Origin of the sequence: Bradyrhizobium sp. cir1 (assembly GCF_014198245.1) — a bacterium.
In the GTDB taxonomy this organism is placed as follows: domain Bacteria; phylum Pseudomonadota; class Alphaproteobacteria; order Rhizobiales; family Xanthobacteraceae; genus Bradyrhizobium.
Window position 1 is genome coordinate 561,829 of the sequence record NZ_JACIHE010000001.1, and the last position, 361,029, is coordinate 922,857.

The window sequence follows — 361,029 nt, forward strand, 5'->3', positions numbered from 1 at the left end:
AACCAGCCGTTACTCGGCAATGCGCAGGTCGCGACCTATTGCGCCAGCGTTCGCGCCGGCGGCCAGGCCAATGGTGCGCCGATCGGCGTGCTCGCCATCCATTTCGACTGGGAGCCGCAGGCCCGCGCTATCGTGCAAGGCGTTCGCGTCGGTGACACCGACAAGGCCCGCGTGTTGCTGGTCGACTCGAATTTCCGCGTCATCGCCGCCTCCGACGGCCAGGGCATTTTGAGCGAGCGCATCTCGCTGTCGCTCAATGGCCAGCGCTCCGGCTTCTATCAGGACCGCTCGGGCACGATGGTCGCCTTCCATGCAACGCCGGGCTACGAGACCTATCGGGGCCTCGGCTGGTACGGCGTGATCGTCTGCGGCGCCTGAGGCGCGAGCCGGCCGCTCCAAAACAAAACGACGAAAACAACCCCATGCACAGTAGGCGTGGGATTGTTTTTTCTCGTGTTTTTCCTCCGTCAATGGCGCTTGGCTTGTTGGAAACAATTTGCACCGTGAGCCATCGCGTCTCACCGGACGCTCCGCGTACTTGGCACAAACTGCACATTTACAGGGCTCCAATCTTCGGATACCTTTTGCAACCTCAGCGATACTGATCGGAAACGCTCTGCGGAAGAGACGGAGCGCAGGCGGTAAGGTTTTGCCGCGTGCAGGAAGCACGTGCGAAGGAAGAGCTGTTGACGCAATACCAGCGTCCTCCTCTCCACGAGCGCCAAGAAGAGACCAGACAATGCGTCCAACGTGCAGGGCAATGTGCCCTTACCGGTGTCTCCCAAAGTCTGCGCCGTAGCGTCAGGCGGAATACGCGTATCGGAGTTTCCACCATGCCGCGGGCGGGCCTGAATCACCCCGAGTGGCCACCGGATGACGTGAAGTCAGGCCAAATGGACTTCATTCCCGGCGGAACTTTTCGCATGGGATCCGATCATCACTATCCCGAGGAAGCGCCGAGCCATCGCGTCGCCGTCGACGGCTTCTGGATCGATCGCACGCCTGTCACCAACCGACAGTTCAAGCAATTCGTCAACACGACCGGCCATGTCACTGAAGCGCAGATCGTTCCGGACCCCAAGGACTATCCCGGTGCGCTGAAGGAGATGCTCTACGCGGGATCGCTGGTGTTCTCGCCGCTGCCGCGTATCACCGATCCCAGCGACTGGAGCCAGTGGTGGTCCTTCATGCGCGGCGCCAACTGGCGCCACCCCTACGGTCCCAGCAGCAACATCAAGGGGCTCGACGACCATCCGGTCGTGCACGTCTCCTATAGCGATGCGGCGGCCTATGCGCGCTGGGCCGGCAAGGATCTGCCGACGGAAGCCGAATGGGAGTTCGCCGCGCGCGGCGGTCTCGACGGCGAGGAGTTCGCCTGGGGCGATGCGCTGATGCCGGGCGGCAAGCACATGGCCAATATCTGGCAGGGCAACTTTCCTGTCCAGAATCTCGGCGAAGACGGGTTCGAGCGGACCTCGCCGGTCATGGCCTTTCCGCCGAACGGCTACGGCCTCTACGACATGATCGGCAATGTCTGGGAGTGGACCTCGGACTGGTGGTCGTCAAAGCACATCGCCGACGCCGCAAAGCCCTGCTGCATCCCGAACAATCCTCGCGGCGGCCGGGAAGATGCGAGCTACGACCCTCGCCTCCCCAACGTCAGGATCCCGCGCAAGGTCCTCAAGGGCGGCTCGCACCTCTGCGCGCCCAATTACTGCCGCCGCTATCATCCCGCCGCACGGCATGCCGAACCGATCGACACCTCGACCAGCCATGTCGGCTTCCGCTGCGTGTTGCGGATGCCTCCCGTCATTCACCCCAAGCAAGAAGGATCTGCTGCAACCTAGGGAGCAAAGCATGAGCAGCGAGCTGGAGAACGAGAACAAGCAGTCCGGGACCGACCAGCCGATCAATCGCCGAAACCTCCTGCTGGGAACATCGTCCATCGTCGCCGCAGCGACGTTGACATCGGAGGCTTTGGCGCAAGCGCAGAAGGCCGCGCCATCTCCCGCACCGGCGACAAGCGCGCCGGCGGCGGGCAAGCCGAACATCCTGATCATCTGGGGCGACGATATCGGCATTGCCAATATCAGTGCCTATTCCAACGGGCTGATGGGCTACGAAACTCCGAACATCGACCGCATCGCTCGCGAGGGCCTGAAGATGCAGCATTACTACGGCGAGCAGTCCTGCACTGCCGGCCGCGCGGCCTTCCTCACCGGTCAACACGGCATTCGCACAGGGCTGACCAAGGTGGGCTATCCCGGCGCGCCGATGGGCATCAGCCAGCTCGATCCGACCGTCGGAGGCCTGCTCAAGAACCTGGGCTATGCCACCGGTCAATTCGGCAAGAACCATGTCGGCGACCGCAACGAGAATTTGCCGACGGTCAACGGCTTCGACGAGTTCTTCGGCAACCTCTACCATTTGAATGCCGAGGAAGAGCCGGAACTGCCAGACTATCCGAAGGACCCGGCGTACCGGGCCAAGTTTGGCCCACGCGGGGTCTTGCGTTGCAAGGCGACCGACGTCGACGATCCCACGGTCGATCCGCGCTTCGGCAAGATCGGCAAGCAGACGATCCAGGACACCGGTGCGCTGACCAAGAAGCGCATGGAGACGATCGACGACGAGACCTCGGCAGCCGCGATCGACTTCATGAAGCGGCAGCAGGCCGCGGGCAAGCCGTTCTTTGTCTGGTTCAACTCGACGCGCATGCATCTGCGCACGCATGTGCGCACCGAGCATCGCGGCCGCTACACCCATGGTGACAGCGAATATATCGACGGCATGATGGAGCACGACGACATCGTCGGCAATCTGCTCAAGACGCTCGACGACCTGGGGATCGCGAACAACACCGTCGTGGTCTATTCCACCGACAACGGCCCCCACATGAACACTTGGCCGGACGCGGCCATGACCTGGTTCCGCTCGGAGAAGAACACCAATTGGGAAGGCGCCTTCCGCGTGCCGTGCCTGGTGCGCTGGCCCGGCAACGTCAAGCCTGGCACGGTCAGCAACGAGCTGATGAGCCACAACGACTGGATCCCGACGCTGTGCGCGATCGCCGGCGAGCCCGACATCGTCAACAAGCTGAAGGCCGGCTACACCGCGAACGGCATCAACTACAAGGTGCATCTCGACGGTTACGACCAGTCGTCATTCCTGCGCAATGTGAGCGGAACGGCCGGCAACAACAACGGCACCAAGAGCATGCGCAACACGTTCTTCTATTCGGATGACGATGGCCTGCTCGTGTCGCTCCGGCAAGGCGACTACAAATATGTATTCTCGGAACAACGTCTTCAGGGAACGATGGGGGTGTGGGCCGAGCCGTTCACCACGCTGCGCTTGCAGAAGATCTACAATCTATTTCAGGACCCGTTCGAGCGCGCCGACATCACCTCGAATACCTATTGGGATTGGCTGATTAATCATGTCGGCTCGGTCTACGGCATGATCGACGAGGTCGCGGTCTTTGCGGGAAGTTTCAAAGAGTTTCCGCCGCGCTCGTTCCCGCCAAGCTTCAACCCCGCGAACATCATGGAGGAGATTGTCGACAACATAAAGGACGAGCGCAGCCGCGCGGCAGGTAGAGCCCAGAGCATCGAAAAGATCCGCGCCAATCTGCGCCAGATGATCAATCAGCAGATCCAGCAGCGCGTGCAATAGCGCTCTGCCGGTCGAATGAAAGGCGATCGGACATGGTGTCCCTGATCCGCCGCGGACTGACGATCGGCCTGGCGGTGCTCGCGCTCGTGGTCACCGGCCGGGCCGTCGCGCAAACTGATACGCTGCCGTCCTGGAACGACGGCGCGACGAAGACTGCGATCACCGCCTTCGTCGCGCGGGTCACCAAGGACGGCGGGCCGGATTTCGTACCCCCTGCCGAGCGCATCGCCGTGTTCGACAATGACGGCACGCTGTGGTGCGAGCAGCCGGTCTATGTCCAGCTCGCCTTTGGCCTCGACCGCGTCAGGGCGATGGCGGCCGCACATCCAGAGTGGAAGCAGCAGCAGCCGTTCAAGGCGTTCCTCGCCGGCGACAAGGACGCCCTCGCCGCCCAAGGCGAGAAGGGTTTGCTGACGCTGGTTGCCGCCGCCCATAGCGGCATGACGACGGACGCATATGCGACGTCGGTTGCCGACTGGCTCGCCCAGGCGCGGCATCCGCGCTTTCATCGCCCCTATAACGAGCTCGTCTACCAGCCGATGCTGGAGCTGCTCGCCTATTTGCGCGCCAACGGCTTCAAGACCTTCATCGTATCCGGCGGCGGCGTCGAGTTCATGCGGGTATGGGCCGCGAAGGCCTACGGCATTCCACCGGAGCAGGTGGTCGGCTCCTACGGCGCCACGCAATTCAAGATCGGCGCCGACAGTCGGCCGGTCCTGATGAAACTGGCGAAGGTCGAATTCATCGATGACGGGCCCGGCAAGCCGTCGGGGATCAACCGCTTCATCGGACGCCGCCCGATCCTCGCTTTCGGCAATTCGGACGGCGACCATCAGATGCTGCAATGGACCGCAGCGGGCCCCGGCGCGCGATTCCTCGGCATCGTCCACCACACCGACGCGGCCCGCGAATACGCCTACGACCGGCAGTCCAAAATTGGAAAGCTCGACAAGGCCTTGGACGAGGCCGCTCAGCGCGGCTGGACCGTCGTGGACATGGCGAAGGACTGGAAGACGGTGTTCGCGTTCGAGCGCGGCGGCACGGGAGCGTCACAATGAGGCGGGACCGCAGACGAATTCGGTGACGGAGCTGAAGGGCCACACGGAGAAGAGCAAGAGGCGGAACGATGTCTGATCGTACTCACGCGGCGCGACTGGCGAGTTGCATTCTCATGGTTGCGGCCGGCCTATCAATTCCATCGGGGCCGACATTGGCGGCGCCGCTTCAGTCTGCATCGATCCGGCACGAAGCCACGACGTTGCCCGACCTCATCGAGGTCCGGGCCGCCGGCCGCCGCGGGGGTGCCGTGGCCGGTCCACGCGGAGGAGCAGTCGTTCACCGCGGCGGGGCCGTTGTCGGCCCGCGCGGCGCGGCCTATCGTGGCCGGACCGTTGCGGTCGGACCGCGGGGCAACGTTGCAGTTCGGTCCACGACGGCCGTCGCCGGACGCGGCGGCTGGGCGCGGCCGGGCTGGTACGGCTGGCCGCGCGGCGGCGCGATCGCCGCGGGAGCCGCGATCGGCGTCGTGACGGCAGCGACGGCTGCGGCGTGGGCAGGTGCCGCGCCAGCGCCCGGCATGTGCTGGTACTACACCGACCCGTCACGCACGCAGGGTTTTTGGGACTATTGTCAGTGACGGTAGCGCTCCGATGAGACCGAGGCAGCCATCATGGGCGGTTACGACATCCTCGCCTGGCTATCTCAACCTCAGGGGTTACAAGGACCTCGAGACCGAGAACCGTCCCAAGAGCTGGACGGGCTGGGTCACTTTCTCGCTCTCGCCGGCGGCGCCGGAGCCGGCCGTGACAAAACCCGTCGCCCGAAAGTACTGACGGAGGCGTTGGCGCAATTCCGATGACCGGGGAGAACACCAGCAAGCGCGTCTTTCGCATCGGGTTCCGGACATCGATCATCACGGTGTTCGTGGGCGCGGTGCTGCTGGTGGGCCTGACCCTGGTCTATCTCAGCTTCGAGCGCGTGACATTGATCACGCGGACGGCGGCCAGCAGCTTCATCGAGAAGGTGGCGCAGCTCGGTGCCGATCATGTCGACGAGCAGTTCAAGAACGTCCGCGACAATCTCGACATCCTGTCCGGCCTGCCGGCGATCCAGGAAGCCGACATCGCGGACAATTCGCGGTTGTACGGCCTGATGGCTGCGATGCTGCGCAACAATCCGCAGCTCTTCAATCTCTATGTCGGCTATGAGGACGGCTCGTTCATCGAGATGGACGTGATCGACCGCGCCAGGCCGGCGTTCAGGGCCGGCCTGAAGGTCGATGAGGATGCGAAGTTCCGGCTGGTCGTGATCGCGCGCACGGCTGGCGGCGCCCCGGTCACGCAATATCTGTCCGAAAATCTCATAGAGGTCGCGGAGGTCGCCGGCCCTGCCGACTACGACCCACGACAGCGGCCCTGGTATGTCGAGGCGTTCAAGAACGACAAGACACTGCTGACGGGCCCTTACGTCTTCTACGCCACGGGCGAGCCAGGCTACACGCTGCGGACGCCGCTGAAGGAGGGCCGCCGCGGCGTCGTCGCCGGCGATATGCTGCTGAACCGGTTCGAGGACATGCTGGCGGAGCAAAAGCTCGGCCAATCCGGGCTTGCCTTCCTGTTCAACGATACCGAGCGCATCGTCGGCCATCCCGAGATGAACCGCCTGATGACGGAGGTTCCGGAGCGGCAGGACGACCTGCCGCAGATCGGCGCGCTCAAGCTGCCCGCACTGGTGCCGATCATCCGCTCCTGGCGCGATGGCGGACCAGCGCAGCAATTCTTCCATGACGACGCGGGCCGAACCTATATCGCGGCGGTTCACCGGCTCGATACGACCGGCTCGGCCAATGTCCGGCTTGCGATGGCCGCACCGCTCGATGAATTCTATGCCAGGATCATCAACGAGCGGCGCACCTTGTTCGCCCTGGCGCTGGCCTTCGTCGGCGCCACACTTCCGTTCGCGTTCTGGCTGGGGTCGCTGATGGCGCAGCCGCTGCGCAAACTCGTCGAGGAGACCGACGCGATCCAGTGTTTCGACATCGCGGAACGGCCACGCATCCATTCCGTCATCGCCGAGATCGAAGAGCTCGGCCGCTCGGTCTTCACCATGCGCAGCGTGGTTCGGAGCTTTGCGAGCTTCATCCCGCGCCCGATCGTGCGGCAGCTGATCGAGACCGGCTCCTCGCTTCGCCTCGGCGGCTCCAGGCGCGAGGTGACGGTGCTGTTCACGGATGTCGCCGACTTCACGGCCAAGACGGAGCGAGCCGACCCGTCGCAGGTGATGATCTATACCTCGCGCTATTTCGCGGCGCTCTCCGACGAGATCATGCGACACCGGGGCACGATCGACAAATATATCGGCGACGCCGTGATGGCGCTGTGGAATGCGCCCGCGGATGACCCTGATCACACCGCCAACGCCTGCCGTGCGGTTCTCGCCTGCCTCGCGGCGAACGAGACCCTCAACAAGGATTTTCGGCGCGAGGGCTGGCCGCCTTATGACACACGCTTTGGCCTGCATGTCGGCGATGCCGTGGTCGGCAATGTCGGCTCCAGCGACCGGATGAACTACACCGCGCTCGGCGCCGCCGTGAATCTGGCCTCTCGGCTGGAAGGCCTCAACAAGAACTACGGGACGCGCGTGCTGGTCAGCTCAGCTGTTCGTGCGCGCGTGGGCCACGCATTCCTGTTCCGCAGCATCGACAGCATCACCCCGAAGGGATTTGCCGAGCCGATCGAGGTCAGCGAGCTGCGCGGCGAGCTGGCGCTGGCCGACGACGCCGAGATTGCAATGTGCCGGCGCTGGGACGAGGTGCTCGCATCCATCGTGCAGGACGGTCCGGTGGAAGCGACCCAGGTCCGGCTCTCCGGATTCCTGCACGACTATCCCAGGGACACGATTGCGCTGTTCCATACCCAACGACTCCGGCCCACGGCCCAGGGAGCCGCGGCATGAGCATTTGCGATCCCGGTCGCCGGCAATTGTTGCGCCGGGGCGCGGCGCTGGCGGCCGCGTCGGTCGTGCTCGCGGCACCGGCCATTGCGCAGGCCCGCACAAAACCCCGACTCGGCTATCTCCACGTGGTTGCCGTGGACGGGCACATCTGGACCGGCCTCGATCGCGGCTCGTTCGACCGCGAGGGCATCGATTTCGAGCTGCACGAGTTCAACACCGGCCCCGAAGTCTTCGAGGCGATGACGCGCGGAGAGCTCGACGTCGTCTCGGCAGGCGGTGTCATCTCCAATTACCTGGCGCTCGGCCACGGCCGGGGCTTTCTGATCAACGACATCGAGGTCGCGACCGCGCAGCTCTGGGTCCGGCCGTCGCTCGGAGTAACCAGGCTCACCGATCTCAGGGGCAAGCGGATCGCGACGACCACGAAGACCACGGCGCACATCTTCCTCGACCGGGCGCTGCGCACCAACAACATCACTCCGTCCGAGGTGGAGATCGTCAATTCGAGCATGCCGGATGCCGTCAAGGCATTCATCGCCGGCGAGGTGCCGGCCGTCGCGCTCTGGGTGCCGTTCAACGTCGCCGTGCGCGAGGCGCTGCCCGACGCCGTCAAGCTGGTGGATGCCTCTGCCTTCTATCCGCAATCCGCCGTGCTCGGCGGATGGGCGGCGCGGATGGATTATTATGCCGGAAACAAGGATGTGCTGAGCCGGATCATCCGTGGCTGGATCGATGCGAACGACCACATGGTACGCAACCAGGCAGCCGCTGCGGAAGCGCTCCAGGCTCACTACAAGCGGTCGCGTTCCGCCGATCTCACTGAAGCCTTCAGGGCGCAAAAGCTCTACTCCGCGCGCGAATGGCGGCGGCTCTATGCGGACGGAACCGTCGCAAGATGGTTGCAACAGGTCAGCGACTTCTTCATGACGGACGCCGGCATCGCAGATGCCGTCCGCGCGTCGGACTATTTCGATACACAGCTTTACCTGGCGGCGGTCGGATAGTGATCGTCCACGAACGCGACCGGCGTGCCTTTCGCGAGGCTGCCGGCGACACGTTCGGCGTCCCAATTGGTGAGACGCACGCAGCCGTGGGATTCCGCCTTGGAGATCTTGTCCGGCGACGGCGTGCCGTGAATGCCGTAACCTTCGGCGGACAGGTTGATCCACACCGTTCCAACCGGATTGTTCGGACCGGGCTTGATGGTGAAGGGCTTGCGCGACCGGACGCCCTTGAAGTGATAAGCGGGATTGTAGCGATAGAACGGATTTTTGCTGATCTCGGTGACCTTGAGCGTGCCTGACGGCGACGGCTTGTCCTCGCTTCCCACAGTCGCCGGATAGAATCCGATCAGCGCATTCGACTTGTCGAACAGCTTGACGGTCTGCCTGACCTTATCGATCTCGACCCTGTCGGCCTTGGCAGGTGCCCCCTCGCCTGAGTTCGCGGTGTCGACGACGACGATGGTGTCGCCGGCGCGATCAAAACGGCGGCCGGGGTTGAGCGCCGCCAGGAGTTGCTCGCTCATGTGGAATTTCTCGGACAGGGCCTCGCGCGGACTGACAAAGCCAAGTTTCGGGATGCCCTTCATGTCCTCCATCTTCGACGGCAATTTGTTCAGGAACGGACCCGCCACGTCCTGTTCGGTAATGGTGTAGGTCAGCGTCACCGGCCGCTCGTCTGCCCGCAGCGCCTTCCAGACCTCCTCGGTCGGAGTGTCCGAGCCCGGCAACTGCCGGGCTTCCGCATAGGCGCGCAACGCCTTCTTCGCATTCTCGCCGAATCTGCCGTCGACCTCGCCGGGCGAGAAATGCGCCCGGTCCAGCAGCACCTGCAGCCGCACGCCCGCCGGTGTCGGCTTGTCGTTCGAGAGCGTCTTCTTCGAGGGCTCGGCGGACTCGATGGCCGCCTGGTTGATCTCGGCCGCGAACGCGGGTGCTGCTGCCAGAGCAAGGATCAGAACGATGCAAAATACTCGGGCTTGGTCGGCCGGCCAGGCGCTCATCACCGTCCGTCGCAACACGCCATCGCCCATGTGCCAGCTCCGGGATGGAGACATTCACCGGATTGGCAACTCGGCGCGACCGCGGAAGTTTCTCGTTTTTGCCGCGGACGACTGGCAACACATGGCGGAGAGCTTGTCTGCGGCGCATCCTTCGAGACGCTCACCTACGGCGGGCCCTCAGGATGAGGTCGGGTTTTGGGGCGAGAGATCAGACCCGCATGCGGCGCGCTGCCATCTCCGCTGCGAGCAGCAGCGCGGCGCGGCTGGCGCCGATCGATGCGATGCCTTGTCCCGCGATGTCGTAGGCGGTGCCGTGTGCGGGCGTGCAGATCGGGAACGGGAAACCGCCGAGCATGGTCACGCCGCGATCAAAACCCATCAGCTTCATCGCGATCTGGCCCTGGTCGTGATACATCGTCAGCACGGCGTCGAAGGCACCGCCCTTGGCACGCAAGAACACGGTATCGGCCGGAAACGGCCCCTCGGCAGCAATGCCGTCCGCCTGCCCGGCCGCGACCACGGGCGCGATCACATCGATCTCCTCGCGACCGAAATTGCCGCCGTCGCCGGCGTGCGGGTTGAGACCGGCGACCGCAATGCGCGGCCGCGCGAAGCCGGCGTTGCGCATGCAGGCATCGGTCAGCCTGAGCGCACGATGGATGCGTTCGCCGGAGAGGTTTGCAGCGACGTCCTTCAGCGGAATATGCGAGGTGACGCGCGCATTCCAGAGCCGGTCGAGCACGTTGAATTCGCTCGCGGGAGTCTTGAGGCCGACGACCTCCGCGGAAAACGCGATCTCGTCGTCATACTCGGCGCGGGCGAGCCGCATCGCCTGCTTGTTGAAGGGGGTGAAGCAGACGGCGTCAACGCGGCCGTCGCGGCCAAGTTCGAGCGCGTGCCGATAATTTGTCAGTGCGAATTTTCCGCCGGCAAGGGTCGCGGTCTTCGGCTCGACCTCTTGGGGGGCGAGGTGGCGGAGGTCGACAAACAGCGCATCGCCCTGCGCTGCGCGAAGGTCGGCGCCCTGCTCCATCATGGCCAGGTTCGGCTTGACGCCCGCAACGCGCGCGCCCTCGTCGAAGATGCGGCGGTCTCCGATCACGACGACGCGGCAACTCGCACGGATGCCGTCCTCGACGACGAGCTTCGCCGTCAGCTCCGGGCTGATGCCGGCGGGATCTCCCATCGCGAGTGCGATGAGCGGCTTTGCGGTCATATGATCACCTTTTCTCGAGCTGTCTCTTGAACAGCCGTCTCGTCGGTGGACGGTGCGGGCTTGCGCCGCAGCCGCGCGAGCTGCAATGCGAGCGGCAGCAGGAGCAGCGCGATGCCGCCTACGATCAAGCACGTCACCAGCTTGTTTGCGAAAAAGATGCCCAGGGATCCCTTCGAGAGCAGCATCGACTGCCGGAACGCATCCTCGGCCTTGTCGCCGATGACGATCGCGAGCACGAGCGGCGCCAGCGGATAGAACAGCTTCTTGAAGAGATAACCGACGATGCCGAAGCCGAGCATCATGACGACATCGAGATAGGAGTTCGACACCGAATAGGCGCCGACGACGCAGATGATCACGATCAGCGGCGCGATGACGACGAAGGGAATCCGCATCAACGCGGCAAAGACCGGAACGGTCAGCAGCACCAGCGCGACGGCAACGATGTTGCCGACATACATCGAGGCGATCAGGCCCCAGACAAAGTCCTTCTGGTCGACGAACAGCATTGGACCGGGATTGAGGCCCCAGATCATCAGGCCGCCCATCATGACGGCGGCGGTGGCGGAGCCGGGAATGCCGAGCGACAGCATCGGCAGCAGAGCGCTGGTGCCGGCGGCATGATCGGCCGTCTCCGGCGAGATGATGCCTTCGACCTCGCCCGTGCCGAAATATCGGCCGCGGCGGGAGAAGCGGCGGGCGATGCCGTAGCTCATGAAGGAAGCTGCGGTCGGGCCGCCCGGCGTGATCCCCATCCAGCAGCCGATCGCGGCGCTGCGCAGCAGCGCTAGCGCATGGCGCGGCAGGCGGCCGACGGCGCGAAACACCTCGCGCCAATCGATCTTCGAGGACACGGCGCGGGCATGAAATTCCTCCTCGACCGCGACCAGGAGCTCGCCGATTCCGAACAGGCCCATGACCGCGACGACGAAGCTCACGCCCTTGACGAGTTCGTCCACCCCCATGGTGAGGCGGACGCTGCCGGAGACGGTGTCGATGCCGATCGCGGCGATGGCAAAGCCGATCGCGAGCGCCACGACGGTCTTGATCGGCGCCGCGCCGCCCATGCCGACGAAGCTGGCGAAGGCCAGGAAATAGACCGCGAAATATTCCGGCGGCCCGAAGGCGAGCGCGACCTGTGCCACCCACGATGCGAGGAAGGTGATCAGGATGACGCCGATCAGCGCGCCGAACGCTGCCGAGCCGAAGGCGGTGGCGAGTGCCGTGGTCGGCCGGCCGTCGCGCGCCATCGGATAGCCGTCGAAGGTGGTCGCGACCGACGATGGCTCGCCCGGAATGTTGAACAGGATCGAGGTCACGGAGCCGCCGAACAGCGCGCCCCAATACATGCTGGAGAGCAGGATGATCGCCGAGACCGGCTGCATGCCGAAGGTGAGCGGCAGGAGCAGCGACACCCCGTTCGGCGCGCCCAGCCCCGGCAGCACGCCGACGAGAATGCCGAGCAGCACGCCGACCACCATCATCAGCAGATGCGGCACGGTGACCGCGATGGTGAAGCCGTGCAGGAGCTCCTGGAGATTTTCCATCGGCCTCCTCCCTCAGAACCCGAGCGCGGATACGAGCGCGCCATGCGGCAGGCTCACCTGGAACATGCGCTCGAACACGACGTAGAGCGCGAGCGCTGTGGCCGCCGCCATGGCGAGCGCGCGCGGCACGGATTGGTATCTTGGGATCGCCAGAACCGCGAAGACGTAACCCGCCGAGGCGAGGTACATGCCGAGCAGCGGAATCGCGGCGACGAAGATCGCAGCCGGCACGAACAGGCCGGCGAGCCGGCGCAGCTCGAGCGGCGTGATCGCGATGGGAACGTTCGCGAGCCTCGCCGCCGGCACAACGCCCCGCACCAGATTGTAGAGACTCCCGAGCACGACGATGATTCCGGTCAGGAACGGAAACGTGCCGGCGTCGACGCCCGCGCTCGACCAGCCGATGCCGTTGTCGAGGCTGGAGACGACGACGGCCACACCGAAGCTGCCGGTGAGGACAGCGGTCGCAAGTTCAAGCGCGCGGCGCGAGATCATGGCGTTCTACCTTTGAAGGCCGGGCTGTTGCATGTGACAGCGGTGAGCGTGCCGAACGTGGTCGGCCTGCATGGTTCGAGACGCCCGCTTGGGCGGGCTCCTCACCATGAGGGTCTGATATCTCGCCGCAACGCACGACCTCATCCTGAGGGCCCGCCGCAGGCGGGCGTCTCGAAGGATGGCCGCAAGCGACCTGCCCGCTACGCTCTGCGCCCTTGAAGGAAGTTACCCGCCTCACTTGACGAGCCAGCCCTGCTCGCCTGCGACCTGCTTGACGTGCTCGAGGTCCTCCTTGATGAACTTGTCGAACTCGGCGCCGGTCAGGAAGGTGTCGACCTGGGAGGTCTTCTCGATGTAGTCCTTCCACTCCGGCGTCGCCTGCACCTTCTTCATCAGGTCGACATAGAACGCGGCCTGCTCCGGCGTGACCTTGCCGGGCAGCCACACGGTGCGCGGCTGCTCATATTGCTTGATGTCGAGGCCCTGCTCGACGCAGGTCGGAACGTCGCTCCAGCCCTCGGTCGCGGTGACCTTGGGCCCTTGCGGCAATCGCTTCGGGCTGAACACACAGAGCGGGCGCTGCGTGCCGCCGCGCCATTGCCCGAGGCTTTCGCTGGGATTGTTGACGTGGGAATCGAGATGGCCGCCGGCGAGCTGCACCGCGGTCTCGGCGCCGCTCTTGAAGGGGATGTAGGTCAGCTTGACCTTGCCGGCCTTCTCGATCATGCGGGTCAGCACCTCGTCGGTGTCCTTGGACTGCGCACCGCCCATCCTGAATTCGCCGGATGCTGCCGCCTTCAGATAGTCCCCCGCATTCTTGTAGGGCGCGTCCTGCTTGACCCAGAGCAGGAACTCGTCCTGCGCCATCGCCGCGATCGGGGTGAGATCGGTGTAATTGAAGGCGACTTTGGAGACGAGCGGCTGCTGCCAGGCATTCGACGTACCGAAGATCACCTTGTAGGGATCGCCGGCGGAGGCCTTGCCGTAGACATAGCCTTCGGCGCCGCTGCCGCCGCCCTTGTTGACGACGACGATCGGTTGCTCCGTCAGCTTGTGCTTGGTGATGATGTTCTGCACCGCGCGGGCCAGATTGTCGGTGCCGCCGCCGGGCCCGGCGGTGGCGACGAACTCGATCGGCTTTTGCGGTTGCCAGGCGGCGAACGCCGGCATGGTGCCGGCGAGCACGGTTACGGCTGCGGAGAACAGAAATGTTGACGTCCGACCCATGATTTCCTCCAGCTGATTTTTGTCTTTTGTTCTTGTTGTATCGACGTCCGGTCAGGCGACGCGTTCCTCGCGTCTTTCCAGGGCCGAAACGATTGCGCCTTCTTTTTCGAGCGCTTCGATCTGCGTCTGGTCGAACCCGTGCTCGGCCAGAACCTCTCTTGTGTGTTCACCATAGACCGGTGCGCCTGACAGCACCCTGCCGGGCGTGCCTGAGAATTTCACGGGAAGCCCGATCGTCTTCACGGGGCCGAGCGTGGAATGCTCGACCTCGACCACCATCTCGCGCGCCAGCGTCTGCGGGTCGCTCAGGGCTTCCAGCATGTCGTGCACGGGGCCGCACGGCACGCCCTTCTCGTCCAGCGCTGCGAGCCAATGCGCCCGCGACTTCTTGCGGAAGCGCTCGCTGAGGACGGCTTCGAGCTCCTTCAGGTTCGCCATGCGGTCGGCGCCATTGACGAAGCGCGGATCGGCGGCGAGCTCGCTCGCGCCGAGTGCTTCCAGCATCAACAGCCAGTGCTTCTTGTTGGCACCGCCGACCACGAGCCAGCCGTCCGAGGCTTCGAAGGCCTGATACGGCGCGTTGAGCGGATGGGCCGAGCCCATCGCGCGCGGCGCAGTGCCCGCGGCGAGCGCGATGGTGGACTGCCAATAGGTCTGGACCAGCGCGGCCTCGTAAAGCGAGGTCTCGACCCACTGCCCTTCGCCGGTCTTGAGGCGATGGGTATAGGCGGCGAGAATGCCCATGCTCGCGAGCAGGCCGGCGGTGATGTCGGACAGCGGCGGGCCGCATTTGACGGGCGGACCATCCGGGCGCTCGCCGGTAAAGCTCATGATGCCGCTCATGGCCTGCGCCACCAGATCGAAGCCGCGGCGGTGCTTGTAGGGACCGGTGCGACCAAAGCCCGACAACGAGCAGTAGATCAGCGATGGAAATTGCTTGTGCAGCTCCTCATAGCCGAAGCCGAGACGCTCCATGGCGCCCGGCGCAAAATTCTCGACCAGCACGTCGGCGTCCGCGATCAGCCGGCGCAGCACCTGCTTGCCGCCATCCGTCTTGAGGTCGAGCACGATGCCGCGCTTGTTACGGTTCATCATCAGGAAGGAGGCCGCCTCCTCGCCGATCTTTGGCGGCACGGAGTGACGGGTGTCATCGCCGTTCGGCGATTTCTCGATCTTGATGACGTCGGCGCCCATGTCGGCGAGCATCAGGGTGCAGGTCGGCCCCGCCATGACATGGGTGAGATCGATGACCTTGAGACCGGCCAGCGGTCCCGAACGGCGAGAGGTCGGTTGTGAACTTTGCATCGGGGCGTCCTATTGGCCGCGCCATTGCGGCGCGCGCTTGTTGAGGAAAGCATCGAGCCCTTCGCGAAAGTCCTGGCTCGTGTAGCACATCAGGATGAGGTCTTCGCCCTCGTCCTGGGTCAGCCGCCGTTGCAGGCGGGCGACCGCCTGCTTGGTCGCATTCAGCGTCAGCGGCGCATGACTGGCGAGCAGCCGGGCAACTTCGTCGGCGCGCCTGTCGAGCGCAGCAAGGTCATCGACGACCTCGCCGAGCAGGCCGACGCGCGCGGCCTCGGGGGCGTCAACGAGGCGCGCGGTGAAGATCAGATCCTTGACGCGGGCGGCGCCGATCAGCGCGGTGAGACGGCTGACATTGGACATCGACAGGCAATTGCCGAGCGTGCGGGCGATGGGAAACCCGATTTTCGCAGCTTTGGTGCCGATGCGGAGGTCGCAGGCCGCGGCGATGCCGGCGCCGCCGCCGGTGCAAAAGCCGTTGATCGCGGCGATGGTCGGCACGCGGCACTGCTCCAGCGTCGAGAGCACCCGATCGATCCGGTTCTCGTAGTCGATCGCGTCCTGCGGCGTTTTGAACTCGCGGAACTGATTGATGTCGGTGCCGGAGGCGAAGGCCTTGTCGCCGGCTCCGCGCAGCACCAGCACCTTGATCGCATGATCGCGGTTGGCCTCCTCGCAGATCGCCGCGAGGCGTTCGTACATCGCGAAGGTAAAGGCGTTGCGGGCCTGCGGGCGGTTGAAGGTGATCCGCCCGATGCCGTCATTGCATTCAAAAACGAGGTCGTCCGCCTTCGCAGCCAGGTCCATTTCCTCATGTCCTCTTGTTTTTTACATTTTTGAATGCAAAATTTGCGATTAGCAAGCCGGAATTTCAAAGTATCGCCAGATAATCTCGCTTTTGCATTCAAAACGGAGCGCTTCCATGCTTCACGAGGAGGTCGTCGGCCGCATCCGCGCCATCCTGCTCGACGGTGAAATCCCGCCGGGCGCGCGGATTCCTGAGCGCGAGCTGTGCGAAAGGCTCGAGATTTCGCGCACGCCGCTGCGCGAGGCGCTCAAGGTGCTCGCCGCCGAAGGCCTCGTGCAGCTGCTGCCGCATCGCGGCTCGCGCGCGGCAAAGCTGACCGACAAGGACATGCGCGACCTGTTCGAGGTCTGCCAGGGGCTCGAGGCGCTGGCCGGCGAGCTCGCCTGCGAGCGCATTGGCGATGCCGAGATCGGCGCGATCGCCGCCGCGCATGACGAGATGGTGCGGCATTATCGCGAGGGCGATCTGATCCAGTACTATCGCGGCAACCGCGCCATCCACGAGGCCATCGTCGCCGCGGCCGGCAATCCCGTGCTCGCGGGGCTCTATGCCTCCGTGACCGCGCGCATCCGCCCCGCGCGCTATGTCACGCCGATGACGCCGCAGCGCTGGGCGCTCGCGGTGAAGGAGCACGAGGCAATCCTGAACGCGCTGCAGCGGCGCGACGGCGCGGGCCTCTCGCACATCCTGCGTGCGCATCTGCGCCACAAGCGCGAGGAGGTCTTGCAGGCGGGTTTTGCGGAGACGGAAGGAAGTGAGCCCGCGCTGCGGATCGCATAAGTCTTTTTGCAGCGAAGATTCAGCGGACACAATCACGACACAATCATTGATTGTTTCTTACCCACCCCACGATCATCGCAATCCGTTTCCTCTTGCGAGCCTGTCTGAACCGGCGCAGCATCTCGCTGCCGGCCTCAGGCCGCACATCACGCGCGAACAACCGCGCGGATCAAAACAGAAAATGGAGGATGCGAATGACACTTGATGTCTCACGTCGGTCCCTGCTCGCACTCGGGGCGGGCCTCGGCGCCAGTGCGCTGCTCGGCAGCAGTGCGATGGCGCGCGCGCCCAAGCTCGGCACCCAGACGCCCTATTGGCATCGCTTCATTCTCGGCGATGCCGAAGTGACCGTCGTGTCCGACGGGCCGCTGCCGCTCGGCGACCCCTCCGGCACCTTCACCGGTGTCCCCACGGAAGAGGTGAAGAAGATGCTGGCGGACAATTTCCTGTCGCCGGACAACGTCGTGCTCGAACAGAACTCTCCGATCGTCAACACCGGCGACAAGCTCATCCTGTTCGATACCGGCATGGGCAGCTCGAAAATGTTCGGCGCCAGCACCGGGCGACAACAGAGGAGCATGATGGAGGCCGGCATCAAGCCGGAGGATATCGATGCCGTGGTCTGCTCGCACGCGCATATCGACCACATCGGCGGCATCGTGGATGCCAACAACAAGCCGCTGTTCCCGAATGCGCAGATCTACATCTCGCAGACCGATTTCGACTTCTGGACCGACGAAGGCAAGCTCGGCAGCCCGGCCAAGGACTTCGTCGTGCATGCCCGCAAGAACCTGCTGCCGGTGCGCGACCGCATCGTGTTCTTCAAGGACGGCCAGGAATTCCTGCCCGGGGTGCAGGCGATCGCGGCGCCCGGCCATACCGTCGGCCACACCATCTTCATGGTCTCCTCGGCCGGCAAGTCCTTCGCGTTCCTCGGCGACCTCTCGCACCATTCGGTGCTGCTGCTGGAGCGGCCGCGGATGGAATTCTCCTACGACACCGACCCGAAACAGGCGGCGGAATCGCGCGTGAAGCTGCTGACCATGCTCGCGGCGAACAAGGTCCCGGTGATGTCCTATCACTTCGCCTGGCCGGGCTACGGCCACGTCGCCAAGGCCGGCGAAGGATTCCATTACTATCCCGAACCGATGCAGATGACTTTGTAGCCGGTGACATCAAGCCCGGGTCGCGCATGTGCGGCCCGGGCCGGTCATCTGATCTGCCCGCGTACGACCGAGGGGAATGGTCCCTGACCAATTCCTGTTCTCCGCGCTTCTGGAGCATTTTTCGACAAGGCAGGCCCGTTCCAGGCAAGAGCCCGCCGCATTGCTCGGCTAAGACTCCGCCCGCATCATTCATCGTCGCGACAGCGTAAGGCCCTTACCCGATCGCGTTCGAAAATGCCGAGGAGACATGCCATGAAGATCGTCGTGATCGGCGGCACCGGTTTGATCGGATCCAAGCTCGTGGCGAAGCTGAAGCAGCAGGGCCACAACGCCGTGGCCGCCTCGCCGAAGTCGGGCGTGAATGCCGTCACCGGCGAAGGTCTCGCGGCCGCGCTGGCTGGCGCGGATGTCGTGGTCGACGTCGCCAACGCACCGTCCTGGGAGCCCGCCGCGGTGCTCGAATTCTTCCAGCGATCGAGTCAGAACCTCGCGGCGACGGAGGCCGCAGCGGGCGTCAAGCATCACGTCGCGCTGTCGATCGTCGGCACCGATCGCTCGCCCGACATCGCCTATTTCCGGGCCAAGCTCGCGCAGGAGAGCATCGTCAAGGCCTCGTCGGTGCCCTACTCCATCGTGCGCGCCACGCAATTCTTCGAATTCCTCGGCGCCATCGCGGAGACGGGCGCGGCCGACGGGCGCATCGTCGTTCCATCGGCGGCATTTCAGCCGATCGCATCCGACGACGTGGTCGCTTGCCTCGCAGAGGTCGCGACCGGGCGGCCGCTGAACGGCACGATCGATATCGCAGGACCCGAAAAGGCGCCCTTCAACGAGTTCGTTGCGCGCCGTCTGAAAGCGGTCGGCGACAGCCGTCCGGTCGTGGGAGACGCCAAGGCCGGATATTACGGGTCACCCATCGAGGATACCTCGCTGGTCCCGCTCGGCGAGGCGCGGCTCGGAAAGACGCCACTCGCGGCATGGCTCGCGACGGTGTGAATATCCTCAGGTCACTGCAACATCGGCGATGAAGGATTTCCCATGCGCAGACTGTTGATCGCGACGGCGGCGTGCGCCCTAGTCTTCCTGTCGGCACAGGCTGCCGAGGCGCAGTCTGAAGCGAAATCGGCCAAGGTGACCGTGGTGTTCGACCATGCGCTGCCGAATGTCCCCGGCAAGAGCATGAAGGGCGTGCTGGTCGAATATGGTCCCGGCGGCTCCTCGCCGGCCCACACCCACGCGCGCTCCGCATTCATCTATGCGACGGTGCTGGAGGGCGCGATCCGAAGCCAGGTCAATGACGAGCCCGCCAAGGTCTATCAGAAGGGCGAGAACTTTTTCGAAAAGCCCGGCGATCGCCACGCCGTCAGCTCCAACGCCAGCGACACCGAGCCTGCGAAGCTGCTGGCCGTCTTCGTGGTCGACACGGCCGATACAGAGCTGACGATACCGATCGTGAAGTAGAGCGTGCTATTCCGCGGGCTCCGCGACCGCGGCGGGGCTTGCGGCTGCATCCGGTTCGAGGGCGTGCCGCTGCGCCTCATCGCGGAAATGCTGTTCGGCATCCCCCGAGATAGCCGGACACGCCATCCCACAAGAGCATGGTCGCGCGGTTCAGTTGCGGCTGGCAAGGAAGCGCGCGGTGGGCCGCAACGCATCGATATCCGGAACAGTCTCGCCTGCCTGGGCGCCCGAGCACCATGGATAGGGCAACGCCGCCAGCCAGCGCATGATCGGTCCAGCGTCCTCGGCGGGAAGCACGGACATGGCCGCGATCTCGATCACCAGTTTCGTCACGCGGCCATCGCCGGAGCCGAAATGCCAGTCATAATGTCCGCACCCAACGCGAACCGCGCCGCCCTGCCTCGCCGACATTCCGACCAGCCAATCGCAGCGGACATGCGGCAGATAATCCGAGCCGGGACGCGACAGGCAAAATGTACGCACATTCTCGTACTGCTCGCCAAAGCCGGTGACCAGCACCTGGGTCACCTGCTCAAGTCCCTTCGCCGAACTCGGAAACGAAATGGCGTCGGTCTTGACGATCATTTCGAGCTTACAGTCGTTCGCGAAAGCGCGCGTCATCAACTGCGGACGGTTGCCATCCTTCGCCAGAATATACGTGCTGATCGCGTCGGCGGCGGTGATGGCGGTGGGTCGGCTCATTCGGTCACCCTCAAGATGCCCGGGCCGGAGCCTAGCACCCCAGCCTGTCGGCGATCCCGCCAAAGTCCTTCGCGACGATGTCCCAATTGCCCGTCGCCTCGAAATCGACCTTCTGCAGCGGCCCGTACTCGGTCGGCCTCGCGACGAACGCAGTCTTGAGCCCGTTCTTCTGGGCAGCGGCGAGATCGCCGTTGTGGGCGGCGACCATCATCACCTCTTGCGGCTTGAGGCCAAGCAGGCGTGCGGCACCGAGATAGGTCTCGGGATCGGGCTTGTAGTGCTCGAACAGCTCGGCCGACATGATGAGATCCCACGGCAGGCCGGCAAACTTGGCCATGTTGGTGAGGAGCGCGACGTTGCCGTTCGAGAGCGGCGAGATCACGAATTTCGTCTTCAGCCGGGTCAGGCCGGCGACGCTGTCGGGCCAAGGATTGAGCCGGTGCCAGCCCCTGGTGAGGTAATCGAGATCGGCGTCGGCGAGGCCCTTGATCTCGAGTTTCTCGACGAGCTTCTCCAGCGAGCGGCGGTGCAGATCGTCGAGCATGACATAGCCGCGCTCGGGATGCTTGCGCACATCGTCCATGGACGCGACGTACATGCCGCGCCAGCCGTCGACCAAAGCGGTCCAGTCGGCGCTGATGCCGCGGCCCTTCGCCCACCACATGAAGTCGGTGATCAGGCTGGTGCGCCAGTCCACCACCGTGCCGAACACGTCGAAGATCAGGGCTTTGACGGCGGAAAGGTCGGACATATGCGCTTCCCCTGTTGTTCTTGTTGCCTTGTTGTCATTCCGGGGCGATGCGCAGCATCGAGCCCGGAATCCATTTCGCGTCGGAGTCTGCCGCCCGATGGATTCCGGGCTCTCCGGGCCGCGCTTTGCGCGGTCCCGTCGCCCCGGAATGACGGCAGTTGGTGTCGCCTTGATCAATCCAGGTGGAACTTCGCCAGCTCGCGGTGCTCGGCCTTGATGTAGCGCACGGTACCGGTGACGGAGCGCATCACCACCGTCTCGGTCTCGATCACGCCGTCCTTGCGGAACTTGACGCCCGACAGCAGCGAGCCCGTGGTGACGCCGGTAGCGGCGAACAGGCAGTCGCCGCGCGCCATGTCCTCGATGCCGTAGATCATCTTGGGATCGTTGACGCCCATCTTGGCGGCGCGCTCGCGCTTCTCGTCGGAATCGAGGATCAGGCGGCACTGCATCTGGCCGCCGATGCAGCGCAGCGCCACGGCCGCGAGCACGCCTTCCGGCGCGCCGCCGGTGCCGAGATACATGTCGACGCCGGTGTTGTCGGGGTCGGCGCAGTGGATCACGCCGGCGACGTCGCCGTCGGTGATGAGGCGCACGGCGGCGCCGGTCGAGCGCACGCTCTCGATGATGCTGGCATGGCGCGGACGGTCGAGCACGAGAACGGTAATGCCGTCAGGCTTGACGCCCTTGGCCTTGGCGAGGCGGCGGACATTGTCGGCGGGCGAGGCATCAATTTCGACCACACCCTTGTCGTAACCGGGGCCAATCGCGAGCTTCTCCATGTAGACGTCAGGCGCGTGCAGCAGCGTGCCGCCGTCGGCCATCGCCATGGTGGCGATCGAGCCCGGCATGTTCTTGGCGCACAGCGTGGTGCCCTCGAGCGGGTCGACGGCGATATCGACCTCGGGGCCGGCCTTGAGGCCGACCTGCTCGCCGATATAGAGCATCGGCGCCTCGTCGCGCTCGCCCTCGCCGATCACGATGGTGCCCTGGATCGGCAGCTTGTTCAGCTCGCGCCGCATGGCATCGACCGCGGCCTGGTCGGCCGCTTTCTCGTTACCGTGCCCGCGCAGCCGCGCCGACGACACCGCCGCCCGCTCCGTCACCCGCACGATCTCCAGCGTGAGAATGCGCTCGAGCAAGGCGTGCGGGGGGACTTCAATATGGGTCGACATCGGCTCACTCCTTCAAACAGGTTCGGGACAGAAGTCTCTGCCCGCATCAACTCTCAACGCCCTCGGTTCGTTCGAACCGCCTCATTATTTGAGCATGCTCTTTCCGAAATACCGCTTCACACTTTGCGCTAGCGCGGCCCTCCGGGTCCGGAGCATGCTCTAGTTCTTCTCGATCCGGATCACCTGCGGTCGTCCGCTGATCACCTTGTCCTTCTGCACGGCGGCGAGCGCACGGCGCACCGCGTCCTCGTGTGTTGCGTAGGTGATCAGGATGACGGGCACAGGGACCGCCTTGCCGTCAGCGGGCGCAGCGCCGCCATTGGGATGACGCTGCACGATCGACTCGATCGAAATCTTCTGCTCTGCAAGCCGGGTCGCGATCGCAGCCGCGGTGCCCGGGAAATCGCGCGCCAGCAGGCGGATGTAGTAGCCGCCTTCATGCCGCTCCATCGGCGCCTTCTTGGTGTCGCGCAAGTGCGAGATCGGCCGGCCGAACGGATTGGCGCGGATGCCGCGCGCGACGTCGGCGATGTCGGCGACGACCGCCGATGCCGTCGCAGCACCACCGGCGCCGGGGCCGACCAGCGTGATCGGCGGAATGCCCTCGCCATCGATCGTGACCGCATTGGTGACACCCATCACCTGCGCGATCGAGGAGGATTTTGGAACCATGGTCGGATGCACGCGCTGCTCGATGCCCTTGGCGGTGCGAACGGCAACGCCAAGCAGCTTGACGCGGTAACCGAGATCGGCGGCCGCGCGAAGATCTTCCGGCGCGATGGAGGAGATGCCTTCGACATACACCGCGCTTTGAGCAACTTTCGTGCCGAAAGCAAGGCTGGCGAGAATGGCGAGTTTTTGCGCGGTGTCGTGGCCGTCGACGTCGAAGGACGGATTGGCCTCGGCATAGCCGAGTCGCTGTGCATCCTTCAGGCATTCGGCAAACGAGAGGCCTTCCTGCTCCATCCGGGTCAGGATGTAATTGCAGGTGCCGTTGAGGATGCCGTAGACGCGGTCGATGCCGGTTCCGGCAAGACCCTCGCGTAACGTTTTGATGACGGGGATCGCGGCGCCGACGGCTGCCTCGAAATTCAGCGCGCCGCCGTGCTTTTCGGCGGCTTTCGCCAGCTTGATGCCGTGCTTGGCCAGCAGCGCCTTGTTGGCTGTGACGACAGACTTGCCGGCATTCAGCGCAGCTTCGACCGCGGAGAGCGCGGGATCGCCCGCGCCGCCCATCAGCTCGACGAAGCAGTCGACCTCGGGATGGGTGGCCAGCGCGAGCGGATCCTTGGCCCATTCGACGCCGCGCAGGTCGATGCTGCGCTTCTTGGCCTTCGAGCGCGCCGTGACGGCGACGACGCGAATACCGCGTCCGCTGCGGCCCGCGAGCACGCGCGCTTGCGTTTCGATCAAGCGGACGACTTCGGCACCCACGGTGCCGAGCCCCGCTATGCCCACTTTCAGGGGTGCGACCATGATGCTTTCAGAAAACCTGTCGAAGAGAATTAGCGCCGGTTGGCGAGCGGAACGACGTTGTGCAACGTTTCGATGCCGCTTTCAAGGAAGCGGCGCACGCCGCGCGCGGCCTGCCTGATCCGTTGCTCGTTTTCCACCATGGCGATGCGGACATATCCTTCACCATGCTCGCCGAAGCCGACGCCGGGCGAGACCGCAACGCCGGATTTCTCCACCATCAGGGTCGCGAACTGCATGCTGCCGACGCTGCGGAAGGCTTCCGGCAGCGGCACCCAGGCAAACATCGAGGCCTCCGGCGGCGGAATCTCCCAGCCGGCGCGGCCGAACGATTCCACCAGCGCGTCGCGGCGCTTGCGATAGGTGTCGCGCATCTCCTTGATGCAATCATCCGGGCCGTTCAACGCCGCGGTCGCGGCGACCTGCACCGGCGTGAAGGCGCCGTAGTCGAGATAGGATTTGACGCGGGCGAGCGCTGCGATCACGCGCTCATTGCCGACCGCAAAGCCCATGCGCCAGCCGGCCATCGAATAAGTCTTCGACATCGAGGTGAACTCGACCGTGACGTCGATCGCGCCCGGCACCTGGAGCACCGACGGCGGCGGGTTGCTCTCGTCGAAATAGACCTCGGCATAGGCGAGATCGGACAGGATCAGGATCTCGTGCTTCTTCGCGAAGGCGACGAGGTCCTTGTAGAAGTCGAGGCTCGCGACATAGGCGGTCGGGTTGGAGGGATAGCAGACCACCAGCGCCAGCGGCTTCGGGATCGAATGCACGATCGCCCGCTCCACCGCCTCGAAGAATTGCGGCGTCGGCTCCGAGGGGACCGAGCGGATCACGCCGCCCGCCATCAAAAAGCCGAAGGCGTGAATCGGGTAGCTCGGGTTCGGACACAGGATGACGTCGCCGGGCGCGGTGATCGCCTGCGCCACGTTGGCAAAGCCCTCCTTGGAGCCGAGCGTCGCCACCACCTGGGTGTCGGGATTGAGCTTCACGCCGAAGCGGCGATCGTAATAGGCAGCCTGGGCCCGGCGCAGGCCGGGGATGCCGCGGGAGGCCGAATAGCGGTCGGTGCGCGGCTTGCCGAGCGTCTCCTTGAGCTTCTCCAGCACATGCGGCGGCGCCGGCAGGTCCGGATTGCCCATGCCGAGGTCGATGATGTCGGCGCCGGCATTCCGCGCGGCCGCCTTGGCCCGGTTGACCTGCTCGAACACGTAAGGCGGAAGGCGGCGGATGCGGTAAAATTCTTCCATGGCTCTCTGGGCTCCGGGCAACCGGTCAGAACAGAATCGACTGGCCACGAGCGCCAATCGCAGAAGCGCTCGGCCCGGCCGTTAAATGGCTCAAAATCAAATACTTAGAGCAATTTCTAGCGGCGGAGGCTGAAGTCGTTCGCCCTGACTCTCGGCTGAACTCAGGTCTTTTAGCACGGCAAGGCGGGGGCGCCAGCGATTACCTTGCACGGCCTCATTTGGCGTCCTTGGCGGCAACGGCCTGGCGATCGCGCGCGGCAGCAAGCTCGGCCTCGATCTTGGCGCGCTGGTCCGGCGGGATGACCGCCTGATCGCGATCGGGCGGCAGGTCGTGCACAGGCAAATAGGTGCCGGGCTCCTTTGGATGTGCCTGCGCATCCGCAGGCGTAAGATCCGCGAACTGACTCGAGCAGCCGCCGAGGGCGAGCGCCACCATCAGCAGCGCGCCGCGGATCGGCAGCGTCTTTTGCAGGTCCCTTAACGCCAACACTTGGGAATCCCCTACTCGTCCCAAAGCACGGCCCGGGTAAGCCTACCCGACACCACGCCCAAGCTCAAACCATTGCTGCCCGAAATGGTGCGAGCCAAGAATACAACCCCGGTCCCCACCAAGCCGGCCGGTGCGGCCTGATTATGACAGAACCAAGGAAACTTGTCGCAGTGCAGCACATCTTGGAGCGTGTTTAACGCCAAACCTGCGAGCTTCGCGGTGACGAATACGGAATGAATCGTTACTGTTCTGCGCATGAGTACCGCCACGACCGACAAGCCCGGCTCCGGGACAACCGAGACGAAGTTCGATGCGGAAGCCTTCGCGATGAATGTCGCGCGGGCGATGGAAAGCGGCGGCAAGGCGCTGGCCGCCTACCTCAAGCCGCGCGAGAGCGGCGAGGTGCAGGACCGCCCGCCGGCCGAGCTTGCCGAAGTCGTCAAGACCTTCACCGCGGTCGCCGAATACTGGCTGTCGGACTCTTCGCGCTCGTCCGATCTGCAGACCAAGCTTGCCAAGGACTATCTCGACCTCTGGGGCTCGGCGGCGCGCCGCATGGCCGGCCAGGATGCCGCGCCTGCGATCGCGCCCTCGCCGCGCGACAAGCGCTTCGCCGACCCGGAATGGAAGTCGAACCAGTTCTTCGATTTCGTGATGCAGCTCTATCTGCTCACGACCAAATGGGCGCAGGAGCTGGTGCGCGACGCCGACGGCCTGGATGCGCACACCCGCCGCAAGGCGGAGTTCTACGTCCAGCAGGTCACCAACGCGCTGTCGCCGTCGAACTTCGTGCTGACCAATCCGGAAGTGCTGCGCGAGACGATGGCGAGCAGCGGCGGCAACCTGGCGCGCGGCCTGAAGATGCTGGCCGAGGACATCGCGGCCGGCAAGGGCATGCTGAAGATCCGCCAGTCCAACCCGGACAACCTCGTCGTCGGCGTCAACATGGCGACGACGCCGGGCAAGGTGATCTACCAGAACGAGATGATGCAGCTGATCCAGTATTCGCCGACCACGGAGAAGGTGCTGCGCACCCCGCTCCTGATCGTGCCGCCCTGGATCAACAAGTTCTACATCCTCGATCTCAAGCCGGAGAAATCCTACATCAAGTGGTGCGTCGACCAGGGCATCACCGTGTTCGTGATCTCATGGGTCAATCCCGACAAGCGGCTCGGCAACAAGAGCTGGGAAGACTACATGAAGGAAGGCCCGCTCACGGCGATGGACGTGATCGAGAAGGTCACCGGCGAGATGAAGGTCCACACCGCCGGCTATTGCGTCGGCGGCACCATGCTCGCGACCACGCTGGCCTGGCTTGCCGAGAAGCGCCGCCAGCGCGTGAGCTCGGCGACGTTCTTCGCGGCGCAGGTCGACTTCACCCATGCGGGTGATCTGCTGGTCTTCGTCGACGAGGAGCAGATCGCCGCGCTCGAGCATGACATGAAGACGGCCGGCGTGCTCGAAGGCTCGAAGATGGCGATGGCCTTCAACATGCTGCGGTCCAACGACCTGATCTGGTCCTATGTCGTCAGCAACTACCTCAAGGGCCAGCAGCCGAGCGCGTTCGACCTGTTGCACTGGAATTCGGACGCGACGCGAATGACGGCGTCGAACCATTCCTATTACCTGCGCAATTGCTACCTGGAGAACCGGCTCTCGACCGGCACGATGGTGCTCGACAACACGCTGCTCGATCTCTCCAAGGTCAAGGTGCCGGTCTACAACCTCGCCACCCGCGAGGACCACATCGCTCCGGCCGAGTCGGTGCTGTACGGCTCGCAATTCTTCGGCGGCCCGGTGAAGTATGTGCTGTCCGGTTCGGGCCACATCGCCGGCGTGGTCAATCCGCCCGCCTCGAACAAGTACCAGTACTGGACCAACGACAACATCAAGGACGTCAGCGTCGCCGAATGGATGAAGGGTGCGGTCGAGCACAAGGGCTCGTGGTGGCCGGACTGGCGCGAGTGGCTGGGCAGCCTCGATCCCGAGGAAGTCCCGGCGCGCAGCGTCGGCAGCGAGGCGCTGCCCCCGATCGAGGACGCGCCCGGCAGCTATGTCAGGGTTCGCGCGTAGCGGACTCTGCGGCGCTCTTGTATAGACTCGCTCTCAACACAGCGACGACAGAGGGGACCGGACTATGACGCGCGAATTGTTCTGGCTGACACTGACGGTGATCCTGACCGGGATCCTCTGGATTCCCTACACCATCAACCGCTGCCAGGTGCGCGGGCTCAGCGGCGCGCTGGCCAACCCCTCGCGCGGCGACAAGCCTCAGGCCGAGTGGGCCAACCGCCTGATGTTCGCGCACGACAATGCAGTCGAGAACCTCGTGCTGTTCGCGCCGTTGGTGCTGATCCTGAACGCGATCGATTATTCCTCGAAATGGACGGTGTTCGCCTGCGCCGTCTATTTCTGGGCCCGCGTCGCCCACCTGATCGTGTACGCGCTCGGCATCCCGGTGTTCCGCACGCTCGCCTTCACCGTCGGCTTCCTCGCACAGGCCGTGCTGGCGCTGGCAATCTTCAGGGTGGTTTGACGCCACCTCCGTCGTCATTGCGAGGCGCGAAGCGACGAAGCAACCCAGACTGTCGCCGCGGTGGGAATTCTGGATTGCTTCGCTTCGCTCGCAATGACGGAGGATAGAGATCCGCCCTACTCCTCCGACAGTCCCAGCATCAACCGCATGTTCTGCACGGCTGCGCCCGAGGCGCCCTTGCCGAGATTGTCGAGCCGGGCGACCAGCACCGCCTGGTGATATTTGTCGCTGGCGAAGACGTAGAGCTCGAGCATGTTGGTCTCGTTGAGCGCCTCCGGCTCGAGCCGGCCGCCCTTGGTCGCCTCGTTCTGCAGCGGCATCACCTTGACGTATTTCGAACCGGCATAGCGCTTGGCCAGCGCGGCCTGAAGGTCGGCACCGCCAGGCTTCCCCGGCAACGTGTCGAGCTGGAGCGGCACCGAGACCAGCATGCCCTGCCGATAGTTGCCGACGGAGGGAATGAAGATCGGCCGCCGCGTCAGGTTCGAATAGAGCTGCATCTCCGGCAGATGCTTGTGCTCGAAGCCGAGCCCGTAGAGCTCGAAGGACGGGGCGCTACCGTCTTCAAAGCTCGCGATCATCGACTTGCCGCCGCCGGAATAGCCGCTCACCGCGTTGATGGTGACGGGATAGTCCGGGGGCAGCAGGCCGGCATCGACGATCGGCCGCAGCAGCGCGATGCCGCCGGTCGGATAACAGCCGGGATTGGAGACCTTGCTCGCCGCCTTGATCTTGCCGGCCTGGTCCGGCGTCAGCTCCGGAAAGCCGTAGGCCCAGTCGGGTGCGACCCGGTAGGCGGTGGAGGCGTCCAGCACCTTCGGTCCCGCCGCGCCCATGCTGTCGACCAGCGCGACCGTTTCCCTGGCGGCGTCGTCGGGGAGACAGAGGATAACGAGATCCACCTCCTCCATCAGCGCCTTCTTCGCCGCGGGATCCTTGCGCTTGTCGTCGGCGATGGTCTTCACCGCAACGTCGCTCTGGAGCTTCAGCCGCTCGTTGATGCCGAGCCCCGTGGTGCCGGAGCCGCCATCGACGAAGACGGTGGCGGGCCTTTTGGCAGCGCCCGTGGTCGGGGTTTTCGTCGTCTCAGCGAGGCTCATGGAATGCTCCCTTCGAGCTTGTTGGTTTCGGCCGCAAAGGCTTCCGGCCTCACGTCCTGCATCAGTTGCGCGATTTCCCTGGCGTCGGCAGCGGGCTGTGCGCCGAGCGCATTGGCGGTAGCAGTATAGTCGGCGTCTGACTTGTGCTGGTTGAGCTTGAAGCTGCCTTCGACCTCTTCAACCGTCATGAGCAGACCCACGATTCCCTTCTTCATCGCCTCGAGCCGCCCGGCCGTCATCTTGCCTGACGTCCACGGCTTCTTCGGCAGCAGCCAGGTCTCGAACTTGTCGCTGAGCGTATCGATCTGCACCGACAGCTCCGCGTCCGACAAGGGCCGCACCGGCCCGCTCAGATGCACCGACTGGTACAGCCAGGTCGGCACCTGATCCGGCGAGACGTACCAGTCAGGCGATACATAGGCATCGGGGCCGTTGACCGCGAGCAGCCAGGAGGCCGCACCGTCGGCAAGCTTTAGCAGCGGATTGTGACGGGCGAGATGAAAGGCGGCCTGCGGCGTGCCGTCTGCGGCATAGGTCAGATAGAACGGCAACGGCGAGGCGATCGGCTTCTTGCCGTCGAAGGCGCATATGGTGCCGAAGCCGCGCTCTTCGGCGAATTTCAGGCTCGCGGCGCGGTCCTGCTTGAAAAAGGGTGGCGTGTACATCGTGGTCTCCTGCTGGCCTCCTTGTGGGAGCCGCCGGATCAGATCGCGCTGACAGGAGAGAGAATGCCGCGGATCGGGTCCAGCGGCAAAGACGATGATCTCAAACGCGATCGACCGCCCAAACCGCTAAGCTGCGGCGGCGGCGACGGGCGAACAGGATGGTCGCTGCGTTGATCATGGCGCGCGGCTATAAGGCCAGTCGCGGTTCCCGTCAAGGTGACCATTGTCATTCCGGGGCGATGCAAAGCATCGAACCCGGAATCTTGCACTACAATCTCGAGATTCCCAGGTGCGCAAGGGCGCACCGGAGTTCGCTCGCTTCGCGAGCACCCCGGAATGACGGGCCTCAGATCACCCGCCAGATCCATTCCATGATTTTCGCGATCACGTCGCCGAACAGCAGCAGCGCGGCCGACCAGATCAGGGCCGAGACGAAATTGGCGGCCTGGAAGCTCCAATAGGGCATCTCGAAAATGCCGGCCGCGAGCGGCACCGAGGCGCGCAAGGGGCCGAAGAAGCGGCCGATGAAGATGCTGGGTATCCCCCAGCTGCGCACGAAGGCCTCGCCCCTGGGCAGCAGCTCCGGATAGCGCGAGAGCGGCCACATCTGGGCAACGTGCTCCTTGTAGCGGTAGCCGAACCAGTAGGACACCCAGTCGCCCAGCGCCGCCCCGAGGCCGCCGGCGATCCAGACCGGATAGAAGCTGATGCCGCTGACCCCGATCAGCGCGCCGATTGCCACCAGCGCGCCCCAGGCCGGAACCAACAGCGAGATGAAGGCGAGCGACTCCCCGAAAGCCAGCAGGAACACGATCGGAGCCGCCCAGGCCTGGTGAGCGCGCACGAAATCGGCCAGGGCGTGCGCAAACTGCTCCATTCCAGAATAAGCCTTCCCGCCCGCTCAAGGTGCTGCTCGATGAAAACGACTGGTAAGCCAAGGGCTTGTGTGACATCAAGTCACAAAGGCCGGTCCAAACCGGCCTGGGACGTCAAATTGCCGGGAACTACTGGCAATGCGGCGTAAAATTGCCGGGATTGGCTCCCAACCACGGCGCCTAGCCGGCCCAGCGATAACCTTTCCAAGCCAGAAGTGGCATAGTCCGCTGAATCGATTCGCCGCCCACGCGGCCCTCTAAGCACATCAAGATATATGTCCAAGCAGTTGAAGCCAAAAGCAAAAGACGACTTTTTCGGCGGCGATGAGCCCAAGCCCCGCGCCGCCGCCAAGGCGGCGCCGCGCGGAAGCGGCGGTGAAGCCGACTACACCGCAGCCGACATCGAGGTGCTCGAAGGCCTCGAACCGGTGCGGCGCCGGCCCGGCATGTATATCGGCGGAACCGACGAGAAGGCGCTGCATCACCTGTTCGCCGAAGTCATCGACAACTCGATGGACGAGGCGCTCGCGGGACACGCGACCTTCATCGAGGTGGACCTCAGCGCCGACGGGTTCCTGACTGTCACCGACAACGGCCGCGGCATCCCGATCGATCCGCACCCGAAGTTTCCGAAGAAGTCGGCGCTCGAAGTCATCATGTGCACGCTGCATTCGGGCGGCAAGTTCGACAGCAAGGTCTACGAGACCTCGGGCGGCCTGCACGGCGTCGGCATCTCCGTCGTCAACGCCCTCTCCTCGCGCCTTGAAGTCGAAGTCGCGCGCGGCCAGAAGCTGCATCGCATGACCTTCGAGCGCGGCCATCCCAAGGGCAAGCTCGAGGACCTCGGCAAGGTCAGCAACCGCCGCGGCACGCGCGTGCGCTTCAAGCCCGACACCGACATCTTCGGCGCCAAGGCCGCGTTCAAGCCGCAGCGCCTGTTCAAGATGACGCGCTCGAAAGCCTATCTGTTCGGTGGCGTCGAGATCCGCTGGAACTGCGCGCCCGAGCTGCTCAAGGGCATCGAGGACGTGCCGGCGGAGGCAACGTTCCACTTCCCCGGCGGCCTCAAGGATTATCTCGCCGCGGCGATCCACGCCGACACGCTGGTGCACCCGGACATCTTCTCGGGCAAGTCGGGCCGCAACGGCGCGCATGGCGCCTGCGAATGGGCGGTGGCCTGGACCGCGGATGCCGACGGTTTTCTCTCCTCCTACACCAACACCGTGCCGACGCCGGATGGCGGCACGCACGAATCCGGCCTGCGCAGCGCCCTGCTGCGCGGTCTGAAGGATCACGCCGAGCGCGTCGGCCAGGGCAAGCGCGCCGCCTCCGTCACCTCCGAAGACGTGATGGTGGGAGCGGCCGTGATGCTCTCGGTGTTCGTGCGCGAGCCCGAATTCCAGGGCCAGACCAAGGATCGCCTCGCCACCGCCGAGGCGCAGCGCATCGTCGAGCAGGCGATGAAGGACCCGTTCGACCATTGGCTGTCGGGTAATCCGAACATGGCCAACCGGTTGCTCGACTTCGTCATCGACCGCGCCGAGGAGCGGTTGCGCCGGCGGCAAGAAAAGGAAACCGCGCGCAAGACCGCCGGCAAGAAGCTGCGCCTGCCCGGCAAGCTCGCCGACTGCACTGATGCCGGCACCGAAGGCTCCGAGCTCTTCATCGTCGAGGGCGACTCGGCAGGCGGCAGCGCCAAGCAGGCGCGCGACCGCAAGACCCAGGCCGTGCTGCCGCTGCGCGGCAAGATCCTCAACGTCGCCTCCGCCGGCAAGGACAAGCTGACCGCGAATGCGCAGCTCTCCGACCTTGTGCAGGCGATCGGCTGCGGACAGCTCTTGCACTATCGCGAAGAGGATCTGCGCTATCAGCGCATCATCATCATGACCGACGCCGACGTCGACGGCGCGCACATTGCCTCGCTGCTGATCACCTTCTTCTACCGGCAGATGCCGCGGCTGATCGACGAAGGCCACCTCTTCCTCGCCGTGCCACCGCTCTACAAGCTCACGCACGGCTCGAAATCGGTCTACGCCCGCGACGACGCGCACAAGGAGGCGCTGCTCAAGAGCGCGTTCAACGCCAACGCCAAGGTCGAGGTGAACCGCTTCAAAGGTCTCGGCGAGATGATGCCGGCGCAACTCAAGGAAACCACCATGGATCCGAGCAAGCGGACGCTGCTCAAGGTGGTCCTGCTCGCCGACGACCGCGACACGACGGCGGATTCGGTGGAACGGCTGATGGGCACCAAGGCCGAAGCGCGCTTCGCCTTCATCTCGGACAAGGCCGAATTTGCCAACGAGGAGTTGCTCGACGTCTGACGTCGCACGCTCCCGTCAAAAAAGGCCCCCGGCTCCATCAGGTCCGGGGGCTTTTTTTCATGTGGGGGACGATACCGCCCGTCCCTGCGATTCCTGCTGAAGCGCGACTCGGCCAGCGACTCAGCGGCGGCAAAGGCTGAGGCAGGATTGCCTCCGTTTCGGACAAAGCCGAATTTGCTAACGAAAACTTACCCGGGACCGGAATTAAAATAGCCGCGCAACATACTGATATTACGTGTCTTTCAGCGACATCAACGCCACCACCTCAAAACCCTGCCGACCGGCGTTTTCCGGCGACTGTGCCTGCCACGCAACAGCATTTCGGCGGGAAACGTCTATAGTTCAGGCATCAGATGACACGAACTTCAGTGCGCTCGCGCCTGCTGCAGACCAAGGTTGGGGATTTTATCATGAAGAAGATTTTGCTGGCTCTGACCGCGGTTGCGGCGATGACCGGTTCGGCCTCCGCGGCCGATCTGGCGGCCCGTCCCTACGTGAAGGCCCCGGTTGCGGCTCCCGTCGCCAACTGGACCGGCTTCTACATCTTCGGCGGCGGCGGCGGCGGCCTCTCGAATTCCGACCAGTCTGTCCAGAGCACCGTCGGCGCGGTTCCGCTGACCATCACCCAGCGTCAGGGTGGCTCGGGCTGGTTCGGCACCGTCGGCCTCGGCTATGACTGGCAGTTCAGCGGCACCTGGGTCGCCGGCGTGTTCGCTGACGGTCAGTTCGGCAGCATCCGCGCCACGGTTCAGGATCCGATCAATGGCTGGACCGGCAACCAGAAGCTGGAAGATTCCTGGGCCGCTGGTGTTCGCCTCGGCTGGCTGGTCGCCCCGAACGTTCTCTCCTACGTCAACGGCGGTTACTCCGGCGCTCACTTCGGCCAGACCAACTTCCTGACCCTGGCTGGCGTGCCGGCCGGTGCTCACCTCGGCAGCTACAACCGCAACGGCTGGTTCATCGGCGGCGGCGTCGAGAACAGCCTGAACATCTTCGGCATCACCTCGCCCGGCTGGTTCATGAAGACCGAGTATCGTTCGGCCTTCTACAACGCCAAGACCCAGACCGAGCTGTCCGACGTCGGCAACCTCCCGCTCGCCAACAGCATCCGCGCCAACAGCTGGAACCAGACGATCTCGACCTCGCTGGTCTACCGCTTCAACTGGACCGGTCCGGTCGTCGCGAAGTACTGATCTAATCTCCCATTCAGACGTCAAAGCCCCGGCATCGTCCGGGGCTTTTTCGTTTCAGCGCACGACGCTCGCCTTCAGCGCCCCATACGCGCCGGCGAGCCGGGCCTCGATCGCGGCCCAATCGGCATCGGTGATCGCCTCACCCCGTGCATCGCGAAGCGCCATGGCTTCGGCCCGGGCGATGCCGAACTGCCGGATGCCGGGATCATCAGCCGCCTTGCCATAGGTCAGCGCGGCCACGCGCGCGATGGTGAGGCCGTAGTCGCCGGCGACCACCGCCTCGCGGCGGGCCTGCCACCAGTCCAGTTCGAGACGGGCGGCCGCCTCGACGTCGAATGCCGCGGGCGCAGCGGGCGCAAAGTCGCGGTAGTAGGCCATGAGGGCCGGCAGCGCCGCATCGGCCTCCTGACGCGACTGCGTCGGCTGGAACGTTCTGGCCGCCTCGGCCGCGTTGAACGCGACATGCAGGCTTTGATACGGCGAGAAGCCGAACTGCGTCCGCGTCGATGTGTAGAGATGACAGACCAGCGCGACATAGCGCTTGTCGTAATAGTCGCGCCACATTGCGGTCTCCAGCCGCGCCATCTCGGCCGGATCGAATGCCCGCAGATCCGCGTGGCGCGGAATGACGGCATAGGCCACCGCCAGTGCCGCAGCCGCAGCCCCCAGGATGATCTTGCGCACGGACATACGTCCTCCTCGCAGCCTTGCAGCCTTGGCCCATTGTATCCGAACCGAAGCTACGGCTAGTCTGGCGTCAAGTTTTCGTGGCTTGCGGCAATCGTCGATGCCGTGGGCCGCGACAAAAGCGGACCGACGGGAGGAATGAATGCGCAGATTTCTGCTTGTAGCAGGCCTGCTTGCGACTGCCGTCGGGCTGCTCTGGATCGGACAGGGCACGGGCACGGTGCCGTGGCCGCGATCGAGCTTCATGGTCAACCAGCTGCAATGGGCCGGCTATGGCGCAGCCATGGCCGGCTTCGGGCTGGTCCTGATCTGGCAGAGCAACCAATAGAAGAAACCAGGGAATACAGCATGACATCCAACCGGTTCGATCTACGCGGCAAGGTCGCGGTCGTCACAGGAGGCAATGGCGGCATCGGGCTTGGCCTGGCGCACGGACTTGCCGACGCCGGCGCCAATATCGCCGTGGTCGGACGCAACGAAACCAAGTCGGCCGCGGCCGTTGCCGATCTCAAGCAGCGCGGCGTGAAGGCGATTGCTGTTGCCACCGACGTCACTGACAAAGCGGCCGTCGCCGCCATGATCGACCGCGTCATCAAGGAATTCGGCCGCATCGACATTCTCATCAACAATGCCGGCATGAGCATCCGCAAGCCGCCGCACGAACTCGAGCTCGACGAGTGGAACAAGGTGATCGATACCAACCTCACCAGCGCCTTCTTGTGCTCGAAGCTGGCCTATCCGGCGCTGAAAGCCTCCGGCAACGGCAAGGTGATCAACATCGGCTCGATGATGTCGATCTTTGGCGCGAGCTTTGCGACCGCCTATGCGGCGAGCAAGGGCGGCATCGTGCAGTACACGCGCGCCTGCGCCAATGCCTGGGCACCCGACAACATCCAGGTCAACGCCATCCTGCCGGGCTGGATCGACACCGACCTCACCCGCGGCGCGCGGCAGCAGGTGGCGGGATTGCACGAGCGGGTCTTGGCACGCACGCCTGCCGGCCGCTGGGGCGACATCGACGATTTCGCCGGCATCGCGGTATTCCTTGCATCGCCTGCGTCCAACTTCGTCACGGGCACCGCGATCCCCGTCGATGGCGGGTTCTCGGTGATGGCCTGAGGGCCTCCCGCACGAAAGCGACGCGCAAAAAAGAAGCCCCGGCGATGCCGGGGCTTTGAATTTGGCAGAGATCGTCTTCTTTTGCTGATTGGTGGTTCGTTGCTTAAAGCGCGATGAGATTTGGATGAATCGTCATCGCGCTTCAGGTTGCTGTATGCGCATGATCTTTTCGGAAAACCGCTTCACACTTTTCCGGATCATGCTTTAGTAGCGCGCGATGACCGGCGCGTCGAACTTGTAGCTCGCGCGCACGACGGCCCACTGGATGTCGCGCGGCTTGGCATCGAAGGTGTAGTTACCCGCGAGGCCGCCGAGCTGATAGGTCTGGCTGCCGAAAGCGGCGTAATTGTATTCGAGGCCGACGATCCAGTTGCGGGTGACGCCGTATTCCCAGCCGGCACCGACGGTCCAGCCATTGGCCCAGTGCGTCTGACCGCCTGTAGCCGTCACGACCGGGTCGGTGACCGAGAGCCGGTTGTTGACGCCTGCGTAGCCACCCTTGATGTAGAAGAGGTTGTTCTGCACGGCGAAGCCGGCGCGGCCGACGACCGTCGCCAGCACATTGGCACGCCAGGAGAACACGTCGTTCGCCGGGGCGAACGCGGTGTTCACGATCGTGCCCTTGTTGTCGAGGCCGGAGATGGTGCCTTCCATGCCGAACACGAAATTGTTGGCCTGCCAGTTGTAGCCGATCTGGGCGCCGCCCATGATGCCCGACTTGCGCTGGCGATAGCCCTCGCCCGGCAGCAAATCGCCGAACGCCGCGCCAGTCCCGTTGTTGATGAACTGCTCGTTGGTCCATGCGCCACCGATGTGGCCGCCGACATAGAAACCGGTCCAGTTGAACAGCGGCTCGACATAGGCGGGCGCCTTCGTGTAGCGCGCACCGAGATCGGCGGCGGACGCAGCGCCGGCCGAAACCAGAGCGGTCGTGCAGGCGAAGGCAGCAATCAACTTGTTACGCATGGTATACCCCGTGTCCTTTGATGGGCGCACGCTCACACGCAACTCTTACTCAAATTTGAATCAAGAAAGTTAAGGCGCCGGATTGGCGACCAGCGCGCCTTGAATCCGTCCGCGCTGTTGCACGCACGCAACGCGCCCCGCGCGATTTAACGCGACATTATCCCTACCGAATTGTAGAGCTTACGATGTCGGCGCGGCCTTCGACCGCACGTGCTCGGGCCGCACGCCGAGCGCGATCAGCCGCGCCGGAATGCCCTGGAGCCACGGCAGCGCGGTGATGAGGCGCACGATCAGCGGCACCCTGAGCGGCCGGGCACCGCCCTGCAGGGCGCCGCTGATGATGTTGTTCTGCACGACCACCTGCATGCGTTGCGTCATCCTCACCGGAAACTCGCGTCGGCGGCGCACGGCGTCGAGCTCATCCTCGGTCGGGCAGCCGCGCTGAAGCTTGTCCGCGAGCAGGTTGGCGGTCGCGACCGCATCCTGCACGGCGAGATTGACGCCGACGCCGCCGACCGGCGACATCGCATGGGCGGCATCGCCGATGAGAAGCAGGCCCGGCCGCGTCCAGCGCTTGAGGCGGTTGATCGCGACGGTGAGCAGCTTGACGTCGTCAAAGCTCTTCACGTCGGCAATGCCGGATCGAAGGACCGGCGCCATGCGCACAACGTCGTCGAGCAGCGCCTGCAATCCCCTCGCCTTCACCGCATCGTGCTCCCCCTTGGCGATGACATAGGCGCATTGCCAATAGTCGCCGCGGTCGAAGGTGATCATCATCTTGCCGGGCTCGACGCGCGCAAACAGGTTCTCGGTCTCGTCAGCCTTGCGGCCGGCGCGGAACCACAGCACGTCCATCGGCGCCCCGATCTCCTCGACCTCGAGTCCGGCGCGCTCGCGCACCGTCGAATGCCGGCCGTCGCAGGCGATGGTGAGATCGGCCTCGATGTCGATGGCGCCGTCCGGCGTCGTCGCCCGCACGCCGGCGATGGTGTCGCCGCGGCGGAAAAGATCGACGGCTTCGGTGTTCATCATGACCTTGAGCGAGGCGAAGCGCCGGCCCTCTTCGCGCAGGAAATTCAGGAAGTCCCATTGCGGCATGAAGGCGATGAACGGGTACTTGATGTGCAGCCGTCTTAGGTCGGCGATCCGCACCGGCGTACCGCCGAACAGTCCGTCCATCTTCTGCAGGCGTTGATGCGGCAGCTTCAGGAAGCCGTCGATCAGGCCGAGCTCATCCATCACCTGAAGCGTCGAGGGATGCACGGTGTCGCCGCGAAAGTCGCGGAAGAAATCCGCGTGCTTCTCCAGCACCACGACGTCGATGCCGGCACGCCCGAGGAGATAGCCGAGCATCATGCCGGCGGGCCCGCCGCCGACGACACAACACCGGACTTTTACGGAGGAACTCGGGTTCAAGGCTGCCCTCATTTACGACTTAAGTTTTCTGTGCGGTGCAGCAGGCAAGTTTAATTTGCCGCAGCTGTGAATGCCCGTTAGCGTTGCAGCCAAATTCGATTGCTTTCAGGAAATTGAAGTGCGGACGATCCTTATACTGCTCGGCGTGTGGATCCTGATCAACGTGCTTTTCGTCGTGATCATGATCCCGCCGCGCAAGCCGCGGAAGCCCGATCCGGGCCCGACCGGCACGCTTGCGACGGTGCCCATCAACCAGAACGGCTATCCGTTCGAGGAGCAGGAGAAGCTCCTGCTGCGCCACGTCATCATCTCGATCGCGATGGGCGCGTTCTTCTCGCTGGCGCCGCCCTTGATCGAAGCCATCGAGTCCATCAAGCGCGTGTTCAGAAAGCGGCGCGCGTAGCGGACGCGCGCTCGACGCTTCCCGCCCGCATCGTCAGTTGTTGCTGCGGTTCGCGGCCCGAAAGCTCTTGATCTCCGAGACGCTGCCGTCGCGATAGGTCAGCTCCACCGAGACGAACTGCGTGGCCGGGGCAAGCTTCATGTAGAGCGGCATGCCGGCGCTGATCGCGCTGGGGTCGCGCATGTCGCAATTCGGCATCTTCAGCACCTGATTGGGCACGGCGGTGTCGATGCCGATGCGCACCTCGCGGATCGCGCAGCGATACGAGACGAGATGCGTGTAGTAGACCAGCAGCCCGTTGAACTCGCGGAATGACAGCCAGCTCGTCGAGGTCATGTCGAGGATCTTGCGCTGGTCGCGGATCAGCGCGGCCTCGGGATCGAACCTGATCGGGAACGGCCCCTGCATGTCGCCGGACTGATCGACATAGCGGACCTCGATGGTGCCGGCCGCAGCGTCCGGCGGCAGCTCGATCGACGGGTTCGGCATCCGCTTGCGCGTGCGCGGATCGAGCGTGTCGATGAAGCCGGTCTCGCGGAAATCGCCCTTGCCCGCCATGCGCCAGGAAATGCCGAGTGTCGGATCGGCGAAGGAGAACACCACGCTCCAGCCGCCATTGTGGCGCGAGAAGCTCGCGATCGGCGCGTTGGTGGTTTCCTCCTTCGGCACGCGCGGCACTGACACCGGCGGCAGGGCCGCGAGCTTCTGCGGCGGATCGGCCGGGCGCGCGGCCGCCGCGTCCTTGGCGATGCCGCTGAGGAAGACGTCGTCGACCATCTGGTCGAAATAAACCGGCACCTGCTTGTGCCTGACGGTGTCGGCCATCTCGCTGACGAGACGGCGGGTGCGCTGTGCCACCTGCACGAGGTTCTCGCCAGGTTCGAGCAGCTGCTTGGCGAAAGTGCGCGTGAACACCGAATTGGGATTGGCGTCGTCGTTGGACAGGCGATCGAGCGCGGTCTGCCGGGGCCCTGCCGAGAACACCGAGAACACGCCTTCGGGCAGCTGCGTCATCGGCGCGAGCCCGCCGCCGCCGGCGACCGCGCGCGTGCCGGCACGCTCGAACGGATTGTTGCGGCAGGCATCGAACACCAGGATCGAGGTCCGCGCCTTCTTGTTCTGGAGACGCTCGACGATGCGGTCGGCCAGGATCGAGGCGTCGCGCACCAGCTCTTCCTGTCCCTCCGTCGCCGCCGGCACGTCGGTCGGCAGCAGATAGTTCTGGCCCGCGATCTCGAAACCGTGGCCGGCGTAGAAGAAGAACGCGGTGTCACCGGGCTCGACCGCCCGGTCGAAGGCGAGCAGCGTCTCGGAGAATTGCTGCCGGCTCTGGTTCTCGGCGACCATCACCGAGAAGCCGAGCTGCTTCAGCGTATCGCCCATGGTGCGGGCATCGTTGACCGCCTTGAGCAGCTTCGGAACGTTCTTGTAATCGTTGTTGCCGACGACTAGCGCGACGCGCTTCTCGGCGTGAGCGGGCAGTGCGATGCCGCAGAGGCCCGCAACGAGGCCGAGGGCCGCCAGAATTCTGAAAAGCCGACGCGTCATCGCAAACATCCCGTTAGAGAACGGCCTCGTTGATCGGAACCCCTGCCGTTGCTGTGATAGTCGGCCCAGCCGCATTTACGGTTCAACAGCCGCGTCTTCGGTTCCATCGTATGGCCTATGGCAGATTCCATCGGAATCTGTTTTTCCTTAAGTTTTCCCGGGCAATCGTACCGGACGCGAGGGGCTGCCGTGTATCGCTGGTGTACCGACGAGGTCGAGCCGCATGACCGCTTCGACTATTGGCGTGAAGTCCGGTCCAAGGGCCTGTTCGGCGTCACCGCCGAGCTCGAGCGCGAGCGACGCGCGGACTTCTACGGTGAATTCTCGCTGCGCCAGTTCGGCGGCGCCGGCCTCGTCGAGCTGAAGGCCTCGCACTACACGGTCGAGCGCAGCACCTCCGATATCGCCTGCGCGCCGAGCGACAGCATCTGCGTCTACCAGCAGCTCGGCAGCGGCGGCTGGTTCGGCGGCATGCGCGGCAGCGATTTTTCGATCGCCAATGGCAGCTTCGCCACCAGCCATACCGACCTGCCCTATCGCACCCTGCCGCTCGGGGAAGGCGGCTTCCACCTGCGGATCCTGAAGATCCCGGTGAGCAGCATCCCGGCGCAGGACAAGCGCATGCGCGAGCTGTCGCCCCGAACGTTCAACGATCCCAGCCTGGCGCCCCTGCTCGGCGCCTGCTTTGCCGATCTCGATGAGGTGGCCGCAGCTGACGACGGAGCCAACGGCGCCCAGGCCTCCCTGGTGCAGGCCTCCTTGGTTCAGGCTCTGGCGCATCTGGCACTGATCGAGCGCGGCATCATGCGGCCGGGCAGCCGGCTCGGACAGGCTGCCCTGCGGACAGCCCGCCTGTCGCAGGCGCGGCGCCTGATCGCGCGCCACCTGCAAAATCCGGATCTTGCTCCGGCGATGGTCGCGGATCTGCTCGGTGTGTCCCTGCGGCACCTGCACATGCTGTTCGAGGCCGCCGAGAAGAGTTTTTCGCAGACCGTGACCGACGAACGCCTCAAGCAGAGCCGCCGCCTGATGCGCGAGGCCCCGGAGCGGCTGATCGCCGACATCGCGACCGCCTGCGGCTTCGAGAGCCTGGCGACCTATTACCGGGTCTTCAATGCGGCCTACGGCATGGCCCCTGGCGACTTCCGGGCCCAGGGTTTCGAAGGGCATTAGCCAGTCTCCCCGGGTGACCGGCGCCCGGGCCTTGGCCGAGGCGGAAAACCTCAGCCAGCCCGTAATTTGGGCAAAAACCTCAGGGTTTTTAGGGCCTTCCCGCGCCTGCTCCATTGACTTTGGCCAATTCCCGCCTATGTTCCGTGGCGACGCAGCTCAGATCGAAGAGCGATTCCTGGGCCTTGCGCTTTGTTCGCGTGAGTCAGCACCCCCAGCTTCCTAGAGAGCGCGCCGTTTCGGGGTGGAACGCGACCAGCCTTATTACCCTCGATTCCGAACGGCGGTTTCGACCAGAGGCTCAATGTCCTTTTCAAATCTCGGACTGTCCGAAAAAGTCCTCGCCGCAGTGGCGGCCACCGGTTACACCAACCCCACCCCCATTCAGGAACAGGCGATCCCCCACGTCCTCGCGCGCAAGGACGTGCTCGGCATCGCCCAGACCGGCACCGGCAAGACCGCGGCCTTCGTGCTGCCGATGCTCACCATCCTCGAGAAGGGGCGCGCCCGGGCGCGCATGCCGCGCACGCTGATCCTGGAGCCGACCCGCGAGCTCGCGGCGCAGGTGAAGGAAAACTTCGACCGCTACGGCGCCGGCCAGAAACTCAACGTCGCCCTCCTGATCGGCGGCGTCTCGTTCGGCGACCAGGATGCCAAGCTGATGCGCGGCGTCGACGTGCTGATCGCCACCCCGGGCCGCCTGCTCGACCACACCGAGCGCGGCGGCCTGCTGCTTACCGGCGTCGAGCTGCTCGTCATCGACGAAGCCGACCGCATGCTGGACATGGGCTTCATTCCCGACATCGAGCGCATCTGCAAGCTCGTCCCCTTCACCCGGCAGACCCTGTTCTTCACCGCGACCATGCCGCCGGAAATCCGGCGCATCACCGAGGCCTTCCTGCACAATCCGCAGAAGGTCGAAGTCTCCCGCCCCGCTACCACTGCCGTCACCGTCACGCAGGCCCAGGTGCCCGCCGGACGCGAGGCGCACGAGAAGCGCGAATTGCTTCGCCGCCTGCTGCGCGAGGCCAAGGACCTCAAGAACGCGATCATCTTCTGCAATCGCAAGCGCGAGGTCGCGATCGTTCACAAATCGCTTCAGAAGCACGGCTTCAGCGTCGGCGCCCTGCATGGCGACATGGATCAGCCGGCCCGCATGGCCGCGCTCGACCAGTTCCGCAAGGGCGAGCTGCCGCTCCTCGTCGCCTCCGACGTCGCCGCCCGCGGCCTCGACATTCCCGAGGTCAGCCACGTCTTCAATTTCGATGTCCCCCACCACGCCGATGACTACGTCCACCGCATCGGCCGCACCGGCCGTGCAGGCCGCACCGGCACCGCGATCTCGATCGTGACGCCGCTCGACCAGAAGTCGATGGCGGCGATCGAGAAGCTGATCGGCCAGAGCATTCCGCGCGCCGAAGGCGACTACGAAGTGCACGCAGAAGCCGGCGATGCGACCGAGCGTCCGCGCGAGCAGCGCGGCCGCGAGCGCTCGCGTGGCGGACGCGGCAAGCCGCAACGCGGCGGCCGCGATCGTGAGCGCAGCCACGAGCCGCGCGAAGCGCGTGGTGAGGCAAGGCACTCAGCCGAGGCACGGCCCGCCGCCGAGGCGAGGCCTGCACGCGAGGCAAGACCTCCGCGCGAAGCCAGGCCATCATCCGAGCCGCGTCATGGTGCGCGGGCGCCGGCCAACAATTCGCATGTGCCGTCGATCGGCCGTCCCGAGCCGCGCCGCCAGCGCGAGGTCGACACCGAGCCGGGAGATCATTCGCACCTGCCGGCGTTCCTGCTGCGGCCGGTTCGCTCCCCCGCCGGCGCCTGAAGCGCGACGCGCTTCAGGCTGGTTGAGACAGACTGCCGCACACTTTTTCAGATGCATTCGTGAACGTATATTTACGGGGTGTTCACGATCGTCCGTTAGCCTACGAACATAATTTAAGCATTACTGCGGTCGAGGGCGCACCGACCGCTGTGGGGTATGTTCCGTGGTCAAGGTTCTCGACGAACACGAACGCACGATGGCGTTCGCCGAGGTAGCGCTCGGTCAGATCCGCTCGCTCCGCCAAACTGCAATTCCCCGCAATTACGAGATCTGGTACGTCTACGCCACCGGCTACAACGCACCGCTCAACAAGATCATCAACGAGACGCTGGCGCGCCACGGCAAGCTGACCGAAGCCGATCTCGAGCAGATCTACGAGACCTATCTCTCCCACATCAAGACCACCGACCGCATCGACAAGGTCGGCGCGCGCGTCATCGGCGAGATCGACGACGTGATGCGCGTACTCAGCGATGCGCTCGGGATGACCGGCTCCTACGATACAAGCCTGTCGGACGCGTCCGAAAAGCTGTCGTCGGCCAAGAGCCGCGAGCAGATCAAGGCGATCGTCGAGACGCTGCTGCGTTCGACCCGCGAGATGCGCGAGACCAACAAGGCGCTGGAGGACCGGCTGACGCTGTCGAAGAGCGAGATCAGCAATCTCCAGCAGAGCCTCGAGGCGATCCGCGCCGAGAGCCTGACCGACCCGCTCACGGGCCTCGGCAACCGCAAATATTTCGACCGCATGATCGGCATGGCCGTGCAGAGCGCGCTCGCCTCGGGCGAGCCGCTGTCGCTGCTGCTGTTCGACATCGATCACTTCAAGTCGTTCAACGATTCCTACGGCCATCTCACCGGCGACCAGGTGCTGAGGCTCGTCGGCCTGTCGCTGAAACAGACCATCAAGGGCCAGGACATCACCGCCCGTTACGGCGGCGAGGAATTCGCGGTGGTGCTGCCCAACACCGCGCTGCGCCAGGCCCTGACCGTCGCCGATCACATCCGCCGCGCGGTGATGGCGAAGGAATTGAAGAAGAAGTCGACCGGCGAGATCCTCGGTCGCGTCACCATCTCCGTCGGCGTCTCCCTGCTCAAGCAGGGCGACGACACCGACGCGCTGATCGAGCGTGCGGACGCCTGCCTCTACGCCGCCAAGCGCAACGGCCGCAACCGCGTGATCTGCGAAGCCGATCCGGAATTCGCGGTCGAGAGCCACAGCCGGGTGGCGTGAGCAGAGCCGCGCCCGTGCTTGACATTCCAGACTGACGACCGACATGTTCCTCGCCGCCTGACCGCGAGGACCTTGCGTCTTGCCCAATCCCCATGACTTCCACACGCCGCAACCGTCCTACACCAGGGACGAACTGCTGAGATCGAGCGAAGGCGGCTATTTCGGCCCGGGCAATGCGCAATTGCCGGCCCCGCCGATGCTGATGATGGACCGCATCACCGAGATCAGTCTTGACGGCGGAGAATTCGGCAAGGGCCATATCGTCGGCGAACTCGACGTCATACCAGGCCACTGGTTCTTCGATTGCCACTTTCGCGGCGACCCGCTGATGCCGCCGTCCCTGGGGCTCGACGCCATGTGGCAGATGATCGGCTATTGGCTCGGCTGGTCGGGCTCCCCCGGCAAGGGCCGCGCCATCGGCGTCGGCGAAGTCGAATGCACGGGCGAAATCACACCCGACACAAAGCGCGTGCACTACGAGGTCGCGATGCGCATGGTCCGGCGCGGCAAGCTCGTGCTCGGAATTGCCGACGGCCGCGTGCTTGCCGACGGCACCTGCATCTTCACGGCCAAGGACATGAGGGTCGGCCTGACCAAGGCCGCGGATTGAAGTCTCAGGTCTCGTAGGGTGGGCAAAGGCGCGCAAGCGCCGTGCCCACCATCAGGGCCGGCGCAAGGAATGGGGCACGCTTCCGCCTTCGCTCTACGAGCTTCGGCGGACAAGTCGCTTTGCCCACCCTACCGCACCGTTCTCCTGGTTGCTTTCTTGGCCGAACGCTTCTTGGCAGCGGGCTTCTTCGCCGTTGCCTTTTTCGCTGGCTTGCTCGCCCCCTTCTTCGCCTTCGGCCGCTTCTTCACCTTGGCACGCTGGGCGGCGGCGAGCGCCGCCCTCGCCCATTGGGCAAGCTCCGCCGAATCGTCGAACAGGCGCGCGGGCAGCTCCCAGTAGGAGTTGACCACCACGGTCTTGGCGCGGGTCGAATACTGGAACGGTTTTGAGCCTTCGGCTTCAAAGTCCGGGATGGTCACCTCGTCGGCGCGCAAGAACAGGCCGGCACGCAGCGACAGCGCGAAATTGGTGCCGTCGGCGGAGATGCCGTAGCCGGAGAACATTTTTCGGATGGTGACGGGGCCAAAATCGGCGAACAGGTCGATCAGGAATTCGCGGTCCATGGCCCAACTCTCTCCCCACCGTCGTCCTGGCGAAAGCCAGGACCCATTACCCCAGGGAGGAGTTTAACGAAGACTGCCCGTCACGCCAGCGTTGGTACTGACACCGCCCATCACCGAGAGATCACGCGGTATGGGTCCTGGCTTTCCGCCAGGACGACAGCGGAGTGAAACGAGAGCGCCGAGCTTACCCGTCGATCTTGGCCGGCCGCAGCTCGACCGACTCGCCGCAGCCGCAGGCGGAGACCTGGTTGGGATTGTTGAAGACGAACTGGGCCTGCATCTTGTCGGCCTTGTAGTCCATCTCGGTGCCGAGCAGGAACAGCACGGCCTTGGGATCGACCAGGATCTTGACGCCCTTGTCCTCGACGACCTCGTCGGTCGGGCGGATTTCGTGGGCGTATTCGACCGTGTAGGACTGACCGGCGCAGCCGCCGTTCTTCACGCCGACGCGCAAGCCCACGATCTCGGAGTCCGCACGCTGGGTCAGCTCGGTGATGCGCTGGGCAGCTGCATCCGTCAACCGCATCACCTGCGGGCGCGGCCGCCGGGGTTTTGGTGAGGATGCTGGTGTTGCCTGGGTCATGTTATTTATGTGGTCCGTTGCAGAACGAATTCAATGCGCGTTGAGACCGTCACCACATGTTGAGGACAAGGCGGGCCTCGTCGCTCATGCGCTCGGGCGACCACGGCGGCTCCCAGACGACCTTGACGTCGACCACCCCGACGCCGGGGACGCTGGCGACCGCGTTCTCGACCATGGTCGGCAGCTCGCCGGCGGCCGGACAGTTCGGCGTCGTCAGCGTCATCTGGACATCGACGGAGCGGTCGTCCTTGATCTCGACCTTGTAGATCAGGCCGAGCTCGTAGATGTCGGCCGGGATTTCCGGGTCGAACACGGTCTTGAGTCCGGCAATGATCTCGCGGGTCAGCCGCTCGGTCTCCTCCGGCGGCAGCGCCGAATGGGTCTCCATCGGATTGGCTTTGATTTCGGCCGTGTCACTCATGCGAACAAATCCCGCGCCTTCAGCAGCGCCTGTGCCAGATGATCGACTTCTTCCCGCGTATTATACATGCCGAACGAGGCCCGGCATGTCGCCGTGACGTTGAACCGCTCTAAAAGCGGCATGACGCAATGGGTACCGGCGCGCACGGCGATGCCCTGGCGGTCAATCACGGTGGCGACGTCGTGGGCATGCGCGCCCTTGAGCTCAAAGGAGATCACCGGCCCCTTGCCCCGTGCCGTGCCGATCAGCCGCAAAGAGTTGATCTCGCGGAGCCGATCCTGGGCGTAGGTGACGAGATCGTGCTCATGCGCGGCGATGCGCTCCTTGCCGATCGAATTGACGTAGTCGATGGCCGCGCCAAGGCCGACGGCCTCGACGATCGCGGGCGTGCCCGCCTCGAACTTGTGCGGGGGATCGCCATAGGTGACGACCTCGCGCGACACCTCGCGGATCATCTCGCCGCCGCCGTTGAAGGGGCGCATCGCGACCAGGTGATCGTACTTGGCCCAGAGCACGCCGATGCCGGTGGGACCATAGACCTTGTGGCCGGTGAAGACGTAGAAGTCGCAGCCGATGTCCCGGACGTCGACCGGAATATGCACGGCGCCCTGGCTGCCGTCGACCAGCACGGGAATCCCGCGGCCGTGGGCGATTCTGACGACGTCCTTGACCGGCACGATGGTGCCGAGCGCATTCGACATCTGCGTGATCGCGACCAGCTTGGTCTTCGATGTCAGCAGCTTCTCGAACTCGTCGATGAGGAAATTGCCCTCGTCGTCGACCGGCGCCCACTTGATCACGGCGCCCTGGCGTTCCCGCAAGAAATGCCACGGCACGATGTTGGAGTGGTGCTCCATGATCGAGATGACGATCTCGTCGCCTTCCCCGATGTTCGGCCCGCCCCAGGACGAGGCGACCAGATTGATCGCTTCCGTCGCGTTACGGGTGAAGATCACTTCCTCAGGTCGCGGCGCGTTGATGAACTGCGCGACCTTGGCGCGGCCACCCTCATAAGCTTCGGTCGCGGCGTTGGCGAGGTAGTGCAGGCCGCGATGCACGTTGGCGTATTCGCTCGTATAGGCCCGCGTCATGCGGTCGAGCACCGACTGCGGCTTCTGCGCCGAGGCGGCGTTGTCGAGATAGACCAGCGGCTTGCCGTAGACCTGCATCGCGAGCGCGGGAAAGTCCTGGCGCACGCGCGCAACGTCATAGGCGCCGTTCTTGACTGCCGGATGCGTGCTCATGACCGCCGCTCCAGCCAGCGCTCGGCGATGCCGATCACGTGCTCGCGCAAACCGTCATCGGCGATCTGCTCGATCGCTTCACCGACGAAGGCCTGGATCAGCAGCGCCTGGGCCTGCTTCTCCGGCAGGCCGCGTGCCTTCAGATAGAACAAGAGGCTGTCATCGAGCGCGCCGGCGGTGGCGCCGTGGCCGCAGGAGACGTCGTCGGCAAAGATTTCCAGCTCGGGCTTGTTGTCAGCCTCGGCTTCGTCCGAGAGCAAGAGCGCCCGGGTCATCATTTTGCCGTCGGTCTTCTGCGCGTCGGGACGGACGATGATGCGGCCCTGGAACACCGAATGGGCGCGATCGTCGATCACAGCGCGGAAGGTCTCGCGGCTGACGCAATTCGGCACGGCATGGTCGACCACCAGCGTGGTGTCGCCATGCTCGGTCTTCTGCAGCAGGTTCACACCGTTGGCCGAGAGCTCGCTGCCCTCGCCCGAGAACGTAATGAAGCCCTGCAGGCGGCTGACCGCCGCGCCCGTCGTCATGTTGAAGAAGTTCAACTTCACATTGGCGCCGACAGTGACGAAGTGCGACGAGACGTTCACCGCGTCGGGCGCATCGTCCATCAGGCGGATATGCGCGAGGTCGGCGTCTGCTCCGACCCAGAGGATCACCGCATCGTTGACCTGATAGCCGCCGGCCTTTCCGGCTGCGACGAAGCTCTCTACGACAGTGGCACGCACGCCTTTGCCAATCCGCAGATGCGAGCGGGTGAACGCGGACGCACCAGCCGCCGTCGCCACATGAATGACCTGGATCGGCGCGGACAAATGAGTGCCGTCAGCCACCGAGACCACAACGCCGTCCGTCGCCAGGGCCGCATTGAGCGAGATGACCGCATCGCTCGACACAGTCTGGAGGAGATCGCCGGCGGCGGGATTGGCCTCATTCGTGAGAACCTCGCGCAGCGTCTTGATGCTGACCTCGGACGCGAGCGCCTTCACGTCGGAGAGCTCGGCCGTGAACACGCCGTCGACCAGCACCAGTTTGCGGGCGCCTTCAAACGCATGCGCCTTGACCGCTTCCGCGGCGCGCTTCAGCGCGGCCGCATCGGGACTGGCTGCCAGCGGCAGCACCTCGCCGACCAGCGCGCGCAGATCGGTGTACTTCCATTCCTCGATCCGGCGATGCGGCAGGCCGAGACGCTCATAGGTCTCGAACGCCTCGCGGCGCACTGCTGCCACTCCCGGCGAACCCGGCAAGCGGCCTTCAGCGCTGGCGAAGAGATCGCTCACCGCGCGGCCGTTCCCGGTCTTTGCCACAGCAACGTTCATCGCAAATTCCTTACGCGTCCTCGAACTGGGTGTAGCCGGACGCCTCCAGCTCCAGCGCCAGATCCTTAGCGCCGCTCTTCACGACCCGACCGCGCGACATCACGTGCACGAAATCAGGGACGATGTAGTTCAGCAGCCGCTGATAGTGGGTGATGACGACCATCGCGCGCCCCGGCGAGCGCAGTGCGTTGACGCCGTCGGCCGCAATGCGCAGCGCGTCAATGTCGAGGCCGGAATCCATCTCGTCGAGGATGCACAGGCTGGGCTCGAACAGTGCCATCTGCAGCACCTCGTTGCGCTTCTTCTCACCGCCGGAGAAGCCGACGTTGACGCCGCGCTTGAGCATGTCCTGCGGAATGTTCAGCGACTTCGAGACCTCGCGGACCTTCTTCAGGAAGTCCGGGGTCGAATATTCGCTCTCGCCGCGCGCCTTGCGCTGCGCGTTCAGCGCGGTACGCAGGAACGTCATGGTGGCGACGCCCGGGATCTCGACCGGATACTGGAATGCCAGGAACACGCCCTTGGCGGCGCGCTCGTCCGGGTCCATCTCGAGGAGGTCCTCGCCCTTGAACAGGATCTGGCCGTCGGTGACCTCGTAGCCGGGCTTGCCGGCGATGACGTGCGAGAGCGTCGATTTGCCGGAGCCGTTCGGCCCCATGATCGCGTGCACCTCGCCCTCGTTCACGGTCAGCGTCAGCCCGTGGAGGATCTCACGCTCCTCGACGCGAACCTTCAGGTCTTTCACTTCAAGCAAAGCCATCTTGGTATCCAGTCTATTCAATTGATGTTGGAGCGCCGGAGCGCGCCGCCGGGGTCGGCGATCAGCCAACCGACCCTTCAAGCGAGATCGAGATCAGCTTCTGCGCTTCCACCGCGAACTCCATCGGCAGCTGCTGCAGCACGTCCTTGACGAAGCCGTTGACGACGAGGCCGACCGCTTCTTCCTGCGAAAGGCCGCGCTGGATGCAGTAGAACAGCACGTCCTCGGAGATCTTCGAGGTCGTCGCCTCGTGCTCGAACGTCGCGGACGAGTTCTTCGCCTCGATGTACGGCACGGTGTGCGCGCCGCATTTGTCGCCGATCAGCAGCGAGTCGCAGGCGGTGAAGTTGCGCGCGCCGGTCGCTTTCCGGTGCGCGGTGACGAGACCGCGATAGGTGTTCTGCGACTTGCCGGCGGCGATGCCCTTGGAGATGATGCGGCTCGACGTGTTCTTGCCGAGATGGATCATCTTGGTGCCGCTATCGACCTGCTGGAAGCCGTTCGAGATCGCGATCGAGTAGAACTCACCGCGCGAATTGTCGCCGCGGAGAATGCAGCTCGGATATTTCCAGGTGATCGCCGAACCGGTCTCGACCTGGGTCCAGGAGATCTTGGAATTGTTGCCGCGGCAGTCGCCACGCTTGGTGACGAAATTGTAGATGCCGCCCTTGCCTTCCGAATTGCCGGGATACCAGTTCTGCACCGTCGAATATTTGATCTCGGCATCGTCGAGCGTGACGAGTTCGACCACGGCCGCATGCAGCTGGTTCTCGTCGCGCTGCGGCGCGGTGCAGCCTTCGAGATAGGAGACGTAGGAGCCCTTGTCGGCGATGATCAGCGTGCGCTCGAACTGCCCGGTGTTGCGCTCGTTGATGCGGAAATAGGTCGACAGCTCCATCGGGCAGCGCACGCCCGGCGGCACGTAGACGAACGAGCCGTCGGAGAACACCGCCGAGTTCAGCGTCGCGTAGAAATTGTCCGAGGTCGGAACCACCGAGCCCAGATATTTCTGCACCAGCTCAGGGTGCTCGCGGATCGCCTCCGAGATCGGCATGAAGATCACGCCGGCCTTCTTCAGCTCCGCCTTGAACGTCGTCGCGACCGAGACCGAATCGAAGACAGCATCGACCGCGATCTTGCGGCGGGCCGGATCTTCCTCGCCGACCTTCGGCTCCACGCCTTCGAGCATGGCGACTTCCCGCAAGGGGATGCCGAGCTTCTCGTAGGTCTTCAGGATCTCCGGATCGATCTCATCCAGGGACGAGACCGCCTTCTTCGGCTTCGGCGCTGCGTAATAGTAGATGTCCTGGAAGTCGATCTTGGGATACTCGACGCGCGCCCAGGTCGGCTCACGCATGGTCAGCCAGCGCCGATACGCCTCAAGCCGCCACTGGAGCATCCAGGCGGGTTCGTTCTTCTTCTGTGAGATGAATTTTACGATCTCTTCCGACAGACCCTTCGGGGCCTTCTCGGAGTCGATCAGGGTCTCAAACCCATAACGATACTGGTCGACGTCGATGCGCTTCACGCGCTCGACCGTCTCTTGTACGGCTGGCATTCCATCCTCCGCTCGCGGTTTCAAGGACCGCGGTGGATCAAACTTGGACGACTATTACGATGTTTCTGGGCGGAAAGCACGTGCTTAGAACCGTTCAAGCCGTGTTTCGTCACCTTAGCCCTTAAGTAGGGTATTACCGAGCTTTCGCCAAGCCTCTAACGCCCGATTGATGTCCTCAGCTTCCGTGGACCAGCCCAGACTGAGGCGCACCGCTCCCTGGGCCACGGCGGGGTCGTACCCCATGGCCGACAGCACATGGGACGGCTGGACCTTTCCCGAGGAGCAGGCGGAGCCGGAGGATACCGCAATCCCTTCGAGGTCGAAGCCGATTACGGCAGTCTCGGCCTTGAGGCCATGCGCCGTGAACAGAGTGGTATTGGCTAACCGCGCCGCATCATCCGAGAAGATCGTCGCCCCGGCGATCGCCTTGATGCCATTTTCCAAGCGATCTCTAAGGGTTGCCATCCGCTGCGCATCCTCCGGCAGAGCCTGAAGCGCGGCCTTTACGGCGGCGCCGAAGCCGGCGATGCCCGCGACGTTCTCGGTTCCCGCGCGGCGATTGAGCTCCTGCCCGCCCCCTCTCAGCAACGGCTCCAGCCCCGCAATCCCTTCCACCACGACCAGCGCGCCGACACCCTTGGGACCGCCGATCTTGTGCGCAGAAAAGGTCGCAAGGTCGGCGCCTATCTCGTTAATATTGAACGCGATTTTTCCGAGCGCCTGGATCGCATCGACGTGCAGGAGGCCGCCGGCCTCGTGAACGATCCGTGCCGCCTCCGCGACCGGTTGGAGCGCGCCGGTCTCGTTGTTCGCGGCCATGATCGAGACCAGCGCGGGCGGTCCATCCATGAGCTGCGCCTTCAGATGATCGAGATCGACCACGCCGGCGCGCATCACCCTGACATGGCCGATCCTGTCCGCCGGGAACCGGCCGCCTGACAGCACCGAGGCGTGCTCGACGGCGGAGACCAGCAGCCGCTCGACGGGGCTACCCGCCGGTCCCCGCAGACCAGGCGACAGCGCCAGCGCATTGGCCTCGGTGCCAGCGGAGGTGAAGACGACATTGCGCGGCAGCCCGCCGACCGCAGCCGCGAGCGCGGCACGGGCGTCCTCGACCAGCCGCCGTGCCTCGCGCCCTTCGGCATGGACCGAGGAGGGATTGCCGAGCAGGTCCCAGGCCGCGAGCATCGCGGCGCGCGCCTCGGGGCGAAGCGGCGTCGTCGCATTCCAGTCGAGATACACCCGGGTCGGCATAGAGTAATATATTACCTTATATTCACAGAGGCCCGCCTCCCGCCCGACATGGGCCGCGGCCGCGCCCTTGGCAACCTGATTCCGGACCCGCGCGTCCCGGTGACACGTCCATGACGCGCTAACGCCTTGAGCCCATTGGCCGATGTTCAAGATGCTTGCTTTTTGCCCCTCGGCCCATGTTAGAACGCGCACCGTCAAGTCACCGCGCGCCGTTTGCGCATCACCGCGAGGCGCACGCCTTCTCACCCTTCATTCGCGCTTTCGTCGGCATCCGCCGATGAAGCCACAATCGGTTGATTGCCGAGGATCCTCGCGCCAGCACATCAATCAAGAGATCATCGATGCCTGAAGTCATTTTCGCCGGCCCCGCCGGCCGTCTCGAAGGCCGCTATCACCCGGCCAAGCAGAAGAACGCGCCGATCGCGATGATCCTGCACCCGCATCCGCAGTTCCACGGCACGATGAACCATCAGATCGTGTACCAGTGCTACTACGCCTTCGCGCATCGCGGCTTCTCGGTGCTGCGCTTCAATTTCCGCGGCGTCGGCCGCAGCCAGGGCTCGTTCGACCACGGCACCGGCGAATTGTCGGATGCGGCGGCAGCCCTCGACTGGGCGCAGACCATCAATCCCGAAGCGCGCGCCTGCTGGGTCGCCGGTTTCTCCTTCGGCGCCTGGATCGGCATGCAGCTCCTGATGCGCCGTCCCGAGGTCGAAGGCTTCATCTCGATCGCGCCGCCGGCCAACCTCTACGACTTCTCGTTCCTCGCGCCCTGCCCGTCGTCGGGTCTGATCGTGCATGGCGAGAAGGACGCGGTGGTGCCGCCGAAGGACGTCAACACGCTGGTCGAGAAGCTGAAGACGCAGAAGGGCATCGTGATCGACCAGCAGATCATCCCCGGCGCCAACCACTTCTTCGACGCCAAGCTCGAGCCGCTGATGGAAACCATCACCGCGTATCTGGACATGCGCCTCGCGAACGTGCGCTGAGGCGCAATGTTTTGAGCATGATCTTATCGGAAAACCGCTTCGCACTTTTCCGGATCATGCTCTAAGCCAGCTTGAGCGCGACGATCCCCATCAAGACGAGCGCGATGCCCGCTAGCTTCATCGCGCTCAAGGTCTCGCCGAACAGCACGACGCCCATGACGAAGGTGCCGGCCGCGCCAATGCCGGTCCATACCGAATAGGCGACGCCGACCTCGAGCACCTTCAAAGCACGCCCAAGCAGGAAGACGAAGGCGGCGAGCAGCACCAGCGAGGCGATGCTCCAGCCCGCGCGCGTGTAGCCTTCCGCATATTTCATCGAGATCGCCCAGCCGACATCGAGCGCGCCGGCGATCACCAGCATCAGCCAGGCCACAGAGGACGACATCGGCGCGCGCTCAGGCCGCGAGCTTAAGCAGATGCGCGTCATGGCGGACGAGGAAGGCGCGCAGCAATTGCGCATAGTCTTCGCCGACAGCAGTGCGGACGCTCGGACGCTTCGCGAGCTCGGCGCGCCAGGCGCGCACCTTCGGCACATCGTTGAAGATGCCGTGGTCAGTCAATTCATCGAACAAATCGAAGTAGCGGAAGATCGGCGCGAACACGGCATCGACGAGGCTGAACGCATCGCCCGCAAAGAACGGGCCTGCGCCGAGCGCCGCTTCGACACGCGCGAATTTCGCCGCAAGCGCCTGGCGCTTGCTGTCGAACGTCGCCGGATCCGTCGTCGTCTCCAGCCCCCAGAGATCGCCCAGGATTGCCGAACCGAACTCCATCCAGGCGCGGTGCTCGGCACGTTTGAGCGCATCCGCCGGATGCAGCTTCGCGCCGCTTAGCGTCTCCTCGATGTACTCGCAGATCACGTTGCTCTCGAACAGCGCGACCTCGCCCTTCTCCGTCGTCACCACCAGCACCGGCACCTTGCCGAGCGGCGACAGTTTGAGAAACCAGTCGGGCTTGTTGGCGAGATCGATGTCGATCCGCTCGAACGGCACGCCCTTCTCCTTCAGCGCGATCACGGCGCGCTGCACATAGGGGCAAAGCTTGTGGCTGACCAGTTTCAGTGAAGCAGTCATGGCGGCGATCCCGGTGGTTCGATGCAACTGCATTCAAGATAAATGCATTTGCATGCACCCGTCAAGATCAATGCATCTGCATCAATCGACCGTGACCTCAGGGCCGCGCAATCACCCCGCCGGTCATCGGCATCGGGACGCCCGTGGTCGTCGGATAGGACAGCGGCAGGCCTTTCAGGCCGCGTGCGGCGAGGAAGCCGAAGGCCTGCGCCTCGATGGCGTCGGAGGCCCAGCCGAGGGTCTCGGCGGCCTCGACGGTGGCCGAGCCCACACGGTCCCGCAGCATCCGCAGCATGGTGAGGTTGCGGGCGCCGCCGCCGCAGACGATCCAGCTCCGCGGCCGGCGTGGCAGCAGCGGGATGATTCGGGCGATCGCAGCAGCGGTAAAGGCGGTGAGCGTCGCTGCGCCGTCGGCCGGCGCCACGTCGCCGAGCTTGAGCGCGGTAAAGTCGTTGCGATCGAGCGATTTCGGCGGCGGGCTTGCGAAGAACGGCAATTGCAGCGCGCGCGCGATCCAGGCTTCATCCGCCTTGCCGAGCGCTGCGAACTTGCCTTCCGCGTCGAAGGCCTGGTTCATGGTGCGGTACATGAAATCGTCGAGCAGCGCATTGCCCGGCCCGGTGTCGCAGGCGATCAGCGTATCGTTGCCGTCGATATAGGTGATGTTGGAGACGCCGCCGATGTTGACCACGACGATCGGCCCCTCGCGCTCCAGCGAATTGGCGAGCGCCCGATGGTAGACCGGTACGAGCGGGGCGCCCTGCCCGCCGGCCTCGACGTCGGCGGCGCGGAAGTCGTGCATCACGGGAATATGGATCGCCCTGGCCAGCGCCAACGCATCGCCGATCTGCACCGTCAGCCGCTTCTCAGGGCGGTGCAGCACGGTCTGGCCATGGAAACCGACGATGTCGATGTCCTCCGGCCTCATCCGGTTCTGGGCGACAAAGGCGGCCACAGCCTCGGCATGCGCCAGAGTCACCACGCGCTCGGCCTCGGCGAGGCTTCCCGGCCGGGCATCGCGTTGCGACAGGTGCACCGCCTCGCTCAGCGCCTGGCGCAGCAGGTTGCGCTCCGCCGGGCTATAGGGCCGGTAGCCGGACGGCCCGAACGCCTTCACCTGCTTTCCGTCGGTTTCGATCAGCGCGACGTCGACCCCGTCCAGCGAGGTGCCGCTCATCAAACCGAGTGCCGTCAACATCATGGATCAGCGTCCTCAAAAGACCCCCTCCGGCATGCCGATCTTGTGCCAGAGGGACACATCTTATAATGCCACAGCGCCAAGTGGCGGGCAGCAACCGAGTTCCCCCGGAAGACCCTTAAATTGCTCCCGAAACAGTAAACCAAGAATTGTCAGGCGCGCCGACAGATGACTGCATTTAAATCGGATTTCCTCAACACCCTGCAGGAACGTGGATTCATCCACCAGTGCTCCGATTTCGAGGGGCTGGACGCCCTCGCCGCCAAGGGCGAGGCGACCGCCTATGTCGGCTACGATTGCACCGCCCGCTCGCTGCACATCGGCAACTACCTGACCATGATGATGCTGCATTGGCTGCAGCAGTCCGGCAACAAGCCGATCACGCTGATGGGCGGCGGCACCACCATGGTCGGCGATCCCTCCGGCAAGGACGAGACGCGCGCGATGCGCACCGTCGCCGAGATCGAGGCCAACAAGGAATCGATCCGCGGCGTGTTCGCAAAGGTGCTGCGCTACGGCACTGGTGCGAGCGACGCCATCATGCTCGACAATGCCGAGTGGCTGACCAGGCTGAACTGGATCGAGATGCTGCGCGACGTCGGCCGCCACTTCTCGGTCAACCGCATGCTGACCATGGACTCCGTGCGCCTGCGCCTCGAGCGCGAGCAGGAGATGAGCTTCATCGAGTTCAATTACATGGTCTGCCAGTCCTACGACTTCGTCGAGCTCGCCAAGCGCACCGGCTGCAAATTGCAGATGGGCGGCTCCGATCAGTGGGGCAACATCATCATGGGCGTCGATCTCGGCCGCCGCATGGGCACCCATCAATTGTTCGCGCTGACGACGCCGCTGCTGACGACCGCGTCGGGCGCCAAGATGGGCAAGACTGCGCAAGGCGCGGTCTGGCTCAATGCCGACCAGTTCTCGCCCTATGACTTCTGGCAGTACTGGCGTAACACTGAGGACGCCGACGTCGGCAAGTTCCTGAAACTGTTCACGACGCTGCCGATAGCTGAGATCAAGAAGCTCGAGGCGCTCGGCGGCTCGGAGATCAACGAGGCCAAGAAGGTGCTCGCGACCGAGGCGACCGCGCTGCTGCACGGCCGCGACGCCGCGAACGAAGCCGCCGAAACCGCGCGCCGCACTTTCGAGGAAGGCGCGCTCGCAGAGAGTCTCCCGACGGTGGAAATTCCGCGCGGCGAACTCGACTCAGGGCTCGGCGTGCTCAACGCCTTCGTCAAGGCGGGCTTGGTTGCCTCCAATGGCGAGGCCAGGCGCCAGATCAAGGGCGGCGGCCTGCGCGTCAACGACGCGCCCGTCACCGACGAGAAGATGGCGCTATCAGCGGCCAATCTGACGCCGGAAGGCGTGGTCAAGCTGTCGTTCGGCAAGAAGAAGCACGTCCTCATCAAGCCTGCATAGGCGTATGAGCTTTTGATGCTTGTCAGGGCGCACGGATGCGCGCTCCCTGATGAGCAATGGACCAGAACACGCCCAGGGAAACGAGCCGGGAAGCATCCAAGCACGATATCGCGGCGACACCGCAAGGTGCCGTACGCATCGCGCTCACCGTGCTCGCACTCTGCTTCACGCTGGCCGTACTGGGACGCGGGCTCGGCGACAGCTTTACGGTATTTCTGAAGCCGATCTCTGAGAGTTTTGGCTGGGACCGCGCGCAGATCGTCTCGGTCTATTCGCTCACCTGGCTCGCGAGCGGTCTCACCGCCCCCTTCGTCGGACGACTGTTCGATCATTCCGGACCGCGCATCGTCTATGCGCTCGGCCTGTTGTTGCTCGGCGCGGCCTTCCTGATCGCGGCGCACGCGCAGCATCTGTGGCAATTCCAGCTCTCGATCGGCCTCTGCGTCGGCATCGGCGTCGCCTTCATCGGCATCGTGCCGAACTCGATCCTGCTCGGCCGCTGGTTCGGGCGGCGCCTGCCGACCGCGATGTCGGTGGTGTATTCGGCGATGGGCGGCGGCGTGCTGGCGCTGCTGCCGGCCTCGCAGCTGCTGATCGATCACATCGGCTGGCGCGGCACCTACCAGCTGTTCGGCTTCGCCGCATTGGGCCTGCTGGTACCGCTGCTGCTGCTGCCGTGGCGGCTGTTCGCCGCGGGCTCGCCGCATGTCGTGAAGAAGACCGATCCTGATTTCGTCGACAACGGCTGGACGCTGCTCGGCGCGATGCGCCACCACGCCTTCTGGGCGCTGTTCTCGACCTTCTTCTTCACCGCCGTCGGCATGTATGCGATCGCCGCGCAGATCGTGGCCTATCTGATCGATGCCGGCTTCCCGCCGCTCCAGGCCGCGACCGCCTGGGGCTTCTCCGGCGTCGTGCTGGTGTTCGGGATGCTGGGCGTCTCCGCGCTCGACGGGCTGATCGGACGCCGGCCGTCCGTGCTGCTGAGCTACGCGATCTCGATCCTCGGCATCGTCCTGCTCTGGCTGCTGCAGTATTGGCCGAACATTTTCCTGCTCACCGGTTTCGTCGTCTGCTTCGGCAGCATGATGGGCTCGCGCGGTCCGCTGATCAGCGCGACCGCGATGCGGATTTTCCAGGGCAAGCGGATGGGCACCATCTACGGCACGATCTCGATCGGCAGTGGCCTCGGCTCGGCGTTCGGCTCCTGGAGCGGCGGCCTGATCCACGACGCAAGCCACGGCTACAACGCGCTGCTCGCTTTCGCACTTGCGAGCGTGATCCTCGGAATGATTCCATTCCTGATTGTGCCCGCCTTGCGGCGCTAGGTATCTCAGAGGTTACCTGATCGCATTTCCGTCACCGGAAAATTACGGACGGGACGGGTGCCAACACGCGCAAAAATGCGGTTCACACGCGGCTGAAACCCCCGCCTGCGGTGTTATGTCCGACATGACAAAAATGTCAGCGCCGAATTGATGCTGGGTGGCTTGCGAGGAGGAACCGAATGCGGTCCAAGTCGCTGCATTGGATGGAGGGCAAACCAATGGACTTTCCTTTTCTCTCTCGCTTTCAACCGGTTCTCCTGAGCCTGTTTCGCTTCATCACCGGCCTCTTGCTGTTCCAGTACGGCATCGCCAAACTGTTCAAGTTCCCGCCTGTGCCGATGTTCGCAAAAGTCGAACTGATGTCGCTCTACGGCGCGGCCGGAACGCTCGAACTGGTGGTCGGCGGGCTGTTGATGATCGGCCTGTTCACGCGCCTCGCCGCGTTCATCCTCTCGGGTGAAATGGCGTTCGCCTACTTCATGGGCCACATGTTCAGGGGCGAAGCGCCGGTGTTCCTGCCGCTGATCAATGGCGGCACCGCGGCGATCCTGTTCTGCTTCGCCTGCCTCTACCTGTCGGCCGCCGGCGGCGGTCCGATCAGCGTCGATGCCGCGATGGGCAAGGAGAGCGGCGCAGCCGGCGGCGCGTTCGCGCAACGCTGAGGCGCCTGCAGATCACCTCGCAAGCAGGACGGCACCGGCAGACCCGCCGGTGCCGTTTCAACGCGTCCCCAGCACGTTCCAGATGAGAACCAGGGCCGCGACGAGCAGCATGGACATGATGATGCGATGAACGAATCGATTCATTGCGGGTCCGGCTCCACCCTGTAGCTACCAAAGTCCAAGATCGATTTTCCGGGCAGTCCGCATCAGCGGACGCCAAAATGCGACGATTTGCCTGCAGGATTGCGCATCCGGCTGCGAAAGCTGCTGTGCGCGGCGGCGCGTCGCATGCGTCCATTCATGATTGGTAAGAACTTCATGCTACCGATGCGAGCAATAACAACCATTCGTAGAGGCCGCGATGAGGCTGCTCAGCCATCTGAAGATCCGCACCAAGCTCGCCAGCATGGTCTGCCTAGCGGCGCTCACGGTGACGGCCATCATCGGCGTATCGGCCGTGCTCAGCAAGAGCCGCATGATGGAGGACCGCGTCCAGCAGATGCGGACCGCGGTGGAGCTGCTCCATAACTACGCACAATCGCTCCAGGACGAGGTTGCCGCAGGCAAGCTGACGCAGGCCGAGGCCAAGAGCCTGTTCCACCAGCGCGGCCGCCGCATGAACTTCAACGGCAACCAGGGCTATCCGGTGGTCTACAATCAGGATGGCTCACTCGTCGTGAACGGCGCCAATCAGCAGCTCGAAGGCAAGATCACCGGCGCCAAGGATTCCAACGGCGTGCTGATCGCCGACGCCATCATCAAGGCTGGCAGCGAGACCGCGCAGGGCGGCGTCACCTCCTATCTCTATCCCCGTCCCGGCCAGACCGAGCCGCTCCGCAAGACCGTGTTCGCACGCAAGTTCGCGCCCTGGAACGTGACCATCAGCTACGGCCTCTATGTCGACGACATCGACGCCGACGTGCGCGCCTTGACGCTGGAGCTTGGCGCGATCGGCGTCGGCCTGATGCTGCTGATGGCGACCTTGTCCTGGCTGATCGCCCGTGACGTGCTCGGCGCGCTCGACCGCCAGAAGAACCGCATGCAGGAGATTTCCGAAGGTGCGATCGACCAGCCGGTCGAGGAGACCGACCGCGGCGATGAGATCGGCCGCATGGCCGAGACGCTCGAAGTGCTCCGGCAGACCTCGCTCACAGCACGCAATCTGGAGGCCGAGCAGGTCGCCGCCAAGTCGCGCAGCGAGCAGGAGAAGCGCGAGGCCCTGATTGCACTTGCCGACCGCTTCGATGCCTCCGTCGGCCAACTCGTCGGCCTGATGGCCTCCGGCTCCGGTGAGCTCGAGACCACCGCCAAGTCGATGTCCTCGACCGCTGAAGGCACCAACCGCCGCGCCGCCGTGGTCGGCTCGGCCGCCAACGAGGCCAGCCAGCGCGTCCAGACGGTCGCCGCTGCCGCCGAAGAGCTTTCCTCCTCCATCACCGAGATCAGCCGCCAGGTCGCACAGTCCGCCGAGGTCACGGGCCGCGCCGTGGACAGCGCGCGCCGCACCGACACCATCGTCCGCGCGCTCTCCGACGGCGCCCAGCAGATCGAGCACGTCGCCGAGTTGATCTCCAACATCGCGGCGCAGACCAACCTGCTCGCGCTCAACGCCACCATCGAGGCCGCGCGTGCCGGCGAAGCCGGCCGCGGCTTTGCCGTCGTCGCTTCCGAGGTGAAGTCGCTCGCAAGCCAGACCGCGGAAGCAACCCGCGAGATCGGCGACAAGATCGCGCAGATCCAGGGCGCGACCAAGGAGGCCGTGGACGCCATCGGCGGCATCACCGCCACCATCGAGGAGGTCAGCCGCATCGCCACCTCGATTGGAGCTGCCATCGAGGAGCAAGGCGCCGCCACCGCCGAGATCGCCCGCAGCGTCTCGCAGACGGCGGAAGCCACCAAGGAGGTCACCACCAATATCGGCGGCGTTAGCACCGCCGCCAATGAGACCGGCAACGCCGCCGGCATGGTGCTCGCCGCGGCCTCCAACCTCTCCAAGCAGGCCGAGCAGCTCTCCGGCGAGGTCGGGACGTTCCTGCAGGGCGTGCGCGCGGCGTGAGCCGCGCGACATCTCTGGCTCGAACACGACGATGCATCGACGAATCGATGCATCGATTAAGCTGGCGCTCGACCGCGTAAGCACGATCACGATCCCTATTTTTCTGGACACGTCGCCGCAGGCGTCGGCCTTCCACCTGCATATGCGTGTCCACGGCTGCGCGGATTGCGGCGCACCTGAACGCGCCATCCCCTGCGTTCAGGAATGGTAAGAACTTCCTGATACGGCTACGCGAGAACTAGCATTCTACAACCGTTCCCGAGGCCGTCATGACGCTGCTCAGCCACCTGAAAATCCGCACCAAGCTCGCCAGCATGGTCTGCCTTGCGGCGCTCACGGTCACCGCGCTCATCGTTGCATCGGCCTATCTCAGCAAGACCCGCATGCTCGACGATCGCGCGCGCCAGATGCAGACGGCGGTCGATCTGCTGCACGGTTTCGCGCAATCGCTCCATGACGAGGTCGCGGCCGGCAAGATGACGCTCGCCGATGCGCAAGCCCAGTTCAAGCTGCGCGGCCGGCAGATGAAGTTCAATGGCGGCCAAGGCTATCCCGTCGTCTACACCGCCGATTCAACTGTCATGATGAATGGCGGCGCGCCTCAGCTCGAGGGCAAGAACAACGGCATCAAGGATGCCAATGGCATTGTGATCGGCGATGCCACCGTCAACACGGCGAGGCAGGCGCCTCAAGGCGCCATCCTGTCCTATCTTTTCCCGCGTCCGGGCGAGACCGTTCCGGTTCGCAAGCTGGTATTCGCTCGCTACTTTGCGCCCTGGAACGTCGCAATCGCCTACGGCCTTTATGTCGACGACATCGACGCCGACGTGCGCGCTCTGACGCTGGAGCTCGCTGCGATCGGCGTCGGCCTGATGCTGCTGATGGCGACGCTGTCGTGGCTGATCGCTCGCGACGTGCTCGGCGCGCTCGACCGCCAGAAGAACCGCATGCAGGCGATTTCTGAAGGCGCCATCGACAACCCGGTCGAAGAGACCGACCGCGGCGATGAGATCGGCCGCATGGCCGAGACGCTCGAAGTGCTCCGGCAGACCTCGCTCACAGCACGCAATCTGGAAGTCGAGCAGGTCGCGGCCAAGTCGCGCAGCGAGCAGGAGAAGCGCGAGGCCCTGATTGCGCTTGCCGATCGTTTCGATGCCTCCGTCGGCCAGCTCGTCGGCCTGATGGCCTCCGGCTCCGGCGAGCTCGAGACCACCGCCAAATCGATGTCGTCGACCGCCGAGGGCACCAATCGCCGCGCCGCCGTAGTCGGCTCGGCCGCCACCGAAGCCAGCCAGCGCGTCCAGATGGTCGCCGCGGCCGCCGAAGAGCTCTCCTCCTCCATCACCGAGATCAGCCGCCAGGTCGCGCAGTCGGCCGAAGTGACCGGCCGCGCCGTAGACAGCGCGCGCCGCACCGACACCATCGTGCGCGCGCTCTCCGACGGCGCCCAGCAGATCGAGCACGTCGCCGAGTTGATCTCCAACATCGCCGCCCAGACCAACCTGCTCGCGCTCAACGCCACCATCGAGGCGGCGCGTGCCGGCGAGGCCGGCCGCGGCTTTGCCGTCGTCGCCTCCGAGGTGAAGTCGCTGGCGAGTCAGACCGCAGAGGCCACCCGCGAGATCGGCGACAAGATCGCCCAGATCCAGGGCGCCACCAAGGAGGCCGTGGACGCCATCGGCGGCATCACCGCCACCATCGAGGAGGTCAGCCGCATCGCCACCTCGATTGGAGCTGCCATCGAGGAGCAAGGCGCCGCCACCGCCGAGATCGCCCGCAGTGTCTCGCAGACCGCGGAGGCGACCAAGGAGGTCACCACCAATATCGGCGGCGTCTCGACCGCCGCCAATGAGACCGGTAACGCCGCCGGCATGGTCCTCGCCGCCGCCTCCAACCTCTCCAAGCAGGCCGAGCAGCTCTCAGGCGAAGTCGGGACGTTCCTGAAGGGCGTGCGCGCGGCGTAGGGGCTCGTTCCCCTCTCCCGCTTGCGGGAGAGGTCGGCGCAAAGCGCCGGGCGAGGGTTTTCTCCTCGTTGGGAGTCTCTCTGCAGAGACACCCTCTCCCCGACTCTCTCCCGCAAGCGCGAGAGGGAGCGCACCTTGCCTCGTGGCCGCAATCAAGCTGATTTTGTGCGAGCTATAAAGGCAGCCCTGCGCTTATCGCCGCGTCAGGCTACATCCGCTCGACAGCTGGCGCGTCGAGCCGGTCGAGCCGTCGCTCGACTGCGACGGGAATTCCTCGAACGGCGTGTTCTGCTTGCCGGTATTAAACTCGAAGATCTTGCGGAACACGCCCGGCACCATCGCCGAGACCGGATTGACGCGCATCACGGGCGCCGCCGGCGTGCCGACGACCTCGTAGGTCACGCCGATCAGTCCCTCTTTGTCGCCACCGCCAAGGAACAACCCGAGGACGGGAATCTGTCCGAACATGTTGTTCAAGCCATACATCGGCACGAAGGTGCCGCTCATGCACACCTGGTTGCCGGGATAGTCGATCGAGCCCTCGATGGTGGCGCCGATCATCGGCCCCTTGACCACGCCGTCGCGGATCGTGAGCGCGCCGTTCTGCCGGGTGAACTCGGCGCGCAGCGCACTGAAGGAGACGCCGTTGCCGGTGCCGTTGGGCGCGCCCGCGGCGACGCGCTCGAGCTGCGCCTCGCCCTTCACGGTGAAGTCGCGCACGTTGATGAGGCCCTCGCGCGAGGTGTTCGGCTCCGACGTCGGCGGCTCCATCGCCACCACTATCTGACCGCCGACCGCCTTGGTGTAGGTGTCGGTGAATCGCAGCAGCGCGCCGGCGTCGTTGGTCTGGAGATAGATCACCTCGCGGTTGCCCTGGGCGCGACCGCCGCGCAGGTCAGCCGCAACGGGCGTGTCGCGGCCGATCTTGCCGCTCAGCGTGAAGGCCTTGATGGCGCCGCTGCGCTTCGACATCTTGGCATCGACGCTGCGCATCGCCTCGCCGTTGAAGCCGGCGACCGCGCCGAGCTTCACGTCGATGTCGAAATCGATGTTCTTCAGCTTGCTCTTGTCGTCCCTGGAATTGCCTGAGATCGCCGACTTCAGGAAGCCGCGGCCGTCGAACACGTCGCCGCGCATGGTGCCGCGCACCACGCCATCCTGGCTGCGCTCGACCTTCAACGACGCCTTGTCACCGTCGGACGGCGCATAGGTCGGGAAGTTCGCGTTCAGGAGGTCGCCATTCGGATCGAGTTCGAGCGAGCCCTTGATCGAGGCGCCGCCGCCTTCGATGACGATGTCCTCGAAGCGGGTCGACTGCGCCGTCGGCACCACCTTGAAGCTGGCCTTGCCGGACTTGCCCGGCAGCTTGACCCAGCCGGGCAGGATATTGTCGAGCTTGACCGAGGTCAGGTCGGCCTCGACGCCGAGCTTCGTCGTCTGGTCCGGACCGCCGGCGATCTTGCCCGACAGCTTGATCGGCAACGAGCCGCTGACGGCGGGGCTGAGATCGAAGCCCAGGCGCGCGCGGCTCGCATCGTCCAACGTCGCCTGCAAGCGGACATCAGCATCGCCCTCGGCCGGCTTGCGGTAGTCGAGCGATGCCGCCTGGCCGCCGATCTTGACGTCGCCCTTGACCTGATAGCCCTGGTTATTGGCCACGATCTTGAGGTTGTTGCCTTCCAGCTTTTGGTTCATCACCAGCTTGTCGGCGGCAAAGCCGTTGAGCTCGGCGGTGACGGCATAAGTGGTGTCGGCCTTGGTCAGTTCGCCCTTGACCGGCAGGCCAAGCTGGATGTTCGCCGAGAACGTGCCCTTGCTGGTGTTGGGATCGACGAAGGTCGCCGACAGATCGCTCAGGCGATCATTGGACAGAATCTCGGCCGCTGCCGGCACCGGCCCGTCGGCGCGAAATTTGGTCCGCGACGGCGACGGTTTCGGCGCCATGTCAGGCACCTCGAAGGTGAAGTCGGAGATCGTGATCTTGCGACCGGCTGGCGTGTCGGCGATGCCCTGCCCGATATTCACCGTCGCCGTGCGTCCGGTCACGCGCGCCTTGAGGTCGGCATCGTGCACGACAGGCATGCCATCCACCGGACGGACCGCGACGCCGCTCGCGACGATGTTGACCGACAGGCCGTCGTCGGGGATCGGCGGCCCCTTGCGGGGAAGGTTCTTCACCGGCGAGTTGATGCCGATCTCGATGCGCTGCAGCGTGCCGCGCTCGATACGTTCGATCACCCATTCGCGCAATTCGGGGACGATCAGCGTAGGCCACATCCGCTTGAGCGCGGAGGCCGACATCGGCGTTCCCGCAAAACCGAGAGTGAGCCGCGGCTCGCCCGAATAATCGATGGCGCCGGTGCCGGCGACGCCGATCTCGCCGTTGGAGATGTCGGCCTGCGTCAGCAACAGGCGCTTGTGGTCGGTATCGAAGCGGAAACCGATCGCGATGCGGTTGAAGACGAGCGGCGGCTCGTTGTCGATGCCGCCGAGGAGGATCGATCCGCCGCTGAACCCGAGCTGCCAGTCGTTGATGTTGCCGTTGGGCGGCTCGAGATGGGCCAGAAGCGTCAGGCGGTTGGCGCCGGAGAGGATCTTGAATGGTGCGACCAGCACCCGCCGATTGGCGTCCCACTCGACATTGATCTCGGCGGAATCGATCGCCATCGGATAGTCGGGCGTGTCGGTGTCGATGATGTTGCCCGCGCCGACCGCGATCTTGCCGCGGAAGAAGGTCGGCACGCCATCGCGGCCGAGCTCGCCCTTGAGCTCCCCGGTCAGCGGCAGGTCGGCCGTATAGGTGAGATCCTTGACCCGCAGCGCCAGCAGGATGTTGGAGGTCGAGACCTTGTCGGCCTTGATGTCGACCGAGCGCACGCCGTTCTCGGCGGGACCGATCGTCGCGCGCAGCATCCACGGCCGCGCGCCCTCTTCGCCGAGGCTGAGCGCGACGCCGCCTTGGCTCGGCCGGCGCAGGCTGAGCGTGATGTTCTCAAAGCTCCATTTGCTGCCGCGCTGCTGATCGTCGACGATCAGATTGCCGTTCTTCAGGCCGATCTCGTTGAGGTTCTGACCATCGAGGCCGGTCATGCTCAAGCTGTCGAGCCAGTCGAGGCCCTGGAGAATTCCGCTCTGCGCGCTCGCCTGGGGCGCGCCTTGCGATGCGGCTTGAGATGGATCCTGGCCCGCGGGCGCCGCGGCGAATGGCGGCGGCGGAACGCCATTGCGCGGGAATGTCGGCGGCAGGCCGGCGTCCTTCTTGGAGGCGACGCCGGTTGCCAGCGGTTTTGCGGTGTCGCCGGCCGAGACCGTGACGGTGCCGTCGGGCGCGATGCGGATCGCGAGCTCGGCGTCGACGAGATTGAGGCTTTCCGCGCGCAGGTGCCCCATCAGCAGGCCCGCGCCCGACAGCCTCACCTCGGCTTTCGGCGCGGTGGCGACGATGGCATGGTCCTGGTCGCGCACGATGATGTCGCGGATGCGCACGGCGATACGGACCCGACCGGCGCGCTCGATCTGGGTGCCGCCGACCTCAACCGTATTGCCGTGGCCGATATTGTCCTCGATGGCGGCGGCAAGCCAGGGTGTCGCGATGTCGAGATTGATGGGCCCGGCACCGAGCCGCCACCACAGCGCACCGAAACAACCGACGAAGATGACGATGAGGGCGCCGACGACGACAGCCAGCCGCTTCAACCAGCGACCGCCGCCCAGCCAGCGGCGCATCGACCCGAATCCGTCACCAAAGCGATGGAAGCCCGAATTGGAACGCGACAGCAGCCGGCGCGCCCGATGGCCCGCCGCCGCTTCCTGATCCGGATCCCAGTCGGCCTCGTCCCATTCCTGCGGCTCAGGTTGGCCGCCGCGCCGATCGAAATCCCGATTGTAATCCTGGGGCGACGTATTCCTTGCCATTGCCTCTCGATACAGGCGCCCATTGTGGGATTGCGCGCCGCCGGGGCCGCAGCCATCGACGGGGATCGAAGCTCCCCGCCCCGGCATTGCCGCCATACCTCGAATATTCCTGCTGTTCGTCATTTCGCCCCGGGAGCGCGTGCAACGAGCAGTGGGGTGGTGCGTGGAATTCCTTGTAACCATACTCCGGCGTCGTCAGACTTGCCCAGCCAAGGGCGCGATTCCGGCACACCGGACGAGAGCTGCAATACCGCTTCGGTTGACCCGCCGAAAGCGTCGAAAGGAAGGCGTATGTCCAAGAAATCCCGAAAGAAATCGCCCAAAACGCCCTCCCGCAGTCCGACAGCTAAAAAGAAGGCCCCGAAAACGAGGGCAACGACTCAAACAAAGGCCGCGAAAACACAGCGGACACCGGCCAGCAAATCAACCGCGACCATAGCAAAGACAGCATCGCATGGGGCCGCATCGAAACAGTTAAATTCCTCCAAATCGGCACGGGCTGCGGGCAAGACAGTCCTGACCGAAGGTCAGAAGGCCCCCGCCTTCCGCCTGCCCCGCGACGGCGGCGGCGTGGCGACCTTGGCCGACTATGCCGGCCAGAAGCTCGTCCTGTTCTTCTACCCCCGCGCCGATACCCCCGGCTGCACCCTGGAGGCCATCGACTTCACCCGCCTTGCTGCTGCGTTCTCCGACGCCGGCACCGCCGTGCTCGGCGTCTCCGCGGATTCGTTAAAGGCCCAGGAGAAGTTCCGCGACAAGCACAGCCTCGGCGTTCCCCTGATCTCGGACGAGAAGCACGAGATGCTGGAGGCATATGGCGCCTGGGGCGAAAAGTCCATGTACGGCAAGAGCTTCCTCGGGATTCTTCGCACCACGGTGCTGGTCGGAAGCGACGGCAAAATCGCCAGGCTCTGGCGCAACGTCCGGGTCGACGGTCATGCCGACCAGGTGCTGGAAGCAGCAAGAAGTCTTTAACCAGCTCGTTAAGTTCTAGCGGTTCCGTTTCCGGAAAATTAACCATGACCGGCCCAGATTGCTGCGGCAATTAGGCCGCAAGGAACCCATCCGACCGGCGCCGGGAGTGCCGATGTCGAAAAGTTCTGCCCAATATTCGCAGTACCCCCAGCATCATCCTCACGACCACGGACGGGCCTTCCATCGGCGTCCCGTCGCTGTCGCGGCGGCCGCCGTCCCCGACGCCGATGACGCCTACACCATCGTCCATCACGGCAAGCAGGTTCGCCTCGGCCCGGTCGTGTTCTGGATCGTGGTCGGCACCATCGTGCTGCTCGGCCTGTGGTCGGCCGCGACCGCCACCTATTTCGCTTTCCGCGACGACGTCCTGACCCGGCTGATCGCCCGCCAGGCCGAGATGCAATACGCCTATGAGGACCGCATCGCCGAGCTGCGTGCCAAGGTCGATCGCACCACCAGCCGCCAGCTGCTCGACCAGGAGCAGTTCGACCAAAAGCTCGACCAGATCATGAAGCGCCAGACGGCGCTGGAGTCCCGGGCGACGGCGCTGGGCGCCATGCCTGACGTGACCGGATCGATCCCGCGCACGGCGCCGCAGCGTGGCGATACCGGTCAGGGCGCGACGCAAGCCACGCCAAAACCGTCGCCGATCAGCGACACCGTGATCTTCGTGGCACCGCCGGATCGCGAAGCGCGACTCGAATCGCGCGCACCTGCCGTCCTGGCTCCGCCGACCAGCCAGTTCGCCAAGAACCAGGGCTTTGACAATGTCCTGGTCCGGCTCACGACCTCGCTCGACCAGGTCGAGCGCCGCCAGATGGCGGCGCTCAGCGCCGTCGAGGATGGTATGGATTCGCGCATGCGCCGGATGCGCGGCGTCGTCAGCGATCTCGGCCTGAACCTTGCCAGTCTCGAAGCCGCCGTGCCGCGCAGCGCGATGGGCGGACCGTTCGTCCCGGTCAAGCTGACGGCCAATGCCGGGCCGTTCGAGAAGCAGCTCAATCGCATCAACACCACGCGCGCCGAGATGGATCGTCTCAATCGCACGCTGGCGCTGGTGCCGTATCGCAAGCCCGTCATCGGCGAGGTCGAGTTCACCTCCGGTTTCGGCGTGCGCAGCGATCCCTTCCTGGGCCGGCCGGCGATGCACACCGGCCTCGACTTCCGCGCCGCGACCGGCGACCCCGTCCGCGTCACCGCCTATGGCAAGGTGGTCTCGGCCGGTTGGTCCGGCGGCTACGGCCGCATGGTCGAAGTCGATCACGGCAACGGGCTTTCGACCCGCTACGGCCATCTCTCCGAGATCAGCGTCAAGGTCGGCGAGATCGTGAAAATCGGTCAGGTCGTTGGTCTGGTCGGCTCGACCGGCCGCTCCACCGGCCCGCACCTGCACTATGAGACCCGCATCGACGGCGAAGCCGTCGATCCGCAAAAATTCCTGCGCGCGGGCGTGCGCCTCAGCGCGGGCTAAACCTCGATCTTCAGCCGTGACTACTGGCTGCGCTCGTGGCCGACCTCGCCGGTGATGACGTCGCCGAACAGCTCCCAGGCCTGCCCGTTGAAGCGCATCAGCTGCATCTGCTCGATCGGGAAATAATCGTCGGGCGAGGTGTTGACCATGATGCCCGGCAGCATCAGGTCGGTGTGGAAGTCTTTCAGGTTGGCGGCCTGCTTCATGACGTTCTCGCGGGTGAGAGTGTCACCGCACTGCTTCAGCACCTGCGCCATCGCCTCGGCCTGGACGTAGCCATAGATGTTGTTCGCGTTGGCCTTGTCGCCGTCGGGATAGTACTTGTCCATGAACGCGCGCCATTTCACCACGGCGGGGTCCTTGTCCCAGGTGGGGTCGGTCGGATCCTTCAGATAGACGGTCGAGATGATCTCCTTGGCGTAGTCGAGCCCGGCGGGCCTGAGCACCGAGGCGACCGAGGTTGCGGTGTTGGCGAGGAAGAATTTCGGCTTCCAGCCGAGCTCGCCCACTTTCCGGATCGCCTGCGCCGACCCTTTCGGGGCAGCCCATGAGAAAAAGATGTCCGCACCGGAATCGTGCAGCGCCACGATCTGCGAGTCGATCGAGGGGTCGCTGACCTCATAGGACTTGTCGGCAATGATCATGCTCGCCTTGTCGCCGAGCCCGTCCTTCAGGCCCTTGAACTGGTCCTTACCGGCGTCGTCGTTCTGCCAGAACACCGCGATCTTGCCGTTCGGAAAATTGTCGCGGATGTATTTTGCGTAGATCCGCCCCTCGCTCTGGTAGTTCGGCTGGAAGCCCATGGTCCACGGGAAATTTTTGGGGTCGCCGAACTTGGTGCCGCCGGAGGCAACGAAAAGCTGCGGCACCTTCTTCGCATTCATGTATTTCATGATCGCCGAGTTCGAGGGCGTGCCGAGCGCCTGGAAGATCAGGAGGACCTCGTCGCTCTCGACCAGCTTGCGCGCCTGCTCGATCGCCTTCGGCGGCGAATAGGCGTCGTCATAGCTGATGAAGTTGATCTTGCGCCCGTTGATGCCGCCCTGGTCGTTGATCATCCGGAAGAACGCCGCTTCGGTCTTGCCGATCACGCCATAGGACGACGCCGGCCCGCTATAGGGCATGATGTTGCCGATCCTGATTTCGGTGTCGGAAGCGCCGGGATCGTATCTCTTCTGCGCTGAGGCCGGTGTCGCGGCGAGCGCCCCGGCGAAAAGCATGGCGAGGACAGCGAGATTCTTGCGACGACCCGGCATCGTTCTCTCCCCTATTTTGTAGTCTTGTTTTGAGGAGAGTGTCGCAAGGAGACTCGCGGCTGGCAAGCGCGACGATTTTCCGCGCGGTGAAACGGTGACGCGGAACTTACTCGACGCGGCGCAGCAAGCCGAATGCGCGCCCGTCGATCGCCAGCAGCGCGCTGCCGATGACGATGGCGCCGGCGATCTCGCGCATGGAGATCGGCTCGGCCAGCACCAGCCAGCCCAGCAGGATGGCGGTGACGGGAATGAGCAGCGTCACCAGCATGACGTTGGTCGCGCCCGAGCGTCGCAGTATCTGGAAGAACACGATGTAGGCGAGCGCCGTTGAGAGGGCCGCGAGACCGAGTACCGCGAGCCAGGTCGTGAGGCCCGGCATTGGAAGACGCCACGGCTGCTCCATGACGCCGGCGACGATCGCCATCATGATCGTCGATGCGATCAGCTGAAACGTCGCCGTTCCAAGCGGCGGAGAGTCCTTCAACAGCCGCCGCGCCGCCAGCGCCGCAAAGCCGTAGCTGAGGGCGCCGCCGAGGCAGAGCAGGATGCCCAGCCCCTGCCCCGGCCTGGTCTCGATGCCCCATCCGCGCAGGATGATCACGCCGAGAAGCCCCAGAGCAACGCCGGCCAGGCGCCGCATCTGCAATTCCTCCTCACTAGCCGCGGCCATGACGATGACAGTGAACAGCGGCGTGGTGGCATTCAGGATCGACGCGAGCCCGCTCGGGATGAAGGTCTGTCCGATCACGATCAGCGAGAACGGGATGACGTTGTTGAACAGTCCGATCGCGAAGAACGGCTTCCAGCCGGCCATCCCCTTGGGAAGGCCGATGCCCTGTGCGCGCAGCAGCGGCAGCAGAATGGCGGCACCGAGCGCGACGCGCAAAAACACCAGCGTCAGCGGCGGCACTTCCCGCAAGGCCGCGCCGTTGAAGAAGAACGAGCCGCCCCAGAGGACGGAGAGCACCGCAAGCAGCGACCAGTCTCGCGCGTCGATGCGGTTGTCTTTCGCAGGCATGGCGTCTCACATCGGCGATCCGACCTGCCGCCTAGTACGGTGCGGCGGACGGCGCCACCCGATTTCCGAGATGGCCCCCCTAAGGGCCCGCACTCTGGCCCTCGTTCCGCTTTCGCGCGTCGCCAACGATATCGGCAACGACCGCCCCGATCACGAGGGCTCCACCGATGAGCGCATGGACGGCAGGCACCTCGCGGAAGGCAACCCAGATCCAGAACGGCATCAAGGGCGTTTCCAGCGTCGCGATCAGGGAGGCCTGCCCTGAAGGCAGCAGGCGCGAGCCGAGCATGTAGAATGTCAGGCCGAGCGCGACCTGCAGGCAGCCGAACATCGCGAGGATGGCGAGGTTGTCGCCGCCGACATGGGCGATGTCGTGCGCGAACGGAAGGCTGATGAGACTTCCCAGGAAGTTGGAGAGCGCGGCTGCCGCCACCATCGACGTCTCCTTGTGGCGCCGAACGACGACCGTCATGGCCGAGATGGCGAGCACCATCAGACAGCCCAGCGCGACGCCGCCGATATCGGCCCCCGCCGCAACGCCGCCCACCGTGATGGCCACGCCGGCGAAGGCGACGACACTTGCGATCAGCGTCCGCCATGTCGCAGCTTCACCCAGCCACAGCCATGCGAGCGCCGCCGCGACAAACGGTTGCGTGGCGATCAGCACGGCGACGTTCATCACCTTGGTCATCTGAAGCGCAGGGATGAAGGAGACCATGCCGATCGTCGACAACGACGCGACGAGCAGGCCGCCGCGCCCCGGCACCACCAATTGCCGCAGCGCGCCGCGCACCTGTATCAGGACGAGAAACACCGTGATGAGGCTGCCGCCGAACAGGCCGCGCCAGAACAGGATGGTCCAGGGATCGAACGGCAACAGCCGGGTGAAGAATGGCGCGGTGCTCCAGGCAGTCGCCGCGGCGATGACGAGGGCAATGCCGAGACCGTTCTCCGAACGTGGCTGCCCCATGTCGATGCGCCCGGCTTAAGACGGCTTCTTCGGCCGCGACACCAGTTCGATCATCTTGCCTTCGTCGTCGTCGGACATCACCGCCTTCGCCTGCGCGTAGGCCTCGACCGCAGCGCGCGCGACCAGCGGTTTGTCCGCCAGCAGGCTCTCGGCGAGCTTCACGGCGTAGGCGGCATCCTTGTGCCGCAGCGCTGCCGTGAAGGTCGCGCCGCTGAAATCGCGGGCGACCATACGCCTGGAGTGACGCTGCACCTGCGGGCTTGCGGCGACGCCCGCCTGGATCGACTCCAGCACGAGGTTCATGTCGAGCCCGGCCTGCTCGGCGATGGCAAGGCCCTCGGCGAGCCCGGCGATCTGGATCGCTCCCATGAGATTGTTGATGAGCTTGTAGACCGTGCCGGAGCCGACTGGGCCGAAATGGCGGATGGTCGAGCCGATCGGTTCGAGGAACGGGCGGGCGCGTTCGAGATCGGCGGCATCCGCACCGGCAAGCAGCGTCAGTTTTCCGGCGGCCGCCGCGTCCGGCAATCCCGTCACGGGACAATCGATATAGATCAGCCCGCGCGCGTTGAGCTCGCGGCCCATCTCGCGGGCGTGGTCATAGGAGACGGTGGAGCATTCGATCGCGATGGTGCCGGCCTTCGCGGTCTTGGCCGCGCCCTTCGGCCCGAGCCAGACCGCGCGCGAGGCCTCGTCGTCGGCAACCATGGTCACGACTGCATCGGCATCGATCGCAGCATCTTCCGGCGAGGTCGCCCAATGCGCGCCGCGCGCGATCAGGTCCTCCGCCTTGGCCTTGCTGCGATTCCACAGCGTCACCGTGAAGCCGGCATCGAGATAGCGGCCGGCCATGCCATGGCCCATCCGTCCAAGCCCGATGAAGGCGATTCGGGGCATGGCTAGTCCACGTCCTCGATGTCGCCGCTGGTGGTGCCGAAGGCGCGCTGCGCCAGCGTCGCGGCCATGAACTCGTCGAGATCGCCGCCAAGCACGCCCGACGTGTCGGAGGTCTGCACGCCCGTGCGCAGATCCTTCACCATCTGATAGGGCTGCAGCACGTAGGAGCGGATCTGGTGGCCCCAGCCGATATCGGTCTTGGCGGCCTGGTCGGCGGCGGCCTTCTCCTCGCGCTTCTTCAGCTCGATCTCGTACAGCCGCGCGCGCAGCATGTCCCAGGCCTGCGCCCGGTTCTTGTGCTGGGAGCGGCCGGCCTGGCAGACCACGGCGACGCCGGTCGGGATGTGCGTCAGGCGCACCGCGGATTCGGTCTTGTTGACGTGCTGGCCGCCGGCACCGCCCGAGCGCATGGTGTCGGTGCGGACGTCGGATTCCTTGATGTCGATCTTGATGCTGTCGTCGATAACGGGGAATACCTGCACGCTCGAGAACGAGGTGTGCCGCCGCGCGTTGGAATCGAACGGCGAGATGCGAACAAGACGGTGCACGCCGGCTTCCGTCTTCAACCAACCATAAGCGTTGTGCCCGGAGACCTGGATGGTCGCCGACTTGATGCCGGCTTCTTCGCCCTCGGACTCTTCGAGGTACTCGACCTTGAAGCCGTGGGTTTCGGCCCAGCGCGTGTACATGCGCAAGAGCATCTGCGCCCAGTCCTGGCTCTCGGTGCCGCCGGCGCCGGCATGGACCTCGAGATAGGAATCGAAGCGGTCGGCTTCGCCCGACAGCAGCGCCTCGAGCTCGCGCCGAGCGACTTCCTTCTTCAGGTTCTTCAGCGCAGCTTCGGCTTCGGCAACGACACCGTCATCGCCCTCGGCCTCGCCGAGCTCGATCATGCCGATGTCGTCTTCGAGCTCCTGCTCGACCTTGCCGATGCCGGACAGCGAATCCTCGAGCGAGGTGCGCTCCTGCATCAGCTTCTGGGCCTTCTGGGGATCGTTCCAGAGGTTGGGATCTTCTGCGAGCTTGTTCAGCTCGGCGAGGCGTGCCGTCGATTTCTCGACGTCAAAGATGCCTCCTCAGCAGCCCGACTGACTGCTTGATCTCTTCTACCAACCGTTCGATTTCGGCGCGCATGTCGTTCTCTGATGTCGCGGAATTGGTCCGCGTTCGATTGCAACGGGATGTAACGGCGGGCGCGCCAAAGCGCAACCGCCCGCGACCTCAAACGTCACCGTTATCCGCTAAAGCATGATCCGGAAAAGTGCGAAGCGGTTCTCCGAAAAGATCATGCGTAAACAACAACCTAAAGCGCGATGACGATTCATCCAGATCTCATCGCGCTTTAGTACAGCCCGCCGGTGCCCGGCCGCATGAAGAAGCCGGAATCCGGCTGCTGCTGCTGCGAGGCCGGCACACCGCCGCGCCCGTCGGCATCGGCAACGCCGATAACTGCATAGTTGTCCGGTGGCGCCGTGCCCGGCTTGAAGGCCTCCAGAATGGTTCCGCCGGTCTCGCCGGGGCCGGCGCGCATGCCAGTCTTGGCGACGACCCGCACCAGCTTGATGCCGGCCGGCACCTTGAACGGCACGGCGGGCTTGTCGGCAAGCGCGAGCTTGAGGAAATCACGCACGATTGGCGCGGCGAGATGGCCGCCAGTCGCCGCATTGCCTCTGCCGAGCGGACGCGGCTTGTCATAGCCCATATAGACCGCGACCGCGATGTCCGGCGAGTAGCCGACGAACCAGGCATCCTTGGCCTCGTTGGTGGTGCCCGTCTTGCCCGCAATCGGCTTGCCCACTTCCTTAAGTACTGTTGCCGTGCCGGCCTGGACTACGCCTTCCAACAGCTCGGTGATCTGGTAGGCGGTCATGGAATCCAGCACCTGCTCGCGGCGGTCGATCAGCTGCGGCTCGTTCTGGTTCTTCCAGCCGCCCGGCGCGTCACAGCCGCGACATTCGCGCTGGTCGTGCTTGTAGATGGTACGGCCGTAGCGGTCCTGGATGCGGTCGATCAGGGTCGGCTTCACGCGGCGGCCGCCATTGGCGAGCATCGAATAGGCCGTGACCATGCGCATCGCCGTGGTCTCGCCAGCGCCCAGGGAGTACGAGAGGTAATTGGGCAGCTCATCATAGACGCCGAAACGCCTGGCATACTCGCCAATCAACGGCATGCCGATGTCCTGGGCAAGCCGCACCGTCACGGTGTTACGCGAAAGCCGCAGCGCATTACGCAGCGTCATCGGTCCGTTATATTTGCCGGCATCGAAATTCTCCGGTCGCCACACGCCGGCGCCCTGGCCTTGGTCGATTTCGATGGGCGCGTCGAGCACGACGGTCGAGGGCGTGTAGCCGTTGTCGAGCGCGGCCGAATAGACGATCGGCTTGAACGACGAGCCCGGCTGCCGGTAGGCCTGCGTCGCGCGGTTGAACTGGCTCTGGTCAAACGAGAAGCCGCCGACCATCGCGAGCACGCGGCCGGTCCAGGGATCCATCACCGCCATGGCGCCGGATACTTCGGGGATCTGGCGCAGACGGTACTGGCCTTCGACCGATTGTCCCTCTTTGCTGTAGAGCGGATCGGCATAGATCACGTCGCCGGGCGCAAGCACCTGCGCCACGGAGGTCGGCGTCTTGCCCTTGGCATTGCCCTGGGCCGCCCTCGCCCAGCGCACGCCGTCGAGCGTGACGAGGCCGGTCTCGCGCTGCTTGCTGACGGCGCCGCCAAGTTCGCGGCTCGGCTGGAAGCCGATGCGCGCCGACTGGTCGCTGGTCTCCAGCACCACCGCCATGCGCCAAGGCGAGATGTCCGACAGCGATTTGATCTCGGCGAGCTTCACGCCCCAGTCGCCCGAGATATCGAGCTTGCTCATGGCGCCGCGATAGCCCTGCTGCTCGTCATAGTTCACGAGGCCCGAGACCATGGTCTTGCGCGCCATGACCTGGATCTTGGGATCGAGCGTGGTGCGGACGGAGAGACCGCCCTCGTACAGCTTCTTCTCGCCGTAACGCTCGAAGATGTCGCGGCGGACCTCCTCGGCGAAATATTCGCCGGCGAAGGTGTGGGCGCCGTTGGAGCGGTTGGTGACGGCCAGCGGCTCCTTGCGCGCCTTGTCGGCGTCGGCCTGCTTGATCCAGCCGTTCTCCAGCAGACGATCGATGACGTAGTTGCGGCGCTCGACGGCGCGGTCGCGGTTGCGGACCGGATGCAGCGTCGCCGGCATCTTCGGCAGCGCCGCCAGATAGGACGCTTCCGCCACCGTCAGCTCGTTCACCGACTTGTCGAAATAGACCAGCGAGGCGGCCGCGATGCCGTAGGCGCCGAGGCCGAGATAGATCTCGTTCAGGTAAAGCTCGAGGATCTTGTCCTTCGAGTAGGTCTTCTCGATGCGCATCGCCAGCAAGGCTTCCTTGATCTTGCGGGCGAAGGAGACCTCGTTGGTCAGCAGGAAGTTCTTGGCGACCTGCTGCGTGATCGTGGACGCACCCTGCGGACGACGGTTGGAGCCGTAGTTCTGCAGGTAGAGCAATCCGGCGCGCGCCATGCCGGTGTAGTCGATGCCGCCGTGCTCGTAGAAATTCTTGTCCTCGGCCGCGAGGAACGCGTTGATCACGAGCTTGGGCACCGCCTGAATCGGCAGGTACAGCCGCCGCTCCTTGGCGTATTCGCCGAGCAGCGAACCGTCGACGGCGTGCACGCGCGTCATCACCGGCGGCTCGTAATCCTGAAGCTGAGAGTAGTCCGGCAAGTCCTTGGAGAAATGCCAGATCAGGCCTGCCACGGCCCCGACACCGACAAGGAACACCACCGTTCCCGCGGCGAACAGGAAGCCCATGAACCGCACCAGCAAGCGCATTATCTGTTTATCCGTTCAAACTCTGGATCAGCCCAGTATCAGCCCCATAGGACCTAAAAACTGGCACCCCACACTGGCGCCAACCTCACGTCACGAATTCACCGGCCTTACGCAATCACATCAAGGCCGGGCCTAAAGACGCTTGCCGAGCGGGATTCTCTCCGATTCCGGAACCCCCTGCGGCATTTTTATAAAGCGTCCGCTGTGGCCAAACTAGGGCCTTTGCGGCGGGACGGAAAAACCCTTTTTCAATTCGACCATCCCGCGGTGGTCAATTCGACGATCCCCCGGTCGTCAATTTGACGATCCGGCGGTCGCCAGCCGTTTGGCCAGGAACCCGTCGATGGCCTGCGCCATCGAGCCAACAGCCTTGGACCGCCAGCCCTCGGAGACCAGGTGCTCGAGGTCGCCCTTGTTGGAGACATAGCCGATCTCGACCAGCACCGAGGGCACGTCGGGCGCCTTCAACACCCGGAAACCGGCCGACTTCAGCGGATGCTTGTGCATTCGCACCGTCGACTTCATTTCGCCCATCAGCACATGGGCAAAACGATTTGAAAACGTGCGGGTTTCCCGCTGCGTCAGGTCGATCAGGATGTCGGCGACATCGGTCGGCTCCTCCGCGAGGTTGAAGCCGGCGATCGCGTCCGCGCGGTTTTCGGCGTCCGCCAGGCGTTGAGCCTCGGCGTCGGAGGCCTTGTCCGACAGCGTATAGATGGTGGCGCCCTGCGCGTCGCCCTCGGCTCGCGGCAGCGCATCGGCATGGATCGAGACGAACAACGCGGCCTTGAGGTTGCGGGCGACTTTGACCCGGTCATTGAGGGCGACGAAAGTGTCGTCGTCCCGCGTCATCACCACGCGATACTTGCCGGCCTTGTCCAGCCGGTCGCGCAGCGCCCGGGCAAATGCCAGCACCAGGTTCTTCTCGCTCTCGCCGCTCGACTGCGTGCCGTTGTCGATACCGCCATGGCCGGGGTCGATCACGACGACCGGCCGGCCGTCGGCCTTCTGCTGCGCCGTTTCCGGGGCCGCCGCGGCGGGAGCGGTTGCAGGCGGCGCGTCGGCGACCGCAGGCCGCAGCTCGGGGCGGTTCTCCGGGGCGAGCGACTGTACGAAGGCGGCGCGGTCAACCTCCTCCAATTCCAGCACGAGCCGGGCGGGCTGGCCATTGGCCGCCTCGACCACATAGGAATTGGCGATCTTGGCCGGCCCGGTCAGATCGAACACGATTCGCGAACCGCCGGGCATGACGAGCCCGTAGCGGAAGGCCTTGACCAGGCCCCGTCCCGCCGCGCCGGTCCCCGCGGGGAGCTGAAAATTAACCTGCGGGACGTCCACCACCACCCGGTAGGGGTCGGCGAGCGTCACGGCGCGGAAGGTCACGGTCTGGTCGATGTCGAGGATGAAGCGGGTCTGCTTGCCATCGCCAGCCAGCCGGGCGGCCGAGGCGATTGGAAAATTCGACGCAGCAACAGAGGGTTGCGGCCGACTCTCAGCTGCGCTCAGACGCGAGGAATCGGCACATGGCAATGCTGCAGCGCACAACAGCGCGCATCCCAGCAAGACCCTTTGTTTTGCGCGGCTCGCCACCGATTCCGTGCCTCCGAGCAGCTTGTTTAACGCAATAGAACCACAGGGTTAATCGATCCTTAATGACGGATTCGCGAAACTCGCTGACTGTGACCGCCGTGCGACGCTCCCTTGCACCGATGGTCCATTCCTCGTATGTACGGAATGCTGACGGCCGATATTTCCGGTTGTGTCGCATTCAGCCTCCCGGTGCAGCGCCGGAGCTCCCAAGGTTTGGGAATTCCAGCGTTTTCCGATCCCCTCTAAGACCAGCGCGGTGCGCGGCAGTGAGGCGGAGCGGGTCAAGCCCCGGCGGCGGACGGTTCCCGGTTACCACGTTTCCGGGACGGTTCTGACAGCGACGTAACCCATTACCCGGTCCCTTGATCCCAAGGGGACGGTTCGTGACCCCCAAGGCGAGCGCGCTCGCGCCATGCCTGGCCAGCAGCAACTGATTGAGGGGCGGCTCCGCCGCCCAATGTTTCATACGGGCCGACGCTTGATGCGCCAGACTGTGCCGACGAACTCTGAAGGACCATTCGCGACGCTGCGGAGTGACAATCCCGCGCGCCGCCTTGGTCCTGAAGCTTCCGGTTCGGCAAGGCGCGAGAGACGGCGTTTCGGCCTTCCCCTCACCCCCGAATCAGGTGGACCGTCGCGTCACCCGGCAGCGCAGATTGCGCCCACGGTCGATCGCGCCCGCCGCCGCCAAGAGTTAAGACATGCCCAACAAGATGTTGATCGATGCCACCCACCCGGAAGAGACCCGGGTCGTCGTGGTCCGCGGCAATCGCGTCGAAGAGTTTGATTTCGAGACCGCGCAACGAAAGCAACTGCGCGGAAACATCTACCTCGCCAAGGTCACAAGGGTCGAACCCTCGCTCCAGGCCGCCTTCGTCGAATATGGCGGCAACCGCCACGGCTTCCTCGCCTTCAGCGAAATCCATCCCGACTACTACCAGATCCCGGTCGCCGACCGGCAGGCGCTGATCGAGGCCGAGGAACAGGCTCATCGCGAGGCCGAGGAAGAGAGCGAGAACCGCTCCCACGGCCGCCGCCGCTCGCGCCACCGCAACGCCCGCCGTCGCGGTCATGGCGAGCGCGTGCGCAGCGAGATCGTCGAGGGTCTCGACGCCGGCGCCGATCCCGCCGCCCAGCCGGTCGAGGGCGCGCCCCAGCCGGAGTACACGGAAGGTGCTCCGCACGAAGGCGAGCATCTGCACGCCGAGGCGGAGCAGCACGGCGAGCACGTTCACGACGAGCACGAACACGACGATCACGGGCATGACGACCATCACCACGCCCATGATGACAACCACCCTCACGATCATGACGACCATGGTCATGACGGCGAACACGATCATCACGATCATGATCATGCCGACGAGACGCCCGCGCCCGTCGCCGCGGTTGGCGCAGAACCTGTCGTGGCGAGCGAGCCCGCTGCCGAGCCGCAGGAGCCCCAAGCCGTCGAGGCTTACGCCTCCGAAGCGCATGCCTTCGAAGCACATGCCGAGGCTCTCGCCGAAGCCGTGACGTCGGCCACGGAGCCGGCCGATGCCGTCTACGCCGCCGGCGAGAGCGCTGAAGCGCCGCATGCCGAGGCCGCCCAGGCCGGCGAAGAAGACGACGAGGACGAGGACGGCGAGGAAGCCGAAGAGGAAGTCGTCGAATCCGTCGGCGGTGACGACGTGCTGGAGGAAGTGCCGGAGCGCACCTTCCGCCCGCGCCGCCAGTACAAGATCCAGGAAGTCATCAAGCGCCGCCAGGTCATGCTGGTGCAGGTCGTCAAGGAAGAGCGCGGCAACAAGGGCGCGGCGCTGACGACTTACCTCTCGCTCGCCGGCCGTTACGCCGTGCTGATGCCCAACACCGCGCGTGGCGGCGGCATCAGCCGCAAGATCACCAGCGCGCAGGATCGTTCTCGTCTCAAGGAGGTCGTGCAGGATCTCGACGTGCCCGAGGGCATGGGCATCATCCTGCGCACCGCAGGTGCCTCGCGCACCAAGCCCGAGATCAAGCGCGACTTCGAATACCTGATCCGGATGTGGGAGACCGTGCGCGACCTGACGCTGAAGTCGCAGGCCCCGACCCTCGTCTACGAGGAAGGCTCGCTGATCAAGCGCTCGCTGCGCGATCTCTACAACAAGGAGATCGACGAGATTCAGGTTGCCGGCGAAGGCGGCTACCGCGAAGCGCGCGACTTCATGAAGATGCTGATGCCCGCCAACGTCAGCGCGGTGAAGCAGTATCGCGACGGCCAGCCGCTGTTCTCGCGCATGGGCGTCGAGAGCCAGCTCGATGCGATGTTCTCGCCGACGGTGCAGCTGCGCTCCGGCGGCTATGTCGTGATCAACCAGACCGAGGCGCTGGTCTCGATCGACGTCAACTCCGGCCGCTCGACCCGCGAGCACCACATCGAGGACACCGCCCTCAAGACCAATCTGGAGGCGGCCGAAGAGGTCGCCCGCCAGCTCCGCCTGCGCGACCTCGCCGGCCTGATCGTCATCGACTTCATCGACATGGACGAGAAGCGCAACAACCGTGCGGTCGAGCGCAAGCTGTCCGACTGCCTGCGCCAGGACCGCGCGCGCATCCAGGTCGGCCGCATCTCGCATTTCGGCCTGCTCGAGATGTCGCGCCAGCGCATCCGCGCCAGCGTGCTCGAGTCTTCGACCGATCCCTGCCCGCATTGCGGCGGCACCGGCCATGTCCGTTCGGTGTCCTCGGTGGCGCTGCAGCTGCTGCGCGGCCTCGAAGAGATCCTGATGAAGGGCGCGACCCACAATCTCGTGGTCCGTACCCGCACCGACGTCGCGCTCTATGTGCTGAACCACAAGCGCGGTCATCTGCGCGACCTCGAGAACAGCTTCAAGGTCACGCTGTCGATCATCGCCGATCCCAGCGTCAGCGGCCCGCAGGCCTATCTGATCGACCGCGGCGAGCAGGTGCATACGCTGGAAGCCGCCAAGGCGCTGCTCGCGGCGCAGGCGGCCGCAAGCCCGCCGCCGCTGGCGGAAGATGCCTATGACGACGAGGAGTTCGATGCGGAGCTGGAATCCGAGATCGAGTCCGAGGAGAGCGAGGGTCTCACTGAGGAGCAGGCTGCCGGCGAGGCAGCCCCCGAACAGGACGGTCAGCGCCGCAAGCGGCGCCGTCGCCGGCGTGGCCGCGGTGGCCAGCGTGAGGGCGAGCTGCGCGAGGATACCGCGCCGACCCTGCCCGAGCCGGCGATGGTCGCGGGCGAAGGCGAGGAAGAAGCCGAGTCCGAGCAAGATGGCGAGGAAGGCGAGGAACAGGCAGCCCGTGGCGAGCAGCAGGGCAGCGGCGAGCGCCGGCGCCGGCGTGGTCGCCGTGGTGGACGCCGCCGTCGCGGCGGTAACGAGGAAGGTCTCGCCGGCTCCATCAGCGACGAACTCGCTGCGAGTGCGCCGCCGGAAGCGAGCGATGCGGTTGCCGATTTCGACAGCAATGGCGGTGAGGCTGCGCCCTCGATCGCGCAGGCCGAACACGCCGCCGAGCCGCAATTCACTGAACAAGTCATCCAGCCCGAGCCCCGTGCCGAGGTGCCGACGGCGGCACCGGCGCAGCCCGAGCCGGCCGTTGCTGTCGCGGACGAAGAGCCCGCCGACGACAGGTCCGCGCGGCGCCGCTCCACGGTCCGGGAAAAGGTGAGCTTCCTGCTCAACAGCCCGAGTGAGCCGGCAACCCCGGTTGCGGAGGCGCCGCAGCCGGTCGCCCCGCCCGCGCCGGCACCTGAGCCCGCACCGGAAGCGGCCAGCGAGACGCCGGCCGCCCCACGCCGCGCCGGCTGGTGGTCCCGCCGCTTCGGCGGCGGCGAGTAAGCCGGACACAGAACAAAAAACGCCCGGCCAAGCCGGGCGTTTTTCGTTTCAGGACTCGCCGAAGCGCTACGATGGCAGTTCGTCATCACCGAGCGGCGCGACGTCGCGCGCGGCGATCTGGCGGAGCTGATCGTAGAGATCGGGTGCCTCGCTGGTACAGAGGCAGACGCCTGTTGCGGAAGGTCCCTCGCCCGCATTGAGGTAGGCGTGGCCCATGGTGCTGTCGAGGTAGATGCCGTCGCCCTCGCCCAAGATCTCCGGCGCGTAGAACTCGGTGTGGACGGCGACACGTCCGCGCGTCACCACAAAATACTCCTCGCCGCCATGACGCAGCAGCGGGCCGAACTCCTCCAGCGAGCGCGCGCGGACCTCGGCCACGATCGGCACCATGCGTTTGCCGATCAAATCGGTGCATTGATAGGTGTAGGTGTAGAACTTGGTGGTGATCACCTGCCCCTGCCCGGCCCGGCTGATGCTCCGCCGCGCGGTGACCGGCCGCCCCTGCGCGGGCGCCGCGACCGCCGGATTGAACAGCTCGGCGATCTCCATCTTCAGGCCCGAGGTGAGCTGGAGCAGCTTGTCGTAGGTCAGCGACATCAGGCCGTTCTCGACCTTGGACAGCGTCGAGAGCGCCATTCCGGTCCGCTCCGCCACCTGCTTGAGCGTCAGGCCGCGCGCCTGGCGGGCTGCCTTGAGGCACTGGCCGAGCTGCGAATTGGCCCCTTCGGGCGTCGTGATCTCGCTCATACTGGAATGCTAGCATGACCAGGGAAAAATAGTTGATCGATCGGCCTAATCTTTTCGACCGATACACTCCAGATCGGCCCTATTTGGTGCCGACTGGGGCAGGCCCAAGCCACCATTGGCGCACGAAATGGCTCGGTTGACGATTATTGGTGCGTCGCTTCCGCTTTCCGATATGCTAAATCGTTTTCATAATCTGAAAGGGAGCGGGCGTTGTCCGAACTGTGCGACTCCAGTGCCGTTGAGCTGCGCCGCCTGCTGGCTACGCGGACGATCTCGCCTGTCGAGCTGCTCGACGCCTGCCTGTCGCGCATCGCCACCGTCAATGGCGCCGTCAACGCCGTCGTGACGCTGGATGAGCCCGGCGCGCGCGCCGCCGCGAAAGAGGCCGAGGCGGCGATCCTGCGCGGCGAGGATCGCGGCGCACTGCACGGGCTTCCGGTCCTGATCAAGGACACCCAGGACACCGCCGGGATGCGCTCCACCTATGGCAGCCCGCTGCTGCGCGACAACGTGCCGGCCGCCGATCAGGGCTCGGTCGCTCGCATCCGCGCAGCCGGCGCCATCATCTTCGGGAAGACCAACACGCCGGAATGGGCAGCCGGCGGCAACACCCGCAATCCCGTGTTCGGCGCCACCGGCAATCCGTTCGATCCCATGCGTTCGGCGGCGGGCTCGTCCGGCGGCTCGGCGGTGGCGCTCGCCTGTGGCATGGCCCCGCTCGCCTCGGGCTCCGACACCGGCGGCAGCCTGCGCAATCCGGCCGGCTTCTCCGGCATCGTCGGCATGCGTCCGTCCTACGGACTCGTCCCAAGTGAAAAGCGCATCTTCGGCTGGTCGAGCCTGTCAACCGACGGGCCGATGGCGCGCAACGTCGCCGACACCGCGCTGATGCTGTCGGTGATGGCGAGCGACGATGCCCGCGATCCGCTCGCCTACACCCTGCCTGGCGAACCGGTGCGCGCGCGCGCCGAGCGCTGGGCCGCGCCGCGCCCCGCCGACCTCGGCAAGCTGCGTCTTGCCTTCACCGAAGACTTCGGCTTCGCACCGACCGAGCAGGCGATCCGCCGCGTGTTCCGCAATCGCGTCAGCAAGCTCGCGCCGCTGTTCGCCGAAAGCCGTGAGGCGAGCCCCGACTGCTCTGGCGCGGATGACGCCTTCGCCGTGCTACGCGCCGGCATGTTCCTGGCGACGCATGGCAAGAACTATAAAGAACGCCCCGACATGCTCGGTCCGAACGTCCGTGCCAATGTCGAGGAAGGCCTCGGCTACACGCTCGAGGACCACGCCCGCGCCGCAACGACGCAGACGCGGATCTATCGCGCCTACCAGACCTTCTTCGCCAATTGCGACGTGCTGGTCAGCCCGACCATCACGCTCAGCCCGCGGCCGTGGTCGGAGCTCTATCCCGCCGAGATCGACGGCGTGCCGACCAAATCCTATTTCCACTGGCTCGCGCTCGCTTATGCCGTGACGCTCGCGGGGCATCCCGCGATCAGCATTCCGCTCGGTCTCGATGAGGCCGGCCTGCCGTTCGGCCTGCAGATCGTCGGCCCGCGCGGCGGCGATGCCATCGTGCTTTCGGTCGCCGCAAGCATCGAGGCGGCGTTCGCGAACGATGCGCAATTGTGCCGGCCCGTGCCCGACCTCGCGCGGCTCGCCGCGGCGCCGCCGCTGTCGGCCGCGCCCGATTTTCTCACCTGGGAATGACCCGGGACTGACAGGAGACTTCTTCCGATGCAAAGCGCGATCGTTCTCGGCGGTGGCATGGTCGGTGTGGGTGCGGCGCTGCATCTGCAGCGGCGCGGCTGGGCCGTCACGCTGGTCGACCGCAGGGAGCCGGGCCGCGAGACCAGCTACGGCAATGCCGGCATGATCCAGGCCGAAGCGGTTCGTCCCTATCCGATGCCGCGCGATCTTGCCTCGCTCGTAAAGATCGCAACCGGCCGCACCAACGACGTGCGCTACAGCCTGTCCTCGCTCCATCGCCACATCGAGCCGCTACTCCGCTACTGGTGGCATTCGGCGCCGAAACGGCATCGCGAAGCGATCGTGGGCTGGGCGCGCCTGATCGGCTACGCCACGAGCGAGCACGACGTCCTCATTCGCGAGGCCCACGCCGACAATCTGATCCGCCGCGCCGGCTACCGCGCGCTGTACCGCGATGCCGCCGCCCTGGAGCACTCGATCAAGGACGCGGAACAAGACCAGCGCGAATTCGGTGTGAACTTTCGCGTGTTGTCAGGCAGCGAATTGACAAAGGCCGAGCCGATCCTGCGCGACGATCTGCCCGGCGCGATCCATTGGCTCGACACCTGGACCGTGTCCGATCCGGGCGCGCTGGTCACGGCCTATGCCGAGCTGTTCGTGCGTCTCGGCGGCAGGATCGTGCTGGGTGATGCGCAGTCGCTACGGCAGACCGCGAGCGGCTGGTCGGTCGACACCGATCAGGGGCGCATCGATGCCGCCCATGCCGTCGTGACACTCGGGCCGTGGTCACCCGATCTGTTGTACAAGTTCGGCTATCGCATCCCGCTGGTGCGCAAGCGCGGCTATCACATGCATTACAGCGGCGGCGCCTCGCTCGATCTGCCGTTGGTCGACAAGGGCGGCGGCTACGCCATGGGCCCGATGGCCAAGGGCATCCGCATCACCACCGGCGCCGAGCTAACGGGACCGGACGCGCTCGCTACCCCAGTGCAGCTCGCCAGCGCCGAAGCCTCCGCGCGCGAACTGATCGATCTCGGCAAGCGCGTCGAGCCCGATCCGTGGTTCGGCACCCGCCCCTGCACGCCCGACATGCTGCCGGTGCTCGGACAGGCCCCGCGCCATCCCGGGCTCTGGATGAATTTCGGTCACGGTCACCAGGGTTTTACGCTGGGGCCTGCGACCGGGCGCCTGCTCGCCGAGATCATGAGCGGCGAGACGCCGTCGATCGATCCCGCGCCGTACCGGCCGGAGCGGTTCTAAATTCCTCGAAATCACCGAAGGAAGCGGCCGACCATTTTGGCTGGTTCGCGGCCGTCGACGTTCCGACCTCGAGCGCGAAGACGCGTGCTGCTCTCGACTGGGAGCCCAAAGAAAAAGGGCTGATCGAGGATCTCGACCAGCCCTATTACTTCAACGTCTGACAGCGCAGCTCGCGCTGCCGGATCCGGATCAGTCGGTCGTGATCGCCGTTTCCATATCGGTCGGATCGATCTGCTTGGAGAGGTTGGCGTTGAGCTTGTCGCGGTCGAGCTCACCCTCCCACCAGGCGACGATCACGCAGGCGACGCCGTTGCCGCACAGATTGGTCAGCGCGCGGCACTCGCTCATGAACTTGTCGATGCCGAGCACGATCGCCATGCCCGGCACGAGGCGCGGGTCGACCACCGCGAGCGTTGCCGCCAGCGTGATGAATCCCGCACCCGTGATGCCGGAGGCGCCCTTCGAGGTCAGCATCGCCACCACCAGGATGGTCAGCTGCTGGCCGAAGGTGAGATCGACACCGAGCGCCTGGGCGATGAACAGCGTCGCCAGCGTCATGTAGATGTTGGTGCCGTCGAGGTTGAACGAATAGCCCGTGGGCACCACGAGGCCGACCACCGACTTCGAGCAGCCGAGCCGCTCCAGCTTCTCCATCAAGGACGGCAGCGCGCTTTCCGACGAGGAGGTGCCGAGCACGATCAGCAGCTCGTCCTTGATGTAGGCCAGGAACTTGAAGATCGAGAACCCCGCCAGGCGCGCGATGATGCCGAGCACGACGAACACGAACAGCGCAGCCGTGACGTAGAACGTCGCGATCAGGCCGATCAGGTTGAGGATCGCGCCGGTGCCGAACTTGCCGATGGTGTAGGCCATCGCACCGAACGCGCCGATCGGCGCCGCGCGCATCACGATCGAGATGACGCCGAACACCGCATGCGCGGCGTCGTCGATGAAGCTGCGGATGGTGTGGCCGCGCTCACCCAGGCTCATGATGGCGAAGCCGAACAGCACCGAGAACAGCAGCACCTGAAGGATCTCGCCTTGCGCGAAGGCGCCGACCACGGTGTCCGGAATGATGTGCAGCACGAAGTCGACGGACTTCTGGCCGGCGGCCTGCTTGGCGTAATTCGCAACGGCCGCCTCGCTCGCCGCCGCATTGCCGAAGCCTGCGCCCGGCCTGACGAGATTGCCGACGATGAGACCGATCACCAGCGCGAAGGTTGAGACGACCTCGAAATAGACCAGCGCCTTGACGCCGATGCGCCCGACCTTCTTGGCGTCCTGGATGTGGGCGATGCCGGAGACAACGGTGCAGAAGATGATCGGGGCGATCACCATCTTGATCAGCTTGATGAAGCCGTCGCCCATCGCCTTGATCCACTCGTTGGTGGCGAACGATGGCCAGAGCCAGCCGACGATCGCGCCGAGCACGATGGCGATCAGCACCTGGACATAGAGAATCTTGTACCACGGCTTGGCTGCGGCCGGCGCTGCCGGCGCCGTCGCCATCGTTGTCGTCGTCATCGTTTCACTCCCCCTCAAACATTGGGGCCAGCCAAGATCAACTTGGCCGGCCCTGTCAATTGGAACCGCTCGTGATTGCGCGTCTTACCCGCGACGGTCGACGAGCCGGCGCACCGCCGGCGTCAGCGTCGCGCCCAGCGCGTTCTTGACCAGGGACGCCGCAATGAACGGCGCAAGGCCGACCTGCCAGGCCTTGGCCACGCCAAGACCGAGGCCGAAGGCCAGCCAGCCGAAGCCAGCGGCCAGAATGATAACGTGACCGACGGCCATCGCGGCAAACAGCAGCACCACGCTGCGATCCCAGCCGCGCTCGGCAAGCCAGCCGGTCACGAAAGCAGCGAGCACGAAGCCGAACAGATAGCCCGCAGTCGGGCCGACCAGCGGTGCAATCCCACCCACGGGACCGGCGAACACCGGCAGGCCAAGCGCCCCCTCGGCGAGGTAGGCAATCATGGTTGCGCTGCCAAGGCGCCAGCCATAGGCGGCGCCGATCATCAGCACCACCAGCGTCTGCAGCGTCATCGGCACGTAAGGCAGCGGCAGGTTCACCTTGGCCGACAGCGCCATCAGCGCGGTGCCGAGCGCGACCAGCACGACGGCGCGCAGTGCCCCGACGGTTTCGCCCGGACGGGTCGGCCACATCAATGCGGCGAGAGGAGAATGCGTGGCGGCGGTGGGCGCGGAACGGTCAGACAAGTTGCACTCCGGAAGGCTGGCGAAAACTGGCGGCTATTTAAGCCAGTGAGCGATCCGGTCAACTGCCTCCCGCATCTCTTCTGCCGAACGGGCATAAGAGAACCGTATGAATGAACGGCCATGGATGGGATCGAAATCGAGGCCGGGCGTCGCCGCAACGCGCGCCTGTTCCAGCATCTGCTTGGCGAACTCGAAACTGTCCGAGGTGAAATCGGAGACGTCGGCATAGAGATAGAACGCTCCGTCGGCCGGCAGGAACCTGGTGAGGCCCGCTTTGGGCAGTCCCTCGATCAGAATGCGCCGGTTTTCCTGATAGCCGTGCTTGATCTCCTCCATCTCGGCCGTGCCGTCGAAGGCAGCCTCGGCGGCGATCTGTGACAGCGCGGGCACCGAGATCGACAGGTTCTGCTGCAGCCGCTCGATCGGGCGCACCAGGATCTCGGGCACCACCATCCAGCCGACGCGCCAGCCCGTCATGCAAAAATACTTCGAGAACGAGTTGATCACGAGTGCGTGGTCCGACAGCGCCGCCGCCGTCACCGCCGGAAACGCATAGTCCAGCCCGTGATAGATCTCATCGGAGATGAAGCGGATCCTGGCGTCTTCCGCCGCCGCGATCAGGCCGGAGAGCGCGGCGCGGGACATCATAGTTCCCGTCGGATTGGCCGGACTGCCGACCAGCACGCCCTTCAGCGGCGCCTTGCGATGGGCGTCAAGCAGCGCCTCGCCGGTGAGCGCGTGGCGCGTCTCGTTCGTGGTCTCGATCAGCACCGGCTCGCAGCCGAGCGCGGTCAGGATGTGACGGTATGGCGGATAGCCCGGCACCGTCACGGCGATGCGGTCCCCGGGCTCGAACATCGACAGGAACGCGAGGATGAAGCCGCCGGACGAGCCCGTCGTCACCACGATCCGCTCGGGGCTGACGTCGCAACCATGGACGTCGCGATAGTGCCGCGCGATCCGCTGGCGCAAGGAGGGGATGCCGAGCGCGGAGGTATAATCGATCCGGCCGGCCTCGAGCGCGGCATGGGCGGCCGCGATCGCGGATTTCGGCGCCCCGGCCGCGGGCTGGCCAACCTCCATGTGGATGACATGGCCGCCGGCGGCCTCGATTCGGGCCGCGGCGGCCATCACGTCCATCACCATGAACGGGGGAACATCACTGCGGCGGGAGGGCTCGAGCCACTGCCCCAACCGGTTCCTCAATGTCGCATCCTGCATCGATTTCTGCTATTTCGCTGGCGGACCGGTCCGTCCGGTCCTTAGAAACGGGGCGCTTGCGCCCCAGACTGGCCGCATTGTACGGCTCATAAGGGGTACGGCTCATAGGCCATATCGCGTATCCGGTCCGCCGCCAATCGCCAAAACCAATCACGAAAACTGCTTTCCAAGTCCCAAGGTCCCTTTGCCGAGACCGTTTGACCAAGACCGCCTGATGTTGCTCCAGACCGCATTGCGCAAGAAGGCCTCCGCCCTCACCGCCCTCGTCACGGCTGCGGCGATCGCAATGATGCCGCTCCCGGCGGCTCGTGCGCAGAGCAAGGGGCCGCCGATCCTGCGCGATACCGAGACCGAACAGCTCCTGCGCGAATATACCCGCCCGATCCTGCGCGTTGCCGGTCTGGAAAAGCAGAACATCCAGATGGTGATCATCAACGACGGCTCGTTCAACGCGTTCGTCGCGGACGGCCGCCGCATCTTCGTCAATTGGGGCGCGATCCTCCAGTCGGAGACGCCGAACCAGATCATCGGCGTGCTCGCGCACGAGACCGGGCATCTGGCCGGCGGCCATCTGTCCAAGCTGCGCGAGCAACTCGCCAACGCGCAGACCCAGATGATCATCGCGATGCTGCTCGGCGCCGGCGCGATCGCCGCCGGCAGCACCCGCAGTTCCAGCAGCGCCGGCAACAACGGCCTTGCCAATGCGGGCGCGGCCGCGATCGCCGGACCGCAGGAGATGATCCGCCGCACGCTGCTGTCCTACCAGCGCCAGCAGGAGGAGAACGCCGACCGTGCCGGCGTGAAATTCCTGACCGCGACCCAGCAGTCGCCGAAAGGCATGTACGAGACCTTCAAGCGCTTCACCAGCGAGAGCCTGTTCGCCGCGCGCGGCGCCGATCCCTATCTCCAGTCGCATCCGATGCCCGCCGAGCGCGTCGCGGCGCTGCAGGAGTTCGCCAGCAGCAGTCCCTATTGGGACAAGAAGGACGATCCCGCGCTCCAGCTCCGCCACGACATGGTGCGCGCCAAGATCTCGGCCTTCATGGAACGGCCGGAGACGGTGTATCGCCGCTATCCGCAGACCAACGACAGCATGCCGGCGCGCTATGCCCGGGCCATCAGCACCTATCTGCACGGCGATCTGCGCAGCGCGCTCGCCCAGATCGATGCGCTGATTCAGGTCCAGCCCAACAACCCGTACTTCTACGAGGTGCGCGGCCAAGCGCTGCTCGAAAGCGGCAAGGCCGCCGAGGCCATCGCCCCCCTGCGCAAGGCGTTACAGCTCTCCAACAACGCGCCCCTCATCGAGATGTTACTTGGGCAGGCTCTGGTTGGAACCGATAATAAAGCCTACACGGACGATGCCGTTCGGATTCTCCGGGCCGCGGTGGCGCGGGAGCCCGAGGCAGTGCTCGGCTATACCCAGCTCGCGATGGCCTATGGCCGGAAGGGCGACTATGCCGAGGCGGATCTCGCCTCGGCGCAGGCCGCTTACTTGCGCGGCGACAACAAGACCGCCCGCGAGCTCGCAACGCGCGCGAAAACCCGTTTCGCCGTCGGCACGCCCGGATGGGTCAAGGCCGACGACATCGTGGCGGCCAAGCCGCCGCGCAACTAGAGCATGATCCGGAAAAGTGCGAAGCGGTTTTCCGAAAAGATCATGCTCAAACGAAGACCTTAAGTGCGATAACGATTCAGTCGAATCTCATCGCACCTTAACGACAAACTAGAACGACGCCTTAAGACCACGACGTCACGACACCGAGCTTTGAGTCCGCCGGGACGTTTTCCGAAACCTGCTTTGGATAAGAGGATTTGCCTATGCCTTCGCTGCGCCTGCTTGCCCCCGCGCTGTTTGCGCTCGCCATGTTCGGCGCAGCCGCGCCCGCGTCGGCCGACAGCTTCTCCGATGCCCAGCGCACCGACATCGAGGCGATCATCAAGAACTATCTCGTCACCCACCCGGAGGTGCTCGAGGAAGCGATGACCGAGCTCAGCAAGCGGCAGGCCGCGGCCGAGACGCAGAAGCACGAAGCCAGCATCGCGCAGAATGCGGAGGCGATCTTCAACTCGCCGCGCCAGGTCGTGCTCGGCAACAAGGACGGCGACGTCACCTTCGTCGAGTTCTTCGACTACAATTGCGGCTATTGCAAACGCGCCATGGGCGACATGCTCGACCTCATGAAGAGCGATCCGAAGCTGAAGGTGGTGCTGAAGGAGTTTCCGGTGCTGAGCCAGGGCTCGGTGGAAGCGGCGCAGGTCGCCGTCGCCGTGCGCATGCAGGATCCCTCGGGCAAGAAGTATCTCGACTTCCACCAGAAGCTGCTCGGCGGCCGCGGCGCGGCCGACAAGGCGCGCGCCATGCAAGCGGCCAAGGAGGCCGGCCTCGACACCGCGAAGATCGAGAAGGACCTCGCCAGCCCCGAGGTGCGCGCCACCATCGAGGAGAACTTCAAGCTTGCGGAGGCGATGGGCATGAACGGCACGCCGAGCTACGTGATCGGCAAGCAGATCGTGATCGGCGCGATCGGCGTCGAAGGCCTCAGGGAAAAGATCGGCGTTGCCCGCTGCGGCAAGGCGACCTGCTGATCGACACGACATTGCGTTGAAAGAGGCCGGCTCCCAGCCGGCCTCTTTTTTTGCGCGGGTTCGGACGCAGTTTGTCGCGATCCGGGCGAGACCGTTCATCCGGCGTTCAACAAACAAAGCTCGTCGGAACCTCCTGGAGTTCGGAACGACCGCGCTCTCCTTTCGTTGTCGGCGCGGGCAATGACGCAAAGAAATCACGTGAGGAGAGCTTCAAATGACTAATCGCTTTTTGGTCTCGGTTGCAGCCTTGGCGCTGATCGCCGGCACCGGTTTCGCCAACGCGCAAGGAACCGGAACCAAGGACTACGGGAGTGGCCAGCAGACCCAGCACAGCACGCAGCCTTCTGGCGAGCGCAGCGGCTCCATGGGCAAGCAAGAGTCCATGGACAAGCAAGACAAGCATGACAAGGGAACGGTCGGTCAGGCCGGCGGCATGAAGGATCAGCCGAGCAAGGATCAGCCGAGCGCTCATGACAAGTCGACTCAGTCCGACAAGATGAACAAGGACCAGCCGGGTGCGACGCGTGAGAAGTCGACGCAGTCGGAGAAGTCGTCGACGGTCGGCCAGAGCCCGCGGAGCGACGAGAAGTCCAAGGGTAGCATGAGCAAGGAAACCGAGACCAAGGGCACCAAGGACATGAAGGCCCAAGGTCAGGAAGACCGCAGCGGTATGAATGCGCCTGGCCACCAGGGTTCGCAAACCCAGACCCAGACCCAGACCGGGACCGAGCGGTCGCAGACGACGACCGGCCAGGCTGGCGCGGCCGCCAAGCTCTCGACCGAGCAGCGCACGCAGATCACCTCGGTGATCCGCGAGGAGAAGGTGGCGCCCGTGACCAATGTGAACTTCAACATTGCGGTCGGCACCCGCATTCCGCGCGAGGGCATCGAGCTGCACGCCCTGCCGTCCCGCGTCGTGACGATCTATCCGGAGTGGCGGACGTACAAGTACGTCCTGGTCCGCGAGCAGATCGTGATCATCGATCCGAACACCTACGAGATCGTCGCGGTTCTCGAGGTCTAGGGCTGATGACAACAATCTCGGGGGCGGGCAGCGATGCCCGCCCCTTCAGCCTTTGGCCGGCAGCCATGCTTTGGACTGGTTAACAAGCAATTTCCGTAGCTTCCACACAGATTTTTGCACCCCGAATGAGGTGCCTGAAGGCTTCTCGGAGGTCCTTCAAGGCTTCCCCTAGGACGCTTTGTTACCTATAACCCCGCCACGCCGAAGCACCTCTTCCGGGATTGGAATGGCACAACCTGCAACCGACACGATCCTCGTTCTCAACGGGCCGAACCTCAACATGTTGGGGACGCGCGAGCCCGAGAAGTATGGTCATGCGACACTGGCCGACGTCGAGGCGCTGTGCCGAGAGACGGCGGCGACGTTCGGCCTCAAGGCCGACTGCCGCCAGTCCAACCGCGAGGGCGAGCTGATCGACTTCATCCACGAGGCGCATGCGCGCAAGATGAAGGGCATCATCATCAATGCCGGCGGCTATTCGCACACCTCGATCGCGCTGCACGACGCGCTGCTCGCGGTGCAGATCCCGACGGTCGAGGTCCACGTGACCAACATCCACGCCCGCGAGAGCTTCCGTCACCACTCCTACACCGCGCGCGCGGCCTTCGCCTCGCTGTGCGGTTTCGGCATCGAGGGCTACCGCCTCGCCATCCAGGGCCTTGCCGCCAAGCTCGGCATCAAGCCCAAAGCCTGACGCTCCCTTCCAACAGAACATTCGGATCAAACAACATGGCGCGCCAGCCAGACGACAAAGCAGCCACAAAGTTTTCCAGTGAGGATTCCGCGCTCGTCCGCGAGCTCGCCCTTCTGCTCGACGAAACCAGCCTCACCGAGATCGAGATCGAGCGCGCGGGGCTGCGCCTGCGCGTCGCCCGAAACATCAGCGTCGCCGCGACCATGCCGATGCCGATGGCAGCCGCTCCCGCCGCCCTGCCCGTGGCATCAAGCACCGCCGCGCCGGCCGCTGCCGGCGCCGACCTGTCGAAGCATCCCGGCGCGGTGACCTCGCCGATGGTCGGCACCGCCTATTGGGCGCCGGAGCCCGGTGCCAAGCCGTTCATCGACGTCGGCACCAAGGTCTCGGTCGGCCAGACGCTGCTGATCATCGAAGCCATGAAGACCATGAACCAGATCCCCTCGCCGCGCGCCGGCACGGTGACGCAGATCCTGGTCGAGGACGGCCAGCCGGTCGAGTACGGCGAGCCGCTCGTCATCATCGAGTAATTGTTGAGGGCGCCAGCCGCCCTCGCCGCTTTTCGCGCGCCAGTCCCTCAAGGGCACCATGTTCGACAAGATCCTCATAGCCAACCGCGGCGAGATCGCCCTTCGCATCCTCAGGGCCTGCAAGGAGCTCGGGATCGCGACCGTCGCCGTGCACTCGACCGCCGACGCCGACGCCATGCATGTGCGCCTGTCGGACGAGAGCGTCTGCATCGGGCCGCCGGCGTCCAAGGACAGCTATCTCAACGTGCCCGCGCTGCTCGCGGCCTGCGAGATCACCGGCGCCGATGCCGTGCATCCCGGCTACGGCTTCCTGTCCGAGAACGCGCGCTTCGCGGAAATCCTCAGCGAGCACAATCTGCATTTCATCGGCCCGAAGGCCGAGCACATCCGCCTGATGGGCGACAAGATCGAGGCCAAGAAGACCGCCAAGCGGCTCGGCATCCCCGTGGTGCCCGGCTCCGACGGCGCGGTCGGCCCCGACGATGACGCGATGGCGATCGCGAAGAAGATCGGCTTTCCCGTGCTGGTGAAGGCGGCGGCGGGCGGCGGCGGCCGCGGCATGAAGGTCGCGCACACTGAGGCCGACCTCCAGCTGGCGCTGACGACGGCGGCCAACGAGGCCAGATCCGCCTTCGGCGACGCCTCGGTGTACCTGGAAAAATACCTCCAGAAGCCGCGCCATATCGAGATCCAGATCCTCGGCGACGGCCGCGGCGGCGCGATCCATCTCGGCGAGCGCGACTGCTCGCTGCAGCGCCGCCACCAGAAGGTCTGGGAGGAAGGCCCCTCGCCCGTGCTGGCCGCCGCCGCGCGCGCCAAGATCGGCGAGACCTGCGCGAAAGCGATGCGCGAGATGAAATATCTCGGCGTCGGCACCATCGAGTTCCTGTTCGAGGACGGCGAGTTCTACTTCATCGAGATGAACACGCGCATCCAGGTCGAGCATCCCGTCACCGAGAGCATCACCGACATCGACCTGGTGCTGGAGCAGATCCGCATCGCCGCCGGCGGCGACCTGCCGGCGAAGCAGGAGGAAATCCAGGTCATCGGCCACGCGATCGAGTGCCGCATCAATGCCGAGAACCCGCAGACCTTCCGCCCCTCGCCCGGCCGGATCCAGCAATATCATCCGCCCGGCGGGCTCGGCGTCCGGATCGATTCAGCCGTCTATCAGGGCTACACGATCCCGCCTTATTACGACTCGCTCGTCGGCAAGCTGATCGTGCACGGCAAGACGCGCGCCGAATGCCTGATGCGGCTGCGCCGGGCGCTGGACGAAATGGTGGTCGAAGGCATCGAGACCACGCTGCCGCTGTTCCGTGCCCTGGTGCGCGAGGACGACATCATCAACGGCGACTACCACATCCACTGGCTGGAACAGTATCTGGCCGGTAAGGAACCCGCCCCCAAATAAATCCCGCACCACCGGGAACCCGTTGCCTTCGCGGGCGTTTTGAGCAGCTGGGAGCTGTTCGAAGAAGGGGCGTTAGAATTCCATTGGTCCGCGCGAGGCGACACCGTCGTGACGGCTGAAGCGCAGCGGTGGCGCGCATTTTGGCCCATCCTGCTGTTCGCAGCGGGCCTTTTGGTGTTGACCGTGATCAGCGCCGGCTCCGTCTACCTCGTCAACAAGGCGAGAGACGACAGCAAATGGGTGCTCCACACCATCGAGGTGGAGAACCAGGTCAACACCCTCCTGCTCGAGGTCAGACGTGCCGAGAGCAGCGCCCGCGGCTTTCTCCTGACCCAGGGCCCGGATTTCCAGTCAGATCACGAGAGGGCGGTCGCGGCGATCATTCCGGCGCTCGACAAGCTCACGCGCCAGATCGGCGACAGTCCGGCGCAGCGCGACAGCATCGAGAAGCTGAGCGCGGCGATCGAGATCCGGCTCGGCCAGTTCGCGCGCGAGATGGATTTCATCAAGCAAGGTCAGACCGACAATGCCAAGGCGCTCGTCCGCGAGGCCGCCGCCGGCACCACGACCACCACGATCAGCAACTTCGCCAACGCGATGATCCGCGAAGAGGAACGGCTGTTCCGGCTCCGCTCCGTCAATGCCGACCGCAGCCAGACGCTGGCCGCCTCCCTCACCGGCATCGGCTCGGGTCTCGTCGTGGTGCTGGCGCTGATCTCGATCTGGCTGCTGCGCCGCTCGGCAAGCATTCGTGACGAGGCCGAGACGCGCCTGCGCGATGCCAACCTCAATCTGGAGGCCGTTGTCGACGAACGCACGGCCGACCTGCGCGAGGCCAACAACGAGATCCAGCGCTTCGCCTATATCGTCAGCCACGATCTGCGCTCGCCGCTCGTCAACATCATGGGCTTCACCAGCGAGCTCGAAGAGCTCGGCGGCGACATCTTCCGCCGTGTCAGCAGCCTCACCCACGTCCCGGCCGGCGGGCCGCCCTTGGCCTCCGGCGAGATCACGCTCGAAGGTCCCGACAAGCAGCTTTCCGAGGATTTCTCCGAGGCGCTCGGCTTCATCAAATCGTCGATCGCCAAGATGGACCGGCTGATCTCGGCGATCCTCAACCTCACCCGCGAGGGCCGGCGCGAATTCCAGCCGGAGAAGATCGACATCCGCGAGTTCGTCGAGGCCATCGTGTCGACGCTGGCGCATCAGGCCGCCGAAGCGCAGGCCGAGATCCACGTCGAGCCGCTGCCTGACATCGTCAGCGATCGCCTTGCGCTGGAACAGATCTTCTCCAACCTGATCGACAACGCGATCAAATACCTGAAGAATGGCGTGCCCGGAGAGATCAGAATTCGCGGGCGTACCAAGCTCGGCTATGCCATCTTCGAGATCAGCGACAACGGCCGCGGCATCGACGCTAGGGATCATCAGCGGATATTCGACCTGTTCCGCCGTGCGGGAACCCAGGACAAGCCGGGACAGGGCATAGGTCTTGCCCATGTGCGTGCACTTGTGCGCCGTCTCGGCGGCACCATGTCGGTATCGTCGGAACTGAACGCGGGCAGCACGTTCACCATCACGCTGCCCGTCGCCTGGAACGCCAGCACCCGGAAACCAGATCGATGACGCAGCCAGTCACCATCATCATGATCGAGGACGACGAGGGGCACGCCCGGCTGATCGAGCGCAACATCCGCCGCTCCGGCGTCAACAACGAGATCATCTCGTTCGCCAACGGCACCGATGCGATGAAGCACCTGTTCGGCGCCGACGGCAGCGGGCTTTCCCAGAAGGGCAATGCCCTCTTGATCCTGCTCGACCTCAACCTGCCCGACATGAGCGGGATCGACATCCTGAAGCAGATCAAGGAAAACAGATATCTCAAGGCCTCGCCCGTGGTCGTGCTCACGACCACCGACGATTCCCAGGAGATCAAGCGCTGCTACGAGCTCGGCTGCAACGTCTACATCACCAAGCCCGTCAACTACGAGAATTTCGCCAACGCCATCCGGCAGCTCGGGCTGTTCTTCTCGGTCATCCAGGTCCCGCCCGCCGCACCATGAACCAGAGAATGCCGACATTGCTGTATATCGACGACGACGACGCGCTGGCGCGCCTGGTCGAACGCGGCCTGACCCGGCGCGGCTACAGGGTCGTCCACGCCGCCAGCGGCGAGGAAGGCCTCGAGCACATCCGCCGCGCCTGCGCCCAAGCCAACATCGAAGACAGCATCGAGGGCAGCATCGACGTCGTGGCGCTCGACCAGTACATGCCGGGCCTCGACGGCCTCGAGACGCTCGAGCAGATCATGGCGATCCCGGACGCCCCTCCCGTGGTGTTCGTCACGGCGTCGCAGGACTCCAGCATCGCGGTCACCGCGCTGAAGGCGGGTGCGGCCGATTATCTCGTCAAGGACGTCAAGGGCGACTTCATCCCCCTGCTCCACGTCGCCGCCGAGGGCGCGCTGCGCCAGGCCGAGCTGCAGAAGGCACGCGAGGAGGCGGAAGCCGAGATTCACGCCTCGCGCGACCGCTATGCCGCGCTTGCCGCCGAACGCGAGATGCTGCTGCGCGAGGTCAATCACCGCGTCGGCAACTCGCTGCAGATCATCGCCTCGCTGCTGCACCTTCAGGCCAGCTCCGCCGCGCAGGAAGAGGTCAAGGCCGCGCTGACCAACGCGATGGGCCGCGTCGCCGCGGTCGCGCAGGTGCACCGCCGCCTCTACACCTCGCAGGACCTGAAGAGCGTGGTGCTGAACCAATATCTGGACTCGCTGCTCGAGGATCTGCGCCGCTCGGCCGAAGGCAACCGGATGTCGCGCCTGACGCTGAAGGCCGAGCCGGTCGAGATCGACCCGGACCGCGCCGTCGCCGTCGGCATCATCGTCAACGAGTTGGTGATGAATGCGGTGAAATACGCCTATCCCGACGGCGCCGGCCCGATCCATGTCGAGCTGACCTCGCAGGGCGAGGATCTCCTGCTGACGATCGCCGACGACGGCGTCGGCGACAACGTCAAGGCCGACCCGCGTTCTACCGGCATGGGCCAGCGCATCGTCGCGGCCATGGCCACCAAGCTCGACGCCTCAGTCGAGCGCGACCCCGCCCACAGCGGAACCCGCATCTTGCTCAGGTTCCAGCGCACGCCCACCGCGCCCGACAAGACCAACAACGCCGCCGCGAGCTGACCGCACCTCGCCCCCATCGCAACCGCATTGCGATCCTGCTATTGTCGCAAGCCATGACTTCGCGCGATTCCGCCCCGTCTGAGATCACGCCGGCCGTGCTGCTGCGTGCCTATGCCTGCGGCATCTTTCCGATGGCCGAAAGCGCCGACGATCCGACCCTGTTCTGGGTCGAGCCGGAGCTGCGCGGCGTCATCCCGCTCGACGGCTTTCGCGTCGCCTCGCGGCTCGCGCGCACCGTGCGGTCGGATGCGTTCCGGGTGACCGTCAACACCGCCTTCAAGGCCACGATTGCCGGCTGCGCGGCGCCGCAGGAAGGTCGCGAGGACACCTGGATCAACAAGCGTATCCGCGACCTCTATGGCGGCCTGTTCGAGCTCGGTCACTGCCACAGCGTCGAGGCCTGGCAGGGCGACGACCTCGTCGGCGGGCTTTACGGCGTGAGCCTGGGACGGGCCTTCTTCGGCGAAAGCATGTTTCACACCGCGCGCGATGCCTCGAAGGTCGCGCTGGTGCATCTGGTGGCGCGGCTGATCCATGGCGGCTTCGAGCTGCTCGACACGCAATACGTCACCGAGCATCTGAAGAGCTTTGGCGCCGTCGAGATTTCGCGGCGGCGCTACACCGCGCTGCTCGACAAGGCGCTCGCCGGCGAGCCCGGCGATTTCCTCAGGCTCTCGTCCGGCGATGCGATCCCCGGCGCACGCGCGCTCGAGATCATCGCCTCGCGACAATAAATCAGATCTATCGGCTGCCGAACCCGGGGATGCCGAACAGACCTGGCCGCTGCTCCGGTGGCGGCGGCGGAGCGGGCTGCTGTTGCGGCGGAGGCGGCAAAGGCTGCGGCGGGCGCTGCTGCACGGCCTGCTTGGGCGCGGCCTTCTTCTGCGCGGGCGGCGGCGGAGGCGCGGGCTTGGTCGCGGGATCCGGTGCCGCGGTTGCAATGGTCTGCTGCGGCTCTTTGCAGTCGGTCAGCCAGATATCGTAGATCGGATGCTCGACGCCGTGCAGGCCGGGGCTTGCCGCATACATCCAGCCCGAGAAGATCCGCTTCACCTCGCCCTGCAAGGTGATCTCGTCGACCTCGACGAAGGCGTCGGTGTTGGTCGCTTCCGTCGCCGGCCGCGTGTAGCAGGCGTCGGTTTTGACCCTGAGCGCACCGAACTGCACGGTCTCGCCGATCTCCTCGTCGAAATTGATGATGCGGCCGGTGATCTTGTCGAGGCCGGAGAAGGTCGCCTTCTTGTTCACGATCTTCTGGGCCGGCGGCTCGGTCACGACCTCGTCGCCCGGCTGCAGGCTCGCCGGCGTCTGCGGCACGGCACCGCCCGGCCCGCCCTTCTGCTGGGGCTGGCGCTGGCCGGGCGCACCCGGGGCGCCTTGCGGACTGGGCGGAGCAATCGCGGCGGAGGGCGGCTGATTTGGCGGCGCGACGGTCGAGCCTGGCGGCGGCGCCAAAGGCTGGGTCTCGACCGGTCCCGGCATGACATTACCCTGGCGGCTCGGCGGCGGCATCGGGCGCGACGGCAGCACGCGGCCCTGCGGCGGCAGCTCGGGGACCTCTTCGTCGTCGTCGGGCACCTGCGGCTGCGGCTGGCCGCGCGGAATGCTGCCCGGCGGCCGCGGCGGCGGATCGGAGAAGATCGTGCCGATCTGCGCCTGCGCAGGCGTTGCAGCCGTCAGCGCGGTGGCGGCCAGCAGCGCCGCAAGGCCTGTCAGGGTAAAGGTTTTGAACATCTCGCGCGGCTTCAACAGCGAATCGGGCTTGTTGGACACATTCTACAGGGGATACCGCCGCTCGCAGGCCCTCCGGTTAACACGCCGAATACGGCGGGGGAAGGGCGGCATCCCTGCCCTTCCCGGCGCTGTCTGGCCAGACCGGCTCCCGGATGGGATAGTCGGATACCACTCCCGGGGCCCAAGACGGGCAAAAGACGGGCATTCGCCTCCCGGAAACAACGTCCAACCATAACAGAATCCTCAGAGGTCGCCCCCGATGCCCGTTGTCCTCGATCCCGACGCCGCCGCCGTCTACAAGGCCTTCCAGGTGGCCGGCCGGCCCGCCTACGAGACCCTGACCGCGCCGGAGGCCCGCGCCTATTATCTGCAGGCGCGCTTTGCCACCAACCCCGAGCCGCCCGAGCTTGCCCGCGTCGCCCCTCTCGCGATCCCGGCGCCGCACGGGGCCGTCCTTGCCCGCCTCTACGTCCCGAACGAACCGCGCCGGCACGACGGCTTGTCGCCAGCCCTGGTGTTCTTCCACGGCGGCGGCTGGGCGATCGGCGATCTCGACTCCCACGACGTCGTCTGCCGCCAGCTTGCCGTTTCGGGCGCGTTGATCGTGATCTCGGTCGACTACCGCCTCGCGCCCGAGCACAAGTTTCCCGCCGCTGCCGATGACGCGATCGCCGCGACAAGGTGGATCGCCGCCAATGCACGCGAGCTCGGCATCGACGCCTCACGCCTGTCGATCGGCGGCGACAGCGCCGGCGGCAATCTCGCCGCGGTCGTGGCGCTCGCCGCCCGCGACGCCGGCGGCCCCGCGATCGCCGGCCAGCTATTGATCTACCCGGCAACCGATTTCGCCATGACGCACGGCTCGCACCGCGAGGCCGAGACCAGCGTGCTGCTGACCCATTCGGTGATCCGCTGGTTCCGCGATCACTATCTCAACGGCACCGCCGACATCCACGACTGGCGCGCCTCGCCGGCGCGCGCGCAAAACCTGGCCGGCCTGCCGCCGGCCTATGTGCTGACCGCCGGCGCCGATCCGCTGCGCGACGAAGGCGATGAATATGCCGCGCGCCTGAAGCAGGCCGGCGTATCAGTCACGTACAAGCACTATCCCGGCCAGTTCCACGGCTTCTTCACCATGGGCAAATTGCTGCAACAGGCCAATGTCGCCGTGAGCGAAATTGGCGCGTGGTTGAAGGGATTGGGCTGACGCACCTTCCTCCATGCCTTCCATCCTCAAAACCCTCTTCGCCCTCCCCCTGCGCGCCCTGACCTGGCTCGGCGGCCAGGGCACGCGCGCCGTGGCGGCGATCGCGTTCATCGCGGTCGCGGTGCCGCCGCTCGGTGCGCTGCTGCGTCCCTACGTCACCGAGGCGATCCTCTGCCTGCTCTGCATCTCCTTCCTGCGCGTCGATCTCGTCGCGCTGTACGGCCACCTGCGCCGGCCGGCCTTGATCGCCAGCGCGACGGCCTGGACCACGATCGGCGTGCCGCTGGTCGTCGGGCTCCTCGCCCATGGCAGCGGGCTGGACCGAAGCTCCCCCGGCCTCTTCCTCGCGCTGATGCTCCAGGCCATGGCCTCGCCGATGATGGCCGCCCCGGCGCTCGCCGCGCTGATCGGCCTCGATGCCACGCTGCCGCTGGTCACGCTGGTCACCGCGACCGCGCTGGTGCCGTTCACGGCCTCGCTGTTCGCAAGCCTGTTTCTCGGCGACATGCTCAGCATCTCGCCGCTCGCGCTCGGCGCAAAACTGCTCACCATCCTCGCGGTCTCGCTGATTGGCGCAACCGCAATCCGCTGGATGTTCGGCGCCGCTGCGATCCAGCGCCACAAGCGCCCGATCGACGGTTTCAACATCCTGATCCTGCTGGTCTTCGCCTCCGCCGTGATGGGCGACGTGGCGCACGACTTCGTCGCCGATCCCGTGTTCGCGATCGGCGTCGCACTGCTCGCCTTCGCGGTCTATTTCACCCTGCTCGCTGTGACGACGCTGATCTTCCGCCGCGCCGGCACCGAGCGTGCGTTCGCGATCGGCCTGATGGTGTCACAGCGCAATCTCGGATTGATGCTGGCGGCGACCGCGGGCGCGCTGCCGCCGACGACCTGGCTCTATTTCGCGCTGACGCAGTTTCCGATTCATCTGGCGCCCTATCTGCTGACGCCAATCGCGCGGCGGCTGACTATGGACAGCGACGGCGCCAGCGCGACGGCCCCAGACACCACGAGCTAGCACGCTTTCATGTCGGCGCCCCAGCAGGTTTCGACGCCTTGAAGATATAGCGATTGGTGCTGAAGAAATATTGTCCCGCCCCGGCGAGGTGCTCGAACTCGCTGTGCCATGCATTGAGATCATCGGCGGAGACGTCGTTCGTGCGGCCGACGAAATCCCGGATACCCTGTGCCAGTCCCTTGCTGTAGCTCTCGTCATCGTACCGCAAATTCAGAATCGGAAAGACGGACGCTCCGTCCAGATGAAATCCGGCATTGACCAGTCTTGAGGCCATCGATCTCGGCAGACGCGGATGGGCGCAGTGCGCCTCCCATGATTTCATGACGGAAGCCATGCGTTCCCGGTTGTCGGAATGCCAGACCACAGCGTCCCAATCCGTTGCGACGAAAATCGCTCGGCCGCCCGGTTTCAGGACGCGAAATGCTTCGATGAGGACGCGGTCGACATCGGGCACGTGCTCGGCGACCTGAGTGCAGACGACGGCGTCAAACCACGCATCGCGCTGATCCAGCTCCGTCGCGTTGCCGACGGCATATGAAATCCACTCCGACGCCTTCTGCCGGTTGCAGACGGCGATCAGGTCGGTCGACACATCGATGCCTACGACAGATCCATGAGGCCCGACGGGCTCAGCCATGCTTTCGCAGAGATAGCCCGGACCGCATCCGATATCGAGAACACGCTCGCCGGCAGACAGATCGAGCTGCCGGATTGTCTCCGCGCGCTGGGCCTTCACATCGCCCGTGAGATAGAGTCTCTGAAGCCGTTTCGCGTTCTCATTGCTGTACTCCATTCCGCTCATCGTCGCCTCCATGGTCGCACGGCAAGTGAGATTTCCTATCCCGCCCGCGCCGCGCGCCGCAGCGCCTGCGGCGGCTGGCCGAAAGCGCGGATGAAGGCGCGCCGCATCCGCTCGGGATCGCGGAATCCGGTGGTTTCCGCAACCAGCTCGATCGCCTCGCGCGAGGACTGCACGCGCTCGCGGGCGACTTCGAGCCGCAAGCGCTCGATCGCCTTGGACGGCGTCGTGCCGGTCTCGGCGGCGAAGGCGCGGGCAAAATGCCGCGCGCTCATGCCGGCGCGATCGGCGAGCTCCTCCACGGTCAGCGGCGCGTCGAGATTTTCGCGCGCCCAGGATAGCAGCGCGCCGAAGCGTCCGTTCGGCGCCTTCAGCTCGAGCAACGAGGAGAATTGCGACTGGCCGCCGCTGCGACGATGGTACAGCACGAGCTGCCGCGCCGTCGCCTGCGCGATCTCCTCGCCCTGGTCCTCGTTGACCATCGCCAGCGCAAGGTCGATGCCGGCCGTGATGCCCGCCGAGGTCCACACATTGCCGTCGCGGGTGAAGATCTGGTCCGGCTCGAACTTCACTTTGGGATAGCGCGCGACGAAATCGCGCGTCCGCCCCCAATGCGTGGTGGCGCGGCGGCCGTCGAGCAGGCCCGCCTCGGCGAGCACATAGGCGCCAGAGCAGACGCTGGCGACCCGCGCGCCGCGCTTCGCCAGCCGCTGCACGAAGGCGCGCGTGACCTCGCAGCGCGCGGCCTCCGCAACGCCGGCGCCGCCCGCGATGACGAGCGTCGTGATCGCATTCGCCGACTTGAAATCACGCGCCATAATCTCGACGCCCGACGAGCTGCGCACAGGCCCTGCGTTCAGCGCCAGCACCCGCAGCGCAAGCGGCTTGCTGGAAGCACGTGCCGCGATCTCGAACACCGAGATCGGGCCGGCCGCGTCGAGCAACTGGAAGTCTGGAAAGATCAGGATGCCGATCATGGGCCAGCTCCAAATGTCATGTCCGAAAGTGAGGGAATTACGCCATTTTGGACAGAAGAGCATCATGCCAGTTTGCTCCCGTCAAGCTCTTCATTGGAGGTTCTCATGTCGGCGCCGCTCCAGATTGGACTCTTGGTGTTCCCGCGCGTCACCCAGCTCGACTTCACCGGCCCGTTGCAGGTGTTCGCCGCCGTCCCCGGCGCAAAGCTGCATTTGATCTGGAAGCGCCTCGAGCCGGTGCCGAGCGATTCCGCGCTCATCGTGACGCCGACCACGACATTCGCCGACTGCCCGCAACTCGACGTGATCTGCGTGCCCGGCGGCCGCGGCACCGACGACCTGCTCAATGACGAGGAGGTGCTCGACTTCCTGCGCCGGCAGGCCGAGGGCGCCAAATACGTCACCTCGGTCTGCACGGGCTCGCTGGCACTCGGCGCCGCCGGCCTCTTGAAGGGCTACCGCGCCGCCACCCATTGGAGCGCGATGGAGATGCTCGCCCAATTCGGCGCCACGCCCACCAGGACGCGCGTCTGCATCGATCGCAATCGCGTGACGGGCGGCGGCGTCACCGCAGGCATCGATTTCGCGCTGACGCTGGTGTCGATCCTGGTCAACCGCACCGCGGCGGAGGCGATCCAGCTCGGGATCGAATATAATCCGGCGCCGCCGTTCAATTCCGGCTCGCCCGACACGGCGCCCGCCGAGGTGTTAGCTGCCGTCAAGCAGCGCATCGCACCTTTGCAGGCCTACCGCCTCGATGCCGTCAAGCGAGCGGCGGAGCGGGTGGTGTAGAGCGCGACGGCGCCTCCGTCTCCCGGACGCGCTGTAGCGCCGCGAGCGCGAAGTGGCGCAGGCTGCATCAGCAGCGTCATTGCGAGCGCAGCGAAGCAATCCAGCATCTTTCCGCGGAGGCAGCCTGGATTGCTTCGCTGCGCTCGCAATGACGGAGTTCGGAGCAGCAGCATTCGCTCCTCTCCGGTCCGGGCGCTGAGCGGCACCCAAAAGAAAAAGGCCGCTCGGTTTCCCAAGCGGCCTTTCCTGTCTTACGGCGGCTGCACATTCACATCGGGCGATTTCGGACCTTCCAGACCGGGGGCCTATCTCCCGATCGAGTCCTTGTCGGCGGCCGCTGCATTTCGGGACAGTCGCGAGCTGTTGCCCGAACCGAACGCGATGGTTTCCCATCTCCGTAAGATGGGATCATTGAGCCGCATCGCCCGTATCAGTGCAACAGCCGCGCAAGCGACATCCCCGCTGTTCCCGTTGTCCACAGCGGCGTGATGCGGATGCCGATGCATCCAGTCGAATGATGGAAGATCGCAGCCGGCTAGCCGGGCGTCCAGGGCTGATAGTCGCCGGTTGCCTTGGGACGCTTGCCGCTGGCGAGCGTCGAGCCGGAGGGCCGGTAGGCCTTGGCCGTGCCCGTGAGATTCGGCTGGTGCGGCTTTTCCCACTCGCGCGGCTGGTAGTTGATCTCGGTCGGCGGGGTGTCGACGACGTGATGGATCCAGCCGTGCCAGTCCGGCGGGATGCGGCTCGCCTCGGCATAGCCGTTATAGATCACCCAGCGCCGCTCGAAGCCGAGGGTCGGATCGATCGCCCCGCCGCGGGTGCGATAATAGAGGTTGCCCTGCTGGTCCTGGCCGACCAGTTCCCCGTACCGCTTGGTCCAGAGCTGGGTGCCAAACGTCTGGCCACTCCACCAGGTGAAGAACTTGAGGAAGAATTGTTTCATGCGGCAAGGGCCCTGCTTCGTCGGGTCCTGATGCCATCCGGACGGCGAAATGTCCAGTTCGCCGGGTGCGGCCGTACCCGCCACAAATGCGTACTCTGGACAACTGCTCTCCGCCGCAAATCGGACGCGATCCGTTCATTCCGGGTACAGCGGTCCGGTGAGACGCTGCCTCGCGCGCAAACCGGCGTGATCCTGGAACCACCGTCCCGTCGCTGGGTTGGCTTCCGGGAAAAAGGAGCTTGATCATGAAAAGTCTGAAAGTCTTGAGCGCGGCAGCCGCCTTGGCGCTGGTCCTTCCGCTGGCGACGCCGAGCTTCGCACAGGGCCATGGTGGTCACGGCGGCGGTGGCGGTGCGCATTTCGGCGGTGGCGGGGGTGCTCACTTCGGCGGCGGTGGCGCGCGGATCGGCGGGGGCGGCGCGGCCTTCCACGGCGGCGGCGGCAATTTCGCTGCCGGCGGGGCCATGCGTCCGAGTGGCGGCAGTTTCGCGGCCGGCGCGGCGGCACGTCCGAGCGGCAGCAGTTTCGTCGGTGGCATGGCGAGCCGGCCGACCATCTCGCCGTCCTTCAGCGGGACGCGGAGCGTCGCAACCGCGGGCAACTGGCAGGGCGGTAGCGGCAATTGGAGCGGCCATCACTGGCATCATCGTCACGGCGGCTTCTGGCCCGGCTTTGCGGCTGGCGCCGCGATCGGCGGCCTCGGCTCGTATGCCTATTACGGCGGCGGGTACTACGATGACCCCTACTACTATGGCGACAGCTACTATGATGAGCCGTCAGTGGCGGTGGTGCCCGACAGCGGCGGCGACGATTCCGCAGCCTACTGCGCGCAGCGCTACAGGTCGTATGATCCGGCCTCCGGCACCTATCTCGGCTATGACGGGCAGCGCCATCCCTGCCCTTGAGCGCACCGATCACGCCTGACGCAAACGGCGTCGCAGCGATGCGGCGCCTTTTTCGCGTGTGCCGCGCCCCTCACCTGTTCCGCGTGCATCGGCCTCGTTGCTTGCGACGTTGTGTACAAGTCGATGCAAACGGACCTCTATTCACCGCGCCGTGCATATCTCCCCCGATCCAATCCAAAATTGACCCGGCACTCGATTCGCGGATATCACACATTACTTGTGGGGACTTCGATCTACTGGGAAATGTCATGCCGCGTATCCTCGTGGTAGATGACGATCCGATGGTCGGCGCGACCATCGAGGTCCTCCTCCAACGTCAGGGCTTCGACGTCACGTTGGCTGACGGCGGCGAAGCGGGACTGGCTGCGCTGGAAACGCAGGCCTACGACGTGATGCTGGTCGACATCTTCATGCCGCACATGCGCGGCTTCGAATCCATCCGCATCTTTCACGAGCGCGCGCCGGCGATCCCGCTGATCGCGATGTCCGGCTACGCCTTCGCCTCGTCCGCCTCGCCCTCTCCCGATTTCCTGCGCATGGCGCTGGAGCTCGGCGCGAGCCGCTGCCTGCGCAAGCCGTTCACGCCGGACGCGCTGCTGACCAGCATCCGGGAATGCCTCGCCGGCGGGAGCGCGCCGAAGGACAAGAAAGAAGCCCCTTGATTCCAACGCAGCGCGTCATTCTCGGTGCTGGACTTGCAATCCTCCTGATCATCACCGCAGCCTCGATCGCCCTCGACGTGAAGTCGCGGTCCGAGGCCGCATGGGTCAATCACACCGTCCAGGTGCAGAAGAAGATCTCCGACCTGCGCGTGCTGCTGCGGCGCGCCGAGAGTGCCGCGCGCGGCTACGAGCTCTATCGCAGCCCGGGTTTCAAGGACGAGTTCGAGGCGGTGCGCGCCCAGATCGCGCCGGCGCTTGCCGATCTCAAGAGCGGCGTGCGCGACAATGCCGATCAGGTCGCGCTGCTGGAGGGCACCGAGCCGCTGGCGCTGCGCCGGGTCGAGATCGCCGCCGAGGCGATGCGCCTGCGCGCCATGAACGACGAGGCCGGCATCGCCGTGCTCAACGGCAAGGCCGAGGGCCGCGGCCTGATGGCCACGGTGATGGGCAATCTGGACCATTTGAGCGCGGAGGAAGAACGCCTGCTCGCCGCGCGCTCGCAGGATTCGCGCCGCACCGGCATCGTGCTGCTCGGCATCGATGTCGCCGGCGCGCTGGTGATCCTGCTGCTGGTCGTGATGGTGATGCGCGAGAGCCAGCGCACCCAGTTCGCGCTCAAGAGCACGCTGCTGGAGACCACGGCCGCCAAGGAGCAGCTCGAGGCCGCGGTCGCCGAGCGCACCGAGCATCTGGTCGCCGCGCATGACGAGCTGCGGCTGTCGGTCAACGTGCTCCAGAGCACCTTTCGCAGCATGGCGGAGGCGGTGCTGGTCATCGACGCCGAGGGCAACGTCCTTCTGTCCAATCCGGCCGCCGAGCGCATGCTGCTGCACCGCGCCGGCATGAACCTCGGCAATCTGCGGGCGCTGTCCGACGTATTTCACGGCGACGGGCTCACGCCGATGAAGGCCGAGGAGCTGCCTTCGGCGCGCGTGCTGCGCGGCGAGGAATTCGAAGATCTGGAGATGATCGTCCGGCCGCACAGCGGCAATCAAGTGCGCCATCTCATGATCAGCGGCCGGCCGATGCTGGACGGACAAGGCGACATCTCGGGCGCGGTGCTGGTCTATCACGACGCGACCACCTCGCGCGAGACCGAGCGGCAACTGCACCAGTCGCAGAAGCTGGATGCCATCGGCAAGCTGACCGGCGGCGTCGCGCACGACTTCAACAACATGCTGACCGTCATCTCCGGCAACACGGAAACGCTGGTCGCGAGCCTGAAGCAGCAGCCGGAGCTGCAGCGCGTGGCGCGCCTGATCGACGATGCCGCTGAGCGCTGCGCCGAGCTGATCCAGCATCTGCTCGCGTTTGCGCGCAGGCAGCCGCTGCAGCCGCGCAACGTCGAGATCAACGCCGCGATTACGGACATCGCAAAACTGCTGCGCCCGACGCTCGGCGAGCAGATCCAGATCGAGACGGTGCTGCAACAGGGACCGATGACGGCCCATATCGATCCGTCCCGGCTCACCAATGCCGTGCTCAACATGGCGATCAACGCCCGCGACGCCATGCCGAACGGCGGCAAGCTGCTGCTGGAGACCCACCGCGTCGTGCTCGATGAGGCCTATGCGCAGGCCAATGCGGAGGTTCGGCCCGGCCCCTATGTGATGCTCGCGGTCAGCGACACCGGCACCGGCATGTCGGCCGATACCCAGCAGATGGCATTCGAGCCGTTCTTCACCACCAAGGAGGTCGGCAAGGGATCGGGACTCGGCCTCTCCATGGTCTACGGCTTCGTCAAGCAGTCCGGCGGCCACATCAAGATCTACAGCGAGGAAGGCCACGGCACCACGATCAAGCTCTATCTGCCGCCGGGCGAAGGCACGCCGGACGCGGCCGCGACCGTTGCGCCGCAGGCCGAAGGCGGTGCCGAGACCATTTTCGTGGTCGAGGACGATCCGCTGGTGCGCAACTTCGTCACCGCACAATTGCAGAGTCTTGGCTACAAGACGGTCGCCGCGCCCGACAGCCGGGCGGCGCTGGAAATGATCGAGGCCGGTCAGGCCTTCGATCTGCTGTTCACCGACGTCGTCATCCCCGGCGGCATGAGCGGGCGCGAGCTCGCCGAGAAGGTGGCAGCTCTCCGCCCCGGGCTGAAGGTGCTCTACACCTCCGGCTACACCGACAACGCCATCGTCCACCACGGCAAGTTAGATGACGGCGTGCTGCTGCTGACGAAACCCTATCGCCGCAACCAGCTCGCCGAGATGATCCGCAAGGCGCTGGGCGGTGGCGGGATGGCGAGTTAGCGCGTCGCCAGCACCACCGCGGCCAGCGTGAAGACCAGCGCGGCGATCTGCCCTGCCCCGAGCGGCTCGCCCAGCGCGATCGCGGAGGCGACGACGCCGATCACCGGCACTGCCATGGTGCCGATCGCGGCGACGGAAGCCGGCAGGCGCGAAAGTGCCGCGAACCAGCTGACATAGGCGATGCAGAACTGCACCACGGTGGAATAGACCAGCAGCCACCAGCCGACCGGCGTCACCAGCGACAGATGCGTGGTCTCGATCAGGAGGCCGATGACCGAGATCGGCAGGCAGCCGATCCCGATCTGCCAGGCCGCGGCCGTGATCGGCGGCAGATGGATCGGGTACTTCTTCGAGAACACCGTGCCGACGGCGAAGCCGAACGCGCCGCCCAGCGCCATGATGATTCCCGGCAGCTTCTCCGCGCTCGCGGCAATGCCGTTGCCGCCCATGATCGAGGCCAATCCCGCAAAGGCCATCACCAGCCCCAGCGTGCGCAGCACGGTCGGCCGCTCCCCTAACACCGGCCAGGCGATAATCGAGGCCCAGACCGGCATGGTGTAGGCGATCAGCGCCGCCTCGCTCGCCGGCAGCCACAGCAGCGCCAGCCCCATCAGCACCATCCAGCCGGTGACGTTGAGGGCGGCGGCGGTCAAGAGGCGCGGCCAGATCGCAGGCCCGACCTTCAGGCTCTGCCGGCGGACGACGGCCAGCGCCGCCAGGAGCACGGCCCCGAGCACGCCGGTGACCCCGCGCAGGGTGAGCGGCGGCAGCTCGGCGAGCAGGAACTTCGTTACCGGCCAGTTGAAGCCCCAGCCGATCGAGGTGATCGCAAGGAACATCAGGCCGGCCGGGGCGATGCGCGGTCGCGCATCCCGGCGAGTCGAATCATGCATGTGGGTAGTCCGGCAAAATCGAGATCAGCTTGGCCCGGATTCGCTAGCCCGACCACCACCTCAGCGGGCATGCCTGCCTTCACCCTCCGTAGGGCTACGTGAGTCCAGCTGACGCAATCCCATTGCTCAAAAATATAGCTGCCCTGTGAACAGCGGGATGAAGGTCCGCATCATCGCCGGATGCAAATTTTTTCGGTTGGGAATCCCTGAGGACTCACTGATACTTGGCACAACAACAGGCGCGGCCTTGACCCCTGTTATCCCCCGCAATCCACCATATTTAGTATTTGATTCAGGAACTCGCACTAGTTCTTGACGGGCGCAACGGAGAGTCCTAGCTTTCGATCCGTTCGGCGCGAGTGAGTTTGCGTCCCGCCGGCACTCCCCCAAAGGGTCTCGCAAATCACCACTCCGCCGGCCGGCCAAAGGCAGCGGAATAAGGGCTTGTCTGCCCTGTGAAAGCGGACTTTTCGGGCGCCAGAACGGGCCGGCAAAAGGCTCGGATGGCATCGATAGAAGTTGTGACGTTGTGGGGCGTTGAACGCATGTCGCGCACATCCCGTTGGGGCGGATGAGCGTGGACGTGCCGGCGGATGATCGATGCACGCATCGAGCAATCGCGCCGGGAGAAACTGGGCCGGAATCCACCGGCTGAACTGCGAAGCCTTAAGGCCACAAACGGCCTGGGAGGAATCGCGAACTGAAATGACGACCCGGCACGCCCCCAACGAGGGGCGGGACCGGTCAAAGATAAGGACGGGGCAAGACCATGCGGATTGAGCGGCGCCACACCACCACGGGACAGTCACCTTACGCGGGAATCGAATTCCGCCTGACCACGTCGGAGATTCGCAATCCCGACGGCTCGGTCGTGTTCAAGCTTGATAACGTCGAGGTGCCGACCGAGTGGTCGCAGGTCGCCTCCGACGTTCTCGCCCAGAAGTACTTCCGGAAAGCCGGCGTCGCCGCGCGCCTGAAGAAGGTCGAGGAGGAATCCGTCCCCTCCTTCCTGTGGCGTTCCGTGCCCGACACCGACGCCCTGGCCGCGCTCCCCGAGAAGGAGCGCTACGTCAGCGAGCTCTCGGCAAAACAGGTGTTCGACCGCCTCGCCGGCTGCTGGACCTATTGGGGCTGGAAGGGCGGGTACTTCACCTCGGACGCCGACGCCCAGACCTTCTATGACGAGCTCCGCTACATGCTCGCCATGCAGATGGTCGCGCCGAACTCGCCGCAATGGTTCAACACCGGCCTGCACTGGGCCTATGGCATCGACGGCCCCGGCCAGGGCCATTATTACGTCGATCCCTTCACCGGCAAGCTGACCAAGTCCAAGTCGGCCTACGAGCATCCGCAGCCGCATGCCTGCTTCATCCAGGGCGTCGGTGACGACCTCGTCAACGAGGGCGGCATCATGGATCTCTGGGTCCGCGAGGCCCGCCTGTTCAAATACGGCTCCGGCACCGGCTCCAACTTCTCGCGCCTGCGCGGCGAAGGCGAAAAGCTCTCCGGCGGCGGCCGCTCGAGCGGCCTGATGAGCTTCCTCAAGATCGGCGACCGCGCCGCCGGCGCCATCAAGTCGGGCGGCACCACGCGCCGCGCCGCCAAGATGGTCGTCGTCGACGTCGATCACCCCGATATCGAGACCTATATCGACTGGAAGGTGAAGGAGGAGCAGAAGGTCGCCGCCCTCGTCACGGGATCCAAGATCAACCAGAAGCACCTCAAGGCGGTGCTGAAGGCCTGCGTCAACTGCGAAGGCTCGGGCGACGACTGTTTCGACCCCGAGAAGAACCCGGCGCTGCGCCGCGAGATCAAGCTCGCGCGCCGCAGCCTCGTGCCTGACAATTACATCAAGCGCGTCATCCAGTTTGCCAAGCAAGGCTACAAGGACATCCAGTTCGACACCTACGACACCGACTGGGATAGCGAAGCCTATCTCACCGTCTCCGGCCAGAACTCCAACAACTCGGTCTCGCTGAAGGACGACTTCCTTCGCGCCGTCGAAACGGATGGCGACTGGAACCTGAACGCCCGCACCTCCAAGAAGGTGACGAAGACGCTGAAGGCGCGCGACCTCTGGGAGAAGATCGGCTACGCCGCCTGGGCGTCGGCCGACCCGGGCCTGCACTTCAACACCACGATGAACGACTGGCACACCTGCAAGGCGTCCGGCGACATCCGCGCGTCCAATCCGTGCTCGGAATACATGTTCCTGGACGACACGGCCTGCAACCTGGCCTCCGCGAACCTGCTGACGTTCTACAACACCACGACAAAGCTGTTCGACGTGGAAGGCTACGAGCACCTCTGCCGGCTCTGGACCCTCGTGCTCGAAATCTCCGTGATGATGGCGCAGTTCCCGTCGAAGGCGATCGCCGAGCTCTCCTACGAGTTCCGCACGCTCGGCCTCGGCTACGCCAATATCGGCGGCCTCCTGATGACCATGGGCCTGCCCTATGACAGCAGGGAAGGCCGTGCGCTCTGCGGCGCGCTGACCGCGGTCATGACCGGCATCACCTACAAGACCTCGGCCGAGATCGCCGCCGAGCTCGGCACCTTCCCCGGCTACAAGAAGAACGCCGCGCACATGCTGCGCGTCATCCGCAACCACCGCCGCGCCGCCCATGGCGAGGCTTCCGGCTACGAGGCGCTCTCCGTCAACCCGGTGCCGCTCGACCACGCCTCCTGCCCGCAAGCCGACATCGTCACCCATGCCAAGGCGGCCTGGGATGCGGCGCTTCAGCTCGGCGAGCAGCACGGCTATCGCAACGCCCAGACCACGGTGATCGCGCCCACGGGCACGATCGGCCTCGTCATGGATTGCGACACCACCGGCATCGAGCCCGACTTCGCGCTGGTGAAGTTCAAGAAGCTCGCCGGCGGCGGCTACTTCAAGATCATCAACCGTGCGGTGCCCTCCGCGCTGCGCGCGCTCGGCTATCGCGAGAGCGAGATCGCGGAGATCGAGGCCTACGCCGTCGGCCACGGCTCGCTCTCCAACGCGCCCGGCATCAACGCCTCGACCCTCAAGGCCAAGGGCTTCACCGATGAAGCCATCGCCAAGGTCGAGAAGGCCCTGCCGACCGCCTTCGACATCAAGTTCGCCTTCAACAAGTGGACCTTTGGCGAAGATTTTATTCGCGACCAGCTCGGCATCGGTGCCGAGGCGATCGCGGCCCCCGGCTTCGACCTGCTCCAGGCCGTGGGCTTCACCAAGCGCGAGATCGAGGCGGCCAACGTCCACATCTGCGGCGCGATGACTGTCGAAGGTGCTCCGCACCTCAAGGCCGAGCACTATCCGGTGTTCGACTGCGCCAACCCCTGCGGCAAGATCGGCAAGCGCTATCTGTCGGTCGAGAGCCACATCCGCATGATGGCAGCTAGCCAGCCCTTCATCTCGGGTGCGATCTCCAAGACCATCAACATGCCGAACGACGCCACGGTGGAGGACTGCAAGTCCGCCTACATGCTGTCGTGGAAATTGGCCCTGAAAGCCAACGCGCTCTATCGCGACGGCTCCAAGCTCTCCCAGCCGCTCAACTCGCAGCTCATCAGCGACGATGAGGACGAGGACGATGCGGTCGAGCAGCTCTATGAGAAGCCGATGGCGGCGCGTGCCGCCCAGGTCTCGGAGAAGATCGTCGAGAAGCTGGTCGAGCGCATCGTCGTGATGCGCGAGCGCGAGAAGATGCCTGACCGACGCAAGGGCTACACCCAGAAGGCGGTCGTCGGCGGCCACAAGGTGTACTTGCGCACCGGCGAATACGACGACGGCCGTCTCGGCGAGATCTTCATCGACATGCACAAGGAAGGCGCAGCGCTCCGCTCCTTCATCAACAATTTTGCCATCGCGGTCTCCCTAGGTCTGCAATATGGCGTGCCGCTCGATGAGTACGTCGACGCCTTCACCTTCACCCGCTTCGAGCCGGCGGGCCCCGTGCAGGGCAACGACAGCATCAAGTACGCGACCTCGATCCTCGACTACGTCTTCCGCGAGCTGGCGGTGAGCTACATGTCGCGCTTCGACCTCGCCCATGTCGATCCCAACGAGACCGGCTTCGACGCGCTCGGCAAGGGCGTCGAGGAAGGCAAGGAGCCGGACGAGGACGCCGGCCACCACGCGACCCGGCTGGTCTCGCGCGGCCTCACCCGCTCGCGGACCGACAACCTCGTCGTGATGCGCGGCGGCTCGACCGCGGTCTCGCAAGGCAACGACAGCGCCCCCGCCGGCGGCAACAAGGTCACCGCCCTCGCCTCGCACGGTGCGTCAGCCCGTGTCGGCGATGCCATCGAAGGCGCCGTCGCCCTGAAGCAGGAAACCAGCCACGACCTCTCCCCCACGGAGAAGCTCGAGCAGCTGCAGTGGAGCAAGGCCGGCACCGCCGCGGTTGCGGCCCCCAGCAAGGCCGAGCGCCGCGCGGAGGCGAAGGCCAAGGGCTACGAAGGCGAGATGTGCAGCGAGTGCGGCAACTTCACGCTGGTGCGGAATGGGACCTGCATGAAGTGCGATACGTGCGGCAGCACGACGGGGTGTTCGTGAGGTCGCAACTCACGATGATCGTTAGCCCGGCTTGACCCGGGCATCCACGAAGGGCGGCCGGAAGGCCGCCCTTTTGCATACGCATCCAATTCGTTCGATAGAAATACCCTTGCGCCACTTCTACTTTTGGTAGAGTCTGACGCAGATATATTATTTTCAAATGGATGATTTTTGAGAGGGAACTAGATGGAGGGAGAACACCACCACCGAGAACATGGCACTGATGTCCAAGCATCAAAAATATTGGCCGGCCTCCGTGAATTGAGCGACTTGCTCGATGAACCAAAGACAGGAGAAGCTCTCGATCTTGCCAAGAACGCCAGGACAACAGAACAGTACAACATTCTGCGTCGATTGCGGCAGAGTCTAACTCAATACCTCGAACGCGATGGCGACCTCTTCTACGTTGGCCTAGTGGGTCATTTCTCTTCGGGAAAATCGAGCACAATAAATTCAATCCTAAACACTTGGGATACCGATCGCGAGCGTCGAACCGACCTCAATCCTACCGACACGACCATTACGCTAATCACAAGCGAGGAGAACTCAAAGTCTCTGCTTGGAGTAATTCGAGAAGGACACGTCACCATTCGTCACGAGTCGGTCGAAAGTCCGTTACTGCATAAGATTGCGATAGCCGACACGCCCGGAAGTGGGGATACTCAATTTGTAGAGGAAGTCGCTCGTGACTTTCTCCCGATTTGCGATGTCATTCTATTCTTTTTCTCCGCAACCAGCCCCCTCGACAAAACTGACCTTCCTCTCCTTACCGAAATACATCGGAGGCTGCGCTTTATCCCCATCAGATTCATCGTGACCAGGGCAGATGAATTTCGTCTTGATCAGTCTAAACCGGTGTCTTCCACCACTTAGACGGCGCCAAACGCGACCGATTCCTCGGAGACGTCCTTACACGGCTAAACAAGCTATTTCATCCGATCGTTTATACTGAGGAGCAATTCATTCTCATCGACAACAAGGCCGCGTATAATATTGAAAAGCTCGTCAATTTAATTCAGACCAAATGCGACCCGAATAATCCCAATGCGCGCATCGTCATGCACGGTCACAAGCTCCACTACTTTCAATCGACCGCGAAGGAGCTGAAGACATTTTTTGGCAATTTCATCGACGAAAAGCTGCGCGAGCTCAATAAAATTGTGAGCACGGCCGAACAGAATATTCAGCTCTATAACAAGAATGTTTCAATCTCGAACAACAACCTGACCAAGAACTGGTTGGACCAACTTGGATCGATCCGCTCCACCCGCGAGCGAACAATGAAGAGTTTACGGGTAATCGATCAGATACCAGCACGTGCAGGCTATTTTGAATCAGTGGCTACGAGGCGCTCGTCAATTACGAAGTTTCTCTACGATCACGCTCACCACACCGCTCGACAGCTGGAATCGAGAGTTCGGCTTGAGATAGCAAGAAACTTGCGTTGGAGGCTGGAGGAGCTACGACTTTGGGACCAGGAAGCTCCCTTGTTGCAATCAGAGAAGATTGCGTCTGATCTGGTTGGAATTGACCCAGACACGCTTTTGCCCTTGGTGCCTGCCAACATCGTAGGCGATTGGTCCGGTTTGAGAGAGGCGAAAGCGCACGCAGTCAGAGAAGCCGCAGCGGACTTACGCCGCCTCTGCGACGAACTGGCTACCTTAATCGCGGAGAAATCTCCGGTTCGCGAATGCGAGACTGAGGTTCTCAATGCCCAAAACTCGCTAACTCTCGATCTTGATCAGTTCTTTAGGAATGCTGAGTTGTATCGAGACGGCGTCTTCTCCCACACAACAAAGGAATCCATTTCGACTTTGGGCATTGGCGCACGACTTGACGCCCTTGAGTCTGAGTTCACTCAGAGCGATACGACCGCGTTCACAAATGAAACAATGAGAACGCTTTTCCCCGATTTTAATGATGTGTCTACCCGCGCCCTCACTAGTTTCGCTGCTATCGAGAAAGATCTCAGACCACTTATCGCAGGCCTTGGCGAGCTCAAGATACCGTCGCCTGTAACCGGTACGCGAGAAATAGCCCCTAGTATCGAAGCTGAGCAAAAGCAGCTTCAAACCTCAATTACCGGTGAACTGAGCGAAGACATCCGCCATCTGACCGGACGCTTGGATATCCAATTGTCCAGCACCATCGCGGAAGCAAATCAACAGTATAATGCAGATATTTTGAACGCCAGACGGAGACGTCGGTGGCGATATATAACCGCTATGCTGGGAACGGTGGGGTTGGCCTCAGTTGCGTACCTGTTTTACATCTACGTGAACCGGGATGTACCACAAGACATGCTTAACTCAATCGCCTGGAATCTTGTGGCCGAAGTAATCGCAGTGGGCGTTGGCTGGGGAATAGCAAAGTGGTTCGATGATTTTCCAAAAACTACCGCGAGGATTTTAGGAGATTCGCGATCAATTCTTAAGGGAAAAGTGTTTAACATAGTCGACGAGGCACTGAATTCGCACGATTTTTCGACACTCGACGAAGCTAAACTTGCCGAGAAGCTTTCGGCGTCCTATGCGCGACTTATTGAGATCGATCCTGATGGCTGGGAACAAATAGCAACAGAACGCATCGATGCCCTCCGGCACTCCGAGAACGACTATCGCCGTTTGCGCGCGGAATATGAAGTCGTCATGGATGATGTATTTGATCACACGTCATCGTATTTCAGCGACGCGACAAAAAACCTTGACCGCCTCACTCGGGTGGCTGCTCGTGTTAAGGAGCGCGCTATTGAGCCCTCATTTGAGCTGCTTGCAGAAACGCGTGCATCTCTAGAACAAGTCAAAAACCAGATTCGCTCGGTAGAGTTTCAAACATGAGCGGCCATCTTCGTGTCCCACAAAGGAGCGCACCTATTGGCGCTGGCGGTGGAGTTTTGGTCCGCTGGCGTAACCCGGCGCCTCTGCGCGCGCCGGGATGAAAGAGGTGGGTTACGCCAAGGGACTGCGCTTCGCGCGGCCCGGGGCTAACCCACCCTGCGGCCCTGCCGATGCCCGGCAAAATCTCACCACATGGCCGCCACGCCAGCGACAGCCCACAATCGCGATTTCAGCGCAAACGCGACGGAGGCTCGCGGCTTCATCGATATTCAGGAGCCATTTGCAATGTTGAGTGCGGTGGAAAACAAGCCAAGGGGAAAATCCGGCCGGCGCGGTGGCAAGAAGAAGGCCGGACAACGGACCGGGGCCGGCGAGCAACGCGCAAGTGCGGCGCATCAATTGCCGGATGCCTCGGCGGAGAGCAGGCAAGAGACCGAGCAAGAGCCGAGCCGACAGATCAGTGCTGAGATACCTTCGGCTGCAGCCTTGCCGGACGAGGCTTCCGCGATGGAAATCGCTGCAAGCCCGCCCGTCGCACCGGTCGAACCCTTCCAGGCCAGCACGCAGGCGATTACCGACGCCTATAGCGACTACATCAGGACGTCGCTTGAGCAAGCCTGGAGCTTTGTGGGAAAGCTCGCGACGGCGCGTTCACCCGTCGAAGCATTTGAGCTTCAGATGGAATACGCGAAACAGGCGTGCGACTCGTTTGTCGCCGAATCCCAGAAGATCGCCGAGTTGCATGACCAATTGACCAGACAAAGGGTCATGCATTTTGAGGGGGTCGTGGCCAGGCTCACCCAGACGACGCTCGAAATCCGCGCGATACGTCACTAACGGCAGCTGCGTATTGCGACGCCGCGGGGCTGGACGCCCCTGGGATGGTCAATATCCTTGCGAAACCCATCATTCGCTGATGGGCTTCGCTCCGCTCGACCATCCTGCGAACTGCGCTTTGCGCAGTAAATCCGTAGGGTGGGTTAGCGGGCGGTCGCGCGAAGCGCGGTCCGCCGGCGTAACCCACCACCTCTCCGCGCGCCGAGATGAAAGAGGTGGGTTACGCTTTCGGCCACCCGACCACCCCACGCTTTCGTGTCCGCGGAGACAGAAGTGGTGGGTTACGCTGCGCGAACTGCGCTTTGCGCAGTCGCGGAGCTAACCCACCCTACGCGCTTAACGACCGCCTGGAGTTCAGTACCCTGACTTCGAGCCGGCGGTCGGCCTCGTGGTCGAGCCGGTGCTCGGCCTCGTGCTCGCGCCGGTGGTTTGACCTGTGGTTTGTCCTGGAGCGTAGCTCGACGCGCCGGGGCTGGTGCTCTTCGAGGCCTTCGCGTGATGCTTCTTCTTATGTCCGGGAGCGTAGCTGGAAGCGCCCGGCTCGCCTGTCTTGGAACCCGTTTGCTGCATCTCATGACCCGGCGTCTTGCTCGATACACCCTGGGCAAACACGGCTGGGGCTGTAGCCATGACAACGGCAGCCGAAAGCGCGATGATCATTGCTTTCATGTTGTTCTCCTCTAACAAGCCCCTCATGAAAACGGAATGAGCCAGCGCCCGTTCCTCTCAGCGAACGTCCATGGTGAGACCGGCGCTGCCCAACTGGTCCCTTTCGCCGCCGCAACGCCGTGAACGGGCTTTTCGAAACGGATCATGCCGCAAGGCAAGACCGATCAGGACTGTTCGATCAGGATCGGTGAACCGAGCTCTTCGAAACGAAAGAGCTGAAACACCCGCTGGCCATTGAAGTCGAGCACTCTCAAATCATCGGTCTCGTGCAGGTTGCTTTCAACCGCCTGAAAGTGCCCGCCGTAGCGCTCCCTGGCGAGCGACAAGGGAACCTCGAACGCGACGAACTTGCCGATCCCTTTTTGCCTGAGCACCCCGAGAAGCTTCAGATCGTTCAGGGACTCATGCGAGGTAAGAACAAGCAGCGGACCGCTCGCCGTAAGCAGCAAAAGCGATTTCATCGGATCCTCCTTTTGCACCCTACCTGATCTTCGCCAGGCACTCCTTCAGGCGCTCCAGCTCCGTACGAACCTGGGCCTCCATGGCGTCTTGCAATGCGAGGATGCCCCTGCTGGACAATTCTGCAGAGGCCTTTCTGTCCAGATTCTGCTTCCAATCCCGGATGCCTTGCTTGGTTGCCCGTTGGGCCTCCGACGTCGTCTTGGCGTATTCCTTCATGCAGGCGTCGGCCATTGCGCATGTCTGGCACTCCTGGGCGGCGGCCGGACTTGAAAGAAGCAGGGCGAGTATCGCGGTAGGGACCCTCATTGCGGTTCCTCCCGCAACAGCATAGCACGTCGAAGGTCCGTAGGGTGGGTTAGTCCGGCAGATGCGCGAAGCGCGTCTGCTGGCGTAACCCACCTCTTTCGTCTCTCCGCAAACAGAAGCGGTGGGTTACGCTGCGCGAACTGCGCTTTGCGCAGTCGCGGAGCTAACCCACCCTACGCGCTACCCACCCTCCGCGCTCACTCCGCCCCGCTCCCGGGCCCGCCATAATTTTTCCTTGGCACACGCGTTGTGTCGGATAGCGGCGAGACCTATCCTTCCCAAGATCGGACTGCCTCCCATTGACGCCCGACCGGATGGAGAGCGCATCGGTGCCTGAAACGAACGACCCCAAACCTGATAGCGACAAGCCTGATACTGCCAAGCCTGAGACCGCCAAGCCTGAAGCCGCAAAGCCTGAAGCCGCAAAGCCTGAAGCCGCAAAGCCGGACGAGGCGCGCGCCGACGGCGGGCTGGCGCGGGCCTATGGCCAGATCAAGAGCGCTGAGGAAGACCTCGCGCGGCTGGACCGGCTGGTTTCCGGAATGGAACGCGACAGCGAAGGCCCGCGGGCCTCGCACGCAAGCCATGGTGCGACGGCAGGCGGGACTTCCGGAAACAAGGCGCCGATGCCCGCTGCCAAGCTTCCGAATTCCGGGACTCGCGATCAAGGTTTGAAGGGAGATCGGACCATGATGCGCGCTCTGGCCATTCTCGTGCTGGCGATCGGCCTGCTCGGTGCCGCCTTCGCGTCGCAATATCGCGATGAGGCCAAATCGATCGGCAAGTCGATCATGGCACGTTGGGCTCCGCCAGCCGCGAGCACGGCCCCGCAGGCGTCCACGGCGCAGAGTCCGGCGCAGCCGCCGGCCGTGCTGCTGGCTGCTGCGGACGAGCCGAGCGCGGTGCCCGCGCCGCCGGTCGCCAAGGACACGGAAGGCGCCCCAAAGCCTGGCGCCACAGCGCCTGCCCCGTCATCGTCCGATCTTGCGCAATCGCTCAAGGCCATCACGAGCGAGCTTGCGAGCATCAACGGCAAGCTCGAGCAACTGAAAAGCCGCAACGAGCAGACCCTGCGCGAGCAGGCCGACACCATTCAACAGCTCAAGGCAGCGCAGGAGAAGGATGCGGCGGACAATGCGCGCCTCGCCGCGCAGGTCCAGGCGCTGCAAACGCAACTGACCACGTCATCCGCACCTGCAGCCGCCAAGCCCGTCGTGCGGAGCGTTATGAATAACGATGCGGCTGCGCAGGCCCGGCCGCACGTCCCGGCGGCCGCACCCCGGCGGCCCAGGCCGCCGCGAGGCCCCTGGATGCCTCCGCCCTATGACCCCTACGGTGATCCGGATTGGTGAGCCAAGGAGCGTAGCCCGGATGAGCGCAGCGACATCCGGGGAAATGCTTCGGCAGAACACCCCGGATATCGCTTCGCTCATCCGGGCTACAGGTCCCATTCGTTCTGCGCCCGGCCTTCACAATCAATACGGCCAGTGCCGTAGGTGGGCAAAGGCGCACTTGCGCCGTGCCCACCATTTCGTGCCGAGATAGCGTTGGTGGGCACGCTTCCGCCTTCGCTCTGTCGAGCTACGGCGGACAAGCCGCTTTGCCCACCCTGCGAAACGTCGATCTTCACCACCAATACGGCCAGCGCCATCCCTCATAGCGAACATAGGACGGCACCAGCGGCGGGCCGTAGGGATCGACGCGGTCGTCTTCAGGGCGATAGCGATAGCGGGGAACGACATTGTAATCCCACGGCGTCGGCCTCAGCACGGGCGCCGTGACGATGAGCCTCTCCTGCGGTGCACGAACGACGACAGCCTTCCGCGTCCGGGCTTCGGCGCCGGACGTTCCAAGGCTGGATAGCACCAGGGCCGTTCCGAGCGCACAGGCGAGCGTCATCTTTGTCATGCGTTGGTCTCCTTGCCGCCAGAGTGCAAAAGGACTCGAGGCAAGGCAAGCTAATTCGATCCGGATTAACGCTCCCGGCGCCACGGGCGCCTGTCTCGCCGCTGGAACCTGCATGCCGCAGCAGATGTAGCCCGGCTAAAGCATGATCCGGAAAAGTGCGCAGCGGTTTTCCGAAAAGATCATGCGCAAACAATAACCTAAAGCGCGATGACGATTCATCCCAATCTCATCGCGCTTTAGGCCGCCTTGCCGGCCTAGGCACTCGCCTCCGCGAGCTGCTTTTCGGGACTCTGGCCGGCGCCTTGCGGCGGGTTGATGTCCTTCAAGCTCGCATCGCTTTGATGGACAGCGAGAATGTTGATGCCGAGCACCATGGACTGATAGCCGTTGTCCCGCAGCCACTGCTCGAGCTGGAGGGTGTCCGTCTTGATCTTCTCGATCAGCAGGATCGGGCGATAGGTCCTGATCGTCTCCCGGGCGCCCGCGAGAGCCTCCAGCTCCATGCCTTCGACGTCGATCTTGATGAAATCGACCCGCGGCAGATTGAGCTCGTCCAGCATCATCTTCCGGATAACGACGGTGTTCTGTGCATAGTCGATCGGCTGACCGATGAATTCGTTGCTTGGGCACGACCGCAGTTCCAGGCTGCCGAAGCTGGACGGCGTGAAATAGTTCGGATTCGGAATTTGCATCGTGCCGGATTCGGACGACACGGCAGCATGCACCGCGAACGCGTTGAAGCAGTTGTTGATGGCGATGTTGCCCGCCAGCGCATAATAGATCCGTTCCTGGGCTTCGACCGCGATCACTGATCCCCAGCCTGTCATCGCCGAGGCCCATTCGATCGTGTGCACGCCGATATTCGCACCGCAGTCGATGGCGATCACGCCGTCACCGTGGTGCCGCCGTCGCAATGCCAGCAGTTCGAGCGCGATCTTGACCTCGTTTGGATCGAAAGCGGCCGTTTCGAGGATCTGAAACCCCACGCCGTAGCCGCGGTCAGGACCGGTCATGCGATAGTCGAAACGATTGACGATCATCGTCCCGTGGTTGGACGCGGCCAAGACAAAGGCCAGCTTTTGCCCCGCGATCGGCATTGCAGAATCTCCCTGCGCTCGGAGTGGAGGCCACTATCGCAATGCCTGCTTATGCGGGGCTTGTCCCGTCGAGCCACCCCTTGAGATAGTCGAGCCGCCCCCTATTCCCGCGCCCGGCGCAGAGCCTCCTCCAGCTTCTTGCGTTGCTTGTCCCAGCGGGTCTCTTCGGCCTCGGCGCGTTCGTCGAGGGCGGCCCGCGCGGCTTCGATCTCCTCCGCCCGCGCCTCATGCTCCCGCCTCGCCTTGTCGATCGCCGCCTGGGCTACGGCGACGGCCTTGTCGCGGCGCGCGCGCTCCTTAACGCGGGCCTTGGCGCGGGCGGCCTCCTCCTTGCGGCGCTCGGCTTCACGCCGCTGCTCCTCCTTCTCGAACGCCACGGCGGCCTTGCGCGCCTCTTGATCGTCGATCTTGCGCGATGGTTTGTGTGCCGGCTTGGCGGCACGCTTGCTCGGCTTCGGTTTACGTTTGGGCTTGTTCTCGCCCTCGGCGAGATCGGTCGGCAGCTCCGCGCTTTCGGTGAACGGACCATCCGATCCGACCGGACGCCTGAGCACGACGCCCGGCTTCGCCATGGTCGCGGCGACGATGTCGGGATCGTCGATCTCCCGGGCAACGCCCTGATGGAACAGATTGGAGCTGGCGCCCCAGGCCTCAAGCGCCGCCTTCATCGAGGGTGCCGCAACGGCCTGGTCGTAGAAGCCGAGCGAGGTCTGGTAGGTCTTCAGTTGTCTCTTGAGTTGTTTTGGCATGTCGCCCCGCGACGCATCAGCTCCCGGCCGTCGCGCCAGTGCCACAATGCCATCATGCTCCTGTTTTGCCCGACAGGTCAAATGCTGTTCGGTATCGCCGAAATCGGACAGAGAGGCCGGCCCTCACGGCATTCCTTTCCATGAGGCAGCCCTGCCCGACGGGGCAGACGATTTCGGGATCGCAGAACTCTGAAATGCCTGACGTTTTCTACTGTGCATGGGGTTGTTTTCGATGTCTTGGTCTGTAGCCCGGATGAGCGAAGCGACATCCGGGGAATGTCTCGGCAACACAGGTCCCGGATCTCGCTTCGCTCATCCGGGCTACAGGCTACCCCTCGAGCAACGCGTCATATCCCTTCGCGCTGAACGCCAGCAGACAGAACCCGTGCCCGAACGGATCGGCCAGCATGGCGATCCGCCCATAGGGCGCATCGCGCGCCGACACCTCCAGGATCGCGCCGGCGCGGAGCGCGCGCTCGACCGCGGCATCGACATCATCGACGACGACATCGATATGCACGGGCGTCCAGTGCCGCTCGTAGCGGCGGCGGTCGCCGCCGGCACCCACCGTGCCGGCCTGTTTGGTCAGCAGATAAACCGGCGCCGGCCAGCCGAGCAGCTCGACGAAGTCGCTGCCGAAGCGGCGGCCGACGGCGAGGCCGAAGGCGGCGGTGTAGAAGGTCGTGGCTTGCGCGACGTCGGGGACGTCGATGTTGACCAGGAAGGTCATGATGGGCTCGCTGCGCGGTTAGCGGGACGAGCGTAGCCGGGATCGAGCCTCGCGCAATCGGGGATGGCGTCGCACGACGGGTCCAGAATTTCGCTTACGCCCGCCCCACGCTGTGCCTCCGATTGCTGCGCGCTCTCAATCGCCTCTGAGGCTCAGAATATAAGCGGCCAGCGCGTCGGCCTGCTCCGGCGAGATCACCAGATTCGGCATGTTCTGGTGGCTGGTCCGCCAGAACACCTTGAGCGACAGGGCTGTGGTGCCGCGGCGGTCGGCGATCGCCTGGAAGCTCGGGGCGTTGTCGAAGAATCCGGGCCCGTACCGCTCGACGGCGTGGCAGGGCTGGCACCAGGCCTGTGCCAGACGATGGCCTTCGGACACCGCGCGCGAGCCCGACCTCGGAGCCCCGGCGGCGGTGTGCATGACGCCGAAGAGAAAGAGGAGTGACAACACGATCAGGATGGCGATGCCGATGGAGATTCGAACGGTGTGCGACATGGCCATCCCTCGCCCTTGCTTCGTCGAAGTATCAAGCGTAGGTCGGCGCGCACAGATGAAATTGACTTGCGTCAAGAGCGGCGTGAGACAAGAGAACACGACGTCTCCGCCGCGGCGCTACGAATCACGGCATCGGCATCGCAATCCGCTGGAAGGATCATCATGAACGGCAATCGCTATTATGGCGTCCGCGTCGAGGGCGCGAAATACGGCGTGGGCTTCGGCTCGGCGCTCGCCATCGCGATCTCCTACACCAACAACCATTCGATCCTGTGGGCGATCATCCACGGCATCCTAGGCTGGCTCTACGTGATCTTCGTAGCGCTGTTCCGGTGATATCGCACCGGCAGGCGCCGATCGGGCCAGGCCATCCTTAAGCTTTTGCTTGCTTTCCCGGTTCCCGCCCCTACGGTCGCGCCGCGAACGAAGCTTTGAACGAGACAGATATGACCGACACGATGAAATGCCCCGCGTGCAGCTCCGAGCACGCCTATCAGGACCGCGACCTCTGGGTCTGCCCGGAGTGCGGCCACGAGTGGAGCGGTGCGGCGGATGCGGCTGCCGACGCGGCGCCGGATGCAAGCGTGCGCGACGCCAACGGCAATGTGCTCGCCGACGGCGACAGCGTCATCGTGATCAAGGATCTCAAGATCAAGGGCTCCTCCTCGGTCGTGAAAGGCGGCACCAAGGTGCGCAACATCCGCCTCCAGGACGCCAGCGACGGCCACAACATCGCCTGCAAGATCGACGGCATCGGCGCGATGAATCTGAAGTCGGAGTTCGTGAGGAAGGCCTGAGCACGGGCCAGCCGGCCCGCACGGTAACGCTAACGCCAGTTCCTTTCCTGGAACACACGATTCCTCTTATCCAATCGGGAAAAATGTGTAATCTGCCTCTTGCCGGGCAGGCCTTTGTAGCGCGTAGGAATTTTTTCAACCCGGGGCTGGCTTTTCGACGACGCGTTTGATTGCATCGCAGCTTTGAGACTTGAATGGCCGCCCCCCGGGGCGGCCTTCCCGTTTTGGGGCCGGGCCTATCGCTGCCGCTGCGCCAGATAAAATCCGCACAGCACCGTCACCAGGCCTGCCGTCTGCAACAGCGTCGGCGGCTCGCCGAGCAGGAGCCAGCCGGTCAGCAGCGTCAGCGCCGGCACGCAGGCCGGAAACACCGCGGCGCGCGCGACGCCGAGGCGCTGGACCGAGACCGCGAACAGATAGAGCGCGGCAGGCCCTGCGAGCACGCCCTGCGCCAGCGCCTGGATCGCGTTTTCGGTGATGCCGATCGCCGCGACGTGAGCGAGCCCGACGGTGGCGATGTAGATCGGCAGCAGCAGCAGCGACAGCACGTTGATGACCAGCGCGGCCGACACGGCCGAGACGCGCCAGCGCCGCAGTGCTGCGCCGAAGCCGGCGAACATCAATCCGGTCAGCACGAAGATCAGATCGCCCTGCACGCCCTCGGCGCCGATATGGCCGATCGATTCCGCGCCGATGACGCCGAGCCCGGCGACGATGATGATGGCGCCTGCGAGCCGCGAAGCGGAGATCCGCTCCTTCAGGACAATCGCGGCCAGTAGCAGGCCGCCGAGCGTGGCGCAGGAGGGCTGGATCACGCTGCCATGGCCGAGCGGCACGAACAGGAAGCCGGTGTAGGAGATCAGCGACATCACGGGACCGCCGAGCACCATGAGCGCAAGGCCCCTGCCCCAGCCGATGCCGCAGAGATCGGAGATGCCGGCGCGCAGTACCAAAGGCAGGAATGCAATGCCCGACCAGACATAGCGATGCACGAGCAGATCGACCGGCGTGAAGCCGACCTTCAGTCCATGCCGCGTGCCGGCAAAGCCCAGCGCCCAGAACAGCGCAGCCGACAGGCCGCAGACCACGCCAACAAGCGCCGGCGCCGCATCGTTCTTCTGAGTGAGAGCGTCAGCGCCGCTCGTCCGCTGATCCATGGATCAAGCGATATGTCGGCAGAGGCCGTGGCTCAACCCACGTGGGCGCAGGGCTGGCACGCAACGGCAGCGATGAAGATGTAGCCCGGATGAGCGAAGCGATATCCGGGACTTCTCTTGCCACCGACCCGGATGTCGCTCCGCTCATCCGGGCTACGAAAGACAGCTCAGAAAAATCCGGGGCTGAGATCGAGGCCGTAAGTCAGGCTCAGCACGAACACGAACAGCGCGGCGGCCGCGAACAGCGCAAGATGCCTGAGAATGAATTCACGCGGCGACGTAGTGGCGGCAACGGCTTTTTGCGCAACGGGCATGAACGACCTCCAGTATGATTCCGGAAATGGCCGCTCAATATGCGGCGCGCGCATCAGGCGCCGCGATCTCCGAAACAAATATTAAGAAGATCACAGGCGTCTTGAACGGCCGTACAAAACGCACGGCTCCTGCCATAAAGAAAAACCGCGCTCCCAAGGGAACGCGGTTCCAACCTGACACGAGGCCTTCTTAAAACCCGAATCTTGCGGTAGGCACGATGCGCGCGCACCGTGCTCGTTGCGGAAGCTTAGCGGGCCGATCCCACCGTCGCCGTCTTCACGTGGCGCGGGGCCAGGACGCTGGCCTGCAGCGCCGTCACGCTGGTGGCGGGCGCCGACACCTGCTGCTCGACGTGGTTGGCACCGAGCACGCGGACCTGCACGGGCGAAGCCGGAATGCCATTGGCCTCGTAGGCCGGAAGCTCGGCGGCGAAGGTGGCAGTCGAGCCCGCGATGGCGAGGACGGCGGCTGCGATCGACAAGGTCTTCTTGTTCATTGGTGATGCTCCAGCAGGAAGTTTCGGAGCACATCTAAGCCTGATTTGCTGCGTTGCGACATGCGTTGTTGCAACGCAATATAGCGTCTAGCGCATGGCAATATATTTAACGCGTCCAGGGTCTTGGACGGATTTCCTGATTCGGCGGGTTCAGCCGCCCAGGACGTCGCCCCAGCCGTCGAAGACATAGGCCTTCCAGGCCACGGTTCCATCGCCGCGGAGGCGGCTGGCCCGCCGATAGTCGTCGGCCTGATCGGCGGTCCAGGTGATGATTCTGCCGGAGACACGATCGTGCAGGATGGCGGGCTCGGTGGGATCGAAGGCGTCCATGGGACGAAGCGAGGAATGCGTCATGGCCGACCAACGCGCTCCACTTGGCGAAAGTTGCCGCAAAGCGTCAGATTCGTATTTATCGAATTTTGGCGTCCGGGAACCTGGAACACGCGCGTGTCTCCGCAGCCACACTCCCCGAAAAAGCCCATTTTCGCCCATTTGCGCCATTGCGCCGCCACACGGTCCCCCGAACAATTGACGGGCTGCGTGCCTTTCTGTGCAAGACTGTTCGGACAAGACTGGTTCGGGCAGAACCGTTTGGAGGCAGGGATCATGAATGATCGGCGGTCTCTCCTGGTGGCAGTCGCCTGCCCCTCGGCCGTCATGGCCGGCTGGGTGGCGCTCTCTCTGTCCGCCTATGCCCCTGCCCTGATCGAGAACAGCAGCGCCAACGCGGCCGCAATCTCGCGTGCCAAAGACCTCAGCCGTCTCGATCTCGCCGACCTTCCCCGCGCTGCAACGATCGAGGATGGCATTGCGCTGACGGCCGACATCGCCGCCGCCGTCGCAGCGACACCAATGCCGGTGGTCACCGAGGCAGCGGCGCCCGAGGTGCCCGCCCCCGCCATCAAGCTCGCCTCCGCCGATCCGGCGCTGATCCTGCCGAGCGAGCCGCCCGCGCCGCAAATTCTGCCCGAGCCGGCACCCGCGGCCAGCGAGGCAACGCCGGCGCAGGAGCCGGTCAAGTTGGCATCCGCCGATCCCGCCGAGATCGTGGCGACCGACGCGCTGTCACCCGCAGCCCTCGCGACCGGGCCGGCAGCCATCACAGAGAGCAAGGCGTCACCGCCTGCCGACACCATCGCCGTGCTCGACGAATGCTTCGTCGTGGACGCCTGCATCGACCGCTATCTCTGGGCGCTCTACCAGCGCACGCCCAAGGAGGACTCGATCAAGGTCGAGGAGCGCCGCGCCGTCACCGTCAAGCGCCGGGGCAAGATGGTCACGGTGATGCGCAGCTTCACGAAGCTGGTCGACGAGGATTTCGGCTGGAAGGATCCGAAAGCGGCCGACCATGCCGGCATGTCGATGATGAATTACGTCATCGGCGGCATGGACAAGAGCTTCAAGCGCAAGCTGTTCCGCACGCTGCTCGCCGCCGAAGCCGCCGGCCTGTCGCCGGGCATCACCAGCGCGTTCCGCGACGACTACCGCCAGTCGATCGCGAGCGGCCTGAAGGCCGCCTCCGACCGCTCCTATCACGGCGGCAGCACGCGCGGCGGCTATGGCCACGGCATGGCGGCCGACATCGTCTCGACCGCCGGCAACAACCGCGCTCAGCGCTGGGTCTCGACTGAAGTGTTGTGGAAATGGGTCGACGCCAACGGCAAGGCGTACGGCATCGGCCGGCCCTATCTCGGCCGCGATCCGCCGCATGTCGGCCCGATCGACGGCGCCGAATACATCTCGAAGCGTGGCACGGCGGACCGCAAGGAGGTCGCCAGCGCCAAGCCGAAGAAGGCACGGGCCGTGGCGCATGCAAGGCTGCCGAAGGCGCAAGCCACGCGCGAGCAGAAAGGCTCGGCCAAGCCGCAGAAATCGGCGCAATCGGCCGGTAAGCGCGCGACCTGAGCCGTTACGGCTTGCGTCCCGCTGAGGGCAGCGGCACGAGCCGCATCTCGGTCGTGCCGGCCTCTTGCGTGCGCACCAGCACGGCAAAGATGGTCTCGACCGCGAGCCGCACCGCGGCCTCCATCGCCTTGCCCTTGGCCAGATGCGCCGCGATCAGGCCGGTGAGCAGATCGCCGGTGCCATAGGGGCGGATCGGCAGTCGCGGCGTCGCAAAGCGTGACAGCTGGCCGTCCGCACAGAGGATCGTCTCCACCTGCCCCTCGGGCGTGTCAGTGAGCGTGCAGCCGGTCGCAACGACGTCGATGCGGCCCTCGCCCGCGAGCGCCGCGCACGCCCCGCGCAGGCCCTGGGTATCCGCGATCGCAAGACCTGCGAGCAGTTCGAGTTCGAACAGGTTCGGCGTCGTCAGGTTCGCGGCCGGCAGCAGCCGGTGCCGCACCACATCCAGGATGCCATCGGCGACATAGACGCGGCCATCGTCCCCGATCACGGGATCGCAGAGATAGACGAGCTTCGAATTCCGCGTCAGCGCCCGCTCGACGAAATCGGCGACGACGGCCGCATTGCCGGGCGAGCCGAGATAGCCGGTGACCAGCACCGCGGCCTCGTCGACGAGATCGCGCTCCTCGACGCCTTTGAGGAGATCGGCAACGAGCTCGGTCTCCAGCACGCGGCCGCGGAGGGTTGGATAGCGCGGGTGGTTCGACAACAACGTGGTCGGCACCGCCGCGACGTTCACGCCCTCCGCCTGCATGGCGTAGGCGGCCGCGCTGTTGCCGACATGGCCGTGGACCACCTGGCTTTGAATGGAGATGACGAGCATGCGGAGGTCCGTAAGGTCAATCGCGGTGCAAGGCAAGCGCAGCCCGGATCACGAAAAATCGTACCCGAGCCCCTGGCGCAGCGCCTGCATCTTCCGCGCCAGCCGCCGATGCCCCGTCTCCTCCGACCGCGCCAGCCGGCCCGCGACCGCGACATGATCCGCATCGCTCTTGTGCTGGTTGAGCTTGGCCTGCCCTTCGACGGTATCGACCACGAGATCGATGACGCGGATCGCCGCCAGCATGCTCTCGCGCTTGCCCGGCTCCATCCGTGCCAGGTCCCATGGCGGTTTTGGCAAACGCGCCTCGGCGACCGCGAGCAGCGCATCGCCATGTCCACGGTTCTCATCCAGCCCGCGCAGATGCGCCACGCCCGACAGGTGCACGGCCTCGTAGAGCCAGGTCGAGACGTTGTCCTTCGAGGCATACCAGTCATTGGAGACGTAGGCATCGTCGCCGGCCACGATCAGCAGGAATCGCCTCGCGCCGTCCGCCAGCGCAACGAGCGGATTCCTGGCGGTGAGGTGGATCTGCACGATGGAGCGCCCGTCGCGCTGCTCCAGCACGAACGGCACGTGCGAGGCCCGCGGCCCGCGCTCATCCGCTGCTACGACCACGCCGAAGCCGCGTTGCCCGGCGAATTCCAGCGCAGCCTGCTCCTCGATATGGAATTGGGGACGGAGGACATGCATGGCGCGGCGCTCGATTGGCTCGACGAAGAACGAGGCAAGGCTAACCCATCGTACGCCGAAATCAGAAACGATATCGGCCCGCAAACGCGGATGTCAGGAATGATTTCGGCGCCGCTCAAGCTCGCCGAGATAGGCGCAGAACATGTCGGCCAGTCCGTCGGCCTGGCGCGCGATCTCGGTTTCGCTGCGTGGCGCCTCCGAGAACCTTTTGCCGACCTCGCTCAGCGTCGTCGTGATCAGCTCGCCGGCGAGAGCGCGCGTCGCGTCCGTTGCCCTGGGCAGCGCCTCCCGCATGAACGCCGCGACGATTCCCTTGCCGGCAGCCCGCGCGTCTTGCGCCTCGGGCGCATCGCGATAGAGCGGCGCGGCATCGCTGAGGGCGGTGCGGATCGCGGCCTCCTCGCACTCGGAGCGGATGAAGGCATTGACCAGCGCGCGCAGCCGCAGCGGCGGCGGCTTCGCATCGTCCGCGAGGATGCCGCGCAGCATGTCGCTCGTGCGCCGCCATTCATCGCTCTGGAGGCGGAACAGGATCGCCGCCTTGTTCGGGAAGTATTGATAGAGCGAGCCGACGCTCACCCCGGCCCGCTCCGCCACCCGCGCCGTGGTGAAACGCTGCGCCCCTTCCTTCGCCAGGACCTGAACAGCCGCATCCAGAATGGCCGCCACAAGCTCCGTGGAGCGCGCCTGTTGCGGCTGTTTTCGCGAGGAAACTGAACGGCTTCGACGATCGGCCATGGCGTATCCAGGGAATGCGAATAGGAAATGCGACGAATTAGTCGTATTTGAGCTTCCGCGCAAGCACGTGCTTGTTCGCGATCTCTGGAGACCTGAAATGACCACCCCCACCATCACATCGCTTGCGCCGCTGCTGGATCGCCTCTTCCTCGAGGCCGAGGCAGCAAGCGGCGCAACGCACGCAGCCGTCGCGGATCTGTCCGATGCCGAACGGACGCGGATGCTGCGGAGCAAGACCGACTACCGCGATCTCTATGGACGCCTGAAGGACGCGCCGCTCGCGGTCTCGCGCGAGACCGGTGTGCTGCTCTACATGCTGGCGCGCAGTTCCCGCGCCAAAACGATCGTCGAGTTCGGCACCTCGTTCGGCATCTCGACCCTGCACCTTGCCGCAGGCTTGCGCGACAATGGCGGCGGCCGCCTCATCACCAGCGAGTTTGAGCCATCGAAAGCAGTGCGGGCGCGGGAGAACCTGTCGGCCGGCGGCTTGATCGACCTCGTCGAAATCCGCGAGGGCGATGCGCTGCAAACGCTCAGTGCCGATCTGCCTGATACGATCGATCTCGTGCTGCTCGACGGTGCCAAGGCGCTCTACCCCGAGATCCTGGATCTGATCGAAGGCCATCTCAGACCGGGTGCGATCATCCTCGCCGACAACGCCGACGACAGCCCCGACTATCTGGCGCGGGTGCGTGCGCCCGGCAGCGGCTATATGTCGACGCCCTTCGCCGAAGACGTCGAGCTCTCCGTGCGCATCAGCTAGCGCCGTCCCGAACCACCACAAAAGCGTGGAGCCGCCGCACGATTCACCATGCGGCGGCTTCAGCCTGCGTTCCGAGATGTCGCAGGCCCGTCACTGACACGTGATAATTACCCCCGCCAAAAGCCGATCTCCGCATGCTAAACATACCTACCGCGCGGTATCTTTCCTGCCGCCATGCCCGAGCCCGACATGACTTCCGCCTTCAACGCCTACGCCGCGCTTGCCCTCGCCATCGTCTTCGAGGTCACCGCGTCAGCCTTCCTGCAGCAATCCGCGCAATTCACGCGGCCGTGGCCGACGCTCGCCATGGTGCTGTTCTACGTCGCCTCGTTCTACGCACTGTCGGTCGCGATCCGGGTGATCCCCTTGAGCATCGCCTATGCGATCTGGGGCGGCGTCGGCATCATCCTGACCGCGACCGTCTCCTTCGTGCTGTTCCGCCAGATGCTGGACGCTGCGGCCTTCGTCGGCATCGGATTGATCGTATCAGGGGTCGTGATCATCAACCTTTTCTCGGAGACGACGGTGCATTGATGCCGGCGAGCGCCTATACCCGCGCCAAGCAGCCCGAACAGGTGCGGCGCGCCCTGCTCGATCACGCCGCGGCCATTGCCATGGACCATGGCGTCGCCGGCGTCACCGTGCAGGCGGTGGCGGCGGCGGCCGGCGTCACCAAGGGCGGACTGTTTCATCACTTCGGCAGCAAGCAGGCATTGATCGAGGGTCTGTTCGCCGACCTGCTCGGCCGCGTCGATGCCGAGATCGACGCCGCCATCGAAGCCGATCCCAAGCCGCGCGGCAGCTTCACGCGCGCCTATGTCAATGCGGTGTTCACCGGCAAAGCCTTCGGCTTTGCCACGCCATGGGCGGCGCTGAGCATGGTCGTCGTCACCGATCCCTCACTGCGCCGGCTCTGGAACGACTGGATGAAGGCCCGGCTGAGGCACCACCGCGCGACCGACGGCACGCCCGAGCTGCAGATCGTGCGCCTCGCCGCCGACGGCGCCTGGCTGACCTTCGTCACGACCGGGCAGACACGGATGAGTGCCGACTTGCGCGCCGTGCACGATCGGCTGATCGCGCAAACTTATCGGCGCGGATAGCCGATCTGCTCTATTGCGCGGTCACGGGCTTGGGCGGACGTGGCGCGGACTTGGACGGCTTTGTGCCAGGCTTGGTCGCGGGTCGCGGCGGCGGCGCATCGACGGACTCCAGATACGCGGCGAGCGCCTTGGCGGAGTCGGAACTGGTTGCGTAATGGTCCTTCAGGAACCAGGACAGCGTCAGGCTGAAGCGTCCCTTGGCAAGGCCGCGCGGGCTGCGGTGGCAGGTCGCGCAGCCGTCGGCAAACAGCTTTTCGGGCGACTTGCCCGCATCGAGATTTTGCGCGGAGGCAACCGTCGCCGTCAGTGCGGCGGCCGCGGCAAGAATCATCAGGGGCGCGATCAGGCCGCGCCCCGGTCGGAATAGCGATATCAATGTCGCCCCCCAGAGCGTTTTCAAGCGAAGTGGAGACCGGTTCGCATCAAGAAAACGCGTCAAAAATCCAGAGTTCCCGTCCTGCGGTCACGCCGCCAGCAACTGATCGAATTCGGGCGGCGCGTAGGCCTTGCCGTCCTGGTCGGTGATGACGACCCGCCAGCCCTCGCTCGCCCACACCTTTGCCTTCGCCACGATGAGCAGCCGGCTCTCGCGGGCGAAACTGTACTTCTCATTGTCGCGTTCTGCGACCATTTTATAGGCCAATGCGCATCCCCTTGCGTTGCCTTGCACCCGCCCCCTCGTGGCAGCGGGCTTTGGCGGCAATTCGCCGGGAGCGTGGCAATTTGGTGCCATCCGCAGGCAGCATTGTGCCTGGCTCCGGCGGGCCGACGGAGGTTGATCATGCGCCCGACCATGAATGCGATTCAGCTTGTCGCAGGCTTGCTTGGCATCGCTTTGACCGGCGCGCCGGCAGCGGCGCAGACCTACGATCCGCGCTATCCCGTCTGCATCGAGGTCTACACCATCGACGGCAGCACTATCGATTGCAGTTTTACGACGATCGCGCAGTGCGCCGCGACAGCCTCAGGCCAGTCCGCGCAGTGCTACGCCAATCCCTATGCCACCCAGAGCAGGCAGCAAGGCCTGGCCTCGTCGCCGCCGCGACGAAACCGATAGCCTTAAGTCCGCACCCCGATCAGTGGACACGGATGATGTGGGGACGGCCGAGATCGATCAGCCCCTGCACCGCCGAGAGACGGTCGTCGAGGGCTGCGATGGTGAGCAGCAAATTGTTACGGCGCTCGTCGAGCATGCCCATCTCGGCACCGGTCAGCTTCTTGCTCATCCGCTCCTTGTGAATCCCATCGAGGGATTTGCGCAGTCCGGCGATCAGGCCGGCCAGCTGCTTGGCCTCTTTGGTCATCGACCGCTTCGCGACATTTTGGCGGCGCGTCTCCGCCTGGCTCTGTCTCATCGTCATCCTCCCGTGCCCCGCTGCCCCGAGTGGATGCTTGCATCTTTGGGTACACATCTTACGATCGATGAAATCTGCCCGCGAAGAACTTTCTTAAATTGTACGCGCACGGAACCCGGATCAGATCAGCAGAAAGCCCGGCGCGAGGGCCGGGCTTTCGTTAGGCACTGCTAGTGCTTCTCGTGACCGCCGCCGGGGCCGCCGGCCGGGCCACCGCCACCACGTGGCGCGGCATTGATGTGCGGAGCGCCGCCGCCACCGCCGTGCGGCGTTGCAGGCGCAGCGGCACGCGGCGCCGGCATCTGCGCACGGGCATTCATCGGGGCACCGTGGCTCACATTCGGCTGCGCGACATGTGGCGTCGCGGGCCGTGCGGCAGGTGCAGCCGACACACGCGGTGCTTCATGCGCACGTGGCGTCGGCTGGGCACGCACCGCGGCGCGGCTCGCGGCCTGTTCGTGCATCATGCGTGCCTGAGCATCGCGCGGATTGCGAGTCTGCACGCTGGTCCGCTCATGCGCGATGCGCTCGCTCCGTCCGGCACGCGTCCGGTCGGCGGCAACCGCAGCGTCGCGTTTCGTGATCGCAGCGTCGCGCTTGGCGATCGCGGCGTCACGCTTTGCCGTGATCGCGGCGTCACGCTTCGTGATCGCGGCGTCACGCTTCGTGATCGCAGCGTCGCGCTTTGCGATTGCAGCGTCGCGCGTCGCAATCGCGGCATCGTGCCGTGAGGTCCTGGCGTCACGTCCGGAGATCGCGGCGGCCCCCTTGCCACGCACGCCCTCGCGTTCCAGTGCGATCGCCGCATCACGCGTCGCCGCACGACCGATACGGGCTGCACCCGGGTCGATCGTCATCTGCGTCGCGAAGCGCTGATGCGAGGTCCAATAACTATTCCAGTAGGCGTGACGGTGATACCAGGGCCGCCCCACATAGTAGCTCGACCAATACGAGGTCAGCACGAACGGGACGACAGGCACGTCGATCACGTCGACATAGTCGGGGAGATAGACGTAGTGATTGCGGTAGAGATATTCGAGATATTGCGACGACACCCAGCCGCGATCGTCGGAGAAGCTCACGTCGCACCAGGCGTTGCCGCGCAGGCAGCCATGGATGTTGACACGGGCTCCCCCGGGGATGCGATCGACCAGGGGAAAGCCGGAGCCTGGACCGGCGCGCATGCCGGTCGAGACGGTGACGATGCCCGGCGCGGCCAGCGCGGCCGTCGGGGCAAGCAGCAATGCTGCAACCAAAATGCTTCTGAGTCTCATGGCGTGTTCCTCCTCTGCCAGACGGAACGCGCAGGCGGAACGAGCGTTCCGCCTATGATCGGCGCAGCAGCCGAAAGATTGAGAGCGCGCCACGCGCGGAGTTCAATATTCATCCGCCGTTCATCGGCACGGCGCGCGTAACGCTTTCGGCGTCAGTTCACCGGCAGCATGAAGGCGTCGAAGTACGCGGCGAGCCCGGCAAAATCGTCGATCGGCAGCACGCTCGCGACATACTGGTCGGGCCGCACCACGACCATGCAACCGGTCTTGCGATCGATGCCGCGCATGGCGAAGACGTCCTGGCCGCTCTTGAGATCCGGACAGAACATCTTTTCGTAGTCATACAAGCCGTAACGGCCTTTGCTTGGGAGCAACATCGGCGGCATCGCCTCGATGGCGAGCTCGCGATGATCCTGCTGAAAAACCGCGCGCACATCGATCACGCCGTCGATGTCGCCGCTTCTGGGCGTGTATCGCCGGATTGGAGATTTCCGGGATTCAGCGAGAAAATTGCACAAGGCACGAATGGCCGAGCCGGACGCGGCGGGATTCTCAGCGGGCGAGAACGCGTAGATGCGGAAGCGGCCGTCGGCCTGCGCGGCGTGACCGAGGTGCACCGGCTTGGCATCCGCAAGGCGGATCACCGGCGCGGAATGGAAGCGCTTGCCGATCACGAGGCCCTGCGCGAGATGCTGATGCGACGCCGCGCCGGTGAGCACCGAGGGCTTGTAATGCGTCGCGGTACCGGCCGTGTAGCGGCCGTGCCGGACGAAATAGTCCTGCGTCCTGGCCGCATCCGCTCCGCCGGCCTTGGCGGCTGAAGCGAGAATCCCGGCCCATTCGCGATCGAAATCAATCAACTCCTTCGCAACCGCCTGCCGCTCCACCGAATAGGAATGCAGCAGACTCGGCCCGCATTGCTTGCGGATAACGGCGGCGAGCTTCCAGCCGAGATTGAAGGCGTCCTGCATCGAGACGTTCATGCCCTGCCCCGCCTTCGGGCTGTGAGTATGACAGGCATCGCCGGCGATGAAGATGCGCGGCTGGCGGCTTGCGATCTCAGCCTCCGGCACGTCGTCGAACTTGTCGGTCAGGCGCTGGCCGATCTCGTAGACCGACCACCAGGCGATCTCCTTCACGTCAAGCGTATGCGGCTTCAGGATCCTCTGCGCTTTCGCGATCACGTCGTCGGCGGTGATGTTGCGATTGGCAACGCGCTCGCCGACATCGAGCTTGGCGAGCTCGACATAGATGCGAACCATGTAGCCGCCTTCGCGCGGAATGATCAGCAGGCTGCCGTCCTTCGCCGACTGGATCAGGGACTTGAAGCGGATGTCGGGAAAATCGGTCACCGCCAGCACGTCCATCACGCCCCAGGCGTGGTTGGCGGAATCGCCGTGCAGCTCGCGGCCGATCGATTTGCGCACCGTGCTGCGCGCGCCGTCGCAGCCGACGACATACCGCGCCCTGATGGTCTCGACCTTGCCTTCGCTGCCGGCATCGACGCGTTCGAGCCGCACGGTCACGGGATGGTCGGCGGGAGCTGAGGACTGATCGACCTCGAGGTCGATCAAGCGGCGGCTGTAATAGGGCTCGAGCTTGGCGGGCGCCTTGCGCATGACGTCGAGAAAGCCGTCATGGATGCGCGCCTGGTTGAGGATGACATGCGGGAATTCAGACAGCCCGTCCTCGACGTCCTGCACCCTTCCGCTGCGGACGATTGTCTCCGGCATGCGCTCGTCCGGCTTCCAGAACGTCGTCTCGTTGACCCAATAGGCCTCCTTCAGCACACGCTCGCTGAAGCCGTAGGCGTGGAACATCTCCATGGTGCGGCAGGCGATGCCGTCGGCCTGCCCGACCAGCAGGCGGCCCGGCTTCTGCTCGACGATGCAGGTCTTGATGTCAGGAAATTGCGCAAGCTGGGCGGCGAGCGTGAGGCCGGCGGGCCCGCAGCCGACGATGAGGACATCGACCTCGGCAGGCAGCGCGCCCGAAGCGCCGGGAGGCTGAACGCGCTCGGCGGGATCGGCGATCTCGGGGTCGCCCGGCTGAAATCCATTCAGATGGAATTGCATGAGCACCTCTCCCGTCAACGTCTTCTTCAATATTGCTCAGTATACTGACTATCAGTATACTTGTCAATGATCCGCACCGTTGCTGCCCTCAAGGAGAATTCGGTGAAAGACAACAACGACATGCCCGGGCATCTGGCGCGCCGGTTCCAGCAGATCGCGGTCGCGGTGTTCCTGGCCGAGGTCGGCGATGCCGGCTTCGATCTTACGCCGGTGCAATACGCCGCGCTCGCGACCATCAAGGCCAATCCAGGGCTCGACCAGGTGACGCTCGCAGGCCTGATCGCCTACGACCGCACCACCATCACGGGCGTGATCGATCGCCTGGTGCAGAAGGGTCTCATCGAGCGCCGTGCCAGTCCCCGCGACCGCCGAGCCCGCGAGCTCGAGATCACCGACGAGGGGCGGCGCACGCTGCGCAAGATCACGCCGGCGGTTGAGTCCGCACAGCGCATCATGCTGCGCGGCCTTAGCGCGAAGGAAGGCGAGGAGTTGATGCGGCTCTTGCGCAAGGCGATCGCCGCCGGCAACGAGCTCAGCCGTGCCCCGCTGCGCGAATAGGCCTATTTTGTGCGTACTCGTCGCAGTGCGGCGAAACCTGGAACTAACCTTCGGCTGCTACCGTCGGCACCATTCGGCGCTTAACGCGCGATTAACTTTGCCGTTCCGGAGTTTTGGATGTCCAGGTTCATCATCGTCGCGGCGGCCATCGCACTCTCGACCGTCCCTGCGCGCGCGAACGGCCATGGCGGCGGCGATGCCCCTCCTCCGCCCAAACCCGAGGCGACGACCGCACCGGCCAAGGTGGTCCTGACCAAGGAGGGCCCCAAGCTCGTCGATCTCAAGGGCATGACGCTCTACACTTACGAGCGCGACACGACCGGCAAGAGCTCGAACTGCAACGGCAAGTGCATCGAGAGCTGGGTGCCCCTGTCCGCAACCGCCGATGCCAAGGCGATCGGCGACTTCACCGTGATCAACCGCAACGACGGCAGCAAGATGTGGGCGTATCGCTACCGCCCGCTCTACACCTCGCCGGCCGACAGGTCGCCGGGCGACGCCAACGGCACCGCCACGACCCTGCAGTGGCACATCGCGCGGCCTGAGAACTAGGAAACGCGCGCTTATCCGCGCCAGCGCGCGCCTGGTCCGGCCTGCGCGTTCTGCCCGGGCGGCAGCACCACAACGGTCGAATTGAGCTTCACGCGGTCATAGAGATCGATCACGTCCTCGTTGCGCATTCGGATGCAGCCCGACGAGATCGCCTGCCCGATATATTCGGGCTGGTTGGTGCCGTGGATGCGGTAGAGCGTGTCCTTGTTGCCGACAAAGAGATAGATGCCCCGCGCGCCCAGCGGATTGGCGGGACCACCGGGAACGCGCGCCGGATACGGCCCAAGCCGCGCCTGGATGTCCGCCGTCGGCACCCAGTCGGGCCATTCCGCCAGGCGGCCGACGCGCGCAACGCCGGAGAAGGCCATCGCCTCCTCACCGACCGCGACGCCGTAGCGGATCGCCTTGCCGTCGGGCAGCACGAAATAGAGATAGCGCGCGTCGGTATCGACCAGGATCGTGCCCGGTTGCTCCTTGCGCGGATAATCGACGATGTGCCGCAGATATTGCTCGGGCACGTTGGCCTGGGCGTAAGGCGTGTGTGCAAGCAACTGGCGATCGCGCGGCGTCATGCTCGCGTCGGTCGATGGCGAAAGTGTCGTCTGCATGCAGCCGCCGAGCGGAAGCAAGGCAACGACGAAGAAAGCGAGAACAGATCTTGGCACCGCCGGCCCCCCGATAGCGGATCGCAGCACCCCCAGCATTGGTAGATGCTGCCCAAATCGTGCTGAAAACAAGGCAGTGTGGAACAATTGCGCGTGTTTGTTGAACCGGGTTCCATCACCACAAACGGCGGAAGAGCGTCGCATGATCTCCATCCCCTCGCCTTGCTTTGGTCAAACCCGGCTGGACTCGTGCGTCATCTGCCCGTGACGGGCTCACCTCAACAGATCGGCTCGCGCCAATGCGAGCGGCGAAGGCTTCTAAGGAGCTGCGATGCTCGCAACGCTGAACAGCAAGCAAATCGTCGATGAGATCGTGAAGGACACGGTCAAGGACAACGACCCCCACGACGCGATTCAGATCTCGCCCGAGATCGTCGCGGTCTCCCGCCCCATCAGCGTGGCGCCGGCGCTGGCCCCTGACATCACGCCGCGCCCCGAGCCGAAATTCGCGCCGGAGCCCAAAATCAATTCCGAGCCGAAATTCAGTCCTGAGCCGAAGTTCAGTCCTGTCTCGGAGCCGCCCACGGCGGTGCCCTCGGTCGATACCGAGGTGCGCCTCGCGCCCGGCGATGGTCCCAGCCGGCCCAGGCGTTCCGCTGCCGGCAGGTGGCTGCGCGGCGCCTTCGTCACATTCCTGTTTGCCGGCGGCAGCGCGGCCGCCACGGTTGCCTGGGAGAAGCACGGCGATACCGCGAGGCGCATGATCGCCGAGTGGACACCGGTATTGACCTCGCTGCTGCCTTCGACTTCGCAAACGGCACCAGTCGCCGCCGCGCAGCCGGTCCCGTCCGCGGCGCAAGCCACAATGGATCAACCGATCGATCAACCTGTGGCGCAAGCTGCGGCCGATCAACCTGCGAGTCCACCTGCAGCTCCTGCAGCTCAGGTTGCAGCCGCCGCGCCCGCGGCAACACAGACCGAGGCAACGCAGTCGGTACAATCGATGACGCGCGATCTCGCGGCCATGGCGCAGCAGATCGAGCAGCTCAAGGCCAACATCGCCGAGCTGAAGGCCGGACAGGAGCAGATGGCCCGCGAGATGGCGAAGCCGCCTGCACCGAAGCCGATCGTCGAAGCGAAGCCGCCCGTCGATCCGCACGCACGCGTGTCCGCGCTGCCGCCGCGCGCTCCGGCTCAAACGCCGCCGCCGGTTCGCAAGCCGAAGCCAGCGGTGACGCAGACCTATATGCCGGCTTATGCGCCCGCGCCGCCGGCACCGTCGCAAGCGGCCGCGGTCCCGCCGCCAGCTCCGCCGGTCACCACGACGCAGGCGGTTGCCGATGACGATGGACCTGTCGTGCGTCCGCCGATGCCGCTACGTTAGAACAACGTCGCGAACGCTGTCCGAGTCGACGAGATGCGTTGAGTCCGGGCAACTACGGAGACGATGTTTTGATCGTCATCCATCATGAGAAAAGGCCGTCGGGATTTATGCCGCCGGCCTTCTCTTGCAACTCCCGGTTCCCGGAGCCCGGTTCTGTTGCAATTCCATGCCTCATGATCGCGTTAACATATTTAATAAAATCTTAACGGGCTCGCGTATTGCACATCATTTCTGCGCCATAGGCACAGAGATTGTGCGGCTTGTTCATTCGATAAAGATCGACTCAGTGATACCATCCGAGATGTGTCGGGACTTCCGTTGAAGACTTGTTTTCAAGACTTGCAACTGAGACTTGGTCGTCACACCGGGGGACTTCGGATGCCGTACTACTCCTTCGATCTTGTGGTTGGTGAAGAGTTCAAGAACCAGGGCGGAATCATCCTCGAAGACATCGAGGTTGCCTCCGATCGCGCCGATCAGCTCGCATGCGAGCTGTCGCAGGTGAAGCCGGAGCTGCAGCAGAAAGGTTGCGCGGTGCGCGTCACCGATCGCGATCACAAAGAGGTCTATCGCACGCCGCTCGATCCCGTGCCGGCCTGGCAGCGCTAGCTAGACCATAGCGTATTCGAGCGAAGTGGACGCCGGTTCGCGTAAAGAAAACGCGTCAAAAAAGAGTGTCCAGCACCGGCGCTTCGAACCAGTTCGTCAGCGACAGCCCGCCGTCGACGACGAAGGCTGCGCCGGTGACGTAACCTGAGAGCTTGTCCGACAACACCGTGAGCGCCATCGGCGCAAGGTCATTTGCCTCGCCGAGACGCCCGAGCGGAATGTGTCTCGCCAGGGAGGCGTCCGCAACGAACCCGCCCGCTGCGATTGCACCCGGCACCAGCGCGTTGACGCGGATGTTGTTCCGCCCGAAGGTCTTCGCCAGCTCCTTCACCAGCATCGCCATGCCCGCCTTCGCCGTCGAGTAATGCGGCAGGTTGCGCGGCGTGCCCGCATGCAGCGAGGTGAGGAACAGAAACGAGCCGGGCCGCTTCGCTGCGGTCAGCCGCTTTGCGAGTCCGCGCGCCAGATGAAAGCCGGCATCGAGATTGACGGCGTGCATCTCCTGCCAGGTCCTGCGATCGACCGCGAGCGCGTGATCGGCCTCGCGCCGCGGCGGCGAGGCGCTGTGGACGAAATGCGTCACCTCGCCCAGCGCAGCATGCGAGGCTGCAAGCAGCGCATCGCAGGCGTCGAGCCTTGCGAGATCGCCAATCCAGGGCACGGCGAGTTCGGGCCTTTCGCTCGCGCTGATCGCGGCACTCACCCGATCCGCGCTGATATCGGCAAACACGGTTCGGACGCCCTCGCCGACCAGGGCCTGCGCGATCGCGCGGCCGATGCCGTTGCCCGCGCCGGTGACGAGCGCCGTGTCGGTTGCGGGATCGAACGGCGCGCTGAACAGGCTCATGTCGCTCTCCGGGGCCAGGGTGCCCGCCACGATAGCGCAGCGCGACGCGGCGCGACAATTGCGCCCCGTCACCATTGCGGAGCGGCGCGCCGGACGCTAGCCTCCCCGAAAAATCGAGGAGGTACCAGGGATGCGCTATGGTTTTCTGATGACGGGCCTGTTGCTGCTCGCCGCGCCGGCACAGGCGGCCGACGCGCCGCCGCGGGCGACCTATGTGACGATGGTCCTGCAGGCCTTCGCCGCCAAGGTCGAATGTCCCGGCACCGATCTCGTCTATCAGGACCTCGTGCAGAAGGCGCAGCAGATGCAGCTGCCCGACGGCACCACCGAGAAGGTGCGCAAGGCGATCGCCTGGATGCACACCGGCGGCAAGATGGGCGAGAAGCAGGACGACGATTTGATGGCCGAGGTCGCGGTCGCGACACAGGCGACCGATATGGACCAGCGCCGTCTCGGCATGCCCGGCTGGTGCGAGGCGCAGAAGACCAACCTCGCCGGCCTGATCCGCAGCAAGGGCGGCTAGCGGTATCTGGCGGCGTTAATCACGCCGCCGGGAAACTCCGCTCCGGCCAATAAACGTCACATTCCTCGCCAGCATGCGGGCCTCTTCGCACAGGAGAACCGCATGCGGATCACTCGTCTCATCTTCGCCGGCACGCTCGCGGCGAGCGCCGTGCTGACTGCCCCGGCACTGGCAAAGAATTCCGACGCCCAGAAAGGCGAGGAGAAGTCGACCTCGTCATCGTCCTGCAGCGCCTATCAGCAGGCGCCGGACGGAACGTGGGAGCAGCTTCCCTGCAAAGAAACCGGCGAACGCGGGCAGCCGCAGACGCAACACCGCGCCCCTGCACAGGGAACGGAGCGCGGGGAGCGCTAAGCGCTCCGGTTGCCGCGGTCAGCTCTGGTGCGGCCCGCGAATGATCTTCATGGCGTCCTCAATGTGGCGCCATTCCTTGGCCTCATCGGCCTCGCCGCGACCCTCGCAGGCCTGCGCCTGCTCCGCGGCCTTCGCAATCGCAGCAAAACCGTGCTGTTCGAGCATCTGCCGCGCAACGGTATGGACCTGGACCTCGGACATCATGGGCGCTCTCCCGTTTGCCACGGGGGTTCGCTCGATCGCCCCCGGTATGTCCTAAAACGATCGAGTCCCGCGCCCCGTTCCGTCCAGACCCGCACACATGACAAAGGCGGCCCGCCATGCCCGGCGGACCGCCTTCTCACCCACCCCAAAGCTGCGGGTCGTCGGCCGCGTCCCCTACGCGACCGCCACTTTCTTGCGCTCGAAGTCGTTGGGCACCTCGATATCGACCTCCAGGGTCGAAACCTCGTCGCCGCGCTCGAGCCGGACGATGACCTTGGTCGGGTCCAGCGTCACATGCCTGGACACGACGGCGAGAATTTCCTCACGCAGCACACCGAGCAGATCGGGCTGGCCGCGCATTCCGCGCTCATGGGCAAGCAGGATCTGCAGCCGTTCGCGAGCGACGGGTGCCGAGGCCTTCTTGCCGCGGAGAAGTCGAAGCAGACCCATGCTCATGCAGCCCTCCGTCGCAGCAGACGATCCATCAGACCTCTGCGCTCGGCAGGAACATGCATTGTCACGTTCTCGCCGCAGAGGCGCTTGGCCGCATCCATATAGGCCCGCGCCGGCGCTCCATCCGCGTTCGACAGGGTCACCGGCGTGCCGACGTTGGAGGCCTTCAACACGTCCTGGCTCTCGGGAATGATGCCGAGCAAGGGCGTGGCCAGGATCTCGAGGATGTCGTCGATGGTCAGCATCTCGCCGCGCGCGGCGCGGGAGGGATCGTAGCGGGTGATGAGAATGTGCTTCTCGACCCGCTCGCCCTTCTCGGCCCGCACGGTCTTGGAATCGAGCATGCCGATGATGCGGTCGGAATCGCGCACCGAGGAGACTTCCGGATTGGTGACGATCACGGCCTCATCCGCAAAGCGCATCGCCATGGAGGCGCCGCGCTCGATGCCGGCCGGGCTGTCGCAGATCACCCAGTCGAAACGGGTGCGCAGGTCGGCGATAACCTTGCCGACGCCCTCTTCCGTCAGCGCATCCTTGTCGCGGGTTTGTGAAGCCGGCAACAGCCAGAGGTTCTCCAGCCGCTTGTCCTTGATCAGCGCCTGGGGCAGCTTTGCCACGCCCTGCACCACGTTGATGAGGTCGAACACGACGCGGCGCTCGGCGCCCATCACGAGGTCGAGGTTGCGCAAGCCGACGTCGAAATCGACGACGACGACCTTGTCGCCGCGTTGCGCCAGGGCGGCTCCCAGCGCGGCGGTCGTCGTGGTCTTGCCGACCCCGCCCTTGCCTGATGTCACGACCAGTACCTTGGCCATCTCAAAAATCTCCTTCTGGTCAGTTCAGCGCGGTAATTCGCATGGTGTTGCCTTGCAGCCAGGCCTGGGCCGGCCGGCCGCGCAGGGCGGCGTCGATATCGTCGGCGGTCTGATAAAACCCATCGATTGCAAGCAGTTCGGCCTCGATCCTCTGGCAATAGATGCGCGCGCTCGTGTGACCGTTCACGCCGGCCATGGCGCGTCCGCGCAGCGCGCCGTAGATGTGGATGGAACCGCCGGCGACGACCTCGGCGCCGGAGCCGACGGAGCCCAAAATGGTGACGTCGCCTTCAGGGAAGATCACGGTCTGGCCCGAGCGCACGGGGGCATCGAGCAGCAGCGAGGTCGGCTTGGTCTCGGCTTTCTCGACCTTCTTCGGTGCACTCGGCTCGACCACGCAGCTGCGCCCGCCCGAGAGCAGCGGCGGCATCATCGGGGTCAGCCTTCCCTCGTCGACGCCCTCGATGCCGAGCACGCGGATGTTGCGATCCTGCAGGCTGGTGAGCAGATGGCCGATGCCGGCCTGGCTGAGATCGACCGAGGACAGGTCGATCACCACGGGCCGGCCGGCAAAGAAGCCCGGCGACCGCGCGATGGTGGCGTCGATCTCCTGGAGCCAGTCCTGGATCGGAACCGTCGGCACGAACACGAAGGCGACATAGGAGCGCCCGCGCAGGCGCACCATCTGGCGTTGGACTTTTGCTGCAGCCTCCATGGCGGCCGACTCGTTCCCTGTTATTGAATGGTTAACGATGCGGCGGATGTGGTTAACAGCCGGTTAATTTCTCCGTGGGGTTACGTGGGCTGGGGGCTCGGGCTGACTGGCGAGCTGGGCGGGCGCGTTGGGCGGATGTTCTCGCCGAGCATAACGCTGTCATCGCCCGCGAAGGCGGGCGATCCAGTACTCCGAGACGGTTGTGGGTCAGTCGAAAGGCCGCGGCGTACTGGATGCCCCGGTCAAGCCGGGGCATGACACCGCGCATGGGGCGGGCGCCCCCTACTTCTTCACCTTGCTCGCATCCATCTTGATGCCGGTATCCAGCATCTTCGTCGTGAACGCCGTGGTCACGTCGAACGGCTTCTCCATGCCGAGATAGGTCTGGACCAGCTCGTAGTCCTTCTTCATCCGCTCGCCGTCGATCCAGCCGAGCCCCTTGGTGGTGGTGAACTCGTCGGTCATCAAAAACTTGATGCGCTCCCACTGCCGCTCCTGATTCTCCCTGTCGAGGCCGGAGACCTGGTCGAGCAGCGCCTTCAGGCACGGCGCGGCATCGGCGACGCAGGCCGCAAAGGCCTTCTGCGTGACGCGGACGAACTCCTCGACCAGCTTCGGGTTCTTCTGCAGGTAGGCGCCGTTGACGATCAGCGAATTGCCGTAAGGATTGAGGCCGATGTCCTTCCAGTTGACGTAGCCGAGATCTCCCCCGAACTCGATCACCTTGAGATCGTGCTCGTTGTAGAAGTCGCTGATGATGTCGACGGTATGGCTCTTCAACGCCGCGATCTTCGCGGTCGGCCCGACATTGACGAAGCCGACGGCATCGGGCGCAAGGCCTGCGGCCTTGGCGAAGGCCGGCCACATCACGCGCGAGGCGTCGCCCGGCGGATTGCCGATCTTGTGGCCGGCGAAATCCTTCACCCCGTTCACGCCATAGCTCTTCAGCCAGTAGAAGGTCTGGCCGGTATTGGCATAAACGCTCATCACCGCGACGGTGTCGGCGCCCTTGCTCTTGGCCACCAGCATGGTGGCGAGATCGGCGACGCCGAACGGCGAGCCGCCGGAGCCGACCTTGGCGGCGGAGACGCCGGAGCCCTTGCCGGTCTCGATGGTGAGGTCGATGCCGGCCTTCTCGTACCAGCCCTGCGCCTTGGCATAATAATAGGGCGAGTGATCGGCGGTCGGCGTCCAGTTCAGGATCAGGTTGACCGCCTCGCCCGCACTTGCGGGCGCTGCCGGCAGACCGAGCATCAAGGCCACAACAGCCGCCTGAAAACGCTTCATCGCATCCTCCTCATTGCCAGCGACCCGGCTTGTCGCTCTCCCCTTGTGAGGATACCAATGCAACAAGTCCGCCTCCCGCTTGTCAACTGTTTGGTTGGAAATGCCCGCAAAACGATCTGGCGACACCGTGCCGCAGCGGCGCGATCCCGTCGCCACCCGCAAGAAGCTGCTCACCGCCGCCCGCCAGGAATTTGCCCGGCACGGCCTGGCCGGTGCCCGCGTCGACGAGATCGCCGAGCGCGCCGGCGTCAACAAGCAGCTTGTCTATCACTATTTCGGCGACAAGGACGCGCTCTACCTCGCCGTGCTCGAATGGGTCTATGAGGACATCCGCGAGCAGGAGCGAAAGCTCAATCTCGAGGGCCTGCCGCCGGACAAGGCGATCCGCCGGCTGATCGAGGCCTCGTTCGATCACCTCGCGGCACACCCTGATTTCATCGTGCTTCTGAACGACGAGAACCGCGGCGGCGCCCGCCATGTCCGCGGTTCCACCCGGCTGGAGGCAATGCATTCACCGCTGGTCAAAAGCGTCTCCCACATCCTGCATGAAGGCGTGCGCAGCGGACTTTTCCGCAAAGGGATCGACCCCGTCCAGCTCTATATCTCGATCGCAGGCCTCAGCTATTTCTTCTTCTCCAACACGCCGACGCTGTCGGCGATCTTCGGCAAAGACCTGTCGAGCCGCGCCCAGCGCCGCGCCCGGCGCCGGCATGTGGTCGATCTGGTGCTGCAGTCGCTCCGGCCCTAATCAACCAACTGGTTGAAACTTGGCTCGGGGCCGGTTAGGCTGACGCCGTGGCGGAGAGGCCGCGACAACAGGGAGCAGACCGTGGCAGCCGACGGGGCACGCACCGCACGCAGCTTTGCGATCATCCTGATCGTGCATCTCGCCGTGCTCGTGCTGTGGCAGGTCCTGGTCGACGCCTTCCACGTCCCGAAATTCATCCTGCCCTCTCCGCTCGCGACGGTGCAGACGCTGGGGACCGCGAGCTACGCCTGGGGCGCCAACACGCTGGTCACAGCGGCCGAGATCCTCGGCGGTTTTGCGCTCGGCGCCTTCGTCGGCGTCGCGCTCGCGGTGATCTTCAGCTGGGCGCCGCTGCTGAGCCTGGTCTTGCTGCCGCTGTTCGTGACGCTGAACATGATCCCGAAGGTCGCGCTCGGGCCGCTCTTCATCGTCTGGTTCTCCTACGGCATCGTTCCGAACATCCTGATCGCCTTCAGCATCTGCTTCTTTCCGATCCTGCTCACGACCGCGCGCGGGCTGCGCGAGGTCGAGCCCGATCTGCTCGACCTCGTCAAATCGCTGCGCGGTTCGCGCTGGACGCTGTTCCGCAAGATCCAGCTGCCGGGATCACTGCCTTACGTGTTCTCCGGCATGAAGGTCGGCGCCATCCTTGCCGTCGCCGGCGCCATCGTCGGCGAGTTCATCGCCTCCGAGCGCGGGCTCGGCTACCTCATGATCCAGGTGCAGTCCTCGCTCGACACACCCGCGATGGTGATGGCCGTGGTGCTGCTGACGCTGCTCGGCGTTGCCCTCTACGGCCTCGTGCTCGCCCTCGAACGCATGTTCGTCGTGGGCGATGCAAGACAAACCTAAGAATGGCAGACTTGAAGGATAGAACCATGCTCCTCACCCGCCAGACGCTGCCGAAGACGATTCCTGATATCGCAGCCCTCGACGATCTGCTGTGCCGGCCGACCCAGGCGCTGATCGACGACCTCGCCAAGGTCGAGGGCGACATCATGATCCTCGGCGTCGCCGGCAAGATGGGTCCGACGCTGGCCGGGCTGGCCAAAGCGGCCGCGCCGGATCGCCGCGTCATCGGCGTCGCGCGCTTCAGCGATCCTGCCGTCAAGGAACGGCTCCACGCCCGCGGCGTCGAGACCATCAATTGCGACCTGATGGATGAGGCCGCAATTCACGCGCTGCCGAAGGCACCGAACGTCATCTTCATGGCCGGCCGCAAATTCGGCGCCGAGGGCGATCTGTCGCTGACCTGGGCGATGAACGCGCATGTGCCGGCGCTGGTCGCGCAGGCCTTCCCCTCCTCGCGGATCGTCGCGTTCTCGACCGGGTGCGTCTATCCCTTCGTGCCCGTCGACGGCAAGGGCTCGACCGAAGACATGGCGCCAAATCCGCCCGGCGAATACGCCCAGTCCTGCGTCGGCCGCGAGCGCATGTTCGAATATTTCTCGCGCAAATTTGGAACGCCGGGCCGGCTGTTCCGGCTCAATTACGCGATCGACATGCGCTACGGCGTGCTGCACGACATCGCCACGAAAGTGCTCAGCGGCACGCCAATCGACGTCAGCATCAGTCATGTCAATTTCATCTGGCAGGGCGACGCCTCGGCGCAAGCGCTGCGGTGCCTCGCGCATTGCACCGCGCCGACCTCGCCGATCAACGTCAGCGGCCACGAGATCCTCGCCGTGCGCGATCTCGCGCAAAAATTCGGCGCCCGCTTCGGCCGCGCACCGGTGCTGACCGGCACCGAGGAGCCGACCGCATGGCTCACCGACACCTCGAAAGCCGTCGAGCTGTTCGGGCTGCCTATCGTCGACACCGAGCAGCTGATCGCCTGGACCGCGGATTGGGTGTCCCGCGCCATGCCGAGCCTCGGCAAGCCCACCAAATACGAGGTGCGCGATGGCCGTTACTGACGATCCGCCCATCCTCAAGCTTGGCGCCAACGACGCGATCCCCGGGCTCGCGCTGTCGACGGAAGCGCACTGGAACCAGACCGAAGAGGACTGGCGCATTTTCCTGCGCGACGGGATCGTATTCGGCATTCGCGACGGCATGCGACTGGTCGCAACCGCGGCGCTACTGCCCTATTCCGGCAACAACGCCTGGATCAGTATGGTGCTGGTGTCGGCCACCCATCGCCGCCGCGGCTTCGCCACCCGACTTGTCGATGCCTGCCTGGAAACTGCGCGCAAGAACGGCCTGACCAGCTGGCTCGACGCCACGCCTGATGGTGCCGCCGTCTATGGGCCGCTCGGGTTTACACCGACGCTGCAATTGCGCCGGCTGAAGCTGGCGGAGCCTGGGCGAGCCGAAGCCCCGCCGTCGTCATCTGCTACCATCGATGCGCTTCGTGCACGGGATCGCCGCGCCACCGGCTTTGATCGCACCGCCCTCCTCTCCGCCTTCGCACAGCGCTCCGGCTCGCGTATCGTCGCCGCGAATGGCGCCATTGCTCTGGTCCGCGACGGCCGGACCGCACGCCATATCGGGCCCCTGTTCGCCGATCATGCCGCCGAAGCGTTGGCCCTGGTTCACGCGATCGCACGCTCCGAGACCAGCCCGCTTCTGATTGATGCCGTCGCGTCGCAGGCTGCGTTCCTGGAGGGATTGACCGCCTCGGGCTGGACCATCGAGCGTCCTTTCCAGCGCATGCGGTTCGGCCCCGCCACCTCCGCCGGTGCGGAACTGCCCTTCGCCGTCGCCGGCCCCGAATTCGGATAGGACATCATGCACCACAACCAGATCAACGCAGACGTCCGCAAGCTGATCGCCGACGGCACCGTGCTGCCGGCCCATCCTCTCGCCCTGACCGCCGAGCGCCAGCTCGACAAACAGCATCAGCGTGCGCTGACGCGCTATTACATCGACGCCGGCTCGGGCGGCCTTGCCGTCGGCGTGCACACCACGCAATTCGCGATCCGCGACGTCGGCCTGTATCGGCCGGTGCTCGAGCTCGCTGCCGAGACCGCTGCGAACTGGACCAAGCGTCCGCTGGCGATGGTCGCCGGCCTCGCCGGTCCGACCAGCCAGGCAACCGCGGAAGCCCGCATTGCGCGCGACATCGGCTATCACGCCGGGCTGCTCAGCCTCGCCGCGATGAAGAGCGCTTCCGAGGACGAGATCATCGCGCATTGCACGGCGGTCGCCGCCGAGATCCCGCTGGTCGGCTTCTACCTTCAGCCCGCCGTCGGCGGCGTCATCCTGTCCAGCCGGTTCTGGCAGCGCTTTGCCGCGATCGACAACGTCATCGCGATCAAGATCGCGCCGTTCAACCGCTATAGAACTCTCGATGTTTTGCGCGGCGTCGCGGCCGCCGGGGCGCTCGACCGCGTCGCGCTCTACACCGGCAATGACGACCACATCCTGCTCGACCTGATGCTGCCGTTCGACCTGCGCGACAAGGGCGTCACCACGCGCACTTATTTCAAAGGCGGCCTGCTCGGTCACTGGTCGGTGTGGACCGCAAGCGCCATCAAGCAGTTCGAGCGCTGCAAGGCGGCGCGACACAAGGACAGCGTTCCGGCCGATCTGCTCGCGCTCGATGCCCGCGTCACCGATTGCAACAGCGCCTTCTTCGACGTCGCCAACAATTTTCACGGCTGCATCGCCGGCTGCCACGAAATCCTGCGGCGCCAGGGGCTGATGCAGGGCCTTTGGTGCCTCGATCCGAACGAGAGCCTCAGCCCCGGCCAGAAGGAGGAGATCGACCGCGTCTACCGCGAGCACGCCGACCTCAGCGACGATTCCTTCGTCGCCGCCAACCTGAATAAATGGCTGGCATGACGGACGAGCCCTTCATCAGCCTGCAAGGCGTCCGCAAGGTCTATCGCAGTGGCGGCGCGGAGTTTCTCGCCGTGTCCGACGTCACGATGGACGTGCAGGAAGGTGAGCTGGTCTCGCTAGTCGGCCCGTCCGGCTGCGGCAAGACCACGGTGATGAAGATTTTGGCCGGCCTGCACGGCGCCGATGGCGGCACCGTCAGAATAGGAAATGCCAGGAGCCCGTTCGATCCAACCCGCGACATTGGCATGGTGTTCCAGCAGGCTCTGCTCTTGAAGTGGCGCACCATCCTGGACAACGTGCTGCTGCCGGCCGAAATCGTCGGCCTGCCGATGAAGGCCGCGCGCGAGCGGGCGCGCGATCTGCTCAACCTCGTCGGCCTTGCCGGCTACGAGCAGAAATATCCGCAGCAGCTCTCCGGCGGCATGCAGCAGCGCACCGCGATTGCGCGCGCCTTCATCCACGATCCAAAGCTGATCCTGATGGACGAGCCGTTCGGCGCACTGGACGCGCTGACGCGCGAGCAGATGAACCTGGAGATGCTGCGGATCTGGCGCGAGAGCGGCAAGACCATCATCTTCGTCACGCACTCGATCCAGGAAGCGGTGTTCCTGTCCTCGCATTGCGCGGTGCTGACGGCAGGACCTGCGAAGATGGCCGATTATTTCCCGATCGACCTGCCCTTCCCGCGCGACCTGCCGCTCAAGACCACGGATGCGTTCGGCGCGTATGCAAGGCGCATCTACGCGAAGCTGGGGCTGGGCGCGGCGTAGACCGCTCCTTCCGCCGTCATTCCGGGGCGCGACGAAGTCGCGAGCCCGGAATCCATCGGGCAGCAGAACACGCGGTGAAATGGATTCCGGGTTCGCGCCAAGAGGCGCGCCCCGGAAATGACGATGCAGTTTCCAGGGCGCGACCTAACGACCACGCCCGCCGCGCTCAGCCCTTGCGCATCTTGCTGAGCAAATAATTGTCGTAGAAGTTTTCCGCGATCTGCGTGTAGAACAGCAGCTCCTTCATATAGGCGTCGTGGCTGTCCTTGGTTCGCTTGAACAGGACGCTCTTGCCGGCGAGCTCGTTCAGATGCTCCTGGGTCGCGTTGTAGCAGGCTTCCAGCACCGGCTGCGGGAATGCCTTCAGCTCGGCGCCGTTGGCAATCAGCCGCTTCAGCGCCGCCGGGTTCACGCTGTCGTATTTCTCGAGCATCCAGGCACCGGCCGCAGAGCCGGCCTGATTGAGGATCGCCTGGTACTGCTTGGGCAGCGAGGCCCACTTCTCGTCATTGACGATCATGTGCAGCATGGCGCCGCCTTCCCACCAGCCGGGGAAGTAATAGTATTTTGCGACCTTCTGGAAGCCGAGCTTCTCGTCGTCATAGGGGCCGACGAATTCGGCGGCGTCGATCGAGCCCTTCTCCAGCGCCGAGTAGACATCGCCACCGGCGATCTGCTGCGGCACGACGCCGAGCCGCGCCAGCACATGGCCGCCCATGCCGGCGATGCGGAATTTGAGCCCCTTGAGATCGTCGACGGTCTTGATCTCCTTGCGGAACCAGCCGCCCATCTGCGTGCCGGAATTGCCGCACAGGATGGCGTGCGCCTTGAACGGCTTCAGCGCCTCGTTGGTGAGGTCGGCGCCACCGCCGAAATGCCACCAGGACTCCTGGTGGCGATGGTTCATACCGAATGGCGCACCGGTGGCGTAGGCCAGCGCCGGCTCCTTGCCGATGTAGAAATAGAGCGGGGTCTGCGCCATCTCGACCGAGGCAACGCTGACGGCATCGAGCGCCTGCAGGCCGGGGACGAGCTCACCGGCCGCAAACGTCTGGATCTGGAATTTGTTGTCGGTGGCCTCGGCAACATATTTCGCAAAAGTCTGCGCCGTGCCGTAGATGGTGTCGAGCGACTTCGGGAAGCTCGAGGTCAGGCGCCATTTGATCTCGGGCGCGCTCTGCGCGATCGCAGGTGCAGCAACCAGCGTCGTCGCGCCGGCGACCGCGCCGCCCTTGAGGAATGTACGGCGTTTCATGATGGGGTTTCTCCCTGAAAAGTAAGTTCAAACATATGGGCTTCTGCCAACGGTCTTCGCGGACCGTTTGCCCGTTCCTATAGCGGAGTTCAAGCTGGCAGAAGCCCGCTTTAGAGCAGACCCGTAGCAGTCGCTAGAGCAGCTTCGCGCTCACGAACAGCGCGCGCACGGCGTTGGTCGCCTGCACCGCCAGCATGGCATTGCCGGCCGCGCCTTCGAGGGCCGCGACGGCGTCCTCGTGCAGCGAGCGGAATTCCATCCACTCGACCGATTTGAAATTGGTCAGGAATTGATAGGCCTGCCCGACGGTCGCAATCGCCAGCGTGTCACCGTTCAGCTTGATCTTGAACGTGGTGCGCAGCGGGGTTTCGGAGCTTGCTGGATCACTCATGGGCTGCTTCTGGACGATGACGGCTTAACGAAGGGGAAACGGCAGCCCCGCCGTCCGGGAAATGTCAGGAGGCGGTGCTGGCGCGCTGCGAGGCGGTCGCCGATCCGCTCAGGCTGGGCACCACGACCAGGCGGTTGAACTCGCCATTGTCCCAGGCTTTCAGGAAGCGATCATAGTCCTTGATCGAGACGCAGCCGTTGGAATCGCCCCGCGGCCCGAGCATGTAATTGTGGGTGAGCAGGCCGACGCGGCCGAGCGCGCTGGTCCCATCGGTCGGGGTCATGCGCAGCGCGCGGACGCCGTGGAACAGCTTTTCGCGCGGCTTCAGATCATAGGTCGCCGGCGGGGTCGCACCGACCATGCGCTGGTCGACATGCTGGGGGTCGTCCATCAGCGCGCCCATGCCCGAATGCGCTTCCAGCGCGGCGCCGCTCGGCAGGTACAGCGCCTTGGCCGAGATGTCGTAGACCGCCGTGCGCGAATCATAACCGAGCGCGGCGAGGTCCGGCGCCTTGCCGAGCAGGCCATCGCCGGGGGTCAGGGAGGCCAGCCTGATCTTGTCGGTGAATTTCTCGAAGAAGTTGCGGTTGTCGACCCTGGGATTGGTGTCGGCATAGGCCTGGCTCGAGGCGATCTGCGCGGAGATGTCAGCCTGGACCGGGCGCGAGCGCGGCATCGGGACGGCATCGGCACGCTGCGCGGGTCGCGGCTCGTCGACTGCGGTCCGGTCGTCATCGGTCAGGGTCGAGCGCCACTCATCGCCCTGAAGCTTCTGGGCGAGCATCGCCTTGGCGTCGCGGAGCTTGAGTTGGACCGCGTCCATGGCGGAGCGCTCCAGCGTCCGCAGGCCGAACTGGCGGGCCGGCGGGTTGCCGGACGCCGACGCGAAACGGTCCTCGAACGAAGGGGCATTGGCCGGCGGCAGGGCGGCTGTGACCAGCGGTGTCGAATCGCCGAGATCGGCGACCCAGGCGGCAGCGCCCACCGCCAGCGCGACGGCGGCCAAAGACAGCAATATCGTCTCCGCTCGCCCAATGCGGCGGCGCGACAACAGCCTCTCGGCGTGCGCTGCGTCGGAAACCATCAGATCCCCAAATCGACCCCCGGGGGACCCAACCCCCACCCGGAGACTCTATATACCAGCTACCACATTGGGAGCCAAAAGTTAGGCATAATCGCGGCCGGCGAGGCACCCCAAAAGGCATCTGAGGGTATCCAATGACCGATCCTTTCGATCTAGACCGCTTCGTCCAGGCCCAAAATCCGGTTTTTCGCGACGTCCAGGGCGAGCTGGCCCGGGGCCGGAAGCAGAGCCACTGGATGTGGTTCGTTTTCCCGCAGATCGCCGGTCTCGGCTTCAGCGCCATGTCGCAGCGCTACGCCATCGGCTCGCGCGCCGAGGCCGTGGCCTACCTTGCCCATCCAGTCCTCGGCCCACGGCTGATCGCGTGCACGCGGCTCGTGCTCGCTGTCGAAGGGCGGACCATCAATGCGATCCTCGGCGCGCCCGATGACGCAAAATTCCGTTCGTCGATGACGCTGTTCGGCGCGGTGTCCGACGAGCCCGTCTTCGATCAGGCGCTCGCCCGTTATTTCGCAGGCGAGCGCGACGGCGCGACGCTGGAGATCCTCGCCAGGCTCGACCGGCCGGCGTAGCGCGACCTCCGCGTCCGGACGAATGGACACATGCGCGCGTGGCATTGCCGCCGTCAGCGTAAACCGCGGATTAACGCCGGCTGCCTATCGTTCGGGCAAAATAATTCTCCCGCGCCAATTGCCGGACAGATCATGAAAATCGGAACGCTCCTGACCACCGCCATCGTCTCGCTCTCGACCGTGGGTGGCGGCCTCGCCGTCTACGTCGCCGTGACGAAGTACCAGACGATGGAGCGGATCACCGAGGCGCAAGGCCGTCTCGCCATCGTCCGCGCCGTCAGCGACATCCCGCGCTATCTCAATCCGGAACGCGGCTTTTCCACCAACATCCTCTACGGGCCTGCGACCATCGACCCCGCACTGCTTGCCGAGCAGGACAAGCTGCGCAAGCAGACCGACGGCGCCCGCGACAAGATGAATGCGCGGCGCAAGGAGCTGCCCGGCCCGTTCGACGACGGCACCACCATCGGCAGCAACATCGACGGCATCAATGCGAAGTTCACCGCGCTGCGCGAGGCCATCGACAAGGCGCTGGGCGGGCCGGCGGAGGCGCGCAAGGACGCCGCCAAGAAGATCGTCGCCGACAACGCCGTACTCAACGGCGGCGTGACCGCACTGCTCAACGAGCAGGTCCGCCGCATGGCGATCCTGAACGGTGACGCCTACCGGCAGGCCAGCTACGCCAACATCGCGATGACGCTGCGCGACGTCGGCGGCTTCAATTCCAGCCTGCACAAGAATCTCGTCGGCGGCAAGAAGCCGGCGACCGACGCCGAGAAGGCAGACATCAGCCGCTCGCAGGGCCGCAACGACCAGATCGTGATGTCGCTGCTGGAATTGCGCGGCAATCCGGCAACCCCGGCGAACGTCGCCGCTGCGCTGGAGAAATTCAACGCGATCTATGTCGAGGAATTCGGCCGCGAGCTCAAGCTGGTCAAGGACGGTGCGGTCACCGGCAAGTACGAACACGACATGGACACCTATTACGCCTCGACGCAGCGCGGCCTCAGCACCATCATCGAGGTCCGCGATGCCTTCTACGACAATGCCGAGCAGGTCCTCGCCGGCGCCTCGTCGGCTGCACGCACCAGCTTCGTCATCGCACTGCTCGGCCTTGCCGCCGTGCTGGTCGCGAGCATCGGCCTCGTCGTGACCGTCCGCCGCCGCGTCTGTGCCCCCATCGTCGGCCTGACGACGCGGATGTCGCGGCTGGCCGACGGCGAGGTTGCGGAAGCCATCCCCGGCACCGAGCGCTCCGACGAGATCGGCGCGATGGCCGCGGCCGTCCAGGTGTTCAAGGACAACATGATCCGGGCCGACCGGCTCGCGGCCGAGAAGCAGGCCGAGAATGACGGCAAGATGCGCCGCGCGCACGCGCTCGACGGGCTCACGCGCGCATTCGAGGCCAAGGTCACCGAGCTTGTCGGCGGGCTGTCGAAGGCCTCCTCCACGATGGAGAGCACGGCGCAGTCGATGACCTCGACCGCGGCCCAGACCAACAGCCAGGCCGCGGTCGTCGCCGCCGCCTCCGAGCAGACCTCGACCAATGTGCAGACGGTTGCGAGCGCGACCGAAGAGCTCACCTCCTCGATCGCCGAGATCGGCCGTCAGGTCGCACAGAGCACCGAGATCGCCGCCCGCGCCGTTGACAATGCCCGCCGCACCGGCGACACCGCGCGTGCGCTCGCCGAGGGCGCGCAGAAGATCGGCGACGTCGTCACCCTGATCCAGAGCATCGCCGAGCAGACCAATCTGCTGGCGCTCAACGCGACCATCGAGGCCGCGCGCGCTGGCGATGCCGGCCGCGGCTTTGCGGTGGTCGCGTCCGAAGTGAAGTCGCTGGCGGGCCAGACCGCCAAGGCCACGACCGAGATCTCCGAGCAGATCACCGCGATCCAGAGCGCGAGCGACGAGACCGTGGCCGCGATCCGCAACGTCGCCGACGTCATCGCGGAGATCGACCAGATCGGCACGGCGATTGCCGCCGCGATCGAGGAACAGGGGTCGGCGACCAAGGAGATCGCCCGCAGCGTCCAGGAGGCCGCCCGCGGCACCCAGGAGGTCAACACCAACATTTCAGGCGTGCAGCGCGCCGCCGACGACACCGGAGCTGCCGCCAGGGAAGTGCTCGACGCCGCCGAGCAGCTCTCGACCCAGTCGCGCGATCTCGCCGGCCAGTTCGACCGCTTCCTCGGCGAGGTCAGGGCGGCGTAAGAACAACGCGCGTTCACTGAACGATCCGCGGGGCTCCTTGCACCTCTCCCCGTTGGGGAGAGGTGACACGGAGCGCGGCTCAGTACGGCGGCGCCTTGCGCGCCCGCTGCGCTTTCGCCGCCTCGATCCACCAGGTGAGATCATCCGCAAAGCGCGGGAACGCGCGCTCGAGCGCCTTGCCGCCCTCGCCGATCGGCTCTGCGTCCGCTGACAATGTCTGCGCGATCGGGCCGACGCCGATCGTGCTCGACACCACCACCATGCCCATCTCCGACAGCGTGCCGTGCCAGGCGGTCGCGGCCCGCGCGCCCGAGAAGCGCCCGGCGGAATAGCTCACGATCGCGGCCGGGCGCCAGAACCACTCTTCGAGAAAGTGGTCGGTCAGGTTTTTCAATCCCGGCTGAATGCCCCAATTGTATTCGCCGGTGACGAAAACGAAACCGTCGGCGCCGCGGATCTGTCCGGCCAGCTTCTCCAGCGCCTCGGGGGCGGCGCCCTTGGGATATTCCTTGTACATGCGGTCGAGCATCGGCAGGCCGATGGCCTTGGCGTCGATGAACTCGACCTCCTCGCCGCGGCTGCGCAGGCGATTGATGACGAAATTCGCAAGGCGGATGCCCATGCGGTCGGAACGATAGGAACCGTAGAGGACGAGGATGCGATTGCTCATGGCCGGCAAGCTAGCACGAAAGCCGGCGGCCGACCCAGCCGATTTGTCGCGCTATCTTCCGCGGCCGCGGTCCAGCGTTTGCGACGGCGTCTCGCCGGCTCTCCGGAGTTTCGATCGGATGTCCAGCAAGTCATGTTGGACGATGACCACCCACGCCTTGTCAGGGCCCGCCGGGCCAAGATGGCGTGACGACCCAGGGGCTAGTGCGTGGCGCGGTATCTGGCGCGGCGGGGAATCGAGTTGCAGGCCAGACCTTCGGCCAGCAGCTTCATGTCCTCGCGTTTGCCGCTCCGGATCAGCCGCCCGAACTCGTCGGATGTGAAAGGGAGATTGGGATCATCATCGATTGGACGCCGCATTCGCGGGCCGAACAACCGTCGCACCAGGCTAGCCAGCCGCCGCATGTCGATTCCCTCGCGCCAGCAACAAACCTTTCACTCTGTACATTGTTCCTCCCGCGTGATCGAGATTGCAAGAGGCGGCAAGGACTCCGCACCAAAAATTTCGATGTGAGAATAATCTCCTCCGCGCAACGGCGTCAGTCGGCAAAGCCCACGTAACGCACGAACTCATCGTTGTGCTCGCGGTCTGAGCGAACTGCGTTCGCGGCAAAGTTGTCGTCGGGATAGCCCATCGCGACGCAGGTCATGATGACCTCGTCCTCCGGGATATCAGCAACCTTGCGCACGATGTCGGAGCGCATGATGCCCTGCCCGTTGACGACAGAGCCGAGGCCGCGGTCCCAGGCAGCGAGCACGATGCCGTAGCAGAGCGCGCCGAGATCGAAATGGCAGACCGCGCCGGGATCGAGCACGCGGTCATAGGTCAAGACCAGCGAGACCGGCGCGTCGAACTGGCGGAAGCCGCGCAGCACCCAGTCCTGGCGCATCGGCTTGTCGTCGCGCGCAATCCCCATCGCGCCGAACAGCTTCTTGGCGATGTCGACCTGCCGGGTGCGATGCACGCCCTGATACTCGCCATGGCTGACGATGTCGCGCTTGACCTTGGCGCCGCCGACCATCTCCTCCATGTTGCGGCGACGCACCTCCTCCAGCGGAGGCCCCGTGAGCACGTGAACGTGCCAGGGCTGGGTATTCATCGACGACGGCGCGCGCTTGGCGCTCTCAATGATCGCCTCGATCACCGCGCGCGGCACCGGCTCGTTCCTGAAACCGCGCACGCTGCGGCGCGACTGGACCAGAGTCTCGAATTCCACCCCTTGGCCTCCCTGCCCGTTCATCTCCGCAGCATCGCAACACGCAGGCCCGTTGCCGATGCGGCGCGCAAAATCTATGCTACCCCGCAAGCAAGACCAAGAACCCTGTGAGGATGCCCATGCCTGCGCCGCTCGATCCCGTCATCGCCCAGATCATTCCGCTCATGCCGATGCGCGATCCCGCGGTCATGACGCCACAGAGCGCCCGCGATTCCTTGCGCGCACTGGCTGCTTCGCGCGCAGCCATCGCGCCGCCGCCGGTCGATACCGTCGCCGATATCAAGGTGAAGGGCGGCGCCGGCCCGCTCGATGCGCGTGTCTACCGGATCGGCACGACGCCTGCGCCGACCGTGGTGTTCTTCCATGGCGGCGGCTGGGTCGCGGGCGATCTCGAAACCCATGACCGGCAGGCGCGTAATCTTGCGATCGAGACCGGCGCGGTCGTCGTCTCCGTCGACTATCGCCGCCCGCCGGAGACGCGCTTTCCCGGCGCATTCGAGGATGCCTTTGCCGCCGTGCGTGACGTGTTTGGCCGCGTCGCGGAATTTGGCGGCGACGCAAACCGTTTCGGCGTGGCCGGCGACAGCGCCGGCGGCAATCTCGCGGCCACCACCGCGATCGCCTGCCGCGATGCCGGCATTGGGCTCGCCGCGCAATTGCTGGTCTATCCCGTGACCGACGTCGTCGGCGCTTACGCCGATGCGGGCGAGAACGCACGCTTTCCCTCGCGCGCCGAGAATGCCGAGGGCTACTTCCTGACGCGCGCCACGATGGAATGGTTCTGCGGCCACTATCTCGCCGATCCCGCTCACGCGACCGACTGGCGCGTCTCGCCGCTGCGCGCCGCATCGCTCAAAGGCCTCGCGCCTGCGATCGTGACCACCGCCTGGTTCGATCCCCTGCGCGATGAGGGCTCAGCCTATGCGCGGGCGCTGGAGGCCGCCGGCGTTCGGGTCAAGCATCACGAGGGGCCCGGCCTGATCCATGGCTATTTCGGCATGGGCGACGCCTCGGACGTCGCGCGCACTGAAGCGCAGCGCGCGCGGGCCGACTTCAAGGCGCTGCTCGTGCGCGGCGTGTAGGCGCCAGCTAGAGGCGGCGCGCCTGCTGCGCCGCCGTGTGCCCCGAGGCCTCGTCCCAGTCCTGTCCGGAGGCACGTGGCGTGAATCTTGGAACGGCCCGCAGGCCGCACGCGTCAAGCCGAAGCGCACTCAGCGCGCGCCGGAAAATATCCGCACGCCGGGGCCGGCCCGCGCCGATCCTGCTTGATTGCGCCACGATTCCCGGCTCCAATCCGCAAGCCATTACTGGTTTAGGAGACACCCATGATGAAGCGGATTTTCCTGGCTGCGATCGTTGCCGCCTTTGCAGCGGGCTCGGCCTTCGCGGAAGACACCTGCGAGAGCAAGGCGGTCGGCAAGGACGGCAAGCCGCTGGCCGGCGCCGCCAAGACCTCGTTCCTGAAGAAGTGCAAGGCCGACGCCTGCGCGCCCAAGGCCGTCAGCGCCGATGGCAAGCCGCTCGCAGGCGCCGCCAAGAACAGTTTTATGAAGAAGTGCGAAGTCAGCGCGTAAGGGCGCTGCGAATTCGTGGCTTCTTTTGCGAGCAATCGCCCTCGTCGATCTCGTCATGGCCGGGCTAGTCCCGGCCATGCTCGTTTGACGACCCCTTCCGCACCCGCCGAACGCGCAAATCAAAATCACCGCCACTCTGGACAGAAAGCCCCGGCTGACGGATCATGGCGCGCTGAGCGAAATGGGGCGCATCGACGAGGCTTTCCAGGAAGGGGACGTCAAGATGTGGCAACTTCGAGTGCGTCATCGGATAATGGCGACAGTAAGCGTGCTGTTCGCGCTGCTCATCAGCCTTGAAGCTGCGAATGCAAGGGGCCCCGGTCTGCCCAACGTCATGGTTTTGGCAACCGGCGGCACGATCGCCGGCACCGGGGCGAGCAGCACCACCGTGGTTGGCTACACCGCGGCCACGGTCGGCATCGACACCCTCCTGAACGCCGTTCCCGAGCTGAAAACCGTGGCCAACGTCAAGGGCGAGCAGGTTTTCCAGATCGCCAGCGAGAACATGAACAATGACTATTGGCTCAAGCTCGCCAAGCGCGTCAACGCGCTCCTCGCGCAGGACGACGTGGACGGGATCGTGATCACCCACGGCACCGATACGATCGAGGAGACCAGCTATTTCCTCAACCTCGTCGTCAAGAGCAAGAAACCCGTCGTCATCGTCGGCGCGATGCGGCCGTCGACCGCGATCAGCGCGGACGGGCCGATCAATCTCTTCAATGCGGTGATCCTCGCAGGCAGCGACGAGGCCGTCGGCAAGGGCGTTCTTGTGGCTCTCAACGACCAGATCAACGCGGCGCGCGACGTCACCAAGAACAACACCTCGACGGCCGATACTTTTCGCACGCCGGAACTCGGCTTTCTCGGCTACATGCAGGGCAACAAGCCGTACTTCTATCGCCAATCGACCCGCCGGCACACGGCGGACTCCGAATTCGACGTGTCCAGTCTCGATACGCTGCCGCAGGTCGATATCGTCTACGGTTACGCCAACATGAACCGGGTCGCGGTCGACGCCTTTGTCGCCGCCGGGGCCAAGGGGATCGTGCATGCCGGCGTGGGTGACGGCAGCCTGGCCCGGCCCGCGGTCGAGCCGGCTCTCGATGACGCCCGCAAGAAGGGCGTCGTGATCGTCCGGAGTAGCCGTGTCGGCAACGGCATCGTCGCGCGCAATGGCGAGGCCAAGGACGACGAACATGACTTCGTCGTCTCGGATACGCTCAACCCTCAAAAGGCGCGCATCTTGCTGATGCTGGCGCTGACCAAGACGACCGATACCAAGGAAATCCAGCGGATGTTCTACACTTACTAGACCATCAGAAGCCTGGATCATTCGAATCGCGCGCGCCCTACTCCCGCTTGAAGCGGTAATCGAACGCGTCGCCAAGCGGCTTGATCAGCCCGACCGTCGGCGCCGGAAAATGGATCGGCAGGATCAGCGTGTCGGTGTCGGCGACGGAGGCAAAGAACTTCCGTCGCGACACCGCCGATTGCCTGGCGTCCCAATCCGGTTTCGCCGACCAGTCCGGCTCGCGGCACTGGATCTGGTGATGCATGAGATCGCCGGCGACCACCGCGCGCTGGCCCTTCGAAAAGATGTTCACGCAGCAATGGCAGGGCGAATGCCCCGGCGTCGGCGTCAGCGTGACCGTATCATCCAGCGCGTAATCATCGTCCACCAGCAGCGCCTGCCCGGCCTCGACGATCGGCAGACAATTGTCGCGGAAGACCGTGCCGGGCGGGTTGTTGCCTTTGGCGTTCTCGGACTCCCAGGCCGCGTATTCACCCTTGTGGAAGATGTATTTCGCGTTCGGGAACGTCGGCACCCAGCGGCCGTCGCGCAAGGTCGTGTTCCAGCCGGTGTGATCGATGTGCAGATGCGTGCAGAACACGTAGTCGATCTGCTCGAAGCCGATGCCGAGCGCGAAGAGCTCGTTGCGCCAGCGCTCCTTGCCGGGAAAGTCGAACGGCGGCGGATGGCCCTTGTCCTCTCCGGTGCAGGTGTCGACCAGGATGGTGTGGCGCGGCGTGCGCACGACGAAGGTCTGGTAGGTGATCACCATCATGCCGCGCGCGGCATCGAACACCTCCGGCTCCATCGTCGGCAGATGACGCTTGAACACGCCGTCGTCATAAGCCGGGAAAAAATCTTGCGGCCGCCGCCAAGGCCCCTCCCGCTCGATCACCGCATCGATGGTGATGTCGCCGATCCGCAGTTGCTTCATCGCCGTTTCACTCCCATTTTTTAAGGGAGCGTAGCGGGCGCGATCGGCGCGTTCAAGGCACGTCGAACGCCCGTCAGGCCTGCTTCAGCAGATGCCGGGCGAATTCGGGCAGCGCGCGGAAGGCCATATGCAAATTGTCGTTGAAGGAAGCGGTCTGATAACCGTGGTGCTGCCAGGCGAGAACAAGCGCCGTGCGGCTGAAGATCGAGACGTGGCCGTTGCGCGGGCCGACATACCACCAATTGACGCCGTGCATCTCAAAATCGGCTGGTTGCACCAGTGTGGAGAACAACACGAGCCCATCCTCCTTCGTGCTTGACGCGATGGCGGCGATACCGGCCATCGGATCGGGCATGTGCTCCAGCGTCTCGAAGCAGGTGACGATATCGAATTTTTCCTGCGGCGGCCGCGCGAAATCGGCCACGAAGGGATCAAAGGTCTGCGCCTCCAGGAAGCCGGAGTCGCGCAACGTTGCGCTCAGCAAGCCGTCGCCGCCGCCATAGTCGAGCAAACGCAGCTCCGCCTTCCTCGCTCCGAAGAAATGTTGCACCAACTTTGCGCTGTTGGTCGGCCGAACCTCCCTGTAGTCGGGATCGACCTCGATATAGCCGTCGTTATAGATGTCGGCCTTGAAGTTCGCCTCGCTCCAATCGTCGAATGCATCGGTGAACAGGAACCCGCAGACCTGGCAGCGGTGGTAATAGACCGGCCTCCCCAACAGCGGCAGCCGCCCGCCGCGCGCTTCATTGCAGTGTTTGGCGAAATCGACCACGCCGAACAGTGCGGCCTCCGCGGTGCAGATCTTGCACGGCAGAGGCGCCGTAGAAACCTCTTTCAGCTTGGCGATCATGCCCCGTTCCGCAAACTTTCGCCCGGAGCGGACCATCGCCCGTGAGAGTTGCGCGAGGCTTGCGCTGGCGAGTTCCCATCGCTCGCGCAACAGAGCTCGGTTGGACTCCTGCGACAGCATTTACGCAGCGACGCAGATGCGTCGCCTGGACGTCATACGCGCGTCGTCGGGCACGCTCGATAATCTCCGCCTCATTCCAGATCGAGCGCGCACAAATTGCGCAACAAAAGCATGGGGCACTCGCGTGAAGAAGCTCTTCTGTCTGATATCGTCCATATCGCTCGCCGCAGCACTGGCTGGCGCTGCGGCGCCGGCGCACGCCGATCAGGATGACAACGGCCGCGACCGCGACCATGATCGGGACCGCCACCACGGCCGCAAATCGCCGCCGGTGGTCCTCATCTCGCTCGACGGCGCAAAGCCCGATTTCATCCGGCAATTCATCGCGGAAGGCGTGCTGCCGCGCGACGGCGGCCTGGCGCGGCTGAGCCGCCATGGCGCGGTGGCGCTACAGAACATCACGGCCTCGCCCTCGCTCACCGCCGTCTCCCATATCGAGATCGCCACCGGCTCGACCGCCGTCCACAACGACATCCCCTCGAACACCTTCCAGGCGATCGTCGGCCCGATCACATCGAGCCTCAGCGGCTTCGCGGCGCCGATCGGCGGCTATCGCGAGAGCCCGCTCGGTCCTTCGCCGCAGCCGACCGCGGCGCCGCTGTGGGTGCAACTGCGCCAGCACGGAAAGAAGGTGGTCACCGCGACGTGGCCGGGCGGCGACGGCGCCGACATCTCGATCAACGGCGCCGTGGTGCAACCGGCCCAGCCGATCCGCGTCACCGACTACACCGTGCCGTTCGGCGCGTTCGGCGGGCTCAGCGCGCAGGGCTTTTCGCTCACGCAGACGAACTTCGCGCCCGATCCGGCGGTGGCAGCAGCGCTGCAAGCGGCCGGCCGCTTCTCGTTCAGCCCGGTACTGACAACACCCACCCCGATCGAGACGTTCTCATGCGCATCAGCGCCGACCGCGACCTGCACCAGCGCGGCCACGCAGGACCTCAAATTCGCGATCCGGGTGGCGGCGCTCGACACCACCAACGACAACAAGGTGAACTACGACACCCTCGTGTTCTTCGACGCCACGCGCGGCATCACGGCCGGGCCGTTCAAGCCGCCGGCGACCGGCCCGGCCTACGCGAAGCTCGGCGGCGAGAACGCGCCGTTCTTCTTCGAGGGCAACGGCGCCAGGGTGGGCGCGGCCTACTTCGTCTCGCAACTCGCGCCCGATCTGTCAGTGGTGCGCTTTGCCCGCTACGGCGCCAATTACATCCCGCGCAACACGGCCGTGCTGGCCGACGTCGACGACATCAACAACAGCATCGGGTTCTGGCGCCCGCAGGCTGACTTCCGCATTCCGGAACGACTGAGCCAGGGCTTCACGGACTTCCCCGACATCGAGATCGAGGCGATGTACGAGGACATGGTCAAGACCTTCGTGCGTTACCAGGCCGATATCGGCGAGCGCGCGATCAAGAACCATCCCGACGCCGATCTGGTGATGATCTATATCGAGCAGCCGGACGGCTCCGAGCATCAGTTCCTGCTCACCGATCCCCGCCAGGGCACCAACCCGAAGGACCCGAGCTCGATCGGCGCCGGCCAGGACGCCGCCAAGGTCGCCCGTTACAAATCGTACATCCGCTTCGCTTATCAGACTGCAGACAAGGCGGTGAAGCAGATCGCCGAGGCGGCGGGGCCCGACAGCAACATCATCGTCGTGTCGGACCACGGTTTTGCGCCGTTCCACACCTCGGTCAGCATGACCAACATCCTGAAGAATGCCGGCATCGACACCAGCAAGCTGGCGATCCGCACTTCGGGTCCGGCGGTCAACATCTACGTCAACCTGCAGCAGCGCGAGTCCGGCGGCACCGTCGATCCCGCGACCTACGCGGCGCTGGTGACGCAGATTGCTGAAGCCGTGAAGAACGCGGTCGACCCAAATCCGACATTCAACGGCTCGCTCGAGGGCGGACGGCTCTTCACCGTGGTCGAGACCCGTCCGCTCCAATGCGAGGCCGGGATCGGGCAATGCACCAGCAAGACCATCGGCCAGGATTTCGGCGATGTGTTCGCGCTGATGGCTCCGGGCTACAATTTCGACGGCATCCAGAACCCCGGCGTGGCCCGGTTGGGCGATGGCCCGTTCAACGCGGCAACAACCACGCTGTCGATGCCCAATTTCTACGGCGCCCACGGCCACGATCCAAAACTGCCGGTGATGAGCGCGACCTTCATCGCCGCCGGCCCGCAGATCCGCAACAACACGACGATCCGCCGTATGCGCAACCTCGACGTCGCCCCGACCATCATGCAACTCCTGGGCGTCAGACCGCACCATGTCGACGGCGAGGTGCTGCGCGAGATTTTGCGGTAACCGATTGACGGCCGGCACGGGGTGGGCGCGATCAGCGCCCATCCCGCATCTCCATGTCCGTCCACGTCTCGTAGCCGACGCGAGCAAATCGGCGAAACACAACCGCCGGGCGGGTGACACGAATTTACGCGTTTATGTATGATTTAATTCACAGCGCCTTTCCAGTTCGGCTGTAAAATGCAGCTCCGCAACGCGGCGGCTCTCAGGCCTTCCGCCTTGCGGTCGCGTTGCTGAAACCGATGGGGGCTCTATGCAGATAGGGCTGAAAAGGCCGCCAGGATCAGGTCCCTCTACCCGCTTCCGGGAGCGAGTTGCCCAAAGGTTCGCGGACACGACAACCGTGCCTCGTCTAACATGGCGCTCACCGGAACGGAGGTTTGCTGCATATGATTTGGGGGCCGCGTCATTCAGCAAAATGTCGGCGCGCGCGCAAGCCGGCGTTGACTTTGTTTGCAGCACGCGGCGCCCGGTGCGCGCTGTCAATGGCGGCACCTTCTGCTATCCTGCCCCCGTTCTGTCAGGTAGCGGGGTGGTCAAGGTGAACCATCCGGAGATCGATGTTGCAGGGGCCCCGCCAACGCGGCGCGTGCTTGCAATTCTGGCCGCCGACGTCGTCGGCTATGCTCGCCTGACCGAGGTGGCGGAGGAGGCCACGCACGTCCGCCTGCGAGCGCTTCGTTTCGGCGTCATCAACCCGTGCATCGTCTCGTTCCGCGGCAGGATCGTGAAGAACACGGGGGACGGCTTTCTCGCCTCGTTCGATTCCTCGCTCGATGCTGCGCGCTGTGCGGTCGCCTTGCAGCACGAAGTCGCGGGGGCGCAGACCCGGGAAGGATACGATCGGAAGATACAATTTCGAATAGGTCTGAACGTTGCGCAGACCATCGTAGAATCGGAGGACATCTTCGGAAAGGGCGTCAACATCGCGGCGCGACTCGAGCAGTCGGCGCCGGCTGGCGGTGTGGTGCTCTCGGATGAGATGTTCCAGCAGATCAAGGACCGGCTCGAGGTGCCTGTCCAGGACCTGGGCACCCTCCGGCTCAAGCATCTTGCACGCCCCGTTCACGCTTATTCTCTCCTGCTGCCAGAGGCCGAACGATTGCCGTCGAGCGGTGGCCGCAAGGCGAGCCGCCAGGCCAAGGTGCCCTACATCGCGGTCCTGCCGTTTCGTACGCAGGGAGCGAACCCGGAGGACGATTACTTCGGCGACGGGACGGCCGACGAGATCGTCGTGGCGCTTCAGAGCCTCCGTGGGCTGTTCGTCATTTCAAGCATGTCCACGTCTCCCTATCGGAGCGGACCGATCGACAGCCAGAGGATCGGCCAGGAACTCGGCGTCCGGTACGTCTTGAGCGGCAGCATCCGGCGCGCCGACAAGCGGCTTCGCATCGGCGTGGAATTGAAGGACGTCGAAGCGGGAATCGTGCTCTGGGCCGATCACTATGACGGCGACGTCTCCGAACTGTTCGAATTTCAGAGCCGCATTGCGACGCGCATCGTATGGAGCATCGCTCCCCAGGTCCGCGAGGCGGAGCTGAAGCGCGCGCTGCAAAAGCGCTCGGACAATCTCAATGCTTACGAGCTGCTCATGAAGGCGATCGACTTCATGTATCGCATGAACTTCTTCGACTTCGGCCGCGCGGGCGAGCTGCTACAGGCCGCAATCGCTTCGGATCCGAGCTACGCGACGCCCTATGCCTATGCAGCGCTCTGGCACATTCACAATGTCGCGCAAGGCTGGGGCGCCGAGGGCGGCCCCGATGCGGCGGAAGCGGCGCGCCTTGCCACTGCGGCGGTCGATCGTGCGCCGGCAGACGGCTTCGCGTTGGCCGTTCTCGGACACACCAAGGCGCTGTTGTTCAAGGACTACGACGCAGCGCTCGACCTCTTCGATAGAGCGTTGAGCGCCTCGCCCGGAAACGCTATGGCTTGGACCCTTAGCAGCGGCGTGTACGGCTACCTCGAGGAGGGCCAATCAGCGATCACGCGCGCTGAACAGGGACTGCGTCTATCGCCGGCCGATACACAGGCGTATTTTTACCTGATGTTCCTCGGCCAGGCGCATTACATCAATGGCAATTACGATGAGGCGGTTGTGTGGGCCCGCAAGACCGCAGCGCTGAACGGACGGCTGTCCGCCAACCTGCGTATTCTGGCAGCCGCCTATATTGCGAAGGGCCAGGACGCGGAGGCCCGCAGCGTCACCAAGATGCTGTTGGAGATACAGCCTCGATTCACGCTTTCGGCCTATCGCGAGCGCTGCCCCTTCAAAATAGGTTTGCGGGAACGCTTCATCGAACATTTGCGACAGGCAGGCTTGCCGGATTGAAACCATGCTGCATTTGCAGCGAACCACAGGAGGATCCCGCCATGGGGGGCAATTGGTTCGGAGGCAACTGGTTTGGTGGCAATTGGTTCGGAGGAAACTGGACAGGCGGCACGGGCGCCGGCAGTGGAACGCCCGTGTTCGCGATGCGGGCCGATCGGCCACTTGCCGAGATCGCCATCACACGGGACTACAACGCCAAGTTCCGGGACGCCGAATGGGATCCGGATCTGCGCGCCATCGCGATCATGCCGGAGTTTCTGGCGCAGACCATCGATGGCCAGCAATGGCAGGCGGCGGTCGCGCTGCCACCGCCCACCTACCCCGTCACTGCGAAGATGATCGACGAGGTCCTGGTGCTGGCAGTGGCGGAGCGACCGGAAGCGCTTGGCGAAATCGTGGAGGAGAACCAGAATTTTCAGCTGCGCTGGCTGCAGCTTCTCAACATCACCGCCACGTCCCACCCGCACACGTTCCTGCTGATGAAGATCATGGCCCGGGTCGGCGAGTTTGCGATGGTCGAGCTCAAGCTCCAATATTCGAACCCGCCTGGCGCCACCGCCCCACCCTATTGGTACCAGCCGCGACCAAGCCAGGTCTGCCCGACGCTGTATCCGCCGGTCCAGGTCCCGGGGCATCCGGCCTATCCGGCCGGACACGCGCTCATTGGCACGCTCACCTCCGAATGCCTGGCCGACCTGCTGCCTCAATACAAGGAGCCGTTGCGCGCGCTGGCCGCGCGGGTCGGGATGAACCGGGTGATCGCGGGATTGCACTATCGCGAGGACATCGACGCGGGCGCGAGGGCCGCGATCGTCATAAGGCGCTTTCTGATAGATTGCCCGTTCTACGCGGCCACGTTCGCACTCGCGCAGAAAGAATGGCAGTGAGAGCGCGCGCAACCTGACCACGGCAGCGGAGGCAACCATGACGCCTTGGGAATTGGGCACCGGCTATGTACGGGTGCTGGCGCAGCGTAATCAGAATAGCTTGCTCGTGAAGGCGGCAAACGACCTGCTCAAGGGCGATAGTCCGGTCGGCACGATGAGCGAATACATTCAAAGGAACGCGGCGCCCGACTTTTTGATCGACGGTGAGTTCGGCGCCTTGCCGATCTGGGATGGCGCCGATCAGCGACCTGCAGTCTCGACCAGGGACAGGGGCGAAAAAGCGTCCGCGCTCCTCGCGCTCGATAAATCGAAGAAATTCCTGATCCGCGCCTACGTTTCTCGCGAGAGCCTCGCCGAGCCGGGCTTCAACAATGGCGAGCCAGTCTGGTTGGATCCTGATGTGCGCGGCCAGCTTGCTTTGCCCCCTACCAACAAGGCCACCGGCGATACAGAGATGGTTCGGCAGGATCTCAACACCGCGACGCTGCAGCACAAGGGCCTTCACGGCGCGGGTGTTGCCGTCGCCATCGTTGATACCGGCATCTGCAAGTCACATCTTGCCACGCGGTTCGGCTTCAACCCGGACCTGAATGTCGGCAATTCGTGGACGCCTCCGACCGTGGCGACGACACCGGGACTCCATCGCATCGGACACGGAACGATGTGTGCCTACGGCGTGCTCGCGGTGGCCCCGAAGGTGACGCTGCTCGACTATCCCTTGCTGCTTGGGCGGCCGGCCGGGGAGCACACCGTCAGTGCGACGATCTCGGAAATGATGCGCGGTTACTTGATGCTGATCTGGCGCTGGGCGGTCGTTCGCGACATTCCGCAGACCGCGCTCGTGGTCAACAATAGTTGGGGCATCTTTCATCCGAGTCTCGACGATTTTTCGCCCGGTGATCCCAAGCGCTACATCGACAATCCCAATCACCCCTTCAGGCTGTACATCTGGTTGCTCACGGCATTCGGGGCCGACGTGGTTTTCGCCGCCGGCAATTGCGGCGACGGCTGCCCCAATGCCGTGTGTCTGCAGCGGACGGAGGGCATGATCATGGGCGCCAACGCCTACGACGAAGTGCTGACGATCGCCGGTTGCGACATCCTGGACGTGCGCGTCTGCTATTCCTCGCAAGGACCGTCGATCGCGGGCATGTCTCCGCAGAAGCCCGACATCACCGCCTATACGCAGTTTCTCGGCTCGAAGGTCCTGCGAGGCCCGCGTGGCTTCGAGCCGGATACGGGAACGTCGACATCATGCGGCGTCGCATCCGGGTGCGTCGCGGCGCTGCGAACGCAGCGGCCGCCGACTGTGACGGATCCGGCAGCCATGATTGCGGCCTTGAAGACGACGGCGCGGCCCCAGGGCGGAGCAGTGCCGAACTACGATTACGGCTACGGCATCGTCCGGCCGGTGGCGGCGGCGCTAAGCCTCGGCATCATACATTGAGCGCTTAGCTCCGCAACCCCGGCGCCTCCTGCCCCGTGCGCGCGACATACTCCGTATAGCCACCGCCGTACTGGTGGATGCCCTCAGGCGTCAGCTCGAGCACGCGGTTCGACAGGACGCTGAGGAAGTGGCGATCATGCGAGACGAACAGCATGGTGCCTTCGAAATCCGACAGCGCCGTGATCAGCATCTCCTTGGTGGCGAGGTCGAGGTGGTTGGTCGGCTCGTCCAGCACCAAAAAGTTCGGCGGATCGAACAGCATCTTGGCCATCACGAGACGCGCCTTCTCGCCGCCCGAGAGCACGCGGCAGCGCTTCTCGACGTCGTCGCCGGAGAAGCCGAAGCACCCGGCGAGCGCGCGCAGGGACCCCTGCCCTGCGGTCGGAAATTGGTCCTCCAGCGACTGGAACACGGTGCGCTCGCCGTCGAGCAGATCCATCGCGTGCTGGGCGAAATAGCCCATCTTGACGCTGCCCCCTAACGCCACCGTGCCCTCGTCGGGCTCGCTCGCGCCGGCAACCAGCTTGAGCAGCGTCGACTTGCCGGCGCCGTTGACGCCCATCACGCACCAGCGCTCCCTGCGGCGGATCATGAAATCGAGCCCGTCATAGATGCGCTTGGCGCCATAGCCCTTGTGCACCTTCTTGAGCGCCACGACGTCCTCGCCCGAGCGCGGCGCCGGCGGGAAGTCGAAGGCGACGCTCTGGCGCCGGCGCGGCGGCTCGACCCGTTCGATCTTGTCGAGCTTCTTCACCCGGCTCTGCACCTGCGCCGCATGAGAGGCACGCGCCTTGAAGCGCTCGATGAACTTGATCTCCTTGGCGAGCATGGCCTGCTGGCGCTCGAACTGCGCCTGCTGCTGCTTCTCGTTCTGCGCCCGCTGCTGCTCGTAGAATTCGTAGTCGCCGGTGTAGGTGGTGAGCGAGCCGCTGTCGATCTCGATCACCTTGGAGATCACGCGGTTGATGAACTCGCGGTCATGCGAGGTCATCAGCAGCGTACCTTCGTAGTCGTGCAGGAATTTCTCCAGCCAGATCAGGCTTTCGAGATCGAGATGGTTGCTCGGCTCGTCGAGCAGCATGACATCGGGACGCATCAGGAGAATGCGCGCCAGCGCCACGCGCATCTTCCAGCCGCCCGAGAGCTTGCCGACGTCGCCGTCCATCATCTCCTGGCTGAAGCCGAGGCCGGACAGCGCCTCGCGCGCCCGACCATCGAGCGCATAGCCGTCCAGTTCCTCGAACCGGTGCTGCACCTCGCCATAGCGCGCGATGATCTCGTCCATCTGATCGGCCTTGTCGGGGTCGGCCATATCAGCCTCGAGCTCGCGCAGCTCGGCCGCGACCTCGCTGACGGGACCTGCGCCGTCCATCACCTCGGCGACCGCGCTGCGGCCGGACATCTCGCCTACATCCTGGTTGAAATAGCCGATGGTGATGCCGCGATCGGTCGAAACCTGGCCCTCGTCGGGCAGCTCCTCACCGGCGATCATCCGGAACAGGGTGGTCTTGCCGGCGCCGTTCGGCCCGACCAGGCCGATCTTCTCGCCCTTGTTGAGGGCCGCGGAGGCTTCGATGAACAGGATCTGGTGGCCGGCTTGCTTGCTGACGTTGTCGAGGCGGATCATGGGGTCTTTTTGGGGGGATTTTTGCGTTGCAGCGTCTTAGGACATAGCGGCCGCGAGGGGAAGCCCGGCGGGGTACGGATTCCGCCTCACGAGGCGTCGGATTCCCGCGATTCACCCCGACGCTTAGGGTCATCCAGCCGGAAGGTGCGAAGCACTGACGACAGGGTTCCGCCAATCCAAGAAACCCGATTGAAGGCCCGACGAAATCGGCCTGAAACGGAGCTGCGGGACGATGCTGTTCTTAGGGCGGGATCACTTGGAGGTTCAAGGCCATGAGTGAAAAGCAAACCAATCGACCGGAATCCAAGCCGACCGACCAGGAGCTGAACATCAGCGAGCTGGATCAAGTATCAGGCGGCACGGTCTCAGCACATCACCTCCAAAAGGGTATGAGTACGCTCGCACAGCACTGCGCGACCGGCCAGCACTTCAAAGAGGCGAAGCTGACAGTTTAGTCCAACCGCCGGTGTCCGAATTATTGAGCCAGAATTTCCAATCAACATTGCGACCAGGAGGGGACCATGACCAGCGAACAACGGAAGCAGCAGAGCATTGCTGGTGAGCAAGAGCTGAGTATCGATGACCTGGATCAGGCATCCGGTGGGTTCAATATTGGCAAGTTCGTCTTGGACGCCGCGAAAGCCGAGGCGAAGGAGCTGGCCCGCAGCCAGGGGTGTCTGGGACCGACCTTTAGCGGGTTCGATGCGACCAAGATCGGCAAGACGTGATCAAAGGGACGCTGGCACACAAGATGCGCGACAGGAGCGCCATGACAGCAGCCCCCGATGAACCGAAGATCCGCGCACCCGACGAACTGACCCTCGAGGACATGGACGTCGTTACCGGCGGCGTATTCGCCGAGCTGCGGGACGCTCTCTCGAAGGCGATTGAAAACGTCCACAGAGCGCCTCCCGCTACACCATTGCCTGGAGGGCCTGTCCCGGTGCCCTATCCGAACACAGCTGTAACAAGCGACAAGGCTTGACGCGGCCCCTAAGGACGACGTTCATCCAGACTAGCTTCGCCCGCAGACATCGGCCTGTTACCCGCAACGGACTTGCCGGCAACTACTCGATCACCTCGTCGGCGCGGCTGAGGATCGACGGCGGAATGGTGAGGCCGAGCGCCTTGGCGGTCTTCAGATTGACGACCAACTCGAAAATGGTCGATTGCTGGACCGGCAAGTCGGCGGGCTTGGAGCCCTTGAGGATCTTTCCGGCATAGATCCCAACCTGCCGATAGGCCGCCGTCAGACTCGCGCCATAGCTGATCGCCGCCTCCTGCATTTCCCGCACCATGCGAGTCTGCGGATTGTTTGGGTTCACCAACAGGGCGATCGATTTGGCGTCCGGAACCAGCTCTGACATAAGTTCGAGCCGCTTGGACGTCAGTTCGCCGCCGAGCCAACTGACGCCGGTGACGTTGCCGCCCGGCCGGGCGAGACTGGCGACAAGGCCGATCGCGATCAGGGCGCCGCCGATGGCGAAGACGATCGGGATCGTCCGGCTTGCCGCTTTGGCCGCGCGTGGCGCACCGCCGCCGAACGACACGATCACGTCAACCTTGCGGCCCACGAGATCGGTAGCCAATGCGGGCAGCTGATCATCGCGCGCCTCGGCAAAGGGGCGCCTGGCCCATCCGCCCCGTTTGCGGCTGCGTTCCGCCAAGGATTGGCCGAGGCAGGCTATGTCGAGGGAAAAAACGTAGCTATCGAATACAGTGGAGTGAGGCCGTCGCGACGAAGGATTGCTGCGGAAATGTCAGCTTGCCCCCCTCGAGCATCGAATGATCGAGCCGCGAGGCAGCATCATCCGAAATCGACCTGATCAGCCGTTCCCGCTCGGCCGCACCTTCATCTTTCAGGAGCCCAGCCATCGGCGTTGCGGTGAGCTGAAAGCGGACATAATCCAGCATCGACGGGAACGTGATCTGTTTGGTGACCGCAGCTACATCGACACCATTGAAGCCAGCTTGCTTCGCCCAATCGCCGATCTCCTGCGCATCGCAAGAGAGATGCTCCGAACGTTTGGTTCGTGAGGCCTCTTCTCCGAGACAGTTATCGAGTGCCTGCACAAATGCGTATGCCGCAGGGGTTTTCTCAATTGCGCTGTAAACGCTAAACCCTGCTCGTCCTCCCGGCTTGAGCACCCGCACCATTTCCCTCAGCGCCAGCAGCCGATCTGGAAAAAATTGTAGCCCAAGTTGACAAAGCACGACCTCGAAACTGTCTGCATCAAACGGAAGATCAAGCGCGCTACCTTCGATCCATTCGACCTTTGCAGACTTTACGCGCGCAATCGCAAGCATCGCAGTGTTGAGATCAAGTCCAACCACACGTCCCCCTTGGCCACGCTGCTCTGCCAACCTCGCGACGACGCCCGTACCGCAGGCGATGTCGAGTACGCTGTCGCCGCGCTTTGGTGGGATGCGGTCGAGCAGGTCGTTGGCCCATACCGACGTGATGGCGGGGACGAGGTATCGTTCGTAAAGCTCCGGCGCGCTGGCATCCATTTGCCAATGTTCATGGGCCGACATGACTTTCCCCTTCTCGCTCGTGGAAAGCATCGAACTGTGCGCTGAGGCCTCGCAATCTTGATGCTGGCCGATCTGACGACAAGCTGCAAGGGGTTGGCGGACCGCTCCTGGCCCAGGCTGTGTGAAAAGCAAGACCGACATCCAGATGCGCGAGTCCAGGGTCGCTTTCTCGCACCTGAGCAGGCGCGACGAAATTGTCGGAAGCCTAGGCCCGTCAGGCGGAAGGCCTCACCAGGCAGAAAATATGAAAAGCGCTATCGCGACCGGAACGAAAATCGCCAAAACCAACAATTGCCCTTTTGCGAAATCGTGAAGATCGAGCGGGTCAACCGGAAAGACACCAAGGCAACAATTCGCATAATAGAACGAGTTCTGGTCTTCACCCTCCGCCGAGTGTCGCGGTGGCGCCTTGTCGTCCCCCGCATCACGAACGAGAGGCGTTTGTGGCTGCCGCTGAGGTCTCTCGATCATCGCGATTCTCCTCCAACCTGCAAACTTGAGAGGCGCGCCGAAGTCAAAGAGTGATGCCATGGTCTGCTATCGTGACCTCCCGCACGGCGGGTCGTTCAGCGTCGTCCGCTTGCAAATCCGTACTCGACTTCCAGCTCGATGGGCCCACCGGCATCGCCAAGTTCGCGGCGGAGCTCCTCGCGCACGGCGCGGCGCGCGGCCGCCGGCAGGGATATGAATGCTTGCCCTGCCGATCCTGCGCCCCCCTCGATTGGTCCGAAGTAGGTGTCAAACGTAGGCAGCGTGAAAACCCTGGTTTGCAGAGTGATCTCCACATCCCGGAAATTTGCCTCCTCAAAAAGCGATCTTAGTTTCATCTCATCGCCGAGCGCAAATACGCGAGCGGCAGCCTCCGCCAGCGATGGCAGGTAGCGGGCAACCGCAAGGTTGATGCGCGTATTGTAGGACCGTTCCGGCACCGTGTTCACTGAAATTGCGGCACGCCCGCCGGGGCGAAGCACGCGATGGAATTCGGCGAGACCGCGCTGCGGGTCGGGGAAGAACATCAGTCCAAGACTGCACACGACCGCATCGAAGCTCCCATCCGGGAATGAAAGTGCCTGCCCATCCTCCACTGCGACCGACGCGTTGCTCGACCGGCCGAGGCGCTCGCGCGCCTTTTCGGCCATCTCGGGAGACACGTCGGCAGCCGTGAGGCGGCCCGTCGGGCCGATGACGTCAAGGACGGATTCGGCTACCAGTCCGGTGCCTGTGGCAATGTCCAGGACCCGCATTCCCGGCGCTATGCCGGCCGCACGCAGCAAGGTGGGTGCAAAATGGGTCGTGACCTGCGCGAACATGCCATCGTAACCGGCCGCCGCCTGAGCCTTATAGTTCAACGCCTCCGCCATGAGCGCCTCCTTGATCCCGGGTGCCTTTGATCCCGGAACGCTATAAGGTCGCTTCGCGTGAGCCTTGAACGAAGGGTGCTGAAACCCTGAAGAAACGCCCAAATTGTTCTGAAGGAGCGCCTTGGAAGTCAGATGGAAGTGGCGAGCGGGAAGGTCTTCTGCTTCGGAAAGTTCATCCTCGACCTCAAGCGCGGACGCCTTCGCGCAGGCGATCGGGAGGTCGATCTTCGGCCGAAAAGCTTCGAAGTCCTGCGCTATCTCGTCGAGAACGCCGGAAGGCTCGTCCCCAAGGATGAAATGATCCACGCGGTCTGGCCGAATGTGACCGTGACGGACGAATCCCTCGCACGCTGCGTCAGCGACATCCGGCTGGCGCTGGAGGATGTCGATCAAAGCATCATAAGGACGGTGACACGACGCGGGTACGTCTTCGAGGTCCCGGTCTCGATCGAACATCAAGACCAGGCGTCAGCCCATAACGCCGCTCCCAGCCGGACCGGGGATGTCAGCCTGCCCGCTGGAAAACTCCACGGCGGGCGGTTCGCTCTCGTCGTGCTGCGGTTCGTCAATCTGAGCGGCGGCCAGACGGAAGATCAACTTGCCGACGCGATTACCGATGGCTTGACGACCTTCCTTTCGCGCATTCGAGACGCTTTCGTCATCGCGCGCAGCACCGCGATGTCCTACAAGGGCAAGGCCTTCGATGTCAGGCAGATCGGGCGCGAGCTTGGCGTGCGCTATGTGCTCGAAGGCAGCGAGCAACATACAGGCTCGCTCGTGCGCGTCAGCGCTCAACTCATCGATGTCGATACCGGCGCGCATGTGTGGGCGGAGCGCTTCGATGTCAGTTATATCGACCTTCTGCAGGCACAGGACGAGATCGTGACGCGCCTTGCCCGTGCCCTGCAAATCGAGTTGACCGCTCTGGCGAGCGCCAGAACGTCATCCGGCGCTGCGGAAGGTCAAAATGCCGAGGATCTGGCCTTGGCAGGTGAAGCCAACTATCTCCGTTTCGGACCCAGCCGGCGCGAATCCGAGCAGGGGTACCAGCTTTGCGAACGCGCATTGGCGATCGACCCGAACAACGTTCGTGCCCTCGCAATCCTGGCGGAAAGGACGACGATGCGGGTCACCGGCATGCAGAGCGTCGATCGCGATGCCGATATCAGGAGCAGCGAAGAGCTCGTGACCCTTGCACTCGCCGCCGACCCGAATTCCTATCATGCACGTCATGCCAAGGCGCGCCTGCTCGTCGCGCAGGGCCGCGCCGAAGAGGCGCTGATCGAGGCGGAGCGGAGCCTGCGGCTGAACCCCGGCTTCATTCCGAGCTATCTTGTGCTCTGCCAGGCGAACCTCATGCTTGGGTTGGCCACGAATGCCATTGAACATGCGCGAAGGGTGAAGCGCCTGAGCCCGCCTGATCCCTACCTCTACGTGTTCCACACCCAGGAAGGACTGGCGCATATCATGCTGGGCGAGGACGATCTCGCGGTCACCTGTCTCCGTCAGGCCCTGGCGAACAATCCGGAATTCCCGGCCGCGTCGGGCTACCTCGTTGCCGCCCTTGCGCTCAACGGAAACACTGGGGAAGCGCGTGAGCAATTGGCACGGTACCTCGCGCTACCGGACACGCGGATCAGGACCGTCGCGGGCTGGCGGCGCATGGCTTATTCGCAGCACCCCGCCTATTTGGCTCTTCGGGACCGCATCTACAGCGGCCTGCAAGACGCCGGAATGCCAATCAGTTGATCACCCAAGTCCGTCAATGGACCGCGGACGACGTCCATCGAGACGGGTTTCTGTATTCGCTTTTGGGGAAGCGGATGCGGTTTTGATGAGCCCCCGCCCTACGCCCGCCGCATCAGCTTGAGCGAAGCAGCAAGGCACAGGCTGCGCTTGCCGGCCAGCGCGGGGGCAAGTCGGTTACGGGGCCACTAGCGGAAGTAGCCGGCTTCTCGTTTACTTCGTATATTACACAATCATTTTGGAGAATTTATTGTTATGGCAGACCCTAAGCCGACAACATCGCAAGTTCTTCCGCCCCACATTCAATTGATCCAGATGGGCCGGGCCCACATCATCTCAAGAGCCGTTTACGCTGCAGCCAAGCTGGGGCTGGCCGATCAGCTTGCATCCGGACCAAAAAACGCGATCGAGCTTGCCGGTCCCATGAACGTGCATGCGCCTTCCTTGCACCGATTGATGCGTACCCTGGCGAGCCTTGGCATTCTAACCGAGCGACCGGAGCAGCGTTTTGCCTTGACCGGTCTGGGCGAGGCGCTGAAGACCGGCGCGCCGGGCTCAGCAAGATCATCCGTGATTTTTTCCGGCAGCCCCTCTCTGAGTGGCTGGGACAATGTGGTCTATTCTGTTCAAACTGGCAAAACGGGTTTTGAGAAAGCGCGAGGCCTCACGTTCTTCGACTATCTCGCGCAACATCCCGAGGACGCGTCGCTGTTCAGCGAGATGATGATCGGCCTCAATGACCAGGAGCCTCCAGCCGTCGCCGCCGCTTACGATTTCTCGATCTTCCAAACCATTGTTGACGTAGGCGGGGCCACCGGCAACATGCTGGCGGCCGTACTTTCCCGTCACGCCGGGCCGCGCGGCATCCTGTTCGACAGGCCGCATGTCGTGAAAGACGCGCCGGCTTTGCTTGACACCAAAGGCGTAAGCGATCGGGTGACGATCCAGCCCGGCAATTTCTTCGAAAGTGTCCCCGACGGGGCGGATGCTTACATCCTTTCGCACATCCTCCATGACTGGGACGAAGACCAGTGCCTTACGATCCTTGGCCACGTCCGCAAGGCGATGAAGCCAGCCGGTCGTTTGCTGATCGTCGAAATGGTGCTGCCATCCGGCGATGCGCCGCACCCGGGAAAAATACTCGATCTCACAATGCTTGTGCAAACGGGGGGCCAGGAACGAACGGAATCCGAATACGCGTCACTTTTGGGCAAGGCTGGTTTCCGCCTGATGCAAGTCGTGCCGACCAGTTCAGCGGCGAACATCGTGGAAGCCGTGGTGGCTTGAGTGAGGGTGGATGTTTGGTTGCGTCCGGTTTGGGTCAATAACTGACATTAGCCTGGGTGGCATCCGCGGGGGTTCCAACTTTGCACACTAGCTCCGAGCAGGATTGCGGGCCTTGGTGCAAGAGGGGCCATTCCGTCGAGCGGAGGTTGTCGGCAATAGTGGCCGCGGATGTGGCTGGCTATTCGCGGCTCTACCTCTGCAATCGCGCGAATGGTATCCGGACGTTGTCTCGCATGCGCTGGACCACATAGCATGTGGCGTCCGTGCCAGATCCAGGAGGTCATCATGAAACCCTCGCGCGCTCTTGAGCTTTCACGCCCTCCCGTCGTTGGTCTGCTGCTGGCGGGAGACAAGACGCATCCGGGCTACGCCGCCTTCTCCGAGGAGATGGAGGCGCTCGGGTACAAACATGGAGAAACGGCTCGGCTCGAAGTGCGCTTCGCCGATGGCCACCTAGACGATCTTCCAAGACTCGCGGAGGATCTCGTTCAATGCGGTATCGATGTGCTCGCCGTCGTCGGCGCCGTGACGTATTGGGCGGCACGCAAGGCGGCGCCGGACCTTCCGATCGTCTTCGCAATTGTGCTGGACCCCGTCGCGGCAGGCATGGTCAACAATGCCCAACACCCCGGGGGCAAGTCGACGGGATGCACGAATTTCGATCCGGAACAGATCGGCGAGCAGATCCGCCTCCTCAAGAGGGTAGTGCCTGGGCTCCGCCGTCTGGCGGTTCTGGGCGATACTGGCGTGCCGGACATTCTGCCCCGCCTTGCGAGGGTGGCGGCAGAGAAGGCCGGCCTTGACGCACACGTCGTCCTGCTGAAAGGGAAGGACGATCTCGCACCGGCCTTCGCCGAATTCGCGGCCAATGACGCGGAGGCTCTCCTCGGCTTGGAGGTGCCGCGCGTCACGACATACGGGGATGAGATCGTTCGCCTTGCGGCGGCGGCCCGGCTTCCGGCAATCTTCGGCAGCGACCACGCCAGATATCGTCCGTTGATGGCCTACGGCACGAGCTTCGCCGCCGCTGCGCGCTGCATGGCTATCCAGGTCGATGAGATTCTTAGGGGCACTAAAGCTGGAGAGATTCCCGTTCAGTCTGTCCGCCAGGCGGAGCTGATCATCGACTTGGACGCTGCTCGGGAGATAGGAATCTCGCTTCCAGGTGACCTCGTCTCTTCGGCCCACAAAGTGCTCGGCTAAAAGCGCTATGCGAAGGGCAGCTGTTGGCCCCGACTGAAACGCGCCGGTTTTGCCGCTAAGGGTCACTTGTGACATTGGCTGGGGCGCGGCGTGAGGTCTGCTTCAGTTCGCGAAGCGGACACCCTATGCCAATGAGTGTGCGCCCTAAGCCCGCCGCATCAGCTTGAGCGAAGCCGCAAGGCGCAGGCTGCGCTTGCCGGCTAGCGCAATGCCTTCGAGCTCGCCGCCGTCTTCCGTGCAGGTCCCGGAGAAGCCGATCCCGACCTCATAGCCGCCGAACACGGGATTCTCGCCCTTCGCGGGCGTGTGCTCCTGGTTCAGCATCTCGCCCTTCCAGCGGCCGTCCGCCGAGGAATAAGAGCCGAGATAATAGAAAAACGCATCGCCCCCGAGGATGCGACCGTCGATCAGCAGCATCACGCCGGAGAGCCCTGCATCGACCCCGTCGAGCGCACGAAGGCTCATCCCATAGAGCCCGTTGGCGATGCCGCCCTCCGCGATGGTGCCGCGTGGCGGCAGCGCCCCGTCATCGAGCCGCGTGAGATTGGCCCAGAAATGGGCGCCCGGCATGGTGTCGGCCGCACCCTGCAGACGGATCTGGTTGCCATAGAGCCGGCCGCTCGCCCCGATCGAGGCGACGTCGGCCCCCATCAGCGGCTTGTAGTTGGGATCGAGGTTGTGCCGCTCGGTGATGACCTCGGCGCTGATCTCGCCGTTGCGCTCGACATAGCTGCCAAGATGCGCAAAGCCCGAATTGCCGCCCAGCATCTTGCCGTCATGCAGGCACATGATGCTGCGGCCGAACGCATCGTTGACGCCGTATTCAACCTTGTAAAGTCCATCCAGCAAAGTAATTCGCCTGCAAAATCAAAAGAATCGCGGGCTACCTAGCACCGCTGCCGCACCGATTCCATCCGGCTTTTTCGCGCAGGGGCCCTGCCCGGAAGCACGATCGCCATGATGCCACCATACCCCTGTTTTGCCCGACGGGTCAAACAAGACTTCGTAAAATCCGTAAAAAAGGATTTCGCTGTGATTTCAGCGGGGCCGCTACTGTGCATGGGGTTGTTTTCGACGTTTTGCTTTGAACGGCCCGCATCCCGCGTCAGTGGCGCTTGAAATACTGCACCTCGCGTTCGTGCTTCTCGGCCGCCGCACGGCTTTTGAACGTACCGAGGTTGCGGCGCTTGCCGGTCCTGGGATTCACCTTGCGTGAATAGAGGCGATATTCGCCGGATGCCAGTTTGCGGATCATGATCGGGCCTCCTGCTGATCGGGGTTCAACGACCCGTGCCGGAGCTGGTTCCTCCCCTGTTTCGAACCGTGAGGCGCAGGCGCGCGACCAAGGGGCATGAACCAGACAGAGCCATCACCCGAACAGCAGATCGCCGAATTCGTCGCCAGCGCGGCAAAGCAGCCACTGCTCGATGCCGCCTTCGAACTCTGGCGCTGGCGCTACCGATTGGACTCGATCGAGGGGCGCCCGACCGCCGAAGAGGTCCGCATCAATCGCACTCTCACGCCGCAGCAGATGGCCGAGAAATATCGCTACGATCGCGACCATGCCCATGAAGGGCCGATGTTCGGCTACGTGAAGCGCGCCCATCCGCATGCCAACGACGATGCGATCCGGCGGGCCATCATCACCGCCGTCAAGTTCGAGGGCGCGACGGAAGCACATTTCAAGTGGGACGGCGATTTCTGGGCCTGCATCGTGCGCGCCGTGGCGCAGGCCGCGGCGGAGTATCCCGATTTCCTCGAGACGACCTATCGCGACGCCCGCAACAATCTCGCCTACTACATGAAATGAGCTGAGTGCGGCGGCGACCTCCTTCACCTCTCCCCAGCGGGGAGAGGTGAACCGAGCCCCAGACTCTCACGCTTTAGAAGCACAGCGTGGTAACGAGCTTGCCCTGCTTGTCCTTGATCGCATAGGGACAGCGAATGCGCTCCAGCGCCTTCTTGGCGTCCTCGTCGCCGAGCGCTGCCGCGCGCTCGTAATACGCTTTGGCGGCGTCCTTGTCCTTGGGCCCACCGCGGCCCTCCTGGGCGAAGGCGCCCATCCGTTCCAGCGCGCCGGGATGGTTCTGCGCCGCCGCCTTCTCGAACAGCGCGCGCGCCGCGACGTCGTCCTTTGCGCCGCCATCGCCTTCAGACAGCATCAGGCCGAGCTGGTACTGCGCCTCCGCATTGGTCTCGGCGGCCTTGCCCAGCAGCGCGCGCGCCTGCGCGGGATCGGCCGGCGCGGCGCCGCCTGCACTGCCGAGCGCGGCAAGGTTGCTGACGCCGCGGGGATTGCCGGCCTGCGCCGCCTTCTCGAACAACTTTCGCGCCTGTGCTTCGTCCTTGGCAACACCCGAGCCGTTGCCGTAGGCGACGCCGAGCTCGACCATCGCCGCACTCGATCCCTTGTCGGCCGCCTTGCGCCAGGCCGCAATCGCCTCCGCCGTCTGCCGGTTGGCTGCATAGGCGCGCCCCAGTGCGAACATCGCGCGGCGCGAGGACGGCGCGGCCTGCTTGCAGAACTTGATCGCGGTCGCAACGTCCGAGGCGGCAATCTCCGCAACGCCCTTCACATCAGTCGGCTTGTCGGGATCGCTGGGATCGGCCGCAACCCGGTCGCACAGGACGAGATCGGCCGATTGCGCGTGAGCTGCGAGGGGCGCGGCGAGCGCGAGGGCGATGGCAAGGAGATGAGTTCGCATGGACGGCAAATTGCGTCCCCGTCCCGGCAAATTCAAGGCTCGAGTCCGGATTGGCGGAGGACAGGAACGACCTCCGGTGAGGCCAGGTAGCGCAACAGCCGATCGGCCGCGACTGCATGCCTCGCGTTCGCCATGCGGCCGGCGGAGAAGACGGCCGGTGTCTGCAACTCATGCGGGACCGGGCCGACCACCTCGATGCCGCCGACCTGCTTCAGCTCGCTGATCTGCTGCACGGCGAGGTCGGCCTCGCCGCTGCCGAGCCGCTCTGCCGTAAAGCCCTGCTCGACGATGGTGGCCCTGGCATTGATCTCGGCCGCGATCCCCATCCGCGCGATCAGCTGGGCGAAGTACACGCCGCTCGCGCCCAGCCGCGAATAGGCAACGGACCGCGCCGCAAGCAGCGTCCGGCGCAGCGCGGCTTCGCTGCCGATATCGGGATGCGGCTGCCCTGCCCGCACGGCAATGCCGACATAGGAGCGCGCCAGATCGGCCGCGCTGCCTGCGACCACGCGGCCCTCGCCGATCATCTCGTCGAGCCCCTCGCGCGTGAGGATCACGAGATCGGCGGCCTCGCCGTCGCGCAGCCGCTTGAGCAGTGCCAGGGTCGGCGCAAAGTCCGCATCGACATGAATGCCGCTGGCGGTCTCGAAGGCGGAGGACAGGCTGCGCATCGCGCCCGCAAGGCCGAGCGTCGAGAGCATGCGGACGGTGTTTGCCATGTGAATTCCCGGGATAGCGTTCAGGCGCGGTGCATCAGCTTGAGTGCGGCGGTGAGGCGCAAGGATCGCTTGCCGGCAAGCGCAGTGGCCTCCAGCACCGCCCCCTCGGCGTCATAGCTGCCGGAGAAGCCGATGCCGACCTCGTGGCCGCCGAAGATCGGATCGTCCTTGGCCGGCGTGTGCTCCTGGTTGAGGATCTGGCCCTTCCAGCGGCCCTTCGCGGCGGTGTAGCTGCCGAGATAGTAGAACGCCGCATCGCCGCCGAGGATGCGGCCCTGGTTGAGCAGCATCACGCCGGTGAGGCCGCCGTCGATGCCGTCGAGCATGCGCAGATGCACCGAGTAGAGGCCATCGGCGATGCCGCCCTCGCCGACGCCGCCCGCAATCGGCACCTCGTCCTCCGTGATCGGCGTCATCACCGACTGGAACGGCACGCCCGGCAGCTCTTTCAGCTCGCCCTTGAAGCGATAGAGATCGCCGTCGGCAAAACCCTTCGCCAGCAAGGTCGCATCGTCGGTGCCGGCCATGGCGCGGTAGCTCGGATCGGGATTGTGCCGAACCGTCTTGATCACGATGTCCACGCCCTCACCGATCTTCTCGTAGGTGCCGATATGGGCGAAGGCCGAATTGCCGCCGAGCATCTTGCCGTTGCCGGCATGCATGACGCTCCGGCCGACGGCGTCGCCGAGCTGAAACCGCACCTTGTAGAACCCCTCAAACACCAGCCGTGTCCCCGGCCCCAGCGCGCATCCAGGGGTACTTTATCCCGCTTTCGACGAGGGTGGACAAGTTTCACGCGGCGCAGCCCTGCGCGTCTTGGGATGGCTGTCATCAGAATGCAAAAATCCGCCGGAGCCTTGCAGCTCCGGCGGATTGAATGCCAACCCGGGCCAGCCCCCAGCCCGGGCCGGGAGGATCTTAGGCCGCGGCCTTCTTGTCGGTCGGCACGGACGAGATCGTCTTCAGGATCTGCGAAGCGATCTGGTATGGGTCGCCCTGCGAATTCGGACGGCGGTCTTCCAGATAACCCTTGTAGCCGTTGTTGACGAAGGAGTGCGGAACGCGGATCGAGGCGCCGCGGTCGGCAACGCCGTAGCTGAACTTGTTCCACGGCGCGGTCTCGTGCTTGCCGGTCAGACGCTTGTCGTTGTCCGGGCCGTAGACGGCGATGTGGTCCATCAGGTTCTTGTCGAAGGCGGCCATCAGCGCCTCGAAGTACTCCTTGCCGCCGACCGTGCGCATGTACTCGGTCGAGAAGTTGGCGTGCATGCCGGAGCCGTTCCAGTCGGTGTCGCCGAGCGGCTTGCAGTGGAATTCGATGTCGATGCCGTACTTCTCGGTCAGGCGCAGCATCAGGTAGCGGGCCATCCACATCTGGTCGGCAGCGGTCTTGGAGCCCTTGCCGAAGATCTGGAATTCCCACTGGCCCTTCGCGACTTCCGCGTTGATGCCTTCATGGTTGATGCCGGCAGCCAAGCAGAGGTCGAGATGCTCTTCGACGATCTTGCGGGCGACGTCGCCGACGTTCGAGAAGCCGACGCCGGTGTAGTACGGACCCTGCGGCGCCGGATAGCCGGCGGTCGGGAAGCCGAGCGGACGACCGTCCTTGTAGAAGAAGTACTCCTGCTCGAAGCCGAACCAGGCGCCGGCGTCGTCGAGGATGGTGGCGCGCTTGTTGGAAGCGTGCGGGGTCTTGCCATCGGGCATCATGACTTCGCACATCACCAGCACGCCGTTGGTGCGCGCGGCGTCCGGGAAGACGGCGACCGGCTTCAGCACGCAATCGGAGCTGTGGCCTTCGGCCTGCTGGGTGGAGGAGCCATCGAAGCCCCAGAGCGGAAGCTGCTCGAGCGTCGGGAACGACGCGAATTCCTTGATCTGAGTTTTGCCGCGCAAGTTCGGAGTCGGCGTGTATCCGTCGAGCCAGATGTACTCGAGCTTGTACTTGGTCATTGAGCCTCTCTGTAGATGATGCGAAAGGTTGGGGGCCCTGAGGCCCCCGCACGTTTGTACCCGGCCACCATCGGCCGGCCCTTTACAAGCATTTAACGTGCCAAAAGGCCGCACTGCGGAGGGTTTTCCACGGTGGCTGGCCTCGCGCTGCCGCCGGCTGGCCGTCCACAACGACGTGCGTCATAGCCGCGCACCTTAGCGTGAAGCTGCACTGCAAAAATCCTGCGGAAATCGCCCGATTCTGGAGCAGCCCGGCCTTAGCCGGAGGTTGCCGATGAAACGCGCATCAACGTCCGGCAATTTTCGCAAAGTTCGCCGCCTGCCGCCAGCAACCTTCGCAATGGCCCAAGCGTTAGCCACCGACTTGGTGCCTTGGAGGATGCAGAAAGCACGCTGCCTAGAAAATGAGCTGAAACTGATTTCCTTTTCAGCACTTTGCATTCCCGAGCGGCCGGCCGATATGGGGATTCCAGTAACCACAATCGAACGAGTCGGGCGCACCATGGAGGCCAAGCGCTTCGGCTCAAGGAGATACCGCAATGATGAACAATGGTCTGAGTGAGGGATCTGCAAAGATCTATCAATTCCCTGCCGGGGGCCGCGCGGCTCTCGGAGGACGCCGCTACGGTGAGGCCCGCCTTCCTGCCGACCGTCTCTCGCTTCCCGTGAACGAGACGATCTGCAGTGGCAGCTGGTATCATCAGGACGCTGTCGACGAGGCCAAGCCGAAATGGGATCGCTGATGCCTGCGTTCGGTTCAGTCCCGCGGCGCTCCCTGGAACGAGCGGCGGCAGTTTGAAAAGGGTCGAAACAACGGTGTTTCGGCCCTTTTTGATTCCCGGCTAGAGCCCGGGCTTTTCGATCGCCGCGCAGGCCGTGACCGGCCGCTTCAGGTGCTTGACCGTGGTCGTTCCGGTCTTGCCGATCACAAGCGTGATCCCCGCCCCCGAATAGCGTGCGCCCGAGACCGACAGCCGCTTGGCAAGGGCGACGGGTTGGCCGTCGATCTGCAGGAAGGCGCGCTTGTCGTAGTCATAAAATCCCACGATGAACTGCGTACCATCAGCGCAGCGATAGGTCCGGAAGGTCTGCGCGTCGGCCTGCCGGGCACTGGTAATTCCAGCCAGCATGGTGATCCCCAAAACAATGGCCTTGTGCCGGCCCATGATCGCCCCCTGTAATAGACCTCAAGGACGCCAAACGAAGCGTCCGGTGGAACCATAGCCCAAGCTGATCCCATGCAAGACTCTTCCCTGAAAGACTCCCCTGCCCGCCACCTCGCCCTGCAAGGCGCCAGCAACTTTCGCGATCTCGGCGGCTATCGGACCGCCGACGGCCGCATTACGCGCTGGCGGCACATCTTTCGCTCCAATCATCTCGGGCAGCTCACCGCAGCCGATGTCGAGATCGTCCGCGCGCTCGGCGTCAGAAGCGCGTTCGATTTCCGCGGTGTCGAGGAGCGTGCGGCTGGCGTCTGCGTGGTCAACGAGATCGCAGTATACTCGATACCGATCGAGCCAACCGTCGTCGCCGCGCTGCGCGGCGAGCTCGCGAGGGGCACGTTGACCGCACCGGTCGCGCTCGAACTGATGCGCGAATCCTATCGCAACTATGTTCGCCACAACACGCACAGCTTTCGCGCGCTGTTCCACCATCTGCTCGAAGACCGCGCCCCGCTCGTGATCCACTGCACCGCGGGCAAGGATCGCACCGGCTTTGCCAGCGCGCTGATCCTGCATGCGCTGGGCGTCGGCGACGACGTCATTGCCGAGGATTATCTTTTGACCAACCGCCACTACAAGCGCGACCCGTCGAACGCCGCCGATCTTCCCGCCGACGTTCTCGACGCGATCGGCTCCGTCGAGGCCTCGTACCTGGCGGCCGCCTTCGAAGCCGTCGGCCGCGACTATGGCGATCTCGAAACCTACTTGCGCGATGGGCTGAAGCTCGGCACAGCAGAGCGCACCGCACTGAAGGCGCGTTATCTGCAAGCGTAGCGGCTGCGCCGGGAGAACGATGATGCAAGGCAAGGTTCTGGTCATCACCGGCGTGCTCGGCGCGCTTGGCAAAGTGGTTGCCGAAGTCGCGCAGTCTCGCGGCGCGCGCATCGCCGGCATCGATCATGCGCCCTCGCAACTGTCAGCGACGCCCGAGCGCATCGAGATCGGCGGCGTCGATCTCACCGACGCGGCGCAGGCGAAGACGGCGATCGATGCGGCGGCGAAGCATTTCGGCCGGCTCGACGGACTGATCAACATCGCCGGCGGCTTCGCCTTCGAGACCGTCGGCGACGGCGACATCACGACGTGGCAACGCATGTATGCGCTGAATGTGCTGACGGCGCTGAACACCTCGCACGCAGCGCTGCCGCATCTCGCCGCGTCCAGCGCCGGCCGCATCGTCAACATCGGTGCCATGGGCGCGCTCCAGGCCGGCAACGGCATGGGTCCCTATGCCGCGTCGAAAGCCGGCGTACATCGCCTCACCGAGGCGCTCGCCAGCGAGTGGAAGGGCAAGGTCACCGTGAACGCGGTGCTGCCCTCGATCATCGACACCAAGGCCAACCGTGCCGACATGCCGAAGGCGGACTTTTCCAAGTGGGTGACGCCGCAGGAGCTCGCAGAGGTGATCCTGTTCCTCGCCAGCGATGCCGCCAGCGGCATCACCGGCGCGCTGATCCCGGTCGGCGGGCGGGTGTAGCTGCGTTCAGATCGAAACGTCCGAGCCCAGCTCGGATTCAATCGGAGCCGAGAAGGCACTAGACTGCACGCAACTGATTCTTCGATCGGACCACCCGTGGAAACCGCGCTCTACCTGCCCGTCAAACGCTTCCTCGAAGAGCTCGGCTTCACGGTCAAGGGCGAGATCGGCGGCTGCGATCTCGTCGGCCTCAGCGCCGGCGATCCGCCTGTCGTGGTGATCGGCGAGCTCAAGCTCGCCTTCAATCTCGAGCTGATCCTGCAGGCGGTCGACCGCGCACCGGCGGGTGACGAGGTCTGGATCGCCGCAAAAATGTCCGCGCGTGGCAAGGGACGCGAGAGCGACGCACGCTACCGCAATCTCTGCCGCCGACTCGGCTTCGGCATGCTGGGGGTGACCGACCGCGGCCAGGTCGAGGTGCTGGTGAAGCCGCCGACGGCGGCCCCGCGCCGCGAGCCGAAGATTCGATCACGACTCGTTGCCGAGCATCAGCGCCGCCAGGGCGATCCGGTGCTCGGCGGCAGTACGCGCGCGCCGATCATGACGGCCTACCGGCAGCAGGCGCTGGCTTGCGCGTCGGAACTCGCGACCGGCCCGCGGCCCGTGCGCGAGCTGCGCGTGCGCTGTCCCGATGCCGGCAAGATCTTGCTTAACAATGTGTATGGCTGGTTCGAGCGCGCCGAGCGGGGAATCTACGGGCTCACCGCGGCTGGACACGCCGCGCTGAAGCGCTGGCCGCAGCAACGGATCGGGGCCGATGCAGGTGCTCCGTCACCGCCGTGACGCCGGATCGATGCAAGCGGTGAATAGCTGAGATGCCACACCAAATTCATATTGCAATGCAACATAGGCAGCACTAGGTATCCCGGATCGAAATGAGGCTACCATGAGCGCAGACTGGAATACCAAATATGGCACGCGGCGCGTGCGTCACGATCCGCCGACCCTGGACGAGGCGATCTTCGCCGCCGTCGGAATTACCGACGACCAGGAGCAGCAGGCCGAGATCGCCGCAGCTCTGATGGGGATGCCGCTCGATGTCGTCCAGGCCGAGGTGAAGAAGCAGGCCCGCACCAACGGCCGCATTACCGCTACGCGCGTCATCGCCGGCGAACAGGGCGCGCAGCGCTCGGTGGTGGTCGAACGCCGCGTCGTGCGCCGCTTCAACACGGCAACGCGCACCGGCACCTGAGCCGTTTATTTCTTCGATCCGAAATACAGAAGCGGACCGGTTTTGCCGGTCCGCTTTTTGATTCCAGCCGCTCTTTGAACTAGGCGGCGCGATTGCCGTACATGCTGGAGATGATCTTCCAGCAGGTCGAGTTGAAGCTGAGCAGAGCGTGGCTGGCCGTGAACGGCGCTGCCGCGAGATCCGCCAGCTCGGCCTCGGGCGTCTTGGCGAGATCGATCGTTCCGGTCGATTCGCCGTGACGGAAGGCCAGATGCGCGCCGAACTTCCTGGCGAGCGCCCGCATCGCGTGATTCTCGGCACCCGTGGTGATGCGCAGCTGCTTGTAGCCTTTCCAGCGCGCCTCCGCGATCAGGCGGCGGAACAGCACGGTGCCGACGCCCTGGCGGCGTGCGGAGGCTTCCACGCTGAAAGCGACCTCGGGCAGTGAACCATCTTCCGGCGGATGCAGTTCCGCCGCGCCGCGAACCACGCCATCCACGATATAGGCGACGATCACGGTGCCGTCCTCGGCGCAGCGGGCGGCGTAACGCTCGATGAAGCTGTCGTCGAGAAAGCCGTTGAAACGGTCGTGCCGGCTTTCGGCATCGAGTCTGAGCAGGTGATCGCGCAGAAGCGGCAATTCTTCCTGCTGGATCAGGGTCCGCACATAGCCCGGGGCAGTGAGGACGGTCTCTTGAAGTACCACGTCAAAACTCCTCTTGGTGTCCCTCGAGGAGGCGTTCGAATCCCTAGGCCCCCAATATTGTGCATCGCAACACGTTTTTCAAGGCGGGAACCTGCCCAACTTAGCGGCATCGGGAGCGACTATTTCGTTAACAAAATCAAGGCCCCGTAGTCTTACAGGACCAGCTGCGTCTGCGTCACCACAGCCACCAGCTTGCCATCCTCGGTCTCCAGCCGGGTGGTCCAGACCTGGGTCCGCCGACCCCGGTGGACCGGGGTGGCGGTGGCGATGACCGTGGCCCCTTCCCTGGCCCCACCGATGAAATTGGTCTTGCTCTCCAGCGTGGTCGTACCCTTGGCGTCCTCGGGCAGGTTGATCACGGTCGCCGCGGCACCGACGGAATCGGCCAGCGCCATCACCGCGCCGCCATGGATGGTGTGGTGCAGGGTGCAGAGATCAGGCCGGACCGTCATCCGCGCCACCACACGGTCCTTCCCGGCTTCGACAAACTCGACGCCCTTGAGCTCGGCAAACGGCATCTTCATCGCTTTAAGTTTCTCGAGCGGCGTCATCGGATCTCCTCCCAATTCCTTGTGTTCTCAGGGTGAATTGCTTCGCGCGGCAAAGCAATGACGTCCGAGGTAATGGCCGCCGTGACATCAGCCGCGGCATGAGCGCATATGGTCCACCATGCGCCACTACCCGCCCCGCCGTATCGTCTGCCTGACCGAAGAGACGGTCGAGGCACTCTACCTGCTCGGCGAGCAGGACCGCATCGTCGGCGTTTCCGGCTACGCCGTCCGTCCGCCCCAGGTGCGGCGCGAGAAGCCGCGGGTGTCAGCCTTCGTCTCCGCGGACATGCCGAAGATCCTCGCGCTGGAGCCGGACCTGGTGCTGGCCTTCTCCGATCTCCAGGCCGGCATCGTCGCCGATCTCGTCCGCGCCGGTGTCGACGTCCACGTTTTCAATCAGCGCGACGTCGCCGGCATCCTGGCGATGATCCGGACGCTGGGCGCGCTGGTCGGTGCGGTCGAACGCGCGGACCAGCTCGCGCAAGGCTTCGAGCAGCGCCTCGCGACGATCGCGGCAACGCCTCGCCCCTCGCCGCGGCCAAAGGTCTACTTTGAAGAGTGGGACGATCCGCTGATCTCGGGCATTGGCTGGGTCTCTGAGCTAATCGAGATCGCCGGCGGCGCAGATGTCTTCCCGGAACTGCGGCATCGGCAGGCGGCGAAGGATCGCATCGTTTCGACAGAGGCGGTGCGCGAGGCTGCACCCGACATCATTCTCGCCTCATGGTGCGGCAAGAAGGTCGTCCCTGCCCGCATCCGCGCGCGCGATGGCTGGAGCGACATCCCCGCCGTGCGCAACGACCGCATCGTCGAGATCAAATCGCCGATCATTCTGCAGCCGGGACCGGCGGCACTGACGGACGGGCTCGATGCGATCGTAGCGGCGCTGTGGGGGACGCGCTCGGAGCTGTCTACCCCGTCATCAGAGGCGTGAGCTGCGCGGTGCGCAGCGCCGTGCAGGGAGCCTCGAAGGATGAACGGCCCCGATGCAGCCGGGCCGTCGCTCTTCGAGGCTCGCCTAACGACGCTTCGCGCTGCCAGGCTCGCACCTCAAGGTGACGGTGATGGGTTTTCACGTCACAGCATTCACGACCTGATATTCCGGCCGGCGCCACACCTCGCCTGCGATCACGTCCTCGATGATCTCGGCCGCCCTCATGATCTCGCTCTCGCCGATATACAGCGGCGTGATCCCAAACCTCATGATATCAGGCGCGCGGAAATCGCCGATGACGCCGCGCGCGATCAGAGCCTGCATGGCGGCGTAGCCGCCCTCGAAGGCGAAGGAGACCTGCGAGCCACGGTGTTCATGCGCGCGCGGGGTCACCAGCTTCAAGGACGGGCAGCGGCGCTCGACCTCGGCGATCAGGAGATCGCCGAGCGCCAGCGAGCTCGCGCGAACCTCGGCGATATCGACGCGGTCCCAGATGTCGAGCGAGGCCTCCAGCGCCGCCATTGCCAGCACAGGCGGCGTGCCGACGCGCATGCGCTCGACGCCGCCGGCGGCGGCATAGGCAAGCTCGAACGCAAACGGCTTGGCATGCCCCATCCATCCCGATAGCGCGGCCCGCGCGGTATCGGCGTGGCGCGGCGCGACGTAGAGGAAGGCCGGCGCGCCGGGGCCGGCGTTGATGTATTTGTAGGTGCACCCCGCAGCGAAATCGGCGCCGCAGCCGGCGAGATCGACCGGCAGCGCGCCGGCCGAATGCGCGAGATCCCAGACCGTGACGATGCCGAGCGCATGCGCTCTTGCCGTCAGCTTCGCCATGTCGTGGCGGCGGCCGGTGCGATAGTCGACCTCGGTGATGTAGAGAACCGCGATCTCCTCTGACAACGACGCCTCGATTTCCTCCGGCTCAACCAGGCGCAATTGATGGCCGCGCCCGAGCGTCGCGATCAGGCCCTCGGCCATGTAGAGATCGGTCGGAAAATTGCCGGTGTCCGACAGCACGACCTTGCGCGAGGCGTTCATGTCGAGCGCAGCAGCCAGCGCCTGGTAGACCTTGAGCGACAGCGTGTCGCCGACCATCACCGAGCCGGCTTCCGCGCCGATCAGCCGGGCGATGCGATCGCCGACATGGCGCGGCTGGGCATACCAGCCTGCGGTGTTCCAGGCGCGGATCAGCTCGTTGCCCCATTCGGTGGTGATGACGCGATTGACGCGCTCGGCGACGCCCAGCGGCAGCGCGCCGAGCGAGTTGCCGTCGAGATAGATCACGCCGTCAGGCAGATGGAACAGAGCCTTGGTGTCGTCATAGACGCGATATCTGGTCATAGACATTTCTTGGACATTTCTACAAAATGGTGCGGACGCGCCAGAGCTCGGGAAACAGCTCGACCTCGAGCATGCGCTTGAGATAGCTGACGCCGCCGGTGCCGCCGGTGCCGCGCTTAAAGCCGATGACGCGCTCGACCGTGGTCACATGGTTGAAGCGCCAGCGCCGGAAATAGTCCTCGAAATCGACCAGCTTCTCGGCGAGCTCGTAGAGCATCCAGTGCGTCTCCGGCGCCTCATAAACGATACGCCACGCCTGCAGCACGCCCTCGTTGAAACTGTGGGTCTCGCGGACGTCGCGGGCCAGCACCGCAGCCGGCATCTTCAGCCCGTTGCGGTCGGCAAGCCTGAGCACCTCGTCATAGAGGCTCGGCGTCGCCAGTTCGGCTTCGAGCAGCTTGGTCGTCTCGGCATCGTGCGCGTGCGGCTTGAGCATGGCGTGGTTGCGATTGCCGAGAAGGAATTCGATCAGCCGGTATTGGCGCGACTGGAAGCCCGATGATTGGCCGAGCTGCGAGCGGAAGCGCGTGTACTCGCTGGGCGTCATGGTCCGCAGCACGTCCCAGGCGCTGTTGAGCTGCTCGAAGATGCGCGACATCCGCGCCAGCATCTTCATCGCGGGGGCAACCTCATCCTTGGCGATGGCGCGCCGCGCCGCGCTGAGCTCGTGGATGGCGAGCCGCATCCACAGCTCCGTGGTCTGATGCTGGATGATGAACAGCATCTCATCATGCGCCTCCGACAGCGGATGCTGCGCGCTGAGGATCGCATCGAGCGCGAGATAATCGCCATAGGACATGCGCTTTGCGAAATCGGTCTCGGCGCCTTCGTTTGTGGGATCGTAATCGCTGGACGTCATGGCTGGCCCTCCCGATCGATCATTCCCGGCCTCGTCAATCGAGGCCGATCAGGCGCGCGGTGATCTGCGACGACGGATCCTTGAGCCCGTCGATCACAGTGAAATGGTTCAGCGCAGGCTCGACCACGAGGCGCGTCGGCACGTCGAAACCGGTCCAGACATTGGACAGCAGGTCGGCCTGGCGGATGAATTCGGGGCGCTCGCCACCGCCGACCCAGGCGGTCACGGGCGAATGTCCCCGCGGCAGATGCAGCGCCGCGCTTTCGAGGCTCGCCTCCTCCATGGTCATGCGCAGCGTCTCGTTCATCTTCGTCTTCAGCAGTGGACGCAGATCGTGCAGGCCGCTGATCGAGAGCGTGCCGGCGATGCGGTTGAAGACGGCAGGTTCGAGCCGGCTGTCGTCGCACAGCATGCGGGTGACGAGATGGCCGCCGGCCGAATGCCCGGCGAGCCGGATCGGACCGGAGACGAGCGAGGCCGCTTTCGCGATCGCCGCGGTGATTTCGGCCGTCATGTCGGAGATGCGCGCGCTAGGGGCCAGCGTGTGGCTCGGCAGCGCGACGGCCCAGCCATGATGGCGTGCACCTTCGGCCAGATCCGTCCAGGTCGACTTGTCGAAGCGCATCCAGTAGCCGCCATGGACGAACACGACGAGGCCCTTGCTGTCCCCGTCGGGCAGGATCAGGTCGAGCGTCTGGCGCTCACCGGAGCCATAGGCGATGTCGTCGCGGAAATCCTTGAGGCCGGCGCGGTAGGCGGCCGCCCGCTCCGCCCATTGTGCCGGCAATTTGTCCGAGCCCGGGATATGGGCCGAATTGGCGTAAGCATCATCCCAATCGCGCATCGTTCATTCCTCGGCGGACTCAAGGCCCTGCGACCGCGCGCCAGTCTGCCACCGGGGGCGGCAGCATCCTAGTCTTTATTTTAAGCTTAAAGGATTTGAATGCGCCCCTGTTTCGGGCAGCGGTCGCCCAGCCGAGATGCCGTAGAGTGGGCAAAGCGAAAGCGTGCCCACCTTCTCTTTCGAGATCGAGGAACGATGGTGGGCACGGCGCAAGAGCGCCTTTGCCCACCGTACAGGACTATCATCCGTCATTGCGAGCGCAGCGAAGCAATCCAGTCTGCCTCCGCGGCAACAGCCTGGATTGCTTCGTCGCAAGGGCTCCTCGCAATGACGGCGGAGAGGCCTACGCCTTCTCCACCCCGCACCATTCCGCGACGAACAGGGCCATCGCCTTGGTCGTCTTCTTCAGCGAGTCCAGGTCGACGTACTCGTTGAAGCCGTGCATCTCGCCGCCACTGGCGCCGAAGCAGAGGCTCGGGATGCCGTGGTTCAGGCCGTAGAAGCGCGTATCGGTCAGCGCCGTGAAGACGAGATCCTCGGGCATGCCGCCATAGACCTTGTTGAAGGCCTTTCCGAACGCAGCCTCCGGCTCTGCCGCGTCAGTCAGTTCATAGCCTTCCGACAAAAAGCCCGACCATTCGACCTCAGGCGGATTGTTGGCAAGGAAGCGGTGGTTGCGCGAGGCGGCAGCAACACAAGCCAAAATCTCCTTCTGGTGATCGGCGACCGACCAGCCCGGCAGGATCGCGATGCGGCAGTCGACGTCGCACCAGGCCGGAACGCTGGAGGCCCAGTCGCCGCCCTTGATGATGCCGGGGTTGAAGTTGATGGGATGGTTCAGCGTCTTGAAATGGCGATCGGCCTTGGCCCGCTCGTTCCATTCGATCTCGAGCTTTTGCAGGGCATGGACGAGATGATACGCCGCCATGATCGCATTGGAGCCAGAGCCCGCAAAGGCGACATGGGTCGGGTGTCCCTTCACGCGCAGGCGAAACCAGATCACGCCGACCTGCGAGCGCACCATCTTGCCGCGGGTGGGCTCCGGGATGAAGCAGGCATCCGCGCGATAGCCGCGCTGCAGCGTCGAGAGAGCGCCGACGCCGGTGCTCTCCTCCTCGATCACGGACTGGAAATGGATCCGCGCGGTCGGCTTCAGGCCCGCCGCCTTGATCGCATCGAGCGCATAGAGCGCACCGATGGTGCCCGATTTCATGTCGCAGGCGCCGCGGCCGAACATCTTGCCGTCCCTGATGACAGGCGAGAACGGCGGCGTGTCCCACAGCTCCAGAGGCCCTGCCGGCACCACGTCGCAGTGGCCCTGGAGGATCAGCGATTTGCCGCCGTTCGTTTGCGGACGGTAGGTGCCCACCACCGAGCGCGCCTTCGAGAAATCGTGCTCGATCGGGCCGAAGCCGCGCAAATCCTTGAGATCGTCGACATCGATGTGCCAGTCGTCGACCTCGTAGCCGCGCTGGCGCAGGAGATCGCCGATCATGTCCTGGCACGGCCCCTCCGCCCCGCGGGTCGAAGGGATCGCGACGAAATCTCGGGTGGTCGCAAGCTGGGCTTCGAAGCCGGCATCGACGGCGTCGAGGATCCTTTGCTGCGTTTCGGCATTCATCAGGCAACTCCAGGCATTTCAATGATCCTTGGGAGCGCGCAAGCTAGCCGATTTCAGCCGTTCGGGTACTCCACAAAATATGCATCCCGCAATGCATCTTCGAGCAGTCGGCCTTCCGAATAGCCATCGAGCGTCGCAGGGCGCCTCACGCCGTCGAGCAGGCGCGGACATGGCTCCGGCGCGCCGAGCACGGTGCGCACCGGAATGCGCTCGGCATAGATCGGCAACGCATAATCCTCGTCGTCATCGGCCACGCCCTTGGCGCGGACTTTTGCCGAGGCCTCCTCGATCTCCATGGCAATGAAGGAGGTCGCCTTGATCTCCTGCGCGCTGCTCGCCCGCAGGCTCGCGGTGCGGTCCGGGAAGAAGCGGTCGACCATGGCGATCACCGCCCGTTCCTTTTCCTCGGGGTCGGTGACGAGATAGGCGGTGCCGAACGCCATCACCGCACGATAATCGGCGGAGTGGTTGAAGCCGCAACGTGCCAGCACGAGACTGTCGAGATGGGCAACCGTCAGGCAGACACGCTCGCCTTTGGTCTGGTTGCGCAGCATGCGGCTCGCGCTCGAACCGTGCCAGTAGAGCCTGGTCCCTTCGCGCCAGAAGAAGGTCGGCGTGCAATAGGGCTGGCCGTCGATCACATAGGAGACGTGGCACAGCATCGAGGAATCCAGGATGCGGTGAACGGTGTCGTGATCGTAGAAGCCGCGGTCGTGACGGCGCTTCACCTGGTTGCGCGCTGAGGTCGGATAGGAATTTTGGCTCTCGGTCTGGCTCACGGCCGCTCCTGTCGGGGCTTGGATCACTTCCAGATCAGTTGTAGCGGTGGATTTGGTCTGCGATAGTTCCAATTCCATGCAAAAAATTCCGACCAATTCTCCCGCGCCCGCCACGACCCCTTCTCTGTCAAAGCCCGAGCTGCCGCTCGATCTCACCGGGGCGCACATCACGGCTGGCGCCTCCGCCGCGCACCGGCTCTACCAGGCACTGTGCGAGATGATCGTCTCCGGCCTCGTCAAGCCCGGTGAGCCGCTGCCGCCGTCGCGGACGCTGGCGAAGCAAACGGGCTTTCGACGCAACGCCGTCGTCACCGCCTATGAGCGGCTGATCGCCGACGGCTTTGCCGACGCAACTGTCGGCTCCGGCACCTTCGTCGCCGCGCGGATTCCGGCGCGCGCGACTGAGCCGAAGAAGCCGAACGTGAAGGTGGAAACTCCGGGACAAGGCGCGTTCGCGCTCGGCTGCACCCATATCGACGAACGCGCCGTGCAGCGTTTTCGTGCCTTCGTCGGCCGCCGCATGCGCGCGTTCGGATCCGAGCACCTGCATTATGGCGATCCCCGCGGCAGCCGCGAACTGCGCGCGGCAATCGCCGATCATCTGCTATCGGCGCGCGGGCTGCGCTGCGACCCCGATCAGATCATGCTGACGTCGGGCACGCTGCACGCGCTCCGCATCGTGCTGAGTGCGATCCTGAAGCCCAACGATCAAGTGTGGTGCGAGGACCCAGGTTACCCCGCCGCACGAAAAACCATCGCGCATTGCGGCTATCGCGCCGTGCCCGTCCCCGTCGACGAGCACGGCATGCGCGTCGCCAGGGGCAGCACCACAGCGCCCTCGGCGCGAGCGGCCTATGTGACGCCATCGCACCAGTTTCCGCTAGGCGTGCAGATGTCGATGCCGCGGCGGCTGGAGCTGCTGGACTGGGCGAGACAGGCCGGCGCCTTCGTGCTGGAGGACGATTACGACAGCGAGTTCCGCTACGACGGCGCCCCGCTGATGTCGCTTGCCGGCATCGACCACCTCCAGCGCGTGATCTACATGGGCACGTTTGCCAAGACGCTGTTTCCGGGCCTGCGCATCGGTTATTGCGCGCTGCCCGAGCGCCTGATCGGCGACGTGACCGCCGCGCGCGCCGCGCTCGACCGCTTTCCCGGCACGCTGATGGAAGGCGCGGTGGCCGACATGCTCAATTCCGGCGCCTTTGCCGCGAACCTGAAACGGGTGCGAAAGCTCTATCGCGAGGCGCGCGATGCACTGGCCGGGACGCTGGAAGCCAGATCCGACGGTGTACTTTCGGTGCCGGTGCCGTCCCAGGGCCTGCATCTAGTCGCCCGCTTCGATCCATCGGTCGAACTTTCGGTCGCAGCCGAGGCGAAGCAGGCAGCCGGCGCAGAGGGCTGGCTACTCGCTGACACCTATTCGCGCGCACGGCCCCTGCCCGGCTTTGTGCTGGGATTTTCCGGGCACGCGGTTCGACAGCTCGTGGCATCCGCCGAGCGGCTCGCACGGGAATCGCGCGCGGCCTTGCGCGCAAGGGGCAAGTCGGCTCGCCGGGCGTGACGAAGCTTCACTATGAGAATCGCCCGCCGCTCCCTAGATTGCGGCATCGATGCCGGGACTCACATCATGCTGTTGCGCCACGCGACCTGCCTCTCGCTCCTGATCTCCATGGCGCTTGCCTCGACGGCACGCGCAGCGACCATCGGACGCGAGCAGGACATCGTGGATCTGAAGCTCGGCCAGCGCGTGCTCGTGGATGACGGAACCTGCCCCGCCGGGCAGGTCAAGGAAGTGCGCGGCGCGAAGATGACCGACAAGGGCGTCTCGCGCACCAGCTCCTGCGTGCCGCGGCACGGGCCGAAAACAAAATGATGGTCTGAAAAGCTACTTCGCCGGATCGAACATGCACTGCAAGGTCGGCTTGGCGATCTTGGTGAAGGTCGGGCCGATCTCGCTTTGCTTTGACGTCGGCACCCAATCGGTCTCGATCGTCGGCACGCCCGTCTCGCTGATGCCGCGCAACAGCGCTTCGCGCAAATCGCGGTCCTCGACGACAGCGACGGCATGGTCGTGCAGGCAGCCGCAGACTTCTTCCGGATGCTCCCAGCGCCCGAGCATGCGCGGTGCACACTGGCGCACGAATTCACTGCGTGGATCCGGCAGTCGCGACGGCGCGCGCACCTGCGCTTGCACGGAATTGATCGTCAGAAGGGAGATGAACGCTGCGGCGCAGAAACGAAGCAACATGATGACGCTTGCCGGCTGATTTCTTTGGGCGATCAGAAGCGCGCGGCGACCACGATCGGCTGCGGCGCCGGCGTCACGACCGGCGTACCGCTGTACTGGAAGGTGCCGATACCCGGGAGATTGCCGTCGGGCATGCCCGCGAACGAGGAACCGGCGAGCACAAAGCCGAAGGCAACGATAAAGCTGAGCGCGCGCATAGTCTTGTCCCTCAATTCCGCGGCCGGCGGTGCGCCGTCGTCGTTGTGACGCTGATAACCATGGGCGGTTTCGCGCGTGATGCGCCAAAAGCCGAAAATGGTTTCATCCGCGTGTGAATTGTTTCGTCCCGTCCAAGGCGACGAAACAATTCTCGGAAAATGCCAATTATTTCAGTCATGTTGCACCGCAACTCAAAGCGGCCTCGCAAGTCGCTGTCGCAGCGCGCAACCGCGCCGGACTCCGGCAACGTCATGCGCCCGCCTTGCACGCTTCACATGCGTTTTACGTTTTTCTGCTGAAGAGAAGCCAAACGAAGGCTGGGTCCCGTCGAACCGGGCGCGCTTCGGCCGCGACCCAAACCATCGAAACCGAGACGCCCGGGATCACCGGGCGCATCCATGTGAGGAATGGCCATCATGATGGCGCAAGATCGCGCAACGCCGCGCGAGGCGGACCAACGGACGGACCGCGGAGATCAACGACCTGTTCGCAGCCGCGCCACTTCGGCGAACGAAATGGCGCTGCAATCGAGCCGCGGCTTCGAAGCCGCGCCGCAGATGTTCGTGCGGCTGACCGGCTCGCATCTCGCAAAACCGCGCGTCAGCCGCGAACGCGTCACTGAGTGAACACAAGGGCGTCACTGGAGTGAACGCAAGCGCGTCACTGAGTGAAGAATTCACCGCACTTCTGGACGTTGGCGTCAGCCGGTCCCCACGGCATGATCGGCACGGTCGAGGTCGAGTTCTTCGGCGAGCCCTCGATCAGCTTGTCGGAATAGACCATGTAGACCAGCACGTTGCGCTTGGCGTCGCAGCCGCGCACGATCTGCATCTTCTTGAAGAACAACGAGCGGCGCCGGCGGAACATATCGTCGCCCTGCTCCATCTTGCCCTTGAACTTGATCGGGCCGACCTGGCGACAGGCGAGCGAGATGTCCGAGACCTCCTCGGCAAGACCGAGCCAGCCCTTGAAACCGCCCTTCTCCGGCACCGTGAAATGACAGGCGACGCCCTCGACTTCGGGGTCGTCGAGACCATAGGTCGCGAGCTTGTCGTTCGGGCTCACCCATTTGAACACCGTGGAACGGCGGAAGATCAGATCGGGCTCATCAGCGGCGGATGCGGAAGCCAGCGGCACGACCAGGGCCAGGAGGAATAAAGCGAGGCCTTTCAAGCGGATGCCGGAAAGACCGGGGAAACGAGATGACATGAAGTTCTCCGGTAACAAGTCCCCCCAATGTAGGCATCGGCTGGCCGGTCAGGAAGACGACGGCCAGCCGGGCGCGGCCGCCGTTTACCGCTCCGTGAGGCTTTTTTGCTACGTCTTGAACAAAAGCAGCTGATGGCAGAACCACCTTGCTGGTGAACGCGTATCCCCTCTGCGAGACTAATGTCTGATTGGGATTATGGATTCGAGGATGAATAGCGTGAACGGGTCCGGTTTTGCTGCCAAGCCAGCGCGGATTTGGCAGGTCGCCATTTTGACGGCGGCGGGTGCGATCGGAACGGCAAGCCAGGCTGACGCAGCGTTTTATTATTGGACGGATTATTCCGACGGGTCCTATTACGCCCGGCAGGATCGGCATCCCGAAATACCGCGCCAGAAGCCGCAGAAGCGCGGCACGGCCGGCAAGAAGGAGATCGTTGCCGAGAAGGAAGCCGGCGCCAAGCCGCAAGGACCGCTCGTCATCGTCGTCTCGATCGAGCGGCAGAAGGTGACGATCTACGACACCAACGGTGTGTTCGCGGAATCTCCGGTGTCGACCGGCATGAAGGGCCATTCGACACCGATGGGCGTGTTCAGCGTCATCCAGAAGCACAAATTCCACCACTCCAACATCTATAGCGGCGCTCCGATGCCGTACATGCAGCGGATCACCTGGTCCGGCGTTGCCATGCATGCCGGCGTGCTGCCGGGCTATCCGGCCTCGCACGGCTGCATCCGCATGCCGATGGCGTTCGCAGTGAAGATGTGGAACTGGACCAGGATGGGCGCGCGCGTCATCGTCTCGCCCGGCGAGATGACGCCGCACAGCTTCCAGCATCCGCTGCTCGCCTCCGTGCGCGTGCCGCCGCAGCCCGCGGCCAGCCTGGAGCCGCAGACCAATGTCGGCGACAAGGCCGACAAGGGCGTGCCGGCCAAGGTCACTGAAGCCAAGCCGGTCGAGACCAAGACCGCCAGCGCCGACGTGCCGGAGCTGCGCTCGTCGGTCGGCCACACCGTGATGTCGGACATCACAACGGGCAATGCACCTGCCCGCGCGGAAGCGGCCGCGACGACCGACAAGGCCGAGGCGACGTCCGAGATGAAGACCGCGGAGACTGCGGAAGCGCCCAAGGCTCCGGCGGCGACCGACGACAAGGTCGAGGCTGCCAAGAGCGACGCACCAAAATCTGACGCGCCAAAGTCAGAAGCGGCAAAGTCCGAGACGGCGAAGACCGAATCTGCCGACTCCGCGAAGAAGCCCGATGCCGCCGCGACGGCCGCGGCGGATGCCAAGAAGGACGAGACCCGCCTCGCCGATCCCGCGCCGGCGGCAAAGCCGGAGCCGCCCAAGCGGGCCGGCCAGATCGCCGTCTTCATCAGCCGCAAGGATTCCAAGCTCTATGTGCGGCAGAATTTTGCGCCGCTGTTCGAGGTGCCCGTGACGATCTCAGCGAGCGACCGGCCGCTCGGCACGCATGTCTTCACCGCCGAAGTCGACAAGGCCGATTCCAATGCGCTGCATTGGTCGGTGGTGTCGCTGCCCGTCACCGCTCGCTCCGCCGCGCGCGAGGATGACGGCCGCGTTGCGCGCCGCAAGGGTGGCGCCGCCGTGATCCCCGTCGCCGCCAAGCCGATGGTAACGCCGGACAGCCCGGCAGAGGCGCTCGACCGCATCTCGGTCCCCGCCGACACCATGGTGAAGATCAACGAGATGCTGACCTCCGGCGGCTCGATCATCGTCTCCGACCAGGGCATCAACCAGGGCGAGACCGGCGAAGGCACCGATTTCATCGTTCGTCTGTACTAAAGCGTTTTCGAGCGAAGTGGGCACCGGTTCGCGTCAAGAAAACGCGTCAAAATAAACGTTCGCGCCGCGACCGATAACGCGGTGTTGAGCGACCCGGTCGCAACGGCGGAGTAACATCCGTCCCGGACCATTTCGGGGACGCCGTCATGATGAACCGCAGGACACTGCTCATCGCGGCGCTTGCAGGCGCAGCCGCGCCGATGACGCGCGCCTACGCCGATGCCGGCATGAGCCGGATCTCGGCCTATGCCTTCACCTTCCCGGCCCTTTCCGGAGACGACATCCGCCTCGCCGCCTTCACGGGCAAACCGCTGCTGGTGGTCAACACCGCATCGCTCTGCGGCTACACTCCGCAATATGCGGGCCTGCAAGAGCTCTGGAGCGAGTTTCGCGAGCGCGGGCTCACCGTGATCGGCGTGCCCTCCAACGATTTCGGCAGCCAGGAGCCCGGCGGCGCCACCGAGATCACGGAGACCGCGCACCATCAATACGGCGTTACCTTCCCTATCGCGGCCAAGGCCGTGGTGGTCGGCGCGAAGGCGCATCCGTTCTACAAATGGGCCGCAGAGGCGCGCCCCCGCGAGGTTCCGCGCTGGAACTTCCACAAGTATCTGATCGGCCGTGACGGCTACATCGCCGGGGTGTTTCCCTCCGCGGTCGAGCCGACCGACACGCGAATCAAAACGGCCGTCGCCAGAGTGCTGGCGGACAGCTGACGGGGCGCGGGGCCTCATCGGGTTGGGCACAATTGCGGCGGGACGCCAAACAGCCGTTGCAATGGCGATGGCCCACCATCTAGGCTAGGATGGTTTGGGGCGGGAAGGTTTGGCCGGAGGCGAAAAGCCACGGCGGAACAACGGGATCAATCTCGAGGACAACACCATGCGCGTGGCGGCAGGACTGATTTTGGCAAGCGCGATGTCTCTAGCGATGACGGGCGCGGCATGGTCGCAGACGCCGGCCGCCAAGCCCGCCGCCGGCACCCAAGCCACACCGGCGGCAACGCCGGCCGCCGCAGCGCCCGCTGCGGCTCCGGCAGCTGCACCCGCAGCACCCGCCGCGCCGGCAGGCTTCGTCAATCCACCCCCGCCGAAACAGGCGCCGCAGCCAGCGCGCGCGGCTTGCAACACGCAAGGCGCGCTCGGTGTCGCCCGCACCGTCGAGATCGACACCACCGGCGGTCCCGGTTTCGGCTTCGAGCATTTCAAGGAGCTCGACTTCCTGCGCGACAAGGAGGTGGTGCTGACCTTCGACGACGGCCCCTGGCCGAAGAACACGCCCGCGGTGCTGAAGGCGCTTGCCGATGAATGCACCACCGGCATCTTCTTCTCGATCGGCAAGCATGCGACCTATGAGCCGGAGATCCTGAAGCAGGTCTATGCGGCCGGCCACACGGTCGGCACCCACACATGGTCGCACGCCAATCTCAACAACAAGAAGCTTAGCGAGGCGCAGCGCAAGGAAGAGATCGAGAAGGGCCTTTCCGCGGTGAAGTGGGCGCTCGGCGGCATCTCGCCCTCGCCGTTCTTCCGTTTCCCGGCGCTCCAGCATCCGCCGGAGATGGTCACCTATCTCGGCAACCGCAACACGGCGATCTTCTCTTGCGACATCGACTCCTTCGACTTCAAGGCCTCGAAGCCCGAGAAGGTGATCGAGACCGTGATGAAGAAGCTCGACGCCAGGGGCAAGGGCATCGTCCTGATGCACGACTTCCAGAAGCACACCGCCGAAGCCCTGCCGGAGCTGCTCAAGCGCCTGAAGGCCGGCGGCTACAAGGTGGTGGCGATGCGCGCAAAATTCCCGGCATCGTCGCTGCCCGAATACGACCAGGAGCTGCTCAAGGACGCCAAGCTGCCGACAGTGAGCCAGCGCCCGGTCAATTCCGTGGTGACGACCGTTTCCGAATAGCCGGCACTTGTCTTTCCGTATCGAAGGCTACGTCATCGTCTCCGCGGACGGCATGCTCGCCGATCCGTCGCACATCATGCCCGAGACGTTGAAATTCAAAGGCGACAAGCTGTTCTTCGAGCAGGCGCTCGATCGCGCCGCGCTGATCGTGCACGGCCGGCACTCGCACGAGCAGCAGCCGAATTCGCCGAAGCGCAAGCGCCTGATCCTCACCCGCAAGATCAGGGCGCTCACCGTCGATCCGGAGATGCCGAACGCGACGCTGTGGAATCCGGATCATGCGAGCTTCGAGGAGGCCTGCGCCTTCGCCGACGTCGCCTCCGGCACCGTCGCAATCATCGGCGGCCCCGTCGTGTTCGACATGTTCATGGACCGCTACGACACGTTCTGGCTGTCGGAAGCCCCCCATGTGCGGCTGCCCGGCGGCGAAGGCTGCTTTGTCGGCGTGCCCGAGCGGACGCCGCATGAGATACTGACGTCGCACGGAATGAGGCCGGGAGCGTCTTACCTGCTCGATGCGGCGCATGATGTCACGGTGACGCCGTGGCGGCCGGCGATAGCCTCCAACTAAAACTCGAAAACAACCCCATGCACAGTACCGGTGTTTTGATACCCGCGTACAACGCATCCGTTTGCCATGCAAAAGAACGACGCCTTTAACGATCCAAGAGCGCGCGATGTTCGAGGGCGGACTTCTCGAGTTCAGCGCGCACGTCCCTGAGGACGCTGCCCCAATCGCCGGGCTGAGGCTGCCGGAATTGCCGCAAGCTCGGATACCAGGGGCTGTCGTCGCGATTCAGCAACCAGCGCCAGCACCGGTCGAAGCGATTGAGCAGCCAGACCGGGCGGCCAAGCGCGCCTGCAAGATGCGCGGCCGCGGTATCGACACTGATGACCAGATCCAGTGCCTCGACCAGCGCGGCGGTTTCGCCGAAGTCGTGAAGATCTTCGGTCCAATCGTGCAAGGACAGGCCGGGCGGCGGCGACTGGCTGGCCGCCGCTCCCTTCTGCAACGAGACGAAACTCACCTCCGGCAGGTCCGCCAGCTCTGAAAATTGCGCGAGCGGAATGGATCGGCGCCGGTCGCCGCTCATCGTCTGATTGCCGGCCCAGGCGAGGCCGACCCGCAGGCCGTCGAGCTGCTCGACCCGCTGGCGCCAGGCCGCCGCGCGTTGCGGATCGGCCCGGAGATAGGATGCTTGTTGCGGGATCGTTTCGAGGGTGATGCCAAGGACGCGCGGCAGACTCATCAATGAACAATACAGATCGAATGACGGCAGCGGATCGCCAAGGGCGACGATGCTCTCGATTCCCGGCAGCCCCGTCAGGAGCGGCACCAGTGGCCGCTGAACCTCGAGAACGACCCGCCGCCCCGCCGCAGCAATGGCAGGCACGAAGCGACAGAACTGGAGCGTGTCGCCGAGGCCCTGCTCGGCATGCAGCAGCAGGACCCGATCACCGATATCTGCTCCATCCCAGAGCGGCTGGCGGAAGCCGCGAAGCTGCGACTTTTTCCTGTCCTGCTTCCACCGCCACTCATATTCCCGCCAGCCTTCGTCGAGCTGGCCGTCCAGCAACAGCGCGCCCCCAAGGTTGAAATGCGCGTCGGGATAGTCCGGCCTCTGCGACAGGGCCATTCGCAAACTCCGAATGGCTTCATCAGGCCGCCCAAGATCGAGCAGCAAGGCGCCGAGATTATTGAGCGCCTTGGGCCGAGCCGCGTTGTGATCGAGAGCGGCGCGATAGCAAAATTCCGCTTCGTGAAAACGACCTTGCTCGCGAAGGGCATTGCCGAGGTTCAGTTGCGCCTGCACATCGTCCGGCCTCAGACGCAAAGCTTCCCTGCAGCATGCTTCCGCCTCTTCCGGCCGCTCCCGGAGCCGCAGCAATTCACTGAGATTGTTCAAGGCCTCGGGGAACGATGAATTGAGCTTGCAGGCTTCGCGAAGATTGACCTCCGCCTCGTCGAGACGCCCCAATTTGGTGAGAAGACCACCAAGATTACAATAGGCCTCGGCATATGCCGGATCGAGGCGCAGCGCCTCACGATAGCAACGCTCGCATTCCTCGAAAGCGGTCAGCTCGAACAGCACCGCCCCAAGGTTCAAATGAGCCTCCGCAAGATTCGGCCTGTGCCGCAGCACCTGCCGAAACTCGCTGATCGCATCATCGAATTGTTTCCGTCTCACCAGCAGATTGGCGAGCTTGAAACGGGCATCGACGTGATCAGGGGCGTATCGCAGCGCGAGCCGGTAGTGGGCCTCCTCACTCGTGAGGTCCCCACACTCACTCATCAGGTTCGCAAGCTGAATGTGCACATCCAGATTGTCGGGCTTATGCAGCAGCGCTTCCCGATAGCTCGCGATGGCCTCGTCCCTTCGTCCGAGACCGTGCAGAGCGGCAGCCTTGCTGCTGTGATAGAAGCTGTTGCGAGGTTGGAGATTGACGGCACGAATGAAGAGATCGAGCGCCCTGTCGTGGTGACCAGCCTGGAGCGAAGCAATCCCCAGAAGGAAAATACAGTCCGCGCGATCCGGCTCGGATGCCAGTATCTGCCGATAGATCGTCTCCGCTTGCGGCAAGCGGCCTGCGCGATGGTACGCGAGACCGGCCTCGACTGAGACAGAACCCGGCGATTCTTCAGCGGACATTAGGATGGGCCCATCATCGATGCGAACACGCAAGGCGCGAGACAGATGCTCCGCTTGAAACGCCGGGCGATTCTCGAACTTGCCTCACGCCTCGCCCCGATCACTCTGCAGCAACGACCTTGCGCGGAGCTGGGCATGCCGCGAGCGTCGAGGCGTCAGCAGTCGCCAATCCGGGATTTCGGCTTCGATTGCTTTGGGTGCCAGCCAGGCTGACGGGCGCGATACGTCAGCTACACGTCGCCGTAGGCCGCCTCGGCCGGACGCGTGGTGCGGCCGTAGCCGATGATCATGCAGAGCGCGCCGATGATCGAGAGGTTCTTGAGCGCATCCACCAGCATCTTGGCGTTGTCGGGCGGCACCTGGTTCCAGAAGTCGTAGAACAGGACGGTTGCGACCGCGACGTAGATGACCAGCAGCATCGCAAAGAAGCGCGCGCCGAAGTTCAGCGCGATCATCAGGCCTGCGATGATCTCGAGTCCGCCCACCGCAATCGCCAGCAGCTGCGGTGTCGTCATGGCGGTCGCCGTCTCGACCTGCTTGGCGTAGGGCGCGATCACGTCAGGCACCACGACCCTGGTGGCGATGTAATCCGCCGTCGCCTGGATGGCGAACAGTTTTGTCGCGCCCGTGTAAATGAACAGCACGGCGAACAGGATCCGCCCGAAAGTCACGAACGCTGGCATGATCGGCCTCTTGGCTCAGGCTTTTTGAAATCGGCGTCTCGACGCGAGTACCGAGCGATTATGAAGAGTCGTGCGCCGGTTTACAAACGGGGAAATGGCGAAAACTGTTTTGAAAAGATTGAAGTGCGGATGCGCCGGAGGTCTGCTCCCTCGCCCCGCACGCGGTAGGGCCATCGGGATGGCCTTGGTGGCGGGCTGAGCAAGCGCCTCGTCCTTCGAGACGACCGCTTCCAGCGGTCTCCTCAGGATGAGGCTAAGCAGCATTTGCCCCGTTGAGATTGCTGCCGCGCACTCCGCCCTCATCCTGAGGGCCCGCCATCGGCGGGCGTCTCGAAGGATGCGTTGCGGGCGAGCTATCCGCAACTCTTCTTCATATGCGATGGCCCTGCTGCAAGCGGGGAGAGGCGAAGAGACCGCGCCTCAGGTAAACAACGTCGGCTGCTGCCGTGCAGCGCGCTCCTGCGCTTCCACCACCGCAACTGCCGTCATGTTGAGGATGCCGCGCGCGGTCACCGAGGGCGTGAGGATGTGGGCCGGTCGCGCCGGACCGATCAGGATCGGACCGACGGGCAGCGCGTCCGCCAGCGACTTGATCATCTGATAGGCGACGTTGGCGGTGTCGAGAGTCGGCATGATCATGATGTTGGCCTCGCCCTCGAGCTTTGAGTGCGGCAACACCATGCGGCGGGCGGCGGCGGAGAGCGCGGTGTCGCCCTGCATCTCGCCATCGGCCTCGATCTCCGGATGCTTCTCCCTCAGGAGCTGCGTCGCCTGGCGCATCTTGCGCGAGGATTCGGTGTCGTAGCTGCCGAAATCCGAGTGCGAGACGAAGGCGATCTTCGGCTTGATGTTGAAGCGCTGGACGTGGACCGCGGCGAGCGAGGCGATCTCGGCGAGCTCCTCCGCGCTCGGATTGGGGCGGACCTGCGTGTCGGCGATGAAGAAGGCGCCCTTGCTGGTGATCAGCAGCGCCAGCGCGGCGTAATCGCTGATCCCCGGCGAGAAGCCGACGATCTCGCGGACATGGCGCAGATGGCTCATGTAGCGGCCCTCGACGCCGCAGAGCATCGCATCGGCCTCCCCGCGCGTCACCGCGAGCGCGGCGATGACCGTGTTGTTGGTGCGCACCACCGTGCGGGCCGCATCCGGCGTCACGCCGCGGCGGCCGGCGACCTCGACATAGGACTGCACATAGGAGCGGTAGCGCGGATCGTCCTCGGGATTGACGAGGTCAAAGTCCTTGCCGGCCTTGATCGACAGGCCGAAGCGCTTGATGCGCGCCTCGACCACCGAGGGACGGCCGACCAGGATCGGCGTCGCCAGCTTCTCCTCCAGCACCACTTGCGTGGCGCGGAGCACACGCTCGTCCTCGCCTTCGGCGTAGATCACGCGGACGGGCTGGGTCTTGGCCTTCGCGAACATCGGCTTCATGACGAGGCCGGAGCGGAAGGCGAAGCGCTCGAGCAGCGCGCGATACTCGTCGAAATTGATGATGGGCCGCGTTGCGACGCCCGATTCCATCGCCGCCTTCGCCACCGCCGGCGCAATGCGTAGAATTAACCGTGGATCAAAGGGGCTGGGGATCAGCGAGCCGGGACCGAAGCCACCCGTCTCGCCGGTGTCGAGGCTGCTCTGGGAGACGGCATCCGACGGCGCCTCACGCGCGAGCTGCGCGATGGCTTCGACGGCGGCATGCTTCATCTCCTCGTTGATGGCGCTGGCGCCGACGTCGAGCGCGCCGCGGAAGATGAAGGGAAAGCACAGGACGTTGTTGACCTGGTTCGGAAAGTCGGAGCGGCCGGTGCAGATCATGGCGTCGGGGCGCACCTTGCGCGCCTCCTCCGGCATGATCTCCGGGGTCGGATTGGCGAGCGCCATGATCAGCGGCTTGTCGCCCATCGCCTGCGCCATCTCGGGCTTGAGCACGCCCGGTGCCGAGAGGCCGATGAAGATGTCGGCCCCGCCGATGACGTCGCCCAGCGTGCGCTTGTCGGTCTTCTGCGCATAGACCGCCTTCCAGCGGTCCATCGAGGTGTTACGGCCCTCGTGCACGAGACCGTCGATGTCGCAGACCCAGATGTTCTTGCGCTGCGCGCCCATCGACACCAGCAGGTTCAGCGTCGCGAGCGCGGCCGCCCCTGCCCCTGATGCCACGATCTTGACCTCGGAGAGCTTCTTGCCGTTCAGCCTGAGGCCGTTGGTGATGGCGGCGGCGACGATGATCGCGGTGCCGTGCTGGTCGTCATGGAAGACAGGGATCTTCATGCGCTCCTTCAGCCGCGCCTCGATCTCGAAACATTCCGGTCCGCGGATGTCTTCCAGATTGATGCCGCCGAAGGTCGGCTCGAGCGCCGCCACCGTCTCGACCACGCGGTCGATGGTGTCGGCGGCGATCTCGATGTCGAACACGTCAATGCCGGCGAACTTCTTGAACAGGACGGCCTTGCCCTCCATCACCGGCTTGGAGGCCAGCGGGCCGATATTGCCGAGGCCGAGCACCGCGGTGCCGTTCGAGACCACGGCGACCAGATTGGCGCGGGTGGTCAGCGTGGCGGCCTCGGCCGGGTTCTTGGCGATCTCGGTGCAGGCAGCCGCAACGCCGGGAGAATAGGCCAGCGCGAGGTCGCGCTGGTTGGCAAGCGGCTTGCTTGCCTGGATCTCGAGCTTTCCGGGGCGCGGCAGACGATGGTAGGCGAGCGCCGCCTGGTGGAGATCATCAGAATAGGACGACATGCGGTGTCTCGCCTCGCGTTACCGGCCTCAAAATGCACGATCCGGAGCAGCCGTCCAAGCGGAGGGTATTTCCGGGTCGTGGAAACGGGATGAAGCACGCCGGGTGCCTCGGTGGCAACATCGGATTGCGCCCCCATCAACAGGGCGCGCGGTCAAATATTTGAAAATCATAGCTTTCCCTGGACCGGGCGGCGTTTCGCGAATATGGCAGGTTGCGCGGCGCAAATCGAGCAACTGGAGCTGGGAATGAAGCGAGTCCTGATCGGCCTGGTCGTGGCAGCCGCGCTCGCCGCGGGCGGATGGTTCGGCGTCAATCTCTATGCCCAGCACCGCGCCACCGCCGAGATCGATGCCGCGTTCGAGCAGATCCGCGCGCAGGGCGGCAAGGCGAGCCATGGCAAGGTGGCGTTCGATCTCATGAGCCGGACGCTGACGGTCGATGACATCGTGATCGAGCCCGGCCAGCCGGAGCTAGCTCTTCTCAAGATCGCAAAGGTGACTGCCTTTGGGGACCGTCAGGCGGACGAGGATCGTTTCTCGGCTGACAGCATCGAGCTGGGAGGTGTCGATGCCGCCATCACCTACACCGATCGGACCAAGGTGAAGGCAACCTACAAGATTCCCCAGATTACAGCCCGCGACTTTTCCGGTCCGACCCGTGCTGCCAACGGCGCTCCGTTGTCCGGCTCATTGATCGACATGTACCGGTTCGCGCTGGTGCAATACGCGACGGTCTCGGCGTCCTCGATCATGGCCCCGACCATCACCGTCAACGTCGATGCCGGCGCCGGCAAAGCGGGCAACGGAGATTTTGTCTATTCGGGGCTGGCGATCCAGAACATCAATCGCGGTAAGGTCGAAACGACGAAGACAGACCGCATTACCTATACACTCGACCTGGCCCAGCCGGGCAAGCCCGCGAAGATGACCGGCGAGCTGTCCGGCGTGGCCGCCTACGATTTCGACGCAAGCGCCGTCGGGGTCGCACTTGATCCGCAACAGTCCGGTGACGACAGCTTCCACAGGATCTACCGGCGCCTCTCAGCCGATTCCTATACGGTGACGGCGGCACCAGGCGTACGTGTGCAGACCGGCAGCATCATCGTCGACGATATTGCGATCCGGCCATCGAAATTCCGCCTTGCTGAAATGATGGCGTTGGTGCCGGCAGACCACGCCATCCTGACGCCGGCGCAGTCGCGCGTCACGATGGAGAAGATCGCTGACTTCCTTGAGGGTCTTCAGATTGGCAAGATCGAAATCGGCAAGCAATCGGTCGAGACGCCACAGGGGACGGCCAACCTCAGGGCCGTAAAATACGATCAGACCGAATTCGCCCTGGAAGGCCTTGATGCGCCGACACCGCAGGGTCAGTTGAGACTAGAGCGCTTCGCGCTCAAATCGTTCAGAATGGTGGATCTGCTGCGCTGGGCCACAGGCCTCACCAATCCCGGACAAACCCCCTCGCCCGATCAGATGCTGGGACTGTTCCGGGTGCTCGAAGGCGCCGAGATCAAGGGCGTAGTCTCGCCCTACAAGTCCACACGACAGCTCGTCACCATCGATACGATCAGCCTGAACTGGGGCCAGTTGGTCGGATCGATCCCGAGCAAGGCCAATCTGATCGTGAAGATGGTCACGCCGACCGACCCCGCCAATCCGGCGCAGCGGCCGCTGATCATGGCGGGCGTCGACAAGCTCGCGATCGACCTCGATCTCGGTGCGGCCTGGACGGAGTCCTCGGGCGCCTTCGCGCTCGCGCCGGCGACCATCGATCTCGGCAATCTCGCCAGGGCGCAGGCCCGCCTCGCGCTCGCCAACGTGCCGCGCGGCCTGTTCACGACGGATCCGGTACAGGCCATGAGCCAGGCCAAGCAGATCGAGACCGGCGCGATCGAGCTCTCCTTGCGCGACAGCGGCGTCGTCGATCTCGTCGTGGCGCAGTTCTCGCGGATGCAGAACCTCAGTCGCGATGCCGCGCGCAGCGCCATCGTCGAGACGATCCGCGCGCAGGGCGCGAAGATCGCGGCCGCCAATCTCGACGCCAGGGTCGCGGTGGACGCGCTCGCCGGCTTCGTCGAGACCTCGGGGCAGATGCTGACCATCAAGCTGACGCCACTCGGCAAGGTGCCGGTGGTTCAGCTGATGGACGTACTGAGCCGCGAGCCGATCGTTGCGCTCGCGCAATTCAGGATCGAGGCGTCGACGGGGTTGTAAGGCTTATCTCTGCGGAAGGGATGGCAGTTGGACTAGCGAAATTCCCTCCCCGTCATTGCGAGCGCAGCGAAGCAATCCAGAATCTTTCCGCCGAGGGACTCTGGATTGCTTCGCTGCGCTCGCAATGACGGCGTGGAGGGAGCCTTCCCCGCGTCCGCCTTCGCTGAAGCTTCGGCGAGACAAGCGCGGGGAGAGGCAAAAACCTCACTTCTGCGGCAGGTTGACCCGCACATGCAGCTCGCGGAGCTGCTTGGTGGTGGCTTCCGACGGCGCGCCCATCAAGAGGTCCATGGCCTGCTGGTTCATCGGGAACAGCGAGATCTCGCGCAGATTCGTGGTGCCGCAGAGCAGCATCACGATGCGGTCGACGCCCGCGGCCATGCCGCCATGCGGCGGGGCGCCGTACTGGAAGGCGCGGTACATGCCGCCGAAGCGGTCGACCACTTCCTGCTCGCCATAGCCCGCGATCTCGAACGCCTTCACCATGGCTTCCGGCACGTGGTTGCGGATGCCGCCCGAGGCGATCTCGTAGCCGTTGCAGGTGATGTCGTACTGGAACGCCTTGATGGTCAGCGGATCCTGGCCCTTCAGCGCGTCGAGGCCGCCCTGCGGCATCGAGAACGGGTTGTGCGAGAAGTCGACCTTCTTGTCGTCCTCGTTGTACTCGTACATCGGGAAGTCGACGATCCAGGCGAGCTCGAACCGCTCCTTGTCGGTGAGGTTCAATTCCTCGCCGACCTTGTTGCGGGCCAAACCTGAAAACTTCCAGAACTTGTCGGGATCGCCGGCAACGAAGAAGGCGGCATCGCCTTCCTTCACGCCGAGCTGCGCGCGGATCGCGGCGGTGCGCTCAGGCCCAATGTTGTTCGCGAGGGGACCTGCACCCTCGCCGCCCTCGCGCCACATGATGTAGCCGAGGCCGGGCTGGCCCTCGCCCTGCGCCCAGGAATTCATGCGGTCGCAGAAAGCGCGGCTGCCGCCGCCGGTCGCCGGGATCGCCCAGACCTGGTTCTTGGGGTCTTCGAGCATGCGCGCGAACACCTTGAAGCCGGAGCCGCGGAAATGCTCGGAGACGTCCTGCATCTCGATGGGGTTGCGCAGGTCCGGCTTGTCGCTGCCGTATTTGCGCAGCGCCTCGGCGAACGGGATGCGGCGCCAGTTCTTGCTCACCGGCTTGCCCTTGGCGAATTCTTCAAAGACGCCCGTGATCACCGGCTCCATCGCCGCGAACACGTCTTCCTGCGTGACAAAGCTCATCTCGACGTCGAGCTGGTAGAACTCGCCCGGCAGACGGTCGGCGCGCGGGTCCTCGTCGCGGAAGCAGGGCGCGATCTGGAAGTAGCGGTCGAAGCCCGACATCATCAGCAGTTGCTTGTATTGCTGCGGCGCCTGCGGCAGCGCGTAGAACTTGCCGGGATGGATGCGCGACGGCACCAGGAAGTCGCGCGCGCCTTCCGGCGAGGACGCGGTCAGGATCGGGGTGTTGAACTCGAAGAAGCCCTGCCCCTCCATGCGCCGGCGCATCGACTTGATGATCTCGACGCGCGTCATGATGTTCTGGTGCAGTTTTTCGCGACGCAGGTCGAGGAAACGGTACTTCAGGCGGATGTCTTCGGGATATTCCTGGTCGCCAAACACCGGCAGCGGCAGGTCGCCGGCGGGTCCCAGCACCTCGATCTCGCTGACATAGACCTCGATCTTGCCGGTCGGCAGATCGTCATTGTCGGTGCCCTCGGGGCGACGGCGGGCCTTGCCGTCCATCCGCACCACGAATTCCGAGCGCAGCTTCTCGGCCAGCGAGAATGCCGGCGAGTCCGGGTCGACGACGCATTGGGTCAGGCCGTAATGGTCGCGCAGGTCGATGAACAGCACGCCGCCATGGTCGCGAACGCGATGGACCCAGCCCGACAGGCGGACCGTCTCGCCGATGTTGCTCTCGCGGAGCGCGCCGCATGTATGTGACCGGTAGCGATGCATGGTCGTCCCAAAATCAATGTCGGAGGAAGCGAATCGGACGGCCTGAAACGACCGGTCCGAAGTTGCGGCAGGGTTTACCCGACGAGGCCCAAGGCGGCAACCAAGGGAACGCCCTGATTTGGGCTGAAAGCGCCCATTTTTGGCCGATCAGGGCCCGAGCCTTTGCCGATGGCCGTTCCAGCCCTATCTTGAGGCCATGACGGTCCATTTCCCCTTCCAGAACTCCTATTCGGCGCTGCCGGACAGCTTCTTTGCCCGCGTCGCGCCGACCCCTGTCGCCGCCCCCCGGCTGATCAAGCTGAACCGGCCGCTGGCGGTCCAGCTTGGGCTCGATCCAGACCTCTTGGAGACCCCGGAAGGCGCCGAGATCCTGGCCGGCAAGACGGTTCCCGCCGGGGCCGATCCCATCGCCATGGCCTATGCCGGCCACCAGTTCGGGCAATTCGTGCCCCAGCTCGGCGACGGCCGCGCCATCCTGCTCGGCGAGGTCATCGACAAAGACGGCATCCGCCGCGACATCCAGCTCAAGGGCTCGGGCCCCACCCCGTTCTCCCGCCGCGGCGACGGCCGTGCGGCGCTCGGGCCAGTCTTGCGCGAATACATCGTCAGCGAAGCGATGTACGCTCTGGGCATCCCGACCACGCGCTCGCTCGCCGCCGTCGTCACCGGCGAGCACGTCATCCGCGAGACCGCCCTGCCCGGCGCGGTGCTGACCCGCATCGCCTCCAGCCACATCCGCGTCGGGACCTTCCAGTTCTTTGCCGTCCGCCGCGACACCGAAGCGATCCGCCGGCTCGCCGATCACGTCATCGTCAGGCACTACCCTGATCTGCTCCATGCGAAGCGGCCCTATCACGACCTGCTCGCTGCCGTCGTCGCGCGCCAGGCCGACCTCATCGCGCGCTGGCTGCTGATCGGCTTCATCCACGGCGTGATGAACACCGACAACTCTTCGATATCAGGCGAGACCATTGATTACGGCCCGTGTGCCTTCATGGACGCCTACAATCCCGCGCAGGTGTTTTCCTCGATCGACGAGATGGGCCGCTACGCCTATGCCAACCAGCCGCGCATCGGCTTGTGGAATCTGACGCGCCTCGCCGAATGCCTGCTGCCGCTGTTCTCCGACGACCAGGAGAAGGCGGTCGCTGAGGCGCAGGAGATCCTCGGCGCCTTCGCCGAGATATTCAGCAACGCCTATCAGGCAGGCCTGCGCAAGAAGGTCGGCCTGTTCACGGAGCGCGACGGCGACGACGCACTGATCCAGGACCTGCTGGATGCCATGGCGAAGAACCAGGCCGACTTCACCCTCACCTTCCGCAAGCTCGGCGACGCCGCAGGCGATGAGGCTGCGGATGTGCGCGCGCAGTTCATGGACCCCGCAGCATTTGACGAGTGGGCCAAGCGCTGGCGCGAGCGCATCGCGCTGGAGCCGCAGTCCGCAGCCGAGCGGCAAGCCGCCATGCACGCCGTCAATCCGATCTTCATCCCGCGCAACCACCGCGTCGAGGCCGTGATCCAGGCCGCGGTGAACAACGACGACTACGCGCCGTTCGAGGAACTGGTGAAGGTGTTGGCAAAACCTTACGAGGACCAGCCCGACTACGCGGCCTACGCCGATCCACCGCTGCCGGATCAGCGGGTGCTGCAGACGTTTTGCGGGACGTGATCCAATCCCAGCGTCGTTCAATCACACAACTTGAAGTGGGTTCACTGAGATGGACTAGCCTTCGGCTGGTCCACCATTCTTTGCGCGCGCTGTGGACACGTCCCGTCCGCGGGAACCGCTGTCATCAAACTGAAACACACGGGCTCTAACGGGCTGGCAGGGCCGTCCTGCCGGAGGCGCCCATCCTCCAACAGCCTGACAGCGTGCCATGCCCTTCAAATTCATCCATCTCACCGACACGCATTTGGCGAACCCCGGCTTGACGCTCTATGGGCTCGATCCGCGCGCCCGGCTGGATGCGGCGATTGCGGACATCAACAAGCACCAGTCCGACGCTGCGTTTGCAGTGGTGACCGGCGACCTCACCCATTGGGGCGAGCCTGAATCCTACGCCAATTTCGCCGACGCCATGGCCGCGCTGAAAATCCCGTACATCGCCATGGTCGGCAATCACGACAAGCGCGTCGCCTGTCTCGACGGCCTGCGGTCCGCACCGCGCGATGCCAACGGCTTTGTGCAGGGCACGCGCACCACCGAGCACGGCCTGTTCGTGTTCCTGGACACACTGGACGAGACCAGCCACGCCGGCGAGATGTGCGAGAGGCGCCTCGGCTGGCTCGCGAGCACGCTGGCTGCAGCGCCGGCGGACATGCCGTTCGTCGTGTTCATGCATCATCCGCCCTTCCCGGTCGGTGTCCACGCCATGGACGAGATCGCGCTGAAGCAGAGCGCCGAATTTGCGGAGGTCATCGCGCCCTACCGCTCGCGCATCCGCCATCTCTTCTTCGGCCATGTGCACCGGCCGATCTTCGGCAGCTACGGCAAGATCCCGTTCTCGACGCTGCGCGGCACCAACCACCAGGTCTGGTTCGAGCTCGACGCTGCCGCCGCCGAGCATCTCGCCAGCCACGAGCCGCCGGCCTATGGCGTCGTGCTGATCGACCAGGAGAACCTGGTCGTGCACAGCCACGATTTCCTCGACCAGAGTCTGCGCTTCCCCTTCGAGCCACCGGCAGGAGTGGACGGCCGCGACTATGCGCTCAATTTCCCGGCGCGATGAGATGAGCCTCGCTGAACCCGCGGCTCTCCCGGTCGCGACGTCGGCGGCACCGCGCCTGCACGTCCTGAAGCGCTTCACCAGCAGCTTCAAAGCCTCGCTGCCCGCCTATCTGCTGCTGTTGCCCTCGCTGGTCTTCCTCGCGCTGTTCACCTATGGCGCGATGGGACGCGTCCTCATTGACGCGCTCTATCAGCGCGCCACGCCCAAGGCGCCGGTCCGCTTCGTCGGCCTCGACAACATCAGCGCTGTGCTGGCCGACCCCGCCTTCACCGGCGCCGTCGTCAACAATTTGATCTACGCCGTCGGCACGGTGGTGCCGAGCATCGCCCTTGCACTGTTGTTCGCGCTGGCGCTGTCACGCACCCATGCCGTGAACAGCGCGCTGCGCGCCGCGCTGTTCCTGCCGGTGCTGATCCCGATGGTCGCGGCCTCAGCGCTGTTCCTGTTCATCTTCCTGCCCAATGTCGGCCTGCTCGATTACTACATCGGCCGGCTGCTGCCGGTGCTGCCGAACTGGCTCGGCGATCCCGACATCGCGCTCTACGCGATCATGGTCATCACGGTCTGGAAGAACGCCGGCTACTACATGCTGTTCTTCCTCGCCGGCCTTCAGGCCGTGCCCGAGGACGTGATGGAGGCCGCGCATCTCGACGGGGCGGGGCCGTTCATGCGGCTTCGCTACATCATCCTGCCGGAGCTCAAGCCCACCTTCCTGTTCGTCACCGTCATCGCGATCCTCAACGCGGTGACGCAGGTCGACCACGTCTTCGTCATGACCCAGGGCGGGCCGTCCAACTCGACCAATCTGGTGCTGTTCTACATCTACCAGCAGGCGGTCGAGCACTACGACGTCGGCAAGGCCTCGGCGGCAACGCTGCTGACCCTCGCCGCGCTGATGGGACTCACCGCACTGTCCTTCCGCACCATGGCGAACCGCGAGGGCGGGCCATGAAGCTGTTCGATGCGCTGTGGAAGGACGCCCCGCTCGCCACCCGCGGCGAGATCACGCCCAAGCTCGGCTTCCTGCTGACCGTGCTGCTCGCGATCGTCTGGCTGATCCCGTTCCTGTGGATGGGCGTGGCGACGCTGCGCCCCGTCTCCGACGGCATCAACGCCATGGCCGAGCTGATGCCGAGCCTGAAGCCGACGCTCGACAACGTCAGGGACGCCTGGGAGATCGGCGATTTCCCGCGCTACACCCTCAACACCACGATCATCTGCACCGGCATCCTCTTGGTGCAGTTCGTCACGATCACGCTGGCGGGCTTTGCCTTCGCGCGGCTGAACTTCGCCGGCAAGACGCTCATCTTCTACCTGTTCCTGATGCAGCTGATGCTGGTGCCGGTGCTGCTGATCGTGCCAAACCTCAAGCTCGTGGCGCAGCTCGGTCTCTACGACACGCTCGCCGGCGTGATGATGCCGTTCTTCGCCTCGGCCTTCGGCACCTTCCTGATGCGCCAGGCGTTCGAGGCGATCCCGACTGAGCTGGAAGACGCAGCCCTGATCGACGGCGCCAGCCTGTTCCAGCGCATCCGCCACATCTACGTGCCGCTGTCGATGCCGAGCTTCTCCGCCTTCGCCATCATCTCCGTGACCAGCCACTGGAACGACTTCCTGTGGCCGCTGATGGTGATCAATTCACCGGACAAGCGGCCGCTCACGGTCGGCCTCTCGGTATTCACCAAGACCGCCGAAGGCACCCAGGCCTGGGGCACCATCGCCGCGGGCACGCTCATGGTGATCGCGCCGCTGCTCGTCACCTTCCTGATCTTCCAGAAGCGCTTCATCAGCTCTTTCGTCACCTCAGGCATCAAATAGGAGATTTTCCGATGCTGCTCTCCCGCAGGCTCCTGCTCGGCCTTGCTATGGCAGGCGCCCTCGCCGTCCCGGCCCTCGCCGGCGAAGGTCCGACCGAGATCGATCTGTTCTTCCCCGTCCCCGTCGACGGCAAGCTCGCCCGCGACATGGGCACCCTGATCAAGGAGTTCAACGAGACCCATCCGGCGATCAAGGCGACTGCCGTCTACACCGGCTCCTATGACGACACGCTGATCAAGACGCGCGCCTCGATCAAGGCCGGCAAGCCGCCCGCCACCGTGATCATGTCGGCGAACTTCCTGCTCGACATGCAGATCGAGAACGAGCTCACCAATCTCGACAGCCTGATCGCCGCCGACGGCACCACCAAGGACCAGTTCCTGGGCCAGTTCTTCCCGGCGTTGCAGGGCAACGCGGTGATCAACCGCTCGGTCTACGGCGTGCCGTTCCACAATTCGACGCCGCTGCTCTACATCAACGCCGACAAGGCCAAGGAAGCCGGCCTTGATCCGAACAAGCCGCCGCAGACCTGGGCTGAGCTCACCGACTGGGCCAAGAAGCTCACCAAGCGCGAGGGCGACAAGGTGACCCAATGGGGCATCGCGATCCCGTGCGCCTACGACTATTGCGGCTGGATGATGGAAACGCTCACCATGAGCAATGGCGGGCGCTACTACAACGAGGAGTTCGGCGGCGAGGTCTATTACGACACGCCCTCGATGCTTGGCGCGCTCTCCTGGTGGAACGACCTCGTCTATAAGCACAAGGTCCACGCCCCCGGCGCCACGCCTGGTCCGGCCGTCAGCACCTCCTTCATCTCCGGCAATGCCGCGATGATGATGCTGTCGACGGGCTCGCTCACTTACGTGCGCGACAACGCCAAGTTCGCCTACAAGGTCGCCTTCATCCCGCGCAACGTCCGCAACGCGGTGCCGATCGGCGGCGCCTCGCTGATCATGCCGGCAGGCCTCGAGGCCGACAAGCAGAAGGCCGCCTGGACGCTGATCAAGTGGATGACCTCGCCCGAGAAGAGCGGCTGGTGGAGCCGCGCCACCGGCTATTTCGCGCCCAACATGGCCGCCTACAAGACGCCTGAGATGGTCGACTTCCTGAACAAGAACCCGGACGCCAAGACCGCCGTCGAGCAGCTCGACGTCGCCAAGCCCTGGTTCGCCACCTACAAGACCGTGCCTGTGCGCAAGAACCTCGAGGACGAGGTGATGCTGGTCCTCAACGGCAAGAAGCAGCCGAAGGAAGCCCTCGCCGCCGCCCAGAAGGCCGCCGACGAGACGCTGAAGCCGTACAACGCGGAGACCTCGCTGAAGCTGCCGTAAGGCCGGCAGCTCATCGCGCGAACAAATTTCGGCGCTCCGCCATGCGGGGCGCCGAGTGCGTTTCGGGCCCCCATTAACCCCTCGTCCACCATCCGGCCCGGCCCGCCGCCGGTAACCATTGCAATTAACAGACCCTCAACGCACCCCCGACAAATCTATCAATGTTTCTGGAGATTTCGCCGTGGATCTGTTGGTTTTCGAGTTCCTGGGACTGGCCCTGGTTGCCATGTGCGTGGTCGTGGTGGCGCTGCCCTGCGCCCGCAAATCCTCGCACCGGATCCGTTACGAATAGGAATTTCGTCGGAAAGAGACGATTCCGGCCCTATGCGAGGCTCGAATTCGCTCCAAGGCCCTTGACATCACAGCACTTTCGGCAGAACGGCTGATATCAAGTGTCATGGGCCGTTCATGGATTTGATTACCACCACCGCTGACCTCGCGGCTGCCTGCAGCCGGCTGGGCAAGCACCCCGTCATTACCGTCGATACCGAGTTTCTGCGCGAAACCACCTACTACCCGCTGCTATGCGTGGTTCAGATGGCCAGCGCCGAGGAAGCCGTGGTCATTGACGCCCTCGCCCCGGGTATCGACCTCAAGCCGTTCTTCGAGCTGATGGCCAATGAGGGCGTGCTGAAAGTCTTCCACGCCGCCCGCCAGGACATCGAAATCATCTGGCATCAGGCCAACATCATCCCGCACCCGGTGTTCGACACCCAGGTCGCCGCCATGGTACTCGGTTACGGCGACAGCATCGCCTATGACGCTCTCGTCGAAAAGGTCGCCGGGCACCGCCCTGACAAGACCCACCGCTTCACCGACTGGTCGCGCCGGCCGCTGACCAAGGAGCAGATGCACTACGCGGTCTCCGACGTCACCCATCTGCGCGACGTCTTCGCCGCGCTCGATGCCGACCTGAAGAAGCGCCGCCGCAGCGAATGGGTCTCGATCGAGATGGAGATCCTGACCTCGCCCAGGACCTACGACTTCCACCCCGAACGGGCCTGGGAACGGCTGAAGACGCGCGTGCGCAAGCCGAAGGACCTCGCCGTCCTGATGGAGGTCGCCGCCTGGCGCGAGCAGGAAGCGCAGAGCCGCGATGTGCCGCGCGGCCGCGTGCTGCGGGATGAAGCCATCAGCGATATCGCAACGCATGCGCCGAACACGCTGGAAAAGCTCGCCCATCTGCGCTCGGTGCCTAAGGGTTTCGAGAAATCCAAATGGGGCGCGGACATCGTCGCCGCGGTCGAGCGCGGGCTGGCGCGGGATTTCTCGACGCTGCCGAAGCTGGAGAAGCCGCGCAACAATTCCAACGGCGCGGCCATCGTCGAGCTGCTGAAGGTCTTGCTGCGCATGACCGCGGAACGCCATGCGGTCGCCAGCAAGGTGATCGCCACGGTCGACGATCTCGAAGAGATCGCAGCCAGTGACGAGGCCGATGTGCCCGCCTTGCGCGGCTGGCGCCGCGAGCTGTTCGGCGAGGCCGCATTGAAGCTCAAGCGCGGCGAGCTGGCGCTGGCGATCGAGAAAGGCCGCGTGATCGGGGTTCAGCGGGCGTAGGACCTAGCCGCCAATCGCCAACGCACAACAACTGTAAGACCGTCATCCTGAGGCGCGAGCCGTGCGGTGCAAAGCACCGCACGGGGAGCCTCGAAGGATGAACGCCCCGCTGCTGCAGCCGGGCCGTCGCCCTTCGAGGGCCGCTGAAGAAGCGGCCACCTCAGGGTGACGGTCTTAGACGAAGTGCAGCTACGCCGGCGTCAGCTTCGCCACTTCCGCCTTCATGTCATTGAGCACGCCTGCGATCGCGGTGACCAGATCGTCGATCTGGCTCTTGTTGACGATCAGCGGAGGACAGATGGCAATGGCGTCCAGCATGTTGCGGGAGATCACGCCGCGCTCCTGCAGCATGCGGCTGGCGATGCCGCCGACCGCGCCAGGCGTGCTAGCGGCCGTCTTGCGGCCCTTGTCGAGCACCAGCTCGAGTGCTGCGATCATGCCGACGCCGCGGACCTCGCCGACCAGCGGGTGGCTCGCGAGCTCACGCAGCTTGCCCTGCATGTAAGCGCCGAGCTCGGCGGCATGCGCGACCAAGCCGCGCTCCTCGATGATCTTGAGATTCTCCAGCGCGATCGCGGAGCCGACGGGATGGCCGCCCGCGGTGAAACCGTGGCCGAGCACGCCAATCTTGTTGCTCTCGTCCGCGATCGGCTCGAACATGCGCTCGTTCATCATGATCGCCGAGAGCGGGAAATAGCTCGAGGTGATCTGCTTGGAGACCACCATCGCGTCGGGCTTGATGCCATAGGTCTCGCAGCCGAACATCTTGCCGGTGCGGCCGAAGCCGCAGATCACCTCGTCGGCGACCAGCAGGATGTCGTACTTCTTGAGCACCTTCTGGATCTTGTCCCAATAGGTCGCCGGCGGCACGATGACGCCGCCCGCGCCCATCACCGGCTCACCGAAGAACGCGGCGATCGTGTCCGGGCCTTCCTTCTGGATCAGCGCGTCGAGCTCCTCGGCCCGGCGGGTGGCGAACGCCTCCTCGCTCTCGCCAGGCGCGCCGTCCTTGTAGAAGTGCGGCGAGCCGGTGTGGAGGATGTTCGGCAGCGGCAGGTCGAACGAGCGGTGGTTGTTCGGCAGGCCCGTGAGGCTGGCCGACGCGATGGTGACGCCGTGATAGGCGCGCAGGCGGCTGATCACCTTCTTGCGCTGGGGCTGACCGAGCGCGTTGGAGCGATAGGCGATCAGCTTCAGCACGGTGTCGTTGGCTTCCGAGCCGGAATTGGTGAAGAACACCTTGCTCATCGGCACAGGCGCGAGCGCCACCAGCTTCTCGGCGAGATCGATCGAGGGTCCGTGCGATTTGGCGGAGAACGTGTGATAGAACGGCAGCGCCTGCATCTGCTTGTGCGCCGCCTCGACCAGACGCTTCTCGTTGAAGCCGAGCCCGACGCTCCACAGGCCCGCCATCGCCTCGAAATAGCGCTTGCCCGCCGCATCGAACACGTAAGGCCCTTCGCCGCGCTCGATCACCAGCGGACCGGCCTGCTGATGGGTGCGCGCGTTGGTGTAGGGATGGAGCTGGTAGGCCACATCCCGGGCCTCTTGCGAATTGGGCAGCATGGACATTTGCGAAATCCTTGTCGTCGCGTCGCCGGCGCGGCCAGCTTCGTCACTTGATGAATGATCGAGTTACTTGGCTATTGCGACGAGACAAAACTTGCAACGCCAATTCATCGGCAGCAAGCGCTCAGCAGCGTTGCAGAAAGCCGCACACGGGCAGCTTGCAGACTTGTAGCTCGCGGACTTGTAGCCTGCAGATTTGGCAGTTCTCAGGCCGCGCTGTCGTCATCGCCATCGTCGGCGGCGGCAGCGGCCTCCCTCACCTCGACGAGCGCCATCGAAAGCAGATAGACCGTCGTGGGCAGGCCGATACGGCGCGCCCTCTCGGCTGCGCGCGACAGCTCGCCCACCAGCTCCTTGAGCTCTTCTCCCCGTGACAATGTCCCACCCCATCCGCCGGTCGCAGCCGTCTACACCGCAACGGCGCCGCTGGTCTTGATCAGTTCGGCGCTGGATTGGATTGTAGCAAAGTTTCCGACAACATTCACTACCGCTTGCTTATAGGCGGCGGCATCGCCCAGTCCCGGCTGCCGGCAGGCCACGGCATCGGCAACCATTTGGTAGCGATGGCTGCGGTGAAACCCGTCTACCGCGGTGGCCAGGATGGTCTCGTCCAGCGAGAAGCCGATCAGCACGCAGCGCCCATTGCGGATATTGGACATGTAATCCACGAACCGCGACGAGCTGTAGGCCGAGGGCAGCGGGTGCTCGAATGTCATCTCGCCGGGTCGCGGCTTCGCCTCGGCGATCCAATCGGTCAGCCTCGATGCCGGATTAAACCAGGCGGCCTGGGCGATACGCTTCAGATGCATCACGGGCCAAAGCCGGTCGCGCCATAGCGTCAGGAGTTCCAGGCAGCGCATGGTGGCGGCCTCGCCGTCGAGGATGACGTGGCGCCGCCCGGGGGTCAGATATTCGACCTGGAGATCCGCACAGACCAGGATCGGCGGGTCGTCGGTGATGGAAGCCAGCATTGTGTTGCGTTTGACTGCACCAGTTTCAGCGATCGGCGAGTGCGAGGTCCCGCAGCGGCGAGGTCACCGCCCGCCCCGCCGAGGCATCAAGCACGCCCGGCCGGTCCCAATCGCCCTCGGGACGGATGATCACGTAAGGATCGCTGTCCAGCGTGATGGCGTCCGGTCCCGGTTCGATCTCGAGCAGCATCTCCGTGTAGGAGAAATCCGAGAAGGTGATCTTGCGGTTGTGGCCGAGCGGCTTGGCGCCGAAATGGGCCCAGAAATCGACCAGCCGGTCCTGCGCCTGGCCGTAGATCTTGCGAAAGCCCTTGCGCTTCACATAGTCGACGCTCGCCTGCACCAGCTTGAAGGAGACGCGCGAGCGCCGGTATTGATGCCGCACCGCGAGCCGCTCGACCTTGGCGAAATCGCCGAAGAAGCGCACCCGCAGGCAACCCGCAGGCTCGTTGCCGACGTAGCCGATGAAATGCGCGGCGACCATGTCGTTGCCGTCGAACTCCTCCTCGAACGGACAATCCTGCTCGGCAAGATAGACCGCCGAGCGAATGGCGGTGACCAGCATGAGATCGCTGGGATCGCGCGCGAGGCGGATGGTGATGGCGCGGGAGTCGGGCTTGGCGAGAGGAATCCTAGTGCCGTGCATCTGCAAAACTCCTTGCTTGGATGATCGCGCCCGGCATGTGCATCGGCTGCCGATGCCAGGGGCGTTCGTAGCACCACAGGTCGGGTTGGAAGCTCGGGACCGGTTCGAATCCGGTCGCTTTCATGATGTCGCGTCCGGCCACGGTTGACGGTTGCGCATAGCAATCCGCGCCGCGAAATCTTACCTGTCGCAGATGAGCCGCGGCCTTGCCGAGACCCGCGATGCCGCGCCCCGTCGCGGCGATCGCCCAGATATAGATCGCAGCAACGTCTTCCCGCGCGGAAGCGAGATAGTGCGTCTCGGGCGCGGTGAGGCAGATCTCATCGAGCAGCAGCGCATCGTGTCCGCGGTCGTTGAGAAACAGGAAGGCCATGCCGCCGAGCAGACGGCCCTTCCGGCTGAATGTCAGGATGCTCTGGGGATCGAACGTGTAATATCTCGCAAGCTCCGCCGTCCCGATCTGCACGCCCGGCACCAGCCGGTGCGCCATCTCCGAAAGCGCCGCAATTTCGGAAAATTGCGCGCAACGGACGTCGACCTCAGGACTGAGCGGCAGCGCGTCGAAATCATGCCTTGCGGCAAACGAGCCCCTTTCCATACCGAGATCGCCCCTCTATCGTCTGCGACTTTCATGCCCCGCTATGCCGAGCTTAGCGGTTGGGGATCAGGAGTATGCACCAGTTATTGCACCGGGGTGCTGCGATGATGCAGCACCGTGAAGAAGCCCTGGGCGCGTCCTGGGATGATTTGAAGCTGTTTTTAGCGTGCGCAAAATATAAAAGTTTCCGCAACGCCGCCGAAGAGCTCGGCCTCACCTCCACGACGCTGATGCGCCGGATCGATCGGCTCGAAGAGAGCATCGGCTGCAAGCTGTTCCTGCGCGACCAGAGCGGGCTCACGCTCAGCGACGAAGGCACCGCGATGATTGCCGACGTCGCGCACATGGAGCGTCACGCCTTCAACGTCTTCCGCCGCGCCTCACGCTCGTCGAACGATACGTCGGGCACCGTGCGCGTCGCGGTGACGGAAGGCCCCGGCAATTTCTGGATCCTGCCGCGCCTGATCGATTTCCAGAAGACCTATCGCAAGATCACCGTCGACCTGCGCTGCGCGATGGAGCAGGCCGACGTCGCGCGGCTCGAATCCGATATCGCGATCCAGCTCGAACCGCCGACCAATCCCGATCTGATCGTCGCCAAGCTCGGCCGCCTGCACATCTATCCCTTCGTCTCAAAGGAGTACGAGAACCTGTATGGCCTGCCGGCAACCCTGGCCGATCTGAAAGACCATCGCATCATCAAGCAGAGCGCGCCCCAGGTCGACGACGGCGCCTATGCGCGCGTGCTCGGCCTGAAATCGCTCGAGGGCATCGTCGGCATCAAGACCAATTCCTCCGTCGGCGTGCTCTATGCGGTGGAGCGCGGCGCCGGCATCGGCTTCCTGCCGACCGTGTCGATCGCGCTCGGCGCACCGCTCGTTGCGGTGGATCTCGGCGTGAGCCACCACGCCGATCTCTGGCTCACCTATCACAGGGAGTTTCGCACCTCCGAGCGCCACAAGATCGTGGTCGACTGGCTGAAGAAGATCTTCGATCCCAGAACCTATCCCTGCTTCCGCGACGAGTTCATCCATCCGGACGCGCTGGTGCCGATGATGACGGCCGCGCGCGAGGGGTTCGGATTGACGGGCTACGTCGCGGCGACGCCGACGTGAGTCACCATCTGTATTCGAAGCCGACCGTGCCCTGGTGCGAGGTGAGCTCGTTGCGGAACTTGCCATCGTAGTTGATGTAGAGCCGCGCAGTGTTGGTCAGGCTGAGCGAGGCCGAGCCGCCCGCATCCATGCCGTAACGGCTCTCGCCGATGCCGGGGACGATGATGCTCTGGGTCCCGAGGCTGACCTGCACCGATCCCAGGTTCTGGTAGAAATTGTCGACGAACTTGCCGTAGGCCGACAGGTCCAGGATCTTCTGGTCGAAGATGAAATAGCGCCCGATCTCGGCCCCGATCATGACACGTGCGCGCGAGAGCGCCGTCGAGCCCACATTGAGCGGATCGAGCCCGCCGGCCTCCTGGAACGCCGCGCTGGTGGCGCGGACATATTCGAGCGCACCCTTGGGCACGATGCGCATCTGATCCCTGGTCCAGTAGTAACTGACCTCGGTCAGCGCGCCGTCAACCGCGGCGCGATAGCCGGCGGTGGCAAGGCCGAAGCCGGTATCCCGGCTGGAATGGACCTTGCCGAACCCGTGAACCACCGCGAAGGCCCAGGTCCACGGGCCCTTGTCGACCGAGCCGTTGAAGCCGAGCTGGGTCAGGTCGAGCGTGGCCGACTGCAGCGCGAGCGGCACGTCGATGTCGGTGTGGCTCTGATCGATCGAGAAACCGAGATTGACACCCGGCGCAATCCGCGCGCCGAAGCCGGCGACACCGCCGAAGGTCTTGCGCCTGTCGCCGACGAAGTCGCCCTGCGCGTCGGTGCGGACCGAGATGCCGTAGCCCTCGAACCAGGTGCGGTAGCGAGGATCTTCCGTGCTCGCGGACGCGCCGCCGCCGCCGGGATTGGTCCGGAACGACCGGTCGAACCCATTGGAGGCCTGGTTGCCCAGCCGCTCCAGAAATCCCGAGCCGAAATTGAGCATGCTGTTGCCGGCCGACTGATCGTAATTGGTCGAGGTGGGCATCGGGACCGGGGTCGGCGACGGCGTGGGCGTCGGGGTCGGAGTGGGTGTCGGACTTTGCGCGAGGACGGGCGCCGCCGCCGAGATCGTCACGACCAGCACAAGCGCCATGACGGCAAGGATCTTGGCCGCAAAGGTCCTGGCGACCGCTGCCGCGACCCGGCGGACGCGGTTCAGCCCGATCGTCTGCCGTGTCCCTGAGGGCTGCGAGCTGCAGCGCATGACGACTAATCCCGAAGCAAATGGCGGTCCGCAAAAATGCAACACGAGCGGCTCGCGTGTGCGGCGATTTGTGCCGAACTGCCACGAAGGGTCAACGGGTTGGCACGCTGTCGGCGAGGCTATTGCCGCCGATTGTGGTTCCGCGGCCACAGGTCGCAAATAGCAGACGATGGCACCCGCCCCGGTCTTGAAATTCGCGCGCGGCTTGCTAACGGCCGATTTTCATGTTGCAATATCCGACACAATCGGAATTGGCCGCTCGACTGTGCGTTTCGTGACGTTGAGATTCGAACAGACTTCCGGAAGCCCGTTTGTGGCGTGGCACGCGAAAAAGCGGCCGCGTCTTTTTTCTTTCTAGTGGAGGAGACTAGCGATGCCGCAAAAGGGCACCGTCAAATGGTTCAACCCGACCAAGGGCTATGGGTTCATCAAGCCGAACGGCGGCGACAAGGACGTGTTCGTCCACATCTCCGCGGTCGAGCGTGCCGGACTCTCGACCCTCAACGAAAACCAGGTGGTTGAATACGACCTCGTGGAAAACCGCGGCAAATCATCCGCGGAGAACCTCAAGGTTTCCTGATTTCTCTCAAAGCGACGCGCGAGAGATCATGACGTTGCCCCCGGCTCTGCCGGGGGATTTTGTTTGGGGCGGGGCGAAGCGCGACGGCGCTTCAGGTCGCTACCGGCGCAATCAAGAAATTCTCCGACGCAGAGCTTCCCGTCGTCTTGCAGACATCGCCCTCGATCCGGACCTTGCCGGTCGCCAGCAGCCGCAGCGCCTCGGGATAGATGCGGTGCTCGACTTCGAGGATGCGTTCCGACAGCGTGTCGGCGGTGTCGTGGTCGCTGACGGGAACCGCGCCCTGCATCACGATCGGGCCGGCATCGGTCTCGGGGATGACGAAGTGCACCGTCGCGCCGGACAGTTTCACACCGGCGCGCAGGGCCTGGCCGTGCGGGTCCAAGCCCGGAAACGAAGGCAGCAGCGAGGGATGGATGTTGAGCATCCGCCCGTACCAGGCCTTGGTGAACTCGGCCGTGAACAGGCGCATGAAGCCGCCGAGGCAGATCAGCTCGATGCCGTGCTGGTCGAGCGCGGCCTGCAGCACCTGCTCGAAGCCGGCGCGGTCCTTGCCGAACGGCTTGCTCTCGATCACCAGCGTGTTGACGCCGCTCGCTTTGGCCCGTTCGAGCCCGAGCGCATCGGCCTTGTTTGAGATCACGAGCGAAATCTCCGCCGGGAAATCAGCCGAGCTTGCTGCCTTGATCAGCGCGGCCATGTTGGAGCCGCGACCGGAGATCAGGATGGCGACGCGGCGCTTCATCACAGCGCCAGATCGAGGTGACCGTTATAGACGACGCGGTGCTCGCCCTCGGCCGGAATCACGGTGCCGAGCTGCGCCACGGTCTCGCCGGCGCCGGTGAACACCTTGATCACCTGATCGACCTTGTCAGGCTCGACGATCGCGATCATGCCGATGCCGCAGTTGAAGGTCCGCAGCATCTCGAGCTCGGCGATGCCGGCCTGCGCCGCCAGCCATTTGAACACCGGCAGCACCGGCAGGCGCGCCAGATCGATGCCGACGCCCAGACCCTTCGGCAGGACGCGCGGAATGTTGTCGGTGAAGCCGCCGCCGGTGATGTGGGCGAGCCCCTTCACCGCGCCGGTCTCGCGGATCGCCCGCAGGCAGGATTTGACGTAGAGCTTCGTCGGCGTCAGCAGCGCGCCGCCGAGCGTCATCACCGGGGCAAACGGCGCCGGCGCCTCGAAGCCGAGGCCGGATTGTTCCACGATCTTGCGCACCAGCGAGAAGCCGTTGGAATGCACGCCCGACGAGGCAAGGCCGATCACGGCGTCGCCCGCGGCGATGTCCTTGCGCGGCAACAACGTACCGCGCTCGGCGGCGCCGACGGCAAAGCCGCCGAGGTCGTAATCGCCGTCCTTGTAGAGGCCGGGCATCTCGGCGGTCTCGCCGCCGATCAAGGCGCAGCCGGATTCGCGGCAGCCTTCGGCGACGCCCGCGACGATCGCGGCGGTGGCCTCCGGGTCGAGCTTGCCGCAGGCGAAATAGTCCAGGAAGAACAGCGGCTCGGCGCCCTGCACCACGAGATCGTTGACGCTCATGGCCACGAGGTCGATGCCGATCCCGCCATGAAGGCCGGTCTCGATCGCGATCTTCACCTTGGTTCCGACGCCGTCGGTGGCGGCAACCAGGACAGGGTCCTTGAAACCGGCCGCCTTGAGGTCGAACAGGCCGCCGAAGCCGCCGATCTCGGCGTCGGCGCCGGGGCGCGCGGTGGCGCGCACCATCGGCTTGATCAGGTCGACCAGGCGGTTGCCCGCGTCGATATCGACGCCTGAATCGGCGTAGGTGAGGCCGTTTTTGCGGTCGGTCATGCCCGATTTCCAGTGGGTTTCCGGCTGGTTACGTCGAATTCCGGGGACGCGCAATGGCTCGCATGGCGCTCCTGCCTATACTATGTAGACATATCAACCGGTTCAGCCTGCAACGGGCCGGATTTGAGGTGAAACCGGTGCCGGGAAGCGCTGCGTGAGTATTCCGAATATCATTACCCTGGGCCGCATCATGCTGGTCCCGATCATTGTCTGGGCCATCGTGTCGAGCCAAATGGAGGTGGCGTTTGCCGTCTTCCTGATTGCCGGCATCAGCGACGCCGTGGACGGCTTCCTGGCCAAGCGCTTCAACATGACGAGCGAGCTCGGTGCCCTGCTGGATCCGCTCGCCGACAAGGCGCTGCTGGTGTCGATCTACCTGGCGCTTGGCATCTGGGGCGACATCCCGCGCTGGGTCGTGATCCTGGTGGTGTCGCGCGACATCATGATCGTCACCGCAGTGATCGTGTCCTGGCTGTTCGACAAGCCGGTCGCGATGAAGCCGTCGAAAGTATCCAAGCTAAACACAGTTGCCCAGGTCGCTTACGCCGCCCTGGTGCTGGCGTCTCTTGCCTTCGGCTTCAAGCCTGCGCCCTATGATATAATCATGATGGGCCTCGTCACGGTCTTCACGCTCTCCTCCGTATCGCTCTACCTCGTCGAGTGGCTGCGGCACATGAGCACGATCGAGGCCAAATGAGGTGGGATGCGGCTTCGCAAAAGGCCAACTCCCGCTCGATTAACTCGAATCTTTCAAGCGAAGCCGGCGCGCCGGCATGGAGCAAAGCAAGCGTGGCAGGCCGCGTTCACCCCCGACAATTGGCGTTTTCGCTTCCGCACGCGGAGAGCCTCAGCCGGGACAATTTCCTCGAAGGACCCGCCAACGCCGCCGGCCTCGCCTTGATCGACGGCTGGCCGGAATGGCCGAACCGCATCATGTGGCTGGCCGGCCCCGAAGGCAGCGGCAAGAGCCATTTGGCCGCGATCTGGGCCGAGGAGGCCGGGGCCCGCTCGACCACGGCCAGTGCACTGACCGCCGCGGGCGTTCCGGCCGCGCTCGCCACCGGCGCCCTGGTGGTCGAGGATCTCAAGGCGAAGAATTTCGACGAGCGCGCCCTCTTCCATCTGATGAATCTCGCCCGCGAGGACGGCGCCTACGTCCTCTTCACCGGACGCGACGCACCGGCCTCGCTCGATATCGAGCTCCGCGATCTTCGCTCGCGGCTGCGGACCGTGCCTGTCGTCACGCTGCAGCCGCCCGACGACCAGCTGTTCCGCGGCCTGATCGTCAAATTCTGCGCCGACCGCCAGCTCACCGTGGACGAGAGCGTGGTCGGCTACCTCGCCACCCGGCTGGAGCGGTCCTCGGCGGCCGCCCGGCAGGCCGTGGAATTGCTCGACAGCGAGGCCCTGCGCCTCGGCCGCCCTGTCACAAGGGCGTTGGCCGCCGAGCTGCTGCGGGACGCCTGACCCCCGCCCGGGTTGCAACGCCGCTTGACGGCGCGAAGCGGCGGAACATCAATGTCATCGAAACGTCATCGCTCTAACACATGCTCCCGCCGGTTTTGCGCATAAGTCGCAGATTGGGGTGAAATGGATGGATCGACTTCTCATGGACTCTGCGCAAGCCGTTGAAATAAAAGAAAAAGCTCCGGAGACCGAGGCCCTTCCGGCGATCGCATCGAGCCCCGAACGGTTCATCAACCGCGAGCTGTCCTGGCTGCATTTCAACCGCCGCGTCCTGGAGGAATCGGTCAATCCCAGCCATCCCGTGCTGGAGCGGGTGCGATTCCTGTCGATTTCGGCCAACAACCTCGACGAATTCTTCATGGTCCGCGTCGCCGGCATCAAGGCCCAGGTGCGCGAGGGCATTGCCGAGCGCAGCCCCGACGGCCTGACACCGTCCGAGCAGCTCGCGCTGATCAACCGCACCGTGTCCCAGCTCGCCTCCGACCAGCAGGCGATCTGGCGCGATCTGCGCGGCACGCTGGCCGATGTCGGCATCGTCCTGGTGGACGGCAAGGACGTCACCAAGGCGGAACGGACCTGGGTCGAGGACTACTTCCTCAACAACGTCTTCCCGCTGCTGACGCCGCTGGCGATCGACCCGGCCCACCCCTTCCCGTTCATTCCGAGCCTCGGCTTCACCATCGCGCTCCAGCTCACCCGCGCTGCCGACGGCAGGCAGATGAACGCGCTGATCCGCATGCCCGGCAAGATCGACCGCTTCATCCGCCTGCCGGCCGACGGCAAGGCCGTCCGGCTGATCTCTCTGGAACAGGCGACCGCCCTGTTCATCAATCGCCTGTTCCCCGGCTACAATTTGCACGGCCAGGGTGCCTTCCGGATCATCCGCGACTCCGAGCTCGAAATCGAGGAAGAGGCCGAAGACCTCGTCCGCCTGTTCGAGACCGCGCTGAAGCGCCGCCGCCGCGGATCGGTGATCCGGCTCGAGATCGACGCCAAGATGCCCGAAGAGCTGCGCAGCTTCGTGCAGCACGCGCTCTCGGCCGCCGACGACGAGGTGTTCCTGGTCGACGGCGTGCAGGCGATGAACGAGCTCTCGCAGCTCACCCGCCTCGACCGGCCCGACCTCGAATTCACCCCTTACGTGCCGCGCCACCCCGAGCGCGTGCGCGAGCATGGCGGCGACATCTTTGCCGCGATCCGGCAGAAGGACCTGATCGTCCACCACCCCTATGAGTCCTTCGATGTCGTCGTGCAGTTCCTGCAGCAGGCCGCGCGCGACCCTGACGTCGTCGCGATCAAGCAGACGCTCTACCGTACCTCCAACAACTCGCCGATCGTGCGCACGCTCGCCGAGGCCGCCGAGGCCGGCAAGTCCGTCACCGCGCTGATCGAGCTCAAGGCGCGCTTCGACGAGGAGGCCAACATCCGCTGGGCGCGCGACCTCGAGCGCGCCGGCGTGCAGGTCGTCTACGGCTTCCTCGAATTGAAGACGCACGCAAAACTGTCGATGGTGGTGCGCCGCGAGGGCGGCAGCCTCACGACCTACGTCCATACCGGCACCGGCAACTACCACCCGGTCACCGCGCGTATCTATACCGACCTCTCCTACTTCACCTCGGATCCGACCATCGGGCGCGATGCGGCGCGCGTGTTCAACTTCATCACCGGCTATGCGGCGCCGAGCGATCTGGAAAAGATGGCGGTCTCGCCGCTGACGCTGCGCAAGCGCATCATCGAGCACATCCAGGGCGAGACCGCGCATGCGCGGCACGGCCGTTCCGGCGCGGTCTGGATGAAGATGAATGCGCTGGTCGACCCCGACATCATCGATGCGCTCTACGAGGCCTCGCAGGCCGGCGTGCAGGTCGAGCTGGTGGTGCGCGGTATCTGCTGCCTCAGGCCCGGCATTCCCGGCCTGTCGGAGAACATCCGCGTCAAGTCCATCATCGGACGCTTCCTGGAACATGGCCGAATCTATTGCTTCGGCATGGGCCAGGGCCTGCCGAGCGCGAAAGCGGCTGTGTATATCTCCTCGGCCGACATGATGCCGCGCAACCTCGACCGCCGCGTCGAGGTGCTGTGTCCGCTGCAAAATCCCACGGTGCATCAGCAGGTTCTCGAACAGATCATGGTCGCGAATCTGAAAGACAATGAGCAGAGCTGGCAGTTGTTGCCGGACGGGTCCTCAACGCGTATGAAGGCCGCGAAGGGCGAGGAGCCTTTCAACGTCCACAACTACTTCATGACAAATCCGAGTCTGTCTGGCCGTGGAAAGTCGCTCAAGGAATCCTCGCCGCGCCGTCTCACGCGCCGGAATGAACGTCATCAATCCTGATTCGGGGTCCCCGACGTGACGCGGCCGCGCAAGCGCGGCGCCACTGTCGCGGTTATCGACATCGGTTCCAACTCGGTCCGTCTCGTCGTCTACGAGGCGCTGGCGCGGAGCCTCATTCCGATCTTCAACGAGAAGACGCTGTGCGGCCTCGGGCGCGAGGTGCAGAGCACGGGCCTGCTCGCGCCCGATGCCGTCGACAAGGCGCTGACCTCGCTCAGGCGCTTCCGCGCGCTGTGCCGCGTGATGCAGGTCGGGCGCGTGTTCGCGATCGCGACTGCGGCATGCCGCGACGCCTCCAACGGCCCCGACTTCATCGCGAAGGCCGAGCGCATCTGCGCCGTCAAGATCGAGATCCTGTCGGGCCCGCGCGAGGCCCGGCTGTCGGCGCTCGGCGTGATCTCCGGCATCCACCATCCCGACGGCATCGTCGGCGATCTCGGCGGCGGCTCGCTCGAACTGATCGACGTGCGCAGGAACAGCGTGCGCAGCGGCATCACGCTGCCGCTCGGCGGCCTTGCGCTCCAGGACCTCGCGCACAAATCGCTCAAGCGCGCCGACCGCATCGTGCGCGAGGAGCTCGACGAGGTGCCGCAGCTCACTGCGGGCCGCGGCCGCACCTTCTACGCCGTCGGCGGCACCTGGCGCGCGCTCGCGCGCATCCACATCATCCAGAGCGGCTATCCGCTCCAGGTGATGCACGGCTATTCCATTTCCGCGACCGAGGCGCTCGACTTCTCGCGCCGCCTGCGCCGGCTTGCGGCCGCCGACATGCTCGCCGACATCGAGATCGTCGCCGACGCGCGCCGCCCTCTCCTCACCTATGCGGCGCTGGTGCTCGAGCACATCATCCGCGTCGCCAAACCCAGGAACATCGTGTTCTCGACCTTCGGCGTGCGCGAGGGCCTGCTGCACGAGAAGCTGCCGGAGTCCGAGCGCAACAAGGACGGGCTGATCTGCGCAGCCGAGGAGCTCAACCAGCTGCTGTCACGCTCGGCCAAGCACGCCCGCGAGCTGATCGCCTGGACCGACCGCCTGGTGCGTGTCGTGAAGCTGCGCGAGACCGACGAGGACCGCCGCCTGCGCCACACCGCGTGCCTGCTCTCCGACATCGGCTGGCGCGTGCATCCCGATCACCGCGGCGAGCAGACGCTCAGCCTCGTCGTCAACGGCAATTTCGGCGCGATCACCCACACCGAGCGCGCCTTCGTCGGACTGTCGGTGTTCTATCGCTATGCGGGCCTCAGCGAGGAAAACCAGCCGCCGGTCACCATGCAGGAGCTGCTGACGCCGGCGCAGCTCGAACGCGCCCGCCTGCTCGGCGCGGCATTCCGCGTCGCGCATCTGATCTCGGCGGCACGTCCGGGCGTCCTGCCAGCCACGCATTTCCGCACCCAGGGACGCAAATTGATGCTGGTGTTCGAACACCGGCTCGTCGACCTCGTCGCCGACCGCGTCGGCAGCCGCTTCAAGCAGCTCGCCCGCCTGGTCGGCCGCGCCGGCTCGATCGTGCGGCGGTAAGGCACGACGAGGTCAGGTGCCGACGTTGCGGGTCCGCACCGACATCTACCTCGCGACGAAGCGGCTCCCATTCCAGCGCAACGTCCGGCGGTTACCATTCACATCCATGAGTTCGACGAAAACCTGATCGTTGGCAGACGATAGGCGGATGTCGAAGGCGTGCACGGCGAGCACCCGACGGTATCGGCCGGCTGTCGCGACATACACCTGGTGCAGGCAGCCCGCGGAATTGCAAAGAACGGCGCCGCTGCGGCAGCGAAAATCGTCGAAATGCAGAGCCACGAACTCGGCGCCTGGCACGGTCAGATAGAGAGCAAAATGTTGGGCGGCAGCTATTGAGCCTCCGCAGGCAGCGTCCCATTTCCGTACGTCTGCGCGGATCTCGGCCGGGAGCATGTCAAGGTGCGCAGGGCTCCAGGGATCTTGCGCCGTCCCGCTATGGGGAAGCGCCGGCTGCACAAGAGCAAGCGATGCAATGACACCGCTTAGCAGCGTGCAAGTGAGTTTGCGCAAGTTCACGACTTTGCTCCTGTGGACTCCTGACCGGCGACTGCGCCCCGCATGACCGGAATCCGCAGTCAGATCGATTTCGGCACTTCAAAATATGCTCCGCCGATGAGCCGCGCTTGATGCACATCAACTCGCCGGAGCCGTGCTGGCGTAAGTGAGCCGCAAAACGCGGCATTTCGGACCATATCCACCATGCAATTCGACCATTGGATATTCCTTCCGAGCCTTGCTCGGAACGCGGGTAGCCGCGTTCTCCTTGCACTTGCGTTGAGCCTCTGGCCTTCGGCGCCGAAGGCACAGGATGAATTGAAGCTGAGCGATGTGCAGGCGCGGAATCTCGGCGTGCGCGTGACCCACCCGGTCGCGATCCGGACCGATCTGACGCTGCCCTATCCTGTCCAGATCGTGATCCCCACGCAGCAATTGTGGGTCGTCAGCGCGCCTGTCGCCGGCATGGTCGCCAATCTCCTCGTCGGGCGCGGTGACCGCGCCTCGGCCGGCCAGCCGCTGGTCACCCTGGAGAGTCCAAGTTTCGTCTCCCAGCAGCGCGACTACCTGCACGCGATCGCACAGGAGCTTCTCGCCAGCCAGCAGCTCAAGCGGAATATCGATCTGTTCGAGGGCAAGGCCGTGCCGCAGCGTGTGCTGGAGGCCAGCCAGGCCGAAGCGCGCCAGGCCGCTCTCGTGGTCGCCGAGCGGCGTCAGATGCTGCATCTGAGCGGGATGTCCGACGAAGCCATTTCTCGGCTAGCCCAGGAAGCGGCGATCAGCGCGACGCTTACGGTCAATGCGCCGCAAACCGCATCCGTCGTCGAGATCACGGTATCGCCAGGCCAACGGTTCGAACAATCCGCGCCGCTCGTCAAGCTGGCGCGGCTCTCACCGCTATGGGCGGAAGTCGCGGTTCCTGCGGCCAATATTCGAGCAATCCGCACCGGCGCGAAGGTCGAGATCGAGGGTTATTCCACCCCCGGCACGGTTGTGCTGGTCTCCGAGACCATCGACCCTGCCACCCAGACCGTTTTGGTTCGCGCGGAAATCCCCAACAACGGAGAGCTGCATCCCGGTCAAACTGCCGCTGCCCGCATCGGCTTTCTCTCAGCCGGCGAAGGCGCGTGGGAGATTCCCTACACCGGGCTGGTGCGGCGGGGCGAGCAGACTTCGGTGTTCGTTGCCATGGCCGGCGGCTTCCGGCTGGTTCCGGTCAAGCTCGTTGCGGAAGATCAGGACCATGTCGTGGTGTCCGGTCCCATCACAGACCAGGACCAGATCGCGATCGGCGGTATCTCGGCGCTTCGCGGCATTCTCTCCGGACTGGGGCAATAGATGCTCCGGCGCCTGGTTGCGTTCGCGTTGTCGCAGCGACCGTTCGTCATGCTGGCAGTGTTGCTGCTGATTGGCGCCGGAATCGTCCTCCTACCAAGCCTGCCGATCGACGCGTTTCCCGACGTCTCGCCGGTTCAGGTGAAGATCATCATGAAGGCGCCGGGCCTCACTCCCGAAGAAGTCGAGCAGCGCATCACGGTGCCCGTCGAGCTCGAACTGCTTGGATTGCCGAACAAGAAGGTGCTTCGTTCGACGACGAAATACGCGCTGGCCGACATCACCGTGGATTTCGAGGACGGCACCGACATCTACTGGGCGCGTAACCAGGTCTCGGAGCGGCTATCGAACATCGCGCGTGATTTCCCCGACGGGGTGAGCGGAGGTCTTGCGCCGATCACAAGCCCTCTGGGCGAGATGTTCATGTTCACGATCGACAGTCCCGAGCTTTCGCTCGCGGAGCGCCGGACTTTGCTAGATTGGGTGATCCGTCCCGCGCTGCGAACGGTCGCCGGCGTTGCGGACGTCAATGCACTCGGCGGTTACGTCCGCGCCTTCGAGATCGTGCCGCGTAATGATGCGCTCGCCGCGCGCGGCATTTCCTACGACCTGTTTCGCCGCGCCATCGAAGCCAACAGCCGCAATGACGGCGCCGGACGGGTGAACCAGGGCGAGGACAGCGCCTTGGTTCGGATCGAAGGCAGCATCCGGTCGATCGAAGACATCAAGGCCATCGTCGTCGACACCCGCGAGGGCGTGCCGATCCTGGTCAACGACGTCGCGAGCGTCAAAGTCGGAACGCTGACCCGGTATGGTGCAGTGACGTCGGACGGCCGCGGCGAAACCGTCGAGGGGCTCGTGCTCGGCTTGCGCGGCGCCAATGCGGGTCAGCTCGTCCGCGACGTGCGTGCCCGGCTTGCCGAGCTGCAATCTTCGCTGCCGAAGAGCGTTTCGATCAACGTGTTCTATGACCGCAGCCGCCTGGTCAACCGCGCCGTCGGCACCGTGGTGCGAGCGCTCGGCGAGGCCACCGTCCTCGTCATCGTTCTCCTGCTGCTCTTCCTGGGCAACTGGCGGGCCTCACTGGTGATTGCTCTCAGCCTGCCGCTCGCCATCGTCATCGCACTGATCGTCATGCGCGTGGTCGGGATGTCGGCGAACCTGATGAGCCTCGGCGGACTTGCGATCGCGATCGGCATGCTGATCGACGCACTGGTTGTCGTGGTCGAGAACATCGTCGGCAACCTGAGCAAGCACGAATCGAGTAAGGCGCTTCCGCTGATCCATCTGGTGTATCGTTCGGTTTGCGAAGTCCTGGAGCCGGTCGCCTCGGGCGTCCTCATCATCATCATCGTGTTTGTCCCCCTGCTGACGCTGCAGGGGTTGGAGGGGAAGCTGTTCATCCCGGTCGCGCTGGCCATCATTTTCGCGCTGGCCGGCTCACTGCTGCTGGCGCTCACCGTGGTCCCGGTCATGACCTCCTATGTGCTGAAGTCTGCGTCCCATCGCGATCCCCTGCTGGTTCGCGCGGCACAACGGGTCTACGCGCCTGCACTGGACTGGGCCCTGAACAACGAGCGCAAGGTGATGGCTGCGGCGCTGATCGGCCTGCTCGCGGCGGGCTTCGCCTACACGAAGCTCGGCAAGACATTCATGCCGACGATGGACGAAGGCGATGTCATCGTCAGCGTCGAGACGCTTCCGTCCGTCAACCTCGACGAGTCGCTTGCCATGAACGCGAGGCTCCAGTCTGCGCTTTTGGCCGTGCCTGATATCGCCGGCATCGTCGCACGGACCGGGTCGGACGAACTCGGCCTCGACCCCATGGGACCCAACCAGACCGACACATTCCTCGTGCTCAAGCCGGCCGCCGAGCGACAGACAGAGAATCGCGAGGCCCTGCTGCAGACCCTTCGCGAGGTCCTGGCCGGCTTTCCCGGTATTTCGCTCAGCTTCACCCAACCCATCGACATGCGCGTGCAGGAGATGATCAGCGGCGTTCGTGGCGACGTCGCCGTCAAGATTTTCGGTCCCGACATCGCCAAGCTGAACGAAACCGCCGCCAGGCTGTCAGCCATCCTCTCGGGCATCGACGGCGCCGAGGACGTCTACACCACCCTCAACGAAGGCGCGCAATATTACACGGTTGCCGTCAACCGGATGGAGGCCGGCCGTCTCGGCCTCACGGTGGATTCCATCGCCAACTCGCTCCGCACGCAGATCGAGGGCCGAACGATCGGGACCGCGCTCGAGGAAGGACGCCGCACACCCATTCTCGTCCGCGGCAGCAACACGACACGGGAGGCGCCGACGCTGCTGGCGAGCTTGCCGCTGACGCTCGCTTCCGGGCAGCACGTGGCGCTGTCGCAAGTCGCCCGAATCCAGCGCGTGGACGGCCCGGTGAAGATCGATCGCGAAGACGGCGCACGAATGAGCGTGGTGCGCGCCAACGTCCGGGGCCGCGACATGGTCGGCTTCGTCGAAGCGGCCCGCCAGAAGGTCATGGCCGGACTCGCGCTTCCCGAAGGCTACCGTCTGACTTGGGGCGGACAGTTCGAGAACCAGCAACGTGCCGCCACGCGCCTGTCCGTCGTGGTGCCCGTCGCGATCGGCCTGATCTTCGTGCTGCTCTTCACCACGTTCGGTGCCATCCGGCAGGCCTTGCTGGTGCTCGTTAACATTCCCTTTGCCCTGATCGGGGGCGTCTTCGCGCTGGTCGTGACGGGCGAGTATCTGTCGGTGCCGGCGTCGGTCGGATTCATCGCGCTGCTCGGAATCGCCGTCCTCAATGGCGTCGTTCTCGTCTCTTACTTCAATCAGCTTCGGGCCCATGGCCTGAGCGAGGATCCTATCGTCGTGGAAGGCGCCATGCGCAGGCTTCGGCCGGTGCTGATGACCGCGAGTATCACCGCACTTGGCTTGATCCCGCTGCTGTTCGCCTCGGGCCCCGGCTCCGAAGTTCAGCGCCCCCTCGCCGTCGTCGTGATCGGAGGGCTCGTGTCCTCCACCGTACTCACCCTGATTCTCCTGCCGATCCTGTATCGCCGCTATGGCGCATCACCGAAGGTGGCCAAATGACCGAGCAGCCGGTCTGTCTCACGCTGATCGTGCCGCGCCAGCTCCGCGACGAGGTGTTCGATTATCTCACCGGGCAGGCCGACCTGATTTCGGGATTCTCGGGATCGCACGGCACCGGTCACGGCGCCGACGTCCGATTGCACACCGCCGCCGAACGCGTGAAGGGTCATGCCGACCAGGCTATCGTGCAGGTTATCCTGGCGAGGAGCGATGCCAGCGGCTTGCTCGAAGGTCTGCGGGTCTCGTTCGCCGGAACCAGGCTCGTCTATTGGACGACGCCGGTTGCGGAATTCGGCAGGATCGATTGAACCAGCCTATTCCGCCGACGCCTTGGCGTGCTGCTCGGAGGATTCGAGCGCGGCCTGGCTCAGGCTGCGCCGGCGCCAGATGCTGCCGACGACCAGCACGACGACGACGCCGAGCGCTGCGCAGAAATATTCGCCACCTGCCCCGCCATGGGCGAATTGCGGCGGGATGCGGAACGTGCCGAGGATCGAATCCAAGGAGGCGCCGAGCGGGCCGTCGAACAGCGTGTGCAGCCTCGGCGCGATGCCGGGATCGGTCGCGATCACCTCGCCCGCGATCCAGCCGAGCAGCGCGGCACCGGCCCACACCAGCACCGGCAGCTTAGCGAGCAGCGCCATGATCAGGGCCGCGCCGGCGACGATCAGCGGCACGCTGATGGCAAGGCCGAGGATCAGCAGCGGCACGCTGCCATTGGCTGCAGCCGCGACCGCGATGACGTTGTCGAGACTCATGACGATGTCGGCGACGACGACGATCTGCACCGCCTGCCACAGATGCGAGGCGGACTCGACGTCGTCCTCGTCCTCGTTTTCCGGCACCAGCAGTTTGGCCGCGATCACGATCAGCGCGAGACCGCCGACGAGCTTGAGGTACGGCAGCTCCATCAGGCTCGCGACGATGCCGGTGAAGATGATCCGCAGGATCACCGCCGCGCCGGCACCGAAGATCATGCCCCACAGCCGGTGCCGCGGCTTCAGGCCGCGGCAGGCAAGCGCGATCACCAGCGCGTTGTCGCCGGACAAAAGGATGTTGATCCAGATGATCTTGCCGACCGCAATCCAGAAGGTCGGTTCGGCCATCTCATTGCGGAACTGGGTGAAGAATGCCCCGATCGTAGCGGGATCGAAGATCTGCCAGAGCCAGTTCACAATAAATCCTTTCGCCCCGTCGTCTTAACTTGCCGGCTGATCGATCAGCCGACGATCTCGTTGCCCGAGAAGAACTGCGCGATCTCGATCGCGGCGGTCTCCGGCGCATCCGAGCCGTGTGCGGAATTCTCGCCGATCGACTTTGCGTAGAGCTTGCGGATGGTGCCCTCCGCCGCCTTGGACGGATCGGTCGCACCCATGGCGTCGCGATACTTGGCGATGGCGTTCTCGGCTTCCAGGACCTGGACGACGACCGGGCCCGAGGTCATGAACTCGACGAGCTCGCCGAAGAACGGGCGGGCCTTGTGGACGGCATAGAAGGTCTCGGCCTGTTCCTTGGTCATGCGGATGCGCTTCTGCGCGACGATGCGCAGGCCCGCCTTTTCGATCACGGCGTTGACCGCACCGGTCAGGTTACGCGCGGTCGCATCGGGCTTGATGATCGAGAAAGTGCGTTCGATGGCCATAATCTTGTCCTTGGGAAGAAAGCGGTGGTTCGGAGTTGCGGGGCTTATATCGGCGCCTTTGCCGGACGGCAAGCGACCGCCAAAACCCCTCTCACGGGCGCTTCGCCGCAGGGCTGCCCAATGGGATTTAGGGATGGATTACCGAGATTTCACCCAGATGAACCGAATCTGAAGCCCCCATTCAGGGTTTGGTTCAGCCTCGCCGGCGTAAGGTCGGGTCTATCGAAACCAAAGCCTTTTCAACAGGCGGAACGTTTCGGCGGCCTTTCCATCGACGCGATAGCCCCGCGCCGGCAGTTCTGAGGAGATCACCATGTTGAGGAAACTTTCGCTTGCCGCCGTCGCCGCGGTCGCGCTGGGTGCCGCGCTGGCACCGACCTCGGCCTCCGCGCACTGGCATGGCGGCGGCTGGGGCTGGCACGGCGGCGGCTGGCACCACGGCTATGGCTGGGGTGGCCCGCGCTTCTATGCTCCCGTCTCCTACGGCTATGGCGGCTGCTATGTGCGCCGGCTGGTCCCGACCCCCTGGGGACCCCGCTGGCGGCTGATCAACCGCTGCTACTGAGCCCGACAGCACCTTTCCCAAGCACCTTCCAAAGGTACCTAAGCCCCCCAAGGTACCTCCTAGAGAGGCCCCGGTGATCCCCCCGCCGGGGCCTCATTTTTGGGCAGCCACGGCGAATTCATACAATTCTTGCTAGAGCGCCGGACATCCCCCAGGAATGGCGAAACCATTCGGGGGGTCAATGACTTGGTACCATGTCGTTACTCTGCAACATGGAACCCGTCATGAATGGCCGTCTCGCCAATGACAGCGAACAGATCGACCGGCGCACCAGCCGTGCGATCTGCGATGCCGTGGGCGAACGGCTCCAGCAGAGCCTGCGGCCCGAACCCCGCTTGCCGACGCATCTCGAGCAGCTTCTGGACGAGCTGAAGCGACGCGAGCGCGAGGCGCACTGAGCATGATCCGGAAAAGTGCAAAGCGGTTTTCCGGAAAGATCATACTCAAACAATAATCTGACGGAAAAACGAGTTGCGTTCGACGCGCCTTGCGGTGACAAGGCCGCATGCTCTCCATAACCGACCTCTCCATCCGCCTCGCCGGACGCCTTTTGATTGACCAGAGTTCCGTGCAGGTCACACCCGGATCGCGCGTCGGCCTGGTCGGGCGCAATGGCACCGGCAAGTCGACCCTGTTCAAGGTGATCCGGGGTGAGCTGGCGGCCGAGCACGGCACGGTGACGCTGCCGCCGCGCTGGCGCGTCGGCAGCCTGGCGCAGGAGGCCCCGAATGGCCCCGAAAGCCTGATCACGGTCGTGCTCAAGGCCGACCTCGAGCGCGACGCGCTGCTCGCGGAGGCCGAGCACGCGACCGATCCGCACCGGATCGCGGAGATCCAGACCCGGCTCGTCGACATCGACGCACACTCGGCGCCCGCACGCGCGGCTGCGATCCTCTCCGGCCTCGGCTTTTCCGCCGCCGATCAGCTCCGTCCCTGCGCCGAATTCTCCGGCGGCTGGCGCATGCGCGTCGCGCTCGCCGCGACGCTGTTTGCCGCCCCCGATCTGTTGCTGCTCGACGAGCCCACCAACTATCTCGACCTCGAAGGCACGCTGTGGCTGGAGGATCACCTCGCGCATTATCCGCGCACGGTGATCGTCATCAGCCACGACCGCGACCTCCTGGAAAGCTCGGTCGACCAGATCCTGCACCTGGAGCGCGGCAAGCTCACGCTCTACAAGGGCACCTACTCCTCCTTCGAGGAGCAGCGCGCCGCGCGCGAGCTGCTCGATGCCAAGGCGGTCAAGCGCCAGGAGGCCGAGCGCGCCCGCCTGCAGGCCTTCGTCGACCGTTTCAAGGCCAAGGCCTCGAAGGCCCGCCAGGCGCAATCGCGCGTGAAGATGCTGGAGCGGCTGAAGCCGATCACGGCGCTGGTCACCGAGGACGTGCGCGAGATCAGCTTCCCCGCGCCGGAGAAGATCCTGTCGCCGCCGATCATCGCCGTCGACAACGCCTCGGTCGGCTACGATCCGGCGAGCCCCGTGCTTAGCCGCGTCACCTTGCGCATCGACAATGACGACCGCATCGCGCTGCTGGGGGCCAACGGCAACGGCAAGTCGACGCTGGTCAAGCTGCTCGCCGGGCGCCTGGCGCCCTTCTCGGGCAAGGTGACGCGCGCCGACAAGCTGTCGATCGCCTATTTCGCGCAGCACCAGCTCGACGAATTGAACGAGGACGCCTCCGCCTACGACCACGTCCGCAAGCTGATGGGCGATGCGCCCGAAGCAAAAGTGCGGGCGCGCGCCGGCGCGATCGGCTTCTCCGGCAAGGCCGCCGACACCAAGGCCGGCAAATTGTCCGGCGGCGAGAAGGCGCGGCTGCTCCTGGGCCTTGCGACCTTCTTCGGCCCCAACATGATCATCCTGGACGAGCCCACCAACCATCTCGACATCGACAGCCGCGGCGCGCTCGCGGAGGCCATCAACGAATTCCCCGGCGCGGTGATCATGGTCTCGCACGACCGCTATCTGATCGAGGCCTGCGCCGACCGGCTCTGGATCGTCGCCGACCGCACCGTCACCAATTACGACGGCGACCTCGACGAATACCGCCGCCTGGTGCTGTCGGCGCGCAACGCGGAAGCGCCGCGCGAGCGCAGTGCGCCGAGCGAAAAGCCGCAGCGCCCGAAGTCGGACAATCGCGGCTCGCTGAAGAAGCGCATTGCGGAAGCCGAGAGCGAGATCGCCCGCGTCAGCGAGATCATCGCCAAGATCGACACGGCGCTGGCCCTGCCCGACATCTTTACGCGCGATCCCAAGCAGGCCGCGCAACTGTCGAAAGCGCGCGCCAATGCCGCCGACGCGCTGGCGCGCGCGGAGGAGCAATGGCTCGAGGCAAGCGCGCAGTTCGACGAGGCGGCGGGGTAGATTCAAAACCTCGAAACAACCCCATGCACAGTACAGGTAATAAATCACCTAGCCGCAAGTTACTGAATGGCATGATCTTTATTCAATCCGCATATTGCCCTGCCGCCTTGATGATCGGCGCCCAGCGATCGACCTCGCTGGTCAGCATCGCAGCCAGCGCCTCCGGCGTCGCCTTGTCCTGCGGGACCGGCTCGGTGTTGATGTCGTTGAACCGGGCGATCAATGTAGGATCCCTCAGCGCGGCCTGAAGCGCCGCCGTCAGCTTCTGAACGACCGCGGGCGGCGTGCCCTTGGGAGCATAGAGGCCGTGCCAGACGCCGAGCTCGAAACCCTTGAGGCCGGCCTCGTCAGCGGTCGGCAGATCAGGCAGGCTCTTCAGCCGCTCCTTGGTGGTGATCGCATAGGCCTTGACCTGCTTGGCCGTGATCGGGCCGGTCGTGTTCGTCGCCTGGTCGCAGGTGAGATCGATCTGCTTGCCGAGCAGATCGTTCATGATCGGACCGTTGCCCTTGTAGGGCACGGTGGTGAGCTGCTTCTGGATCGCCGTCATGAACAGCATGCCGCAGAGATGCGATGCCGCCCCTAACCCGGCATTGGCGTAAGTCAGCTTGTCACCCTGCTGCTGGGCGTAGGCGACCAGTTCCTTGAGCGTATCGGCCGGGAAATCCGGACGCGCGATGATGGTCATCGGCGCATTGGTCACAAGCCCGATCGGCGCAAAGGCCGTCTTCGTGTCGTAGCTCAGATTGCGGTACAGCGTGGCTGCGGTCGAAATGCCGACGTGATGGACCAGCAGCGTGTAGCCGTCCGGCTGGGCACGCGCGGCGCGGGTGGTGCCGATCGTGCCGCCGGCGCCGGTCGCGTTCTCGACGATGATCTGCTGGCCGAGCGATTTCCCCATGGCCGCCGCGGTCAGGCGCGCGATGGTATCCGTCGGTCCGCCCGCGGCGTACGGCACCAGCACGGTGATGGGCCGCGACGGATAGTCCTGGGCAACCGCCGAGCCGAGCGACAAGAACAGAGCCGATACGATCGTGACAAAACGCATGTTCCCTCCAGATTCCTTTATCGCGCCATAAAAGCGCATCCCGGGCCGCACGGCCATCAGGAAAGCGATTTCAGCAAAAGTGTCGCAATCACGATCATGATCGCGCCGCCCACGCGTGTCGCGATTTGCGCGAACGCCAGCGGCGGTCTCTGAGCTGCAGGCCCGCGACATGCTCTCTGGCACCGGTCATGCCCCGGTCGGATTGAAGACCGGGCTGGTCCGTTGGCGCGGGATGCGCACGCCGCGCGCGGTCAGGTCGCGCAACTGCACGAACATCATCGCAGTCATCAATGCGTCGTTGAAGGCATCATGCTGTCCGAGAGCCGGAATGCAGAGGTCGCGGAGCATTGCGGCGAATGACAGATCGACCGAGGTGTTTGGCGGCGCGTCTCCGTATTTGCGGTCGTAGTAAAGTCGCGACACTTCGATGCGTTCGTTGGGCAGCTCAATTCCCACCAGCGGCAGGATGTACTTGTTCAGCATGGCGATGTCGAAATCGACATAGTAGCCGATCAACGGGCGCGGCCCGATGAAGTGCAGAAAGCCCGGCAATACCTTCCAGACGATCGGCGCAGCTTCGACGTCGGACCGGCGCAAGTGGTGAATTCTGATCGCCTCCGCTCCGAGCTCCCTGTCGGGATGGATGATGGCTTCGAAACGCGCGCTGGTCAAAATCCGATTGCCGCGAATCTTGATGGCCGCAATGGCGACAACATCGTCCGTTCGCACGTTCAGACCGGTGGTCTCGCAGTCGATGACCACAAACTCGTCGTCAGGCGCGCGGCCGAACATAAAGCGATAGGACTGATCACTCAGGGTTGCCTGGTGCAACAGTCGCTTGATCGCGCGAGGCAGCATTCTAGAACATGCCCAGCTTGAAATGATGACCGACGATCTCGCGAAACTTCTTCACCACCTGAAGTGCATCGCGCAACAGATGGCGTTCCATGCTGGACAGGTGCGCCGGTCGCACCAGGGTCCCCGATGCGCCGGCGGACGCGGCCAGCTGCCCGTCGAGCCGAAGCATCAGCAGGAAGCGGAAGGCCTGTTTCAGGTCGCGTCCGAAGTCCGCCTGCAGCACGCCGAGCTCACATAGCCGGGAGATGCGCTTGTCGGTGGAGGTCTCGCGCAGCCCCTGCTCGAGCGCCAGGCTGCGAACCCCGTGCACGATCGGAAAGATGCCGCCTTTCTTGAGGTCAAGCGCGTCGCCCGTGCCCTCGGACGTGATCAAATTGTTGAAGAGGCCGATCGGCGTCTCGAACGCGTCAACCGCGCGGGCAAAGTGGGCCATGAACGCCTGCTCGCCCCGGGTCATATCGATCAGCGCCGTCTTGGCGTCATCCAGGAGTTGCTGATCGCCCGCGATCGCCTGGGCATCGTAGATGATGGCCACATTCATGTGCCCGGCCTGGTTGGGAAGCACGATCCAGCGGCGCAGATCTGCGAGATATTCAGAGAGCGGCCTGGACCATGCCGGATTGCGCACCATGATATCGCCAGGACAAGGCGGAAAGCCGAAGCTCTCGAGAGCGACGAAGAACTCGTGACGGAACGCCTCGAGGATTTCACCCTGCACCGGACCGGCCAGGATAAGGCCGTTGTCCTGGTCGGTGCGTACGGTCTGCTCTCCCCGTCCCTCGCTCCCCATCACGATCAGACAGCCGCCGGCGCGCAGCTCGGCCGGCGCGATCATGTCGAACAACCGGGCCAGGAGGCGGCGGTTGAGATCGGAGACGATCTCCGCAATGACCTCCACCTTGACGCCTTGCCGCCGCAGCACGCGCGTTTGCGTCTCGATCTCGCGCGCTGCGGTGGCAAGGTCCTGCCGGCTCGAGGCGCGATCGATGCGGCCGGCAGTGACTTGCGCGCTTCCCGCCAGGAAACCCAGCAGATCGATCTCCTCCAGAATTCCGACGAATTCCTCGTCCTCGCGCACGACAAGCCGCCGCTTGTTGTGCTTCGTCATCAGCAGGAGAGCCGAGGATACGAAATCGTCACGTCGCAGGGACACGATGTCGTAATTCGCCAGCGTGCCCACCGGCGTCTCGATCGACTGGCGCCCCAGCACCACCGCCTTGGACAGGTTCATGCCTGTCACGATGCCGATCCGCTCGCCGTCCCGGACGAACAGCGCATTGCTGTTGATCTCGCGCATCAGGTGACCTGCGGCCTCGATCGTGTCGCTGGCCGCCAGAAACACCGGCGGATGCAGGAACAATTCGCCGACCTTGGCGTGCATCAACGAGCCGTAGCGTCGCGCCTCCTCGTCGTTGGCGAGCTCGTCCAGCTTCTGGGATATCTCGCGGTAGAAGAATGCGGCAAAGCGCGGATTTGCCTTGATCAGATCGAGCGCGACCTTCCTGGGGATCACATAGCAGAGCGTCTCGTCGCGGGCGAAGAACTGGTGGCCGCTATGATCGTGAACGAGCGCGCGACTGTCGAACGTGTCCTTGGGACCGAGCAATGCGAGCAGATCGACCTCGCTCCGCTCCTCGACGATGCCCTTGATCACGACATAGAGCGCCTCCGCCGGAGCGTCCCGCCTGATGATCGCTTCGCCCGGGCTGAAGTAGGCGATGTCGAGCGCGGCCCGCAACGTCTCGGCCTCGTTCGGCGTCAGACGATCGAATGGCGGGTTGCTGATATCGAACGCCTTGGGCATTTCGACCTTTCGAAGATGCGGGCGACCTCAGGACCCGACGATTGGCCATCGAACGCGTCGCACCGGCGGGGCCAACTGGCCCGGCCGGTGCCGAAGCGATGTCCTAGCCCCTCGTTCAGTGAGCCTTCAGTGGGCCGTGGCCGAAGCAGCTCCGATGCCGGTCTGAGATCGGACATATTGCGCATCGAAGCCATCGCGATCGACCGCGGCACGCTTGCTGCTATCCAGCATCGAGACCAGCCAGATCCCCGCAAAGGCGATGGCCATCGAGAACAGCGCCGGATTGTCCAGCTTGATCGGAGCTGAGCCCTTGGCGAAGCCAAGCGTCACCTCCCAGACCGCCGGCGAGAGCACCACGCCGACGACCGCGCTGACCAGACCGAGGAAGCCGCCGACCACGGCGCCCCGCGTCGTCAGGCCCTTCCAGAAGATCGACATCACCAGCACCGGGAAATTGCAGGAGGCCGCGATGGCGAAGGCAAGGCCGACCATGAAGGCAACGTTCTGGTTCTCGAACACGATGCCGAGGAAGATCGCAAGCACGCCGAGCACCAGGGTCGCGATCTTCGACACGCGGATCTCGTCCTGCTCATTCGCGTTGCCGCCCTTGATCACCATGCCGTAGAGATCGTGGCTGATGGACGATGCCCCGGCCAGAGCGAGCCCCGAGACGACGGCAAGGATCGTGGCGAAGGCAACGGCCGAAATGAAGCCAAGGAACATGTTGCCGCCCACGGCGTTCGCGAGGTGAATCGCCGCCATGTTGGAGCCGCCCTTGATCGCCGCGATTCCGCTCTTGGTCTTCTCGAGGATGCTGCCGTCCAGGAACATCGCGTCGGTCGAAACCAGCGTGATCGCGCCAAAGCCGATGATGAAGGTCAGGATATAGAAGTAGCCAATGAAACCGGTGGCGTAGAACACCGATTTGCGGGCGGCCTGGGCGTCCTTCACGGTGAAGAAGCGCATCAGGATGTGAGGCAGGCCGGCCGTTCCGAACATCAGCGCCAAGCCGAGCGAGATGGCCGAGAGCGGGTTGGAGATCAGGGTGCCGGGCTCCATGATCGCGAGCTTCTTCGGATGCACCTCGGTCGCCTTGGTGAACAGGGCTTCCGGGCTGAATCCGAACTTGTAGAGGACGGCTCCGGCCATGAACGTCGCTCCCGAGAGCAGCAGCACCGCCTTGATGATCTGCACCCACGTCGTCGCTTTCATTCCACCGAACGTCACGTAGATCATCATCAGACCGCCGACCAGGACGACTGCGATCCAGTAATCGAGGCCGAACAACAGCTGGATCAGCTTGCCGGCTCCGACCATCTGCGCGATGAGATAGAATGCAACGGTCACCAGCGAGCCGCACGCCGCCAGGATACGGATCTCGGTCTGCCCGAGACGAAACGAGGTGACGTCGGCAAAGGTGAACTTTCCGAGGTTGCGCAACTGCTCGGCGATCAGGAAGGTGACGATCGGCCATCCCACGAGCCAGCCGACCGAGTAGATCAAGCCGTCGTAGCCCGAGGTATAGACAAGACCCGAGATGCCGAGGAACGACGCCGCCGACATGTAGTCGCCTGCAATCGCAAGCCCGTTCTGGAAGCCCGTGATTCCGCCGCCGGCCGAGTAGAAATCCGCAGCCGACGCGGTCCGTTTGGCGGCCCAATAGGTGATGACGAGCGTCAGGCCGACAAACCCGACGAACATGCCGATCGCCGACCAGTTGGTCGCCTGCTTCGCGCCGCCCTCGACGGCGCCGGCGGCGAGCGCGATGGTGGGCATACTTGCGAGCAGAATTGCCGATAGCCAGGCGAATTTCTTCACGAGCGGTTCTCCTCGACAATTTTGCGGATGAGTACATCGTAGCTGGAATTCGCCCGACGGACGTAGATGCCCGTCAGCACAAAGGCGAGCACGATGACGGACAGTCCGATCGGAATACCGATCGTCGTCACGCCGCTGCCCAGCGGTATTCCCAGAAACTTGGGAGCGTAGGCGACCAGCAGGATGAAGCCGAAATAGATGACAAGCATAATCGCCGACAGCAGCCAGCCCAGCGACGAGCGCCGGCGCACGAGCTCCTGGTAATTCGGATCGCGTTCAATCTTTGCGAGGTTGCTCACGTCAATGATCCCCTGGATGATCCTCTGAAAATTTCTTGCCATGCTGGCAGCCCCTTCTTTCGGGGTGCTGTCATAGCCTGCACTGGCGGCCGGCCGGGCTCCATGATCCAGATCAAGCGCGGTCGATGCCGTTGCGATGTGTGCAGGCCGGCCCGGCCGTCCGCCGCGCATCTGTCGAACAAGCTTGAAGCCGACCGGATCGATCACCTGGGCGAACATGATGGAAATGCCAACGAAATGGCCCGTGACGCTTCTGCGCATTTGGGGTTAGGTTGGACGGAGTTTGCGTCAGCGCATCGCGGATGATCCGGCTCCACGGTCGAGACCGATCGGCATTTTCTGCGCAAGCGATTTCCAACTTAAGCGATATGCAACAAAGCGTCCGCCGAGCGCGGATGTCTAGCGTTTTGCAACGCTCTGGGCAGAGCTGGGCATCCGCGATGTCGAAACCCGCGAGCTTGTCGTCGAGCGGACATTCGCGAATTTCGATGACTATTGCGGTACTATGGCGCAAACGCCAATGCCAAGCGCTGGCGAAGCGGCTCAAGAAGCAAGGGCTGAAGGAAACCGAGGCTTCGGTCACGAATAAACTGGCTAGGGGCACGTTCCCGGCCACATTCTTCCTTGTGTGTATTGCAGCCTTAGAACTCGACGGGGTAGCATTGGAGGAAATTTAAACTCGGGGTTGGGGATGTTGAGGGTTCTGCTGGTAGCCGGGTTGCTGGCATTGAGTTCGGCCGCCCATTCAAAAGAGAGCAGCCCAAGGGAAGCCGAAAACAAAGCTGAAGCTTCCCAAAGCGAACAAGCCAAAGGCGATACCCTTCAGCAAGCGCCCGCGCCATTTCCGTTTTGGATGACGCAGCGGCCCGTCTCCCCGACCATAAATGTATATACCGCCAAACATGCTGGCGAGGAACGTCATTGCGCCGAGCCCAAAGTCTGGAAGGAATGGGGCTCGTTTGCGGTGTGCCGTTCGTGGGAATGGATCGATGCTGAACGCATCATTGCCATTTGGACGGTAATTCTGGGTATAGCGACCTGTGCTTTGGGAATCGCCACTTGGAGACTTTGGCGATCCACGGAGCAACTCGTGAGAGGTGCGGAAGATACCTCCGAACGGCAATTGCGCGCGTATCTATCGGCTAGTCCTTTCTGGATTTTCAAGTTCGACAAGAACACTCCAATAGCCGTCAAATTCAAGATTGCTAATCACGGGGCCACCCCGGCTCACGACATGAGTAGCATCTCCACAGTTCATGTATGGCCATATCCCCTTCCAGGTGATTGGCCCATTGAGCCGCCGCCTCCAGTTGGCGAGACGTGGTCTAAATCGACCGTCTATAGCGACACCCCAGCAATCGGACAGGCAACTATGGGAAGGGCGCTCAGTCTGGAAGAAATTCGAGACCTGGTCCAAGATGGCGCCACCAAGCGAGTATACGTGCTCGGAGTCGTCAGGTATTACGATATTTTCAAAAAGAAAATTAGAACCACAAGGTTCTGCCGATCCGTCACCCCTCATTTCTTGGGTAAAGCCGCGCGAGGAGAGACTTTCGAAAACCAAGATGGGGTTTTCGAGATGACACCCCGACATAACGATTCCGATTAACGCGGCCACCGCCGCCCGGCCGATCATCTCCAGACCCCGGTGGCGTTTGCGCCATAATACCGGACTATTGGCTGTCCATGGTCGTGAGCAGTCCGACCGGCGTCGTGGGAAAGCTGTCGGATGCAGAGAGCGCCGAGCTGAACGCCGGCCGCAAGACAGACTTCCGGCAAGCGCGACGGGAGCGATCACGGTCCACGCCTGGGCGACGGCGATCAAAGGGCGAAAAGCCGCGTGACGCGCGGCCCTTACGTCGCCGCCTTCTTCTTCGGCTTCGGCTTGGTCCCCTTCGGCATGACCGGCGCCTCCGGCGTGCCCTCGATCGAGGACAGGCGTCCCGACGTGAACGTGTAGATGCCGGCACGCGGACCGGCCGTCCACGTCACGACGGCGACGCGACGGCCGGCAGCGTCATTGGAGAGATTGACGGTCGAGGGCGCGCCGATGCCGCGCAGCACGTCGCATTCGGTGTGGCCGAGCGCGACCGTGCCACCCGCCGGTGCCGGCGCCGTCGTCGACGCATTGGCGTCAGCCGGCCCGGGGGTCGGCGCCATGCCGGGACAGGCGCCGTCGGCGCTGACGAGATCCTCGGCGCCCACCGGCTTGTCCGGGGTCAGCGGCGGCGACTCGATCGAGATGTTCTTGATGAAGAGGCGGCCGGGCTTCTGGAACCATTCTGCGTCCTTCGACAGCAGATCGGTCCCCGAGCAGCCCGCGACCAGCGGTGCTACGGCGGCCAACGCAACTATGAGCGAGCCGGGAAGCTTTTGATGTCGCACGATAAACTAAATTCCCCGCGTGAAGGACCAGCCCTAAGCAATTGTCCCAACATCACTTTGCGGCACGAAGGTGGCCAAAGCCAGCATCGCCCGAAAAGTGCAAATTATCATTAATTGCGATGGACGGCTAATTCCGCCGCTGCCACCGCCCCCGTTCGTCGGCCTGCCAATAGGTGACATCAAATCCCCGCGCCTTGCAATCCGTCCAGGCAGTGCGGGCCAAAGCAAGCGCGTCCGCATCGTCGCCGTTGAACAGCAGCACCATGCGCTCATAGCCCTGCGCGTCCTGCGGCAGCGCGGCGCTGTCGACCAGGAAGCGGACATTGGCGCCGTTGGGATTGCCCTCCTCGATCGCCAGCACGATCGGCTGGTCGGCGGCGTCGTTCACCCGCCAGGTCGCGTGCGGCAGGAAGGAATCGTCGCGATAGGTCCACAAATGCGCGTCGAGCGCATCGGCGCGTTCCTCCGAGGTCGATTGCACCACGACGCGCCAGCCGCGCTCGAGCGATTTCTCGAGAAGCGGCGGCAACACGTTCTCCACCGTCATGTTTTGCAGATGGTAGAACAGCACTTCGGTCATTTGGTCACTTGCGCTCGTAATGATCGGCGACCAGGCGGTCAAGCAAGCGAACGCCGTAACCGCTTCCCCAGCTCTGGTTGATGTCGGTCTTCGGCGCGCCCATGGCGGTGCCGGCGATGTCGAGATGCGCCCAGGGCGTGCCGTCGACGAAGCGCTGCAGGAACTGCGCGGCCGTGATCGAGCCGCCATGGCGGCCGCCGGTGTTCTTCATGTCGGCGAACTGGGAATCGATCAGCTTGTCGTATTCCGCGCCGAGCGGCAGGCGCCAGACCTTCTCTCCGCTCTCGATGCCGGCCGCCAGCAGGCGCTCGGCGAGCTCGTCATTGTTGGAGAACATGCCGGCATGTTCGGTGCCGAGCGCGACCACGATCGCACCGGTCAGCGTCGCCAGGTCCACCATGAATTTCGGCTTCACCTTCTTGGCGACGTACCAGAGCATGTCGGCGAGCACGAGGCGGCCTTCGGCGTCGGTGTTGATGATCTCGATGGTCTGGCCCGACATCGAGGTGACGATGTCGCCCGGCCGCTGTGCATTGCCGTCGGGCATGTTCTCGACGAGGCCGATGGCGCCGACCACGTTGGCCTTGGCCTTGCGCGCCGCCAGCGCGTGCATCAGGCCGACGACGCAGGCCGCCCCGCCCATGTCGCCCTTCATGTCCTCCATGCTGCCGGCCGGCTTGATCGAGATGCCGCCGGTGTCGAAGCAGACGCCCTTGCCGACGAAGGCGACCGGCGCCTCACCTTTTTTCCCGCCGTCCCAGCGCATGATCACGGTGCGGCTCGGCCGCCCCGAGCCCTGGCCGACGCCGAGCAGCGCGCCCATGCCGAGCTTCTGCATCGCCTTGACGTCGAGCACCTCGATCTTGACACCGAGCTTGCGCAGCTGGCCCGCGCGGCGCGCGAACTCCTCGGGGAAAAGCACGTTCGGCGGCTCGTTGACGAGGTCGCGGGCGATGATCACGCCGTCGACGACGTGGCCGGCAGTGGCAAATGCCTTCTTCGCAGCAGTGGCGTCGCCAACCGCGAGCGAGACATCGGCGCGCGAGCCGCCCTCCTCGCCGTCTTTCTTCTTGGTCTTGTAGCGGTCGAACTTGTAGGCGCGTAAGCGAAGGCCCGAGGCGATCGCGACCGCCTGCTCGCTGGTCACGGCGCCACCGGGCAATTCCGCCATGATGGTCATGGCGGCGGTACCGGCCGTGAGCTTGCTCGCCGCCACGCCGCCGAACTTGAGGAAATCGCTCGCCTTCAGGCTTGCCGGCTTGCCGGCCCCGATCACCACCAGACGGGTGGCTTTCACGCCCTCCGGCGCCAGGATGTCCAGGGCAGCCCCGCTTTTACCTTTGAAGCCGGCGGCGGAGGCCGCCCGTTTCACGAGGTCGGCAGCGCTCCCGAGCGCCTTGGCCGTCGCCGGGCCGAGCTTCAAACCGTCGTCGCAGAACACGACCAGGATGCCACGGGCGGCGGCAGACAACGGGACGAAGCCGACCTTGATGGCATCGGACATGGGTAACTCCTCTAAAACATGGGATTTTTTGCCGTTCGGCGGTCCCGGCCACAGGCCGGAGCTGAACGGCGATTCACTGAACTCTGCCTACTATGGGCCACCGGCCCGGCAGATGCCAAGCACCGCCGTGGCCGTCAGGCCACAACGGGCGAAATATTAACCATATATTGAGGGCGCCACGGGGCAGCCATTTTGTTGACGGATCAAAGGGATGGTAGTGAGAGAGTAAGCCGGCGGAAGCGGTGGTTGGCCGACCTTGGGGATCCCCAGATCGGGGATTGGTTGGACAGCCGGAGTTCCGGCCTGCAGTGGGGCTTGGTGGGAATCGTGCGGTAGCGCATGGGGTCAATCGATAGGTATATTTTCCGCACGACGCTGGCGTCGTTTGCGCTGGTCCTGGTCAGCCTCACCGGCGTGATCTGGATTACGCAGGCGCTGCGCGGCATCGACCTGATGACGAGCCAGGGGCAGACCATCCTCACCTTCCTCGGCATCACCAGCCTTGTCATTCCGGCGCTGGTCCTGATCATCTCGCCGATCGCGCTGATGATCGCGATCTCGCACACGCTGAACAAGCTCGCGACCGATTCCGAGATCATCGTGATGAATGCCGCCGGCTTCTCGCCGTTCCGGCTGTTCTATCCGTTCTTCTACGCCACCTGCGTGGTGGCGCTGCTGGTCGCCTTCATTGCGGCCTATCTCGCGCCCGACGGCATGCGGCGTATCAAGCAGTGGGACGCCGAGATCACCGCCGACGTGCTCACCAACATCCTCCAGCCCGGCCGCTTCGCCCAGCTGGACAAAAACCTGACGATCCGGATCCGCGAGCGCAAACCCGGCGGCATTCTGGAAGGCATCTTCATCGACGACCGCCGCGACCCCAACGAGCGCGTCTCGATCGTCGCCGAGCAAGGCGAGGTCGTGAAGAACGAGAACGGCTCCTTCCTGGTGCTGAAGGACGGCAATCTCCAGCGTTTCGAGGCCGGCAAGCGCGATCCCGCGCTGGTGGCGTTCGGCCGCTACGGCTTCGACATGTCGAAGTTCGGCAATCAGGGCCGTGACGTCACCCTCGGCATTCGCGAGCGCTATCTCTGGGAGCTGTTCTCGCCATCCGAGGACGATCCAGTCTACAAGCAGATTCCCGGGCAGTTCCGCTCGGCCCTGCATGACAGCCTGCTCGCACCGGTCTATCCCTTCGCCTTTGCCGTGCTGACCTTCGCCTTCCTGGGTGCGCCTCGCACCACCCGCCAGAGCCGCAACTTCTCGATCGGCTCCTCGATCCTCGCAGTGTTCGGCCTGCGCATGGCGGGCTTCGCCTGCTCGGTGATGGCGGTGAAATCGCCGGAGGCGGTGCTGGTTCAATATGCGATGGTCGTGGGCGCGATCGGCGTCGGCCTGTGGATGATCATCGGCGGCATTGTGGTCGAACCGCCTCCCCGCCTCATGGAGGCCATCAACAGATCCAACGCGCGTATCGCGCGGCTGTTCGGACGGCCGGCCACCGCATGAGCATGCTCACCAACACACTCGGGCGCTATTTCGCCGGCCGCTTCGTCGTCGCGGCGCTCGGCGTGTTCGCCAGCATCTTCCTGCTGCTGGTGCTGGTCGACTACATCGAGATGGTGCGCAAGACCTCCGGCCTTGCATCCGCCTCCGCGATCATGGTGGCCGAGACCTCGCTGTTCCGCGTGCCGCAGCTTTTGGAGAAGCTGACGCCGTTCTGCATGCTGATCGGCGCCATGACCTGCTATCTGGCCCTCTCCCGCCGGCTTGAGCTCGTGGTGGCGCGCGCCGCCGGCATCTCGGCCTGGCAGTTCATCTCGCCGGCGCTCGGCAGCGCGCTCCTGATCGGGGTCATCGCCACCGTCGCCTACAATCCGATGTCGGCCAATTTGCGCGAACTCTCCAAGCGCATGGAGGCCGAGCTGTTCGGCTCGGCGCCCGGCGGCGGCATCCAGGATGCCTCCGGCTTCTGGCTCAATCAGGTGACCAGCGACGGCCAGACCATCATCAACGCGGCGCGCAGCGAACAGCAGGGCGTCCGGCTCACGGGGCTGACGCTGTTCCGGTTTGACACACAGCAGCACTTCAAGGAGCGCGTCGAGGCGCGCGAGGCCGAGCTCGAACCCGGACAATGGATCTTCAGGAACGTCCGCCGCTTCTCGCTCGACGCGCCGCCGACCGAGCAGGCCGTTCTGGCGATTCCGACGACGCTGACCGAGGCCCAGGTCCGCAACAGCTTTTCCACACCCGAGACTGTGTCCTTTTGGCAACTACCGAGCTACATCAGCTCCTCCGAAAGCTCAGGCTTCGCGACAGCCGGCTATCGACTCCAGTATCACAAGCTTCTGGCACAGCCGTTTTTGCTGGCCGCCATGGTGATGCTCGCGGCCTCGGTGTCGTTGCGCTTCTTCCGGATGGGCGGCGTGCAGAAGATGGTTTTGAGTGGCGTGGGCGCAGGCTTTCTGCTCTACGTTCTGTCGAAAGTGACTGAAGACTTGAGCAAGGCTGAGTTGATGCATCCGATCGCTGCGGCGTGGTTGCCCGTGGTGGTGGGCGGCCTGACCGGCTTTTTGGCCTTGTTGTATCAGGAGGACGGTTAGTGACTGCCGTCCGTCGAGGGCTCGTGTCTCGTTTGACGCGGCGTACCGTGGTGCGCGCGAACGGGTACGGCTTGTCCGCTCGCAGGCTCCTGCTGGCCGTCATCACGGCTGCCGCGCTCGGCGGGCTGCTGGACGCGGCCCTCGTGGCCCCCGCCTCCGCCCAGAGCTTCACCTACAATCCGCTGCCGCAGCGTCCGAAGCCGCCGAAGGTCGCCAACGACAACCAGATGCTGGTCCAGGCGACCGAGGTCGACTACGACTACAACAATTCGCGCGTCTCCGCGGTCGGTAACGTCCAGCTGTTCTACAACGGCACCAGCGTCGAGGCCGACAGGGTCATCTACGACCAGAAGACCAAGCGGCTCCATGCCGAAGGCAACATCCGCATGACGGATGCCGACGGCAAGATCACCTATGCCGAGATCATGGATCTCTCCGACGACTACCGCGACGGTTTCGTCGATTCGCTGCGCGTGGACACCGCCGACCAGACCCGCATGGCCGCGAGCCGCGCCGACCGCTCCAGCGGCAATTACACGGTGTTCGAGAACGGCGTCTACACGGCCTGCGCGCCGTGTAAGGACGATCCTAAGAAGCCGCCGCTGTGGCAGGTCAAGGGTGCCCGCATCATCCACGACCAGCAGGAGAAGATGCTGTATTTCGAGACGGCGCAGCTCGAGTTCTTCGGCGTGCCGCTCGCCTACATGCCGTATTTCTCGACGCCCGACCCGACCGTGAAGCGCAAGAGCGGCTTCCTGATGCCCGGCTACTTCCCCGGCACCACGAACACCGGCTTCGGCGCCGAAGTTCCCTATTATTGGGCGATCGCGCCCGATATGGACGCGACCATCACCCCGCGCTTCCTGTCGCGGCAAGGCGTGCTGTTGCAGGGCGAATTCCGCCAGCGACTGATCGACGGCGCCTACCAGATCCGGGCCTACGGCATCGACCAGCTCGACCCCGGCGCATTTGCCGGGCAGCCCGGCGACCGCCAGTTCCGCGGCGCCGTCGACACCAAGGGTCAGTTCGCGCTGAACGACAAATGGGTCTGGGGTTGGGACGGCGTCCTGCTGTCCGACTACTACTTCTTTTCGGACTATCGTCTCGGGCAATACCGCGATCCGCTCGGCTCGTTCCTGAACCTGCCGACCGACGCGCTGTCGCAGCTTTATCTGACCGGCGTCGGCAACCGCAGCTTCTTCGACGCACGGACGATGTACTGGCTGAGCTACTCGGGCAACCAGGACAAAGTCCCGGTCGTCTATCCCGTGATCGACTACTCGAACGTGCTGAACTATCCGGTGTTCGGCGGCGAGTTCAGCTACAAGACCAATTTCGTGAACCTGTCGCGTGAGAACGCGGTGTTCGATCCGATCACGACGCTCGCCAACACCAACAGCCTGTGCACCACTGCTTCTGCCGATCCGCTCGCGCGCACGCCGTCGCAGTGTCTGCTGCGCGGCTTCCCCGGCACCTACACCCGCCTCACCGCTGAAGCGCAGTGGCGCAAGTCCTTTACCGATCCGCTCGGCCAGATCTGGACGCCGTTCGCCAGCCTGCGCGCCGACGCGATCAATTCCTCGGTCTCCAACCAGCCGGGCGTGTCGAACTATCTGCCGGTCGGCGACACCCAGGCATTCCGCCTGATGCCGACCGTCGGCCTCGAATACCGCTACCCCTTCATCAACGTTCAGCCCTGGGGCTCGACCACCATCGAGCCGATCGCGCAGATCATCATCCGCCCGAACGAGACCTATGCCGGCAAGCTGCCGAACGAGGACGCGCAGAGCATGGTGTTCGACGCCTCGAACCTGTTCAGCGTCGACAAGTTCTCCGGCTACGACCGCGTCGAGGGCGGCGGCCGCGCCAATGTCGGCGTGCAGTCCACCACGCAGTTCGACAAGGGCGGCGCCGTCAAGGTGCTGTTCGGTCAGTCCTACCAGCTGTTCGGCATGAACTCCTTCGCGGTCCAGGACTCCATCAACACGGGGGTGGATTCCGGTCTCGACAAGCCGCGCTCGGATTACGTCGCAAGCGCCAGCTACTCGCCCAACCGCACCTACACCTTCAGCGTCCGCTCCCGCATGGATGAGCAGACCTGGAACGTGCAGCGCTTCGAGGCCGAAGGCCGCGCCAATTTCGATCGCTGGTCGGTCAGCGTGCTGTATGGCAATTACGCGCAGCAGCCGGAGCTCGGCTACCTGACGCGCCGCGAGGGCATCCTGACCTCGGGCTCGCTGAAGGTCGCGACCAACTGGGTGGTGACGGGTTCGGCGCGCTGGGACCTCGAGGCCAACAAGATCAACCAGTATGTGCTCGGGGCCGGCTATGTCGACGATTGCTTCGTGCTGGCGGCGAACTATGTAACCTCGTACAGCTACTCCGCGGGCACGACCCCGCCCGTGCTGAGCCACGCGTTCATGTTCCAGATCGGACTGCGCACGCTGGCGACCACGTCGACGACCAGCAGTTCCGCCGGCGGCTTCCAGTGAACGGTTTGAAGTGACGGCCGCGCGGTCCTGATCGCAGGTTCACCGCGGCTGACATGCGAGCGACAACCATGACGATTCCATTGCCTGCCTTCCGCGTCCTCCTCGCCATCGGTGCCGGGCTGGTCCTGACCGGCCTGCCCGCGCCGTCGCGTGCGCAGAACATCGTGGTCATGGTCAACGGCGATCCGATCACCGATTTCGACATCGACCAGCGCGCCAAGCTCGACCAGCTGACGACGCAGAAGGCCCCCAGCCGGCAGGATGTCATCAACGAGCTGATCGACGACAAGGTGAAGCTCAAGGAAGGCAAGAAATACGGCGTCGATCCCGGTGTCAGCGACATCAACCAGTCCTACGAGGGTATGGCGCAGCGCATGCGCATCTCGCCGGATCAGCTGACCAAGTCCCTCGAAGCCAAGGGCGTTCGCCCTGAAACCCTGAAGGGCCGCATGAAGGCCGAGATGGTCTGGACCAGCCTCGTGCGCGGCCGCTTCAAGGAGAAGCTGCTGGTCGGCGAGCGCGACGTCGCGCAGGCCGTACAGGCCCAGACCGGCGACAAGCTGCAGGTCGAGGGCACCGAATACAAGATGCAGCCCATCGTGCTGATCGTGCCGCGCGGCTCGTCCCCGGCCTTCCAGGAGACGCGGCTGAAGGAAGCCGAGCAATATCGCTCCCGCGTCGGAAGCTGCGAGGAAGCCAATTCGCTGTTCCGCTCGACGCCGAACGCCACCATCCGCGAGGCCGTCACCAAGACGACGGCGGACCTGCCCGAGGCGCTGCGCAAGGTGCTCGACGACACCCCGATCGGCCATCTGACCGCGCCGGAGGTGACCAAGGCGGGCATCGAGATGGTCGTGCTGTGCTCGCGCAAGCCGACCGTGATCGACACGCCGAAGAAGCGCGAGGTGCGCGAGAAGATGTATCAGGAGAAGTACGAGAAGACCCAGAAGGCCTATCTCGACGAGCTCCGCAAGGCCGCGATGATCGAATATCGCAACCGCTGATGGCCGACCACCCGATAAAGCCCCTCGCCCTGACCCTGGGAGAGCCCGCGGGCATCGGCCCCGACATCACGATTGCGGCCTGGCTCCGGCGCCGTGAATTGAACCTGCCCGCCTTCTATCTGCTCGGCGACGAGGCCTTCGTCGCGCGGCGCGCCAAGCTCATCGGCAAGGCGCTCGGCGCCGAGATCCGGATCGTCCCGGTGAGCCCCGGTGAGGCCGTGGCCGCCTTCGCCGGGGCCCTGCCCGTGGTTGCGACCGGCGAGCGCGCGACGGCTGAGCCCGGCAAACCCGACGCCACCAGCGCGCCCGCAGCGCTCGCCTCGATCCGTCAGGCGGTCACGGATGTGCGCGAGGGGCGCGCCGGCGCCGTCGTCACCAATCCGATCGCCAAGAGCGTGCTCTACCGCGCCGGCTTCCGCCATCCCGGCCACACCGAATTCCTCGCCGAGCTTGCCGCAGAGGGCGGCCGCGTGCCGCAGCCGGTGATGATGCTGTGGTCGCCGCGGCTCGCCGTGGTGCCGGTGACCATCCACGTCTCCTTGCGCGAGGCGCTGGGCCAGCTCACCAGCGAATTGATCGTCTCGACCGTGCGCATCGTCGCGGCCGAGCTCAAATCCCGCTTCGGCATCGCGCGGCCGCGCATCGCGATCTCCGGCCTCAATCCGCATGCCGGCGAGGACGGCTCGCTCGGCCACGAGGAGCAGACGGTGATTGCGCCGGCGCTCAAGGTTCTGCGCAATGACGGCATCGAGGCCAGGGGCCCGCTGCCCGCCGACACCATGTTCCACGAAGCCGCGCGCAACCTCTATGACTGCGCGGTCTGCATGTATCACGACCAGGCGCTGATCCCGATCAAGACCGTCGCCTTCGACGACGCGGTCAACGTCACGCTCGGCCTGCCCTTCATCCGCACCTCGCCCGATCACGGCACCGCCTTCGACATCGCCGGGACGGCCAAGGCCAATCCGGCCAGCCTGATCGCGGCGCTGCAGCTTGCAAGCCGCATGGCGGCTGCGACAAGCTGATGAGTGCGATCGACGACCTCCCGCCGCTGCGCGAGGTCATTCGCCAGCACGCGCTGTCGGCCCGCAAATCGCTCGGTCAGAATTTTCTGCTCGATCTCAATCTCACCGCGCGCATCGCCCGTGCGGCCGCGCCGCTCGAGGACTCCACCATCGTCGAGATCGGTCCTGGCCCCGGCGGACTGACACGCGCGCTGCTCGCGCTCGGCGCCCGGCGCGTCATCGCCATCGAGCATGACGAGCGCGCGATCCCGGCCTTGCAGGATATTTCCGCGCGCTACCCCGGCCGGCTCGAGATCGTGCATGGCGATGCCATGACGTTCGACCCGCGCCCGCTGCTCGCGGGCGAACGCGCGAAGATCGTCGCCAACCTGCCCTACAACATCGCGACCCAGCTTCTCATCAACTGGCTCACGATCGAGCCCTGGCCGCCCTGGTACCAAATGATGGTGCTGATGTTCCAGCGCGAGGTCGGCGAGCGCATCGTCGCGCGCGAGGACGAGGAAGCCTATGGCCGCCTCGGCGTGCTCGCCAACTGGCGCTGCGAAACAAAAATCCTGTTCGACATTTCGCCGTCCGCCTTCGTGCCGCCGCCGAAGGTCACCTCCTCCGTCGTGCGCCTCAAACCGCGTGCAGAGCCGCTGCCTTGCGATCGCAGGCTGCTCGAGCAGGTTGCGGCCGCCGCCTTCGGCCAGCGCCGCAAGATGCTGCGGCAGAGCCTGAAATCGCTGGGTGTCGATCCCGCGCGCCTTGCGAGCGCCGCCGGCGTCGATGCGACGCGGCGCGCCGAGACGATCCCGATATCAGGCTTTGTTGCCATGGCCCGTGAATTGGCGGATATACGCAACGAAACCTGACAATCAGAATTCCGGAGGAAAGAATATGGCGTTGATGCGTCGGCAATCCCTGGTGAAGTTCGATGCGCCGCTGTGCGAGACCATCGTCGACACGCCGAAGCCGCAAGGACGCGAGGTCCTCGTCCGCATCGAGCGCTGCGGGCTCTGCCATTCCGACCTGCACATCCAGGACGGCTATGCCGATCTCGGCGGCGGCAAGAAGCTCGACACCACGCGCGGCATGACACTGCCCTTCACGCTCGGTCATGAGATCGCCGGTGTGGTCGACGAGGTCGGCCCTGATGTTCCCGCCGGCCTCGTCGGGGCGAAGAAAGCGGTGTTTCCCTGGATCGGCTGCGGCCAGTGCCGCGACTGCGCCAATGGCGACGAGAATCTTTGCGCCAAGCAGCGCTTCCTCGGCGTCTCCATCGACGGCGGCTTCGCCACCCACGTCCTGGTGCCCGACGCAAAATACCTGCTCGACTACGATCCGCTGCCCGTCAACCAGGCCGCGACCCTGATGTGCTCGGGCGTCACCGCCTACGGCGCGCTCAAGCGCCTGGTCGATCGTCCGCGCCAGCGCAATTTGCTGCTGATCGGCCTCGGCGGTGTCGGCATGATGGGCCTGTCGTTCGCGCAGGCCATGTTCAAGCAGCCGATCACGGTTGCCGATCTCTCGCCGGCCGCGCGCGAGACCGCGCTGAAGAACGGTGCCTCTGTCGCCTACGATCCGTCCGAGCCCGACGTGATCAAGCGCATTCTGAAAGAAACCGAAGGCGGCTTCGACGAGGTGGTCGATTTCGCCGGCAACGAGAAGTCGATGGCGTTTGCGGTGGCGGTCGCCGCACGCGGCGGCAAGGTCGTGGTCTCCGGCCTGATGGGCGGCCAGTTCACGCTGCCGATGGTGCAATGGGTCTACAAGCGCCTGACCGTCGAAGGCTTCATGGTCGGCACGCTCGCGGAAGGCCAGGAGCTGATGGCGCTCGCCCGCGCCGGCAAGATCAAGCCGACGCCGATGCGCGAAGAGCCGATGGCCGACGTGCAGAAATGGATCGATAACTTGCGCGCCGGCAAGGTCGTCGGCCGCATCGTGCTGAAGAACTAGAGCATGATCCGGAAAAGTGTGCAGCGGTTTTCCGAAAAGATCATGCTCAAACAATAACCTGAAGCGCGATGGCGATTGATCCTGATCCCATCGCGCTTTAGCACGCGAGGAACCTGAAGCTCCCTGCGGCGGGATCGAATGTCTCGCCGCGGAACGTCGACGCCCGCGTTGCGTTGGCAGCACATGTCCATACGCTGCACCGTCGAGAGCGCATTCTTCATTGCCTGGAGCTTCCTGGAGCAGAGCGGCGAGCTCGGCGCTCCGGACGAGACTGCGAATTTCCTTCTCGACAGCATTGAAGCTCAGCTCAAGACCGGCGAACGCCGGCCGTTGATGCTCGCGAACCGGGCGATCGACGCCTGGCGCGCGCACGCGGCCAGGAGCGGTGCGCAGGAGGCGCGCTTCGGATGACCGACGGCAGCGTCGCCGACCGCTGCCATCGCTTTCAACTGGACGCCTCAGGGTTTTGCCGGATTCCGATAGTGATTTGGTCGTGCCTCACTCGACCGGGACTTGCCACCGGGAAAACCACAACTTGCATCGGCCCGTGAATGGCCGTTCAATGACGGTTTGGAGCGGCGCCTCGCTATTTTTTGGTTTTTGGAATGCGAACTTTTTTCATCATTCTTGGCATCTGGCTCCTGATCAACGTGCTCTTCGTCGTCGTCATGATGCCGCCGCGCAAGCCGCGGAAGCCGGATCATCCGCGCTCATCGGCCGGTCTCGCGCCCGCAGCCATCGAGCCCAACGCCTACCCTTTCGATGAGGACGAGAAGGTCTCGCTTCGCCACACCATCGTTGCGATTGCGATGGGCGCGCTGTTCTCGCTGACGCCGCCGCTGATCGAGGCAATCGACGACATCAAGCGGCTGGTCAGGAAGTACCGCACGTCGGGCCAGCCGCCCGCGGCCGAGGATGGCGAAGGATCGCTGGAGACGGTGTCAGAAGACCTCCGCACGCGCGAGGAGCCGAAGACGACCGGCGGATCTTCGTCCGATGATCGGAACGCGCCGAAGCGCTAGCGCCTGGATTCTCTTCGCAGATTCCACTTCGGGCGCGACGTTGGAACGTCGCGCGCCGCCCGCGCGTTGGCTCTCCATCAAGGCAACGGCCGGGTCGGAGCCGATGACAAGGGCGGGCGCAGCCTGCTCCGAACAACACGCAAAACACCGGTAGCGGGCGCGTGGGACGAGCAATCACGCATGGGGGATCGAAAAGAGGAGAGACAAGTTGGTTAATCTGGGCAAGTGGTACGATCCCATCTCCGAGCGCTGGATCGCGCCGCGCGAACCGCGCCAGGAGACGACATCGTCGGAAGTGAGCGAGAACCACGTCGTCGAACTCGAGAGGACCGTCGAAGTCCAACGCATCTGGCGAGCGCTGGTCGATTGCTGCGCACGCAGCTGACGTTCTCCCTCCGCGCGCGTCGAAACCGGAACCTCCAGTCAGCAGAGCCGTTGTCATTTGCATGAGCGATCCTGCACTCCCCGCAAGGCCGGTCGCGGCCGCGATACGCTATCTGTCGATCATCGTCGGGTGCGCCTGCCTGCTTCTCGCCGCCATCTGCTTCGTCATCGCGGCACAGGTCTTTGTGCAGACCGGCGTGTTCGCGCAGTCCTACGCGATGGTGGGGATCATCAGCACCGTGCTGGGACTTCTCGCGCTGATGCTGGCGCGGGTGTGGAAGGTGACGCTTCGCGACACTCTGTAGCGACACTCTGTAGGATGGGTTGAGCCCTTGCGAAACCCATCACTTACCCGACGTCGCTCTCGGTATTCATGATAATCCTCGAGCGCCGGTCCGGACTCTGCCGGCCCGCATGCTCTGCCAAGATTTCCGGACGACAACGGCCGGAAGCATTGACAAACTGCAGCCCGCAGTGATGGTGGTTCCATTACTGAGGGGGACGCAACCGGGCTGCCGCGATCTGCCCGAATTGCTCGCGTCCGTGGAAGGCTGGTGAGATGTCGTTTGCGACGCTCGGTGCCCGGCCAAGAGGGGCACTGGGAATGTCGCAGGGAGCGAGCGCTCTGAGCCGAAGCGCGAAACGCGATCGAATCAGCATCACATCATTGGCCGCGCTGACACTGTCCCTCGCGACATTGGCATGGGCGACAACGACACGAGCGCAGGCCCAGAACTGGAATGGCGCCACGGCGGATTGGTTCACCGCCGGCAACTGGACACCCAGCGGCGTCCCGACCAGCGCCACCAATGCGAGAATCGACACCAGCTCACCCAATGCCGCCGTCATCGCATCCGCCAACGCGCAGGCGCAGACCGTCATCGTCGGCTTTTCCGCGAACGGCGGCCTGACCATCCAAAATGCCGGGACGCTGTCCGATTCGGTCGGGGCTCTCGGCCGCTTTCTCGGCTCGACCGGCACGGTCACGGTTGACGGCGCGGGCTCGTCCTGGAGCAACTCCGCCGACCTCTCCGTCGGCTATTCCGGCGCCGGCACGCTGACGATCCAGAGCGGCGGCGCGGTGAGCGACCAGTCCGGCTATGTCGGCCGCGGTGCCGGTTCGACCGGCACCGTGACGGTCGATGGCACGGGCTCGTCCTGGACCAATCACATCGCGCTCTGGGTCGGCAATTCCGGCACGGGTACGCTGACCGTCCGGAACGGCGGCGTCGTGACCAATGGCGCCGACGGCTTTATCGGCGTCAATGCCGGCGCGACCGGCACGGTGACGATCGACGGCGCGGGCTCGTCCTGGACCGATGCCGGCAATCTCTTTGTCGGCCAGGCCGGCACCGGCACGCTGATGGTCAGCAACGGGGGCACCGTGAGCAACGGTGTCGACGGGTATATCGGCGCCAACTCCGGCGCGACCGGCACAGTGACCGTCACCGGCACAGGCTCGTCCTGGACCCATGCCGGCACGGTTGCGGTCGGCGAATCCGGCACCGGCACGCTGACGGTCGCCAACGGCGGCATGGTCAGCAACGCGAGCGCGGTGATCGGCACCAATGCCGGCGCGACCGGCACCGTGACAGTGATCGGCACCGGCTCGTCATGGACCAATGCCGGCAACCTGACCGTCGGCCAGGACGGCACTGGCACACTGACGATCGCGAGCGGCGGCGTCGTGAGCAACGCGGTCGGAGCTATCGGCGCCAATGCCGGCGCAACCGGCACCGTGACGATTAGCGGCGCCGGTTCGTCCTGGACCAATTCCAGCATCCTCTATGTCGGCCAGACCGGCACCGGCACGCTGACGATCGCGGGCGGTGGCGCGGTGAGCAGCTTGATCGGGCTTATCGGCGCCGATTTCTTCACGACCGGCACAGTAACGGTCACCGGCACCGGATCATCCTGGACCAACTCCCTCAGTCTCGATGTCGGCCAAGACGGCACCGGCGTGCTGACGATCGCCAATGGCGCCGTCGTCTCGGCCTCCAACGTGACGGTTGGCTATTGGCCCCTGTCCAAGGGAACGCTGAATATCGGCGCCGCGTCGGGCCAGACCGCTGTTGCGCCCGGCACGCTGAACACGGCGCAGGTCAGGTTCAGGGCCGGCATCGGCAGCAGCATCGTGTTCAATCACACCTCCTCGAACTACGTCTTTGCGCCGGTTATTTCGAGCACCTTCGGCAACACGGGCTCAGTCATTGTCGAGGCGGGCACCACCATTCTCACCGCCGCCAGCACCTACACCGGCGCGACCACGATCAACGGCGGCACGCTTGCGGTGAACGGCTCGATCGTGTCGAGCCCGACAGTGAACAGTGGCGGCACGCTGTCCGGCACCGGCACGGTCGGATCGGTGACCGTGAACGGCGGCGGCATGCTCAGGCCCGGCTCTAGCGTGGCCGGCTCGGCGCTGACCATTTCCGGCAGCCTCGCCATGCAGTCAGGGGCGCTCTATCTCGTGCAGGTCGGCTCGGTGTCCGCCACGCACGCCAATGTCTCGGGCACGGCGACGCTCACCGGCGCCGGCGTGCAGGTGACGATTGCGCCCGGCGGCTCGGTTGCAAAACAGTCCACCATCCTGCACGCGACCGGCGGTCTCGGCGGCACCACCTTCGCAAGCGCCAGCGCAACGAACTTCGTCGCCAGCCTGAGCTACACGCCGACCGATGTGCTGCTCGATCTCTCGGCCGCGCTCGGCTCCGGCACCGGACTGAACGTGAACCAGCAGAACGTCGCCGATACGCTCAACAACGCCTTCAACAACGGTGGCGCGTTGCCGGCGAACTTCTCCGGAATCTTCGGACTCACCGGCGGCAATCTTCGCACCGCGCTGTCGCAGCTGTCCGGCGAACCCGCCACGGGCGCGCAGCAGGGCGCATTCCAGTTCATGGGCCAGTTCCTGGAATTGATGCTCGACCCCTCCGCCGGCGGGCGCGACGCCGCAGGCGGCGCCGGAGATCAGGCGTTCGGCTTCGCCCCGGAGCGCGCAGCCTTGCCCGACGACATCGCCCTCGCCTATGCCAGGGCGACGAAGGCGCCGCTCGACAAAGCCCAGCCCGCGTTCGAGCCGCGCTGGAACGTGTGGGGCGCGGGCTTCGGCGGCACCAGCAAGACCGGTGGCGATGCAGCCATCGGCAGCAACGATCTCACCGCGCGAACCGCGGGCGGCGCTGCAGGGCTCGACTACCACCTGACCCGCGATGCCGTGATCGGCTTTGCGCTCGCCGGTGGCGGCACCCGCTGGGATCTCGCGCAAGGGCTCGGCGGAGGCAAGAGCGACGCCTTCCAGGGCGGAGTCTATGCGGCCGTGCGCTCCGGGCCGGCCTATGTCGCTGCCTCGCTGGCGGCGGCCACCCACTGGATGTCCACCGACCGTTCCGCCGCCTTCGGCGATCATCTCACCGCGCGCTTCGACGCGCAGAGCTATGGTGGGCGCATCGAAGGCGGCTATCGCGTCGTGACGCCACTCGTCGCCATCACGCCTTACGCGGCGCTGCAGGTGCAAAGCTTCCGCACGCCTGCCTACAGCGAGACCGATCTCACCGGCGGCGGCTTTGGTCTCGCCTACGACGCCCGTAGCGCGACCGACACGCGCGGCGAAGTCGGCGCCCGCTTCGACCGCGCCATGCTGGTTGCACCCGGCACCGCGTTGATGCTGCGCGGCCGCCTCGCCTTCGCGCATGACTGGGTCAGCAATCCCGCACTGTCGGCAGTGTTCCAGACGCTGCCGGGCGCAAGCTTCATCGTCAACGGCGCAACGCCCGCAAAAGACACCGCGCTCGTCTCCACCGGGGCCGATCTGCACTTCGCGCGCGGCATCACGCTCTCGGCAAAATTCGACGGCGCGTTCGCCGACCGCGCGCAGACCTACACGGGCACCGGCACGCTGCGTTACCGCTGGTAGGCTGGCAGCTCGCGCGGAGATCGGAGCTCCACGCCCCTATCCCGTAGTCCCGTAGGATGGGTTGAGCCCTTGCGAAACCCATCACCTCCCCTATCGTCTTTCACCATATTCATGGCTGTCCTCGGAATAATCGCCCGCCCAATCCATCGGGTAATTTCCAAGTCTCACGTGACGATGAAACGAGACGATGCCCAGTCGCACACCCCCGTGACGAGGCGATGCTTGACGGGATTGATGTGTACACATGCCGGGCGACGTCGTCTTCATCCTGACGAGATGGGTTTCGCAAGGGCTCAACCCATCCTACGAGCTTCGTCATTCCGGGATGCGTGCGCAAGCACGCAGGCCCGGAATCCATCGGGCCACGTGTTCTGCGGTGAAATGGATTCCGGGCTCGCCCTTTCAGGGCGCCCCGGAATGACGGGCGGAGGTCGGAGTTGCTCTCGCGAGGCGTCGGGCAAAACACCCGTCAATCCCTCTACGCGGAAATATTTTACTTTTCCGAATTTCGGATTTATGGCATACACCGCATCAACCTGGCCCTGCCAAAGGGGCGTTCGCGACCGTCACGACATGCGGGCCGGGTGGCGGTGGACGCGGCAGCGTCGGCGCGGGCAGCGTGAGACAGGGCGAGCAACCGTGAGTCTCACGCGACGCGGAACGACACGGCGCAGTTAAAGCGGTCTCGTCGGTTGTCTGGGGTGAGCACGCGCCAGCCCCGGACGATCGGGCAAGGCCGTCCGCGGACGGAGAAGTCGTGTGGTCCTGACGCCCGGGGTCTGTGCGTCAAGGCTTGCGGTGATGTGGCGGCCCGACCGGGTGCGCGCATCAGTGATCTGCAAGGCGACGGGGGCAATAGTGCATCGCTCCCCGGGGAGAGCACGAAGGACACCGTTAAAACCAGCCGCGCAGGGAAGGCCGGGCGATCGGCACACCTGTGATCCACCCCGTGTGCACTTCTGTAGCGCACGGATCTGCGGGTGCCAGCCGGCGCCCGGCCTTCCCTGCGCCCTTTGGCATCCAACGGGCGGCAAACGACAGCAGGCCTCGGGCAGGAGTTGCCGCGAGAACGCGATGCCATGGGGAACTCTCATGCGAGGAGTCTTGTCGCGACCTTCCGCTTCTCGGGAACTTGAACCTGACGTCGTAAGAGTCTGGCGGAAAAACGCCGGCAGCACGGCGGAACGAACGCGCCGCAGGCCCAATTCAAGCCACATCCTCTCCGGATTTGCGGCTCATTGCCACCCAACTCTTTGACGAGAAAGGGATGATTGAGAGTTGCGTCATGCGTAACCGGGAGACCAGGATGGGCAACCGAACCGCGAAATTCGTATCTGCGCTCGTTGGCAGCATCATTGCCGGCGCGCCACTCGCCGCCGTGTCGCAGAACGCGCCGGGCGCATCGAGCACGGCGGGTGCGGCCGACGAGTGCCTCGCCTCGCCGAAGGGGGCCGCGCCGCAGGGGCAGCACTGGCGCTATCGCGTCGAGCGCGGGACCAAGCGGCAATGCTGGTATCTGCGCGCCGAAGGCGCCAAGACGACGCAGGGCGCGCAGGCGACCGACGGACAAAATGCCGATGCAGCCGCGCCGCCATCGGTGCAGAATGCGCGTGCCGAATACATTGCACCGCAGACCGGCGCGGCACCGATCGCACCGAACATGACCGCGCCGGCAGCAGCGACTGCGCCGCCGGTCGCCGTCGCGGATACCAATTCAGAACAGCCCGCCGTTGCTGCGCGCTGGCCTGATACGTCCGCAACGTCCGCTGCGTCGCAGCCGATGCCCGCTCCCGTCGCGCCAGCCCCGCAGCCGGGCGCAAAGCCGGCCGCGGCCGAAATTCCCGCCGACAAGCCGACAGGCTCGCTCCAGATGCTGCTGCTCGTCGTCGGCGGTGCGCTGGCGCTCGCCGGCATCCTCGCCAGTGTGATCTACCGCTTCGGCGGCGCGCGCGTCCGCGTCCAGGCGAGCGAACACCGCCGCGTGAATTGGGACGATCGGGAGCACCAGAACCAGGACCGTGCGCCCTGGCTCAATGCGATGCCGGCCACGCCGCGCGCGCGGCGGCCGCGCCCGATCGACTTCGATGCCGTGCGTCCGCAGGCCGCGCAACTTGCCGCGATCGACCGCGAGATCGATGTGATCGAAGCGCAGGAGCCGCCGGCCACGGCCGAAGCCGCGCAGCGCGATGCGGACAAGTTCCCGGTGTTCGACCAGGAATTCGAGATCGAGACCCGTGCGCCCCGATTGGATGCGAACGATGCCGCTGAACAGCGTGATGACCGCGACGAGGATGCGGTCGACGTCGACGTCATCACGGCGATGCTGGAACGGCTGGCGAAGGAAGGGCCGCGGCTGAAGCAGCCTAGCCCTGCAGCTGAGCTTGCAGCCCTCGCACAAAGCCGACGAGGCCCGTCCGCCGCTCGCGCTTGAGGCGTTCGGCCTTCAGGATCGACTGCACCTCGGCGAAGGCCTCATCAACATTGTGGTTGATCACGATGTAGTCGTACTCGGCCCAGTGGCTCATCTCGTGGCTGGCGCGGCTCATGCGCTTGCGGATCACCTCGTCGGAATCCTGCGCGCGCGAATGCAGCCGCTTCTCGAGGTCGGCCGCCGAGGGCGGCAGAATGAAGACGCTGACGACGTCAGCACGTGCCTTCTCGCGCAGTTGCTGCGTGCCCTGCCAGTCGATGTCGAACAGCACGTCCTGCCCCGACGACAGCGCCGCCTCGACCGGTGCGCGCGGCGTGCCGTAGCTGTTGTCGAACACCGTCGCCCATTCCAGCAGTTCGTCGGCCTTCACCATCGCCTCGAACCTGGCCTTGTCGACGAACAGATAGTCGCGGCCATCGACCTCGCCGGGCCGCATCGCACGCGTGGTCGCGGACACCGACATTCGCAGGCCCGGCATCTGCTTGATCAGCATGCGCGACAGAGTCGTCTTGCCCGCGCCCGACGGCGAGGACAGCACGAACATCAAGCCGCGCCGCTCGACACCGTCAGTTGCGTGACCGCCCGTCGTCATCGATCACTCCAGATTCTGGACCTGCTCGCGGAACTGCTCGACCACGTTCTTCATGGCGAGTCCCGTATTGGTGAGCTCGATGTCGTTCGACTTCGAGCAGCAGGTGTTGACCTCGCGGTGAAACTCCTGCGCCAGGAAGTCGAGCTTGCGGCCGATCGGGCCGCCCTTGCCTATCAGCTCACGCGCCTGCGCGACATGCGAGGCGATGCGGTCGAGCTCCTCGCGGATGTCGGCCTTGGTCGCGATCAGGATCGCCTCCTGCATCAGGCGGTCGGAATCGAAACGGTCGGAAGTGTCGAGCAGGGTTGCAATCTGCTCGGCGAGCCGCGCCTTGATCGCCTCGGGCTTGCGGCCCGGCGAGCCTTCCGCCTTCTTCGCCAGCGTCTCGATCTCGTCGACCCGCTGGGTCAGGATATGTCCGAGCGAAGTCCCCTCGCGCTTGCGCATCGCGACGAGGTCGTCGAGCGCCTTGTCGAAGGCCTCCGCGACAGCGGCGCGGGCCGCCTTGTCCTCCTCCTCGTCGCCCTCGGGCTCGGCGACCTCGACAACGCCCTTGATGGCGAGCAGGCCGTCGATGCTCGGCGCCACGGCGTCGACCTTGCCGGAGATCAGCGCGGCGGCCTTCAGCACCGCATTGAGCACGTCCTCGTTGACGCGGACCGTGGCGGCCGCATTGGTGCGCTTGACGTTGAGGTTGGCGTAGACGGTGCCGCGCGACAAGAGCTCGCCGGCGCGCTTCTTGGCATGGGCCTCGAGCTCGTCGAACCCCTGCGGCAGCCGCACCCTGAGGTCAAAGCCCTTGGCGTTGACCGACTTCAATTCCCATTCGAACGTGTACGGCCCGCTCGCGCCGTGGCTTCGGGCAAAGCCGGTCATGGACGACAGCGCCATCAGGTCAGATTCTCCAGGAACAAAGGATTCGCGAGGCCATCAAGCCACGCGAATCTTAAGACTATTTTGCAGGAAAGTGGAATCCGCAAAGTCCCGTAGGCAGGTCTGCATTGCCTAACGCTGGACCACCGGCGGCGAGGACTGCACCGCGCCCTGCCGGGCCGGCGGAGGATTGGCTGGATTGGCCGGGCGCACCGCCGGCGGCTTTTTCTGCTGGTTGGGGCGCGCCGGCGTGGTCGCGGTCGGTGCGTCGGCAGCGCCGGGCGCGGCGGCGGCCGGGGGCTGCGCATCCTCGGCCGGCTCGACCGTGTCGTTCTGGATCTGCTTCTCCATCGCCCGCAGCTTGGCGACGTTCTTCTGGTGCGCGTCGTAGGTCTCGGTAAAGGCATGCCCGCCGGTGCCGTCGGCGACGAAATAGAGGTCGCGGGTGCGGGCCGGATTGGCGGCGGCTTCCAGCGAGGCGCGGCCCGGGTTGGAGATCGGGCCCGGCGGCAGGCCGTCGATCACATAGGTGTTGTAGGGCGAAGGCTGCGTGATCTCGCTGCGCTTGATCGGACGTCCCAGCGTGCCCTTGCCGCCGACGAGGCCATAGATGATCGTGGGATCGGATTGCAGCTTGATCTTCTGCTTCAGGCGATTGACGAACACCGCGGCGACGCGGCTGCGCTCGTCCGGCTTGCCGGTCTCCTTCTCGACGATCGAGGCCAGCGTCACCAGTTGCTCGGGAGTCTTGACCGGAACGTCCTGGTTGCGGCGTTCCCAGATCTCCGCCAGCACGCGTTTGTGCGCCTGCTGCATGCGCTGGATCACCTGCTCGCGCGTGGTGCCGCGCGGGAATTTGTAGGTCTCGGGCAGAAGCGTGCCTTCGCGCGGCAGCTCGCGCACGCTGCCGGTGAAGATGTCGTTGTCGGACAGCCGCGCCACGATCTGCTCGGAGGTCAGGCCTTCCGGGATCGTGACGGAATGCTGCACCACCTTGCCCTCGACGATGGTGGCGATGACGTCGCGCAGCGATGCGTTCTTCTGGAACGCATACTCACCCGGCTTGAGGTCCGAGCTCGCCTTCAGCGCCGCAACGCTGGCGATGAACACCCACGGATTGACGTCGGTGACGCCTTCCCGGTTCAACGTCTCGGCGATGTCGCGCTTGCCGGCACGCTGCGGGATGTTGACGATCTTGTCTTCCCCAAGCGGCCCGGGTGCTTCCAGCACCTGCCGGCCGTAATAATACACCCCACCGGCGCCGAGCATGGCGATCAGCAGCAGCGTGATGATGGCGTTGCCGACGACCACGAAAGGATTGCGCGCGCGCTCCGATCGCTTCGGCGGCGGCGGAACCTGTTCGGGCTCGAGCGCTGCCCGCGGACTCCGGGGCGAAATGGGCGGCCTTTCACTCATCGAAACAACCTGAATCCTGCCGGTTCAATCGCGGCCTGACAATCGCTTGCCCAGCCAAATGCACGCGCCCACTTCTATGACTATCGCCGAATACGGCAAAACGGTGGATTCGTCTCAAACGCAAACTAGCTGGCCAGACGCCGGACGATCACCGACGCATTGGTGCCGCCAAAACCAAAAGAGTTCGACAATGCGACATTGACCTCACGCTTCTTCGCCGTATGCGGCACGAGATCGATCGCAGTCTCGACCGACGGATGGTCGAGGTTGATGGTCGGCGGCACGACATTATCGCGAATCGCAAGAATGGCGAAAATGGCCTCGATCGCGCCGGCCGCGCCGAGCAGATGGCCGGTCGACGACTTGGTCGAGGACATCGCAACCTTGGAGGCGGCGTTGCCGAGCAGACGCTCGACCGCGCCGAGCTCGATCTCGTCGCCGAGCGGCGTCGAGGTGCCGTGCGCGTTGATGTAGTCGAGATCGGACGGCGTCAGGCCGGCGCGCTTCAGCGCCGCCGACATGCTGCGGAAACCGCCATCGCCATCGGGCGACGGCGACGTGATGTGATAGGCATCGCCCGACAGACCGTAGCCGATCACCTCGGCGTAGATCCTGGCGCCGCGGCGCCTGGCGTGATCCAGCTCCTCCAGAACGAGGACGCCGGCGCCCTCGCCCATCACGAAGCCGTCGCGGTCCTTGTCGTAGGGACGCGAGGCCTTCTCGGGTGTCTCGTTGAAGCCGGTCGAGAGTGCGCGCGCGGCGTTGAAGCCGGCAATGCCGATGCGACTGATCGGTGATTCGGCGCCGCCGGCGACCATGACGTCGGCATCGCCGAGCGCGATCAGGCGGGCGGCATCGCCGACCGCATGCGCACCGGTCGAGCAGGCCGTGACCACCGAATGGTTCGGCCCCTTCAGCCCGTGCGCGATCGAGACGTAGCCGGAGGCGAGATTGATCAGGCGGCCCGGGATGAAGAACGGCGACACCCGGCGCGGTCCCCGCTCCTTCAGGAGGATCGCGGTGTCGGCGATACCGCTGAGGCCGCCAATGCCCGACCCGATCATGGTGCCGGTCGCGCATTTGTCCTCTTCGGTCCCGGGATGCCAGTTGGCATCGTCGAGCGCCTGGCCCGCGGCGGCCATGGCGAAGATGATGAAGTCGTCGACCTTGCGCTGGTCCTTCGGCTCCATCCACTTGTCGGGATTGAAGCTGTCGTTCGAGCCGTCGCCGCGCACGACGGTGCAGGCGTATTTGGTCTGAAGGTCGGAGACATCGAAGCTCTCGATCCTGCGCGCACCGCTTTCGCCGTTGAGGATGCGTTTCCAGGTCGGCTCGACGCCACAGCCGAGTGGCGAGACCATGCCGAGACCCGTGACGACGACCCGCCTCATATCCGAAAACTCCGCATCTAAAGATTCACGGCCAATAACAAGAAACCGGCTGGCCGCTGCGAAGCGGCCCGTCCGGTTTCAACTGTTGTCCCCGCGAAAATGAAGAGCCTTAGCTCTTCGCGTTCTTCTCGAGAAACTTCGTGGCGTCGCCGACGGTGAGAATCGTTTCCGCAGCGTCGTCCGGAATCTCGCAACCGAATTCTTCTTCGAACGCCATCACCAACTCGACGGTGTCCAGACTGTCGGCGCCGAGGTCGTCGATGAAGCTCGCAGCGTCGACAACCTTCTCGGGCTCAACACCAAGGTGTTCGACCACGATCTTCTTAACCCGCTCGCCAATGTCACTCATTGCATAACCTCGTGTTGTTCCCTGTAGACCCGACCCCCCGGGACGATACGAGCCGTCGTGGTCGTTTAGTGCCTTCGCTTACGAACTTTGATTTGGCCCCATCCTAACCGATGCAGGGCCCGGCGAACGACGGCCAAGGCTCCGCATCGCCAATATACAGGGTTTCAAAAACCTGCAATGGCGTTCTTTGCCCATCCGTTGAAGGTCCGGTTATCATACTTCAATTGCCTTGACTACAAGCCTCATTTCGCTCCGGAAACGGCCGTTTGCCGCATCCCGCACCGCCCATGTGGGCGGTGCGGAAGGAGGGCTTCAGATCATGGCCATGCCGCCATTGACGTGGATGGTCTGGCCAGTGACATAGGCCGCTTCGTTCGAACTCAGGTAGACGGCGGCGGCGGCGATGTCCTCGGGCGTCCCCAGGCGGGCAGCCGGAACCCTGGTCAGGATCGTCTCGCGCTGCTTGTCGTTGAGCGCATCCGTCATCGGCGTCTTGATCAAGCCGGGCGCGATGCAGTTCGCGGTGACGCCGCGCTTGGCGTATTCGGCGCCGAGAGTCTTGATCATGCCGATCAGGCCCGCCTTCGATGCAGTATAGTTGCCCTGCCCGGGATTGCCGGTGACGCCAACCACCGAGGTGATCGCGATGATGCGGCCGAAGCGCTTGCGCATCATCAATTTGGTGGCGGCGCGCGCCAGGCGGAAGGTCGAGGTCAGATTGACGTTGATGACCTCCTCCCAGTCCTCGTCGCGGAGCTGCACGAAGAGATTGTCGCGCGTGATGCCGGCATTGGCGACGAGAATGTCGACCTGGCCCATCGCGGCTTCCGCGGCCGGCACCAGCGCCTCGACCTCGTCGGCCTTGGAGAGATTGCAGGGCAGCACGTGAACGCGCTCGCCGAGCTTGCCGGCAAGCTCGTCCAGCACTTCCTTGCGCGTTCCTGAGATGGCGACGGTGGCGCCCTGCGCATGCAGCGCCTGCGCGATCGCGCCGCCGATGCCGCCGGTTGCGCCGGTGACGAGCGCCTTTCGGCCAGTCAGATCGAACATCAAAAACTCCTCCAAAGCACGATCCGGAAAAGTGTGTAGCGGTTTTCCGGAAAGATCGTGCGCAAACTTAGGCCTGCTTCGCAGCGGCCAATGCATCCTTGGCGGCGGCAATGTCGTTGGGACCACCGACCGACACGCCGACGGCACCGTCGGCGATACGCTTGACGAGCCCCGTCAGCACCTTGCCGGCGCCGATCTCGAAGAAACGGGTCACGCCCTGCCCAGCCATATAGGCAACCGACTCGCGCCAGCGCACGGTGCCGGTGACCTGCTCGACCAGGCGGCGGCGGATCTCGTCGGGATCAGTGATGGCGCTCGCCAGCACGTTCGACACCAGCGGCGCGTCCGGCGCCTTGATCGTGACCTTCGCCAGCGCCTCGGCCATCGCGTCGGCGGCGGGCTGCATCAGCTTGCAATGGAACGGTGCGGACACCGGCAGCAGCATCGCACGCTTGGCGCCTTTGCCCTTGGCGATCTCCACGGCGCGATCGACCGCCGCCTTGTCGCCGGAGACCACCACCTGCCCGCCGCCATTGTCATTGGCGGCCTGGCAGACCTGGCCCTGCGCCGCCTCGCCTGCGACCTCCATAGCGGCCTCGTAGTCGAGGCCGAGCAGTGCGGCCATCGCACCGGCGCCGACCGGCACGGCTTTTTGCATTGCGAGACCGCGGGTGCGAAGCAACCGCGCAGTGTCGGAAACGGTCAGGCTGCCGGCCGCAGCCAGCGCCGAATACTCGCCGAGCGAGTGGCCCGCGACGAAGGCTGCATCCCGCCCCACGGAAAAACCGACTTCAGCCTCCAGCACACGCAGGGTGGCGATGGACACCGCCATCAGCGCCGGCTGGGCGTTCTCGGTGAGCTGGAGGATTTCGGCCGGACCATCCCAGATGGTCGCCGTCAGCTTCTCGGAAAGCGCGGCATCGACCTCGTCGAACACGGCGCGTGCCACCGGAAAGGCGTCGGCCAGGGCCTTGCCCATGCCAACCGCCTGGGACCCCTGCCCCGGAAATGTGAATGCTGCCGTCATCGGCGCTCCCTGGATCGCTCGAGCCATTGTGTTCGAGAAGCCGGCAGCCGACTACGTCCGGCCCAGGCCTTGGTTCCCGATCATGCTCCAAAGGGGGCCGTAGACACCGTCAGAGGCTGGAATGTCAAGCCAAGAAGGGAACTTCGCGGGCCATTCAACCGGGAATGCGGCCCCTCAAAACCCGCCGGCCGTCTGGTTGGCATCAACCTCGGCGCCGGCCCGCGCCCGGCGCGCGCTGTTGACCAATTGCCCCGGCCGGTCGTCGCGGTCCGGCTTTGCCGTGGCGAGCCGCAGCACCGCCGCGTAACTCGGCTGCACTTCCATGCGGCCCGCATGCCGGCTCTCGCTCAGCAGACGATGCACCTTCGGCAGATTGTAGCAGGGCACGTAGAACAACAGATGATGCTCGAGGTGGTAGTTGACGTAATACGGCGCGATGAACAGGCGCTCGAGAAAATTGGCGTGTGTCGTACGGGTATTGCGCAGGGGATCGCGGCTGTCAGGCACGACGGCGTGCTCGGCGATGTTGCGGATGCGGGTGATGACCATCATCCAGGTGAGCAGCGGCACCAGCCATAGCAGCGGATAGGCCCACCACACACCGGCCGCCGCGAGGCCAGCGAACATCGCGGCATTGACGATGCATTGCGGGCCAAGCTTCTCCCAAAAATGCGCCAGGCGCTGCCGCCACGGCCAGTCGTTCGGCCCGAGTGCATTGAGCAGTTGCGCCTTGCGCTGCTGGTAACCGGTCTGCCCGGTGATGTCGCGAATGAACTTGCGGCGATAGCTCAGCTTGGTGATTGGAAACGGCGCCGACAGCACCAGGTCAGGATCGTCCTCCTGCTGGGTCCGCGCATGGTGCTGCAGGTGATAGCGCCGGTAGCTGCGCGTCTCCGCGAACAGCGGATAAGCACAAAACCACTGGCTCAATGCCAGATTGGTCTTCTCGTCGGCGGAGAGGCAGCCATGCGCGCCGTCGTGCATCAGGATCGCAAGGCCCAACTGGCGCGAGCCGATGATGGCGACGGCGAAGATATACGTCAGCGGATTGGGCCACCACGCGACCAGTGCAATCGCACCAATGATCAGCGTCCAGGCGTGAGCGACCATCGCGACGCCCTTCCAGGTCACGCGCTGGCGCACATCGGCCAATTGATCGTCGGTCAGGAAATCGCGGGCGCGCATGCGAAGTGCGGTCATGGCCTACCCCTCCTCGTTCGATTGGCTTGATGGATCGCGCTCGTCGACGAGACGCAGACGCGCAGTGTCGCCGGTGGATTTCGCCTGCTCGCCGAGCACGCGCAGCATCTCGGCGCAGAGCTCATCCGGCGACCGGCCCATGGCGTAGCCCTCGAGAATGACGCCGATGGCGACGGCCCAGAACCGCCGCGAGCTTTCGTCAGGCGCGCGCAGAGAACGCCAGCCGTGCCGCGCCACCTGATCGCCATAGGCCCGCGCGCCCTCAGTGTGCAGACGCTCGATGGTGCGCTCGACCAGCGGCGCGAGATCCTGGCGCCGACGTGTCAGGGTGAGCGCCTCCGCGAAAAAGGCGACCGAATCGCTCGCCGTCACCGTCTCGGCCAGCGCATGGGTGTACTCCCGCGGCGTGCGCGCCCTCAGCGCAGCCTGCTCGGTCGCACGGGCCAGGTACAGGAGCTCGCGGCAGGCGCATTCGACGAACAGCGCCTCCTTGGTGCGGAAATAATAGGTGATCTGGCTCGGGAAAGCGTTCGCGGCGGCAGCGATGTCGGTGATCGCCGTGCCCGACAGTCCCCGCTCCCGGAACAGCGGGCTTGCCGCGTCCAGCAGCAGCGAGCGCATCTTGCGGCCGGCCGAGCGCGTGGCGCGCGCCGCATGCTTGGGGTCGCCAGCAGCCGACTCGGATGGCGCTTGGGCAGATTTGTCTGCCATAGGGTCCTCCCGTTGATTTATTTGTATGCTATACAAACAAATAAATCAAGCTGGAATGGTATCCAGAGCCGACTCGGCCCGCCGGGACCGGGGCTATCCGAGCCGAAAACGCGCCCCCAACCTTGCAAAGCCGGCCAAAATCCGTATAAGGCGCGCATCCGCAGACCCCGGCCGGGAGCTGAACGGACGGTCTCAGCAAATCATTCGTGATTTTGGTGTGGCAGGGCCAGTCGGCCCGTCGTCCCGTGTTTCCGCCTTCTGAGCTTAATCCCAGAGTCCTTTCCGAAGGTCTCTTAAGGGCTTGACGCCGGGTGATGCGCCAACATGAGGAAAGGACCACCATGGCTCTCTATGAGCATGTTTTTCTCGCGCGTCAGGACGCGAGCCCGCAGCAGGTCGAAGAGCTGACTGCGCAGATGACCGGCATCGTCGAGGGTCTCGGCGGCAAGGTCACCAAGACCGAGAACTGGGGCGTGCGCTCCCTCACCTACCGCATGAACAAGAACCGCAAGGCGCACTTCGTGCTGCTCAACATCGACGCGCCCTCCGCGGCGATCGCCGAGATCGAGCGCCAGGAGCGCATCAGCGAAGACGTGATCCGCTATCTCAGCGTCCGCGTCGAAGAGCTCGAGGAAGGCCCGTCCGCGATGATGCGCAAGGCCGACCGCGATCGCGAACGTGACGACCGTGGCGGCGGCTTCCGCGGCGAGCGTGAAGGCGGCTTCCGTGGCGACCGCGAGGGCGGTTTCCGTGGCGGCGATCGCGACGGTGGCTTCCGCGGTGATCGCGGCCCGCGCCGTCCGCGCGAAGAAGCTGAAACCACCACGACGGATGGGGAGTAAGATCAATGGCTGAAGCTGGTGCACGCCGTCCGTTTTTCCGTCGTCGCAAGAGCTGCCCGTTCACGGGCGCCAACGCTCCCAAGATCGACTACAAGGACTCCAAGCTGCTGATGCGCTACGTCTCCGAGCGCGGCAAGATCGTGCCGAGCCGCATCACCGCGGTGTCTGCGAAGAAGCAGCGTGAGCTCGCCCGCGCCATCAAGCGCGCGCGGTTCCTGGGCCTGCTGCCCTACGTCATTCGCTGATACAACCAATTCAACCGGCGGCCGTTGCGCCGCCGGTTGTCACTTTCTGAACTCATAAGGCTTCCGGGTCGTCCGGTCGCCGATGGTTGGGGCAGGACGCCTCTAACCGCTCGAAGGGAGCGGGACAGCTGATGATGGCCTTTGGACTGATAGCCCTGATCGCCGGCGCTGCGTCGGCCCTGATGTTCGCCTCGATCGTATCGGGCGCGCTGATCTCGCTCGTCCTGTTCTATCTCGCACCGCTGCCCTTGATGGTCGCCTCGATCGGCTGGGGACCGCTCTGCGCGAGCCTTGGCGGCATCAGCGCTGCGATTGGCCTTGGCGCCCTGTTCGGCCTGCCCTACTGCATCGCTTTCGCCGTCACCGTCGCGCTGCCGGCCTGGTGGCTCGGCCATCTCGTCCTGCTCAGCCGGCAGGTCAGCCCCGTCGCGCCAGACGCTTCCGCCACCGAGCCGCCAGCCGAGCCCGAGCTCGAATGGTATCCGGTCGGACGCTTGCTGCTGTGGATCGCCGGCTTCGCCACGCTGACCACGATCGCCGCCCTGCTCACGCTCGGCACCGACGCCGAGACCATCACCGGCACATTGCAGCGCGGCCTGATGCGCATCCTCCGCGCCACCGATCCGCAGACCTCCGCCGAAGCCAGCCAGTTCGTCGACGCGCTGGTGCGCATCGCGCCGGCCGCAGCGACCATCGTCGCTATGATGACGCTCACCCTCAACCTCTGGCTCAGCGCCAAGGTGACGGCGACATCGGGCCGGCTGCGCCGTCCCTGGCCGGATCTGAAGACGGCAGAGCTGCCGCCGATGACGCTGGTGGCGCTCTGCGTCGCGCTCGCCTTCTGCTTCGCCGGCGGGCTGCTCGCGATCGTCGCGCAGATTACCACGGCGGCGCTGATGATGGCCTACGCGCTCACAGGCTTTGCCGTGCTGCATACGCTGACGCTGGCGCTGAAGAGCCGCACCTTCTGGCTCGGCTCGACCTATGCCGTCGTCGTCGTGTTCGGATGGCCGGTCATCGCGATGGTGATCCTCGGTCTTGCGGACGCCGTGTTCGGCTTCCGCGAGCGCTTCCTGCGCAACCGGCAGCCGCCGCCGCTGCCAACCCCTTAAGTCCAACCCTGAAACTGAAACCCAGAGCACTTCAAAGGAGAACGAATATGGAAGTCATTTTGCTGGAACGCGTCAACAAGCTCGGCCAGATGGGCGAAGTCGTGAAGGTTCGCGACGGCTATGCCCGCAATTTCCTGCTCAAGCGCGGCAAGGCGCTGCGCGCCACCGCCGACAACCGTGCCAAGTATGACGGCATGAAGGCCGACCTCGAGGCGCGCAATCTCCAGGCCAAGGGCGAGGCGTCCAAGGTTGCCGAGAAGATCGAGGGCAAGAACATCATCGTGATCCGCCAGGCCTCCGAAGCCGGCCAGCTGTTCGGCTCGGTCACGGTGCGCGACATCGTCGCCGCGTTCGAGACCGACGGCGTCCACCTCGACCGCCCGCAGGTGCAGCTCGACGCACCGATCAAGACCATCGGCAAGCACACCGTCACGGTTGCCGTTCACCCCGAGGTCGAGGTCGAGATCACCGTCACGGTTGCGCGCAGCCAGGACGAGGCCGAACGCATCAACCGCGGCGAGGACATCTCGACCCGCAACGAGGACCGCGACGCGGCCGCCGAGGCGATCGCCGCCGCCGGCGAGTTCTTCGATCCGGAAGCCCAGCACGACGAGGTCGAGCCGGCCCCGGCTGCGGAAGAGAAGTAAGCCTCGCATCATACGCGAAGCGAAGCCCGGTCGCCTCAGGCGGCCGGGCTTTTCGTTTTGGCGGCGACGTCCTCGCTAAGCATCGCGATCGAGGCGAGCGCGGTTGCCGTATGCTTCTCCACGCCGTCACTGACACAGAATACATCGGCGGCAACCACCGAGACCTGGCGGCCCGGCTTGATCACCCTGGCGCGGCAGATCAGCTTCTCACCGACCGCGGGCGACAACAGGTTGAGCTTGTATTCCGCCGTCAGCGCCGGCTGGCCGCGCGAGGCGGCCGCCGCGATCGTCGTGGCATTGTCGACCAGGAAGGCGGTGACGCCGCCGTGGAAGAAGCCGTGCTGCTGCAACAGCTCCGGCCGCCGATCCACCGCGATGGTGCAGGTGCCACGCGAGAGATCCGACAGCTCGGCGCCGACCAGGTTCATAAAGCCCTGCCGGCCGACATTGGCGTGGATGCGCGCGGCGATCGGCTCAAAATCGGGATCTGCTTCGGTTCGCATGAGGCCTCTCCTTATTGCTTGTTGATGCGATCGGGCGGGCGCAGCGCGCGGTTGGCGCAAGCAATCAGCGTGTCGGCTTCGCTGCGTGGATCGGCGCGATCACGCCCCGATAGAAAGGCGCGGCAAAAAATCTGCGCCGGGCCGATCAGCTGGCTGACGAACATCACCGGCGTCATCGGCAGGAGCTCGCCATTTGCAACCAGCGGCGCGCGCCAGCGCTCGATGCCTTCGGCGAGCCGCGCATTCTGCGCGCGCTGGGCGTCACGAACATCCTCGCCCCATTCGCTGCGTGAGATCTCGAAGAGGTAGCGCGCCTCGCGCCGGCTGGTGACGACCCAGTCGAGATGCGCCCGGATCAGGCGATCGATGCCCTGCCCGGCATCGGGAACAGGATCGAGCGCCGCCAGCACCGCGGCGTGGTAGTGCCTGAGCACATCGAGGAACAGCGCACCTGCAAGCTCCTTCTTCGATCCGAACACATGAAAGAAGCTGCCGTTGGAGGCGCGCGCTTTGGTGCGGATCGCCGCCACCGTCGCGCCTTCGAAGCCGACGCGATCGAACACGGCGAGCCCCGCTGCCAACAAATCGCCCCGCACGCTCCCAGTCATCCGACGCCTCCCGGAGTATTACTCTAGAGCGCCACTCTAATCACGGTCAAGACGACGCGAAGGCCGCAATGACGCGGCCTTCGCAAGTCGATCGGAAAATGTGGGGCTTACCGCGAGATCGGCGGGGCCGGCGGGCCGGAGGATTCCGCGGGCGCCGGGGCCGCAGCGGTTGTGGGCGCCGGCTCCTGCTTGGGAGCCGCCTCTTCCGCCGCCTTGGGCGCCGTCGGCTCGGCGGGCTTTGCGGCGGCCGGCGGGGCCGGCGTCACCTGCGGCACCGGATCGGGCCGCAGCGCCGGAGCGTCGCTGCCGCGCGGCTCGACCTTGGCGGTATCAGGTTTGGCGGTATCAGGTTTGGCCTCGGCGGGCTTCTCGGACGGCTTGCTTTCGGACTTGGCTTCACCTGAGTCCACCTTCGCGGTCTCGGGCCTGGACTCCGCCTTCGGCTCGCTCTTCTTGTCTTCAGTGGCCGGCGCGGCCGCGTCGACCTTCGGTGCGTCCTCGGTCCCGGGCCTGGCGCGACGCTTGCCCTTGCGTCCCTCCGGCGCCGGCTGGCCCTCGGGCTTTGCGCCCTCCTCAGTGGGCCGCGCGGCGCGCTTCTGGCGCCCTTCGGCGGGCGGAGTTGCGCCCTCGCCCTCCGGCTTGGCGGCCTCCTGGGAGCGCTGACGGCGGCCCTGATGTTCGGGCGCCTGGCCTGGAGCCGTGGCGGCTTCCTTCGCGCCGTCCTTCTTGCCGTCCTTGCCCTGGTAGCGGGTGTCGGTGGCGCCGTTGGAGACGAGATAGGAGGCGAGGATGCCCGCCATGTCCGGGCTCGTGGTGTAGTGCTGGCGCAGGAAGGCCGGCAGCGAGCCCGGCGCCACGGACTTCAGTAGCCCGCGCGGGCTCTTGTGGCAGGCATTGCAGGTCTGGGCGAAGAGCTGGGACGGGGTCTTGCCGGCCTCGAGGTTCGTCGCCTGCGCAAAGACGGCATCGGTCGCGCCGAAGCCGATCAGAAGCAATACCGTCGCGAGGCTGAGCGCTCGGCTCGACATTCCCATCATCTCCATTGATTTTCCGCGCACGCGGCAATCCGGCGCGCCGGCGGGTCACCTTTTAGCGGATTGAGCCGCGAATGGAAGCGGGCTCGGCGCGCAAGGTGTGGTTAAGCGCTTTTCGAATATCCGCATTGAACACAATGCAATAGCGGATCCGGAACACTCTCCCTAAATTTAGATGCAAACGCATAGGAACCCGAGCGGGACCCTGGGCGTCAGATGTGAAGGCCGGCTTAGTCGCATCTCTTCGGGTTCGCTCGAGAGGAAGGTGTCGATGGACCGTTTGTTGCGTCGATTCTTGTCTCAATTCATCCGCCGCGGATCGATGACGGTAACCACGGCGGCGGGATCGAAGTTCACTGTCGGCGACGGCTCTGGCGAGCTGGTCGCAGTGCGCTTCGTCACCCCTGAGGCGGAGCGGAAGATCCTCGTCAATCCCGAGCTCGGGCTTGGCGAGGCCTATATGGACGGCGAGTTCGTGGTCGAACGCGGCACCATAGCTGATGCCCTCGCGATCCTGCTCGATCAACCCGACCTATTGCCGCAGTGGGCAAAGCCCTGGTGGCACCTGCGCTACCTGACGCGGCACCTCAAGCAATTCAATCCGCGCTCGCGTTCCCGCGCCAACGTTGCCCATCACTACGATCTCGATGCACGGCTCTATTCGCTCTTCCTCGATGCCGACAAGCAATACAGCTGCGCCTATTTCGAGACGCCGGAGACGACGCTCGACGACGCGCAGCTCGCCAAGAAGCGCCACATCGCGGCAAAGCTGCTCGTCGGGCGCGGCCAGCGCGTGCTCGACATCGGCTCGGGCTGGGGCGGGCTCGGGCTCTATCTCGCCGAGATCGCGGGGGCCGACGTCACCGGCGTCACGCTGTCGACCGAGCAGCTGCAGGTCGCCAATGCGCGCGCGGCCGAAAAGGGCCTGACCGGATCGGCCAGATTCCTGCTCCAGGACTATCGCGACGTCGACGGGCCGTTTGACCGCATTGTGTCGGTCGGCATGTTCGAGCATGTCGGGGCGAGGTTCTACGATGCCTATTTCCAGCGCTGCGCCGAACTCCTGAGCGAGGACGGTGTCATGCTGCTGCACTCGATCGGCCGTTCGCAGGGGCCGGATTCGACCAATCCCTGGATTGCCAAATACATCTTCCCCGGCGGCTACATCCCCGCGCTGTCGGAGGTGCTGCCGGCGATCGAGCGTGCGGGCCTCTTGGTCTGCGACATCGAGATCCTGCGCCTGCATTATGCCGAGACGCTGAAAGCCTGGCGGGAGCGCTTCATGGCCCGGCGCGAGGAGGCCGTGCAGCTCTACGACGAGCGCTTCGCGCTGATGTGGGAATTCTATCTGGCGGCCTGCGAGATGACGTTCCGCAAGCAGGCCATGATGAACTTCCAGATCCAGCTCACCAGGCGTCAGGGCGTGGTGCCGATGACCCGTGACTACATCGCACGCAATGAATCCCGCCTGCGGGCCATCGAAGGCGGCGCCAGGACAAGGCTGAAGCTCGCTGGTGAATAGGTTCTAATGACGCAGCGTCGATATCGGGGACGCGCGGAAAGAGGCTGTTAACGCCAGCTGCGCCCGCAGTTCCGCCAGGATCTCGGGGGCGACCGGCTGGCGGCGCACTTCGGGGCGCTCGGCGTGCTGTATGGCCGCGATCAGCCCAGACAGCCAAAGCCGGCTGCCTGCCTCGCTCCGCCAGATCTGCTGCTGCTGCCGTTCTGGCCGCATCGCCTGCCTCGTCTCCCGTCGCGGGTTGGGACAATCCCCTGCCCGCCTGCCTGTTCCGGCCCTGCCCCGAAAGAATCCGGGGAGATGTGATCTGCTTCACATAAGTCTGGTCGGGTCCAGCTTAGACGGTCGCCATGAGCAAAGAGACCCGAACCTCATTCGACGTGCAGGACGACCTCCGCACCGATTACGCCCTGATCGTCACGGGCGTTGGGGCGGCGCTTGTTGCGCTGGTCTACCTCCTGCTGGTCTGAAGCCGAGCCGAAAGCGGCCAGCGCGCGTCATTTCGCGCGCCTCCCGATAGGTCTGCGCGCTAATCCATAAGGTTCATGGTTGCAGGATTTTTCCATGGCGAGGGTCCGGCCGCCTTTGGCGGCGGGCGAGTTCCGCCAAAATCCGTCAAGCGCGGCGCGTGCTGCGGCTACCAATCATCCACCATTTTAACTGAGCGGTTGATAGCGGACAGCTTTCGCTTCCGCTTTGGCTTGAGGCGGCGCTTTATCCCGGCCCCGCATCTGCCCAAGAAAATTGCTAAGCACGTCCGACCATGGCCCTGACTGATTCGAACGTTCTCAAACTCGCGCCCGAGCCGGGAACTCCCGCCTACCGGAGCGCGCCGCATAATATCGAGGCGGAACAGAGCCTTCTGGGTGCGATCCTGGTCAACAACGACGCATTCTATCGTGTCTCCGACTTCCTGGAGCCGAAGCATTATTTCGAGCCGCTGCACCAGACCATCTACGAGACCGCCGGCAGCCTGATCCGGATGGGCAAGATCGCCACGCCCGTCACCCTGAAGACGTTTCTGCCGGCCGATACCGATGTCGGCGGCATGACCATCGGGCAATATCTGGCGCGGCTCGCGGCCGAAGCGACCACCATCATCAACGCCCAGGACTACGGCCGCACCATCTATGATCTCGCGCTGCGTCGCGACCTCATCGGCATCGGCGAGGACATGGTCAATGTCGCCTATGACGCGCCGGTCGACTTCGCGCCCCGGGCGCAGATCGAGGACGCCGAGCGCCGTCTCTATGAACTCGCCGAGTCCGGCCGCTATGACGGCGGCTTCCAGAAATTCTCGCAAGCGTTGGCGGTCGCCGTCGACCTCGCTGCAAAGGCGTTCCAGCGCGACGGAAAGTTGTCCGGCATCTCGACGGGCATGCGCGACCTCGACACCAAGATGGGCGGCCTGCAGCATTCCGACCTCATCATCGTCGCGGGCCGTCCCGGCATGGGCAAGACCTCGCTTGCGACCAACATCGCCTACAATGTCGCACGAGCCTACGTTCCGGAACTCCAGGCCGACGGCACCACGAAGGCCGCCAATGGCGGCGTGATCGGCTTCTTCTCCTGCGAAATGTCGGCCGACCAGCTCGCCACGCGTATTGTGGCCGAGCGCACCGGTGTTCCCTCCTCCCACATCCGCCGCGGCGGCATATCGGAAGCCGATTTCGACAAGATCCGGGAGGTCTCGATCGAGCTGCAATCGCTGCCGTTCTATGTCGACGCGACCGGCGGTCTGTCGATCGCGCAACTGATGGCGCGCGCGCGCCGACTGAAGCGACAGAAGGGCCTCGACCTGCTCGTGATCGACTACATCCAGCTGCTCTCCGGCTCGGGCAAGCGCGCCAGCGACAGCCGCGTGCAGGAAATCACGGAGATCACGACCAGCCTGAAGGCGCTCGCCAAGGAGCTCAACGTTCCCGTGATCGCGCTGTCCCAGCTCTCACGCCAGGTCGAATCCCGCGACGACAAACGGCCGCAGCTCTCCGACTTGCGTGAATCCGGATCAATCGAGCAGGACGCCGACGTCGTCCTGTTCGTTTACCGCGAGGAATATTACCTCGCGATGAAGGAGCCCCGCCCAGGCACGCCTGAACACGAGAAGTGGCAGCTTGACATGAGTCTTGCGCACGGAAAAGCCGAGGTCATCATCGGCAAGCAGCGCCACGGCCCGACCGGCACCGTCGATTTGGCGTTCGAAGCCTCGGTCACACGGTTCGGCGATCTCGCGCCTGACAGTCAGCTGCCGGCTCGCAGCGGCAACGACTACTGAGTTCCTTGAACCAGACCCGCCTCTTGCGTAAAACGGCGCCATGACAATGGCGTCCGATCCGAAAATGAACCCGCAATCCGGCCTACTCTCCGCGGAGGCCAATCAGGCTGCCGCGCTCGCTGCTTATGGCGGCGTGCTTACCGTCGACCTCGACGGGATCATCGCCAACTGGCGCAAGCTCGAGAAGACGGCGGTGCCGGCAGAATGTTCGGCGGTGATCAAGGCCGACGCCTATGGCTGCGGCGCCGAGCAGGTCTCGCGCGCGCTGAGCAAGGCCGGCTGCAAGACCTTCTTCGTCGCCACCATCGAGGAAGCCCGCAAGGTGCGCGCGGCCGTGCCGGAGCCTACGATCTACGTGCTCGGCGGCTATTTCCAGAACACCGGCGAGCACTACGCCCAGATCAACTGCCGACCCGTGATCGGCGATCTCAACGAGCTCGCCGAATGGGACGTGTTCTGCCGCCGCACCGGCTGGAACGGAGGCGCCGCAATCCACATCGACACCGGCATGAACCGGCTGGGCCTGACGCTGTCGGAAGCGCAGGCCATCATCCCCCGCATCAACGCCGGCGATCACGGCATCACGCTCGTCATGAGCCATCTGGTCTCGGCCGAGCAGCTCAACAGCCCCGTCAATGCCAAGCAGCTCGCGGCGTTCCGCGCCATCGCCAGTGAATTCTCCGGCGTGCCGGCGGCGCTCGCCAACTCGTCCGGTATTTTCCTCGGCGCGCCGTTCCAGTTCGACCTGGTACGCCCCGGCGCGGCGCTCTACGGCGTCAACCCGACACCGGAGGCCGACAATCCGATGCAGCCGGTCGTCGACCTCAAGGCGCGCATCGTGCAGACCCGCAATGTCGAGCGCGGCGAGACCGTCGGCTATGGCGGCACCTGGACCGCGCGCCGGCCGACCAAGCTCGCGGTCATCGCTGTCGGTTATGCCGACGGCTATTTCCGCGCCGCCAGCTCCAACGACGGCACGCGCGGCGCCGAGGTGATCGTCGCGGGCAAACGCTGCCCGGTCGCGGGCCGCGTTTCCATGGATCTGATCGCGATCGACATCACCGATCTGCCGCCGAACGCCGTACGTCGCGGCCACATGGTGACGCTGCTCGGCGAGGGCATCACCGTCGACGAGCTCGCGCATCATTTCGGCACCATCGGCTACGAGGTGCTGACCAGCCTCGGCCACCGCTACGCCCGCGTCTACAAGGGCGGCAACGTGGTCGAGCCGCTCGCAAAGCCGGCTCCGGCGACGGCACCGGAGCAGCCGCCCTCACCGCCACCGATCGAGCAGCCCGCGAGCCCGCCGCCGCTGCCGAGCTAAAAGACCCGCGCTTACTTCTTCTTCCTGCTGTCCAGCGCCGCCTTGCAGGTGGCGGTGAGCTGGTCGCGCTTGGCGTTGAGACAGGCGACGATGCCGCCACCCGGCGCGATGCCGGCGCAGAATTTGTCATAGTCCGCCTTGCACGCGCCGCGCGTTTCGGCTGACTGTGCCGAAGTGACCCCGGAGAACGCGACGACGAAAGCAGTAGCGGCAAAGCTCAACCTGGACATTGTTTCTCCGGTGACGGAAGGCAGGAGCCGTAGCTCTACATGAAGATCGCGACATTCAACATCAACAACGTCAACCGCCGCCTGCCCAATCTGTTGGCATGGCTGCGCGCGGCAAAGCCCGATGTCGTCGCACTTCAGGAGTTGAAGGCAAGTGATGGCGAATTTCCGGCGGCGGCCATCGAAAAGGCCGGCTACGGCGCGGTGTGGTGTGGACAAAAAACCTGGAACGGCGTCGCCATCCTCGCCCGCAACGCCGAGCCGGTGCTCACGCGCGATCGCCTGCCGGGTGACCGTGACGATCACGAGGCGCGCTACATCGAGGCCGCCGCGCGCGGCATCATCATCACCAGCATCTATCTGCCCAATGGCAATCCGCAGCCGGGGCCGAAGTTCGACTACAAGCTCGACTGGTTCGGACGCCTCAAGCGCCACGCGAAGACCTTCGTCAAGCAGGACCTGCCCGTGGTGCTCGCCGGCGACTACAACGTTGCGCCTCGTGAGATCGACATCTATCCGACGCGTTCATGGGACAAGGATGCCCTGATCCAGCCGAAAAGCCGCGCGGCCTTTGCCTCGCTGGTCGAACAAGGCTGGTGCGATGCGATCCGCGCGCTGCATCCGGACAAGCGCATCTATACGTTCTGGGACTACAAGCGAAACCGCTGGCCTCGCGATGCGGGGCTGCGGCTCGATCATCTGTTGCTCAGCCCGGCCCTCGCCTCGCGACTGGCGAAAGCCGGCGTCGACAAGAATGTTCGCGGCGAGGATGGCGCGAGCGATCACGCGCCGGCTTGGGTGGTGTTGAAATGAGCGAGGTGCCGTAGGGTGGGCAAAGCGAAGCGTGCCCACGAAATTGATTTACGGAGACAGATGGTGGGCACGGCGCAAGTGCGCCTTTGCCCACACTACGAGATCGCGCCGGATCAGCGCCCGTAATAGTCCTGCACCGTATCCCACGCGGCCTTTTGCAGGAGCTGCGTCGTCTCGGGATCCAGCCCTATGTTGTAGGAATTGCCGACCGGTGTGCGGCCGCGCAGCGCGGCGAACGTCACGCAGGCTGCCAGATACGTGCCTGCCGGACTCGGATGCCGCTTGTCCGGGGCATACAGATTGAGCTCAGGCACAAGCTTGCGCACGCGCGCAAAGGCGAGGCCGGCGGGAATGACGAGCGCATCATTGGCGTTGCCGGCGAGCGTATAGGCCTCGGCCAGTCCTTCCGTCATCTCCGGCTTGTCGGCATAGGCCCAGGACATGAACAGCACCGGCCGCATGCCGTGGCCGCGGACGATCTCGCTGTCCTTCTTCGCGAAGCTCGAGAACGCGTCCTTCAATTGCGGGTGGATCGGGCACTGGCTGCAATCCATCATCACGACGGCGTCGTACTGCCTGCCCGGCTTGTTGAAGATCACGACATTCTGCTCGTCGAAGGAATACGTGCCGATGCCGCCCGGCCGCAGCAGATTGTCCATGTCGTGCCAGTCGAGGCCGGAGCCGCCGATCGTGACCATGGTGTTGCGATAGGCCGCCTTGTTGGCGGCATCGGCGGCCCGCTCCATGAAGGTGAGATGCCCGGGCATGCCGTTGTTGTAGTAGAAGAAGCTGTTGCCGACGAACAGCGCCGCCTTGGGGAAGTCAGGTCCGAGCGAGGTGACCTTCGGCTTGGTCTGCGCCTGTGCATTGAAGCCGGCTGCAACGGCCAGACACATTGCAAGCACCAGTCGCGCAAAAAGACGCATCATGGGTTTCCTCCCGCTTTTCTAGAGCCGGATACAAACCAGCTTTTCAAGATGGCCTCAAGAGGACGGGCACGCAGCAGAGAGGCGCGCGCCCTCATGCTCACCACAGATTCTTGCCGTCGATCATGTTCACCGGCACGGCGTCGAGATCGAAATCATCGAACAGGCGCGCGTTCACCGCGACCTTGGGATTGTCGAAATCGGGCTTGCCGCTCGACCAGTCCGGCGATTCCGAAAGGTGCCGCAGCCGCAATTGGCGCAGAAATGATGTTTGACCGTGCGGCTGCCCCAGAGATAGGTCGCAACGTTATCTGCCGGCGACAGCAGTCGAAACTGCGCCGGCGTGTAATAGGCCCACAGCGCGCCGCGCTTGGCGCAGAGCGAACAGGTGCAGCGCGTGACGCCCGAAGGCGCCTCCGCCACCTCGAACACCGTCTCACCGCAATGACAGCTTGCCTCGATCGGCATGACCCACTCTCCCCCGTTTGTCAGGAGATGGTCGTAGCTAGCCGCTGCTGCCAACATGCTGTCAGCAGCAAGGCCGCGTCCGCCACCGGAATGCGCGAGACGAGCGGTTTCCCGGTCGGCCCAGCCAAGACTCGAAAAACAACCCCATGCACAGTAGCCGGGCCTAATCGATTCAATGCCTTGGCGCATGCCTTCTCCAGGGCACAGGACGGGAACCGGCGACGCCTTCCGTCGGCACGTTTGCAGCCATGCGGAGCGAGGGCGGCTGCACGGCGCGATCGCTGCGCATGCCTTCGCCGGGACGACACCGGGTGTGCAGCAACTGCATTCGCGCATAACGCCTGCCCCGGCTACACTCATCCGATTCCCGGGAGCCCCTGCCCTTGGCCTTTCTCTTCGTCCTCACCGTCGGCCTGCTCGCCGGCACCATTTCCGGCATCGTCGGCACCGGCTCGTCGATCATGCTGATGCCGGTGCTGGTCTATGCCTACGGGCCGAAGGAGGCCGTGCCGATCATGGCGGTCGCTTCCGTGATGGCAAATTTTTCACGGATCCTGGCCTGGTGGCGCGAGGTCGACTGGCGGGCCTGCGCGGCCTATTCGGTGACCGGCATCCCGGCCGCCGCGCTCGGCGCGCGCACCCTGCTGGCCCTGCCCTCGCATGCCGTGGACCTCGCCATCGGCACCTTCCTGATCGTGATGGTGCCGGTGCGGCACTGGCTGGCGCGGCATGACCTCAAGGCCAATCTCTGGCATCTCGCCATCGGGGGCGCCGTCATCGGCTATCTCACCGGCATCGTGGTCTCGACCGGCCCGCTCAGCGTGCCGCTGTTCCTGTTCTACGGCCTGTCCAAGGGCGCCTTCCTCGCCACCGAGGCCGCCTCCTCGCTCGGCCTCTATTTCGCGAAATCCGTGACCTTCGAACGTTTCGGCGCGCTGACCGGCGATGTGTTCGTCAAGGGCCTGATCGCGGGTGCCTCGCTGATGTCCGGCGCCTTCATTGCAAAACGCTTCGTGCTGCACCTGAAGCCGGACGTGTTTCGTCTCTTGATGGACGCGATCATGCTCGCAGCCGGGCTCTCGATGCTCTGGAACGCGGCGCAGCCGTAAGCCTGCTCAAGCGGCGAATTCCGGTGCAATCGACGGGCTATCGACGCGGACGCGCCCCTCGAGCCCCTGCAGCACAGCCGCGAGCGGCTGCGGCCGGTGGTAGAGATAGCCCTGCCCGAACCTCACGCCCATCTCGCGCATGGCCTCGGCCTGCTCGGCCCGCTCGATGCCTTCGGCAACGAGGGTCAGTCCCAGCGTGCCGGCGAGCGATGCGATGACGCCGACGATCGCCTTGTCTTCGGCGCTATCGGGTATCTCGCTGATGAACGCCTTGTCGATTTTGACCTTGTCGAGCGGGAACCGGCGCAGATGGGCGAGCGAAGAGTAGCCGGTGCCGAAATCGTCGAGCGCGATCGTGGCTCCCAGCCGCCGCAGACGATGCAACGTCTCCGAGGCGCTGGCGATGTTGTTGATCAGCGAGCCCTCGGTGATCTCGAGCTCGAGCATTGATGCCGTGACACCGAAGCGCGCACAGGTCGCGCGCAGCTCGGCGGCGAGCGAATGGTCGGCGAGCTCGGACGGCGGCAGATTGATCGCGATCCTTATATCCGGCCTGCCGGCGGCGGCCAGACGTTGCAGCGCGCGGCAGGCGTCGGTCAGCACATAGCGCGTCAGCCGGGCATTGTTGCCGCTGCGCTCGATCAGCGGCAGGAATTCGCCAGGACCAATCACGCCATGTTCAGGGTGGCGCCAGCGAATGAGCGCCTCGAGGCCGACGACAGCCGCGCTCTCGAGGTCGACCTGGCCTTGATACCAGACCTCGAACTGTCCCTCGGCAAACCCTGCGGGAATGGCAAGCTCGAGATCCCTGCGGCGGCGGTAGTCGCGCTGTAGCGCCTCGTCGAGCACTGCGACGGTGCCGGGCGCCTTGCTCTTGGCGTGGTAGAGCGCGATGTCGGCAAGCGCCGGCAGATGCGACAATTCAGGATCGCCGGCGCGGCGAACGGCAAGGCCGATGCTGGCGCGCGGTACGACCTGCTTGTCGTGCAGCCGGATCGGCTCCGAGATCGCATCCAGCAGCTGGCGCGCAAAGGCCTGCGCTGTCGCTTCGTTGCTGACCTCGGGGCGGATCACCACGAATTCGTCGCCGCCGAGCCGCGCGACCCAGTCCTGCGGCTCCACCGCCTCGCGAAGCCGCTCGGAGATGTGGACCAGGAACCTGTCGCCGGCATCATGGCCGAAGGTGTCGTTGATGCCCTTGAAATCGTCGAGGTCGATGAAGCAGAAGGCGATCAGCGAGTCCGGCGAGCCGGCATCGCCGCTCAGGGTCACGAGGCGCTCGGACAGCGAGCGCCGATTGGGCAGGCCCGTGAGCGGGTCGTGCGAAGCCATGTGCCCGAGCCGGTCGAGCGCGCCCGACGTCGTGTGCTGCATGGCGTTGAAGGCCTGCGCGAGCTGGCCGAATTCGTTCGACGACCTGATATCCGCCGGATAGGCGCGGCCATCCTGCTTGCTGCGCTGGATCGCCGACATGATCGCGGCGAGCGGCTTGCCGATGAAGATGTTGGCCGAGATGCGCATCGCCACCATGGTGGCGAGCGTTGCGAGCAGGCCGACGACGAGAAGCAGCATCAGCCGGCTGCTGGTGTCGGCATACACGGTCGCATAGGAATAGGCGATCGCGATGCGTCCGGCCTGCACGGCCATGTTGCCGTTGCGGTAGTTGATCGGACGCGAGACCTCCGCGACCGCCTGGTCCGCGGGGCGCGCCACCACGCGGGCAATCGCAACGCCGGTGTCGTCATAGACGGCCGCGGCCGCGATGGTCTCGTCGTGCAGGATCTCGTTGAGCACGCCCGTGACCTGGTCGTAACGCATCTTCCAGAGCGGCTCGGCGATCAGCTCGGCGCGGCTCTCGGCGGTGCGGGCAATGCGGGCGTCGAGCTGGCGGATCTGCGACCAGAAATTGGTGGCCTCAACGCCGGCGGAGGCGAGCAATTGCACCAGCAGCAGGACCGGCACGGTGGCCCAGATCATCGCGCGGACGACGGAGCGCAGGCGCTGCGGCGCAGCCCGCGGGTTGCTGTCCGGACCGGTCATGGCCTCATCCTCGCGCATCAGTCACCGGCGCCGTCCGGACGAGCCAGGGACGAGATGAGCGCATCGAGGGAGAAATCATATTGGCCGCAGCGTCCCGCCTGCGCCCTGAACCGCGTGAAATCGATCCGGTCGAAGGCGCGCGTCTTGATGAGGTCGCCGACCGAAGCCAGATTGTCGCGCGTGATCGCGGAGGTCTTGACCTCGACCCGTGGGGATGCGTCGGCGAAATCGCAGCCATCAGCGTAGTCGCGCAGCAGCACGATCGACCAGCCGCCGAGCAGGAAGTGCCCGCCGTCGGTCAGCAGCAGACGGCCGGCCTTGATCTCGCGCAGCGCGTCCTCCGACCAGTTGAGGCCGACGACCTCGATGTTGCGGCCGGGCACGAGGCCGGCCTCGGTGATTGCGCGGAGCGCGCCAAGCGCCATCGGATCGTTCCCGGCCCATATGCCGGCGGGCCGGATCTCCTTGCGCGCGGCCCAGCCCAGATAATTCGCCGTGACCTGCTCGGCCTCGGACTGCGTCCAGTTGGCGAACAGCATCCGGTCGACCACCACGTCGGGCGCCGCGTCCGCGGCAAGCTTGAGACCGGCATTGCGCGCGATCGAGGCCGGCGTGATCTCGTCGCCGCCGATGCCGAGAATGTGGATCTTGCCGTCCGGGCTCTGCCATTTCTCGGCGCGGGCCGTGCTGATCAGCGCGTTCGCCATCCGCGCGCCCGCGGTCTGAAGATCGGTCGTGATGTCGCCGAGCCAGGTCTTGAGCTTCTGGCGCGGCGGCCCGAGGCGCTTTGCGTCCTCGCCGATCAGCGTGTTCGAGAGCAGCAGCGTCCTGACCCCGGCGGCCTCGGCCGCCTCCAGGATCGGAACGGCGGCGGATTCCTCGTTCGAGAGGATCAGGAAATCGGGCTTGTCGGCACGCGCGACCACGCCGAGCCCCAGCTCCTGCATGGTGCGGTAATTGCGCTCGCTGGTCAGCACCTCGACATGCGCATCGAGCTTGCGGCCGGCGGCCCGCATGGTCTGCGCGACCATGTCCCAGTAGACCTCGCCGGTCTTGCCGGGGCTCACGAAGACGATGTTGAGGGATTTGGCATCGGCCGCGGCGATATGGCCTGCCGGCGCGAAAACGCCACAGGCGATGCCCGCAGCGAGCACTATCCGAAAAAATACCGTCATTCGTCCCGCCATCCCGTATCGGTTCCGAACCTGGACCTGCGTCCGCTAACATTTGGCAAAATCCGGCGCGGCGCGGCGACCTAGAGCTAACAAAGGGTGTACCGGTCGTGGTGAATTGCGGTGTGGGCGCGCGACTGATCGGCCTCAGGGCCCGCCATTCCGTGCTATCAGCAGACCCCTGAAACCTCCGACTCAATCGTCCCCAATGGCCAAGAACACGCTTTCCTTCGTCTGCCAGAACTGCGGCGCGGCCTATAACCGCTGGCAGGGCAAGTGCGAGTCCTGCGGCGAGTGGAATACGCTCGCCGAGGAAGACACGAGCGGCAGCGTGCCGGTCTCGATCCGCTCCAAGCGCAAGGGCCGGACATTTGCGCTGGAGAGCCTCGCCGGAAAGAGCCCGGATGCGCCGCGCCTGTCCTCAGGGATGACCGAGCTCGACCGCGTCACCGGCGGCGGTTTTGTTCGCGGCTCCGTGCTGCTCGTTGGTGGCGATCCCGGCATCGGCAAATCGACATTGCTGACGCAGGCCACCAGCATGATGGCGCGTGCCGGCCACCGCATCGTCTACATCTCCGGTGAAGAAGCGGTGGCGCAGGTGCGGCTGCGCGCCGAGCGGCTCGGGCTGTCCGACGCGCCGGTGCAGCTCGCCGCCGAGACCTCGGTCGAGGACATCGTCTCGACGCTGTCGGAAGGCGCGGTGCCGCGGCTGATCGTGATCGACTCGATCCAGACCATGTGGACCGACACGGTGGAATCCGCGCCCGGCACGGTGACGCAGGTGCGCGCCTCGGCGCAGGCGCTGATCCGCTTCGCCAAGAAGACGGGTGCTGCCATCATCCTGGTCGGCCACGTCACCAAGGACGGCCAGATCGCAGGTCCCCGCGTGGTCGAACACATGGTCGATGCGGTGCTGTCGTTCGAGGGCGAAGGCTCGCAGCAATTCCGCATCCTGCGCGCGGTCAAGAACCGCTTCGGGCCGACCGATGAGATCGGCGTGTTCGAGATGACGGGCTTGGGCTTGCGCGAAGTCACCAACCCCTCGGAGCTGTTCCTGTCCGAGCGCGATCTCGGCACGCCCGGCACCGCAGTCTTCGCAGGGATCGAAGGCACGAGGCCAGTTCTGGTCGAATTGCAGGCACTGGTCGCCCCGACCTCGCTCGGCACGCCGCGCCGGGCCGTGGTCGGATGGGATCCGAGCCGGCTCTCGATGGTGCTGGCGGTGCTGGAGGCCCATTGCGGGGTCAAGCTGTCCGGCCACGACGTCTATCTGAACGTCGCCGGCGGCCTGCGCATCCACGAGCCGGCGGCCGACCTTGCCGCCGCCGCGGCACTGGTGTCCTCGCTGGTTAACGCGCAGTTACCCACCGATGCGGTCTATTTCGGCGAAATCTCGCTGTCCGGCGTGGTGCGTCCGGTGGCGCAAACCCCGGCCCGGCTGAAGGAAGCGGCCAAGCTCGGCTTTCAGCGCGCCGTGCTGCCCGAATCGGCGCGGGGCGATGCCGGCGGCGACGCCGGACTGTCCCTGAACGCGGTGAACAGCCTGACCACATTGGTGGCCGAGATCGCCGCCAGGGGCTCCCGCCGGGGCGAATCCGGCGCGCCGGCCGAGAAAAATGCCACACCGGCAAGATTCCGCCGCGGAGAGGGGTAGCCGGAGGTGACGCCGGAGGCCCCCGCCGCTATACAGCCGTCACAAAAGCAGCATGGGATTGCGTGGTTGCGGCCTTGCCGGGAACGCCGTCTGCCTCTCTTTTAGGGCGGCGGCCAAACACCGATTCGCTGAGCACCTTTGAAGTACGAGCGGACCAGACCAGCCGATGCCAGTAACACTCCTCGACCTGATCCTGCTCGGTGTGATGCTGATCTCGGGCCTGCTCGCGATGGTCCGCGGCTTCATGCGCGAAATCCTGTCGATCGCGGCCTGGGGTGCGGCGGCAATCGTGACGCTCTACTCGTTCTCGAAGCTGCTGCCGACCGCAAAAACCTATTTCAACAACGACACGGTGGCGAGCGTGGTCGTGGTCGCCGGCGTGTTCGTCGGCACCCTCGTCGTGGTCTCCGTGATCACGGTCCGGATCTCCGACATGATCCTGGATTCGCGCATCGGCGCGCTGGACCGCACCCTCGGCTTCCTGTTTGGCCTGGCTCGCGGGCTTTTGATTGTCGTGGTCGCCTTCCTGTTCTTCACCTGGCTGGTGCCGGACAAGCAGCGCCCGGACTGGGTCACGGGGGCGAAATCCCGCGTGGTGCTCCAGGGAACCGGGGATTGGCTGATGGCCCTCTTGCCTGACGACCCCGAGAACACCATCTTGAAGAGATTCAAGAAAAACAAACCAGATGATGATCAAGCTGATTCCGAGCAGCAGCCTTCGGGCAGTGGCGACGGATACAGTAAACCCGCTCGTGACAGTTTGAAAAAACTGATCGAGAAACCCGCGGCACGTTGACTTGAGCCCTAGAGAGAGGCGCGAACGAGATGCGACACCCTGACCAGGACGCTGAACTTGATCTCGACGCCAAGGCCGGTTTGAGCCCGTCCACGCTGGAGCTTCAGGACGATCTGGAAGGGGATACGCTGCGCGAGGAATGCGGCGTGTTCGGCATCTACGGTCACCCCGACGCCGCCGCCATCACCGCGCTCGGCCTCCACGCCCTGCAGCACCGCGGCCAGGAGGCCGCCGGCATCGTCTCCTACGACGGCAGCCGCTTTCACTCGGAACGCCGCCTCGGCCTCGTCGGCGACACCTTCTCCCGCCGCGAGGTGATCGACCGCCTGCCCGGCAATGTCGCGGTCGGCCATGTCCGCTACTCCACCACCGGCGCCACCATCCTGCGCAACGTGCAGCCGCTGTTCGCCGAGCTCAATGCCGGCGGCCTCGCGGTCGCCCATAACGGCAACCTCACCAACGGCCTGACGCTGCGCCGCGAGCTCGTGAGGCACGGCGCGATGATGCAGTCGACCACCGACACCGAGGTGATCCTGCACCTGGTCGCACGCTCCAAGCGCGCCCGTTTCATCGAGCGCTATATCGACGCGCTGCGCGAGATCGAAGGCGCCTATGCGCTGGTCTCGCTCACCAACAAGAAGCTGGTCGGCGCGCGCGATCCACGCGGCATCCGCCCGCTCGTGCTCGGCGAGCTCGACGGCTGCCCGATCCTGACCTCGGAGACCTGCGCGCTCGACATCATCGGCGCGCGCTTCGTGCGCGACATCGAGCCCGGCGAAGTCATCGTGTTCGACGAGAACGGCCAGGACATCCACAAGCCGTTCCCGCCGATAGCGCCGCGTCCCTGCATCTTCGAATACATCTACTTCTCCCGGCCCGACTCCATCGTCCATGGCCGCTCGGTCTACGAGGTGCGCAAGGCCTTCGGTGCGCAGCTCGCGCGCGAGAGCCACGTGCCGATCGACGTCGTCGTGCCGGTGCCGGATTCCGGCGTGCCCGCCGCGGTCGGCTACAGCCAGCATTCCGGCGTGCCGTTCGAACTCGGCATCATCCGCAACCATTATGTCGGCCGCACCTTCATCCAGCCGACCCAGGCGATCCGCGAATCCGGCGTGCGCATGAAGCACTCGGCCAACCGCGCCGCGATCGAAGGCAAGCGCATCATCCTGATCGACGACTCGCTGGTGCGCGGCACCACCTCGAAGAAGATCGTGCGCATGATGCGCGATGCCGGCGCCAAGGAAGTCCATTTCCGCCTCGCCTCACCCCCGATCCTCTATCCGGATTATTACGGCATCGACCTGCCCGACCGCGGCGGCCTCCTGGCTGCGACGCATTCGCTGGAGGAGATGCGCGAGATCATCGGCGCCGACTCGCTCGCCTTCCTGTCGATCGACGGCATGTACCGCGCCATGGGCGAGCCCGGCCGCGACCCCGCCAATCCGAAGTTCTCGGACCACTGCTTCACCGGGGCCTATCCGACCCACCTCACCGACCAGACCCAGACCGAGCCGCAGCCGCGGCAGCTGTCCCTGCTGGCGGAGGCGAGCTGACGCGGAGATCGCGACGATGCAGCTGACCATCGCCATCCTCTGCGGAATGCTTTTGGCCGGCTTCATCGTCTTCGCCTTCAGGCAGGGTACGAAGGTAACACCCGACGGTTCCGGAAACGGGACGAACAACGACAACATGCAGTTGGGCGGCGACAGCTAAGCTCGAAGGCGATAATTCCGTCATGGCCGGGCTTGTCCCGGCCGTCCACGGCTGTAAAACCCCGCCATGACAAAGCCCCTCGCCGACCGCATCGCTCTCGTCACCGGCGCCTCGCGCGGCATCGGTTTCGCCACCGCCAGGGCGCTGGCCAAGGCGGGCGCGCATATCGTGGCGACGGCGCGGACGCAGGGCGGGCTGGAAGAGCTCGACGACGAGATCCGCAAGGACGGCGGCAGCGCCACCCTGGTGCCGCTCAACCTCACCGATTCCGACGGCATCGCGCGGCTCGGCGCCGGCCTGCACGAGCGCTATGGCAAGCTCGACATCCTCGTCGGCAACGCCGGCGTGCTCGGCCCCTCCTCGCCGATCGGCCATATCGAGCTGAAGACCTTCAACGACGTGATGGCCGTCAACGTCTCCGCGAACTTCCAGCTGATCCGCTGCATGGAGCCGCTGCTCAAGCAGTCCGACGCCGGCCGCGCGGTGTTCATTACGTCGGGCGCCGCCAACAAGGCGACCGCCTATGTCAGCCCCTACGCGGCATCGAAGGCCGCGCTGGAAACGCTGGCGCGCGCCTGGGCGCAGGAGACCGCGAACACGCCTCTGCGCGTCAACCTGTTCAATCCGGGGCCGGTCCGCACCCGCATGCGCGCCACGCTGATGCCGGGCGAAGACCCTGAGACGCTGGATACGCCCGAGCAGGTCGCCGAGCTCATCGTGCCGCTATGCGCACCCGACTGGACCGAAACCGGCAAATTCTACGACTACAAGACCCGCAGCCTGATGAGCTTTCAGCCGCCAGCATGAAGGCGAGCAGTTTGTCGAACCATCGCGGGTAACGCCGATACCGCCGAGGTCGATACCGGAAAACGCATCCAGAAATTCAAGCTGCCATCGGACGCGCTGAAATAGCGTCTCAACGCATTTTGCCCAAAAGTTAACTGACGGATGACGCTACGACGCAGCGCCATCCGGCTTTAGGCGCATTGCCGCCGGCCGTGGGACACGGTAGAGCCATCGACAGGAACAAGGCTCCGTAAGAGAGCCGTCCGAATATTTGACAATGGAGGAGACCTTTTATGACAACGTTCGCGCGCCGCACTGCGGCTCTTCTGGCTTGTGCCACTTTCGGTTTTGCAACATCCGCCTACGCGCAGGACAAGACGATCAAGATCGGCGTGCTTAACGACATGTCGAGCCTCTATGCCGACATCGGCGGGCCGAACTCGGTCGCAGCGGTGAAAATGGCGGTCGAGGATTCCGGCCTGAAGGCCAAGGGCTGGACCATCGAGGTCCTCTCCGGCGACCACCAGAACAAGCCCGACATCGGCGTCAACATCGCCCGGCAATGGATCGACGCCGACAAGGTCGATGCCATCGCCGACACGCCGAGCTCTGGCGTCGCGCTCGCGGTGAGCAACCTCGTCAAGGAAAAGAACTCGGTGCTGCTCAATTCGGGTGCGGCGACCGCCGACCTGACCGGCAAGGCCTGCACGCCCAACACCGTCTCCTTCACCTACGACACCTACATGCTCGCCAACGGCACCGGCAAGGCGCTGACCAAGGCGGGCGGTGACAGCTGGTTCTTCCTGACCGCGGACTACGCGTTCGGCCATGCGCTGGAGCGCGACACCAGCAACGTCGTCACCGCCACCGGCGGCAAGGTGCTCGGCGGTGTCAAGCATCCGCTGAACACGTCCGATTTCTCGTCCTTCCTGCTGCAGGCGCAGTCCTCCAAGGCCAAGGTGATCGGCCTTGCCAACGCCGGCGGCGACACCACCAATGCAATCAAGCAGGCCGCTGAATTCGGTATCGTCTCGGGCGGCCAGAAGCTCGCCGCGCTCCTGCTCTTCATCAATGACGTGCACTCGCTCGGCCTGAAGACCGCGCAGGGCCTGACCTTCACCGAGTCCTTCTACTGGGATCTCAACGACCAGACCCGCGAATGGTCGAAGCGCTTCCAGAAGGTCTCGCCCAAGGGCGCGATGCCCTCGATGACGGTTGCGGGCCTCTATGCCGAGATCCTGCATTACCTGAAGGCGATGGACGCGATCGGCAGCAATCCGCATGACGGCGCCAAGGTCGTCGCCAAGATGAAGGAACTTCCGACCGACGATCCGCTGTTCGGCAAGGGCCCGCTGCGCGCCGACGGCCGCCGCCTCATCCCGGCCTATCTGTTCGAGGTCAAGAAGCCGGAAGAGTCGAAGGGACCGTGGGACTACTACAAGCTGGTCGCCACCATCGCCCCGGAAGACGCCGCCAAGCCGCTCGAGGCGAGCGAGTGTCCGCTGGTGAAGAAGTAAATCAAGCAGAAAGCGGGCACGGCACCGCGTGCGTCGTGCCCGCACTCACTTACAGGGGTGGAAATACACCGGAGCATTATCCCCGCAGTCGCTACCAAGTATAGCGCGCCAGGCCCTTTCCGGCGAAGCTTGAGGTAACGCTTGAGAACTCACCCTCGAACGTTGCCGCGAGCGAGAGCCCGTTCAGCCATCTCATTTCGGCTGTCGCGGAAGTAAGCGCAGCATCCCGCGCTGGCGATGCCCCACCCACAACAAAGGATGCGCCTGGCAGCGTCTGGAAGGTCGCGGCAATGCTGCGATCGGTGTTGTAGTCGTGTGCCCAGCCGAAGCGGCTGCGTAGGGTCAGGATCGAACTCGACCATGCAAACGACCTGTCGGTACGAAAGCCGAGTTCCGAGCGCGGCGACGTTACGTTCTTGGCGGCATAGGCCAGCGCAAAGGTGTTGGCGCCGCCAACGGCTTGTTCGGCGTAATTCGGCAGTTCGAAGCTTGTAAATTGCGCGGCGGCATAGGGTGTGACTCCCACACCGAGCCATGGGCTGATGAAGCGATAGCCGCCTTCGAGACGCCCAGCCCACGCATTGGCGTTGAACTGCGCACGCAATTGGTCAGCGCCGGCAATCGTAACCGTCCGGTTGGTCGTGACGTCCTGCCAGCCATAGGCCAAAGCGGCCGAGACGTACGCAGCACCGGCCGCATGGAGGACATTTGCACCGGCCTGGAACAGGTCGGATCGGCCTGAACCAAGACCATTGGCGACAACGAAGCTGGTGCCACCGCCTGCGAGCGCGAAACCGACCTGTGTGAATGGCGAGATCCGGTATGCGGCGCCGACGGTCGCGCCGCCGATGCGGCTTGTGGTCGCGTTCGATCCCTGTACTGCATTGCCATCGGTCGTCTGCGAACCGCCGAAGCCCGCGCCCCACACCTGCCAGCGCTGGTCGAAACCGGCAGCCGCCGTTGCTTTGGTGATCATGGCGTAGGCGTCACGTTCGGAGCCGGAGCGGCGGCGACCGCCGCTTGCATAGCTATCGACCGTCCCCTCGTCCTGAAATGAGGTCGCTGTCGACGCAATCCTGTCCCGTCCTGCAGCCAATGGATCGGTCAGCAAATTGACGAACAGGTTCATTGCGTCGAACGTCGTCTGCTGTGAACCCGTCGCGACCTCGCCTGATGCCTCCGTCAGGTTTGCCGGAACGTTCCCGCTGAAGATGCCGCCATATGCCGCAGGCACGCTGCCGAAGGAATTGAACGCATGATCCAGCCCGGTGGCAACCGCGCGCTGGTTCCTATTGAGGCCGGTGATTTGCGCAAGACCCGAGCCCAGAACAAGCTGTACCGTATTGCCCGAATATGTCAGCGAGCCGGAAATTCCGGTTGGCGTCGCCACGGAATCAAACCGGGAGCCGTTCAGCGTCGCAGCACTCAGGATGGTGTAGGGCGAATTGAACCGGAGGGTACCGTCGGCGAGAGCGACCCGGACCGTGCCGGCCAGCGTCGCCGCCCCCGTCACATTGGTGAGGTCGGAGGCGGACGACGACACCTGGACCAGGTAGGCCGAAGCGGCCGTGAACACGAGGCCGCCCTGAACGGCAATTGTCCCGATCGAATTGCCTGGAGAGAGAATACCGCCGTTGACGACGGTGTTACCGACGGTGCCGATGCCACCGAGAGTCCCGCCGGCGTTGACCACGAGATTGTTTGCCGACGCGATATTGCCATTCACGATGAGCGCGCCGCCATTGACATGAATGTCACCAGCAAAGGAGCCAGTGCCGGTCAGCGTCCAAATCGAATCGCTCACCTTGTTGAAGTTACTGAATCCCTGATACTGGGCGGCCGCACCCAACGCGCTGACATCGAAGGTCGCGGCACCGCTGCCGCCAAGCTGGAACGTATCGCTGCCTCCGCCAAGCACGTTGCCGGTGATGACCGATCCAGGCGCGAGCGTGAGAACGTTGCCGCTGCCGGCAAATTGTATGGCTGCCGTCCCGCCGCTGATGGTCCCCGCATTGAAGACGGACGACCCGCCCGTCCCCGCATAGATGCCGTTGCCCGCGAGGCCCGAGATCGCGCCGTAATTGATCACCGAAACGGAACCAGCGCTGGCGCGGACGCCGGTGTCGCCGCCACTGATCTGCGCACCGATGTAATTGGTTACAACCGCGCTCGTCTCGGCGCGAATGGCGTAGCCAGAACCGCCTGCGCTGATAGTTCCGGAATTGGCGATGGTGGCGACCCCATGATTGGCATAGATCGCGTTATTGATCAGGCTCGTGATCTGCCCGCCGATGCCATTGGTCACATTGACGTCGGTGAAGGCAAAAATCGCGGTGTTATTCAGGCCGGCAATGGTCCCGAGGTTTGTGACGCTTGCAGAGCCCGCATTGGCGACCAAGCCACCGCTCAGGCTTCCGCCGGCACCATTCGCTATCGTCAGATTGGCGTGCGCGGAGGCGGCCGATCCGGCCCCACTTGCGATGGTCCCGAAATTCGTGATCGTAATCGATCCACTGGAGGTGTGGACGCCGTCCATGGCACCGGTAATGGTCCCGGTGGCAGCGTTGGCGACGTCAACGTCGCCGGTCGCATCGAGCCCGTAGTTGGTGGCACCTGTAATCGTGCCGGCATTGGTGAGGTTCAGTACCTGATTGGCCGCAACGCCGGTTATTCCGCCGGAAATCAGGCCGCCTGCCATGTTGGAGACGGTCGCCGTACCGTAAGCAATAACGCCGTATGAAGTGCCGACGATATTGCCGAAATTCGTGACATTCGCGGCAGCGGAATATCCGGAATTGATGCCCAGATCGCCTGTGATCGTACCGCCCGCATTGTTGGTAACCGTGGTGTTGACATAGGCGAATACGCCAATGTTCGCGTTGGCCGTGATGGTGCCGCCGTTGACGACGGTCACGCTGCCATTGTTCGAGCCAACGCCGAATGACGTGGTCCCGGTGATACTGGCGCTGGCGCCATTTGTGACGGTGAGGTCATTCTGTGCGAAAATGCCGCTCGTCGCCCCGGTGATGTTTCCGGAATTACTTACCGTCGCGCTCCCGACCCTGATTCCGCTGCCAGCGCTTCCCGTGACCGAGGCGCCGCTGCTAACATCGATGACGATGCTGGTTTGATTGCCGGTCCCGTAGCCGTTGGTCCCGTTTTGATCGGTCGTAGACCCCGAGCATGCGACGGTCGTACCCGGCGGGGGATTGGGGCTGTTGTCGGCCGCCGGCGAACAAGCCGCAAGCGTCCCATCCGTCAGAGCGAGCGTTACGCAACCAGCAATCGCAGCAACAACTCCCAAAGATGGCAAGCGCGACCGGCGAAAATACCCTGTCCAAACCGGCACACGCGCCATCGCAATTTGCTTTGCCTCGGGCAGAATCGATTGCCCGACCTTCAATGAGGAATAAAACGAATCAACAGATTTATTTTGCACGCCAAGCCTTCGTTCGGAAGCTTCCGTGCGTGTCAGCCGGACAGAATTCCTAAGAAACGCACGCGCTGTTGCAAATCGGCGACAGTAGCAACCGTCCGTTAGCCGGTGGGTGCGACCATCGCCGTCGCACGAGCCGCTATCACGAGCGACAGCACCATCAACACCGCCGCGAGCAGGAACGGCGCGCCCGGCAGATGCAGCGGCGCACTGGTGCCGATGAAATAGGAAAACGTCAGCGTGAACAGGAACGGGCCGACCAGCTGCGACACGCTCTGCACGCTCGCGGTCGCGCCCTGCAGCTGGCCCTGCTGATCGGGCGCGACCAGCCGCGTCATCAGCGACTGCATGGCGGCGCCCGAGATGCCCCACAGCGACATCACGGGAATGCCGATCCAGAACAGCGGCCCGGTCGGCGCAGCCCCGAAGATCACGAAGCCGATCGCGCCACAGCACAGGCCGAGCAACAGTGCCTTTCGCTCGCCGAGCACGCGCACGATCGGTCCGATGGCGAGCCCCTGCACCACCATGGCGCAGATGCCGACCATCGCCAGCGTCAGTCCGACCGTCTTGGAATCCCAGCCATAGCGATAGGTCGCATAGAGCACGAAGGTCGAGGGCAGCACGACATGGGCGACCTGCGCGATGAAATTGACGATCGACAGCCCGGCCAGTGCCGCATTGCTGCGGAGCAGGCGCAGTGCGCCAACCGGATTGGCGGTGGTCCAGCGGAACGGCGCGCGTCTTTCCGGCGCCAGCGATTCCGGCAGCACGAGCAAGCCATAGAGCGCATTGGCAAAGCTCAAGCCCGCCGCGGCCCAGAACGGCAGGCGCGGATCGATGTCGCCGAGCAGGCCGCCCAGCGCCGGGCCGAGGATGAAGCCGGCGCCGAACGCGGCTCCAATCCTGCCGAACACCGCCGCACGCTGCTCCGGCGGCGTGATGTCGGCGATGTACGCAAACGCCGTCGAGATGCTGGCCGAAGTGATGCCCGAGATCACACGGCCGATGAACAGCCAGGTCAAGGACGGCGCCAGCGCCATCAGAACGTAGTCCGCGCCAAGCCCGAAATTCGACAGCAGCACCACCGGGCGCCGTCCGAAGCGATCCGACAGCGCACCTAACACCGGCGAGAACACGAACTGCATCAGCGCCCAGGCGGTGCCGAACAGGCCGAAGATGCGCGCCGCATGCGCGGTGTCATTGCCGGTGAAGCTCTCCACCAGCTTCGGCAGGATCGGCATGATCACGCCGATTGCGAGCATGTCGAGCAGGATGGTGACGAAGATGAAGGCGACCGCACCGCGCCGGACCGGCGCAGCGCCCTGCGCTGTCGCCTCGCCGGCGCCGTCGCTCACGACGGCCGCTTGCGCTTGTGCGCGAAGGGATTGGCCTTCTCGCGCAAGGTGATGCGGACCGGCGTGCCGGGCAGCTCAAACGTCTCGCGCATGGAGTTGGTCAGGTAGCGCAGGTAGGATTGCGGCACCGCATCGGCACGCGAACAGAACAGCACGAAGCTCGGCGGGCGTGCCTTGGTCTGCGTGATGTAGTTCAGCTTCAGTCTGCGGCCGGACACCGCGGGCGGCGGATTGGCCTGGATCGCCTGCTCGAACCAGCGATTGAGCGCAGCGGTCGGCACGCGCCTGTTCCAGACCGCATAGGCGTCCTGGATCGCCTGCATCAGGCGATCGATGCCCTCGCCCATCAGGCCCGAGACGGCGACGATCGGCACGCCCTTGACCTGCGGCAGCCAGTGATCGGCATCGCGGCGCAGGCCCGAGATCGCGCCGCCGCCCTTGGTCTCCATCAGGTCCCATTTGTTGACGGCGAGCACGACCGCGCGGCCCTCGCGCTCGATCAGATCGGCGATGCGCAGATCCTGCTCCTCGAAGCGGTTCTGCGAATCCATCATCAGCACGACCACTTCGGCAAAGCGCACCGCGCGCAGCGCGTCGGCGACCGAGAGCTTTTCCAGCTTCTCCTCGATGCGCGAGCGGCGGCGGAGGCCCGCGGTGTCGAACACGCGGAAATCGCGGCCCTTCCAGTTGATCTCGACCGCGATGGAATCGCGCGTGGTGCCGGCCTCCGGGCTCGTCAGCAGGCGCTCCTCGCCGAGCAGATGGTTGATCAGCGTCGACTTGCCGGCATTGGGCCGGCCGACGATGGCGACCCGGATCGGGCGCGTCGCGGCCTCCTCCTCGGTGAGCGGCGCGTCGTCCTCATCCTCGTCTTCCTCGACGGGCTCCGGCATGAGCTTGGCCAGCGCGTCGTAGAGCTCGCCCATGCCCTCGCCGTGCTCGGCCGAGATCTGGATGGGATCGCCGAGGCCGAGCGCGAACGCTTCCATCGCACCGGCATCGCCGTGCTTGCCCTCGCTCTTGTTGGCGACCAGCAGCACCGGCTTGTTGGCCTTGCGGGCGAAATCGGCGAAGGCGCGATCGGTGGGCGTGAGGCCGATGCGGGCATCGACGACGAAGAACAGCGCGTCGGCCTGCGCGATCGCAGTCTCGGTCTGCTCCTGCATGCGCGCGGTGAGCGAGCCCCTGGCGCCTTCGTCGAGGCCGGCGGTGTCGATGATGGTGAACTGGAGGTCGCCGAGCCTGGCCTCACCCTCGCGGCGGTCGCGGGTGACGCCGGGCAGGTCATCGACGAGCGCGAGCTTCTGTCCGACCAGGCGGTTGAACAGCGTCGACTTGCCGACATTGGGCCGGCCGATGATGGCGATCGTGAAGGACATCGGTCATTCGTGCGCTGCCAGGGCTGCGCCTGTCAATGTAAGGAAATTATCGCGAGAAGCTGCCGCTCGGCAGCGGCGCCGGGAAACCGCCCGGCGTCTGCTGCTGCGTGGTCTGGGTCGGTTGCGCCTGCTGGACCGGCTGGTCCGGCGGCGGCGCGGTGGTGCGCTTGCGCACGATCTTCTGCTTGGGCGGGGGCGCGGCGGTGGGCGGCGCGGCTTCCGGCTGGGCCTCGCCATCGACCTCGCCGGCGGGCGCATCGGCCGGCGCAGCCGCGGTTGCGGGCTGATGGGTCTTCTTCGCCTTGGCACCCTTGGCCGGTTTGGCCGGCTCAGGCGGCGGCTCGGCGGGCAGAGCCGCGACGGCGGGCGCGTTCGGATCCGGCTGCTGCTGCGCGCCCTTGTACATCTCCTTCGGGACACCCTGCTCGAGACCCGGAACGCCCTCGGGGAAGACCGGCTTGCGATCGCCCGGCAGCTTCTTCTTGGTGTCGAGGAAGTCGAGCATGTCGCTTGGATCGAAGCTGGAGCAGCCGCCCAGGACGCCCGTGAAGGCGATCAGGACGGCGGCTGCGATCAAGCGTGGCGTGCGGCGCATATCGTATCTCGTCAGGTCAGAGAGCCCGTCGGTGAGCTCTTGGTCAGCTTTTGGCGACGGGCGGCAGCAGAGCGGCGAGCGCCTCGGCGCGCGAGCGCAGGCCCGGCGGCGTCTCGCCGTCCTCGGCAATCGCGTCGAGCCATTTGCGGGCCGCGGTCATGTCGTTGTTACGCCAGGCCGACAGCGCCAGCATCTCGCGCGCAGTATGGCGGAACGTCGATTTGGGGGTGGCTGAAGCCTCCAGCCGCTGCTGCATGTCGGCATAGGACGCGCTGTCGACCAGGAGGCCGGCGGCGCGGATCCTGGCCAGATCCTGCCATTCGCCCCCGACACCGCGGTCGGCAACGATGTCGTCATACAGCTTGGCGGCCGCCTTGCGATCGCGGCTGGCAGCCTCGGCCGCAGCGCGCAGCCGCGCCAGGGTGCGATAGCCAGAGGTGCCCTTGGTGGCGAGCTCGGTGAAGGCCGTCTCGGCCTCCGCATGCTTGCCCTGCTCGGACAGCTCGACGGCCTTCTCGAAGGCGGCGCCGGCCTCGGCGGCCTTCTGGGCCTCCAGGTACCGATAACCCTGCCAGCCGGCGGCGGCGGCCACGACCAGCACCATCAGGGCGATGAAGTAGATCGAATACTTGTCCCACAGTTTCTTGAACTGTTCGCGACGTACTTCCTCGTCGACTTCGTCAAATAATTCAGACACTTATGCTAATCCCATGCCCGTCCGGGTGCGCGCGCCAAGGCGTTCGCGTCAGGAATCCCGTCCCCCGTGTGGCGGCGAGGTACCCTAACGATATGGCGGTGGCAAGGCAAAGCGAGCCCGATCAAGGCGTTAACCACCCGGCAGAGCCAGGCGCCACCTGCCCCGCTCAGGTTCCGAGCAGCTCCCGCAGCTGTCGTTTCAGCACCTTGCCATTGGCGTTGCGCGGCAGAGGCTCGGCGGTGATCGCCATGGTCTCGGGGACCTTGTAGTCGGACAGCCGCTCGGCGCACCAGGCCCGCACGGCCTCGCTGGCGACCGGGCTGCGCGTCACCACCACGGCATGAACGCGCTCGCCCAACACCGGGCAGGCCCTGGCGATGATCGCGCTCTCGATCACGGCGGGGTGCCCTGCCAGTACGGATTCGACCTCGGCCGAATAGATCTTCAGCCCGCCGCGATTGATCATGTCCTTCTGCCGGTCGAACACGCGGACGAAGCCTTCCGCATCGACCGAGCCGAGGTCGCCCGAGTGCCAGAAGCCGCCCGTGAAGCTTTCGGCGGTGGCCTTCGGATTATTCCAGTAGCCCTTGATGACGGAGGCGCTCTGGATCCAGAGCTCACCGATCTCGCCGGCAGGCAGCTCGCGCCCGTCCGTGTCTATCGCGACGATGCGCGCGCCGGGGCACGGCAGGCCGACGCTGTCGATATGGCTCGCCGTCAATTCGCCCGGCATGATCGTCGAGGGCGACGTCGTCTCGGTCGCCCCGTAGCAGTTCATCAGCTTGAGGCCGGGGATCGTCGCCTTGAGCTTCTCGATGGTCGCGACCGGCATCGGTGCGCCGCCGAAGCCGCCGATGCGCCAGCTCGACAGATCGTAGCTGCCGAAGTCGGGCTGCAGCAGGCAGAGGTTATACATCGCCGGCACCATCACGGTGTAGGTGACGCGCTCGCGCGCGGCGAGCTTGAGATAATCTGCCGCCTTGAACTCCGGCATGATGATCAGCGCGCCGGCGCAGCGGATCATGGTGGTGATGTTGGCGACGACGCCGGTGACGTGGCCGAGCGGCACGGCTGCGATGGAACGGTCCGTCTGCGTCAATTGCAGGCAGGACACGAACACCATCGAGGAATGCACGATGTTGCAATGGGCGAGCATCGCGCCCTTCGGCTTGCCTGTCGTGCCCGAGGTGTAGAGGATCATCGCGGTGTCCTCCTCGCTCGTCTCGACCGGCGCCTGCGCCGGCGGATTGTCTGCAAGCACCGAGAAGCGCGACAGATGCGGATCGTCATCGACAGCAATGCGGTGGATCACAGCGGGGACGTCCGACGCCTCGGGCAGCCGCTCGGCGAGCGCCGCTTCATGGATCAGGAGCTTCGCGCCGCAATCGGCGAGGACATAGGCGATCTCCGGCTTCTGCTGGCGCGTGCTGAGCAGCACCGTGACGAGGCCCTCATGCGCGGCGGCGAACAGCAACAGCGGAAATTCGACGCGGTTGCCGAGCAGGATCGCGACGCGATCGCCGCGCTGCAGGCCGAGCTTGCGAAACCCGGCCGCGATCCGAGCGGCCCGGTCCGCCGCCTGCCGCCAGCTCAGCCGGACATCGCCTGCGATCAGCGCTTCGCCATTGGGATTGCGGGCGCAGGCGTCCGCGATCATCGCCCAGAGACTCGCCGGCCGGTCGCGGAACGCCGGGACGACGCGGTCGCCGAAGCGCGCCTCGAGGTGCATCGGCGGGATTTCTGAATGCGACCAGTTCATCGGAACGCCCTGAGCTTGTTGCTCTTGTTATCTTCCGCGCACGAATGTGAGGGGCCTGTCTTGCGCCGATCGGCTAGACGCCCACGACGGGAACACCGATCACGACGGGATGGAACGCAAAGGCCAGCGCCAGATAAGCGACGACACCGACTGCAACCGCGATCAGATCATTGGTGACGCCGCCGACCGGAATTGGCGGTCCACCGGCATCGGCGCGATGCTTGAGCGTGATACGGTCATACACCGCCCAGCCCAGGAACGAGCCGAACAGGATGATGGAGCCGAGATCGCCGTTGGCGAGAAGATGCGCGGCCGCCCACAGCTTGATGCCGGCCAGCATCGGATGCTTCAGCGTCGCATAGATGCGCCCGCGCAAATAGGAGGCGACCACCAGGATGACCGCGGGCAGCATCAGCGCCAGCGTGATGTGCTTCAGCGCCTTCGGCGGATACCAGACGTCGATCCAGCCGGAGCTGCGATAATGGGAAAAGCCCCAGATGATCAGCGCCAGCCCCGCCAGCGAGACCACCGAGTAGAGGAGCTTGTACGTCCCCTCGCCCAGCCTTGCGATGGCCTGCGCGCGCGCCTCGCGTTTCGATGTGAAAACATGGGCCGCGAAAAACAGCACCAGCCCCAGGATCATGACCAGCAGACCCACGACATCCTCCCCTCAAGCAGCCCCCGCCCCTGAGGTATCATCGATTGGCCGATGGTCGCAACTCTCTCACCCCTCATGGTGAGGAGCGCGCCCTTGCGCGCGTCTCGAACCATGCAGGCCCGGCCGTCGCAACAACGGGGGCCTTTCATCCTTCGAGACGCGCGTGAAGGACGCGCTCCTCAGGATGAGGGGATAGAGCTATTTTGCCAGCTCCCGATTATCGACATAGCGGATCGCGATCGGCCGGCCGGCCAGGGCGCCGCCGAGACCGCTGGTGAATTTCAGCGGCAGGCAGGCGTTCAGCGATGCATTGATCGCCTTCAAGTAGGTCGTTCGGGTGTCCGCGGGGACGCCAGCGGTCGCAAAGGTCAAGCGCGGCGGCCCGATCAGGCTGCCCGCCTTGTTGAAGCTGAAGCGCACCGCCATCTGCATGCCCGCCCGCGCATTGTCCCCTGGCGGCGACCAGCAGGTGCGCAGCTCGGCGAAGAGGTCGCCGATCGTGTCGAGATCGTGATCCGGCTTCTGGTATTTGGCGCGATCGGCCTCGGATGGAACGCTCTCGATCGTCAGCTGCAGATTTTGCCCATAGGGATAGTCGATCTCGGGAATGCAGGGGCCGGGCTCGAGCGGACTGCAATAGGACGGCGTGCAGGGCCGATAGTCGAGCACGCTGCACGGCTCGTGCGCGAACGGGATCGGATTGATCTGACGTCGCTGCGCGTCGGCGGCCGCGGTTGATATTGCCAGCAGTACGAGAACGAGAATGCCGCGCCACATGATGCGAGCTCGCAGGGTCACATAGCCAAAAAGTGGCATTGCCCCCGATGACGTCAAGCCTGCGGCTGTTCACGTGCTCGCGTTTAGGCACCCTGTCGTCGCCCGGCTTGCCGTCTTCGCTAAAGCTACGCCGGCCCAATACCGAAAGCCCGGCGAAGCCTTGGCGGAGCCGGGACCGGGCGACCCAGTACTCCGAGACGAATGTGATTAAATCGAGAGGCCGCGGCGTACTGGATGCCCCGGTCAAGCCGGGGCATGACAGCGGATGTCTTGGCTGGAGAGCGGCCAGAACGACTGCCCTACCCCTTCTTCTTGACGTCCTTGACGTTGGCGAACTCGATGCCCTCGGCGCGTTCTTTGGTGTAGCCGAGATAGAACTCGTTCCTGGCGAGATACACGGGGTCGCCGTCGACGTCGTCGGCGATGCTCGAGGTGTTGGCGGCGATGAAGGTGTCGAGCTTCTTGCGGTCCTCCGAGGAGACCCAGCGCGCGAGCTGGAATTCGCTGACCTCGAACTCGACCGGCAGCGAATATTCCGCCTCCAGCCGCGCCTTCAGCACGTCGAGCTGCAGCGCGCCGACCACGCCGACCAGCGCCGGGGCGCCGTCGCGCGGGCGGAACACCTGCACCACGCCCTCTTCCGACATCTGCTGCAGCGCTTCCTTCAGCTTCTTCGCCTTCATCGCGTCGGTGAGACGGACGCGGCGGACGATTTCCGGCGCGAAGCTCGGCACGCCGACGAAAGTGAAATCCTCGCCCTCGGTCAGCGTGTCACCGATGCGCAGCGTGCCGTGATTGGGAATGCCGACGACGTCGCCGGCAAAGGCTTCGTCCGCGACCGACCGGTCCTGCGCGAAGAAGAATTGCGGGCTCGACAGCGGCATGCTCTTGCCGGTGCGCACCAGCTTGGCCTTCATGCCGCGGCTGAGCTTGCCCGAGCACAGCCGCGCGAAGGCGATGCGGTCGCGGTGGTTCGGATCCATGTTGGCCTGGATCTTGAACACGAAGGCGCTCATGCGCGGATCGGTGGCCTCGACCTTGCGCTGGTCGCTCTCCTGCGCGCGCGGCTCGGGCGCGAACTTGCCGAGACCTTCGAGCAAGTCGCCGACGCCGAAATTGCGCAGCGCGCTGCCGAAATAGACCGGCGTCAGATGGCCCTCGCGGAATGCGCCGAGCTCGAACGGTTTCGAGGCCTCGGTGACGAGCTCGAGCTCGTCCTTCACGGCGGACACATCGAGGTTGGCGTTGAGCTTGGCGAGCTCGGCAATCTCGATCTGCTGCGCCGCGCCGGTCTTGGCGCCGCCGCCTTCGAGCAGGCGCACGCCGCCATTGACGACGTCATAGGTGCCGAGGAAGTCGCGGCCGCGGCCGACCGGCCAAGTCATCGGCGTGGTGTCGAGCGCCAGCGTCTTCTCGATCTCGTCGAGCAGCTCGAACACGTCGCGACTCTCGCGGTCCATCTTGTTGATGAAGGTGATGATCGGGATGTCGCGCAGACGGCACACCTCGAACAGCTTTCGGGTGCGCGCCTCGATGCCCTTGGCGGCGTCGATCACCATGACGGCGGAATCGACCGCGGTGAGCGTGCGATAGGTGTCCTCCGAAAAGTCCTCGTGGCCCGGCGTGTCCAGCAGGTTGAAGACGAGGCCTTCGAACTCGAAGGTCATCACCGAGGTCACGACCGAGATGCCGCGCTCGCGCTCGATCTTCATCCAGTCCGAACGGGTGTTGCGGCGCTCGCCCTTGGCCTTGACCTGACCGGCGAGGTTGATGGCGCCGCCGAACAGCAGCAGCTTCTCGGTCAGCGTGGTCTTGCCGGCGTCGGGGTGGGAGATGATCGCAAAGGTCCGCCGGCGCGCCACTTCAGCGGCAAGCGGGGAACGGGCCGGCGATTCGGCTGCGGTGGTGGCGATGTCGGACATGGCGGGAGCGTTTGGCAGGGAAACTGGGCTCGATCAAGCCTGATTTGGTGATTGCGGAGCCCCTCGGCCAGCCCCATATCGCCGTTTGGGAGGGACGGCCCTCCTATCCCACCAGCAGATCAGCCGCGGGGACGACCCTGCCGTGAATGGAGGGTCGTGATGGCCTGGAGCATCCTGTTCGTCGCCGGCCTCCTCGAGATCACCTGGGCGATCGGCCTGAAATATACCGAGGGCTTTACCAGGCTTGTTCCTTCCATCGTCACGCTCGCCGCGATGGCCGGCAGCGTCATCCTGCTCGGGCTCGCGCTCAAATCGCTGCCCGTCGGAACCGCCTATGCGGTCTGGACCGGGATCGGCGCAGTCGGCACCGCGACGCTTGGCATCGTCCTGTTCGGCGAGCCGGCCGCGGCCTTTCGCCTCGCCAGCATCGGACTGATCATCGCCGGCATCATCGGGCTGAAGCTCGTCACCTGACGAAGATCTTGACCGCCCACCAGGTCAGCGCGGCCACGATCGCCGAGGCCGGGATCGTAATCACCCAGGCATAGACAATCGAGCTTGCGACGTTCCAGCGCACCGCCGAGACGCGGCGGGCCGCGCCAACGCCGACGATGGCGCCAGTGATGGTGTGGGTGGTCGAGACGGGAACCCCGAGGAAGGTCGCCATGAACAGGGTCGCCGCGCCGCCCGTTTCGGCGCAGAAGCCCTGCATCGGCGTCAGCTTGGTGATGCGCAGACCCATGGTGCGGACGATGCGCCAGCCGCCCATCAGCGTGCCCAGCGCCATCGCCGCCTGGCAGGACAGCACCACCCAGAACGGCACCGAGAAGTCGCTGCCGAGATGGCCCTGCGAGTACAGCAGCACGGCGATGATGCCCATGGTCTTCTGCGCGTCGTTGCCGCCATGGCCGAGCGAATAGAGCGAGGCGGAGGCGAATTGCAGGATACGGAAGGCGCGGTCGACCGCGAACGGCGTCGAGCGCACCGACAGCCAGGACACGATCGCGACCAGCATCATCGCAAGCAGGAAGCCGACCAGCGGCGACAGCACGATCGCCAGCACCGTCTTGGACAATCCGCTCCACACCGCCGCCGAAATCCCCGCTTTCGCCATGCCGCCGCCGACGAGGCCTCCGATCAGCGCGTGCGACGATGAAGACGGGATGCCGAGCGCCCAGGTCACGAGGTTCCAGACGATGGCGCCGATCAGGGCCGCGAAGATCACCTGGGCATCGACGATCGAGGGATCGATGATGCCGGTGCCGATGGTCTGGGCGACGTGCAGGCCGAACACCATGAAGGCGACGAAATTGAAGAACGCGGCCCAGAACACCGCGAACTGCGGCCGCAGCACGCGGGTCGAGACGATGGTCGCGATCGAATTGGCGGCGTCGTGCAGGCCGTTCAGGAAGTCGAACAGCAGCGCCACGGCGATCAAGCCGACCAGGACGGGAACACCCAACGCAGCATCCACGGCCCTGCCCTACACCTGCTCGATGACGATGCTGTTGATCTCGTTCGCGACGTCATCGAAGCGATCGGCCACCTTCTCGAGGTGGTCGTAGATCTCGACGCCGACGATGAAATCCATCGCGTTGCCTTCGCGGTGCTTCAGAAACAGCTCCTTCAGCCCGATGTCGTGGAGATCGTCGACGCGGCCTTCGAGCTTGCCGAGCTCTTCCGTGATCGCGGTCAGCATGGCGACGTTCGGGCCGATCGACTGCATCAGCGGCAGCGCGCGGCCGACCAGATTGGCGCATTCGATCAGAAGCGCGCCGATCTCCCGCATCGGCGGCTCGAAGCTGCGGACCTCGAACAGCATCACGGCCTTGGCCGTCTGCTGCATCTGGTCGATGGCATCGTCCATCGAGGTGATGAGGTTCTTGATGTCACCGCGGTCGAACGGGGTGATGAAGGTGCGGCGCACCGCCGTCAGCACCTCGCGGGTGATGTTGTCGGCATCGTTCTCGAACTGGTTGACGCGCTGGCAATAGACCGGCGTCTCCTCGCCCCCGTTGAGCACGCCCTGGAGCGCAATCGCGCCCTGGATCACGGTCTGGGCATGGCGGTCGAACAGCTCGAAGAACCGTTCTTCCTTGGGCAGGAACGCACGAAACCATCGCATCATGGGGATAGGCTACCGGTTGGAAAATGGCCTGGCCCGAACGGGCCGTCACAAAACTGTCATAGACCATTTTCGATCCGCACGCGTGTCATCTCACGCCTGCGGAACCAGTTCATCCACCACTTTCAGGCGACGGCTAACCTTACGTTAAATCAATGACTTAGAGCGAGCGGCGGAAGTAATGCGCGATTTCGCCGACGACGCCGCGGCGGAAGGTGAGCACGCAGATCACGAAGATCGAGCCCTGGATCACCGTCACCCACTGGCCGAAGCCCGCCAGATATTGCTGCATGGCGATGATCACGAAGGCCCCGACCACGGGGCCGAAGATGGTACCGAGGCCGCCGACCAGCGTCATCAGCACGACTTCGCCCGACATCGACCAATGCACGTCGGTGAGCGAGGCATTCTGGGCCACGAACACTTTCAGCGCACCGGCAAAACCGGCCAGCGTGCCGGACAGGACGAAGGCCAGGAACTTGTACTGGTCGGTCCGGTAGCCGAGGGAAATCGCGCGCTGCTCGTTCTCTCGGATCGACTTCAGCACCTCGCCGAACGGCGAGTTGATGATGCGGAAGATCAGCAGGAAGCCGGCGAGGAACCCGACCAGCACGACGTAATAGAGCACCGTCGGCTTGGACAGATCGAAGATGCCGAACATGTGTCCTTGCGGGATACCCTGGATGCCGTCCTCACCGTGGGTGAACGGGGCCTGGAGGTAGATGAAGTACAGCAGCTGCGACAGCGCCAGCGTGATCATCGAGAAATAGATGCCCTGGCGGCGGATCGAGATGTAGCCGGTCACGATCGAGAGCACGAAAGCCGCGGCGACGCCGACGAGGATGCCGAGCTCGGGCGGCAACGCCCACACCTTCAACGCATGCGCGCTGCAATAGCCGGCTGTCCCTAAGAACATAGCGTGGCCGAACGACAAGAGACCGCCATAGCCGATCAAAAGATTGAAGGCGCAGGCGAGCAGCGCAAAGCACAGCGCCTGCATCACGAAGAACGGATAGACTCCCGTGAATGGCACCGACGCCAGCAGCAGCGCCATCACCACGAATACGATCATCTCGTCGCGCATCGCACGCGGGGTCGTAGGCAGCGTGTCGTCCGTCAGGGTTGTCATATCAGGCCGCCCTTCCCGTCAATCCCGTCGGCTTCACCAAGAGCACCAGCACCATCAGCACGAACACGACGGTGTTGGACGCCTCGGGGTAGAAATACTTGGTCAGGCCCTCGATTACACCGAGCGCAAAGCCCGTGATGATGGAGCCCATGATCGATCCCATGCCGCCGATCACCACCACGGCGAACACGACGATGATGAGGTCGGCGCCCATCAGCGGGCGCACCTGGTTGATCGGCGCCGAGAGCACACCGGCGAGCGCGGCAAGACCGACGCCGAGGCCGTAGGTCAGCGTGATCATGCGCGGCACGTTGATGCCGAAGGCGCGAACCAGCGTCGGATTTTCGGTGGCGGCGCGCAGGTAGGCGCCGAGCTGCGTCTTCTCGATCAGGTACCAGGTTCCCAAACACACGACCAGCGAGAACACGACGACCCAGCCGCGGTAGATGGGCAGGAACATGAAACCGAGATTCATGCCGCCTCTGAGTTGATCCGGAATGGCGTAAGGCAGGCCCGAGGAGCCGAAATAGTTCTGGAACACGCCCTGCACGATGAGCGCGATGCCGAAGGTCAGCAGCAGACCGTAGAGATGGTCGAGCCCGGTCAAGAATTTCAGCATGGTCCGTTCCAGGATCATGCCGAAGATGCCGACGATGATCGGCGCCAGCAGCAACGCCCACCAGTAATTGATGCCGCCGAGGTTCAACAGGAAATAGGCGGCGAAGGCGCCCATCATGTAGAGCGCGCCATGGGCGAAGTTGATGATGTTGAGCATGCCGAAAATCACGGCAAGCCCGAGACTGAGCAGCGCGTAGAACGAGCCGTTGATCAGTCCCACAAGTAGCTGAGCGTAGAGAGCCTGCATCGATTCCGCACCCGGTCCCTTCGGCGTTCTTCAACAGCAGGCCGGCGCCGTTGCGCGCCGGCCCGCATCGTCACCGTTACTTCTTCACCAGCGGACAGACGCTCTCGGACAGCGGCCGGAACGCCTGATCCGCAGCCGTCGTGCCGACCAGCTTGTAATAGTCCCACGGCCCCTTGGATTCCTCGGGCTTCTTGACCTCGAACAGATAGGCGGGATGAAGCTTGCGGCCGTCCGCGCGGACCGTGCCCTTGCCGAACAGCGCGTCCTCTGTCGGCATTTCCTTCATCTTGGCGACGACCTTGGCGCCGTCATGCGGGTTGCCGCCCATCGCCTCGAGCGCCTTGAAATAGTGGAGCAGGCCCGAATAGACGCCGGCCTGCACCATCGAAGGCATCGCCTTGTTCTTCATGCGCTCGGAAAAGCGTTTGGAGAAGGCGCGAGTGCCGTCATTCAGGTCCCAGTAGAAGGTCTCGGTGAAGTTCAGTCCCTGCGCGACCTTCAATCCGAGCGCATGGACGTCGGTGATGAACAGCAGGAGCCCCGCGAGCTTCTGGCCGCCCGAGACGATGCCGAACTCCGCCGCTTGCTTGATGGTGTTGGTGGTGTCGCCGCCGGCATTCGCCATGCCCACGATCTTGGCCTTCGATGCTTGCGCCTGGAGCAGGAAGGAGGAGAAGTCGGCGGTGTTGAGCGGGTGCCTGACAGTGCCGATCACCTTGCCGCCCGACTTGACCACGACCGCGGCGGTGTCGCGCTCAAGCGCATGGCCGAAGGCGTAGTCGGCGGTCAGGAAGTACCAGGTGTCGCCACCGGCCTTCACCAGCGCCTGCCCGGTGCTGTTGGCCAGCATGTAGGTGTCGTAGACCCAGTGAATCGTGTTCGGCGAGCACTGCGCGTTGGTGAGGTCCGAGGTCGCCGCGCCCGTATCGATCAGGATCGAGTTCTTCTCCTTGACGATATTGTTGACCGCCAGCGCGACGCCGGAGTTCAGCACGTCCATGAAGATGTCGACCTTCTCGACGTCGATCCACTGTCGCGCAATCGTGCTGCCGATGTCGGGCTTGTTCTGGTGGTCCGCGGAGATCAGGTCCAGCTTCCAGCCCTTGGCCGCGAGCCCGGAATCTTCGATCGCCATCTGCGCCGCCACGGTCGAGCCGGGACCGCCGAGGTCGGCATACAGTCCCGAATTGTCCGTTAGCACGCCGATCTTGACGTTCTTGTCCTGCGCCATCGCCGCGCTCGTTGCCGCGAGTGCAATGGCGGTGCCGAGCAACATTGTTGAAATGATCTGTCTCATGGTCGCTCCCCAATACCCTCTCTTTGTGCTCATCAGTTAAAATTCGCCGGCCCGGCGCTCAGACACCGAGATAGGTGTGGAGCTTGTCCATGTTGGCGGCAAGCTCCGCGTTGGAAAATCCGTCAATGATCTTGCCGTGCTCGACCACATAATAGCGGTCGGCGACGGTGGAGGCGAAACGGAAGTTCTGCTCGACCAGGAGGATCGTAAAGCCCTCTTTCTTGAGCCGCGCAATGGTATGACCGATCTGCTGGATGATGACGGGCGCGAGGCCCTCGGTCGGCTCGTCCAGCATCAGGAAGCTCGCGCCGGTGCGCAGGATGCGTGCGATCGCGAGCATCTGCTGCTCGCCGCCGGACAGCTTCGTGCCCTGGCTGCCCAGCCGTTCCTTCAGGTTCGGAAACAGGTCGAATATCTGATCCAGCGGCAGTCCGCCTTCGCGCACCACCGGCGGCAGCATCAAATTCTCGCGGACGTCGAGGCTGGAGAATATCCCCCGCTCTTCCGGGCAGAACGCGATGCCCATGCGCGCGATCTTGTCGGAGGTCGCGCGAATGATCTCCTGGTTGTTGAACTTCACCGAACCGGCACGCTTGCCGATGATGCCCATGATCGACTTCAGCGTGGTGGTCTTGCCGGCGCCGTTGCGCCCGAGCAGGGTGACGACCTCGCCTGCATTCACGTCGAAGTTGATCCCGTGCAGGATGTGGGACTCGCCATACCATGCTTCCAGGTTGCGGACCTGGAGGATGTTTCCGCCGGTCGCGGCCTTTGCCGGAGCCTCGGCGATCGCAGTGTCAGGCATGACCGGCTCCCAGGTAAGCTTCCTTGACGCGCTCGTCCTTGGTGAGTTCGCTGTAATGGCCTTGCGCGAGCACCTGCCCGCGCGTCAGCACGGTGATGATGTCGGAGAGATTGGCCACGACGCTCAGATTATGCTCGACCATCAGGATGGTGTATTTCGCGGAGATGCGCTTGATCAACGCCGCGATCTTGTCGATGTCCTCGTGGCCCATGCCGGCCATCGGCTCGTCCAGCAGCATCATCTCGGGGTCGAGCGCGAGCGTGGTTGCGATCTCCAGTGCGCGCTTGCGCCCGTAGGGCATCTCGACCGCGGGCGTATTGGCAAACTCGCTGAGGCCGACATCGTTCAGCAGCTCGCGCGCGCGATCGTTGAAACGGTTGAGCACCGACTTCGAGCGCCAGAAATCGAACGAACTGCCGTGCTGGCGCTGAAGCGCGACACGGACGTTTTCCAGCGCGGTGAGATGCGGAAATACCGCCGAGATCTGGAACGAACGGACCAGTCCCATGCGGGCCACGTCGGCCGGCGCCATCGCGGTGATATCCTGCCCCTTGTACAGGATCTTTCCGGCAGACGGTCGGAGGAACTTGGTCAGAAGATTGAAACACGTCGTCTTGCCGGCGCCGTTCGGGCCGATCAACGCATGAATGCTCCCACGGCGAACCTTGAGCGCAACGTCGCGGACGGCGAAGAAGCCCGCGAACTCCTTGGTCAAGCCTTCCGTTTCGAGAATGAACTCGTCGGCCAAACAGATTTCCCCCTGCCCGCGCAACGCGCCGGTCGCGCGTGGCTGTCCTTGTTGCTTCGGCATTCCGGAGGTCTTGGAGCCCTTCCGGAACGCCGCCTCCGGGCGCGGAATATGCCGGAGGTGACGGGGGTTAGGCAAGGCGGAAAGCTGAGCAGATCAGGCCTCCGGCTGGGATACAAATGCTCCCTTAGTCGGAGACGTTTTGATGTCGTGCCTGCCCGGCCTTCCGGTTCGCAAAAGCACCGGCCATCAAGCTGTCGTTAACGGTCTTTCGCCCCGCGCGCCAGCCTTCATCAAAAATTTTCCCGCAAGCGGCATCATGCTGCGGGTATATCTGCCGGGAATATTGTTTTGGATTTCGCAAGCGCCGCTCCCTCCGTCGTCAAGTCGATCAGGCAGCGCGATCTGCTGAACACGTGGCTGCGACTTTATGCGCGCCAGCAGGTCGCACCGGCGATCTGGGAGTACCAGCCGGCACGGCTCGAGGAAGAGCTGTCCGATCTCATCTATTATACGGTGGACAATTCGGCTGCCCTCCCGCGCCTTATCATCCAGAGCGAAGGCACGCGCATCTCGTACGCCTACGGGCACACCGGCAAGGGCGTGCCGCTCGATGAATATATCGGGCCGCGGCTCGCGCCCTCGGTGATGCCCGTCTACCATGAATGCGTCGCGCGCGGGCTTCCGGTCTACAGCGTTGCCGACGTCGACGATATCTATGGGCGCGTCGTCGCCTATGAACGCCTGCTGCTGCCGTTCCAGACCGACGGCCAGGTCTGTCATGTCATCGCCTCGCTCAAGACCTTCTGCGAGGACGGCGGCTTCGAGATCAAGAATCTGATGCGCGGAAATGACGCGCTGCCGCGTCCCAAACTGTGCGCCGTGATCGACCGCGATCTCTTTCATCGCGTTCCCGGCCGCATCGCGGCCGCAGACCTTGTCGAGGTCGCCGATCAGCCGGGTGAGGCCACCGAGATCATCGAGCTGAACTAGAGCCGACTTACTTGACCTTGACTTACTTGGCCTTGACTTCCTTGGCATAGATGTCGGGCTTGAAGCCGACCAGCAGCTTGCCGCCGACCTCCAGCACCGGCCGCTTGATCATCGACGGCTGCGCCAGCATCAACGCCAGCGCCTTCTTCTCGGTGAGGCCTTCCTTGTCGGAATCGGGGAGCTTCTTGAAGGTCGTGCCGGCGCGATTGAGCAGCGTCTCCCAGCCGACCTTGTCGCTCCACTGCTTGAGCTTGTCCTTCTCGACGCCCGCGGCCTTGTAGTCGTGAAACTCGTAAGCCACGCCATGACCGTCGAGCCAGGTGCGCGCCTTCTTCATGGTGTCGCAATTCTTGATGCCGTAGATGATGTTGGGCAAGACAGCTCCTCGCGCATGCGTGATGCTTCGGCAGCGGCGTTGTACGAAACTCTACTTCGCGCGACAATATTGCAAACGAAGCCCGCTCTGCAAAACGGACACATTATGCACGTCACCCACGATCCCGCGGCCGCCGCCTCGCCGACCATCGACTTCAACAGCTTCCTCACGGTCGATATCCGCGTCGGCACCATCGTCGACGCCAAGCCGTTCCCGGAGGCGCGCAAGCCGGCCTGGCGTCTGTGGATCGACTTCGGACCCGCAATCGGCGTGCGCAAGAGCTCGGCGCAAATCACCGAGAACCATCGGCTTGAGACGCTGGTAGGACAACAGGTCGCGGCAGTCGTCAATTTTCCGCCGCGCCAGATCGGGCCGGTCGTCTCGGAAGTGCTGACGCTCGGCTTCCCCGATGCCGACGGCAAGGTCGTCCTGGTGCAGCCGAGCAAGCCCGTGCCGAACGGCGGCCGGCTGTTCTAGCCGCAGGGCCGAAGCCGGTCTCTGCCGACGGCTGATCTCTCCTTGCGCAATCGGGACTTGACCGGGGTCCTGCCTGAGGCTAAAAAATGACTGATCGATCGTTTTTTTATTTTTGCGGCCATTATTCATCGCTATCCACGCGATCGGCTAAAATGATCGACCTGTCAGTTATTTAGGGACTCGGCGGATGCCCAAGATCAGCGACAAGCAGCGCGAAGGCCGGCGGCAGCAGATCCTCGAGGCCGCTCTCGCCTGCTTCGCGGAAGACGGTTTTCACCAGACCGGCATGGCCGACATCGTCAAACGATCGGGGCTCAGCCACGGCGCCGTCTATCTCTACTTCCAGGGCAAGGACGATCTGATCGAGGCGCTGGCCGACGACCGGCATCGCCGCGAGGCCGTGCTCAACTCGGTCGCGCAGGGATCGGGCGATCCGATTGAAGGACTTCACGCGCTGGTTCGCGTCTACGCGCAATGGCTCACCGATCCCGCCGGCGAAGCGCGGAGGCGGGTCGGCATCCATGGCTGGGCCGAAGCGCTGCGCAACCGCCGCGTCTGCAGCAGCGTCGTCGAAGGCATCGACATGCCGCGCGCATTGATCGTGGCGCTGGTCGAGCGTGGCCAGCACGACGGGCTCATCAAGCGCAACCTCGGCGCCGAGGCGATCGCGCGCGTGCTGATCGCGATCTTCCAGGGCTTTGTGCTGCAGAAATGCTGGGGCGAGGACTTTGACGTCGCGGCCTGCATGACGGCCGTCGATGGCGTGATCGAGGGCTTGCGCACGCCGAAGGCGGACGTCAAGCGACGCACCAGACCATGAACGATGACCTGGATATATGAACTCTTCGCCGGCGCCGGCGTCGGTCTCGTCGCAGGATTGGCATCGGGCTTCTCGGGCACGAGCCCCGGTGGCGGCCTCGTCATCTTCTCCGTGCTGTTGCTTGGGGCAGAACAACACGTCGCACAGGGCACATCGCTGATCACGCAGATCCCTCCAACCGGCCTTGCCGGCGCGCGCCGCTACTGGCAGAGCGGCAATCGCAGCCCCCTGCAATGGATCGTCTGGATCGGCATCGGATTTCTCATCGGCGGCGCCGGCGGCGGCTATGCCGCGGCGGCAGTTTCCGACGCAGTGCTGCAATGGACTTATGTCGTCTATCTCGTCGCGCTGATCGCAGCGTTGCTACTGCGCCGTGACCGCAAGGACGACGGCAGCAAGGCCGACGGTTCGGCCGAATTGCCGTGGTTCCCCCTGTTTCTCATCGGCGCGCTGGCGGGCTTTTCCTCCGGCTTCATGGGGATCGGCGGCGGCCTCGCGATCACCGTCGGCCTCGCCGCGGGCCTGCGCGTGCCGCAGCATCAGGCGCAACTCGTCAGCCTGATCTTCTCGGTGATCCCGACCAACATTCCGGCTGCCTCGATCTACTGGAGCAAGGGACTGATGGTCGGCTGGCCGGCCATCCTCGGCATTTTGGCCGGCCTCTGGGTCGGCACCGACCTCGGCGCACGCGCGGCCAATGGCGTCAGCAAATCGGCGCTGCGCCGGGCCATGATCGCCCTCGTCTCGCTGATGGCGCTCTACATGAGCTACAAGGCGCTGAGCTGATCTTACGCCCGCTTCGGAATGTTCAGCCCGCGCTGCACCGTCGGCCGCGCAAGGCCGCGTTCGAGCCAGGCGCCGACGGACTTGAACTGGCTGAACTCGACGAGCTCGCTGGCACCGTAGAAGCCGATGAGATTGCGCACCCAGCCAAGCATCGAGATGTCGGCGATGGTGTAGTCGTCATCCATGAACCATTGCCGGCCGGCGAGATGCGTCTCCATCACACCGAGCAATCGCCTTGACTCGTCGACGTAGCGCTGCAGCGGCCGCTTGTCCTCAAACTCCTTGCCGGCGAATTTGTGGAAGAAGCCGACCTGGCCGAACATCGGCCCGATGCCGCCCATCTGGAAATGCAGCCACTGGAGCGTCTGGTAGCGGCGCGCGGCGTCCTCCGGCAGCAGCTTGCCGGTCTTCTCCGCCAGGTATTGCAGGATCGCTCCGGATTCGAACAGCGGCAGCGGCCTGCCGCCGGGACCGTTGGGATCAATGATCGCCGGGATCTTGCCGTTCGGATTGAGCGAGAGAAATTCGACTGTCTTCTGATCGTCCTTGCCGAAATCAACGAGGTGGACTTCGTAAGGAAGCCCGATCTCCTCCAGCATGATCGAGACCTTGACGCCGTTCGGCGTCGGCAACGAATAGAGCTGGAGTAGTTCGGGATGCTTGGCCGGCCAACGCTTGGTGATGGGGAAGACGGACAGATCGGACATCGGGACCTTTGGTGCATGGACTGAGGCGTGCTCAATCTAGGCAAGACGCCGCACCGCGCAAGTCACGATCTGTCCCGGCTGCGCTTATGGCGGCAGCGTTGCCATCGCCACGATCGGGGTCATCGCTTCATGTTGCAGTCGATACTCGATGAACCGTTGACCCGTGACCAACAGCAGGGCCGTAAAGGCAATCGCGAGAATAGCGGTCGCCAATTGGCACGCGTCGTACATGGTAGTTTGTCCCTCAACAGCCTTTGGCGTAAACGTCGGCTCAAGCGCCACGTTCCGAGGCGACGTGAAAATATTGCTATTTTTTCCCGGACTCTGCTGCAATGCCATCGCGCTGTTCCGGCCGCCCGCGCAGGGACCAATGGACCCTTCGCGCGTTGTCGCTGCATGAACATCGAGAAGCGCGCCCTGCTCGACCACGCTGAACGCTGTCGCCGCGTCGCGAACGATCTCGATCATGGCAAAGCCGCGCAGCGGTTGCGAGCGATGGCCGACGAGTACGAAGCGAGAGCAACAAGACTGGACGACGAAGGCGTCTCCTCGACTCCGGGCCGTATTAGTCGCTGCCAGCTCGAAGGCACAAGCGATCGGGAGGGCTGACCCGCCTCAAAAGTTGATCTCCATCCGCAATCCGCGCGGATCGATCTCCTCCCCGCCGATACGCTGCGTGCTGTCGCGCGCCGCAACCGCGCAGGCGCAGGCATCGATGAGATCGTCGCGGCCGATGCCCGTGCCGTGACGCAGCGTCAACCATTTCGGCAGACGCGTGAAGCCGCGCTGCTCCAGCAGCGCGATGCGCTGTTCGCGACCTTCTGCTGTCGTCTTCTTAGCAAGGCGAATTCGCCCTGCGAGATTCCAGAAGATCAGCTCCGGATGCGCTTCGCCGATCACCGCCTGCCGCGTTGGCGTCATGACGTCGTCGACCTCCCTCATCTTGTCCCTGATGTTCCAGAGCTGCGCCGACACGCCCCTGCCCTTGCCCTCGTGCTCCCAGTAATGGCGATTGGCCGCGGCCATGTCCGGGAAGATCCAGAGGTCGCGGCGCGCGCCGAGAAACACGGCAGGCCCGACAAGTTCGCGCGCCCGCAGATCGCACGCGCGATAGCCGTTCGCCTTCAATCCAATCGGCATGTCGATCATCGCGCGAGCGTGCGGAAACGCGAGCAGGCGCATCAAGCCCGGTGAATAATCGAAGCCATGATCGCCGCGGTCGTCGATCCAGGCCGCAACCCAGCCGAAGCGAAATCCGTCGAGGCCGAGATAGGCTCGCATGTCACGCCGAACGGATTTGCGGTCAGCCTCCGGCCGCCTGGTAGGCCAGGCGCTTGAACTCGAAGAAGAACGGATTCCAGAAGCCCATGTAGCGCTGGGCCATCAGGACGCCCGCGGTATTGGCCTGCGGGCAGATCCACCAATGGGTGCCGGCGAGCCCGCCCCACTGGAATTCGCCGGTGGAGTCCGGCGGATCGAACGGCGTCGGCGCGAAGGTCACGGCGCCGCCGAGGCCAAAGCCCTTGCCGGGGATCGGACCGAGATTGGCAAAACGGATGGTCTGCCCCGCAGGCAGCTGGTTCGTCATCATCTGCCGCAGCGTCTCCGGCTTCAGCAGCGCATCCGATCCGGGCAACAATGCGCGCACCAGCGCGAGCATATCAGGCAGGGTCGAGACCAGACCGCCGCCGCCCGAGAGCCGCGGCAACGGCCGCCGATAGGCCTGCGGATAGGGAAGATTGTCGGCGCGCGTGAGGCCCGGCTTCATCGGGTCGAGCACGTCGGCGCCATTGTAGAGCGCGACCAGCCTGCCCTGCTGCGCCTCGGGGACGTAGAAGCCGGTGTCGGTCATGCCCAGGGAATCGAAGATGCGCGCCTTGAGGAAAGCATCGAGCGACTTGCCCGAGACGACCTCCACGATGCGGCCCAGCACGTCGGTTGCCACCGAATATTCCCAGGATGTCCCCGGTTGATAGGACAGCGGCAGATCGGCGAGCTTGTCGATCATGTCGGAGAGCGGCGTCAGCGGATTGAGCACGCGCGCCTCGTTGTAGCCTTTGAACAGCACCGTGCCGGGATCGAAAATGCCGTAGCTGAGGCCGGAGGTGTGGGTCAGGAGATGGCGGATCGTGATCGGCCCCGTCGCCGGCTCGACGTCGGCGAGGCTCGTTGCGCCCTGCTTCAGGACTTTGCGATTGCCAAGCTGCGGCAGGACTTTTTCGACCGGATCATCGAGGCCGATGCGCCCTTCTTCCACCAGCAGCATGATCGCGCAGGTGACGAAGATCTTGGTATTGGAAAACGCACGGAAGATATGGTCGGGCCGGAGCGCCGTGTTCGCCTCGCGATCGGCAAAGCCGACGCATTGCTGATCGACGACCTCGCGGCCACGCAGCACCGCCCAGGATACGCCCGGAATGATCTCCTGATCGACGTAGCGCTGCATCGCCGTCCGCGCGGCGGAAAAATCTGTCGTTCTGGCGTCCACGTGTTTCCCCCAATTATGGCTGGGATCGATATAGCGCGAATTCGGCGGATATGAAGCCCCGCCGAAAAACGCTCATGCCTGCTTCATCAGCGCGGTGACGTGCAGGCGGCGGCGAATCCGCATTCCCTGCCGCTGATAGAGCGCGATGGCCGAAGCATTGTTGGAATAGACGTGCAGGAACGGGATTTCCCCGCGCGCCTCGATCCGTCGTGCGACCGTCGCGAGCAGCGCTTGTGCATAGCCGCGCCCACGGTAGTGCGGATGCACGCAAACGGCCGTCATCTCGACGAACTTTCCCGGCTTCATCCGCTCGCCCGTCATCGCAACCAGTTCGCCGCCGGCGCGGATGCCGAGGAATGTGCCGAGTTCATGGGTCCGCAGCGCGAATGGACCGGGCTTGGTCAGCTCCGTCAGCGCCATCATGGCAGGAACATCGGCGGGCCCGAGCGTGACAATCTCGGCATCGCGAAGCGGACTGTCGGCGGGCGAGCCGATCATCTGTTCCCCGGTCTCGGCGAGCACAACCTTGAAGCCGGCGGGAACGTCGACCGGCTCCGGCGTGAACAGCGCGGCGACCTGCGTGCCCGATAGGAGATCGCGAAGCGCCGCAAAGCTCGCCGCGGACATGTCGACCATGTCGGCAAAGGGCGTCATGTCCACGGGATAGCGCAGCGCTTGCGGGCCGCCCTCGGCCAGGTGCTTCTGGCTCGTCGTCAACGCGCTCCAGATCGGGCGATCCAGCAGCGCCAAATCACTGTCGGACACTGGCTAGTCCTTGTCGAAGCTGACGATCACGGCGGCGTTGGCGATGAGAATGGGGTCGTTGGCCACTTCCGTCGCCGAGGGAATCTCAAGCCCGCCCTTGACCGCAGTCACGGTCACGGTGCCGTAAGGCAGCTCCTTTGCGACGGCTTCCTTGTCCACCGCCTCGGGATTGGGCACGCCGATCGTGACATCGACGAACATGTCGTTCGCCGTCTTGCCGATCATCCGGAAGAAGCCGAGGCTCGAATGCCTGATGGCATCGGACACCGCGCGCTTGGCCGCCTTGGTGGCGTCCCTGCCGTGGACGTCGACGCCCATGCCCATCTCGGTGACACAACGAACGCGAGTCATTTTCTGTTCCTGTGGTTGGTTGAGTGAATGAGAGTGTCGGGGATCAGTGGCTGCGGCACGAGTGCGGTTATCATGTTAGCAGGGGGTCTTTGCCGAGACCTCCGTCATTGCGAGCCAACGGGGCCACGCTGGGCGCGGACCCGTTGGCTCGCAATGACGATGTGGGAACAGTCTCGCCCCATCAATCACGCCTTTGATTTCTCATGCGCGCGCAGCTCGTCGACCAGCACCCGCACGTTCTCCGAATAGTCGATCGGGATCGAGACGAGGTGCACGCCGCCCTCTTTGAAAGCCGCCTCGAGCGTCGGGCCAAAGCTGTCGATGCTCGCGATGCGGTGACCCTTGGCGCCATAGGCCTTCGCGTACAGCGCAAAATCCGGATTGCCGAAGGTCATGCCGTAATCGGCGAAGTGATCGACGGCCTGCTTCCAGCGGATCATGCCGTAGGCGTTGTCCTCCAGCACCAGCACGACCAGGTTGAGCTTGAGGCGGACCGCGGTCTCCATCTCCTGGCTGTTCATCATGAAGCCGCCGTCGCCGGCGACCGCGAGCACGCGGCGATCTGGATAGAGCATCGCGGCCATCATCGCCGACGGCAGGCCCGCGCCCATCGTCGCCAGCGCATTGTCGAGCAGCAGCGTGTTGGCAACGCGGGTCCGGTAGTTGCGCGCGAACCAGATCTTGTACATGCCGTTGTCGAGCGCGACGATGCCGTTCTCCGGAATCACCTGGCGGATATCGTGCACGATCCGCTGCGGCGTCGGCGGCCAGCGCGCCTCGGTGGCCCGATCGGCGATGTGGCCGAGGATTTCTTCGCGCAGCGGCAACAGCGCCGCTGCCTGCGGCAGCTTGCCTTCGAGACGATCGGCGAGCAGCTCCAGGCTCGGGCCGACATCGCCAACGACCTCGGCGTCGGGGAAATAGACCTGCTCGACGCTGGCCGAGGTGTAGCTGACGTGAATGACCTTCGGCCCCAACGGACCCATGATGAAGGGCGGCTTCTCGATCGGATCGTGACCGATCGCCACGATCAGATCGGCGGCGTCGATGGCATCATGGACATAGTCGCGCTCGGATAGCGCGGCGGTCCCCATGTAGAGATTGGTGCCGCCGGGCACGGTGCCCTTGCCCATCTGCGTCGTGAAGAAGGGAATGCCGGTCCGCCGCACGAAGCTCGCGATGCCGTGCGTCGAGCGCGGCCGGCTCGTTGCCGCGCCCATCATCACCAGCGGGCGCTTCGCCGCCAGGATCATCTCGGCGGCGCGGTCGAGCGCAGCGCGATGGGCGACCGGAATCTCGATCGGATGGATCGGGATCACGGGAACGGCGGGCACCTCGTCGCCCGCGATGTCCTCGGGCAATTCGAGATGCACCGGGCCCGGCCGCTCCTCCATCGCCACGCGAAAGGCATCACGCACCACGGTCGGAATGCTGGAGGCGCTGACGATCTGCCGCGACAGCTTTGTCAGCGGCTTCATGGTCGCGACCACGTCCACGATCTGGAAGCGCGCCTGCCGGCTGCTCATGATCGCCTTCTGGCCGGTGATCAGAATCATCGGCATCGCACCGAGATGCGCATAGGCCGCGCCCGTGGACAAATTGAGTGCGCCGGGACCGAGCGTCGACAGACAGACACCGGGCCTGCCGGTCAGCCGCCCGTGGGTCGCCGCCATGAAGGCGGCGGCCTGCTCATGACGGGTCAGGACCAGCTCGATCCTGGAGTTGCGCAGCGATTCGACCAGATCGAGGTTTTCTTCGCCGGGCACGCCGAAAATGCGGTCGACGCCTTCGTTCTCCAGGGCCGCAACAAACAGGTCCGATCCCTTCACTTTGTGGTCCTGCCCGCCCATGTCGCCTCCCGGTCGTTGTGTATCCCATGTCAGGGAACGATCGCATCGTAGCCGTCTGTGGAGCCGGCACAACTCACAAAGAGGCGTTCCGCCGCTTCGAGATCGTCATTGCGAGCACAGCGAAGCAATCCAGAATCGTTCGGCAGCGGCAGTCTGAATTGCTTCGCTGTGCTCGCAATGACGGAGCAAGACGCTGGCTCGCCAATTCACATCTTCTACAGTTTCGCTTCGGCAAAGATGCCGGATATCCAGTCGAGGAAGACGCGCAGGCGCAGCGCAAGCTGGCGGTTTTGGGGATAGAGCGCGGAGAGTGGCGTCGGCGACGGCGGATAGTCGGCCAGCACCTCGACCAGCCTGCCGCTGGCGAGATCGTCCGCGAAGCGATAGCGGGGCGCCTGTGCGAGGCCGAAGCCGAGCCGGGCGAGATCGGCCATAGTATCGGAATTGTTGACGCGCACCCGGCTCGGCAGCACGATTTGACGCAGCGCGCCGGCGACGGAGAATTCCAGCGGCAGCACATCGCCGGTACGCGAGGAGACGAAGGCCACCATCTGATGGCCGTCGAGTGCATCCGGCGTCGCGGGCATGCTGTGCCTGGCGAGATAGGCCGGACTCGCCACCGTGATCTCGGCAATCGTGCCGAGCCGGCGCAGGATCATGCCGCTGTCCTCGGGCTCGCCCGACCGGATCACGCAGTCGATGCCCTCGCGCACGAGATCGACCAGGCGGTCGCCCTGCCCGATCTGCAGGTCGAGTTCGGGATAGCGCGCCAAAAATTCCGGCAGATGCGGCAGGATGAAGGTGCGGGTCAGCAACGGATGCGCATCGATACGGAGCAGGCCGCGCGGGCGTGCATCGCGCATGGCGGCTTCCGCTTCCTCGACCTCGGCCAGGATGGCGACGCAGCGGCGGTAATAGTCCTCGCCGTCGAGCGTCGGGGTGACATGACGTGTCGTTCGTTCGAGCAGCCGCGCACCCAGGCGCGCCTCGAGACTGCGCAAGACCTCGCTCGCCGTCGAGCGGGGAATGCCGAGGTCGGCTGCCGCGGCCGTAAAACTTTGCCGCTCCACGAGACGGACGAACAGGCGCATGGCGTCAAAGCGGTCCATGGCCGATTGTTCACCACAGCCGACAAGTGATGGCAAGTCCGGGACGATTATCCGGCCACAGCGATCAGGTATCCCTTGACCCAACACCATCGAGGAGACCCGCCATGACCAATCAATCTCAACGCGCCGCCATCGTGACCGGAGGTTCCCGCGGCATCGGCGCTGCCATCGCCCGCCGGCTGGCGCAGGACGGAATCGCGGTTGCGATCAACTATGCCAGCGGCCGCGCCGCTGCCGATGCGCTTGTCGCCGAGATCGAGGCTCGCGGCGGACGCGCCATCGCCGTGCAGGCCGATCTCGCCGACCCGGCAACCCCTGCGCGGTTGTTCGATGCGGCCGAGCGCGCCTTCGGCGGCGTGGACATCCTCGTCAACAATGCCGGCATCATGGAGCTTGGTCCGCTCGCGGCGGTGACCGATGAAGCGTTCGCGCGGCAGACCTCGATCAATCTCGACAGCGTATTCCGATCCTTGCGCGAAGCGGCGCGGCGCCTCCGCGACGGCGGCCGCATCGTCAGCTTCTCGTCCAGTGTCGTCGGTCTCTATCAGCCCGGCTACGGCGTCTACGCCGCGACCAAGGCCGCGGTCGAAGCCATGACGCACATCCTCGCCAAGGAGCTCGGCGGACGGCGCATCACCGTCAATGCGGTCGCGCCAGGACCGGTCGAGACGCGGCTGTTCCTGGAGGGCAAGAGCGAGCAGCAGGTGCGCGCCATTGCTGCGATGAACCCGTTCGGCCGCCTCGGCCAGCCCGACGACATCGCGGGCGTGGTCGGCTTCCTCGCCGGCCGCGACAGCGGCTGGGTCAACGGCCAGATCATCCGCGCCAATGGCGGCGTGATCTGACAGCCGGCACAAATTTTCACACGGAGAGATTCATCATGCCGTTCGCCAATATCAAGATCCCCCAGGCCGCACTGTCGCGGGCGCAGAAGGCGGAGATCGTGCACAACCTCACCGCGCTGTTCGTCCACTATTTTGGCGAAGCAGCGCGGCCACACACGATGGTGCTGATCGAGGAAGTCCCCGACGGCGGCTATGGCCGCGCCGACGAGGTGTTCGTCGTTCCCGACGCCTATCGCGCCAGCGACACCTCAGCTTCAGGCTGAGCTCGGTGCCGCGCTTGATCGGCAGCGTCATCGAGACGAAGCCGTTTAGGGAATCGCGGATGAAGTCGAGAAAAGTCGGGCTCGGCGTTGTCGTTCACAACGTAGCCGCCGACCTGCAGTTGCGGGGCGACAATTATTTGCCGAGGATTTCCGCGGCAGCGCGATCCAGGATCGCGGCGATGCGACGCGCTTCGGCGGAGTCGCTGCCGTGCATTGAGCGCAGCGCGCGCTTGAGATTGTGGCGTGCCCGGTGCAGCTCATCGGAGGCAGCAGGGTCGAGATCGCTGACGCCGGCGAAGGCTTCGCGCACCTCGTCCATGCGGCGTCCGATCCGCGACAGCGCCTGCAGGATCGCATCGGCGGTCGCGCGGTGCTCGGCGAGATGTGCCTCGCCCTGCGGCGTGATGCTGTAGAGCTTGCGGCCGCCATCCTGCTGGACGCTGCTGTGGCCGACCTCTTCGAGATAGGTCAGCGCCGGATAGATCACGCCGGGGCTCGGCGTGTAGAAGCCGTCGGAACGCTCCTCGATGATCTTGATCAGCTCATAGCCATGGGCCGGCTTTTCGGCGAGCAGCGCCAGGATCACCAGCTGGAGATCCTGCGACGACAGCCGCCGCGCGCCCGGGAAATCGTCGCCGCCGCGCCCGAAAAAGCCGTGCCCGCCGCGGCCGAAGCGATGCCGCCCGCCGCCATGCCGGCCCATGGCAAAATGGGCGAAATGGGCGAAATGCCCGAAATGGAAGTCTTTGCGGTCTCGTCCGTGGTGCATATCGTAGGTCCTTTTGTAAAACATATCTTACGATATAGCTTGCGATAGTCCGGGCGCAACCCACAAACCCGTGATTGGCCACAGGCCCGCTCCCTGATCCGGACCGCTCAGGCCGCCGGCCGTTACTCGGCGGCTTCGCTATGGGGCACGCCCAGCTCGACCTCGAGCTGCAGGATATCGTTGAAGCGGTTGAAGGCGCCGCACAGCGATGCGCCAGGTCAGTTCGACGATCTGCGCTTCCGAGAAATGCGCGCGGAGGCGGGCAAAGATCTCGTCGCGCGTCTTGTTCCAGTTGTTGGTGACGGCGATGGAATATTCGACCACGAGCTTGTCGAGCTCATCGAGCTCGGGATGATCCTTGTAATCGACGAGGCGCGCAGCGCCCTGCTCCGAGACGCCCTGCACCGCCAGTTTCGGCGCGTGATGGGAGACGCAATAGTCGCATTTGTTGAGCAATGAGACCGTGACCAGCGCGAGCTCGAGATGGCGCTTCGACACATTTGCTTCTTCGGCGAGATCGACCAGCAGCGACCACATGTGCTTGAAGATCGGCAGCCGGTGCGCCATGACACCGGCCTGATTCTCGAATGCGCCGTAGCCCGTCATCTTGTCCCACAGCGGCCGCAAGGCTTCCGGCAGGTCGTCCCTGGTCTTGATCGAAACACGCGACATGGCAATTGATCCCTGGTTGGAACGCGCATGCTGCCACAAAGGCTCGGCCTGCGCCTCGGGAGCGATCGCATGACACCCAGGACATTCGAAGCACGCTGCCTGCTCCTGCCCGCGGTCACCAAGGTGGTGCAGTGGGAAGGCACCTCCGTATTCAAGGTCGGCGGCAAGATGTTCGCGCTCGGCGGCGGCTTTGCCGCTGGCACGGGCGGCTACATGTTCAAGGTCTCGGATATGGCCTATGGGATGCTGATCGAGCACGGCCTAGCGCGACCGGCGCCGTATCTCGCCCGCGCCAAATGGGTGCAGCTCGTCAGCAACAACGCACTGTCCGACGCCGAGCTCACGGCCTATCTGGCGCAGGCCCATGCGCTGATCGTGGCGAAGCTGACGCGCAAGGCCCGCAAGGCGCTGGGGCTCGCCCCGCCGGCATGACCATCCCGCGCTCGCGGCAATGCTGAACCTTCATTCTTCCCTGTCTCAGAAGTCGACGGCAACCTCGCCGAAACCCGCAAGGCGCGCGCGGGCGCTGGTCCCCGCTTCCGCGAAGACCATGCCGGTGCACGAACCGGTTGTGACGATCTGGCCCGGCAAGAGAGGCACGCCTCTGTCCGCACAATGGCGAACGAGCCAGCGCAGCAGACGCAAGATGTCGCCTGCGGGATTGCCTCCAATGGTTCGACGGCTGATGTCTTCGCCGATGGAGAGATGCGCCTCGACGCTCCTGAGATCGACGGAAGCAGGGCTGACTGTCGAGGCTGCTCCGATCAGCAACGCGCCGTGGCTCTGCAAGTCCGCAAGCTGGGCCAAAGCAGCGCTGTTCGTCCAATCATCGAGGCGCGTCTCGACCACCTCGATGGCGGGATACACGGCGTCGAAGGCGCGCGCCAGTTCGCGATCGGGCAATGCGGCATCGTCAGCCGTCAGCGCACGCCCAACCCGGAGCGCGACTTCCACTTCGACACCCCGCAGGCGGAATTCCGGACCGAGCCGCGCGCCGGAGGCAAGCAGGCCGGACGCGGGCAGCGGCGCGCAGACGGGCTCGGCCTCCGGGCCCGACGCGCCGACCTTCCAGCCGCCGAGCGGACCGATCCGGGCGAGCGTGGCATCCTGGATGGCGTAGGCGCCGGCACGATCCGACGGGAGAATGTCGCGCCAGTCGACCGCCCGCCCGCTGCCTCTCGCTGCGGCCAACAGATCCGCCGCTTCACTCGCTTTGCTCACGATGTCCTCCGTGGTGGGGCCCGGCCTCGGCGACGGGCGCTTCAACCGGAAAGTTCTGCTCGTATTCCCGACCCAATGCCAGCACGGCAGCATCGGCCCCCTTCGGGCCGAACAACTGGAAGCCGGTCGGCAGCTTCGACACCCATCCGCAAGGCAGCGCAAGCGCCGGCAAGCCGGCGGCATTGGCGATGGCGGTAAAGACGGCATGCCCTCGCGGCCCGACCGCCTGTCCGGCGATCTTTTCGGGGTAGGGTCGATCGGCGGGCCAGGGCAAAGCCGCGGTGGCGGGTGTAAGGATCGCGTCGTAGGAAGAGAAGAGCGTATCCAGCCGCCGTTCGAGCCGCTCGATCGCGCTGACGAGATTGAACAGCACGGTCGCTCCGGCCGAACGGCCCTCTTGCAGAGCGGCGCGGGCCGCCTCGCCGCACATCATCGGGTCTGGTTGCGACCCGCGACGAAGGCCGAGTTCGGGCCAGCGCGTGCCGTCTTCAAACAGCCACGCAAGGCCAATCGCGGAGAGCTGCGGCCACAAGCTGTTGATCTCGTCCGGGAGGTCGAACGATGCCCGAGTCTCGACGATATGTCCCATCGCCTCGAAGCGTTGCGCCGCACGCGCGACGGCTACGGCGATGCCGGGATCGACGGGCGCGTCCGAAAAGCTAGGCAAGTACAGGATCCTGACCCTGTTCGAAGCGGCGGCGAGCTGCTGGCCGGCCAGTATCTCCGTGAAGCCGGCAACATCCGCGACGTTTCGCCCAATTCCGCCCACCACCTCGTGACTCAGAAATATCTCGGGCAGACCGCCGCGCCGCTTCACGAGCCCGGCGGACGGCTTGAAGCCGACGAGGGCACAATGCGAGGCCGGCCGGCGTATTGAACCGCCTCCGTCGGTCGCCAGCGCCAGCGGCCCGCAGAACGCAGCAACAGCGGCGGCCGCGCCGCCCGATGAACCGCCCGGCGTCAGCGACACATCGAAGGGATTATAGGTCGTGCCTTTCAGGGCGTTTGTAGTATAGCCCTGCATCGCGAACTCCGGCAGGCTGGTCTTTGCGAAAAGCACAGCGCCCGCCGCTCGTATCCTCGCCACCGGCGCCTCGTCTTGCGTCGCGACGAAGCCGCGCATCAGCGCGCTGCCCCATGTGGTGGGCATGCCGGCCACATGCAGGTTGTCCTTCACCGAGACCGGGACCCCGTCGAGTGCGCCAAGCGGCCTTGCCTCCGCCCATCGCCTGCGGCTCGCCTCGGCCGCCTGCAGCGCGTCGGCGTCACTGAAGTGCAAGAAGGCATTGAGTGATCGATCGCAAGTTCGTGCGCGATCCAGGCAGTCTTCAATGACATCGACCGGCGTGAAGGCCCGCTCCGCGTAGCCCTTAACCAGTTGCGCAACGTCGAGATGCCGGAAATGAGTCATGCGGGACTATCGTTCCAGGAGCCGTTCGAGCCGATAGCATGTCCGGCTAATCTTGTATACAAGTATGGTGCATCCGTGCCAGGATATGGCTTCAATTCGAGACAAGCGATGACCTCAGCCCTGCAGATCAGCGATCGCCTGCTGGACGCCATCCTCGCGAAGAAGCTCGAGCCGGGAAGTCGTCTCGGCGAGCTGCAACTGGCCGCGCTGTTCGGCTGCAGCCGCACCATCGTACGCGAAGCGCTGGTGCGGCTCGAAACCCGAGGCCTCGTTTCGGTCAGCCCCCGCCGCGGATGGTACCTGCTGGAGCCGACGGAAAGACAGGCCCGGGAAGCGTTCGAGGCGCGACTCGTGATCGAGACCGGACTGCTGCGCGGCGCCCGCCCGCTCGGTGCTGCCGAGCTGCGCCTGCTGAAGGACCATTTGCGGCGTCAATCGAAGGCAATCAAGGGCTCAGACGTCGGACTGCGAAGCTTCATCCTCGGCGATTTCCATGTTTGTCTAGCCCGCTGCGTCGGAAACGTGCTGCTTGCCCAGACTCTGCGCGACCTCACCGTTCGCACCGCGCTGATCGCCACGCATCACCAGACGCAAGGCGAGGCCCAGCGATCCTTCGACGAACATGTCGGAATCGTTGCGGCCCTGGAGGCGCAGGACATGCCGCTCGCGGAACGGCGCATGGGCCTCCATTTGCGCACGTGGAAGGAAAAGCTTCGCCTCACCTCCGGCAGCGATACGCTGGCGACATTGCGGCAAGCCCTGTCCCCGATCGCCAGTGTGGAACAAGACTTGCATACAAGATCGAGCAAGAAAGCCTCCCCCATTCGCCCCGCCAGGCCTCGTCCAGTCAGTCAGGAGAAATCGTGATGCAAGTTTCAAGACGCAGTTTTTCGATCGGATTCGCCGCCGTTCTCTCGGTGTTTGCCGCCGCGGAAGCCACGGGACAGACGGCGCTCGACGGTATCGTCCGCAACAAGGTGGCGCGGATCGCCATTCCGACGGACTTCCCGCCCTATGGCTTCGTGGGCTCCGACATGCAGCCGCAGGGGCTCGATATCGACATGGCGCGACTGATCGCAGGGAAGCTTGGCGCAACGGTGGAGCTGATTCCGGTCACGACCGCCAACCGTATTCCCTATCTTCAGACCAAGAAGGCCGATCTCGTCATCTCGACCCTCGGCAAGAATCCCGATCGCGAGAAGGTCATCGATTTCACCGTCGCCTACTCGCCGTTCTTCATCGGCGTGTTCGCGTCCAAGGCGACGGAGCTGAAAGGCCCCGATGCGCTGGCGGGGAAATCGGTCGCCGTGACGCGCGGCTCGGTGGATGACACGGAGCTGACGAAGGTCGCGCCTGCATCGGTCGAGATCCGCCGGTTCGAGGACAACAACGCTACGATTTCCGCCTTCGTCGCCGGCCAGACGCAAGCCGTCGCCACCAGCGCGCAGGTCGCCGCGGCGATGATCACCAAGAACCCGCAACTCGGCGCTGAATACAAATTCCTGCTCAAGGACAGCCCGAACTTCGTCGGCGTCGGCAAGGGCGAGGACGCGCTACGCGCCAAGCTCAACGAAATCATCCTCGCAGCCAAGGCTGACGGCACCCTCGAGGCGCTCTCCCGGAAATGGCTCGGCAGGTCCACCGGCGACCTTCCGGAGTGATCCGGACCGTGGTCAATCTCGATTTCGGGACCATTCTGGTTGACTGGCGCATGCTCGCCAAGGGCGTCGCATGGACGCTCGGATTGACCGCTGTTTCCGCAACCGGAGGCCTTGCACTGGGCGTTGGATGCGCCTGGGCGCGCATTCACGGACCAGCCTGGTTGAAGGCTGTGACGGGTGCATATGTCGAACTATTCCGCAACACGCCCTTCATCGTGCAGCTCTTCTTCATCTTCTTCGGCCTGCCGGCAGCAGGCTTCCGGTTGTCGCCAGAAGCCGCATCCATCCTTGCGATGGTAATCAATCTCGGCGCTTACGCCACCGAGATCATCCGCGCAGGCATCGAGGCGACGCCGCGCGGCCAGGTCGAGGCCGCGCTGAGTTTGGCGCTGTCACGGATGCAGATCTTCTTTCACGTCGTGCTGCCGCCGGCGCTGCGCAAGATCTGGCCTGCACTTGTCAGCCAGATCATCATCGTCATGCTCGGCTCATCCGTGTGCGGGCAGATCTCCACCGAGGAGCTGAGCTTTGCCGCCAATCTGATCCAGAGCCGCAACTTCCGGGCCTTCGAGGCCTTCATCGTCGCCGCCCTGATCTATCTCGCTTTGTCGATTGGTCTGCGACGATTGCTCAATTGGCTTGGGCCCCGCTTCCTCTTTGGAGATTGAGGGCATGGTTGAGTTCACGCTGTGGGATATTCTGCGCAACCTGCTGCTCGCCGCACGCTGGACTGTGGGCCTGTCGCTGGTTGCCTTCATCGGCGGAGGCCTCGTCGGTTTTGCCCTCTTGATTGCCCGGCTGACGCCTTCGCGGGGCGCCCGCCGTCTCGTCTCCTTCTACGTTCAGCTGTTCCAGGGCACGCCGCTTCTGATCCAGCTCTTCCTCGCCTATTTCGGTCTCGCGCTGTTTGGCATCCAGACTTCGGCCTGGACCGCCGCGGCACTGGCGCTGACCGCCTATACCAGTGCCTTTCTGAGCGAGATCTGGTTCGGCTGCGTCGCCTCCGTTCCGCGCGGTCAATGGGAGGCCGCCCGGAGTCTTGCTCTCACTTTTGGGGAGCAGCTGCGTCACGTCATCCTCCCCCAGGCGCTGAACATCGCGATTCCGCCAACAGTCGGCTTCCTGGTTCAGGTCATCAAGGGCACGGCGCTCGCCTCCGTCATCGGCTTCGTCGAGCTGACCAAGGCCGGAGGCATGATCACCAACGCGACCTTCCGGCCATTCACGGTCTATGCCGCAGTTGCGCTGATCTATTTCGCCCTGTGCTATCCGATCAGCCTTACCGCTCGCGCGCTCGAAAGGACGCTGCATGCCGCCCATCGTTGAGATCGCCGGTCTCTACAAGTCCTTTGGGGAAACACAGGTCCTCAGAGGCGTCGACCTGAACGTGGAGCCGGGAGAGGTGATCGCGATCATCGGCAGGAGCGGCTCGGGTAAATCGACGCTCCTGCGTTGCATCAACGGGCTGGAGCGCTTCGACAGCGGCGCGATCCTGATCAAGAACAAGCAGATCGATCATGACAGCGCGGCTGCGATGCGTGAGCTGCGCCAACAGGTGGGCATGATTTTCCAGAGCTTCAACCTGTTCCCCCATTTGAATGTCGGACGCAACATCATGCTCGCTCCCAAGCTCGTCAAGAAGCGCGCGGCACAGCAAGGCGAAGAGCAGGCACGCGCCCTGCTCGCCCGCGTCGGCCTGGAGGAGAAATTCGACGCGATGCCCGACCGCCTTTCGGGCGGCCAGCAACAGCGCGTCGCTATTGCGCGTGCGCTTGCGATGGAACCAGCCGTGCTATTGTGCGACGAGATCACCAGCGCGCTCGACCCGGAGCTCGTTGGCGAGGTGCTGCGCGTCGTCGAAAGTCTCGCCAGGGACGGCATGACGCTGATGATGGTGACCCATGAGATCGGCTTCGCGCGCAAGATCGCCGACCGCCTCATCTTCATGCATCAGGGCAAGGTTCATGAGATGGGACCGCCCGAGGAGCTCTTTGCCAATCCCAGGACGCCCGAGCTTCGGCAATTCCTGTCATCGCTCCACAGCTGATGCATGAGCGAAAGCAGCCGCCGACTGTCACATAGCTAATGTCTTGATACGCTAGTCGTCCGTCTTGGTCGTGCGCAGCGAGGAATGTCAGCGTTGAGACCGCCAGCGAGCTTGCGACCTATATCGTCGCCAAGGACAATCCGCTCCTGACGCTGGCGAAGTGAGGCCGGCCGCTCCGATTGACCTGCACATGATATCTGACTAAAGTCAGACATCATGCTCGACCCCGTCTCCCGCGTCCGCCGCTTCAACCGCGCCGTCACCTCCGCCGTCGGAGCACTCGATACCTCGTTTCTCGGGCGCGGGCGGCCACTGGGTGCCGCGCGCGTGCTCAACGCGATCGGGCACGGGCGTTCGGACGTGGCGGAGATCCGCGACTATCTCGGGCTTGATTCCGGACTGATGAGCCGACTGCTCCGCAGCCTGGAAGACGACGGCCTGATCGAGACCGCCGCGCATGAGGACGATGCCCGCCGGCGTGTCGCGACGTTGACGCGTGCGGGTCGGCGCGAGTTCGCGGCCTATGAAGCGCTGTCGAACGCGCAGGCCGAGGGCTTCCTTGCACAACATTCGCAGCGCGGGGCCTTGCTGGCGGCGATGGACCTGATCGCCTCCGCATTGACGCGGGAGCGCATCACGCTGGACGAGATGGATCCTCGATCCGAACAGGCGCGCTATTGCCTTGGCGAATATTATGCCGAGCTCGGCCGCCGCTTCAAACAGGGTTTTGACGTTTCGCTGTCGCGCGATCCCGATGCCAAGGACATGCGTCGGCCGCGCGGAAGCTTCATCGTCGCGATGTCGGACACGCTGCCGATCGGCTGCGTCGGACTGAAGGGAACCGATCACGGCTATGCCGAGATCAAGCGGCTCTGGGTCGCCCCCGCCGCGCGCGGACTGCGGCTCGGCCGGCGCCTGATGGACGCGACTGAGGCCGCAGCGCGCGAGCTCGGCATCGCGCTGCTACGGCTCGACACCAACAGCGCGCTGCCCGAAGCCGGCCGGCTCTACCGCAGCACGGGCTGGCGCGAGATCCCGCGCTTCAACGACGACCCCTACCCGGACCTGTTCTTCGAGAAGCGGCTTTGAGCTGAGTCTATTTCCCCTCATCTGCGTTATCATCGAAGCCTCGGGAGCTTCGACGTGACCAGAGACGACCTTGCCGGCATCTACCGCGACTACATCGCCTGCCTGAACCGGCAGGATTGGCCGGCGCTCGGGCAGTTTGTGCATGATGACGTCGTCCGCAACGCGCGGCCGCTTGGACTGTCCGGCTATCGCGCCATGCTGGAGCAGGATTTTCGCGAGATTCCGGATTTGCGGTTCAACATCGAACTGCTGGTCTCCGACCCGCCCAACATCGCCGCCCGGCTGAAATTCGATTGCGCGCCGCGCGGGACATTTCTCGGACTTGCTGTCAACGGCAGGCGCGTGACCTTCTTCGAGAACGTGTTCTATGAGTTTCGCGACGAAAAGATCTGGCAAGTGTGGTCGATGATCGACAAGGACGTGATCGAGGCGCAGCTCAAGGCGCCGTCGCCCGGATGACCGCAGCGACATCCGGGATTCCACCAGCACTGCCCCCGGGTGTCGCTTCGCTCACCCGGGCTACGGGATCATGCCGCCGCCGGCGCCACCTCCCCTTGCGGCTTGGCGAAAGGACGGAAAGTCATCGCCATCAGGAAGGCACCGAGGCCCATCGCCCAGGAGGCGATGTAGAGCCAGGCGTAGCTGGAGAACGCGTCATAGATCAGGCCGCCGGCGAGCGGGCCGGTTGCCATGCCGAGGCTGCCGGCCATCGCGGTACCGCCGATCACCGTGCCCATCATCTTGAGCGGAAAGTTTTCGCGGATCAGCACGGCATAAAGCGGCATGGTGCCGGCATAGATGAAGCCGAACACGGCGCCAACCGCGTAGAAGGTCGCGAGCTGCTGCGCGAAGACGTAGGCCAGCGCGCCGAACGCCTGCAGCAGCAGCCCCGAGACCAGCACGCGCTTGGCACCGAAGCGGTCGCCCATCAGGCCGAAGGCGATGCGCCCGCCGAGGCCGGCAAAACCCTCGATGCTGTAGATCGTCACCGCCGCGACCAGCGGGATGCCGCAGCTCACGGCATAGCTGACGGTATGGACGATCGGGCCGGAATGGGTGGCGCAGCAGAAGAAGTTGGTGGCAAGCAGAATGAAGAATTGCGGCGAGCGCAGCGCTTCGCCCATCGACATCTCGCCCTGCGCAGCCCCCTCGCCCATGGGTGCGGCCGCGGCCTGCGCAAGCGCGGGCGGACGGCGTACCAGAAGCGAGACCGGGATCATGATGGCGGCAACCACGAGCGCGATGATCTGCATCGACGTGCGCCAGTCGTGGCCGGAGACGAGCCAGGCCGCCAGCGGCGACATCGTCATCGGCGCCATGCCCATGCCGGCGGACACCAGCGACACCGCGAGGCTGCGATTGGTGTCGAACCAGCCGGTGACCGTCGCCATCATCGGCGCGAAAATCGCCGCGCAGGACGCGCCGACCAGCAGGCCGAACACGAACTGGAACAGCAGAAGCGAGGTCGCATGGCTCGCGGCGAACAGGCTCAGCGCCAGCACGGTCGATCCGGTCAGCACCACCGGCAGCGGCCCGAACCGGTCCGTCGCCGTGCCCCAGGCCATGCTGGTGAACGCCATCGCCAGAAAGCCGATCGTCATCGCGCTGGAGATGCCGGTCACCGACCAGCCGGTGTCCTTCGCGATCGGCTGCAGGAACACCGGCAACGAAAACATGCCGCCGATGGCGACGCAGCCGAGCAGGCCGCCAGCGGCGACGATCACCCAGCGATAGTGGGAACGAAGCATCTTTTGGTCTCCCGTCAGATTTGTCTGGGTGGAAGACGAATGGGAACCAGGCCGGCCGACACCGCCACGTCGTTTTTGCCGCACGTATTTGTGAGCCGCCAGCACAAAGTGCGAAAACAACCCCATGCACAGTAGCCGGCTATAGCGGGATCAATGACTTACGAGGCCGGTGGCTCGCGATGCCGGAAAACGGTTGCTCCGTCGGGCAAAACACTGGCACTATGCCATCATCCCGCCCATGCGAGAGGATCACGCGCCGAAGCCCATGCCGGCCTGCGCCCGCCGCAACGCCGCGCTCGGTCAAGCCTCGAACAGCGCCTTCACGTCATCCTCGGTGAGCGCCGAGGCGATCTGCCCATCGCGCTCGAACAGGCTGTCGGCCAGAGCCCGCTTTCGGGCCTTCAGCTCGTCCATCTTTTCCTCGATCGTGGAATTACGGTGACAGTGCACTAAATTGACGCCACCCGCCTTTGAGGCCATGATGCCGCATGGCTCGTCTTGCCCGTGTCGTCATCCCCGGCCATCCCCACCATGTCACCCAGCGCGGCAACGGCCGGGCGCGCACGTTCTTCGAAGACGGCGACTATGCGCTGTATCGCGACCTGCTCGCTGCGAACTGCAAAGCCGCCGGCGTCGAGGTGTGGGCCTGGTGCCTGATGCCCAACCACGTGCACCTCATCCTGGTGCCGTCCGATCCCGACGGGCTGCGCCGCGCGCTCGCGCGCGTGCACCGCAGCTATGCCGGGGTCATCCAGGCGCGGCGCAAGCGCACCGGTCATTTCTGGCAAGGCCGTTTCGGTGCCGTCGTCATGGACGAGCATCATCTGGCGGCGGCGCTGCGCTACGTGTCGCTCAATCCGGTTCGGGCGCGCCTGGTGCCGCGCGCGCAGGATTGGCGCTGGTCGAGCACGCGCGCGCATTTGCGGGGCAAGGACGACGGCCTGACCGCACTGGCGCCGATCCACGATCGTTTTCCCGAGTTCGCCGATCTGCTGGCAACCGAACCGGAAGCCGATCTGTTCGGCGCACTGCGCTCCGCGGAGAGCATCGGCCGCCCGCTCGGAGACAACCGCTTTCTCGCCCGCATCGAACGCCAGACGGGGCGCATTCTCAAGCCAGCCAAGCGCGGGCCGAAGCCCGCCGTGGAGGAAGACGGATGAGCTATTTAGTGCACTGTCACCGTAATTCAAGCGCTACCTTATTTATTGATAATATCAATGGTTTGTGCGGTTATTGTCTGAATTCGGGCATCTCATCAATGATGCGAGCGTCGGGCATAAACTCCCTAACGACCGTCTCTCCTAAGGGGATTACGAATTTCGGACGATGACAATGGAACACAACAAACCGGCCATTGGACCCATACGTGAGATCTCGTGGGAGCCCCTTGCTGAGACATCTGGATCAATTTCCAATCCCAGCTGGAGAGACGTGGAGGATAAGATCCGTCGATTGGAAACAGTGCAGTCAGGTTCGGTTTTTCTCAGTGCGAGAAACGGAAGTGTACTTTCCATAGGGGGAGAGCGAGATAAGGGGTATCTCGTCTTCATCTCAAACACGGAAGAATCCAAATATCTTCAAGCACCCCCATCAAGACGGAAAGGTGCGCAGAACCTGGTGATTGGTTTTCAACCAGGCGAGTATCCATGTCGAATCATAGTCGATCTAGATGTTGCTCTCAAAGTTGCACGTATGTACTTCGATACTGGTCGCGTCGCGGATAACGGAGATTGGACGTCCGACTGCAACAGTATAGAAGAATAGCCGCCTGGGAACGCGGTGATAGTGGCAGCTCCCCGTTTTTTGTACACACAGCGGAAGCACTTAGTCGTCCGTGACGAGCATTAACCATCGCAACGCCGCGCGGTCAAGCCTCGAACAGGGCCTTCACGTCGTCCTCGGTGAGCGCCGAGGCGATCCGCCCGTCGCGTTCGAACAGGCTGTCGGCCAGAGCCCGCTTTCGGGCCTTCAGCTCGTCCATCTTTTCCTCGATCGTGCCCGCGGCGACCAGTCTGTAAACGAACACGGCCTTGTCTTGCCCGATCCGGTAGGCACGATCGATGGCCTGCTCCTCGACGGCGGGATTCCACCAGGGATCGAAGATGATCACGGTGTCGGCAGCGGTGAGATTGAGGCCCACCCCACCCGCCTTCAGACTGACCAGGAACAGCTCCGCCGCACCGTTCTGAAAGGCTTCGATTGCCGTCTTGCGGTCCTTGGTGTCGCCGGTGAGAACGCTGTAGCGCAAGCCGTCGGCATCGAAGCGCCGCCGGATCAGATCGAGCATGGAGGTGAACTGGGAAAAGACAATGATCTTCCGACCCTCGCTCAAAAGCTCCGATACCATCTCGATCAGGCACTCGAGCTTGGCCGACGGCCGCTCCACGCCGTCCCCCAACTTCAGCAGCGCCGGATCGCAACAGGCCTGCCGCATGCGCAGCAGGGCCTCCAGCACCACGATGTGGCTCTTGGCGAGGCCACGCTCGGCGATGGCCTGGCGGACCTTGCGCGACATCGACAGCCGTATGGAATCGTAAAGGTCGCGCTGCGGACCTTCCAGCACGATCGTCTCCAATATCTCGCTCTTGGGCGGCAGTTCCGTGGCCACTTCAGCCTTGGTCCGCCGAAGCAGGAAGGGCTTGACCCGCTGCGCCAGCGCTGCGGCACGGACCTTGTCACCGCGTTTCTCGATCGGCGTGCGCCATTGGCGTGAGAATGCCGCCTTGTCCCCGAGATAGCCTGCATTTGCGAAGCTCATGATCGACCAGAGCTCACCGAGATGATTTTCCATCGGCGTGCCCGTCAGACAGAAGCGGTGCGCGGCCTTGATGTCCCGCAAACATCTCGTGGTGGCGGCGTCGGGATTCTTGACGGTCTGCGCTTCATCCAGCACGGCAATGTGCCAATCCCGCGCCAGAAGCACGTCCCGGTCTCTCGCGATCAAAGGATACGTCGTCAGCACGAGATCATGCTCGGCAATGGCTGCGAACCTGTCCTTGCGGTCCGGTCCATGAAGGATGAGTACCTTCAAATCCGGCGCGAATTTCTGGGCTTCGGCCGACCAATTGGTCATCAGGCTCGTCGGCGCGACGACCAGGACAGGGCTGGTGAGCCGTCCCCGCTGCTTTTCGAGCGCGATCAACGCCAGGATCTGGATCGTCTTGCCGAGCCCCATGTCATCGGCGAGGACGCCGCCCAAGCCGCTCTCGCGGAGCAGGTCGAGCCAGGCAAGGCCCTGCGCCTGATACGGCCGGAGCGTCGCGCGAAAGGCCGGCGGAAGCTCGGGCGCGGTCAATCCATGCACCTGGAGCAGGCTGGCGAGACGACGGAGATTATCGGCCCCGCGAAAAACGAAGTTCTCGTTCTCCAGTCCCAGCAGCGGAACGACCTCTGCTTGCGACAGCCTGATCCTGTTCGAACCATCGGCGAGAGTGCCGCTCAAATGCAGGCTATGCAGCGCCAGCACCAACGGAAGAAAACGATCGGCGGCCAGCGCCAACTGGCGGCCGTCGGCGAGCGGCAGATAAAACCGGTCGCCCTTTTCTGCGAGTTGCCTCACCCGGTCTGGCGTGAAGTCTGGCGCCGATACCAGCGCGGCGACGTGCGGGGCCAGGTCGTGCCGCTCGCCATCGATGTCGATGCCGAGCGCCAGCTCGAACCAGTCGATACCGCTCGATTCAATCACGGCATCGAAGTCGCCCGAGGAGTCCGCGAGCCGAAACGGAAAGTCATCGTCGATCAGAATTTCGAAACCTTCCGATCGCAACTGTTCGGCATGCCGGGCGAGAAAGTCGTACCAGCCGCCCTGGTCGCTCAACGTGAGGTCCATGGCGTGACGGTAGTCGAGCGCCGGCATTGCAGCCCGCGCGTCAGCGAGACCAAGTTCTGCCAGACGTTTGCGCGCCTGCCTTTCCTTGCCCTGGCGCCGCGTGATCGCGAACAGCTGGCCCGCCTGAAACAACTCCACCCGGCTCGCCCGCTGGGTCGGATCGATGTCGAACCCGCCGTAGCGGAATCCAAGGCTGGCCACCGCCGCCGGCCCGGGCTGTTCGTTCCGGCCGCGATAATAGTAGTAGCTCGTGTTCACGTGTCCGCGCCGGAGCCGCAAGACCGGAAGAGGATCCTCTTCGATTTGCACCGCGACGGTCGGCGGCGCCGGCAAGAGGCCGTGATGAGACTCCGGCAACTTCTGACCGAGACGGCGCGAAACCTCCTGCACCTGCGCTCGGGGAATTGCGGGAGCCGACAGCAGCTGGAAGGCGAGTCGTGGCGGCAGGCCCAGTTGCACCGGTCCGATCAGCCGGGAGGACTCATCGACGTAGACCGGCGGTTCGGCGTTGAGCGCGACCGCAGCTGTTGCGACGAGACGAGGTGTGAGACCGCGTTTTCCAGCTTGCTGCCACTCGATGCGGCCTTCGCGCGCGTCTCCCCACTTCAGCGGCGCGCTCTTGTGGTCGAGCCAGAACGCCCGACCGGTCGCCACGATCCGCTTCAGCAACTCCTCCGAATAGGGTCCCTGCTCGTAATAGCTGCGGACGCCGGCCGCCACTTGCGTCATGATATCGACGTCAACGTCGCGGAAGTACTTTGGCGCCCGCTCCGGTTTGAACTCGAACAGGCTGGGGCTGGTATAATTCCCGGCGAAGCCGCCGCCCTTGAGCACGCGAACCGACCGCAAGGACAGGGCCAGCCGCGGCATCGCGCCCTCCGACGGCTGGAGGCAGTACAGCAGGCACTGGCTCTCATCCGCACCGTCGCCGCTGCCCCGCGCCGCCCGGCCGACGCTGTCGATCCAACTGGTGAGCTCGGAAGAGAGGACCGGAGGTGCCGAAGGGCCGCTGGGGGCGGCTTGCGTGTGCGTTGCCGAGGCCTCCTTCCCGCTCAGCGCCTCGAGCAGGGTTGCGGCGACATGCTTGCAATTGTGATCCATCGGACAACTGCAATCGCCAGCGAGCTCGGTGAGCGCTTCGCCCCTGAACACCAATGCGATATCGACTTGATATCTGTTGGATCCGCTGCCGCGCACCTCCGCGCTGACGCGCTTCAGGTCGTCGCTGACCTTCACGTTCGAGACGCGGCCCTGGGCCTGATAGGCGACCGCCTTTTCCATCGCCGACCGGCTGAAGTAATTGTAGATCGATTTGCGCTTGAGAACGTCCGTGAGCACTTGCAGCGATTCCAGATCCGGCTGTGAGCCTTCAGCATAGCCGCTCGGGCTGGGTCGTTGTAGCCGCGACGTCCCTGTTCCCCACAGTCGCCGCTCCTGCGATCTCAATAACTTGCCGGCTACGGCTCGACGGCTTTAGGCCTTGCCAGGGCCTGACGCCATCTGAGGGAGATTTGACGCCTCGCGCAAAATGCCTGCACAATGTCATCCATGCCCAAGATCGATCTCGCCGCCGTCCCGGCCCGCAAGGGCTCCGGCTATCCCGCGGCCTTTGCCGCCCCGTGCGCCGAACGCATCCGGCAGCGGCTCGGCAATGCCGGCGGCCTCTCCGATTTCGGCGTCAATCTGATGCGCCTGCCGCCGGGCAGCTGGTCGAGCCAGCGGCATTGGCATTCGCATGAGGACGAGTTCGTCCATGTGCTCGAGGGCGAAGTGGTGCTGATCGAGGACCAGGGCGAAACCGTGCTGCGCGCGGGCGATTGTGCCGCCTTCCCGAAGGGCAGCGGCAACGGCCACCACATGATCAACCGCGCCGATGTGACGGCAGTCTATCTCGAAGTCGGCTCACGCTCGCCCGACGATCTCACGACATGCTCGGATATCGACAGGATGAGCGCGAATTCCGACGGCCGGTTCGTGTACAGGGACGGCACGCCCTATCCCGGTTAGAGCGTGTACCTGTAAATCCGCGGCGTCATGTGACGGGTGACTACGTCCGCCTTGCTCCTCTGGCGACCGAGTTCGTGCGGCAGCGCCATATGTCGCCGGCCCGGTTTGGCGAGGAGCATGCTTTCCCGGGTGAGTTCGGCTCTCACCAAATGCCCGGGACGAGCCGCCATCGGACCCGCGCGGCGTAATCCGAATAGCCCGCAAGCTCTGCCTGAAGAATTCGATCCTCCGTGACAGTGCGGTAGAGCAGAAACGGCAGGCTGAAGATCACAACGAGCGCGGCCGCGAGCCAAGATCCGAGTGCGGGTCCGCTTGCCGCTATAATCAGTATCCCGGCGGTGTATCCAGGATGGCGGACGATGGCGTACGGTCCCGTGGTGACGACGTACTGGCCGCGTTCGGACTGGATGCGAATGACCGAGGAGAAGAACCGGTTCACGCGCATAGCCCATAGTGCCAGGGCGTAACCGAACCCGACCGTGAACAGACAAATGCCTTGCAGCCAGCCGGGCACGCCGTCGCTCCAATGGAAACGGCCACGGTCGAGCCCGGCAACGATCCAATGCAGAAACAGAACCAGCGAGAAGACTTTCAGCGCAAGCGGCGGCTTCATGCCGCCCGGCCGCATACGTTCGCGCAAGAGGTCCGGATCGAGCATCGCGAACGAAACGATCATGACAATAGCGAGGATTGCGAGGTACGCCCAAAAGCCCGGGATGGCGACCGTTCCAGCTGCGACGAACAATGCGGCGGCCGCGGCGACCACGAACAAGCCTGCGTTGAGGTAAGCCGAGACTGGCATCCGCTACTAACCATTTTCAGAGGAAGCGAAGTGGTGCCACGCACGCCCCTAGATCGTGCGGTCGGTCCCGTCAGTTCAGGAATAGCCCGGCAACAATCATCAGGATGCCGGTCGTCGGGATGTTCCACAGGAGCGAACGAGCTAACGGCAGATCCGCCATATACAGCACTGCGTAGAGGATGCGACCCCAAAAGTAAAAGTGGGCTCCCCACACGGTCAGCCAGCCGTGGGTGCTTGCCACGGAGACGGCAAGAATTGCAGCGGCGAAGAATGGAAAGGTCTCAAGATAGTTTCGAAGTGCTCTTTCAGCCCTTCCGGCAATGCCGGTGAGCGGCGCAACGCTGTGTTCCCTTGAGCTGGCAGTCCACCGATAGCCTCGTTGCCAGCTCTGCAGGTGCGACACGATGACGATGTGCACGATGCCGAAGACTACGCTTGCGGCGAGCAGGACGAGTTCGATGCTCATACAGGACAGTATACCCGCATCAGCGCAGATGTCAGTTGTGAGGTCATTCGCGGCGATTGCCCTTTACCCGGGAGCTTCCGGTCTACTGTCGGCTTCTGCCCCGTAAACGTCCAACCGGAGCCTGCCCGGAAGCGCTGCGTCTGGCCAGACCACCTTGTCGAGGAAATCGCCCCACACGATCAGATGCGGCACGCCCTCGAGCTTTGCGGCATCGGCCTTGGCGGGACCGGGCGCGCCCGACGGCTCGATGGCGATATCTCTGGCGTGCATGGGTGAACTGGATTCACAAAATTGTCAGGGATCCCGTGACGTTTGGACCACCCTCAATCTCGAACCTTCCAGGTGCGAGAACAGACACACCATAAGCGTTGGCAGTTCGCCCGGAGGATACCATGGGGCGGCGCGGCATGGCGCGGTCGAAGCTTGGGATTCCATTGATCGGTTCCATCGTAGCGCTGACGATATTGCCGGCGCTGGGACGTGATCTCGACGGACGCTACAAGGCTTCGCCGCTTCACGAGTGGTTCGAGCGACTGGCGAGCCGCAAAGGCCTCTGTTGCTCGTACGCCGACGGTCACGCCGTGGAAGACGTGGACTGGGATGCCAGGGACGGCCACTACAGAGTGCGGCTGCCGCGAGACGTCAATTCCAAGGACATGGTCTGGGTCGACGTGCCGGATGATGCAGTCATCACCGAGCCGAACCGCGCGGGACGCACGATGGTCTGGCCGGTCTACAACGAGTTATATCGAGACATATCGATCCGGTGCTTCATGCCAGGGAGCATGACTTAGGTTGGTGCGCTGAACTGGCTGCTAACGTTCGAGGCGCACCCTGCGGCGCGATGCGCCGCGGCGCGCGCACCTCAGGGTGACGGTGACGAATATGAGCGCGCGCTGCATCAACCTCGTCATCGTACGATGCGAGGCCAGGACGCAACACAATCATCCCAATTGAGCCTGCCTCGCGCGCTGACGCCATTCGCTGACCGTGAGCCAGATCGCCGAGACCAGGAAGTAGAGTGCGCCGACAGCGGCATAGCCTGTGACGGTGGCGATCGAGGGTACCGCGGGCGTCGAGGCCTGAAAGACGAAGAAGCCGCCGGCCAGGGCCGACTGCCCCCCGCTGAGCACCATGGCCCATTGCGCGCCAAAACTCTTCCAGCGACGGATTGCCGTGCCGAGCTGGAGCAATCCGGACAGGATCGCCCATGCCCCGAAGACGGCGAGCACAAGGTTCATGCTCATCTGCAGGGCGATGAGCACCGCGACACCGGTCGCCAGGCTGACCAGGACGTTGAGTGCCTGCGTGCGGTTCTGTTTCAAGCCGCCGCTGCGAAGCGCATCCACGACATTCGCCGCAGCATCCCATGCGGGATAGAGCACGAGCAAGACGCCGGCGACGGCAGATAACGGCCCGACGGCAAACGCGGCAACGACCCAGGCGACGGAGAACGCCGCCCGGATGAAGTAGTATTGCTTCAGCCATCGCTCGCGATCGCCACGAACGAGATCCTGTTGATGATATGCCATTACGCTCTCTCCTTTACCTACTAGTTGGTAGTTTTTACACACAACAAATCACCCTCCCCCGCAGCTCGCCTGCGGGCGTGTCGTTGTCGTCTCGCCGATATCTTTCAGTGCCTGGTGGACAGCCGGTCCAGCAGCGGGCCGGTGATCACGCCGAACATTTTTGGATCGCCATAAGCGCGCGCCGACAGCATTGCACCGTGAATGGTTGCCAAGAAGCCTTCAGCTTCGACCTTGGCTGAGTTGGCGAAGTGAAGCCGCCCCTTCCGCTTGCCGCGCTCCATCACCGACGTCAGCCAGGACGCCAGCGCGCGAAAGTGCGCGCGGACTTCGAGCGCCACCTCCTCCGGCAGGATCGGAAGCTCGCTGGCAAGCAGCGCACAGACGCAGAATGGCGCCGTCGCGTCCGAGATGCACGCCTCCCAGTAGGCAACGTAGCTTTTGAGCTGGTCGCGCGGATCAGGAACATTGCGCTCGAGTGCTGCCAGTCCCGCCTTCGCCTCTTCGCGGTAACGCGACACGAGGGTGCGGACCAGATCGACCTTGCTGGCGAAATGGTGGTGGATGCTCGGCTTGCGGATGCCGACGACGTCGGCGATGTCGGCATAGCTGAAGCCGTTATAGCCGCCAGCGATGATCAGGCTGCGTGCGCAGGCCAGGATGTCGTCGGCGGTCGAGGAAACGTTGCTCATGGAGGTCCAATTACCTTCTAGTAGGTAGACGGTCAAGAATGGGATGCTTCAACCATCCGTGAGTGGTAGGAGCGCTTGCATGACCATTCGCCCGATCGTCCGCTATCCCGACCGCCGGCTCGCAATGCCGGCCCGCCCCGTCACCGCCTTCGACGATTCATTGCGCGAGCTTGCGGCAGATTTGCTCGACACCATGCGCGCCGCGCCCGGCATCGGCATCACGGCGCCGCACATCGGCGTGCCCTTGCGGGTCGTCGTGCTCGAGCTCGACGCCAAGGCGGGCCCGCAGACCTACGTCAATCCCGAGATCACGTGGGCCTCACCCGAAATGATCATGCACAAGGAAGGCAGCGTCTCGATGCCCGGCGTCAACGACGAGGTGCAGCGTCACGCCCGCGTGCGCATCAGCTACCAGGATCTCGACGGCAACCTCCAGAGCGAAGAGTCCGAAGCCTTGCGCGCCGTCTGCCACCAGCACGAGATCGACCAGCTGGACGGGATGTTCTGGGTCCAGCGGCTGTCGCGGCTGAAGCGCGAGCGGCTGGTGAAGAAGTACGAGAAGATGGCGCGGGGTTCGTAGGGTGGACTAGCGACAGCGTAATCCACCAATCTGAGCGCGGCGCAACGAAGGAATGGTGGATTACGCCGGCGGACTGCGCTTCGCGCAGCCTTTTAGCTAATCCACCCTACGCACCTTATCGCACTCTCGCCCTCTTCCCGCCCCGCTTGGTGATCGGCGCGTTGCGAGGCTCCCGTTTGCCGCGCGCGATCTCCGTCGCCAGCGCATCCAGCTTCGGCTCCCAGAAATTCCTGAACCGACCGATCCACGCGTCGACCGCACGAAGCCCCGCAACATCGACTGAATAGAGGCGCCTTTGCGCCTCCGCCCGAACCGTTGCAAAGCCGCTCTCACGCAGCACCTTGAGGTGCTGCGACACGGCCGCCTGCGTGATCCCGAACTCGGCCCCGATCACCTCGACGACCTCACCGGACGCCATCTCCCCGGGCGCAAGCAGCTCGAGGATGCGACGGCGCACGGGATCGGCGAGGACCTCGAAGATTTGCATCAGCTTCCCGTGCCCGGATGTGCGATATCAGGCGGCATCTCGCCGCGATAGAATGCAATGGTGCGGTCCGAGCGTTGTTTCGCCGTGTCAGGATCGACCCCGCTTGCGACATGCGCCGCGCGCCAATATTCGCCGCTTGTCGTCATGAAGTCCTTGCCCTCAGGCGAGCGCATCCATTGTTCGGCCGTCTCATGATCGACCGATGCTCCGGTCGCAAGATATCGCTCAAGTCCCGCAAGAGCGAGGTCCCAACCGACCCCAACCGCGCCTGGACCGAACCGATTCCAATGATCCTCGATCATCGCGGTGTGCTCAAGCGTCAAGCGCGCCTGATTTCGCTCCGATGTCAGCCTGACATCGATCCAGCTCGTCGCGCCGCCGAACTCCCATGTCGCGGCAAAACGGGTCGGCGGCGTGCACGCCGTGATGGTGCCGCCCGCATTGCCCTTGACCTGGTACCTTCCCCCGAGTTGGAGCTCTCCCTCGACCGGCGCAAACCAGCGCGGAATGCGCTCCCTGCTGGTCACAGCGTCCCAGAGATCGTCGATGCTGGTGTCGTAGAGCCGCGTCAGCGTCACGGCACTCGCGGGCTTGCCGTCCTTCTCGAAGTTGCGCACCGAACGCGTGACAAGCCCCAACACCCTGGCGACGTCGATCTGCATTGCGCTTCTCCCTCTCGTTTGCACGGGAGATTAATATCAGGCTGCACTAATATAAACAAATACTTATATTAAGATGACGGTCATTGGCAGCGGCGTATCCGTTTCCACGGACAGGCCGCCGCTCGAACGCGTTATTTCAGCGGCAGAAACAGGAAACCGTCGGGTGGGCAAAGCTTCCGCCTTCGCTCGAAGAGCGAAGGCAGATGCGTGCCCACCATGTGATCGGTGATCCTGGAAGAGATGGTGGGCACGGCGCAAATGCGCCTTTGCCCACCCTTGTTTTAGCGCACTGGATTAGAATGGCCTCGTTCCGTGAGGAATGGCCCAGCCCGGGTGGCCGCCCGAGCTGGGCTGCCGAT

The 361,029-nt window shown here is 64.7% G+C and carries 354 protein-coding genes and 2 pseudogenes (1 of these 356 only partly in view); 173 read left to right on the forward strand and 183 right to left on the reverse strand.

The genetic code is table 11. From position 1 onward, the window contains the following. The 8 genes from GGD63_RS02730 to GGD63_RS02765 form a co-directional block, all read left to right on the forward strand. Positions 1–378, forward strand: the final stretch of a protein-coding gene (locus GGD63_RS02730; RefSeq protein WP_183239348.1) for a methyl-accepting chemotaxis protein. It extends 699 nt beyond the left edge of the window; the window shows 378 of its 1,077 coding nt (coding positions 700–1,077); its start codon lies beyond the left edge, outside the window; it ends in the stop codon at positions 376–378. A gap of 455 nt (positions 379–833) precedes the next feature. Next, a complete protein-coding gene (locus tag GGD63_RS02735) occupies positions 834–1,847 on the forward strand; it encodes a formylglycine-generating enzyme family protein (RefSeq protein ID WP_183239349.1) in 1,014 nt (337 codons plus the stop codon). Positions 1,848–1,857: 10 nt separating this feature from the next. Further along, positions 1,858–3,675, forward strand: a complete 1,818-nt coding sequence (locus GGD63_RS02740) for an arylsulfatase (protein ID WP_183239350.1) — start codon at positions 1,858–1,860, stop codon at positions 3,673–3,675. 32 nt (positions 3,676–3,707) lie between these two features. Continuing rightward, a complete protein-coding gene (locus GGD63_RS02745) occupies positions 3,708–4,733 on the forward strand; it encodes an HAD family phosphatase (RefSeq protein WP_183239351.1) in 1,026 nt (341 codons plus the stop codon). 68 nt (positions 4,734–4,801) lie between these two features. After that, positions 4,802–5,311, forward strand: coding sequence for a hypothetical protein (locus tag GGD63_RS02750; protein ID WP_183239352.1), 510 nt, complete (start codon positions 4,802–4,804; stop codon positions 5,309–5,311). A 13-nt stretch (positions 5,312–5,324) separates the two neighbouring features. After that, the gene (locus GGD63_RS02755; protein WP_246785340.1) at positions 5,325–5,507 is read left to right on the forward strand and encodes a hypothetical protein; all 183 of its coding nucleotides are present in this window, start codon (positions 5,325–5,327) and stop codon (positions 5,505–5,507) included. 22 nt (positions 5,508–5,529) lie between these two features. Next, positions 5,530–7,629, forward strand: coding sequence for an adenylate/guanylate cyclase domain-containing protein (locus tag GGD63_RS02760; protein WP_183239353.1), 2,100 nt, complete (start codon positions 5,530–5,532; stop codon positions 7,627–7,629). Beyond that, positions 7,626–8,633 (forward strand): ABC transporter substrate-binding protein, encoded by a 1,008-nt coding sequence (locus GGD63_RS02765; RefSeq protein WP_183239354.1) that lies wholly within the window; start codon positions 7,626–7,628, stop codon positions 8,631–8,633. The genes GGD63_RS02760 and GGD63_RS02765 overlap by 4 nt, the downstream gene beginning before the upstream one ends. On the opposite strand, the gene GGD63_RS02770 is transcribed toward GGD63_RS02765, so the two are convergent. The 7 genes from GGD63_RS02770 to GGD63_RS02800 all read right to left on the reverse strand — a co-directional run bounded on the left by GGD63_RS02770 (position 8,612) and on the right by GGD63_RS02800 (position 16,228). Further along, complete coding sequence (locus GGD63_RS02770; RefSeq protein WP_183239686.1) at positions 8,612–9,634, reverse strand: L,D-transpeptidase family protein; 1,023 nt, start codon at positions 9,632–9,634, stop codon at positions 8,612–8,614. The two genes, GGD63_RS02765 and GGD63_RS02770, sit on opposite strands and share 22 nt — an antisense overlap. 208 nt (positions 9,635–9,842) lie before the next feature. Beyond that, entirely contained in the window at positions 9,843–10,850 is a 1,008-nt protein-coding gene (locus tag GGD63_RS02775) for a 4-hydroxythreonine-4-phosphate dehydrogenase PdxA (RefSeq protein WP_183239355.1), read from the reverse strand. Then, entirely contained in the window at positions 10,847–12,397 is a 1,551-nt protein-coding gene (locus GGD63_RS02780; RefSeq protein WP_183239356.1) for a tripartite tricarboxylate transporter permease, read from the reverse strand. Before GGD63_RS02780 ends, GGD63_RS02775 begins: the two co-directional genes overlap by 4 nt. A 12-nt stretch (positions 12,398–12,409) precedes the next feature. After that, positions 12,410–12,892 (reverse strand): tripartite tricarboxylate transporter TctB family protein, encoded by a 483-nt coding sequence (locus tag GGD63_RS02785; RefSeq protein WP_183239357.1) that lies wholly within the window; start codon positions 12,890–12,892, stop codon positions 12,410–12,412. 234 nt (positions 12,893–13,126) lie between these two features. Further along, on the reverse strand, positions 13,127–14,119 hold the full coding sequence (locus GGD63_RS02790; RefSeq protein WP_183239358.1) for a tripartite tricarboxylate transporter substrate binding protein: 993 nt from the start codon (positions 14,117–14,119) through the stop codon (positions 13,127–13,129). Positions 14,120–14,170: 51 nt separating this feature from the next. Further along, complete coding sequence (locus GGD63_RS02795) at positions 14,171–15,424, reverse strand: CaiB/BaiF CoA-transferase family protein (protein WP_183239359.1); 1,254 nt, start codon at positions 15,422–15,424, stop codon at positions 14,171–14,173. A 9-nt stretch (positions 15,425–15,433) separates the two neighbouring features. Then, positions 15,434–16,228, reverse strand: coding sequence for an enoyl-CoA hydratase/isomerase family protein (locus tag GGD63_RS02800; RefSeq protein ID WP_183239360.1), 795 nt, complete (start codon positions 16,226–16,228; stop codon positions 15,434–15,436). A gap of 115 nt (positions 16,229–16,343) precedes the next feature. On the opposite strand from GGD63_RS02800, the gene GGD63_RS02805 reads away from it, so the two are divergent. The 4 genes from GGD63_RS02805 (at position 16,344) to GGD63_RS02820 (ending at position 19,636) form a co-directional block, all read left to right on the forward strand. Beyond that, positions 16,344–17,009, forward strand: coding sequence for a GntR family transcriptional regulator (locus GGD63_RS02805; protein ID WP_183239361.1), 666 nt, complete (start codon positions 16,344–16,346; stop codon positions 17,007–17,009). A 194-nt stretch (positions 17,010–17,203) separates the two neighbouring features. Next, positions 17,204–18,175, forward strand: coding sequence for an MBL fold metallo-hydrolase (locus GGD63_RS02810; protein ID WP_183239362.1), 972 nt, complete (start codon positions 17,204–17,206; stop codon positions 18,173–18,175). Positions 18,176–18,427: 252 nt separating this feature from the next. Beyond that, positions 18,428–19,171: an SDR family oxidoreductase gene (locus GGD63_RS02815; protein WP_183239363.1), complete on the forward strand. Its 744-nt coding sequence runs from the start codon at positions 18,428–18,430 to the stop codon at positions 19,169–19,171. Positions 19,172–19,213: 42 nt separating this feature from the next. Next, on the forward strand, positions 19,214–19,636 hold the full coding sequence (locus GGD63_RS02820) for a cupin domain-containing protein (RefSeq protein ID WP_183239364.1): 423 nt from the start codon (positions 19,214–19,216) through the stop codon (positions 19,634–19,636). A 150-nt stretch (positions 19,637–19,786) separates the two neighbouring features. On the opposite strand, the gene GGD63_RS02825 is transcribed toward GGD63_RS02820, so the two are convergent. The 6 genes from GGD63_RS02825 to GGD63_RS02850 form a co-directional block, all read right to left on the reverse strand. Beyond that, the gene (locus tag GGD63_RS02825) at positions 19,787–20,338 is read right to left on the reverse strand and encodes a hypothetical protein (RefSeq protein ID WP_183239365.1); all 552 of its coding nucleotides are present in this window, start codon (positions 20,336–20,338) and stop codon (positions 19,787–19,789) included. A 31-nt stretch (positions 20,339–20,369) separates the two neighbouring features. Next, positions 20,370–21,089, reverse strand: coding sequence for a haloacid dehalogenase type II (locus GGD63_RS02830; RefSeq protein ID WP_183239366.1), 720 nt, complete (start codon positions 21,087–21,089; stop codon positions 20,370–20,372). A 173-nt stretch (positions 21,090–21,262) separates the two neighbouring features. Then, positions 21,263–22,264, reverse strand: a complete 1,002-nt coding sequence (gene glpX / locus GGD63_RS02835; protein WP_183239367.1) for a class II fructose-bisphosphatase — start codon at positions 22,262–22,264, stop codon at positions 21,263–21,265. A gap of 159 nt (positions 22,265–22,423) precedes the next feature. After that, entirely contained in the window at positions 22,424–23,740 is a 1,317-nt protein-coding gene (locus GGD63_RS02840) for a homoserine dehydrogenase (RefSeq protein ID WP_183239368.1), read from the reverse strand. A gap of 29 nt (positions 23,741–23,769) precedes the next feature. Beyond that, positions 23,770–24,990 (reverse strand): LL-diaminopimelate aminotransferase, encoded by a 1,221-nt coding sequence (locus GGD63_RS02845; protein ID WP_183239369.1) that lies wholly within the window; start codon positions 24,988–24,990, stop codon positions 23,770–23,772. Between the two features lie 214 nt (positions 24,991–25,204). Further along, positions 25,205–25,480 (reverse strand): hypothetical protein, encoded by a 276-nt coding sequence (locus tag GGD63_RS02850; protein WP_183239370.1) that lies wholly within the window; start codon positions 25,478–25,480, stop codon positions 25,205–25,207. Positions 25,481–25,735: 255 nt separating this feature from the next. Here GGD63_RS02850 and GGD63_RS02855 point away from each other — a divergent pair, with 255 nt between their 5' ends. Next, entirely contained in the window at positions 25,736–27,553 is a 1,818-nt protein-coding gene (locus GGD63_RS02855; protein WP_183239371.1) for an alpha/beta hydrolase, read from the forward strand. A 64-nt stretch (positions 27,554–27,617) separates the two neighbouring features. Then, complete coding sequence (locus GGD63_RS02860; RefSeq protein ID WP_183239372.1) at positions 27,618–28,016, forward strand: MAPEG family protein; 399 nt, start codon at positions 27,618–27,620, stop codon at positions 28,014–28,016. 116 nt (positions 28,017–28,132) lie between these two features. Here GGD63_RS02860 and argC read toward each other — a convergent pair whose 3' ends face one another. From argC to GGD63_RS02875, 3 genes are all read right to left on the reverse strand, one after another. After that, the gene (gene argC, locus GGD63_RS02865) at positions 28,133–29,116 is read right to left on the reverse strand and encodes an N-acetyl-gamma-glutamyl-phosphate reductase (protein ID WP_183239373.1); all 984 of its coding nucleotides are present in this window, start codon (positions 29,114–29,116) and stop codon (positions 28,133–28,135) included. Then, a complete protein-coding gene (locus GGD63_RS02870; protein ID WP_183239374.1) occupies positions 29,113–29,781 on the reverse strand; it encodes an FMN-binding negative transcriptional regulator in 669 nt (222 codons plus the stop codon). The genes argC and GGD63_RS02870 overlap by 4 nt, the downstream gene beginning before the upstream one ends. Before the next feature lie 346 nt (positions 29,782–30,127). Beyond that, complete coding sequence (locus GGD63_RS02875) at positions 30,128–30,658, reverse strand: DedA family protein (RefSeq protein ID WP_183239375.1); 531 nt, start codon at positions 30,656–30,658, stop codon at positions 30,128–30,130. A gap of 273 nt (positions 30,659–30,931) precedes the next feature. Here GGD63_RS02875 and parE point away from each other — a divergent pair, with 273 nt between their 5' ends. Next, complete coding sequence (parE, locus tag GGD63_RS02880) at positions 30,932–32,977, forward strand: DNA topoisomerase IV subunit B (protein ID WP_183239376.1); 2,046 nt, start codon at positions 30,932–30,934, stop codon at positions 32,975–32,977. A gap of 410 nt (positions 32,978–33,387) precedes the next feature. Further along, the gene (locus tag GGD63_RS02885) at positions 33,388–34,170 is read left to right on the forward strand and encodes an outer membrane protein (RefSeq protein ID WP_183239377.1); all 783 of its coding nucleotides are present in this window, start codon (positions 33,388–33,390) and stop codon (positions 34,168–34,170) included. A 54-nt stretch (positions 34,171–34,224) separates the two neighbouring features. Here GGD63_RS02885 and GGD63_RS02890 read toward each other — a convergent pair whose 3' ends face one another. Then, complete coding sequence (locus tag GGD63_RS02890) at positions 34,225–34,860, reverse strand: hypothetical protein (RefSeq protein WP_183239378.1); 636 nt, start codon at positions 34,858–34,860, stop codon at positions 34,225–34,227. Positions 34,861–34,999: 139 nt separating this feature from the next. On the opposite strand from GGD63_RS02890, the gene GGD63_RS02895 reads away from it, so the two are divergent. Beyond that, complete coding sequence (locus GGD63_RS02895; RefSeq protein WP_008558617.1) at positions 35,000–35,185, forward strand: hypothetical protein; 186 nt, start codon at positions 35,000–35,002, stop codon at positions 35,183–35,185. A 20-nt stretch (positions 35,186–35,205) separates the two neighbouring features. Further along, the gene (locus tag GGD63_RS02900; RefSeq protein ID WP_183239379.1) at positions 35,206–35,976 is read left to right on the forward strand and encodes an SDR family NAD(P)-dependent oxidoreductase; all 771 of its coding nucleotides are present in this window, start codon (positions 35,206–35,208) and stop codon (positions 35,974–35,976) included. Positions 35,977–36,180: 204 nt separating this feature from the next. Here GGD63_RS02900 and GGD63_RS02905 read toward each other — a convergent pair whose 3' ends face one another. Further along, positions 36,181–36,942: an outer membrane protein gene (locus GGD63_RS02905; RefSeq protein ID WP_183239380.1), complete on the reverse strand. Its 762-nt coding sequence runs from the start codon at positions 36,940–36,942 to the stop codon at positions 36,181–36,183. A gap of 180 nt (positions 36,943–37,122) precedes the next feature. After that, the gene (locus GGD63_RS02910; protein WP_183239381.1) at positions 37,123–38,370 is read right to left on the reverse strand and encodes an FAD-dependent oxidoreductase; all 1,248 of its coding nucleotides are present in this window, start codon (positions 38,368–38,370) and stop codon (positions 37,123–37,125) included. Positions 38,371–38,476: 106 nt separating this feature from the next. Between GGD63_RS02910 and GGD63_RS02915 the strand changes: the two genes are divergently transcribed. Then, a complete protein-coding gene (locus GGD63_RS02915; RefSeq protein WP_183239382.1) occupies positions 38,477–38,761 on the forward strand; it encodes a hypothetical protein in 285 nt (94 codons plus the stop codon). Positions 38,762–38,794: 33 nt separating this feature from the next. Here GGD63_RS02915 and GGD63_RS02920 read toward each other — a convergent pair whose 3' ends face one another. Beyond that, entirely contained in the window at positions 38,795–40,309 is a 1,515-nt protein-coding gene (locus GGD63_RS02920) for a caspase family protein (RefSeq protein WP_183239383.1), read from the reverse strand. A gap of 189 nt (positions 40,310–40,498) precedes the next feature. On the opposite strand from GGD63_RS02920, the gene GGD63_RS02925 reads away from it, so the two are divergent. The 4 genes from GGD63_RS02925 (at position 40,499) to fabA (ending at position 45,142) form a co-directional block, all read left to right on the forward strand. Further along, on the forward strand, positions 40,499–41,482 hold the full coding sequence (locus GGD63_RS02925; protein ID WP_183239384.1) for a helix-turn-helix transcriptional regulator: 984 nt from the start codon (positions 40,499–40,501) through the stop codon (positions 41,480–41,482). A 301-nt stretch (positions 41,483–41,783) separates the two neighbouring features. Next, the gene (locus GGD63_RS02930) at positions 41,784–43,301 is read left to right on the forward strand and encodes a DEAD/DEAH box helicase (RefSeq protein WP_183239385.1); all 1,518 of its coding nucleotides are present in this window, start codon (positions 41,784–41,786) and stop codon (positions 43,299–43,301) included. A 163-nt stretch (positions 43,302–43,464) separates the two neighbouring features. Further along, complete coding sequence (locus GGD63_RS02935; RefSeq protein WP_183239386.1) at positions 43,465–44,532, forward strand: GGDEF domain-containing protein; 1,068 nt, start codon at positions 43,465–43,467, stop codon at positions 44,530–44,532. 79 nt (positions 44,533–44,611) lie between these two features. After that, positions 44,612–45,142 (forward strand): bifunctional 3-hydroxydecanoyl-ACP dehydratase/trans-2-decenoyl-ACP isomerase, encoded by a 531-nt coding sequence (gene fabA, locus GGD63_RS02940; protein ID WP_183239387.1) that lies wholly within the window; start codon positions 44,612–44,614, stop codon positions 45,140–45,142. A 128-nt stretch (positions 45,143–45,270) separates the two neighbouring features. Here fabA and GGD63_RS02945 read toward each other — a convergent pair whose 3' ends face one another. The 8 genes from GGD63_RS02945 to GGD63_RS02980 form a co-directional block, all read right to left on the reverse strand. Next, positions 45,271–45,705, reverse strand: coding sequence for a TfoX/Sxy family protein (locus GGD63_RS02945; protein ID WP_183239388.1), 435 nt, complete (start codon positions 45,703–45,705; stop codon positions 45,271–45,273). A gap of 184 nt (positions 45,706–45,889) precedes the next feature. After that, positions 45,890–46,288, reverse strand: coding sequence for an iron-sulfur cluster assembly accessory protein (locus GGD63_RS02950; RefSeq protein ID WP_026311794.1), 399 nt, complete (start codon positions 46,286–46,288; stop codon positions 45,890–45,892). A 49-nt stretch (positions 46,289–46,337) separates the two neighbouring features. Beyond that, positions 46,338–46,709, reverse strand: a complete 372-nt coding sequence (locus tag GGD63_RS02955; RefSeq protein WP_018641712.1) for an SUF system Fe-S cluster assembly protein — start codon at positions 46,707–46,709, stop codon at positions 46,338–46,340. After that, positions 46,706–47,953, reverse strand: coding sequence for a cysteine desulfurase (locus tag GGD63_RS02960; RefSeq protein ID WP_183239389.1), 1,248 nt, complete (start codon positions 47,951–47,953; stop codon positions 46,706–46,708). Before GGD63_RS02960 ends, GGD63_RS02955 begins: the two co-directional genes overlap by 4 nt. Further along, positions 47,950–49,272, reverse strand: a complete 1,323-nt coding sequence (gene sufD, locus GGD63_RS02965; RefSeq protein ID WP_183239390.1) for a Fe-S cluster assembly protein SufD — start codon at positions 49,270–49,272, stop codon at positions 47,950–47,952. The genes GGD63_RS02960 and sufD overlap by 4 nt, the downstream gene beginning before the upstream one ends. A 10-nt stretch (positions 49,273–49,282) precedes the next feature. Further along, entirely contained in the window at positions 49,283–50,032 is a 750-nt protein-coding gene (gene sufC, locus GGD63_RS02970) for a Fe-S cluster assembly ATPase SufC (protein WP_183239391.1), read from the reverse strand. 61 nt (positions 50,033–50,093) lie between these two features. After that, positions 50,094–51,590: a Fe-S cluster assembly protein SufB gene (gene sufB, locus GGD63_RS02975; protein ID WP_183239392.1), complete on the reverse strand. Its 1,497-nt coding sequence runs from the start codon at positions 51,588–51,590 to the stop codon at positions 50,094–50,096. Positions 51,591–51,704: 114 nt separating this feature from the next. Further along, on the reverse strand, positions 51,705–52,844 hold the full coding sequence (locus GGD63_RS02980; protein WP_183239687.1) for a cysteine desulfurase family protein: 1,140 nt from the start codon (positions 52,842–52,844) through the stop codon (positions 51,705–51,707). A 341-nt stretch (positions 52,845–53,185) separates the two neighbouring features. Between GGD63_RS02980 and GGD63_RS02985 the strand changes: the two genes are divergently transcribed. Next, positions 53,186–53,833 carry an alpha/beta hydrolase gene (locus tag GGD63_RS02985; protein ID WP_018641706.1) on the forward strand — a complete coding sequence of 216 codons (648 nt, stop codon included), beginning with the start codon at positions 53,186–53,188 and terminating at the stop codon, positions 53,831–53,833. A 61-nt stretch (positions 53,834–53,894) separates the two neighbouring features. Here GGD63_RS02985 and GGD63_RS02990 read toward each other — a convergent pair whose 3' ends face one another. The 3 genes from GGD63_RS02990 to GGD63_RS03000 all read right to left on the reverse strand — a co-directional run bounded on the left by GGD63_RS02990 (position 53,895) and on the right by GGD63_RS03000 (position 56,107). Then, the gene (locus GGD63_RS02990) at positions 53,895–54,218 is read right to left on the reverse strand and encodes a multidrug efflux SMR transporter (RefSeq protein WP_183239393.1); all 324 of its coding nucleotides are present in this window, start codon (positions 54,216–54,218) and stop codon (positions 53,895–53,897) included. Between the two features lie 10 nt (positions 54,219–54,228). Beyond that, a complete protein-coding gene (locus GGD63_RS02995; RefSeq protein ID WP_183239394.1) occupies positions 54,229–54,906 on the reverse strand; it encodes a glutathione S-transferase family protein in 678 nt (225 codons plus the stop codon). Positions 54,907–55,003: 97 nt separating this feature from the next. Beyond that, positions 55,004–56,107, reverse strand: a complete 1,104-nt coding sequence (locus tag GGD63_RS03000; protein WP_183239395.1) for an anhydro-N-acetylmuramic acid kinase — start codon at positions 56,105–56,107, stop codon at positions 55,004–55,006. A gap of 165 nt (positions 56,108–56,272) precedes the next feature. Between GGD63_RS03000 and tyrS the strand changes: the two genes are divergently transcribed. The 6 genes from tyrS to GGD63_RS03025 all read left to right on the forward strand — a co-directional run bounded on the left by tyrS (position 56,273) and on the right by GGD63_RS03025 (position 63,536). Continuing rightward, positions 56,273–57,526, forward strand: a complete 1,254-nt coding sequence (gene tyrS / locus GGD63_RS03005) for a tyrosine--tRNA ligase (RefSeq protein ID WP_183239396.1) — start codon at positions 56,273–56,275, stop codon at positions 57,524–57,526. 56 nt (positions 57,527–57,582) lie between these two features. Then, a complete protein-coding gene (locus GGD63_RS03010; protein WP_183239397.1) occupies positions 57,583–58,854 on the forward strand; it encodes an MFS transporter in 1,272 nt (423 codons plus the stop codon). A gap of 218 nt (positions 58,855–59,072) precedes the next feature. Then, positions 59,073–59,516, forward strand: a complete 444-nt coding sequence (locus GGD63_RS03015) for a DoxX family protein (RefSeq protein ID WP_183239398.1) — start codon at positions 59,073–59,075, stop codon at positions 59,514–59,516. Positions 59,517–59,877: 361 nt separating this feature from the next. After that, positions 59,878–61,572, forward strand: a complete 1,695-nt coding sequence (locus GGD63_RS03020; protein ID WP_183239399.1) for a methyl-accepting chemotaxis protein — start codon at positions 59,878–59,880, stop codon at positions 61,570–61,572. A gap of 31 nt (positions 61,573–61,603) precedes the next feature. Beyond that, positions 61,604–61,783 (forward strand): hypothetical protein, encoded by a 180-nt coding sequence (locus GGD63_RS39940; RefSeq protein ID WP_210315602.1) that lies wholly within the window; start codon positions 61,604–61,606, stop codon positions 61,781–61,783. Between the two features lie 58 nt (positions 61,784–61,841). Continuing rightward, positions 61,842–63,536: a methyl-accepting chemotaxis protein gene (locus GGD63_RS03025; RefSeq protein WP_183239400.1), complete on the forward strand. Its 1,695-nt coding sequence runs from the start codon at positions 61,842–61,844 to the stop codon at positions 63,534–63,536. Between the two features lie 192 nt (positions 63,537–63,728). Here the strand turns inward: GGD63_RS03025 and GGD63_RS03030 are convergent, their stop codons facing one another. After that, positions 63,729–67,538 (reverse strand): DUF3971 domain-containing protein, encoded by a 3,810-nt coding sequence (locus tag GGD63_RS03030; protein WP_183239688.1) that lies wholly within the window; start codon positions 67,536–67,538, stop codon positions 63,729–63,731. Positions 67,539–67,742: 204 nt separating this feature from the next. Between GGD63_RS03030 and GGD63_RS03035 the strand changes: the two genes are divergently transcribed. Next, positions 67,743–68,426, forward strand: a complete 684-nt coding sequence (locus GGD63_RS03035; protein WP_183239401.1) for a peroxiredoxin — start codon at positions 67,743–67,745, stop codon at positions 68,424–68,426. Positions 68,427–68,538: 112 nt separating this feature from the next. Beyond that, positions 68,539–69,897, forward strand: a complete 1,359-nt coding sequence (locus GGD63_RS03040; protein WP_183239402.1) for a M23 family metallopeptidase — start codon at positions 68,539–68,541, stop codon at positions 69,895–69,897. Positions 69,898–69,917: 20 nt separating this feature from the next. On the opposite strand, the gene GGD63_RS03045 is transcribed toward GGD63_RS03040, so the two are convergent. The 7 genes and pseudogenes from GGD63_RS03045 to GGD63_RS03075 form a co-directional block, all read right to left on the reverse strand. Beyond that, a complete protein-coding gene (locus GGD63_RS03045; protein ID WP_183239403.1) occupies positions 69,918–71,153 on the reverse strand; it encodes an ABC transporter substrate-binding protein in 1,236 nt (411 codons plus the stop codon). Between the two features lie 106 nt (positions 71,154–71,259). Next, positions 71,260–72,171 carry a DMT family transporter gene (locus tag GGD63_RS03050; protein ID WP_183239404.1) on the reverse strand — a complete coding sequence of 304 codons (912 nt, stop codon included), beginning with the start codon at positions 72,169–72,171 and terminating at the stop codon, positions 71,260–71,262. A 79-nt stretch (positions 72,172–72,250) separates the two neighbouring features. Next, positions 72,251–73,141 carry a DMT family transporter gene (locus GGD63_RS03055; protein WP_183239405.1) on the reverse strand — a complete coding sequence of 297 codons (891 nt, stop codon included), beginning with the start codon at positions 73,139–73,141 and terminating at the stop codon, positions 72,251–72,253. A 15-nt stretch (positions 73,142–73,156) separates the two neighbouring features. Beyond that, positions 73,157–74,056: pseudogene (locus GGD63_RS03060) on the reverse strand (NAD(P)-dependent oxidoreductase); the annotation flags it as partial. Then, positions 74,041–75,172, reverse strand: a protein-coding gene (prfB, locus tag GGD63_RS03065; RefSeq protein WP_183239407.1) for a peptide chain release factor 2 whose coding sequence is annotated in 2 segments (ribosomal slippage) — positions 74,041–75,102 and positions 75,104–75,172 — 1,131 coding nt in all. Because the reading frame shifts where the segments join, the coding sequence is not laid out codon by codon here. The pseudogene GGD63_RS03060 and the gene prfB, both read right to left, overlap by 16 nt. 208 nt (positions 75,173–75,380) lie before the next feature. After that, positions 75,381–77,891, reverse strand: coding sequence for a penicillin-binding protein 1A (locus GGD63_RS03070; protein WP_183239408.1), 2,511 nt, complete (start codon positions 77,889–77,891; stop codon positions 75,381–75,383). Positions 77,892–78,185: 294 nt separating this feature from the next. Continuing rightward, on the reverse strand, positions 78,186–79,481 hold the full coding sequence (locus tag GGD63_RS03075; protein ID WP_183239409.1) for an N-acetylmuramoyl-L-alanine amidase: 1,296 nt from the start codon (positions 79,479–79,481) through the stop codon (positions 78,186–78,188). Between the two features lie 701 nt (positions 79,482–80,182). On the opposite strand from GGD63_RS03075, the gene GGD63_RS03080 reads away from it, so the two are divergent. Then, positions 80,183–83,305, forward strand: a complete 3,123-nt coding sequence (locus tag GGD63_RS03080; RefSeq protein WP_183239410.1) for a ribonuclease E/G — start codon at positions 80,183–80,185, stop codon at positions 83,303–83,305. A gap of 66 nt (positions 83,306–83,371) precedes the next feature. Here the strand turns inward: GGD63_RS03080 and GGD63_RS03085 are convergent, their stop codons facing one another. Further along, the gene (locus GGD63_RS03085; RefSeq protein WP_183239411.1) at positions 83,372–84,052 is read right to left on the reverse strand and encodes a helix-turn-helix domain-containing protein; all 681 of its coding nucleotides are present in this window, start codon (positions 84,050–84,052) and stop codon (positions 83,372–83,374) included. A gap of 210 nt (positions 84,053–84,262) precedes the next feature. Between GGD63_RS03085 and GGD63_RS03090 the strand changes: the two genes are divergently transcribed. Then, positions 84,263–85,759 (forward strand): amidase, encoded by a 1,497-nt coding sequence (locus GGD63_RS03090; RefSeq protein WP_183239412.1) that lies wholly within the window; start codon positions 84,263–84,265, stop codon positions 85,757–85,759. Positions 85,760–85,786: 27 nt separating this feature from the next. Further along, complete coding sequence (locus GGD63_RS03095) at positions 85,787–87,019, forward strand: FAD-binding oxidoreductase (protein ID WP_183239413.1); 1,233 nt, start codon at positions 85,787–85,789, stop codon at positions 87,017–87,019. Positions 87,020–87,208: 189 nt separating this feature from the next. Here the strand turns inward: GGD63_RS03095 and GGD63_RS03100 are convergent, their stop codons facing one another. The 3 genes from GGD63_RS03100 to GGD63_RS03110 all read right to left on the reverse strand — a co-directional run bounded on the left by GGD63_RS03100 (position 87,209) and on the right by GGD63_RS03110 (position 90,460). Then, the gene (locus GGD63_RS03100) at positions 87,209–88,543 is read right to left on the reverse strand and encodes a dicarboxylate/amino acid:cation symporter (RefSeq protein WP_183239414.1); all 1,335 of its coding nucleotides are present in this window, start codon (positions 88,541–88,543) and stop codon (positions 87,209–87,211) included. A gap of 84 nt (positions 88,544–88,627) precedes the next feature. After that, the gene (locus tag GGD63_RS03105; RefSeq protein ID WP_183239689.1) at positions 88,628–89,185 is read right to left on the reverse strand and encodes a biotin transporter BioY; all 558 of its coding nucleotides are present in this window, start codon (positions 89,183–89,185) and stop codon (positions 88,628–88,630) included. Positions 89,186–89,272: 87 nt separating this feature from the next. Further along, on the reverse strand, positions 89,273–90,460 hold the full coding sequence (locus tag GGD63_RS03110) for a pyridoxal phosphate-dependent aminotransferase (protein WP_183239415.1): 1,188 nt from the start codon (positions 90,458–90,460) through the stop codon (positions 89,273–89,275). A gap of 214 nt (positions 90,461–90,674) precedes the next feature. Between GGD63_RS03110 and GGD63_RS03115 the strand changes: the two genes are divergently transcribed. The 10 genes from GGD63_RS03115 (at position 90,675) to aat (ending at position 100,632) form a co-directional block, all read left to right on the forward strand. Then, positions 90,675–92,078, forward strand: a complete 1,404-nt coding sequence (locus GGD63_RS03115) for a M48 family metalloprotease (protein ID WP_183239416.1) — start codon at positions 90,675–90,677, stop codon at positions 92,076–92,078. Positions 92,079–92,281: 203 nt separating this feature from the next. Then, positions 92,282–93,049, forward strand: coding sequence for a DsbA family protein (locus tag GGD63_RS03120; RefSeq protein WP_183239417.1), 768 nt, complete (start codon positions 92,282–92,284; stop codon positions 93,047–93,049). Between the two features lie 214 nt (positions 93,050–93,263). After that, positions 93,264–94,073 carry a DUF1236 domain-containing protein gene (locus GGD63_RS03125; RefSeq protein ID WP_183239418.1) on the forward strand — a complete coding sequence of 270 codons (810 nt, stop codon included), beginning with the start codon at positions 93,264–93,266 and terminating at the stop codon, positions 94,071–94,073. Positions 94,074–94,299: 226 nt separating this feature from the next. Continuing rightward, positions 94,300–94,767, forward strand: a complete 468-nt coding sequence (gene aroQ, locus GGD63_RS03130) for a type II 3-dehydroquinate dehydratase (protein ID WP_183239419.1) — start codon at positions 94,300–94,302, stop codon at positions 94,765–94,767. Positions 94,768–94,802: 35 nt separating this feature from the next. Next, on the forward strand, positions 94,803–95,297 hold the full coding sequence (gene accB, locus GGD63_RS03135) for an acetyl-CoA carboxylase biotin carboxyl carrier protein (protein WP_183239420.1): 495 nt from the start codon (positions 94,803–94,805) through the stop codon (positions 95,295–95,297). Positions 95,298–95,355: 58 nt separating this feature from the next. Beyond that, on the forward strand, positions 95,356–96,711 hold the full coding sequence (gene accC, locus GGD63_RS03140) for an acetyl-CoA carboxylase biotin carboxylase subunit (protein ID WP_183239421.1): 1,356 nt from the start codon (positions 95,356–95,358) through the stop codon (positions 96,709–96,711). A 108-nt stretch (positions 96,712–96,819) separates the two neighbouring features. Continuing rightward, the gene (locus tag GGD63_RS03145; RefSeq protein WP_183239422.1) at positions 96,820–98,337 is read left to right on the forward strand and encodes a CHASE3 domain-containing protein; all 1,518 of its coding nucleotides are present in this window, start codon (positions 96,820–96,822) and stop codon (positions 98,335–98,337) included. Beyond that, a complete protein-coding gene (locus GGD63_RS03150; RefSeq protein ID WP_183239423.1) occupies positions 98,334–98,774 on the forward strand; it encodes a response regulator in 441 nt (146 codons plus the stop codon). Before GGD63_RS03145 ends, GGD63_RS03150 begins: the two co-directional genes overlap by 4 nt. After that, positions 98,771–99,898: a sensor histidine kinase gene (locus GGD63_RS03155; RefSeq protein WP_183239424.1), complete on the forward strand. Its 1,128-nt coding sequence runs from the start codon at positions 98,771–98,773 to the stop codon at positions 99,896–99,898. Before GGD63_RS03150 ends, GGD63_RS03155 begins: the two co-directional genes overlap by 4 nt. A gap of 53 nt (positions 99,899–99,951) precedes the next feature. Next, a complete protein-coding gene (gene aat / locus GGD63_RS03160) occupies positions 99,952–100,632 on the forward strand; it encodes a leucyl/phenylalanyl-tRNA--protein transferase (protein ID WP_183239425.1) in 681 nt (226 codons plus the stop codon). A 7-nt stretch (positions 100,633–100,639) separates the two neighbouring features. Here the strand turns inward: aat and GGD63_RS03165 are convergent, their stop codons facing one another. Further along, positions 100,640–101,671, reverse strand: coding sequence for a DUF2155 domain-containing protein (locus GGD63_RS03165; protein WP_183239426.1), 1,032 nt, complete (start codon positions 101,669–101,671; stop codon positions 100,640–100,642). A gap of 220 nt (positions 101,672–101,891) precedes the next feature. Here GGD63_RS03165 and GGD63_RS03170 point away from each other — a divergent pair, with 220 nt between their 5' ends. Further along, a complete protein-coding gene (locus GGD63_RS03170; RefSeq protein WP_183239427.1) occupies positions 101,892–102,839 on the forward strand; it encodes an alpha/beta hydrolase in 948 nt (315 codons plus the stop codon). Positions 102,840–102,852: 13 nt separating this feature from the next. Beyond that, positions 102,853–103,860 carry a Na+-dependent transporter gene (locus GGD63_RS03175; RefSeq protein WP_183239428.1) on the forward strand — a complete coding sequence of 336 codons (1,008 nt, stop codon included), beginning with the start codon at positions 102,853–102,855 and terminating at the stop codon, positions 103,858–103,860. A 7-nt stretch (positions 103,861–103,867) separates the two neighbouring features. Here GGD63_RS03175 and GGD63_RS03180 read toward each other — a convergent pair whose 3' ends face one another. Continuing rightward, on the reverse strand, positions 103,868–104,662 hold the full coding sequence (locus tag GGD63_RS03180; RefSeq protein ID WP_246785341.1) for a methyltransferase domain-containing protein: 795 nt from the start codon (positions 104,660–104,662) through the stop codon (positions 103,868–103,870). A 35-nt stretch (positions 104,663–104,697) separates the two neighbouring features. Beyond that, entirely contained in the window at positions 104,698–105,636 is a 939-nt protein-coding gene (locus GGD63_RS03185) for a GlxA family transcriptional regulator (RefSeq protein WP_183239430.1), read from the reverse strand. A 105-nt stretch (positions 105,637–105,741) separates the two neighbouring features. Between GGD63_RS03185 and GGD63_RS03190 the strand changes: the two genes are divergently transcribed. Next, a complete protein-coding gene (locus tag GGD63_RS03190) occupies positions 105,742–106,428 on the forward strand; it encodes a DJ-1/PfpI family protein (RefSeq protein ID WP_183239431.1) in 687 nt (228 codons plus the stop codon). A gap of 535 nt (positions 106,429–106,963) precedes the next feature. Here GGD63_RS03190 and GGD63_RS03195 read toward each other — a convergent pair. Continuing rightward, positions 106,964–107,371 carry an NADH:ubiquinone oxidoreductase subunit NDUFA12 gene (locus tag GGD63_RS03195; RefSeq protein WP_183239432.1) on the reverse strand — a complete coding sequence of 136 codons (408 nt, stop codon included), beginning with the start codon at positions 107,369–107,371 and terminating at the stop codon, positions 106,964–106,966. A gap of 245 nt (positions 107,372–107,616) precedes the next feature. Between GGD63_RS03195 and GGD63_RS03200 the strand changes: the two genes are divergently transcribed. From GGD63_RS03200 to GGD63_RS03210, 3 genes are all read left to right on the forward strand, one after another. After that, entirely contained in the window at positions 107,617–108,276 is a 660-nt protein-coding gene (locus GGD63_RS03200; RefSeq protein WP_183239433.1) for a BA14K family protein, read from the forward strand. 248 nt (positions 108,277–108,524) lie between these two features. Further along, positions 108,525–108,938 carry a response regulator gene (locus tag GGD63_RS03205; protein ID WP_183239434.1) on the forward strand — a complete coding sequence of 138 codons (414 nt, stop codon included), beginning with the start codon at positions 108,525–108,527 and terminating at the stop codon, positions 108,936–108,938. Continuing rightward, positions 108,935–111,190 (forward strand): CHASE3 domain-containing protein, encoded by a 2,256-nt coding sequence (locus GGD63_RS03210; protein ID WP_183239435.1) that lies wholly within the window; start codon positions 108,935–108,937, stop codon positions 111,188–111,190. Before GGD63_RS03205 ends, GGD63_RS03210 begins: the two co-directional genes overlap by 4 nt. Here GGD63_RS03210 and GGD63_RS03215 read toward each other — a convergent pair. Continuing rightward, positions 111,187–112,083 carry a DMT family transporter gene (locus GGD63_RS03215; RefSeq protein WP_183239436.1) on the reverse strand — a complete coding sequence of 299 codons (897 nt, stop codon included), beginning with the start codon at positions 112,081–112,083 and terminating at the stop codon, positions 111,187–111,189. The genes GGD63_RS03210 and GGD63_RS03215 overlap by 4 nt on opposite strands. A gap of 769 nt (positions 112,084–112,852) precedes the next feature. On the opposite strand from GGD63_RS03215, the gene GGD63_RS03220 reads away from it, so the two are divergent. The 4 genes from GGD63_RS03220 to GGD63_RS03235 all read left to right on the forward strand — a co-directional run bounded on the left by GGD63_RS03220 (position 112,853) and on the right by GGD63_RS03235 (position 120,297). Continuing rightward, complete coding sequence (locus tag GGD63_RS03220; protein ID WP_183239437.1) at positions 112,853–116,623, forward strand: vitamin B12-dependent ribonucleotide reductase; 3,771 nt, start codon at positions 112,853–112,855, stop codon at positions 116,621–116,623. 186 nt (positions 116,624–116,809) lie between these two features. After that, entirely contained in the window at positions 116,810–117,496 is a 687-nt protein-coding gene (locus tag GGD63_RS03225; RefSeq protein ID WP_183239438.1) for a GTPase, read from the forward strand. A gap of 185 nt (positions 117,497–117,681) precedes the next feature. After that, positions 117,682–119,460 (forward strand): hypothetical protein, encoded by a 1,779-nt coding sequence (locus GGD63_RS03230; protein WP_183239439.1) that lies wholly within the window; start codon positions 117,682–117,684, stop codon positions 119,458–119,460. A gap of 192 nt (positions 119,461–119,652) precedes the next feature. After that, a complete protein-coding gene (locus GGD63_RS03235) occupies positions 119,653–120,297 on the forward strand; it encodes a phasin family protein (RefSeq protein ID WP_183239440.1) in 645 nt (214 codons plus the stop codon). Between the two features lie 354 nt (positions 120,298–120,651). Here the strand turns inward: GGD63_RS03235 and GGD63_RS03240 are convergent, their stop codons facing one another. The 3 genes from GGD63_RS03240 to GGD63_RS03250 form a co-directional block, all read right to left on the reverse strand. Beyond that, a complete protein-coding gene (locus GGD63_RS03240; protein ID WP_183239441.1) occupies positions 120,652–120,966 on the reverse strand; it encodes a hypothetical protein in 315 nt (104 codons plus the stop codon). Between the two features lie 164 nt (positions 120,967–121,130). Beyond that, positions 121,131–121,427 carry a cytosolic protein gene (locus GGD63_RS03245; protein WP_100234502.1) on the reverse strand — a complete coding sequence of 99 codons (297 nt, stop codon included), beginning with the start codon at positions 121,425–121,427 and terminating at the stop codon, positions 121,131–121,133. 19 nt (positions 121,428–121,446) lie between these two features. Beyond that, on the reverse strand, positions 121,447–121,659 hold the full coding sequence (locus GGD63_RS03250; protein ID WP_244607659.1) for a hypothetical protein: 213 nt from the start codon (positions 121,657–121,659) through the stop codon (positions 121,447–121,449). 389 nt (positions 121,660–122,048) lie between these two features. Between GGD63_RS03250 and GGD63_RS03255 the strand changes: the two genes are divergently transcribed. Further along, positions 122,049–123,086 (forward strand): hypothetical protein, encoded by a 1,038-nt coding sequence (locus GGD63_RS03255; RefSeq protein WP_183239690.1) that lies wholly within the window; start codon positions 122,049–122,051, stop codon positions 123,084–123,086. A gap of 274 nt (positions 123,087–123,360) precedes the next feature. Here GGD63_RS03255 and GGD63_RS03260 read toward each other — a convergent pair whose 3' ends face one another. The 5 genes from GGD63_RS03260 to GGD63_RS03280 all read right to left on the reverse strand — a co-directional run bounded on the left by GGD63_RS03260 (position 123,361) and on the right by GGD63_RS03280 (position 126,713). Next, positions 123,361–123,642 (reverse strand): hypothetical protein, encoded by a 282-nt coding sequence (locus tag GGD63_RS03260; protein ID WP_183239443.1) that lies wholly within the window; start codon positions 123,640–123,642, stop codon positions 123,361–123,363. A 254-nt stretch (positions 123,643–123,896) separates the two neighbouring features. Beyond that, positions 123,897–124,739 carry an FkbM family methyltransferase gene (locus tag GGD63_RS03265; RefSeq protein WP_183239444.1) on the reverse strand — a complete coding sequence of 281 codons (843 nt, stop codon included), beginning with the start codon at positions 124,737–124,739 and terminating at the stop codon, positions 123,897–123,899. A gap of 101 nt (positions 124,740–124,840) precedes the next feature. Beyond that, a complete protein-coding gene (locus GGD63_RS03270; protein WP_183239445.1) occupies positions 124,841–125,488 on the reverse strand; it encodes a cell envelope biogenesis protein TolA in 648 nt (215 codons plus the stop codon). A gap of 328 nt (positions 125,489–125,816) precedes the next feature. Further along, on the reverse strand, positions 125,817–126,218 hold the full coding sequence (locus GGD63_RS03275; protein WP_183239446.1) for a VOC family protein: 402 nt from the start codon (positions 126,216–126,218) through the stop codon (positions 125,817–125,819). 135 nt (positions 126,219–126,353) lie between these two features. Continuing rightward, positions 126,354–126,713, reverse strand: coding sequence for a cytochrome c (locus GGD63_RS03280; protein ID WP_183239447.1), 360 nt, complete (start codon positions 126,711–126,713; stop codon positions 126,354–126,356). Between the two features lie 162 nt (positions 126,714–126,875). Here GGD63_RS03280 and GGD63_RS03285 point away from each other — a divergent pair, with 162 nt between their 5' ends. Both GGD63_RS03285 and GGD63_RS03290 read left to right on the forward strand, forming a co-directional pair. Then, complete coding sequence (locus tag GGD63_RS03285) at positions 126,876–127,049, forward strand: hypothetical protein (protein ID WP_018644642.1); 174 nt, start codon at positions 126,876–126,878, stop codon at positions 127,047–127,049. A 110-nt stretch (positions 127,050–127,159) separates the two neighbouring features. Next, complete coding sequence (locus tag GGD63_RS03290; RefSeq protein WP_183239448.1) at positions 127,160–127,510, forward strand: zinc ribbon domain-containing protein YjdM; 351 nt, start codon at positions 127,160–127,162, stop codon at positions 127,508–127,510. A gap of 236 nt (positions 127,511–127,746) precedes the next feature. Here GGD63_RS03290 and GGD63_RS03295 read toward each other — a convergent pair whose 3' ends face one another. From GGD63_RS03295 to GGD63_RS03310, 4 genes are all read right to left on the reverse strand, one after another. Then, a complete protein-coding gene (locus tag GGD63_RS03295) occupies positions 127,747–128,667 on the reverse strand; it encodes a DMT family transporter (protein WP_183239449.1) in 921 nt (306 codons plus the stop codon). A 167-nt stretch (positions 128,668–128,834) separates the two neighbouring features. After that, complete coding sequence (locus tag GGD63_RS03300) at positions 128,835–128,981, reverse strand: hypothetical protein (RefSeq protein ID WP_183239450.1); 147 nt, start codon at positions 128,979–128,981, stop codon at positions 128,835–128,837. Between the two features lie 248 nt (positions 128,982–129,229). Continuing rightward, positions 129,230–129,478: a hypothetical protein gene (locus GGD63_RS03305; protein WP_183239451.1), complete on the reverse strand. Its 249-nt coding sequence runs from the start codon at positions 129,476–129,478 to the stop codon at positions 129,230–129,232. Positions 129,479–129,628: 150 nt separating this feature from the next. Beyond that, positions 129,629–129,832, reverse strand: coding sequence for a hypothetical protein (locus GGD63_RS03310; protein WP_183239452.1), 204 nt, complete (start codon positions 129,830–129,832; stop codon positions 129,629–129,631). 252 nt (positions 129,833–130,084) lie between these two features. Here GGD63_RS03310 and GGD63_RS03315 point away from each other — a divergent pair, with 252 nt between their 5' ends. After that, positions 130,085–131,383 (forward strand): hypothetical protein, encoded by a 1,299-nt coding sequence (locus GGD63_RS03315; RefSeq protein WP_183239453.1) that lies wholly within the window; start codon positions 130,085–130,087, stop codon positions 131,381–131,383. Between the two features lie 4 nt (positions 131,384–131,387). Here the strand turns inward: GGD63_RS03315 and pdxY are convergent, their stop codons facing one another. The 3 genes from pdxY to GGD63_RS03330 all read right to left on the reverse strand — a co-directional run bounded on the left by pdxY (position 131,388) and on the right by GGD63_RS03330 (position 133,634). Next, positions 131,388–132,206 carry a pyridoxal kinase gene (gene pdxY, locus GGD63_RS03320; RefSeq protein ID WP_183239454.1) on the reverse strand — a complete coding sequence of 273 codons (819 nt, stop codon included), beginning with the start codon at positions 132,204–132,206 and terminating at the stop codon, positions 131,388–131,390. A gap of 48 nt (positions 132,207–132,254) precedes the next feature. After that, positions 132,255–132,896 (reverse strand): FMN-binding negative transcriptional regulator, encoded by a 642-nt coding sequence (locus GGD63_RS03325; RefSeq protein WP_183239455.1) that lies wholly within the window; start codon positions 132,894–132,896, stop codon positions 132,255–132,257. 93 nt (positions 132,897–132,989) lie between these two features. Then, positions 132,990–133,634, reverse strand: a complete 645-nt coding sequence (locus tag GGD63_RS03330) for a TetR family transcriptional regulator (protein WP_183239456.1) — start codon at positions 133,632–133,634, stop codon at positions 132,990–132,992. A gap of 97 nt (positions 133,635–133,731) precedes the next feature. Here GGD63_RS03330 and GGD63_RS03335 point away from each other — a divergent pair, with 97 nt between their 5' ends. From GGD63_RS03335 to GGD63_RS03345, 3 genes are all read left to right on the forward strand, one after another. Next, complete coding sequence (locus GGD63_RS03335; RefSeq protein ID WP_183239457.1) at positions 133,732–134,397, forward strand: O-methyltransferase; 666 nt, start codon at positions 133,732–133,734, stop codon at positions 134,395–134,397. Between the two features lie 189 nt (positions 134,398–134,586). Then, positions 134,587–134,931: a multidrug efflux SMR transporter gene (locus GGD63_RS03340; protein ID WP_018644652.1), complete on the forward strand. Its 345-nt coding sequence runs from the start codon at positions 134,587–134,589 to the stop codon at positions 134,929–134,931. After that, positions 134,931–135,500 carry a TetR family transcriptional regulator gene (locus tag GGD63_RS03345; RefSeq protein WP_183239691.1) on the forward strand — a complete coding sequence of 190 codons (570 nt, stop codon included), beginning with the start codon at positions 134,931–134,933 and terminating at the stop codon, positions 135,498–135,500. Before GGD63_RS03340 ends, GGD63_RS03345 begins: the two co-directional genes overlap by 1 nt. 10 nt (positions 135,501–135,510) lie before the next feature. On the opposite strand, the gene GGD63_RS03350 is transcribed toward GGD63_RS03345, so the two are convergent. Both GGD63_RS03350 and GGD63_RS03355 read right to left on the reverse strand, forming a co-directional pair. After that, positions 135,511–135,831 carry a hypothetical protein gene (locus GGD63_RS03350; protein WP_183239692.1) on the reverse strand — a complete coding sequence of 107 codons (321 nt, stop codon included), beginning with the start codon at positions 135,829–135,831 and terminating at the stop codon, positions 135,511–135,513. 132 nt (positions 135,832–135,963) lie between these two features. Next, positions 135,964–136,170 carry a hypothetical protein gene (locus GGD63_RS03355; RefSeq protein ID WP_080137812.1) on the reverse strand — a complete coding sequence of 69 codons (207 nt, stop codon included), beginning with the start codon at positions 136,168–136,170 and terminating at the stop codon, positions 135,964–135,966. 111 nt (positions 136,171–136,281) lie between these two features. Here GGD63_RS03355 and GGD63_RS03360 point away from each other — a divergent pair, with 111 nt between their 5' ends. Then, positions 136,282–136,557 carry a DUF3551 domain-containing protein gene (locus tag GGD63_RS03360; RefSeq protein WP_183239458.1) on the forward strand — a complete coding sequence of 92 codons (276 nt, stop codon included), beginning with the start codon at positions 136,282–136,284 and terminating at the stop codon, positions 136,555–136,557. Positions 136,558–136,576: 19 nt separating this feature from the next. On the opposite strand, the gene GGD63_RS03365 is transcribed toward GGD63_RS03360, so the two are convergent. From GGD63_RS03365 to GGD63_RS03375, 3 genes are all read right to left on the reverse strand, one after another. Beyond that, positions 136,577–136,855 carry a hypothetical protein gene (locus tag GGD63_RS03365; protein WP_183239459.1) on the reverse strand — a complete coding sequence of 93 codons (279 nt, stop codon included), beginning with the start codon at positions 136,853–136,855 and terminating at the stop codon, positions 136,577–136,579. A gap of 170 nt (positions 136,856–137,025) precedes the next feature. Beyond that, positions 137,026–138,129 (reverse strand): SH3 domain-containing protein, encoded by a 1,104-nt coding sequence (locus tag GGD63_RS03370; RefSeq protein ID WP_183239460.1) that lies wholly within the window; start codon positions 138,127–138,129, stop codon positions 137,026–137,028. A gap of 152 nt (positions 138,130–138,281) precedes the next feature. Continuing rightward, complete coding sequence (locus GGD63_RS03375; RefSeq protein ID WP_183239461.1) at positions 138,282–140,204, reverse strand: FAD-binding monooxygenase; 1,923 nt, start codon at positions 140,202–140,204, stop codon at positions 138,282–138,284. A 102-nt stretch (positions 140,205–140,306) separates the two neighbouring features. Here GGD63_RS03375 and GGD63_RS03380 point away from each other — a divergent pair, with 102 nt between their 5' ends. Both GGD63_RS03380 and GGD63_RS03385 read left to right on the forward strand, forming a co-directional pair. Next, complete coding sequence (locus GGD63_RS03380) at positions 140,307–140,762, forward strand: MarR family winged helix-turn-helix transcriptional regulator (protein WP_183239462.1); 456 nt, start codon at positions 140,307–140,309, stop codon at positions 140,760–140,762. 117 nt (positions 140,763–140,879) lie between these two features. After that, on the forward strand, positions 140,880–141,314 hold the full coding sequence (locus tag GGD63_RS03385) for a hypothetical protein (protein WP_183239463.1): 435 nt from the start codon (positions 140,880–140,882) through the stop codon (positions 141,312–141,314). An 11-nt stretch (positions 141,315–141,325) separates the two neighbouring features. On the opposite strand, the gene GGD63_RS03390 is transcribed toward GGD63_RS03385, so the two are convergent. Continuing rightward, positions 141,326–141,922, reverse strand: a complete 597-nt coding sequence (locus tag GGD63_RS03390; RefSeq protein WP_183239693.1) for a L,D-transpeptidase — start codon at positions 141,920–141,922, stop codon at positions 141,326–141,328. Between the two features lie 328 nt (positions 141,923–142,250). Between GGD63_RS03390 and GGD63_RS03395 the strand changes: the two genes are divergently transcribed. Further along, the gene (locus GGD63_RS03395) at positions 142,251–143,303 is read left to right on the forward strand and encodes a hypothetical protein (protein WP_183239464.1); all 1,053 of its coding nucleotides are present in this window, start codon (positions 142,251–142,253) and stop codon (positions 143,301–143,303) included. 378 nt (positions 143,304–143,681) lie between these two features. Then, positions 143,682–143,912 carry a DUF6894 family protein gene (locus GGD63_RS03400; RefSeq protein WP_183239465.1) on the forward strand — a complete coding sequence of 77 codons (231 nt, stop codon included), beginning with the start codon at positions 143,682–143,684 and terminating at the stop codon, positions 143,910–143,912. 55 nt (positions 143,913–143,967) lie between these two features. On the opposite strand, the gene GGD63_RS03405 is transcribed toward GGD63_RS03400, so the two are convergent. After that, complete coding sequence (locus GGD63_RS03405) at positions 143,968–144,759, reverse strand: SDR family NAD(P)-dependent oxidoreductase (protein ID WP_183239466.1); 792 nt, start codon at positions 144,757–144,759, stop codon at positions 143,968–143,970. Between the two features lie 130 nt (positions 144,760–144,889). On the opposite strand from GGD63_RS03405, the gene GGD63_RS03410 reads away from it, so the two are divergent. Together GGD63_RS03410 and GGD63_RS03415 are read left to right on the forward strand one after the other, a co-directional pair. After that, positions 144,890–145,282 (forward strand): hypothetical protein, encoded by a 393-nt coding sequence (locus tag GGD63_RS03410; protein WP_183239467.1) that lies wholly within the window; start codon positions 144,890–144,892, stop codon positions 145,280–145,282. Positions 145,283–145,384: 102 nt separating this feature from the next. Next, on the forward strand, positions 145,385–145,636 hold the full coding sequence (locus tag GGD63_RS03415; RefSeq protein ID WP_183239468.1) for a hypothetical protein: 252 nt from the start codon (positions 145,385–145,387) through the stop codon (positions 145,634–145,636). Between the two features lie 18 nt (positions 145,637–145,654). On the opposite strand, the gene GGD63_RS03420 is transcribed toward GGD63_RS03415, so the two are convergent. From GGD63_RS03420 to GGD63_RS03440, 5 genes are all read right to left on the reverse strand, one after another. Further along, a complete protein-coding gene (locus tag GGD63_RS03420; RefSeq protein ID WP_183239469.1) occupies positions 145,655–145,840 on the reverse strand; it encodes a hypothetical protein in 186 nt (61 codons plus the stop codon). A 174-nt stretch (positions 145,841–146,014) separates the two neighbouring features. Further along, complete coding sequence (gene minE, locus GGD63_RS03425; RefSeq protein ID WP_025035955.1) at positions 146,015–146,296, reverse strand: cell division topological specificity factor MinE; 282 nt, start codon at positions 146,294–146,296, stop codon at positions 146,015–146,017. Then, the gene (minD, locus tag GGD63_RS03430) at positions 146,293–147,108 is read right to left on the reverse strand and encodes a septum site-determining protein MinD (protein WP_183239470.1); all 816 of its coding nucleotides are present in this window, start codon (positions 147,106–147,108) and stop codon (positions 146,293–146,295) included. The genes minE and minD overlap by 4 nt, the downstream gene beginning before the upstream one ends. Positions 147,109–147,127: 19 nt before the next feature. Beyond that, positions 147,128–147,823 carry a septum site-determining protein MinC gene (gene minC, locus GGD63_RS03435; protein ID WP_183239471.1) on the reverse strand — a complete coding sequence of 232 codons (696 nt, stop codon included), beginning with the start codon at positions 147,821–147,823 and terminating at the stop codon, positions 147,128–147,130. Positions 147,824–148,105: 282 nt separating this feature from the next. After that, positions 148,106–149,110 carry an ABC transporter substrate-binding protein gene (locus GGD63_RS03440; protein WP_183239472.1) on the reverse strand — a complete coding sequence of 335 codons (1,005 nt, stop codon included), beginning with the start codon at positions 149,108–149,110 and terminating at the stop codon, positions 148,106–148,108. Positions 149,111–149,210: 100 nt separating this feature from the next. On the opposite strand from GGD63_RS03440, the gene GGD63_RS03445 reads away from it, so the two are divergent. The 6 genes from GGD63_RS03445 (at position 149,211) to GGD63_RS03470 (ending at position 154,414) form a co-directional block, all read left to right on the forward strand. Continuing rightward, positions 149,211–149,858 (forward strand): TetR/AcrR family transcriptional regulator, encoded by a 648-nt coding sequence (locus GGD63_RS03445; protein ID WP_183239473.1) that lies wholly within the window; start codon positions 149,211–149,213, stop codon positions 149,856–149,858. 81 nt (positions 149,859–149,939) lie between these two features. Continuing rightward, entirely contained in the window at positions 149,940–150,710 is a 771-nt protein-coding gene (locus GGD63_RS03450) for an ABC transporter permease (RefSeq protein WP_183239474.1), read from the forward strand. Between the two features lie 26 nt (positions 150,711–150,736). Then, a complete protein-coding gene (locus GGD63_RS03455) occupies positions 150,737–151,774 on the forward strand; it encodes an NAD(P)-dependent oxidoreductase (protein ID WP_183239475.1) in 1,038 nt (345 codons plus the stop codon). After that, a complete protein-coding gene (locus GGD63_RS03460) occupies positions 151,761–152,582 on the forward strand; it encodes a GNAT family N-acetyltransferase (RefSeq protein ID WP_183239476.1) in 822 nt (273 codons plus the stop codon). The genes GGD63_RS03455 and GGD63_RS03460 overlap by 14 nt, the downstream gene beginning before the upstream one ends. Before the next feature lie 6 nt (positions 152,583–152,588). Then, a complete protein-coding gene (locus GGD63_RS03465; protein WP_183239477.1) occupies positions 152,589–153,644 on the forward strand; it encodes a dihydrodipicolinate synthase family protein in 1,056 nt (351 codons plus the stop codon). Continuing rightward, positions 153,632–154,414 carry an ABC transporter ATP-binding protein gene (locus GGD63_RS03470; protein WP_183239478.1) on the forward strand — a complete coding sequence of 261 codons (783 nt, stop codon included), beginning with the start codon at positions 153,632–153,634 and terminating at the stop codon, positions 154,412–154,414. The genes GGD63_RS03465 and GGD63_RS03470 overlap by 13 nt, the downstream gene beginning before the upstream one ends. Before the next feature lie 166 nt (positions 154,415–154,580). Here the strand turns inward: GGD63_RS03470 and GGD63_RS03475 are convergent, their stop codons facing one another. The 3 genes from GGD63_RS03475 to GGD63_RS03485 form a co-directional block, all read right to left on the reverse strand. Then, positions 154,581–155,669: a TRAP transporter substrate-binding protein gene (locus GGD63_RS03475; RefSeq protein WP_183239479.1), complete on the reverse strand. Its 1,089-nt coding sequence runs from the start codon at positions 155,667–155,669 to the stop codon at positions 154,581–154,583. A 133-nt stretch (positions 155,670–155,802) separates the two neighbouring features. Next, positions 155,803–156,060, reverse strand: coding sequence for a hypothetical protein (locus GGD63_RS03480; protein WP_018644685.1), 258 nt, complete (start codon positions 156,058–156,060; stop codon positions 155,803–155,805). A gap of 64 nt (positions 156,061–156,124) precedes the next feature. Further along, positions 156,125–157,075, reverse strand: coding sequence for a DUF2778 domain-containing protein (locus GGD63_RS03485; protein ID WP_183239480.1), 951 nt, complete (start codon positions 157,073–157,075; stop codon positions 156,125–156,127). 203 nt (positions 157,076–157,278) lie between these two features. Between GGD63_RS03485 and GGD63_RS03490 the strand changes: the two genes are divergently transcribed. Together GGD63_RS03490 and GGD63_RS03495 are read left to right on the forward strand one after the other, a co-directional pair. Then, positions 157,279–157,716, forward strand: a complete 438-nt coding sequence (locus GGD63_RS03490) for a DUF1810 domain-containing protein (RefSeq protein ID WP_183239481.1) — start codon at positions 157,279–157,281, stop codon at positions 157,714–157,716. Positions 157,717–157,848: 132 nt separating this feature from the next. Then, the gene (locus GGD63_RS03495; protein ID WP_183239482.1) at positions 157,849–159,930 is read left to right on the forward strand and encodes a methyl-accepting chemotaxis protein; all 2,082 of its coding nucleotides are present in this window, start codon (positions 157,849–157,851) and stop codon (positions 159,928–159,930) included. A gap of 79 nt (positions 159,931–160,009) precedes the next feature. On the opposite strand, the gene GGD63_RS03500 is transcribed toward GGD63_RS03495, so the two are convergent. From GGD63_RS03500 to GGD63_RS03510, 3 genes are all read right to left on the reverse strand, one after another. After that, complete coding sequence (locus GGD63_RS03500) at positions 160,010–160,600, reverse strand: NADPH-dependent FMN reductase (protein ID WP_183239483.1); 591 nt, start codon at positions 160,598–160,600, stop codon at positions 160,010–160,012. A gap of 200 nt (positions 160,601–160,800) precedes the next feature. Then, positions 160,801–161,004: a hypothetical protein gene (locus tag GGD63_RS03505; RefSeq protein ID WP_183239484.1), complete on the reverse strand. Its 204-nt coding sequence runs from the start codon at positions 161,002–161,004 to the stop codon at positions 160,801–160,803. A 134-nt stretch (positions 161,005–161,138) separates the two neighbouring features. Then, positions 161,139–161,816 carry a nitroreductase gene (locus tag GGD63_RS03510; protein ID WP_183239485.1) on the reverse strand — a complete coding sequence of 226 codons (678 nt, stop codon included), beginning with the start codon at positions 161,814–161,816 and terminating at the stop codon, positions 161,139–161,141. A 119-nt stretch (positions 161,817–161,935) separates the two neighbouring features. Here GGD63_RS03510 and GGD63_RS03515 point away from each other — a divergent pair, with 119 nt between their 5' ends. The 3 genes from GGD63_RS03515 (at position 161,936) to GGD63_RS03525 (ending at position 164,705) form a co-directional block, all read left to right on the forward strand. After that, positions 161,936–162,898, forward strand: coding sequence for an alpha/beta hydrolase (locus GGD63_RS03515; protein ID WP_183239486.1), 963 nt, complete (start codon positions 161,936–161,938; stop codon positions 162,896–162,898). 243 nt (positions 162,899–163,141) lie between these two features. Beyond that, the gene (locus tag GGD63_RS03520; protein WP_183239487.1) at positions 163,142–163,390 is read left to right on the forward strand and encodes a hypothetical protein; all 249 of its coding nucleotides are present in this window, start codon (positions 163,142–163,144) and stop codon (positions 163,388–163,390) included. Between the two features lie 253 nt (positions 163,391–163,643). Continuing rightward, the gene (locus GGD63_RS03525) at positions 163,644–164,705 is read left to right on the forward strand and encodes a type II asparaginase (protein WP_246785342.1); all 1,062 of its coding nucleotides are present in this window, start codon (positions 163,644–163,646) and stop codon (positions 164,703–164,705) included. Between the two features lie 37 nt (positions 164,706–164,742). On the opposite strand, the gene GGD63_RS03530 is transcribed toward GGD63_RS03525, so the two are convergent. Both GGD63_RS03530 and GGD63_RS03535 read right to left on the reverse strand, forming a co-directional pair. Then, complete coding sequence (locus tag GGD63_RS03530; RefSeq protein ID WP_183239489.1) at positions 164,743–165,618, reverse strand: MBL fold metallo-hydrolase; 876 nt, start codon at positions 165,616–165,618, stop codon at positions 164,743–164,745. 73 nt (positions 165,619–165,691) lie between these two features. Continuing rightward, a complete protein-coding gene (locus GGD63_RS03535) occupies positions 165,692–166,468 on the reverse strand; it encodes a class I SAM-dependent methyltransferase (protein WP_183239490.1) in 777 nt (258 codons plus the stop codon). 244 nt (positions 166,469–166,712) lie between these two features. Here GGD63_RS03535 and GGD63_RS03540 point away from each other — a divergent pair, with 244 nt between their 5' ends. The 4 genes from GGD63_RS03540 to GGD63_RS03555 all read left to right on the forward strand — a co-directional run bounded on the left by GGD63_RS03540 (position 166,713) and on the right by GGD63_RS03555 (position 173,568). Then, positions 166,713–168,905 carry an alkaline phosphatase family protein gene (locus GGD63_RS03540; protein WP_183239491.1) on the forward strand — a complete coding sequence of 731 codons (2,193 nt, stop codon included), beginning with the start codon at positions 166,713–166,715 and terminating at the stop codon, positions 168,903–168,905. A 250-nt stretch (positions 168,906–169,155) separates the two neighbouring features. Then, positions 169,156–171,234, forward strand: a complete 2,079-nt coding sequence (locus tag GGD63_RS03545) for an adenylate/guanylate cyclase domain-containing protein (RefSeq protein ID WP_246785343.1) — start codon at positions 169,156–169,158, stop codon at positions 171,232–171,234. A gap of 41 nt (positions 171,235–171,275) precedes the next feature. After that, positions 171,276–172,121, forward strand: coding sequence for a phosphatase PAP2 family protein (locus GGD63_RS03550; protein WP_246785344.1), 846 nt, complete (start codon positions 171,276–171,278; stop codon positions 172,119–172,121). A 37-nt stretch (positions 172,122–172,158) separates the two neighbouring features. Continuing rightward, on the forward strand, positions 172,159–173,568 hold the full coding sequence (locus GGD63_RS03555; RefSeq protein WP_183239492.1) for a S8 family serine peptidase: 1,410 nt from the start codon (positions 172,159–172,161) through the stop codon (positions 173,566–173,568). A gap of 4 nt (positions 173,569–173,572) precedes the next feature. Here the strand turns inward: GGD63_RS03555 and GGD63_RS03560 are convergent, their stop codons facing one another. Continuing rightward, positions 173,573–175,195 carry an ABC-F family ATP-binding cassette domain-containing protein gene (locus tag GGD63_RS03560; protein ID WP_183239493.1) on the reverse strand — a complete coding sequence of 541 codons (1,623 nt, stop codon included), beginning with the start codon at positions 175,193–175,195 and terminating at the stop codon, positions 173,573–173,575. 272 nt (positions 175,196–175,467) lie between these two features. Between GGD63_RS03560 and GGD63_RS03565 the strand changes: the two genes are divergently transcribed. From GGD63_RS03565 to GGD63_RS03575, 3 genes are all read left to right on the forward strand, one after another. After that, positions 175,468–175,650 carry a hypothetical protein gene (locus GGD63_RS03565; RefSeq protein WP_183239494.1) on the forward strand — a complete coding sequence of 61 codons (183 nt, stop codon included), beginning with the start codon at positions 175,468–175,470 and terminating at the stop codon, positions 175,648–175,650. 66 nt (positions 175,651–175,716) lie between these two features. Next, positions 175,717–175,923: a hypothetical protein gene (locus tag GGD63_RS03570; protein ID WP_183239495.1), complete on the forward strand. Its 207-nt coding sequence runs from the start codon at positions 175,717–175,719 to the stop codon at positions 175,921–175,923. A gap of 41 nt (positions 175,924–175,964) precedes the next feature. Then, a complete protein-coding gene (locus tag GGD63_RS03575) occupies positions 175,965–176,180 on the forward strand; it encodes a hypothetical protein (RefSeq protein WP_183239496.1) in 216 nt (71 codons plus the stop codon). A gap of 82 nt (positions 176,181–176,262) precedes the next feature. On the opposite strand, the gene GGD63_RS03580 is transcribed toward GGD63_RS03575, so the two are convergent. The 4 genes from GGD63_RS03580 to GGD63_RS03595 form a co-directional block, all read right to left on the reverse strand. Next, positions 176,263–176,862, reverse strand: coding sequence for an ABC transporter substrate-binding protein (locus tag GGD63_RS03580; protein WP_210315606.1), 600 nt, complete (start codon positions 176,860–176,862; stop codon positions 176,263–176,265). A gap of 40 nt (positions 176,863–176,902) precedes the next feature. Further along, positions 176,903–177,730 carry a class I SAM-dependent methyltransferase gene (locus tag GGD63_RS03585; RefSeq protein WP_183239497.1) on the reverse strand — a complete coding sequence of 276 codons (828 nt, stop codon included), beginning with the start codon at positions 177,728–177,730 and terminating at the stop codon, positions 176,903–176,905. Between the two features lie 228 nt (positions 177,731–177,958). After that, entirely contained in the window at positions 177,959–178,261 is a 303-nt protein-coding gene (locus GGD63_RS03590; RefSeq protein ID WP_183239498.1) for a hypothetical protein, read from the reverse strand. A gap of 35 nt (positions 178,262–178,296) precedes the next feature. After that, positions 178,297–179,091, reverse strand: a complete 795-nt coding sequence (locus GGD63_RS03595) for a class I SAM-dependent methyltransferase (RefSeq protein WP_183239499.1) — start codon at positions 179,089–179,091, stop codon at positions 178,297–178,299. A gap of 132 nt (positions 179,092–179,223) precedes the next feature. On the opposite strand from GGD63_RS03595, the gene GGD63_RS03600 reads away from it, so the two are divergent. From GGD63_RS03600 to GGD63_RS03610, 3 genes are all read left to right on the forward strand, one after another. After that, entirely contained in the window at positions 179,224–180,840 is a 1,617-nt protein-coding gene (locus tag GGD63_RS03600; RefSeq protein WP_183239500.1) for a winged helix-turn-helix domain-containing protein, read from the forward strand. 252 nt (positions 180,841–181,092) lie between these two features. Beyond that, positions 181,093–182,124 carry a methyltransferase gene (locus GGD63_RS03605; protein WP_183239501.1) on the forward strand — a complete coding sequence of 344 codons (1,032 nt, stop codon included), beginning with the start codon at positions 181,093–181,095 and terminating at the stop codon, positions 182,122–182,124. Between the two features lie 285 nt (positions 182,125–182,409). After that, on the forward strand, positions 182,410–183,327 hold the full coding sequence (locus GGD63_RS03610; protein ID WP_183239502.1) for an ABC transporter substrate-binding protein: 918 nt from the start codon (positions 182,410–182,412) through the stop codon (positions 183,325–183,327). A gap of 144 nt (positions 183,328–183,471) precedes the next feature. Here GGD63_RS03610 and GGD63_RS03615 read toward each other — a convergent pair whose 3' ends face one another. Both GGD63_RS03615 and GGD63_RS03620 read right to left on the reverse strand, forming a co-directional pair. Beyond that, complete coding sequence (locus GGD63_RS03615) at positions 183,472–184,176, reverse strand: hypothetical protein (protein WP_183239503.1); 705 nt, start codon at positions 184,174–184,176, stop codon at positions 183,472–183,474. A gap of 256 nt (positions 184,177–184,432) precedes the next feature. Continuing rightward, entirely contained in the window at positions 184,433–184,582 is a 150-nt protein-coding gene (locus GGD63_RS03620; protein ID WP_128925370.1) for a hypothetical protein, read from the reverse strand. Between the two features lie 96 nt (positions 184,583–184,678). On the opposite strand from GGD63_RS03620, the gene GGD63_RS03625 reads away from it, so the two are divergent. Next, complete coding sequence (locus GGD63_RS03625; RefSeq protein WP_183239504.1) at positions 184,679–185,137, forward strand: hypothetical protein; 459 nt, start codon at positions 184,679–184,681, stop codon at positions 185,135–185,137. 73 nt (positions 185,138–185,210) lie between these two features. On the opposite strand, the gene GGD63_RS03630 is transcribed toward GGD63_RS03625, so the two are convergent. The 4 genes from GGD63_RS03630 to GGD63_RS03645 form a co-directional block, all read right to left on the reverse strand. Beyond that, a complete protein-coding gene (locus GGD63_RS03630) occupies positions 185,211–186,032 on the reverse strand; it encodes a tetratricopeptide repeat protein (RefSeq protein ID WP_183239505.1) in 822 nt (273 codons plus the stop codon). Between the two features lie 32 nt (positions 186,033–186,064). Next, a complete protein-coding gene (locus GGD63_RS03635) occupies positions 186,065–186,751 on the reverse strand; it encodes a substrate-binding domain-containing protein (RefSeq protein WP_183239506.1) in 687 nt (228 codons plus the stop codon). Between the two features lie 20 nt (positions 186,752–186,771). Beyond that, the gene (locus GGD63_RS03640) at positions 186,772–187,473 is read right to left on the reverse strand and encodes a GrlR family regulatory protein (RefSeq protein ID WP_183239507.1); all 702 of its coding nucleotides are present in this window, start codon (positions 187,471–187,473) and stop codon (positions 186,772–186,774) included. A 196-nt stretch (positions 187,474–187,669) separates the two neighbouring features. Next, on the reverse strand, positions 187,670–188,704 hold the full coding sequence (locus GGD63_RS03645; protein WP_183239508.1) for a glutamine synthetase beta-grasp domain-containing protein: 1,035 nt from the start codon (positions 188,702–188,704) through the stop codon (positions 187,670–187,672). A 274-nt stretch (positions 188,705–188,978) separates the two neighbouring features. On the opposite strand from GGD63_RS03645, the gene GGD63_RS03650 reads away from it, so the two are divergent. Then, positions 188,979–189,266, forward strand: coding sequence for a hypothetical protein (locus tag GGD63_RS03650; protein WP_183239509.1), 288 nt, complete (start codon positions 188,979–188,981; stop codon positions 189,264–189,266). Beyond that, positions 189,244–189,447 carry a DUF2735 domain-containing protein gene (locus tag GGD63_RS03655; protein ID WP_183239510.1) on the forward strand — a complete coding sequence of 68 codons (204 nt, stop codon included), beginning with the start codon at positions 189,244–189,246 and terminating at the stop codon, positions 189,445–189,447. The genes GGD63_RS03650 and GGD63_RS03655 overlap by 23 nt, the downstream gene beginning before the upstream one ends. Before the next feature lie 99 nt (positions 189,448–189,546). Here the strand turns inward: GGD63_RS03655 and GGD63_RS03660 are convergent, their stop codons facing one another. After that, positions 189,547–189,870 (reverse strand): MliC family protein, encoded by a 324-nt coding sequence (locus GGD63_RS03660; protein WP_183239511.1) that lies wholly within the window; start codon positions 189,868–189,870, stop codon positions 189,547–189,549. A gap of 87 nt (positions 189,871–189,957) precedes the next feature. Here GGD63_RS03660 and GGD63_RS03665 point away from each other — a divergent pair, with 87 nt between their 5' ends. The 4 genes from GGD63_RS03665 to GGD63_RS03680 all read left to right on the forward strand — a co-directional run bounded on the left by GGD63_RS03665 (position 189,958) and on the right by GGD63_RS03680 (position 192,596). Beyond that, positions 189,958–190,701 carry a tyrosine-protein phosphatase gene (locus GGD63_RS03665; protein ID WP_183239697.1) on the forward strand — a complete coding sequence of 248 codons (744 nt, stop codon included), beginning with the start codon at positions 189,958–189,960 and terminating at the stop codon, positions 190,699–190,701. 22 nt (positions 190,702–190,723) lie between these two features. Then, positions 190,724–191,404: an SDR family oxidoreductase gene (locus tag GGD63_RS03670; RefSeq protein ID WP_183239698.1), complete on the forward strand. Its 681-nt coding sequence runs from the start codon at positions 190,724–190,726 to the stop codon at positions 191,402–191,404. Between the two features lie 96 nt (positions 191,405–191,500). After that, complete coding sequence (locus tag GGD63_RS03675) at positions 191,501–192,187, forward strand: DUF2161 family putative PD-(D/E)XK-type phosphodiesterase (RefSeq protein ID WP_183239512.1); 687 nt, start codon at positions 191,501–191,503, stop codon at positions 192,185–192,187. 103 nt (positions 192,188–192,290) lie between these two features. Then, complete coding sequence (locus tag GGD63_RS03680; protein ID WP_183239513.1) at positions 192,291–192,596, forward strand: hypothetical protein; 306 nt, start codon at positions 192,291–192,293, stop codon at positions 192,594–192,596. Positions 192,597–192,675: 79 nt separating this feature from the next. Here the strand turns inward: GGD63_RS03680 and GGD63_RS03685 are convergent, their stop codons facing one another. Together GGD63_RS03685 and GGD63_RS03690 are read right to left on the reverse strand one after the other, a co-directional pair. After that, complete coding sequence (locus tag GGD63_RS03685) at positions 192,676–193,281, reverse strand: GNAT family N-acetyltransferase (RefSeq protein ID WP_183239514.1); 606 nt, start codon at positions 193,279–193,281, stop codon at positions 192,676–192,678. Positions 193,282–193,433: 152 nt separating this feature from the next. Then, complete coding sequence (locus GGD63_RS03690) at positions 193,434–193,832, reverse strand: PaaI family thioesterase (RefSeq protein ID WP_183239515.1); 399 nt, start codon at positions 193,830–193,832, stop codon at positions 193,434–193,436. 118 nt (positions 193,833–193,950) lie between these two features. Between GGD63_RS03690 and GGD63_RS03695 the strand changes: the two genes are divergently transcribed. Further along, complete coding sequence (locus tag GGD63_RS03695) at positions 193,951–194,766, forward strand: cobalamin-binding protein (protein ID WP_183239516.1); 816 nt, start codon at positions 193,951–193,953, stop codon at positions 194,764–194,766. A gap of 138 nt (positions 194,767–194,904) precedes the next feature. Here GGD63_RS03695 and kynU read toward each other — a convergent pair whose 3' ends face one another. The 5 genes from kynU to GGD63_RS03720 all read right to left on the reverse strand — a co-directional run bounded on the left by kynU (position 194,905) and on the right by GGD63_RS03720 (position 200,210). Next, positions 194,905–196,107, reverse strand: coding sequence for a kynureninase (kynU, locus tag GGD63_RS03700; protein ID WP_183239517.1), 1,203 nt, complete (start codon positions 196,105–196,107; stop codon positions 194,905–194,907). 19 nt (positions 196,108–196,126) lie between these two features. Continuing rightward, the gene (kynA, locus tag GGD63_RS03705; RefSeq protein ID WP_183239518.1) at positions 196,127–196,966 is read right to left on the reverse strand and encodes a tryptophan 2,3-dioxygenase; all 840 of its coding nucleotides are present in this window, start codon (positions 196,964–196,966) and stop codon (positions 196,127–196,129) included. Positions 196,967–197,000: 34 nt separating this feature from the next. After that, on the reverse strand, positions 197,001–197,810 hold the full coding sequence (locus tag GGD63_RS03710; protein WP_183239519.1) for an alpha/beta hydrolase: 810 nt from the start codon (positions 197,808–197,810) through the stop codon (positions 197,001–197,003). Positions 197,811–198,153: 343 nt separating this feature from the next. Then, positions 198,154–199,431, reverse strand: coding sequence for an ArgE/DapE family deacylase (locus GGD63_RS03715; RefSeq protein ID WP_183239520.1), 1,278 nt, complete (start codon positions 199,429–199,431; stop codon positions 198,154–198,156). A 53-nt stretch (positions 199,432–199,484) separates the two neighbouring features. Continuing rightward, positions 199,485–200,210, reverse strand: coding sequence for a pyridoxamine 5'-phosphate oxidase family protein (locus GGD63_RS03720; protein WP_183239521.1), 726 nt, complete (start codon positions 200,208–200,210; stop codon positions 199,485–199,487). Positions 200,211–200,286: 76 nt separating this feature from the next. Here GGD63_RS03720 and GGD63_RS03725 point away from each other — a divergent pair, with 76 nt between their 5' ends. Together GGD63_RS03725 and GGD63_RS03730 are read left to right on the forward strand one after the other, a co-directional pair. Continuing rightward, entirely contained in the window at positions 200,287–201,774 is a 1,488-nt protein-coding gene (locus GGD63_RS03725) for a PLP-dependent aminotransferase family protein (RefSeq protein WP_183239522.1), read from the forward strand. 66 nt (positions 201,775–201,840) lie between these two features. Next, positions 201,841–202,086 carry a DUF6719 family protein gene (locus GGD63_RS03730; RefSeq protein WP_183239523.1) on the forward strand — a complete coding sequence of 82 codons (246 nt, stop codon included), beginning with the start codon at positions 201,841–201,843 and terminating at the stop codon, positions 202,084–202,086. Between the two features lie 12 nt (positions 202,087–202,098). Here the strand turns inward: GGD63_RS03730 and GGD63_RS03735 are convergent, their stop codons facing one another. The 3 genes from GGD63_RS03735 to GGD63_RS03750 all read right to left on the reverse strand — a co-directional run bounded on the left by GGD63_RS03735 (position 202,099) and on the right by GGD63_RS03750 (position 203,868). After that, complete coding sequence (locus GGD63_RS03735) at positions 202,099–202,461, reverse strand: hypothetical protein (RefSeq protein ID WP_183239524.1); 363 nt, start codon at positions 202,459–202,461, stop codon at positions 202,099–202,101. A 32-nt stretch (positions 202,462–202,493) separates the two neighbouring features. Beyond that, entirely contained in the window at positions 202,494–202,658 is a 165-nt protein-coding gene (locus GGD63_RS03740) for a hypothetical protein (protein WP_183239525.1), read from the reverse strand. A 661-nt stretch (positions 202,659–203,319) separates the two neighbouring features. After that, positions 203,320–203,868, reverse strand: coding sequence for a CreA family protein (locus tag GGD63_RS03750; protein ID WP_183239527.1), 549 nt, complete (start codon positions 203,866–203,868; stop codon positions 203,320–203,322). Between the two features lie 208 nt (positions 203,869–204,076). On the opposite strand from GGD63_RS03750, the gene GGD63_RS03755 reads away from it, so the two are divergent. From GGD63_RS03755 to GGD63_RS03770, 4 genes are all read left to right on the forward strand, one after another. Continuing rightward, positions 204,077–205,672: a L,D-transpeptidase gene (locus GGD63_RS03755; RefSeq protein WP_183239528.1), complete on the forward strand. Its 1,596-nt coding sequence runs from the start codon at positions 204,077–204,079 to the stop codon at positions 205,670–205,672. Between the two features lie 146 nt (positions 205,673–205,818). Continuing rightward, positions 205,819–206,388, forward strand: coding sequence for a glutathione peroxidase (locus tag GGD63_RS03760; protein WP_183239529.1), 570 nt, complete (start codon positions 205,819–205,821; stop codon positions 206,386–206,388). A 166-nt stretch (positions 206,389–206,554) separates the two neighbouring features. Beyond that, a complete protein-coding gene (locus tag GGD63_RS03765; RefSeq protein WP_183239530.1) occupies positions 206,555–207,580 on the forward strand; it encodes a polysaccharide deacetylase family protein in 1,026 nt (341 codons plus the stop codon). Between the two features lie 7 nt (positions 207,581–207,587). Then, positions 207,588–208,151: a dihydrofolate reductase gene (locus tag GGD63_RS03770; RefSeq protein ID WP_183239531.1), complete on the forward strand. Its 564-nt coding sequence runs from the start codon at positions 207,588–207,590 to the stop codon at positions 208,149–208,151. Positions 208,152–208,236: 85 nt separating this feature from the next. Here the strand turns inward: GGD63_RS03770 and GGD63_RS03775 are convergent, their stop codons facing one another. The 3 genes from GGD63_RS03775 to GGD63_RS03785 all read right to left on the reverse strand — a co-directional run bounded on the left by GGD63_RS03775 (position 208,237) and on the right by GGD63_RS03785 (position 213,647). Further along, a complete protein-coding gene (locus tag GGD63_RS03775; RefSeq protein WP_183239532.1) occupies positions 208,237–210,231 on the reverse strand; it encodes a tetratricopeptide repeat protein in 1,995 nt (664 codons plus the stop codon). Positions 210,232–210,461: 230 nt separating this feature from the next. Next, positions 210,462–210,914, reverse strand: coding sequence for a DoxX family membrane protein (locus tag GGD63_RS03780; protein ID WP_183239533.1), 453 nt, complete (start codon positions 210,912–210,914; stop codon positions 210,462–210,464). 420 nt (positions 210,915–211,334) lie between these two features. Further along, a complete protein-coding gene (locus tag GGD63_RS03785) occupies positions 211,335–213,647 on the reverse strand; it encodes an NADP-dependent malic enzyme (protein WP_183239534.1) in 2,313 nt (770 codons plus the stop codon). A gap of 246 nt (positions 213,648–213,893) precedes the next feature. Between GGD63_RS03785 and GGD63_RS03790 the strand changes: the two genes are divergently transcribed. Beyond that, the gene (locus tag GGD63_RS03790; RefSeq protein WP_183239535.1) at positions 213,894–215,864 is read left to right on the forward strand and encodes a hypothetical protein; all 1,971 of its coding nucleotides are present in this window, start codon (positions 213,894–213,896) and stop codon (positions 215,862–215,864) included. A gap of 204 nt (positions 215,865–216,068) precedes the next feature. Here the strand turns inward: GGD63_RS03790 and aspS are convergent, their stop codons facing one another. Continuing rightward, entirely contained in the window at positions 216,069–217,841 is a 1,773-nt protein-coding gene (gene aspS, locus GGD63_RS03795; RefSeq protein ID WP_183239536.1) for an aspartate--tRNA ligase, read from the reverse strand. A gap of 196 nt (positions 217,842–218,037) precedes the next feature. On the opposite strand from aspS, the gene GGD63_RS03800 reads away from it, so the two are divergent. The 6 genes from GGD63_RS03800 (at position 218,038) to rnd (ending at position 225,279) form a co-directional block, all read left to right on the forward strand. Continuing rightward, entirely contained in the window at positions 218,038–219,510 is a 1,473-nt protein-coding gene (locus GGD63_RS03800; protein ID WP_183239537.1) for a YdiU family protein, read from the forward strand. A 208-nt stretch (positions 219,511–219,718) separates the two neighbouring features. Next, the gene (locus tag GGD63_RS03805; protein ID WP_183239538.1) at positions 219,719–220,570 is read left to right on the forward strand and encodes a phosphodiesterase; all 852 of its coding nucleotides are present in this window, start codon (positions 219,719–219,721) and stop codon (positions 220,568–220,570) included. A gap of 1 nt (position 220,571) precedes the next feature. Then, positions 220,572–221,522, forward strand: coding sequence for a carbohydrate ABC transporter permease (locus tag GGD63_RS03810; RefSeq protein WP_183239539.1), 951 nt, complete (start codon positions 220,572–220,574; stop codon positions 221,520–221,522). Continuing rightward, positions 221,519–222,388, forward strand: a complete 870-nt coding sequence (locus GGD63_RS03815) for a carbohydrate ABC transporter permease (RefSeq protein ID WP_183239540.1) — start codon at positions 221,519–221,521, stop codon at positions 222,386–222,388. Before GGD63_RS03810 ends, GGD63_RS03815 begins: the two co-directional genes overlap by 4 nt. A gap of 11 nt (positions 222,389–222,399) precedes the next feature. Beyond that, positions 222,400–223,722 (forward strand): ABC transporter substrate-binding protein, encoded by a 1,323-nt coding sequence (locus GGD63_RS03820; protein WP_183239541.1) that lies wholly within the window; start codon positions 222,400–222,402, stop codon positions 223,720–223,722. A 408-nt stretch (positions 223,723–224,130) separates the two neighbouring features. Beyond that, positions 224,131–225,279 (forward strand): ribonuclease D, encoded by a 1,149-nt coding sequence (gene rnd / locus GGD63_RS03825; RefSeq protein ID WP_183239542.1) that lies wholly within the window; start codon positions 224,131–224,133, stop codon positions 225,277–225,279. 189 nt (positions 225,280–225,468) lie between these two features. On the opposite strand, the gene GGD63_RS03830 is transcribed toward rnd, so the two are convergent. From GGD63_RS03830 to GGD63_RS03850, 5 genes are all read right to left on the reverse strand, one after another. Beyond that, the gene (locus GGD63_RS03830; protein WP_183239543.1) at positions 225,469–226,851 is read right to left on the reverse strand and encodes an aspartate aminotransferase family protein; all 1,383 of its coding nucleotides are present in this window, start codon (positions 226,849–226,851) and stop codon (positions 225,469–225,471) included. A 203-nt stretch (positions 226,852–227,054) separates the two neighbouring features. Continuing rightward, the gene (locus GGD63_RS03835; protein ID WP_183239544.1) at positions 227,055–227,225 is read right to left on the reverse strand and encodes a hypothetical protein; all 171 of its coding nucleotides are present in this window, start codon (positions 227,223–227,225) and stop codon (positions 227,055–227,057) included. A 30-nt stretch (positions 227,226–227,255) separates the two neighbouring features. Then, positions 227,256–227,819 (reverse strand): isochorismatase family protein, encoded by a 564-nt coding sequence (locus tag GGD63_RS03840; protein WP_183239545.1) that lies wholly within the window; start codon positions 227,817–227,819, stop codon positions 227,256–227,258. Positions 227,820–227,844: 25 nt separating this feature from the next. Next, the gene (locus tag GGD63_RS03845; RefSeq protein WP_018645421.1) at positions 227,845–228,465 is read right to left on the reverse strand and encodes a GNAT family N-acetyltransferase; all 621 of its coding nucleotides are present in this window, start codon (positions 228,463–228,465) and stop codon (positions 227,845–227,847) included. Next, a complete protein-coding gene (locus tag GGD63_RS03850; protein ID WP_183239546.1) occupies positions 228,452–229,063 on the reverse strand; it encodes a hypothetical protein in 612 nt (203 codons plus the stop codon). Before GGD63_RS03850 ends, GGD63_RS03845 begins: the two co-directional genes overlap by 14 nt. Before the next feature lie 74 nt (positions 229,064–229,137). On the opposite strand from GGD63_RS03850, the gene GGD63_RS03855 reads away from it, so the two are divergent. Beyond that, entirely contained in the window at positions 229,138–230,178 is a 1,041-nt protein-coding gene (locus GGD63_RS03855; protein WP_183239547.1) for a LysR family transcriptional regulator, read from the forward strand. A 1-nt stretch (position 230,179) separates the two neighbouring features. On the opposite strand, the gene GGD63_RS03860 is transcribed toward GGD63_RS03855, so the two are convergent. Further along, positions 230,180–231,367 carry an autotransporter outer membrane beta-barrel domain-containing protein gene (locus tag GGD63_RS03860; protein WP_183239548.1) on the reverse strand — a complete coding sequence of 396 codons (1,188 nt, stop codon included), beginning with the start codon at positions 231,365–231,367 and terminating at the stop codon, positions 230,180–230,182. Positions 231,368–231,740: 373 nt separating this feature from the next. Between GGD63_RS03860 and GGD63_RS03865 the strand changes: the two genes are divergently transcribed. Beyond that, positions 231,741–231,947 carry a cold-shock protein gene (locus GGD63_RS03865; RefSeq protein ID WP_008551638.1) on the forward strand — a complete coding sequence of 69 codons (207 nt, stop codon included), beginning with the start codon at positions 231,741–231,743 and terminating at the stop codon, positions 231,945–231,947. Positions 231,948–232,038: 91 nt separating this feature from the next. On the opposite strand, the gene purN is transcribed toward GGD63_RS03865, so the two are convergent. Further along, positions 232,039–232,692: a phosphoribosylglycinamide formyltransferase gene (gene purN / locus GGD63_RS03870; protein WP_183239549.1), complete on the reverse strand. Its 654-nt coding sequence runs from the start codon at positions 232,690–232,692 to the stop codon at positions 232,039–232,041. Next, complete coding sequence (gene purM / locus GGD63_RS03875; protein ID WP_183239550.1) at positions 232,692–233,765, reverse strand: phosphoribosylformylglycinamidine cyclo-ligase; 1,074 nt, start codon at positions 233,763–233,765, stop codon at positions 232,692–232,694. The genes purN and purM overlap by 1 nt, the downstream gene beginning before the upstream one ends. A 154-nt stretch (positions 233,766–233,919) precedes the next feature. On the opposite strand from purM, the gene GGD63_RS03880 reads away from it, so the two are divergent. The 4 genes from GGD63_RS03880 to ppx all read left to right on the forward strand — a co-directional run bounded on the left by GGD63_RS03880 (position 233,920) and on the right by ppx (position 239,085). Continuing rightward, positions 233,920–234,462 carry a CDP-alcohol phosphatidyltransferase family protein gene (locus tag GGD63_RS03880; protein WP_183239551.1) on the forward strand — a complete coding sequence of 181 codons (543 nt, stop codon included), beginning with the start codon at positions 233,920–233,922 and terminating at the stop codon, positions 234,460–234,462. Positions 234,463–234,554: 92 nt separating this feature from the next. Beyond that, on the forward strand, positions 234,555–235,232 hold the full coding sequence (locus GGD63_RS03885; RefSeq protein ID WP_183239552.1) for a DnaA ATPase domain-containing protein: 678 nt from the start codon (positions 234,555–234,557) through the stop codon (positions 235,230–235,232). Positions 235,233–235,374: 142 nt separating this feature from the next. Then, the gene (locus GGD63_RS03890; protein ID WP_183239699.1) at positions 235,375–237,567 is read left to right on the forward strand and encodes an RNA degradosome polyphosphate kinase; all 2,193 of its coding nucleotides are present in this window, start codon (positions 235,375–235,377) and stop codon (positions 237,565–237,567) included. Positions 237,568–237,582: 15 nt separating this feature from the next. Beyond that, the gene (ppx, locus tag GGD63_RS03895; protein WP_183239553.1) at positions 237,583–239,085 is read left to right on the forward strand and encodes an exopolyphosphatase; all 1,503 of its coding nucleotides are present in this window, start codon (positions 237,583–237,585) and stop codon (positions 239,083–239,085) included. 45 nt (positions 239,086–239,130) lie between these two features. Here the strand turns inward: ppx and GGD63_RS03900 are convergent, their stop codons facing one another. Then, entirely contained in the window at positions 239,131–239,604 is a 474-nt protein-coding gene (locus GGD63_RS03900; RefSeq protein ID WP_183239554.1) for a hypothetical protein, read from the reverse strand. A 183-nt stretch (positions 239,605–239,787) separates the two neighbouring features. Here GGD63_RS03900 and GGD63_RS03905 point away from each other — a divergent pair, with 183 nt between their 5' ends. Genes GGD63_RS03905 through GGD63_RS03915 form a run of 3 tightly spaced genes read left to right on the forward strand, consistent with a single transcriptional unit; the run spans position 239,788 to position 244,304 of the window. Next, complete coding sequence (locus tag GGD63_RS03905; protein WP_183239555.1) at positions 239,788–240,921, forward strand: efflux RND transporter periplasmic adaptor subunit; 1,134 nt, start codon at positions 239,788–239,790, stop codon at positions 240,919–240,921. Further along, a complete protein-coding gene (locus GGD63_RS03910) occupies positions 240,922–243,996 on the forward strand; it encodes an efflux RND transporter permease subunit (RefSeq protein ID WP_183239556.1) in 3,075 nt (1,024 codons plus the stop codon). After that, a complete protein-coding gene (locus tag GGD63_RS03915; protein ID WP_183239557.1) occupies positions 243,993–244,304 on the forward strand; it encodes a DUF3240 family protein in 312 nt (103 codons plus the stop codon). The genes GGD63_RS03910 and GGD63_RS03915 overlap by 4 nt, the downstream gene beginning before the upstream one ends. A 6-nt stretch (positions 244,305–244,310) precedes the next feature. On the opposite strand, the gene GGD63_RS03920 is transcribed toward GGD63_RS03915, so the two are convergent. Beyond that, on the reverse strand, positions 244,311–245,171 hold the full coding sequence (locus GGD63_RS03920; protein WP_183239558.1) for a TerC family protein: 861 nt from the start codon (positions 245,169–245,171) through the stop codon (positions 244,311–244,313). A gap of 44 nt (positions 245,172–245,215) precedes the next feature. Next, positions 245,216–245,638, reverse strand: a complete 423-nt coding sequence (gene ndk / locus GGD63_RS03925) for a nucleoside-diphosphate kinase (RefSeq protein WP_018645406.1) — start codon at positions 245,636–245,638, stop codon at positions 245,216–245,218. 313 nt (positions 245,639–245,951) lie between these two features. Here ndk and GGD63_RS03930 point away from each other — a divergent pair, with 313 nt between their 5' ends. The 3 genes from GGD63_RS03930 to GGD63_RS03940 all read left to right on the forward strand — a co-directional run bounded on the left by GGD63_RS03930 (position 245,952) and on the right by GGD63_RS03940 (position 248,568). Further along, positions 245,952–246,203 (forward strand): hypothetical protein, encoded by a 252-nt coding sequence (locus GGD63_RS03930; protein WP_027576269.1) that lies wholly within the window; start codon positions 245,952–245,954, stop codon positions 246,201–246,203. Between the two features lie 224 nt (positions 246,204–246,427). Next, on the forward strand, positions 246,428–246,601 hold the full coding sequence (locus GGD63_RS03935) for a hypothetical protein (RefSeq protein WP_183239559.1): 174 nt from the start codon (positions 246,428–246,430) through the stop codon (positions 246,599–246,601). 107 nt (positions 246,602–246,708) lie between these two features. Then, entirely contained in the window at positions 246,709–248,568 is a 1,860-nt protein-coding gene (locus GGD63_RS03940) for an ABC-F family ATP-binding cassette domain-containing protein (RefSeq protein ID WP_183239560.1), read from the forward strand. An 82-nt stretch (positions 248,569–248,650) separates the two neighbouring features. Here GGD63_RS03940 and GGD63_RS03945 read toward each other — a convergent pair whose 3' ends face one another. The 5 genes from GGD63_RS03945 to GGD63_RS03965 form a co-directional block, all read right to left on the reverse strand. Beyond that, complete coding sequence (locus GGD63_RS03945; RefSeq protein ID WP_183239561.1) at positions 248,651–249,616, reverse strand: tripartite tricarboxylate transporter substrate-binding protein; 966 nt, start codon at positions 249,614–249,616, stop codon at positions 248,651–248,653. Positions 249,617–249,802: 186 nt separating this feature from the next. Then, positions 249,803–250,474 (reverse strand): 3'-5' exonuclease, encoded by a 672-nt coding sequence (locus tag GGD63_RS03950; RefSeq protein WP_183239562.1) that lies wholly within the window; start codon positions 250,472–250,474, stop codon positions 249,803–249,805. A gap of 1 nt (position 250,475) precedes the next feature. Next, the gene (locus tag GGD63_RS03955) at positions 250,476–252,278 is read right to left on the reverse strand and encodes a putative nucleotidyltransferase substrate binding domain-containing protein (protein WP_183239563.1); all 1,803 of its coding nucleotides are present in this window, start codon (positions 252,276–252,278) and stop codon (positions 250,476–250,478) included. A 126-nt stretch (positions 252,279–252,404) separates the two neighbouring features. Next, positions 252,405–254,054: a cation acetate symporter gene (locus GGD63_RS03960; RefSeq protein WP_183239700.1), complete on the reverse strand. Its 1,650-nt coding sequence runs from the start codon at positions 254,052–254,054 to the stop codon at positions 252,405–252,407. Between the two features lie 38 nt (positions 254,055–254,092). Continuing rightward, positions 254,093–254,437: a DUF485 domain-containing protein gene (locus tag GGD63_RS03965; RefSeq protein WP_210315642.1), complete on the reverse strand. Its 345-nt coding sequence runs from the start codon at positions 254,435–254,437 to the stop codon at positions 254,093–254,095. 446 nt (positions 254,438–254,883) lie between these two features. On the opposite strand from GGD63_RS03965, the gene GGD63_RS40040 reads away from it, so the two are divergent. Next, complete coding sequence (locus GGD63_RS40040; protein ID WP_246785345.1) at positions 254,884–255,072, forward strand: DUF6471 domain-containing protein; 189 nt, start codon at positions 254,884–254,886, stop codon at positions 255,070–255,072. Positions 255,073–255,086: 14 nt separating this feature from the next. Continuing rightward, positions 255,087–256,004, forward strand: a complete 918-nt coding sequence (locus GGD63_RS03970) for a hypothetical protein (protein WP_183239564.1) — start codon at positions 255,087–255,089, stop codon at positions 256,002–256,004. 245 nt (positions 256,005–256,249) lie between these two features. Here the strand turns inward: GGD63_RS03970 and GGD63_RS03975 are convergent, their stop codons facing one another. From GGD63_RS03975 to GGD63_RS03985, 3 genes are all read right to left on the reverse strand, one after another. After that, on the reverse strand, positions 256,250–256,741 hold the full coding sequence (locus GGD63_RS03975; RefSeq protein ID WP_183239702.1) for a hypothetical protein: 492 nt from the start codon (positions 256,739–256,741) through the stop codon (positions 256,250–256,252). 166 nt (positions 256,742–256,907) lie between these two features. Beyond that, positions 256,908–257,360 (reverse strand): DNA polymerase III subunit chi, encoded by a 453-nt coding sequence (locus GGD63_RS03980; RefSeq protein ID WP_183239565.1) that lies wholly within the window; start codon positions 257,358–257,360, stop codon positions 256,908–256,910. A gap of 4 nt (positions 257,361–257,364) precedes the next feature. Further along, the gene (locus tag GGD63_RS03985) at positions 257,365–258,864 is read right to left on the reverse strand and encodes a leucyl aminopeptidase (RefSeq protein ID WP_183239566.1); all 1,500 of its coding nucleotides are present in this window, start codon (positions 258,862–258,864) and stop codon (positions 257,365–257,367) included. 339 nt (positions 258,865–259,203) lie between these two features. On the opposite strand from GGD63_RS03985, the gene lptF reads away from it, so the two are divergent. The 13 genes from lptF (at position 259,204) to GGD63_RS04050 (ending at position 275,679) form a co-directional block, all read left to right on the forward strand. Then, the gene (gene lptF, locus GGD63_RS03990) at positions 259,204–260,373 is read left to right on the forward strand and encodes an LPS export ABC transporter permease LptF (RefSeq protein ID WP_183239567.1); all 1,170 of its coding nucleotides are present in this window, start codon (positions 259,204–259,206) and stop codon (positions 260,371–260,373) included. After that, on the forward strand, positions 260,370–261,467 hold the full coding sequence (lptG, locus tag GGD63_RS03995; RefSeq protein WP_183239568.1) for an LPS export ABC transporter permease LptG: 1,098 nt from the start codon (positions 260,370–260,372) through the stop codon (positions 261,465–261,467). The genes lptF and lptG overlap by 4 nt, the downstream gene beginning before the upstream one ends. After that, positions 261,467–263,959 carry an LPS-assembly protein LptD gene (locus tag GGD63_RS04000; protein WP_183239569.1) on the forward strand — a complete coding sequence of 831 codons (2,493 nt, stop codon included), beginning with the start codon at positions 261,467–261,469 and terminating at the stop codon, positions 263,957–263,959. The genes lptG and GGD63_RS04000 overlap by 1 nt, the downstream gene beginning before the upstream one ends. 68 nt (positions 263,960–264,027) lie before the next feature. Further along, a complete protein-coding gene (locus tag GGD63_RS04005) occupies positions 264,028–264,963 on the forward strand; it encodes a SurA N-terminal domain-containing protein (protein WP_183239570.1) in 936 nt (311 codons plus the stop codon). Beyond that, the gene (gene pdxA, locus GGD63_RS04010; protein ID WP_183239571.1) at positions 264,963–265,988 is read left to right on the forward strand and encodes a 4-hydroxythreonine-4-phosphate dehydrogenase PdxA; all 1,026 of its coding nucleotides are present in this window, start codon (positions 264,963–264,965) and stop codon (positions 265,986–265,988) included. The genes GGD63_RS04005 and pdxA overlap by 1 nt, the downstream gene beginning before the upstream one ends. After that, entirely contained in the window at positions 265,988–266,842 is an 855-nt protein-coding gene (gene rsmA, locus GGD63_RS04015) for a 16S rRNA (adenine(1518)-N(6)/adenine(1519)-N(6))-dimethyltransferase RsmA (protein WP_183239572.1), read from the forward strand. The genes pdxA and rsmA overlap by 1 nt, the downstream gene beginning before the upstream one ends. A gap of 25 nt (positions 266,843–266,867) precedes the next feature. Next, a complete protein-coding gene (locus GGD63_RS04020) occupies positions 266,868–267,926 on the forward strand; it encodes an alcohol dehydrogenase (protein WP_183239573.1) in 1,059 nt (352 codons plus the stop codon). A 183-nt stretch (positions 267,927–268,109) separates the two neighbouring features. Next, positions 268,110–268,337 (forward strand): hypothetical protein, encoded by a 228-nt coding sequence (locus GGD63_RS04025; RefSeq protein ID WP_183239574.1) that lies wholly within the window; start codon positions 268,110–268,112, stop codon positions 268,335–268,337. A gap of 194 nt (positions 268,338–268,531) precedes the next feature. Beyond that, the gene (locus tag GGD63_RS04030) at positions 268,532–268,948 is read left to right on the forward strand and encodes a phosphonate metabolism protein PhnM (protein ID WP_183239575.1); all 417 of its coding nucleotides are present in this window, start codon (positions 268,532–268,534) and stop codon (positions 268,946–268,948) included. 208 nt (positions 268,949–269,156) lie between these two features. Continuing rightward, positions 269,157–269,333, forward strand: a complete 177-nt coding sequence (locus GGD63_RS04035; RefSeq protein ID WP_183239576.1) for a hypothetical protein — start codon at positions 269,157–269,159, stop codon at positions 269,331–269,333. A 61-nt stretch (positions 269,334–269,394) separates the two neighbouring features. Beyond that, complete coding sequence (locus tag GGD63_RS04040; RefSeq protein WP_183239577.1) at positions 269,395–269,637, forward strand: hypothetical protein; 243 nt, start codon at positions 269,395–269,397, stop codon at positions 269,635–269,637. Positions 269,638–269,999: 362 nt separating this feature from the next. After that, a complete protein-coding gene (locus GGD63_RS04045) occupies positions 270,000–273,248 on the forward strand; it encodes an autotransporter domain-containing protein (RefSeq protein ID WP_183239578.1) in 3,249 nt (1,082 codons plus the stop codon). 1,306 nt (positions 273,249–274,554) lie between these two features. Continuing rightward, on the forward strand, positions 274,555–275,679 hold the full coding sequence (locus GGD63_RS04050; RefSeq protein WP_183239579.1) for a hypothetical protein: 1,125 nt from the start codon (positions 274,555–274,557) through the stop codon (positions 275,677–275,679). On the opposite strand, the gene gmk is transcribed toward GGD63_RS04050, so the two are convergent. The 9 genes from gmk to GGD63_RS04095 all read right to left on the reverse strand — a co-directional run bounded on the left by gmk (position 275,612) and on the right by GGD63_RS04095 (position 284,288). Continuing rightward, positions 275,612–276,271 carry a guanylate kinase gene (gene gmk, locus GGD63_RS04055; protein ID WP_183239580.1) on the reverse strand — a complete coding sequence of 220 codons (660 nt, stop codon included), beginning with the start codon at positions 276,269–276,271 and terminating at the stop codon, positions 275,612–275,614. The genes GGD63_RS04050 and gmk overlap by 68 nt on opposite strands. A gap of 3 nt (positions 276,272–276,274) precedes the next feature. Then, on the reverse strand, positions 276,275–277,162 hold the full coding sequence (locus GGD63_RS04060) for a YicC/YloC family endoribonuclease (protein ID WP_183239581.1): 888 nt from the start codon (positions 277,160–277,162) through the stop codon (positions 276,275–276,277). A 114-nt stretch (positions 277,163–277,276) separates the two neighbouring features. After that, a complete protein-coding gene (gene mltG / locus GGD63_RS04065; RefSeq protein WP_183239582.1) occupies positions 277,277–278,560 on the reverse strand; it encodes an endolytic transglycosylase MltG in 1,284 nt (427 codons plus the stop codon). 125 nt (positions 278,561–278,685) lie between these two features. Further along, positions 278,686–279,951, reverse strand: a complete 1,266-nt coding sequence (gene fabF / locus GGD63_RS04070) for a beta-ketoacyl-ACP synthase II (RefSeq protein WP_183239583.1) — start codon at positions 279,949–279,951, stop codon at positions 278,686–278,688. Between the two features lie 109 nt (positions 279,952–280,060). Beyond that, a complete protein-coding gene (locus GGD63_RS04075; RefSeq protein ID WP_008130699.1) occupies positions 280,061–280,300 on the reverse strand; it encodes an acyl carrier protein in 240 nt (79 codons plus the stop codon). Positions 280,301–280,612: 312 nt separating this feature from the next. Then, the gene (fabG, locus tag GGD63_RS04080) at positions 280,613–281,350 is read right to left on the reverse strand and encodes a 3-oxoacyl-[acyl-carrier-protein] reductase (RefSeq protein WP_183239584.1); all 738 of its coding nucleotides are present in this window, start codon (positions 281,348–281,350) and stop codon (positions 280,613–280,615) included. A gap of 67 nt (positions 281,351–281,417) precedes the next feature. After that, the gene (gene fabD / locus GGD63_RS04085; RefSeq protein ID WP_183239585.1) at positions 281,418–282,377 is read right to left on the reverse strand and encodes an ACP S-malonyltransferase; all 960 of its coding nucleotides are present in this window, start codon (positions 282,375–282,377) and stop codon (positions 281,418–281,420) included. A 174-nt stretch (positions 282,378–282,551) separates the two neighbouring features. Beyond that, on the reverse strand, positions 282,552–283,577 hold the full coding sequence (locus GGD63_RS04090; RefSeq protein WP_183239586.1) for a fatty acid desaturase family protein: 1,026 nt from the start codon (positions 283,575–283,577) through the stop codon (positions 282,552–282,554). A 3-nt stretch (positions 283,578–283,580) separates the two neighbouring features. Then, positions 283,581–284,288: a TetR/AcrR family transcriptional regulator C-terminal domain-containing protein gene (locus tag GGD63_RS04095; RefSeq protein ID WP_183239587.1), complete on the reverse strand. Its 708-nt coding sequence runs from the start codon at positions 284,286–284,288 to the stop codon at positions 283,581–283,583. A 341-nt stretch (positions 284,289–284,629) separates the two neighbouring features. Between GGD63_RS04095 and rpsF the strand changes: the two genes are divergently transcribed. From rpsF to rplI, 4 genes are all read left to right on the forward strand, one after another. After that, complete coding sequence (gene rpsF / locus GGD63_RS04100) at positions 284,630–285,130, forward strand: 30S ribosomal protein S6 (protein ID WP_183239588.1); 501 nt, start codon at positions 284,630–284,632, stop codon at positions 285,128–285,130. Between the two features lie 5 nt (positions 285,131–285,135). Beyond that, positions 285,136–285,375 carry a 30S ribosomal protein S18 gene (gene rpsR, locus GGD63_RS04105; RefSeq protein ID WP_007592020.1) on the forward strand — a complete coding sequence of 80 codons (240 nt, stop codon included), beginning with the start codon at positions 285,136–285,138 and terminating at the stop codon, positions 285,373–285,375. Between the two features lie 131 nt (positions 285,376–285,506). Next, on the forward strand, positions 285,507–286,487 hold the full coding sequence (locus GGD63_RS04110) for a DUF2232 domain-containing protein (protein ID WP_183239589.1): 981 nt from the start codon (positions 285,507–285,509) through the stop codon (positions 286,485–286,487). Between the two features lie 47 nt (positions 286,488–286,534). Beyond that, the gene (gene rplI, locus GGD63_RS04115; protein ID WP_183239590.1) at positions 286,535–287,134 is read left to right on the forward strand and encodes a 50S ribosomal protein L9; all 600 of its coding nucleotides are present in this window, start codon (positions 286,535–286,537) and stop codon (positions 287,132–287,134) included. Positions 287,135–287,169: 35 nt separating this feature from the next. Here rplI and GGD63_RS04120 read toward each other — a convergent pair whose 3' ends face one another. The 3 genes from GGD63_RS04120 to GGD63_RS04130 all read right to left on the reverse strand — a co-directional run bounded on the left by GGD63_RS04120 (position 287,170) and on the right by GGD63_RS04130 (position 289,273). Continuing rightward, positions 287,170–287,637 (reverse strand): PaaI family thioesterase, encoded by a 468-nt coding sequence (locus GGD63_RS04120; RefSeq protein ID WP_183239591.1) that lies wholly within the window; start codon positions 287,635–287,637, stop codon positions 287,170–287,172. An 11-nt stretch (positions 287,638–287,648) separates the two neighbouring features. Continuing rightward, positions 287,649–288,245, reverse strand: coding sequence for a TetR/AcrR family transcriptional regulator (locus GGD63_RS04125; protein WP_183239592.1), 597 nt, complete (start codon positions 288,243–288,245; stop codon positions 287,649–287,651). 107 nt (positions 288,246–288,352) lie between these two features. Further along, positions 288,353–289,273, reverse strand: a complete 921-nt coding sequence (locus GGD63_RS04130; protein ID WP_183239593.1) for a hypothetical protein — start codon at positions 289,271–289,273, stop codon at positions 288,353–288,355. A gap of 277 nt (positions 289,274–289,550) precedes the next feature. Between GGD63_RS04130 and GGD63_RS04135 the strand changes: the two genes are divergently transcribed. The 3 genes from GGD63_RS04135 to alr all read left to right on the forward strand — a co-directional run bounded on the left by GGD63_RS04135 (position 289,551) and on the right by alr (position 294,397). Beyond that, on the forward strand, positions 289,551–290,801 hold the full coding sequence (locus tag GGD63_RS04135; RefSeq protein WP_183239594.1) for a cyclopropane-fatty-acyl-phospholipid synthase family protein: 1,251 nt from the start codon (positions 289,551–289,553) through the stop codon (positions 290,799–290,801). A gap of 760 nt (positions 290,802–291,561) precedes the next feature. Beyond that, the gene (locus GGD63_RS04140; protein ID WP_183239595.1) at positions 291,562–293,073 is read left to right on the forward strand and encodes a replicative DNA helicase; all 1,512 of its coding nucleotides are present in this window, start codon (positions 291,562–291,564) and stop codon (positions 293,071–293,073) included. 46 nt (positions 293,074–293,119) lie between these two features. After that, entirely contained in the window at positions 293,120–294,397 is a 1,278-nt protein-coding gene (alr, locus tag GGD63_RS04145) for an alanine racemase (protein ID WP_183239703.1), read from the forward strand. 11 nt (positions 294,398–294,408) lie between these two features. Here the strand turns inward: alr and GGD63_RS04150 are convergent, their stop codons facing one another. Beyond that, positions 294,409–294,627, reverse strand: coding sequence for a cysteine rich repeat-containing protein (locus GGD63_RS04150; RefSeq protein WP_183239596.1), 219 nt, complete (start codon positions 294,625–294,627; stop codon positions 294,409–294,411). A 39-nt stretch (positions 294,628–294,666) separates the two neighbouring features. Between GGD63_RS04150 and GGD63_RS04155 the strand changes: the two genes are divergently transcribed. Next, entirely contained in the window at positions 294,667–295,437 is a 771-nt protein-coding gene (locus GGD63_RS04155; RefSeq protein ID WP_183239597.1) for an exodeoxyribonuclease III, read from the forward strand. Between the two features lie 113 nt (positions 295,438–295,550). On the opposite strand, the gene GGD63_RS04160 is transcribed toward GGD63_RS04155, so the two are convergent. Both GGD63_RS04160 and GGD63_RS04165 read right to left on the reverse strand, forming a co-directional pair. Then, entirely contained in the window at positions 295,551–296,366 is an 816-nt protein-coding gene (locus tag GGD63_RS04160; RefSeq protein WP_183239598.1) for a hypothetical protein, read from the reverse strand. A gap of 97 nt (positions 296,367–296,463) precedes the next feature. Then, positions 296,464–296,831 (reverse strand): annotated as a pseudogene (locus GGD63_RS04165) (GFA family protein). Between the two features lie 383 nt (positions 296,832–297,214). Between GGD63_RS04165 and GGD63_RS04170 the strand changes: the two are divergent. Further along, a complete protein-coding gene (locus tag GGD63_RS04170; protein ID WP_183239599.1) occupies positions 297,215–297,940 on the forward strand; it encodes a sulfite exporter TauE/SafE family protein in 726 nt (241 codons plus the stop codon). Between the two features lie 6 nt (positions 297,941–297,946). Here the strand turns inward: GGD63_RS04170 and GGD63_RS04175 are convergent, their stop codons facing one another. Together GGD63_RS04175 and GGD63_RS04180 are read right to left on the reverse strand one after the other, a co-directional pair. Beyond that, positions 297,947–299,980, reverse strand: coding sequence for a bifunctional diguanylate cyclase/phosphodiesterase (locus tag GGD63_RS04175; protein WP_183239600.1), 2,034 nt, complete (start codon positions 299,978–299,980; stop codon positions 297,947–297,949). A gap of 17 nt (positions 299,981–299,997) precedes the next feature. After that, on the reverse strand, positions 299,998–301,155 hold the full coding sequence (locus tag GGD63_RS04180; protein ID WP_246785346.1) for an ABC transporter substrate-binding protein: 1,158 nt from the start codon (positions 301,153–301,155) through the stop codon (positions 299,998–300,000). A gap of 205 nt (positions 301,156–301,360) precedes the next feature. Here GGD63_RS04180 and radA point away from each other — a divergent pair, with 205 nt between their 5' ends. From radA to GGD63_RS04210, 6 genes are all read left to right on the forward strand, one after another. Further along, positions 301,361–302,806, forward strand: a complete 1,446-nt coding sequence (gene radA, locus GGD63_RS04185) for a DNA repair protein RadA (protein WP_183239602.1) — start codon at positions 301,361–301,363, stop codon at positions 302,804–302,806. Positions 302,807–302,972: 166 nt separating this feature from the next. Further along, the gene (locus GGD63_RS04190; RefSeq protein WP_011086837.1) at positions 302,973–303,602 is read left to right on the forward strand and encodes a CvpA family protein; all 630 of its coding nucleotides are present in this window, start codon (positions 302,973–302,975) and stop codon (positions 303,600–303,602) included. Positions 303,603–303,631: 29 nt separating this feature from the next. Beyond that, positions 303,632–305,155 carry an amidophosphoribosyltransferase gene (gene purF / locus GGD63_RS04195; protein WP_183239603.1) on the forward strand — a complete coding sequence of 508 codons (1,524 nt, stop codon included), beginning with the start codon at positions 303,632–303,634 and terminating at the stop codon, positions 305,153–305,155. A 16-nt stretch (positions 305,156–305,171) separates the two neighbouring features. After that, positions 305,172–305,315, forward strand: a complete 144-nt coding sequence (locus tag GGD63_RS04200; RefSeq protein ID WP_183239604.1) for a hypothetical protein — start codon at positions 305,172–305,174, stop codon at positions 305,313–305,315. A gap of 66 nt (positions 305,316–305,381) precedes the next feature. Beyond that, positions 305,382–306,122, forward strand: coding sequence for an SDR family NAD(P)-dependent oxidoreductase (locus GGD63_RS04205; RefSeq protein WP_183239605.1), 741 nt, complete (start codon positions 305,382–305,384; stop codon positions 306,120–306,122). A 272-nt stretch (positions 306,123–306,394) separates the two neighbouring features. Next, positions 306,395–307,618: an ABC transporter substrate-binding protein gene (locus GGD63_RS04210; RefSeq protein WP_183239606.1), complete on the forward strand. Its 1,224-nt coding sequence runs from the start codon at positions 306,395–306,397 to the stop codon at positions 307,616–307,618. 91 nt (positions 307,619–307,709) lie between these two features. Here the strand turns inward: GGD63_RS04210 and GGD63_RS40745 are convergent, their stop codons facing one another. The 9 genes from GGD63_RS40745 to GGD63_RS04255 form a co-directional block, all read right to left on the reverse strand. Continuing rightward, the gene (locus tag GGD63_RS40745; protein WP_312013030.1) at positions 307,710–311,057 is read right to left on the reverse strand and encodes an autotransporter domain-containing protein; all 3,348 of its coding nucleotides are present in this window, start codon (positions 311,055–311,057) and stop codon (positions 307,710–307,712) included. A 98-nt stretch (positions 311,058–311,155) separates the two neighbouring features. Continuing rightward, positions 311,156–312,412, reverse strand: coding sequence for a TCR/Tet family MFS transporter (locus GGD63_RS04220; protein WP_183239607.1), 1,257 nt, complete (start codon positions 312,410–312,412; stop codon positions 311,156–311,158). Beyond that, entirely contained in the window at positions 312,409–313,791 is a 1,383-nt protein-coding gene (gene der / locus GGD63_RS04225; RefSeq protein ID WP_183239608.1) for a ribosome biogenesis GTPase Der, read from the reverse strand. The genes GGD63_RS04220 and der overlap by 4 nt, the downstream gene beginning before the upstream one ends. 46 nt (positions 313,792–313,837) lie before the next feature. Beyond that, positions 313,838–314,386, reverse strand: coding sequence for a hypothetical protein (locus GGD63_RS04230; protein WP_183239609.1), 549 nt, complete (start codon positions 314,384–314,386; stop codon positions 313,838–313,840). Positions 314,387–314,429: 43 nt separating this feature from the next. Continuing rightward, the gene (locus GGD63_RS04235; protein ID WP_183239610.1) at positions 314,430–315,083 is read right to left on the reverse strand and encodes a tetratricopeptide repeat protein; all 654 of its coding nucleotides are present in this window, start codon (positions 315,081–315,083) and stop codon (positions 314,430–314,432) included. Between the two features lie 166 nt (positions 315,084–315,249). Further along, positions 315,250–316,842: a class I adenylate-forming enzyme family protein gene (locus GGD63_RS04240; RefSeq protein ID WP_183239611.1), complete on the reverse strand. Its 1,593-nt coding sequence runs from the start codon at positions 316,840–316,842 to the stop codon at positions 315,250–315,252. Positions 316,843–316,915: 73 nt separating this feature from the next. Continuing rightward, positions 316,916–317,500 (reverse strand): NnrU family protein, encoded by a 585-nt coding sequence (locus tag GGD63_RS04245; RefSeq protein WP_183239612.1) that lies wholly within the window; start codon positions 317,498–317,500, stop codon positions 316,916–316,918. A 198-nt stretch (positions 317,501–317,698) separates the two neighbouring features. After that, on the reverse strand, positions 317,699–318,277 hold the full coding sequence (locus tag GGD63_RS04250) for a hypothetical protein (RefSeq protein ID WP_183239613.1): 579 nt from the start codon (positions 318,275–318,277) through the stop codon (positions 317,699–317,701). A 299-nt stretch (positions 318,278–318,576) separates the two neighbouring features. Beyond that, on the reverse strand, positions 318,577–320,199 hold the full coding sequence (locus tag GGD63_RS04255) for a peptide chain release factor 3 (protein ID WP_183239614.1): 1,623 nt from the start codon (positions 320,197–320,199) through the stop codon (positions 318,577–318,579). 159 nt (positions 320,200–320,358) lie between these two features. Here GGD63_RS04255 and sugE point away from each other — a divergent pair, with 159 nt between their 5' ends. Then, on the forward strand, positions 320,359–320,673 hold the full coding sequence (gene sugE, locus GGD63_RS04260) for a quaternary ammonium compound efflux SMR transporter SugE (protein ID WP_183239615.1): 315 nt from the start codon (positions 320,359–320,361) through the stop codon (positions 320,671–320,673). Here the strand turns inward: sugE and GGD63_RS04265 are convergent. The 7 genes from GGD63_RS04265 to GGD63_RS04295 all read right to left on the reverse strand — a co-directional run bounded on the left by GGD63_RS04265 (position 320,666) and on the right by GGD63_RS04295 (position 327,168). Beyond that, the gene (locus GGD63_RS04265; RefSeq protein ID WP_183239616.1) at positions 320,666–321,673 is read right to left on the reverse strand and encodes an inorganic phosphate transporter; all 1,008 of its coding nucleotides are present in this window, start codon (positions 321,671–321,673) and stop codon (positions 320,666–320,668) included. The genes sugE and GGD63_RS04265 overlap by 8 nt on opposite strands. 9 nt (positions 321,674–321,682) lie before the next feature. Then, positions 321,683–322,327, reverse strand: coding sequence for a DUF47 domain-containing protein (locus tag GGD63_RS04270; RefSeq protein WP_183239617.1), 645 nt, complete (start codon positions 322,325–322,327; stop codon positions 321,683–321,685). A 157-nt stretch (positions 322,328–322,484) separates the two neighbouring features. After that, entirely contained in the window at positions 322,485–323,453 is a 969-nt protein-coding gene (locus GGD63_RS04275; RefSeq protein WP_183239618.1) for a branched-chain amino acid ABC transporter permease, read from the reverse strand. A gap of 1 nt (position 323,454) precedes the next feature. Next, entirely contained in the window at positions 323,455–324,318 is an 864-nt protein-coding gene (locus GGD63_RS04280; protein ID WP_183239619.1) for a branched-chain amino acid ABC transporter permease, read from the reverse strand. Between the two features lie 76 nt (positions 324,319–324,394). Then, positions 324,395–325,615: an ABC transporter substrate-binding protein gene (locus tag GGD63_RS04285; RefSeq protein WP_183239620.1), complete on the reverse strand. Its 1,221-nt coding sequence runs from the start codon at positions 325,613–325,615 to the stop codon at positions 324,395–324,397. 58 nt (positions 325,616–325,673) lie between these two features. Next, complete coding sequence (locus GGD63_RS04290) at positions 325,674–326,420, reverse strand: ABC transporter ATP-binding protein (protein ID WP_183239621.1); 747 nt, start codon at positions 326,418–326,420, stop codon at positions 325,674–325,676. Continuing rightward, the gene (locus GGD63_RS04295; RefSeq protein WP_183239622.1) at positions 326,413–327,168 is read right to left on the reverse strand and encodes an ABC transporter ATP-binding protein; all 756 of its coding nucleotides are present in this window, start codon (positions 327,166–327,168) and stop codon (positions 326,413–326,415) included. The genes GGD63_RS04290 and GGD63_RS04295 overlap by 8 nt, the downstream gene beginning before the upstream one ends. A gap of 351 nt (positions 327,169–327,519) precedes the next feature. Here GGD63_RS04295 and GGD63_RS04300 point away from each other — a divergent pair, with 351 nt between their 5' ends. Continuing rightward, on the forward strand, positions 327,520–328,161 hold the full coding sequence (locus GGD63_RS04300; RefSeq protein WP_183239623.1) for a PAS domain-containing protein: 642 nt from the start codon (positions 327,520–327,522) through the stop codon (positions 328,159–328,161). Positions 328,162–328,183: 22 nt separating this feature from the next. Here the strand turns inward: GGD63_RS04300 and GGD63_RS04305 are convergent, their stop codons facing one another. Next, the gene (locus GGD63_RS04305; protein WP_183239624.1) at positions 328,184–328,537 is read right to left on the reverse strand and encodes an ArsC family reductase; all 354 of its coding nucleotides are present in this window, start codon (positions 328,535–328,537) and stop codon (positions 328,184–328,186) included. Positions 328,538–328,642: 105 nt separating this feature from the next. Here GGD63_RS04305 and GGD63_RS04310 point away from each other — a divergent pair, with 105 nt between their 5' ends. The 3 genes from GGD63_RS04310 to GGD63_RS04320 all read left to right on the forward strand — a co-directional run bounded on the left by GGD63_RS04310 (position 328,643) and on the right by GGD63_RS04320 (position 330,620). Then, positions 328,643–329,014, forward strand: a complete 372-nt coding sequence (locus GGD63_RS04310) for a tRNA-binding protein (protein WP_183239625.1) — start codon at positions 328,643–328,645, stop codon at positions 329,012–329,014. 187 nt (positions 329,015–329,201) lie between these two features. After that, positions 329,202–329,834, forward strand: coding sequence for a TetR/AcrR family transcriptional regulator (locus GGD63_RS04315; RefSeq protein WP_183239626.1), 633 nt, complete (start codon positions 329,202–329,204; stop codon positions 329,832–329,834). Between the two features lie 3 nt (positions 329,835–329,837). Beyond that, the gene (locus GGD63_RS04320; RefSeq protein WP_183239627.1) at positions 329,838–330,620 is read left to right on the forward strand and encodes a sulfite exporter TauE/SafE family protein; all 783 of its coding nucleotides are present in this window, start codon (positions 329,838–329,840) and stop codon (positions 330,618–330,620) included. Positions 330,621–330,622: 2 nt separating this feature from the next. Here GGD63_RS04320 and GGD63_RS04325 read toward each other — a convergent pair whose 3' ends face one another. The 8 genes from GGD63_RS04325 to GGD63_RS04360 all read right to left on the reverse strand — a co-directional run bounded on the left by GGD63_RS04325 (position 330,623) and on the right by GGD63_RS04360 (position 337,890). Continuing rightward, the gene (locus tag GGD63_RS04325) at positions 330,623–331,327 is read right to left on the reverse strand and encodes a glutathione S-transferase family protein (protein WP_183239628.1); all 705 of its coding nucleotides are present in this window, start codon (positions 331,325–331,327) and stop codon (positions 330,623–330,625) included. Positions 331,328–331,411: 84 nt separating this feature from the next. Further along, a complete protein-coding gene (locus GGD63_RS04330) occupies positions 331,412–331,795 on the reverse strand; it encodes a hypothetical protein (protein ID WP_183239709.1) in 384 nt (127 codons plus the stop codon). A 147-nt stretch (positions 331,796–331,942) separates the two neighbouring features. Further along, positions 331,943–332,608: a DUF429 domain-containing protein gene (locus GGD63_RS04335; protein ID WP_183239629.1), complete on the reverse strand. Its 666-nt coding sequence runs from the start codon at positions 332,606–332,608 to the stop codon at positions 331,943–331,945. A 22-nt stretch (positions 332,609–332,630) separates the two neighbouring features. Next, positions 332,631–333,815: a serine hydrolase gene (locus GGD63_RS04340; RefSeq protein WP_183239630.1), complete on the reverse strand. Its 1,185-nt coding sequence runs from the start codon at positions 333,813–333,815 to the stop codon at positions 332,631–332,633. A 72-nt stretch (positions 333,816–333,887) separates the two neighbouring features. Continuing rightward, a complete protein-coding gene (locus GGD63_RS04345) occupies positions 333,888–334,580 on the reverse strand; it encodes a GNAT family N-acetyltransferase (protein ID WP_183239631.1) in 693 nt (230 codons plus the stop codon). A gap of 3 nt (positions 334,581–334,583) precedes the next feature. Further along, positions 334,584–334,931: a Lin0512 family protein gene (locus GGD63_RS04350; RefSeq protein WP_018646107.1), complete on the reverse strand. Its 348-nt coding sequence runs from the start codon at positions 334,929–334,931 to the stop codon at positions 334,584–334,586. A gap of 185 nt (positions 334,932–335,116) precedes the next feature. Beyond that, positions 335,117–336,781: an acetolactate synthase large subunit gene (locus GGD63_RS04355; protein WP_183239632.1), complete on the reverse strand. Its 1,665-nt coding sequence runs from the start codon at positions 336,779–336,781 to the stop codon at positions 335,117–335,119. 215 nt (positions 336,782–336,996) lie between these two features. Then, positions 336,997–337,890 (reverse strand): LysR family transcriptional regulator, encoded by an 894-nt coding sequence (locus GGD63_RS04360; RefSeq protein ID WP_183239633.1) that lies wholly within the window; start codon positions 337,888–337,890, stop codon positions 336,997–336,999. Positions 337,891–337,994: 104 nt separating this feature from the next. On the opposite strand from GGD63_RS04360, the gene GGD63_RS04365 reads away from it, so the two are divergent. Continuing rightward, complete coding sequence (locus GGD63_RS04365) at positions 337,995–338,735, forward strand: SDR family oxidoreductase (protein WP_183239634.1); 741 nt, start codon at positions 337,995–337,997, stop codon at positions 338,733–338,735. Between the two features lie 35 nt (positions 338,736–338,770). Further along, complete coding sequence (locus tag GGD63_RS04370) at positions 338,771–338,998, forward strand: 4-oxalocrotonate tautomerase family protein (RefSeq protein ID WP_183239635.1); 228 nt, start codon at positions 338,771–338,773, stop codon at positions 338,996–338,998. Positions 338,999–339,131: 133 nt separating this feature from the next. Here the strand turns inward: GGD63_RS04370 and GGD63_RS04375 are convergent, their stop codons facing one another. Both GGD63_RS04375 and GGD63_RS04380 read right to left on the reverse strand, forming a co-directional pair. Then, entirely contained in the window at positions 339,132–339,767 is a 636-nt protein-coding gene (locus GGD63_RS04375) for a PadR family transcriptional regulator (protein WP_183239636.1), read from the reverse strand. A gap of 138 nt (positions 339,768–339,905) precedes the next feature. Next, on the reverse strand, positions 339,906–340,439 hold the full coding sequence (locus tag GGD63_RS04380; protein ID WP_246785347.1) for a carboxymuconolactone decarboxylase family protein: 534 nt from the start codon (positions 340,437–340,439) through the stop codon (positions 339,906–339,908). Between the two features lie 69 nt (positions 340,440–340,508). On the opposite strand from GGD63_RS04380, the gene GGD63_RS04385 reads away from it, so the two are divergent. Then, entirely contained in the window at positions 340,509–340,871 is a 363-nt protein-coding gene (locus tag GGD63_RS04385; RefSeq protein WP_183239637.1) for an MmcQ/YjbR family DNA-binding protein, read from the forward strand. 45 nt (positions 340,872–340,916) lie between these two features. Here GGD63_RS04385 and GGD63_RS04390 read toward each other — a convergent pair whose 3' ends face one another. Together GGD63_RS04390 and GGD63_RS04395 are read right to left on the reverse strand one after the other, a co-directional pair. Beyond that, on the reverse strand, positions 340,917–341,660 hold the full coding sequence (locus GGD63_RS04390; protein ID WP_312013035.1) for a fumarylacetoacetate hydrolase family protein: 744 nt from the start codon (positions 341,658–341,660) through the stop codon (positions 340,917–340,919). After that, positions 341,644–343,071 carry an amidase gene (locus GGD63_RS04395; protein ID WP_183239638.1) on the reverse strand — a complete coding sequence of 476 codons (1,428 nt, stop codon included), beginning with the start codon at positions 343,069–343,071 and terminating at the stop codon, positions 341,644–341,646. Before GGD63_RS04395 ends, GGD63_RS04390 begins: the two co-directional genes overlap by 17 nt. A 108-nt stretch (positions 343,072–343,179) precedes the next feature. Here GGD63_RS04395 and GGD63_RS04400 point away from each other — a divergent pair, with 108 nt between their 5' ends. The 7 genes from GGD63_RS04400 to GGD63_RS04430 all read left to right on the forward strand — a co-directional run bounded on the left by GGD63_RS04400 (position 343,180) and on the right by GGD63_RS04430 (position 348,327). Then, on the forward strand, positions 343,180–343,938 hold the full coding sequence (locus GGD63_RS04400) for a GntR family transcriptional regulator (RefSeq protein WP_183239639.1): 759 nt from the start codon (positions 343,180–343,182) through the stop codon (positions 343,936–343,938). Beyond that, positions 343,938–344,732 (forward strand): transporter substrate-binding domain-containing protein, encoded by a 795-nt coding sequence (locus GGD63_RS04405; RefSeq protein WP_183239640.1) that lies wholly within the window; start codon positions 343,938–343,940, stop codon positions 344,730–344,732. The genes GGD63_RS04400 and GGD63_RS04405 overlap by 1 nt, the downstream gene beginning before the upstream one ends. Before the next feature lie 50 nt (positions 344,733–344,782). Continuing rightward, positions 344,783–345,400, forward strand: a complete 618-nt coding sequence (locus GGD63_RS04410) for an amino acid ABC transporter permease (RefSeq protein ID WP_246785358.1) — start codon at positions 344,783–344,785, stop codon at positions 345,398–345,400. 4 nt (positions 345,401–345,404) lie between these two features. After that, positions 345,405–346,058, forward strand: coding sequence for an amino acid ABC transporter permease (locus GGD63_RS04415; protein ID WP_183239642.1), 654 nt, complete (start codon positions 345,405–345,407; stop codon positions 346,056–346,058). Further along, positions 346,042–346,779: an amino acid ABC transporter ATP-binding protein gene (locus tag GGD63_RS04420; RefSeq protein WP_210315608.1), complete on the forward strand. Its 738-nt coding sequence runs from the start codon at positions 346,042–346,044 to the stop codon at positions 346,777–346,779. Before GGD63_RS04415 ends, GGD63_RS04420 begins: the two co-directional genes overlap by 17 nt. Positions 346,780–346,995: 216 nt before the next feature. Then, positions 346,996–347,868 carry a bifunctional helix-turn-helix transcriptional regulator/GNAT family N-acetyltransferase gene (locus GGD63_RS04425; protein WP_183239643.1) on the forward strand — a complete coding sequence of 291 codons (873 nt, stop codon included), beginning with the start codon at positions 346,996–346,998 and terminating at the stop codon, positions 347,866–347,868. Positions 347,869–347,922: 54 nt separating this feature from the next. Continuing rightward, complete coding sequence (locus GGD63_RS04430) at positions 347,923–348,327, forward strand: ester cyclase (RefSeq protein ID WP_183239644.1); 405 nt, start codon at positions 347,923–347,925, stop codon at positions 348,325–348,327. Between the two features lie 68 nt (positions 348,328–348,395). Here the strand turns inward: GGD63_RS04430 and GGD63_RS04435 are convergent, their stop codons facing one another. Further along, a complete protein-coding gene (locus tag GGD63_RS04435) occupies positions 348,396–349,616 on the reverse strand; it encodes an MFS transporter (RefSeq protein ID WP_183239645.1) in 1,221 nt (406 codons plus the stop codon). Positions 349,617–350,104: 488 nt separating this feature from the next. Here GGD63_RS04435 and GGD63_RS04440 point away from each other — a divergent pair, with 488 nt between their 5' ends. Both GGD63_RS04440 and GGD63_RS40910 read left to right on the forward strand, forming a co-directional pair. Next, a complete protein-coding gene (locus tag GGD63_RS04440; RefSeq protein WP_183239646.1) occupies positions 350,105–350,776 on the forward strand; it encodes a transposase in 672 nt (223 codons plus the stop codon). 172 nt (positions 350,777–350,948) lie between these two features. Then, a complete protein-coding gene (locus tag GGD63_RS40910; protein WP_409334040.1) occupies positions 350,949–351,380 on the forward strand; it encodes an Imm1 family immunity protein in 432 nt (143 codons plus the stop codon). A 103-nt stretch (positions 351,381–351,483) separates the two neighbouring features. On the opposite strand, the gene GGD63_RS04450 is transcribed toward GGD63_RS40910, so the two are convergent. Beyond that, entirely contained in the window at positions 351,484–354,783 is a 3,300-nt protein-coding gene (locus GGD63_RS04450; RefSeq protein WP_183239648.1) for a DEAD/DEAH box helicase, read from the reverse strand. A 210-nt stretch (positions 354,784–354,993) separates the two neighbouring features. Here GGD63_RS04450 and GGD63_RS04455 point away from each other — a divergent pair, with 210 nt between their 5' ends. Next, the gene (locus GGD63_RS04455) at positions 354,994–355,452 is read left to right on the forward strand and encodes a cupin domain-containing protein (RefSeq protein ID WP_183239649.1); all 459 of its coding nucleotides are present in this window, start codon (positions 354,994–354,996) and stop codon (positions 355,450–355,452) included. Between the two features lie 142 nt (positions 355,453–355,594). Here GGD63_RS04455 and GGD63_RS04460 read toward each other — a convergent pair whose 3' ends face one another. The 3 genes from GGD63_RS04460 to GGD63_RS39945 form a co-directional block, all read right to left on the reverse strand. Continuing rightward, entirely contained in the window at positions 355,595–356,254 is a 660-nt protein-coding gene (locus GGD63_RS04460; RefSeq protein ID WP_183239650.1) for an isoprenylcysteine carboxylmethyltransferase family protein, read from the reverse strand. 70 nt (positions 356,255–356,324) lie between these two features. Continuing rightward, a complete protein-coding gene (locus GGD63_RS04465; RefSeq protein WP_183239651.1) occupies positions 356,325–356,720 on the reverse strand; it encodes an MAPEG family protein in 396 nt (131 codons plus the stop codon). Positions 356,721–356,783: 63 nt separating this feature from the next. Next, positions 356,784–356,990: a hypothetical protein gene (locus tag GGD63_RS39945; protein ID WP_210315609.1), complete on the reverse strand. Its 207-nt coding sequence runs from the start codon at positions 356,988–356,990 to the stop codon at positions 356,784–356,786. Positions 356,991–357,112: 122 nt separating this feature from the next. On the opposite strand from GGD63_RS39945, the gene GGD63_RS04475 reads away from it, so the two are divergent. Continuing rightward, positions 357,113–357,514, forward strand: a complete 402-nt coding sequence (locus GGD63_RS04475; RefSeq protein ID WP_183239652.1) for a hypothetical protein — start codon at positions 357,113–357,115, stop codon at positions 357,512–357,514. Between the two features lie 150 nt (positions 357,515–357,664). Here GGD63_RS04475 and GGD63_RS04480 read toward each other — a convergent pair whose 3' ends face one another. Further along, entirely contained in the window at positions 357,665–358,252 is a 588-nt protein-coding gene (locus tag GGD63_RS04480) for a DUF308 domain-containing protein (RefSeq protein WP_183239653.1), read from the reverse strand. A gap of 104 nt (positions 358,253–358,356) precedes the next feature. Continuing rightward, complete coding sequence (locus GGD63_RS04485) at positions 358,357–358,941, reverse strand: TetR/AcrR family transcriptional regulator (protein ID WP_183239654.1); 585 nt, start codon at positions 358,939–358,941, stop codon at positions 358,357–358,359. Between the two features lie 79 nt (positions 358,942–359,020). Between GGD63_RS04485 and GGD63_RS04490 the strand changes: the two genes are divergently transcribed. Then, entirely contained in the window at positions 359,021–359,521 is a 501-nt protein-coding gene (locus tag GGD63_RS04490) for a peptide deformylase (protein WP_183239655.1), read from the forward strand. Between the two features lie 115 nt (positions 359,522–359,636). On the opposite strand, the gene GGD63_RS04495 is transcribed toward GGD63_RS04490, so the two are convergent. Together GGD63_RS04495 and GGD63_RS04500 are read right to left on the reverse strand one after the other, a co-directional pair. Further along, positions 359,637–360,008, reverse strand: a complete 372-nt coding sequence (locus GGD63_RS04495) for a helix-turn-helix transcriptional regulator (protein ID WP_183239656.1) — start codon at positions 360,006–360,008, stop codon at positions 359,637–359,639. After that, on the reverse strand, positions 360,008–360,670 hold the full coding sequence (locus GGD63_RS04500; RefSeq protein ID WP_183239657.1) for an SRPBCC family protein: 663 nt from the start codon (positions 360,668–360,670) through the stop codon (positions 360,008–360,010). The genes GGD63_RS04495 and GGD63_RS04500 overlap by 1 nt, the downstream gene beginning before the upstream one ends. Between the last annotated feature and the right edge of the window lie 359 nt (positions 360,671–361,029).

What these genes read in the sequence shown, in the direction of transcription:
- GGD63_RS02735 (WP_183239349.1), top strand. Translation starts at nt 834, where the DNA reads ATGCCGCGGGCGGGCCTGAATCACCCCGAGTGGCCACCGGATGACGTG.
- GGD63_RS02740 (WP_183239350.1), top strand. Translation starts at nt 1,858, where the DNA reads ATGAGCAGCGAGCTGGAGAACGAGAACAAGCAGTCCGGGACCGACCAG.
- GGD63_RS02745 (WP_183239351.1), top strand. Translation starts at nt 3,708, where the DNA reads ATGGTGTCCCTGATCCGCCGCGGACTGACGATCGGCCTGGCGGTGCTC.
- GGD63_RS02750 (WP_183239352.1), top strand. Translation starts at nt 4,802, where the DNA reads ATGTCTGATCGTACTCACGCGGCGCGACTGGCGAGTTGCATTCTCATG.
- GGD63_RS02755 (WP_246785340.1), top strand. Translation starts at nt 5,325, where the DNA reads ATGAGACCGAGGCAGCCATCATGGGCGGTTACGACATCCTCGCCTGGC.
- GGD63_RS02760 (WP_183239353.1), top strand. Translation starts at nt 5,530, where the DNA reads ATGACCGGGGAGAACACCAGCAAGCGCGTCTTTCGCATCGGGTTCCGG.
- GGD63_RS02765 (WP_183239354.1), top strand. Translation starts at nt 7,626, where the DNA reads ATGAGCATTTGCGATCCCGGTCGCCGGCAATTGTTGCGCCGGGGCGCG.
- GGD63_RS02770 (WP_183239686.1), bottom strand. Translation starts at nt 9,634, where the DNA reads ATGAGCGCCTGGCCGGCCGACCAAGCCCGAGTATTTTGCATCGTTCTG.
- GGD63_RS02775 (WP_183239355.1), bottom strand. Translation starts at nt 10,850, where the DNA reads ATGACCGCAAAGCCGCTCATCGCACTCGCGATGGGAGATCCCGCCGGC.
- GGD63_RS02780 (WP_183239356.1), bottom strand. Translation starts at nt 12,397, where the DNA reads ATGGAAAATCTCCAGGAGCTCCTGCACGGCTTCACCATCGCGGTCACC.
- GGD63_RS02785 (WP_183239357.1), bottom strand. Translation starts at nt 12,892, where the DNA reads ATGATCTCGCGCCGCGCGCTTGAACTTGCGACCGCTGTCCTCACCGGC.
- GGD63_RS02790 (WP_183239358.1), bottom strand. Translation starts at nt 14,119, where the DNA reads ATGGGTCGGACGTCAACATTTCTGTTCTCCGCAGCCGTAACCGTGCTC.
- GGD63_RS02795 (WP_183239359.1), bottom strand. Translation starts at nt 15,424, where the DNA reads ATGCAAAGTTCACAACCGACCTCTCGCCGTTCGGGACCGCTGGCCGGT.
- GGD63_RS02800 (WP_183239360.1), bottom strand. Translation starts at nt 16,228, where the DNA reads ATGGACCTGGCTGCGAAGGCGGACGACCTCGTTTTTGAATGCAATGAC.
- GGD63_RS02805 (WP_183239361.1), top strand. Translation starts at nt 16,344, where the DNA reads ATGCTTCACGAGGAGGTCGTCGGCCGCATCCGCGCCATCCTGCTCGAC.
- GGD63_RS02810 (WP_183239362.1), top strand. Translation starts at nt 17,204, where the DNA reads ATGACACTTGATGTCTCACGTCGGTCCCTGCTCGCACTCGGGGCGGGC.
- GGD63_RS02815 (WP_183239363.1), top strand. Translation starts at nt 18,428, where the DNA reads ATGAAGATCGTCGTGATCGGCGGCACCGGTTTGATCGGATCCAAGCTC.
- GGD63_RS02820 (WP_183239364.1), top strand. Translation starts at nt 19,214, where the DNA reads ATGCGCAGACTGTTGATCGCGACGGCGGCGTGCGCCCTAGTCTTCCTG.
- GGD63_RS02825 (WP_183239365.1), bottom strand. Translation starts at nt 20,338, where the DNA reads ATGAGCCGACCCACCGCCATCACCGCCGCCGACGCGATCAGCACGTAT.
- GGD63_RS02830 (WP_183239366.1), bottom strand. Translation starts at nt 21,089, where the DNA reads ATGTCCGACCTTTCCGCCGTCAAAGCCCTGATCTTCGACGTGTTCGGC.
- glpX (WP_183239367.1), bottom strand. Translation starts at nt 22,264, where the DNA reads ATGTCGACCCATATTGAAGTCCCCCCGCACGCCTTGCTCGAGCGCATT.
- GGD63_RS02840 (WP_183239368.1), bottom strand. Translation starts at nt 23,740, where the DNA reads ATGGTCGCACCCCTGAAAGTGGGCATAGCGGGGCTCGGCACCGTGGGT.
- GGD63_RS02845 (WP_183239369.1), bottom strand. Translation starts at nt 24,990, where the DNA reads ATGGAAGAATTTTACCGCATCCGCCGCCTTCCGCCTTACGTGTTCGAG.
- GGD63_RS02855 (WP_183239371.1), top strand. Translation starts at nt 25,736, where the DNA reads ATGAGTACCGCCACGACCGACAAGCCCGGCTCCGGGACAACCGAGACG.
- GGD63_RS02860 (WP_183239372.1), top strand. Translation starts at nt 27,618, where the DNA reads ATGACGCGCGAATTGTTCTGGCTGACACTGACGGTGATCCTGACCGGG.
- argC (WP_183239373.1), bottom strand. Translation starts at nt 29,116, where the DNA reads ATGAGCCTCGCTGAGACGACGAAAACCCCGACCACGGGCGCTGCCAAA.
- GGD63_RS02870 (WP_183239374.1), bottom strand. Translation starts at nt 29,781, where the DNA reads ATGTACACGCCACCCTTTTTCAAGCAGGACCGCGCCGCGAGCCTGAAA.
- GGD63_RS02875 (WP_183239375.1), bottom strand. Translation starts at nt 30,658, where the DNA reads ATGGAGCAGTTTGCGCACGCCCTGGCCGATTTCGTGCGCGCTCACCAG.
- parE (WP_183239376.1), top strand. Translation starts at nt 30,932, where the DNA reads ATGTCCAAGCAGTTGAAGCCAAAAGCAAAAGACGACTTTTTCGGCGGC.
- GGD63_RS02885 (WP_183239377.1), top strand. Translation starts at nt 33,388, where the DNA reads ATGAAGAAGATTTTGCTGGCTCTGACCGCGGTTGCGGCGATGACCGGT.
- GGD63_RS02890 (WP_183239378.1), bottom strand. Translation starts at nt 34,860, where the DNA reads ATGTCCGTGCGCAAGATCATCCTGGGGGCTGCGGCTGCGGCACTGGCG.
- GGD63_RS02895 (WP_008558617.1), top strand. Translation starts at nt 35,000, where the DNA reads ATGCGCAGATTTCTGCTTGTAGCAGGCCTGCTTGCGACTGCCGTCGGG.
- GGD63_RS02900 (WP_183239379.1), top strand. Translation starts at nt 35,206, where the DNA reads ATGACATCCAACCGGTTCGATCTACGCGGCAAGGTCGCGGTCGTCACA.
- GGD63_RS02905 (WP_183239380.1), bottom strand. Translation starts at nt 36,942, where the DNA reads ATGCGTAACAAGTTGATTGCTGCCTTCGCCTGCACGACCGCTCTGGTT.
- GGD63_RS02910 (WP_183239381.1), bottom strand. Translation starts at nt 38,370, where the DNA reads ATGAGGGCAGCCTTGAACCCGAGTTCCTCCGTAAAAGTCCGGTGTTGT.
- GGD63_RS02920 (WP_183239383.1), bottom strand. Translation starts at nt 40,309, where the DNA reads ATGACGCGTCGGCTTTTCAGAATTCTGGCGGCCCTCGGCCTCGTTGCG.
- GGD63_RS02930 (WP_183239385.1), top strand. Translation starts at nt 41,784, where the DNA reads ATGTCCTTTTCAAATCTCGGACTGTCCGAAAAAGTCCTCGCCGCAGTG.
- GGD63_RS02945 (WP_183239388.1), bottom strand. Translation starts at nt 45,705, where the DNA reads ATGGACCGCGAATTCCTGATCGACCTGTTCGCCGATTTTGGCCCCGTC.
- GGD63_RS02950 (WP_026311794.1), bottom strand. Translation starts at nt 46,288, where the DNA reads ATGACCCAGGCAACACCAGCATCCTCACCAAAACCCCGGCGGCCGCGC.
- GGD63_RS02955 (WP_018641712.1), bottom strand. Translation starts at nt 46,709, where the DNA reads ATGAGTGACACGGCCGAAATCAAAGCCAATCCGATGGAGACCCATTCG.
- GGD63_RS02960 (WP_183239389.1), bottom strand. Translation starts at nt 47,953, where the DNA reads ATGAGCACGCATCCGGCAGTCAAGAACGGCGCCTATGACGTTGCGCGC.
- sufD (WP_183239390.1), bottom strand. Translation starts at nt 49,272, where the DNA reads ATGAACGTTGCTGTGGCAAAGACCGGGAACGGCCGCGCGGTGAGCGAT.
- sufC (WP_183239391.1), bottom strand. Translation starts at nt 50,032, where the DNA reads ATGGCTTTGCTTGAAGTGAAAGACCTGAAGGTTCGCGTCGAGGAGCGT.
- sufB (WP_183239392.1), bottom strand. Translation starts at nt 51,590, where the DNA reads ATGCCAGCCGTACAAGAGACGGTCGAGCGCGTGAAGCGCATCGACGTC.
- GGD63_RS02980 (WP_183239687.1), bottom strand. Translation starts at nt 52,844, where the DNA reads ATGCCGACCCGGGTGTATCTCGACTGGAATGCGACGACGCCGCTTCGC.
- GGD63_RS02985 (WP_018641706.1), top strand. Translation starts at nt 53,186, where the DNA reads ATGCCTGAAGTCATTTTCGCCGGCCCCGCCGGCCGTCTCGAAGGCCGC.
- GGD63_RS02990 (WP_183239393.1), bottom strand. Translation starts at nt 54,218, where the DNA reads ATGTCGTCCTCTGTGGCCTGGCTGATGCTGGTGATCGCCGGCGCGCTC.
- GGD63_RS02995 (WP_183239394.1), bottom strand. Translation starts at nt 54,906, where the DNA reads ATGACTGCTTCACTGAAACTGGTCAGCCACAAGCTTTGCCCCTATGTG.
- GGD63_RS03000 (WP_183239395.1), bottom strand. Translation starts at nt 56,107, where the DNA reads ATGATGTTGACGGCACTCGGTTTGATGAGCGGCACCTCGCTGGACGGG.
- tyrS (WP_183239396.1), top strand. Translation starts at nt 56,273, where the DNA reads ATGACTGCATTTAAATCGGATTTCCTCAACACCCTGCAGGAACGTGGA.
- GGD63_RS03010 (WP_183239397.1), top strand. Translation starts at nt 57,583, where the DNA reads ATGGACCAGAACACGCCCAGGGAAACGAGCCGGGAAGCATCCAAGCAC.
- GGD63_RS03015 (WP_183239398.1), top strand. Translation starts at nt 59,073, where the DNA reads ATGGACTTTCCTTTTCTCTCTCGCTTTCAACCGGTTCTCCTGAGCCTG.
- GGD63_RS03020 (WP_183239399.1), top strand. Translation starts at nt 59,878, where the DNA reads ATGAGGCTGCTCAGCCATCTGAAGATCCGCACCAAGCTCGCCAGCATG.
- GGD63_RS39940 (WP_210315602.1), top strand. Translation starts at nt 61,604, where the DNA reads ATGCATCGACGAATCGATGCATCGATTAAGCTGGCGCTCGACCGCGTA.
- GGD63_RS03025 (WP_183239400.1), top strand. Translation starts at nt 61,842, where the DNA reads ATGACGCTGCTCAGCCACCTGAAAATCCGCACCAAGCTCGCCAGCATG.
- GGD63_RS03030 (WP_183239688.1), bottom strand. Translation starts at nt 67,538, where the DNA reads ATGCCGGGGCGGGGAGCTTCGATCCCCGTCGATGGCTGCGGCCCCGGC.
- GGD63_RS03035 (WP_183239401.1), top strand. Translation starts at nt 67,743, where the DNA reads ATGTCCAAGAAATCCCGAAAGAAATCGCCCAAAACGCCCTCCCGCAGT.
- GGD63_RS03040 (WP_183239402.1), top strand. Translation starts at nt 68,539, where the DNA reads ATGTCGAAAAGTTCTGCCCAATATTCGCAGTACCCCCAGCATCATCCT.
- GGD63_RS03045 (WP_183239403.1), bottom strand. Translation starts at nt 71,153, where the DNA reads ATGCCGGGTCGTCGCAAGAATCTCGCTGTCCTCGCCATGCTTTTCGCC.
- GGD63_RS03050 (WP_183239404.1), bottom strand. Translation starts at nt 72,171, where the DNA reads ATGCCTGCGAAAGACAACCGCATCGACGCGCGAGACTGGTCGCTGCTT.
- GGD63_RS03055 (WP_183239405.1), bottom strand. Translation starts at nt 73,141, where the DNA reads ATGGGGCAGCCACGTTCGGAGAACGGTCTCGGCATTGCCCTCGTCATC.
- GGD63_RS03070 (WP_183239408.1), bottom strand. Translation starts at nt 77,891, where the DNA reads ATGCGCTTGCTGGTGCGGTTCATGGGCTTCCTGTTCGCCGCGGGAACG.
- GGD63_RS03080 (WP_183239410.1), top strand. Translation starts at nt 80,183, where the DNA reads ATGCCCAACAAGATGTTGATCGATGCCACCCACCCGGAAGAGACCCGG.
- GGD63_RS03085 (WP_183239411.1), bottom strand. Translation starts at nt 84,052, where the DNA reads ATGAGCGAGATCACGACGCCCGAAGGGGCCAATTCGCAGCTCGGCCAG.
- GGD63_RS03095 (WP_183239413.1), top strand. Translation starts at nt 85,787, where the DNA reads ATGCAAAGCGCGATCGTTCTCGGCGGTGGCATGGTCGGTGTGGGTGCG.
- GGD63_RS03100 (WP_183239414.1), bottom strand. Translation starts at nt 88,543, where the DNA reads ATGACGACGACAACGATGGCGACGGCGCCGGCAGCGCCGGCCGCAGCC.
- GGD63_RS03105 (WP_183239689.1), bottom strand. Translation starts at nt 89,185, where the DNA reads ATGTGGCCGACCCGTCCGGGCGAAACCGTCGGGGCACTGCGCGCCGTC.
- GGD63_RS03110 (WP_183239415.1), bottom strand. Translation starts at nt 90,460, where the DNA reads ATGCAGGATGCGACATTGAGGAACCGGTTGGGGCAGTGGCTCGAGCCC.
- GGD63_RS03115 (WP_183239416.1), top strand. Translation starts at nt 90,675, where the DNA reads ATGTTGCTCCAGACCGCATTGCGCAAGAAGGCCTCCGCCCTCACCGCC.
- GGD63_RS03120 (WP_183239417.1), top strand. Translation starts at nt 92,282, where the DNA reads ATGCCTTCGCTGCGCCTGCTTGCCCCCGCGCTGTTTGCGCTCGCCATG.
- GGD63_RS03125 (WP_183239418.1), top strand. Translation starts at nt 93,264, where the DNA reads ATGACTAATCGCTTTTTGGTCTCGGTTGCAGCCTTGGCGCTGATCGCC.
- aroQ (WP_183239419.1), top strand. Translation starts at nt 94,300, where the DNA reads ATGGCACAACCTGCAACCGACACGATCCTCGTTCTCAACGGGCCGAAC.
- accB (WP_183239420.1), top strand. Translation starts at nt 94,803, where the DNA reads ATGGCGCGCCAGCCAGACGACAAAGCAGCCACAAAGTTTTCCAGTGAG.
- accC (WP_183239421.1), top strand. Translation starts at nt 95,356, where the DNA reads ATGTTCGACAAGATCCTCATAGCCAACCGCGGCGAGATCGCCCTTCGC.
- GGD63_RS03150 (WP_183239423.1), top strand. Translation starts at nt 98,334, where the DNA reads ATGACGCAGCCAGTCACCATCATCATGATCGAGGACGACGAGGGGCAC.
- GGD63_RS03155 (WP_183239424.1), top strand. Translation starts at nt 98,771, where the DNA reads ATGAACCAGAGAATGCCGACATTGCTGTATATCGACGACGACGACGCG.
- aat (WP_183239425.1), top strand. Translation starts at nt 99,952, where the DNA reads ATGACTTCGCGCGATTCCGCCCCGTCTGAGATCACGCCGGCCGTGCTG.
- GGD63_RS03170 (WP_183239427.1), top strand. Translation starts at nt 101,892, where the DNA reads ATGCCCGTTGTCCTCGATCCCGACGCCGCCGCCGTCTACAAGGCCTTC.
- GGD63_RS03175 (WP_183239428.1), top strand. Translation starts at nt 102,853, where the DNA reads ATGCCTTCCATCCTCAAAACCCTCTTCGCCCTCCCCCTGCGCGCCCTG.
- GGD63_RS03180 (WP_246785341.1), bottom strand. Translation starts at nt 104,662, where the DNA reads ATGAGCGGAATGGAGTACAGCAATGAGAACGCGAAACGGCTTCAGAGA.
- GGD63_RS03185 (WP_183239430.1), bottom strand. Translation starts at nt 105,636, where the DNA reads ATGATCGGCATCCTGATCTTTCCAGACTTCCAGTTGCTCGACGCGGCC.
- GGD63_RS03190 (WP_183239431.1), top strand. Translation starts at nt 105,742, where the DNA reads ATGTCGGCGCCGCTCCAGATTGGACTCTTGGTGTTCCCGCGCGTCACC.
- GGD63_RS03195 (WP_183239432.1), bottom strand. Translation starts at nt 107,371, where the DNA reads ATGAAACAATTCTTCCTCAAGTTCTTCACCTGGTGGAGTGGCCAGACG.
- GGD63_RS03200 (WP_183239433.1), top strand. Translation starts at nt 107,617, where the DNA reads ATGAAAAGTCTGAAAGTCTTGAGCGCGGCAGCCGCCTTGGCGCTGGTC.
- GGD63_RS03205 (WP_183239434.1), top strand. Translation starts at nt 108,525, where the DNA reads ATGCCGCGTATCCTCGTGGTAGATGACGATCCGATGGTCGGCGCGACC.
- GGD63_RS03215 (WP_183239436.1), bottom strand. Translation starts at nt 112,083, where the DNA reads ATGCATGATTCGACTCGCCGGGATGCGCGACCGCGCATCGCCCCGGCC.
- GGD63_RS03220 (WP_183239437.1), top strand. Translation starts at nt 112,853, where the DNA reads ATGCGGATTGAGCGGCGCCACACCACCACGGGACAGTCACCTTACGCG.
- GGD63_RS03225 (WP_183239438.1), top strand. Translation starts at nt 116,810, where the DNA reads ATGGAGGGAGAACACCACCACCGAGAACATGGCACTGATGTCCAAGCA.
- GGD63_RS03230 (WP_183239439.1), top strand. Translation starts at nt 117,682, where the DNA reads ATGCACGGTCACAAGCTCCACTACTTTCAATCGACCGCGAAGGAGCTG.
- GGD63_RS03235 (WP_183239440.1), top strand. Translation starts at nt 119,653, where the DNA reads ATGGCCGCCACGCCAGCGACAGCCCACAATCGCGATTTCAGCGCAAAC.
- GGD63_RS03240 (WP_183239441.1), bottom strand. Translation starts at nt 120,966, where the DNA reads ATGAAAGCAATGATCATCGCGCTTTCGGCTGCCGTTGTCATGGCTACA.
- GGD63_RS03245 (WP_100234502.1), bottom strand. Translation starts at nt 121,427, where the DNA reads ATGAAATCGCTTTTGCTGCTTACGGCGAGCGGTCCGCTGCTTGTTCTT.
- GGD63_RS03250 (WP_244607659.1), bottom strand. Translation starts at nt 121,659, where the DNA reads ATGGCCGACGCCTGCATGAAGGAATACGCCAAGACGACGTCGGAGGCC.
- GGD63_RS03255 (WP_183239690.1), top strand. Translation starts at nt 122,049, where the DNA reads ATGGAGAGCGCATCGGTGCCTGAAACGAACGACCCCAAACCTGATAGC.
- GGD63_RS03260 (WP_183239443.1), bottom strand. Translation starts at nt 123,642, where the DNA reads ATGACAAAGATGACGCTCGCCTGTGCGCTCGGAACGGCCCTGGTGCTA.
- GGD63_RS03265 (WP_183239444.1), bottom strand. Translation starts at nt 124,739, where the DNA reads ATGCCGATCGCGGGGCAAAAGCTGGCCTTTGTCTTGGCCGCGTCCAAC.
- GGD63_RS03270 (WP_183239445.1), bottom strand. Translation starts at nt 125,488, where the DNA reads ATGCCAAAACAACTCAAGAGACAACTGAAGACCTACCAGACCTCGCTC.
- GGD63_RS03275 (WP_183239446.1), bottom strand. Translation starts at nt 126,218, where the DNA reads ATGACCTTCCTGGTCAACATCGACGTCCCCGACGTCGCGCAAGCCACG.
- GGD63_RS03280 (WP_183239447.1), bottom strand. Translation starts at nt 126,713, where the DNA reads ATGTCGCACACCGTTCGAATCTCCATCGGCATCGCCATCCTGATCGTG.
- GGD63_RS03285 (WP_018644642.1), top strand. Translation starts at nt 126,876, where the DNA reads ATGAACGGCAATCGCTATTATGGCGTCCGCGTCGAGGGCGCGAAATAC.
- GGD63_RS03290 (WP_183239448.1), top strand. Translation starts at nt 127,160, where the DNA reads ATGACCGACACGATGAAATGCCCCGCGTGCAGCTCCGAGCACGCCTAT.
- GGD63_RS03295 (WP_183239449.1), bottom strand. Translation starts at nt 128,667, where the DNA reads ATGGATCAGCGGACGAGCGGCGCTGACGCTCTCACTCAGAAGAACGAT.
- GGD63_RS03300 (WP_183239450.1), bottom strand. Translation starts at nt 128,981, where the DNA reads ATGCCCGTTGCGCAAAAAGCCGTTGCCGCCACTACGTCGCCGCGTGAA.
- GGD63_RS03305 (WP_183239451.1), bottom strand. Translation starts at nt 129,478, where the DNA reads ATGAACAAGAAGACCTTGTCGATCGCAGCCGCCGTCCTCGCCATCGCG.
- GGD63_RS03310 (WP_183239452.1), bottom strand. Translation starts at nt 129,832, where the DNA reads ATGACGCATTCCTCGCTTCGTCCCATGGACGCCTTCGATCCCACCGAG.
- GGD63_RS03315 (WP_183239453.1), top strand. Translation starts at nt 130,085, where the DNA reads ATGAATGATCGGCGGTCTCTCCTGGTGGCAGTCGCCTGCCCCTCGGCC.
- pdxY (WP_183239454.1), bottom strand. Translation starts at nt 132,206, where the DNA reads ATGCTCGTCATCTCCATTCAAAGCCAGGTGGTCCACGGCCATGTCGGC.
- GGD63_RS03325 (WP_183239455.1), bottom strand. Translation starts at nt 132,896, where the DNA reads ATGCATGTCCTCCGTCCCCAATTCCATATCGAGGAGCAGGCTGCGCTG.
- GGD63_RS03330 (WP_183239456.1), bottom strand. Translation starts at nt 133,634, where the DNA reads ATGGCCGATCGTCGAAGCCGTTCAGTTTCCTCGCGAAAACAGCCGCAA.
- GGD63_RS03335 (WP_183239457.1), top strand. Translation starts at nt 133,732, where the DNA reads ATGACCACCCCCACCATCACATCGCTTGCGCCGCTGCTGGATCGCCTC.
- GGD63_RS03340 (WP_018644652.1), top strand. Translation starts at nt 134,587, where the DNA reads ATGACTTCCGCCTTCAACGCCTACGCCGCGCTTGCCCTCGCCATCGTC.
- GGD63_RS03345 (WP_183239691.1), top strand. Translation starts at nt 134,931, where the DNA reads ATGCCGGCGAGCGCCTATACCCGCGCCAAGCAGCCCGAACAGGTGCGG.
- GGD63_RS03350 (WP_183239692.1), bottom strand. Translation starts at nt 135,831, where the DNA reads ATGATTCTTGCCGCGGCCGCCGCACTGACGGCGACGGTTGCCTCCGCG.
- GGD63_RS03360 (WP_183239458.1), top strand. Translation starts at nt 136,282, where the DNA reads ATGCGCCCGACCATGAATGCGATTCAGCTTGTCGCAGGCTTGCTTGGC.
- GGD63_RS03365 (WP_183239459.1), bottom strand. Translation starts at nt 136,855, where the DNA reads ATGAGACAGAGCCAGGCGGAGACGCGCCGCCAAAATGTCGCGAAGCGG.
- GGD63_RS03370 (WP_183239460.1), bottom strand. Translation starts at nt 138,129, where the DNA reads ATGAGACTCAGAAGCATTTTGGTTGCAGCATTGCTGCTTGCCCCGACG.
- GGD63_RS03375 (WP_183239461.1), bottom strand. Translation starts at nt 140,204, where the DNA reads ATGCAATTCCATCTGAATGGATTTCAGCCGGGCGACCCCGAGATCGCC.
- GGD63_RS03385 (WP_183239463.1), top strand. Translation starts at nt 140,880, where the DNA reads ATGTCCAGGTTCATCATCGTCGCGGCGGCCATCGCACTCTCGACCGTC.
- GGD63_RS03390 (WP_183239693.1), bottom strand. Translation starts at nt 141,922, where the DNA reads ATGCAGACGACACTTTCGCCATCGACCGACGCGAGCATGACGCCGCGC.
- GGD63_RS03395 (WP_183239464.1), top strand. Translation starts at nt 142,251, where the DNA reads ATGCTCGCAACGCTGAACAGCAAGCAAATCGTCGATGAGATCGTGAAG.
- GGD63_RS03400 (WP_183239465.1), top strand. Translation starts at nt 143,682, where the DNA reads ATGCCGTACTACTCCTTCGATCTTGTGGTTGGTGAAGAGTTCAAGAAC.
- GGD63_RS03405 (WP_183239466.1), bottom strand. Translation starts at nt 144,759, where the DNA reads ATGAGCCTGTTCAGCGCGCCGTTCGATCCCGCAACCGACACGGCGCTC.
- GGD63_RS03410 (WP_183239467.1), top strand. Translation starts at nt 144,890, where the DNA reads ATGCGCTATGGTTTTCTGATGACGGGCCTGTTGCTGCTCGCCGCGCCG.
- GGD63_RS03415 (WP_183239468.1), top strand. Translation starts at nt 145,385, where the DNA reads ATGCGGATCACTCGTCTCATCTTCGCCGGCACGCTCGCGGCGAGCGCC.
- GGD63_RS03420 (WP_183239469.1), bottom strand. Translation starts at nt 145,840, where the DNA reads ATGATGTCCGAGGTCCAGGTCCATACCGTTGCGCGGCAGATGCTCGAA.
- minE (WP_025035955.1), bottom strand. Translation starts at nt 146,296, where the DNA reads ATGAGCATGGGTCTGCTTCGACTTCTCCGCGGCAAGAAGGCCTCGGCA.
- minD (WP_183239470.1), bottom strand. Translation starts at nt 147,108, where the DNA reads ATGGCCAAGGTACTGGTCGTGACATCAGGCAAGGGCGGGGTCGGCAAG.
- minC (WP_183239471.1), bottom strand. Translation starts at nt 147,823, where the DNA reads ATGGAGGCTGCAGCAAAAGTCCAACGCCAGATGGTGCGCCTGCGCGGG.
- GGD63_RS03440 (WP_183239472.1), bottom strand. Translation starts at nt 149,110, where the DNA reads ATGAAGCGTTTTCAGGCGGCTGTTGTGGCCTTGATGCTCGGTCTGCCG.
- GGD63_RS03445 (WP_183239473.1), top strand. Translation starts at nt 149,211, where the DNA reads ATGCCCGCAAAACGATCTGGCGACACCGTGCCGCAGCGGCGCGATCCC.
- GGD63_RS03455 (WP_183239475.1), top strand. Translation starts at nt 150,737, where the DNA reads ATGCTCCTCACCCGCCAGACGCTGCCGAAGACGATTCCTGATATCGCA.
- GGD63_RS03460 (WP_183239476.1), top strand. Translation starts at nt 151,761, where the DNA reads ATGGCCGTTACTGACGATCCGCCCATCCTCAAGCTTGGCGCCAACGAC.
- GGD63_RS03465 (WP_183239477.1), top strand. Translation starts at nt 152,589, where the DNA reads ATGCACCACAACCAGATCAACGCAGACGTCCGCAAGCTGATCGCCGAC.
- GGD63_RS03470 (WP_183239478.1), top strand. Translation starts at nt 153,632, where the DNA reads ATGGCTGGCATGACGGACGAGCCCTTCATCAGCCTGCAAGGCGTCCGC.
- GGD63_RS03475 (WP_183239479.1), bottom strand. Translation starts at nt 155,669, where the DNA reads ATGAAACGCCGTACATTCCTCAAGGGCGGCGCGGTCGCCGGCGCGACG.
- GGD63_RS03480 (WP_018644685.1), bottom strand. Translation starts at nt 156,060, where the DNA reads ATGAGTGATCCAGCAAGCTCCGAAACCCCGCTGCGCACCACGTTCAAG.
- GGD63_RS03490 (WP_183239481.1), top strand. Translation starts at nt 157,279, where the DNA reads ATGACCGATCCTTTCGATCTAGACCGCTTCGTCCAGGCCCAAAATCCG.
- GGD63_RS03495 (WP_183239482.1), top strand. Translation starts at nt 157,849, where the DNA reads ATGAAAATCGGAACGCTCCTGACCACCGCCATCGTCTCGCTCTCGACC.
- GGD63_RS03500 (WP_183239483.1), bottom strand. Translation starts at nt 160,600, where the DNA reads ATGAGCAATCGCATCCTCGTCCTCTACGGTTCCTATCGTTCCGACCGC.
- GGD63_RS03505 (WP_183239484.1), bottom strand. Translation starts at nt 161,004, where the DNA reads ATGCGGCGGCTGGCTAGCCTGGTGCGACGGTTGTTCGGCCCGCGAATG.
- GGD63_RS03515 (WP_183239486.1), top strand. Translation starts at nt 161,936, where the DNA reads ATGCCTGCGCCGCTCGATCCCGTCATCGCCCAGATCATTCCGCTCATG.
- GGD63_RS03520 (WP_183239487.1), top strand. Translation starts at nt 163,142, where the DNA reads ATGATGAAGCGGATTTTCCTGGCTGCGATCGTTGCCGCCTTTGCAGCG.
- GGD63_RS03525 (WP_246785342.1), top strand. Translation starts at nt 163,644, where the DNA reads ATGGCGACAGTAAGCGTGCTGTTCGCGCTGCTCATCAGCCTTGAAGCT.
- GGD63_RS03530 (WP_183239489.1), bottom strand. Translation starts at nt 165,618, where the DNA reads ATGAAGCAACTGCGGATCGGCGACATCACCATCGATGCGGTGATCGAG.
- GGD63_RS03535 (WP_183239490.1), bottom strand. Translation starts at nt 166,468, where the DNA reads ATGATCGCCAAGCTGAAAGAGGTTTCTACGGCGCCTCTGCCGTGCAAG.
- GGD63_RS03545 (WP_246785343.1), top strand. Translation starts at nt 169,156, where the DNA reads ATGCAGATAGGGCTGAAAAGGCCGCCAGGATCAGGTCCCTCTACCCGC.
- GGD63_RS03550 (WP_246785344.1), top strand. Translation starts at nt 171,276, where the DNA reads ATGGGGGGCAATTGGTTCGGAGGCAACTGGTTTGGTGGCAATTGGTTC.
- GGD63_RS03555 (WP_183239492.1), top strand. Translation starts at nt 172,159, where the DNA reads ATGACGCCTTGGGAATTGGGCACCGGCTATGTACGGGTGCTGGCGCAG.
- GGD63_RS03560 (WP_183239493.1), bottom strand. Translation starts at nt 175,195, where the DNA reads ATGATCCGCCTCGACAACGTCAGCAAGCAAGCCGGCCACCAGATCCTG.
- GGD63_RS03565 (WP_183239494.1), top strand. Translation starts at nt 175,468, where the DNA reads ATGAGTGAAAAGCAAACCAATCGACCGGAATCCAAGCCGACCGACCAG.
- GGD63_RS03570 (WP_183239495.1), top strand. Translation starts at nt 175,717, where the DNA reads ATGACCAGCGAACAACGGAAGCAGCAGAGCATTGCTGGTGAGCAAGAG.
- GGD63_RS03575 (WP_183239496.1), top strand. Translation starts at nt 175,965, where the DNA reads ATGACAGCAGCCCCCGATGAACCGAAGATCCGCGCACCCGACGAACTG.
- GGD63_RS03585 (WP_183239497.1), bottom strand. Translation starts at nt 177,730, where the DNA reads ATGTCGGCCCATGAACATTGGCAAATGGATGCCAGCGCGCCGGAGCTT.
- GGD63_RS03590 (WP_183239498.1), bottom strand. Translation starts at nt 178,261, where the DNA reads ATGGCATCACTCTTTGACTTCGGCGCGCCTCTCAAGTTTGCAGGTTGG.
- GGD63_RS03595 (WP_183239499.1), bottom strand. Translation starts at nt 179,091, where the DNA reads ATGGCGGAGGCGTTGAACTATAAGGCTCAGGCGGCGGCCGGTTACGAT.
- GGD63_RS03600 (WP_183239500.1), top strand. Translation starts at nt 179,224, where the DNA reads ATGGAAGTGGCGAGCGGGAAGGTCTTCTGCTTCGGAAAGTTCATCCTC.
- GGD63_RS03605 (WP_183239501.1), top strand. Translation starts at nt 181,093, where the DNA reads ATGGCAGACCCTAAGCCGACAACATCGCAAGTTCTTCCGCCCCACATT.
- GGD63_RS03610 (WP_183239502.1), top strand. Translation starts at nt 182,410, where the DNA reads ATGAAACCCTCGCGCGCTCTTGAGCTTTCACGCCCTCCCGTCGTTGGT.
- GGD63_RS03620 (WP_128925370.1), bottom strand. Translation starts at nt 184,582, where the DNA reads ATGATCCGCAAACTGGCATCCGGCGAATATCGCCTCTATTCACGCAAG.
- GGD63_RS03625 (WP_183239504.1), top strand. Translation starts at nt 184,679, where the DNA reads ATGAACCAGACAGAGCCATCACCCGAACAGCAGATCGCCGAATTCGTC.
- GGD63_RS03630 (WP_183239505.1), bottom strand. Translation starts at nt 186,032, where the DNA reads ATGCGAACTCATCTCCTTGCCATCGCCCTCGCGCTCGCCGCGCCCCTC.
- GGD63_RS03635 (WP_183239506.1), bottom strand. Translation starts at nt 186,751, where the DNA reads ATGGCAAACACCGTCCGCATGCTCTCGACGCTCGGCCTTGCGGGCGCG.
- GGD63_RS03645 (WP_183239508.1), bottom strand. Translation starts at nt 188,704, where the DNA reads ATGACCAAGTACAAGCTCGAGTACATCTGGCTCGACGGATACACGCCG.
- GGD63_RS03650 (WP_183239509.1), top strand. Translation starts at nt 188,979, where the DNA reads ATGAAACGCGCATCAACGTCCGGCAATTTTCGCAAAGTTCGCCGCCTG.
- GGD63_RS03655 (WP_183239510.1), top strand. Translation starts at nt 189,244, where the DNA reads ATGATGAACAATGGTCTGAGTGAGGGATCTGCAAAGATCTATCAATTC.
- GGD63_RS03660 (WP_183239511.1), bottom strand. Translation starts at nt 189,870, where the DNA reads ATGGGCCGGCACAAGGCCATTGTTTTGGGGATCACCATGCTGGCTGGA.
- GGD63_RS03670 (WP_183239698.1), top strand. Translation starts at nt 190,724, where the DNA reads ATGCAAGGCAAGGTTCTGGTCATCACCGGCGTGCTCGGCGCGCTTGGC.
- GGD63_RS03680 (WP_183239513.1), top strand. Translation starts at nt 192,291, where the DNA reads ATGAGCGCAGACTGGAATACCAAATATGGCACGCGGCGCGTGCGTCAC.
- GGD63_RS03690 (WP_183239515.1), bottom strand. Translation starts at nt 193,832, where the DNA reads ATGACGCCGCTCGAGAAACTTAAAGCGATGAAGATGCCGTTTGCCGAG.
- GGD63_RS03695 (WP_183239516.1), top strand. Translation starts at nt 193,951, where the DNA reads ATGCGCCACTACCCGCCCCGCCGTATCGTCTGCCTGACCGAAGAGACG.
- kynU (WP_183239517.1), bottom strand. Translation starts at nt 196,107, where the DNA reads ATGACCAGATATCGCGTCTATGACGACACCAAGGCTCTGTTCCATCTG.
- kynA (WP_183239518.1), bottom strand. Translation starts at nt 196,966, where the DNA reads ATGACGTCCAGCGATTACGATCCCACAAACGAAGGCGCCGAGACCGAT.
- GGD63_RS03710 (WP_183239519.1), bottom strand. Translation starts at nt 197,810, where the DNA reads ATGCGCGATTGGGATGATGCTTACGCCAATTCGGCCCATATCCCGGGC.
- GGD63_RS03715 (WP_183239520.1), bottom strand. Translation starts at nt 199,431, where the DNA reads ATGAATGCCGAAACGCAGCAAAGGATCCTCGACGCCGTCGATGCCGGC.
- GGD63_RS03725 (WP_183239522.1), top strand. Translation starts at nt 200,287, where the DNA reads ATGCAAAAAATTCCGACCAATTCTCCCGCGCCCGCCACGACCCCTTCT.
- GGD63_RS03730 (WP_183239523.1), top strand. Translation starts at nt 201,841, where the DNA reads ATGCTGTTGCGCCACGCGACCTGCCTCTCGCTCCTGATCTCCATGGCG.
- GGD63_RS03735 (WP_183239524.1), bottom strand. Translation starts at nt 202,461, where the DNA reads ATGTTGCTTCGTTTCTGCGCCGCAGCGTTCATCTCCCTTCTGACGATC.
- GGD63_RS03740 (WP_183239525.1), bottom strand. Translation starts at nt 202,658, where the DNA reads ATGCGCGCGCTCAGCTTTATCGTTGCCTTCGGCTTTGTGCTCGCCGGT.
- GGD63_RS03750 (WP_183239527.1), bottom strand. Translation starts at nt 203,868, where the DNA reads ATGTCATCTCGTTTCCCCGGTCTTTCCGGCATCCGCTTGAAAGGCCTC.
- GGD63_RS03755 (WP_183239528.1), top strand. Translation starts at nt 204,077, where the DNA reads ATGAATAGCGTGAACGGGTCCGGTTTTGCTGCCAAGCCAGCGCGGATT.
- GGD63_RS03760 (WP_183239529.1), top strand. Translation starts at nt 205,819, where the DNA reads ATGATGAACCGCAGGACACTGCTCATCGCGGCGCTTGCAGGCGCAGCC.
- GGD63_RS03765 (WP_183239530.1), top strand. Translation starts at nt 206,555, where the DNA reads ATGCGCGTGGCGGCAGGACTGATTTTGGCAAGCGCGATGTCTCTAGCG.
- GGD63_RS03775 (WP_183239532.1), bottom strand. Translation starts at nt 210,231, where the DNA reads ATGTCCGCTGAAGAATCGCCGGGTTCTGTCTCAGTCGAGGCCGGTCTC.
- GGD63_RS03780 (WP_183239533.1), bottom strand. Translation starts at nt 210,914, where the DNA reads ATGCCAGCGTTCGTGACTTTCGGGCGGATCCTGTTCGCCGTGCTGTTC.
- GGD63_RS03785 (WP_183239534.1), bottom strand. Translation starts at nt 213,647, where the DNA reads ATGTCGTCCTATTCTGATGATCTCCACCAGGCGGCGCTCGCCTACCAT.
- GGD63_RS03790 (WP_183239535.1), top strand. Translation starts at nt 213,894, where the DNA reads ATGAAGCGAGTCCTGATCGGCCTGGTCGTGGCAGCCGCGCTCGCCGCG.
- aspS (WP_183239536.1), bottom strand. Translation starts at nt 217,841, where the DNA reads ATGCATCGCTACCGGTCACATACATGCGGCGCGCTCCGCGAGAGCAAC.
- GGD63_RS03800 (WP_183239537.1), top strand. Translation starts at nt 218,038, where the DNA reads ATGACGGTCCATTTCCCCTTCCAGAACTCCTATTCGGCGCTGCCGGAC.
- GGD63_RS03805 (WP_183239538.1), top strand. Translation starts at nt 219,719, where the DNA reads ATGCCCTTCAAATTCATCCATCTCACCGACACGCATTTGGCGAACCCC.
- GGD63_RS03810 (WP_183239539.1), top strand. Translation starts at nt 220,572, where the DNA reads ATGAGCCTCGCTGAACCCGCGGCTCTCCCGGTCGCGACGTCGGCGGCA.
- GGD63_RS03815 (WP_183239540.1), top strand. Translation starts at nt 221,519, where the DNA reads ATGAAGCTGTTCGATGCGCTGTGGAAGGACGCCCCGCTCGCCACCCGC.
- GGD63_RS03820 (WP_183239541.1), top strand. Translation starts at nt 222,400, where the DNA reads ATGCTGCTCTCCCGCAGGCTCCTGCTCGGCCTTGCTATGGCAGGCGCC.
- rnd (WP_183239542.1), top strand. Translation starts at nt 224,131, where the DNA reads ATGGATTTGATTACCACCACCGCTGACCTCGCGGCTGCCTGCAGCCGG.
- GGD63_RS03830 (WP_183239543.1), bottom strand. Translation starts at nt 226,851, where the DNA reads ATGTCCATGCTGCCCAATTCGCAAGAGGCCCGGGATGTGGCCTACCAG.
- GGD63_RS03840 (WP_183239545.1), bottom strand. Translation starts at nt 227,819, where the DNA reads ATGCTGGCTTCCATCACCGACGACCCGCCGATCCTGGTCTGTGCGGAT.
- GGD63_RS03845 (WP_018645421.1), bottom strand. Translation starts at nt 228,465, where the DNA reads ATGCACGGCACTAGGATTCCTCTCGCCAAGCCCGACTCCCGCGCCATC.
- GGD63_RS03850 (WP_183239546.1), bottom strand. Translation starts at nt 229,063, where the DNA reads ATGGAAAGGGGCTCGTTTGCCGCAAGGCATGATTTCGACGCGCTGCCG.
- GGD63_RS03855 (WP_183239547.1), top strand. Translation starts at nt 229,138, where the DNA reads ATGCACCAGTTATTGCACCGGGGTGCTGCGATGATGCAGCACCGTGAA.
- GGD63_RS03860 (WP_183239548.1), bottom strand. Translation starts at nt 231,367, where the DNA reads ATGCGCTGCAGCTCGCAGCCCTCAGGGACACGGCAGACGATCGGGCTG.
- GGD63_RS03865 (WP_008551638.1), top strand. Translation starts at nt 231,741, where the DNA reads ATGCCGCAAAAGGGCACCGTCAAATGGTTCAACCCGACCAAGGGCTAT.
- purN (WP_183239549.1), bottom strand. Translation starts at nt 232,692, where the DNA reads ATGAAGCGCCGCGTCGCCATCCTGATCTCCGGTCGCGGCTCCAACATG.
- purM (WP_183239550.1), bottom strand. Translation starts at nt 233,765, where the DNA reads ATGACCGACCGCAAAAACGGCCTCACCTACGCCGATTCAGGCGTCGAT.
- GGD63_RS03890 (WP_183239699.1), top strand. Translation starts at nt 235,375, where the DNA reads ATGGACTCTGCGCAAGCCGTTGAAATAAAAGAAAAAGCTCCGGAGACC.
- GGD63_RS03905 (WP_183239555.1), top strand. Translation starts at nt 239,788, where the DNA reads ATGCAATTCGACCATTGGATATTCCTTCCGAGCCTTGCTCGGAACGCG.
- GGD63_RS03910 (WP_183239556.1), top strand. Translation starts at nt 240,922, where the DNA reads ATGCTCCGGCGCCTGGTTGCGTTCGCGTTGTCGCAGCGACCGTTCGTC.
- GGD63_RS03915 (WP_183239557.1), top strand. Translation starts at nt 243,993, where the DNA reads ATGACCGAGCAGCCGGTCTGTCTCACGCTGATCGTGCCGCGCCAGCTC.
- ndk (WP_018645406.1), bottom strand. Translation starts at nt 245,638, where the DNA reads ATGGCCATCGAACGCACTTTCTCGATCATCAAGCCCGATGCGACCGCG.
- GGD63_RS03930 (WP_027576269.1), top strand. Translation starts at nt 245,952, where the DNA reads ATGTTGAGGAAACTTTCGCTTGCCGCCGTCGCCGCGGTCGCGCTGGGT.
- GGD63_RS03935 (WP_183239559.1), top strand. Translation starts at nt 246,428, where the DNA reads ATGAATGGCCGTCTCGCCAATGACAGCGAACAGATCGACCGGCGCACC.
- GGD63_RS03940 (WP_183239560.1), top strand. Translation starts at nt 246,709, where the DNA reads ATGCTCTCCATAACCGACCTCTCCATCCGCCTCGCCGGACGCCTTTTG.
- GGD63_RS03945 (WP_183239561.1), bottom strand. Translation starts at nt 249,616, where the DNA reads ATGCGTTTTGTCACGATCGTATCGGCTCTGTTCTTGTCGCTCGGCTCG.
- GGD63_RS03950 (WP_183239562.1), bottom strand. Translation starts at nt 250,474, where the DNA reads ATGCTGCCTCGCGCGATCAAGCGACTGTTGCACCAGGCAACCCTGAGT.
- GGD63_RS03955 (WP_183239563.1), bottom strand. Translation starts at nt 252,278, where the DNA reads ATGCCCAAGGCGTTCGATATCAGCAACCCGCCATTCGATCGTCTGACG.
- GGD63_RS03960 (WP_183239700.1), bottom strand. Translation starts at nt 254,054, where the DNA reads ATGCCCACCATCGCGCTCGCCGCCGGCGCCGTCGAGGGCGGCGCGAAG.
- GGD63_RS03965 (WP_210315642.1), bottom strand. Translation starts at nt 254,437, where the DNA reads ATGGCAAGAAATTTTCAGAGGATCATCCAGGGGATCATTGACGTGAGC.
- GGD63_RS40040 (WP_246785345.1), top strand. Translation starts at nt 254,884, where the DNA reads ATGACTATTGCGGTACTATGGCGCAAACGCCAATGCCAAGCGCTGGCG.
- GGD63_RS03970 (WP_183239564.1), top strand. Translation starts at nt 255,087, where the DNA reads ATGTTGAGGGTTCTGCTGGTAGCCGGGTTGCTGGCATTGAGTTCGGCC.
- GGD63_RS03980 (WP_183239565.1), bottom strand. Translation starts at nt 257,360, where the DNA reads ATGACCGAAGTGCTGTTCTACCATCTGCAAAACATGACGGTGGAGAAC.
- GGD63_RS03985 (WP_183239566.1), bottom strand. Translation starts at nt 258,864, where the DNA reads ATGTCCGATGCCATCAAGGTCGGCTTCGTCCCGTTGTCTGCCGCCGCC.
- lptF (WP_183239567.1), top strand. Translation starts at nt 259,204, where the DNA reads ATGGGGTCAATCGATAGGTATATTTTCCGCACGACGCTGGCGTCGTTT.
- lptG (WP_183239568.1), top strand. Translation starts at nt 260,370, where the DNA reads ATGAGCATGCTCACCAACACACTCGGGCGCTATTTCGCCGGCCGCTTC.
- GGD63_RS04005 (WP_183239570.1), top strand. Translation starts at nt 264,028, where the DNA reads ATGACGATTCCATTGCCTGCCTTCCGCGTCCTCCTCGCCATCGGTGCC.
- pdxA (WP_183239571.1), top strand. Translation starts at nt 264,963, where the DNA reads ATGGCCGACCACCCGATAAAGCCCCTCGCCCTGACCCTGGGAGAGCCC.
- rsmA (WP_183239572.1), top strand. Translation starts at nt 265,988, where the DNA reads ATGAGTGCGATCGACGACCTCCCGCCGCTGCGCGAGGTCATTCGCCAG.
- GGD63_RS04020 (WP_183239573.1), top strand. Translation starts at nt 266,868, where the DNA reads ATGGCGTTGATGCGTCGGCAATCCCTGGTGAAGTTCGATGCGCCGCTG.
- GGD63_RS04025 (WP_183239574.1), top strand. Translation starts at nt 268,110, where the DNA reads ATGTCCATACGCTGCACCGTCGAGAGCGCATTCTTCATTGCCTGGAGC.
- GGD63_RS04030 (WP_183239575.1), top strand. Translation starts at nt 268,532, where the DNA reads ATGCGAACTTTTTTCATCATTCTTGGCATCTGGCTCCTGATCAACGTG.
- GGD63_RS04040 (WP_183239577.1), top strand. Translation starts at nt 269,395, where the DNA reads ATGAGCGATCCTGCACTCCCCGCAAGGCCGGTCGCGGCCGCGATACGC.
- GGD63_RS04050 (WP_183239579.1), top strand. Translation starts at nt 274,555, where the DNA reads ATGGGCAACCGAACCGCGAAATTCGTATCTGCGCTCGTTGGCAGCATC.
- gmk (WP_183239580.1), bottom strand. Translation starts at nt 276,271, where the DNA reads ATGACGACGGGCGGTCACGCAACTGACGGTGTCGAGCGGCGCGGCTTG.
- GGD63_RS04060 (WP_183239581.1), bottom strand. Translation starts at nt 277,162, where the DNA reads ATGGCGCTGTCGTCCATGACCGGCTTTGCCCGAAGCCACGGCGCGAGC.
- mltG (WP_183239582.1), bottom strand. Translation starts at nt 278,560, where the DNA reads ATGAGTGAAAGGCCGCCCATTTCGCCCCGGAGTCCGCGGGCAGCGCTC.
- fabF (WP_183239583.1), bottom strand. Translation starts at nt 279,951, where the DNA reads ATGAGGCGGGTCGTCGTCACGGGTCTCGGCATGGTCTCGCCACTCGGC.
- GGD63_RS04075 (WP_008130699.1), bottom strand. Translation starts at nt 280,300, where the DNA reads ATGAGTGACATTGGCGAGCGGGTTAAGAAGATCGTGGTCGAACACCTT.
- fabG (WP_183239584.1), bottom strand. Translation starts at nt 281,350, where the DNA reads ATGTTCGATCTGACTGGCCGAAAGGCGCTCGTCACCGGCGCAACCGGC.
- fabD (WP_183239585.1), bottom strand. Translation starts at nt 282,377, where the DNA reads ATGACGGCAGCATTCACATTTCCGGGGCAGGGGTCCCAGGCGGTTGGC.
- GGD63_RS04090 (WP_183239586.1), bottom strand. Translation starts at nt 283,577, where the DNA reads ATGACCGCACTTCGCATGCGCGCCCGCGATTTCCTGACCGACGATCAA.
- GGD63_RS04095 (WP_183239587.1), bottom strand. Translation starts at nt 284,288, where the DNA reads ATGGCAGACAAATCTGCCCAAGCGCCATCCGAGTCGGCTGCTGGCGAC.
- rpsF (WP_183239588.1), top strand. Translation starts at nt 284,630, where the DNA reads ATGGCTCTCTATGAGCATGTTTTTCTCGCGCGTCAGGACGCGAGCCCG.
- rpsR (WP_007592020.1), top strand. Translation starts at nt 285,136, where the DNA reads ATGGCTGAAGCTGGTGCACGCCGTCCGTTTTTCCGTCGTCGCAAGAGC.
- GGD63_RS04110 (WP_183239589.1), top strand. Translation starts at nt 285,507, where the DNA reads ATGATGGCCTTTGGACTGATAGCCCTGATCGCCGGCGCTGCGTCGGCC.
- rplI (WP_183239590.1), top strand. Translation starts at nt 286,535, where the DNA reads ATGGAAGTCATTTTGCTGGAACGCGTCAACAAGCTCGGCCAGATGGGC.
- GGD63_RS04120 (WP_183239591.1), bottom strand. Translation starts at nt 287,637, where the DNA reads ATGCGAACCGAAGCAGATCCCGATTTTGAGCCGATCGCCGCGCGCATC.
- GGD63_RS04125 (WP_183239592.1), bottom strand. Translation starts at nt 288,245, where the DNA reads ATGACTGGGAGCGTGCGGGGCGATTTGTTGGCAGCGGGGCTCGCCGTG.
- GGD63_RS04130 (WP_183239593.1), bottom strand. Translation starts at nt 289,273, where the DNA reads ATGTCGAGCCGAGCGCTCAGCCTCGCGACGGTATTGCTTCTGATCGGC.
- GGD63_RS04135 (WP_183239594.1), top strand. Translation starts at nt 289,551, where the DNA reads ATGGACCGTTTGTTGCGTCGATTCTTGTCTCAATTCATCCGCCGCGGA.
- GGD63_RS04140 (WP_183239595.1), top strand. Translation starts at nt 291,562, where the DNA reads ATGGCCCTGACTGATTCGAACGTTCTCAAACTCGCGCCCGAGCCGGGA.
- alr (WP_183239703.1), top strand. Translation starts at nt 293,120, where the DNA reads ATGGCGTCCGATCCGAAAATGAACCCGCAATCCGGCCTACTCTCCGCG.
- GGD63_RS04150 (WP_183239596.1), bottom strand. Translation starts at nt 294,627, where the DNA reads ATGTCCAGGTTGAGCTTTGCCGCTACTGCTTTCGTCGTCGCGTTCTCC.
- GGD63_RS04155 (WP_183239597.1), top strand. Translation starts at nt 294,667, where the DNA reads ATGAAGATCGCGACATTCAACATCAACAACGTCAACCGCCGCCTGCCC.
- GGD63_RS04160 (WP_183239598.1), bottom strand. Translation starts at nt 296,366, where the DNA reads ATGATGCGTCTTTTTGCGCGACTGGTGCTTGCAATGTGTCTGGCCGTT.
- GGD63_RS04175 (WP_183239600.1), bottom strand. Translation starts at nt 299,980, where the DNA reads ATGACCGGTCCGGACAGCAACCCGCGGGCTGCGCCGCAGCGCCTGCGC.
- GGD63_RS04180 (WP_246785346.1), bottom strand. Translation starts at nt 301,155, where the DNA reads ATGACGGTATTTTTTCGGATAGTGCTCGCTGCGGGCATCGCCTGTGGC.
- radA (WP_183239602.1), top strand. Translation starts at nt 301,361, where the DNA reads ATGGCCAAGAACACGCTTTCCTTCGTCTGCCAGAACTGCGGCGCGGCC.
- GGD63_RS04190 (WP_011086837.1), top strand. Translation starts at nt 302,973, where the DNA reads ATGCCAGTAACACTCCTCGACCTGATCCTGCTCGGTGTGATGCTGATC.
- purF (WP_183239603.1), top strand. Translation starts at nt 303,632, where the DNA reads ATGCGACACCCTGACCAGGACGCTGAACTTGATCTCGACGCCAAGGCC.
- GGD63_RS04200 (WP_183239604.1), top strand. Translation starts at nt 305,172, where the DNA reads ATGCAGCTGACCATCGCCATCCTCTGCGGAATGCTTTTGGCCGGCTTC.
- GGD63_RS04205 (WP_183239605.1), top strand. Translation starts at nt 305,382, where the DNA reads ATGACAAAGCCCCTCGCCGACCGCATCGCTCTCGTCACCGGCGCCTCG.
- GGD63_RS04210 (WP_183239606.1), top strand. Translation starts at nt 306,395, where the DNA reads ATGACAACGTTCGCGCGCCGCACTGCGGCTCTTCTGGCTTGTGCCACT.
- der (WP_183239608.1), bottom strand. Translation starts at nt 313,791, where the DNA reads ATGTCCTTCACGATCGCCATCATCGGCCGGCCCAATGTCGGCAAGTCG.
- GGD63_RS04230 (WP_183239609.1), bottom strand. Translation starts at nt 314,386, where the DNA reads ATGCGCCGCACGCCACGCTTGATCGCAGCCGCCGTCCTGATCGCCTTC.
- GGD63_RS04240 (WP_183239611.1), bottom strand. Translation starts at nt 316,842, where the DNA reads ATGAACTGGTCGCATTCAGAAATCCCGCCGATGCACCTCGAGGCGCGC.
- GGD63_RS04250 (WP_183239613.1), bottom strand. Translation starts at nt 318,277, where the DNA reads ATGTGGCGCGGCATTCTCGTTCTCGTACTGCTGGCAATATCAACCGCG.
- GGD63_RS04255 (WP_183239614.1), bottom strand. Translation starts at nt 320,199, where the DNA reads ATGTCCGACATCGCCACCACCGCAGCCGAATCGCCGGCCCGTTCCCCG.
- sugE (WP_183239615.1), top strand. Translation starts at nt 320,359, where the DNA reads ATGGCCTGGAGCATCCTGTTCGTCGCCGGCCTCCTCGAGATCACCTGG.
- GGD63_RS04270 (WP_183239617.1), bottom strand. Translation starts at nt 322,327, where the DNA reads ATGATGCGATGGTTTCGTGCGTTCCTGCCCAAGGAAGAACGGTTCTTC.
- GGD63_RS04275 (WP_183239618.1), bottom strand. Translation starts at nt 323,453, where the DNA reads ATGACAACCCTGACGGACGACACGCTGCCTACGACCCCGCGTGCGATG.
- GGD63_RS04280 (WP_183239619.1), bottom strand. Translation starts at nt 324,318, where the DNA reads ATGCAGGCTCTCTACGCTCAGCTACTTGTGGGACTGATCAACGGCTCG.
- GGD63_RS04285 (WP_183239620.1), bottom strand. Translation starts at nt 325,615, where the DNA reads ATGAGACAGATCATTTCAACAATGTTGCTCGGCACCGCCATTGCACTC.
- GGD63_RS04290 (WP_183239621.1), bottom strand. Translation starts at nt 326,420, where the DNA reads ATGCCTGACACTGCGATCGCCGAGGCTCCGGCAAAGGCCGCGACCGGC.
- GGD63_RS04310 (WP_183239625.1), top strand. Translation starts at nt 328,643, where the DNA reads ATGCACGTCACCCACGATCCCGCGGCCGCCGCCTCGCCGACCATCGAC.
- GGD63_RS04315 (WP_183239626.1), top strand. Translation starts at nt 329,202, where the DNA reads ATGCCCAAGATCAGCGACAAGCAGCGCGAAGGCCGGCGGCAGCAGATC.
- GGD63_RS04320 (WP_183239627.1), top strand. Translation starts at nt 329,838, where the DNA reads ATGACCTGGATATATGAACTCTTCGCCGGCGCCGGCGTCGGTCTCGTC.
- GGD63_RS04325 (WP_183239628.1), bottom strand. Translation starts at nt 331,327, where the DNA reads ATGTCCGATCTGTCCGTCTTCCCCATCACCAAGCGTTGGCCGGCCAAG.
- GGD63_RS04330 (WP_183239709.1), bottom strand. Translation starts at nt 331,795, where the DNA reads ATGATCGAGATCGTTCGCGACGCGGCGACAGCGTTCAGCGTGGTCGAG.
- GGD63_RS04335 (WP_183239629.1), bottom strand. Translation starts at nt 332,608, where the DNA reads ATGCGAGCCTATCTCGGCCTCGACGGATTTCGCTTCGGCTGGGTTGCG.
- GGD63_RS04350 (WP_018646107.1), bottom strand. Translation starts at nt 334,931, where the DNA reads ATGACTCGCGTTCGTTGTGTCACCGAGATGGGCATGGGCGTCGACGTC.
- GGD63_RS04355 (WP_183239632.1), bottom strand. Translation starts at nt 336,781, where the DNA reads ATGGGCGGGCAGGACCACAAAGTGAAGGGATCGGACCTGTTTGTTGCG.
- GGD63_RS04360 (WP_183239633.1), bottom strand. Translation starts at nt 337,890, where the DNA reads ATGGACCGCTTTGACGCCATGCGCCTGTTCGTCCGTCTCGTGGAGCGG.
- GGD63_RS04365 (WP_183239634.1), top strand. Translation starts at nt 337,995, where the DNA reads ATGACCAATCAATCTCAACGCGCCGCCATCGTGACCGGAGGTTCCCGC.
- GGD63_RS04370 (WP_183239635.1), top strand. Translation starts at nt 338,771, where the DNA reads ATGCCGTTCGCCAATATCAAGATCCCCCAGGCCGCACTGTCGCGGGCG.
- GGD63_RS04375 (WP_183239636.1), bottom strand. Translation starts at nt 339,767, where the DNA reads ATGCACCACGGACGAGACCGCAAAGACTTCCATTTCGGGCATTTCGCC.
- GGD63_RS04380 (WP_246785347.1), bottom strand. Translation starts at nt 340,439, where the DNA reads ATGTCGCGTGTTTCGATCAAGACCAGGGACGACCTGCCGGAAGCCTTG.
- GGD63_RS04385 (WP_183239637.1), top strand. Translation starts at nt 340,509, where the DNA reads ATGACACCCAGGACATTCGAAGCACGCTGCCTGCTCCTGCCCGCGGTC.
- GGD63_RS04395 (WP_183239638.1), bottom strand. Translation starts at nt 343,071, where the DNA reads ATGACTCATTTCCGGCATCTCGACGTTGCGCAACTGGTTAAGGGCTAC.
- GGD63_RS04400 (WP_183239639.1), top strand. Translation starts at nt 343,180, where the DNA reads ATGACCTCAGCCCTGCAGATCAGCGATCGCCTGCTGGACGCCATCCTC.
- GGD63_RS04405 (WP_183239640.1), top strand. Translation starts at nt 343,938, where the DNA reads ATGCAAGTTTCAAGACGCAGTTTTTCGATCGGATTCGCCGCCGTTCTC.
- GGD63_RS04410 (WP_246785358.1), top strand. Translation starts at nt 344,783, where the DNA reads ATGCTCGCCAAGGGCGTCGCATGGACGCTCGGATTGACCGCTGTTTCC.
- GGD63_RS04415 (WP_183239642.1), top strand. Translation starts at nt 345,405, where the DNA reads ATGGTTGAGTTCACGCTGTGGGATATTCTGCGCAACCTGCTGCTCGCC.
- GGD63_RS04420 (WP_210315608.1), top strand. Translation starts at nt 346,042, where the DNA reads ATGCCGCCCATCGTTGAGATCGCCGGTCTCTACAAGTCCTTTGGGGAA.
- GGD63_RS04425 (WP_183239643.1), top strand. Translation starts at nt 346,996, where the DNA reads ATGCTCGACCCCGTCTCCCGCGTCCGCCGCTTCAACCGCGCCGTCACC.
- GGD63_RS04435 (WP_183239645.1), bottom strand. Translation starts at nt 349,616, where the DNA reads ATGCTTCGTTCCCACTATCGCTGGGTGATCGTCGCCGCTGGCGGCCTG.
- GGD63_RS04440 (WP_183239646.1), top strand. Translation starts at nt 350,105, where the DNA reads ATGGCTCGTCTTGCCCGTGTCGTCATCCCCGGCCATCCCCACCATGTC.
- GGD63_RS40910 (WP_409334040.1), top strand. Translation starts at nt 350,949, where the DNA reads ATGGAACACAACAAACCGGCCATTGGACCCATACGTGAGATCTCGTGG.
- GGD63_RS04455 (WP_183239649.1), top strand. Translation starts at nt 354,994, where the DNA reads ATGCCCAAGATCGATCTCGCCGCCGTCCCGGCCCGCAAGGGCTCCGGC.
- GGD63_RS04460 (WP_183239650.1), bottom strand. Translation starts at nt 356,254, where the DNA reads ATGCCAGTCTCGGCTTACCTCAACGCAGGCTTGTTCGTGGTCGCCGCG.
- GGD63_RS04465 (WP_183239651.1), bottom strand. Translation starts at nt 356,720, where the DNA reads ATGAGCATCGAACTCGTCCTGCTCGCCGCAAGCGTAGTCTTCGGCATC.
- GGD63_RS39945 (WP_210315609.1), bottom strand. Translation starts at nt 356,990, where the DNA reads ATGCACGCCAGAGATATCGCCATCGAGCCGTCGGGCGCGCCCGGTCCC.
- GGD63_RS04475 (WP_183239652.1), top strand. Translation starts at nt 357,113, where the DNA reads ATGGGGCGGCGCGGCATGGCGCGGTCGAAGCTTGGGATTCCATTGATC.
- GGD63_RS04480 (WP_183239653.1), bottom strand. Translation starts at nt 358,252, where the DNA reads ATGGCATATCATCAACAGGATCTCGTTCGTGGCGATCGCGAGCGATGG.
- GGD63_RS04485 (WP_183239654.1), bottom strand. Translation starts at nt 358,941, where the DNA reads ATGAGCAACGTTTCCTCGACCGCCGACGACATCCTGGCCTGCGCACGC.
- GGD63_RS04490 (WP_183239655.1), top strand. Translation starts at nt 359,021, where the DNA reads ATGACCATTCGCCCGATCGTCCGCTATCCCGACCGCCGGCTCGCAATG.
- GGD63_RS04495 (WP_183239656.1), bottom strand. Translation starts at nt 360,008, where the DNA reads ATGCAAATCTTCGAGGTCCTCGCCGATCCCGTGCGCCGTCGCATCCTC.
- GGD63_RS04500 (WP_183239657.1), bottom strand. Translation starts at nt 360,670, where the DNA reads ATGCAGATCGACGTCGCCAGGGTGTTGGGGCTTGTCACGCGTTCGGTG.